Below are 404,167 nucleotides of genomic sequence, written 5' to 3' on the forward strand. Positions count from 1 at the left end.
TTTCATTCTTTGAATCATAGTTGTCACATTACTTGGAGCACATCCAATTTTCTGCTTCAAATCCGACATAGAAGCCTTTTCAGTATCAGATAATATTTGCATTACTCCAAATTGTACAGTGCTAATGTCAAACTGTTCTAATTCTGTTTCAAGGTTGTACTGTAATTGATGGTAAACATCTCTAATAACACTGTATAACTCCCTTGCCGCTATTTGCATAGAAAACACCCTTTCTTCAGAGAATGAGGTCTATACTAGACAATATGTAGATATAAATATTGATATTTTTATGCCAAATAATATGTATGGGGGGTTTATAACTATCCTATATATCTTTTTATTTCTCTGAGATGCAAAATATATTTCATATATGAATTATATTTTGCATGTTATAAAAAGTCAATTATATAAATTGGCATATCCTGCTTGATAAAAAATTCAATAATAAAAAACGCCTATTATATCAACTAAAAAAAGACGGTAATAAAGCTCTCCACTTCTAGAAGAGTTATAAATATATACTATTATTCCCCTCATATTTTTATGTTTCAAACGTTTAATTTTCAATTTTAACTTCTTATAATGAAAAATATTTATGTATTATTTAACAAGAATGCTTTGTTGCCAATTTCAATCCCAAAATCCTCAACAATAAATACATCTGTTTATTTATTCCATTCTTCTATGTTCATCGCATATATATATTCGTCACTGTTAGAACCATTGAAAAAATCCGCGTCCTTTTCAAAACCAATTTTCTTAAATCCTAACCTTTCTACTAATCTAATTGATTTCATGTTCCTTGTATCAATATACGCATAAACCATTTTTAACTTATAATTAGAAATTAACATATTAATCATCTCTTTTACTGCTTGTTGTGCAATCCCCTTCCCCAATACTTAGAGGGTAAAATATAGGCCACCCAAGCTTTTAAATCTTTACTATAAATAGTCGCTTGAACTGTACCAATATATTCCTTTAAATTTTAATTATAGATTACAAAATTTAACCAAATTTACGAAAGATGGGTTGGTGCATCTTCTGCCAACCTTTTGAATTTTGCAGACAATTTCCCTACACTTTCAGGAGGATTTCCAGGGATATAGGTATATATTTTTTCATCTTTTAAAACTGAAAATAACTTCTCTGCGTGATACTTGTTTAATGGTTCTAGTTTAATATTAGTCATTTTATACCTCCTCAAATAATAGAAAATCTAGCTAAAAAAGTAGCTTAATTTTAACTTTTTTATGTCCAAAATATTGACTCAAATCCAATAAAAATATAATCAGTTTTGTGACCAACCAAACCGTAAAAGAAAAAACACTAAATCTCTTCTCCCTTTTCAACAGCACCTTTCAATTTCTGAAGCATATATCCAATCCCTTTGCATCCTGCTAATGGATATGTAATCCTATTTTCCGGATATAGTTTTGTGACTACTTTTTTATGTTTCTTCCCCGCTAGTAGAACAATTTCATCAAATTCTAGCAACCCTTTATCCGCCATCTGTTTTTTGAGTTGTTCTATACTAATAATCTCATCACTTTTCGAGTCAAAAGCAAGATCATAGTTTTCTGTTACAATGTCATTTGGTCTTAAAAATCCATGCTTTGCTGATAAGATTACCCAATCCTTAAAAAACATTGCCGCATATGTCTGACACGCTTTTCCAAACGGGCTAATATAAACATCTTTCGCTTCTGTTGGACCTTGACTTGGATACTTATCCCAAATTTTCTTTTTCCCACACGGGATAATACATAATCGATTCATCATTAACTGCTACCTCACCTTATATCTCTTTCGATATTTCAATCATAACACTTTTCCTTCATCAAAAAAAACTGTCACAATCGACAGTTTACAAAGAAAGGTTATGTATAAAAAGGACAAGCAAACCATAGGTTACTTGTCCTTCTTTTCATCCATCCCTACTATTATAGAGCTTGGAATGTTTCTGTTAATACAGGAACAATTTGTTTTTTACGAGATACAACACCTTTTAAAGTAGCTGTGTTGTTTTCTAACGTTACGTTGTATGCTTTTTCAACAGCGTTTGCTGCTTTACCGATCGCAAGACCGACAGAATCGTTTGTTAAGATATCTGTTACAACGAATAAGAATAAATCTAATCCTTTTTCTTCTACTACTGCAGAAATAACTTTTTCTAATTCTGCTTGGTGTACAAGAACGTCGTTTGTATCAACAGCGTTTACTTGTGCAATTTCAACTTTCGCGTTACCCATTTGGAATTCTTTTGCGTCAAGAGAGATTAATTGCTCCATTGTTTTACCGCTTAAATCTGCACCAGCTTTTAACATTTCTAAGCCGTAGCTTTCTGCATCAACGCCAGCGATTTCAGCTAATTCACGAGCTGCAGCTACGTCTTGTTCTGTGCAAGTTGGTGATTTAAATAGTAAAGAATCTGAGATAATTGCAGATAACATTAAACCTGCAACTTCTTTACGAATTGCAACGCCATTTTCTTTGTACATTTTGTTTAAGATTGTAGCTGTACAACCAACTGGCTCACAACGATAGTATAAAGGATCGCTCGTTTCAAAGTTAGCAATACGATGATGATCGATAACTTCTAACACACGAACAGATTCGATATCGTTAGCACTTTGTTGACGTTCGTTATGGTCAACTAAAATAACGTTGTCCACTTCGTTTGCTACTGTCTCAACAAAACGCGGTCCTTCTACTTTAAAATAATCTAACGCAAATTGAGTTTCACCGCTGATCTCACCTAAACGTACAGGCTCAGCATTCATTCCTAATTCTTTTTTTAGTTCTGCATAAGCAATTGCAGAACAAATTGCATCTGTATCTGGGTTTTTATGCCCGAAAACTAGTACTTTTTCCATGATTTCCACCTCTTCATCAAAAGGATATCTTAAAGAAGCAAATATGACAATATTTTAAGCAGATTTTTTTATAAATAAAATCAAGTTTCTCTTCTTTTCAAATAAAAATACTACAATTTTTCCGAATAAGAGGAAAAACAGAATCAAATGTGTAATAAAGTGATAGGAAATGATGAATTTAAAGGAGGGTTCCAAACATGCCCATTATAAAACTTAAAAATGATGTAGAATTGTACTATGAAGATCAAGGAAATGGAAAACCTATTCTCTTTATTCATGGGGTTTGGATGAGCAGCCGCTTTTTCCATAAACAAATTCCTTATTTTCGCGATACATACCGAGCAATTTCAATTGATTTACGTAGTCACGGACGCTCAGCGCATATAGAAACCGGGCATACAATTGCAAATTATGCTTGTGACTTACATAACTTTATTCACTCTTTAGCACTAAAGGATGTCATTTTAGTTGGTTGGTCAATGGGAGCATTCGTCGTATGGGAATATATAAAACAATTTGGAGAAGAAAATATACAAGGCCTAGTCATTGTAGATGAGCTTGCATCAGATTTCAAATGGCCTGATTTCCCTTTAGGTGCCTTTGATTTTCCAACACTGATTCATTTTATGAGAGAGATTCAAATAAATCAAACAGACTTTTTAAAAGGATTTCTGCCACTTATGTTTAAAGAAACGCTTTCTACTGAGGAGTTATCCTGGATGCTTGAGGAAGTTACAAAAATTCCTGCATCTATCGCAAGTGCCATTTTATTTGATCAATCTGTTGTTGATTACCGAAAAGAATTACAGACGATTACAAAGCCTACTTTACTTTGTTTTGGAAGAGAAGAGAAATTAATTCCGGTCGCTGCGGGAGAACATCTTCAAAAACATATTCCAAATTCCAAACTTGTTATTTTTGAAAATAGCTGCCATTGTCCATTTTTAGAAGAAGCGGACTATTTTAATAGCGTACTCGATTCTTTCGTTCAATCTCTTTCCTAAATTTATCGTTCGTTCCATTTAGCATGTAAAGAAAGGTCATTCTATACAAAAATGACCTTTCTTTATTTGATTTAATTATCGTGTGAAGCATTGTGCATGATAGACGTAACGCCATTATTGACAAGATTTACATCGATTACTTGATAAAAGGCATTCCCTGTATCTGCAATTTCCCAAACAGCTAAAATAAGATGATATCCACTGCGATCAGTTGGTACATTTGCTTCGTGTGTTACTGTTGCTCCTGGTCTTACTCCTCCATCATTTTTCACATAAAATGGTATGAAATCTAATTGAGAACGTGACAATGGCTTATTAGGGTCCCAATCTTTTTTCGTTATATAATATTTCCACTCTTTTGTACTATGCGGAGCAGTTAACTTCCACTTGAATTCATTCTTTCCCCCTTGAATCGTCACTTTTTTCCATCGATCAGCGGTTTGAACGTCTAAATTCGGGAAATGTCCAGCACCCGCAATTTGTCCATCAACTGGACCTGATTGCGGAAATCCCCCTACTCCTTCTACACTTTGCGGTTCATATTGAATTGGACCACAATTTACATTTACACCTTTGCTGCATAAATACGAACGACTGGAAGGTGATTCCACATACCCATGTGCAGACGCCTTTTCTGCAAAACCAAATGTTACCGCTCCTGTCAGCACAACCCCACAACTGAGAATAACTTTCTTCACACTTTGCCATTTTTTCTTTTTCATTACGCTGTTCCCTCCCTATCCATAAACGAAAATAACTCTGCTTAAGTTGCCTAGTCATCTTCTCTACATCAAGTATAAACGAAGGGAACTTGTCCATAGAACCGAAATGAAACTTTCTCAAATAAACAAAAGTTGATCAACCTTTATAATATAAATAAACACTTTAAATACTCTTGAACTAAAATGTACAGCGCCATCAACAAGCATTACCAATATTCTCAAATATCTTTATTTAATCTCTCATCCCTTTTTATACGAATGAAACGTAATAACACTCCTTCTTATATTTTAAGCAGAAATAGATTGCAAATTGTGCATACTAAAAAAGCTGTTGAGATTGCTCTCAACAGCTTTTTACTCTAGTTATCCGAATGATTAACACTCGCCAACGCGATAATACCTTCTTCATCATCTAATTCAAGCTGTAATCTTGCTGCGTAAGGATTGAGATTGTACTCTCGATCTAGCCATAGACGAAGCGCCTCAATTAAATTCGCTTGGATTAAAATTTGCTGACGACCGTTTACTTCTACTTCAGCGGAGAATCCATAGTCATCATCATACATCAGTTCAACTAAAACAGCTTCAGGAGCAACTTGTCTTTTTTCAGCAATGTATACACACAGTGCATTAATCAGCTCCTGTTCAGAAATCTTTAACGTCTCCATGCTGTTTCCTCCGCTTGTTTCTTGCGCTGATCTTTAAAATATTTAAATGCTCGAATCGCCAACATCACGATACCAGCCATTACTAACATATTTACCATGAACGCCAATATAGAACCAAATGCTCCCATATTTGAGAATAGGCTTCCCATTAATAGACCACCTAAACCACCAAGTAATAACCCTTTCATAAAGCTTCCTTTATTACTTTTTGGCGCTGTATTTGTAGCTTTCGTTTTTGTATCTGGATTTGTCTTTTGTGAATTTACGTTAGAATCTTTTTTGTTTAAATTCACTTTTGACTTTTGTCCAGAACTTGGTGTAAATGACTTTTTACCAGATTTGTAACTTTTCGCTGCTGCATGATCTACAAAAACAAAACTGCTAGCTCCAAAGATCACCATGAATGCAGTCATTACTGAAATGAGTTTTTTCAACATAGTATATCCATTCTCCTTTTACTATAGATATATGTGAAATCTATCTTTCTTAGAAATAAGAATGATAGATTTATTTTTAAACTCATATAAAGAGTTCTTATGAACTTATTATATGAACTTTTATTAAAATAAGCAAGTTATTTACGTATTAATATTTTGGAGAACAAAGGAAAAATGAAGCAAAATGGAATTGACTTTACATAAAACAACACATATTATAAGGTCATAAGAACTTTTATAATTTTGGAGGTGAAAAGATGGAAACATTTCATCTCACACGAAACGAAATGGCAACACTCCTCCTTTCTTTAAGAGGATGGAACACAAAAAAGCCTCTTAGCATATTACAAGAAGCTTGGGCAAAATCACATAAAAAAGATATTGAAAGCGGACAAAGCGTGACTGCTTTTATCACAACCGCACTTTCACCTATTTTCGAAAAGTTGATAAAAATAGAAGATACCGATGTTGGCTTTTCTTTAAATGAAATCGTTGCACTTGGTAATCAAATTGAAAATACCAGCTTTTCTGTAACCGCAATGCAAAACTGGGTAAAACGCGATATAAAAGAAATGATTGGATCACCGCAAAAGGGAAAAAAATACTCCATTGAGCAAGCTGCTTTACTTTTCATTGTCGAAGATTTAAAAACAGCACTTGATTTTGAATCCATTCGGAAACTGCTTAGACTCATTGTCAATGATCCGGCAGACCGCAGCGATGATTTAATTAATCCCGTTCATTTATATGTTGCGTACTCTTCCTTATTTGAAGAGTTGAATCAAGGAAACTGTTTACAATTAAACGCAACTGACACAATCCATACAATTGAAAATATAGTAAAAGAGAAAGCCGATCAAATTGCCAGCCAATTTGACCAAATCAACAATGAACAGCGCGAAGCAATTCGTAACGCCATTATTATCGCGACGCTTTCTGTACATACTGCATATGTACAAATGTTAGCAAAACGATACGTTTCCGCAACATTATTTTTACAAAACTTAGATGTAAAACCGTAAGCAGAGGGGTAAGATATACGCCTCTGCTTCTATGTATAGCAAAAACTTATTCAAATGTAAATGAAAAAACATCTGTATTCTCAAATCAAACTTTAACCATTACTCTTCTTTTCCAAAAATAATTCATTCACTCTATCATAACGCCCTTCTCTCATCATTGTGACAAACATATATTTCAAAAAAATCATTTTAATAAAAAACTTACATAGTCTTAAATCCCTGAGGAAACATTAATAGTAGTACACTAAAAAGGAGGGACGATTCCATGAAAAAGAAAAAATATTTATTTGCTTTAATGGCTACTGTTATATCTTCAGGATTATTATTTGGTTGCAATAACGTGAAGGATGAACAAGAACCAGATCCAACCGAGGAACCTTCTGAACAACGAGAACAAGATGAAAGACAAAATAACAACCAATAATTTTTTATCGTAATACAAAGCTAACAAATAACATGATGACTACATTGTCTATCTTCAATATGAATCAAATCTGTACACAACAATTGTACTCAATCTGCCATCATTGTTATGTGAACCGTTATGTATTTATGATACGTTCTTCTAGCTCTTTATAAAGACCATACAAAAATAGGAGCAGAATTGCTCCTATTTTCCATTCATATTACAAATGTATTTTTTTCTATGCAAAATCCTTCAGCGGAATTTTTAATAATCACATCAAATCGCTCATGATACGGGTGCATGAATACTTCATACTGAATGCGACGCTCCTCATGAGATTGCCTTAAATATTCAATGTCCATTCCTCTTTCTACAACATCCCGACTCGACCTTCTCATGAATTCTGTTTCTCCATCCGTATAAAAGTAAATTTTCAAATCAAATAAATCGGGATTAAGGAACGCAACACTCATTCCTTCTACAATCGTCACTTTACGTTTCGAAAAAATTAATTCCCGTTTCATATCATGCGTATCAATGGTATAAAAATCCAATCCATCTTGAACCATTTGAACATCTCTTTCTAAAGACTCCAAATGATGCGCAGCTGGATGACAAGCTGTCATTTTATAATGATGCTCTTTATTTCCATATGTATAATGAATGATTGCGTGCTTTCGAATACTCGAACTCACAATATATGGGTCTGTATTCATATAGTTTACTTCCTTTGGCATAAATTGCTCTTTCAGCTTATTCGCAAATGTCGTTTTTCCCGCAGCACCATGTCCTGCAATACCAATCACAACTTGTTTATCCTCTATTTGAATCCAATTGATAATTTTTTGTGATAACTTCTCCATCTGAATCCCCCATTTTAAACTGTTTCTATCAAAATTTTGACAAAAATCAGCTTATTACCAGTCCTATTTTTTTCTGAACACAACTTCATACACATATACTAGGCCGAAAAATATTTATCACTAATCTACATATTTATACTCAAAGTGTAATAATGTATCCTCATTCTTCCTCCTATCATGCGTATACGTAAACCCTATCTTTTCTAACAAATTTCTTGACTTCATATTCTCAGTTTTAATTCTTGCCTTAAATGTAGTAAGCTTCAAATCATAAATTGCATATTGAATGGTTGCATAAGCTGCTTCAGTCGCATAACCTTTCCCCCAAAACTTCGGGTTAAGCAAATACATGATCTCTACCTCTTCTGTTCCATCTATGCATCTTAATCCGCAATGACCAAGTAATTCTCCGCTTATTTTATGAAATAGAAACCATACACCAAATCCATTCTGCTTCCAATGTGAAATGAGTTGATCGATATACTGCTCAGCTTCTTCTCGTAACATTCCCCTTGCAACTGCTAGCCACTTACCTACTTCCTCTTGTTTGACGATTTCATAGAACTCATCCCGATTTCCTATGCTTGGTTGTCTCATATATAGCCTCTTTGTTTCTATATCCTTCCTCATAAGTATATTTCCCCTTTTATCTGATAGATTAGTAAATTATACCATACTAATCCCTTCATCACTGCAATGAGAAAGTATATCTATAAATAAAAACAGACTATCGTATAAAACGAAGTCTGCTCTTCAAATCACAATCTTTACTTTTTACTATCGGTCCATTTTAAGGTTGTTGCTGGTCCAAATTGATGTACGTATAAATTTTGAACGTATGGCTTTTGTAAATACGATAATCCGTGCTGAAATACCGGTGCAATGACCGCGTCTTCAAGCAACATTTTTTCCGCATCTTGCATTGCTTTCCAGCGCGCCTGTTCATCATTTCCTAACTCTAGTTTTATCTTTTTCAGTAATGCATCGTACTCTGGATTTGCATATCCCGTATTATTAACTCCATTTTCAGAAAGAAAAACCTCTAAATATGTCATTGGATCTGGATAATCTGGTAACCAGCGCGATAATGACATTTCATATTCTTTCTTTTTCTCTAATGCTAGTTTTTGAGAATGAGGTTGTAACTTTACGTTTATCGTCAAACCTGGAAGATTCTTTTCAAGTTGCTCTTTAATGTACTCTCCAACTTTTTTAAAGTTTTCTAAATCGTAGTTTAACATCTCTATCGTAACTTCATTTGTTCCTGTTTCTTGCTTTGCTTTTTCCCAATATTCTTTCGCCTGTTTCACATTCGTTTTATTAAATTCTGTCGTCGTTTCTCTAAAATCTTTATTATCTGAATCTAATAAGAAGCCACTTGGAATATAGTAATTAGCAGGTTCTGATCCATCATTTAAAAAAGATGTAGCAAGATCCTTTTTATCAAAAGCCATACTTAATGCTAGGCGCGCATGTTTATTTTTCAAAATCGGTACGTTTTCATTAAAACGGAAAAAATACATAATAGGATCCGTATATTGTTTCAGTTCTTTATTATTCTTATATTTATCAACAAATTCTGTTGAAATGACAGCGCGATCAATTTTATTTGTTTCATATAAATTCACGACAGTTGAAATGTCTTTTACAATTTGATAGTTGACTTCATCTAGCTTTACCTCTTTTTTATCCCAATATTGATTGTTCTTTTTCATGGTGAAACTTGCTTCATGTTTCCACTCCGATAATGTGAACGGGCCATTATATACGGTTTTATCAGCTTCTAAACCATATTTCTCTCCTTGTTCCTTTGCATATTTTTCATGAATTGGATAAAAAGATGGCAAACAAAGTAACTTTGTAAAGTACGGCACAGGATGTTCTAATTCTACAACAAATGTTTTATCATCTGTTGCCTTTACCCCTAGTTCGTCTAATCCTAATTGCTTTTTATTGATTTTTTCTGCATTTTTCACATCATACATAATGGAAGCATATTGTGAAGCCGTTTCTGGATTGATCAATTGTTTCCATGCATAAACAAAATCATGCGCTGTGACAAGGTCTCCATTTGACCATTTCGCTTCACGCAAATGAAATGTATATGTTTTACCATCTTGACTCACTTCATGATTTTGAGCCATTCCCGCAATGACTTCATCATCTTTTGATAATCGAAATAGACCTTCCATCACATTATTTAAAACGTTAAACGAAATTGCATCTGTCACTTTTCCCGAGTTCAATGATGGAATTTCCCCTGTTTCCGTTAATTGTAATACTTTCTTCTCTTCTTTCGGATTCGTCGTTGATTGTTCTGCACTACAACCAACTAAAAAGGAAGAAGCCAGTAACGCACTAATGAATGAAATACGAATGACCTGATTCATTTCCATCCCCCTATCATTTTTTATTATGGTAAATAACGTCGAGCTCCGGCATATTCTTCGATATATCCAGGTGTGTCTACCGGAATAATCTCAACTGTTCTTCCCGCTTTCGGAGAGTGAATCATATTTCCATCCCCAATGTACATTCCTACATGATGAACGTTTCCTTTTCCACCATCATGAGCAAAGAAAATTAAATCCCCTTTTTGTAACTGTTCTTTTTCTACCGCCATGCCAGCTTTTGACTGCGGGCCTGAATCACGCGGAATGGTAATACCATGTGATTGATAAATGGTATGTGTAAATCCAGAGCAATCAAATCCAAATCCACTTGTACCAGCCCATATATATGGCAATCCTAAAAATAATTTACCTGTGTTCACTAAATCGTCCCCTGTTGGCGTCTGTATATCATTTTGTGAATTGTATACCGTACCATCTTTTTTACGTAACCAAGCTTTTTGACCATTTGGCAATAGAACACGATATGAAATGGTATCTTCGCTTACAAGTGGCAAACGCGTATTATAACTGACCTCTAATGATTTGTTTTTGCCGGAAGGATTGATATATAAGATGGCTGTAGGTTTTGTGATTAAAACAAAGGGGTGATTCTTTTTATCCGCAAATTCTTGATGATACGTCAACTGTTTTTCTGGCATCCATCCTGGGTAACCTCGTTCATTTCTTGGCGTCGGTTGTCCATGTACAATGACTTTCACCCATTCTCCTTGCCTTTCAACAACGGTTACTTCCTGCCCTAATAACGTTTGTGTTTCCAGCTTATTTGTATTTGTTAACCAAAGCTTTTCATCAAGTGTCATAGATTTCGTCCATTTCCATAGATCCACAGGATTGCTTGCGCTCGGTTCATCAATGGGACGAAGCAGATTCGGACCAGTCCATAGCGTTGCAGCGGCAACATCAATGAAAGCTGTATTTCCTATCCTTTCTTCCGCACTTACTGCCGAGAAAGACGAAAAGAGAAATAAACTCGTTAATAATGTGGTTCCCAGTTTTTTCATATATATCCCCCTTAAAAAATCATTTGCTAGTTTATCATTCTTTGAAACAATAACTCTCCTAAGACTGTAAGTTTACCTTCGCTCCGCTATAACTTATTCCTTCTGGCTCTTCCATTAGCCATAACGGCGCATCAAGATCAACATAATGAATATTCGGATGTGCAGCCGCTACATGCGCTGCGGCTGTTACAGAAAGCGATGATTCCATCATGCTGCCAATCATACATTTTACACCTGCCGCTTCTGCGACATCAGCAATTTTCCATGCCTGGCGTATTCCGCCGCATTTCATTAATTTAATGTTGATTAAATCCACATAACGTCCATGAACAAGCTTTAATGCGTCTTCCGTTGAAAAAATACTTTCATCAGCCATAATTGGTATATATACATGATTCTTTACATATTTCAGTCCTTCCCAATCTTTCGCGTGAACAGGCTGTTCGATAAATTCAATATTTAAATTTCTCTTTTCCATTTCTTTAATAATGGAAACAGCCTCTTTCGGTTCCCAGCCTTGATTGGCATCCAATCGGAGCACAATATCCTTTGGTACACTATTTTTAATGGCCTCCATTCGTTCTAAATCTAACCGAGCAGATTGACCAACTTTAATCTTTAACGTTTGAAATCCTTTTTCCACATGTTTTTTCGCTTCTTTTGCCATCGATATAGGATCATCAACACTTACCGTAATATCTGTATAAATTTCTTTCTTCCCACCCAATAAGGCATAAAGCGGAACGTTATGAAATTGACAATACGCATCATATAAAGCAATATCTACCGCTGCCTTCGCACTCGTATTTCCAATACAACTCTTTTGAACATATGATAATAAGGAATGAAGTTGCCCGAGCTCTTTTCCTATTAAAATAGAGCGAATCGGCCCTAAAATTGCTTCTTCCATTCCACTTGCAAAATCACCTGTAATAACCGGAGTTGGAGCGGCGGCTCCTTTTCCTACCATTCCATTGTCTATATGGAGAAAAACATCAATACTTTCAATTTCTGTTACAGTACGCAGCGCTGTTTTAAACGGGGTATGAAGTTTAATCAATCGGCGCTTTACCTTTACATCTGTAATGTTCACTTTTCCCACCCTTTCCTTTTTGTCCAATAAAAAAATCCAGCCATAAGAAAGTCATCTTACGGCTGGATTTTGTCTATGAAGAAGTAGACAAAGCAGCAATCTGATTATATTTTTTCTGTGCGTCCTTTAACGCTACAAGTAGCGCCTTTTGCGATGAGCCAAAATAACGACCTTTAATTTCATCAGCTAGATGTGAATCGTTTATATTTTTATGTAAAAATAAATGTTTTACAAACTGAGAAGTTAATGCAATGGTTGCGGAGCAATCTGCATCTATAATTTCTCCTGTATCTCTTTCAAGCACGAATGCTACAAAATAACTTTTAAACTTTTCAGTAATTGGATTGTTTTGAGGCGCTTTTGCATCCCCTACGACGTAAATCGTGTTAGAAGCGTACACATGTATCATCCTTTCTTATACAAGGATAGCGGTTTTCTTAACAAGCGTATGAACTATGAATCCATCGATTAGTTGACCGAGCTAACCCTCTTGATCCAAAAGTTTTATTTTCATGCTAATGCTAATAAGCGTATATTAATACTGATTAGATCAAAGACTTTGGCTAACCCCAACCGAAATTCATCTCCCACCTACCCATTGGGCTACGTCCTCACATTCGTTGAAGATAGGGGACTTCTTTCGAAAATACGTTAAAAAGGGTCCGCTTATTGAAATTATATATAATTAACAGAATTTTTACAATATTTATCTTAAGATCAATTCAAACTGACCAACTTCAGAAAAAATATAATTTATAACGCACTTCATACTACTCTATAGACAAGTGAATTGTGAAACTTCAATCTTCCTTATATATGTAACAGCTTGCTATACATCGACAGTAGCCAAAAAAACAGTCAGCTCGCGCTAACTGTTTTTTATCTATCATTATTTAGGTAATATGAAAATTGTTTCATCCGGCTTCGAAAAATGGTACTCTTTTCTTGCAAATTGCAAAATTTCTTCTTCATTATCCGTTAAATTCTCAACCTTTGTCTCTAAATACTTGGAATCCTTCTTCAAAGATACGAGTTGTTTTTGTTGCTTTTCAACTGTAACACGCTTCTTTTGAATCATTTCCTGTTGCTTCGTAAGTATATATTGTACATAAAGTGTTGAGAAGAAAATAAATAGAAATGCGAGAAGAAAACGCCTTATTTTTTTCTTATTTATAACTCGATATTCGTTAGGCTGCGATTGATGTTGCATTGTATTAGGAACATTTACCTTTTTGAGTCTCCTCATCATTGAAATCCTCCTAACCCATTTTATTTTACTGCCTTCCATATGAGCTTCTATTATCTTAAATTCTCCTCGTATAAAACAAGCTCCTCTATAAAAAAATCTCATAAATCAATCAATTACAGATAGCTTTCGACGACATCTCTATATTTCAGCTGAATATTTTATTTTTTTGTGCTGTAAAATTGTAGTTTACGCTACTTCGTCCTTTACTTGTCAAATTGTGCCTTATGCAATCTAGCCTGCTCTTCTAAATAAAAAATGAAATAATATATGAAAAACTTGCAAAAAACGAATAGGGGCAAAATTGCCATGATTTCTTGCTGTGATCATATTTCTGCATCAACATACTTTAATATATTTCGTTATATTTCGATAGAGATTGAAAAGCTTCTTTTCAGTTTACATAACATAATTATTTAAAGTCATATTCTTTTGTATTATTTTTCGAATTCATTTTTGTTTTTATATACCTAAATTAAAAAAACAAAAAATTTCAAATGAAAAGAAAAATCTTATTTTTGTTTTCAATCAAAAATAAGATGAATCATTTTTTTAAATTAATCTATAACAATTTTGTCTTCTTCCTTTTCCTGTCTCTTTTAATACGTATGACTTTTCAACAAGTGCTGTTAATGAATCTGTTAATGTTTTATACGATAAATTAGATAACGCCAATAAATCATTCGTATACAGCATCCTATGCTTTTCTAATAATAACAATATGAGCCGTTCAGAGGGCTTTAACATTTCATCGCTTTCAAGTATAAAATCTATATTTTTCATAAAGGCTTATATGTCTCCTTAATATAAAAACGAATGTTTTTTATCAATTATTATGAAAATATTATATAACAAAAATGTATTTATATCAAAATAGTTTTACTTTTCATCCGTAACTATATCAAACTAATATTGTGCGAAATTCCTAATGCTTTAACATGATAACCAAATCTATCAGTATTTTTAATAACATATATAATATTTCCTAACCAAAAGGCTCCGCTTCATCTACGGAGCCTTTTGGTTTCTTCATATATAGAAAGTAAACTAAAGTTAAGATAGAAATTCTTAATCAAAATTCTACTGAATTCATTCATTTTAAAGTGACTTGTTCGTTTTTATGATTTCTCGGTAAAGTGCTGGTGACCATTTATCTCCAAGATAATCTTGAATAATCCATCCTACTCTTTTGGGATCTTTTTGCTTTATATACTGTGCAACTTCTGGATTTAGATAAGAGGCGTAATAATATGGACTACTCCATGCTGTACCACCAGAAGACAAACTAATAAAGTTTATATAAATACGATTTACATTTTGAGAATTTTCGTTAGCTTGGTCGATCATGCTTTTAATAGATTCTATTTTTTCGTCATACCCAACATTATATTTATCTTGTACCGTTACATTTAAATTATAAGTGATAGCGGAGTTAAATTGTTTGTTATCAGGCCAATAAAAATTCTGATACCCTCCAGTCATCTTACTACCAACATACCTTCTCACTAATACTATTTTCCCACGTGCATCTCCAAGTTTGATATTTCCTTCTGTTTTCAAAAAAATAGGATCCTCAAAATATTTTTTTTCGAATGTATTAACAAATGTATCCTGAGCGCCGTCCATATCATCATACTCCTTTTTTAAGGACATAATAATTGTTTCGCTTGGATTCTCTTCTAAAAAGTTTTTTGCTTCATTAATAAACTGTTGGAGTGTTACATACAAATATATTGGTCCATGATGAAGAACAATTGTATTGTCATCTGTTAAACGTCCCCTAATATCAAAAATTCTTGCCCCGTGATTCATTTGATAACGAAAATCATGTTCTTGTGTCATTCCCCATACTTGTTTGACTGGATCTTGCAATCTAAATGTTCCACTATCATGTGTTCCTGGAATGGATATTTGGGCTAGTGGTGTATCATCTGGTATTGCTTGCATCCATTTTGGCCAATTTTCAAGTTTCTCATCCGAAATATCTGCAAATGCCGTAACACTAGGAGAACCCATCATTGACATAAAGAATATACTCGCGTATAAGGCTGATTTTAAAATGTTTTTTCTGTTTTTCATATTTCTATTCGCTCCCTATTAACAGTACTCATAGCACATTACTCTACAAAATATAAGCCATGCCTCTCTAGAATCATTTCAAAAAAGAAGGAAAGATATGTTGCATATACCTTTCCCTTAAGACATGTAAGGCTTCATACACTCTTGACTCAATTAGATACATATATATCTTTCTTTATGATATCCTCTAACTCTATCCAACTTGTAATACGCGGGATATTTACATGTTGATTGTAAGAAGCATTTTTTACATATACTTTAATCGATTTTCCTATTAAAGTTTCTAAAACAGCCGGCTTATCGTCAAAGAAATAGTCTAATCCTATTTCTTGTATGATTTGTACTTTTTCTTCGTCTTTCATTCCATAGTAAAAGCGATCTTCATGTACCGGAAACCCATTGTCCATTAGCCATTTTTTTGTTTGCTCTCCATGCTCTTTAGGCCGCGCAGTTATATAATATACTTCATGCCCCTGTCTTTCTAATTCTTGCAATGTCTCTACTGCATACGGAAACGGTGAACAGGAAGTATAATAAATTTCATGAAGCAGACTGTTCCACATCTGACTACCTTCCTCCGAATTCATGTCAAACGCTTCATGTATTTCAATTGTTTTTAAAGAATGAAATACATCCAATCCTACTTCTTTGTTTAATTTTTTATTATATAAATGAAAAGCGTGCTGTCTTAAGTCAATCAACGTATCATCAATATCAAATCCAAATTTCATCCTTCATCACTCTTTTCCTCGCTTCATATATTTAAAAACATAATTGAATATATCTTCTCGTTATTCACCATCTATATGATATACTGGATAACCAGTAAATTTATAGTCTTTTCCAACCTGAGTGAATGTTATATCTTTAAATTCAAGTGCCTCTTGCATTTTAGTAACGCCAGTACCCTCTACAAAGCTAGGTGCCATCCTACCTCCAATAACTTTAGGGGCAAAATATAAGACAAGTTTATCCATTAATTTATTTTCAAAAAACGAAGCATTCACCTCTCCACCGCCTTCAATTAGTAAAGATGAAACTCCTTTTTGTCCTAAAACATCTAGCATTTCATGTAAGTTTATATGCTTTTTTCCACTAGTAACAAACACTTTTACCCCCGCATTTTCTAATGACTGCTTTTTGGCTACGGCGTGATTATTTGTTGTAAAAATCCACGTAGGGGCTTCACCATCCGTAATAACTTTAGATTCCATTGGAATACGTAATGTAGAATCCAATATTACTCGAATTGGATTGCGTCCATTTGGAATGCGTGTTGTCAATGACGGATTATCTTTTTGTACCGTATTTGCTCCTACTAAAATAGCCGCATTTTCATTCCGTATTTGATGTACTTCCTGTCTAGCCTCTTCAGATGTGATCCACTTACTATCCGATGTAGAAGTAGCAATTTTCCCATCTAATGTAACTGCAGACTTAATCGTAACAAAAGGGCGCTTTGTCATAATATATTTATTAAATACTTCGTTCATTTTTTGTGATTCTTCTTCACAAACTCCTACAAATACTTCAATACCAGCATCTTGCAAAATCTTAATTCCACGTCCAGAGACAAGTGGATTAGGATCAAGTGTTGCAACCACTACTCTCTTGATTCCTGCTCGTACAATTGCTTCTGCACAGGGACCTGTTCTTCCATGATGAGAACAAGGCTCTAAAGTTACATAGATGGTACCACCACGAGCCTGCTCTCCGGCCATACGTATCGCATGTATTTCAGCATGAGGTTCTCCAGCCTTCATATGTGCTCCAATTCCTACAATTCGATTCTCATTTACAATTACAGATCCAACCAGTGGATTTGGAGTAGTTTGTCCCTTCATTGCTTTAGCATTTTCAAGTGCCAACTTCATATAAAATTCATGCTCACCCATGTAAGTGTCCCCCTTCAAAATGGCCAGAACGCTGAATCTTCGTTTGCAAATATTTCTCATTAAATTCTGAGACATCACCCCATAACGGTTCACGACTCGTAACATTTAATCCGGCTTTTTGTAGCGCCTCTAATTTTCTTGGATTATTTGTAATAAGCTTTACAGGCTTTGAGCGTAGTGTCTTTAACACCTCAATTGTGTCATCGTAATTTCGAACGTCATCTGCAAAACCTAAACTTAAATTAGCTTCTACTGTATCTAGCCCATTTTCTTGCAGGATATAAGTCATCGCTTTACTAAATAAACCAATTCCTCTTCCTTCATGATTGGCTAAATAAAATAGAGCACCCGCACCATGTTCTGTAATCATCTTTAAAGACTGTTTTAATTGGAATCCACAATCACAACGTTTACTGCCAAAGATATCACCTGTGTGACAAATACTATGCATACGAATCAATGCATCTTCAGCATCTTCAAAATCACCATACACGAGTACGCTAGATTGTTGCATATCGGCTAAGTGAATAGATGGTAGTTTCTCCATAATCCCTTCTACGCCATTCGTCGTCTCATGACATTGTAACCAAGAATACCATTGAAAAATTTTAGTTTCTCCATATAAATTAATTGGTAATTGAATTGGGCCGACTAGATAAATCGCTTTTCCATCTCGATGTATGAATTGAATTTTATCTTCTAACATTTGAATTGTATCTGTTGTAACCATTAGGTACCTCCTAGTATAGAGAATCTTTAACAAAATTCTCTTCCATTTTTCATATTTTCTATCCTTCAACTTACACAATGTAAGTATTTTTGCATGTGATATTCTTTCTTTTATCTCAGTCAGTATATGAAATATGTATAACCACACCTTTAGCCGACCTAATAAAAGATTAATCAGGAACATAAATATTCCCCTAATCATTTATCTTTTTGAATGAAATTACAAACAAGAAGAAATTGTTTTATTTCTGAATCGAAATTCACATTCAAACAATTAAATTCCTGATAGAGCAATAGACTTATATTGCCGACTTTGAAAACAACTTTAAATTAAGACCATACCCACGAATTTATATCTACTTGTTTTTTTGCATAATCGATCTTGGATTTTACTTTTTCAATCCCATCATAGGTAGATGCTGGATATGTTTTAAACCAGCCCTTTTCAACTTGAACAATATCATGTACTTGGAATGATTGACCTTCAGTTAATGAAACGAAAACAAGGTCCGTTTCCCCTTCTTCTGTCGGAAATTCAACATCTACACCTGCATTTCCATCAGAATCTAGAGGGTATACGTTAGTCACATCTCCGACTACAAAATCTTTATAAACACCCGGCACTAGTGTAATATGCTCAATAGAAGCTGCTGTAACAAAAATGTGAAATGCATTTTGTAACATTGGTCCATCGCTCATGACTCTTACATATTCGCCGACTTTTACATCTGACTGAAAATCATAATGTACCGTTACAGATTGATCACCTTGTTTAGTTTCTACAACAAAAGAATCATTACTTACTTCAATTACTTTCCCTTCAATTATAGAATAAACTTCTTGAACTGCGGCACTCACTTTTGTTACTTCTAATCCTTGTAAATTTGTACCTGCCAATGCTGCAAATCCTAGTGCACTAGCTATAATCATTTTTTTCATACCCTACATCTCCATTCTGGTTGTTAGTTGCAAGTTAATATAAAAATTCATATCCATTTACATGTAACTATTATAGTTACAATGATAATGATAATCAATAAGAAATTACATTTATTTTTAACGTTTTAAAATCCTTATATTCAAACTTAAATATATCGTCCTAAAAAAGGCTATTCATTATTTATCCATATTTTAATATTTAAAATATAATCCAAACTTCTTTAAAATCAGAAGTCATATTTCGTTCATTCGTATTCTGAAAAGATATCTACTAGGACATACTTATCAATCTCAGAAATTTGAATTTCTATCAGTCCCTCGTGAAGTTACTGACGGATCTACCGAACTTCGACATCCATCGCAACTCAGAGATATTAAATTAATACATGCCGTGGTCCAAAAACATCCAAACCGCATGCAGAAAATAAAATAGCCGTATATCCCATAAAAAAATAAATGATACACGGCTATTTGTGATGCGTGCTGTAAAGATGTGCTTGTTTTTATAATTCAGGCTTACTTCCCTTCCACTACTGGAAGTAAAATAGAACTTTAATCAGTGGATTTTCCTTCCTCTCCTACTAATTAAAAGCACTAAGCAGGATAAAAACAGCCTGTAAGACCGCTGAAAACATCCACTTCATAAGAAAAAGGAGTCCATCACTTACTGTATATAGATGATAAACTCCTTTCTATCCTCAACATTCCAATAAAAATGCATGTTTTTTCAAAGTAATCCCTTTGTCAGCACCTTCTAAATAGACTGTTTTCCTTTTTAATTTAAAATTTCATTCTATTTCAAAAAATGATTTCCCTCGTTCCTTGTAGTGCGACAAACCTATCGTTCAGCGTATTATTATGATGATCTACAATCTGAGAAGCTGAAAGCACTGATGTGTCAAATGTACTATGAGCATCTTTTACTAAAACGTTCTCTTTATATCCTAAACTATAAGCACTTCTACATGTTGTATCTACACAAAACTGAGTTTGCATACCTGCGATAAACAATTTTTTAATTTCTAATCCTTGTAGTTTTTCTTGTAATGTTGTTTTATAGAAAGCATCTAAAGAAGATTTACGAACAACAATATCTGTTGGGAGAGGCTTAACGTCACGATGAATTTCCCATGTTTGTTTTCCTTCACTTAACAGGCTATCTGGACTCGAATCTGTATGTTGTATATAAATGACAGGTATATTAGATTGACGTGCTTTCGTAAGCAAAGAAGAAATATTTTTAAGCACTTCTTGCTCCTTCCATAAAGAACCACCTTCATAAGAAAACATAATATTCTGTACATCTATTAGTAATAACGCAACGTTCTTACTCATTTCCTTCCTCCTATTCCCTTTTCCTTCCATGACTTATGAAATATTTGATTCATTTGTATTCTATTTTTATAATTTCTAATCCTATTTCATTTTGATATACTTCGTTTCTTAATTTTATTTTTTCGTTTTTTCATTATCTAAATTAGATTATTTTCATTTAAAAGAATGTTTCCTTTTCATAAAATAGCTGAATGAAAAGGAAATGGCTTTTTGAACTCCCTTTCTATTCCATACAGAAAGAAATATTTATAATCTTTTAGGACATAGTAAGTATGAGGTGTTATTTATGTTCAAAAAACTAGGAATCCTTTCTCTGCTTTTCTTTTTCTTATCCACACATGCGCTTGCAAATACAAATAAGCAAATTGAAGTATTTGACTGTCAAAAAGAGATGGTCGTTCAAAAACAATCGTTACATGCAGAAATTCAACACAATGCGATCCAATACGCAAAATCCATTACTGGTGCATTTACAAATATAAATGTTGTCCCTAGAAGCGGATATATAATCAAAATCCCTTTAACAAAACCTGCTATCATCACAAATCAATGGATTCATGCAACTATCGACGAAGTACTTGTCCTTCTTCCTAAAAACGAAAAGCCTTATATTATGATTTACGATGACGAAAACAATCCACATTTTTATTATGTAAAAGGACATCCAGAGCTCTTATTAAAACAGTTAAAAGTGAAAACGTAATTGAATGAAAGAGATTTCTTTCACCTGAAGAAATCTCTTTCATTTTTATTGGACCGGATCATATGGCCTCATTTTAAGCATTTCCACCAAAATTTCAGAAGAATACTTCGCTACCGTCTTTGCAAAGTTTCCATATGACATTGTCGCCTTATTATCTGCGCTATCAGAAATACATCTCATAACAAGAAGCAATATCTCGTTTATAAAGTAAAAATTCCCCCTTTTTTATAAATACACCAGTATTCTGTTCAATTCCTCATCATTCTCAGTAATTCAAATCATTTCTTCAGCAAAATGTGTAGGTGGTACGCTATATTGCTTGAATCTACCACTTACTTTCCATATATCACAACACTTGAATAGCCCCAACAATTCTATTACACTCTGTGCGATACCCGTCTATAATCTATATTTCATATCCCATTATGTAGCACACAAGACATAATAACATGCCCTATATCTAAATAATCATCCCCCCCATCAAGAGATATCTTCTCTAACATATTTCTCCCTCTTTATATATTTGAAATTGTTTTATGCTGCTAACTCTCTCTACATCACCAATAATAAAAACCTTAGTAATACAAGTTCTTTTCGGCTGTATAATAAGTCGATATAGCCATTCAGCACTTGATTATTCTATTATTTTACAGCTTGGAATAAAGTATTAATCATTCCTACGATACAAATTGCGTATCATGTTTGCCACTACAACACCACACTTTTATAAATAATTACAACTTATTATCCTCCAAACAATTATACAAGAAATATAATTGTTTCATACATCGAAATATTCTATCTTATATAACCGCAATCATTCGCAATCTTTTTAATTATGATACGACCTTCTATCGTATTTAATATTCCCAAAATACAACTAATCATTTTTTACAAATGATGAATCCCAATAAAAATTTTTGTAATTATAAAAACTATTTTTTGAAATAATTAGACATTACTGACACCTCCATTTATATTTAAATTATAGAAACTTATCAATCTATTGTATATTCAAAACGAATGCGATTTAATTATTTATTTTACATTATGTAGTCATTTAAGTCATTTGCTTTCAATTTTGTAAAGGAGGATGTGTGTGATGGATGAGATTGATAAGAAAATTATTTTACTTTTACAAGAAGATGCTAGAATGACTGTTACCGACATGACTGAACACTTACATCTTAGTCGACCAAGTATTACAGAAAGACTGAAACGTTTGCACGATGCAGGAATCATCGAAAAATATACAGCACGAATTTCTCCAGAAGCAGTTGGGAAGCCCATTCAAGCTTTTTTAAGAATTGAAAGTTTAAAAATCCCTTGTAAACATTTCGAAAAAATTATTTATGAGGAACACCAAATTCTCGAATGCCACCGCGTAACTGGTGAAAGTTGTTATTATTTAAAGGTCGCCGTCTGCTCTATGAAAGAATTAGAAGAATTGATTGATATTGTGATTCCTTTCGGTACGGTAAAGACTTCCATGATCTTATCCTCACCCATTCCATATCGACCGATTATTGTAGACCAAAACAAAAAGGATTGATCAAAAAGATCAATCCTTTACTTTACTTCATTTAAGAAGAATAATGCTAAAACACCTGGCCCTGTATGTGCTCCAATTGCTGCGCCAATTGTATTTACAACAAATACTTCACAACCAAAACGCTCCTTAATGAGCGCTTTTAATACTTCAGCAGTTTCTAACTCATCACCATGTATAATAGCAATTGTTTGCTTTTGAAGGTTTTTCCCTCGCTCTTCCATAATATCAACCATGCGGCTTAACATTTTCTTTTTGCCTCTTATTTTTTCAAGTGGTACAAGTTTTCCTTCGTCCACATTTAAAATCGGTTTAATATTTAGTAAACCACCAATAAATCCAGCTACTTTACTGAGGCGGCCACCTCTAACAAGATATTGTAAATCACCTACAGTAAAGATATGTTCCATATGTGTTATGGAAAAAGCAACACGCTTTAAAACGTCTTCTTTTGACGCGCCTTCTTTTGCCATTTTAGCAGCTTCTAAAACAACAAGCCCTTGCCCAAGAGATGCGCATTTTGTATCAATAATATCTAAGTCGAAATCTGGATACGTTTCTTGTACTTCTTCTTTAACAAGGACCGAAGATTGGTATGTACCGGAGAGTTCAGATGAGAAAGCTAAATATATACAAGGCGTACCTTCTTTTGCATATGTAGAAAATGTTTCTTGAAATGCTTTTAATGAAGGGAGCGATGTTTTATACGCTGCACCTTCTCTCATTTTTTGTAACAATTGAGTTGATTCTAACGTTACCCCGTCTAAATACTCTGTTTCTACTTCATCAAAGACACGAAGCGGAATTACATCTATATCGTAAGCTTGCAGCACCTCTTTTGGTAAATCTGCCGCACTGTCTGTAATAATTTTTACACCCATTTTTAAACCTCTATTCTTTTTAAGTATACGATAATAATGACGTTTACCTTTACATATTATATACGTAAAATAAGATTGAAGGAAGAGAAACTATTATATATTATATGCTCGCAATGCCTACAAATTCATTTTTTAACTATTATTTTTATTATTCTTTGTATAATAGAACATATTCATATTTTATGAGGAGGAAATCGGATGGAGATTCGACTTGCCCGAAAAGAAGACTTAGACTGGATTTATCATCAATATAAGTCAGTTGGATTTGTTCCTAGTAATCTAACACAAAATCAAGTTGCGATCATTACATAAAGCTGGCCTAGGACGTTTCGTTTGGTATTTACATACTCCCCGCCTATCGAGGATATCAACTAGCCGGAAAATGAGTTTCTTTTTTCGTTCGAACGGCTAAAGAATCAGAAGTACCACACGTATACTGTATTCCGTTTAAAAAACTTGGTTCGTTCTATAAAAAATATGGATTTCAAGACATTGATATTGAAATGGAGAATGTATATCCAACCATTGTTTGTTGCAAAATATAAATGGTATGTAGAGATAATAAAGTTGTTTAATATAAGTTATCAAGACCTAAATCAAAAAGGTCATAAAAAAATAAGGAGTTTACCTGCTATAGTTGAAAATATTTATATCCAATTAGATTAACTGAGACGGATGCCTATCTATAAACCTTTTTAAGAATCGGACAATTTATTCCACTCGCTTAAATAAGGGACAAAATCTAATTCTCTTGGTTCATCATCCAGCATGGAAATGAATTCTAATTTATTCCCATCCGGATCTAAAAAATAAATACTGGCAGCTGGCATCCATACTTGAACAATCGGTTCCTCATTTCCTTTCCCCTGACTTCCAATAACCTCAATTCCTTGATTCTTCAACCATTGAATGGAATGAACCAAGAAATCAAATTCTACTTCAAAAGCAAAGTGCCTTTTTTCGATTTCACTTGAGATTGGTACCATCCATAAACCTAGCATTTGATAGCCTGGTTCTCCAATCCAAAAAAAGGCGTTTTTTTCAGTTGCATAACCTAATTCAAGCCCTAACTTACCTTGATAAAAGTTGATGGCAGCTTTTAAATCCTTTACTTGCAAGTGAGTTTCGTAGAGTTTTTTTATCATTGTAGATAATCCTCCTTCTAAGATTACTTAACAACAATCCTCATATTAATATTAACAAAAATATCTAAATACTTCGAAAGACTTCGAAAGACTTATTCCATTTATTATAAATGATATTGATCCATTATATGATAGTTTGAAAAAGAACGAGTATCCAATTAAATTTGATATTCAAGAAAATTGGTATAGAGCTAATACTAAATTAAAGGGACAAAAGAATTTTTCATTATGGATCCTGATGATTATCTATTAAGATTTATTCACAATCCAGGTAAAAAAGATATTGAGGCAGATTAAGCTATGTAAGACAGAATGAAAATTTAGTAAATGAAGTAAGGTTCCATAAGGGGCTTTAGTTGAAGAAGAATTAAACAACTTTATTGTCACTGAATAAATGCTGCTTACAAGAATATGACAAACATGTATTATTATTTAGGTTATAATCCGAAGTCATCATTTTCTTCTATATAACAAGAAGCATACAACAAAAAAACGACTAGCCCCTCGTAAGATTCATAAGAGGTGCTAGTTGACGTGAAATTCGTTAGTGGAAGTTAAATATTCTCTTGTTTCTCTCTATATATTTTTTTTAGAAAGCTAATGTGGGCTTGATGATAACGATTATGATCAGCTATATGCCATATTCCCCATCTAATTGTCGCCCGTTTTCCGTTTTCGTATGAAACAACCTGATTTAAATCATCTTCAGATAGTTTTGTACATTCTAAATGAAACATCTTTTGTACTCTATCATAAGCTGTTATTAATTCATTAATAGATACATTATTTACTGAAGGAAGTTTTCCATTTGGATGAATCATTGGACCATATTCTAATTTGACATTTGTAGGTATAGGTTCATTTTTCAATCGATATACCCAGTGTAAATCTACTACTGACAAGTGTTTTAATAATTGACCTATACTGTTTAGATTTTCAGTTGGTCCTTTATAATCTAATTCTTCTTGAGTTATATCTGATACCAGTATCTTTAATCTTTTGTATGTATCTTTAACTGTAGCATATAAAAGAGCAACTGTTGGATGCATTTCTTTATCCATTTCTAAATCAATCACCATGATTATTTCCCCCTTTTAACAAGATTTTACCATAAAGGTATATTGTATAAGATATTCATGTAAAGTTTACATAACGCATCATTATTAGAAGTTTTCCTCATCAACACTCCCTGGCTTATCTTCTGTGAAACATCCTCTTCATCTACGTATGCAGTGTTTTATTCATTCCATTATATCAGTGGTTAAAAGCAAGTATTGTCTTTATTTCCTCTACTCCATATGTATAAAGTTCCGCATAAACCAACGGTTAGCTTATGGGTTAATAAGTAACACACGGTCAATTTATGCTTCCAACTGCGGCCAAATTATAGTTAAAGTGACATTCTATTATACAAGAAAGACCGATTTCATATGATAAAGCCCCATGAAAAAGTCCATTAAGAAAAAATTTCAAACAAATAGACGGAAACAATTTCATGTTTTCACTAAAAAACGTTATAATAAGCTATAGCCTCTACGACTATGTTATAAAGGAGATTGAAACAATGGCTAAAATTAAAGTATACCAACCAAAAGAAGAACATATGGAAACAGTGAAAGACATTATTGATGTTCAAGAAGAAAATCCAACTACTGAACATTTACACACTCTATACACATGTGTATTAGATACGAAAGATATGGCGTTACCTGAATCATATATGGAAGAGGATATCTTAATTGACTCTATGGAAGTAATGGTGAATGCTTCTCAAAATAAATTAAGAGACCTAGGCACATATGATGTGATTGAAATACAAAATAAAAGCAAAAGAACACAAATTCTACTGCTGTCAGACGAAGAATATGAAATTATTGAAGACTAATTTGTAAAGTACATATGCAAAAGCTCCTTTCTCATCTAGAAAGGGGCTTTTGATATTGTTATTACATGTTGTACTTTTTCATGTGTACATGTGGAATGATATGAATGTTACATAACAATGTGTTCTCCACCAACAGAGTCCACTGGGATATTTCTAGAACATGCGCCCTTGCAATTGGTGCCGTCATATTCCATTCTTTTAACAGCAGTACGCTCTTCTATCTGTCTGCGTGTTTCTTACTCATTGACGGAATGATTCAAACATATTTTGTTTACTGATTAGAACGCAAAGAAAAAAGCTGCCTTTATAAAAAAACAGCTCTTTTTCTTCATTTATCCCGCCATATTATTAATACTGTCCTCTGGGGAAAATACAGAAATATGATCTACTTTTCCAGTAGAATTAGGAATCACAAATTTTAATTCAAATTGTTTGTTCACTTTATAAATATATATTTTGTCATCTCCATTTGTCTTAACTGTCGTCGGTTTTCCTAATGCATTTTCAATATCTTGTAATGTGAGTGAACGAAGGTTTGGATGATTGGAGCGAACATCAAAAATTTGAGATCCTTTATTAAAGCCAATGACGACATTCCTCTTCGTATATGTTGCATACATTCCTTTACCGGCTGGCTCAGTTTTGTCCGCTTTACCCCACTCTTTTTCTACTTCTTCAATATCTCCCGTGTGCGCCGCGACTGATACATTTGGTACTTTCCCTTGCTTTGCCTGTTCTAATATATTTTTAATTTGGCTCACTGTTTTAGAATTCGTTGATGTGCTTGACGTATTTTGTTTCGTATCCGCTTCTTCCTTTTCCGATTCCTTTGAATCAGAGTCCGGTTCGCTTGATTGCTTTGTAATTTCATCTTTCTTTTCATTCGTTTGCTTACTTGTATTTTGTTCAGATGTTTCTGTTAGTGGCTTCTGTTCACCCGCACTCTCACAAGCAGTTATTATACATACAAATATGAGGCTGATCATAAGTATAAGAAGCTTTTTCATATATATCCTCCTCTTTCGTTACATTAATCCTTGTAACCAATTCGTTACACTACTTTTATCATTTACACGAAATATCCTTTATACACCTTCTCTATTTCGTGAGACGGTCCCTTCCTATACAGTGAAACTTCCTACCCTTTCCTAATCTGTAGAAAAAATAAAAAACTGCCCCAAAAAGGGCAGTCTAATATGTATTTATGCTTCAATATCTTTACCGTCTTCAACAATATGGTACAGTAAATGTGCTAAATGATGAATTGGGCCATATTCTTCCTCTTCTTCCTCTGTTTCTCCTTGGAATTCAAGGTCATTTAAGTATAGTGCTAAAAATTGATAGAATAATTTCAAATCAAATTCAAAGCAAGCACTTGGCTCTTCATGATCTCCTTCATATTGCAGCATTAAGTAATGCTCGTTTCCTTCTGCATCTTCGGCATCAAAGAATACAAAAAAACCAACGTTTGTATCTAAATCAAATAAATGACGTGTTCCATTTTCGGTTGCTTTATTAAAGTCTTCTTCATTTAACTTATGTACTGTTGTTGCTTTTGCATTGTCTTCCTGATGAAAGTTTACTGTAAATGTTTTCAATGCTAACACCTCCTGATGGTATAACAGTAGCATAACAGATTAAAGACAAGAATACAAAAAGGACTGCTTACAATCTGTAAACAGCCCTCATTTTTTATTTTTTCATTGCCCTTAGTAAAAAGCTGACAATGAAAATTAAAATAATCGCTCCAATTAAGGCTGGAATAATCGCAAATCCTCCGATAACAGGACCAAATCTACCAAGAAGCGCCGTTCCAACCCACGATCCGATAATACCTGCAACGATATTGCCAATGACTCCACCAGGTACATCTCTTCCTGTAATCAAACTTGCAAGCCACCCTAAAATACCGCCAACAATTAAAGACCATATAAATGCCATATCATTTCCTCCTTCTTTTATAAAACAAAAGTAACCATAATCATTGCTTACTATTAGTTATGCTACTTTTTGCTTAAGTTATACCGTTATACAACAAATCAATACGATGACCGTATCATTCCATCACGTGTAGTCATTTCATAATGATATAGAAAAGATTCTTACAAATACAAAAACGAACTTTTGTTTTTACTTTAAAGAAAATTTAGTAACACGGATACTGAATATAAATTAGACCGAAGCAGTAAGCTATAAAGAAATAATTCGGCATGTTTTAGAGTCACCTTACAATTACTTACATATTCAAAAAATAAGCGATCTCTCTTTTTTAAAGCCAGCCATTTCTACCCGCACAAGGAGAACTTCTTTTTCTCAGCCGTATCGTGAACGGTCCTTTCATTTTGTTATATCCTTATCAGATGCAGAGCTTAAAACAATTTAAAGCAATCGATTTAGCTATATGAAGATGATAGGATCGCTTCGCTAGGTACTAAAGAAGTTCATTATATACGAACGTTGAAAATAACATGACCATATATTATTGGGAGTAGCGCTAGTCAAGAACAATCTGGCTTTAACATTGTACTCATAAATTCTCTTTTAAATGCTTGATAACGAAAGTTCACCGCAATCCTCTGAACTGGTCGATTATCAAATCTCGTTTGTTCAGCTGTCTTTCTAAAGTCTGCTACACTTTGTCCACGCGTCTCATCATTTGTTGTACTAATCCAGACGGCAGACTTTTTGTATTCGAAAATAGTATCTTTTCGCAGTGCAATAAATGGCAGTAAATCATGAATTGGGCTGCCACCGATTCCTGGGTATTGCTTTTTATAATAATTTTCATAGTAAAAATCAATCATTGGTTTAATAAGCTTTGCTTGTCCTGTTCCCTTATCGTCAATAAAATTTACCATTTCAGGAGTAATAATGGCCCGCTGCGTTACATTCAATGGGTAAATACTTACGTTTTTCGCGTACTTCATCACAATATTTGTTGCGATGGGATCACCATAAAAATTTGCTTCTGATACAGGTGTAACGTTACCGGGACATAAAAACGCACCACCCATAATATAATACGCATGTACGTAATCCATTACTTCAGGATACAACAGAAATAATGTCGCGAGAGCTGTTAACCGTCCTGTTGCTACAATGATAATATCTTCTGGGCACGGTTCGATTAACTTGATAATCTCACAAAAGTTTTCTCTTTTCATCCCTCTTGTTTTTGGAGGGATAATTGATCCCAAACCGTGTTCACCATGAATTTCTGGAAAGAACAGAGGCTCTTCTGCCGTCATTGGCCTACTGGCCCCTTTTATAATTTTTATCTTTGTAGCATAGTATCTCTCTAAAAAATAAACATTTTCAGTTACCATTTCCCTTGAAACATTTCCGTAATCCGCAACAATTCCAATAATATCAAGACGACGCGTCTTATCTGCATAGATTAACGATACTGCATCATCAATACCAAAGTCTCCAAAAAAGATGATTTTCTTATTCACTGTCCTCACCCCTCTTCTGCATATTCTAATACCATTATTATGCAAAAAAGACAAGGCGGTGAAACAGTGGGAAACAAAAAAGTCACCTATTTATTGGTGACTTCCTTCTTTTTATAAGATAAATATGCTAATACATTTTTACTTGTATTGTATTTGGGATTATTCCCTTTACGCGGTTCTCTTATATGTGTTTTTTCAAATCCAGGAATTTCAGGCATTTTCTCCAAAAATTCAATAATCTCTTGTTCATTTCCTTCCACTCGTACACGAATCATTGTTATAACTACTCCTAGCTTTCTTTTTTACTTTCATAAGTATAACGTACTTACTAAGGAGCGCAACAGGTTTATCTTTTTAATGTAGTATGTTAGAGGCACATAAAAAGTGCCATTTCACAGTGAAATGATTTTACTTTATGATTGTGAAAGCGAATTTGAAAATACCCTTTCACTTCATTCGAAGCTTTCATCATACATACTGTTAGTTTTGGGTGTGGTACATCCATCATGTCATACCAACAGTCAAATTGAAATTATTTTTCAAATGTATGACAGGACAGAATTTATTTTATTTTTTATTTAAAATCTATTTATATGAATGTATAATTATCAAAGGAGGTGTCAAAATGAAAATAGGATGGAATGTAAATGCTATGTCGCAGCATACAAAGGTTACTCCTTTGAATATTGCACAAAATGAGAACCAGAATGTCGCTATTTCGGAAAAAGAAAAGAAGCAAGATGATGGGATTAAATTTGATATTCGATCATCCGAAAAAACAACACATCAAGCTAAACATAAGTTTACAGAAGTGGACTTATGGAAAATGTTAAAAGATAAAGGCGTTCCGATGTGGATTATTTTTGAAGTTTTACAAAAGTTCCGCAAAGAAAAAGAAGCGACTAATGCAACACAACATACTTCTAATGCCTTTGAAGCTGTAAATGAAACAAGATTAAATGAAGTCATGTAGCATTCACTCTGTTAAGAACCTTACCTTTCGGTGGGTTCTATTTCTTTTCTTAATGAACTAAAATTTGATTCTCTTCTTTTATATACATGCTTACAGGTTCACGATAAGATTGAACAACTAATGGAAATGAATATTTAAATAACTTCTTTAATACTGTTTCTTCATAAAAATGAATCATACGTTTTATTTCTGTAAAATGATCCAAAATCACCGTTCTGTAGGATGCAAATTCTATATCCTTACTTACCCCTATCTCTTTTAATAATTCTGTACATAATAAAGAACGACGATAAATGAAACGAGGAAAATAATAGGTGTAAATCAATTCGTAACATTTTTCTTTAATCTTCTCTTCGAATGTAACGTAGTACATTCCAGTTCCAAAACGAAATTCACCTTTTATTTCCCCGTTATACTCTCTTAAGAAATCTTCTACTTTCTCATATGTATACTCTTCATGTGATTGATTCATCTCAACTAAAGATCCGCCGGCATTCATTATAAATTTAGGGGTAAACATGTAATAAAACACAATCCAAAAACATAATCTCACTACTATTTCCTCTTCCTTCTCCTGTAAAAACTGCTTAAATATTTTTTGAAAGAACTGTTCTATCATACTCCATCACCTCCATTCTTAGTTTATGTTTATTCCTATTTATTTTCCAATTAGTAAAAACTCTTTTTGTACTAGATAAAATTGTATTTTCGCTATAGAAAAAATGGAATTTGTGCTATTAAACAGAAAATATAGACTCTGCGTCACAAACTTGTATCATTCGCTCTCTTTGCATTTAGTATTTTCACTTCTTCTCTATTATGTCGCAAGGTGAAAATGAAAAAGCCACCTTGAATGCTTCTAAAAGTAATATTTCAAACCTTTCTCATTCGAGAAAAAACAATATACAAATACGTAAAATATTTTTACTTTTTTATATAGTCATTCATACCAATATTTTCATCCTCCTCAAAAAATGATAAAATAGATTCACGTGTTTTCAGAATAATAAAATAGTAGAAATTTTAAAACGAGAACACAGTTTTAGGAGGGGTTTTAATGACGTATACGTTAGCAACGAGAATGAAAGCATTTCAATCTTCCATATTTAGTGAATTAGCAGCTTATAAAAAAGAAAAGATCGCAGCAGGTCAGAAAATGATTGATTTAAGTATTGGAAACCCAGATATGCCCCCTGCGGATTTCGTAAGAGAGGCTATGGTACATACAGCAAACAAAAAAGAAAACTACGGTTATACTTTGACAGGAATTGAAGACTTTCATCAGGCGGTAACGGAATACTATCATGCGAGTCACAATGTCATATTAGATCCTGATCGCGAAGTGTTGTTATTAATGGGATCTCAAGATGGATTAGTACACTTACCTATGGTCTTTGCGAATCCTGGAGATTTTATTTTAGTTCCTGATCCTGGATATACAGCTTATGAGACGGGAATACAAATGGCTGGTGCCACTCCATATTTCATGCCGTTAAAGAAAGAAAATGACTTTTTACCTAATTTACAAGAGATTCCTGAAGAAATTGCTAAAAAAGCAAAAATGATGATATTAAACTTCCCAGGAAATCCTGTTCCAGCAATGGCGCACAAAGATTTCTTTCAAGAAGTAATCGCATTTTCTAAAAAGCATCATATCATTGTTGTTCATGACTTTGCTTACGCTGAATTTTATTACGATAATCAAAAACCAATTAGCTTTTTATCTGTTCCTGGTGCCAAAGAAGTAGGTGTAGAAATTAATTCCCTATCCAAAAGTTATAGTTTAGCAGGAAGCCGCATCGGATATATGATTGGAAATGAAGAGATTGTGAGAGCTCTTACTCAATTTAAATCCAATACGGATTACGGTGTTTTTTTACCCATTCAAAAAGCTGCCGCGGTTGCTTTACGCCAAGGAGCGGAATTTTGTGCGAAAAATCGAATTATCTATCAAGAGCGCCGCAATACTTTAATTGAAGGTTTTGCTTCTTTTGGCTGGAATGTTGAGAAACCTGCTGGCAGCATGTTTGTATGGGCAGAAATACCAGATGGCTGGACCTCTTTACAGTTCGCATATGCGTTAATGGACCGTGCAAATGTTGTCGTAACTCCTGGTCATGCTTTTGGACCACATGGTGAAGGCTTTGTCCGCATCGCACTCGTCCAAGATCAAGCGGTTCTACAACAAGCCGTTGAAAATATTAAAAATAGCGGGATTTTCTCTTCGAAAAAAGAAACTACACTTGTTAAAAATTAATATCAACTCTCCTGCTGCTTCATAGTAGGAGAGATCCTTTTAATGGATGTTTAAATATGAAAGGTACGCTCCCCCACCGCTATCCATTCTTAATGATTGATAACATTGTAGATATAAAAGAGGGACAATCTGTCAAAGGCTACAAATATATTACCCATAACGAATGGTTTATTTCTGAAACGCAAAATAGGATGCCCCACATGTTAATTGTAGAGGCACTTGCTCAGCTTCGTGCATTTGTTGATACAAGTGACTCTAATGGATTAGGTTTTCTTTCATCATTAGACGGTGTACAGTTTCACGGAAAAGCATTCCCTGGTGATACGGTTATATTACATTATGAAGTAGTACGAAATCGCCGAGGCTTTATGCTTGGTAAAGGTACAGCAACTGTGGACGATTAATTGATTGTTACAGTTGAAAAACTATTAATCTATAAAGCTTAATAACAATAATCTGAAATACGTAAGAAGGGGTAAAGAAATGGAACGTGTTGTCGGTATTGACGCTGGAGGAACATTAACAAAAATTGCTTACTTTGAAAGAAATAAGACAATATCTTTTAAGAAATTTTATTCTTATGAGCAAGAAAACATTAAAAAGTGGCTTCATCAAAACGAAACGATTACGAAGTTATGTATAACAGGTGGAAAAGCTGAACAATTACAAACATTACTTGCGAATCAGTATGAAACGATATATGTAAATGAATTTGAAGCTACTCTCCAAGGTGTGCGGTTTCTTTTAAAAAAAGAAACTCTCTCTATAAACAATTTTGTTTTAACAAATATCGGCACAGGTACTTCAATTCACTACATCCATGATAAACAATATGTTCGCGCAGGAGGAACTGGCGTTGGCGGTGGTACAATCATGGGGCTAGCAAAATTATTAACAAATATAGAAAGTTTTAATCAAGTGCTCTATCATGCAAAACAAGGGGGCAGAAACACTCTTGATATAACAGTGGGAGATATTTATAATGGCATTCTCTCACCTATTGATCATCATTTAACAGCTAGTAATTTTGGAAAAGCAGCGATGACAGACTTAAACTACGCTCATTCAGATTTGCTCGCCACCCTGCAAGGTCTCGTTGGCGAAGTCGTTACCGCATTAAGCCTTCAATTTGCTGAGACAAAAAACATGAATACTATTGTTTATATCGGCTCTACCTTATCTAACAATACACAGCTACAAAACATTATTGAAAATTACACAAGGTACCAAAATAAACGGCCTATTTTCTTACAAGATCACGGTTATAGCGGTGCGATTGGTGCCTTGCTTAGCGTACAAACGAAAAAAAGCTGACTTATGCCAGCTTTTTTTAACTTTCAAGCTCATATTTATTTTGTGAAACAGATTGTAAAAATGGATTCATTTCCCCTTTATTATAAATCATTAATTCATGCATCGCGCGTGTACACACCGTGTAAAATAATTTCCGTTCATTTTCTCGTTTATACTGTGATGCATCGTAAATGATAACTGCATCGAATTCTACTCCTTTTGATAAATAGGATGAAATCACAAGAATACCAGTATCAAACGAACTCGTTTCCTTCTGAATAAGGCGAACGTTTGGAAGCTGTTGTAGGCGATTATAGACTACTTTGCTTTCTTCTGCTGTTTTACAAATAACCGCAATTGTTCGATGCCCTTTCTTCTTTAAATCATCTATTCCTTTTGCAATTTGCTTATCATGTTCTTCTTCTCCCTTTTTCCCTTCAATTATTACTGGCTTGCGTCCATCTCGTTTAAATGGCTCAATTTCTTCGTTATGCGGAATAAACTGTTTTGCAAATTCAATAATTTGTTTTGTAGATCGGTAGCTGCGTTTCAATACAATTTTTTCACTGCGCTCTTCACCATATAAATCATTTAATTGTGAAAATAAATGATTTGTTGCTTGTTCATAAATAGTTTGATTAAAATCACCAAGTATTGTCATTTTTGTATGTGGAAATATACGTTTTAAAAACGCATATTGAAATGCCGAATAGTCCTGTGCTTCATCAATAAATATATGTTGTACAGCCGTATTTCTTTGCAGTTCTTGTATTTGATCTTTCATGTATAAGTACGGCGTTTCATCTTCATACGGCATATAAAAATGCTTCACTTTCTCCACTGTTTGTTTGCATATTGCCCACCAGTTCTTTGGTAATTCTTCGCGATCTACAAATTGAGTTACATAGTTAGGGTCTTGAAATAATTGTATATATAGCGCTTTCGTATGAATAAATTGTAACTTTTTTATCCGTCTTCGAAGCGGTTTGAAATGTTCTTTCACGACCATAGCCGCTAACATACTTTGTTCCCTTTCAAATTCATCCAATGTACCATCAGAATATATCTCTTCCTTCTGCAGTTGTTGATGAACTTTTAAATATGTTTCTTTATCTAATAACTGTATTTCTTCCTCTACCCATAGCTTTTTTCTTTCTACTTTTTCTTTTTTCCTTAGTTCCTTTAATAACCACTCAGAAATCAGTTTGATTCGATTTGGAATACGTATTGCCGAATCAAATTCATAAAACTTCTCTTTTATTTGCTCTTTTGAAATCATAACTTTCCCTTTAAACTTAATATCTTTAAATCGCATGCCTTCTTGTTTTAGAAATGCGATATACCGATCCATTACAGTAATAAATTGTGAACTGGCTTTATACTTTATCCCTTCTAACCGAGCCTTGTAATTTTCATCTTCTATTTTTGTTAATACATACTCCATTTGCGTAAATGGATCTTCTACTTCAAATTCTCTTTCAATATGATTCTCCAAATATTTTTGAAATGTCGTTTGTTTCATATTATCTTCCCCAAGCTCTGGCAAAACAGTGGAAACATAACTATTGAACATCGCATTTGGAGAAAAGAGGACAATCTGATTCGCATGTAATGTATCGCGATAGCGATATAACAAATATGCGATGCGCTGTAATGCTGCTGATGTTTTTCCACTTCCAGCTGCACCTTGTACAATAAGTAAACGACTTGTTTCATTTCGAATGATTTGATTTTGTTCCTTTTGTATAGTCGATACAATACTTTTCATTTGTGTATTCGCATGATTCCCAAGTACTTCTTGCAGCATCGTATCACCAATAGGAACCGCTGTATCAAACAGACTCCGAATCTTACCATCACGAATAACATATTGACGTTTTAAAGTCATCTCTCCAGAAATCGTTTCATGAGGTGCACTATACTTCGCTCTTCCTAACGAATAATCATAGTACAAACTAGAAATAGGCGCCCGCCAATCATAAACGAGGAACTGCTCTGTACTTTCATCATAAAATGAATGAATCCCTAGATATATACACTCTTTCTTTTCTTCACCATCTTCTATAAAATCAATCCGTCCAAAATATGGTGACTGCTGTAATCGTTGTAATCCTTTTAGTTGACTCGATATATGACGATGGCTTTGCTCTCGTTCTGATAATAATTCCGCTTGTTGCTTTATACTCGCCGCTGTTTCTACAGCTTCTTCCATATTATCAACATTCACTGTTACATCATCCCAAAAATGTTTGCGTATTTGAACAACATCTTTTGTTACTGTACTTACATATTGCTCTAACGAATCTATACGCGTTCTAATTTTGCTTACGACCTCATCCACGCGCTGCTGCTCTAGCTTCCATTCTTGCTTTGTTTTCTCCATATCGCCACTCCTTATCAACCATTCTCCTGCTCATCGTTTCGTACGATATAAATTTCCAACAAAAAGTTTGACAATCACTCATCACTTTTGATATAATTAAATTGGATAATTTTTGAGTTTTTTAAAAAATAAACAATGAGCGTTTTTCCATTTTAACACATATATACAAAAAATCAATAAAAACATACTAAGATTAGTAGCACAGTCATAGCCTGCGCTACTATTTTTTATAGTAGAATAGGTTTTGGAGCCGCTCTAAAACCTCGAGATGTATACCCTTATAAGATTGAGTTTCAGTATGTCGGATCCTTGAGAGATAAGTCAATAAGATGAATAAGAGACTTCTACCAAAAATCAGAGCTGTCTTTTATTCATTTTTGATTTTTCTAGATGTTGTGAAATGTATATCCCATACAAAACGTTAATCTATTATCTAAAAATGATTAGAAGAGCATGTTTCATAGATGGATTTCACGCAGGTTGTTACACCTAGATGCTTACAAATAACGAAAGGTTCAATTGGAAAGTTGATATCTACGTTTAGCCCTTAATTACAAAGTGACTTTCCCACCATGATAACAATAGTAAGTTTCAGCTTTAAGATTTTTAATCTTTTTCAAGGACTGTTGTGCTTTCTCAATATTTAAACAAAATTGCGGATTCGCAAGGATTAATTCATCATCCTCATTAACAGCTGCATCACCTGTAATTACACTTTTTAAACTTGGAAAATACAATGAAATATGCCCTGAAGTATGCCCTGAAGTATGCCCAGGTGTTGCTACTACTCTACATTTATTATCTAGAATCATATCACCATTATGTACCTTTTCATCAATTGAAACATGCTTCAAATTCTTTAATTGTTGTACAAACCATTTACCAAATTCGATTTCTTTCATTGTCATATTTTCAAGCATTTCCTCAGCTTGAACCAATCTCTCTGACTTTATTTCACCACTAATGTATTTTGATTCACTTTCACTAGCTATAATGTTAATCCAAGGATACTTTTCTTTGAAATCATAAAGGGAGCCTATATGATCATCATCATAGTGCGTAATGATTATATTCTTTAAATCCTTCACTTCGTATCCATTTTTTAAAATTTCGTTTTCGATTAAAGGTATGAAATTTGCATACCCTGTATCGACCAAAGTTAGTTCATTATTCAATATAATTAAGCTAGGATAAATGTAATTTTTTTGCCCCTTAAATTCAAATTCAATTGGTAGCTCTATTATCTTCATTTTCCCCTCCATACTGCACGTTTGTAAAACGTGCGATAACCAAATATTCTATACATCTACTATATATGATATAGGAAAATATGACATATCCCCTTTCATATTCTTAGTTTAAACAATTTTATTGTTGTTCATGAACACTTTCTACATTTTATTATTTGGTCCTGATGCAAGAAATCTTAACCAACTTGTTTCTTCCTCCCTTTTATAAAACCATTATAAAATGAGAAATCCTGATAAGGTGAACCTTTAATCAATGGTGGTTTTCTCCATCCCCTACTGATTATGAACCCTCACCAATCAGGCTGTCCATTAGGGATAAATCGCATTCCAGAATCCCACCTCAAAATTCGAATAGCTTCCCAACCGATGAAAGTTCCGTGTTACAAAGCGGTTCTCCTCTTCAATTCCCTTATAATCCATTTTTTATCATCCCCTTCGAAATATACACATTTTAACCAAAATTAAAAATTTTCATTTTTTCTGTTTACTTTTATCCATTTATTGTATATACTTACTAGCGTAGGAAAAATATTCTAAAAGGAGGTCGAATGAAATGTCAAAATTACAATTACATGTTGTTGCATCTGTTTTTCAATTTCATAACTATTCGACCAACCTAATGGAGAATTAAAAATCGCCTTTTATTTTTAACTCATACATTCGCCACAGGAGGTCGTATACTTTCCTGTGGCTTTTTCGCGCCCAGCCATAGGAGTACAATATCTTCCTGTGGCTTTTTTGTGCGATTTTTAGTCTCTTACATTATTTTTTAAAGAAAGGAGCAACATTTGATGACTTTTCGCGTATTGTTTTTAAGTATTACAATTCAAAGAACTACGACTTCTGAAGCTGATTTAGCTCATAATGAACAGATTGAAAAAGCGATGAATGAAATGAAAGAGCGTCAAACACTTTATTGTGATCATTTATAATTCCTTTTCGAAAGGAGGAATTCATTCACTTATGACCTTTCATATCTTCTTTTTTACAATTACTCTTCAGAAAAGAACATTGTCTGAAGAAGAGATTTTACGAAAACAGCAGTTAAAACAAACACTGGAGGAAATAACCGATCGTAGAAGTTTGTACTATACTCAAATGTATTAAATTGCAAAGGGGCCATCTCTAATGAAATTTAAAGTATTCTTTTTAACCATTAGCATACAAAAAAATAAGCTCTCAAAATCTGAATTGTTTCATGAACAACAAATTCATAAGGCAATCGATGATGTAAAAATACGACAAAGCCTTTACTGTAGTCGCTTATAAATTCTTTTAGGATGGAGGAATTCAAATATGAAATTTAAAGTATTCTTTTTAACGATTTCAATTCAAAAGAGACCTTTATCTGAAGCTGAAGTGAAGCAAGAACAACAATACAAAAAAATTATTGAGGAAATTCGTAATCGCCGAAGTACCTATTGCAGATTTTTATAAAAAAAGCATATAAACTTATAAAGGAAGGAGCGAGTTAAAATGTTCATAGCACGTTGTGAAAAAATGATTTGGATTATAGAGAGGGATTCCACCTAGCCAGAAAATAAAATTCACTTTTCTACCAAATGGAGAAAGAGAATCTACCAGAATTATCAACCTAAAATAGCGAGATTAAATGTATAAAAATTTCATAATAAATATAGTTTCTAATCAATAAAAAAGATACACCTCCTATCTTTATATAAGAGGTGTATCTTCCTTACTTTATTCTATTTTCGGCTACTCCGTTTCGTCTTAAATAATCTCACTAAATTAGAAACAACTGTTTTTGTAACCGCATAAGCCGGCACAGCTAAAATCATTCCAATAATTCCAGCGAAGTTCCCTACTCCTAAGATTAATACGATAACTGTCAAAGGATGAATATTCAACTTCGAACTCATAATACGCGGTGAAATAATGTTACTTTCAAATTGTTGAACAATCGTTACAATCAAGATTACCCAGACAGCTTGCATTGGCGATACAAATAATCCAACAATAACAGCGGGCGCAGCTCCAATAAATGGTCCTAAGTTGGGAATAATGTTTGTGAATGCCGCTATGATTCCTAAAATGAATGCATACGGCAATCCAATAATTAAATATCCGATAAATGTAAATGCCCCTACAAATAAACAAACAAGTGCTTGTCCTTGTATATATGCAGATAAAGTTTCATTTGTTTCTTTTATAATACGCAGTCCTTCTTCACGGTACGATTCTGGCAAAAAGCTAACAGCCTTTCCAGGAAAAGCATGTCCATCTTTGAACATGTAAAACAGGATAAATGGTACAGTAAATATAACTAACGCGACATTTGTAATGATACCGAATAAAGCCGTTGCACTCGACGTAATTGTATTTGGTATATCTTTCAAATATTCCACTGCATTTTTTTCAATTGTTTCAATAGAAATGTAATCTTGTGTAGTCAGCCATTCAAATAGCCTATGATGAGATAGTTCTTGTATGTATATTTTCCCCTCTTTAATGTAGCTTGGTAAGTTTCTTATTAATTCCATTAGCTGTTGTGAAACGGTCGGAACAACTACACCAATTGCCACTGCAGTTAATGTAATAATAAAAACATACAATAGTAAAATTGCTAAATTTCTAGGAACTTTTTGATTCTCTAAAAATACTAATACAGGATTGAATATAAAATATAGAAATAAAGCAATTAATATTGGGAAAAATAAAGTTGAAATAAATATGCCAATTGGTTGAAACAGAAACGATATTTTTGTGCAAATAAATATAATTCCTACAACCATCAGCACTTCCAATGTCCAAAAGTGCACTTTCGATTTCAAAAAAATGGCCTCCTTTAAACTAGCACCTCTCTTCATTGTACCAAACTAAGCGTGAATTTCACATAATATTTTTAATTACAATATTCCAAAATACAATCAAATACACTACAATGAGATTAGATTACATACAAATTTGTAGATAAAGGTGATAAATATGGCGCAATGTATCATTTGCCGAAAAGAAACGAAAGAACTTAGTGAACAACACGTCATTCCAGAGATATTGTGTGGATATTATTTCACAAATGCAGTTTGTGATTCCTGCCATGAACATCTTACGGTACATGTTGATCGCCCATTAATTAGACATAAACTTAGCCAATATAAAATTGAACAAATGAAGCAACAAATTGACTCCCCCCTTTACATAAATGAATATGGTCAAGAATTAGCTGCGGCGGAAACAGACGTTGCCGAGACAAAAGATGAAATTCATTATTCTAACTCACTTATTATGAAACTATGTAAAAAACACGATATTTCACTACATAATGAAATTTGGAAAGAAGAACGTGTTACAAAAGTAGCCAGCTCCATTCAACGTGAATTACTTTTGGATAATCGAAAATATAAAATGAGTATTTTAAAAATGGCTTACACTTTCGCTGTTCAAGCAATAGATGGCTATTTTGATGACCCGGATGCAATTGAAATTTCCGCCATTCTATCCAACGCAGACTTCTTTGAATTAAAGGAAAAAAGTATTGTGCGCGACTTAAGTAAAAGTTCGCTATGGAATACATTAAATACAAAAAGTGATAATCACTACTTTATTTTATTAAGTGATAAAGACGGCTTATTCTGTTTCGTTCGTCTATTTAATATTTTTGATGTTGTTGTTCATCTTTCTCAAAAAGCGTATAATCTTCCTTCTCCAATTGTTGGTGTGAATGATGTTCAAAACCAATCATTCTACATAGAAAGTTTAAAAGAATACATGAATCATTTATTTAGAGAAAAAAGACCATCTACGCATATTTCATCATAAGTATTCAAAACTAGAACATACGATCTCCTTTCTTGATAAAAAGACACTATGTTATAATGAGTATGAAAAGAACAATACAATCACATAAAACAATAAAAATTGTATATAAATAAAAAAGACTAGTGTGCGGCTACACACTAGTCCACGTAACTTGACAGATTGGATTGTTCATTTATCCTATTTGTTTCTTATGAATATAACAACCCATATTCTATTGGCATAGATGGGTTGTTATTTTTTGAGCTTGTCAATTAAAACGACAACGAACGTCAGCAATGCAACGAGAAATAATCCACCTTGCAGTAGCAACGTAATCTCGCTCACGAATTATCACCCCCCTTCTATGTGGAGAAGTGATAATTGAACACCCAACCATACCATAAGTTACCTTTTTATTTTATCATATTTTTTCAAATTTTACGATGAAAACCGGCAAGATAGCAGCTTGCCGGTTTGTTTTTATTACTCTATTATTTCTTTTCTAATGCATAGGCATCCGCAATCATTTCTCCAACAATTTTATCTTTCTCATTTTTAGATACCGGTAAAAGTGGAAATAGCAGTTCAGCTACTTGATATGCTTCTTCTAAATGTGGATAACCGGATAAAATAAATGTATCTATACCTAGTTCTTCATATTCTCTTATTCTTTTTGCCACTGTATGTGGATCTCCAACAAGAGCTGTTCCAGCGCCGCCCCGTACTAATCCAATACCAGCCCATAAATTCGGGCTAATCTCCAAGGCTTCTCTCGTTCCTTTATTTAAACGTGTCATACGTTTTTGTCCAACTGAATCATAACGTGCAAATGTTTTTTGAGCGAGTTCAATTGCGGCATCATCTACATATTGAATAAATCGTTCCGCATCTTTCCAAGCTTCTTCTTCTGTCTCTCTTACAATAACATGTAACCGAATGCCGAAGCGAACTGTACGCCCTTTTGCTTCTGCCAATTTTTTTACTTCTTTTATTTTTTGTTCTACTTGCGCCGGTGGTTCTCCCCATGTTAAATATATATCACAATGTTCTGCTGCTACAGCTTTCCCGGCATCTGATGATCCACCAAAGTAAATCGGCGGATGCGGGGATTGAATAGGCGGAAACACAACTTTACTATCTTTCACTTGAATATATTCTCCCTCTAAAGTGACTTGTTCTCCTTGCAAAACTGATTTCCAAACCTTTAAAAACTCATCTGTAGCATCATACCTTGCATCATGATCTAAAAACAGACCATCTCCCTGTAGTTCAACTGGATCTCCTCCCGCTACAACATTAATAAGAAGACGTCCAGCTGAAATCCGATCAAATGTCGACGCCATTCTCGCTGCAACTGTTGGTGACATAATCCCTGACCTTACCGCAACTAAAAAACGTAATTTTTCCGTTTCAGCAGCAAGTGCTGAAGCTAATACCCAAGGGTCTTCACACCCTTGCCCGGTAGGAAGTAATACACCGCTATAGCCTAAATAATCAGCGGCTTGTGCAACTTGCTTATAATATCCGTACTCAGCAGCTCTTCCTCTTTTGGTCGTACCTAAATATCTTCCATCACCATAAGCTGGAATAAACCATAATATTTCCATTCCTTCACACACCCCTTTTTTGTTATACGTTCTCCATTAACTTGCCGCTTATGAAAATCTCACTATATAATCTGATTCATTTCCTATTTCACTCTTTAAATTCCAGATTCTCCTTTATAATTATCTCTCCATTTCAAACATCTCACTTCCAATAAACGAACGAGTGAATCTGAAAATTTCCCTACAAATGCAAAAATCATAATTCCTACAAAAACAATATCTGTATTAGAAAATTGTCTCGCATCCATAATCATATAGCCAATTCCTTCCGTTGAGCCCATAAGTTCCGCTACTACTAAGCTCACCCATGCAACACCTAGAGATAATCTGGCACCTAATAATAAATTTGGTAAGGCAGCCGGTAAAATGAGCTTTGTGATTAACTTCCTTTTACTAAATTCTAATACTCTAGCAACATCAAATAACTTGGAGTCTACACCACGAATTCCTAAAAATGCATTCACATATAAAGGAAAAAAAGCTCCATCAGCAATAAGTAATACTTTTGATGTTTCACCAAATCCAAACCATAGAACAAATAATGGTGCCACAGCTAAATGCGGTACAGTCCTTAGCATTTGTATCGAAGGATCTAAATATTGCTCGCTTCTTGTTGAAAAACCAACTATTGTCCCTAAAATCACCCCTAGACTACCACCAATGAAAAAGCCAACAGCCGCTCGAAACACACTAATACTTAAATGGTTAAACAATTCTCCCGTCTGAACAAGGCTCTGAAAAGCTAAGAAAATATCCCACGGTGTAGGTAAAACTGTTTTTGAAACAAGCTCCAAAAATCCTGCCAATTGCCAAATCAGCAATACGATAGTCGGTATAATAATTGCTCTTATCAAGAGAGAAACATTTTTTTTACGAGAATGAACCATTTCTTGCTTTTGAGCTAATTTTACTTCCGCTGTCTCAACTATCGTTTTCGCGCCTTCCATTTTGTCCCCCCCTTTACTCCGATTTCAATGCTTTTTCAACATAACTATTATCTACAACTTCAGCAGGCTTAATTTTCTTTTTAATAGAATGCAGTTTATATTGAAAATCAGCCGTCTTTTGCTGTTCTTTTATAATGTCTTTCGCAATTGGTACTAAAATAGGCTTGTCGTGATGAAATACTTCTTTTACAATTTCAGGATCAATTTTCTTTGCGGAAGCATAAATATTAACCGCCTCTTCAAAATGAGATTCCTGCCAAACTCGCGCTTTTTCATATACTTTCAGAAACGTCACAACGAATTCTGGATGTTCTTTCACAAACTTTGTTCTTGCAACAATAAATTCTGGTGATGGGATGTTTAATGTATCACCATCTACAATCACCTTCGCTCCTTTTTTTAATGTATGTAATGATATAAATGGATCCCAGATTGCCCATGCATCTACAGATTCTGATTCAAAAGCCGGCTGTGCTTCATCGGGTTGTAGCTGAATAACATCGACATCTTTTGCATCTAATCCTTCTTGCTCTAACGCACGGTATAATAAATTAAATGCGCTACTTCCTTTTGCGACGGCAACTTTTTTCCCTTTTAAATCTTTTATACTTGTAATTTTGCTATCTTTTTTCACAAGAACCCCTGTACCTTTTCTTGCATAGCTCGTATTTGCAATTTCTGTAAATTCAATATTCGCAGCTTGTGCGGAGATAACCGGTGAGTTTCCAACTTCTCCAAAGTCTAAACGATTTGAAGCAATTGCTTCAAAATAAGGAGGACCACTTTGAAATTCCGTCCACTTTACTTTTACACCAACTTTTTCAAATTCTTCTTCAAACCATCCTTTTTTCTGAGCGAGTAATAGCGGACTTAACCCTTGCTGTATACCAATTTGAATTGTTATATCTCCCTTCTCATTTTTTCCACTTGCTGCATTGCTTTGACACCCCGCCAATAAAAGGAGTATTCCTAAAGCGAAATAAATCAATATAATCTTTTTATTATGCACCAGCCTTCCCTCCTTACACACTTTTAGTCGTAAGTTCTCCATATTCAAACTCTTTTAAAACTTTCATTCGAAATTGCTGGAATAATGAAGATGTCTTACTCCGTGGATATGGTAATGGATTAGGGATCACTTTCTTTATTCTTCCAGGTCTATGACTCATAATGACAACCCGATTGGAAAGATAAATTGCTTCATCTATGTCATGCGTAACTAAAATCATCGTTGTCTTCTTTTGCTTCCAAATATTTAGTAACACATCTTGTAGATGCGTTCTCGTGAATGCATCTAACGCACCAAATGGTTCATCTAATAGTAATACATTGGGATTTCGTAATAGTGCTCTTGCAATGGCGACTCTTTGTGACATACCACCGGATATTTCTTTTGGATAAGACTTTTCAAATCCTTTGAGCCGAACGACTTCAATCCATTCCTTCACTTGTCTTTGTACCTCTAATTGTCTAAGTGACAAATCAGCTGCAATATTTTCTTCAACTGTAAGCCATGGAAACAAACGATGCTCCTGAAAAATAAACCCTTGTTTCATACTTGGTGCTGTTACTTGTTCCCTATCAATGAAAACTTCACCGATAAAATCATTATCTAACCCTGCTACAATCTTTAATAAAGTACTTTTGCCACACCCGCTTGGGCCAATTATAGTTACAAAATCTCCTTTATTTATTTGTAACTGAATATCCTCTAACACTCGAACACTTCCAGAGGGTTTCACAAAAGATTTCGTAACGCCTTGAATGGAAACTGTCACACATTCGTCCCCCTTAAAATGAATGAATTAAGAAATGATATAACAAATAAAAAAACCAAAGGCATTTCATAAATGAATGAAATGCCTTTGGTTTTTTCAATCAGCAATATATTATTGAATTAACTATATATTATATAAACATTTCCGATAAGTCAACTATGTTTCGTGGGAATTATCTCCAATTTTTTTGCTTCTAGATATGTAAAATCGTTAAACTCACGTAGTATAGTCTTACATACAAACTCTATAGATCATACTTTCTCGTTTTTACTCATATCGCTTACATTCCTCTAATTTTTTAACAACCGCCTCATAAAACTTCCGTTCATCATCTACATTCAAATGTACGCGCTTTACTTTTTTTACAAATCCATATAATAAATGAGCCGTTAATGGCTCTTTTAGTTTAATTTCAACCCTAGCCGGCTCCTTTATAAACTCCATGAGAGTCGCTTCAAATACTTCTTTTTCTTCTTCTTTTGTTAAGCTTTCTCCTTTATAAAATACAATGTCTTTTATGTGACAAAATGGGATGATTATTTTCTTTCCAAACCCAACTTGGATGATGATTTCTGTTTCTGTCATAATATATGGATTCGTGCGAATTGCTTGTATCTCAGCTAAAAAATAAAGAATTCCATAGATATTAAAAATGAGCAAAATCCAAGCTAACCATTCATTCCATTGATGAAGTAAATAATGAAATCCAATCGATTCGATGAATGTTGCATGAACAATCATAATATAAAACGGGATTGCTCCAGTTTTTTTATGATAGGAAAATATATGCGGGCTTTCTGGTATCTTTGTACGCCAAGAGAATAAAGCGTAGTACAGTAATTTACATTCCGAAACAATCACATCTATTACCTTATTTCTTTTCACCGCAGCATCAAATGCTTGATCAATTGCAACAGAGAATGATGGATATTCGTTCTTATATTCTTTATAATATCGTATAATCTTAGGTAACGCTCTCGCAATCTTATACAGAACGAATAACTCTACACTTAAAAATGCCAATCCACCAGCCACTAAAATATAATGAATATATGAAAATGATTGTAAGTAATCACTTGGAATAACGAACCTTGCCGCAATATAACCTGCTATTACAACAGGAAATATATACGTTAAAGAGTAGCGCTTTCGTATTATAAAGAAATACGTAATAACTGGAATAACAATAAGAAAATCGATGAAAGACCCTAGTACCATTTCTCTAGGTACAGTAGGCACAATCGGGATTGCATACGCAAGATAATTTGATAGTATAATTAAAGCGATACAACCGATCCATATTCCCTTTCGCTTATGTGAAATAGCTTGATTCATATCATCCCACCTTTTTATTTAAAAATTTCATTTAGATGATCTTTATAATATAAAATAGGTTTTTCATATTCTTTTATACTTTCTAACTTAGAAACCGTTTCGAGCAATAACTTCATTGCTTCTTCATATTCTTTTAGATTATATTTTGCTATGGAAAGAAAGACTTTCATCACATCATTGTCTGGAAATTCCTTAAGTCCCGCTTTTAATGTGGCAATTGCTTTCTCATATTGACCGATGCAGCGATATGTACTCCCAAGTCCAATGTATGCTCCGCATAACGATTCTCCCTTAAGGCCATTTTTGATTGCCTTTTCATAATAACATACTGCTTCTGTTTCAAGCCCCATTGCATCATGTGTCCATGCACATTGATAATAAACTTCAGGATTATTTGTGTTTTTAGCTAAATCAATTAAAATACTTTTTGACTTCTCATATTCCCTTTCATTTCGCAACCGAATCGCTTCTTTTAATAATGGCTCCATACACTTATCTCCCATTTATATTACTTACTGAAGCTTCCTTCTCTAGAAGAACATAAGTAGGCTAGACGTTTTATAATCTCTTTTGCTGTTTCATCTTTCCCCTCACACAGCTGGATATAGCCGTCTTCTCCAATTACATGATGACAAGCTCCACGTGAATGTAACGAATGCGATGAGTTGGCAATCATTATATTTGCCTTTGTCTCTTTCATTCTCATGCTTGCACGCTGAATTAATGCCTCTTCACTGATATCGCTTTCAAGTTTAAATCCAACTAAAAGCGCTTCTGGATCCCATTGTTTAATTTGTTTTAATATTTTAGGCGCTTTTTGAAAATGAATGACTGGTGCTATATCGCTAGAAATCTTTCCATTCATATTAAGTACATTTCCTTCTTGATCACAAATTTTTTCAACAATCCAATCTGACCCAGCTGCTGCCATAATAACAGCGTCGATTTTGTCATGGGTCATAATACTTTTCATTTTATTCTGTAAATCGATAATTCCTTCAAAAGGATGCAATTCTAATTGTGCATTTATTGCGACCGGTTTTTCAGCAAAATAGCCATGTAAATATATAACATGTGCTCCTTTTTCCATCGCTTCTTCTGCAAGTAGCCTTCCGATTGTTCCTTTTGCTAAATTTGTATGTCCGCGTACTTGATCCCATTTTTCTAGACAACCACCGCTTGTAATTATTATCTTTTTCCCCTTCATTTGAATCATCCCTTACTTATTTTTCGAGCGAAACCACGCTGTACTATAATCAATAATCTCTCTCTGCTTCATAACTCTACACGTTGCATTTCCAATCTTTCCAATTTGAACAGCATTTGTTTCTTCAAATTCTTTCCCAATCTTAACAAATGGTGCGGGATCATAGTCTATCTCATCAAACTCTTTCCATACGCCGACCCCATTTTCAATAATAGGCGCTCCTTCTTTTATAAATTCACACGCCCCAGCACGTATTTCCGATAAATGCATAGATGTATTCGAATCATAGCCAACTCCTATGAATAATACATATCCATCTAAATCATATATTTTCTTTAATGGAGATTCTTCACCAAAACTAAATGACAGTGAATGGCCAGCTATAATCTGTTCTGCATGTTTCCCCCAAGCAGCGAAACTATTTAACGGATGACTACTTCGCTTTACATTTGGATATGTACGGAAACACTCTACAATTTCCCCCATCGCTCTTGTTGGAGTGATATCAGGATGAAAGGCAGGTACATTCTCACGAATTATGGGCCACCAATTTTCTGGAACTGGTGGTCGCACCCAATTTTTTGGATCCGACAAATCAGATGTTTGCGTTGGCATTACAATCGTTCCCTCTTCCGTAATTACATTCATTAACGCTTCTACCACCGCAACTGCTCCGCCGCACACCCATCCCATTGAACTAAGTGAAGAATGTATAATCACTGTCATTCCTTTCTGTATCCCTAATTTCCTTAAATCATTTGTGATTGTTTCAATGGTATTCGGTAAATCTGTTTCCGCTATTATGTCATTTATTTTCATCATGATTCCTCCGGTTACTTTATCGCAAACCTTACATAAACTCACATTTTTCATTTTATCATATTTTTCTTAATTTTTTATTTATTAGAAGATAAAGTGAAACTTTAATCAGTGGGGGTTTTCTTCATCCCCCACTGATTATTAGTTGAACCAATCGGGCTGTTACGGGCAGTTGATCTCCCACCTATCTTCCTTGCTTCTTTCTGAATCTTGAGGTGGGAGTCTTACTGCCCGTTAATGCGGGATAAAGTTAAAATTCTTATCATGTATATTTAGAGACATTGAAAAAATACTCTCCTAAAATATATGTAAGAAGTATTCATTCCCAATAACACTGAAACCTTTCCACACCTGGATATTTTTCTCCTAAGCTTGTAATACCCCATCCACATTTTCTATAAAATTCAACTGCTTCACAGTCTGTTTCGGCTTCTACATAGATTAATTGATGTATTCGAATGATTTCCTTTATCATATAAGAAGCAAGTCCTTGATGACGATTTGCTTTTGAAACAGCAATATGGCATAATCTTGCTTTGTTTTCACCTATCAGTTCCATTCCAACACAAGCATTCTCTCCACATTTATATAATATCGCCTGCTGATTTTCCGTATACAAGTGAATTGCTTTTTGTAAACTGGGTTCTGAGGGGCCAACTGCAAGCTTTAATATATGTACCATGTTATCTTGTCCTATGTTTTCAATTCGTTCTAACATGCTGTACATCACCTTTCTTCACTATATGTGTACTGGAACTTTACTGACTAAAATTAGGAAATGAATGATTGTCACTTCCCCTTATATCTCCTTTTTAAAAAATAGTAGCTCTTTCCTTTTAAAGAGCTACTATCGATTTACGCTGTTATTTTCTCTTCTTTCTTTATAACGACCGCAACATAGCTATGCAATACCATTCCAACAACAACTAAACTCATGCCAATCCAAGATAATGAGGATGGGAATGGGGCTGATAACCAGATTAACTCCCCTAATAAGGCAAATAAAACCTCACCAGACTGTGTTGCTTCTACAGTAGCTAATTTTTGCGGATCATCTTTTACAAGATCAGTTGCAAAAAAGAATAATACAGTCGCAATTAAACCAGAACTAATCGCTACAATAAAACATTGTACTACTTGATTGCTTGACGGCAATCCACTAACAGAAATCTCATAACCCGATAATACAAACCAAAATGGTAAGCTTGCGATTGTCATACCGAGAACACGTTGGAAAACATCTAGCTCTCCTTTACAAACTTGCATCATTTTCCGATTTCCAAGTGGATAAGCAAATGCAGCAATGATAACAGGGGCAACACATAAAAGCGTTTCGCGAATCCCTAATGCTGAAGCATGTTCTACTTGCATGAGAAGAACGCCTAATAATATGACAGAAGATATCATAAGTTCCTTTATGGGAATTTTTTTATGTAGGGAATATGTCGCAAAGAATGGTGTTAATAAAATTCCTGCTATAATAGTAATTTGCCATGTAGAAGCAACGAGCCAGCCCGGACCAAATGCTCCTGCAAAACTAAGCGGCGCATAAAAAAGACCAAACCCGATTATACTCCATAGGAACCACTCTTTCGGGTTATGTTTCATATATTGAAAGAGTTCTTTTAAGTTTCCTCGATACATCACGATAATAAACAGTAACGGAACCATAAAGTAGTAACGTAAAGAAGCACTCCAAATCCAGCTCCCTCCCTGCAAATCCATTGCCCGGTTTAAAATAAACGTAAAGGCAAAGAAAAACGATGCCAATATACCTGCTGCAATTGCTTTCATCCTAAAACCCCTTATACTTTTTCTTCTACTATATAATGAAGTATAATTAATTTGAAGAAAAATCTGAAAAGACCATATAAATCTTTTCTCCTTCACAAAAATAACACCATATATTCGTCATCACGATACATACCGTTCATTTTTAACGCATTTTTTTCTATTCCATACGTTTTAAATCCGATAGATTGATACAGTTTCTTTGCTGCGTTGTTATCAGAAACGACTTCTAAATGAATTTGCTCTATGTCTATTCCTTTTGCCTTTTCTATTAATGCTTCAATTAACGCTTTCGCAAATCCTCTCCCTCTACTTCGATGATCGACATACATCGCAACAAGATGACCTTTATGCTTATATACCGCTTTTTGCTCTAGCAATAACGTTACTACCCCTATTAGTTGATTATCATTCTGAAAAGCACCGAATGTATAACTAGTATTTGAGCTTACATTTCGCTTAACCTCTTCCAGAGGCTTTTCTTTTTGTAATGCTTCTTTATAAGTGGTTACAAATGCATCTGGATTCATTTGTAATGCTTGTAAACGTAAATCCCAATATTGTGCAGCATCTTCTTTTGTTAAAATACGAATCATATCTTTTCACCCCTTCATCAAACTAAGTAACGAATAATTAATTTACATAATAATATTATGTCTATCTATCCTTCCCAACCGAAAATCCTTCAAATAATCTCCCTCCATAACGCTCTAATGTTTGTTCAATAAAATAAATCAGCTCTCTCTTTTCTCCAGTTTTATAAAAATGATCAAACGCCGCCACAAACGCTTCAGCAAATGTTTCATCATATTTCCTTAACACACGAAAAAACCATTTTGAATTTCCAACCCATTGTTGATTTACTCTCAGTACAAATTCGTGTAATAAATCTGCTAGGAGATTCGCAATAAACAATTCTTCCTCTCTTTTTGTCGCACCAATAAAATCATCTAATGCATCTGTAAGGAAATAGCGCTTTCGTCTAATTATTTCTTCTGTCCACCTTCTAGGACCTTCTTCTAATAATCGTTGCGCTTCTGCCTTTATATGTGACACAACTTGTTTTTCTCCCTTTAATACAATCCCTTCTAAAACAAGTTGAGGAAGAGTGGGCCTCCCCCTCTCACAATCGCTTTTAAAATATTGTTTATAGGTTTCAAAATTATGTACAAACACTTCAACCGGCCAACCATTACAAAAGAATGATTCTCGATAACAAGATGGCCGCTTTCTATCTAATACAACAATATCAAGATCTGATGTTGTTGTTTCTTCTCCTCTTGCAACGCTACCTCCTAATAAAGCAACATCACAATTTGGAAATCGAGCTTCGATTATGTTTTGTGCAGCCTCAATTGCTTTCATATTGCTCCCCCTTTTTTATCTTTATGTATATACGAATATTCGACGTTATTTCTAAATTTCCTATTTTTTATTTTTACAATACGGTATGTGAAATTTCTAAAGAGATAATCTTCATATCTTTCATTCAGCCATTATCACTTTAACCATATAACAATGACGGAATGAAAGAATCTTATACAATTTTTATAAACTTTCTTTGCATTTCCCTACCTAAAATTGCTAATATAGTAGAGTAGAATTTTTATAGAGAGAAGGAAAATTATGCACAATGGAATTCCAATGACAACTTTAGTAAAAAGGGTACTGCTACTTTGCATCGGGGCTATTTTTTTATCCGAAATGATTTTAGGATTAGGAAATGTTGTTCATGCAAGTACAGAAGATGATGCAAAATCTGTTCAACTTGTAAGTGAAATTCAGACAGCTCTTGCTCCGAAAGAAGCACCGAAGCAGTATAACGGGCAAGTTCGAAAAGTCGCTTACTTAACATTTGACGATGGTCCTGGAAAATACACTGCCGAACTTTTAGATATGCTGAAAAAAGAAGATGCAAAAGCTACATTTTTCCTAATCGGTTCAAATGTAAAAGCATTCCCTGATTTAGTTAAACGTGAACATGCAGAAGGTCATTATGTTGGTATGCATAGTATGACGCATAACTACAAAAAGCTTTACACAGAAGGTCGTTATGTTGATGAAATGAAAGAGGATCAAGGCTTAATTGCCGGCGTTATCGGAAAATCACCAGTTTTAACACGCCCATCTTACGGATCTATGCCTGGATTAAATGAAGCTCTTCGCAATAAAGTAGTCGAAAACGAATTAAAGGTATGGGACTGGACAATTGATTCTTTAGATTGGAAATATAATAAAATGCCAGTCGATGCAGCATCTGCTCAAATTGTTCAAAACGTTCTTGCTGGTGCGAACAAGCCAACGGAAGTTATTCTTATGCATGACATTCATCCACAATCAGTAAAAGCAGTGCCTGCTATTATTAAAGGCTTAAAAGAAAAAGGATACGAGTTAGAAAGCTATAAAGAGGACGAACACTTCCCATTAAACTTCTGGCATGATAATCGTATTTAATTGAAAAAGACTTGATTTTCTTTATTAGAAAATCAAGTCTTTTTTCTTTCCGCCTCATTTAAAATAATTTTGCAATTTCGCTAATCAAAATACCAATAACAGCGAAATCAGAGTCACCAAATGTTGTGTTTTCAAATCCTAATCCGCCTAATACTGGTAACAATAATGCTGGAAGGAACGAAATGAATAATCCGTTTACAAATGAACCTAAAATCGCTCCCCTTCTTCCTCCCGTTGCATTTCCAAATACAGCAGCTGTTGCTCCTGTAAAGAAATGAGGAATCAGGCCTGGTACGATAACACTTAAACCAATAACAGGTAAAATGAACATAGATAATAATCCAGCAATGAAACTTGTTAAAAATCCAATAATAACTGCGTTTGGTGCGAATGGGAAAATAGTCGGGCAGTCGAGTGCTGGTTTTGCATTTGGCACAATTTTATCCGCAATCCCTTTAAATGCAGGCACAATTTCCGCAATTAACATACGAACACCTGCTAAAATAATATATACTCCCGCCGCAAATGTAATGGCTTGCATAAAAGAATAAACTAAAAAATTTTGTCCATTACTTAACTCTGCTTCAATAAATTGCTTTCCAGCAAATGGTGCAACAATGAAGAAAAGAACAGCCATTGTTAGTGACATAGAAACAGATGTATCACGTAAAAAACCTAAGGATTTCGGTACTTGAATTTGCTCTGTAGATTTTTCTTTATTTCCAAACTTGCTACCAACAAAACCAGCCGCTAAATAACCAACAGAACCAAAATGTCCAATTGCAATATCATCCATACCTGTAATTTTTCTAACATATGGCTGTAATAGTGCTGGAAAAATAACCATCAGTACTCCTAAAAGAATGGATCCTATCAATACAAGTGAAAAACCTTTTAGCCCCGCTGTAGAAAATACAGCTGAAATTAAACAGGCCATAAAAAGTGTATGGTGCCCTGTTAAAAATACATATTTCAGTTTCGTAAATCGCGCAATCAATAAATTTACAATCATCCCAAATACCATAATAAATGCTGTTTCTTTTCCTAACGTTTGCTGCGCGATCGCAACGATTGCTTCATTATTTGGAATAATCCCTTTAATATGGAATGCCTTATCAAACATTTTACCAAAAATATCTAAAGAACCTGTTAATATTGTAGCTCCGCCACCTAATACGATAAATCCCATAATCGTTTTAAGCGTACCAGATACAGTATCTGCAAAGTTTTTCTTTTGTAACAATAAACCACACATGGCAAATAATCCAACTAAAATAGCTGGTTGTCCTAAAATGTCTTTCATAATTAAATCAAACATAGCACCGCTCCCCCTTCAGCTCAGAATCAGTGGGACATCAAATCATCCCACTGATTAAAGTTTCACTTTATTCGACTGTGTTACATGAGGTGTTTTTGCAATGCTTCTTTAATTTCATTTTGATCTAAAATATTTGTTAATCCAGCAACAGTACGAACACCATCTTCTAAATTGCAAATAATATCTTTTGATCCTAAATATAAATCCGCTTGTTCCGATTTACTAGATGCTAAATCTGTATGAGAAACTTCCGCTTGTAAACCAAGTTCACCTAGTATTTTCTTCACGTTCATTTCAACAATAAAACTACTTCCTAATCCATTTCCGCATACAACTAAGATTTTTTTCATTTTAACTTCCTCCTAATTTGAATACTTCGCTATCATTTCTAGCATTTGTTCTTTTGAATTTGAATGAATTAACATATCGACATTTTCAGGTTGTGATAACATATCACTTAATTGTGCCAATGCCTTCAAATGCGTTTCATTATCAATAGCAGCTAATACAATAATTAAATTAGCCGCATGTTCTTGTTTTTCAGAAAATGAAACACTTTCTTTTAATTGCAATAAGCTCATTCCTAATTTTTTTACACCTGATTCAGGTCGTGCATGAGGAATTGCAATTTTAGGTGCAATGACAATATAAGGACCTAATTTTTTTACATTTGCAATCATTTCTTGCACATATTCTTCAGAAATATATTCCGTTTGTAACAGCGGTTTTGCTGCAATTTGAATTGCATCTTCCCAAGAATCAACGCAATCTTGAAGCTGAATATATTCTTTTGTTAATAGCTCGTTTAACATCGGCTTGTATTTCTCCTCTCTTCCTAAATGCACTGGACCACTTATACATTCTCTTAGTTCTCTTTTTAAAGCATGCTCATCTCTCACATCTGCATATTTGTGAATCATCTGCATAATAATATCAACTGAATCATTTTGATCCTCACGAAATAAAGTAGCATTCACTTTTCGAAGCAAGGATGCCTTTTCAGCATCTGTCAAAATGGGATTTACCATAAAAATAGGGATCGATCCCTTCTCTAATTCAGTAGTTGTAATAATACAATCTACATCAAATGTATTAGATTCATATTCTCTCTTTGAGATTGCTTGTAAAATATCCATATGTGAGAATAATTGTTCTAGCTGATATTGCAGCATACGTGACGTACCAATACCATTTGGACACACAAGTAAAGCCATTTTCCTCGGACTGGGAACGATTCCTTCCTTCCTCATCCAAGCGCTAAAATGCATCGTAATATATGCAATTTCATCTTCTGAAATTTCTTTCCCTACATATTGTTCAAAATGATGAACCACTTTCTTTGTTAAATGATATACTTCCGCATAACTGTTGCGAATCATCTGCAATAATGGATTTTCAATTTCAATTCCATATTTCACACGATAGAAAGCTGGCTTCATGTGTAAATATAGGTCAGAAGCAAGACCTGTAAAATCTCGGAATATGACACAAGCATAATGCTGAAAATCTTTTATCATGTAATCGACAATATGCCAAATACCGTGAACATCATTCTTTCCATACTCTTTTTGCTGCGCGTTCACTTTCGCTCCCAATAAGTGCGTTGTAATATAATAAATCTCATCCTTTGGAACCTTCACATGTAACACTTTTTCGAACTGTTTTCCAATATAGGTAGCTGCTTGAAAATGCTTTGTTTCACGGAGAACAGCTTTCTCAGCTTCCTCCATTTCAACATATTGTCCTTTCACAATACGACTACAAAACAAATACATGTAAACGCTTAAATTCTCAAGCACCTCGTCTGTATATTGAACGCCCAAAAATTCCTCACACTTCGATAAAATATCTTTCATTAAACGAAGTTCTTCTTGTTCTGTTTGGTTCTTTTCTCCTTCTCCATGATTCACAATGTTCCTCATATGAGAAACTACATATTCCCAGCTGTGCTTTGCAATTAACTGTGAAAGATACGCTATTAATACATTCCGCTTCCCTTGTTCCATTCCTTTAATGTAATATCCTTGCTTACGGTGAAACTGTAGAGATAGCTTGAACTTTCCTAACTCTGCTTTCAATTTTTTCAAATCAGCTAGTGTTGTATTTCGGCTCACTTGAATGAGTTTTATTAAATCTTCCAGCAAAATTCTTTTTTCTTCCGTTAATAAATATAACGCAAGCCACGCCTTTCGTTCTTGTGGAGAATACTCATATTGAACTGTTATAAATCCTTGTAACTTTTGGGCAACTTTTTGTTTTGTTTTCTTATCTAAACAATATCCTAATGGACGAACATATTGAATCGGCTCTAGATGTTCAGTAATTAACCAGTCATCTACTTTTTTCATATCATAATAAATTGTTCTTTTCGACACTTGTAGTACTTCCGTCAACTGATCAACAGAAGTATAGCTATCCGCTTGCATCATTTGTTGTAAAATTGCAGCACTACGATGATCTAATATCATATGATGTACATCCTTTCTATACTTGTTCTTTCCTCACCTTGCAAGTATAGATACTAACTTTGCAAAATTAGATAATTGAAATCACCTTCTACTAATATAGTATCTCTTATTTCTTGCAAAATTAAGTCCAAATTATCGTTTATGTACGGTGCAATAATTGTACTGTTTTTTCACCTTCTTAATTTTATATCCTGCTGATTTTTTATTTGTTTATGATATATTTACAATACGGTATGTGAAATTATATATCCTTCATTCCAAGTAGTTTGTTATGGGTAGACTAAGAGCTTTAAGCCCAAAAGTCTACCCTCCATATGTCGCACTGCAATAAATACAAGTAAGAATTTTCCTTATAACAATTTCCACATCTTTTTCATCAAATATTGAAAACTCAATATCTGCTCCTGATACATGTTCTGGAACCTCTATTGACTCTTGGTTATGTAACACTTCTTCAAAAGAATGAACTGTACGTAAAATCGATGTATTTCTTTGACTGCTTGCTATCCGATTTTTTATAATGTGGACTGGTAAATCAAACTTCACAGCAATTACTTTGAAACCATGTTTCTGAAATTGTTGCATGAGTCTTGTCCGCGGTGCTTCCTGTAAATTCGCATTACATACAATCATATGATACGTAGTGTTTAATATTGTATACTCTATGATTCGCTCTGTTATACTGTATTTCAATATATTTTCTCCTTCTTTTGGTACAAGTAGAGGATAAATAGATTGAAGAAATACTGCATGTTCATCTTGGTCGATTACGACTGTATGCTCTAATTCCTTTTCCAGTTTCCTTGCGAATGTACTTTTCCCGCTATGTGTTTTTCCAATTGTTAAGATTACATATCTTTCCACCATACACTATCCCTCTTCTCCCTTTCATCAGCACTTCTATACTTATTATATATAAAATCACATCTTTCCTTTTCTTATTAACTCATGATTCAAATAAAAAACCCTACTCATACTTTATTTCATATGAGTAGGGTTTTTTATTTATACTTTATTCTGTTTTCGTACTTTGCGTTGTTTTCACCTTCGTTTTATTTTTATCACGATGGTTATAATTGTACTTCGAACGATCTACAGGTGTGAAACCTTCTGGTGTATAGAATCGTAATAAATCACCATTTACCACTTGGTCAGAAAGTTTAAGTGTTTGCTGAACCATTTGTTCATTTTGTTTTATTTCTTCTGTAACCTCTACTGGTTCTCCAGTCGTTGTATCATAATATCTTCCGTTAAGTGCAGTAACATTCGGACTTACGTAATTACCGTTACGGAATGCTACAACTTGTTTATGCTCTGGTGATAATAAATCTGTACCAAATTGGATATAATCCTTTGTATCGATACCTAATAAATGTAATAGCGTTGGAAGAACATCGATTTCCCCGCCATACTGATGTTGAACGCCACCTTTTATTCCTGGCACACGAACAATGAAAGGTACGCGTTGTAATTGTGCATTTTCAAAGGAATGAATTTCCTTACCCATAACCTGTGACATCGCTCTATTATGGTTATCTGAAATACCATAATGGTCCCCATACATTACGATAATGGAGTTGTCATATAAACCAGATTGTTTCAAGTAATCGACAAAACCTTTGACTGCTTCATCTAGATAGCGCGCTGTTTGGAAATACGTATCTACAGATGAATCGCCTGTTGTTGCTGGCTCAATTGTTGCTTCTTCCTTATCAATTGGATAAGGGAAATGGTTTGATAGCGTAATAAACTTCGTATAGAACGGTTGCTTTACTGTTTCTAATAATGGGATTGACTCATTAAAGAATGGTTTATCTTTTAAACCATAGTTAACAACGTCTTTCTCGTTCATATCATAGTATGATGCATCAAAGAATTTATTAAATCCAAATGATTTATAAATGTCATCACGGTTCCAGAATGTTTTGTAGTTACCATGGAACACCGCTGAAGTATATCCTTGTTGACCCAAAATAGCGGGTGCTGCTTGATACGTATTATGCGATTTTGTTGTAAATACAGACCCTTGCGGTAATCCAAACATGGAATTCTCTAACATAAATTCCGCATCAGATGTTTTCCCTTGTCCTGTTTGATGGAAGAAGTTATCAAAATACAATGTATTTGCATCTTTTGTAAATGAGTTAATAAATGGTGTTACCTCTTGCCCATTTAACTTGTAATCAATTAAAAAGTTTTGGAACGATTCTAGATGAATATAGATAACATTCATCCCTTTCCCTTTTCCAAAATACTCTGCGCTTGGGCTTGCATAGTTTGAAGCAATGTAATTTCTTACCTCTGTCATACTGTCACCATCTGCCATAGCTCGTTCCGTTGATGCTTTCATACTTTGAATACCATCATAAATTGTATAATTGTAAGCACCTAAATATTTCACAATGTAGTTACGGTCAAATGTTCTTGTTAACAATTCCGGACGATCAGATTCTGCCAGTCCTAAATTAATGCTAAAAATTAAAATTGCTGAAATAAATACTAGTGACAATTTATACTTTGCAACACGAATTGGCTTTGGACTCGCAACCTTTGTTAAAACAAGTACAAGTAAAACGATTGTGTCTAAGAAATATAAGGGATCGTATAGTTGTAGCAATGCTACAACACTGCCGCCTAATTCCCCAAAGTTATTCGTTTGAGTCAATGTTGGAAACGTAATAAAATCGCTGAAGAAACGATAGTATACAACATTTGCATACAAAAGAATTGACAGTAGCAAATTAATAATAATCAACCAAATATAAGATCGTTTCCCTTTTGCAAATAATGCAAGTCCTAGAAACAAAATGGCTGAGCTTAACGGGTTAAAGAAAAGCAAAAACTTTTGAATTGTGTTCGATATTCCTAAGTTGAATTCTGTCACATATGCTGCATATGTTTTCAACCAGAATAAAATAACCGCAAAAATAAAGAACCCAAAGTGATTACTTAACACTCGTTTGCTCTTTTGTAATAATTGTTTCATCTCTCCACCTCTTTTAATCATCCAAGGCTTATTTCTTATAAGTCTATCTCTATTTTTTATCTACTTTCTTCATATCGTTCATTTATTTAACCATATGAAGAATATTAGTAATTATAATTTGAAGCTGTTATTTATTCAACTATTTCCTACTAAACATTTTGACCTTACTTTATATTTAACAAAATACATTTGTAATATTTCCATTTTATCCCCCAAAAAACAACCCATTAATGAAGATATACATCACTATAAACCTTTGCGCTTTCATTCGCAAACATTTTTATTTCCAAAATTACCAATTGGATTGGTAATGGTTCATTTATATAGGTAGAGAAAGTCGATCCATACTTCATTTCCGATTAAGTGAAACTTTAATCAATGGGGGATTCACCCTCCACTGATTATATTCGGGCTGTTACTACCTTAAAATAGCGGAATAAAAAATCCCCCTATACGCTTTCTTAGTAAAGGGGGGATTCCATCTGTTTATTTATTTTGGTACATTGCGCTTACTTGCTTTTGTAGTTCTTCATTTTCTAAGTACTCATCGTAAGTCGTTTCTTTATCGATTACACCATTTGGTGTGACTTCAATAATACGATTTGCAATTGTTTGTACAAATTGATGGTCATGAGATGTAAATAGAATTGTACCTTTAAATGCGATTAAACCGTTGTTTAATGCTGTAATAGATTCAAGATCTAAGTGGTTCGTTGGGTCATCAAGTACTAGTACATTCGCACCGCTTAGCATCATTTTTGATAACATACAACGTACTTTTTCTCCCCCAGATAATACAGAAACATTCTTCTTCACTTCTTCACCAGAGAATAACATGCGGCCTAAGAAACCACGTAAGAAGCTTTCAGATTCATCTTGTGGTGAGAATTGGCGCAACCATTCAACTAGATTATATTCACTGTTTTCAAAGTATGTAGAGTTATCTCTTGGGAAGTACGATTGAGATGTTGTCACACCCCATTTGAACGAACCGCTATCTGGCTCCATTTCACCCATAAGAATTTTAAATAATGTTGTCATCGCAATATCGTTACGTCCAATAAATGCAACTTTATCACCTTTATTTAAAGTAAAGTACACATTATCTAACACTTTTTCTCCATCAATTGTTTTTGAAAGACCTTCAACCGTTAATAAGTCATTTCCTACTTCACGTTCTGGCGTGAAACCAACGAATGGATAACGGCGTGATGATGGTTTAATATCATCTAATGTAATTTTATCTAATAATTTTTTACGGGAAGTTGCTTGCTTTGCTTTTGATGCATTTGAGCTAAAACGTGCAATAAAGTTTTGTAACTCTTTTATTTTCTCTTCTTTTTTCTTATTTGCATCTTGCGTTAATTTTAACGCTAATTGACTTGATTCATACCAGAAGTCATAGTTACCAACATACAGTTGAATTTTACCGAAATCAAGGTCAGCCATGTGCGTACATACTTTATTTAAGAAATGACGATCATGGGATACAACGATAACAGTATTTTCAAAGTTCATTAAAAAGTTTTCTAACCATTGAATTGCTTTTAAATCTAAGTGGTTGGTAGGCTCATCTAATAATAGAACATCTGGTTGACCGAATAAAGCTTGCGCAAGTAATACTTTTACTTTCTCTGCACCTGTTAATTCAGACATCTTCTTATCATGAAGCTCTTCACCAATACCAAGTCCTTTTAAAAGAATAGCAGCTTCTGATTCCGCTTCCCAACCGTTAAGCTCAGCGAACTCACCTTCAAGCTCTGCAGCGCGCATACCATCTTCATCACTGAAATCTTCTTTCATATAAATCGCATTTTTCTCTTGCATCACTTCGTATAAACGAGTGTGACCCATAATAACTGTTTCTAATACTGGAAACTCTTCATATTCGAAGTGGTTCTGTTTTAATACCGCTAAACGCTCACCTGGCGTAATATGTACATCACCCGTTGTCGGCTCAATTTCTCCAGATAAAATCTTTAGAAATGTTGATTTACCAGCACCGTTTGCTCCAATTAAGCCGTAGCAATTACCCGGCGTGAATTTTATGTTAACATCTTCAAACAATTTGCGATCCGCAAAACGCAAACTAACGTTACTTACTGTAATCATTTGGTTCCTCCAATTTCGATACTTTTATTACATACTCCACTTACTATATCATATTTAACATGTTAAAGGTATATCCAATCCTCTTTGTATATTGTCAACTGAAATTTTTCTTCTCACCTCCTATCCTACTTCTTTTATTCGCACTAACGTCGCTATAATCCTATATAAAAGTAATAGTACTCCATTTCAACATGCAGCAGAAGTAAAAAATGAATCCAAAATAGACTATTCCTTCATGCTTGATTGATGAAGACGAATCATTACTAAGAAATTGGCGCTTTACTGATGAAAGTTTTAATCGTCGTCGAGGTTTTCTTCAAGTCTAATGTAGCTGGAACAATTCGCTTGCTTAATAGTATTACACATTTTGAAGGTGTTAAATTCCCTTCGCCAGCGACTTAGATATAAAACAATCGACATTTTTTCTGTTAACCTCTTTTTATTTTACTTGTAGTTTACTTAATGTCCCAAAAAACTCCGGGTATGAAACTCCAACGGCGTCAGCATCTTCAATAACTGTTTTGCCATTTGCTAAAGAACCTGCAATCGCTAACATCATGCCAATACGATGGTCTCCATGACTATTTACGGTAGCTCCCATTAAATTAGACTTACCATAAATAATCATTCCATCATCGGTTGCTTCAATTTGAGCACCGAGTTTTGTTAATTCTGCAACAACTGTATTAATACGATTCGTTTCTTTTACTTTCAATTCATGGGCATCTTTAATGACAGTCATTCCTTCTGCCTGTGTTGCCGCTAAAGCGATAATAGGAATTTCATCGATAAGTCTTGGAATAATATCTCCTGCAATTTCTATTCCTTGCAGCGTCGATGTTTCAATCGTAAGACGAGCAGCTAGTTCAACTGCTTCCTGATCAATCGGCTCTATCTTTAATTTCGCTCCCATTTTCATTAGAACATCTATAATTCCTGTACGAGTTGGATTCATTCCGACATTTTGTAAAATAAGTTTACTATTTGGCAAAACTGCTCCTGCGACTAAGAAAAAGGCTGCTGAAGATATATCGCCAGGAACTGTTATATTCGTCGCTAGTAGCTTTTGTCCACCAGCTAGTTTTACTGTTTTCCCCTCACGTGTTACAGTAACACCGAACGCCTCCAGCATTCTTTCTGTATGATCTCGCGAAATATGCGGTTCTGTAACAGCCGTTACACCTTTTGCAGTGAGCCCTGCCAGTAAAACTGCTGACTTCACTTGTGCACTCGCAATAGGAGATTGATAGTCAATCGCCGTTAAATTCCCGCCACGTATTGTAAGTGGCGTAAACGTCCCTTCTTCTCTTCCATCAATGTTTGCTCCCATTTGTTTCAGCGGGACTGTAACTCGTTTCATCGGCCTTTTTGCAATAGAAGAATCTCCTTGTATGCAGGAATAAAATGGCGTATTTGCAAGTATTCCAGACATTAAACGAATCGTTGTTCCTGAGTTTCCAACATCTAAAACATGTTTCGGCTCTTGTAGTCCTTCTAATCCTTTTCCAATAACAACTACTTCCTCATCCTCTTGCTTTATTTCTACTCCCATTTCTTTAAAACAAGAAATCGTACTTAAACAATCCGCACCAGGTAAAAATCCTTTAATCGTTGTTGTTCCTTCTGCAATCGCTCCAAACATCACAGCGCGATGCGAAATAGATTTATCGCCGGGAATTTGAATTGTTCCTCTTAATCCATTTTTCACACGTTGTATCACTTGTTCTTTCATCTATTTTCGCCCCCCTTTTTATATTGTTTCATATGTTTGATATTCTTCTTTTTGCAGTACTATCTTTGCTGTTTGACGATCTTCTTCCCTTTGAAAGCTAATGCGAAGCACTCCAAGCAAGCCTTCTCTCGCCTCTAATATTTGCAAGTTTGTAATGCTAATTGTTTCTTGTGCCAACACATTTGTAATATGAGCAAGTGCTCCAACTCTATCCAGTACATCAACATATAAATCATAATAAGATGGAATGGCCCCGCTTTTTCGAACAGGTAACGAATCGCGGTATTCTTTCGCATTTGCAAAGTAATGTTGTAATTCATTCGCACTGCCGCTTGCAACTGTTCTATATAACTCTTTCATTTCTACAATCCATTCTTCTAAAAGTTCTAATATATGATCTTGATTTTGTTTCACAATATCGCTCCACATTTTCGGACTGCTTGAAGCAATTCTTGTAATATCTTTAAAACCACCGGCAGCTAATTGATGAATGAGCGGGTTAGCACTAGCATGTTTCTCAACTTGCTTCACTAATCCAGCTGCGATCAAATGTGGAAAATGGCTGACTACTCCAGTTACATAATCATGCTCTTTCGTATTTAATACGAGAAAATGAGAACCTGTCCCTTTCAACCATTCTTGTAATTCTTCAACACGCTCATCTAATACGTGATTCATAGGTGTTAAAATATAAAATGCATTTTCAAATAGATGCGCTTTTGCACTTTCCACTCCTGTTTTATGGGATCCTGCCATCGGATGTCCTCCGATAAAAGAGACTTTCTTTGAGAATAAGCTTTCCGCTTCTTTCATAATAGTCCCTTTCGTACTCCCTACATCTGTCACAATGACATCCTCCCGTAAATGAAAGGACGCAAGTTTGTGTAACAGTTTCCTTGTTTCTTCAACAGGGGAAGCAAAAATAATGACATGTGCCTCCTCACATGCACGCTGTAAATCTAGCGCCACTTCATCTACTACATGTAATTCTTTGGCGCGCTCTACTCGATCTTTATATATGTCATAACCGATCACTGTTACAGCATATTCTTTTTTTATGGCTAGTGCGAGAGAACCACCTATTAACCCCGTCCCAATTAATACAACTTTTTTACGCATTTTCCTCATCTCGAGACGTACTTGTTTTCTTTTCAAAGTGTTGTTTTAACACGGAAATCACTCCTTCATTCTGCTCCTGAGTTCCTATTGTAATCCGAACACCATTTGGAAATGGACGAATAATGAAACCAGCATGTGCACAAGCTTCATATATCTCTTGTGCATGTTCTATCGGTAAAAAGATAAAATTCGTTTGAGATGGATAATATGCAACCTCATTTTCATGACAGAACCTTTCATATTGTTGTATCCCTTCACGATTCCTTCGAACAACCTCTTTCATGAAGTCATCATCAGTAAAAGCAATGGCTGCGGCTTTTTGTGCAAATGAAGATACATTAAAAGGTAAACGAACAACATTTAATTTCTCAATTAACGTTTTATCTCCGACTGCATATCCAATGCGAAACGATGCTAAGCCGTATGCTTTAGAAAATGTTCGGAGTATAAGAAGATTTTTATGGTTCACTAGAAGCGATAATGTTTCTGGAAAATCTTGCGCAACTACATATTCATAGTACGCTTCATCTATAACAATTAACGTTTGCTTACTTACTTTTTCTATCAATTGACTTAATTTTCGCTCATTAATGTATGTGCCTGTTGGATTATTCGGATTACAAATCCATACGATTTTTGTCTGTTCATCAATTGCTAAGCACATACGATCTAAGTCATGTACACCATTTTTTAATGGAACTTCTTTCACTTCACATCCTTCAATGATCGCATGATGACGATACTGCGGAAATGTAGCTCCAGCGGTTACAATATTATCGCCTGCGCAAAGCATCGCGCGGCTAATGATTTGAATGACTTCATCCAGTCCGCTTCCACATAAAATTTGTTCTTTTTGAACGCCTAGTTTATTTGCAACGATCTTTCTAAGCTCTAGCGCCTCGCCATCCGGATATAAAGCATGCTCACGCCATTCTTTTTGTAATTCTTCCATCACTCGTGGCGAGCAGCCAAATAGATTTTCGTTTGATGCTAATTTCACAAATGAATGATTTTCGTATATTTCTTTCATTTGCTCTGGTGATTTCCCTGGTTTATACGGCTTTAATGATGATAATTGCTCTTTCACTCTCATTTATCCTCTCCCCTTCCTTAAAATTCTTTTGCGTATTTGTTATGCTGCATTATATTTTGAGCAATTAACTCCATACGATCTTTTCCGAATTGTTCCACTAACGCATCCGCAAGTTCCCATGCAACGACAGCTTCTGCCACAATACTTGCAGCTGGAACCGCGCAGCTATCAGATCTTTCAATACTTGCGTGGAATGCTTCTTTCGTATCTATATCTACACTTGCAAGCGGTTTATATAATGTAGGAATTGGCTTCATTACACCTCTTACAACTATTGGCATGCCTGTTGTCATACCGCCTTCTAGTCCACCCGCATGATTTGTTCGGCGCATATACCCTTTTTCTTCGTCCCATAAAATTTCATCATGCACTTGACTTCCTGGTTTTCTTGCCGCTTCAAATCCAATCCCAATTTCAGCACCTTTAAAAGCATTAATACTCATCATCGCAGCAGCCAGTTTCGCATCCAGTTTGCGGTCATAATGAACATAGCTACCAACACCGATTGGCATTCCTTCTGCAATAACTTCAACTATCCCGCCAATTGAATCTCCATTTGCTTTCGCGTTATCAATCGCTTCCATCATTTCTTGTTCTACTTCTTTATCTAAACAGCGAACAGGTGAATTTTCCGTAATATTCCGAATTTCCTCTATTGAAAAATCCCCTTGATATTTTGCTTCCACGCCTCCAATTGCTAGAACATGTCCTGCAATTTGAATACCTAACTCGGCTAAAATTTGTTTTGCTACTGCCCCAGCTGCTACTCTTACTGTTGTCTCTCTCGCAGAAGATCTCTCTAATACATTTCGTATATCGCGATGACCATATTTAATGGCGCCATTCAAATCGGCATGCCCTGGACGCGGCTTTGTAATCGTACGTTTCATCTCTTTCCTTTCTTCCTTTGAAATCGGTGCTGCTCCCATCACTTTTGTCCAATGCTTAAAATCATCATTTGTCACGATTAATGTAATCGGAGAGCCAAGTGTCATGCCGTGGCGCACACCACTTACAATTTTCACTGTATCCGTCTCGATTTGCATACGTCTTCCTCGTCCATACCCTTTTTGTCTTCTTAATAACTCTTTATTGATCTGTTCCGCTGTTAATGCTAGTCCTGCTGGTACTCCTTCTAAAATAACGGTTAACTGCGGTCCATGTGATTCTCCAGCTGTAATATATCTCATTTTCCCTTTCTCCTTTCCAATTTTTTGTACAAAAAAGTCCCTACTGAGCGCTCAGTAGGGACGATTCAAATCGCGGTACCACCCTAATTGTAGACCGTCTTCGTCTACCCCTTACCATTGTTAACGGTCCAAATAACCGTCTTTTCCTTCATACAGATTTCACACCATACTACGAAAAAGATGCTCCAAGGTTGTAATTCATGCTTATCTTTGTACTGATTTTCACCATCCATCAGCTCTCTATAACAGGGAGATAAGCATTACTGTTTCCCTTTCTTCGCATATTCTATATGAACTTAAGATAATTTATTTTTGAATTCTTTTAACTCTCCCATGAATCTATGGAATTCTGGAATATCCATTTGCTGTGCTGAGTCAGATAATGCAACAGCTGGGTCTGGATGTACTTCTGCCATTACTGCATCTGCTCCAATTGCTAACGCTGCTTTTGCAGTCGGTAATAATAAATCTCTGCGTCCTGTTGAATGTGTTACATCAACAACAACTGGTAAATGTGTTTCTTTTTTCAAAATTGGTACTGCTGAAATATCTAACGTATTACGAGTTGCTTTTTCATATGTGCGAATGCCGCGTTCACATAAAATAATTTGATCATTTCCTTGTGCAATAATGTATTCAGCTGCATGCATGAACTCATCAATTGTTGCTGCTAAACCTCGTTTGAGTAATACAGGTTTATTCACTTTCCCTACAGCTCTTAATAAATCAAAGTTTTGCATGTTTCGTGCTCCAACTTGAATGACATCAACGTAATCAAGAGCCATTTCCACATCGTTCGGATTTAAAATTTCACTAATAATTGCTAAATCAAACTCATCAGCCACTTGTCGTAAAATTTGTAATCCTTCTACTCCTAGACCTTGGAAATCATATGGTGAGGTTCTCGGTTTGAACGCTCCCCCGCGCATTAATTTTAATCCTTGCTCTTTCATCGCTTGCGCAACTTGACGAACTTGCTCTAAACTTTCTACTGCACAAGGTCCCATAATGAATGATTGTGTTCCACTACCTAATCGCTCCCCTTTTACATCAACAATTGTATTTTCTTGTTTCTTCTTACGAGAAACAAGGAGCGCTTTACGGTTATCATCCTCTTGAAGCTCTAAGCTTGCTTTGAAGATTGTTTTGAAAATGTGTTGAACCGTTGATGTCTCAAATGGTCCTTCATTATGCTCCGCAATCATATCCAGTACTTCGCGCTCGCGAACGGGATCAAAGCGTTTCGTTCCTTGCAGTTGCTTTTGTTCACCAATTTTTTGAACAATTCTACCTCTTTCATTTAAAAGCTGTAATAGCTGTAAATTAATTTCATCCACCTGTTTACGTAATTGTTCTAATTCATGATTCGCCATTTTTATATCCTCCTCAAATGTATAAAAGTATAGTAAAAGAAATAAAATTCTCCATTTTCTGAATCAACAAACTAAACACTTAACACATGAAATCGATACCGCCTTTTCTGTGTACAAAAAATCCCTACTGATTTCTTCAGTAGGGACGATATTTATCGCGGTACCACCCTATTTGCAGACTAACTTCATCTACCTCTCTTCACTGTTAACGATCCATCGACCGTCTTTCCCTTCATAAAGACGTTTCTCTTTACTACGAAAAAGATGCTCCAGGACTGTAATTCACACTTGTTTTTGTACTGGTTTACACCACCCACCAGCTCTCTGTTACAGGGAAACAACTGCTACTATTATTCCTTTCACTGCATTTCCTATTCCTTTTTCAAGTTGGACCACAAAAATACAAAAAGTCCCTACTGATCCAATCAGTAGGGACGATATTTATCGCGGTACCACCCTATTTGTAGACTACCTTCGTCTACCTCTCTTCACTGTTAACGATCAAATGACCGCCTTTTCCTCATAAAGATATATCACTCTATTCCGAAAAAGATGCTCCAAGACTGTAATTCATGATAATCCCTGTACTGATTCACACCAACCATCAGCTCTCTGTTACAGGAAGATTCTCACTACTGTGATCTCTTCATTGCACTTTATTTATTCAAATGTTTTTGAAATTGAATAAGTATGATTCGTATTATAGAACTCTTTTTTTAATACTGTCAATAACTTTTTATCTATTTTTTTAAAATTCCGCTTTTCACTTATGATTCTTGCTGAAAATTTGCTACTACAATGCCAATTCGAATCATTTCATTTTGAATTGCGGTCAATATCTCACCATCTACATGACAAGTCTCTAACATTTCTTTCATTTGTATCATTTCATTTTTAAAGGAACTCGCGTCTTGCACAATTTGTAGCAAAATAAAAAATAGTTTCGCATATGCTTGTGCATGAGCTATTACCTTTTCTTTTCTCGCTAAAATCGTCAACAGTAATTGTTTCATTTCCGTCTCTGAACAGTGTTCGATCGGAATTGAAAAGCAGTTCAAAATGGTGTACAACCCTTTTTCTGCTACTTCATTCATATAAAAAACAAAACGCAATAACATTACGTATTCTCGTCCAGTTATCAAGCTCATTTTCGGGCGTTCCTTTAAAAATGTAGCTAACCACGAATCCCAAAATTTCTGTTTCTCTCGCGTGCTCAATGTTTTTACATAATAGCACAAGTGTTCCAGAAACTTTATTTTGTCATGCTCTTTTTCTTGTATAAATATCATGTAAACCCAGTCTGTTCTCTGCTCCCAATACAACACACACTTAATACATACAAAGCTTAACCATTTTAAAAAGACTTGTTTTGTGTGTGGGTGCAATAACTCTAAATGCTCAGCTGCATATTTAATATATTTTTTTATTTCTGTAAATAACGGCAAATTAATTTGTGTATAGCATAGCCCTGCCCATGCATATTTCATCGCTTTATGTTCTCTATTTAAATCAAAATAAGGAAGTAAATACTTTCTGCACCATTGTTTTTCAATGTGGAACAAAAATGTAACATCAGCCGTTAAACGTGCTAACATAAAATACGTTCTCTCAGAAGCGACCTTAATTTGCTCTTCAAATAAAAATAAATATTCATGTATATTGCGATCATATAAATGATCATATGCTAATAGTTTTAATAAAACTGACGTCATTTTTCCCACTGGATGCTGAATTGATTTATTATAAAAATCAAATTCTCCTACTTTAAAACTGTTCTCTTCTTTCATGATATGCGGGAATAAAGAAAATGCAAATCGCTTCACTGCCCGAATCTGATTTTCTTGAAACTCTTCTAATCGATTACTAATCTCATACAAGAAGCTACTAATCAACCAATAAAATGCGGGATTTCGTACAAACTGTTGCAATAGCGGAATAATCTTTTGAATTTGCTCATTTGTCAACTTTCGATTATTCCTCCATTCTCTAATGCAAACAAACCATATCTCATTACTTACTCCCTGCTCTCCTATAAGCTGATAGGCAAGTGTAATACCCCAATCTACATTCAACTTACAAGCTTTTGATAACATCTCTAAAAAATGACGTTGTTCAAATGAATCGTCATTTGAAAATAACAAAATTTGTTTCTTTATTTCATGACCTTTCAGTTCTAATAACCCATCAGCTGTTACGTTACATATAATGTTTGGAGCCATAACTTCTTCTTTTTTCTCACTGTATTGATTCGAAGTAAAATGCGGATGCGTTTGTTGCATTGTGCGATAAGCTCTGGCAGTACTCGTACTATTTGCATCACATATGTACAATAAATCTAGCACAAGGCACGCATCAAAAAACCTTTCACTTTCAAGCTGTTTCATCACTTCTTGAATGACTTCTTTCTTCGTTTTTTCTAATGCATTTTGATAATGTTTTTTCAGGAATTGAAACACTTCATGCTTATATGTAAAATCTAAAATAAGTTGGTGTTTTCGCAACCACATTAACTTTTCATCAGCTGTTACAAATGTATTTTTACTCATTGTTTCAATCGCAATTTTCTTTTGTAATATACTATCTGTGTCGATCATTTGCGCGATATAATACGCCGATTTCTCTTTATTATGCTCACATAAATAGGCGAGACATTCTTTCACAAGTCGGATTAAAAAAGTAAAATCTTTCGGTTGTAAATCGTGCTCTGAAAATTCCACTGTATGATAAAGAACACTATCTCTTTTTTGTAAAGCTGTTTGTCTTAGCGATAACATTTGCAATTTTTCCAGTCCCATAACTAAAATAGGACCTGCAAAATAGGAAATATGTGGTTTCATTTTTTCTTCCCAAATGCGTTGTACATGTGAAAACACCGGTACTGGCAAACGGCTTGATTCCTCTAATTCAACGGAATCCTGCCTATCATCTTCCCATCGTTTTACTCGTTTCAACTTAATTTTCCCATCTAAAATAAATGTTAATAATAAAACGCTAATTTCTTTATGCTCAGGGAACGAACATTTATGTAATAAATAGGAAATCTTTTCTATCGACTGACTATTATTCTCGGCTGTCTCTAATAAAAGTAGCGTCCATTTTGAAAATAATAACGGGTCCATCGGTTCTTTTGTATCTTTTAAATAGGTGCAAATGCTTCTCCAAAGTAGCGGGGATATTTTAGAATGATTTTTAAAAATGAGTTGAAATAATTCTTTTTGATGGCTAACAAGAAATTGTTCAACAAGCCACTCAGCAAGTAATTCATCCACTTCATCGTAATGGGAAATAATGCGAAATAAATTTTGTAGCTTTCCTTCTGCTTCCAACCATTCCACCCACCCATAATCACGGGCAAATTCCACAAAGTATCTAAGTGTTTCAATTTTTTTAATCGCTTGTTTAATATAAGATAATTGTTCTTGTTCAACAGATGGTGGAACTGTTACAATATCGCGAATACGCATTCTTTTTGTAATATAATTATCTCCCATCAATTCCGCCCATCGTTTTACTGCTCTAACAAGCGCTTGATGGTTATTTGCTTTATTTGGATAAACAATCGGCTTTACTCCTAAATGTTCCCAATGATACGTATTATCTCCTTGTGCAACAAAAGCGTAGCGCCTTGTACTCGGCGGTAAACCTGTCGCTAAATATTTCATAACTGGATCATTATGGCTATATCCAATAAACAAAACTGTGTAATTCGAGAATAAATCAACTAAAAAACGACGCGCCCATCCTTCTGTCAAATAAGCCCTTCCAAAATCACCATCTGTTAAAATTAAATTTTCTTTTTCTTGCTCCACATTTCCGTGTATATATGCTAATCCTTTAAACGCTCTTCCCGTCGGCAAAGCAGGGGCATAGTAAATATTAAAATCCCGGTCACTCTCTCGCATAGCAGTAGTAAAGTGCTGATCGAAGTTTGTTGTTACAATTCGTACATCCGTATCTTTCGGAAAAAGCCTTGGAATCGCATAATGCAATGGGTTCGGTTTCGATCCTTCCACGTTTACGAGATCTTTCGCAATTTGATGAACATCTTTCGTCTTTGCAATTTTACCAAGATAGTAATCGTGTGGTTCTGTTATTTCACGTTTTTCAACGTATAAAGCTTTCGCAATTTCATCAACTAAATCATCAAAGTTTGGTAAGTTTGATTTTCCTTTCATAGAAACTCCCGCTCCGACAAATAATACGAGCTTCCCTTGTTCAAGGTGATCAAATAACTCCTCTGGAATTTCTACTTCTGAAGTAATCCACATTCGGATTCCCTCCTTACCTAAAAATGTCATAACTCCTCATTTTACTATAACATTTTTCTTATAACATTTTTCAATATTTAGTCAAATTACTAACATGAAAAAATTTTTCCACCTCAATATAGCTATGATATGTATGAAGTTCTTACTTTAGAGAAAAACTATGTAGAAACGGGAGGTGTACACGTTGAGTGATATTGCTTTAGTGCTCATAAAATTTATATCTTGTATCATTGCTTTTGCCATCGGACTTGCTTTGTTTTTTCCGGCCACACTCGTTCAAATTATTTCCTTTAGTTTATTTGTAACGATTGTGTCATACGTATTTGTAGATAAAATAATCTTAGAACGCATTGGCCGATCTGCAGCTATTATGACGGATTTCCTGTTAACTTATTTAAGTGTATGGATTTTTGGAAACATTTTGCTGGATCATTACATGCAAATTGCATGGGGAAGCATTCTTTCTGCTTTAATCTTTACTTTATCTGAAGTCATTGTTCATCGTTTTTCCCATGCTCACGAACGACATAACAGCGATAACATCCGCCTCAATCGCCGCTTCTCATATGGAACAGAATTTGCAGAAGAACAAAATCCATTAGATAAAAACAAGAAAAAATAAACAAAAAGACGTCATCATTTAAAATGACGTCCTTTTTGTGCACGATTTACTGATTTTGATAATACTCATCGAACACGGACTTCGGTACCATTCCACCGCCTGTTGCCCACATCATATGTGTCGAACGATTCATCTTACCTTCTAATTTATGTTTTTTTACATAGTTTTCTTGTTGATACAATTGGACTGGACCATAGACTGCTGCTAATGCAGACGGTTCTAAACGTATATTCTCCGTATCTACCATTGCCTTTAATAATTCATAAAGTTGTTGATCTTCAACGGTATAACAACCGCTAAGAAGCGGTTCCATCATCTTTCCAACAAAACCAGATGCCCTTCCAACCGCAAGACCATCTGCTTCCGTTACATTATCAATCTCGAAATCTTGAACTGCAATTTCATCATGAAGCCCTGTCACTAAACCGAGTAACATACATGGTGAATGTGTTGGTTCTGCAAAGAAACAATGTACGGCATCACCAAATAGTAATTTTAAGCCAAAAGCAACTCCGCCAGGTCCTCCGCCAACACCACACGGCAAATAGACAAATAAAGGATGCTCTTTATCTACTTTAACATTCTTATCTTCAAGCTGCTGCTTTACTCTGGAAGCTGCAACCGCATAACCTAAAAATAAATGTTTCGAGTTCTCATCATCAATAAAATAACAGCTTGCATCTTGCTCTGCTTGTTTTCTCCCCTCTTCCACTGCTTTACTATAATCAGACTCATATTCGACAACCGTTACCCCTTTACTACGAAGCAGTTCTTTTTTCCATTCCTTTGCATCAGCTGACATATGTACCGTTACTTGAAAACCTAACTTCGCACTCATAATACCGATGCTTAGCCCTAAATTACCTGTTGATCCGACCGCAATGGAATATTGAGAAAAGAATTCTCGAAACATATCGCTATCTAACTTTGCATAATGATCTCCTTCACAAAGCAAATTGTGCTCTATCGCCAACTTCTCTGCATGCTGCAACACTTCATAAATACCACCGCGCGCTTTTATCGATCCAGAAATCGGTAAATTGTTATCACATTTTAATAAAAACCTACCTGGCATTTCCTGTGCAAAGGCATCCTCTAAATATTGCTTCATATGTCCCGTTTCAACAAGAGGAGATTCGATGATTCCGTTCATCTCTTTTGTTTCTGGAAACACTTTCGCAATATAAGGTGCAAAACGAAGCAAACGTGCCTCTGCCTCTTTCATATCCTCCGTCGTTAAAACAAAATCCTGCTTCGCTTGTTCATAAGAACTATAATTTGGATTTTCCCAAAACACTTCATTTGTTTTGATTAACTGATGTAAAATCGGATACTCCTCAGTCCACTTGCTTATTGTTTTTCCTTTAATCATTTTTTCCCACATCTCATTTTCTCCCTTACATGTCCCTATTTTACGATTCATTAAACATTCGAATCTATATATTCCTTATTGTTAACATAGACCTGTAAATCCTTTCAATCGAAGTACTATATAGTAATCAATAGCAATACTCTACATGAAGTTTCGTTGCAGCATGCTTTATCTTACGTTTGACATCCATATCTTTTAGAGCGTTTTCATTCCTGTTCCATTTATTATACAAAGAACGTTTTGAATTGTCTTCCTATAAAAAAGACCCTGTAAAACAGGATCAACACTTTTCCATAATAGCAAAATAATTCCCTTCATAGTCAGCAAAATTAAAAGCTTTCCCCGCAGGCATATTTACAATTTCGCCAACTGCCACCTTTTTATCAACAAGTTTTTTATGTAACTGCTCAATATTTTCCGTAAAAAACAGCATAGAAGGTGTATTCAAGTTTAATTCTGGCTGCATTTTCGCAATAAATTCTTTATTATGTAACACAATACTTGTTTCAGCTTCCTTCGTTGGTGCAATTTCGATCCATCTAAATCCCTTACCGTTATCTTCTTCAGCAATTAGATGAAGCCCATCTTTTCCGTCCAAAATTGTACAGCTTCCTCTTGATCCTTTACATATAACATAATTTGACCAACTTTATGAATCATCAGTTTCTCTCCTTTTCTACTTACATAGCTACATTTATTATATAAGAACATCCATTCCCTTTAAAATATTTTTTGAAATCATTTTATACTACCTACCCAAAACCTTCGAATTTATCACCCTTTTATTGTAACCGATTTATTTAGACGAAACATACAATAAAAAGCTAAAAACAATTTAACATAATTACATTATGTTAATAAAAAAGTTCCGCTTAACGCCAATTTCTTTTATTTATTCTATTAATCAATATTTTACACTTTCAGACATTTAATTTGCGACATGCGTATAAAAAATGCACATAGCAAATTCTTTTGGGACTTTTTCTACAATTTCTGAAAGAAGATCTACTCCATCTCCTTCTATCAGTTTCCCTTCTTCCTTTTTCCAAAAACGAGCCGCTATTTTAAAAGGTTCTATACCGCTCAGATCAGCATGAATGACGACTAATTTTGTTTCTATAGGTTATTTAACCATAAAAAACTGCCCCCTATTGTTAGTTTATGTCTAACAACGGAGAGCAGATTATACTTAACTCACTTTCTATCCCACTACGTTCTGATAAAACCCCTATACAAAAATCACCATAATTCTCTTTCAAATCAATACATTTATTATATGATAAACCTTACGTTTTGCAGCACACTGCTAGTTTTGTTTCATATGCATTTTCAAAAATAAAGTCTATCCCTTGAAACATAAGGGTTTTAACCTCTTTCTTTCAAAAATCGATATGCTGCAAAATGAGCATTCGTATAGGCACACTCTTATTTTCTAATATAATACAAAACTACATTTAAGAAAAGAATTCTTTAATCATAAAAAAGGGCTAAATCGCCCTCTTTTCATACACATTATGATTGTTGATAAGCCGATTTCGTTGCTTTCACATAATAAACAGCATGTTCAGCATTTAAAATATGTTCTGGCTTTGGTTTTCCGCGATTTGCGCGATGACCAGCTAAATGTTCTTCGCTTGTCTCCCAGTTTTTCCATGCTTCTTCAGATTCCCAACGAATCATAATAACAACTTCTTCGTCTCCTCTTCTTACCTTTTTCACAAGAACGTTTAAATCAATAAAACCTTCAAATTTTTCAATTATGCCTTCTCCAGAAAAACGCTGCACAACAAGATCTGAAGTACCTTCTTTTACTGTAAGTGTTTTTGTTTCAATAAACATATATCCCACTCCCTTAATGTCCAAATCATTTTTATATTCTTTTATTATAAATGATTTTGATAATTATTTTCAATTAAAACATTTAATTTGATTTTTGCTGAGTGGATTCATTAAGAAATGTAAAGGATGGAAGCAGGATTCCTTAAATACATGAATTTAATAATTACAAACAAAAAGTAGCTCTTTTTTGTTTGCAATACGTATTTCCCTAATCAGTGTTGCCGCCCCCCTAAAGGACGCTAATGTTAAATGAATCAAAAACACATACTTCCTTTTTCGTATGATATGGGAACTAATCACATATCATTTATAACTGTATCCAAGAAAAGAAAGGGGATTTCTAGATGAGAAAGGCGATTTTAATATTTATTGTTGCTATTTTTATCATTGGAGTCATTCATATTGCTGTAACTCCAATAAATTATAAGTCATATACAATCGAAGCTCTTTGGTTCGCAAGTGCCGGTTGTACACTCATCTTCCTTGCTTTTTTAAACTATGTTCTTATTAGCATCAAACAACGACAGACAAGATTTTTTGTCATTTGTCATACAGCAAATATTTTATGTACTATTTTGGTTGCTTTCATTCTTACGATTGCATTCGCTCCTCACATAATCCTCTTGTTTGTTTTATTAGTTTCTAAAACTTTACTTGTCATAGGATTGCAATTCTCTTCAAGATTTTAAGAATGTCCATAAATTACGGCATGCTTAAGGTAGGAAGCGATAAGAATATAAATAAAGATTCTATTTTTAGTGCGTGTTTAATTAGTAAATTTCTAACAGGAATTCTTGATTTAGATGAGGATATAAACCAAAAGTTGTGTCGTGGAAGGTGCCTGGAAATGATTTAACTAAAAATAAAAGAGTTACATTACGAAATTTGCTTAGCCATCAATCTGTGGTTATTGATCCTGAAAATATATTTTTATGGATTAGTAAATGTAACTTGATATAAAGAATTAACTTTTTTTACTGCAGCAGAACAAACATAACCTGTTTCTCCTTCCCAACCAGGAAAACTATAATATACTTTTCCATCTGAACTTTTTATAATTTCATCACTAATATCTTTCATCGGATAAATATCGCCAGTAAATGCTTGGACGGGATGGAAGTTCAAAAAAATCGTGGTACGAATAGCAAGTATAGGAGTACTATATAAAAATCTATAAAACAAAATAAATAATATAATTGTAAATACTCCTATTATAAAAATAATTTTATATCTTTTTCTCATCTTCAAACTCCTTTAATTTCATAATCAGTCATATTTTTTCTTAATTATATTAAATTTTAAAATAAAATATTTTTTTATGATATAAGCAAATTTTTTAAACAAGAAAAAAAACCAAAAAGTAGTTTATAAAATCACACGGTACTCTTGTTTTTGGGTGAGAGAGCTAGTTGAGGGTTTGGGGGCTAGCTCCTGGGAACTTAACGTAACTGAATATGAGTATCTTTACCCATCCCCCTCAAAAAAGGAGAATAGCAAGAACATTCGTAACAAAATCCTTATAAATAAAGGATTTTAATTGACACATTTCAAATAAGTATAAGTTGTATTTTTGACATAGTATATAAATTGAGCTAATTCCCCCCATTTCGGGGATTTGGACAAAAACACCCTACATAGAAATAAAAAAGCCACTTAAAAAGTGACATTTTCACTCTCTATTTCGTTGATAATTTGATAAGTTAGATGTAGGCCAAATTTCTTTAGCGAGAGTAATTCAGTCCTTTGCACCAAATTTTGGGTGGTAACTATCAACAAAGCTTGTGTACCTACTTTTTGAACTCCACAGTAGAAGGCCTCACAAATCTCAGTATTTTCCCCTAAAGTTAAATACATAATTCAGTCCTTTTTATTATTAGTACTTTGAGATTTTACATACTCTATACCTTTAATCATTGAGGACAACTTTCTTATTTAGATTAGTCGTTTTTACTGTTGCGATATATACACCGATTAATACTAATATCATACCGATTACTTGTTTCCATGTCATACTAGAACCATATAATAAGACAGAAATTAAGGTTGTTACAATCGGAGTAAGGTTTAAATAAATACTCGCTTTACTTGCCCCTATTTGTTCCACACCTTTATTGAATATAATATACCCAACAAGAGTACCACATACGACCATATAAACCATTTCTAACCAACTTTGAGCTGACATATCTGGTACACGATCCCAACCACCTTCAAATAACGATGTAATCATTAGGAAAGCAGACCCTATTACAGTCATAATCGTTGTAGCGAATAACGGCGATACGTCTTTCATTACAGATTTACCAACTAATCCATATATTACCCCGCACGTTAAAGCTGCTATAAATAATAAATCACCTACATTAAATGCTAATGAAAGGAACATAGCTAATGATCCTTTTGTAATAACAATCATAACACCAACTAGAGATAAAACTAAACTGATTCCAACCTTGCTGTTCCATTTCTCATTAAAAAAAATGATAGCTCCTAGCGTGACAAATATCGGCATTATTGCAATAATTAAGGCTCCATTAATAGCTGATGTATAATGTACTCCTAAGAAGAAAAGTGCATTATATCCGAATATTCCAGTCAACGAAACGAGTAATAACCCTTTCCATCTTTTCTTTAAAGAACCAATCTCCCATTCAGATTTTATCGCTAAATAAATCATAAGTATAACTCCAGCTATACCAAATCGAAGAGTAGCTGCGATAAGGGGCGGAATTTCTGTTACTACATGCTCTGCCGTTGAAAATGAACCACCCCAAAACAAAGGAACTAATAGCATTAAAAAGTATATTTTGTTTGGATTATTGTGCTTTTTCATCCTTGTGCCTCCCATTCATTACATTAATAAAAATATGTTTATAGGTTCGAACTTATAAACGCGTTTGTTAAAAAAATTAATATCCTGCTTCAATTGCAGATACTAATTCTTTTATATGTTTCAAAAAATTACCTGTCGTCAAAGAATAATAAATTTCTTTCCCATTTTTATTTGGCATAACCAGTTCTGCCTGTTTTAAAATTTTCAAATGGTGCGACACAGCAGGTCTTGAGATGCTCATTTGTTCAGTTATTTGATTCACATTTAAGCTGTCATTTTTAAGTAAAATCATAATAATTTGTTGCCGATTCACATCGCCTAACGCTTGAAAAATTGGAGTCGTCAACCTAAATTGTTCTAATATATTTTCTCTGTTTTTGCATTCGTAATTTTCCATCATCCGCTTCCTTTTTATTAATATATTTGAATTAGATACCATCAGTATGAGAGAAATGGTAATAAGATTCCTGTTGATGGGATCATAACTATACTTACATGTTAAATCTAATTATTAAAGTTATTTCATTCAACATGTTTAAACTTTTAAACCTATTGGTGTGTATGAACTACTTTTATTAAGTCCTTAACAGCGCGTTTACTTCTTTTAGATTTAAATAGGATTCTACTTCAAACTCTTAGATCCTTAGCTATTATATCCCGTACTTCTTCATAACTAAACTCAATCTCCATTTATCATATATAACTTTCCATTTCCCCCTCTTATTTCGTTTAATATTAAATTCTAGAAATATTAAAATTCCCCTTCTATTTTCCGAAAATTTAAAAACAAAAAAGACACACCTAAAATATAACTGTGCGTCTTATCTTCTATCGCTATTCTTCCATAATAAAATGAGCTCTTTGCTTTGGAAGTTCTGTTTCTAAATAGTGATCTTCAGCTTTCCAATACCTATTTTTAAACTTAGAAATATTTTTCTGTACAGATTCATGTTCTCGGGCAAATCGCTTCTCGCGTGGGCAATCTACATATATGATGTAATCAAAGTATTCTCTCCACTCTTTACGCTGGAGAAAAACCCCTTCGATGATTATAGTACATGGGATCGGAATCTTAATATCACGCATTTTACAGAAATCTGTTTTAACATCATAGAATGGTAATCGAAACTGTTCTTTCCGCTTTAATTGCTGAAAAAAATGATATCGTAACCATTCTATATCCCACTGTAAATAGTAATATTCGTACCATTCTTCAAATTTAGTATGATAGCGATTGCTCCGTTCTACAATATGATCATCTATATGAAACATATAAAATGATGCATCCTTTTGTTTTAACTTTTGTTCAAGCTGCTTCACCAAAGTTGTTTTCCCTGAACGACTTAATCCATCTATTCCTAAAACAAAATGTTTACCTATATTCTTATCAATCACTTTTAATATTTGATTGAAAGACATGATCTTTTCTCCCAATCTTCTGCTAATAAGGAATAGATGATTGTATCATACTCTACATTATTTTGAATCATATATTTCCGAAGCAATCCTTCTTGTTGAAATCCAACTTTTTTCAATAATTTATGAGAAGCCTCGTTTTCTTTATACACAACAGCTCCAATTCTAATAAGTTTCATCGTTTGAAAAGCATATGTAACAATTGCCTGTACAGCTTCAGTTGCATATCCTTTTCCCCAATAGGCATCATCGAGTTCGTAACCAATTTCAGCTCGCTTATGATTCGGATTAATAAAGTGAAATCCACATGTACCAATTAGTCGATTTGTCCCTTTCAGTTCAATTCCCCAGCGCAATTGGCTTCCTTCTTTATATTTTTTGCTAAACATCTGAATCATTCTTTTTACCTGTTCCATATTTCGAATAGCGTCCATACCAAAATAGCGCATGACAGATTCTTTTTGGAAATAATGAAACATACTCTCTGCATCTAATAACGTTAATTCTCGTAGTATAAAACGCTCCGTCTCTAAAGTTGGAAATCCCATTCTGTCTCTCCTTTTTCTCCTGAATTATATTCAACATATGTGCTATGTTCACCGTTTAGTAGTAAACTTTCTTCATAACTTTCAACGTATAACTACCTTCTCTAACATTCGACAAATTATTTTTAAAAACCTTGTTTTCAAAAAATGATCGCATAAAAAAATAAGACCGATTTCTCGGTCTCAAACATATTGGCATAAACAGGAGATTGGACATAACCAGTTCGTGTTTTTATTATATTTTATATTTTCAGATTTTTAAACCTTTTATTACACGATCGATATTGAGAAAATTTTTTACCCCTTCTTATGTAGTGCGACCTTTTGAATAAATATTTCCATTTCGCACATGCTAAAGATGGAGGTGTGCACAAATGGAACCAATGTTATGTCCAAATTGTAAAACAAACCGTACTCGCTTTAATATTCTTGAACAACAAGTCAAACCGGTAAAACTCAACCCACAAACAGGACAAATAGAAGAAGAATATACAAACGAAACATTAAATGCGTTTCATATGTCTTACCAAGGTCCTACATACCGTGTACAATGCGCTGTATGTGGATTAGTTGAAAATCCAGAACAATTTATAAAACCTGCGCAAAATCGTTCTTTTTAATGTTTGGATATTTTTCTAATCCTATGAGAACCTAGCACGTTCTTATATAAGGTGAAACTTTAATTAGTAGGGTTTTCTTCCTCCCCCTACTAATTAACCCCCCACACCAATTGGGTTGTTAAAAAATAGCGTGATACATTTACAAATACTTAAACATTTCATTCTATTATCGTTCCTTAAACAGATAAGAAAGTTGCTTAACAAATAAGCAACTTTCTTATCTTTATATTTTATGTATTATATCGTCAAACAATATTATATAATGTTGTTGCTTACAATGTAGTACAACTACGTTCCCTATCGCTTAATAACGCAAAAAATATGCTAGTATCCATTTCAAACAAAGCCCCTTCAATCAAGTTCCACTAACTTAACCGAAGGGGTTCGAAAACATACTTTCCTTATTTTACTCGTTGTCCGTCATACACGTTAACAGTTAACGGAGCTGTTAAAAATTGGTCTGCGTTACTTACGAAAGAAGTAAAGTGTTCACTTGCATTATGAGTTGCAACTGCTTGTTGATCTTTCCATACTTCTACCATTGTATATACACTTTCTTTTTCTGTATCTTTATATAAATCATATGATACATTTCCGCTTTCCGCTCGTGAACGATGAATTAATGGCTGAATCTCCTTTAAAAACACTTCTTGTTTTGCTGGGTCTACTTGAAATATTGCGTGAATAATAATCATGATGTTTCTCCTCTCATATTCCATTTCCATAAAAATTCTAGAAATATTTTCCTATAACTTTATAAGGTTACTTCTACTCAGTAATTTTGTCAACTAGAAGCCATACAGGTCGATAACCACTTTCAACCACTTTTCCAATTAAGATTCACATAACGCTCTTTCTCTAATCCGAAAGCCTCCACAAGTTCCTCTGCTAGCATCAATCCACGCTCTACTACTGTACGATAAATCTCTTCTTCGTTAGCAAAGTTTTACGTCTTCTCAAGTTGAATATAAAAAAGACTATTCCTTATAGAAATAGCCTTTACATTCAGAATAAACTCCCTTATTAGTAGACAAACTACTGTTCATTTTAAAAAGTCTTATATGTATGTTATGAACTACTGCTTGCGGAAGCCGCTGCAGTAGAAGCCGAAATTGCTGCGATGGCAGCTGCTTGCTGCGCCTGTATAAGAATTTCAATCATTGTTTGTAAACCTGTGTTAGCCGCTTGATGTTCCATACCTTTTTGACTCACGAACAGTTGAATTGCAATCAAAATATTTGTATCCGTCTGCCAACGGAATAGCTTATCCCCCTGCAATTTCTCAATAAATGCTCGAACAGAAGAAACTTCTTTTTCTCCATCTTCAAGCAATGCTAGTAGCCCGATAGCTGGATAATGCATTTGTTTCACTTTTACTTTTTCTTGCTTAAATAAATTCCATATGTTTGTACATCGCTCCGCTAAAATATCTTCACGAACATCCTTCTGTAGCGAAAGAATATGACTTAAAAATTGAAGTTCATTTCCTTTGCGCAAACCAGATGCCGCTAGCTTCTGATAGAGGCGCTCCACCCGGTCCATAAGCTGCCCAAGTTTTTCTTGTTGTCCCGACAACAAAACAGCGAGCGGGTAATCACTTGTACTTGTAAGGAAGAAGTGGTCCTCTTTCATACGTTTATATATCTTCATAGAACGCTGAATACGTGCTTCATACTGCTCACGATCGTCTGGCAAAAGCGTAGCTGCGGCTAAATAAGTAAAGATACTGCGACTAAAACCACTAGCGATAAACCGTTCATATAAGTCTAAAAACTGTTGAAATGCTGTTTTATAATGCATAAAGTGAATATCTAACGTTGCCGCAACTACAAAGCGATGATAAGATTTCAAATAGGAAAACATACCTACTTGAGATTTAATATAATTACTAATTTGTAAAAAACGTTCTAAATTAAAAGGCTTATCGCTACTTGTATACATAGCAGCAATCATCATCCCTGTTTGAGAACCACTCGTTTTCCACTTTAGTTCTCTCTTCAACTGTTCATATATACGCGTATATTGCTCTAATTTTTGTTGTAGTGTAATCATAGCTGCCCTCCATTTTTTGTTTTTTCTTCTCTATCATAATACAGTTCCATATTTAGGAATATCTTTTTTTCATATAACTGTCCTATTGATTCTTAACAATATGTTCTATATGAAGTGGCAACTGCGTCATTTTATCTTTTAAAAACTCTGGTTTTACGTTATATTCACGTATTTGTTCTAAAGGTACCCATTGAAATTTATATTTTCGCCCTTCTTCTTCAAGAAGAAAAGAATCTGCTCCTTTTACCGGTAACGTAAGTAAATTGACTTCATAATACAGACTTATTTCATGGAACTGCCTTGAATCATACGTAAAGAAATTTTCTATAACCCATAAAGGTCGTTTCACTGCAATATCGACTCCTAACTCTTCTTTTAACTCTCTTTTTATTGCTGTTTCACTCGTCTCTAGCAATTGTACACGACCGCCTGGCACATACCAGAAATCTTCTCCCTCATTTTGAAGTATTAAAATTTTATTATTATGTTTACATATTGCACCAACTCTATAATTAAAACATGATTGATTGACTTGAAATGTAAGATCCATGATGATATACCCCCCTTTTTATTATGTTAGATTGACAAACTAGCATGCAATTTATATAACAATTTTCCTAGTTAAAAAGTTACTGGAGGATAACGAAGTTGTTTTTCGCTATTTATACTCTCTTTACAAATGAAACTCTGTTCTCTCCATTGCCATCATAATTTGTATGTACAGATACTCCATCCACGACTTCATCACCTACTTCCATTTCAAATCCAATTTCTTGATGGAATTGAATAGACCCTTTATTTACAGAAGATGTTACAGCCTTTACGATATGACGATGATTCACGCGTACGGCATCAAAAAAATAAGAATAAAGTGTAGAAGCAATCCCCTTTCTTCTATACTTTGGATTTACGCCAATAAAATGAACATATGCTTCATTTTTGTATGTCTGCGATAAGAATCCACATAAAAATCCTACTATCTCTCCATCCTCTTCGATAACAAAACTCGTTTCTTGAAAATGAGTGAAGAATAGTTTTGGTAACATATCCGTCATATTCCGTCCACCCCACCATTCGTTAAGGACAGAATGGATAGCTATATAATCTTCACTTTGTATATTCCTAACCTTCATTTTTTTCCTCCTCATTCGTAGAAACTCAATATTCTCATAAAAGGCAACACCTTATAGTATTTGCTGCTTACTGTATCACTTCCTTCAAACTTTGACACAAAAATTTTTTTCATATAAAATATTCACAATAATCAAAAAATAAAATAAAAAGAGGTGAATTCATGCAACAACAAAGTTCCACTCAAAAAAGAGCATTAATAGCTAGTTTAATTGGCAGTTCTATCGAATGGTTTGATTTCTTCTTATACGGAACAGCTGCCGCGCTTGTATTTAACAAGTTGTTTTTTGTAAACGAGGACCCTCTTATCGCACTTATGCTTTCCTATCTTTCTTTCGGTATCCCGTTTTTCATTCGCCCTCTTGGAGGTATTATTTTCAGTCATATCGGTGACAAAATCGGTCGAAAAAAGACGCTTGTTTTAACCTTATCGCTTATGGGAGGAGCGACAGTATGTATTGGCTTACTTCCTTCTTATGAGACGATCGGTATATTGGCTCCCATTCTTTTAATCTTACTGCGAATTATTCAAGGACTAGGAATTGGCGGTGAATGGGGTGGCGCTTTACTACTAGCGGTCGAATATGCACCAAAAGATAAAAAGGGATTTTTCGGCAGTATTCCGCAAACAGGTGTTACAATTGGAATGTTACTTGGAACTGCAGCAATCTCCTTTATGACAATGATTTCTGGTGATAACTTTGTGACGTGGGGATGGAGAGTTCCATTTATTCTGAGTGCCATACTCGTATTCATAGGATTATGGATTCGAAATGGATTAGATGAAACACCTGATTTCAAAAAAGCGAAGGAAAGCGGAAATATTGCCAAACTACCAATTGTCGATACGCTGCGCTATCATTGGAAATCTGTCCTAATCGCTACAGGCGCAAAGGTAGCGGAAACAGGTCCTTTCTATATTTTCTCAACATTCATTGTTTCCTACGGTACACTGCAACTCAAATTACCGAACACAACTGTTTTAAATGCTGTTACGATTGCTATGCTCATTACGACGATTATGATTCCGCTAATGGGAAAACTTTCAGATGCAATTGGGAGAAAGAAAATGTACATATGGGGTACAGTTGCCATTCTTTTATATGCCTTCCCCTATTTCTTCCTATTAAATCAAGGAACCTCTTTTTCTATCATGATCGCAACTGTTATTGGTTTAGGCATTTTATGGGCACCTGTCACAGCTGTATTAGGTACATTATTCTCTGAAATTTTTTCTACTCACGTTCGCTATACTGGTGTTACATTAGGTTATCAACTAGGCGCGGCACTTGCTGGCGGAACGGCACCGATGATTGCTGCTTATTTAATGAATATGTATAACAATTCTTGGGTTCCAGTAGCGTTATACATTGTATTTACTTGCTGTATTTCTTTAATTGCAATCGCTACCGTTTCAACGAAGCAAATTGCAGAAAACAGACAAAATCAAGATATACAAGCCTAGTAAATTGGGGGATTTCTATCTCCCCCTTTTCTATTAAAAAGGAGGATAATTGAAATGATTCATATTACAGAAGAAATGGTAAAAGACATTTATAAAATGAAAGATTGCTTACAAGATGTAGAAAGGGCTTTCCAATATTACATGAACGATGAAATTGTAACACCGGTACGGCTAAATATCCAGCACTCTCAAGAAGGAGCAAACTCCCTTTATATGCCTTCTTATGTAGCTCCCATCGAATTTACTTCTACGAAAATCGTTAGTGTCTTTCCTCAAAATACGCAAAAAGGGAAAAAAGCATTACAAAGCTTAATCGTTTTAACAGAAACAAATACTGGTGATCATGTCGCAACAATTGAAGCTTCCTATTTAACAACACTTCGCACAGGAGCAATGAGCGGTATCGCGACAAAACATTTCGCTCGTCAAGATACGAATGTCTGCGTTGTCATTGGATGCGGCGCTCAAGCGCTTGGACAAATACAAGCCGTTATGGAAGTTCGCCCGGTAACTCGCATTCTCCTCGTCAATCGGACAATGCAAAAAGCATTTGAATTTAAAAATATCTTACTCTCCTTATATCCGAATTGGAGCGGATCAATTGAAATTATGGAATCAGCTAATGATGCGGTTGCAATAGCTGATATTGTGATTTGTAGTACTACTTCAACTACCCCTGTATTGAATGGAAACTATCTCAAACCTGGTACTCATATAAATGGAATTGGTTCTTATCAGCCTCATATGCAAGAACTTGATGTCACTACATTACAGCGCAGCGATAAAATTATTGTAGATACAATAGAAGGTGTACAACATGAAGCTGGAGATTTCTTGATTGCAAGCAAACAAAATGAATGGGATTTTTCAAACATATATAGTGAACTTGGAGATATTATTATAGGAAAGAAACAAGGACGAACAAATCCGAATGAGATTACTTTATTCAAATCAGTTGGGGTTGCCTTTTTAGATACAGTAGTGGCGGCTTCAATTTATGAAAAGTATAGAGAAATTGTGAATATCTAAATTGAGTTATACTGAGCCTTAATTTGAATAAACATCTGTCACAAGTATGATAAAGTGACTCGTCACATTAATATAATTTGTATAATTATCCGTCACAAGTACGATATTTCAACGTTTATAATGAATAAACCAATGTATAAGAGCGTATGTGACTACGCTCTTTTTTCACAGTCACCAAAAGTCACTTCTGTACTATCATTTCCGTTCCCTCCCCCCCTTTAGTATTTACCGACAATACTCTCGATAACCACGTTAACTTTCTTCCTCCTTATCTAACTCGCAAACATAATTTCTCCTCCACTTTTTCAGTATATGGTCTCGTTATTTTTTCTTAAACTTCTGCAACATATATTAATAGAAAATATGACCACGTACGTGACCAAAGAAGTAGCTGTTATTAAAACTATAAATTGCTATTTGGCGTGATTATTTCCATTGTAAAAGGGCAGGGAGTCCCTACCCTTTTATGCTTCCTTTGATATAAAGGACATATTAACGATTAAGGTATTAATTAATTTATTCCTTTTTAACTATCTCACTTTTCATAAAAATATTCTTTTAAAATCTCTTGTGTTTGAATATATCTAATATCTATTTTTCTTGCGTAATTGCTAAGTTCTTCACTGAAAGTAATTACACCATCATATTGTTTTTCAAAGTCGTCTCTTTCCTGTTCATTAAAATAGCAATATACAATTTTCGGATTTTGAATTTCAGCAAAATAAAAGGATGACATTATATTTCTGAGCACATGTTGATCATTCTCTATATTCATACCGAATATAACAATCGTATTAATATTATTTTCACGAATAATTCTGTCACTTTTCTGACCAAACAATTCAATATTTTTGCCTGTATGAGTTTTCTTGCTCGCTAAGTTCCATATTACTGGGAAAACAGATTTAAATAAAAAATAATCACCAATTAACACATCAGAAAAACTAACATATCCATTTGTATAATGTAATCCAAAGCTTTGATAGTATACATATTCTTTTTTATTTTTAACAAATTCTCCGTGAAAATGCTCTACTTCTCTTTCAGTTATTTTCTCCATTAAGTGATCATAGTTCAATGATGTTAAAATATTGAAATTCCTTAAAAACCCTTTTAGTTTTTTTAAATCTATTTGATTTATCTTATTTAACATACTTATATCTACAGCTTTCCCTTTGGCAAATATAACAATAGAAAACAGCATTCGTAAATAAGTAGAAAATCCATTAAATAATACATCTTCTTCTCTATAATCCCCTGATGTTATAGATGCAGAATATTTATTCCCTGCTTTAATAACTTCAATAAAGGAATTATCTTCTGGGAGTTTATAATATGAGTAATTAATTCTTTGGATTGCAAAATAAAAATAGATTAAAATAGTCCAGTTCTCAATATTAACATACGATAAACCTTTATCTTTACCAACTTCACATATTTGTTCTAAGATGGTTTTCTGACTTACTGAAAAAATTAATTTTGTAATTAATCCATTTTCATCTAGATCACTGATTAATCTATCATTATCCTTAATAGACTTTGCAAAAGTATAAGCATCATCAAATATTTTATAAAATTATTCTTTACTTATATACTTTAGGTATCTTAATACGTTTTTATAATTGTCCTTAAACTTTTTACTAAAAGCTCTATCCCCTGCATTCACCTTATATTCAGAATTCACTAGTAACTCTTTGTGCCCATCATATAAACGATCGTATATATTTTCAAAATCACTGTCGAAATTCATGCTAAAGCCATTTCCACATAAGAACATACTTTTATTTCTATCTATTAATTCGTTAAAATAATTTAATGAAATTTCTTCATTCATTTATTTATGCCTCCCTAGCGTTATTCCTATTATATACACTATTTAAAAGCTTGAGCAAATTGAGAATGACACTTTTGAAAAAAAATAAAAATCACCTCGTTTGAAGTGATTTTTATTATGATAACATTCTACTCTGACAAATTTTGTTACTAAATTTATCACCCAACCTTTTCAATCATTACATCCATTTTGCATTCCTCTGATTCCTTTAATGCATTTTTTAGTAAATCTAAAAAAGACGTTCCTTGAATAGTGTGATAGTTTGCTAAACTAGTTATTTTAGCAGGGATTTTATCTCCATAAGGAGGTCTTTTTGTTAAGTCTTCAATATCCCAAATTACTTCTGACGGAGGTATTGTACTTAATTTTTCTCTAATTTCTTCTACATTTTTTAATGCTTCAGGTACATCCTCATACTTTAATTTTTCAAAATATAAGTTCTTCATTAGTAGAGGGTATTTAGTTCCCCATCCATCCGGTTCACAGTGGTATGACACTGTTGAGAAAAAGCTGTGTAAAAAGTCAGGGTGTCCTGCCTCATAAAAAAACATATCTACAGAAAATCCTACTGCCATTTTTATCAGTCCTTTTTAATAAATTTTATTTCAGGTAAGGTATTAGCTTTTTTACTTATTCCCGCCTTTATTTCTATCAAAATTTCATTAGTAACAATTTGTCCCCTTGTGTCAATAATAACAGTCTGTCTTGTTTCTTGAGGTAAGTGGATATCTCTGTAATTTAGTTGTTTAACAATTACATTCACTAAATTAGTTCTTTTTGATTTGGTAGATATATCATAATTTTTTAGTTCTACACTATGACCTTCTATATGAAAATCAGGTCTAGTACTACCTTTTGTGTTCTTAGATACTTCATCTCCACCTTTGAAAGCCACTTGGTCATCATAATCAGGATGCATTTCGCCGAACTCATTTTCTGTTGTTCTCCAAGATGGTCTAGCGAACATAAGATAACCACTTAAGTAATTACCCCAATGTCCTGATGGCGGAAGTGTACTAAGTATTCCTTCACCAGTGAGACCACCACCTGCAAAAGCAGGTGGTAAACGTGGTGGGAAAGCTTCGGTTACTTTATATATATTTGCTCCTCTAGCAAGCTTAGAAACTTTATCGAGACCTTTTCCTCCAAGTAATCCTGTACCGATTGATGTCAATAGATAAGAGCCCCAACGGAATCCACTTTCAATATCACCATACCAAACATCGTTCATAAAGGAGTCTGAGAAAGCATTCCACATTGCAGGAAAAGTTTCATCATAATTAACAACTGCATCCCACATATTTGACCATGTTTCACCGTCACCTAACGCTTTAAATCCTTCCCAAGCATCACCAACAGCTTGTCCTGCACCAGTATAAAGACCATCCCACCCTTTTTCTAAATCTGATTTAGGAGTAAGCTTACCACACATTGCCCCTTCTTCGATATTATCATCTGATAAATTGTCATTTAGAAGATTGCTAGTTTGACGTGCCCTCTCTTCTCCAATCGCTTGAATAGAAGTTGTCCACTCCATATTCAATTCTTGTGTACTAAATGTACCACTTGTAGGATTAAACCCTTTTCCGCTTTGGACTTCTGCAAGACCTGTCGCAATACTAGCAGCTAGCTGAAGTGCTGTACTATAGTTATTACTAGATGTTTGGTTAAACTCATACAGATGATCTAACTTTTCTTGAAGTTTTTTCCTCATGATAGTGAAAAGATTCGCCATAGCATCCATACCTGATATTGGCATAGTTTGAGTGACGGCTTCCATACTTGCTTTCATTCGGTCAATTTCTTTAATTTGTTCTAGTAGCTCTTGTTCAATGACATCAGCCTGAGCTACCTTGGATTCAAATTGACTTGGAAAGACGTCATTCTGAAGGATTAATTCTTCACATAAGTAAATAATTCCTTGTGCTAAAGGGCGAAAAGTTTCTGCGAAAAATGCTTTTGCACTATCATAAGTTTGCCCTTGTAGAACGGTATCACTTGTAAAAGCATCAATCGATTGAATAACTTGTTCCATACCTTGAATGGTAGCGGTACATACAGCGTTCATACTTTGAGTTTGGCTTTGTACTTCGTCTAAATACATATTTAAACCCATGCATTGACCTCCCTTGCCAATTGTTGTTGCTGGCAAAGGTATTTTTCGAAATCTTCCGTCAATTCTGGACGTTTAGGTATTACTTTTATTAATACCATCCCTTCCCTTCTTTACATAGTGATTAGTATGTAAATTATACCATATACATACAAGGATTATTAGAAAAACAAGAGCAAATACACTAAGGTTCTTTTATCAATAATAAATTACCACAAATCTATCATTATCAATAAAAGAACCTTAGATAAAATCTAAAGCAGACTCCCATAAATAGGAGCTGTAACCGTCAAGTAGAATTGGTTCTTACGCACTTTTGGTGAAGGAATACAAAAAATGGTATAATAAGATAAAAAGGAGTATTCCATTTTATGTATATTGTTATTCCTTCATTTGAAGGTATTGAACTTATGTCTTCGTTTCAAGCAGCCCACACTCATGTTTATATCCTAAAATCCATCTGTAAGTCATGCCCCTGCCCTTCTTGTGGTATGATTTCATAACGAGTATATACTTCGTTATACACGTTTTGTTCAAGACTTAGCTATTCAACAAACATCTATTCACCTACAATTACAAGTAAAGAAATTCTTTTGTGATAGCCCAGTATGCTCGACACGGATATTTACCGATCGATTCGCGTGGCTTCAATTGTATCAACGAAAAACGAATCGTTTACAAGAAATTTTACAGAAATTATTCTATCCACAAACTGTACAACTGCATCTAAAGTGACGGAATCACTAGGATTTCATACAAGTCATGATACACTTCTTCGCTTACTCTATAAAATGGAACCTCCTACCGTACCAAAACTTATTTAACACTGGAATTGATGATTTTGCTTTTAAAAAACGCAATCGCTATAGAACGCTTATTATAGATCAAGATACAAGGCGTCCTATTACGATTTTAGAAAGCCATACAAAAGAAGACGTTGTAGAGTAGTTAAAACAACCTCCTACTATACAAGTTGTGGGTCGTGACGGCTCTATTTCTTACGCTTCTGCCATTTCCGAAGCACTTCCTCATGCACAACAGGTAGTAGATCGTTGGCAAGATATCGATTTCGAAAACGACATTATTTACGTACGCCAAACCGTAACTCGAACCGCTAAAATTAAAATAGGTGCTAAAAACGCATCTAGTATACGGTCTATCCATATTCCGCCTGATTTGATTGATGAGTTGAAGGAGCGTAAGTAAAGAATTGATCTTGAGCGATTGCTTTCAGGAGATAAATACCAAGATTTCGATTTAGTGGTATGTACACAAGAAGGTAAACCAGCCCTTCCACGTAATTTACGTATTACATTCCACCATTTATCAGATAAGCTTGGTCTTCCTTCAATCCGATTCCATGATTTACGACATACTCATGCGACAATTTTGATACAACAGAATGTGAATGTAAAATTGATTGCAGATAGATTAGGACATACGGATATACAGACGACACTTAATACGTATAGTCACGTTATACCTGACATGCAAAAGTCTGTAGCTGAGGAAATCGCTAAAGTCATCGTAGGCTAGTGACGCTAAAAGTGACCGTTTAAAGTGAACGTCTTGTAATCCCATTAATATCAATACGTCTCAATGTATCAACCTCATATGCAAGAACTTGATGTCACTACATTACAGCGCAGCGATAAAATTATTGTAGATACAATAGAAGGTGTACAACATGAAGCTGGAGATTTCTTGATTGCAAGCAAACAAAATGAATGGGATTTTTCAAACATATATAGTGAACTTGGAGATATTATTATAGGAAAGAAACAAGGACGAACAAATCCGAATGAGATTGCTTTATTCAAATCAGTTGGGGGTTGCCTTTTTAGATACAGTAGTGGCGGCTTCAATTTATGAAAAGTATAGAGAAATTGTGAATATCTAAATTATATTTTTTACTTTCCCTGTACGAACAGAACCGTCACAAATACCTCTATTATAACGAGCAGTAAGACTCCCACCTCAAAATCCAGCGAAAGCCAAAAAATGAGGTGGGAGTAAGACTTTTAATCAATTGAAGATGAATCGCAACATTTTTTCTAACTGTATTCACCTGCTAGAATAATTCCTTTACATTTTATTTTAAATCTATTTATTTTAATGTATAATTATATAATAAACTTTAAAAGTGAGGTGTCAATCATGAGAAGTTTTGGTTCAATCGTTACCGCTACCATCTGTTCAATCATTCTTTTTATATGGAATATCTTAACCTTCTATAATAAGTATACAACTGGCAGCAAATATGCATGGATTAGTGGTATTCTAGCTGTTCTTTTCCTTGCGTTCCTTATTAACAATGCGAAAGATATTATTAAGAAAAATTACAAAACTTCAATGAATCAGGAGTGAAGCCCATTTATGTGGAAAAAGATTAGCAAATGTAAGTACCGTTTAAAAGATTTGAACTTTATGCGATGGCTCTTTCCAATCATTGTTTTTTTATATGCTTACGATGTTATATCTGGACTATTATTTCATCAAGAAGTTCGTTAGTTAAAATTAATTTGCACAATAATAATGATTCTTGCCTTTATGGATGTTAGAAAGAAACTTAAAAATAGGGATTATAGAACAACATAATAAAAAACGACCTCCTTCTACGCAAGATGTCGTTTTTATCATTCACTCACCTTGTTCAAATGGAAAGAAGTTTTTTTGACTGTTCCTTTTTTCACAACATATAAACCGATAAATATAATAAGGCCGCCTATTAGCTGCGTTATCGTTATTCTCTCTCCGATGGTCATCGCTGCAAAAATAACTGCAAATAATGGAACAAGATACATATAAACCATTACTTTTGTAGAACCCATTTTACTAATGCCAACGTACCACATCGCAAGACCGAAAATGGTCGCAAATACAATTGAATATATTAATGATCCCCAGCTTAATGTATCCGCCGGCCACGTTAATGTACTTGCGTGGAATAAACAATATATAACGAGCGGTACTATTCCAATTAATGTAGACCAAGAAGTTACTCGCATTGCTGAATATTTCGTAATAAGCGGTTGTGCAAGGATTGGATACCACCCCCATGCAATGGCAGCGACTAGTCCGATTCCATTTCCGAGCCAAGCATACTCATATGTAGATTGGCTCGTATGTCCAGTTAATAATACGAGCGCTGCCCCGCTAAACGATAGTACCGAACCAATTTGAATTTTCATTGAAAAGCGTTCTTGTTTATGTAGTACTGCTAAAATCCCTGTAAAAATTGGCGACATTGCGATTAATAACGACGCATTTGTTGCTGAAGTATATTTGACAGATAACATAAATAACGTTTGATATAACGTTGTTCCAACAATTCCAACGACTACTAATCTAAGCCAGTCTTTTCTTTCAATTCGTAACGAGCGCTCCAACATAAATGTAATAACTAATAATACTGGAGAAGCTACTAAAAATCGTAAACTATTAAATTGAATGGATGACATATATGCCACTCCATATTTTCCAATTGTATAGTTCGCTCCCCATACTAAAGCAACTGATATGAGGAGCCATTCCATTTGCCATCGCTTCATCTTACTCTCCCCTTCCACTATTAGCATAGTAAAATTGAGTGGACACTACACCATCCAATTGGCTGTTTTTTTACCCAACCAATTTGTTATAATGACGATAATGAGAACTAAGGGGACGATATAAATGGAGTGGAAATTAGATACGAATAGCAAAGTTCCAATTTATCAACAAGTTGTTGATTTCATTGAAAGACGTATTATGTACGGAGAGCTTCCTCCTGGTAGCTTTCTACCTTCAGAACGAAAGCTTGCCATGCATCTCAATATTAACCGCAGTACTGTTACAACTGCTTATAATGAACTTCGGGCGATGGGAATTGTAGAGAGTAAAGCAGGGAGAGGCACACGTGTGAGTACGCATATGTGGGGCGTTTCTCCTACATTAACACCAAACTGGAGAGGATTCGTAGAAGGCGGTACGTTCTTACCAAATTTACCACTTCTTCGCCATATTCGGGAACAAGTACAACAAAATGAAAATATCATTGATTTTGCCAATGGAGAACTTGGTTGTGATCTATTTCCTCATGAACAACTGCAAATGATTTTACAAACGCAACCTTTCACTCAGTCTCTTAGCTATGATCATCCACAAGGCTATCTTCCGTTAAGACAGGCAGCAGTAAAATATATGAAAGAGTATCTACACATTGATGCGACAGAACAATCCATTATGATTACATCTGGTGCGCAGCAAGCACTTCACCTAATTGTACAATGTTTATTAAACCCGGGCGATGCAGTTGCATTTGAAAGCCCATCGCATTGTTATTCATTACCGCTCTTCCAGTCTGCTGGTATTCGAATTTTCCCATTACCTGTTGATGAGTATGGAATTCATCCAGAAGATGTTCAAGAATTATATCGTAAACACCGTATTAAAATGATTTTTTTAAACCCGAATTTTCAAAATCCAACAAGTACGATGCTGCACCCAAACCGGAGAAAGAAACTGTTATCACTATGCGCAGATTTACGTATTCCAATTGTAGAAGATGATCCATCCAGTTTGCTAACACTGGAAAAGAAAAAGCCTTGTCCGACATTAAAGTCCATTGATGAAAATGGAACAGTTATTTATGTTCATTCCTTATCCAAAATGATTGCACCAGGCCTTCGGATCGGCTGGCTCGTCGCTCCGCATTCTGTAGTGGAAAGATTGTCGGACGCGCGCCACCAAATGGAGTTAGGAATGAGTATACTCCCGCAGTGGCTCATGCAACAGTTTTTTGAGACCGTTCCGTTCCATACGCATATGGAACAACTGCGAAGACAACTAGCACAAAAAAGAGATCTTCTTGTTCATTCCTTAAACTATTATCTTCAAGACTACCTTTCTTTTTCCAATCCAAATGGTGGAATTTATATATGGGGAAAAGTAAAGAAACCGATTAATGAAAAACAACTTATTATGCAAAGTTTAAAACAAGGTATTGCCTTTATGCCCGGTAGTATTTTCGGTGCAAAGAATGGCTATATTCGATTGTCATATGGAAAAGTAAACATCAATCAAATAGATGAGGGAATCTCTCGTTTACATCGTGCAATGAAAACTTGTCTAAAATAGAAAAAAGCGTAAGGAATTCCTTGCGCTTTTTTCTATTTATAGCTTGTTTCCCCATATTTGTTTAAAAGATTTCACATATAGGAGAGCAAGAACAGATTGAATCATAATGAATAATGATGCGGTTATCGTTTTTACATTCTGATCGAATACGCCCAATATCCCGATTGTTAAACCGATGAACAGGAAAACGATACTAAAGGGCGGTGTAATTTTCATCAATATTCTAAACTTTTTATTCATACTACCTCCTCCTCTTTATCCTAGGAGTTTTTTAAAATATGTATTCATTATAATTCACATATTAAAAATTGTATATTATTATTTCAGAATATACCTCTCTTTTACATATATGAATCTATTTTTTTAATCCGCGATACTGAGCTGTCGTCAATTCTTGTATATAAGCATCAATTTCTGGCATATCAAATTCTTTTGCTATCTGTATCGCAAGTTCAATGTTATATGGGACGCGGACAAGTTGAATCGAAAAACTCGCTGGCTCTTTTTGATCATATATACCTTCAAAGATTAAATAAGAAGCTTGTGTAATCTCAAGAGGATTTCCTACACTCCCAGCATTACATAATGTTTTTCCTTTAAAGTTTTGGACAAATGCTTGGTGGACATCTCCATAGCAAACAACATCTGGCTTTCTGTCACCTTCGATGTTTTTTGTAACATTACTATTTTCAAACATGCTCATCCGCTCTTCTCTTGAAGCATGCGGCTGAATTCTTTCATATACACTTCTAGGCGAAGCATGAAACATCCGAATCAATTTTCCACTCATTATAAATTCAATTGAAAACGGCAGTCCTCTTAAATAATCCATCTGTTCTTCTGAAAGCTGATTTTGATGCCACTTTAACGTTTCAAATTCAGTCGGCTTTGTGATGAAATCATCCCAGTTCCCCATTACAACATACTCACATTCTGTACGAATCTTTTCAATTGCATCACTAGATTGCGGGCCTTTCCCTACTAAATCACCTAAACAAAAAATGCGTTCTATTCCTCTTAAGCGAATATCTGCAAGTACCGCCTCTAACGCTGGCATATTCCCGTGAATATCTGAAATAACAGCTATTTTATCCATACGTACGCCTCCCGTTATTCTATATTTATTATAGCTTTATTAAAGGTTTATACCAATTTGGAATATAAGATGTAAAACCATTATGCTCTTCTACAATTCTTCTTAACCTTATTTTCATTTTCTCTACTAAGTTAGGTGTGATTCGATGTGTCCACACAATATCTGCGGGGAAAATCATTGCTGCGTACAAGGCATATAACTTCCAAAAATGAAGCGGTGGTTCACCCTCGCAATATCCGTGAATTTGTCCAACTGCAAATGGTACACTCGTATCGACTGTAAACAAAGGTAATTTATAAAAATCATGAATTGGATCTCCAAAATCAAATCTTGCAAAGTCAATCACAGCACGAAACTCATTATGATAAAACATAAGATTCGCTGGGTGAAAATCGTCATGTAAAAATACAACCGGACGGTCTTGTAATAAATGTTTATGAGTTTCTACAAAAGTTAACACTCGTTTTATATCAATAAAATCAGTCTCATATTCTTCTAATGCTTGCAAGTATTTCTTATATTTATTCCACCGTAACGTTTCCCAAGATTCTTCTACATTCTTTTCCTTCACAGTATGAATTGCCTTTAATACTTCTCCCGCTCTTTTTCCAGCTATGTATTGCTCTTTCTCAGTCAATTTGGCAAGTATATCTTTTCCATCTTCTCCTTCCATCCATTCAAACACTTGTACACATCGATTGCATGAATCAAGATTTACAAAATGAAGTAGTTTTGGCATTGGCACCTCTAATAATTCCAAACGACTCATATATCCGTATTCTTCCTGTTTACGTTTACGAGCTACACGATCACATACCTTTATAAAATAACGCTCACGGTTTTCTAGTTCAATTTTATACTTTTGATCTAGCGAAAATCCTTTTGAAATAACGGTACACTTTACGATATGAGGCCAATTTAATCGTTTTTCTAATTCAGTTAAAACTTCTTGCACATCGACTCCCCCGATTAATAGATGTATACACTACCTAACACTTGTTTTTTACTCTTATGATGATGCGTTCCTTGTAATTCCACTGCAAAAGGATATTCCCCATTTTTTTCTAACTGCTTTTGAACGAATCCTTCACCAATAGGCTCACAAAATTGAATTCTGACATTTCCAAATGATACACTTTGGCAAATCGCATTCCATTCTTGATGAATATCCGAAGAGCTTGCTTGCACTTCCAGGAGCTCTTTCCATCGTTTCACTGTTTCACGAGCATTTTTCACTGCGTAAAAAATGGTTTTCATTTCTTTTACTTCATTATGATGGGGAGCGATGATTCCCGCCTTCTGTAAGTCAGCTCTTCTACTTTCATCATGATCTCCCCACTGTATAAAGAAAGGGAGTTTTGGACCATTTTCTTCTTGTTCCACAAATAACATTTTCCATTCTAATAGACGGCCATCGTTTCTCATTCTTTTTCCTTCCATTGGCCCCATTACGTTTATCCCTTTTTTCTCCAAACGATTCGCAAGTTCTTCCATACAATCTGTCCGAATGGAAATTTGCAGCAGCCCTTCCGCCTCTTGTAATTTCGCAACCGTTTCCTGAACAAGTGGATTATTTGCTACTTTCGCTTTCTCTTCATCTTGCATTGCTAAAAACTCAATATAAGATAAATCGAAATAACATAAACTATTCCACGTTCCCCAATCTGTATGTTCTCCGCCTTGCATCGTATGGAATCCGAGTTCCTTCATTTGTTTTTCCGCTTCTTTTGGTGTACATCGAACAGCATGAACGAGATGATCAAATGCTAACACGCTTTTCCCTCCTCTAATCTACATCTTTTTATTATATAACCATTCCGTTATTTCAATCAATTCAAAAAACTTTTCAAAACCTAGTTGATTTATGAGTTTAATATGCATTATAATAATAAAAAAATTTATATTATGCTGATTGGAAAAACCAAAGGCGCTTTTCTCACACGAGAAAAGCGCCTTTTTCATTTATTATTAGGGGGATTATATATGCAGAAATTAATTGTCTTTGCTATTATTGGTTTTTTTGCTCAATTGATTGACGGAGCACTTGGAATGGCGTATGGGGTCACATCTACCTCTTTATTATTAATGTTTGGAATCGCACCAGCCGTTGCTTCTGCTTCCGTTCATTTAGCTGAAGTGGTCACAACAGCCGCATCTGGATTTTCCCATTTACGCTTTGGAAATGTCGATAAATATACTGTTTCAAGGCTTACATTACCAGGAGCAATTGGCGCTTTTGTCGGTGCTTGTTTTTTAAGCAATTTACCTGGTGATGTAATTAAACCATACATTTCTTTATTTTTATTCACTTTAGGTGTCTACATTTTATTACGATTTATTATTCAAAAACAAATCGTTTCATCTAACAAACGTATGTCTAGCAAACAACTGATTCCTCTCGGTTTATTTGCGGGATTCGTTGACTCAACTGGCGGCGGAGGCTGGGGCCCTATCACTACACCCGTGCTTCTCGCGCGTGGGAATGAAGCAAGAAAAGTGATTGGTTCTGTAGATACGAGTGAATTTCCTGTCGCTTTAGCAGCGACAATTGGATTTTTCATTTCTTTAGGATGGGAACAAGTAAGCTGGCTTTGGGTATTTGCTTTAATGCTAGGTGGGATTATTGCCGCTCCGATTGCAGCATGGTTAGTTCGAATTGTACCGTCTCATTTACTTGGCGTATTTGTTGGTGGTCTTATTATCTTCACAAACATTCGAACACTTCTTACAGCATTCCAATTAGATCCAACGATTATTATACTTTCTTATGTTGCTGTAGGACTGATTGTTATCATCGCTCTATTTTTATCTATTCGCAATCACTCCCAGTTAACAAAACAAAGCGTTAACTATCCAACTGACCAAAAACAAATATTACCTTAATACAAAAAGCATGATACCGCTTAAAGGATCATGCTTTTTTATTTATTCTACGCTATCTTAATTGCCACTTTATCATTTTTTCCGTTTTGCCTATTTGTTTCATATTTAATTTTTCTAGCACACGAATGGACCCGATATTATTATGAAGTGTTTCAGCTCGTATTGTTTCAACTTTTGAAGTCTGAAATGCCCAGCGAACCAGTGCTCCTACTGCTTCCGTTGCATATCCCTTGTTCCAATATTCCTCAAGAAACCCATATCCAATTTCCACTTCTTTCTGTCTATTTGGTGCACCTTTAAATCCAATGTCACCAATCATCCTACCATCGCTTTTTCGAACAACAAGCCAACTTCCCCAATACAGCAAGGAAGCATCTTCTTTTAATTTCTGAACATAATTTTCAATATGTGGTCCGTTATCGTATCCTTGTTCAACCGTCATATAGAGCGTTTCTTCTGTACATGGTATAATCTTTAATCTTTTTGTTTCTAAACTCATTCTCATTCCCCTTTTTTATACAAATTGATCTACCTTAACAAAAGCAAATATACAAAACATCTCTCTTTCCCCTTTCATCAATATGCTTCCTAAGAAGTATATCAAAAAATAACGAATTTTCTTTTAAAATTAAATATTTTGTCATTTTTATCTTTTTCTGAATTTTCTTTTAATTTTTAAAGGATTTCCTCTTCTTTTTTGCGAAACATTTGTATAATAACTTTTTTATCATTCTATTTACATACAAAATAGGTTTGAGCGGAGTTTTGAAAATGTTTCCGATACAATAACCAACTTTTTTTGATTATTTCCTACAAAAATCCCTTGCAATATTTTCAGAAAGTCATTACAATTGCCATATATTAAAAATCATAGCAATAAACAAATCCTCATCAATCCGATGAGGTAGAGGTTGCGACTTTTAAGAGTAAGGCGGATGAGGCACAGAGAATGTCTATGACCCCGCTTGAAAGGAAAAGTTGCCGAAGTTTATATTTCTTCTCTGGGAATATAAGTTGGGGCTGTCTCCGAATAGGAACAGAACTGTCACGTTTACAAAATACCGTGTAAACGTGGGGAGCTATCTTAACGGAAGGGTATGATGGGGTGGTTATTTTGAAACGTTCCGCCAAAGTCCTTTGGCGGTTTTTTATATTCCCCCGCTCCTTCCTATCTTAAAAAAAGGAGTGTTACACATGAATAATATAGCAGATCAAGCTACCTCTAAAACGCAACAATCCACAAAAAATCAAGGTGAACTGAGACGAGGACTGAAATCGCGTCACCTTACAATGATCTCTCTCGGTGGTACAATTGGTACTGGTTTATTTCTTGCCAGCGGCGGTGTTATTCACTCAGCTGGTCCTGGCGGCGCACTTGTCGCATATGCCGCAATTGGAATTATGGTTTATTTTTTAATGACAAGCTTAGCTGAATTAGCAGCATATATGCCTGTCGCTGGGTCTTTTAGCACGTACGCAACAAAATTCGTTGATCCATCACTTGGATTTGCACTTGGCTGGAATTATTGGTATAACTGGGCAATCACAATTGCAGCAGAGCTTGCTGCTGTAACATTAATTATGAAATTTTGGTTTCCCGATACTCCTTCTCTTATTTGGAGTGCCATTTGTTTAGCTATTATGTTTCTTTTAAACTATTTATCCGTCAGAGGATTTGGCGAAGCAGAATATTGGTTTGCACTCATTAAAGTAGCAACTGTTATTCTCTTTTTAGTCGTTGGATTTATGATGATTTTCGGCATTATGGGCGGAGAACCAGTCGGTTTTAAAAATTTCACAGTTGCAGATGCACCATTTAACGGCGGCATTATGGCTATTATCGGTGTCTTTATGGCAGCTGGATTCTCATTCCAAGGAACTGAATTATTAGGTGTAGCCGCAGGTGAAACTTCTGATCCAGAGCGCAGCATTCCAAAAGCAATTCGTTCTATCTTTTGGCGCATTTTACTATTTTATATTTTCGCTATTCTTGTTATCGGATTATTGATTCCTTATACAACAGATAGCCTGGCTGCAAGCGATGTTACCGTGAGCCCATTTACACTTGTATTTGAAAAAGCTGGTGTCGCTTTCGCTGCTTCTGTTATGAACGCTGTTATTTTAACTGCTGTTTTATCTGCCGGAAACTCTGGAATGTATGCTTCTACTCGTATGCTTTGGGATTTAGCCCGTCAAGGGAAGGCACCGAAGTTTTTAGGAAGACTAAATAAACGCGGTGTACCAGTAAATGCTTTAATCGCTACCTCATTAGTTGGTAGCGCAGCATTCTTAGCTTCCTTATTCGGAGATGGTGTTGTATACGTTTGGTTATTAAACGCCTCCGGTATGTCCGGTTTTATTGCCTGGGTCGGAATCGCTATTAGTCACTACCGCTTCCGTAAAGCATATATTGCCCAAGGGAAAGACTTGAATGATTTACCATATAAAGCAAAATGGTTCCCATTTGGCCCAATCTTCGCCTTTGCACTTTGCTTAATCGTTATTTTAGGACAAAATTATGGCGCATTTATGGGCGAGTCTATCGATTGGAACGGCGTACTCGTTTCCTATATTGGACTTCCACTCTTCCTTATCATTTGGCTTAGTTATAAATTTGTAAAGAAAACAAAAATCATTCCACTTGATAAATGTGAACTATAATGAATGCATACCAGCAAGCATACTTATGTTTGCTGGTATTTTTTTATCTCTTCTCTCTTCCTTTTAATCATTTATATTTAATGGAGAAGATTTATGTGTAGCATGAATCTTTACAGTACCATCATTATACATCTATCCCCTTTCTCATTTCGTATGTTTTTGTCATAATACAAATAAGAACATATATAAAGGTTGGGATTTCATGAACATTCGTATCACTAACGAAGCAAAAGTAGCAATCCAAAGATTCAGTTCCGATACTAAAAAAATCATCCGAATTCGAGGAACAATGACAAACTCTTGCAGTATTTTTGTCGATATTGATTTCATTATTGATTCCTATTGTGCAGATGAAGTCGTATATGAAGATGAACATCTCGTTATTCAAATGGATTCATTTACAGAAGAATATGTAGGCGATACATTCAAGCTCGATTATAAAACGACTGGTTTTAGTATTACGACTCCTAGTGAAACACTTGTGTATGGATTAGCCATCAAAAAATAAAAAGGTTCTTTCTTACACGAAGTAAACCAACACCGCTTCTTAATAGAAGCAAATACTCATAAAAAAACAGCCGTGCTTCATATTGAAACACGGCTGTTTTCACTTCATTTATTACTTTTTCTTTTGAAAAAGGATTTCGTAAATTTTTATATTCTCTTTACAAAGTCACCAATCTTAAGTTGAAATACATAATCGAAATGATGTTCTTGCCCCGTTAATTCTTCGTTTACTAAAATAGTGGTTGCTCCTACTTCTTTCTTTGCAATTTGCGGAAACGATGCGACTGGTTGTACTTTTAAGGACGTTCCCATAACTAATAATACATCTGTTTCATATAAACGTTGAATTGCATTTTGATATTGTGGTAGTGTATCACCATATAAAACAACATCGGGATTTAAAATAAACTGACACGTTTCACAGCGCGGTACTTCATGATGAATCATATATTGTAAATCGTATTTCCTTTTACATTTCGGACAGTGTGCCGTTTGCAATGTTCCATGTAAATCAATGACATGTTTACTACCGCCTAATTGGTGTAAACCATCAATATTTTGCGTTAATACTGTCACATCTTTTCCTTCTTCTTCTAACTTTGCTAAAAATGTATGTCCGCGATTTGGCTTATATTGATGAAATGTACGAATTTGAAAAATCTCTTTATAATGTTTCCAAAATTCTTTTGGATTGCGATTATAATATCCTCTCGATAAATACATTTCTACTTTTGCATCCGCATATAATCCATTTGCTGAGCGAAAATCAGGTATTCCACTTTCTGTACTTGCACCTGCGCCAGTTAATACCGTTATTTTCTTTGCATTTTCTAGAATGGAGCGAACTTCTTTGTATTGCTGCATAACTCTCACCTCTATGTAGATTTCTTTCTACATTATACCAGTTGTCATTTCCTTAATGTGTAGTTCCCCCGCATTCTACAATATCTTTTTCCACTTGTAACGCAACTTCGATTAATAATTGGATACCCGCTATAATCGTCGAAAGCGACATGCTTGGCTGATTAACATGAAGACTAGCTTGCTCAGGGAGAAATGGAATATGTACAAAACCACCGCGCGTATTTTTATTCTTTGTTGCTAATTGATGCATCAGTCCATAGAAAAGGTGATTACAAACAAAAGTACCAGCAGTTTGTGATACAGAAGCTGGTATTCCCTCCTCACGAAGTTTCTTGACAATCGCCTTTATAGGAAGTGTCGACCAATATGCAACAGGCCCACCTTCTATAATTGGAACATCGATAGGTTGATAATCCTCATTATCTGGAATTCTTGCATCATCGACATTAATTGCAATACGCTCTACTGTAATATCAGCCCTTCCTCCAGCTTGTCCAATGCAAATGATTAGTTCTGGATTAAACTCATCTATATATGCTTCTAGCTGTTCGATTGACTTATGAAATACTGTTGGAATCTGTTTACTAATCACCTTATACCCATTGCCTTCTTTTTCATGTAATGCTTTGACTACTTCCCAAGCAGGATTCATTTTCTCTCCTCCAAAAGGGTCAAACCCTGTTAACAATACTGTTTTCATCTACAACACTCCCTATTAAAAGCGATATACAAGTCCGTACATAATGAACATATTGATTACAAAAATAGTAATAGCAATCGGCGCCTGCGCCTTAATGACTGCATTTTTATCTTTTAACTCTAACAACATTGCTGGGACAATATTAAAATTGGCTGCCATTGGCGTTAACAATGTTCCGCAATATCCTGCAAACATACCAAGTGCTGCCATAATAGCCGGATTACCGCCATGCATTTGAACGATTAAAGGTAGTCCTATTCCGCCTGTAATCACAGCAAAAGCAGCAAAGGCATTTCCCATTACAACTGTAAATAACATCATCCCTAAACAATACGCCATCACAGCAATAAATGGATATTCTGTCGGCAATACTTGACCAACTAAATCAGAAACAACTTGTCCAACACCTGACTTTGAAAAAATCCCACCAAGCGCCGCTAACATTTGTGGCAAAATCACAGCCCAACCGACAGCTTGTAATAATCTACTCCCTTCTTGTACAGGCGCTGTCCTTTTCGCCTTTGTAATTCCCATCGCCATAGCGAAAGCAAGCAATGCTCCTAATGCTAACGCAATTAATGTTACTTTTTCAGGGTCTACTAAAGACACATTTCCAAATTTCATTTTACCTAACGTCAATGTTCCAATAATTGTAAAGATCGGGATTAAAATTGCTGGTAGAAAGATTTTATTTTTAAGTTTTTTCGCCTGTTTTACACGTTCTTCCGTAGGAGCTTCTTTCTCATTTGATTTCGTTACTTTATTGACAGATGCTAAAATAACCATTACTAACACCATACAACCAATGTAAAAAGGAGGAATTATTTTTCCAAATAAAAATGTAATAGAAAATAATGCCCAAAATAAACTAGAGCCAATTCGATTTGGATGCTGTTTATCAAATGCCACGCGAATAGCTATAAAAGCTACAATAACTCCTAACAAATAGTAAATTGTATCTAGCGTAATAAGGCTCACTCTCCATTACCTCCTTGTCTAGTTGTTTTTCTTTTTTCATAACAACTGCAATTTGTTTATCAAACTGTCTAAATCGAACCCAACTGACAAAAAAGGCTGAAAGCGCTGTTGGAATTCCCCATAGTGCCATATCCCAAACACCTACATGCATTCCTACAGAGTCAAAAAAACCTTTCATTAATAAAATAGCACCTGTTGCAATGAAAATATCTTCGCCAAAAAACCATGCTGTATTTTCAGCTGCGGCAGCATTCGCTTTAATTTTCTCTTTCAATGTTTCAGGAAGCTTTCCATATCGTCCTTGTGCAGCACCTTCTGCCATCGGTGCAACTAAAGGTCTTACTGTTTGTGCATGTCCCCCAATATTCAGCCCTACTGCTGCTGAAGCTTCCCGAATGGTAAAATAGGACATAAGTACTCTCCCAGTTGTAGCTCCTTTCGATTTCGTAATTAATGCCTCTGCTCTTTCTTTTAATCCATATCGCTCTAATATACCGATTACTGGAAGAGTCAACAAAATAGGCATAGACATATATCTGTTTTCTATAAAAAATGTTCCAAACATACTTATGACCTTATAAAAGCTCATCCCCGATACTATACCCGTTACGACTCCTGCTACCATAACAACTAGCAGTGTATTTAAGCGAAATAAAAATCCTACAGCAACAAGCAATATCCCTATTAACTTCACCATCTCTATCATCCCCTTATATTATTTAGGTGCACAGACAAAAATATCTTTTAATCGAAATGTTCTGTGTATTTCTTTTGCAAATTGGACAGCTTTCTCACCATCACCATGTAAACAAATCGTTTGTGCATGCATTGTAATAACAGTTCCATCCGCAGCCTTTACTTTACCTTCTTGTACCATCTGTAATACTTGATGGATTGCCGTCTCTTCATTTTTAATCAGCGCATATTTCTCGGTGCGGCTCGTTAATGTTCCATCGGGTTGATAGGTACGATCAGCAAATGCTTCTTGTACAAGGCGTAATTCATACTTTTTTGCAGCTTGTATAAATGCACTATTGGCTAATCCATACAAATATAGCTCTGGATTGATATCACGAATGGCTCTTGCGATTGCCTCTGCAATTTCTAGATTAGTAGCAGCCATATTATAGAGTGCGCCATGCGGTTTTACATGATGCATTCTTCCCCCCGCCGCTCTTACAAATCCATCTAACGCTCCAATTTGGTATACAACATAGTCATATACTTCATTTGGTGATACTCCTATTATCCTTCTACCGAACCCAATTAAATCCGGCAAACCAGGGTGAGCACCTATCTCCACATCATGTTGCAATGCTTTTTCAACTGTTTGTCGCATAACAGATGGATCACCTGCATGAAAACCACATGCGATATTTACAGATGAAACAAACGGAAGAATGGCATCATCATTTCCGATTTGATACGCCCCAAACCCTTCTCCTAAATCACAATTTAAATCAATGGAAGTCATCCTTCTCTTCCTCTCCTATTCTTGTAAATTGATAAACTTTTGTAATAGACTTAAATTTCTTTCTTGCTCTATGTAAAGCGCTGCTGCTTCTTCCATGGAAATTTGGACAAATGTAACATAATCATTTGGCTTTAATTGTGCTAAAATAGGCAAGTCAACGGAAATAACATTTCCGATTCGCGGGTACCCACCCGTTGTTTGTCTATCAGCCATTAAAATAATAGGCTGTCCGCCTGGTGGCACTTGAATCGTCCCAAATGTTACAGCGCTCGATAAAACCTCATAATCTTCTATTCTCTTTAAATGCTCACCTTTCAAACGATATCCCATGCGATCAGCATAATGAGATACCTTATATTCCTTTGTAAAAAAGGCTACTTGGCTTTCTTTACTAAATTCATTCCATTCAAAATCAGTTATAATGCGAACTACTGGATAACGACTATATTTTGGTAGTACATGTCTACATGCTCCCCACTGCGTATATATTCTTTTTTCATTTAACAACTTCTTTATCATGCGAGTTGCAACAGAGGAAGGTATTCCAATTTGTAACTGATCCCCTTTCTTTAGTGCTCTTCCTTCGATTCCCCCTATAGAAGCACGCACATATGTACTTTTACTCCCCATACTGCACGCTACATCGATTCCACCTGCAAATGCAACATACGCTCTACACCCAAACTCTTCCTTCCCAAAGCAAAGCATGCTTCCTTCTTTTGCTACAATTGGTCGCCATAATGGAATAGGCTCTCCATTTAATACAGCTCCTACATCTGCTCCCCCAATTGCAAGTAAAGTCGTCTTTTTAATAAGAAGTTTTGGACCTATCATTGTAATTTCTAATCCTGCTTCGTTTTCTTTATTACCTACTAGCATATTTACAATTCGTAATGCTGTCCGATCCATGGCCCCGCCAACAGGAACGCCATATTGTTGATAATAATATCTCCCTACATCTTGAATCGTTGTCAACATCCCAGCATGTAAAACCTCTACATTCATGTCTTATCCCCCCTCTAAAGCTATATATTCTTCTTCAGTTATTGGGATAAATCGTAAATACATTCCACTTTGTACATATGTAGGCAGATTTTCATGTGGCTGAAATAAAGAAATAGGCGTGCGGCCAATAATATGCCAACCTCCTGGTGTTTCTAATGGATAGATTCCTGTTTGATTTCCGCCGATTCCGACCGAACCTGGTGCAATTTGTAAACATGGTGTTTCTTTTCTTGGTGTTTCTAGCTCGCTCGGTAACCCGCCCAAATATGGGAACCCTGGTGTAAAACCTAGCATATAAACAAAATAAGTTGCCTCGCTATGGATGCGGATTACATCCTCTACCTGCAAATTGTGATATGCGGCAACATCTTCTAAATCCGGACCATATTGTCCACCGTAACAAACAGGTATGAAAATAGAATCCTCTACTTTTCTTATCATCTTCTCACAACTTAAGAACAAATCGCGGATATAATTACATATGTAATCATATGGCATTGCATTGCTTGTATTATGTTTCCAAACTGTATACAAATCATAATAAACCGCTAAAGATGTAAAAGATGGTACACACTCAATCATTCCTATAAATGGATTTTTGTTTAATAATTGAAATAACTTTTGCACTTCCTCATATACTTCCATATGAATTCTTTCTCCAAATGTCACAACTACTGCTTGATCTCCCAATGCTGAAAATTTCATCATTCCCCTTCTTTCTCTTCCCTCCAGCCAAGTTCTTTTGAAATATTTTGTGCGGTTTCTTGTATTTCCGTAATAAACTTTGGAATCGTTGTTTCGTTGTACTCGATCGCTAATCCTGAAATACTAATTCCTGCTACTACTTCCCCATCACTTGCAAATATTGGTGCTGCAATAGCTGCAGTATGATTTTCAAGTTCAGAATGACTCATTGTATATCCTTCATTTTTTGCAGTACGTAGCATTTCTAATAATCGCTCTTTATGAACGATTGTTCCATCTGCAAATCGTTCTAAGTTCGTTTCCTCCATATATTTCTTTTGCTCTTCTTCTGAAAAATAAGACAATAAAACACGCGGACATGCTCCAGCATATAAAGGTGCTCGTTTCCCGATTTCTGTATAGACTCGAACAGGCTTATCACCATCTATCTTTTCAATATAAATCGCTTCATTACCATCTTGAATAATTAAATTAACAGCTTGTCCAAGACGATTCCTTAGCCGTTTCATATGTGGTTTGGCAATATTTCGTACAGATAATCGCTTTGACACAAGTTGTCCAAAACGTAAAAATAAAAAACCGAGTCGATAGCTTCCTCCTACTGTTTTCTGTAAAAATCCCATTTCTTCAAGCGATCCAATTAAACGATGCACCGTTGTCTTCGGCATTCCTGTAAGCTGAACCATCTCCGTTAATGTTAACTCTTCCTGTTCATAAAATAATGCTAAAATATCCATTGTTTTTACTGCTGTTTTGTTTATACTCATTTTAACTCCCCTAAGTTCCGAAAAATGGAACTATAATTCCGTTTTTTGAAATAAACATATAATTAAAAATTATAAAATATTCTTTCAATTTATACAATATTTCTTGAGATTTGATAAAGAGTACTCTCTAAATCTGTTTCAGTAAAACAAACAAAAAGCAGAAGTCAAAGACTCCTGCTTTTTTATAATGCTCTTATATGTGGCACCGGCCAAAAGACCGCTTCGCCTTTTCCGATAATTTCATCCTCCGAAATAAATCCAAACATACGGCCATCTTTTGAAACTTTACGGTTATCCCCTAATACAAAAACTTGTCCTTTTGGCACTTTCGTTTTTCCTGTAATTTGTTCTAATGTAAAGTCAGGTGTTAATACTCCATTTGCTTTCTTTTTATACTTTGCTAAATATGGTTCATCAACTGCTTTTCCATTTACATATAAAACATCATTTTTATATTCAATTGTATCACCAGGTAAGCCAATTACTCGTTTCACTAAATCATAGCCTTCTTTTCCATGGAAAATAACAATATCAAAACGCTCTAATCCTTTTATATTGTATCCAATTTTATTCACTAGAACACGTTCATTATTTTCTAAAGTTGGCATCATCGATTCACCTTGTACAAGCGAAGGAATAAATAAAACTTCTCGTATAATAAAAACAAGACCCAATGTAATCACTATTGTTTTGATCCATGAAATCAATTCTTTCTTTGTATCTTTCTTCTTATCTTTTTCCATTTTTCCACTTCTCTCCTATCACTATACTGCTACATTTAATAGACTTCGAATCGCACTTTGATCAATTTCAGCAAAACAAGACTTTCCTTCTCGAGCAGCAGTACCTACGTGCACTTGCTTAATTCCTGTATCATGTAGCAATTTCTTTATATTTTCTTGTGTCACACCACTACCAATAATTAGTTCGATTTCTCCCTCACTTGCTTTTTTCATTTCAGCAAGAACAGGAATATTTTCTACAATATGTCCAGTGCCACCAGAAGTTAAAATGTGCGTAACTTTATTAAACTTTCGCAATATTTTCACCGCATCTACTAAATCCTCTACTTCATCGATAGCGCGGTGAAACGTTACATTTACTCCATCCACCACAGACAATAAGTCGGCTAGTTTCTCTTCGTCAATCTTGTTCTCTTCCGTTAGTACACCGAGTACAACCCCTGCTACCCCAAGGCTTTGTGCAATTTCAATATCTTCTTTCATTAATTCAATTTCCTCTTGTGTATATATAAATGATTTCGCATGGGGACGAATCATAACGTGAATGGGTATATTCACTGCCTTCACTGCCGCTTTTATCAATGCATAACTAGGCGTTAATCCACCTTCCATATATGCTGCAATAAGTTCAATTCGATTCCCGCCAGCTTTTTCAATTCGTTTTACATCTTCTAAACAAGTTGCAATGACTTCTAGCATGAACATACTTCCTTTCGTACTTTTCATCACTATTATACAGGAGCACTATGCAGAAATATAGCTTTCTCTAATAAAACATCAAAAAGACATTGCAAAAGAAAGGTTTTTTAATCCTTATAACAAAAAAGAATGAATAATCTTAAAATATTAAACTAGCTTCTTCTCACTCTCTTTATGATCAAATATAGCATCTAAAAAGGGCAAATATATTCACCCTTTTTAGATGCCTATTTTTTCTCTTATCCTATTGAGTGAAAAGCAGAATGAGCCATCAATGAGATTGTAACATCATCCATTGGCGGATTGTGTAATCCTGCCCTCACATTTAAATAATAACGATGTAATGGATTTTTTTCTGATAAACTTTTCGCACCAACAATGCGCATCGCTTTATCAACAACGGAAATTGCTGCATTCGTTGCAATATATTTCGCAGCTGCTAGTTCTGCTTGTAATGACTGCTTATCATCGACTTCATCATACTTTTTTGCTATTTGATATAGAAACATACGAGCTTGCATCAATTCAAGTTCTAATTCTCCTACTAATCTTCTAATATTCGGCAGTGAGCTGATTGGATGATTTAAACTATTTGGTTGATATGATGCAGCAAACTGAAGCGCATAGTTCCGAGCAGCTTGTGCAATTCCTAAATAACATGCCGGTATATGAAGTAACCAACCCACTCCTTTTTGTTTTGATTGTGATCCTTTTATATCCGTAAAATATTTATCAGGAATTTCTACATTTTGTAATACGAGATCATGACTCGCTGTTCCCCGCATCGCAACACTATCCCATGTTTCTTCAATGGAAACACCTTTTTGTGATCTTGGAACGACAAACTCTCCAATCTCCTCCCGTCCTTCCATACTCGCAGAAATAATGAAATAATCAAGCATTGGCGCCATCGTTGTAAATGTCTTTCTTCCGTTTATAATCCACTTTTCACCCTTTTTTACCGCTAATGTTTCTGGTCGCCCGCCACGTGTTGGACTTCCTGTCTTTCGTTCTGTCGCAGCTCGATTAAAAAGAGCCCCTTTCTTCACTTCTTCACAAAACCATGCGAACATATCTGGTTTCCAAGATTGATTTTCCGTAAGTTCTTTCGCGATACCGAGATGCCATCCAATTGATAAAGCGGTCGCTCCATCTCCTTCTGCAATTTTCTCTTGATATAAAACAAAATCATATAGCGAAATCTCTTGTCCCCCGCATTCTTTCGGAAGTGTTAAAGTTGTATAACCGATATCTTTTAACTCGTTTATATTCTCAAACGGAAAAGATCCCAATTCCCAAAGCTTACACTCCCTTTCCTGAAACTTTGGAAGAAACTTCTGTATCTTTTCAATCCATAAAGATTGTTCTTCTGTTTCTACAAATGAAATTGTCATCCTACTATCCCCTTTATTTCGAGTTATTGAAACTAAAATTTCTATTCATTAGCGAAAGTATACCCTTTCTTCTTTTTCTTATATGTAAGTAACAAAAAAATCGTTTCTCTTTCTATCGTATACTATTCATAAAAGTTCCATACTGGCATTCTCTCAATTACTATATGAAATTCTAAACTTATTGTTACACTATTCCGATAAAAATACAATGTTTTAAAACAATAAGAAAACTTCCTATCAAAAGATAGGAAATTTTCTCATACTACTCTCCTTTTAATGCACGTATCGGTAAAGAAGTCATGTAACCAATATAGGAACATAATTCTTTAAAAAAGAAAGGAATCTCTGTATCTAGCGACTTATATGCTGACGTAGGTGTCGGGGATGCGTATGCATCCATCCCTATATGCTTGGCAATTCGCATCGCTCGCTTCATATGAAGAGGGTCACTTACAATCGTGTATGTTTGCAATCCATGCTCCATACCAACCTGTTTTGCATTTTTTAAATTATCTTCTGTAAAACGCGACTTTGTTTCAATTAAAATATCTTCGTCTTTTACATTACGTTTCAATGCGTACGCTTTCGCAGTACGAGCTTCCTCCAGTTCCGCTTCAAATTTTGTTCCACCTGTAAAAATAATTTTTTTAATATTACCGTTCTGATACAAAGAGATCGCATGGTTAATTCGTTCACGAAATACAGGTGATGGCTTTCCGTTCCAAGAAGCTGCTCCAAGTACAACAGCAGCATCTGTATCCACCTTATCTGTTTTAAATCGATAGCTCCAAATATCGTAAGCTGCATAACTTACAAAGAGAATGATAGAGCTAATCATAAGCAAGAATACTTGTAGCACTCTTCTTTTTTTACTTTTCTTCTTTTGTTCCATTTGTACTAGCCTCCGCGCATCATCCATACTTCTAAAAATATATGTAAATCATTTCATTTGAATTTATTTGAAAGAAGGCACTTTTTATCCTATGTGCAGTAAAGGGTTTTCATTCAAATAGAGGATTGTTTATTCATTCTTATTTATGGAGCATTTTGCATATCAAACACTTACAAATTGCATTTCATACTACTCCATTGTAACGAATTTTTCTATAGAAGGGAATGATGAAACAAAAGTATCTAAAAGAAGTTACTATTTTGTAAGAAAAAAGGTATACATTCCGCTTTTTTGGAGTATATACCTTTTTATATATTATTGATATGCATGGAATTTTTGATGAAGCTGTTCTTTTATAAGCGGCCATTCCCTCGCAATAATACTATATACAACTGCATCTCTTACATAGCCATTTGGCAGCTGTCTTTCATTTCGTAATATTCCCTCTTTAATAGCACCAAGTCTTTCAATAGCACGCTGCGCTTTTGTATTTCGTGAATCTGTCTTAATCTGTACGCGCAGCATTTTTAGTTCTTCAAAGGCGTATTGCAATAAGAGAAATTTACATTCTGTATTCACACTTGTTCTTTGAACACTTGGGTGGTACCATGTTTTACCAAGTTCAACTGTTTTATTTTCCTTTTCTATATTGTATAAACGTGTACTTCCAACAACTTTATTCTTCTCCTGATCAATAACAACAAACGGTAGCTCTGTCCCTTCTTTATAGCCTTCTATTGCTTTTTCTACATACCTTTCCATATCTTCATAATTTTCCATCTTAGCGATTAAATACGTCCATATTTCTTTATTTTCTTTTACAATGGCATATAATGTTTCAATATCATTTCTATCCATAAGTCGTAACTTTACTCTGTCCTTGTTGAGTTCCATAAGTTCTTCTCCTTTTCTCTATGTCTAGCTAAATGGTAATCAAAAACAAATATACTGTCAAAATTTTTATATTTCATTTTATTCTTTGAAAAATCCACTTGTCCTTTATAACAAATCTGAAAAATCATTCCCCTAAAGAGAAACTTTTCTTCACCCACACTGATAATTAATTAGCACCAGTTGGACTGCCCTACAATGGCGGAAATATGTAAAACTCCATTCAAACACTTTCAAAAGGCCCACTTTTTGTGAGCCTTTCGTTACAACAATACATAGGCAATTGGCGTAATAATTAGCAAAGTTAAAATTGTTCTTTCTACGTATAAAATGACAAGTTCAGAAACTTTTAACGGAATATCTGTAGATAAAATACAAGGAATTGAAGCTGAGAAAAAGAGAATAGAAGATACCGAGACAACTGCGATAACAAATTTCGTAACGAGCGGTGCACTTGTTACGAGCAAAGATGGCAAAAACATTTCAGCGATTCCAACTGAAGCTGCTTTCGCCGCCAAATCAGCTTCTGGAACTTGCATCAATAACGTAAATGGATAAAACATATAGCTAATCCAATCAAACACTGGTGTATATTTTGCCAATAAGATTCCGATTAATCCAACAGACATAATAGATGGCAAAATTCCCATTGTCATAATGAACCCATCTTTTAAATTGATTGCAATATTTTTCAGTATACTCGGTGCTGATTTCGAAACTTCCAGCGCATCTTCCCAAGCGCGTGTAAACATTCTTTCTTGGTAGACTGTCTCTGGAAACCCTTCTTTTGTAATATATGTATCTGGTTTTGTTCGAAGTGGTGGGATTCTGACCGTGATAGCGGTTACAATGAATGTTACGATAAGCGTGGTCCAAAAATATAAATTCCATATGTGCATAATATTTAATGTTTTTGCAATGATGATCATAAATGTGGCAGATACAGTTGAAAAACCAGTTGCGATAATCGCCGCTTCTTTTATCGTGTACTTTCCTTCTTTAAAAACACGATTTGTAATAAGAAGAGCAATTGAATAACTTCCAGCAAATGAAGCAACCGCATCAATCGCAGAGCGCCCTGGCGTCTTCCATAACGGCCTCATAATTGGTCGACAAAACGTACCGATGAATTCAAGTAAGCCATATCCTACTAATAGCGATAAAAATGCCGAACCGATTGGAACGAGTAAACTTACTGATATAACTAACTTTTCATACAAAAATGGTCCTACATCCGGCGCAAAAAACCAAGTTGGTCCTACTTTCAAACAATATAATGCCCCAAATATAACTCCAATCACTTTCAAAAAAGAAAAGCAAATATCCACAAATGATGCCTTCCATTTCTTCGTGTAAAAAGGATAAATCGCACCAATTACCATCACACCAAAAGCATAATACGGTACAGTTAATGAAGTGGCTGATCGAATCCACGATACAATATGGTCAATCATAATAGATGAAGTACCATTGATTGTAACAGGCACAAAAAACAGAAATATTCCCACAAAACTAGCGAAAATGAAACGAATGATAATTCCTTTCTCTGCTGTTGCTTTTAAGACTTTGTTTTCTAATTCAATTTGACTCATTTCTCTTACACCTCCAGTTTTCTAAATATTCTGCACAAATATTTTATATTCCTTTTTTACTGTAATATTTTGAATAACAACTGAAAGGATATAAGAGAACTGTAAGAAATAATCTTGAATGAAAAGTTATTTGTTCAATCTTTTCGATATTTATATCCGTGCTTTTGGTAAAAAACATTTAACTTCGGATTATGAGCGACACAATCCAGCTGTACGTACTCTTTCTCATTTTCTCATGAATCTACTCGATTCCTTTTGTACGGATTTCATATTTTATAAAAAACAGAAAGAAGTTTAAAGATACCTTCAAACTTCTTTCTTCCCCGTTCTTTTATTGATTTCTTTTCACTTCTTTAAATTCTTCTTTCACCTGCTCAAGCGTTCCTTCTTCTGTCATTAAACGATATGCTGTATAAGCGAGCGCTTTCGCAGCTGTAATGAGCGCCTTATCTCCCAGTTCAGAACGAGCGGCTTCTCTAAACTCATTCGTATGAGCGATTAAATCGTCTGGACCAATTTTGATATATGGATGGATTGTTGGAACAACTTGACTGACGTTCCCTGCATCTGTTGATCCAATACCAAATCTTTCTTTTCGATGCACGATTTCTCCAAGCAATTCTAATTCTTCAGCAACTACTTCATTCAATGTTTTTGTTATAAGCAACTCATCAATTTCATTTTGAAATGGATCTATTTTTACTGTTGTCCCAGTAGCTAATGCCGCTCCTTGTGCAATATTTTTCACCTTTTCCATCACTTCTGTACATCTTTTCCGCGTTGCTGCACGAATAAAGAAACGAGCCGCTGCATAATCTGGAATAATATTTGGAGCCTTTCCTCCTTCTGTAATCACACCGTGAATTTTCACATCCGCAGGTAGCTGTTGGCGAAGTGCATTAATACCATTGTACAGTTGAATAATGGCGTCTAATGCATTAATCCCTTCCTCCGGTGAAGCTGCTGCATGCGCTGATTTCCCGTAAAAGTGAAAATCAAGTGGATCTACCGCAAGAGACGGACTTGTTGTTGCTGTTTTTCCACTAGGATGAATCATAAGCGCCGCATCAACATGATGAAATAATCCTGCTTTCACATAGCTAGCTTTTGCACTTCCATTTTGTCCCCCTTCTTCCGCTGGCGTACCAAACACAACAATCTCACCGCCAATCTCTTCAAGCGTTTCTGATAAAGCAATCGCTGCCGCCACGCTAATTGTTCCAATTAAATTATGACCACAAGCATGACCTAGTCCAGGCAATGCATCATACTCTGCTAAAAAGGCGATTGTAGGCCCTGATTTCCCTGAACTTTTCCTTGCAATAAAACCCGTTTCATGTCCAGCGATATTGTGTTGCAATTGAAATCCTGCGCTGCCGAGTAGTAAACTTAACGTTCGAGATGCGAAAAATTCTTGATTACCGATTTCAGGATTCGCATGAATAGCATGGCTTGTTTGAATATACTTTTCTTTGTTTTTTTCAATACTCTCTTGAATGATGTTACGATGTGATGTTACTTGTGTTGTTCCCATTCCCTTTACTCCTCCTTTTATTTACACGTAAAAAAAGCCTCTTTCCTAAAAGATAGAAAGAGGCTTTCGCATATACATTCAAACTACGCTTCTTTCTTATCTTTCAAGTCTATTACTTGCTGGAATTGGCACAGTATTCATAAAGAATCCGCTGCCGAGGCTTCATAGGGCCAGTCCCTCCACCTCTCGTGATAAGAATTTTCATAAAATTATATTAAATTATTTTTATTCTATTGTTATTCCGAGTAAATGTCAAGGAATTCCTATCGGATTTTACCGAATATCTAAAAATCCTGTTAATACACCAATTGTTTCAGGTGCTTGCAATCTTGCACATATATACGGAAATTCCGGGCTCCCTTCAAACATCATTTGCGATGTTAACGGAGCTCCTGCCCAAAAAATTTCATCATCAATGACTACAAACGGGAATGATTTATTTTGTCTTTGTACTCTTGCGTTTTTTAACGGAATAGGGCCATCACTATAAATTATTACTTGTGCATTCGTGCGCATTAACGCTTGCCATACTCTCTTATCGATTTTTCTTGTACTTGGCAACGATAGAACAATTTTTCGTTTTGCCGCCAAAATATCTTTTAGCAACCCTTTCGGTTCCTCTAAATTCATTTCCATAAACCAACGTAAGCGCTTCGTAATTTTCCGCTCCCATACTTGACGTGACGTTGTGCGATCATACACATTTCCGTGGCGCTCTATATGAGCCGTTAATTGTGATAATGCTTGTTTTCTTGAAAGATTTTTACGCATATATTGACAATCTGACAGTTGAATGAACTTCCCTCTCGCCCTTGTTACGGCAACATTCACAAGGCGATGGTTTTTATGATCAAAAAATAGTACACCAGGGCGCTCTTGTGGGTAACTATCAACCGTATCAAATAGTATCATATCCCTTTCAGAACCTTGAAATTTATGAACTGTTGCTGCTAAAACTGGCACATTTTGATATTTCGTTTTTTGCAATATCTCTCTTATACATGTTGATAAAAAGCGGGACTGCGCTCGATATGGCGTCACAACACCAATGGATTGAACACCATCTAATACTCCGATTAAAATCATTTGCATCGCCACTAAGCCAGACATCATATTAAAACGCGATCCGGAAGCAGCATCTTTTAAAGAATAAGCCCCCATTAAGCTTGTATCAAATAAAACAGTTGCCTCGTTTGCGAACGGTTGTAATTTTGCTAGTTCTTTACGCTTTGAAACAGACGGATGATCATAGACTCTATTTTTATATATAAATGAATTTGTAAATTTTGCGATATCCGCATGCATCCGTCTTTGTTCCTGCAACATATATACATTGGGATGTGCTTCTGATTGATTAACAGATTCTACAATTCCCACATGATAAAATATATCTTCACCAAGCCACTTTCGAACAAGCTCATGGTTCGCCATTGCGATTGGCGGCAGCTGCAAGAAATCTCCGCAGATGACAATTCGTTTTCCAAGTGAAGCTGCGAAAGCAATTTGCGGAACATATGCCATACTGACTTCATCTACTATAACTAAATCAAATGTGCGTTCATAAATCAGCGCATCAATTGCGCATTTTGATAATGTCGCACCAATTACTTGTGCATTTTCAATATACTCTCTTTCTACTTCTTTCATTTTCGCCCTCTGTTTTCGAAGTTCACCTTCAATTTCTTGCATACGTTTCTTATCAGAAGCAGTCGCTTTATAAGATAGTATTTTTTCACGCAAATCTTGACGCATCTCTTCTAAATAAAGTCTTTCTTCCCCCCATGAACCATTTGTCGTTTCCACAAGTCTTGAAGCAAGTAATGTCTCGTGATTACGTATATGTTCATGTTGGCTAAAACCGTAACGAACAATTTCTCCTGGCGTCCATTTATTCTTCTTCTCCATTTGCTTCGTAACTTCGCTCATCAACACATCCACTGCCGCATTACTATGAGCTAATACAAGAACTGATTTTCCTTTTTGATAATGCGCAGAAATAATCCGTGATAAATTATACGACTTCCCTGTTCCAGGTGGCCCCCAAACGTATGTTGTCGCATTGTAAAATGCTCGATACGCTAATTCATTTTTCGGATTTTTCATTTTTTCAATATGTTTCGGTGCGCTCGTTCCATCTAATAAACGTCTTATACGTTGACGCTTCTGTTTTTCTTTTCTCGCTTCTTTTAATCGCTCCTGAAGTTGTTCTAACAGTTGCCACGGTTCACTGTATAAAACAGCTTCTCTTATTTCACCTTGAATATAATCATTTAATTTCAATTCTATTTCTAATCCATGTACTGATAATACTTCCCCTGTTGCTTCTTCACCATCGAACTCAATTCGAATGGGTGAACCTTCAGGTAAGCTTACTTCTGAAATAAGCTGAAATACGTAAACTGTATTTTCGTAATCTGTATATAAAAAACGACCATTTATGATAGAAATTTTACTTCCACCTATCGTTTTCCAATGTTTCATTTCATAAGCTAATGCTTGATGCCACTCTTTCATCGTTTCCGTTAATGAAGGAGTTTGCGAAGTTGTATTCATAAAATCGTCTCCTTCCTTCTCTCCAAACATACTTTCTCACTATATCATATATCACACTAACATTTGTAAGATTTATATCTTGCTTATTTTCTTAATTTTCAATATTATGATACATATAAAATTTTCAGAAAGAAGGATTCCGTATGCCAGTAAGAAGAATTGAACACGTAGGTCTTATGGTTGCAAACTTAGAAACTTCGATCTCCTTTTACAAAGAAGTAGTTGGATTACAACTGCTGAAACGTATGGGACATCCCGACCCCAATTTAAAACTTGCTTTTTTAGGTGTGGAAGAATCAAAAGAAACGATACTAGAACTTATTGAAGGATATAACGCTTCTCTTCCAACAGAAGGAAAAGTGCATCACATTTGCTTTAAAGTAGATTCCTTAGAAAATGAAATTCAAAGGCTAAAACATTTACAAGTAACTTTTTTATTAGGAGAAGAAATTGAAACATTACCAGACGGAACACGTTACATATTCTTCGCTGGTCCTGATGGGGAATGGATTGAATTTTTTGAGACGGAGCGATAGTAATCAAAAGAAACCAAAAAATCAAGTTTTAGTGACGTTTCGGTTTCACTATTATTATCGTATACTACCCTTGTTTTTTCATTCCACTTCATCTTGTCATTACATCTGAAAACACTTAAAATCATGTACATAAAAAAGGAAGCATGGAATTTTCCAATGCCTCCTTTTTATCTACTTATGCAAAAAGAGAAGTATTCGCATACAAAACTGGTGAATCACCTGAATGTACGAACAAAATGTTGTCTTCTTTTTTTAACTTCCCTTTTCGAATAAAGTCGATTAGTCCTGCTACTGCTTTATCTACATACAAGTTTGTTCAAAATGGTGTGAGATTTATTCACTCATTATTTGGAATGGTGATATAAAAATAAATTCTCATTAAAAATCTATCAGCCTCTTTCAAATAAATACATTCTTTGCGTTAGAACTAGCGTATTTTTATTATGTTTACTCTAAATACATTACAGAAAAATAAAAAGGACAAAGCACTCTTTGTAAACCTTTTCATTATAAATCGTTAAATGAATAAGTGTTTTTTAATTCGCGTTTGCTTTATTTTGTCCATGTATATAATTAAGAAGATGAACATAATCGTTTTCTTGTCCAATATCAAATCGCTTCCCATCGATAATTTTCCCATATACTTTTTTGATGGCAATTAAAGAATGAATTGCATCGGTTAGTTGATACTCACCTCCGACGCCAGGCTGCACATTTTGTAACAAAGAAAAAATATCAGGTGTAAAAACATATCTTCCAATAACCGCCATATTAGATGGGGGATTTATTTTTGGTTTTTCAACAATATTTGTAATGTCAATATAACCCTCTTTTATCATATCGCCTTTCACGACCCCATATTTATCTAAAAATTCATTTGGTACTGTGTGAATGCCGATTACACTACTTTTTACCTCTTCGTATATCTTAATTAATTGATTCAAAGCGGTACCTTTATCCGAAATTATAATATCATCTGGCAAAAGCACAGCAAAAGGTTCATTACCAATGAATGCTTCACCTAGTTTTATCGCTTCACCAAGACCTCTCGCATACGGCTGTCTTGTATATAGTATTTGAATATCAGGAATCACAAAATTCTTTAATAAATAAGATTTTTGTTCTCTTTCTAAGAAAGCTTCTAACTCTAATGAATGATCAAAGTAATCAACTATTAAATTTTTTCTTTTTGAAACCACAATTAATATTTGCTCAATCCCCGATTTTACAGCCTCTTCTACAATATAATGAATTGCAGGTTTATTCCCTATTGGAAACATTTCTTTCGGGACTACTTTGGTAATTGGAAGACTTCTTGTACCATAACCTGCAGCTGGAATGATTGCTTTTTTAATCACTATCCTCTCTCCTTCTGCATATTTATCATATTATATTCAGTATTCCTCTTACCTGCGCATCACAAAATTTAAAAAGGCTTTTACCCCCTTACTTTTTTCACTTGTACAAATAGGGCCTTCTTATATGTCACCAATTATACTTCTCCATCAATATAATGTACTAACTGGTACTCATTTTAGAAGGGTGGACATCATATGAATATATGCATTATAGGATCTGGTTATGTGGGGCTAACATCAGCAGCGGTATTAGCTGATTTAGGACACCATGTTATTTGTGTAGATAAGGATAAAAATAAAATTCATTCTCTTCAAAAAGGAGAATGTCCCATTTACGAGCCAGGTTTAAAAGAACTTATTCACAAAAATCGTAACCGTTTAAAATACTGTCATGAAATTAATCAAGCTATTCAATTCTCATCAGTTATTATCATCACCGTAGGAACCCCTTCAACATCAAACGGTAAAACAGATTTAACGTATTTCTACTCTGTTATTGATTCGTTAGTTCCAGCTATAACATCATATAAAACAATTATTACGAAAAGTACAGTTCCACCAGGCACAAATCAATATTTATATGAAACACTCATTAAAAAAGGCGTTTCACCATCCCTTTTTAATGTTGTTTCTAATCCTGAGTTCCTTCGTGAAGGATCTGCTGTACATGACATGTTCTTTCCAGATAGAACAATTATAGGGGTTCAAAAAAATGATAAAAAATCTTTTGAGATCATCAAAAATATATATAAAAATATTCATGCTCCATTCCTCTGGACTGGTTTAAATGAAGCAGAGATGATTAAATATACAGCAAATGCTTTTTTAGCGACAAAAATATCTTTTATAAATGAGATTGCTCGAATTTGTGACGTATACCACATTGATGTTGTTGAAGTAGCGAAAGGAATTGGCTATGATTTTCGAATTAATCCTCATTTTCTGCAAGCTGGACTAGGGTATGGTGGGTCATGCTTTCCAAAAGATTTACAATCACTTATCTATACAGCAACTGATAGACAAGTCACTGTTCCTATTTTACAAGCAGTCCAATCTGTTAATTCTACACAAGTAGATCTCTATATTGAAAAAATAAAAAACTGTATAGAACAACCTGCAAAAAAAATAACTATTTTAGGAATTTCCTTTAAGCCACACACTGATGATATTCGCAGTTCACTTGCCATAACACTTCTCGAAAAATTAATCCCTCTTGGCTACGATCTTCACACTTATGATCCAAAAGCTGTTCTTCCTAACCATTTAAATAAGTACGTTACCCAGCATGAGCGACTAGAGCCCTCTATTATGAACTCTGATTGTATTGTTATTGCCACGGAATGGGACGAATTTAAATTGCTGAACTGGAAACAAGTGAAACAAGCGATGAGAGGAGACCTAATTGTTGATGGACGAAACTGTCTTACTAAAGAGGAAATAGAGAAATCCAGATTACGCTATGTAGGAGTTGGTCGCTCATGAAAATACTTGTTACTGGGGCAGCTGGTTTCATTGGTTCTCATTTATGTGAAGAATTACTAAAAAACAAATCCTATTCCGTAATTGGAATAGATCATTTTATTGGCCCTACTCCGATTCAATTAAAGATAAGTAATATCCGTTCTCTCATAACAAATTCACGTTTTGAATTTATACAAGAAAATATTTTAAATGCAGATTTATCCGAAATTTTACAAGACGTAAGTGTCGTCTATCATTTAGCTGCTATTCCTGGAGTCAGAACAAGTTGGGGGAAAGATTTCCATCCCTACGTTACGAATAATATAATAGCTACGCAACATTTACTTGAAGCATGTAAAAACAAAGATTTAGATAAATTCATTTATATATCAACATCTTCTGTTTATGGTGAAAAATCTGGTGCAGTTTCTGAAGATTTATTACCAATCCCACTTTCTCCATATGGTGTAACCAAATTAAGCGGTGAACACTTGTGTCGTATTTATCATACAAATTTCAATATACCAACTATTATTTTACGATACTTCACAGTATACGGTCCGAGACAACGTACAGATATGGCGTTTCATAGACTTATAAAACAACTAATAGAAAATAAACCTCTGACTATATTTGGCGATGGAACACAAACACGCGATTTCACTTATATCGATGATTGTATAAAAGGTACAGTAGCTACTTTACAAACAAGAAAAAATATAATTGGTGAAGTAATAAATATTGGTGGAAAAGAGCAAGCTTCGATTTTAGATATTGTTTCTATGTTAGAAAAAATTATAGGTCAACGTGCAACAATGAATTTTTCAAAAGTCGTACCCGGCGAGCCGAAACAAACATGGGCAGACATTTCTAAAGCACAATCATTACTACAATATTCCCCATCGGTTTCATTATTTCATGGATTAAAAGCAGAATATGAGTATATGAAACAATTATATTAAGGAGGCTCGTTTATGAAAATCGCATATATATGTACAGAAAAATTACCGTCTCCGGCCGTAAAGGGCGGTGCTATTCAAATGATGATTGATGGTGTTTCCCCTTATATTAGTCAAGATCATGAACTTACTATCTTCTCTATTTCAGATTCGATTCTTCCAAAACAAGAAACAAAGGGGAATATCCATTACATCCGATTTCCTCAAGAGGAATATGAACAACAAATTATAAAAATACTCCCGACTAAAAATTTTGATATTATACATGTATTTAATCGCCCTAAAAATATCCCACTATATAAACAAGCTTCTCCCGATAGTCGATTTGTACTTGGACTCCATAACGATATGTTTGCAGAACACAAGATCACACTCTCTGAAGGAAATCTTATTATCGAAATGGTCACTGCTATTGTAACTGTTAGTAAATATATTAAACAAACAGTAATCAAAAGATTCCCTCAAGCCGAAGAAAAAATTTCAATTGTCTACTCAGGAGTAGATTTAATACATTCCCCTTCTATCTGGACACCAACTGGACAAGAAATTAGAAATAAATTTCGTGAAAAATATGCTATACAAAATAAGAAAGTCATCTTATTTGTAGGGAGGTTAACAAAAAATAAGGGGCCCCATATTCTCATTCAAGCTATGAAGGAGATTATTCAAACACACCAGGACGCTGTTCTAGTCATTGTGGGTGGAAAATGGTTTAGTGATAATGGTGTGAATAAATATATTAGAGATTTACACAAACTTGCCTACCCCATTAAAGAACATGTGATTTTCACCAAATTTATTCCTGCAGATCAAATTCATAACATTTTTTTAATGGGAGATATATTTATTTGTAGTTCACAATGGAATGAACCGTTAGCACGTGTTCATTACGAGGCGATGGCAGCTGGCATTCCCATCATTACAACAAATCGTGGCGGAAATGCAGAAGTTATAACAGATGAATATAATGGATTATTAGTACAACAGTATAATAATCCAGCAGAATTTACTAGGCTTACTAATGCTCTATTATCTCAACAAGAATTCGCGAACTGGATTGCTAAAAATGGCCGATGCGTTGTTGAAAAAAAATTCACATTTATGCATACAGCTCAAAGACTAGAACAAGTATATAAACAAGCAGCAACTTCTATTAATTTATCTACCACTAAATTCAAATACTCTTTTAAAATTCAAATTATCTAAAATATCATTTTCCTTTCACATCGTAGTATAAAATAAATCCCCCTTTGAGAAGGGGGATTTATTTTAAGCATCGTCTTCTTCATCTTCTTCATCTTCTTCGTCTTCTTCATCTTCTTCATCTTCTTCATCTTCTTCGTCTTCTTCGTCTTCTTCGTCTTCTTCGTCTTCTTCGTCTTCTTCAGTAAAACTTACTTCTGTTCCATCGATATATTCAATTTCAACTTCTATACCATTATGTGCTCCAGATTGAATGACTTCAGCTAAAGTTTTTAATACGTTCTGTATCTCTTCTTCTGAATTAACAGTAAATTCATTCTCAAAATCTATTTTTATTTTTGCTTTTTTTACATCTTCCATATCATTTTCTCCTTTTTATAGATTTATATATAATATGTTAAAAATACATAAAAAGATTGATTTATATGCGGACTTTTTACTATTCTTTTTCCGATTTATTTTTTACTATCTTCGCTATCCACGGACCATTTAACGGTTGCTTTGGTACAATAATTTCAATTTCTTCTTTTTTCTTTTTTAATTCAGTTACCACAGAATTTTGTTTTTCTTCTAGCTTTATAGTATTTTGAATATCTTCTTCGTTTATTGTATTAACGATTTCCTCAGTTATTGAGGAAGATTTCGGATTATTTATTTCTTCAATTACTTCACTAGTAATTTGAGTTGTTTTCATATTCTGTTCTTCTAAATCTAACAAGCCAACTGTTGGAAATTCTACTAACTCTATCTCTTTTATAGACATTATATTTTCTATTACAGATGCTTCATCTAATACAATATTATCTTGTTCCTCTAACGCCTTTTCATACTCTGAAAGCGCCCAACCCATTGGTCCTGGTGGAGAAAAAGCAAACTTATCTAAATTTAAAATAGGTATTACTATTTCTTCCTGCTTTGGCTTCATTTTATTTTCCCTCCATTTCTACTCTTGATTTCATGATAAATATCAGAAAACTGTTGTAGAAATTCCTCCTTCGAGTCTTCAAGCGCAATAATATTTTGTAACGCCCAAATATATTTTTCATCAGACCAAGAGCGTTTTTGTTTCAAATAATATTTATGTGCAATCGAACAAAATAAATGAGGAAAAGATAAATCAGTCCATAATACACGAAATTGCTTTTCTGATAAACTATTTTCTGAATCATATGCACTCAGCATATGAATCGCTAAATCTATATCCCAAGTTGCCATTTTTTTCATTACTTTATTTAAAATAATTCGTAGATCTCTCACTGGTAAATCATGTGTAATAGAATGTAATTCTTTCATAAAAATCGCATCATCTATTTCTGTGAATCTCGCTAAAGTGAAATCTTGTTGGCAAAAACCCTTAGTTGTAATGATTTCTTTTGTCCATTGACTATAAAATGGCTCATCTATTTCTTGTAAAGCTCGTTTACCACGTGCTAACATTTTATCAACGTACTCTAAAAACATAGTTGAAAACATATCATTAGGAAAAGATTGTGCAATTCTTTTGTTACCTTCTAGCTCTTGTAATTTCCATCTATATAATTTATGCCATTTTCCTAAACGACTCCGTGTTTTACTTTCCATTTGTGGAATATACCCTTCCGATGCTTTATGGAATTTCCCAGCGTATATAAGCACCTTCTCTAATTGCTCTTTATTATAGTAAATAACTTCTTTCCCTTGATATTTATCATATAATACATACGCATACTCCCCGGATCCAATACAAAATCCGCCCCTTTTTGTTTTATGAATTTTCGTAATCGGTAGTCCATTTTGAAGAAGGTGTAAATGTGCTCCAGCAATAAATAACATCCGTTCGGGTTTCATCTGTGCTTGTTTTAATATTTTCATCCCTTCTTCTGTCTCTACTTCCCAAATTGTTCTCCCACTTCTACTTGATTGTAGGGTAATATTATTAATTTCAAATGGATAAAAACCTAGTACCTTACTTAAATGCTCTCGCTCTAATGCAGCTGTTTCTTCCAACATTCTTCATCTCCTCTTAAAAACTATAAAACTCCCTCATAGACTTCTAATAAATTCATAGCAACTCGATTCCAACTAAATTCTTTTTCAACTTTTAAACGTCCATATTTCCCCATATATTCTCTTTTGCTTTCATTACTCAATAGATGAATAATTTTTTCTGCATATGCATCAGGATTCTCAAAATCATCAACAATATAGCCATTCTTTCCCTCTTCAATTACTTCAGGGTTTCCACCTCTATTACTTGTGATAATTGGTAAACCAGCAGCCATTGCCTCATAATGTACTCTAGCAAGTGGCTCTTGCCACTGGGAAGAACATACAAAAATATCCGACATAGCATAGAGAGTTGGAATATCTTTTGGCTTTACAAATTTAATAAATACTACATTTTTTTTAAACATCGCTCCTAATGTATATAAATGCTTCACGTAATTATTTACATTGTTATCTCCAAACCATTTTGAACCGATAAAAACCATTACAATCTCTGGATACTGCTCAATGATTTTCGGAAGAGCTTGCAACAAAATATGAGGACCTTTCACTTTACTCAAACGTCCAACAAACAGAACAATTTTTTTATTTTGCAACTGTAACTCTTTTTGTACATAATGTTTAAGTTCTTTTCCATTCATTGTCCAGGATGGATCATATTGATTCACATCTACACCTGAATATACTGTTTGTGTCTTAGATTTTGCTGTTGGAAAGCGAGAAGTAATCGTTTCTCCTATATAATCACTGACTGTAACAATCTTTGAAACAGTTGAAATGCATACTTCTCCTTCTTTATCACTTATTTTTTCGTGTGCAAACATTTCATTGTGCACACTTAATACGAATTTTGTCTGTGGTGTCACTTCATATAACAATGAAATCCAACTAGGACGATTACACAGGTGAACCACATCATATTTTTCTTTTTTTAAATGCTCAATTATACTCGGAAGGTATTCATTTTCTGGAAAACGTATATATCGTACATTTTGCTTTGTTTCCTCAGTTTGTAAATCTGGATCTGCTATTGAAATAACTGTTATATTTCTCCCTTTTGAGGCAATAATGGTGGCGACAGAATCTATATAAATTTGAATAGCTCCACCTCGCACAGCTGGAACTGGTAACTTTTCAGTAGATATTATCGCAATTTTCATCCAAACCCCTCCTTTTTTATAAAACTCCAATCCCCTTCAACATATGTTACGAACTTCACCTTACGAATGTGAATTATTTAGATAAATTTCGATTTTTATGACTAAAATTGGGAAAAACATTGCTTTTTTCTGCTTAAAGGCAAACGGCTAGCACAAAAGTGGTCATGCACCATAAATTAGTAAGAGAGTATAAAAAGGATGGTGACATATTTGGACAATTACAATCAGGAAGAAGGGTATATATTATCGCCTGAGGAAGAGCAAAAGTTAGTGGCGTTAGCTGAAACTATGATTAAACATTGGGATATTGATCCAACTACAATTGAGTTAATACAAGGCGGACAACTTGCACTAGTATGGAAAATTCACACTTCAAATGGAGCATTTTGCTTAAAAAGAATTCACCGCCCTGAAAAAAAAGCTTTGTTTTCGATTCATGCTCAAGATTACCTTGCCAAAAAGGGCATGCGTGTTCCAAGTATAATTCCAAGTAAAAAGAATCAGCTTTATACAAAACACGGTCCATTTCTATTTGTTGTTTACGATTGGATTGAAGGAAGACCATTTGAACTGACAATGAAAGAAGATCTTGAAATGATTATGAAGGGATTAGCAGATTTTCATTTAGCATCTATTGGCTACAAACCACCACCAGGGGTACCTATCTTTACAAAACTAGGACGTTGGCCAAATCATTATATTAAGAGATTTCAACAGATGGAAATTTGGAAAAATCTATCTGCAACATTAATTGATGATCCTTTTTCACAATTGTACTTAGCAGAAATTACCCCTTTTATTACAGAAGCAAAACATACGTATCAACGATTATTAGAATCTGAATATGGACAATGGACCGAACAATTACAATCATCCCCTAACTTATGTCATCAAGATTACGGAACCGGAAACTCTTTACTAGACCCGAACAATCAAATTTGGGTAATCGATCTAGACACAGTTTCTTATGATCTTCCGATTCGCGATTTGCGGAAAATGATTATTCCATTATTAGATACAACAGGTATTTGGAACGAAGATCAATTTAATATTATGATTAACGCGTATGAATCTGTCTCTCCGTTAACAGCCGAGCAAAAAAGAATCATGTTTATAGATATGCTATTTCCATATGAATTATATGATGTAATTCGTGAAAAATACGTTCGAAAAACACCATTACTTGCTGAAGAACTGGCTGGAGCCATGGAGTACGAACGGATCAAGTCAAAAGCTTTAAATATATTATTAAAAGACTTTTAATTTTTAAGAAATAATCCCCTTTAAACGAAATGGTATGAATAGAAATTTAACAGTAGTATAATTAGCCGCCTTTCAATACAAATAGAAATAACCGCAATAAAAATAGAGCAGCGAAGATACCTCTTAGCAAAATGAAACTGTACCTCGAATCATAGACATGAAAAAAACTATAATTCAGAGTACAGTTCCATATGGTGAGCACGTCTTCTCTACTCTATTCTAATGAATGTATAAAAATCCCGCTGCGAAGTTTCGGTTCAAACCATGTTGATTTTGGTGGCATTACTTCTCCAGCATCTGCGATTGCTAATAACTCTTCCATTGATGTTGGATATAATGAAAAGGCAACTTTATACGTACCACCATCTATAAGGTGCTCGAGTTCTTCTAGTCCACGAATACCACCAACAAAGTTAATGCGCGCGTCTGTACGTGGATCATGAATTTGCAATACTTTACTTAATACATGCTCCTGTAAAATCGCGACATCTAGACGTTTCACAACATCTTGAGTGTCAACTATTCCTTCTTTCGCAGTTAACTCATACCATACTCGATTCATATACATGCCAAATGTATGTCGCTTATTTGGTTTCAGTGGCGATATATGTGCTATTTCCACATAAAAAGATTGGGAAATTTGTTGTAAAAATTGCTCTTCGGTTAAGCCATTTAAATCTTTTACAACGCGGTTATAATCCCAGATTGATAATTCATCATGAGGGAATAAAACTGATAAAAAGAAATTAAATTCTTCATCTCCTGTATAATTGGGATGTTCCTCTCTACGCATGAGTCCTACTTTAACAGCGGATGCCGAGCGATGATGTCCATCCGCAATATATAAAGCAGGAATTTCTTCAAAAGATTGTATCAACGCAGCAATAACATCTACTTCTGCGATTTTCCATACTACATGCTCGACCCCATCATCTGCAGTAAATCGGTACATTGGTACGTGATTTTCTTGCCAATGTACCAGTAATGTTGTGACCGATTCTTTTGCACGATATGTTAAAAAAATCGGTCCCGTATTTGCATTACACGCATCTACATGACGAATGCGATCTTGTTCTTTATCATGACGAGTTCGTTCATGTTTTTTTATTGTATTATCCATATACTCATCAATGGATGTACAAACGACAAGTCCAGCTTGCCTTCTTCCTTGCATCGTCAACTGATAAATATAAAAGCACGGCTCTTCATCTTGCGTCAGTATCCCTTCCCTGATTAAACGCTGTAAATTTTCATTCGCCTTTTCATATACGCTATCATCGTATGGGGAAATCGATATTGATAAGTCAATCTCTGCCTTATCAATATGTAAAAACGAATATGGATTTCCCTTTACCACTTCTCTTGCTTCTGCACTATTTAATACATCATATGGTAAAGCTGCAACTTGTGCTGCCCTATTTTGCACCGGACGAATAGCCCGAAATGGTCGAATTGTCGCCATTTTCCTCTCCCCTTTATACAATCATTCGAACGGCTACAACACCTGTAATTCCCCTTATGTTCTTAACAATATTTTCCTTCATTCTATCATCCATTCCATTATCAATATCAATCATTGTATATGCCCAAGAGTTTTTACTACGGTTAATCATATCCGCAATGTTAATATGATGCTCCGCTAAGCACCCTGTAATTTGTCCAACCATGTTCGGAACGTTTTGATGCATAATCGTAATCCGTTTTTTGCCAACATACGGAAGTTCTACATTCGGATAGTTAACTGAATTTCGGATATTTCCTGTTTCCAAATAATCTTGCAATTGGCGCGCAGCCATAACAGCGCAATTTTCTTCCGATTCATATGTTGAAGCGCCAAGGTGTGGCGTTGCAACTACATTTTTCATCTTTATGACATTCTCATTTGGAAAGTCTGTCATATAATGATTGATCGTTCCTTCTTCTAAAGCCTTTTCTAAGGCCGTCTCATCAACAAGCTCTCCTCTTGAAAAATTGAATAAACGCACACCTTTTTTCATCATACGAACCGCATGCTCTCCAATGATTCCTCGTGTTTGCTCTGTAAGAGGAATATGTAATGTAATATAATCACACGTTGTAAAAATTTCATCTAAGCTAAACGCTCTTTGCACATGTGTAGATAAACGCCATGCCGTTTCCACTGAAATATAAGGATCATATCCAACAACATCCATTCCTAAAGATAGCGCATCATTCGCAACAAGTGCACCGATTGCCCCAAGACCAATAACTCCTAATCGTTTTCCGGCGATTTCCGATCCAACAAACTGTTTTTTTCCTGCTTCAACAAGCTGAGGAATTTCTTTTCCCTCTAACCCCTTTGTCCAGCTAACTCCATTTATAATATTTCGAGAAGACAGAATGAAACTTGCCAGTATCAATTCTTTCACTGCATTCGCATTTGCACCTGGTGTATTAAATACAACGATACCTTTTTCTGTGCATCGATCTATAGGAATATTATTTACACCCGCTCCCGCTCTTGCAATTGCCTTTAAGTTCTTTGAAAACTCTTCTTGATGTAAAGAATAACTGCGAAGTAAAATTCCATCAGGGTCCTCTATTCTTTGTCCGATGTTATATCGTTCTGCTTCAAAAACTTGTAAACCTTTTTCAGCAATTTGATTCAATATTTGAATATGAAACATATCCCCATCCCCCTATCTATTCTCTAACTCAAAAGCCTTCATATACGCTACTAATTTTTGCACTCCTTCCATCGGCATTGCATTGTAAATACTTGCTCGCATACCGCCGACAGAACGATGCCCCTTTAATGTTACAAGTCCCATTTCTTTTGCTTTTTGTAAAAATTGTTCATTCAATTTTTCCGATGGTGTTGTAAAAGGAATATTCATAAGGGAACGATATTTTGGATCAACTGGTGAAGTAAATAATTGTGATTCATCCAAAAATTGATACAGAAGTGCTGCTTTCTTTCTATTTTGTTGTTCCATTGCCGATACCCCGCCCTGTTCTTTTAACCATTCTAATACGAGCTTTGTCACATAAATACTAAAAGACGGAGGTGTATTATATAAAGAATGATTTTTACTATAAGTTTCGTAGTTTAACATAACTGGACAAGAAGCCTTTGCTTTCCCCACTAGCTCCTTTTTCACAATTGCAATTGTTAATCCGGCAGGGCCTAGATTTTTTTGTGCTCCTGCGTAAATTACCCCGAACTGATTCACATCATATTCTTCCGATAAAATATTAGAAGACATATCAGCAACAAGCGGAATGGTTGCAACTTGTGGTATTTCTACATACTTTGTTCCTTCGATTGTATTATTCGTTGTAATATGTATGTAGTCTAAGTTTGAAGGAATCATGGCAGCACTGATATAAGGAATTGTCGTAAATTTATCTTCCTCAGAAGAAGCGACAACAACAGCTTCTCCGACTTTTTTCGCCTCTTGCAATGCTTTTTTAGCCCATGTTCCTGTTAGTACATATCCGGCTTTTTTATGTTCATTCATTACATTCAGTGGAACTATTGAAAATTGTAAAGATGCTCCCCCTTGTAAAAATAAAACATCATATGAATCTGGAATATGCATTAATTCTCGAAGCAGACTACTTGTTTCTTCGAGAATCTCTTGAAAATATGAAGATCGGTGACTCATTTCCATTATAGACATACCTGTCCCATTATAATTTAAAAGCTCCGCTTGCACTTTTTCTAATACTGGCAAAGGGAGCACTGATGGCCCTGCTGAAAAATTATACCCCCGCTTCATCACCTAGATGACCTCCTACTTTCTTACATTCTATGTTATTAAAATTTCCTGAATTATAACTTATATAGAATATTCAGTCAATTCATTTCGCTTCATTACAACTTAAGACGCATTGGAATCGTTTGCAGATGCGGACGATTCATAAACATACAAAAAAGAGTGTTAGGCCATTCCTCCTACCTAACACTCTAGTTATATAAAAGTCGCTAACTATTCGTAAAGAACCGATCATAAATTTGATAAAGAGCGGAAAGACCAAATAACCAATAAATCGTATCAACAAGGGCTGGCATAGATCCAAACCAATTCTCAATTACATTATAATCCAATGCCACACCTAGCCAATTCAAACCGCCTAAAATCACCAAAACCGCTGTAAGGTAAGACAAAAATTTCATTATGATTGCCCCCTAGGTGATAAAATGGTGAAAGGCCTTTCACTAAAATATATGTAACAAATTACAAAACTTGCTTATTTTTTATTAAAATTATTTTGAGTAAAAACATGTAGGGATATTTACTCATAATCGCACTAAAAAGACCTTATAAACACGCTGTTAACCTAAAAAATAGTCCTCTTTACATCTTTCAAATTTAAACAAAGTACAATGAATCATGAAAAGGAACTGCATCTCTCTTTTGTAACATTTTATTTCAATTTTAGAATTTAGTGATATGTAAAAATACATAAAAAATATAGTTGATATTTCCCTTGGTTGTAACTATAATGATTACAGGTTGATAGAAATACATAACAGCCTTCAAATACAACACGAATAGAGAGGTTATAAAATGAATATTAAAAAAGTGATTTTAGCTAGTGCGTTAGGACTTACAACACTTGCAGGTGTAAATGTATCAAGTTTAGAAATTCCAAAAGCTAGTGCAGCTTCTGTTGAATTAGATACAATTCAAGGGCGTATTGTCGAAGTGGTAGATGGTGCAATTTATATTCAGTCTAAAGAATATAATGACCATATGGATCATATGATTCAAATTATACTGGACAACCCAACTCATACATTTAAAGTAGGTGATACAGTAAAAGCAACTGGTACACTATGGAGAAATATGGCTACATATATGAGAGCAAATGTAGTAGAAAAAGTGAACGAAGATGATTCATTCACGCCGGGAATTCATTACAATCAACAAGGTACACCAACATATGTAATTGGTACAATTACAAAACAATATAACCTCCCTTATGATACAAATGAATCACAAAATTTTGTAGTAGTTACATACCCAAATAAGGAAGGAAACCCTCTGACAGTACATGTTGCCTTAACATCGAATAATAAATTTAACATTGGCGATACAGTAAAAGTAAAAAACATCATGCAATGGTTCAGAAGTGATCAGTTTGAAACGGACGAAGTAAATATGGAAAAAATAACTGAAACGAAAACATCAAATGTACAGAGTGACCGCTGGATTTGGTCTTAATTCCAACTTTCTAAAACTATAAAAACAAATAAACCCCGCAACGATTCTTTTTGTTCTCAAAATTGTCAAAACATCTACAAGTCTATAATACTGACACATGATATGATATCGTTGCAAGGTCATATGTTCCCTTAACTGAAAAATCTTTGTAAAAACCCTGTTCCCTTTACAGGGTTTTTTCTTTCTCCTTACTTATGCTGATCGTTTTCGTCATTCCAAGTTGCTATACATTTAACTCTAACGATTTTGTTACGATGCTTTTATATACTTCGTGTATCCCCTCCCCTGCCTTCTCTATGTCATTTTAAAATGGTGACATGATTCTTACTACTTCATTCATACAACTTTCACAAGCCCAAATATTCGCATCAGCTTTACGAAATAATATTTGTTTTTTCTAATCCTTTCATTAAGATTTTAGTTTATAATATAGAAAGCGTTACATTTTGAAGGTGGTTATAAAATATGCAGAAAAAATTTTTACAAATACTATTAGTCTCTTTGAGCTTATCAATAGGCGGCTGTAGTATAAGTACAAAAAAAGAAGAGGTAGTAACGGAAAAGCACCAAGAAAAAAAGATCATTCCAAAGTATAATGTTTCTGACAATTACTTCAAAACTGTCATTCCTTTGAATGAACAGATTTTAGGCGGGGAAATCAATCAAGCTACGAATTCCAAATTAGATGTAACTGCCTTTGAAGAAGGCTTATTTCATATTGCATCGAAACAATTCGATAGAGAAACTCATTATCTACAAAGAGGGGAATTTATTTCTCAAAAAAAGATACATGAATTACTTAAAAAGCAAGAAGTTCCATACGTATCTAACATTATAGAGCATGATTATTTTACAAGAAAAGATGCAGGAGAATTAAGCTTAGCAGGCATCATAATCGGTTTAGCTATGACTGCTGACCATTCAAATGAGGAGGCTATGACAAAAGCAACCGAAATGTCAAATCATGTTTTACAGCTTATTCATAGTAATAAAAATTTCAAAAATGTTCCTATCACATTTGCTGTATTCAAACAAGAACCAACAACATCTATAAAACCAGGTGTGTTTATTTCTAGTACAACCGTACAACAAAATGAAAAAAATATAGCACAATGGACTAGTATGCACGAACAAAAGTTTATTTATCCTTCTGATGAGTTTCAAAAAGCACATGATACAGATAAGAAAAAATTAGATGAATTTAACGATGCCATCAGTGAATTCTATAAAAAAGATTATTATCCTGTTAAAGCTGTTGTAACTTATAATAATGAGAAATTAGATACACTCACTTTAGATACTGTAATTAAATTTAATGGTAAATCAGAGTTACTTGCTTATACACAAGTCGTGTCTGAAAGTATGTTAGAAAAGTTACCTAAAGATGCGAAAATTCAAGTTACAATAAAATCCGAACAACAAGATGAAGCTGTTATAGTGAAAGAAAAAAATAAAGAAAAACCTTTTGTTTATTTTTTTGAAGCTAAAAAATAAGCGGTCATTCTACTAAAAATAGAATCATCAAATGAAAAAGAAAAGGCGCCTGCGGGTGTCTTTTTTATAGGAAGAAAAACAAGCAAAACGCTCTTCTTCCACTTGTAAATCGCTTATCCTAGCTGACCTTCATAATGACCGATATATCCGATACCATTTCATCGACGATCAGTCTCATCTTCGTCAATCCCTTTAAGATCTAAACTGTATATTGGTTCCTGCTTGGTTTTTGGATAGTGGAAAAATACATGCGGTCGAGTATGCATTTTTTCTATCTTAGAATAATTATATATTTGGATGAAAACTAATTTCGTGCACTTTTCAAATTATCATATTTTTTGTGTTTTGATCCTAAAATATAGAAAGCACTTGTTGCCTTTAGTTGACAATCAAGTGCTTTCAGTTCATATGTTTTTAAGTATCGTTAATTTTGTAAGTTTTATAGTAACAATCTGACACCTTTTATATATCGTGACAAACAATACGTTAAAAATTACGAGTTTGTACGAGTTCGTTAGTTTTATGTCCATTCCATGTGTTTATATTCATCGCCCAGTAAAATGTCATCTCGCCTAAGCTCGTACTTCGTTTTCTATTCTTTCATTGCACACAGTACTCCATGATGGTACAACCATCATGGAGTATGCATTTTCAAACATCCTATTATTTCTTCTATCCACTTCACATGTACTTTGTTTTTCATTGATTTATATATGCATTAATGTGTTTCGTTATCATATCCGCCTGTAAAATATAAATTAAGTAGTAAATCTAAATCATTAGAACGAATCCTATATCTCTATTTACCTAGTAATAGGATATCTACTTATTCTATTATTGTACCGGTCCCATAAAACCAGTAATAATAAGAATATGTTCCTTCAATTTGACCTTTTTTAAGTTCTCTACTTTTTCTGCTCCACCTAAACCTAATAGAGGTGTATAACCAAAACACTCCTCGTAATCTAACTCATTATATTGTTTAAGCGCTTCGGGATAAGGTTGCCAAGATAAATCTTCATCTCTAAATTCTAAATCAGCAATATTTTGAAAGAAAAATTCAAATGTAAACATAATGGTCTTTACTATACCATACCTGTAATTAAGTAATCTAACATAACCATCTGACCAAATAACCAAGTCGCCCATACCCGTAGCAAACAATACTATTGAATCCTTATATCTTTGACTACTCTCCTCCAAAATCTCTTTAAATTCCTCTGGATTTACACTTTTAAAATACCCTTGCATAAATGTACCAAATCCATAATTACTCCATAAATTTATTATTTCATTAGGTACTACATGTTTATACTTTTCAATGATTTCACTCGGAACTTTATTATGCAACTTAAAATCTTTTAAATATTGTTCCATTTAAATTCCTCCTCTAATGTGTTAATTTTACATTCAAATAAGTATTTTTTAATTGTTCTGGTGTCATATTTTTGGCTAATTCCTTAATTTGTTCATCAACAATATCAATTCTATACCGCCATTGACTACCTATAGAAGAATTAATCCTTTTATCTCCCATGCCCCCTATTATTTCTGCCTTTCCACCTGCTATCTGGTCAGGGTTGTGAAGTGCAGCTTGAGTATCTAACCATTCTTTGGCTTTTTTCTTGGCATTTGATAACGTTAATCCTTCTCTTTGTAGTTCATTTACCTTTTGTACATAAGCTTCTTCTCTAGCAGCTTGTTGAGCAGCATTACCTTCAATAGCTCGCCCCTGTGCTATGTATCTTTCACGATTTTTTAAATACTCATCAACTGTAAGCTCATTCATACCTTTTTCTTGGTCTTTTAATTGTCTTGCAAACTCTTCTGAATCATGTTTTACATTTCTATTAAAGTTCACTTCAATTTCTTTTATTTTAGGTACATCATTTAAATGCTTACCATTACCCGTACCCTTAACTCCCGAACCACCATTCCCCTTCGCAAGTTGATAAGCATCATCTTTAGCGGCTCTTCGTACTCTTGCAAAGTTTTCTGCTATTTCTCCAACAGTTGAACGTTCTATATAAGGAATTTTTATTCCCATTCCAGTGTCTGCTGACCTGATTGCTACGGGGACTTTCGTTTTTTTCCATGTATGGAATGCATTCTGTAACGTCTCATTATCCTTTAACGATTGTACCACATTTTTTCCGATACTTGGATTGAGATCAGTGATTCCTTCTTTCAATTTTGTGAGTTTTGTAAGAAGACCGATGTCGATTGTTCCTTTGAATGCTTTTGTTGCTAAACCGAGTCCTGGCATAAGGTCGAGTGTTCCGAAAAAGCCATCTTCTACTTGTTCTTCTTTGCTTAGTTTTCGGTGCGTCCCCCAGTCCTCCCCTTCGATGGCACTTTTTACTTGCAAGCCACCGTATACAACGGACGCTGCGATTCCAAGTGGCGGACAGAAGATCGTCGTGACGATAAGTGTTCCGCTGATTGCTACATCACGCCATGTTTCTAATTTTTTCTGTTCGTCTTCTATAGAGGTATACTCAAATCCTCGCATAGATGGGACTAGTTGGCGATATTCTTTGTAGTTTAGTTTCGCATCTGGATTTTGCTTTTTGACTTCGTTATACTGCGCGCGAAGTACGTGATCAAAGGCCAGCGAATCTTTGAAAATGTCATCTACTGTTATTTTTTCTTTTTTTGTCGTAATTGTTTGCGGAACCCCATACGCATGGCTACTTGGTAATGTTGTTTTCGCTTTGGCACCAATTCGATTTTTTGTTTGAAAGTCTCGAATGGATATGTCTCTCATTTTTTGAGCAAATTCATCCATCTTTTTATAGAACGGTTCATCTATATGTTCATATACAATCTGTCCTGCTTTATCACAATATTTTTGCAGCGTTGTATAATCCTCAAGTAATGTATTTATTTTCTTTTCTTGTTTTCTATGATGAAAATCAATACATCTATCTGAATCTAAGTCTTGTATTCGCTCTTGTATATCCTCTAAAAGTTCATCTGCCTGCCGTAATTTCATGATTGCATCTTTTGTAATCTCATTTATCCCATCTTTCATTTGTTGCCAATGCTTTGACTTATAATGCACATCCATCTCTTTTCCATCCCCTACTTCCGTATCCAGATTATTCAAGAACTTCTAATATTTTTTGTAATTCCTCGTCTTTTTTTATCATTTCTTCAAGTGTATAGTTCACAACCATTGCAGCTTGTTTATAGTTATCCGCCAATTCCATTGTTTTTTCTAATATGTCTTTATAATGATCGGTAACTTTTGTTGCCTCACCTTTTTGATAGAAATGTGACTGTGCTAGTTTATTAATACTTTGCTGTACACCATTCGCATACATGTTATAAATTGTTTCAAGGCGCATCGCGATTGTAACCATTTCAGAAAAATTTACTAATACTTCTGAATGACCACCTGCTCCTCCTGTACCTCCATCGCCCATAGATACTTCCATTAACGCATTCCTCCTAACGAGAATTGTCTTGGATCCATTAACTTTTTATACGGCATTTTCAAGCCGTCGTATAACTTCTTGTTCACAGCATATAGACTCGCCCACTCGTACTGCTTACGTTCGATATCAATTTGAATGAAGTTTTCTCCCTCCGTAAAGTACAAGAAGCATTCCCATTTTCTCTTGTTGCCTAGTCGCCGATCCCGCGGGCGAGAAAATGTTTCAACGGCCAATACATCTTTTTTGGACAAATCCATTTCTTCAAAGAACCGCTGCTTTTCTTCTGTCATTTTATTCGTTAAAAAAGTATGCTCTATTTCTCTCGGTTCTCGCATTAAAAATGGGACACGTTGTAATAATGAGAAATAGACATCGCGCTTCGCTATGTAATCAATTTCGTATTCCTCATTTTGTTTTTGTTCCGTCAATACAGCTACCCTATCTTGATCTTGTGGCAGAAATCCGATTAAAAGGTTATTAAACCGCGTGTACTCGTTACTTTCTTGATACGCTTTTAATAATTCAATAAGTTGGAAGGCCGTTGGTGTGAGACCATTCTCCTCTGTAATGAATCCCTTCGCTTTCAACTTTTCTGTCGCTTTTGTTACACAGTCTGGATCTGCTAAAGTAAGTTTTTCGCGCTCTGGTAAACCAAATAAATATGTAATGCCAGCGGCACCAGCTAATACATAAAGTTCACCAGGGGTAAAACTTTCAATTGTATGTACCATTCCCTCATTCCCCCAGTTCTATTTTACAGTTTCTTTACCTCTTTAACTTCAGGATGATTTGTAAAGGATTGAATGTGTTCATCAAGCTCTTTCAGTGCTTTCGTATGTCCTTCAAGTGCTTCTGCCATTTTTGTATTAAATTGAATTAACAATTCTAAATAGCTTAAAAAAGCATTACGCGTTTTTCCATTCCAATGTGAACTTATGACGTATGCTTGTAATTCCTTTGCTTGCTGGAGTGAATCTTTTACCCCTTGTTCGATTTGCTCAGCATAAGAAAGAGCATTCAACGCTTCACTTCCATAAATTTCAATTTCTTTACTGTACATTTCTATCCCCCCATTGTACTCCATACTTCTTTATCTTCACTTATTTTCCAAATAAATTCTTCATCGCATTAGCCGTTGCTTCAGCTTCAGCTTTATTTTCTGCATCTGCTTTTGCTTTATATTCCTCCCACTTGTAATACGCTTTATTTTTAGCAGACGTAACGTCTCCTAGCATTTGGCGAAAATAGTTGACCATCTCGGTTAATTCCGAATCTTTCTTGTGCCGAGCCGCTTCAAATTCACGGGCAGGAATTTTATCTTGTGGCAATCCATGACTGCTTTCCTCGTAACTACGCTTTGCTGATTCCGCTTCCTCGATTAAAGTTCTCAGTTTACTTTCTTTCGCTTTTAAATATCCATGCAGTTTATCGTAATTATCCCGCTTTCTTTCACTATCTGTATAGGAAATATGAAGAAAGTTACCAATAGAATCTATCAAATGTTCCCCCATGTTTTTCCTCCTTTATAAAATAATTATTTTTTCGATATTTTACATATAGTCCACCTTGTAATTATTTTCAAAATTTTTCTTATATAAGTAATTTCATATGGATATTCTATCAAAAAATAATAGCTATTTCACCACCTATTAAAATAGAATATTTTTATCGTATTCCGTTCTACGAAATGGAATGCAAGAGTTGTTCTTATAAATTAGATGATAACGAAAAAAATCGAAGTGATCTCTCACTCCGAAAAAAGCTAGACTTTTAAAGCTCCATACACTTTCACAAGCCTTCTCCTTATTTCAACTTCCCTTCAAACACAATTCTTCTCCCGCATGGTTCTACAACTATTTTTCCATCTTTCTTTACTTCATGAAAGATCGGTTCTTCCATGCGGCGTGATGGCGCATATCCTTCTTGTTCCATACGTGCTAAACAGTCTGTAATGGTTTCATTTTCTTGTACTTCAAATTTCTTCTTTTTAGGTTGTTTTGTCATGTCCTAACCTACTTTCTATTTTTCTTGATGCAAATTGATTTTTCATATATGCGATATATAAAAGTGCAATGACTGCCATTATCATCATAACGGCTATAAAAAAGCTTGTATACTGTATTTTCTCAATAAATACGCCTCCTAATACAGGACCTAAAATACTTCCTATGCTAAAGGAAATTCCGGATAATATATTTCCAGCGGGCAGCAAATGTCTCGGTAATAAATCTGTCATAAATCCGAGTCCTAATGAGAAACAAGATCCAATTACCATCCCAATTAGAAGCATACACCCAAATACAATCCAATAATACTCATCAAACAAAGCCGCAACGAAGAAAATGATTGTACTCATGCTGAAAGTCCACGTTAAAATTCGATCTCTTCCATATTTATCACTTAATATACCAAGTGGTATTTGTGTAATAATCCCTCCGACTGCAAATGCAGGTAATAAGAACGACACATCGGATACAGACCATCCTTTTCGAAGTGCATATACTGGTAAGTTGCTATTTAGCATGGCTTCTAACACACCGTATGCTAATGGTCCTATTAATGCAATCCATGCGAAAAGAATGACTTGTTTATAACGTGAGAAGGATGTCCCACCATCCTTTCCATCTTCTTCTTGTATCGGAAATGCATTTTTTGTCGGAAGCAATAGTAACCACCCAATTAAACAAAGAATTGTTGATACAATAAATGGCGTTGCGAGTCCATATTGGACGGTGCTAGCTAAATACGGACCGACTGCAAATCCAATCCCGAAAAAGACTCCATATATAGACACTTGTTTTCCGATTTTATTTCGATCCGCAGTTGTCGTAATCCACGTTTGCGTTCCAACATGAAGCATATGATCTCCTACCCCAACGAAAAAACGAAGAATAAACCATGCCCAAAATGAAAATATTTGTGTAAAAAGGAATAATGAAATAATAACGAGAAATCCACCTATTACAATCACCGGCTTCATTCCAAATCGTTGCATCGGTTTTTCAAGCCATGGTGAAATAAATAAAATTCCGATATATAACGCGGTTGCATGAAGACCATTAAAACTAGAACGAATTCCCTCTTGTTCAAAAATCATTGCGATAGCTGGTAATAACATCCCTTGTGACAAACCAGAAATTGCAACAATCCCCACCATAATCCAAAATGTAAATCGCATTATATTCTCTTCCCTCCCCCTTTTCATACTCACCAAAGCTTATTATAAACTGTTTTCACAGCAACGTGTACAAATCGAACAAGAAAAAAGAAGCAAGAAGATGTCTCTTCTCACTTCTTACCCATCCCACACTTTTGCTTTTATAATATGATGAAAATGTTTATAAAAAGGACTTGTATATACTGCCGAACCATATATAACAGGATGCGCTGGAACAAATGAAGGAACGTAACTTGACGAATATGGAAAGAACGGCGGTTCAACCACTTGCATATATGTCGGATGAATCAGTACTTTTTTATACGAATGTCCATCATAAGGAGATTGAAATATAAGAGAAGGTTCATGCATTTTAAGCGGTATCATATTATTCCTCCTTTGATACAAATACTACAGTATATGTATCATTCGTACCTTCTGGAAGAATTTATTTACCATTTAACCAATTTGTTACGTGCTGAATATATTCATCTAAGCAATCAATGAATGGGGAATGCCCACAATCTTTTAATATCGTTAACTTTGCATGAGGAAGATGTTTCGCCAATTCTTCTCCCACTACTTGCGGGACAACATAATCCCGATCCCCTTGTAAGACAAGCGTTGGTACTTGTATATGATGAATATGACCATTTCCTGGTACTACGCCATTATGCTCATCTGAAATATTAAACGTAATTAAAGCATAGTTGACATCAATGAAATTACGCTGCGTTAACATATCATCTAAATATTTTTCATAGCGCTCTGGATCTGGTTGATTATGTGTATAAATTAACATATTCCACAACGTTCGGTAGTAAAGCTTGTTCATCTTTTTTATCGCTTCTAAAACAGGCACAATTTGAACAGAATCTTGCGCGATTTCTTCTTTTGTTTTTAATAATGTAGATACAATTGGTTGCCCATTCACATCTTTTTTAAAGATTGGATATCCTTTCATGCCAACAGATTCTACTAAAATAAGTTTCTTAACCAGCTCCTTATAGGAAGCTGCAAATTCCATTGCAACCCCGCCTCCCATCGACCAACCCATCAATGAAAACTCTTTTAATTGTAGTTCATCGATCCATAACTTCACATCATCTGCAAAGTCTTGTAAAGAATCGATTGGTCTATGATATGTGGATTGTCCGAATCCTCTTAAATCAATCGCATAAATATGATATTGATTCTGTAGTTGTTCTATAACTAAATCCCAATGCTGCGAGGATGTCATATTTCCGTGAATGAGTACAAGTATCTCTTTATTTTGCCTTCCAACATCTTGATATGCGATTGTTTCCCCATTGGATAACGAGACAAATTCCATTGTTGCAGGCTTAGGCATCACAAGTTCCCCCATTCATTTTTAATAGAAAGAAAATTCCAACTTATATTTAGAATAACATGTAGAATATATGTTCTCAATATAAAATCTATACAAAAATTTTACATAAAACAACATGTCCATCACTAGACAATTTTGATAAAAGAGTATATAGTTAGCTAGGTAACTAATTTGAAAGGATTAAATAAATGGACGAAAAACAACACTTTTTTCATGTTGTCAGTCAAACATCTCGTAAGTTTACGAAGAAATTTAATGAACATGTATCATCTACAGGTTTATTTAGTGCACAGTGGGCTGTCATTTTCCGCATTCATCAAACAGGCCCTTGCACACAAAGGGAACTATGTCAATACTTAAATGTTGAATCTCCAACAATGACTCGTACATTAACACGTATGGAATCTATGGGCTGGATTATTCGAACAGAAGGAAAAGATCGCCGAGAAAAGCTTATTTCCTTATCAGAAACCGCACTAGACATGATTCCAGTGTGGCAACAAGAAGTTGCTGCTTTCGAAGAGAAAGCTCTGCAGAATATTAGTAAAGAAGAGATGTACCGAACATTTCAAGTACTACAAACGATTATTCAAAATCTAGATAATTAAATTGGAGGGATGATAATGCAAAGTGAAAGACTTTGGACCAAGGACTTCCTTGGAACTTGTTTCAGTAGTCTATTTATCTTTTTAACATTTTACATGCTTATGACCACTTTGCCTGTCTATGTCATTGATGGTCTGAAAGGAAAACCAGAAGAAATCGGATTAGTCGCAACCGTTTTCCTTATCTCTTCTGTATTATGTCGTCCCTTTACGGGAAAATGGCTTGATGATTTAGGAAGAAAGAAAATATTATTTATATCTCTTTCTCTATTTTTAGCCGCTACGGTTATGTACTTTGGTACACAAAGTTTATTTTTATTGCTTGCCCTTCGCTTTCTACATGGAATTGGATTCGGGATGGCAACAACAGCTACAGGTACGATCGTAACAGATGTTGCACCACCACACCGCCGTGGTGAAGCACTTGCTTATTACGGTGTATTTATGAGCTTGCCGATGGTAATCGGTCCTTTTTTAGGTTTAACAATTATTGCACACTTTTCATTTACTGTTTTATTTATGGTTAGCTCTATATTTGCATTATTTGCATTTTTCCTTGGTTTACTCGTAAAGATTCCACATGAACAACCACTAAAGAAACAAGATCGCCAAAAAATGAAATGGAAAGATCTCATTGAACCATCAACGATTCCAATCGCTCTAACAGGTTTTATTCTAGCATTTTCGTATAGTGGTATTTTATCCTTTATTCCCATTTATGCAAAAGAGCTTGGTTTAGAAGAAGTGGCAAGTTATTTCTTTATTTTATATGCACTTGTTGTTGTGTTATCTCGTCCATTTACTGGAAAGATGTTTGACCGTTTTGGTGAGAATATGCTCGTGTATCCTTCTATTATTGTTTTCACAGTTGGAATGTTCATCTTAAGTCAAGCTCAAACATCATTTTGGTTCCTTGGTGCAGGTATGTTAGTCGGTTTAGGGTACGGAACACTGATTCCAAGTTTCCAAACAATTGCCGTTTCATCTGCTCCAAATCATCGCCGTGGTTCTGCAACAGCTACGTATTTTTCATTCTTTGATAGCGGTATTGGGATTGGTTCTTCCGTTTTAGGTATTATAGCTGCAAGATCAAGTTATCATAATATGTATTTCATCGCTGCGATTGTCGTGGCATTTACATTGCTTATTTATTACGTTTTACATGGTAGAAAACAGAAATTCAAAAAACAACGTACAGACGGACAAATGTCTGCTTAACACTCATAAGGAAAGTAAACTTCTCTGTTTACTTTCCTTATTTTGTATTTTAAAAATAACAGGCGTATACTTATAATAGAAATGATAAGGAGGTACATCCATGAATGTAAAAAAATCTCCCCTTTTATTGCTTATTCTCACACTGTTATTTATTATAACAGGACTTGGATTTACTTTTTTTAAACACAACAAAATAACGCCTTCTAAAGATACTGTAACAAAAGAAAATTGGTTACAAGACCCATACTTACGTTGGTCCTATACAAATATGAAAGAATTGGCTCTTATCCATGAAGTACATAATGATCCAAACAAAATTACGCACTTCCCTATCGCACTACAAAACTTAGATCGTTTCTCTATCAAACAAAAAATGGGACGAGATATTCCTTTAAAGGAATTATTAGATGAAAATAAAACCGATGCATTTGTTGTTGTGCATAATGGAAAGCTTGTTTACGAACGCTATTTTAATGGATACAATCCAAATACACCACACGGAATGGCATCTTTAGCGAAAGTATTTACCGGTGCACTCATTCAATCTTTTATAGAAGAAAAACGCATCGATGCAAATCAAACTGCCGAAACATATGTGAAAGAATTGCAAGGCACCCCATTTGGAAAAGCGACAATTCAGCAATTAATGGACATGCAAGTGTCTGTTGAATATCCTACGCATCGATTTAGACAGCCAGGGCTAGAAAACCAAGATGCACAATTGTATTTAGCTAGCAATATGCTACCGCGCCGCTTGAATTATGATGGTCCGATGAATATTTATGATATGTTACGTGAGGCAAAAGAAACTGCCCCGCCCGGAACTACTTTTTCTTATAATAATGGTTCTACTGAAACACTTGCATGGATTATACGAACAATCACTGGCAAGTCTTTAACTGAAAATGTAAGCGAACGTATTTGGTCAAAAATCGGTATGGAACAAAATGCTTATTATGTTACCGATGAAACTGGAATTGAACAAGCAAGCGCTGGTTTAAATGCAACGGCAAGAGATATGGCAAAGTTTGGGGAATTGTTGTTACATAACGGACAATATCATGGTATGCAAGTTCTTCCCTCCTCTATTTCAGAAAATATCAAAAGCGTACGCGAAGGTGAATTAGCAATTGAGCAAGGGGCATCTATTTCATATCATAATCAATGGTGGATTCCTCATAATGAACACAGTGCCTTCGAGGTGCTTGGAAGTTATGGTCAACGCCTGTATATCGACCCAAAAACAAACATGGTCATTGTCCATTTTTCATCTAACGCTGCCCCAAGCAGTGACGTACATACAACGTATTCCGATATGTATGTAGATATTGCTAAACATTTAGAAAAGCTTTCCCATAAGTGAGAGCTTTTTCTTTTTAAATATCTGAATTTTCAGTTTAATAAAGGTTATTTTACTCAATGCAGCGAATATTTACAAAAAATATGAAGGAGGTTGATGTACTTGTTTCGCTCTTTTACAAATGGTTGCGTCGCTCTTGTGCAACGCTTTTTACCAGAACCGTTTATTTTATCCTGTTTGCTAACCGTTTTTGTCATTTTCTTTGGCATGTTTGCCACAGAGCAATCCCCCATTCAAATGATTGCTCATTGGGGTGATGGCATTTGGGGGCTATTGTCCTTCGCGATGCAAATGTCTCTTGTACTCATTACCGGCTCCGCTTTAGCAAATGCTCCGCTGATTCGAAAAGGTTTGATGAAAGCGGCGCAGTTACCGAAAACAAGCGGACAAGGTATTATCGCTATCTCTATCGTTAGTTTGTTAGGAGCCTACATAAATTGGGGATTTGGCATTGTTGTCTCCGTTTTATATGCTAAAGAAGTTGCCAAGCATATAAAGAAATTGGACTATCGTCTTGCAATCGCTTCCTCTTACTCTGGATTTCTCATCTGGCATGCTGGACTTTCTGCCTCTATTCCGCTAACATTAGCGTCCGGAGGTGAGACATTAATAAAAACAACGGCTGGTAGTCTGAAAGAAGCAATTCCCATTACCGAAACATTATTTTCACCATATGCTCTTGTTCCTATCATTGTCTTCTTCATTACAATGCCACTTATCAATAGAGCGATGCATCCAGATGCGAATCATACTGTTACTGTTGATCCAAATGTATTTCATGAAGAAGCAGCCGCTCAAGAAACAGAAGTTTCTACTTTTGCTGAGAAAATGGAAAACAGCATTTGGATTACGATCTGTATCGGTCTTTTAGGAATCATTTATATGATCCATTACTTTAATACAAAAGGCTTTAACCTTACGCTCGATATCGTTATTTTTATATTATTAATTGCTGGCCTTATTTTTCATCGTACACCTATTCAATATATTCGTGCTTTTTCTGAATCAACAAAAAGCGCTTCCGGCATTTTATTACAGTTCCCGTTTTATGCCGGAATTATGGGAATGATGATGGGGGCAAATAGCGAAGGACTTTCACTTGGTGGAGCTATTTCAAATTTCTTTATTCAAATCTCTAACGAAACGACTTTTCCTTTATTTACATTTTTAAGTGCAGGAATTGTCAATATCTTCGTTCCATCCGGAGGGGGCCAGTGGGCCGTACAAGCTCCGATTATGCTTCCAGCTGGTGCAGAGCTCGGTGTCCCCGCTGCGAAAACGGCAATGGCCATCGCCTGGGGAGACGCTTGGACAAATTTAATTCAGCCATTTTGGGCATTACCAGCCTTAGCAATTGCAGGATTAGGTGCTCGCGATATTATGGGATTCTGTGTGATTAATCTACTCTACGCAGGAGCCATCATCGGTTTATGCTTACTTTTCATTTAAATGAACATACCAAAAAGCTAGTTTTCATACTAGCTTTTCTTCTTTCATCTCTGTTTTTCTTAATAAACGAGCCGGATAAAAAGTTAAAATTGCTAAGACAAATAATATCCAAAATACATTATATAGTGAAGTACGATAGATATTGATCACTCATATGATACTTCATTTTCTATACAAGCAATCACTCTTTTCCATTGCGCAATAGATAATTGTAACGGTTCATATTTCACCGCACTGGTTAAAGCACTTTCTATATATGCCGGATTTTCACTTAAAAAATCCCAACAGAGTACTTTGGGGAGATAATACGCTTGAAACGTTTCACTTTCTTTTATAAGCTGATCAACCTCGCGCTCACAAATTCCTCTTACTAAATACTCAGTCCTTAATTCTTGATATACATTTTGTGAATACTCGCTATACTGTTTCAGTTGAAGTAAACAAATAATATATGTACGAAATACATCATCTTGCCGCTCACAACATTCCATAATTCTTTCTACTTCACTCATCGTTACTCAACCTTCCCTTGCATTCCCAAAGTAAAGTTAAAATTTCCCTTTCTGTAACATATTCTCTACAATCTTTACATTTTTAGAATTCTTTAATAGTCTCTGTATAATTTTCATCAACTCTTCTTTCTCAAATGTTTGTAACTTCTCTCTCATCACCTCTTCTCCAATACTTTGAATTTCATATACAACTGCTGCCATATGCTTACAATAGTTTTCATAAGGGCACTCACAACTACTGCTTATAAAATCTTCAAGATGAATCACTACCTCATAATCTCCGTAGTTCCCTCTTACAAGTGCAAATACTTTATCATTATGTACTTCTACATCTTCTACATATCCCTCTTCATAATATTCACACCCTCTATCAATAATGTGCTTAGGAATCCATTTTTTCATCTCGTTTATTAAAAAAGCGTACATAGAACCGTCCTTCCTTAAATTCCCTTTTGACTTCGTTTTATATTGTATGATATTCTATTACATGTCAAGTAGCAAGCCTATAAGACAACACAACTGGCACCTAATCGGCAAAGGTGTCTCTTTTCATGTTTAGCCGAATGAATGGCCTCTTTCAGGGCATATTCAACTTTTAACACTACACACTCAACACCATTCCCTTGTATCAGGCTGCTTTCGCAGTCTTTTACTCTACATATTATCTTAATTTTCGAACAAATCATAATATAAAGTGCAGGCTCATAATCAGTGAGGATTTCTCCATCCCCCCACTGATTATGAGTCCTCACTCAAATAGCGGGATAAAAAAGAGAGACTAGCTTCCTTTTCGCGCCTTATAATAAACGCCTTTTTCACTATGATGACATTCGTCATCGGCTAAAGTAATTTTCCCATCCAGTTTCAACTCATCTAATAGCCTTGATAAATAAAATTGGTGTAACATTTTTTTTGTAAATTTTCCTTCATGATTTGATTCGATATGCTCTTGAATATCCACCAATGATATCGCTTTATCCTGTTCCATCATATATTCATATACTGCATTACGCAGCTTTACGTACTTCTCAAGTTTCACCGTACATTTACAGCCCCTTTCTTCTTATTCTTTTATGATTGAATGGTTTTTTATAATAAAAAAACCTCTTCGATAAGAAGAAGTTATGTCTAATCTCTTCATCTTATCTTTCAGAACAAATATGTTCTGCTGGAATTAGCACCTGCATCGCGGTTGCTGGGTTTCTTTGGGCCAGTCCCTCCACCTCTCTGGATAAGAAAATATTCACTTTACCTCCAATGATATCCACTTCCCTTATAAATGTCAAATCATATACGTACTATGTTTTTTGTAAACTGTCCATGCTACAAGTATACACAACAAAGAAGGACTTGATGATGGAGAAACATGCACGCGGATATGTTCAAGATTCTTTTCATTCCTTACAAGAAGCAAAGTATTGTTTAAAAAATGGCTTATAAATAGTAGAAAAAGATGAAAATTGCGAGCGAATTGAACAATCTCTTCAAGCAGTAAACGATGCTTTGCAAAGATGTAATTATACTAATAAGGTTAAACCGCAATCGGCGCTGGTTTTTACGTATACTCTTACCTTAATCTCTTGGTTCTCACGAATTGTCGAAGTAAAAGTGTTACTGCTCACCCATACCGAAACAAATCGAGCCCATCTTAAAAGATGGGCCCTTCTTTACATTGTATACGGTAACACTAGTAGTGCTACTATGAAAAAATAGACTGAATTTAAAATCTCTAAAACCCCTACTTTTAAAATAGAAATTTTCTTACCATATAATAAAATGGCTCGAACGAAACTCGGAAGGAATAGAAGAGAAAGAAGCGGACTCCAAATACATAGTAGAATTAGTAACATAATATGATATCCCCAAGATAGATTCCGATAGAGCAAATTATGTTTTTCACGTATCATCGTCTTCACATAAAACGTACTTCCTAAAAAATAAAGAAAGGATACAGCTGCTATCCATAATGCAACTGCGTCAACAGTTTTCATTGAAAAATAATAGCTAATCAGACCACCAATACAAAAAATGATTATAGCACAAATATCATTCGTTAATGCACGTTCCTTTTTTTGACGAGCAAAATATATATTCACTATAAAAAGGGGAATAAGAATACCAATAAACATAACGATTTTCCATTCGTATAATAACGATATCATCCCAAATATGCCCGCAATGATAAAATATAATAAAGCGGCATATAGAAACTCCTTTTTTCGTCTCTGTTTCATATACATAAGAAATGGATACGTTGCCAAATATATAAATAACCAAGCAATAAATAGGGGAATATGATAGATAGTAGGATTACCAAGTAATACGCTAAGTAAAAACGGAATAAGCAGCATTCCCCATGCACCATGCTGCTTTGGAATTACGAGCTTCATATGCTTTTGCATCTCCTCTTTGAAAACTTTTCTCATTCCCTATTATATAAAAATCTCATATCAAAATTAGAATATATTCAATCAATTTCTTGACACTTTTGTGGATAAAAAAATACTTCTTACGAATAGTAAGAAGTATGAAAGAGGCAAACGAATATGTAAGTCGCGACCCTACTCTATATGAGTATGCTGTAATGTTTTCATATATTCACTAACGATTCGTATTCAAAATGCCATATTTCTTTTTAAATCTCATTAAAATCTTAATCCATGAAGAGCTAAATAATATAAGAAAGATCACATTTGAAATGGCATGACTTATATCAAAATAAAAACTTGTCGCATAATATGAAAGAAACGATTTCCACGTCACATCTTGTATAAAACCAAGAAGTCCCCAGGCATTCATAATCCATCCAAAGAAAAAGCCTGCTAAAAAGCCAAAAATTACTCTTCCAAGCAACTTTTTCATCATCCATGTGTTACGAAGGCATCCAGCTATAAACCCTATCATTCCCCACGAAAACATTTGCCACGGTGTCCAAGGACCTTGTCCTAAAAAAATATTAGATACAATCGCTGCTGTTGCGCCAATCATAAACCCTGCTTCACTTCCAAACACAACCGCCGATACAATGATGACAAATGAAGTTGGTTGCACACTTGGTATAATAGAAAATGGCACACGACTAACAGCCGCGATAGCCGCTAAAACAGCTACCATCACAATTTCACGTGAAACAAAAGCTCGCTTTTCAAAACGGATATAAAATGGCAACATTGTCAAAAAGAGCAATAAAAAACTAGACAACATATAATGTTTACTCATGATAAGCGACGTAAAAAGAAGTGTACTAATAATGACTAGAAAAAAACAGACTATAAAAGTAAAATATCGTTTGGACACGCTTCGTACACATCCTCCCACGTTAATGCATAAGGCAACCTTTTCCGAATAAAACGATTAATCGCTGTTGTATAAAAGAAGTTACCGCTAAAAAATTCTTTTGGTTCATCATTTATCATTACCTTTCCATCAAATAACATCATACACTGGTCCACATATTTTGCAGCAAATTCAATGTCGTGTGTTGCCATGACAATCGTTGTTCCTTCTCTTTGCAGAGCTTGAAACAACCGACCTAATTTTTCTTTTTTTGCTGGGTCTACCCCTTTTGTCGGCTCATCTAATAATAATAAACTTGGCTTTGATAATAGCGCGATACATAATGCAAGAAGTTGTTGTTCTCCACCGCTACAATCATGTGGATAACGTTCACAAATAGAACGAAGCCAAAACCGATCGAGCATATTTTCTGTCACTACATTTGCTTCTGCTCCATACAATTCACGTGCTCGTTCAAATACTTCCTCCCTCACTGTATCACAGGAAAAATGATAGTATGGATGTTGCGATACATATCCAATTTGTTTAAACCTTTCCTTCGAATGGAGTTTATGAATCGCTTCCCCATTCCAGCGTACTTTTCCTCTTCTTGCTTTTTGTAAGCCTGCTAAAACAGTTAACAATGTCGATTTTCCCGTACCATTTTTTCCGACAAGTGCAATCCATTTTCCTCTTTCAATACACATCGTTAAATCTTGTAAAATAAACGGACTATGCTTTTCATATTGAAACGATATATGATTTGCTTCCAATATAGTATCTTTTTGTTTTGCTTGCTTTTTACTCTGCTTTTCTATCACCGCCCCAGAGCGAAGATGTGACTGAGCTTCACGCACTGTAAAAGGAATACTCCCTGCATTCCATTCTAAAAATAATCTTGGAATTTGCGGAATAAAGGGATGCATCTTTTCATGTTGCCACATATTTACTACAACAGCTGCTGGTTTCCCGTCATACTTAATCCGTCCATTTTCCATACATATCAGTCTTGATGCAAGAGGAATGACTTCATCTAAACGATGTTCACTCATCACAATCGTAATCCCAAGTTCTTCATTAATTCGCTTTAAAAGGCTTAAGAAATCTTTTGCGGCAATGGGATCTAACTGCGCTGTCGGCTCATCCAACAATAATAATTTAGGTTGTAAAACTAGAACAGCCGCTAAATTTACAAGTTGTTTTTGCCCTCCAGATAAAGTATGAACAGATTGATGTAGCAAGTCTTGAAAGCCTAAAAAGCTAATGAGCTCTGCAATTCTTTTTTGAATCATGTGAGATGGAAGTCCAATATTTTCTAAAGAAAAAGCCATTTCTTGTATAACTGTATCCATAACAAGTTGATTTTCAGGATTTTGGAATACCATACCAACCTCTTGTGCGGATATTATATCTGGTATTTCCTGCAAATGAACCCCCTCATAAAAAATATCGCCTCTTCGTTTTCCAATAGGGAGTAATTCTTTTTTGAAATGTTTTAAAAGCGTTGTCTTTCCGCATCCTGATTCGCCTGCTAATACAATAAATTCACCATGTGTAACAGATAAAGAAACGTTTGCTAAAGCTTCTACGTCTTCATCAGCATATATAAACGATACATTTTTCACTTCTGCATGCGCCACCATATCCATTCCCTCCCCTCCATCATAATAGGTAAACTAATGAACATAATAAATAAAATAAATTGTATACCATCATATTGCTGAAACAGAATCGTTTCTACTCTCGGATAAATAAGCAGTTTACCAGCCCCATACAAGCTAAATAAACAGCAAACAAGTAATACAATTATAAAATAGATGACTACAAACCAATCTTGCTTAGCCATTCGATATCGAATATATGTACTTCGCTTTGTAACACCAAACCCTCGCGCCTGCATAGAATCTGCTGTTTGCAGCGCCTCTTCTAGCGAGCAAACAAGCAATACTTGCAAAAGCTTCATTCCGTTTTTCAGTCGCTCCGTAAGTGAACCTGAATCCAATTGTGCACCTTTTGTTTTTTGAACGAGAGTAATTTGTCGCAGCCTTCTTATAAACAACGGAACAAAGCGGACTGTAATCATCGTTAAAAGTGCAACTTTCGGAGAAATTCTCGAAAATAAATATAAAAATTTATGACTTGAAATCGTATCATTGTAAGAAGTAAATGTAAACATAATGGCCATTAAAGATAATCCCATGACAACGCCATACATACACGCTTCAAATGTAATGCGACTATCTCCTAAACGAAATAATGTTGTTGCTCCTCTATGCGTGAATAAAGCATTTAGCGCAATAATGAGCAGAAAAAAAAGAAACGTACTTGGCAGCATTTTTCTTATTTTTTCACCATTGCCTTGCATGATGTTCAAAATGAGTAGCAAAATAATGCCGCTCATTAAAAAAAGAGGATGAAGACACACCATACAGAGTATCATCACCCCAATATAATAAATGAAATTTACAAAAGGATGTAAAGAAGAAAAAATAATTTTCATAACCCTTTACCCAATGCCCTTTCCTAATTTAACACATATACCCATTCAATTTTATCGCCTGGTTTCACTGTGACTGCACCAGCACTTCGGTTTGGAAAAGTTCCATTTACACGGTATTTCCATCCGCTCGTACTCGCTACATCTTTTTCGTATAAATCATTAATACCTTTTACATAAATACTATTTCCAAATCCACTTGCATCTACATCTAATCCTGTACGTTGCAATACTTTATAAACGGTGTCTCCTTCTTGCACATCCACTTTAGTTGCGCCTAGTAAATACCCTTCATGCCCTTTCACAGAAATTGTAACTTGTTTTTCTTGCGGTTTTGGAACTGGTGTTGGAGTTGGATCTGGCTTAGGGGCAGGCTTCGGAACGACTGGTTGCGGAGCTGATTGTTCCTGCTTTGGCGTTTCTTTTGTCTCATGAACAATTGCCGGCTCTTTTTTTGTTTCAGTCTGTTCTTGCTGTTTTGATTCGGTCTTTTCTTCATTTCCTTTTTGTTGTTCTTCAGAAGCAACTGTTTGTTCTGTTTGCTCTTCTTGTTTTACTTCAGGCTGTTCTTTTTGCTCTTGTTGTTTTTCACTCGATTGTTCTTCTGTTTGTTTTTGCTCTTCTAATTGCTCTTCATTTGATTGCTGTTGTTCAGGTTGCTTTTGCTCTTCTTGTTTCGGTTCATCCTGTTTTTCTTCTTGCTTTTCAACCTCTTTTTGTTCCGTCTGTTTAGAGGCAACTTGTTGCTTAGGCTTTGCTTCGTTTTGGCTGCACCCTACAAGCAACCCAAATGATAAAACAAACGTGAGAAACCATTTCATCATGTTCATGTTATTTTCACCTTCCCTAATAAAATTAGGAGCAAATCATTGCTCCTAATTTTTGTTAAGCTGCTTTTCGTCTCCATAAAGCGTATGCAGAAGCAATACATATTACACCCATTCCGACCGGCATAGCAGCTTCACCAGTTGCTGCTCCTGTTTTTGGTAATTGACGAGTTTGTGTCGTTTTCTCGTTATGATGGTCTGCTTCTTCTTGTACAACAATATTTGATGAATCATCTTTCGGTTGTTGTGTTTGTTCTTTCATCTCTTGTTCAACTACCGGTGCTTCTACCTCAGCCTCTACAATGGGTTGGTCTGGAATTTCAACTTCTATTCGATCGTTTGACCAATCATAAATAGAACCGTTCTGATTTAAAAATACTTTATACTGAATCAATGCTAAAAGTGCTTGTTCAGTAGCCATGGTGTTGCCCTCTGTATCGCTTGGCAACCATTTAAATTCACCATTCTCTAGTTGATAAGAAAGAAGATTTTGCACTGCATTTCCATTCTTTTTCGTAAACTTAGATTCAGTTGGATTACTTCCTATCGCAGATAAACCTAATACCGCTTGTGCAACACTGTTAGCATTCTCTTGGCCATCTGCCTTAAACCCACCGTTTTCTAATTGTTTACTTGATAAATATTGTTCTGCTTTCGCAACAGCTTCTTTTACTTCTTGTTGATTTTGATAAGGTGCTAACGCAGATAAAACCATCCCTGTTACATCCACACTACTAGCGTTTTCCTTACTACTTTCCACATTATATGTCCAACCACCATCTGTATGCTGTGCATGTAAGATTTCTTGCACTAAAGCAACGCGGCTCCATTTCGCTCCTACTGGCACTTCATATTTTTTTGTATCCAGCGCAATTAATGCAAATGTATAACCAGTAACAGAATTTAATGTATCCGATTGATAAAGGAGCGGTATTAAATTTTGCCCCGCTACGTTCGTTGGATCTGCATTCATCGCTGTCAATCCAATCACAGTTCTCGCGATATCTGTTGCTGAAAAACGATGTAAACGTTTCTCAACTTTTTTCGTAACCGACTGTACATAATTGATTTTTTCTTCCATTGGTACTTCCTGTCCCGAGCGAGACAGTCCAACGGCCATCCAGTCCGTACCAATCCCACCTTGTAACATTCTTTCTGATGTTTTAGAGATGGCCTCTTCTACTTGTTGCTTTACTGCATTGTTGTCTACATATTGATGCTCTTCTACTTTTGGATTTTGTTCTAGCTCTGGTTCTTTTGGTTTGTTGGCTTCATCGTTTACTTCTGTCTCTGTATTTTCTTGAATTGTTCCTTCTGTGCCTTTATTTTCTTTACTATCTTGTTTTTGTTCTTCTTGCTGATTTTGATCCGTTTTACAAGTCCCTATTTTGTCTACAGTTTGCTGCAACGTTTCTTGATTCATATTGTTCCAATCTACAACAAAACGGTATGCAACAACGTCTCCAGAAGTTAATTTATAACTATCTGCTCCTACCATTGCTGCTTTATCGTTCACATCATATGTCCAGCCACTTGTAGCACCGCCCATTAAACCATCGATACCTTTCACAAACATACCGTATTGTGAATTTTCAGCTACTACTTTATCCCCCAGGACTTTTTGTAATAAGCTGTAAGCTGTTTCCCCATCTTCAATTGACACTTCTTTCGGACAAAGAATAATGCCTCTTTGCGATTCCCCAATAATCGCAAGCGTTGCTGTTTTTCCTTCTGCAAACGTAATATGTACTGTATTTGCAAATGACACAAATACGAGCGCGACTGACATTATCGATGTCAGCAGCCATTTTTTAAATATTGCCATTCTTAATTATTCCTCCCTTTACTTACTATTAACATTAAAAGGCCCCTTCAAGAGCATACAATCTCACTTTAAAGTGAAAAATCAATTACATACTCTCTGTTTATATATAGCATTTCTATTTGAATAGAAAAAACTATGTAGCTCATGAAGACGTGTAATAACATTCATTTTTGATGGTAAGCATCATTCATTACTACAAATTCTTCTATTTTAAGGAATCAGTAAACGACATACCTATATATTCATAAAATAATAAATTTCTGTATTATTTTACTATTGACATAAGATTTTGTCTATGTTTTATTAGATTTATTTTCTAAGATTAATAGATTATTTTATATGCTAAAAACTTTTTATTCCATACCTTCATGAAGCTGCTTTTCCGAAACAACCACACCATCTTCATCCGCATATACATATTGATTTGGAATCCAATCGATTGCTCCAAAATGTAATGGAACTTCCGTTTTTCCTTTTCCTTCTTTTTTACTTCTTTTTGGCCTTGTACCTAACGCCAAAATACCAATATTTATATTTTTTAATTCTTTAGAATCACGAACATAGCCATATACAATAATCCCTGCTAATCGTCGTTTTTCCGCAATATCCGCCAAATTATCTCCAAGTAATGCACAATTTGTAGACGCACTACCATCCACAATGAGAACGGTCCCTGCCGGTACAGTTTTTAATGATTCTTTCACTAAAACATTATCATCCTTTACTTTCACCGTAGCAATTTTCCCATGGAACTGCGTTTTTTTTCCATATGATTGAAAAGCTAGCTGACATACTTGCACCTCATTGTCAAAAGCATCACAAAGATCTGCTGTTTTCCACATGTTTCTCCCTCTCTTCTTTTACATGATATGTTACATATTCTTATATTTTTTTATTTCCCCTGTCTTACATTGCAAAATTTTGTATACTATACATAGAACTATATATAAGGAAGTGTACTATATGAGTAGCAAAACAAATGCTTGTCGACTTCTTGATCAACATAAAATTCCGTACGATGTCCATGAATACGAATGGGATGAAGAAAATTTAAACGCCAAGCATGTCGCAGAACAAATTGATCTACAACTAGAACAAGTTTTTAAAACGTTAGTTCTTAGAGGAGATAAAACCGGAGTTCTTATGGCATGTGTTCCTGCCCATAAAGAACTGAGTTTAAAAGCACTTGCGTCGGCAAGTCGTAATAAAAAAGTGGAAATGGTCCACATGAAAGAAATATTAGGACTGACAGGTTATATTCGCGGAGGGGTTTCACCTTTAGGTGTGAAAAAGAATTATCCATTATATGTGGATGAAACCGCATTAAATTGGGATATTATCAGTATTAGCGCCGGTAAACGAGGATTACAAATTTTTCTATCTGGCAAAGATTTAATTCAAGTAAGAAATGCTGTGACTGCTTCCATTGCAATTTAAAAAATATTGGTTTTTCAAATATTTCTTGTTATACTTTTTTGAAAACCTTAAGGAGAGAGTAATATAAAAAAAGAATAGAAAAAAACTTCTCCTCTCATGTATTACAGATGGAACATTTAAAAATTATTTATAATCTATCATCCGAAATCAGCGAAGACTCTTCTTTGCTGATTTCTATTTTCATTCTATACATTGTTGACATAATATATTTATGGTAAATATTTTCGAATAAAAAAAGAAGAAACTCCCGTTGTTTCTCCTTTTTTATATATTCGGTACATTATGAAAGTTTCGTTAACAATTGACTCAAGTCCTTTTTCGTTTTCGTTGTTAATGATTTCATTTTTGCAATGTCTATTTTTTGCTTCTCCGCTCCTACAATTAACGGATATATACTTTGGCCGATTGTTTTATAATCAGTTGGATGTGAAGCCTCTAACTCTTTTTCAACTACATCCCATTTTTCATTTATTTGTTTCCCTAGTTTATTTACGGTATCTAATTTAGGATTTGCTGCTAAATGTTTATCCAAACTTTCAACAAGTTGAACAACTTCTTTTACATTTGTTTTGACAGTTACCCCTTGCTTCGTACCTTTTGTTGTTGTTTTCCCATTTGTCGTTTGATCTGCCGACTTTGTACTTGCCTCTTTTTCTGTCGGTTTTCCACTCGTTGTTTGATCACTCGTATTGGTTTCCTTAGTCTTTTGATCTTTCTCTGTCTTTTCATTAGAGGACGTGCTTGTTTCTGTCTCTTTCGTTGTAGTCGTTGCATCCGCACTTGCTGTTTTTGCATCTTCTTGGACATTTGTTTGTTCTTGTTTCACTTGATCTTTTTCTGTGGAAGTACCGCTACAAGCTGTCATAGAAAGCATTGTGCCAATCGCTACAGATGCAATTGTTATCTTTTTCATTTTCATAAAAAAGCCCCCTACATTACTAATTTATCCTCTCCCTTTACGATTCTCTTTCTTCATACAAATCCCTTTTTGTCCAAACTACTTTCTTCCCGACAGTTATCTTCATATTTTTATCCGATTGCACGGTGCATTCCTTGCTGATATTTGTAGATTCCCCGCTCATTTGAAGAAAAAGAAAAAAATATTGTCATATTATGAATCGTATGCTTATCAAAAAGTTTGCTATTTTGACAATCTCTTTATTTGATAAATAAACATCAGAAAAATCAATCTATTTATTCCACTGATTAAAGTTTCACTTTATCACATAATATCACCATTGTTTACATAATTATATTATTAACCATCATATATTATCATGAATACTTTCTCTTGTTATTCCTCGCCCTATGTCCTTACTAAGTAAGGACATAAAACGAACTCTATCTATTCGCTCTACATTCACGCTATTTTTTCCACCTATAATCCCTTCCTCTTTCATTAAGTAAAAAATAAATCCTCTGCATACATACAGAGGATTTATTTCTTATTTAATATTTGCTAAAATACGTTCCGCACCTAATTGTATACTTCGAGTAATAATTGCATTGATAATGGTAAATGCGATGAATAGAATGATAAACATTCCCCACATACCAACTTCAAAATAGAAAAATAATGCGCAAACTCCACCTACAATAACTAGATCCATCAAAATATTAGCAAGGAAGTTCCATAACGTTGTATATCTACTCTTAAATAGTTTTTGCTCTGAGTCCCAATGTATATCTGCAGTTTGTGCATCCCAACGTACACCAATTATATTTGTGAACCATAAACCATTGGCACTAAGCAATATCCATAATAATGTAAAGATTGGCGAAATACCGCCGAAAATTGTCAGAACAACTCCAAATACAGCTAATATTGTTATATTCACAAACCATGCTGTAAATACTTTTGCCAAAAAGAGATCTGATGCTTTTACTGGTAAATAACGATTCACATACCATGAACTTCCGTCTCTAGAAAAAGAGGTTGTGGCAATAACATTACTCCCCATTAAAAATAACCCGGCACAAAAACCAATACCTAGCGCTAAACTAGACCACTCTGGATTTTTTACATACGTCGAAATCCACGTTAAGTTTCCATCTTGCACGAAAATAATAAAGAAAAACATAATTGGCAGAACAAAGGTGTTCACGATACAATTGATAAAAAATTGTGGCGTTCTAAATAAAATTTTGAACTCTTTTTTTATATATGCTTTTATATGTGAACTTTGTACAGTCGATTTTTTTAAATTTTCTACTGAAATACGCTCTTTTTTTGCCATACTGGTTGAAAGCCCGATAACGCCTTTTAAATATGTACGTTGTGCAACATAGAAAAACAACACGAAAAAGGTAAATGAAATCACTGCAAAAAGGAATACATAAACAATTCCTTTCCAAGATGCATTTTCTATTAAACCCATCGCTCCGAAATATGTTGTTGGAAAATAGTTCGTGATTTGAACCAATAAGGAGGATTGATGCTCAGCAAAATAGGTAGCTACCATATCTTCTGACGCTACATTTTTATTTCTCCATTGCATAAATATATTAATGCCTACAATAAATAATAAAGTTACTAATCCAATGAATATATTACCTCTATCTTTATTTTTCGCAACGTTTGTATATCGCATAAGCAATGTCATTAAAAGTGAAGCAAGTACAAGCGGAATGATTGGGAAAAAGATATAAATGATTAGAACGTATACATAATATGTAATAAATGCACCACTTTGTATTCCATAAACAATGAAAATTGGTAATAAAATAAAGGATGCCATTACATACTGTGTAATTAATACGGTAATAAATTTCGCAGTAATAATTTGAGCTGGCTGTAAAGGTAATGGTAGTAACGTTTCAACGTCATTATTATAATAAAATACAGTTAAAATATTTGTAATACTAATAACAAATACCCATATGCTCGCAACAGCCAATCCCATACCAAGCAGCAACGTTTCTTGTCCAAATGCTTTCATTTGTACATACATTCCATATGTAAGTGGTCCAATAAATATAAATCCCGCAAATAATAGTGCTAAAAAGGAAAAAGCATACGCCCATCGTTTCTTTTTATCTGTTATAATGTCGGCATAATTTAATTTCAATAGTACCTTTGTTAGTGTCCAAATTTTATTCATTTCCTGTCATCTCCAAGAACATTTTTTCAAGGGACTCATTCGATTTAAAATGATCTCTCATTTCTGTTAAATTCCCTTGAAACTGTAAGCTCCCCTTATTAATAATCGCAACGCGGTCGCATAACTTCTCTGCTACTTCCAATACATGCGTAGAGAAAAATACTGTTTTTCCTTTATCGGCATGTTCTCTCATCATTTGTTTTAAAGTAAACGCTGATTTAGGATCCAATCCTGTCATCGGTTCATCCAGAATCCATACATCTGGATCATGAAGAAGAACACCAATGATAATAATTTTTTGCCTCATTCCATGTGAATAACTTTGAATTTGATCAGATAAAGCATTGTATAAATCAAATCTCTCTGCTAACGATTGAATCTTTTCTTGACGAACATCATGTGGCACCTCATACATATCCGCCATGAAATTTAAATATTCAATCCCTTTCAAGCGTAAAAACATATCGGGACTATCTGGAACATAACCGAAAGTTTTTTTCGCCTCCATCGGTTCTTGCGCCACATTTTTTCCATTAATTGTAATTGTCCCTTTATCAATTGTATGAATACCTGTAATCATCTTAATAGTTGTTGATTTTCCAGCACCATTCGGACCTAAAAAACCAAAAATTTCCCCATCTGGAACTGTTAAGTTTAAGTCTTTTACTGCATATGAATTCTCGTTATAACTTTTCGAAACATTCACAATTTCAATCATATTATCCAATCATCCCCTCTATTACCAATAAAATAGTATATTTATTATATCATAGTTATATCATGTGATTTTAATATTTTTTATTTTCACGCTTTATTAACCGTAAAAATAAATATATAAACCTAAACCAACTGTTAACACAGCCGCAAGCAGAAGATAAATTATTGTAAGTCGTCTAATATTCCCTTTCGTTGATTTACTATAATGTTCGTCCCCTTTTCTACCTATCATAACTGTCCCAATTACAGTTACTACCACAAATCCCAATATAAATATCACGAATTGTTTCATATTTTCTTCCCCTCCTTCACAACTATTTTACGCTATTCTTTTTATTTATCATGCTTACATTGTATCATTTTTCTAAACTTTCAATCCCCTTTCTTTATCATCTATGTAAAATAAATCCAATTGTTACTAATAATCAGCGAAAATGTGATATATTTATAACATAAATTTATATATGTATCATCTAAAAGGAGACTATACAATGAAAACGACATGGATCAAATATCTTGGATTCCTTGGCTTCTTCGGCTTTCTCGGATTCTTTTACTACAAAGGATTGTTTAGTATGTTTTGTTTCTTTTCCTTTTTTACAACTTATAGGAAGGTCAAACATGATGAACTCTTTGAACAAATTGTTAATAAAGCGTGTCGAAATGCGTTTATCGTTTCACTATTGGCCACGACTATCATTCTATTCATAGAAATTCTACTCCCAAATTCACCTTTACAAGAATTCGATATCGCTATCATTTTCAGCTTACTCATTCTCACATTTAGCTTCTCTATTTATGCTTACGATATACCAATTGATGAAATGGAAGATGTGCCATGGCGTTCATAACAAAAATAAAAGAATTTCGCACGAGGTTACATATGACGCAAGAGGATCTAGCAAAACGAGTTGGTGTGCGCCGAGAAACGATAAGCCATCTAGAAAAAGGAAAATATAATCCTTCTTTACAACTCGCGCATGATGTCGCCAAAGCATTACAGACTACAATTGATGAGATATTTATATTCGACGAATAACTTCTCCATATAGAAACGAAGAGGATGTTATACAACATCCTCTTCGCTTATTTTTCTTATCTTTAATTCTCTAATAACAAATCTTTCATTCTATCCAATTGTTCATTTGTGAAACCTAAGCCGTTCTTAGCATAGTTTCCTATATTTCCATATTTATTATATATTTCATCAATCGCTGCTTGTAAGTATTCAGCACGAGCTTCAAACATTGCAGCTAATATCGCTTTACTCTCTTCACTCTGTACATTTGCGCCTAATAGTGCCATCATTTTTTGATTTAATTGTTCGCGAAATCCATTACTTAATAAATAATCTTCCATTACCGTTTTTTCTGGAACACCGAGCAGAAGTAATAATAAAGCTGAACCAAAACCAGTGCGATCTTTACCCGCTGTACAATGATTAACAAGCGGCAAGTTTTCCGGATCTTGCGCCAGTTGTAAAAACTTCACAAACGCTTCATTTCCCGTTACAAAGTCTTTATTCATTTTCACCAAATATTCACCTGGTTTTCCTAACTTCGACACATCCCCTACTTGGAAAAATTCATTTATATTTAAATCTTTTGCCAAGTCTTGCATAACTGGCAAGCATACTTGTCTAACACCTTGAATGCGAGGGTTCGGCTTATGTTTCACTTCAAAATCTGTCCGGTAATCACAAATTAATCTCAAACCGGATTGTTGTAAATAATCTATATCAGCCTCTGTTAAACCGGCTAATTCTTCCGAACGAAATATTTTGCCCCACTTTACTCTACGTCCATCTGTCGTTTCATATCCCCCTAAATCTCGGAAATTAAATGCTCCTTGAAGCGGTAACTTGCGTTCTGCGACTGTAACAGCCTGCCCATTACTCCCTACTAATCGAAAGTAGGGGCGCACATTGTCGTTTGGGCTTTCAATTGTACATGATGATTGTCCCGATACTTTCAATAACAATTCACCATTTTCTTCAATTCCTTCCGAAACAGTATCCCAATATATATGAACTTCCTCCAGCCCCTCTTCCCATTGTATATGTAACATATTATCTTCATTTCGCTCAACACTAGCATGTAACCCATTTCTTTGCTGTTTCATTATTTCATCCACTCTTTCTGCGTATTGTTTATATATTATTGTATTACATAAATGCTATTTTTGTCCTCATTACCGTTCTTTCACAAACTAAGCATTTTTTTATTATACACATTTAGCTTGTACTTCTGCATGAACAAAGTTGTCCCTGAATATATAGAATACTAGAAAACATTGTACGATTAAAGTAAAGAGGAGGTTCACCTTTGAATATCCAAACGCTGCAGCAACAACTAGAACTCATTCAACAAAATGATTACACACAAATGCAACATTTCGATATAGATGAGTTGACCCTAGGCATGATGCAGCATATCGGGACAACTAATAGCTATATTCGCAATCAATTAATATATGAATCTTTTTCTCATTTTATCCAACATCACTTTCTGTCCCACGATCAATTAGAATTATTGTTGGCAACATGCCTTAGTGAAGAGTATTTATATTTCGAGATATCATCTCCATATACTGATGGGGTATTCACTCGTTCTTATACAGCATTATTAATTGCTTTAATTATTCAGTTTGATAATGTTCATACGTTTCTATTGCCAGAAACCATAATAGAAATAAAAGAAAAACTTATTACGTGTATGAATTTAGAAGCAGACTTCCGCGGACATATTGAACAAAAAGGATGGGCTCATAGTATCGCGCATATTGCCGACGCCTTTCATCAACTTGTTCAAAATCCTCACATATCCGGTCCGTGTTATGAAGAAATCATTCATTGCTTGTTAAATAAAATATTCATTCATTCGACTATATATTATAATAATGAAGATGAAAGAATTGCTACTCCTCTTTTAGCTATGCTATATTGTGATTTTCCAAAGGAAGCGTTTTTCACCATCTTATATAAAAAAATGAAGCGGCTACCTCAAATTAGAAAACGCCTATCCCTCGATGAATATTGTATGCTATGCGCCAATATAAAAACTTTTTTACGCACATTATTTTTTCGAACAAGAGAAGATCCTCATCTTACCTCACTTGCTAATCGAATCGATAAAATACTACGAGAATTGCCGCAGTACTATTGAAATCTTACATACATGAGGACATAATTCATACGAAAGGAAATATAAAACAAACCGATATCGAAACAATGCAAGCATTAGCAAATCAGCTTCCTTACTCTATGCAATTACATGAAAATACAATTGTTCCTATTCCAAACGGATCACTTTATGAATGTATAAAATCACTCATTACATTGAATGTATTACAGCTTATTTCAAGCAATCAACTCCAATATTTAAGACGATGCCAAAACGAAGCATGTATTTTACTTTTTCTTGATAAAACAGGACGACGAAAATGGTGTTCAATGAAAATATGTGGCAATCGAAACAAAGTTACGAAGCATATGCATAGCAAAAAAAAGTAAGGGAACGTGTCGCTTCCTTACTTTTTTACTTATCCCCTCTACATTCTCTTTACAATCCAACTATTCACCCCTAAAAATTTTAAATATGTGCTCTTTCCTACCATCGTATTTTTCTATATGAGTACTCGTATATTTATCTAATAAACATTCACTTTCTATTTTATCCAGAAGGAATCACATTTATTTTGTCTAAATATATATAGATTCACAAAAATAATCATTCATCTTTGGAGGATTTTTTCATCTGTATTCGGCAAGGATACCTCCTACTTCAATCGTGTGAAGGGTATAGCCCAACGATAAGTGGAGGAGAAATTGTCGTCAGATACGGTATGGTACGTTAAAAGCATAAGATTTTGTTCCATACCAAGTATCTGAAATATCCGCTTTACCCACTCTTCTCTTTGCTTGAATTATTGAATTTCGCTAAATACTTTCTTATGATAGTCAAGGTAAAACAACTTTCTACAACGGAAATGTTGTAAAACATAAGCGTGCCTCATTTAAAGCTGCTCGGAAGCAGTTACAAATTCGACAAACACCATCCGCCCGTAAGAGACTAAAACAAATAGGCTCAAGAGAAAACCGTTATGTAACCGATGTAAACCATCGAATTACAAAGGCACTCGTTGATCAATACCCCTCGAGGCACTATGTTTGTTTTAGAAGATTTAACAGGTATTCGTTCTACAACTGAAAAAGTACGGGTAAAAGACCGTTATATCTCTGTATCTTGGACTTTCTACTAGTTCTGTAAAATACTTGAATATAAAGCTGAATTAAATGGACAGAAAGTGATTGTCGTAGACCCAAAGTACACTTCTCAAACTTGTCCTAAATGTGGACACATTGAGAAAGCGAATCGCAATAAAAAACGACACACTTTTAAGTGTAAAAATTGCCAATACCAATCAAATGGTGACCGTATTGGTGCTATGAATCTACACCGCAAAGGAATTGAACATATTGGTGTAGTTACCTCAGAAGTATAGCTTTTGTGGTAGGGGCGAAGTCAACCGTCCTTATGTTCCACCACACTTAAAGTAGGAGAGTATTACTCGTTCGTACTACTGGGTAGGAACAAGTGTAATTGCTATCTGTGAGGGCAGAGGCACTGTCTACATCAGACAGACACAAGCTCCCACTTCAATCAGACCGTAAAGTCGGATAAGTGGTGAGTTAGTTGACGGTTAAATATATTTCCATTTTAGGTTCAACTGGTTCAATCGGTACATCAGCATTGGATGTAATTGCTAACCATCCTGAACTTTTTCAAATTATCGGCTTAACAGCCAATCATAATATTGAACTTCTTGAAAAGCAAATTGAAATATTTCATCCTCCAAGATCTTACATATTATTCAAATAAATTTCCTTAAAGGAGAGACACATATGATTTCTAAATTAAATCCAGCTTCTATTGAAATAGCAAAAGCTATTCTTGCTATTCAAATTCCGGCTTATAAAATTGAAGCAAAGTATATAAACAGTCATGCCATTCCGCGTTTATATGACCGCGTTACCGATATTCAAAATTGTGAAGAAACCTTTTATGGCTATTTCTTAGAACACACATTAGTAGGTTTTATTTCATTTACAAACGAGGAATCTTTCGTCGATATCCATCGACTCGTCGTATCACCAAACTATTTTCATAGAGGAATTGCTACTGACCTATTACTTCATCTATTCCAACTCTTCCCTCATATACATACATATATTGTACAGACAGGCAAAGCAAACACCCCTGCCCTTTCTCTATATAAAAAACATGGATTTGTTGAAACACAGAATATTTTGTTACCTGATGGAACACTCCTTGCTAAATTAGAAAAATCTAAATAAATTAAATAGTTTGACTTAATTTGTTTTTTATGTTATTTTTTTAATTATAAAACCTTTTGCTGAATCCACTATGTGGAGCGGGGGACCCATTTTTGTAGCATTTGCTACTTGGGGCGAATCTTTTTAAGTAGGGAAACTCTCACTTCCCGAGTCCGACAGCTAACCTCGTAAGCGTAATGGGAGAGGGAAGGTGCTTTTTACTGATGTTACACAGCATTCCTCCTTAACTATAAATGATCTGGAATCGATGTCACAAGAAACCTATATTTATAGTAAAGGAGACTCGTACAATGTTACGTTTATCAGATCATGAAATAAAAATGATGGAACAGCGTGTTCGATTGGAACAACAACGTACGTATCAAGCAAATAAAATGGTCAACAACTTGCATCACAAATACTTTTTCCAACACATTTTTCAGCCAAAAAGATAGAGTAACAATCTAACATATGTACAAGTAGAAAAAAGCTTTGCACCATATTGCAAAGCTTTTTTCTTTTCAAGATTAAAAATATTTCTTCTTTAAACCCTTTATCCAATTAGAACATAAATATTTTTTCGTACATCACACATCAAAAGTAGGAGTGCATGTTTTTTATATCTAAAACTATTGTTTCATCATTGGCCTCTAAACCTTTTACCATCATCAGGTCATGTCGTACTTTGAATATTTCAACAGTGGTCATTCCAATCGGATTGGGATGTTGCTTCGTTTTTTGCAAAATCTCCCTTTTCATCAAAATTCTCAAAACCTCTTGATCTCCTAACCTGTGTTTTATGCCTTTCTTTAAACTTCATCTGTAAACAATAGAATGATAGCATGTGAATATTCCTTAAGTTCAATTAAGCCTTCTCCATACTCCGGATATACATGAATACATCTTCTACCATTTTTTACACCCGTTTTTTATTTCTTCCAAACTCACTTCATTTATTTTTGATGGAAAAGCATTATGCTTTGCGCATACTGAAAGACGATACATTCGTTCTATATCATATTGCTTAAAAAAACATTCTCTCTTCTTCCCGAATGTTTTTTTATAAAAATCCCCTTTCTTTTTCTGAATAACAAATGAATTAAGCGGAATAAAAAGTCCTTTCCCCATCATCTTGATATAACTTTCTTTTATAGTCCATAAATCATAAAAATATAATTGACGTTCTTTTTCTTGTAATTGATTCAATTTCGCTTGTTCTTGTATAGAAAAAAAAGCCTCTACACCTCTTGTATCCTCTTGGTACATATACTCTACATCTATACCAACTTCCTGATTATCTATTACACAAACAACCCATGAACCCGAATGCGATAAATTGAAGTGGAATTTTTCATATGATATATATGGCTTTCCATAAGAATTTTTATTTAATCTCATATGAGTGAATGGAATCTTGTAACGATATCGACATAAGATTTTCAAAAGAGCATGCGCTACCAACGTTCTATCTTGATCCTCTTGTCTTATCATTTGTGAAATTTTCCTTTTTCGTTCCGAATCAATAATAGATAGCATATTTTTTCGTAAAAAAGGAGAAATTCCTTCTCTAACATTAACGGAAAAAATCTCCAAATTATCACCTACATTTCAAAATCAAATTCTCCTATCTCCTCTTTTTCGTTGGCAGACTGATCTATAAAATGAATAATTGACTTTTCTGGATTCCGAATCATTTCTCCACCTAACCATTGGAACAAGCGCTTCATATATAATACAGTTGTTGAATGTATAAATCCTTCTTGATATGAAAATTCTAAATGATAATACTTTCCTTTTTTTTGTACAATTAGACCATATTGATGTTGTACTATAGACTCTAAAAATGAAAATGTTTTAAATTCTACCATGTTATTTACCGAGGTCGTTTCTATTTCCATATTTAAAAAATTAAATGTTATATACAAAGGTAATCGATAAAATTTAGGATTCACTCCAATTTTATGTGCTATTTTTTCAAATGGTAATGATGAATTTGAAAGTAACTCTGTAACACCACATTGAACCTTTTTCATGATATCAATAAAACTATCTTCTTTTTTTATTTGTAATCGAAGTGGTAATATATGCACGAACAACCCAATTGTTTGGTCAAAATTTGGCATGCTCCTAGTTGAAATTGGAATTCCTACAATCAAATCTTCACACTCACTAACACAATATAACATGGAAAAAAACATAGCACAGAAACCCGAAAAATTTGAAATATTATTCTTCCGACATAAAATTAGTAATTGGTTGATTATTTCAGTCGAAAGCGTTATCGACTCATAGCTTCCTTTATCAACTCTCGAAACACCTTCCTTGTTATCAGCAATTGGAAGTAACGAGAGTTTCTTTGATAATTTCCCCCTCCAATAGTCCAATTCTTCTTCTATTCTATTTTCATCCAATTTTCTCCGACAAAACTCAGCATACTGAACTATTTCTGGTAATTCTTGTACATTACACTTTCCATATTGTTGATAATAATGAATTAATTCCTTGAAAATTGTATAAAATGATTGTTCATCCGATATAATATGATGTACACTCATAACGAATTGATGAATCTGTTTAGAAATTTTAATTATACAACAACGATATAGTGGCCCTTTTTCTAAATCAAAACTTATTTGAGACTCTTGCTTCACAATCTCATCCATAGTCATAGCAGTTTTTTGTAAATCTATGAAATGCAGATTCACTTCCTTATCATTTAAAAACAATACCAATTGTTTTCCTTTTTGTTGAACTACACTTTGTAATACCTTATGTCGCTTGAATACTTTCTCTAACGCCCATGATAGTCCTTTATAATTTAATTCTCCATATATCGGCATTGTTGCAGTTAAACAAAAACTTCCAGAATTAATCCCTTTATCCATAACCCATACACCTTTTTGAGCTAAAGATAGAGGCACAACATTGTCACTGAATCTAGTTAATACAACACTTTTCTCTTCTTTTTTTTCATTATCAATAAAACGAGCAATCGTACGAATTGATCCATCCTTGAAAAAATATTGTATTGGTACTCGGACTTGAAAAGTTTTATATAAAATTCCAATTATACGAATAGCCGATATAGAGCTACCACCTAATGCAAAGAAAGGATACTTATAATTAAGATGGTTTGTCTTCAATACCTCTTCATAGATTCTCGCAACCTGATTTTCTGTATCAGATAAAACACGTGTATCATCTAACTGATTCGGCAACATTTTTTGTAAAAGTTCATCTCGATTCACTTTCCCATTATTTGTTAAAGGAATTGTTGCTATTGGTATAAAATTTATGGGTATCATATAAGATGGCAGATATAGCTTTAAAAACTTCTTTAACCCCTCAATTGAGCACTTTTCATTCTCAATATAAAATACGATGATAATCTTTCTTTTATTTTCAAAAATTGCTATCGCTCTTTTTATTCCTTTATGTTGTTCTATCACTTTCTCAATCTCATTTAAATCTATTCTTTGTCCATGAATTTTCACTTGAAAATCTTCTCTACCCACTATTTCAATTAATCCATTACGAAAATATCGTCCTAAATCCCCAGTTCGATACATACGTTCCTTTGTTTCAGGATGAATAATAAACTTACTCTTTGTTAACTCTTGATTATTCATATATCCTTTTGCTAATCCTAATCCGCTACAATACATCGTACCAATAACACCAATAGGCACTTGCTCCAAATTTTCATTTAATATGTGATACTTCACATTGTTTATTGGAGATCCATATGGGATACTCTTCTGATACGGTTTTCTTGGGTCTATTTCATACCAAATATTCCACAATGTAGTTTCTGTTGGTCCACCTACACTAATAACTTGGGTGTCCCCCGCATGAATTTGTATGCGGGCGGGCATTTTTAGTGGAATCCAGTCTCCTCCTAAAAACACTCTCCTTATACTGGAAATCTTTTGTTCCTTAAAATAATCCATATAGTCTAACAACATCTCCATCATTGCGGGAACAGAATTCCAAATGGTAACATTATGTGCTCTCATTATGTCTAACCAATACTTCGGATCTTTTGATTTCTCTGGAATTACTAGCGTACCTCCCCATAACAAAAGGCCAAAAATATCATATACAGACATATCATGATGCAGTGCTGTTAAGGCTAATATTTTATCGCCCAATTTAATAGGAAAAGATTGTTGGGTTGCAAAAAGAACATTTAATAAACCTCTTTCTCCTATTTCCACCCCTTTTGGTTGCCCAGTAGAGCCTGATGTATATATGATATAAATTGAAGCATTATCATTCTTATATTCTGGAATATCATATTCAATGTTTAATTGATTTTCCTTATCCTTTGTTACACAATGAATAATCGGTACTTGTAACTCACTCATTTTCTCCAATAATTGAGGTTGTGTACATACTATTTTTGCTTTTGCTTGTTGCAAATATCTCTGCACACGTTGAAGAGGTAATTCAGCATCTATTGGTAAATACGTAGCTCTACAATATAAAATGGCAAGAACGCTTACTATCTGTTCCCATCCTTTATTCATTACTATACCTACAGTATCTCCTGGTTTCACACCATGAACTCTCAATTTATGTGCCTCTTTTTTCACCAAATTATGGAGTGTATGATAAGTAATATAATGTTCAGCCATTTCAATCGCATAAGCTTCTTTATTTTTCATGAAACTTTTCTCAAGCAAAAAGAGTAAATTACAATTTGGAATATTAACAACTGGACCATGTACTTGTTTTTCGATTATTTTTTTATGTTTGCAAGGTAATAATTCTACCCTACTCTTTCGCCAATTCTCTCTTGACATAGATAAATATTGAATAAAGTTCACATTCATATCTATCATATCTACAATCATTGTATGATTAAATAAACCATTTACTATATCCCAATTCAAATATAAACATCCAGCTTCTTCTGATACAAAAGCATCTAATCCTACTTGAGATGTCTGTGAAATCCAATATCCCTGTCGAAATACGCCATCAACTCTTTTTTTCAAATGTAGTAACCCAGTAAATACAATAGGTAAAATTGTTTCTTCAACATTTTCATTTCTTTTAGAAAGCTCTCTTATTAATTCTAATCCATGTACATGACTATGCTCTAATACTTCCCAACTTTCTTTTTGTACCCTCCTTACAATTGATAAAAATGATTCTTTTCTATAAAAGTCAAACTTCATCGGGACAAAAGAAGCAAATTGCCCAACTAAATTTTCTACATGCGGATGAATAAACTTACGCTGAAATTGCGGAATATTTAGCGTAAAGCTTTGGTCTTCACTCCATAACGCAATTGTCTTTGCAAATACCGAAAGCAATGCAATAAACGGTGTAATTTCTTCTTCACGACAAAATTCTTGAAATTTTCTCCAAACCTCTTTGTCAATCCTTCGTGTCATTCGAAATGTTTTTGGCTGATTCATCCGAAAAGGAGAACATATTACAGGTAAAGATGGGGCCGGTGGTAATTCTGTTAACTTTTTTTTCCAATAGTCCACATCTCGCTTGTATAACATCTCCTCCATGCTGTTTTGCTTAGCCATCATGTAATCCCTAAATGTAATGTGTAATGGAGCTATTTCAGCCTCGGTATTCATGTAAAGCATATTTAATTCTTCCAATAAAATCTCTTGACTCCACAAATCCAATATAAGCGCATCGTAATAAAAATGTATAATAGCTTTTGAATCATTTAGACGTGTTACTCCTATTTGAAACAATGTGTTCCCCTCGTCGATAGGGATATCAATATGTTGCATTTTCTTTCTAATTTTGCGTAATTGTTTCTTTTTATACTTGTTAGAAGCCCCTGTTAAATCAATTGTTTTCACATGTAAAGAAACCTCTTCTTCAATGCGCTGAACACCAGATTTAGGATCCACTATTGTTTTTAATACAGGGTGTCGCTCCATCAATTTTTTTAATGCATATAAAAAGCGCTGATGTTCATATGTATCACAATTCCACTCTACATATACATGTGTTCCACCCCCTCCAAGAGGCAATTCAGGGTACCTACCGATTAAATAAGCTTGTTGCATTTGATTTAACTGATATGGTTCATAACGGTTCTCATAATCCCCTTTTACTATTTCCTTCATGTTAGTATGTAGATATTCATCATTTAACATTTTATTTTTTTTAAGCCACTGAGCAATTCCTCTAATTGTGGGATTTTTAAAGAATTCTTGAAACGGTAAGATTACGTGTAAATCTGTACGTATTTTGTATAAAAGCTGTACCACTAATAACGAATGTCCTCCTAATTCAAAAAAATCGTCATCCGTACCAATTGAATGAGTTAAAAAGATATTTTTCCAAATCTCTAAAAGTCTTTTCTCTAAATCTGTATCTACCTTGTGATCCACATTCCTCCTTTCAAAAAATAACATTTCATTTAACTGCTTATAATCAACTTTTCCATTATAGGTCATCGGAAAAGTTTTGGTTACTCCCCAATAGACCGGTATCATATAATGTGGAAGCTCAATTGCTAAATAAGCTTTTATCTGTGAGATTTTCACATTCGAATCATTTGGAATATAACATGCACATATATCAATTGCTTCCGCATTCTTCCTTGTAAACACAAGAACATCTTTTATCCCAGGATATTTTAATAGCCTTTCTTCTATTTCTTTTAACTCAACACGCTGCCCACGAATTTTCACTTGCTGATCCATTCGTGAAATAAAATCAAGTCTTCCATCATCATGAACTTTAACCAAATCTCCTGTTTTATAGACTCTTTCTCCAATATGAGAAATGTATTCAAAACGATTATTAGTTAAAGTGTCTTCGTTTAAATAGCCTCTTGCCAGCCCTTCTCCCCCAATCCATAGTTCTCCAACTTGTCCTTTTTCAACTGGGATTCCTTTCTCATTCATAACATACAATCTTGTATTATAAATAGGATATCCAATATGAAAATGATCCCCCTCTATATGTGCACCTGTTGACCATACTGTTGTTTCTGTTGGTCCGTACATATGATAAATCTGTACATTTTCTTGAGCCCTTAGTTTCGTAACTATAGACTTATGGCATTCTTCCCCCCCTATTATTATGATTGTATTTGATTTAAATATTTTTTCAGTATTTCCTAACATTAGCCATTGCAAACGAGAAGGTGTCGTTTGTATAATATCAGGTTGATGAATCTGAATATATTCTCCCAAATATTTTGGATTTTTTAAAATTTCTTCGTTAACTAGTAGAATCGTCATCCCAGTTAACAACGGTAAAAGTGATTCTAAAACAAAAATATCAAATGAAACAGTGGTCGTACAAAGGACACTTTTTCTTTTAAAACAAGGTACTATATGTAACATCCCAAAGATAAAATTAATAACCGATTTATGCTCAATCATAACCCCTTTTGGTCTACCAGTTGACCCTGATGTATACAATATGTAAGCTAATTGATCATTTGATACATTTACCTGTACCGGTTCTCTCCATTCTTTTAGAAATATTTCACATCCATGTCTAAATTGATATTGTCCACTAACAATATTTCTACTTCTCTTTTTCTGTTCAATAGTCAACATTACGTCATAGCGATATTTAGTCAATTCATTTGCAATTGTACAATTTTTTTCCGTACATGAAACTTGTATATTTTCATGAAATTGATTTTTTAAGTCATAAAAGAATTCTTTTGATAAAAACAATTCTCTTGACCAATCTAACTTTGTTCTTGCACTATGATGTTTCTTTTTATAACTATGCAAATCATTATATAGGAGTGACTTTTTCTCTATGTCCATCACATCTCCAATAAACACAAAACCACCTTTTTTCACTTTGTTCACCATAATTCTTAGCACATTTCTTAAGTAATTATGGCTTGGAAAAGTTTGTGCAACACTATTCATAATAATAAGATCAAATTCTCCAGAAATCCCCTCTATTTCATGTGCTGCAAGACATTTGAACTCAACATTGTTATATAACGGTGCTATCGTTTTTTCACAGTGCTCAATCATCGGTTTAGAAAAGTCTACCCCAATATATTCCCCTACATGTGGTGCAATAGCTTGTAAAGTAATTCCCGAAGCACATCCAATTTCTAATACTCTTAACTGTTTATTTAAAATCGGCTTTAATTTCCTATAAATATTATCCGCGTATTCTTTCATTTCTTCTTCTGAAAAGAGCTCACCATCAAAACTACTAAACCACCCACCACCTGCAATTTCATCATTCGCTTGTATAGCTATATAATCCCAATGTTTATTGTCAATAGATATGTCTTCTTGTATCTTCTCCATATCTTCTATTGATGCATCAATAGCTAAAAATGCTTCAAATTGTTTATATTCCCATTGTAATTTCTCTATCTTTACTTGATGACGCTTTACCGTTAAAACCGTATTCATCTCTGTATCTTTAATCATCTGACCAATCCTTTCATATGGTAGGATTGGATCAAGAGGAACATATGCACCTCCAGCTTTCAATATCCCTAGCATCGCGATAATAAAATAGGCAGATCTTTCCATATAAATTCCTATAGGAGATTCAGCTCTAATCTTCCTCTCCTTAATCAAATAATGCGCTATTTGATTTGAATATTCTTGAATTTCATAATATGTCCATTCCTTAACACTTTCTCGAATCGCTACTTTCTGTGGCATAAGATTTGCTTGATAATCAAACAACTGATGGATACATTTATTTTCCCATTCTACATTCTTCATTCGTTCTCCCTCTAACAATGGTCGAATAACCATTATCGCACCTCCAGTCTTCAAGTTTATTTACCATCTCTGTGATTACCTGACGGTAATGCTCATTTAAATAAAAATGTCCTCCTGTAAATTGATTCACTTCTATATGATCATCAGAATATTCCTTCCATTTATCTAAATCTTTTAAACTAACAAAAGCATCATTGTCTCCACCATATATAGAGAGTGGTATAGAAAGTTTTATTTTTGAAGAGAAATTGCTATTTTCAATCAAGGAAAAGTCATGTCTTAAAATTGGTAAAACATAAGATTTTATATCTTGATATTCAAGCATTTCATCAGGAAGACCACCATATTTTATAATTTCTTGTAAAAATAAAAAATCTGAAAGTCCAGATATCTTTTTTTGTTTTTCAAAAATATGAGGTGGAACAGTTCCGGAAATAAATAGCATGGTTGCTGATATATTATACTTTCTTTGCAAGTAATGAGCCCATTCCACCCCTAACAATCCCCCCATGCTATGACCAAATATAGCAAATGGTATTTCAACATAAGAAAAAATGTCATCTGTTAACCTTTCAATGCAAGAATGGATTGATTCTAATGCTTCTTCACTCGAACGATTTTCTCTCATAGGAAGCTGTATTGGGCAAATATCAATCCAATCTGGGAAATAATCCATCCATCTATAAAAATAAGAAGCACTCCCCCCGGCATGGGGGAAGCAAAATATTCGCACAACTGGTTCTATTCTAATTGTCTTATATGGTATCCATTTGCTAGTTGTTCTGTCCATATTCTTGCTCCTTTTCTATCTTGCCATCCTTAATTGTAATAATGCGTTTTGCATACTTCATAACCGAAGGATCATGCGTTGTAAAAATAAATGTTGTACCATTACTTTCATTTATGCTTAACATCATATTCATAATCGCCTTTCCAGTTTCTGAATCCAAGCTAGCTGTGGGTTCATCCGCAATTACAAGTTTTGGTTCTCCAACAATTGCCCTTGCAATTGCAACTCGTTGTCTCTGCCCACCACTTAGCTCATCCGGCTTATGATGCATATAATGTTGTAATCCAACTTGTTCAATAATCCGAGTTATTTTTTCGTGCCTTTCAGTCTTTGAATGCTTCTGCAAAAGAAGAGGTAGTTCTATATTTTCATACACCGTTAATACTGGAATTAAATTAAATGATTGAAAGATAAAACCAATCATTTCTGACCGTAAATTGGTAGCCTCTGAATCAGAAATTCTCGATACATCCTTATCATTAATCCATAGTTGGCCTGAAGTAATAGAATCCATACAACCAATTATGTTTAAAATCGTGCTTTTTCCCGAACCTGAAGGTCCTATAATTCCTAAAAATTCACTTTTTTTAACAGCTAAGTCTATATTTTGTAAAGCAGGTACTTCCGTTTTCCCTAATCTATACACTTTTGAAACATGGTCTAGTCGAATAATTTCCATTTAGATTCACCTCATTTTCTCCCTATAAATCCTTATCGTTAAACATTCTTCAAAGCCTCAACTACTTTAATTTTAGTAACTCGAAAAACTGCCGATAAAGATCCTATAACTCCCGCAAAAGCTCCTATACCAATTCCTATTACATACTCACTCCACCCCCACTCTGTATAAAGTCGCTTAGAAACAGGAAGTGCTCGGTCTTCAACCGCCGGAATGGGAATCCCTACTTGACTAATCCAAAATGTAAGGAACGCACCCAATATACATCCTAATACCGCCCCAAGTAATCCTACCAATACACCTTCATATAAAAACATTTTACAAATAGACTTCCGTTGCATTCCCATCGCTCGTAATGTACCGATCTCTTTCTTTCTCTCAATTACACTCATTGACATCGCACTGATTAAACTAAAAATCGCTACTATAAGTAAAATTAAAATAAAGATTGTTAGAAAGCTTTCATCGCCTTTTATATCCTCCAAACTAGATTTAGCATACTCTGTCCATGGTGAAATCTGAACAGTATCTTTTATTGACAACGGAAGTTTTCTATCCAATAATTCAATCACTTGATTCACGTCTTTATAATTCTGTAGCCCTATCATAATTTCAGTAGACACATTGGGCATTTCTAATAATGTTCTAGCTGTCTCTACATTCATATACATGGCACGTTTATCCATGGAAGTAAATCCTGTTTCAAAAACCCCTCGAATTGTCACCTCTTTTTGCTTGATTTCGCCATCCTTTGATTTCAGCAATAATTGAATTTTCTTCCCTACATCTAAACCATAGAGTTTCGCCATTACTTTACCAATCATTACTCCATCATCATTTCCTTGTAAATATGTACCAGAAGTAATATGAGAAGCAATTACCCCAAACTTAGCTTCTTTTTCTGGTTCAATTCCTATTCCTTGAAAAGGAAGAGAATCTCCATCAATAGAAATAAAACCTGAAAATTCAACCCTTTGACCTACAAAATTTACTTCTTTCATCCCAGACAATATTTTCGTAATTTCTTGCTGCTCTTCTCTACTAATATTTGCATTAAGAGGAAACTGTTCACTAACTTTAGCTTTCTCGTAATCAATTTGATGTATTTGGATGTGTCCTGTTAAATGTTTAGGAATTAACTGATACGCATCTTCTATTCGAAATCGCATAAAAGCAATCGAAAAAATTAATATGGAAACAATAAACATAAAACCTAACATATTTAAAATTGTCCTTCTTTTATTACGACGTATATTACGCCATGCTAAATGAAATATAGGCATTTTACTCGCCTCCTTCCTTATTAAACATCATGCAATGCTTCAATTGGTCTTTTCTTTGAAACAACCAATGCTGGATAAATCACACTAATTACTGGTAAAAAAACTCCAATTACAATGGTTATTATTACTCCTTGCATAGTCAAATGAGGATATACAATATTCCCTAATCCAACTTTTTCAGTCGTTGCCCCTAAATAAATACCATGAATAGAAAATATTTCACTTACAAGTCCAGCACACAAACAGCCTAATACGGCTGCAATAAAGCCAATAAACACTGCTTCTGCTAACATCATATAAAAAACTTTCCATCTCCCCATTCCAATCGCTCGCAGAGTGCCAATATCTCTTATCCTTTCAAACGCTGAAATAAGCTGCACATTTGCAATTCCAGTTGCTACAACAAGAACAAGTAGAATTAAAAGTGCAATGATAACAAAGTCTAATGTGCTATTGATATCATGTAACCCTTGATATAATGTAGTCCAAGGTAAAATATCATACTGACCTCCCCCTAACGTTTCTTTTATCTTCGAGTTTACTTGCTCAACCTTATTTGGATCTTTAATTAAAAAAGAAATTTCAGAAGCTTTATCTTCCAAACCTAGCATTTGTTGTATAGAATGAATATTAGCAATCATTAAAGAGCGATCGTTGTTATCAGTTCCCGTTTCAAAAATCCCTACTACTTTAAATGTGTCTAACCGCTTATGCATTTTTTCATTCATAACCTCTAACTCTACCGTATCATTCAATTTTACCTTTAAAAATTCCACTAATTCATTCCCTAAAACTACCTCATTGCCCGATTTAGCAAATCTCCCCATTTTCATCTGAGCACGTATAGAATAAGCTGCTTTCTCGTTCCCTAATTCAATTCCCCTAACAACAATCGTTTCCTTTTGTCCTGACTTTATAATTACCCCCCTCATCTTTATTTCTTTCATTGCACCTTGAACATCTTTTACTTCATTTTTCACCCTTTGAATTACTTTTTCTGGTTTATCTAACATCATATTAAGCGGGAGCATTTCAGACTTTTTATAGTAACCTTCCTGATAGACCATAACATGACCTATGTCATTAAAAATTGCTGCACTGGACATATCTTTAAACCCTTGAATGAATGCTTGTGCAAAACCAAATAATAAAATACTAAAAAATACAGTACCAAAGACAAATAAATTTCGTTTCCAATACTTGACTACATTTCTATAGGCTATCTTGAGGAGCATATCCTTCATTCATCCTCCCTTTTATTTCATTCCAACTTTCACACTCATATTGCCACCTGGATGTGAATTTTCGTATAACATTTGATGACCTTTAGCAACCTCATCCCAATTCAAAACTCTAGTAATGTTAGGACGAATTACTTTTTCTCGAAAATGCTGTAAAACTCTTTCAATCTCCTCTTTTGTTCCTGCATGGCTTCCTTGTAATCTTTTTTGCTCTAACCATAAAAAACGTAAATCTAACGAGCCTTGATACCCCGTTGTTCCTCCGCATAATACAACCATTCCGCCCTTTTCACATACGAATAAAGAAGTTGGTAAAGTTTGTTCTCCAGGATGTTCAATAATAATATCTGGATTTTTCCTTTTTCCTAACACATTCCATATTTCACGCCGAAATCTCAATGCACCTTTTAGCCAGCGACGACGTCCTTTTTCATTTTTCATGAATTGGTCTACCGATCCCCAATGATTAAACTTTTTCCGGTTTATGTAACCTACAGCTCCAAATCTCATACATTCTTTTCCTCTTTCATCATTAGAAACAATAGCAATCGGAATTCCTCCATAATGTTTTGCTATTTGAATTGCCATATTCCCTACACCCCCGTAACCTCCCCATATCAAAACTACATTTCCGGGCTGAATAGCATTTTCTTCATAATTTGTTAACATACGTTCTGCTGTAATGGCTGTTGCAAAGCTAGAAGCTGCTTCACACCAATCTAAGAAAGGCGGCTTCCTAAAACATTGTTCCTGTTTCACCCTACTATATTGTGCAAAAGCTCCCCAATTCGATTCATAACCCCATATCCGAAAAGAGGGACTCAATATTGGATCTTTTCCTTTTTGAATGTAAGGACAATTACGCTCGTATTGATTTCCGATGACTATTACTTCATCTCCAACTTTAAACCTTGTAACATCCTTTCCGACTCCAAATACAATACCACTCGCTTCTGAACCGCAAATATGGAAAGGATGCGGTTCATCATATAATCCATGGTTTTTCAAAACATTTACAGGTTTACCTAGGCCAGCCCATACAGCATTGTAATTTATTCCTGCTGCCATATTGTAAATAATAATTTCCCCTTCTCTTGGTTGAGGTACATCTACAATTTCCACTTTCATCGACTCAAGAGGTGGACCAAATCTATTTTCCCTAACTGTCCATGCATACATTTTTTTAGGAACTACTCCATTAGGTGGTTTGTCACCAATCTCAAATAAATTGTCATGAACAGACTTTACACTATATGTCATATTTCATTATCCTTTCTCTATTTAAAAATCAAAATTTTCATCACTATCTGTAGCAAATTGGTATATAAGCTCTTCTTCCCGACTTGTAATCATAGGCAACATTAATAAAGTTTGATCTTGATTGATTAGCATAGATTCCGCAATATTAAAAAAATGTTGCACAAGCCTTTCCATTGAAGTAGTTTTATATAAATCTGTCGCATATTCTATCATTCCAATACATCCTTCATTTACCTCTCGTAATATAAAACTTATATCAAATTTAGCTCCTTTTGTTTTTGTATCAATATTTATAGAGGTAATACCTTCCAATTCTAGTGAAATAGATTCAAAATTTTGAAATGCAAAAGCATGCTGAACAAAAGGAATCAATCCAATTTTTCTTTCTGGTTGTACGATTTCTACTAAATGTTCAAAAGGAATCTCCTGTGCAGAAATGCCTTCTTTTATTACCTTTTTCATTTTTGTGAGCATATGATGAACAGTTGTATTCCCATCAACAATTGTTCGAATAACAATTATATTCACAAAATTACCGATAAGTGATTTCAATTCTACTAATGAACGATTCGCTACAGGTACCGCTATGCTAAAGTCTGTCTGTTCTGTATAGCGGTACATCGTGATAGCATATGCAGTATATAGAAATACAAATTCTGTTATCTTCTCTTCTCTACAAAAGCCTTTTATTCTCTTCCATAGATCATTATCCATTTTAAATTTGTAACAATCTCCGCTTGTGCTCATATGTACAGGTTTAGGAAAATCACCTGCAAATTCTAATGGCTGAGCACCTTCCAACTGTTTCAACCAATATTGTATTTTTCGATCTGCCTCTTTCGTTTGAAGCCATTCTTTCATCCAATACGAATAGTCTGCATATTGAAGATTTAACGCTTCTCTATTATCCTCTTTATTCCCACATACATAAGCATTATATTCAGCAGATAATTCTTTCATAAATACTCCAATAGACCAGCCATCTACCGCAATATGATGAAAATTCACCGTTAACCACTGTTCTTTTTTATTTACTTTCATTAATTGGGCACGAATCGGAATTTCTTGTTCGATGTTAAAAGGTTTCATGACATCATCTTCAAATAATCGAATTGCATACGCTTCTGCTTTCTTACTATTCAAATGAGAAAAATCATAATATGCTAGATTTACCAAGGCGCTACTAAGGATCTTTTGATAGAGATTCCCTTCATCAGATTGATATATCGTTCTTAGTATTTCGTGTTTCCTTACGATAGCTTGTAAAGCAAACTCTATTCCCTCTTTACTTACATTTCCTTGTAGTTTTATCTTCGCTGGTAAATTATAAAAAGGTGAATTCGAGTTTGTTAAGTAGAGATAATACATCATTTTTTGAAAAGGTGATAAAGGAATTTTTTCGCTATTCCTTTCTCTTTGAAATAACATAGTCATTTCTTTTTTTATCTCCTTTTCTTTATAATATTGAGACTGAACCCACTCATTTAGTGTTCGAATAGTTGGTGTCTCATAAAGTTGTTCAAATTCCATCTTAATGTTTAAACGTTCCTTCATTTTTACAATCAAATTCATTCCCATTAAAGAGTTTCCACCTATTTCAAAAAAATCCACATTTTCTCCATGGACTGGCTGACCTAAAACTTCTTCCCATATCTCTTGAATTTGATAAGTTAAGTCATTGATCTTATTTATGTTTACAGCATTGTTCGGTGAACCTTGAAACCTTTTCCCTTCAGTACTCTTCTTTGTTTCATTAAACCAACAATGTAATTTCTCAAATGGATATGTCGGAAGAACAATTTTCTTTATCTTTTTTCCATCATAAAATCGCTCCCAATCAATTTGGACTCCTACTTCATATAGATTTGCTAATACGTTTAGCCATTCTTTTCTCACTGGGACATGATAATAGGATTGATATGCTAGTTTAGAAAAGTTTGTTTTTATACTTTTCAACAACTCACTATCCATACCAAGTTCTATAAATACTCGTTCATTTTTTTGTACAAGTTCCTTTATATAATTTTGAAATTTTGATTGGTTAAATGAATTCGATAAGCGTGTTGTTTGGGACTGATTAAATGCTTCCTGTAAAGAAATGTTTCCAGTAATAACTTCCACTGTAATGGACCCTACACCCGCTCCTAAAATTTCACTTGGAGTAAGACCATAACTTTCCCACACTTTATATATTCCATACTGGAACGCTATAGTTCTCATCCCTATATCAGCTGTCCCATTACATTTAATTAACTCCTCCCACACATTATTAAACTCTTGATAACCTTCACAAAGAATTTGAACATGTTCATTTAAAACATTTATATTTCCGGAACAAAGATAGATAAGTAATGTATCTCCCGATTTATTCTTCCTTTTTTGATTTAAATCATTTCTTATTTCTTCCATCTGATTGATAAGCTCTTTTTTGCTATGAACAACCAAAGCGATTCGATTCAAATAATCATCTCTTCCTTTGTTTAAACCAAAAGATATTTCCTCAATAGAAACCTTCGTAGATTTTAAAAATACTAGCATTCTTGACAAATATTCTCTTAATGCACTATCATTTTTTGCGCTAAGGGTAATTAGGAACTCATTTTCTCGCGTTTCATCGTTTATTTCCTCTACTCTCTCAGATAATTTCTCAAGTACTACATGAGTATTCGTTCCACTTAATCCGAAAGAACTAACACCAGCTTTCCTTCTCTCCTCATCCCATTCTTGAACATTTTCAATTGGATAAACGGCTGAATCAGAAAATTGAATAAGGGGGTTTGGCTTTTTGTAGTGCACTAAAGGATATTTCTTTCCATGGTATACGGACAAAACCGCTTTAATAAATCCCACAACTCCTGCCGCATTTCCAATATGCCCCACATTTGTTTTTATTGTACTTATCCCACAAAAACCACGATCATTTGTATAAGATTTAAATGCATCTGATATTGCCTTAATCTCTATCGGATCCCCTAGTTTTGTTCCTGTTCCATGCGCTTCTATATACCCAATGGTACGCGGATGAATCTTTGCTCTCTTCCAAGCTTCAATAATAACTTCCGTTTGAGCTTTTGGATTTGGTGCTGCGATACTATTAGATCGATTCCCATCATGATTTATAGCACTCCCTTTAATAACAGCATAAATATTATCTTTATCTGCCAAAGCATCATCTAAGCGTTTTAGGAGAACCATCCCTGCTCCTTCACCACTTCCCGTGCCATTTGCTTTTTTATCAAATGTATAGCTTCTTCCAGTAGGAGAAGCTATTCCTAATACATCAATTGAATGATTATCATCAAACTTTGGAAAGAAAGTTTGTATATTAATTCCTCCAACCAATGCTGTATCTACTTCTCGAAAAAAAAGTTCTTTACACGCTTCATGTACAGCTACCAATGATGATGAACAACTCGTATCAAGCATAAGTACTGGGCCACGCAAGTCTAAATGATATGCAATTTTCCCAGCTAACATCGCCGTAAGATTTCCCATTAATGTTATACCTGAAGGGGGTAATAACAGTTCGTATTGATTATTTGATGCACTCATAATGACAGACGTTTTTGTACCTTTAAAATCAGAAACTCGATATCCTGCATGCTCAATGACTTCGCATGCAAGTTGTAATGCGATTCTTTGCTGCGGTTCCATATGTTCCGCCTCTTGTTTAGATATTTGAAAAAATTTATAATCGAAACATTCTATATCATCTATATATCCAGCTGGTATAAATTCATTTTCTCCAAAAGAATTCACTAATGCTTGCCGCTTAGAAGGCACATTCCCTATAACATCCCCCTTCACCATTAGCAGTTCATGTAATTCTGAAATTGTTTTTACTTTTGGCAATAATACCCCCATTCCAATGACAGCTACATCCCATGGTTCACTCAATTTCCTCTCCTCCTTTTTACTCAAAAAACTTTTCCTATAATTGGATTAGGCTTCTCCTTTTCTTGCCTCCATAATCGAATACGATTAGCGAGTTCTTCAATTGTATTGAATTGGAATAATTCCGATATTTGAAAACAAACAGAAAATTCATGATTTATTCGCGCAACCAATTGCAATAGTTTAATGGAGCTTCCACCCACTTCGAAAAACTTTTGTTTCACATGAAAATCCTTATGTTGTAAAATATCGCTCCAGATTTGTATTAATTTTATTTCTATAGAATTCTCACTTTTCATTCCGCCGTTCCGCTCATCAATATTTTTTTCTTCTATAGGCTGAACAACGATATCCTTATTCTGATTCCATTCATATTTATCCTTTGAAATCATTTTGTTATGATATGTTGCATACTTTAATTCCCATTTTGAATGTGAGAAAAATTTACCCGTTCGAAACTTTCGAGAAATTCCTATATTTGCACCATCTACTCCAAATATTATACTTTTATAGTTCGAATGCTTTATAGCGTGTTCAAAACATTTGAGACCTGATACATGATCTAAAGGAATATATCCCCTTTCTCTCCCCATTGCTATCATTTCATCCGTATTAGCACCTGCACTCATTCCAATTTCTTTCCATAACCCCCAATAAATCACTTGTGTAGGAACCATATCCTGTGCATAAGCTTCGGCAGCTGCATAACCATTAACCATAGAATATACACTAAAAGCACTTGCACCAAATAGCGCATTAATACTAGAAAAAATCCAAATTGGGACGTTATTTCGTTGTTTTGCCAACTGAAATAATGATCTCGTTCCATGCACTTTAGCGACGAACATCCTTTTAATATCCTCTTCATAAACATTTGGAATCAGATGTCGCTCTATATATCTCTCATGTTCTCTCAAATTTCCAATTCCAGCCAAATGAAAAACACCATTTATAATTTCCCCGGCTCTATTTTCAATGTCCTTCACTTGTTCCATTAGTTTTTTCTCTTCTGAAATATCTACACTTCTGTAATACACATCTCCTTCTTGTTGTAATTTCTCTAAAACCCTTAATTTTTCATCAACCTCTTTATTATTTACTTTTGAAAGATCAGTTCTCCCTAATATAAGTAATGTAACACCATATTCTTTAAGTAAAAAATGGCAAATATGCTTACCAATTCCTCCTAATCCACCCGTCACAATGTATAATCCACCCTGTCTAATAGCTGGCTTATTTAGCTCATTTTCGAAAGAGACTTTCTCTAAGAAAGTGGTATAACGATGCCCATTCCTATATGCAACTAACTCTTCGTTTCCGATAGCTAAAAACTCAATATGAATATTTTTAATATCCAAATAGGACATGTTGTCCTCTTCTTCTAAATCAACATGATGAATTTTCCACTCTGGTATTTCACATACCATTGAACGAAGAAAAGATACCAATGCACTGTATTCCGGTATAATATTATCGACTTCTTTTATTTTTACAGAACTTTTAGATGCTAGTAAGAAACATATTTCTTCTCGTAATAAGGTCGGTCTTATTTTTTTTATCGCCTTGATTAAGTAAATTAAACTAAAAAATCCAAGCTCCCACTTTTCATCATTGTTCCACTCTTTCCTATTTGCATTATCAGCAGTCCATAAATGTAAAATCCCTTCAAATTGGATGGATTCAAGCTGTAACTGCTGTAGTAGCCATTCATAATCTTCTTTTTTCTCTTTTCTAATAAAATACGTATTTTCTTTTTTTTCTCTACTTGATGCATCATATATATAAATGAAAGATCGATATCCTTTAGGGGAAAATTCTTTTTCTATCTCTTGTTCACTAAATGATTTACTATTAAATACTAATATTATTGATGTATCCATTTCACTATTTATCATAGGACTTTCAGATCTAATCCAAGTTGGTCGATAACCGATTATTTGTTTTTTCTCTTGGTTATATGATAGATATTTTTTTACAAGTTTTTCCCTTTGAACTTTTCCTATCGATGAACGAGGAAAATCCGACTCTTTTAATGGAATAAGCTTATCAACGACTAAACCAAACGTTCGGAATAATATCTCACGTATATTACACGTTATTACTTCATCACTATTAGTTTCTATTTTACAATAAAATACAACTATCTTTTCACTATCATCCTCACCTGTACGCCATCCAGAGACAACTGTGTAATTTGGAAGAATTCCATCAATACTTTCTAAAGATTGTTCAATTTCTTCACATAAATATTTCTCTCCATTTATAACAATGGTATCTTTTTCTCTACCCACAATGTATAACTGACCATTATCTATCACTCCTAAATCACCTGTACGAAACCATCCGTCCCTATCACATGCATTACAATATCCTTCTCCCATTAGAAAGTATTTTGTAGCCACCATCTCTCCCCGAACTTCTAAATGCCCCACTTCTCTCTCTTGCAACACTTTCCTTTGATTATCCACAATTCTCATTTCTATTCCAGCTACCGGTCTTCCAACAGATACTTCTTTCAGCCCTGTAACAAATTCCTTGCAATAAGTAACTCCTGATGATGTTTCTGTCATTCCCCAGGAAGGAACCATTGCTGTTACTGAGAGTTTTTTCTGCTCTAATAATTGAAGAAACTGATTACATGTATTTAAATTAATAGCTTCTCCACCATTCAAAACAAACCGTAGGTTAGAAAAGTTATAATTTTTTTGCATTACTCTCTCTCTTTTCTCATTAATCAAGCCGTATGCAAAATTCGGTGCCCAAGTTAATGTTACTTTGTACTTATCAAGTAAATCTAACCATCGTAATGGGTCCTGCAGAATGTAAGAAGTATCTACATGTATTTGTTTGGCTCCAACAAATACATCTCGAATATGTGACATAACTAATGCACCTACATGATCCATTGGCATCCAATTCATACTAATATCATTGGGATGAAAGTTATTTTCTTTTTGATCTGCTTGACATCTTTTTAAAATATTACGGTGTGTCAAAGCAACCCCCTTAGGATTGCCTGTGCTTCCTGATGTCAATAATAAAAGAGCAGTTTGTTTTTGATCGATATTTACTTCTTCTAATCGAGAATCATCCTGCAAACATGCATCTTTTATCGTAACAATATGAGAGTTTACATTTATGTTATGATTGCGTAAAACTTTCTCTTCTTCATTTCCAACAAAAATAAATGGTCGCTCTAGCGCATTCCATATATTTAAGAGTCTATCTGTTGTTCTATCACCTTTGTTTATTCCTCCAAATTTAGCAGTTCCAACCGGGACAGGAATTCCTCCTAGTTGAATAGCGGCCCAAAATGCTAAAAGAAATTCTTTCATATTGCTACTGTATATAATTATATAATCTCCAGAGCCTATCCCTAATTTCCTTAGGCACAGCCCGATTTGAATTGCCTGAGAACGTAAGGAATCATATGTTAACGTTTCTTCAACCCCATTTTTCTCTAATACACGAATAATATGATTTGGATATAAATCTGCAGTTGTATCTAATGCCTCTTTCAAAGAGGAAATCGACAATTCCGATAATTCTTTCCCTTTCACATGGGCTTTCTTTCTAGATTCAGTCCATAACTTATTATTGTATAGTCTCTCTTTTTGGGACGAAGAAATAAAATATATATCATGATTTTCATCTGCATTTTTGTTAATTATATTTACTGATAAAACATCAGGAATTTCTAACAAACGTTGTTTTGCATTGTGCACACTAACAATAGATTTCCCTACCACTCCATCGATTAAATTCCAATCTGTATAACCTGATTTAGTTAACGGTATATAATTTAAACGATGTCCATATATCGGTATAGAATTCACTATTTCATCTGGAAAGAACGCTCGTAATGTATCAATATTTATGTTCTTTTCACTAACATAATAAATAATAATTATATCGGCATAGCCACGTATTTTACACTGAATCCCTTTTATATGTTTACATATTTCTTTTTGTATTTCATAAAAGAATCCTTCTTGTTTATGATCAATTTGTATCATTCCATCTATAGACCAATAGCCGGTTATCCCAGTTTTCCTCCAACTATCCCCATCAAATATATATATTTCTCCACTCCATCCTGGTGGTATCTCTCTTCCAAACGAATCTAAAATCGTTAACTTTTCTTCTCCCTGCTTTGCATATATTGAAATATCCTTTTTCAATTTCACACTTTGATATAGAGAGTTTCTGTAATTTCCCCATGATTGTTCTTGTTCTGTAATTAATACTTGTAACTTCTTTCCCTCTTCCTCATTTAATAATGTTAAATCTTTTATCTGGCACTTAGGGTTTTTAAGTATTTGCCTTAATATATTTTGAAAAACAGACGATAATGCTTCAATTTTCCCATTATGAAACAAGTGTTGATGGTAGGTAAAAATAACTTCAATATGATTAGACGATTGTATAGCTGTACATAACAAGTCAAAAGGAATATTTTGTATAAAACGCTTCGAAAGAGTTTGTACTGAAATCTTTCCTTCTTTTATAGGTACTTGAAAATTCTCTTCAACATTCAGTAATTCTGCATTTTGATATGCGAACATTATTTGAGTATACGGTGAATAATTCGATGTCTCAGTTTTTATATCTGCTATAATTTGTTCAAATGGCACATGGCTATTCGCTAAACCACGAATCACTAAATCCGTTACAACTTTCAAGAATGTCATCACATTTTGTTCTTCGTTCATTTGAATTGAGAGCGGAATGGTATTCACAAACAAACCTATCATCTCTTGAAATTCATCTTTGTCTCGATTCAAAACAGGTGTACTCACAGCGAACTTTTTTGTCCCACTCAAACGGTATATAGAAAGATAAAAAATAGATAATAAAATACTGAAAACAGTTGTTTTTTTCTGACTAGCCAACAATCTAATTTTTTTCATATCCTTTGTATCAATGCAAAAAGAATAATTTTTCCCATCTAGCATATGCAGTTCTCTTTTATCATCTGTTAAATCACATATTTCCTCTGGAATCCCTTTTAATTGATATTTCCAATAAGATAAATGTTTCTCCCACACTCCCTTTCTTTCTTCTTTCCTTTGCCACATTACGTAGTCCATATATTGAAGTTCTGGAAGATTCGGCTCTTCTGTTGTAAGCCCACTATACACTTCGAGTAAATTTGCTAATTCCTTTATCATCACCCCTATTGACCTTCCATCATGAACGATATGATGTACCATAATTCCCAAGCGATACTCTGTAGGTCGATATTTGATAAGGAAACCTCTAATCGGTATCTCTTCACTTAAGGAAAAACGTCGTCTTTTTTCGTTATAATAATATTCTTCTAATTTCTTTTCCCTTTCCTCAATTGGAAGCCACGCAAAATCCTCTTTTTTCAGTGGTACTGATACTGAATGCTGAATTTCTTGAAAGGGAACTCCATATACTTCAAAGAATTTTGTTTTTAATATCTCATGTCTGTTAATTAATTTTTCAAATGCAGATTCAATCGCTTTTTCTGTAAAACTCCCTTTTATCGTAATTTCATATCCAGATTGATAACATACCGCTCCCTCTCCTACTTTATATAGAAACCACATTCGTGATTGTTCTTTTGAAAGCGGAAATACACCGTACTCCTGTCCCTTCTTTTCTAAATGTAGCAGTAGTTTTTTTTGCTGTTCTTTTGTTAAACCTTTCAACTGCTCTAATATCCCCATTTATGCTCGCACCTTTCATAACTCACTTATTAAACCTCGAATATTTTTGTTCCCTCGTGATACTTTTTCTACATAATTCACTATAACTTGAGACTCTTCTCCTTTGTTCCTTATGTATGTAGCTAATGATTCTAAATCACAGTACTTAATTAACATATCCATATTCAATATAAAATCTAGTTGTTTTTGTACTCTTGCACAGATCATTAATCCAGATAAGGAATCCATTCCTAATTCAAAAAATGATACTTTTGGATCGTGCACATAAACTCCCAGAACATCTCTTATAATTTCATGTAGAATCATTTCAATACGATCATTTAATAATGAAGGGACTGAATTCATATGTGGTACAGAAGTTTCTAATTGCTTCATTGAACAGAGATAATTCTCTTGCTTATTTTCTACATATAAAACCGGAATACGAGGAACCAAAGAGAGAATTGTAGATACTAACTCGTCTTCTTTCTTTAACACTGTATTTTCATCATCTATATTCCATATAACAATTGAATACCGAATATTTTCCTCTTTATTCTTTCTTGCTATCCAATTCTTAAAACACTCAATATAAAACCTGTCATATTCATTGTTAGAAGTTTTAAAGATTAGAACTACTACATCTGCATGCATAATTTCAAAATCTTCTTCCCATCTGCACATTTTTGTCGTGATATCTTTTATTTTTAGTTCTAACATTTCCTCTTTTTCTACTGTAAAATCATATAACTGCTCTAAAGAAACAATTAGCGTCTTATTTTCATCATTTCTTTCCATTATTTTATGATTTGATTGTTCTCGCTCCATGTTAGTATTTATTTTTTGTTCATCAAATCCATTTTTTCTTTTCTCTGCTATAAATAAAGTTACATCAGAATGTAGATTTTCTTCAGAAGTAGGAAGTATTTGTATTAGTTCAAATCCTTGTTTGCCTAATAAGTCTCTCCACTGTTCTGGCGATAAAAGCGGAGTGTGTTCCCGTAATACGTCTTTCTTAAAATTCCACCACCCTGGTGATAATCCAAAAATCAAGTAATGAAACGTGTATACCAATACCGTTTGCATTATACATAATTTACCATTTTCTTTTAATAAGTCTGCGAGATATCCCATTGTATTTTGTAAACAAGATGATATTTGAATAACATTAATTCCAACAATTGCATCAAAATACTCTTTCTCAAAACCTTGTACTTCACCAGACTTTGTGATATCAAAGCGCATAAATTTTATATTGGTCATTCCTAATTTTTCTGCTTTCCTTTTTGCACGATGGAGCAAGACTGGACTAATATCTGTAAAATAATATTCGACGTGTTGAACCCCCTGCAGCTTCTCTAATAAACTCCATGACAAACTTCCTATTCCGGCTCCAATTTCTAAAATACGAAATGTTTTTTTTCTCTTTTCATTAAACAATGATAGAATGTATTCAATTAATACGTGTATATACGCAGACTTCCATGAAAATTCAGGCAACTTGCTATAATAGCTTATTAACTTATGGAAGTCACCATTCGGGAATAATACAGCATTGGCAGGAAACTTTCCAGAAAAAACATCATGATAGTATGATGTACAATCTACTATTAATTCCATTAATGTAGAATATAAAGGAAATTGATGACTTATTTTTTTATACAAATCTTTTGGTTCCGGATAACTCATGTACTCCTCTGAAAAGAATATCTCTCCTTTCTCTATACTCAATAATCGGTTTTCTTGAAGTAATTTTGAGAAAAAATCCATATAAAATGAATACAATTCATTTTTTTCTTGATTTTTTCCCCATTCTTCTAAAGAAACATGTTCCAACCCACTAAATTTTTCACGGACAAACAAAACTATACAACTTAAACATAGTTTCTCTAATGCATCCAATAATCCTGGGACCTGATTCAGAGGCTGTACACTATATAAAGCTCTTGTTTTCTTTTCCACTTCTTTTAAATAATCTAAATTGAAAGCATTTCTTTTCCGTATTTCCTTATCATAACTTTTCTCTCCTTTTCGAGCACTTTGATTCTGATAAGACGGATAACAAACATATGAGTTAGTATAACTTTTTTCCCCTAGTACACTTTTGTTTCCTGAAGGAAACTTTTGGACAACACTTACCCACCTTTCACCATGTCTGTATAAGACATATCTTTCATCCCAATTATCATTAATTTCACTCATTATATTATTTATTGAATTCGCCTCATGAATTATTTTATGCGAGATTTCCATTTTAAGATCGTCTATTGTTAAGTTTTTCAATCGTGTAGATAATCCACTTATAGACTCTATCTCATTAGAAAATGTATATATTTTCAACTTATCAATTAATTGTTTGGCTGATGTTACGCTACAAATATGCCTACACGTATTTCGGCAATTCCAAAGATCTATAATTCTTATTTTATAAAAATTATCTGCATTACAATCTTGAAGTATATTTTCAAAATCTGACTTCTTACCCTTCTTCATATAAAAAAGATTATTTCCCACATTCTTATATGAAGGTTTTTGATAAATTTTACATACTTTTATATTAGAAAATTTTTTCTTTATTTCTTTTTCTATATCATCATCCTGCTTTTTATTCCCTAATATAATCCATAACTCTTCTTTCCCTATCTCCGGCTCATCTATTAAATACGATTGCTTCCAATAATAAGTATATAATGAGAACCGCTCTTTATTCGAAGGAATCATTTTTTTTAAGAAATCCTGCTTTACTGAAAAGAATTGTTTTTGAAATGGATATCCTGGAACCGATACTCGATGAGGTTTCTTTTTGTATAAAGCATCCCAAGAAATTTCTATCCCTCTAACCCATAGTTCACCTATCGTTCTAAGAATAGATCTCCAATCATCATTTGTTTTTTTATAGAACGTAGGATATACAGCTTGCTTTTGACTGTTAACTAACATTTTTTTTATCAAATAAGTGAGTTGCTGTCCCTCCCCAATCTCAAGAAACACCACTTCCTCTTCCGCCAAGGCAACTTGAATCGCTTCCGAAAAACGTACCGTTTCCCGCATTTGACGTAACCAATATTCAGGTTTCTCAATTTCTCTCTGCTTAAGCCAATCTCCTGTCAAAGTAGAAATAATCGGGATATCACTAGTAGAAAAGGAAACTTCATTTAGATATTCTTTAAATTTCATAATAAATGGTTCTACTAAAGGACTATGTCCCGCTTTATTTACTGGTAATTCTACATAAGCTATTCCTTCCTTTTGTAACCATGGTATAAAACGTTCTATTTCGTTTACATGTCCTGCTAAAACATAACGATTAACTCCATTTATAGCAGCGACTGATATACCTTTTGGAAGATTTCTAAGAAGTAACTCTCCTTCAATTAATACACTTATCATCCTTCCTTCTTCCATGCTTTCAAATAGATTACCTCTCATTTTTGTTAAAAACATTGCGTCTTTTAAACTAATGACTCCCGCTAAACATGCTGCTGCATACTCCCCAAAACTATGTCCAATCATTGCAAATGGTTTAATGCCCATAGACATCCACATCTTTCCTAGCGCATAGGAGACTGCAAACTGTAAAGGCATATACAATGCTGGTTTTTCATATATACATGTATCTCTATTTAAATATATCTCTCTAATATTTCTTCGTGATGTTACATCTATTTCATCTAAACACTCATTTAGTGCTTCACAAAAAACAGAATTACATCCATACAATCCCATAATATTTTTAATATCTTTTTCACCAGCACCCGGAAAAACAAAAATAATATGTGGGTTTTGCGACACTATATCACTAATATTATCCATATCATTATTCTTTTTTTCTAAAGCTTTCACTGCTTCTGGATAACTATCTGCTACAATAAATTCCCTATATTGAAAATATTCTCTTCCTTTTTGAAGTGTATAAGCAATATCCTCTAGATGGTGTTTTCTTTCTTCTGCAAAAAACTCTATAAGTTGCTCCCTCTTTGCTTGCAATGAATGCAGTGTTTTAGCATTATATAAAATAAGGTTGTCTCTCTTTTCTTCTTTCTTTACTACAGTCGGCGGCTCCCCTAATACAATGTGAGCATTTGTACCACCAATACCAAATGAACTTACTCCAGCCAAAAGAGGAGTATTACACTCTTTCAAATCAACACACTCCGTGACAACTTGAAAAGGAGATTTTTCTATTTTTAATTGTGGGTTTTCTCTATTAAAATGAATAGACGCTGGTATTTTTTTATGGTATAAAGACAAAGCTACTTTAATAAGACCAGCAATCCCTGCTGCTTGATTTAAATGACCAATATTAGGCTTTACAGATCCGATTTTAACCCTACCATCTTGTGCCCCTTGAAATACACGATATAATGCTCGTAATTCAACAGCATCTCCTAATGGGGTCGCTGTACCATGTGTTTCAATATAACTAATATTACTAGGTTTCACATTAGCCACTTCAAGTGCTTTTTGAATAACAGTTGCTTGTCCCACTGTGCTAGGAGCTGTATAACCAACTTTTTGATTTCCATCATTGTTGATAGCTGATCCTTTAATTACAGCATAGATATGATCTCCAGCGCTTACTGCATCTTTTAAACGTTTTATCACAATTAATCCTGCTCCATTACCTGGAACAAAACCGTCTCCATTTTGGTCAAAAGTTTTTGTATATCCACTTCTTGACATTGCCCCTTCTAATGGAGCATATCCCGTTTGATTTGGAAAAATTGAAACCGCTCCCGCAAGAGCCATATTACATTCACCTGTAAGTAAGCTTTGACAAGCCAAATGAACCGCTACTAATGAAGTTGAACATGCTGTCCGTACTACTAATGAAGGACCTTTGAGATTTAATTTATAGGACACTTTTCCACTAAGTGAACTTTCCATGTACACCTTTTTTTCTGCATACTTTTCAAAATCTATGTTTCCCTGTTGAAATAAATTCTCCCATACATAATATGGTTCATCAGTGCCAAAAAACGCTCCAATTTCATTTTCTTCTTCAGCCACATAACCAGCATCTTCAAGGGCATGATACGCACATTGTAATAACACTCTATGTTGCGGATCCATTTGACTAGCTTCTTTTTCGCTAATCGAAAAAAAATCTGCATCAAATTGCTCTATATTTTCTAAAGCACCATATGCATGTACAAATGTACCAGAAGGATTTAATGGTTCTTTCCGTGTAATACAATCTTTCCCTTGTAATAAATTCTCCCAAAATGTAGGAATATCATTAGCTCCAGGGAAAACTCCACTCATACCAATAATTGCAATACCATGATCATTTAAGCTATGTGATTGCTTCATCGTTCTCTCTATTTTTCCACTTTCCAAAATGAATCCCCCTTATTATTTGTTTCTACAAATTCACTTTAGATTGTTCTTTTTATCTACATAAATCTTTTTTGCTAGAGAAGAAATTGTCGGATATTCAAAAAAATCAAGTATAGTAAATTCATCGTCCAATAATTTTTTTTGTTTCATTTTCTGTAGCACCTCAATTAATTCAATTGAACTGGCTCCCTTATCAAACGGATGATCGTCTACGTTCATTTTTCGAATGTTCAAAACCTCTTTCCAAATGTATAATAATTGTTTTTCTACATCTATATATGTTTTCATTTCAACAATGTTAGATACTATCATTTCCTCATCAATCATTTCTAGTTTATCCCTCGCAATTTTCCCATGACTATTTACAGGAAATTCTTTATAAATAACAAAATGAGAAGGGACCATATACCCTGGTAAAAATGCAGATAAATGAGCAGCTAGTTCTTTTGTATCAATCGTATGTTGAGATTCAATAAAAGCTACCAATTTAGATTTAACTTTTTTCTTATCCTTTATCAGCTTTATTACATTTCTTTTAATCCCAGGGTAGGTTTGAATAAGGTTCTCAATTTCCTTTGGTTCAATTCGATAACCGTTTAATTTAATTTGATCATCTTTTCTTCCCAAAAAAAGTAACTCGCCACTTTCACTATATTTCACTAAATCTCCTGTCTTATACATAAGACTCCCTGGTTGAAATACATTCTCAATGAATTTTTTCTCACTTACTACGTTATCCTCTAAATATCCCTTTGCTACTCCTACACCTGATAAAAATAACTCGCCATGTTCTCCAAAAGGACAAAGGAATCCCTCTTCATTTAAAACATAAGCATACATATTATCGATAGGTCTCCCAATGGGAATCGACTCATTTTGCAACATCTCTTCTCTTGTAACCCAGTGTACTGTGGAAATAATTGTACATTCTGTCGGACCATATACATTAGCAATTCGGCATTTAGATTCAGTTTCATTTAGCCAATGTAGGATTAATTGCGATTGAAATATATCCCCTCCAATAACCATATACTTTACACTACGCATTCCCTTATATTTCATTTCTCTTTGTTCTTCTAAAATCATATCCATTAATACCGGAACACTGTTTAAATGTGTCACTTTAAATCTAGCTATTTTCTGTACAATCTCACGAATATTATACAAATACTCTGGACCTAGAATAATAGTTCCGCCAGCCATCAATGGAGTAATTATATTTTTTACTGAGGCATCAAATGTAAGTGGATTTAATAAAAGGACTTTTGATTCTTGATTGATTTCGAAAGTACGTTTATACCATTGACATACATTTGTAACAGCATTTAACTTGATTGGAACACCTTTAGGCTTTCCAGTAGTTCCCGAAGTATACATAATATAACAAATTAACTCCTCTTCTTTCACTAGCTGTACAGGATTTTCATTTTTTGGAGAAAAGCTTTTAAACTGTACTCCTTTTTCTTTTTCAATAGAAAGTAAATATTTTGCTTTACTATTTTCTAAAATCCAATCATTTCGTTCTTTAGGATGAGTGGAGTCGATTGGAATATAAGTTAACTGAAACCGAATTGCTGCAAGAATAAGAACAATCGTTTCTATATTCCTATGAACTTCAATAGCAATCCGTTCCCCTTTTTTCAATCTCTTCTTGACAAACTGTTCTTTTATTCCCTCTATTTTTTCTTGTAATTCTCCATAACTAATTGACTTCTCTCCCTCTATAATTGCTATTTGTTGAGGAGATTTATATACAAAATCATCAAAAAATTGTAATGGGTCCTCTTTTATGTTCACAGGTAATCCCTTTGATAGATTCAATAATTTCTCTCTTTCTTTAATAGGGAACCCTTGTAAGTTTTGAATAGGATTATTTATATTTTCAACCATTTGTTCGAGAATATATACCAATTGCTCAGCCTTTTTTTGTATAACATCCTCTGTATATTTTAAAGAATTATACTTCCATAAAAGCTTCATCGTATTCCATTCGTTTTCAATTACTAATGTTTCCTTCGATAACGAGCCTATATTATGCAATTCTTTATGACATATATACATTGAGTTTGCACACCAGTTTTCTAAAGATTTCTGCACTTGTAATGGAAGATTACTTAACTTTACATTTCGGAATTTCAAATTCCTAGATAAAATATTTTTAGTTATAGAAATAAATTTTTTTACGGTAAGATTTTTTGACACTGTAACAAAAAATGGCAGCGCTTCTACTCTGTCATTTTTGACCTCAGATTTAAAAATTGGAACAGTTAAAGGCAACTCTTTAACACCTTCAACAAGATACCCTTGTATTGCTACTGCCGTTACCAGAATCGTATAAATTAACAAAGGTGAGTCTTTCGTTAAAGATTGTATTTCTTTCAGTACATGTAATGGAACTTGTATATCATAAGATTTTAATACTGCTTTCTCTAAAACATTGTCATGTGACACAGGTTTCTGACTTACCCATCCTTTCTCAAAAGGAAAATTAACCCAATAACGTTCATTTCTGATTAAATTTGATTCCAAGCAATTTCTTCCTTTCTATTTCCTTCCGGGTAAAATCGGGGTTTCAAGGAACCCAATTCCCCTAAAATAGGTAACTGTTTTTAAGAATTCTTCAAATCCTACATTTCTTAATGAACCATCTCTCTGTTTTAAAATATTCCTTGTGTATTCATATTGAAAATTCGGTTGTTCGAATACTGTCTCTTCTCCTTCTGGAAGAACACTTAACAGCCCTGATAATTCATTACATTTAGTATTTTTATCAAAATCTAACAGTCTCTGTAACCATTCTTTATATGGAATTACTGTAATGTCATAGTCAAGTTGTTTCATCCAATTTATAGCAGTTTCTAAAGATATTGGATCCTTTACAATGTGATAATTGTTATTATTCTGTTTTTTATCACTATACAATGCTAAACTGCGAATAGCTTTCGCTACTTCATCTACAGATACTAAATGAAATCCTATTGAAATATCCGGTGCTACTTTTAAAGTTGTAATAGCTTTTATTAATAACCAGAAGAAATCACGTTCTTGACATTGTCCATTTATAGAATTACCCACTACAGTTCCTAACCGATAGATGGTACAAGGATGTCCTAATTCTCGTGCTTGTTGTACAATTCTTTCTCCAACCCATTTACTTTGGTTATAACCATTTACAAATGTTTTTTTTGTATCAATGGAACTGTGCTCAAATAGGTTTATTCCCTTAAAAGTATAATAATGAAAAACTGATAAAGTAGAGACATAATGAACAGGTTTCATTTTTTTTCTTGCTGCAAATAATAAAATTTCTAATGTCCCATTTACATTTGGCCCCTTCAGCACTTCATATGGAACTGAAAAATTCACATTTGCACCACAATGATATATGCTATCTATTTCAGTAAGCATAAACTGGTATTCCTGCTGATTCATTCCTAAATTCCGATCTGCAAGATCACCTACTACTACAGAAATCCGTTTCTTATCTAGCGTAATTTTAAATTTATCACATTGACCTTTTAAACGCTGATAAGCCTCTTCTTTTGACTTTCCTTTGATTAAACAATAAATATGTTCTTTTGTATTTCTTAATAATTCCTGTAACAGAAATACACCAACAAAACCCGTTACACCAGTTAAAAAAATAGTATTCTTTTTTCTATTTTTTATTGAGTTCTTTTTATCTAATAATACTTTTTTTAAGTTGGACGGTAGCTCTGTTTCTTTATACATTTGATGAATTTTCAATAGCGATGAGTCTTTTTCTTCTCTTTTTATTAATTTTGCTAATCCCTTTACTGTTGAAGCCTCAATAATACTTTGAATTGGCAACTCTATATTTAACTGTTTTTGTATTTCATATATAACCTTTGGAACTAGTATGGAACTTCCTCCGTTTTCAAAAAAATTATCTGTTGTTTTTAATGTTTTTCTTCCTAATACTTGGCACCAAATTAGGAGAAGTTTCCGTTCTAACTGATCTGTGACCACTTCTTTCTCTTTGTGCATAATTACAGTATCCGTATCATTCTTTGTAATAAGCCGGATTACATCAAATCGCTGATGAATATGGTATTTCGTAAGCGCTTCTCTCAATTTCTTTTCATAGTTCTTATCAGAGTTTTCTTCTACGTGAATATCTAGACATCGTTGTATAGACTCCTTTTCTCCAATATATATGTCTTCTAAACTTTCATTCAACCCTACATATATATTATTCCATTTATTCATTAGTATATACAATAATGACGCTATTCCTTCTTTTACAGAAATTGAATCAAAATCCTTCTTTCTTCCACTTGTTTTATATGCTTGTGGAAGTCCTGAAGATAACCCTAAGTCCTTCCAACTACTCCATGCAATATAGTATATTTTCTCTCCCTTTAATTGTTTAAAACGACTATATGTCTCCATAAAACTATGTGCTCCTGCATATGCTCCTAGGGAAACGCCTCCAAAATGCCCAGTTACTGAACCAAATAAAACACATGGTACATTTTTCCCAATCTCTTTCCGTAATTGAGTAAGAGCCAATGTTCCAAATACTTTACTTTCCATTACCTCTTCGAAGGAATCGATTGATTCATTGTTCACAAAATGTTGATAGATATTTTCCCAATGTTTATCCCTTCCAGATATTGAAAGATTCCCAGCAATATGATAAATAGCAGCTAACTCTGTATTCCAAATACATTCTATATTTTGAATTTCATTCTCTAAAAAATCCCCATCTGTAATATCACCAAACACATAATGCACATATGGTGTTAATTTTCTTAGCGACAACAGTCTATTTCGTTTGCTATTATCTATCTGATTTCGTCCTATAATTAATATTTTCGCGTTCATTTGCTGAATTAACCATCGTGAAATCTCATATCCAACTTCTCCTATTCCACCTGTTACAACATACAATTTATTTTTTCCTATTAATTCATTTCCGTATGATTCCGCAGTATATTCTGTTTGCTGAAAAAACTTCATTACATATCGCTTTCCATTTCGATACGCTACCTCCTTGTCCCGAACTGACACAGAGCATTCTTGTAGTACAATGTCAGCTATATCACTTAATGATTTTTTATCAATATCTATTATGCGCCCCTGAACAAATGGGTTTTCAAGAAAAAAGCTACGTAATATTCCGTGAATATATCCATTTACTAATGTAAATTTATCTTTTTCATCGAGTACATAGCTATTACCTATAATGAGATAAAAACTTTTCAGTTTTACCTTTTCTAAAAAAGAACAAACCGGCAACATGTAACATGATAAATGCTTATTTAATTGCGCTTTAATCAGTTTGTCTGTTTCAAGTTCTACTGATTTCAAAAAACAGATAACATTACCGATTTTTTCAATTGCATTCCTTTTTTCTTGATAACATAATTCATCTATACTAAAAAAAGTAATATGAAAGTTTTTGCGCAACTTTTCTACAGTCGAAGTAGTAATCATTTTTCTATTTCCTATTACAGCTAAATCCTGCTTATCAACAATGGATACGCTATTGCTTAAAGGAGTTTCTACCCATTTCTTACAGTAGAACCAATTGGGTAGTTCTACTCTTATATCACTATTATCTTTGAATAAGGCATAATCAGACATTTCCCCTTCAATAAATTTATGTTTTAGTATCTTTCGCTTAATTTTCCCAATGGATGTTTTAGGAAATTGAGACATAGGCAAAGGTATAATCCAATTTGGCTGAGCTCCACAAACTTCTAATATTTTCTGATTAATTTGTTGATGCAAATCATCTATCTTATGTTTACTTTGATTTATCCATTCTAAAAAACCTGTTTGTGGACTTTCTTCTGGATGATAGAAAACAGCAAACCTTTCCCGATCTTTCAATCGATCAACCATTGTTATTGTACATGATGAAGCATCAATTCCAGAAAGACTCCCTATAGCTGATTCGATTTGTTGACAAATATATTTACTTGCACCTACAATAATTACATCTTTTTCACGTCCAACAATATACAAATTCCTATTTTTAACAAATCCTAAATCCCCTGTAGTAAACCATTCATCCTTCGTAAATTTTGTTAATAGGGCATTAGAATCCCCATAATATCCTTTAGTAATTGTATATCCACATACTTGTAAATGGCCAATATTCCCTTCAGTTACTACTTGATTGCTATCATCCACAATTCTACAAGATACACCTGATATAGGGTGTCCAACCGAAACATACATTTCATTTATACGATTTCCTATTGTTTCGATTTGAAGTCCATTAGAATATGTAATTCCAGATGTTGTTTCACACATTCCATAAACTGGTCTGAAAGCAGAATTAGATAACCCAAACTCAGTTAATATTTCTATCACGAGCTTAGCTGTCTCAGGATGTATCATTTCTCCTCCATTTAATAAAGAATGACACGCCGATAGATCCCATAATTTTGTTTTTAACTTATCTCCATTGGTAATAAGCATATGAAAAGCAAAATTAGGTGCCCATGTAATCGTAACTTTATATCGATCCATACAAGCAAGCCACAACACTGGTTCTTTGATAAATAGTTCCGTTTTCACTTGAATTTGTGTACACGTTAAATATATATCTCGAATATGAAAATAAATTAGCCCCCCAACATGCGTAAGTGGCATCCAATTTAATGTGACTTCATCTTTTGAAAATTCATTATACATTTCTGATCCTTGAGAGCGAGCAATAATATTTTCATGTGATAATTTAACACCTTTAGGTAAACCTGTACTTCCTGATGTAAACATCATTACTGCTGTATCTTCACTAACAATTCCCATCATTTTATCAATAGGCACATTACTTTCTAGTTCTTTCACAGTAGTAATAAGGTTTGGGGGTAAAAAAAATATACTGTTCCTGTTGAGTAGTTCATCTTTTCGATTAGAATCTGTTACAATTATCGGTTCTTTTAGCCCTTTCCATATTTCTAGGAAATCACTATTTATATTTTCAGTAGAATGTATATCCAACGGACAAGGAATAGCTCCTCTCCAAATGCACCCCCAAAATAATTTTATACAGTCTATATAAGATGAGATTTGAAATAAAACGTAATCATTTTTTTGAATCCCTTTTTCCTTTAGACCACCAGCAATCCTTTGAGCACTATTCAAAAGTTCTTCATATGTCAATTCTATTTCTTTACCAACCTCATCTATATAAATCACTTTATTCTTCGTCTTAGCTGCCCGATCTAATATATCAGCTAAAGACTTCACATCCTTATTTAATGTCATTTCTCCTCCATGAAGAATGGATAACTCTTTGGAATCTAGAATTTGAGAATTATACTTCATTTCTGGTTCTTTTAAAATCGGATAGGGCAAGTTTGAAGATTTCCGTCGATACGTAGCTTCTAATTTTACGTTTGGCATACTTTTTTCTATTTCCGCTAAACTTTGTGAATCTATCAAAGACCTTTTCTCTAAATCTTCCCAATTCACTTCTCCGAATCTATTTTGAGGAATGTAATTCGTCCTACTATATCGAAAAGGGAAATAGCATATCGGTAACTTATCTTTAAGAAATTTATAGAACCCTTTTTCTGATTCATTTTGATTTATAATCCAATATACCCATAGTTCATTTTGATATCTCTTCACTGCTACCTCTTTAATAGAAAGGGATTCCAATAAAATTCTTTCAAATTCTTTGATTGATCCATATTGTCCATTACGAAAAAAAATTTGTGACTTCTCTAATATAAGTTCAAATCGTCCATTGGTTAATTGTCTTGCAAAATAGTTTGTTTTCTTTATTCGCCTCTCTTGTTTAAATTGATTTTCAAACATATATAACTGTCCTACTTGACCAATTGGTTTTATTGTACCCGCTCTATTCATAACGGTTGCTTGAATGCCACTAATCGGTTTCCCTTCATGGTAAATTACTCCATCTGTTCTTTTCTTTAATGAAGAAACGAACATTAGTCTAGGAAACGAAAAAAAATTAAACCATTGTATTCCACAGTTTCTCCATCTCTCCCTCTCTTCCACAACATCAATTAAATCTTCTCCAAAACTCAAAATTTTCTTTGGAAGCAGGTTTTTTTCTTTCCTCTTCCATACATCTGCGAATTGTGGAATACTTCGTAAAGGACACAATACTTCAAAATCATGAAAATATATATTTTCACTTTGCTTTGCTTCTGTATTACATAATATTAATTCACCTCCATAAACTAATACTGCTAGCCATATAAATGAATTCAAATCACTACTATACTGAAAATAAAAAATACTTTTAGAAAAAGTGAAATTTAATTTTTCTTTCATAAATTTATAGCAATCTAGAAATACATCCAGTTTGATACCTTCCCATTCTCTATAACCAGCATCAGAAGGAAATAATACATTTATATATAAAGAATTTAAAGAAAGATTAGTCGTTTGTGCGCTACTATAGCTATTAGGCCTATTCTTCTCATCTATATAAATAATTGTACTATTTATCTCCACATTTAACGATTTGTCGACTATAACATAATCCATATTACCATCATTAACTATCTGCATCATATTGAAACAAGATATTTCATTTTCAATGCAGTAAATTGAACAGCCTATAGATAACAAACTTAAGCTAGAAACAAGCCATTCTATTGGATCTATTATATACAATCCAACCTTGTCCCCTTTTTTACACCCTTGTAAAGATAAATATTTAGCATACACCTTTACTTTCCCCATTAACTCTCCATAAGTATATCTCTTATTTTCAAATGTAATAGCATTTCGTTTAGAACATAATGGTATTTCCAAACAATCACCCCTAAAAGTTGACATAACGAAATAAATATTCCTATTATAAATATTTTTTACTTAATTTAATTTTCTTTCCTCAGTGCAATTTTAAATCCAAAAAATCCCTTTGTCAATGAAGGTGTATTTTCTTTATCATGGTAAAAGAGTCTTAAGTTAATTTTAAAATGTATATCTGGATTCCCTTTTTCGTTTCGCTCGATATTTTTTCACTTTCGCAATCGTTCCGCATGCTCTCCCTTCTTTTCCCCCCGCATACATCCCGCACCAGCGCTTACTTCCATTACGAGAATGATCATAAAAGACCCAGCGACAATCTGGGCATGCTTTTAATCGACTCCACTTTCCTTCCTCAATCGCTACTAAAATAATGTGTAATAAGATTGTGTAAAAATTCCGTTCCCCTACTGGTTCATATGTAATCGCATCCATATTTTCTGTTATACGCACACGAAATGGATATTTTTCAAACCATTGTTGCAGTGATCCTTTTTCCTCCACTATAAAACGAAGTTCATCTCGAAACTGTTTTAGTTCTTCCACTGTCTCAAAAGAAATCTCTTCATCCCAATGCCTTTTCGTAAAACGAAGTACATCTTCTATCGTATGAAGCTCGTCCACTTCCTCCCTTGTATCGTTTGAAATTCTCCACGTATTTAAAAATCCCCTTACAATTTCTAATTGTCCTGGAGCTTCTTGACTTTGATTCAAATACACTCACCATCTTTCTAAAATTTACTTTTTTCTGACTTTATGTATAATTATAGTATAAAATAGTTAACCATCAAAAGATTTTAATGGTTACACTTTCGGAGGAGATTTTATGAAAAACTTTTCAATCCCCATACGCATTATACTGATTTCTTCATTCTTTATGTCATTTGGATACTTTGCAGTATACGCTTTTCTTGCCATTTATTTATCGAATTTCTTACATTTTTCTGCTTTGCAAGTCGGAACCATTTTAACGATTATTATTATTACTTCACGAATGATCCCTTTCCTTTCTGGCATGATTGCTGATAAATTTGGTTACATGATTATGATGATCGCTGGCTTACTATTAAGGGGGATTGGTTTTATTTTCCTAGGAATATTTTCAGAGTTTCATACGATTGCGCTTTCTTCTTCGCTTATCGGATTTGGAACTGCTCTTTATGAACCAGCAGCTCGCGCTGTAATTGGCTCACAACCAGCTCACCTGCGCAAAAATTTATTTACATACTTAAATCTCGCTTTTAACAGCGGCGCGATGCTTGGTCCAATTGCTGGTACTTTATTACTTGCATGGAACCCTTTATATCCATTTATACTTACTGGGTTTATGATGCTATTATTGGCTATTGTGTTTATTTTTCTTAAACCTTACTTCCAAGTTTCTACTGAAAATATAAATCTTTTATCTGGTTTAAAAAACGTTTTTGAAAACAAACATTTTCTCTCCTTTTCATTCATTATGATTTTCTTTTACATTATGTTTACGCAGCTTACCGTTGCTCTTCCGCTTTATATGACCCATATCAGTCATAGTACAAAGCTAGGTGGACTTGTTATTACGGTAAATGCCATTACAGGTGTTTTATTTATGCTTCTATTTCGAAAGGCATTTCATCGTTACAACACCCTTTCAATTGTAAAATGCGGTGTACTATTAATGGGACTTTCTTTTTTACTTATCCCTTTATTGTCTCATCCGTATTGGCTATTTAGCTGCGTGATTTTATTTACAATTGGCGAAACACTTGTATTACCTAACGCCGATATTGCAATTGCAAATTATAGCAATGAATCTTATACAGCAACATATTTTGGTGTCTATCAACTTTCTCTTGCGATTGGCTTTATCGTTGGAAGCTATACCGGCACATTGTCTACATCCCAAAATGAAGGGACTTATGCCCTTTGGATCATCTTTGGCACACTAGGTATAACAGGGTTTATGTTGCTTTCTCTTTTACAAAAGTTTGGACAAAAACAAGAAAAAGATATCATTCAAGATATGTAAAACCACTCATTTTACCTATAGAAAAAGTCATCATTTTGAAGCAGTGCAAGCAAAATGATGACTTTCTCTTTTTTATCAAGTGAAACTTTCATTATTCATAACTTATCTTCGTTTCACTTGATTCCTTACTATGCAAAACTAGCAAGATAATTACCTTTTCGCTCTGATAGGTACACAAATTTCACAAAGATGGTTATCAACCATCTTTGTCATGTATCGCTCAAACACCGGTCTTGTATCTATTTCATAGTCGCTATTTAGCAAGTTAGGAAAGATTTCAACCCATGCTTTTTGAATCGCTTCTGCCGTATGCTCTACTTCATAAATCACATATTTTCCGCCGGGTAATTCACTTTCAGCAACAAAATCGTCAATTGGTTCATTTTTTGCAATAACGATGCAAGCATCATAACGACAACTTTCAGGCGGCGTTATTTCTGGGTTGTCATGCGAAATTCCTAATACAATCGCCGTTTCATCTAAAAGTTTTTTCTTCGCAGCCCAACTTTTTAATTTCTCCATCGTTTGCACGTTACCTAACCCGTATGGACCAACTTGTCGCATATATGCAATTCGATATTTTGGTAAGTTTTCAATCTTACTATTCATATAATATTTCTCCCTTTTAAAGATATTTACTACAAATCAAAGATTATCACGATTTAAAAATTCAATCATCTTAATTTTTAAAATTTTTCTATTTTTATATAACTGATATAGTGAAATTCCCTATCACATATCATGACAAAAGCATCGTTTTATCTATAAAACAATGTTTTTTATTAAGATATAAAAAAACACCTTTTAGTTAGGCTAAAAGGTGTTTTTCAGTGTTATTAATGAATATCATGTTTTTTGAAGTTACCGCCTTTTACTTCTGCTACATCGTATACTGTAACAAAAGCATTTTTATCAATTTCATGAATAAGTTCCTTCATTTTACTTTCCTCTAAACGGTTAATCACACATGTGATTTCTTTAAATTGTTCCTTTGAATAACCGCCATACACTTCATTATAGGTTGCACTTCGTCCTAAGCGTTCTCGAATTGTTTCTACCATTAAATCTGGTTCTTTCGTAATAATTTTAAATGTTTTCGATCCGCTTAAACCAACTTCAACAATGTGGATTACTTTAGATGCAATAAAATACGCAATCGCTGACAGAATCGCTCCTTGAAGACCAAACACCGCTGAAACAAAGATAAAAACAAACATATTTAAAAGCAAAATTAAATCACTTGTCCCAAACGGTAATTTACGAGACAGTAATACAGCTAACATATCAATTCCATCCAATGCGCCGCCATTACGAAGAGCAAGCCCCATCCCAAAGCCTATAATAATACCACCAACAACGGTAACAAGCAATGTGTCTCCTTCAATAATCGTTGGAATTTCGTGCATCAGGCTCGTACCAATTGCAAGTGAAGCAATACCGATAATAGAAAAAACAGCAAAGCTTTTACCGATTTGCTTATATCCTAACCAAACAAACGGGATATTAATGACTCCAATTAGCACCCCTAATGGTAAACCAAATAGTTGTGAACTAACGATACTTAAACCCGTTACTCCCCCATCGGATACGTTGTTTGGAATTAATACCGCTTCTAATCCATATGCTGTGATGAATGCCCCAATAATAATCATCAATACTTTCAAACATATTTTTAGCTTCTTGGGCTTGTGTGTGTTGATTTGACTCATGTTGTTTCCTCGCTTCAAACTTATTTCTCTTTTGTTTATGCTGATTGAATCTGCTAGAGTCTATTTTACCATATTATTAACAAACTACCTACCACCTATATTCCCTTTATAAAGGGAATATTTCTAGTCATCGAATCGTATTTACTTAGCTAGTAACTACAAACAACATTTAGAGTGGAACAGACGTTTAAAATAAAGTGAAACTTTACTTGACCAAAAAATAAGCTGCCTATAAGCCAGTTTACCAACTTATAAGCAGCTACCCTTTTATATTTTTATAATCCCTAGCTTAAATTGAATATGTTTCATTTAACTTGCTTATATACGTTTATTTCAAATACAAAACCTTCGTTTAACTATACACAGGTTCTTTCTTGCTTAAACCAAGTGTCTTAGATGTCGATGTATGAATTTCTTGGAAAAGTTTTGGATTTTCTACTAATGAAACACCATAGGAAGGAATCATATGTTTTATTTTGTCTTCCCATTTTTCCATATATTGCGGGAAACATTTTTCTAATACTTCAAGCATGACGGTAACAGCTGTAGAAGCACCTGGGGAAGCCCCAAGTAATGCAGCGATTGATCCATCAGCAGCACTAACAACTTCCGTACCAAATTGAAGCGTTCCTTTTCCACCAGTTTCAGTATCTTTAATAACTTGCACACGTTGGCCTGCTACTACTACGTCCCAATCTTCACCTTTCGCGTTCGGAATAAATTCACGCAACTCTTCAACACGCTTTTCGTTCGATAACATCACTTGCTGAATCAAATATTTCGTCAATGCCATCTCTTTGACACCTGCAGCGAGCATAGTAAGTACGTTATTTGGTTTTACAGAACCTAATAAATCAAGATTTGAACCAGTTTTTAAAAATTTTGGTGAGAATCCAGCAAACGGTCCAAACAACAATGTCTTTTTATTGTCAATATATCTTGTATCAAGATGCGGAACAGACATTGGCGGCGCACCAACTTTCGCTTTTCCGTATACTTTCGCATGATGTTGCTCAATCACTTTTGGATTGTTACACACCATAAATAGTCCACTTACTGGAAATCCGCCGATATGTTTTGATTCAGGAATCCCTGTTTTTTGTAGTAAAGGTAAACTTCCACCACCAGCACCAATAAAGACGAATTTTGCAGTATGATATTCAATTTTACCATTGTTCATATCATGAACTTTTACTTCCCATAATCCATTTTTCATACGTTTAATATTTTCAACACTATGTTTATAATTTAATTCAACATTCTTGTTTTGTAAGTGTTCAAATAACATGCGTGTCAACGCACCAAAATTCACATCTGTTCCGGATTCCATTTTCGTTGCTGCTATCGGTTCATTTGATGTACGCCCCTCCATAATAAGTGGCACCCATTCCTTTAATTTTTCAGGGTCATCTGAAAATTCCATTCCTTGAAATAGCGGAATATTTGATAGCGCTTTAAAACGTTTTTTCAAAAATGTTACATTTTTTTCCCCTTGTACCAAACTCATATGAGGTATCGGCATAATAAATTTCTGCGGATTACGAATCAGATTGCTATTAACAAGATAGGACCAAAACTGTCTAGAAAGCTGAAATTGCTCATTAATTTTGAGGGCTTTTTTAATATCTATAGATCCGTCAGGTTTTTCGGATGTATAGTTAAGCTCGCAAAGTGCAGAATGGCCTGTACCCGCATTATTCCATTCATTAGAGCTTTCTTCCCCTGCACCATCAAGTTTTTCAAACATTTTAATTTCCCATTCAGGTGCTAACTCTTTCAGTAATGATCCTAAAGTTGCGCTCATGATTCCAGCGCCAATTAAGATAACGTCTGTTTTTTTCTGCATGTTGCTCATGATAATCTCTCCATCCCCTATATTGGCAAAAAAGAATCGGCATCTATGCTCAAATATAAAAAGCAATATGCCCCCTAGGCCCCACCTAGGAATATATCTTTTTTGTCTCAATTATAACCATCTCATACTCTATTATAATAATTAATAGACTAAAATATCTAGTATTATCTGATAATTATTTATAGACTAAAATATCTGGTATTATTTTATGATGATGATTCCTCAAACGCGAATACATTCTTAAGAAACTTAAAGTGAACAAAAAGAGGAGAAGCTGAAAAGCCTCTCCTCTTTTTAAGATGCGTGATCTTTCTTTTTCATTAATGTTCTTTTTTTCATTGCTTTCGTTAAATATCCACCTTTGAAAGAACGAATTTCATAAGAAGACATGAACGCTTTCGGCGCAATTCTGTTCACAATTTCCAACAGCTCTTGCTCTCTTGAACGCTTCGCCACAATGTCTAATCGATAACGAACAGAATTAATTCCTTCCCCTTCAAACAATGTAACACCAAATCCCGCATGTCTCAATTCATCCACTAGTTCATTACAACGATCTAACAAACTAACATGATACGTAATATAACCGATAGCTAATTTATTTTCTATATAACCACCTAATAAAAGACCGGCACTAAACCCAATTATATAGGCTAAAATATTCATCCAATTTGATAAATCTTGAAATACAATCCCTAAACTTATAATATAGATTGCACCTTCGAGTAAACCAACACCAGCAGCGGATCTTGTTTGATTTTTTACAAGCAAAATCGTCCGGATTGTTAAAACAGGAACATAAATAATTTGAAGTACAAAAATCAGTAACGCTTGTAACATATATATCCACCTCTTTTCAAAAAGTCTTTTGTCATCATAACATACAAAACCTTGAGAAAGCGATGGTTTTTCCTGAATTTTTTTAAGAATTTTCTTATACGTCACATAGCGCTCCACATGTAGTATATTTTCTATTTTTTCTTGTTTTCTTCTTTCACTAATTGCATATTTGCATAAGCTAAGTTTGCAATCATCAAAAAGTGACCTCCTAAAATTCCCGTTCCAAATGCCCACATTTCCATTTCATGTTCGATTTCATACATAATAATGGCTCCTAATATCGCAGCCGCAAAACGGTTTAAGATGCCGATCCCAGGAACTCGTTTCTTCAATATAATATTTCGTCCTATTTTCTCAACTCGTCTAGCTAATAACCAAAGACAATATGCACTTACTGCTAATCCAATCCCAAATCCAGTTACTTGTTTGGAAAACGGAGTAATCGTTCCTATAAGTAGCAAACCACTAAAAATCATATACAATTGCAGTCGATAAACGCGCAACGCCATTTGAATCAACAATATCCGCTCCTAGTTATCAATTTTATTTTTATTTTGATTCAGAAAGAAAGCAGCAACTTAAACAGTTGCTGCTTGTTCTTGTTGTTGATCAATTTTCCGAATTTCAATACGCTTAATTTGATAAGAATCTTTTTCAAGCACTTTAAATTCATAATTCTCTGCTTCCACACATTGTCCTTCTTCAATCTCATGATTTTGCATCATAATCCATCCGCCAATTGTATCTACATCTTCTTCCTCAATGTGTAGACCAAATAAATCTTTCACTTCTGAAATCAACACTTTTCCGTCCACAATCTTATGATGTTCATTTACGTGTTGGATTGGCGGATCTTCATCTTCATCATATTCGTCACGAATTTCTCCAACAATTTCCTCTAATATATCTTCAAGCGTTACAATTCCAGCTGTCCCTCCGTACTCATCATATAATACAGCCATCGGAATTCGCTTCTTCTGCATTTGTAGAAGTAAATCATGAATTGGAGTTGTTTCCATCACTTCAATAATCGGACGCATATACGCACGAATGGATGATAAATCTTTTGTATCATTGTTCATATATCGAATAAAGAAATCTTTTACGTTCACCATACCGATAATATCATCTTTATCCTCTCCAAAGATTGGATAACGTGTATATCGCTCATTTTGGATAATTTTCATGTGTTCTTCTACTGAATCTTCAAGATAAAAGCCAACAATCTCTGTTCGTGGCACCATTATCTCTTTAGCAATGCGGTTATCGAATTCAAAAATGTTATTTACATATTTATATTCTGCTTGGTTAATTTCTCCACTTTCATAGCTCTCCGAAAGAATAAGACGTAATTCCTCTTCCGTATGTGCTACGTCATGTTCAGAAGCTGGTTTTAAGCCAAATAAGCCTGTTACAACACGAGCTGAGCTATTTAGTATCCAAATAAACGGATACATCACTTTGTAAAATATCATTAAAGGTCCAGCAAATAATAAAGTGATTCTTTCAGCCTTTTGAATTGCCATTGTTTTCGGAGCTAGTTCTCCAACTACAACATGCAAATATGTCATAATCATAAACGCAAGACCAAAAGTTAACACATGTGAAATGGACGGATTTAAATTCCACTTTTCAAACAATGGACGCAATAATTTTTCTATCGTCGGTTCACCTAGCCAACCAAGTCCCATCGCTGTAACTGTAATGCCTAATTGACAAGCAGATAAATATTCATCTAAATTCGTTGTTACTTTTTTTGCTGCTAGCGCACCGCGTTTTCCTTCCGCAACAAGCTGATCAATGCGACTTGAACGTACTTTTACAATCGCAAACTCCGCTGCTACGAAAAATCCAGTAAATGCGATTAAAATCGCAACCATGACTAAATTAAATATCTCCAATGAATCCCCTTAGTAAAAAACTAAGGTGTTCACCTCCTGTATACTATAATGTTTTCTCATTTACGTTTCTTTTCTTTAGAAAACATAGCGCTATACAGAAATTAAAGGGGATAGATGCAATTTACACTATAAAAACATCATTAGTGTTTGCATCAAAGCTGTCGTTTGACCAGATAAAGATTTTGATATTTTTTCTCGTTGTGAATCAGTCAATCCATCTAACAGAGGTTTTAACTGTGTTAACTCTGTTTCTAATCGCTGGATATGTTCTGTCACTTCGTTCACCTGTTTCGAAACGTGTTCATTGATACCGAGCAGCTTTTTCTTCTCCTCGATCCTCTCTTTAATCTCACAAAGCGGCATATGCATTTCTTTGCATTTCTCAATAAATTGTAGTGTTTCAAATGCTGTTTCGTCGTAATAGCGATAATTGGATTGAGATCGCTCCGCTTTTAAGATACCTAGATTCGTATAATAATCAATCGTTCGTTTCGAAACATGAGCCAAGTGAGCCAACTGTCCGATTCGATACACCTTCCCAACGATCTTCCCCCCTCATTTATATTAAGAACATCATACAATACATAAACTGTACAGTCAAACGTGATGGTTTTTTATTCACAATATGCGCTAACATTTCATTTCAAATGTCACCTATATTCTATGTTTTCCTTCTATTTGTAAAGGTAGTATCTTTCTATTTATGTTACCATTCATTCATAAATATTCACACAATAGGAGGAGCTCTATGGCATTGGACATGAAAGCAAACTGTCAAACATGCAACACTTCACTACAATTAGATTCGGAAGCTTATATTTGTACGTATGAATGTACATTTTGCGCTCCATGTACTGAAAACACGCATCATATTTGTCCAAATTGCGGAGGTGAATTAGTACGTAGACCAAAGCAAAAGAAATAACGTCATGTTTTAAATAAAAAAGAGTCAATCGACTCCTTTTTATTTGAAACATTTATTAAAAAATCCCTTTTAATGTATCACCAATTATAGTAGCTAAATATTCATAACCCTGCTCACTAAAATGCAATCCATCCCGTTCTTCATTCTCTAAAAATCTTTTATAATTGGATTCTTGTATCATAAGAGAATGTAAATCTAGAAAATGACTTTTTGTTTCTTTCGCTACTTCTTCCATCACCTTTGCATACTGCTTTAATACTTCATTTGTTCTCGCATGTTGCCTTTCTTCATCGACTGGCGCAGGACTAATAAGAAGCACCTTTTCTGGAGAAATGCTTCGCACAATTTTTGTGACATTTTCTTTATATTCTTCCTTTGGCACTTGTTTATGAAATGCCGCATCATTTGTCCCAAAAAAGACCGTTACAAAGTCTGGTTTCAAAGATAAAACATCCTCTTCTATTCTTCTTAAAGCATCGAATGTATCGTCACCAGGCACTCCGGCATTTACAACTTTCCACTCTGGAAATTGTTCTTGTAAGCGCGGGGTTAACCGACGTGCACCATTCCAAAATGTTTCATCGGCTGTAATGCTATCTCCAAAACATACGAATGTGTTCATTTTCTCTCTCCTTATTATGTATAAATATCTTACTTATTGTACCACCAGCTCATACTTTGTACTCTTTTGAATCCCCATGAATAGCACCGTTTCCAAGTACTTGCTCAATGATTTTTGAAACATTCATTTTTCCTATTGCTACCTTACCAATATATAGAATTACCATAATGAAACCACCTTACTATGATTAGACAATTACGGGGAAAAACCTTTAGAAATCTTTATATTATATAAAGAAATACGATTTATTTTTTTATAAATCTTATTCCACTTCCAATCAAGGATTACCTAAACAGGGAATTCATCACCAATATTTAAACGAGGGTGATTGTAAAGCTTCAATAGATGAAGTATACAATAACTTTTCAAAATGGAATTTGGAGAACCCTGAGATACACCCAGGTTGTTTTTTTGAAACACTTCCGCATGAATTGCCTGAAAAAATATCTTTTGCTTATTTAGATAGTGATTTCTATGATCCTATTTTACTAAGCTTAGAGGCTATTTACCCAAAACTATCCAAAGGGGCGATTGTAATAATAGATGATTATTGTGAGAAAGAAAGAGCTCCTAAATGTTAGGAAGGCTTACCTAGTGTAAAAAAAGCATGTGACCAGTTCTTTGAAAATTTACCAGCATCACCGACAGTTTTAATAGGAGAAAGTGACCTTTCAATGTGTTATTTTATAAAAGAATGAATAAGTTTATTATAATTCCATTGAGATATGAATTAAGTAATTTCTAATATGTTTTATCCCTATATGCTGATCTACAGCTAATGTTAATTCTTTTTCAACATCTACCCAAAAATAATTAAACTCTAAGCCTTGATCTTCATCTGAAGATTTAACAGAATGGGTCCAATAATTTGTTTCTATATCAGTGTACACTAAAAAAAAGTGTCTTTCTTGAAATTCTTGTTTTACTGGATGAAAATATAATTCATAAATAATTTTATTTACTATAGTTAAGTCTTCGAGGCCCGATTCTTCTTTAATTTCTCTTAGAAGAGCATCTGTGATTTGTGTATCTGAAGATTCAACAGTTCCACCAGGAATTTGGTATCCTGCTTCAGGTGCACCTGTTTGATTGAACAATAAAAGCTCCCATTTTTGATTTATATTTCTTACAATGTACCCTAATACTTTTTCTTTAGTGTTTTTTTGCATACGAGAATCCTCCTATAGTAAATTAGAAAGGTGCTATTAAATTGAATAGAAAAGAAATGTTAACCAAAGATAAATATTGTATCCTCTCAGAAATTGAAGTATTTAATCCTGGAATTAATAAAGAACTCCCATTTGTAAAGTTCGACTTTTCTGAAAAGTGCTCAGAAATTCATCTAAGTCAGGAAAATGATACGGGGTCGAGAAGAAAGGTATTGATACAAAATCAATTATATTTCACAAAAAATAACTATACCTAATGATTTAACTATTTTAGACATAGGTTGTGGCCCTGGCTTGTATTTGGAAGGCTTAATAAATCAACTCATATGTTGTCATTTTGCTAAGCTTCTCCCCTCTTCACTTTTATATTTTTAAAATACGGGAATACTAAAAAAACTTGAACATATAGGAGGCATTATATGAAACCTGATTTCTTGCAAGCAATTCAAAACGCTGTTGGTCATATTGAACACATTCATATTGAAGAAAGTGGAGTGGACAGCTTGCTCATTCACCATGATGATCCGAATAAGTTAACACAAGTTGCGAAAACATTAGAAAGTCAAAAATTCCATTCTGCAATAAGACATAATGGATCAACATCATTTATTGAAGTTATCAACAAATGAAAAAAGTTCGGTCATATCCCGAACTTTTTTATCCTTACACTGAAATTTCAAACTCTCTTACAGCATGATAGCATCAAACGATAAAGAGAGGTTTTATGAGTGTTTAATGGAACGGAAGGAAGTGAGCTTGTCCTGTCCAAAAAAGAGAGAAACTCCCTCTAGCAGACACCAATACTCTTCAGATACACATTGAGGTACCATTTTGGAAACTCTCCCCTATTCATTATATTGCTTCCTGCTCGTCTACATCCCTTGTTATTGTATGATTTCTAGATACGCATTATTTTTTAAGCCTCTCAACGAATAAAACTCAATATCCTGTCAATACTGTTGATAACCTTTTCTAACTTACCCAAGAGTTGAGCAGTTAGCTTTTGCTAGCTGCTCTTTTTTGAGTTCAAGAGATAAGCCATGCCTTATCTTGCATCTCTTTGTTCGTAAGATTCTCGACACGATCAAGTATTTTTTCTAGCCTCTGTAAATCTTGTCATGATGTACTTAAAACATATTTATCTGTTGCTGTAAATTGTACCCATTGCTCATCCTTCTACATCCATTCCTCTTTTTACAAAATGACATTCTTATTATTTATTTCTCAACACCTAACATATAGAACCTAATTACCATTATTGGTAATATATAGTTAATCCATTAATTTTCTCTTATACACTTTTTTACAAAGGACCTGCACCCCATGGCAGGTCCTTTGTATTTGTTGCTAAAGTAGTATTTTTGTTTCATTTTAAAATAGGTGAACTCTCACATTTTCATCACATAATATAAAATGCCTAAATATGGAACAAGGAGGTTTATAGCATATGCACCCATATCAGAATTCACATCCACATTATCCAATTAGAAATAACCATCCAAGTTCAAATATACAATACTTAATGCAACGAATGACTAGGTTTGAAAATCGTTTAGATCATCTCATTAAGCTAATTGAAGATAGCAATCAATTGTTACGATCCATTGAGCAACAAAAACAAAATATTTCCAATGGTGGTGGATCGGTTATTGTACGAATGTAAATAAATGATTGTGATTTTAAATATTAGTTAAACTCACAATCATTTATAAAATACAACATTATATAAACTGAGAAGTATGATAATTATAACATTTAGCCATAATTATAACTAAAGTTTTTTTGAATATAACATTATAAGGAGACATTTTATGGAAAATAACAGAAACGGAATACTCGCTTTAGTTGTTTTTGCTTTAGGTTTAGCTTTTTTTGTTGTTGGGATGATTTATTCATTGTGGGGAGCATTTTGAAGCTGTAATACGAGCAAAGACACTTAAAAGCTCAAACTGCCTCAAAAGCCCTAGCTTGTTGAATCATGCACCGATACTTTTGCTACTGTCTACACAGTAGCTTTTTTTAATCAAATATTATGTATTTTTCTTAAACATTATACTCTTCGGAAACTCATACAACCACTTCTTGAAGGTTTGCACAAATGCTATTACAAATTTTCTATTCAAGCGCCTAATTTACATATAGCCCTACTATCATTAAAAATTAATCACCGATATTGCCTTCTATAGCTACTGCTCTAACTTTCGTAATTTATTTTCCCTTTATAATTAGTATTTATCTATTTCATTACAATACATTGTCTAAATACGCATTCATATACCACTAAGTTCATCTAATCAATATAAATACAAATATTGATTTTAAAAATAAAAATGATGCGCTCTCATCAATCAAATCATCCTAAATAGTTGGATAAAGGTATTTTAAATAACTTTAAAAGGGGATACCACACTGTTTGTAGTATCTCCCTTCCTAAAAGAATGTATGAGTGTTATTAAATACTTACATAGCTTATTCAATCACTATACACTTCATATGATTAACACTTATACTAGAAATACACTATAACAAACCTTTCCCAACTTCCAGCTACATAGCTATTAGCTACTAATTCTTTCCCACCATTAGCCGATACATATCTTCCATTACTAAGAGCTTGCAATACATATATTCTATTATCCCCGCCATTATATAACATAAATTTTTCCCAAGAACCGATAGATGTACGATCTGCTACTATTCTACCATTTGGTTCAAAAGACACATATCTTCCATTACTTTTTGCTTTTAAAGCATACGTATATAGTTCACCGGTAGGAATTAGTTCAAACTTTTCCCAATCATTCACTACATTACGATTCGCTATTACATTCCCATTCGGTTCTGCAGAAACATACTGTAAATGAGCTGCCTGTAGAGCTATCGTCCAACTTCCATGAATAAAATGAACTCCTTTTAGCGAACCCATATTTGTTTGACTAGCTGCCAACGCTTCATTCGATGGGCGTGCTACTATCATAATGAATACAACGAGGGACAACAGAATTGCAGATAACTTTTTAAAATTCCGACTACTGTTTATATGTACAATCGAGCTCTTCATTCCCATTCCTCCTTTTATATAATCAAACTACAACTATACAATAGCAAGAAATGTAAATATATGTAATACAAAGGTGATTTTATCAATACATACTGTATTATTCTGTTTATTTTTTCGCAAATAAGTTGTAATCAGCAAATATCGTTTGATAATTTTATTTCAATCAATTTAGTAATGCATGCTTTGAAAACAAATTTGATAAAAAATTACTCCCCCTGCCTCATATGATAATTGTAAATTACTCCTAATTTTTATTATTTTGTTTTTGAAGAATAATCTGTAATAGATTTCTACATGTTCAATAACCATCGATGGTTGTTAAATATACAAGTAAAATATTTCATATTTAGTATCCCCCACTTCGCTATAGGAAAGTCCAGCTATAGCAAAACAATAGCTGGACTTCTTCTCATTTATACACTACTATTTTTTATGCGAAAACATCACTTCTCAACTCTCTTTTTAAAACTTTACCTAATGAGTTTTTGGGTAAATGCACCACAAACTTTACTTCTGGTATTTTATAACTTGCTAATTTTTTCTTACAATGATAAATGATATCTTCCTCTGTTAATGATGTTTTTGTACCCTTCACAATATACGCTTTTGGAACCTCTCCCCAAAAATCATCTGGAATTCCTACTACAGCCACTTCTAAAACACCACTTATTTCTCGAATAACTTCTTCTACTTGATCAGGGTATACATTATCACCACCATATACAATAACATCTTTATATCTCCCCATTATGTATAAAAAACCATCTTCATCTAACATACCGGCGTCCCCCATATGATACCAGCCATCCTTCATTACTTTCTTTGTTGCTGATTCATTGTTCCAATATCCTTTAAACATATATGGGCTTCTAATCAAAATTTCTCCCACTTCATTCGAACCTAATTTCGCACCTGTTTTTGGGTGAATAATTTTCACTTCTACATTTGGAATTGGTTTCCCTACAGATGATATAGTTTCTATTCCCATCTCTGGGTTCCATGAACTAACAATCCATCCTTCTGTACTCCCATATCCTTGTACGATTTTGATTCCTTTTTCTGCATAGCGTCGTATGAGGATTTCTGATACTTTTGTTCCACCACTTTGCGCAACTTTTAAAGAAGAAATATTCCTTTTCGTATTTTCAATTTCATTCAACATATAACTGTATACAGCAGGAAATGCTAACATTGTTGTAATTTTCTCCTTCTCAATTGTATCCAATATTAAACTAGGATCTGCCTCAGTTAGAAAAATCATCGTAATACCGTGGTAAATACAATTTAATATTGATAACACACCACTCATATGAAAAAGAGGGTGAACAGAAAGGAAACGCTGTCCTGGTGCAATCGTTTTTCGTCCCACAACCTCCTGGAAATAGTTTGATAAACTTTTATGACCAATAACACAAGCTTTTGCATTTCCTGTTGTACCAGAAGTGAATAGAAAAATAGCATCATCGTCTTCATGAATCGTTACATCTGGCTCCGTTTTTTTCTGTCTTTGTAACCTTACTTCAAATGAACTTGCTACTCCCATTTTCTCACCAGTCTCTATTACCGTTTGAATGTTTGCTACTGCTTTACTATTTATGAATCGTTCTTTACATTCCGCACTATAAAACAGTACCTTTACCTTTGCTTCTTGTAAAATAACCTCTAATTCATATGAAGTAAGCTGATGATTAAACGGTATACATACTGCCCCAATTTTTAAACTTGCCATCATAATTGTTGGAAACTGATGATTATTTTTACACAAAATTCCTATCCGATCCCCTTTTTGAACACCTATTTCTAACAAATAGTGAGCAAGTTGATTCACTCGTTCATTATATTCTTTAAATGAATATCTTTTTTCACCTCCTACTAATGCCTCTAAATCAGCAGATTGTTTTGCTCTGTTTTGTAAAAGTTGTTGCATTGTACTCAAAAAAAACGCCCCTTTTTCATTTTTAGATTTTTATTTTACTATATTAACTATTAATTTACTAAAGGTTAAACTTAACAAAGTTAAATTCACTAAAAAACTATTCCGATACCGGTAAAAGTATCGGAATAGTTTTTTTATGTATATAATCATTTACTTAACTTTCAATCTCTTCATCTTGTAGTTGATGCTCTGCTTGATATAATGCAAATGCTCATATACATTTCATACTCGTCTTCTTCTATCCATGTTCCTTCAAAATACCTTTCAAAAAGAAACATGGATAAATTAATAAATATAAATTCGGAATCCACCAAGAAATATCGAAATCTTGACGGATTGTCCAAAATGCTAAAGCTTGTAATCCTGAACAAGAAGTTAAAATTAGTGATAGAAATGCAAACTGACTCCAAGTTTGCTTCTGCCTAGCATATAAATACAAACTTATATAACCTGTTAATGAAATGAATATATCAAGCACTTTATATTCTTTCTTCATCTCTAGTATTCTCATTCATTTTTCACTTTACATAAGCTAACTTTACCGTCTTCAGTTACCTCAACCCGCTTTTCACGATCTATTTCAATCATGAGCGGATGTACTTCTGCATTTAGATGAGAGAAAAGCCAGCGGCGCCCTGTTTTTCCAAGCAATATATACACTCCAGATTCTCCCATAAAGTTAAATTCTTCATTTAACTTTCCTTTCTTATTTACTAGAATCCCAAAATCTATCAATTGCTCCCCTACTGCTAGAACTTGATTCGTAGTCAAACTCATCTCGCTCATATTTAGAATAGAATGAACTGAAAAAGGCTCATTGCTTTCAGGAGAAATGCTATGCCTAGAAATGAATTCAACAATATTCCCTGACGGGTCCATAAAGTAAAAAGAATGTGCATGAGACCTCGGAAAATATATTTCATCTACCCCATCCTCTATATTTAATACTACCTTATTTCTTGCCCATTTCTTTGCTTCAGAAAATCGATTTGATGGTATATTGAAGGCGAAATGATAAAAAGGCTTCTTCGTCGTTAAATCATTTTTCCGAAATTCTAATTCACTCTCCCCTACTTGGATGCTAAAGCGTATTTCATTACTATGTAATAATCGAAAACCTAATATACGTACATAAAACTCCTTCATTTCTTCTAAAGCATTACTGTATAAAATCACTCTATTTATCAACATTACAACCTCTTCCCCCTTCCATACGAATTCCATATGAACATCATATGTTTAATAACTGAATTTTACAAATGATTGAATTAGAATGAGAATTATAATAAAATTTACATTAAGTTTCACAACCTAGTGATAAGGGTAGGTGTCATTATGTATTCAAAAGCGCGAATTACAGCTGTTGGGACTTATGTGCCAGAGAAAGTATTGTCAAATGAAGACATATCAAACCTTGTAGAAACGACAGATGAATGGATTGTTCAGCGAACTGGTATGCATGAACGAAGAATCGCTTCCTCTAATGAATTTTCTACAACTTTATGCATTCGAGCTGTCCAAAACTTAATCGATCGATTCCATGTTTCGATTGATGATGTCGATTTAATTATTGTCGCGACGGCTACACCAGATTACATGTTCCCCAATACTGCAAGTCAAGTTCAAGCTCATTTTGAAATCCCTCATACAGGAGCAATTGATTTAAGTGCAGCATGCGCAGGTTTTGTTTATGGATTAATTGTTGCCAATGGCCTTATTACTTCAAGGACTAACAAAAAGATACTCGTAATTGGCGCTGAAACACTGTCAAAAATTACAGATTATAGCGATCGTACTACTTGCATCCTTTTTGGTGACGGCGCTGGTGCAGCTCTTGTAGAGTATGACGAACATAATCCTAGTTTTTTAGGAACTTATATGGGATCTAATGGTTCTGGGGGAATTCATTTATATCAAACAGCTTTATCTAAAACGATGAATGGAGCACCATTACAAGACACACCTTATCTCGTTCAAAACGGAAGAGCCGTATACAAATGGGCTGTAAATACGGTTCCTCAAGGTGTCCAAAAATTACTACAGAAAAACGATTTACATGTAGCCGATATTGACTGGTTCGTTCCACATAGCGTGAATTTAAGAATGATTGAATCCATTTGTGAACGAACAGGTATTTCTCTTGATAACACGCTTATGAGTCTACAATATTATGGAAATACTTCTGCTGCTTCTATTCCACTAGCACTTGATATTGGGCTGAAAGATGGAAAAATCACTAATGGTAATACATTACTTTTATATGGATTTGGCGGTGGCCTTGTACATGCGGGGCTTATTTTGAAATGGAGTATATAGCGCATCAGCCTTACAAACAGTGTATATTGATTACATTATAAACTATTTTTCGCAACAATTTTTAAATGCTTTGGTGCAATAATTTCTTGTATATGTTCCTGCAAGTCTTCCTGAAGCATCTCTTCTATGTGTTCTAATGATACTTCAAGCGATGTACATTCTAATGTTTTAATGTTTAATAATGAATAATGCTCCTTTTTCTTTATAACTAAATACTGATTCTCTTCTGTTATTAGTAGAGAACCTAGTCGAATTCCAAGTAAACGTTGATCATCAAATTTCACCTGATATCCCTCTCTTTACCTATCCAAAAATATTTTTACAAAATTAACCAATATATCCTTACTATCAATCTATCATAAATCATTTCACAAAAATATATCTAATCCGTTCCTATTCCTATAGAGCATTCTTCATTTTCTTTATGTTTCACTACAAAAAACTTTCTCAACATTTCAAGCTTCCTTTTCTATTTTCGTATCTCTTACAATAATTTATAATGAATGTAATAAAAGATTGGCCTCTCCTAATTCATGTACATACATTTGATCGGTACGATTTGTTACCGATCCTTTTTTTGTCCTCCTATGATTGACAATATAAACTCTGCGTCTCGTGCTACACCGCATAGAAGCGCTGAGCCCCTTTGATGTTGCCAAGGTAAACCAATATAGTACAATCCTGATACTACACTAACTCCTCTTGTATGAATTGGCATACCTGCTTGATTCACCGCACCTTCTATTTTAATCCACTGATAATTCGGTATAAATCCTGTAGACCAAATTATATTTTGCACTTGATATGTACTATCATCTGAAAAAATTACTTTGTTTTGCAATGCACTTACTACCTTTGATTTTACTGTTATTTTCCCATTACGAATCAATCTCTTACATTCAAACCCAAATATAGGATCTTTCTGTTTCTGAAACCATCTTCCCCATCTTGTATCGGTTCCAGCATATAATAGTCCTATTTTCTCAAGCCAAGCAAAAATACTCTTTCCCATTATTTTTAATGGTAAAAAAGAAAGCGGATGGCTAATAGCAATCGTAACATCGCGATACTGCGCAAGCTCTACTGCAATTTGTGTCCCAGAGTTTCCGCCGCCAACTACAAGAACTGGTCCCTCAGGAATTTGTTTTGATGATTGATATTGTGAAGAATGAATTTGAAAAATATCATTGGAAAGATTTTTGGAAATGGAGGGAATGAACGGTCTTTGAAAGGCACCTGATGCAATAATCACTTGTTTAGCTTGTAGAACCTCTTCTGGAGTATAAACTTCAAATGTATCCCCTTTTTTTCTTATCTTTGAAACATTCATCTGTAACCTTACTGGTATAGAAAAATGTTTTGCATATGCTTCTAAATAATTGGCAATTTCATCTTTCGTTGGAAATCCATCTTGCTTTCCAGCTAAACTCATACCTGGCAATGCACTATACCCTCTCGGTGTAAACAACTGCAAAGAGTCGTATCGCTTTCTCCATGAATCACCAATTCGCTCTTCTCCATCTAATAAGACAAAGTGACCGTTTTCTCTTTGCAAATAATACCCCATAGCTAAGCCTGCCTGACCTGCTCCTACTATAATGACATCTAACATGTACATCCTCCTTTTCACCCCAAAACATATGAATATATGTTCATGTGTTCATGTGTTTTCTTCAATCATATAAATTTTCTTTTTACAAATCAAGGAAATTTCTCTTTTCAATCGATAAAAAACCTTTTATAAATCATGCTCACAATTGACTTTTTCGTTATAAAATAAGTTTTCACATAACGTTCAATTGTTTTGTATAGATAGATATCCTATAATTACAATGATTATAATTTTCCGTTGCTATGCCGTGACTCCTAGAAATTTTGGGGTTTTTATCAGTTTCATCACTAAGACCCCGATATTTGTTACTAGAACAGAGAATAAATCTAGAACTAAATGCATGACATGATGTTAAGTTGCTGTATCTATTCGCTTCTCCTTGAAAAATCAAAAAATGAGATTATAAGGATACTACCGAATGTCTATGTCATTGCAGTCTCTTTGTTAAACGAGAGGAAGTGTTTTAACAAAACATAGAAATATGTAACGATCAGTACTTTCAAACACAACATGACTACTTCAGGGGGGGAACATTATCATGAAAAAATTATATTATGCATCGTTCGTATATTTGATTATTGGATTATTAGCTGGTGTATTTGCGAGAGAATATGCAAAAGCAAAAGGCATTCTTGGCTCTACTCTATTAAATCTTTTACATACTCACACGCTCGTACTAGGATTTTTATTCTTTTTAATTGCTCTAGCATTAGCAAAATCATTTTCATTCCATAAAATAAAAGGTTTTGATATGTGGTTTATCGTTCATAATATAGGGTTAATATTAACCCTTGCTTCCATGGCAACGCGGGGATTCCTTCAACTAAATGGCGCAGATTTTAAAGGCTTAACGTATATCGTAGCAGTCTCTCATTCTATTATTGGTCTAAGTCTTATTTGGTTTATGATTTTATTAAAAAAATCATTCAAAATATAATGTAAAAAGAGGCTCTCCTATAGGTAGGAAGCCTCTTTTTCAGGTCAAATTATTCTCCTGTTTCAGCAAATTTTTTAATTCGCTCTCCAATCTCATTCCGTACTCTTTGGAATACATCCCATTCTTTCCCTGCCGGATCATCGAATCCCCAATGAACCCGTTTTACATGTAAAGGTGGGGTCGGACATACATCATTTGCATGACCACAAAGTGTTACAACAAGGTCTGCATTGTGTAAAATATTATGATCGATCCTATCAGACGTTTGATTTGTAATATCAATATTTATTTCTTTCATGACCTTAATAGCATTTGGGTTCACGCCATGCGCTTCAATCCCTGCAGAATATACATTCCACTTGTCTCCTAAATATTTTTTCCCGAATCCTTCGGCGATTTGACTACGACAAGAATTACCTGTGCATAAGAAGTAAATCGTTTTTTTGTTTTCCATATGAAGTCCACCTTTTATAAGAAATGTTTATTTTGATTCTATTTGAAAATATTTACGCTGAAACCATAGCGCTACATTTACAAGTGCAATCATAACAGGTACCTCAACTAAAGGGCCTATCACCGCTGCAAATGCTGCTCCAGATTGAATTCCAAATACACCGACAGCGACTGCAATTGCTAATTCAAAGTTATTACTTCCTGCTGTAAATGCTAATGTTGTCGTGACTGGGTAACCTGCCCCAATCTTTTTCCCCATAAAGAATGACACAAAGAACATTACGATAAAATAAATAAGTAATGGAATCGCAATACGTACAACATCCAGTGGTACGCTCACAATCATATTTCCTTTTAAAGAAAACATGACAATGATTGTAAATAATAATGCAATTAATGTAATCGGGCTTATTTTCGGAATAAAGACTTTTTCATACCATAGGGGCCCTTTTATTTTTACAAAGATGAAACGTGTAAACATCCCAGCAAAAAAAGGAATTCCTAAATAAATCAAGACTGACTGAGCAACCTCTACCATTGTAATAGAAATAACAGCACCTTCTATTCCTAACCATTCTGGAATAACCGTTACAAATATATAAGCATACACTGAGAAAAATAACATTTGAAATACAGAGTTAAATGCTACTAATCCTGCTGCATATTCTGTATCACCTTTCGCTAAATCATTCCAAACGATGACCATTGCAATGCAGCGAGCTAATCCAATCATAATGAGTCCTATCATATACTCTGGCTTGTCTGGTAAAAAGATAATTGCCAAAATAAACATAAGAACTGGTCCAATAATCCAGTTTTGAACGAGTGATAATATAAGTACCTTTCCATCCTTAAAAACGCGCCCCATCTCTTCATAGCGAACCTTTGCAAGCGGCGGATACATCATAAGAACTAAGCCAATCGCAAGCGGAATAGAGGTTGTTCCTACCTGTAAGCGATTCATTCCATCAACAAAATTAGGGGATAGATACCCTATTGCAATTCCTACTACCATCGCCAGAAAAATCCAAAGGGTTAAATATCGATCTAAAAATGATAATCGTTTCATCGTTTCTCCTTTTTGTTTCACAACATGAAGTTATACTGCTCTCTTTTTCATTAGAATTGTTTAGAACTTCATAGTTAGTCTCGTGTTGAAAAACTCCCATTCATTCTTATCTTCCTAGGCATTACTCCAAATTCGTTGCATGAATTCCGACATGTACCTATTGCATACCCATTCCTCCCTAACTTCATTCATCAAGTTTTTTTGATTTATAAAGTACCAAAACTTAGCAGCAACTACCTCTTCCCGTTTTTCGAAATACACAACAAAGTTCTTCCGACAATAAATGATTGACTTCTTCATCATTTAAATCGTAATAACTCCATGTCCCTTTTGTTTCCTTTTCAATTAAATTTGCATCAAGTAATATTTTTAAATGGTATGAAAGCTTAGATTGAGAAATACCAAATACTTCTGTTAAATCACATACACATGTCTGTCCACGTTGACATAATTCATACATAATCTCTAATCTTTTTGTATCCGCAAGTGCTTTAAATTTCTTTTCAAATTGCTCAAAGTTTTCTTTCATGCATCCCACCCTTTCATCAACTTTTTTTGATATTTATATTATAGACAAAATTCCCATCACAATACAACCTTTAAATCAAATATATTTGATTTAAAGGTTGTATTATACCTATGAACGAAAAAAGAAGGGTTTCCTTCCCTTCCTTTTATTTATAATACACTTGGCCGCCATGTAAACTCATGCTTGTTCCCGCTTCACTTTCATTAACAAATTTGATTTTCACATTTCCAATTTGTTCTGTCAATGATGCAACAGGGATGTTTAATACCCCGACAAAATTACCAATTTTTACACTTCCGATTTCTTGTTCTTCATGCAATAATTGAATCTTCATTCTAGAAAACTTACTTTTCATATCTACCACTATATTTTGAGGTTTATTGTAATCTCTACCCTGTCCAATCCAAATATGTCCATGAAATTCTGTTTCCTCATAATTATAAACAGATAAATCAGCAGCTTTCACCTTTACTAAACCAGTCCGATGACGTTTCAAAACTTTTTTATTCCCTGCGCTTATCATATGACCATTTGCATCAAGAGAGTAAGAAAAAAATTCTTCATCTTCAGGTACTTTATAAATATCTGGAGCAATAATATCCTGCTTTAATTCATCCATTTCTTCTTCAGAATAAGACTTTACTACCTTCCCTTCTCCATTATATACTTCCATATACGGCTTCCCATCATGTATGTTTTTGATAGAGTCAGATGCAGAAGATACAACTTTCCCTTGTGCTACACCGCTAGTAGGTAATAATAAAAATAGAAACCAACCAAATAGAACAAGTTTTAACCTATGCCCTCTTTTCATTCTACCCCTCCTACTATTGATATGTTTTAGTTTAACATACGTAAAACTTTTTTACATTTATATCCAAAAAGGAATCTCATAGATATAATGAGATTCCTTTTTTATTAGGCTGATTCTACCATTTTAGCATTGTAAACAAATATGCGGGTTAATATTGTCATTACCATAACAAGAACGAGAAAATATAGTGGCATTATAAACAAGGATCCTGTATGAAGTTGACTCATTCCCCATATCGTAACGGTAACGATTATATAGTACCCTAAGCTGAATAACGCACCTGCCGTTCCAATCACATCTTGGAAGTCTACTAACGCTAAACTTAAACAATTAGGTAACGCAATCCCGATTCCTAATAACAATATAAATATTGCTATAAGAAACATAGTCATATAGAAAACCGTTGCAACTGCTTCAGTTAAAGTAACTATTGATAAAATCGTTACTCCCCCTATCATTATCATACAACCGATATAAATAATTTTTTCTGGTGTATAACTGAAAAGTAGTCGCTTTGAAATTTGCGCTCCAATAATAGAAGCAATAGCTACCACTATACCTAAAAAACCAAACATACCAGGTGATAGTTTAAAATACTCAATAAAAATGAACGGTGATTCAGCGTAATAACTAAATAATATACCGTTCGTTCCCCCGATTAAAATGCCATATGTCATTACTTTTGGATTGCAAATCATTCGTTTTATAATAGAAAAAATGTTTATTTTCCTTGTCGTTACATACGTTCGTGTTTCTGGCAATTTCATAAAAGTACAAATAAATAGCCAAATACTCATCAGAACTAAAGTAAAGAAAACACTTCTAAAACCAAATATTTGATCAATCCATCCACCAATTAACGGACCAACAGCTGGTGTGAATGCAATAACCGCTGAAATCTGTGCAAACATAACATGTCGTTTCTTTCCTTCTACACTTTCACGTAAGATTGTTTGTGTAACAACAGATCCTGTACTTGCCCCAAATGCTTGTACGAAACGACTGATAAGTAATAATTCAATGGAACTCGTCAAATAGCACAGTAAACTCCCAACACCATATGTTACAATCCCCCAAAGCATAGCAGGTTTACGGCCGATAAAATCGGATAAAAATCCCCAACAAAATACTCCTACAGCAAATCCAGCAAAGTAAATACTAAGGGTTAACTGCATAGTATTATTACTTACCTGCAACACTTTAGAAATGTCAGGTAAAGATGGCGTGTAAATTGTTTCACTAATTTGTGGAAATGCTACAAGAATAATCATTAACCATAGCGATGGCACTGAGACTTTTTTCATTTCTAATCCCCTCCTATAACTTAGCAAATCTCAGATTATTAAAACTTTCTTTCGCTACGGAACGGGAGGGACCATGATAGAAATGCGGTTATACACTAACAAAATAAACACCTCATCTTCTTCATATAAATATCTATAGGAGGGTATAAGTGAACCTATCATTTTTACTATTTCTCTTCACAAATATTAACATAACATATATTGTAAATTTTTGTACATAAAGAACCTACTAACAAAAATAGTAGGTTCTTATTTTTCAGGGGTAAACCATACAATTTGTTGCATGTGAACAAATATAGGTATTTCTTTCTCTTCTAATGTAATATGATCTGGTTTGACACTTCTTAACGTTCCACTCACACTTCCTCGAATCGTTTCAACTGTAATTTTTCTTCCTACAATAGATTGCAATGTTTGTACAACGTATGGATCAACTAATGAAACGACTTCTCCGCTTAACTCGTAACCATCTCGAAAATAGCCGTACACATCCTCATATGAATAGTACATACTTTAGTCCCCTCTTTTCAAGATTTTCTGTAGTGTATGTTCTATTCATGTGAACTCCCCTCCACTTAAAACCTAACGATTTTTGAAGTGGGGGCTTCTCGACTTATCGTTGCTTTTAGTAGCCAACGAAAACTGACCGAGCTATCCCTCTCGTTCCAAGAGTTCTTTTTGCTATACGAACGCTAATAAGCGTAACCCTTCACGTTTGATGTTGATAGAAGCGTTCCAATCTCTGTCTGCCACAAAACCACAATCACAGTGGAATTTACGTTCAGAAAGAGATAGAGACTCTTTTACTTGACCACAACATGAGCAAGTTTTGGATGATGGAAACCATTTATCTATTTTGATAAGCTTTTTCCCTTGCTCTTCTAACTTGTATTGGAGAAATGTCGTAAACTTGCCCCAGGCGTTATCAGCAACACTTTTCCCGAAATGGAGTGCTTGTGACATTCCTTTCATGTTGAGGTCTTCGATCACCACGCAGTCATACAGTTTCACTAATTTTTGCGATTCCTTATGTAGAAAGTCCTTTCGTTGGTTCGCAATTTTTTCATGTAGCTTCGCTATTTTTAGACGTTGTTTGTGCCAGCGACTAGAACCTTTCTTTCTACGTGATAAAATACGCTGTTCCTTCGCTAATTTTTCCAAGGCTTGGCGATAGAAACGAGGGTAATTGGCTCTCTCACCTTCTTCACTATCGACAAATAAGCCATTCATGGAAAAATCTAAGCCGACAACAGCTTGCACTTCTTTTTGTACAGGATGATGTTCGTATTCAGTGAGAATAGAAACATAGTACTTTCCTGTTTTTGTTCGAGAAACTGTACAAGACTTGATAATGTGAAACGACGGAATTTCCCGATGTTGTTTCATTTTTACAAGTTTCAGTTTCGGCAATTTGATATAGCCATCCAAAAGCATAATGTTTCCATTTACCACATTGGTTGTGTAGGATTGTCTGGCCTTACGGTTTTTGAAATTCGGAAATTCAGCACGACCAGAGAAGAAGTTTTCATATGCCTTCTGCAAATTCAGTTGGGCGTTCGCCAATGCAAGACTATCTACTTCTTTGAGCCATGCAAACTCCTCTTTGTACTTAGCGGGAGTAGGAAACTTTTGTTTCTTTAGCGCTTCTTTGTCACCCTTGAATTGTTCATATGTTTCCTTTCGTTCAGCTAACATTTTGTTGTAGACAAACCGAACACAACCGAAGGTTTTTTGCAAGGAGTTGCTCTTGTTCTTGCGTTGGATACAGACGGAACTTATATGCTTTGTTTGCCATATCGAATCACCTCACTTTACACCTTGATTTTCTATATACATTTTTATCACTTCAATGGGAGCACCACCTGTTGTAAGCAAACAAAAACTCCTTGACCAAAAATTCTCTTTCCACAGTTCCTTTTTCACCTGTGAAAAATGCTTTTTGATCAGTCGTGAACTTGCGCTTTTATAGGCGTTGATGAACTTTGACATTTCAGTATTCGGATGCGCTTTGAACAAAATATGCACATGGTCAATATCGTGATTCCATTCGACTAAGGAAATATTGTAACTTTCGCCCAATCGAACAAACATATCTTTTGCATAGTCAGATATGGGATCATCAATCACTTTTCTGCGATATTTTATGACCAGAACAAGATGATAATACAACAGGAACACTGAATGATTCATCCGAGACACCACCTAGAATGAGTACAATCATTATACATGAAAAAGGTGAAAACTTCTTTGATTTCATCGAAGAAGTTTTCACCTTTTTTTATGAGGACTTTTTCAGTGGCCTCACCATTATGCGGTATCTCTTTCATACGTAAGGAATATGAGAAGAAACGATCTTCTTGTCTATTCCCATTTATAAATCCAAAATTCTTCAATCTGCAACCATTTTAATGTTGCAGCATCTTTATTTTGAATTTTCATTTCTGTTTCTTCTAGCATTGCTTCTGTTTGCGAACGATGCGCACGCAAAGCTGCTAGTTTTTGATCAAAAGCTTCACTAATATTATTTACGACATCTGGCTCTCCTAATACTTCTTCACGATTTTTCGTAATCGCAACAGCATGTATCACTGGACGCGTTTCTTTTGGCATACGAGATACAGCGCGAACTGTAGCACGCCCGAATGCGTCATGGTCTGGATGAACACCATGTTCTGGATAGAATGTAATAATTCTTGATGGTTGCACATCACGAATAACAGCTTCAATTTTATCAGCTACAAAATCTACATCTTCAAATTCTAATGTTTTATCATGAAATCCGAGCAATCTTAAATCAGTAATGCCCATTGCTTCACATGCATCTTTTAATTCTTTTTCACGAATACTTGAGATTGTCTCACGGTTTGCAAATACATCTTTCCCCATATTCCTTCCCATTTGACCAAGCGTTCCGCACGCATATGTTACAGGTACCCCTTGTCTTGTTAATAAACTAATTGTTCCTCCTGCTGCATAGGATTCATCATCGGGATGTGGAAATACAACTAATACATGTTTCTCCATATTTTCCCCTCCTTCTTATTTAAATGGTGTTAAGCTTAATTCAAGGGCTACAGCTAGACGCCCTTTATTATCATGACCTGAAAGTAACAAACGACCTTGCTCGTCCACTTCCCAATGTGTAATACCTTCAGCATATACCCAGCCGTGATCCATTTTCAGACCAACTCGATACGGATTCGTTCCAACAATTTTACCACGTTCAAACCGAATGATAGCATTACGAATGAATGCCCCAACTGTCATCATCTTTTCATTAAAATGGGAAGCGTATGCTCCATTTGTTGTTTCTAAATGAATATATACATCTTTATTTACAAAACGTTCAATTTCATGTTGAACAACTGTTTTATCTTTTACTATTTCCATCGGATTTCACCTCTTTAAAACATTTTACGCAAAAATAATGTAAATTGCTATCTCTATATTAGAGGAGAATGCTCACTTTGCCTAATAATTTGCACTTTATTTTATAAATTTGTAGTATGTGAAATTTTGTTTCCGCTTACAATTACAAAACGTTTTCTTTCCTTTTTTGAATTTGCTACAATATATTTTATGCGGAGGGATAAATTCGACAATTGAATACATATTTTAAAGAAGGTGACATATTGGAACATTCAGCACATGAAGTAACAAACCTGCAATATTATTTTGCAATTGCCGTATTTTTAATTACATACGGATTTATTATTTCTGAAAAATTGAACCGTGCTGTTATTGCACTGTTCGGTGCTGCTATTATGATTATTTTTAGTATTGTAGACTTACATACTGCTTTTACATCTCATATTCAATGGGAAACAATTACCCTTCTCATCGGCATGATGATTCTTGTCCATATTACAAGTCAATCAGGCGTATTTGAGTATGTAGCGATTAAAGCAGCAAAAGCAGCAGGCGGAAAGCCCATTCGCATTTTATTATTTTTATCCCTATTAACTGCCGTCGGTTCCGCATTTTTAGATAACGTTACAACCGTTTTATTAATCGTCCCTGTTACGTTATCCATTACACGCATGTTAAAAGTACAACCTGTTCCTTACTTCATTTCTGAAGTATTATTTTCAAATATTGGTGGTACAGCGACATTAATTGGCGATCCACCAAATATTATGATTGGATCAGCAAATAAGCATCTAGATTTTAATGCTTTCTTACTTAATTTAGCACCTATTGTTCTTATTATTTCTGCCGTTACGTTAAGTATTATTTACTTTATGTATAGGAAAAAACTGAAAACAACACCTGAACAAATTGCAAAACTTATGGCTTTAAATGAAAAAGACTATATTCGTGACCAAAGCTTACTCGTCAAATCTCTTTCTATATTAGGTTTAACGATTCTCGGCTTTATTCTTCACTCTATTATTCATGTGGATGCAGCGGTTATCGCAATGACTGGCGCGACACTCCTTATGCTAATTGGCGTGAAGCAGCACGAATTAGAAGATGTATTCGCCCACGTTGAATGGGTAACCATTTTCTTCTTCGCCGGACTATTTGTTCTTGTTGGTGGATTAATCGACATTGGGCTCATTTCATCTCTTGCTAAAGACGTAATTGATGTAACAAATGGTGATATTGGTTTTGCAGCTATGCTTATTTTATGGGTATCAGGAGCTGCATCCGCAACCATCGATAACATCCCATTTGTCGCAACAATGATCCCGCTTATTCAAGACTTAGCAGCAGGACTTGGCTTATCTGTTGATTCACCGCAAATCGAAGTACTTTGGTGGGCACTATCACTCGGCGCTTGCCTAGGCGGAAACGGAACTTTAATCGGAGCATCCGCAAACGTGGTCGTAGCAGGTATTGCGAACCGTGAAGGACATGGTTTCTCATACCTTGATTTCTTAAAAATCGGCTTACCTTTAACAATCATTGCATTATTATTATCACATGTTTATATATATGTACGTTATTTAATGTAAAAAGATTGCAGCGTGAAGCTGCAATCTTTTTTAACGAAAGAATATCCCAATAATCGCAAGTGCTCCTAAAACAATTCCTCCAATTTGTCCAACAATTACTGGCGATAATTGAACCCCTTTTTTCACTTCAACCACTGGTCTTTCATGTCTAAGCTGTTGAACTTCACTTTGCAGTTGATGCACACTACCATGCAATTCTTTCATCAATTCTTTTAACTCTGCAACCTCTTCATTTACCGGCTTCGTTTTTTCTAAATTCATTTGTAACGACTCCTTATTCTATTCATATTATTGTAAAATTCCGCTAACCCCCATCTTTTTCCTGCAAATCATATGTACATTTTTGTCAATTTTACCCAAATAGACAATGATCTCTACTTTTACTTCGTTTATACAACGAATGGTTTGACAAGGAAAAGAATTTATTACACCATATATGCTATAGCATGTATTTTCAGTATTTAAAGATTTACTGGATTTAGAGAAGGCACTGAAAAAGTGATTACTTTGAAAAAATAACGTGCATTTTATCGATATATAGAAAACGCAAAGGAGACCATCACCTGTATATAGTAGGTGGTGGTCTCCTTTTTCTTATTAGGTGGACTTTTTCAGTGGCCTCGATTTAGATGATGTATATTTATCATAGAGGTGATATATGGTCTTACATAATTTAATTGGATATCTTATTCATCGTACAGATGTCAAAATGACAAATTATTTTACGAAAAGGTTAAAACCTTATGGAGTTACACCCAAACAATGGAGTATTATGAGTGTTCTTTCTAGCCAAAAAGGAACAACTCAAAAAGATCTGGCAGAAGCCATTGATAAGAATCAAACGACTGTCGTAAGAATGATACATTCAATGGAGAAAAAAGGAATGGTCAAAAAAACTTTTCATAATCAAGACAGACGTTCTCATTACCTATTTTTAATAGAAAAAGGTGAAGCGATTAAAAAGTCTGTCCTACCTGTTGTAAAAGAAGCTCATCAGTTCGTTACGAGTAATTTAAGTACAGAAGAGACGCAACAGCTAAAATTATTATTAAATAAGTTATATGATACACATTATTCCTAATTGATCCGTATAAAGGACAACTTATTTATACGGATCAAATTATTATTTTATATATGCTGTAGCATATATTTTTATCCCGCTATTTTAAGGCAGTAAGACTCCCACCTCAAGATTCAGAGAAAAGCAAGGAAGATACGTAATAGCCTGATTGATGATGACTCATAATCAGCGGAGGATGAAGCCCCCACTGATTAAAGTTTCACTTTATTTATATTTCATAAGTTAATCATATCCATTACTTTCATTTCAAAAGATATACTAAGGAGGAAATTGTTTATGCTAAATGGGAAAGTAGCAATTATAACAGGAGCAAGCCGAGGAATTGGAGCTGCAACAGCAAAATTATTTGCTCAATATGGGGCAAAAGTAGTTGTAAACTATATGAATCATACAGAGGCAGCAAAAGAGGTCATCGAATCGATCCATGAAAAAGGCGGAGAAGCAATCGCTATTCAAGCTGATGTTAGAAATCAAGAACAAATGAATTCTCTCGTAGATCAAACGATTTCACATTTTAAAAAAGTTGATATTTTAGTAAGTAATGCAGCAATTGGATTTACTATAAAACCCTTCTCTGATATGGAATGGGATGAATTTCGCCCTAAAATTGAAGAAGAAGTAAAAGCTGCTTTCATTTCCACAAAATCAGTATTGCCTATTATGAAAAAACAAAAATATGGAAAGTTGGTCTATATTTCAAGTGGTTTAAGTAACCAACCTATGCCTGGCTTTATTGCACACGGAACAGCAAAAGGAGCGCTTAATTCCTTTGTAAAGTACCTATCTCAAGAGCTAGGCCCATATCATATTACAGCAAATACAATATCACCTGGTATGGTTGAAACAGCTGCTACGAAATATACTCCTGTAGAAGAAAAGGAAAAAGTAGCGATGTTTACTCCATTAGGAAGAATTGCAAATCCCGAGGATATTGCTCGTACTGCCTTATTCCTTGCAAGTGATCAAAGCGCCTTTATTACAGGAACTTATCTTCCTGTATCTGGTGGTATGGAAATGAATTCGTAAAGAAATATTCGTTCTAACTTAGGATAAGGAAACATTCGGAGGTTTCCAATCTGCCAATAAGTAGAAATCCCTTGGGAGCAACGTTGGATAGAACAATATCCTTATGACATGTTAATCATTGATTGTGATATGCGAAAGCATTGTTAGAAAAGGCTTTTGATTTCGTTACAAAATTACATGTAAGAGGGGTCCCTACTGTTATTATGCTGAATGAAGAAAATAGAGGTGTAAAGCTTGTTGGCGTTCTTTCTTTAAAACATTATGTGAACGGACTCAAACAAGTCCTAAATGTAACGGCGCTTCGCCCAAAATAACAACCCGCTCTTTCTCATTTACTCGAAAAAAGAAATACTAGGAGAAGCATGTTTTATAAAAAGAGAATTGTAAAACAGCAACTATAGGAATGTTTCATACATTATACAATTACAAAGGAGAATTACAATGGCATATATATTACAAGTTGATTTCAAAATGCAAGGACCATTCGGAAATGAAATGGCAGAGGCTTTTTCTGATTTAGCAAAAAGTATCAATGAAGAAAAAGGATTCATATGGAAAATTTGGACAGAAAATCCAGAAACAAATGAAGCGGGTGGAATTTATATGTTCGAAACAAAAGAAACAGCTAAACAATATTTAGATATGCATACGAAAAGGTTAGCTGACTTTGGAATCGCCGATGTAAATGGAAAAATTTTCGAGATTAATGAACCACTCACTCAAATAAATCATGGGCCTCTCGTATAAGAAATTTATAAATATAAACGACTAGCACTGATTTACAAAATATTTAGGTGGCATTCCTTAACAAAGGATGCCACCTTTTTTTACTACCGAGAATATAATGTTTCCTTACATATTCTCTTCTGAATCCCATACAATCATTTTATGAAACCTTTCCATTCATCGGAAACAACAACCCATATTATAGCCTCTCAACCTTTATTCTTTCTCATCTCTTTTTGAATGTTACGCAAAGCTTTTTTTGATCCACGCTCTATATCATGCTGCATTTTTCGTTCTTTATAATCTACAAACAACGTATCTAAATCGTAACCTTCTGGATATAACTCCTTCGCTTCTACCTCTAAAGCGATCCGTTTACTATTTACTTCTATAAACCGGTCTTTGGAAAATACGACAACATTGGAGAATTTATCTTTCTCTCGGTATATAATTCCAAAGTCATCATCATCTAATAATCTCACGCGATCCCCTTTTTTATATGCATATGCCTCTTCTACCGCTTGCTTTACAATTTTAGGTTTTCTTACTTTTCCTTCATGTAGCTTTTCTAAACGGTATTCTTTATTTTCCATATAATCTTTTGCTCTTTGCAATACATGTTCTCGTACATTCATTTTTCGAGAAATCCAAAGCGCATTACTTTCTCCCGACTTTCCAATTAATAATTGATACATCGGTTCCAATGTTTCACTATGAAATTGCATCGCTGCATTCATAAAGTCACTATGCATTTCTGAGAATCGCTTAATCTCGCCATAATGCGTCGTCGCAACAGTGATGCAGCCCATATGATAAAACTCTTCTAAAATAGAAATCGCAAGAGCTGCCCCTTCATTTGGCTCTGTTCCACTTCCTATTTCATCGAATAATAACAGTGTATGATTCGTTGCTCTCCGCATGATTTCAGAAAGATTTTTCATATGAGATGAAAAGGTACTAAGCGCATTTTCGATACTTTGATTATCACCGATATCTACAAAGATATGTTCAAAAACAGCAATCTCCGTTTCTCGCCCTCCTGCAATATGAAACCCCGACATTGCCGCTAATGTTAACAATCCGATCGTTTTCAGAACAATCGTTTTCCCACCAGCATTTGGTCCTGTAATAATTAAGCTTCGATACTTTTGACCAATTTCAAAATTTAGCGGTGTCACTTCTCCTGATAAAAGCGGATGCTTACAATGAACGAACTTTATATAGCCGTAATCATTTAACTTTGGTTCTATTCCGCCAATTTGCTTACTAAATTTTGCTTTGGCAAATACTAAATCATATTGACTCATTAGCTCTATATTTATTTTGATTTGATATATGTTTTCTAATATCATTCCTGAGAGAGTTGCTAATATTTGATATTCTTCCATCGCTTCTTCTGCTTGTAAGCTTGCCAGTTCCACGTTTAATTTTGTAACAGTATTTGGTTCTATAAAAACAGTAGACCCTTTAGAAGAAACTGCAACAATTGTTCCTGCAACTTGATTTTTATAAGACGCTTTCACTGGAATCGTATATCGGTCGTCCTTTTTACTAATAAAGAATTCTTGTATATACTTCTTATTTGCACTACTGTTTAAAAATTTATTTAATCGTTCTTTTATTTTTTCTTCTACCGAATTTATTTGATTTCGAATCCGTTTTAATTCTTTACTTGCAGCAGAATCAACACGGTTTCCTTTTATACAAAATTGTATTTCTTCCTCTATGCTTTTAAATTCGGACATAGAATTTGCATACGCTGCGAGCATTGGCGCAAAAAATTCCTTATCTAACATAAACTTTTTAATCTTGCGACAGCCCCGTAAAAAATCTGCAACAATCACGAACTCGCTTGGCTCTAGAATCATTCCTTTTTCTAGTTTTTGCATGATGTTATCAATATTAGAAATACCTAAAAAAGGTACATGCCCTTCCGCATCTAATATCGCTCGCGCTTCCGTCGTTTCATTCAATCGATTTCGTACTACTTTTATATTCGTACTTGGCTCTAATTGATCCAATAATCGCTTTCCTAACCCACTCACACAATAAGATTTAACAATGTCCTTCAACTCGTTATACTGTAACTTTTCAAAAGTCATTTGATTCACTTTCATTTCTCCTCACTATGATTGATTCACATCATAAATGAAGATACCTACTCATTACATTTTAATGAGCTGGTCATATATTTTGGTTTATTCAAATAGACGCAAAAAAGCTGCGGAGATACCGCAGCTTTCGTTACATTTACAAGGCATGTGTAAAATATAATGAAAGAAACCATAAAAAACATGGCAATCCCATCATCATTACACGCTTATAAAGTATAGTAGGTATCTTCATAGGGTTTCGAAATAAATCCACGGCAAACTAAGGGGTATACTTAATAGAAAATTCCCCTTGTTATTACCAGCTTTATTTCATTCAATTGTTCCTATTTAGAACCTACCACACTCACAAAAAGCACCTCTCATTCATTTATTTCCACTCATTAAAATCTAATTTATTGCAATTATCATACTATATGTTCCAATCCATGTAAAGGTGTCATTTTGTCATGCTTTCATCGTAAGTATACTTCACCCCATGCATGACAGATGCTTTCTTTCCTTACTTTCAGTACAATAAGTATATAACAAAAATAAGGAGTGATTCCCATGACAGATCTCCAAAAACAATTCTTCTCTAGATTGCATATAAAGGAAAAAGAATCGATTTCATTTGAAGATTTAAATGAAATCCTTTACGCGATGGCGCAAACAGTTCCATTTGAGAATTTGGATATTATTCAAGGTAAAGTGAAAGAAATATCAAAAGAACATCTCCAAGAAAAAATTTTAGTAAATAACCGAGGTGGACTCTGCTATGAACTGGGTCCAATGATGTATTATTTCCTTAAAGATTGCGGATTTGATGTTCATCTCGTATCTGGGACCGTTTATAATGCTGCTTCGTCTACTTGGGCTGTCGATTCTGGACATATAGCAACTGTTCTAAAGCACAACAATCAATCTTATTTAATTGAAGTCGGTTTTGGCTCATACCTTCCGCTTGCACCTGTTCCTTTCTCTGGTGAAATCGTCCATTCTGTTACAGGCGACTATCGTATCCGAAAAGAAACGACTGCAAAAGGAAACTATGTTTTAGAAATGAGAATAAATAATGAATTGCTAGATGCTGCTTCCTCTCAGGAGTGGTCTTTAGGGTATGCGTTTTATATAGAAAAAGTAGATGAGAACATTGTAAATGAAGCACAAAAAACAATTGTCGAACATAAAGACTCTCCTTTTAATAAAGTACCTCTTATCGCAAAACTAACTTCTGACGGGCATGTTTCTTTAACAAAAGATAACTTAACTGTAACGAAACAAGGCGAAAAGAGAAAAGAAAAGATAACAAAGCAGCAATATTCAAACCTACTGTATTCAATATTTGGCATCCGATTATAGTTTATCTTTAAAAGGTTTTGTCGCTTCTGACAAGACTTTTTATATATAGCAGGTATTTTTTGCAATTTGTTGTATTTCATAGTTATATAGAGAGTAGATAAACTATATCATTAGAAAGGACATGATTATGACAACATTCAAAAGTAGATTAGACGTACCCGATCAAGAAAAATGGGATTTAACGGATATTTATCAAACAATTCAAGACTGGCAAAATGACTATCAAAAGGTGGAAACATTCGTAGACGACTTACAGACATTCAATGGGAATATTCATGATAGCCATCGTCTCCTTGCCTACTTAACGAAACGCGAAGAAATATCTCGTTTATTCAGTCTCATTTATGCATATGCACGCCTTCAGTCAGACCTTGACACACGTGATACAAAGGCACAGTCTCTTCTAGACAAAGCATCGCAATTGCATGTAAAAATCAGTGCAGCAAGCTCCTTTTTCTCTCCATTTTTACTTAGTATAGAAGAGAAAACGTTACATTCTTATATAGAAGAAAACGAGGGCCTACAATATTATAAAGAAGATTTATTAGAATTATATCGTTATAAAAAACATGTGTTAAATAAAGATAAAGAAGAAATCTTGTCCCAAATGGGTGAAGCTCTTTCTTCCCCTCAGCATACATACGGTATGCTTAACAATGCAGATATTGTATTTGGAACTGTTACAGCAAATGATGGAAAAAAAGTACCTTTAACACGCGGCATGTATGCGAAATTAATAAAAGATGAAAATCGGGATAAAAGAAAAGAAGCATATAAAGCGTACTATCAACCTTATATACAACTGAAAAACTCTATTGCTTCCACTTTATCAGCGGCAATAAAGAATAATGTTACCATTTCAAAAATTAGAAATTATCCTTCTGCCTTAGAAAAGTCTTTATTCGGCGACAATGTTCCAAAGGAAGTATATGATACTTTAATTGAGACAACGAAACAAAATATTGCATCGCTTCATACATATAACAATTTACGAAAAGAAAAATTACAACTAGATGAATTACGACAATACGATTTAAATGTAGATTTAGTGAAAGGTGTGAAACAAGATATCTCTTATGAAGAAGCATTTGAAATCATGCTTACAGCGCTATCCCCACTCGGCGAAGAATACCTTCAAACACTTCGAAGTTTTAAAGATAAACGCTATATTGATGTGAGAGAACTACCTGGTAAACGTTCTGGTGCTTATAATTTCGGTTTATACGATGTTCACCCTTTTATTCTCTTAAATCATAACGATGATTTAAATAGTCTCTTTACATTGACGCATGAATGTGGACATGGCATGCACACTTATTATTCCCATGGTTTCCAACCGAGAATTTCTGCCCATTACTCCATTTTTGTTGCAGAAGTTGCCTCAACCGTAAATGAAGTATTACTGATTCATCATTTATTAAAAGAAGCGAAAGATATAGATGTGCGTAACCATTTAATCAATCACTTTATCGAAAAGTTTAAAGGCACTTTCTTTACACAAGTTATGTTTGCAGAATTCGAGAAAATTACACATGAAATGGCACAAGAAGGCAAACCGCTTAATGCCCAAAGTTTTAACGAAGTATACGAAACATTATTTAGAGAATATAACGGAGAAGCCGTTGTATTTGATGAAGAAGTAAAATATGGTTGGGCGAGAATCCCACATTTTTATCGTCCATTTTATGTTTATAAATATGCAACAGGATTTGCTTCTGCCATCCAAATTGCCGAGCAATTATTAAGCGGCGACCCTCTTGCCCAGCAAAACTATATTGCATTTTTAAAAAGTGGAAGTTCCGATTATCCGCTTCAGCTTTTACAAAAAACGGGTGTCGATTTAACAACACCAAAGCCAATTGAAAGTGCGTTAGAACGTTTTAAGAAACTTGTTGAAGAGTTTTCAACGTTATAATCCAAATAACGGGTGCCTGTCATACAGCGGTACCCGTTATATTTCTATCTTTCTATACGATTCATAATTTTTCGTGTAACATTCCTACTAAAAACATACATGTTAATAGAATATTACATAAAACAAATTAAATGATATATCTTTCCTATTAAAATGGAACATGTAGTATATCGCAAAAAAATATTCTATTTATGTTCTTTTTTCAAGTGAAGAAACAGACTGATTCCTGATGCTAATATACATAAAGCGATTCCAATCCAGGCCGCTGTATAGCCACCTTTATCTACTACAAAACCAAATATAGGCGGCGCCAATAGAATTGCGACTTGATTTAATGTTAAAGCAAAACTAACCGTGAAAGAAACCTCATTTTCCTTAGCCTTTTCTGTAACTTCAACGATAAAAAGACTAAACCAACCAAGGCTAAAAAAGCCTAACAACCCGCTTACAATCCATATATATCCGATTGACATTATCTTGATATTTAATATAGCAATAACACAGAAACATGCAACAAATACAGAAATCATTAACGGCTTAGTTCGATTTCCTCCATAAAGACGATCACTTATAGCCGCTAGAGCAACGCGGCCAATCATCCCGCAAAATAACATAACGGAAAATATCTCTCCTGCCAAAATTGGTGATATAAAAGTTGTAGCAATTAAAAATTTCATAAAGTGTCCCACTACAATCAGTTGTAACGAAATCATACAAATTCCAGTAAACAAAACAGGATATAATTTTTTATTACTTGCGACCATCTTTAACTGTTGCAAAAACGAAATGCTTTTCTTATTACATATACGCTCACTAGAAGAATGAAAAGGTTCTTTGTAAAACAGGAAAAACAAAATCCCCCCAATTACGCATATACTTGAAAGCACATATATAGCAAGCAATAAACTAAATTTTACAGAGAGAAACGGAATGATAAACCCTGCAACAGCTCCTCCTATCGGTATACCCGCCTGCCTAATGCCCATAGCGAACCCTCTATTTTCTTTTGAAAACCATTTTAAAATGACCTTACTCCCACCAGGTTGCGCTGTACTATAGAACACTCCTACAAAACAAAGAACAATGAATAGTCCTATAAATCCATCCGCCAAATGAACAAGTAGTAAAGATCCACCAAGTAAGATAGATCCCATTCCCATTAATAATTTCTCATTATATTGATCAAGCAATCTTCCTACAAAAAGCATACAAAAAAGCGGTCCAATATTAACAGCAGTTAACAACAATCCCATCTGCATATCACTTAAATCATACAGTTTTCCCCAAAAGAAAGATAATGATCCTACACCATATGTAACAAGCGTTGCACTAGCTTGCACTCCTGTCGCTAAAAGCAATACAATCCATTTATAAAAATGAGCACTCTCCGTCATTTTTTCTTGTTTTAACAAGTTCATCCCTCCTGTACACTCTTTATTGTATGAATGTTCAGATATCATGTAAAATAAGTATTAATGATAAAAATCATCAAAAAAATTGATATCTTTTAGGAGGTCTTCCATGGATATAAAAGATCTTACTGTTTTTTACGAAGTTGCGAAAGAAAAAAATATATCTCACGCTGCTCAAAACTTAAATTATGTGCAGTCAAATGTAACGATGCGCATGAAACAATTAGAAAACAAACTTGGGGTACCGCTATTTTACCGTAACGGAAAAGGTGTTTCCTTAACTTCAAATGGGGAAATTTTATTGTCTTATGCACAGCAAATCCTTTCCTTAATGGATCAATCTATACAAGCTGTCCAAAATAATGTATTGCATCCAACAGGGACATTAAAAATTGGAGCTACGGAATCAACAATGGCAGTGCGTCTTCCATCTATATTATCATCCTATTATGACATGTATTCCAAAGTTGATCTTATTTTAGAAACTCACTCAACAGAGCAATTAATTCAGCTCGTTCTTGAAAGAAAACTAGACGGAGCATGTATTGCTGGTCAAGTTCATCATGCTGACCTTGATTCCTTTTTCTTTCAAGAAGAAGAGCTCGTTATCATTAGTAAATCGCCTTTATCCTCTCTAAAAGAACTTGAGCAAATGAATCTACTCGCTTTTAGTCAAGGATGTTATTATCGAAATTTATTTGAGAAATGGGCTTATGAAAAGGGAATTATTCCAAAACGAGTATTAGAATTTGGAACGATTGAAGCAATTCTCGCTTGCGTCAAATCAGGTATGGGAGTTGCAATCATGATCAAATCCCTCATTCAAAATAATGAACATCCTTTTGAACTTACACTTTTACCAAAAAGTGTTTCGAAGGTCCCTACTATGTTTATCGTTCGCAAAGATACCTTTTATTCAAATGCATTACGTAAATTTATTGATAAAATAAATGAAAATGTGTCATTCCATTAGGAGAATTTCCTGACAGTAAATGTATCTTTCTCTTTCGTTACAAAATCATTATTTGATTACTAATATTTCTATTTGCTTACCAGCGCTTTAAGCTCTAATAACATGTTGGAAAATTTGCTTTCATTCCCTCTAAAATAGATGTTGTAAATACAATTTGGGAGTGAAAACATGATAGATAAAAAACATGAATTGTGGCTTGATTCAGCAAAAGGGTTTGCGCTCATCCTTGTTGTTGCTGGGCATGCTTATAATCATAATAACTTTATAACTTATATCTATTGGTTTCATATGCCCGCCTTTTTTCTGTTTAGTGGTTATGTGTCTAAACCGGTAAAACAATGGTCACAAGTCGGACCTTATTTAAAGAAAAGAGCACATAGTCTACTCATCCCTTATATAACATATTTAGGCCTTTTTACAATGATTCGTTATGCAGAGGAGCTAATGCATGGAAATATTTCTTTCAGTTGGTATATAGAGGATATCGGAAAAGTACTATTCGGTGGAAGATTTATTTCCAGCTATTACGGTGTCTTTTGGTTTATAACTTGTCTGTTCTTTACACAAGTATTATTCCTCATCATATTTCTTATTTTTAAAAGAACACAAACCCGCTTATTATTTATTACTTCCTTATATATAGTATCGCATATTGAAGGGAGATATATTAGCACCTTGGGCGGTTTAGAGCCTTCTCTACACGTTTGGATTCCTTGGAATATAGATGTATCTATGCTTGCCCTTGTATATTATTGTATAGGATATTATGTAAAACCATATTTAAAACAAATTCCCCCTGTACTTACAGGACTTTGCACTCTATTGATTATGGGACTGATTACGATTCAAGAGCTAAATTGGCTGGATTATCATTTAAGTATGAAATATGTATCATATAATCATTATGGTTTAGATATAGTAATTCCGCTAATCATGACGATAGCATATTGCGGAATATTTCAACTTATAAAATCAAAAAAAATGCTATCACTTTGTTCTTTCATGAATAACAAAAGTATGGCAATTATGTATATGCACATAGGGGTTAATAAAATTCTTCTTGAATTTATAGATTATGGAAATATAATTTATACGATTGTAGGCGTAACAGTCCCCCTCTTCATCGCTATATTTATTCTCGAAAAGAAAGATACAGTTAGACATTTTTTCTTAGGTATTCAAAGGCGTAGTGAATTAAGGTGTTCTAAAGAAATGAAAATAGAATAAAAGGTATACCTAGATGAAGTGCACCCCAATTGTTAGACCGTGTCTAACAATTGGAGGTGCATGTTTTATGGCTAAATTTTCTTCAAAAGAAAAAATCCAAGCGGTGAAACGATATTTAGATGGTTCAGAAAGTGGAAAAACTATTGCTAAATCTATAGGAGTTACTCCTAGCTTACTTCGTGGGTCGATTAGAAGATATGAATCTTCAGGTGAAAATGCTTTTGAAAAACGCTATACATCCTACTCTACCCAGTATAAACTAGATGTACTTAATTATATGAATGAACAAGGGACATCTATCGGAGAAACAGCGGGACTTTTCAATATTCCGTCTTATGAAACACTTCGGAAATGGAAAATAGCTTATGAAACAGGAGGATTGGATGCCCTAAAATCAAAGAAAAAGGGGCATCCAGCCATGAATGAAAAAATATCGTCATTCTCTTAAGAAATGTGGCATAACACAAAGTATGTCTCGCAAAGGAAACTGTTATGACAATGCCGTTATTGAAAATTTTTTCGGTATCATGAAATCAGAATTTCTGTATCGAAAAGAATTTGAAAGTATAACACATTTCAAACAAGAATTAGCAAAGTACATAGACTACTATAATCATAAAAGAATTAAGACAAAATTAAAGGGTATGAGCCCTGTACACTACCGGGCTCGCACCCTAGAGACTGCCTAATGAAACGACCTGACTAACTTTCGGGGGTCACTTCAAGATAAATGGTATACCGTTTATTCTATTTCTCTTTATTTTTCTTTTAAAACACTATGTAATCGGTCCGGGTAATTCGTAAACATACCTGTTGCTCCCCATCCGATTAACAGTCTCATATCTTCTTTCTCATTAATTGTATAAGGATGAATGAGTAGTCCATTCTCTCTAGCCATTTTCATATATAGTTTATTAATGATTAACTCTCCATTATCATTGCGTAAGTTCGGTCCAATACCAACAGCATATTTTTTAATTTCTTGGAATTCTTTATTTGTTACATGTTGTGGCGCAGATGTAATTTTTGACTCTTCAACAATTTCATTCTTTTCATTTGGATAGTACCAAAGCAATTGAACTAACGGAATGTTTTGATTCATACTATGAATCTTTTTTAAACTTTCTTGGCTAAATGATTGAATCATAACACGACTTGAGGACATATTTTGTCCAACTAAATTATATTTTTCTAACAATCCTAATAATTTCTCTTCCATTCCTGGGTATACATCAGGAGATTTTGTTTCAATGTAATATTTCATACTTCTGCCGTATTTTTGAAAGATCTCTTCAAGTGTAGGCACTTTTTGTCCCACATATTCTTGTTTTGCTTTTTCTGGATAAGCTTTATTAAACCAAGAACCCGCATCTAAACTTTTTATTTCACTTAATGTTTTATCTCGCACTTCACCTGTTCCATTTGTCGTACGATCAACAGCAGTATCATGCATCGCAATCAATTGACCATCTTTTGTTAATTGAATATCTAACTCTAAATAATCCGCTTTCATTTTTTTGACTAAATCATATGAAGCAAAAGTATGTTCAGGAGCATGTCCACTTGCGCCTCGATGAGCAATATTTAAAAATTTATTTGAATGCACCTTATTTTTCATATTTGTTTTCGCATCAACGGTTCCCCCGTAAACAAAACTCCCAATTAACAAGAAAATAACTAGAAAACTTATTATCTTTTTCATTTTTTTCTTTCCTTCCATATTGCAAATTTCAACAAGTTAATGAGATTTGCACGAAATAGAAGAAATACCCCATATATGTTTTTATAAACCTATCCTAACATTGCACCCTTGCTAAAGCATTTCAATCTACTACTCTATGTAACTAAAAACCTTCTTATCGTCACTCCTTTCTTTATCGTAATCGTATTCCCTATTGTGCTTATTTTCCTAAACAAAAAGCCATAAAACGCTTTAGAGCGCACTACTAGCACCCAAAAAACTGTTTTATGGCTTGTCTCAAAATCTCCGGCCTCTATTAACTTGTCGTACTTAATCATACCAAATCTATGAAAATTTGTGAATATTTTTTAACAACTCATGATATTTTTTGTTGTATATAAATAAAGAGCTTTTCTATATTTACTTATTCTTTAGAGAAACTTTATACATTACTTCCGCAAGCCTGAGGTTTTTTTATTTGAATTTATTTTGAATTTTAGTTTCTACCAAAATACTCTCTTTCCAAAATAGAAAAATAATATTGATCAACCCATTTATTTTGCCAAAAAAGCTCTTCCTTAAAAATAGCTTCTCTTCTCATACCAACACGCTTCATTAAAATTGCCGAGCTTATATTATGCTCATTGCACATTCCTACCACTTTATGTGCGTCTAACTTTTCAAAAGCAAACTGTAATAAAAGTTGAATTGCCTCAGTTCCATACCCTTTTCTCTGGTAGCTTGGAAGTATTGCAAAGCCTATTTCCCAACTCTTTCTGTATTCACTATTATTCCATATTTGAGCTAAACCAATTGGAATTTTATTCTTATCCACAACTATACTTACAATAAAATCATAACTTGTTGGTTGTTCCGGATCCTTAATTTTCCTTATATACTCTTCATATATTACATTTTCATCTGATTCTACGTATTCTTCAAAATACCATAAATTCGAATCACACTCTATCCTACAAATAAAATCTAAATCGTGAATTGCTACTTTAGATAGCAATACTTTTTGTCTAAAAAGTTCCATAATAACCTCCTCTCTTAACACGTGCATTCTTTCTTGTAGTACTATAATTATATTTCATTTATCCTGCTATTTATGAGCAGTAAGGCTCTATCTCATTATTCAGAGAGAATAAAGGAGATAGATGACAAACAAAAAAGGGTCAGTTTTGAAAACAGTGATTCAAAACTTATCCTTAAGCTAATTCATTTTATTCGTATCTTTTATAATACAAAATAACGATTCTTCTACATTTCTCTTCTAATCTCTATTAAAAAAGAAGCTAAGATTCCATTTCTGTAATGAATTGCGTGCGTTCTTTATCTCTATAAAATTTAATTTCATGTTTAAATATATAATTCCCATCTTGCATTCTTACCCATTCCTTACTTGTCCAATATACAACTTTCACTTGTGTGTCTAAAATGGTAGAACATACTGTAAGCAACTCGTCCGCATAAAATGGTGCTTCTTTCGCTAATTCAGCAGCTAAAATCTCTGGATCATTGGTGTTGATTTGAAGTTCTCTTGAAGTTTGACCTAAATACTGCCATGGCGAAGAAATGGCATATAAACCGCTGCGATCTACAGATTTTACTTCTGATGTTGAATGTATTGTAGCTGCCGATGCTGGATTACAATGAATCCCAATCATTCCTCCAAATAATAAAGTCCCCATAACAATTTTTTTAAACATATTCTCATCTCCTCTAATGATTTTGTACACCTTCAATTGTTAGGCTGTTTCTATCTATCTGTAAATGAATAAAATTAGACGACAATCTACATTTTTTTCAAAAAGTGTATATTCATTAACTTCTAGATTTTTCTACAAAGAAAAAATCTTTCCTTAAGGAAAGATTTTTAGTGAAATATACATTGCTTTTTATAATAATTAATTCTCTAAACATTCGGTTATTAATTGATAAAAATTTACCTATTTAACATTTCACAACTTTTCATATTTATCATCATAACTTTATTTCATATCAATAAGAAAAAATTATCATTAGACAGAAAAAGAAGCCAAAAAGCTGAACAAAACAGCATTTCTGGCTTCCTTGAATGAAAAGTATATTGAATTACATTTCTCCACTTAATTTAACTAAAATTTTAGCTTGTGATTTATCATTTGTTAATGCTTCAAAACCTTTTTCTACGATATCATCTAACTCAATTTGTGAAGTTACAATACCTTGAGGTTTTAATTGTCCTGTTCCCATTAAATCAACTGTTTGTTGGAATGAAGTTGGTGTATACGCAATTGTTGAAGTTACTTTAACACCTGTATTCGTTAATTGCATTGGGTTCCAGTCGATTGAATGAGCAAAGATTGAAACGATAACAACTGTACCACGAGGTCTTGTAACATCGATAGCAGATTTAAATGTTGGTGCAACACCTGCTACTTCAAATGTAACATCTACACCATTTTGAGTATGTTGTTTTACTGCTTCAACAGGATCAATTTTTCCAGAGTTAAATACTTCAGTTGCTCCAAGTTCTTTCGCTTTTTCAAGACGTGTTTCAGATAAATCAAATACAAGGATTTTGCTTGCACCTGCTGCTTTTGCTGCGATAACTGTTAATAAACCAATTGGACCAGCACCAAAAATAGCTACAGTATCACCAAATTGCATGCCGCCTTCTTTAACAGCTTGAACTGCTACAGCAGTTGGCTCTACTAATGCACCATCTTGTAAAGTTAAAGTATCAGGTAATTTATAAATATTATGTTCAGGAGCATTTGCAAAAGTTGTAAAACCGCCATCACCATGTAAACCAATAAAGCTGAAACCGTCATAACAATCAACGTCTTCTGGTTTGTTACCATGTGTAATAGTAGGGTTCACAACTACGCGGTCCCCAACTTTATATTTTGTTACTGCTGGACCAACTTTTTCTACTACACCTGCAAATTCATGTCCCATAATGATTGGAGCAACTTCTCCTGTTAACTCATCTGGAGCATCTACAGGTACAAAAACTGGTCCCTCTTGATACTCATGTAAGTCAGAACCACAAATTCCTGCCCATGCTACACGAACAGTTACTTCATTGTCTTTTAAAGGTTTTAATTCTTTCTCCTCAATACGAATATCTTTTTGTCCATACCATACTGCTGCTTTCATCATTACTACCTCCATTTTTGCAGGATAAATACAATATGAAATATATAGAAAAATAAATATATTTTTCTATCATCCCACTTTAAGCAACCTTCTATAAAACATTATATTTTTATATAAAGAAAAATAGTTTTAATTGCTTACTTTTGCCTTATCCTGTTATTATTTTTCGGTTTATAAATATGTAATATGCAAAACCTAAAACTTACAATTAATAAGTTTATGACTTTATTATATCGACAAACTAAAGCAAATTCAAATATACAGCTCATATTTTTGAATTTTATTTTATATTTATAAACATGAGATAAATAATTTGTGTTAACGCTTCTTTACGCTTCTTTACGCTTCTTTACGCTTCTTTACGTTTCTGCACACTTATTCATCACCCGTACATAAGCTGTACTTATAGAAACAGAAAGTGTCTTTTTCATTTCACGTAAATAGGACACGGATCACTTCTATACATAATTCCTCATACGCTTACTCTCATTTTATGTTCTTATATAAAGTGAAACTTTGGCTATTACGTACAGTAGGTCTTACTGCTCTAAAATAGCAGGATAAACAAAAAAACCTACAGAAAATGATTGATATTTCCCGTAGGTTTTTGATTGCAAGAAGATTTGGAGAATACGCTACCACCTTTTATAGCGTATTCAGCAAATCTTGATACCACTCAGCTGCTTTTTCTACTTCACTTACAGTCAACTGATGTCCTCTATTTTCCCAATGTACTGTTACATTCGCATTCGCTTTTTCTAACAATGTTTGTAGTTCTTCTGATTCCTCTGGTGAACAAATCGGATCATTTGTTCCAGCTGCAATAAATACAGATTTACCTAATAAATTAGGAAGCCCAATTCCTCTTCTTGGTACCATAGGATGATGAAGAATCGCTCCTTTTAACGCATCTTGATAATGGAATAACAAACTTGCTGCTATATTGGCCCCATTCGAATAACCAATTGCGATTACGTTGTCTCGATCAAAACCATATGTTACAGCCGCTTCATCAAGAAATTCATTTAACTCTTTTGTGCGCAAAACAAGATCCTCTTCATCAAAAATCCCTTCTGCTAATCTACGGAAGAAACGTGGCATTCCATTTTCTAATACATTCCCGCGTACACTTAATACAGAAGCTTCCTCATCAATTCTGCCCGCAAGCGGTAACAAATCTAATTCATTTCCTCCTGTACCATGCAATAATAATAATGTTGGTTTTGTTAAATCTTTTCCTTTATGAAAAATATGTTTCATCATTGATCCCCTTCCAAAGTTCGAACCTCAATAGGAGGTAAGAGTTCTTTTAATTCGTCTCGTTTTTCCTCTAACCAAGATGGTAGCATAAGCTTTTCACCCAACGCATCTATCGATTCATCGACTGTAAAACCTGGTGGATCCGTCGCGATTTCAAATAAAATGCCACCTTCTTCATGAAAATAAAGAGCCTTAAAATAATTTCGATCAAGAATTTCAGTTGGATAATATCCTTTTTCTTTCAGCATAGACCACCATTGTTGGTGCTCTTCTTCATCTCTTGCTCGCCATGCAATATGATGCACGGTTCCCGCTCCCATAAGCCCTCGAATAGAAGCGGTTAATTTAATATCAATCATATTTCCAATGTCCGCTTCTGCTTGAAATCGTAAAAAGCCATCGTCTTCTCCAATACATTCTAGTCCAAATATGTGTTCAAGTAGTTCTGATGTTTTATTCGGCTTTGCAGAATATAAAGTAGCGCCGCTAAACCCTCGAATCGCATTTTCTACTCCGATTCCTCCAAAACTCCAAGCATTTTGTGAGTTACCACCATCACGTTCTACAAGTTCAATTTGCAAACCATCTGGATCTTGAAACTGTAAATATGTTTCTTCAAACCGAGTTGATTTTTGAAACTCTACATGAAATTTTTGTAGACGCTCTTCCCAAAATGACATCGATCCAGTTGGTATCATATAACCAGTTACACCAACTTGCCCCATTCCAATACGTCCTTTTAATTGTTTAGGCCACGGAAAGAAAGTAATAACCGTTCCTGGTTCGCCAGGTTGATTCCCAAAATACAGATGATACACTTCTGGGCGATCAAAATTAATTGTTCTTTTTATAAGTCGTAACCCTAAAACTCCTGCATAAAAATCAATTGTCCGTTGTGCGTCATTTACCATTGAAGAAATGTGATGAATACCTGCTATCTTATTGGACATTGCTTTCTCTCCATTTCGTTATGAATCTTTCTTCCCATTTACTGAGGTCTTTCAATCGAGAAGATATCACCTATTTTAGCATAATTATGACCTGCCAATCGGCTCACTGCTGCCAATCCTTTTGGATCGATTCTTCCATTTGCATAGATTTCATTATCAATATGAAATTGAACCACTTTCCCTATAATGAAATCACACCCTGGCGAATCTATGCCTCCTAATTGTACAGAATGCTCTAATACACACTCCATACGAATTTTACTCTCTTTCACTCCTGGCACAGAAATTTTTGTACTTTCTACCGGTGTAAAACGGGCTAATTCAATCTCACTTTGGTTTGGTGGCAGATTAGCAGCTGTCTGATTGACCATTTCTACATTTTGTTCATCAACAATATGGACTACAAATTCCTTGCTATCGAAAATATTTTTTGCTGTATCCTTCTGTCTTCCATCCGGCCGCTGAATGGCTAATGAAATCATTGGCGGATTAGAAGAAACGATATTAAAGTAACTAAAAGGTGCACCATTCAAAACATGGTCTTTTGAACGTGTTGTAACGAAAGCAATCGGTCTTGGAATAATACTCCCTATGAGAAATTTGTAATTTTCTCTTTCTGTATTTTGAGATGGATCTATCGATAGCAAAGAAATCATTCCCTTCATGAAATTAGTCTAGTTCTCTTACTTCAAATGGTAATAACATTTGTTCCAGTTGTTTTCTATGTGGCTCATATTGCTCCGGCAACATTAATTTTTCTCCCATTGTTTCTTGTGATTCATCATGTGCGAATCCTGGAGGATCTGTTGCAATTTCAAATAAGATTTCTCCATGCTCTCTAAAGTAAATCGCGTTAAAATAGTTTCTATCTCGTACAGGTGTTACACCGTATCCATAGCGCGAAACATGTTCGCTCCAATCCAATTGATCTTGATCATCGCTAGCGCGCCATGCAATATGATGCACGGTACCTACTCCCATTTGTCCGCGTCCAATCGATGTTAATTTTAGATCAATAATATTTCCAATATCAGCTGAAGAACGGAATCGAACGAAATCTCCTTCTTCTCCAACTTTTTCTAGTCCCATAACATGTTCTAATAACTCAGCTGTTTTATTTGGTTGAGAGGAAAGAAGAGTTGCTCCGCCAAATCCTTTAATAGCAACTTCTGGTGTCACTTCACCAAAATTCCAAGTATTCACTTCTCCTTCTTCTCTTTCCACAATCTCTAAATGTAGTCCATGTGGATCATCAAATTCTAAGTACTCTTCTCCAAAACGAGTTATTTTTGTATAAGGAATATCGAATTTTTCCAATCTCTTTTCCCAGAATGCCATTGCACCTTTTGGAACTACGTAAGAAGTTACTCCTACTTGACCATCTCCAATGATTCCTTGACGAGCACCTGCCCATGGGAAGAAAGTAATAATCGTTCCTGGTTTTCCACCTTCATCACCAAAGTAAAGATGATACGTTCCTGGGTCATCAAAGTTAACCGTTTGTTTCACTAAACGTAATCCTAAAACTCCTGCATAAAAATCAACATTTTCTTGAGGGTGACCTACAATTGCTGTAATATGATGAATTCCCATCGTTTTCTTATTCATTGTATACTCTCCTTTTTTATTTCATTATTTAAAACGTAACGATTGTCTTATTCTTTTTACATTCATATTTAATCTTATCTATAAGGGATCGTTGCATTCATACTTATGTATTTTATCTCGAATTTTTTTATCTTCAATTCGAGATATTAGTTGTAAAAATACAAATGACCTCTTCCCTACACGCTCATAACAATTTGGGCATGCTATAAAAAGAACACTCGTTTTTATAGCTTCAACCAAATCTATTTTATCTCGAAATCGAGATAAAACCTAAAAAAATTATAGACTTTGTGCATGATATCCTAATTTCTTTAACTGTTCAATCATCATTTTTTGTTCTTCATGACTTAAACCATCAAATATTTGTTGAATTGCCTTTTTATGCTTAGGGAATATCATTTTCATAAATTCAATTCCTTCTAACGTAATCGCAGCATAAGTCACACGGCGATCGTTAGAACATGGCCTTCTTACTAAAAGCTGCTTTTTTTCCAACTTATCAATAACGTACGTAATACTACTACTTGCAAGTAATATTTTGTCACCAATTTTTTGTATAGGTTGATCCCCTTTATTAAATAGCAACTCAAGAACTGCAAATTCAGTAGGATGAATTCCATATCCCTTTATATCTTCTTCAATACGCTTCGTTATTGACTGCCCTGCACGAGAAAAAATAACGAATAACTTTAAAGACAAATCTTCATTATTCATCCTATCCATAGCATCAATTCCTTTTCAATTATCTTGAATTCGAGATAATTGTATAATAAGAAATGTTAGTTGTCAATATTTTTTATCTTTTCTTGATAGTATTCTTTGCCTTTGATATAAAAACTCATAAAATGATGTTTAAATGTTTGAAAAATACGCGAAGAAGAACGTAAATCATAGTAGATTTCTAACAAAAATGTTTGATAAGATAATTATATACAAAAACAAACATAAGTTGTAAAAGGGGAATTTTCTTTCAAAAAGAAAAAACCGATTCATCCCCACCTTCACTTCGTTTAGAGGAAAGGGTTTCTCGGTTAAGATGATAAAAAATCATTCAAAATCCCATGCATATTCACCATCATAGTCTTCAAAGTAACCAGCATTATCAAGGCCACTCCCAAACCCACCTTTATATCCCCTTCTATCATTATATCCATAAGAATAAGGAGTATGGTATGAGGGATAGAGATAATAAGGATTGTAAGATGGATCATAATACAAATGATAATCAGATCGTTGGGGTATTGGGTAAGAATATAACTGCGGTGTATAGTCGGTACCATTATGTTCATTTTGTACCAAAAATTGTCCAGAATCTTGAAAGTTAAAATGTCTATTCTGCAAAATGATAGCCTCCTCCAAAAGTTTTTCATGCTTTATTCTATTCAAGTTCTTATAATATGGAGTAAGTACAATTACTGTTTTTCGCAAACAAAGACCCATATGGCACAAAACAAACGAAGGCTTTCTTTTTAAATTTAAAAATTTTCTTACTACCCCAGTATAAATAATTACATAATGTTCGACTAAAGAGATTAATTTTTCTGAATTCAACTTATATATCAATTCATTTTGCAGTTCTATACAGTGAAACTTTAATTAGTGGGGTTTTCTTCATTCCCCACCGATTCTCAGCCCTCACCAATCAGGCTTTTACAAGCAGTCCTACTCCCATCTAACTTCTTTGCTTTCGCTGAATTTTGAGGTGGGAGCCTTACTGCCCTCAAATAGCGGGATAAATTTCTACACTCTATCTTGCATCTCGCTCATTATCTAAAAGAATTACTTCGTAGTCGTTGTGTACCTTGCAACAGTGAAAGGAGGCGAATAGTTTATTCCGAACCCACCGCTCATACTCCCCCATTCTCATTAACCAATCTGCCGAACAATATAATCCGCCGTTCTTATTGCTAAAGCAACAGTGGAAAGAGTAGGGTTAGCAGCCGCAAGTGATGGAAGAACACTGTTATCAGCTATATAAAGACCTTGAACTCCATGAATTTGACCAACACTATTAGTAGCTGACGTTCCAGGATCATTCCCCATCCGACATGTACAAGATTCATGAACATCAGATCCTGGTGGATAGAAAGTAGGTTCTCCATCTAATCTTACTTCCATAGCCTGGGCTGACTGTATAATTCCTTGACGCATTTGATTTATTACTGCTTTATCTCTATCATTATAAGAAAAGTTAACTTGATTCAGTAGAACACCGTATTGATCTCGCGCAGAAGAGTCTATAAACACTCTGTTTTCAGCACGGGATTCTACTCTACCAAAAGTCGCAAAAATGATAGGTAGCTCATCAGGAAGTTCTTTTTCTTCAAATTGTTGATATGAAAAATATTTACCAGGTCCTAATATTTGAATTTGATAAGGAGCTCTCCTTGTTTCTCTCTTCAAAATAGCTAAGTTACCGACATTATCAGTGAACTGTCTCCGGCTTATTTTTCCGGTTCCAAGAAGGAATGAATGGTTCGTTAAATAACGTCCAATTGCTTGATTACTAATACCTGAATTGAGTAAAATACGTGGTGTTTCCAATGTATTAGCCGAAACTACCACATTTTTTGCTCGTACATTGTATGTTTTTTTGTCAGGCGTAATTACACTAACACCTACTGCTTTTCCATTCTCAATAAAAACACCCGTCGTATATGCATTTAATGCTAAATCATACGGCCGATCATTTAATGCGTAAGCTAGAAAATAAACAGAACTAAACCAAGCATTGGAATGAATTTCTCCAAAACGAGGCCCTCTCATATCACAAGCAAGTGGAAAATCTGTTGCTTCAGGAATTCCTCTTGATAATAATCGCCTCATAAAAACATTTTGCATAGACGATCCTTTAGCATAAGATGTTGTAACATTCATAGCTTTCTCTGCTATTCGATAATACACATCCATTTCACCAGGATTAATAGGCCATTTTTGTATTTCAAAAAGCGGTGGACGTGGGCAGCCTGCATTCCAAAAAAGAGTTCTCCCGCCAAGCGCATACGTATGTCTAGCACCAGAAAACTCAGGTAAACGTTCCCCGACAGGAGTTGAATTATCAGGCCATAATTGATCACGCATTCGATCATTATTTATGGTTGGAATATTTAACGCATGTGAATGGAATAATTTATTTCCTTTTTCTAGTATACCGATACGCTTCGCACCTTGCTTCTTCCACATTTCGCATAATCGATAAAGCGTTGCTCCTCCACCAGCACCACTTCCAACAATCAGGACATCATAAGTTGTATTTGCCATTTGTTCCACAGACTTAGTTGGAATCCAATTATTTGGGTAAACCCACATAGTGATTGCCCCCTTCACTCTTCATGATACGCCTAACACTTATACATATGGCTCTCAGCATAGATATATGCTCTCTTATGTTTTAGATAAGGGGCTTTGGTTAAGATTAAAACGAAAAATTTTCTTCATGAAATTCCTAAATTGAAAATACAACCATTATGAAAGTAAATCTTCTATCACTTTTCTTATCGTGACAGATTAAAAAATCCTCTTAACAGTTCCTACAAAAATAAACGAAAAACGAAAGGTTCAACTCATATCCCTTCTTATTTTCCTGTTTATTACCAATTCTATATCTCATATAAAAAAAGGGTTTAAATTTCTTATGATTTCTTATACTATGATAGGCATAGAAAGAGGTGCAAACATGGAAGAAAAAAAAGTTACATGGCTAGAACTATTTTATGACTTACTATTTGTTGCAGCCGTTGCAACCGCTACTGAAGTATTACATCATGTTGAAAAAGGGGAGATTCATTCAGAGTACATATTAAAATTTGTTCTTATTTTCATCCCTATATGGTGGGCTTGGACTGGGCAAACAATGTTTATTAATCGGTTTGGACAAGACTTTTTTCATCAACGCATTTTTATGATCTTTCAAATGGTATTTGTCCTTATTATGATATCGAGTTTATCGGTTGATTTTGATGCATACTATCTTTCTTTTCTTATTGGCTATATTGGGCTTAGGGCACTAACAGCAATCCAATATCTTGTTGTTCAAAATATAGAAACAAGTTATAAAAAAAAGGTAGCCTCATTTTTAGGGACACGCTTTTGGATTGGAATTATAATCTCGTGTTGTTCTATGTTTTTTGATTCATGGATTCGATATGTTCTACTCTATGCAGGAATTATTTTTGACATGATGATACCATTTTTAGGACGGAAGTATTTAGTAAAGGCTCCAACTAATACAGCTCATTTATTGGAACGTTTTGCCTTATTGACGCTGATTTTATTTGGAGAATCAGTAATTAGTACACTTTCTGTATTACAACCACAACAGGATGACTGGGAATCCATTTTATTTTCTATCATTTCATTTATTCTCATTATCTCCATGTGGTGGCAATATTTCGATAACATCGAAAAAAAAGTGAATAAGTCAATCCAAACCGCTGGCCAAACGATTATATACGGTCATCTTTTTATTTTAATGGCACTAAGTATGATTGCCGCATCCATTAAGTTATTATTTTTACAAGAGGTGCAATATTCATTTCTCTTATATTTTACATTTGGTTCCGTATTGCTCTATTTTATTGCGACTACTATCGTTTTTCATCAATATAGATATGAACAACAACGTTTGAAAGTTTACCATCTAGGGTTATTTTTGGGCATTTTAGCCTTCTTTTTCATTTTTAATGTATTAATAATCGTTCCAAACATAATAATAATAGGAGAATTAGCTGTATTTTTTATTATCTATGCTAAATTAACTACCGCTTAAAAATGCATTCACTCGGTTAGAAGTAGCTTATTATAGTAAAGGGATCCAAATAAGTTCTCACATGACTACTATATAACCTACTTCTATTGCCTAAAATAAGAGCAATCCGCTTTTTTGCTAGTTGCTCTTATTTTAGATATGGACAAAATTGCAAATAAGTGTATGTATACTTCTAATCATAATAGAAAAACTTCATTTTATGTTTTCGTCACATTATCCTCATAGAAAAGTTCTACCTACTCGTTCTATGATTGGGGCTCTTTTTCCAGCTAATAATTGATACAACGTAGTTTATTCTTCAATCATCAATTTACAATTTTTTCGAACTCGTCCATCGTTTTACTTATTTTCTCTTGATTATCAATCACTTCTTCTTGTAATTTTTTATTCACATCGTTAACAGTAGCTACTCCCTTTACGATACTTTCTACATTTGAATTTATTTTTTTTATTGCATCTTCCACATTGTTAGCTAATCTTCTCACTTCCTCCGCTACTACTGCAAATCCCCGTCCATGTTCTCCTACTCTTGCTGCTTCAATCGCTGCATTTAAAGATAAAATATTTGTTTGAGCAGAAATATCTTTAATGATTTGAGCAATATCACTTACTAAAGTAACCTTTCCCCTCAACGAATAAAGCGCTTCCATATTTTCCTTAGAATTAACATTTACTCTATTTCCTAAGTCTATTGATAAATCTTTCAGCTGAGAAACAACTTCTCTTGTTTGATTTTCACGTTGTGTAATGTCTGTCGCAATTTTTAGTACTGCCTCTACTACTCCCTGCTCATTCAAGATTGGAATGTATGTAGCTTCAAACCAAACTAACTCCCCTTTTTTAGTAACTCTTTGAATTTTTTCTTGAAACTTAATCCCTTGTTTTAAATTATCCCATAGCTGATTATATTCTCTACTATTTACAAAATTAGGAACGCAAAATTGTTGATGAACTTTATTTTTCATTTCATTAACTGTATACCCTAAAGCTTGTGCAAAATGTTCATTTACCCAGATTACCTCTTTATCTAGGTTAAATTCAATCATCGCTAAATTCGCTTCTAATCCAGCCAAAACAAGCGATTGATCCAATACTTGAGTGCTACTATTTATGTTAGAAGAAATCCCCATAAGCAAAAAACCCCTTTTATTCATATTTTTTACTATTATATTATATTTAAATATTAAAATACAAGTAACTCTAAGTATACAAAATAAAGTATGCGATTATGAATACAGTGAAATTCTTCATCCCTCACTGATTATGAGCCCTAAAATAGCGGGATAAAAAATGATAAGCTATTCTCAAGTGTACAACGATACAGATGTCTATCTTTCTACATAAGTATGATACCTTTTTAGGAGGACACGATTCGAATACGTTTGATTAATTCGGTCGTATCCTTTTATACGGAACAGATTCAGCATACTAAACTACCTTCCCTATACATATTGTGCTATGAATGAATATAAAAAAAACCTCACTTTATCGTGAGGTTTTTTATATTCATTCATATGCATTTTTACTATAAGAACAACAGATTTACATAGATGCTGTTTTTTCTGGTTTTGTTTTAGTAAATTGATATAAAGCAATTGCACCTAAAATAACGAGTATACCTTCAGGGGCATCTAATAGAACTGTTTTCCAAATCTCTGGAATAACCAATTCATTCCCTGTAGTAGATCTATAATACCCCTCTATGTAACCTAGAAAAAATTGAATTCCATATAGAAAAACCAATAACTTTAAGCCAAATCGAATCCATTTTTTATTATTAAGCATTATATATCCCTCCTACAATAATAAATTTATATATAATGTTATTATACTATAAAAACTTACCTTTTCAATCTTAATAATGCCATATAGAAGGTATTCTATTATTATTTTTTTATAATATAAAGTTTATTTAATGTGTTAGAAATCAAAAATTAAATAAATGCTGCTTTGAAAGCTTGTTGAACAGCTTGTACTTCTGCTGAATTTTCACCATATAAGTTTGTTGCTACACGAATACAGGCTGCCTTTAATTCTTTGAAGTCAGAAGTCATGTTTAACTCATCTGTATTTGCATAATAGAAAATATTAAACATTTTATCTTCGCCAATCCCTTGCACGACTACACCATTATGAGTACCGCCACTAGCAATGAGATACGCTACCTTATTAATAATACTAGAATTCGTATGGACGCCTCCATGGTCATGGGCAGCATCGATAGGCAAATGGTTGTAATGTCTATAATCTTCAGGATATCTAGAAGATATGGATGATGGATTTTTCATATCGCGAACAATACGTCCTGATTGTTCTCCCATTGTCCAATTGAATTTCCCGTTATTTGCATACTTTTCAACTGCTACACCTAAAATATCTGACAAGGCTTCATTAATTGCACCAGATTCTCCGGAATAAACAAGGCCAGATTCATTTCTTGTAACAGCATGTGTAAACTCATGCCCTGCCACATCATAGGCCTTAACAAGCGGATCTCCATATACAAGCATAGTCCCGTTACTAAATGCATTAAACCATTTTGTAGGATCTCCCGCACGAGAACCATTTGATCTCCAACCGTGCACGACAGAAATTACTTTTTGCCCATTGTTATCAAAACTATCTCGTCCGTATTTTTCTTTATAGAAATCATATACTTTCGTTGCTAAATAATGTGCACTAACCGCTTTAGAATCTGTGAAATTTTGAGAATCACTCGTAACGAAATCATCAAGGTATGCCCAGGCATTTCTCATATAATTGTTATAATCTTTATAATTTGCAGTATACGTTTCAATTCCTTTTCCACGAGAATAATCCGCAAGTATATATGTTCCGTCACTTCGCTTTGTAATTCCGAACGTGCGATTAATGCCTAAATCATCCTTTCCTGTACCTGTTAGTCCCGAAGAATTTTGTAATTTATTCACTTTCATCGTTTGAACAATCTTTGGATCTACTTGTATATCTGACTTTTGAACTATCTCTTTTAATAGATTACCAGTCTGAGCATCTATTAATACTGTACCAGATATATATTCAGGTACAGTTGCACTAAAATTAATTTGATACGCATTGACTGCTTTACCTGTATTTTCATCAACATATACCACTTGTTTTGTTTCTGGTTCTTCAATAAAAACGAGATCGTTCCCATATATATGGAAAATTTGTTTTTTTGCATCATCTTTTGATAAATTGATAGGTTGTTTCAAGCTCTCTTGTTGCTGTAGATTTTGAGCACTATCACCTGAAACACTAGTAAGCACACCATCAGTATCAATATGAGCCGTAAGCTGGTAACCGTACACATCACGATCCTCATATGTTTGCTGAAGACGTACTAAAGTTGTACCGTCATATGATTTCCGACTTTGTGTAACATTATAATTCACCTTAGATTCAGTATTCATTTGCTTCGGTGACAATGCCTGTTCTGTTTTTCCTTGCAATGCATCTTTTACTACATTTTCGGCTGACTTTTGAGAAGGAGACGTCAATTGACCTGTTCGAAATGTATCCTCTTTCATGTCAACTTTTAAATCTTCCGTTGCAGCATGCACTTCTCCGTACGGTAAAAGTGCTGATAACATAAATCCAGTTGTTAATCCCATTTTCACTAACTTTTTCTTTTTTTGCATTCCGTTACCTCTTCTATTATCTTTCTATTAAATTCATAAAATAGTTTATCAGCGATTTGATTATAAATACATAAAGTGATATAAATATGCATAATTACATAAATAACTCATGTTGTAACTTCCTCTTCATTTCAGGGCATCCCCATTCTCACCCTAGTTCAATTAAGTAACAGTAAATTTAAAATTTCAATATCACTTTTACAATCTTTTAACATTGTCATCGAACCAGAAATCAAAAACTGATAGAAATACTACAAGTTTTTGACGATTGTTTATATAGATTTTTAATCATTCACTTTTTCGATTTCACCAAGTACTACAAAGCCACCAAGAGAGATTCCCCAAAATGCATGTCCTGTATGCACTCTTACTTTATCACCAACATGAAATGTTTGTCCCTCACGTAACTGCACTTCCATTTCTAATGTTTCACCATTTAAACTAGTGTATTCAAAAAGAACAGAAGTTACTCCTGATGTAATATCTGTGTAAACTTCTACAACATGCCCTATCTCATATTCATATGCTTCAATACTAGGATGATACTCCCCCTCATGTAACAATTGATTTCCTTGCATAGTAGCCGTATTTGTTTCTAAAGAAGCTGCACTAACCTTTGCTGTTTCTATCCCCGCTACATTTGCACCTGCTAGTACTGCAAACCCTAACGTACTCGCTAAAATAACTTTTTTCATTTCATAACATCTCCATTCTTGTTGTATGTGAGTAGCTCGTTTCTATAGCTAATCACTGTAACTATTATAGTTACGGTTATTGTTAATTATCAAGAATAGTTTTTATGCAATTTTACATTTCCTTAAAACAATTACAGGCTAATAGAGATACTTTCTACATGTTATAAAATTTTCGCACTAACACTAAAACAACATTGTCATTTTTCTGATTGAAATGCTAGAATTCTCTCTTTCATTTTTAAAATAACTTCATTAGAGGTAAGCTTCTCTCCGGATGGGACTCCTAAAATAAAGGAAGCGCCTTCACTAGCATATACTTCCTCTCCTTTTTCATGAGTAACAAGAAATAACCCTTGTCCTTCAAATTCAAAATAAGCAATTTCTTTCATTTGTTCTACATTTGATTGGATGATAGACTGATAGATTTTATATAAATCTTTACTACGGTTCTCTCCCCCCATACGGATAGGTTCTTGATCATTTGTAAAAATCAAACCTTCCGGGTTATTTCTATTCAGAATAAACCATAATTTTTCATCTGTAGGTATTAAAAGTTCTGACACTGTTTTAGAAGCACTGTTTATAATATCTTGTGGTCGTTTTGATTCATACACACGAAAGAAAAATGTAGATGTTTCTACAGATGAATTAGAAGTGAACTGACTGATTTGGTAAAGTTGCTTTCCATCTTTCGATGAAATATGTTTACTATGTTGATAATCTTTTAATGCCATCTTTTCAGGAGCTTCCTTTGGACGATCTGTTGCATAGGCTTTATTCATGCATATGATTGCAACACTTAACAACGCACATGGAATGACAAATTTTAGTATTTTTTTCATAAAACCATTCTCCCCCTTATTGTGATTTAATACCCTCTACTAATATTTTGGATTGTTTCATTCCACCAAAATCTATTATTATTTTTGAATGATTCAAAGTTATGATTATAGTGATCGCCATACCAAGGATCCATATAAGTAATATAGTCCATCCCGTTTCCCCCTTTAAAATAGCCATCTAGCACAAGAAAATGTCCAACATTCCCTCCATTTTTCCAGTTAATTAGCGTAATCATAGGTTTATGACTATTAATTTGGCTTTTAAACCAATCATAAGAAAGAGCCCCACTACTAATTGTGGAAGTAAGACCAAAATAAGCAAGACCATGTTGTATTTCTCTAGAAGTAGCTGGATCATTATATAAACCTCCCTTTACATACCCAACAAATTGTTGTTGGGTAGTAGGTTGACCAAAATAATTTAAAACAGACACAGCAGTACCTGCCCAACACCAATTTGATTGTTGTTGTTGAATATTAGGAACATATAATTTATAGTTTGCTGCGGAATCAGGTGGATTTCCATTCACAAAGGCTGAAGCAATATACGCTTTCTTTCCATTTTTATAAAAATAAAACCAACGATTATCCAAATTGCCTGTCCAATAATCCTTTATAGCTTCTCCATATTCCCAACCATTAAAATAAACAGTCTGGTTTCCTAGAAGACGATCTATTATATTTCCAGCCAAATTTTTATCATCGCGTACATTTACTCCAATAGGAGCTGTCACACCTGAAAATTGCACTTCGTCCGCAAATACGTTATTCATACTAGAAAAATTCCAAATAGATAAAACAAATACAGCTAGAATTAAAATTTTCTGCACAATCTTCATCTTCCCACATCCTTATACATTATGTTTACAGCATTTCTAGAACAAGAATTTTAGCTAAAATTTTATCCCTCATACTATTTATCCTTTCTTACACATAAAACCTTTTTGAATTCCAATATGTAACAAATATGACACAATTAATCTATCTGTTTTGGCACTAGCCTATACTTAAGCTTATATCTTTTCCGCAATAAAGTAGAACACCACGGCAAATTATATGAAGCTGTTCACAGTTATCAAGATAATGGAGATTCAGGATGGATATTTTCTTTATCATTATGGAAACCACTTAAGATAAAATCATATACTATTAAAGAATCCAATGGGTTTTGATGCAAAAAATTAAAAAGAAAAATCTTTCTAAAAAACGCAATTAGAAAAAGGAATCCGTGATGGATTCCTTTTTCTAATTTTTAATATTGAATTTTATAAAATATCTTAGTTGAATAGAATAATAGATTAATTTACTCCAACTTGATTCCAAGCATTTTCTACTGCCTTATATGTTGCGCTATCATATCCATCATAATCAGCTGCAGATTGTAATAAAGCTGCACGAGCTTGTTTAAAGTTACTTGTTGGTGTTAAATAAGTTGTTAAAGCACGATAATAGATTTTTTCCGCTTTTTCTTTACCAATAGCGTTAATTGTTAAATAAGCCGCCTTATTTGGAATACCGCTATTGATATGTACGCCCCCATTATCTCCTGCTTCGGTAGGAGGTAAAAATTGATAATCTTTCATATGAGCAGGTTGTCCATATTTTTCTGGGTCTGATAAACTACGAAGTGCATCTCCAGAAACTCTAGGTGTATATACAGCTTCCCCTAAATCCCAGTTGTTTGGATCGACAAAATATCCAAATACATCAGAGAAAGATTCATTTAATGCACCTGATTGATTCACATATTGCAAATCAGCTGAATATTGAGTCACCGCATGCGTTAATTCATGAGCAACGACATCAAGTGCACCTGAAAGTGGCATAAATTCATAACCGTCTCCATCTCCATAAATCATTTGCTGTCCATTCCAAAATGCATTATTGACATTAATTCCATAATTAACAGCTGAACGAATTGTTTTACCATTTCCATCAATACTGTTTCGATTATGAACATTTTTATAATAATCATAGACTTTTCCCGCATGATAATGAGCATCAACCGCAGGTCTTTGATTTTTATTAATCCATGCATTATCATCATCTAATAAATAGTAGTTAACTGGATAATCTGCATCACTATGGTTGACTGTAAATGTTTCAATGACTCCTCCATTCATAGGCTTTGTCATATCACGTAAATAGTATTTTCCCTTTGTACTATTATAAGTTGTGTTTAGTTCTTTTCGGTCACCTAACACACCATAACCATAGCCTTTTTTAGCAATATCTGCATCTGTAACTGCATTATATGAATCTACAATTGTTCCATCTTCTGCGTTAACATAAATTTGCCAATTGGCTCCATAAGGTTTAACAAATTGTAATTGTACTTTAAATGTTAAATAATATTTTCCTTCTTTTTCATATACGACTAAATCAGCTTTTTCACTTGTAGATTCTAAGTTTTCTTTTACTTTATCTAATACATTTCCATTGCCTTCGACTAACGTGTCATTTTTTGTAAGATTAATATGTTTCCACGCATTTGAAAGAGCTGCTTCTTTCGAAATTTTAGCAGTTGTATTCTTTCTTACATTCTCTGCAGCATCTGGGTGTATATTTCCATTTACTGTTGTTACTTTACCCTCTTTATTTGTATGAATCATAAATCTTGCACCATCAACTGGTACCTTATTAATAGATTGAGTATAAACATAGTGTTTCATTCCCAAATCATCTGACTTCACTTCTTTAAGCGTCAAGTCTGTTTTTGGGTCAAGTTTAAATAAAGCTTTATTATCTTCCAAAAATTTCTCGACTTCTGTTTGAGTCTGTACATTTTTAGTTGATAATTCTCCCGCTAGGAAAGAAGGGTTCCCTTTTTCTTCATTCCAATCTTTTTGTACGACTTCCATTTGATCCATAATTTTTTGTTGTGACGCTTGTTCTTCTGCAAAAGCAGTTGAAAATGGTGCCCCTAAAACTGCACCAGCAGTCAGCAATGTAACAACTGTTTTCTTCATCTTTGTTTCTCCTTTCAATATTAGTAATATATCAAAATAAAATTGCATAACTAAATATACAATGATTTTTTAGACAAAGCATACAAATATGAATAATTGCATATATTTTTCTTCTATGCAGATAATTAGTTATCTATATAATTAATTATTATAATCCCATCATTATAATTAGAAGGAATCATAATCTTATGTATGATCAGATACTATCAAGTATAAAGATGCTCCTTTATCAATTATGTAAATTTTTATACAAGTTATGAATGAGTATCAGTTCACAAAAGTGACAAGAGGATACAAGTATAAAGAAATTTTTAATAAAATAATTGAATACGCACTAAAGTCACACGGATTACAAGAAATGAAAAGTAAAAAAGGATTTATGTTTTAGTGTCCTGCCTAAAAGTGTTACTATAAATATCAGAACAATATGAAGTGAAGGATGTTATAGACAGCTCCACTCCCATCTCACTTCTTTTTTTCACTATTTTTAATACGGAAGTCGTACTGTGCATAGGTAGCGTAATAAACAAAAAACGTTTTTTCACCTCATTGTTTTACATATACTGCACATAACTATAAGGAACTGGAAAAACAATTCAAATTCAAAATGAGAAAAGGGGATACAATGGAAAAGAAAACAAAACGTCAAGAAACTGGATGGAATTTTGATAATAGTTATGCTCGTCTACCGGAATCATTTTTTTCAAAACTTCTTCCAACACCTGTACGCGCACCACAGTTAGTGATTCTTAACGATTCTTTAGCAACATCTTTAGGATTAGACCCGAAGGCGCTGAAAAGTGAAGAAGGCGTAGCTGTACTTGCTGGTAATAAAGTCCCTAAAGGTGCTTCTCCTCTTGCACAGGCATATGCAGGTCACCAGTTCGGACATTTTAACATGCTTGGAGATGGACGTGCACTACTAATTAGTGAACAAATTACACCTTCTGGCCAACGATTTGATATTCAGTTAAAAGGTTCTGGACGAACACCATATTCACGGCGTGGAGATGGACGCGCTGCACTCGGGCCAATGCTCCGCGAATATATTATTAGCGAAGCATTGTATGCACTTGGGATTCCGACCACTCGCAGTCTCGCCGTAACAACAACGGGCGAATCCATATTTCGCGAAACAGAATTACCAGGCGCCATTTTGACACGGGTAGCTAGTAGCCATATACGTGTCGGTACATTCCAATACGCAGCGGCTACCCGCTCAATTGAAGACTTAAAAAGTTTGGCTGACTATACAATAGAACGTCATTTCCCACATATTGAATCACATGAAATACCGTATTTAGCACTGCTACAAGAAGTAATAAAGCGACAGGCTAGCTTAATTGCAAAGTGGCAACTTGTTGGTTTTATTCACGGTGTGATGAATACTGATAATATGACCATTAGTGGAGAAACGATTGATTATGGCCCTTGTGCCTTTATGGATACATATAATCCAGCAACCGTATTTAGCTCCATTGACATGCAAGGCCGATACGCGTATGGAAACCAGCCATATATCGGGGTATGGAATTTAGCACGATTGGCAGAATCTCTATTGCCACTTCTCCATACAGATATAGAACAAGCTGCTCAAATTGCTCAAAACACCATTTCAAAATTTGGCCCGTTATACGAGAAGCATTGGCTTGCTGGGATGCGAGCAAAACTAGGCATATTCAATGAAGAAGCTGCAGATAAAGAACTAATGGAAGAACTGTTAAATACGATGGAAAAATATCGTGCAGACTATACAAATACTTTCCTTGCTTTAACTTTCGATACAAATAAAGATACTGATTTCTTTAAAAGTGAAGCATTTACATCTTGGAATAAAAAATGGCAAGAACGATTAAGCAGACAAGAAGAATCAAAATCGTCTTCACAACAGCTAATGCGAGATAATAACCCTGCGATTATTCCGCGAAACCATCGTGTCGAAGAGGCATTAGAAGCTGCAGTAAAACAAGAGGATTATCGTGTAATGGAACGGCTGCTGGCTGCCCTTTCCGCTCCTTATGCCCATTCACCTGAACAATATGAATACGCTACAGTGCCCGCGCCTTCCGCTCAACCTTATCGTACTTTTTGTGGCACGTGAGACAGTTGTCTTTAAACATGGTAAATAGAACCTCTGGAGAACATATACGGTTCTCGGAGGTTCTTATTCTTCTTCTATCCTTTACATTTTTCTCAAAAAACAGGGGCCATGAAAAGTAAGTATTGCGAGACAAACAGCTAAATATTTTTCGATTCCATTCCCTCCAAAAATCTCATCAAATCATCCCCTACTACTTCATTTTGAATATTTTATTTGGATTTAAAATATTTTGTGGATCAAGGACCTGTTTCATTTTTTGCATAATAAGAAGTGCTGGTCCATGCTCTTTCTCTTGATATTTTTGCTTCCCAATCCCTACGCCATGCTCACCCGTACATGTTCCTCCGTGTTCTAACGCGTACATAACAATCTTTTCATTTATTTCCTCTGCACTTTTCACTTCTTCTTGATCATTTGGGTTTACCATTAAAAGGACATGAAAATTCCCATCTCCTACATGCCCGAGAATGCCACCAATTACTCCGGTTGTATGTAATGTTTCTCTTGCGTACTGTATTGCATCCGTTAATTCTGAAACTGGAAGACAAACATCTGTACTCATCAGTTTTTTACCAGGATAACTATGAATGTATGCATATGCTAAATTATGTCTTGCATCCCACAATTTATTACGCGCTGCCGTTTCTACTTCAAACGCAAATTCCTTACATTTATGATCGCCAGCAATCTCTTTCGTAAATTCAACATCCTGATGTAATCCTGCTTTATTGCCATGAAACTCTAAAAATAATGTCGGTTCTTCTCTATAGTTCATTTCACTATATCGATTCACCTGTTTCATTGAAAGTTCATCGACAAGTTCAATTCTCGCAATAGGAATACTAGCTTGTAAAATATGAATAACGGTTTCTACTGCATCATTTACCGTTGGAAATGATGCTCTTGCTGCTACCGTATGCTCCGGTATGCCGTATACTGTTAACGTTAATTCTGTAAAACATCCCAGTGTCCCTTCCGATCCTACAAAAATACCATTTAAATGATAACCTGATGATGACTTTGCAGCTAAATTACCAGTATGTATCACAGTCCCATCTGCAAGAACGACTTCTAAATCGCGCACTTGATCTCGCATAACTCCGTACTTTACCGCTGTCGTTCCACTCGCATTCGTTGCAGCCATCCCGCCTAACGTAGCATCTGCACCTGGATCGACGCTAAAAAACAAACCATATTTTTTTAAAGCTTTATTAAGCTGTGAGCGCGTTACACCCGGTTGTACTTTTACAAGAAAATCCTTTTCTCTTACTTCAAGTATTTTATTCATAAGAGAGAAATCGATTGTAATCCCTTTTTCATACGGAATCACGTGCCCTTCAAGACTAGATCCCACGCCAAACGGTACAACAGGCTTTCCGTATCGACTTGCCAATTTCATAATTTGACTCACTTCTTCTGTCGTTTTCGGAAACACAACAACATCAGGTAAACTACTCGCATGATACGATTCGTCTTTACTATGCAGTTCTCTTACTGTCATATTAACTACGACTCGCTCCTCAGAAAGTATTTCTTTTAAATTCACCACTAAGCGCTCTATTGTAACTTCCATCTCCCTCTCTCCTTTATTAATTATTTAATTTTAAATTAAGTTAACTATTTTATATATAATAATCTGAAAAAATGGATAATTCAAGTTTTTACCTCCCGTTCTTCCCCTCTATTTTCCATGTCATATAACAAATCTCATATCAGGTTCAGCTTGATTATTCTTGAAACAGAACTCTATATTTAACTTGCCTCAATGTGATAAATACTTATCTATAAAAATAGAATACCTTCGTATAGACGCAATCTGTCAATGGATAATAATCATGCTCATTACCTAGAAGATATGTAAAATTATAATTTCTATGTATCTCTTTCTTTGACATGAAATCATACAAAAATCACGTATAATAACAAAAGGATAGTGACATACATGTTGTGCACCATCCTTTTTATTTTGGGTAATGACTTCCCCCTTCATCTACAGACTTAAGACTTTAATTTTATAAATGAAATATTAGGAAGTTCTTGTAATTCTTGAATAAGCTTATTTTTATCATCAGATGAGATAGTCTTCGTTTGTATATTTACTTTATATTCCCTTTCTTTCTCTTTATTGATTACATTTACCTCATAAGTTAACATTTGTATTCCTTTGACTTTCAATACCTCAAGAATCTTTTGTATCGCCTCCTGTGTATTTACACATATTTCTACTGAAATGTGTTGTGGAAACAGAAACTGAACTCGAAAAATACGACTAACAATTTCTAAACCAATTAATACAAGAATCGTCGCTCCTATTCCAACTGTATACATCCCCGCTCCAATTGCCAGACCAATTCCTGCTGTTGCCCATAAGCCAGCAGCAGTTGTTAAGCCCTTGACTGCTTGTTTTTGAATAATAATTGTACCTGCACCTAAAAAGCCAACCCCACTAACAACTTGAGCTGCCACACGGCTTGGATCAAGTGATATATGTTCCTCCAACATAATATCAGAAAAGGCGTATTTGGAAACAACCATAATTAGTGCGCTGCCTACCGCTACAAGAAAATGCGTTTTTAATCCTGCTTCTTTCGAACGAATTTCTCGTTCTATCCCAACCATAGCACCTAATAACCCCGCAACACCTATTCTTAAAACAAAATCAAAATCTAATATCATTTTGCATTTCTCCTTTCTTTTTTATTTATAGACAACTAACACCTCCTTTTTTTAAAAATTATGTTAATGTTATATATATTACATCTAAAAAAAGCTTATTTACAATAATGTTGATTTTGTCATCCCTACAGTTGATTTACAAGAAGAATATTTACAATTTTATCAAGAGTGGAAAAATAGTGGCGAAACAATGATTCCTCGGGTCATTGAAAAGGATCCTTCCGATTTTCCTACAATGGTTCAAGAGCTACTCGATGCAGCAGAAGGGAAAAATCTTCCTCCAGGTTGGGCCCCTGACACAACGTATTGGCTCGTGACAACTGATCAAAAAATAGTTGGCGCGGTAAATATTCGTCACGGCTTAACCGAGCATCTCTTTCATGCTAGTGGACATATCGGATATGGGATTCGCCCCTCCGCAAGACAAAAAGGATATGCTAAAAAGTTATTAACTCTCTCTTTAGAAAAACTGAAAGAATTAGGTGTAACGAAAGCTCTTATCGTTTGTGATGAATGGAATATTGCTTCAGAGAAAACAATTTTACATAACGGTGGCCGTCGTGATGAGGATTTCATTGAAGAAAATGGAAATGTTGTTCGAAGATATTGGATTGAATTATAGCAAAAAAGGCCCTTTCCATACGCAAGGGCCTTCTTCTAAACTGATTTCATTTATCATTTTTATTCCGCCTCTTTTTCTTTGCATCTCTTAATGTTTTACTTACACTTAAGATTAAAATGATAAATATAATTCCAGCAAACGCCATAGTTTCTAAAATAAAGTTCATCATGCTTCCTCCTAAAATGTATGGCTAGAAACTTCTTTACTAGAAGTTTCTAGGCCGATTCATATAACGGAAAAGCGGGTCACTATCGTCATATCTTTCCTACCAGTGTATCAAAAATCAGCATAAAAAACAGCAAGACCCTTAACCAGTTCTAGTTGGTCATCGTGCACCATTTTCCTTATATAAAAAGCCATTCTTTTTAGTATGATACTAAAAAGAATGGCCAAGTTTATAGTCAAATTTTTACTTCATTGCACGTACTTCAGCAACAAGCTTTCCACCTTCGACACCCATATATAGTTTTACAGGTACATCTTTTGTATTTTCAAATACTAAGTCTAAATATGGATAGGCTATTGTCGCATCTCTTCCCTTTGGTACATATCCAACTGCTTTAGAATGCGTTGTTCTCTCTACCATTTTTAAACCAGCTTGATCTGCCGCGTTATATAAAGTGGATGAAGTTTGACACACTCCGCCTCCATATCCATCTACTAATTTCCCATCGACAATTTCTTTTCCTAATTGATACCCTTTATCAGGTGTTGTATCTCCAATTAACGCATTAAAAGAAAAGCGATCTCCTTTTCCTAATACAACTCCGCTAATATGATTAGCAGATATACGAATATTTTCGATTCTTCCACCAGTCGAGCCACCTAAATTTGTTTCATATCGACCGATAACCGTACCAGATCCGCTTGCATCAGCTGGTGTTGCTACTGGTTTTTTCTCAACAATCGGTAACTGATATGAAGAATCCCACATACCGACATTCATTAACTTTTCTACTAATTCTTTTTCCATTAACTCATAAGAAGGCTTACCTTCTTGCCATGTGCCATCACTTGTCATACGTGAAGGAACCATTTTTTTATCAACGCTTTTCCCAACTTCACTTGCAATTTTTGTTACTGCTTTTTTAAATTTATTTTCATCTTCAAAGTATCCTAAGCTGGATAAATCTAGTTTTTTCACTTCTGTTCCTGTGCGTCCATCTACTAAACTAATACTATCATTGACGTCTGTTTTCGCTTCTACTGTATGGCCCCCAATATCGCTGACTAACGCTACATCACTAACTTTTGTACCACAGCCACTTACTACACCAATACATAGTGCCCCTATTACAATACTTTTTGCTTTACGTAACAATATACTCTCTCCTTTTCCCCAACAACTTTTCTTGCTCTTTTTTTCCTATCTTATGTATGTATGATTGCCTTACTTTACAATATGATTATAAAATATTACATTTTGATTTCTACTCTATTAAAATTACTCTTTTCTTCATAAAATGTCTACACATATTTGCATAAAAAACATAAGTTTGTTAAGATTGTAACCTTTATCGTTTGTAACCAGTATATACCATGTAATATGTGAAAAACAAATGTAATATATCTGTATTTATATTTTAGACTTTCATACGAAAAATCCTCTTTTATAATCATTCTGCATATCAAATTTCCCTTTATGGGTATTTGCCGTGTCACCCATCCGCTTTTGCACATACATTATGGTGAATTTAACCTAATTTGAAAGAACGGAGGATGTTATATGTATCCCTACAATTCATATGCTTCATATAATCCTTATGCTTATCCACAGCAATACGACCCACAGCTACAATATCAGCCATATGTAGAGCAAACAGAAGAAATTGATCCATATGATCCAAATAGACAATTCCAAATTCCAATTTCATTTCCTGGTAGTGGTGGTCGACAATTAGAAAGACGAGTAAATGAACTTGAGCAACGCGTTAATCAATTAAATAGGCAGGTCAATCAACTTCAAAACACATTAGAACGCCATACGCGTAGACTTAACCGCTTAAATCAACGTTTGCGCACTGTTGAAAACAGATTGAACATACCATTCTCAGCAGTTGAAGATGGCTTCTAATCTACAAACCAAAGAAAAAGGAAGGGAACTCCCCTTCCTTTTTCTACGAACTAACGTTTCTTTTTGTGAAATTGACGAATGTTTTCTCCATCTCTATACTGATAAGAGTTAACGAAATGAAATAAGGTGATAAATATGGATTTCGAAATAAATTTTCTTTCTTTTTATGTTATACAAGTAGAAGGAAAAGGAGAACAAGCAGATAAGCGATATAAGCACTTCCAAACATTAGATGCGGAAGAATATGAAAATAGCTCTCTAAAAGAATTTCTTGATGGAGAATTATTAAAAATATCAAAACGAAAAGTGGAACGCCATGCAAAAACAGAACAAGCTCCAACAAAAATCGGTCGATTTATTGTCGAGGTTGGACATGAATTAGATTCAAATCCTCATTACAATTTATTTAACCGGATTCGATTTGCAGAAACGAAAGAGGACTTCAAAGATATGAGCGAACCACTCGTTTATACTTATATTGATACAAGCGCCGTTCGAGGCGGTGTCTTTTTAATTGCACAGGCAAAATTGCGAAAATACTTTGATGACCCATTTGTCTTCGTTTTGAAATGTGACTTTGAACCAAAAGTCGCATCAATTTCTGATGAAACTACTTTAATTCGTAACGTCGAAATGGCTATTACGACAAAAAATATGAAGTCCATTCAATATCCATACATGCCTGAAGAAGGTATGGTGGAAATAGGCGAATTAAAAATTCACCAAGCATCACACGCACGCTACTTTGAAGACTTCTTAAAATTTGTCGAATACGAACGCTCCATGCCTGAAATTATGAAAACACAAGTAATGGACATGGTATATGATCAAATTGAAGATGTATTTGAAGAAGGTACGGAAGAACGTGAACAATTCGACCAAGCAATGGAAGTATGGGCCGCTAGTCCAAAACGTGAAATTATGGAACAATTTTCAACAGAAGAAGTAATGGAAGCTACTGCTCAAATTGTCGAGCATGCTCCTGAAGTGGAATTAAAGGTAAAAGCGGATCATATCTCTGTAAAGGCTCTGCTTGCTGATTTCGGGGATCAAATACATATCGCGAAGGTAAATGATCGATACGTACTTATGATTGAAGCTGATACGCTTACGTTTGAGAAGGGGTTTTCTCCGATTGAGTTTCTGAAGCCAGATGAGTTGCAAGATGTGATTGAGCGGATTGAGAATAAGCAGCAGTATTCTTACGATCCGAGCGGGATTGAATAAAACTCTTTTATAAAAAATGACTTCTAAAGTGTTTAAAATAACAATTATGTTTCCATACGTGTGACTACGTTTGTGACCATACAATACTCAAATTTTTGGTTCTAACATTGAATAAATGCTTCCATATAACTATATTTTACTGAGCGCTATTAACAAGCGCTCTTTTATTTTGGTCACATTTACGTGTCTATTTTGTGGTCACAAAAAGAATATGGATATTCAAACCACCTATTTTTGACATTTTTGTATTACTGACCGATCGAAAGTCTGACCACTTTCTTCTATGATTTCTTTTTTAGTTCTTTCGTTTTGACTAATTGTCGAGATAACATCAATTGATACAGATTATTTAATTATTTCATGACTGTTTCATGTACAAAAATGCCCTCACGCTACATCCGCCTCATCCCTCTTTAATTATCTGACCTTTACATAACCTTTAGTATTTATTGTACTCCTTGAACTTTCACTCTAACAACAATAGCTAGAACTATTAGTAAGAATTTTACAAAAACAAATAATTAATCATAAATCGCAGGACCCAACTATATAGTTGAAAAGGAATGTGTTTTTAAAAAGAGAAATCAACAAGGAGGAGACAGCTATTGAAAAGGAAAATTAAATTTTTACTGCTTACTGTATCTCTAGTTTTTGGTTGCTTCTTTTTTAATCCTTCTTCATCCAATGCAGCACCTTCATCCAAAGAATACGCACCAAACCAGATTATTGTAAAATTTAAAGACCATACTTCTCTTTCTAAATCTCAAGAATTTCATAAGTCAGTCGGAGCGGAAGTGGTGTCAAAAGATGATGTATTAGGCTTTGAAGTTGTCAAATTCACTAAAGGTACTGTCAAAGATAAAATAAAAATGTATCAAAATAATCCTAATGTAGAATACGCTGAACCAAACTATTATTTCTATGCGTTTTGGACTCCTAATGACCCCTACTTTAATAATCAATATGGATTATTAAAAATTCAAGCACCACAAGCATGGGATGCACAAAGAAGTGACCCTGGTGTGAAAATAGCAATTATTGATACTGGAGTACAAGGGAACCATCCTGATTTATCATCCAAAGTTATATACGGTTACGATTACGTTGATAATGATAATCAGTCGGATGATGGAAATGGGCATGGCACACATTGCGCTGGTATTGCAGGTGCGATTACAAATAATAATATTGGTATCGCAGGTGTTGCTCCTCAGTCCTCTCTATATGCCGTACGCGTACTAGATAATCAAGGAAGTGGTACTCTTGATGCTGTGGCAAAAGGCATTAGAGAATCTGCTGATGCGGGTGCAAAAGTGATTAGCTTAAGTCTAGGGGCTTCTAATGGAGGAACTGCCTTACAACAGGCTGTGCAGTATGCTTGGAACAAAGGTGCTGTCATTGTTGCTGCAGCAGGAAATGATGGAAACACAAGACCAAATTATCCTGCTTATTACTCTGAAGTAATTGCAGTAGCATCTACAGATCAAAATGATCAAAAATCTTATTTTTCAAATTATGGAAGTTGGGTAGATGTAGCGGCACCTGGATCAAGTATTTATTCTACCTATAAAGGCAGTACGTACCGCTCATTAAGCGGTACATCTATGGCAACACCTCATGTAGCAGGTGTTGCAGGATTACTAGCAAATCAAGGATATACGAATGGGCAAATTCGCCAAATCATGGAAACTACAGCCGATAAAGTCCCAGGAACAGGAACCTATTGGAAAAATGGAAGAGTGAACGCAAATAAGGCTGTACAATATGGAAACTTATTAAATGAAAACAAAGCTTCCTAAAAAAGTTTTCTCACTATACAAACCTAGAGTTTCTTCATAATAATTGTTAAAATATAGATAATGAGATAGACATATTTTTCGACAGACCTGTTTCCGTATACAGGTCTTTTTTTATATTGTACATATTATTATAACTAAGAAACATTACATACATTTTGCATGTTCTAAAAAACGGATTTCTCCACTTGTAGCTCACAATTAAAGTATCGTGCTTTTCTCTATTATAGATGAGAGTACAAGCTAACGAATGCCAAAAAAAAGAGAAGGGAAATCCCTTCTCTTTTTAGTTCAATTACTTCTTAACTACGTTAGTAGCTTGTGGTCCGCGGTTACCTTGTTCAACTTCGAAAGTAACTTCTTGACCTTCTTCTAATGTTTTGAATCCTTCGCCTTGGATTGCTGAGAAATGAACGAATACGTCTTCTCCGCCTTCAACTTCGATGAATCCGAAACCTTTTTCTGCGTTAAACCATTTTACTTTACCGTTTTGCATGAAAAAATCCTCCTACAATGTACCTATATGTACATATTGATTTTCAACCACTTTACAAAAATAACGAAGACAGTAAAAAACTGTAACCACAAAGGAGATTTAACATTGCTTTCCTCCTTTGAAGTTACAGCTCATTTAAATCTCTATATTATTAAAAGTAAAATGGTTTAAACTCATACTATCATACCAATCGTATAAAAGTAAAGATTTTTTTATTTTATATTGTCAAACTTCACGTTAAACCATGTATGGAGCGATTTCATAACGTTTAACGGTAATAATTCTTTTAAAGGAAAATGATTATACTTTATATAGAATAAGGCCTCCTCGCTTTAGGAGACCTCACTTCTTATTTATCCATATATTTTTTATTACACGGAAAACAACTAAATGGAATGTTCTTAAAACAATGTCTGTTTGTTTCACAAATTTGTGCTATTGTAGGTTCAAATAAAATATCTACTACATTACTTTCTATTATTTCTGTTACTGGTGGAAGAATGTCACCGACTTGATATTCATAACGAATATTCGCTTGGTTGATATAATGATTGGAACCTTGTGGCGGCCCTTCTATTACAACTTGGAATGCAATGATTCTCTGTTCACCAGGATTCAAGTTCCCAACAATAAATCCTGATACTGGAGTTACATTAGGCAAGACTTCCCCATCTACTGTTACACTTCCTGGAATAAATCGAACACTATTACTAACGAGATCTTGAAAACGAATATTTTGTATCGCTATATCTCCAGTATTCGTAATGACTGTCGTATATGTGACGACATCTCCTATTGTTGCTGTTTGCAGATCTGCCATTTTCACAATAGTTGCGGAAACATTTGGCGTAATAAAGGGGATAACTACTGTATTGCTATCTTCTTCAACGGCTACAGGCGGTTGACCTGGACTTATAGTTGCGAGTCCATTTACAGTAGCAGTATTTGTAATGATTGGATTTGTCTGTCCTCCTATGACAACGACTTGAAAATTAATAATTGCCGCATCATTTGGCTGTAAGTTTCCTAACGGAATACCGGTATTTGGATTTGCAAATGGTAACGGCTCATCATTTACTGTTACAGTTCCATTTATAAATAAAGTATTTGAATCGATACGATCTATTAAAATTACATTTTCGATAAGTGCTGTTCCATCGTTTATAACAGCAATTGCATACGTAATTACATCGCCTACCGTTGCTACTTCAAAGTTTGCACCTTTTGCAATAAATAATATTGCTGTATTTACTGTTATAACTACTGTATTACTTGTATCTTCTACTATAATAGGTGGCTCTTCTGGAACTAAAACATACTCTGCCGATACATCAGCAACATTTTCGATTGTTCCCCCATCAGGAAAACTAGTAATTTCAGCCTGATATGTTACAAGTGCCGTTTCGCCTACTGGGACATTCGGTATGACAAACCCTGTTATCGGGTTCAATTCTGGTTGTAATACACCGTTTATTGTTACACTATTTGGAACAAAAGTTGCACCTTGAGATAATCGATCGATAAATTGAACAATCGTTGCATCCGCCGTTCCTGTATTCAATATTCGAACACGGTATGTGACAACATCCCCTACCCCAACGTTTACATAATCTACTTCCTTAAATAAATCTAAACTGCCCCGATTTACCGGTGTTATTGTTGTATTACTCGTATTTGTTATCGCTATTGGAGGTTCTCCTGGGACAAGTTCGAAATTACCTGTTATACGCGCAATATTCGTTATACTATTAGAAGATGGTATTGTATTTACAGTAACATCAAATGTTATGAAAGCACTTTCTCCTACATCGAGATTCGGTAATACAAAACCTTCAAATGGATTCAATCCTGGTGCCAAATTATCATTAATCTGAACGCTATTTAATATAAATACCAATCCAGCTGATGGTACATCAATAAACTGGACGTCGGTAGCAGGAACCGTTCCTATATTTATTACTTGCACTGTATATGTTAACGTATCTCCTAATCGCGTTGCTTCTTTATTCACTGTTTTTATTAGATTAAATCGGCCAAGATTTATTTCTGTAATTGTCGTATTACTTGGTTGTTCGACCACTACTGGCGGCTCTTCTGGAACTAAAGTGAAGCTTCCTGTTACATTTGCTTCATTTGTAATGCTCTCTGTTTCTGGAGCAGCTGTAACGACTACTTGAAACGTAATTTCCACTGTTTCTCCATCTGGAATATCTCCGACAGAAAAACCATTAATAGGATTCAAATCTGTCTGCGGCACTCCATTTATTGTTACACTACCCAGAATGAATGAAGCCTCAGCAGAAATGGTATCGATAAACTGAACATCGGTAGCAAGAACTGTCCCTGTATTTATAATTTGCACTGTATACGTTAATACATCACCTACAAGAGCTGCTGCTTCATTCACTTGTTTTATAACTTGGAAACTCCCTCTATTTCCTATTATAAGAACCGTATTACTTGGCTGATTCACTATGATTGGCGGTTCCCCTGGTACTAAAATAAACTCTCCTGTTACATTTGCAGTATTTGCAATTGTTCCACTTTCTGGAACATCTACAACCATTACTTGAAATGTAACTTCTACTTTCTCACCTGGGTCTATATTTGGAAGCGTAAATCCATTATTTGGGTCTAATCCTAATTGACCCACACCATTTATCTGCACACTACCTGAGATAAAACGTAAAGAAGAAGGTAATATATCAAGATATTGAATATTCATTGCTGGAACTGTGCCGACATTTTGCACGACCGTTGTATATGTGATAGTGTTCCCTTCAACAATGATCGATTGACTCACATCTTTTATAACATTTAAACCGGCTTCATTTATTTCTGTTATGGTTGTATTACTAGAGATGGTTTCTATAATAGGTGGTTCCGTTGCACTTACGTCAAATGAAGCAGTAACATCTACAACGTTAACAATTGTACTTCCTTCCGGTATACTTGTAACTCTCTCTTGATATGTGACAAGCACCACATCAGCTACTGGAATGTCTGGAAGTGGGAAGCCTGTAAATGGATTTAACCCTGGTTCTGAAATATCATTGATAACTACACTTCCCGTAACAAATTCTACCCCACTCGAGCTAGCGTCTAGAAATTGAACATTCGTTGCCGGTACTGTTCCAATATTAAAAATGAGCACATCATACGTTACTATATCTCCAACCGTTGCTACCTCTTTATCTACTACCTTTAATACAAAAATATCAGCTATATTCATAAATGTTGCAACTAAATTCGTTGATATCGTTTGCGTAATTGGCGGTTCCATTGGATTTGGTTGGGAAGTAAATGTTACATCAGCTTCATTTAATATAACCTCCTCGCTTGGGACTGATGTAATCGTAACTTGGACTGTAACAGAAATACTTTCACTAGATCCTAACGCTGAAATCACTAGAAATCCTTGTTCAGGATTTAGATTCGGTTGCGCACTTTCACCGATTATCACACTATCCGAAATAAATGTCGTCCCCTCTGGAATGGTATCTTGAAATAACACATCGGTAACAGGCGTCATTCCTACATTTGTAATGAGTATTGTATACGTTAATATATCACCAACTGTCCCAGCAGTCATATTCACTGTTTTAGTAGCTGTTACTTCTCCAGGAGGAGGTAAATGTATATCCACTACAGTTGTATTGCTAGAACTTGTTGTAGAAACAGGAGGTTGTGAAGGGTTTAATATGAACGTTGCTGTAGCAGTCGCTGTATTTAAAACAACCCCACGTGTAGATGGTGCAGCAACTGTAACTTGGAATGTTATCGTTAATGATGTTTCTGCTGCAATATCAGGAAGTGGAAAACCAATACTCGGATCGAATCCAGGTTGCAAATCCCCATTTATCGTTACACTATTTGCAACAAACGTCGTCTCCGGAGCCATGGTATCGGCGAAAGAAATATTTGTCGCTGGAACGGTACCATTATTTCGTATCACAACAGTATATGTGTACGTTTCTCCAAGTGCTGCTTGTTGAACTGATGCAAATTTTTGTATATCTAGCTGCGCTAAATTGATTTGTGTCACAACAAAGTTACTATCCATAGTCGTCGTAATAGGAGGCTGATCTGGATTGATAAGAAAACTCGCCGTTACATTTGCTTGATTCACGATATTTCTACCATTTGGAATACTCATTACAGTAACTTGAAACGTAACAGTTGCTGTTTCCCTTATTGGAATATCCGGCAGCGCAAAACCTACAGTTGGATCTAATTCCGGCTGCAACGCTCCATTGATTGTGACACTATTTGCAACAAACAGCGCTCCATCTGGAATCAAATCTTGAAACATAATGTTTGTTGCCGGAACATTTCCTGTATTTTGGATAAGAATCGTATATGTTAACGTATCACCTATCCCAGCTTCACTTGTATTTACATTCTTTATCACTTGAATTGCACCTATATTTACCCGTGTCACAACGATATTACTAATCGTCACAATTGTAATTGGCGGTTGCAAAGGGCTTACTTGAAAGCTCGCTGTAATATTTGCGTTATTTGGTAACACTCTATTAACAGGTACACTTGTAACAATCACTTGGAATGTTACAGTTACCATTGATCCAACAGGAATACTTTCAAGTGAAAAACCAATGGTTGGGTCTAACCCTGGCTGCGGCACCCCATTGATTACGACACTATTTGGCACAAATGTTGTTTCAGCTGGTATCGGATCAAGAAAGGAAACATTCGTCGCTAATACGGTACCATTATTTTGGATACGAACCGTATATGTTAATATGTCCCCTACTCCAGCCTCATTTGTATTAACGCTTTTTCTAACATTCAATCCTGCTGAATTTACAGCTGTCACAACTGTATTACTCGATGTAATTACTGTAATAGGTGGCTCTGTTGGGTTTAGAAGAAAGTCTCCTGTAATATTCGCTTCATTTATAACATTATTTCCTAATGGCATTTCGACAATTAACACTTCAAATGTAATGACCACACTCTCTCCAGCTAGGAAGTCACTTAATGAAATCCCTGTTTCTGGATCGGCACCTTCTTGTAATACATTATTAACAAATACACTATTTTCAATAAATAGTGTCCCTTGTGGGATCGAATCTTGAAACAATACGTTCATCGCCGGCACACTGCCAGTATTTATCACGTCAATCGTATACGTTAAAATATCTCCTACTGTTGCTACCTCTGTATTCACAGACTTTATCACTTCAAAGTTTCCTGTTTGCACTGTCGTATTCACGATATTACTCGTAACTGAAACTGTAACAGGCGGTTCATTGGGATCAATTTGAAAACGAGCCGTTACATTTGCTTGATTTAAAATCTCTTCATTTTCGGGATTTTGTTCAATAAATACTTGAAATGTAATCACAACCGATTGACCTGCTGGAATTTCAGGAAGAGGAAATCCGCCAATTGGATTAAGGCCGCTTTGCGCGACTCCCTTTATCGTGACAGAGTTTTCAACAAACGAAACCGCTGTAGACACCGTATCTTGAAAGAACACATTTGTTAATGGAATATTACCTGTATTTTGAACTGCAATCGTATATGTTAATGTATCCCCTACTGCCGCTTGATTTGTGCTTACTTCTTTCACTACATTTAATTCTCCAGCATTAATTTGTGTTATTACTGTATTCGTTTGTCTATTAATCGTAATTGGTGGTCGATTCGGGTCAATGATAAAACGAGCCGTTACATTCCCCGTATTTATGACCGTATCACCGGATGGGGGTGATACAATTTGAACTTGAAAGGTAATTCTCCTATTCCCCCCAGCAGAAATATTAGCAATCGTAAAGCCAGTCTCTGGATTTACTCCTGGTTGTGAAATTCCATCGATTGTTACACTATTTTGGATAAAAGTTGTTCCAGATGGGATTGTGTCGTGAAACATGATATTGGTTGCTGTCGTATTCCCTATATTTTCAACTGTAACTGTATACGTAAGAATATCGTTAATTGTTGCAAAACTTTTATCTACCGTTTTTCTCGCTCTTATATCACCTATCATAATTGTAGTGAACACTGTGTTACTTGTGGCCTGACCTGAAATAGGCTCCTGACCGGGTGTTTCGATAAAATTAAAAATTACACTCGCTCGATTGGGAATTGGATTTGGAAAAGGTGTGGATGTTACTCTCACTTGAAAGCGAACAACAATCGTTTGGGAGGGATTAATACTTCCAAGATTGATACTATTAGCAGGATTAGCACCTGGCTGCGCTATGCCATTGATCGTTACACTATTTGCAACAAATATCGCTCCGCTCGGTATACTGTCAACAAAGATTACATTGTTTGCAGTTGTATTTCCATTATTCTCAATATTCACTGTATATGTTAATACATCATTGATTGTTGCTATTGGTATATCGACAAACTTTTGTAACTGTAAATCAACAAAATTCCCTTGCGTCGTCTCTACTATATTGGAAGAAGCTGTACTTGTAATAAACGGACTTCCTACGAAAGGTTGAAATTGATAAGATACCATCGCTCGATTCAAAATCGTATTCGAATCTGGAAAATTAGTAATTCTTACTTGAAACGTCACAATTCGTGTCGTGCCATCGACTGGTATTTCTCCTAGCTGAATACCAGTCGATGGATTGGCATTTGGCAGTGTTACTCCTTCTACCGTTACACTGCCAGGAACAAATGTTGTTCCAATCGGTATATCGTCTTGCAATATAACATTTTCTGCATCTCCCGTACCGGTATTTAAAACTGTAATCATATATGTGAGAAGTTCTCCTACTATAGCACTTGTTTTATCAACAGATTTGACTGGGTTAATAATAGGACCCGTCGCATCTATTTGAACACCAAAACCAGCAGTAGCATATCCATCTCCATTCGTAACAAAACGAACCACTGCCGATGTTTGATTATTCACTAAAGCTGCTGATGCATCTACATTTGTAATGTCCCATCCTTGTCTTCTCATCTCTACCGCTCTTCCTAACGGCTGATTTAAATCCCCAAAAGTACCAGTTCGATCTAATTCTCCTCTATCATTACAAATTTGGGATTGAAAAAAATTATTAGCTGGATTTCTTCGCCACGACAATGCAACTGTACTATTAGCATCTGGCCCAAAGCGCAGCTGGTCTCCAATAATATTAGAATCCCCTTCTTGTGCAGTAACAAGCACCCTTCCTGTAACAGTTCCTGTTGCAGGGGTTGCAAATCCTGAAATAGTAGTATCAACTGGTGGAGATACAGCTTCAATAATTTCTTGTCCGGTATAAACAGAGAGATTACGAAGTGGTAAAGTACTATTTTGATAGACCACTTGAAGTGTCCATCCCGCTGAACGACTAACCGTCGCATCAACGGATACTCTTGCTGCCGGAACACGTCCCGTCGTATATGTTCCACCATCAGTAACAAAAGCGGTTACATCAGCTGAGCGAACATAATAAAATTGATTTCCTACTGAACCTTGCTGAGCCGTTGCTGGATCAGGAGTAATCAACACTTCCTCAAAAGGTGTCACAAAGGTAATAGCATCATCTAAAAATGCGGAAACATCCTCAGTATCAGTCCTATATGTTCCTGCCCAAATGAGTTCTGCATATAAAATATGACTGCCCGTTGGAATATTTAAAATTGCACTCGAAGAATTTTTTCTCCAATCATCTGTTGTTCCTGCCGGAAAACCTGGAATCTGCAAAGTTGTATCGACTGTTGTAAATACATCTATTGTACCAAAATTATTGTTAGGCGCTGGCGAGAGTGGGCTTAAACCAAGTGTGTTCCCTGTAAATGTAGCTGCACCAGGAACTGTTGTTGTAAAGCGATTGATAAAAGGCACTATATCCTCTCCTTTCCTCTAAGATAAAAAATGCTCTATACTATAAAATGAAGACAAACTATAAAACGTACATTGTCCTAAAAATTCTATACATAAGAGAGGAGTTCCATACAAAATGCGCTACGTGATTATAACAGGTACTTCACAAGGTTTAGGTGAAGCCATTGCTACACAATTATTAAAGGAACATACAAAGCTCATTTGTATTTCTAGAAGACCAAATGAACATCTTGTTGAAATAGCAAATCAAACAGGAGGTTCTTTATCCTTTCATCCGATGGATCTTCAAAATGTTCATCAATTAGAATCAGATTTTGAAACAATCTTGTCCTCTATCGAATTAGAAGATGTTTCATCTATTCATTTGATTAATAACGCTGGTATACTTGCACCTGTGAAGCCAATTGAAAAATCGGAAAGTGAACAATTAATCGCCAATGTGCAAATTAATTTAATTGCGCCTATGATTCTTACTTCTACTTTTATGAAACATACAAAGAATTGGAAAGTTGATAAACGTGTGATTAACATTTCTTCAGGCGCTGGGAAAAATCCTTATTTTGGTTGGGGAGCTTATTGTACAACAAAAGCTGGTATCAATATGTTTACACAATGCGTTGCTACAGAAGAAGCTGAAAAAGAATTTCCCGTCAAAATTATCGCCTTTGCGCCTGGTGTTGTCGATACAAATATGCAAAAACAAATTCGTCAAACAAACAAAGAAGATTTTACAAATTTAGATCGCTTTATTACCTTAAAAGAAGAAGGGAAATTACTTTCACCTGAATATGTTGCTAAAGCGGTTGTCAATCTATTAGAAACCGCAAACTTCAAACAAGGCGGCGTTATTCGTATTGATGAATAACACGTTCATAACAAAAAAGCTCGCTTATAAACGAGCTTTTTTATTTACGATTTGAATTCCTCCACTTACTTCGTTATAAGAACGCCAATATAACCATCATTTCTTAGCAGGCTATCTTCGTAGTTTTTACTATTTTCACTTAATCGGTTCTAAAAATAGTCATACTGATTCCATTATTCGTTCCTATCCAATGTCTTAATCTATTGCTAAGTCTGTATATAAAAATATTATTTTACAATCCGATAATGTCTGTAACAAGTTGCATTGTTTCTTTCTCTACTTTAAAAATGCGCTGTTTTTCTCTTTCAAAACTCTTTTCTGCTTGCTCAAATGCTGTTCTTCTTTTTAAAATCATACGCTTCATCTCTTGATGACTTGGTCCTCCATATACAATTCGTTTCTTTACAAATACTTCTGGCGATATACTATTTTCCCACTCTTCCTTTGAAAGCTTTATGTTAAATTGCTTTTGTAAGTATACGTTTACTTCTCCTAGCTCTAATTCATGCAATTCTTTGCTTTGTTTCAAAGACATTTTTGCAACTTCACTTGCAGCATGATGAGCAAGACGAAAAGGAATATGATAATTCTTTGTTAATGTGTCTGCCAAATCTGTAATAGTAATAGCGTGCTGAAATGTTCGATCTTTTAAAACTTTCTCCTCTACCTTCATTGTTCGAACGACTGCATTCATCGTACAAAATACACGAATTGCTTTTTCCATTCCCTCATATAAATACGGTTGTAAAGCATCCTCTGTATCTACAATATCGCCAAACGGCGTATTATGGATCATTTGAAAGACTGTAAAGGCTTCTCCTATCGCGCTACTAGTAAGAGCACGAGCGTGTTCAATCGATACCGGATTACGTTTTTGCAGCATAATGCTACTAATTTGCACATATGGATTCGCAACCGTGATACCGTTATATTCTTTCGTTGCAAGCAGTAAGAAATCATGTATCCATCTACCCATATTCGTCATTGTCACCATGAGTAAAGAGCTCACTTCTAACAAATAATCAGCACCCGCAACTGCATCATAAGAGTTTTCAATCACGCTTGAAAAACCAAGTAACTCAGCTACTCTTTTCCTATTAATCGGAAAACTCGTTGTAGAAAGAGCCGCTGCTCCCATTGGTGAACTATTCAAGAAATGATATGTTTTCCAAATTCTCTCCAAATCTCGTTCCATCACATCATAAACAGCTACCATATAATGACCAAATGTTGTTGGTTGAGCTGGTTGTGTATGCGTATAAGCAGGCATAATTGTATCGATATGATTATACGCAACTTGCAATATACTTTCCTGTAATAACATAAAATGCTCCATAAAACGTAATAAATAACGACGTAAACTCAGCCGGTACATTGTCACTCCCATATCATTCCTGCTTCTGCCAATATGCATATTACTAATCGTATTGTCATCTGCTTCTTTTATGATGAAATGTTCGATTAAAAAGAAAAGATCTTCATATTTCGAATTGTAATGTAGCTCGTCTTTCGGAATTTGTGCGACTTTCTCGACTGCTGTTAAAATCTCTTTTCCCTCTTGTAAACTTATTATTTTTTCCTCTATTAACATAATGATATGAGCTCTGTGAACCATAAACATATCATATAACAAATGGTCCTTTTGAAACTCAAACACATGTTTCAACACGCAATTCATATAGGTCTTTCCAGGGAACTCAATGCCTTCTTCCTCTATAAATTCCTCTTTCATTTGCTTCATTCTCTCCCCCTTCGTTAAGAGCTATTACTCCCCATCATACCCAGTAAATATAAAAAGGTGCTTGTACAAAAATAAACCAGGTGCATATTGCACCCGGTTTATTTAATAACAGTCGCATTATATTTCTCATTTTGTAAAATTTGAAAATGTAAATTTCGTAAATGCTTGCGCAATTCCGCACTATCATCTTCATTTAAATGATTTGCTAAAAACACAATTTCCGTACAATTCCCAAACTTATCTGTAGCATAAACAGCTTTTGCTAATGTCCATGGTGTATAACCATTTTTTTGTCCAGCATGCCTGAATATTTTACGGTACTTTTTCGTACTCATATCTGTCTCTACAAGATTCGCCCATTCTTTTGCCTCAGCCTTTTCAAAACCTGTCTTATGATTTGCCTTTTGTAACAAAATCATATAGTCATTTGCCGAAGCAGCTGGCAAACGATCGGACCATATCTTATCATATCGCTCTTCTAAATATAGCGGAATTTCTTTTTGTAACATCGGACCCTTGTTTTTCAAACGCTCATGAATCACCATTGCATAGTGACGATATTGCTCTTGAGACATTTCTTTTAACTTTTTCTCTATTTGATATTTAGGAACGTGTAACTCTTTATGCAAATATCCTGGAATATACAAAGACGAAACAATTGGAAATAACGGTTCATGTGAAGGAAGTGCTAAGTTTTTTAAATTTTGGTTCACATTGTCTAATCCAAGCTTTTCCATCAAGTATTCCGCATTCGCATTGGAACTAAATTTCATCATCCCTCTTGCTACTTCTTCTAAAGAAACTGCATTTTCATCTATTTTTCCTTTTCTTTGCAAATATTTTTGCCATCGTTCCTGAGCACCACCATCTGTATTTGGTACATAATAACGGTTCACATCATGAATGGAAACATAGCTATTTGGATCAATTTTCCCTTCTGTCACTTGTTTTGTAAATTCAAGAGCAACAATTAATTTCATTGTACTTGCCACCGGTAAGACAACATCTGGATTTACAGAGTACACAACTTTATCATTTCGCTTTATGAGTAAAGCGCTGTTTTTTTCATCTTTATGTTCTTCAACAAATGAAGCAATATACTGTGCATCATCATTATTGGAGCTCCAAACTTTTTTCGCTAAAAAGTTACCTGATACTAACAACATCAAAACGGCCACAATTCCTGCACAAACTATAACTTTCTTCAAGTGAAATTCCTCTCCTACTTGTATATCTTTTCTCTATTTTATATATTCATAGTCAAAATAATAGAGACGACTAATCAATAAGTCGTCTCTATTATTTTAACTTGTATGCCGCTATTATGTCTATGTCATAATTCTAACGAAATCCTTAAGAAATTTTTTATAGTGCAACGACCAACCAATTCTCACCCAATTTTTTAGCGCCTTCGCATCGGGCTGTGGCCGAAAGTCCGCAATACTTTCCCCTTTTGCAATTCCAACTGTATCCACCGTAACGCGGCGATATACATAGTCTAAAAGAGAAGGATTAGCTGCCGCCATCATGGTTACAACATCATGAACCGGACTTCCCGTTATTTTCGGATTCAACTTTTTATATGCTTTATAATAATACGTAAAAATCGGTTCAATTAATGTATGAAAACCAGTTTTTGAATGCTTCGCAAGATATTTTACTGTCTCTGGCGTTATAATCGCTTCCGAGGTAACATTAAGCGGTATTAATGTTACGTTTTTTGCATTTTGCATAACAAGCTGCGAAGCAATTGCGTCTCCATGAAAATTTGCCTCAGCAACCGGCGTAACATTCCCTGGCATTAAGAAGGCTCCGCCCATTATATAGTACTCTTTCACATATTGCATAAGCGTTTTTTCTAAAATAAAAGCTGTTGCTAACGTTGTTGATCTCCCAGCATCAACAATAATAATTTCTCCTTTGTACTTTTCCAAAATAGAAAAAAATTCACAAAAAGGTTTCACATTTGGTGAAATGCTTTTTGGAGGACGAATAGGCCCCATTCCTTCTGCACCATGAATTTCTGGATAGTACGTTGTAAATTCTCCTGACAGTGGAATCATTGCTCCTTTAATAACCGGAATATCTTCCCGCCCAGCTAAGTGTAATAAGTAGGCCGCATTACTCGTCGCTTGTTCTTGCGATACATTTCCATATCCTGTCACAACACCGACAATATCAATATCAGGATGCAACAACCCATACATAATCGCTAACGAATCATCAATTCCTGGATCTCCTAAAAACAGTACTTTCTTCATAAACTTCAACTCCATCCTATCAGTTGTTATTAATTTATGAATAGAAAAAAATTACAGAATGAAAAAGTTTATTTTCTCATAAAAAAACGCAGTGTTTTTTGTAAACACCGCGTTTTTCTTATTATTCTTTTTTCATTGTCATAATGCTGCCAAGTATGTAAGCTATTAGCGCAAAACAAATTGGAAATACTACCGTATGAATTTGGAATGGATTGGGGAACCAAAGGTGAATGATCATATAAGATCCTACTCCAACGATTATAGATGTAAAAGCACCAACCGCATTTCCTTTTCTCCAATATAATCCTAAAACAATCGGCCAAATAAACGCTGCTTCTAAACCACCAAAAGAAAATAAATTTAACCAAATTAAGAAGTCTGGTGGCTTAATCGCTGCTGTATAAACAAATAAGCCAACGATTCCTGTAATCCATAGACTCCCTGTTTTAATCGCTTTATCTGTAGCTTTTTCATTTATGTAATTTACGTATATATCCTTAATGATAGACGAACTCACAAGTAATAAGAGCGAATTCACCGTAGACATAATCGCCGCCATTGGTGCTGCTAAAAAGATTCCTGCAAGCCAAGGTGGCAATACTTCCATTGCTAAAAGTGGCATCACCTTATCAGGCACATCTATGCCTGGAAGTACAACGCGAGCAAATACACCCGTTAAATGCATGCCAATCATAATCGTTCCTACAACAACAGTACCAATGATTAATGCTTGATGCATCGCTTTTGAATTTTTATAAGACATGGCACGTACGCTAATTTGCGGTAACCCAACTACTCCAACCCCAATTAAAATCCAAAATGATGTCACATATGTTTTCGTTAAACTGCCGTCTGCTCCAAATGGTGTAATTAACTTCGGATTTATTTGCACAAGTTCATGCATAATATTTTCAATTCCGCCCCCAGCGATTACTGTTGCAATTAAAATAATTGTTGTGCCCACTAACATAATGATTCCTAGTAATGTATCGGATAATGCAACTGCTCGAAATCCACCGATTAAAACATACACAAGAACAGAAAATGTAAACAAAAATAACGATGTTGTATAGGAAAGTCCCGTTAACGATTCTATTAACCGTCCGCCGCCAACCCACTGGGCTACAGTTGCAGAAAATAAAAAAATAATAATACATAATGCCGATAAAATGACAACACCTTTATGATTATATCGCCCTTTTAAATAATCGATTAGTGTAATGGCTTCCATTTTGCGCGCAATAATAGCAAATTTTTTACCAAGAACCGTTAATACAATATAGCCGGTGACTATTTGAATCGCAGATAGTAGTACCCATCCAAGTCCCATATTGTAAGCAATACCAGGCCCCCCAATAAAACTGCTTGCACTACCATATGTCGCAATCATTGTCATTGCTAATAATAATCCGCCAAGTTCACGTCCACCAAGAAAGTATTCTTGCAAAAATTTATGATGCGCTGTCGCTTGTACACGCCGTGACGCATATACACCGATTAAAAATACAATGATAAAAGAAATTATCATTGGAATTATTACATACCAATTCATCTATCATTCCTCACTTTTTTCTTCCTCATCGAGTGGAATATCTTGAAATACAAAGCGTACAACTAAACTTAACAGGACAACCATGATAAGAAATCCAACGATACAGCTATAAAAAAACCAAGCTGGAAAACCGAATATATATGTATATTCACTCGGATCTTTACTTCCTAGTCCATAAGCAAACCCATACCATATAACGAAATTTATACAAGCAAGACCTAGACCGATTAACGCTTCCTTATGAGCAAACCGAAAACGCGAATCTTCATGATCATGTTTCATTGTCTCCCTCCTCTCACGAGGTATAATTGTACCATTCTTTTTCCCATTTTTCCTACTAGAAAGTAAAAACAAGCAAGAATTTGTATCATGATGTAAAAATCATGTATTCATTACATATTTTTTACAATTGTAACAGAAATGAAATTTGAATTTTCAGTCTTTATTATTTATGATTGAAATTAGAGGTCTTTCAACTTGTTCTTTACAACCTTGTTACAGGGATAAACGCTGTCTCGTACTGCGTTTACAATATATTTTCAAGGGGGTTATGCAATGAGTCAATTAGCTGTAAATCTTCATGAAAAGGTTGAACAGTTTCTTCAAGGAACAAAAAAGTTATACGTGAACGGAACGTTTGTTGAAAGCGTATCCGGAAAAACATTTAAAACACCGAACCCAGCAACTGGTGAGACACTTGCAATCGTATCAGAAGCTGGTCGTGAAGATATTCATAAAGCTGTAATGGCTGCAAGACAAGCTTTTGATGAAGGGCCTTGGTCACGTATGAGCGGGGCAGAGCGCAGTCGCTTGATGTACAAACTTGCAGACTTAATGGAAGAACATAAAAATGAGTTAGCTCAGCTTGAAACATTAGATAACGGTAAGCCGATCCGTGAAACATTAGCGGCAGATATTCCGCTTGCTATTGAGCATATGCGTTATTATGCCGGTTGGGCTACAAAAATTGTCGGACAAACCATCCCAGTATCCGGCGAATACTTTAACTATACACGCCATGAAGCAGTTGGTGTTGTTGGACAAATTATCCCATGGAATTTCCCTCTCCTTATGGCCATGTGGAAAATGGGAGCTGCTCTGGCGACAGGCTGTACAATTGTACTGAAGCCCGCTGAACAGACTCCGCTATCCGCTCTATATTTAGCCGAATTATTTGAAGAAGCTGGATTTCCAAAAGGTGTAGTCAACATCGTTCCAGGATTTGGAGAAACTGCTGGACAAGCTCTTGTAAATCATCCTTTCGTTGATAAAATTGCATTTACAGGGTCAACTCCTGTTGGTAAACAGATTATGAGACAAGCCTCTGAAACGTTAAAGCGCGTAACATTAGAGCTTGGTGGGAAATCACCAAATATCATTTTACCAGATGCTGATTTATCTCGCGCAATTCCTGCAGCACTGTCGGGTGTTATGTTTAACCAAGGACAAGTATGCTGCGCTGGATCGCGCTTATTTATCCCGAAAAAAATGTACGATAATGTTATGGCTGACCTTGTCCTTTATTCAAAAAATTTAACACAAGGTGCAGGGTTAGATCCGGAAACAACAATCGGACCTCTCGTTTCTGAAGAGCAGCAACAACGGGTTATGGGCTACATTGAAAAAGGGATTGAAGAAGGCGCTGAGGTGCTTTGCGGAGGCAATAAACCATTCGATAAAGGCTATTTCGTGGCCCCAACTGTGTTTGCTGACGTAAATGACGAAATGACCATTGCAAAAGAGGAGATTTTCGGTCCTGTTATTTCAGCATTACCGTTTAACGATATCGATGAAGTAATTGAACGTGCAAATAAATCTTCCTTTGGTTTAGCTGCTGGCGTTTGGACAGAAAATATTAAAAATGCACACTATATCGCAAGTAAAGTTCGTGCAGGAACCGTTTGGGTAAACTGTTATAATGTCTTTGATGCAGCATCTCCATTCGGTGGATATAAACAATCTGGTTTAGGCCGTGAAATGGGATCATATGCACTAGATAACTATACAGAAGTAAAAAGCGTTTGGGTGAACTTAAACTAATGAAAGAGCCTAGCCAAATACGGCTAGGCTCTTTCATGTTATGTAAACATAAAAAGTTATTTCACACATGCAAGCTACCGCTAACATTCTGTAATATAGAGAGCATAATTTAACGCTAAACATGCAGCTGCATTTCCAATATATTGAAGGGTTCTAATCCGACCAACTGGAATTCCGTTCTTCACTTTATCCGGTATAGTTTTCATCATATCGTATTTATAAATCCTAGACAAATAGCATTACAAGTAATTCCAAATCCTTTTTGTATAAAAAAGTCTGTTTGTGTCAAACTAAAACCGAAACATAGCATAATGCACAAGGAGATTGTGTCAAATGAACAAACAAAACGAAAATAAGAAACAAGTTTCTGATGGTATTGATGTTGAGTTCTCTCGTGAACTAGCTGACCATGATGACCTAGAAGCAAACGCGCGTGCAGCCGCCGCCGATGCACGCCAAAAACGCCAATCGACAAAAAAATAAATCCTATCTTTCATTCTTTTCAATTGGGACCTACTACCCACGAAAATAAACCGAGAAATACTCTCGGTTTATTTTCGGTATTTGTTTATATAATGTGCAAATGTAAGTAATGGATATATATAAGAATAACTATGATAACGAATATAAAATCCATTTGGTAATCCTGTTCCTGTAGGATATTCTTGATGACTCGTAGGGCGCTCTAATAAATAAGAAATTCCTTTTCGAATGGCTGGTGTTTCTTTATCATAATAAGCAATAAGAGCATCAATCGCCCATGCAGTCTGGGAAGGAGTACTAAAGGATAGTGGAACAAATCTCTTTTCTATACTACTTCGGCAAGATTCTCCCCATCCTCCATCGCGATGTTGTATACGTTCTAACCATATAATTGCCTTTTTTAAAGCTGGATGTGTATTCGCAACTCCAACAGCTCGCAATCCTGTAAGAGCAGCCCACGTACCATATATATAACTGATCCCCCATTTTCCGTACCATGATCCATTGTTCTCTTGCGCATTCATTAGCCATGTAATCGCTCGGTTCTTTTGATGATCTTGTAATTCATGAGGAGCATACGTCCCAAAAAACTCCAAAACCCGCCCTGTAATATCGGCAGTAGAAGGATCTGTCATCATATCACCAGCATTTTCTAATGGTAAATGTGTCAGAAACCGATTTGTTACCCCCTTTTCAAAAGCAGCCCATCCTCCGTCTTTATTTTGTAATCCTTTAACCCAGTTCACTCCTTTTTTCCAAGCCTCCTCTATTCTTCTATTTCTTTTTCGGCTTCGTGCTAACGCTCTTAAAGCAGCAGTTGTATCATCAACGTCTGGAATTGTTGTATTCACATCTGAAAACCCCCATCCTCCAGGAGAAAGTGTAGGTGCATGCAAACTCCAGTCTTTCTTTTCATGCTGTTGTCTTTGCAATATATATTCTGTTGCTGTTTGAATCATATGTGTGCTCTCATTTACATTCGCTTCTTGTAATGCATAGCTTAGTAAAGCCGTGTCCCATACGGTAGATGGAGAGTTTTGTAAATGAATGCCCGCTTCCATATTCCATTTGTATGTTCGGAGTCCTGCGACTGCTTGTTGAATAAGGGGAGATTGAATGTGATGTCCTAGCGCAAGAAGTGCATAAATCATATAAAATGTAGCGCTCGCATAGCTATATAATGTACCATTTCTGTCAATCCTCTCGATCATAAAGCGCTCTACTTCCTTGTCCCCTTTATGATGAAGAGATAAAGGATACGTTACAAATTTTTTCACTTCTCCAAGAATCGTTTCAAATAATGATGAGCGGTCCTCCCGAAACCATTCAGACTTACTGTTTCCTGAAATATGATCTAAATTTGGAAGTATGTTTTTTGATACAGTAAATCTTTTGTTCATACAAATCATCATTGGCATAAGATGAATACGTGCAGAACTACTGAGCTCAAATATGCTAAGTGGGGAATCTTCAGGTAAGAATAAAATAGGAGTTGGAAAATAAAACATTCTAGGATATCCATATCCTCCGTGAAGTGCTAATAAAAATTTCGTCATAAAATGAGAACGTGCAATCCCTCCTCTTTCTTGAATAAAAACTTCGGCACGCTTCATATTGATGTCTTCTTTCGTATACATGCCAGATGCAAGTAACGCCGCATATACTTGAATCGTAGTAGATACGTTTCCAGCACGGTCATCTTCATATAACTTCCAAGTTCCTTCATTTGTTTGTAAAGACATTAACCTTGCTACAAACGGCTCTATTTCTTCTTCCTTTTCTAATAATCGAAGTAAAAAAATCATATGACAATCTGTTAATGGCGATCCTTCAAAACAAAAGCGCCATGCACCATCTTGCTGTTGCATTGTATGAAGCGCAGTGATTTTCCGTTCTATTTCTTTACACACTTTTCCGTATAATAACACCCTCTTCACCTGCCTTTTCGAAATCCATACACGATATTCACAATTTATAACAATTATGTATAAAACAAAAAAGCAGAACATGTAACATACACATTCTGCTTACATACAGTACCAAATTCCGACAACGATTCCTAAAATAGCACCTACAACAACTTGATAAGGTGTATGACCGACAAGTTCATTTAATTTTTTATAATTCGTCTGTCTCCCATGAAAAAAATCATTTAAAATCTTCGCCTGTTTACTTACGGCAAGCCTGACTCCAGAAGCGTCATACATAACAATAATGGCGAAAATCACTGCGACAGCAAACACGGCACTCGATATCCCTTCCACAATTCCAACACCTGTTGCTAAGGCAGTAACTGTTGAAGAATGAGAACTTGGCATACCGCCAGAAGCAAAGAATTGGGCAAAATCAAATTCTCTTGTCTTAACTAGTTTAAAAATTACTTTCGTGAATTGTGCTAAAAACCACGATAATACAGCGGCCATAAGCGGTTCATTATGTAGAATTGTTTCCACATTTCCATCTCCCCACTTACTATAATGGAAACTCCATACTATAAGTATAAAGAAAAAATGCGCAGAAAATACTACGCATTATGATACTTTGCTGATTTATTTTTTAAAAACTTAGGCTGTTTTTTTAGTAAAAACTTTGTTTTTGCGATAGAAAATATAAATAATGCAATCCAAATAAATGAAAATGCCATAATATGAGCAGGCGTAAAATGCTCATGGAAAATAAAAATACCTAAAATAAGATTGATTGTTGGTGCAATATATTGCAGAAATCCTATCATATACAGTGGAATCCTTTGCGCTCCCTTAGCAAAGTAAAAAAGTGGCAACGCTGTAACAGCTCCGGCTCCCATTAAAAGTAATGTTGCCACTACAGAAATCGATCCAAACGAACCGAATCCATGCGCTCCAACCATAAATAAATAGATAGCAGCAATCGGTGTAACGAGCATTGTTTCCAACGTCAAGCCATTCATTGCATCATAATTCAATAATTTTTTCGTTAAACCATATAAACCAAATGTAAATGCAAGCGAAAGTGCAATCCATGGAATTTCACCGTATCGAACCGTTAAAATCACTACCCCTACTCCAGCTAGCCCAACAGCAACATATTGCCAAAAATTTAGCTTCTCTTTTAAAACAACTGTTCCAAGTAAAATACTTACTAGCGGGTTAATATAATAACCAAGACTGGCTTCAATAATATGATCATGATTAACCGCCCATATGTACACAAACCAGTTTCCACTAATTAAAATAGAAGCAATTGTTAACGAGATGAACAATTTAGGTCGTGTAAAAAGTTTCAGTAGTTCACTCAAAAATTGTCCAAAGCGCTTTGATACACCAAGAACGATTAACATAAAAACAAAAGCCCAAACGATGCGATGTGCCAATATTTCCTCAGCAGGAACTTCTTCTACCCATTTCCAATAAATCGGTAGGATTCCCCACATCGTATAAGCACCAGCCGCATATATAATTCCTTTTCTTTGCAGTGCTTTTTGACTCTCCATCTTCCCTTTTCCCCTCTTCTCTTTTTCTCTCCATTATACGTTGCCTTATATGAATTTTTCCAATATTGAAACTGCATTTTTTTCGACACACTTTGTATTCTCATTTTTCATACAACAAAAAACAGGCCAATTGTAATGAAAACAAGCAGTGGAATCCCAAGTACAAATTGGTTCTTATGTGTTTTATGATGAAAAACATACATACCAAACCATGCTCCAAGTGCTCCTCCAGCCGCTGCTACTAAAAATAATGTACTTTCTGGCGTGCGCCATTTTTTCTTTCTTGCCTTTCGTTTATCCAATCCCATCATACTAAATGCAATCACATTGATCACGATAAAATAAATCCACTTCATTCCTTTTTCTCCTTCTCAAAATTCGCTTTATTGTATCATGAAAAAACCATGCAGGCGAGCCTGCATGGTCATTCATACGTCTGTTCTTGTTCTTCTTGTTCGACATCTTTCTTCGCTTCTTCTTTTATATCCGATGAAACCATCCCATAATAAATCTCTGGATATAACCCAAATATTTGATACACACTTCCTAAAAACGGCACCTAAAACCCCTCTTTTCAAAATAATCTCGGCATGAGTAAGGATTCCCTATCTTCCTTCTACGCATTCGTTTTTGTTTTTGTTTCTTCTTCCTCATCTAACACGCGTAATATATGCTGCCATTTTTTATAAGGGGCACTATTTGGATCCACATACCCTTTCGCATATGAGCGATCCCATAACTGCTTCACAAATAATTCTGCTTCTTTTTTCGCAACAGTTTCTGCTCCTGCTCCATAATAATTTTCAAAATATAAAAGGATTTCATCTAGAAGTAAACGCAATAGTTCATCTGATGTTTCTTCTAACGTTGGATCATATTTCGCCTCACGGTCATACATTAAAATTACATCTAAAATATTATGCACATGCTCTTTACGAAGCCATCTAACATCTTGAGCACCTAATACAAATGTTTGCGTATACAAGTGTCCTCCTTGCAATATCGCTTTTTCTTGCTCTTCTTCAAAACGAGATAAAATATTTTCATAAATAAACGGATTATGAAGCAGAGCGCGATGCAATTTATAAATTTCACTTGGAATGTTTTTCCCCATAGACTGTATTAAAAAACTTCTCCCTACACCGTTATATTGATAAACAAATTGGCCGTCCACAGCAACTAAGCTAATCCACCGGTATATATATGCATACAGTAAAGCGCGATTACATTTATCATAATCTAGCTTCGTTTGCGTTGCATTTAAGTCGGGCATAAAGGCTGGTAAGTGCCAATATTTATCTAAATGCGGTGTCAAATTTGACTTTTTACTATTCAACTTATTGACACGTCGATAATACGATTGAAAATAGTCTCCTTTATCATACAGAAAACCGTTCGCGATATGACCGGACGATAACTTTGGAAAATCTTGCAATGACAAACCATAATGCGCTCTGTAACAGATTACTTCAAATGAGGAGAAAGCTTCGTTCACTGTATCTTTTTCTTGAAATAATTCTTGCAAAAGCTCCTCTTGTAATTCTTTCTTTAAGGAAGGATGAACACCCCAATATTGCAATTCTCGATGATGAGCTACTTTTGGAATAAACGGACTTGCTAAATGGAACAAATCTTCAATTTTCTCTCTTACATATTCATTCCGATCTCGTTTTTTAAAGTCAGCCTCTTTGCGGAGCGCTTCAATAATATTGAGTTCTAACTTGTCGCGATATCGCACTTGAAGTTCCTTATAACAATACGTTAATATATGTTCCCTGTAAAAATCCTCGACCTTTTGCGATTGACTTTCCTCCGCTTGTATATCGCGACAATATTCCCCATATAAACTCATATATATTTCTGCAGATATATCTTTTGGTAATACGCCTAAATTTAAATGTTGCTGCATATCTTTCCATATTTTTTCTTGTAACTGTTCATCTGCTAATACATACACATTTGTCGGGTTTGTTTTTCCTTCAAATTCTTTACTCCGCTTTTGAATTTCAAATAATAAATTTTCACGCGTCTCTTGTAAGTTGTCAAAGAAGCGCTCCCAATGTTGAATCATCTTATGAATCGTTTGGTAGAGCGACTGATATACAAGTTCTAGCAACATTTCCTTGCGATATTCATTTAGCTTATGCACATATTGCGTTACGATATCTTCAAATTCTTTTCGAAACATACGCTGCTGATTGTAAAACATTTTTCCAAACCAACTTTGCTGCTGTGCAAGTTCAACGCGGCGCACCGCTGTAACCGTCCCATCAATATTGCTCACATTAAACTTCTTATCGTAATTTTGAATTAAATTTCGCTTTTGTTCATTATTCTCATGTAAGCGATTTATTTTTTCGATTAACTGCTTTCGAATTTCATATAACATAAAACGAGCAGCCACTGGATGAACTGCCTCTGTTTTCTTTAAAAACCATGTATTTAATTGATACGACTGTCCTTCTGAGCCACTAGGTGCATAGCGATCTGATTCAATCATGTCATAAAGCAGGGTCGTTACATGTTCATGTACGCGGCTTGGTATTGCATATGCATACAATCGAACAGCATGATCTACCCTCGCTACTTCCCCTTTCATTTGCTCTGGAATTTTCAACTTTGCTGCTGAAATTTTGCATTCATGTTGCAATCGATTAAGTTCTTCATCCTTTTGTACTGTACGCTGCACATAACTTTCCACCGCTTCTAAAAACAACTTCGACTTGGCAACGCCAACTTTTCCACCTTCTGCTCCTTCACGCGTTTCATTATACATTTGTCGATAGAAAATATGCGCTTGTTCAGGACGCGTTGCCAAATGCTCTAAATCCTCTACATAACTCTTCCCACGCTCAGGCTTTTCCCGTTGCATACCGCGGCGCACATCTTGTTCATAGCGTTGCTTTTTCTCCTGAAACAATTGATCTAAATGAAGCCATGATTCATCTAAACCTTGCACAGCCCATTTTAAAGCACAATATTTCAATACATGTTCATATGGATAAATTAACTTAGCCGTGCCTGCACCACAATAACGTGCTTTACCATTTGACTCGGCTAATTGCTGAATTTGATTGTCTTCTTGTGCAAAGTGACTGGTAGACATTGGACTAAATAGTTGTAAATAAATTGTATTTGTCATTTGCTCCATGTAATCTGTCAAATTGTGTAGATGATGCCCGTGCAAGTTTTCGTAATCATATAAGAAGCAATAATTATAAGGTAAATGATGTTGCTTAATTGTATGATTCGTTCTTCCATCCTCATCTACTTGATCGGGACGATATTCAAGTTCAATTGTTACACCACCACGCTTTGATAGCTCGCCAGTTGAACCTAGTGTAATCGCATGCAGTTCTTTTAAAGAAGCATATCCATTTGCTTGCACCGTTTCATATTCTTTCGCACTAACCGTACGTGTTTTTACAAGCACATCTGGCATTAAAAAGGCGCCTCGAATTAAAATGTTATGATGTTGCAATTTCTTCCGAAGCATTTCACGTAAGTATAATGCAATTTGTAAAAACATCCCTGATCCAGTTCCACCAGCAAGGGATGTGACAATAATAACGCGAACACCATATTCTGTTTGATCGCTTGTCACAGGAAAAATATTTTCGATTTCTTGCCAAAAGGCTGTTAATTTATCTTCTTTCATCGCAGCACGTAAAGCTAAACGTGAAATCACGCGCATTTGCCCCGCACCTTCTGTTAACGGTTTATCCAAAATTGTCGAATCCATCGGAAACCATTCTGGAATCGTCGGATCTCCTGCAATATATTCTCTTGGTGTTTTACTTGAACTCGTTTGTGTCTTAAATTTTCGAATATGTTCAAACTTACTTAACGTATTCACATCCGTATCAAATACATGCATCGCAACTCTTTTCCGACGATCTTCTGGCAACTTTTCATATATTTGATGTGTAACAGTACTCCCGATTCCGCCTAAACCAATTAAAATCGTTGGAACTTGTAATGTCATGTAAACCACCTTCCTGTTTGTACATGCTCAAAAGATGAAAAGATACAATCAACTAAAAAAGGAAGAGCCCTCCCTAACAGGGCGCGACACGTCTACTAGAAGTATGCGAAGTATAGTTTTGAATCCCTCTATTCACACTCGTATCGATAAATTTCTTTCCCATATCCTCTATCAATTACGACAATTTCATTTGGATATAACGTCTTATGTTCATATCCAGCCTCTTCTTCCGCAATAAACATGCCGTCAATAATCATGCCAATTACTTGTGATTCCTTCGCTACAAATATCGATTTCGATCCTTTTTTCGCAATAAATGTAATGGATTGAATTGTTTTGCGCTCTGCACGAAATGGAATGCCAAAATAATGTTTCCACCATTTATTTCTTAAAAGCTCTGGCTCAGATTGATATAACCAATCTTTTGCTACCTCTTGATCCCATTCGTAATAAAGCATTGCTTTCCGATGAAATCTCGGCCGGACAATCCAGCCTAAAATAAGAATGCCGACAATAAAAAGGAATAAAGTAACTGGTATTACAAATTGAAAAATGACTGCATACCGTTCCCAAAACGATGCATTTTGAATATAAAAAGAAATTGTTTTCTCTACTTTTTGCAACTTTGAATCGCGTATTGTAATAGTAGCCTTTACGTTACCTGTATCTGTGAAATTAAATGTATCGGAGTAATACGGACGAGGGTATACATAGATTCGATTACGATGCTGCGTTAATTCATAGTGAATCGATTGATTAGATGTGATGTGAGTAGACGATAATAACCTTTTCACTTCTGCTTCCGTCATCGGTTTCCCATTTAACAGCGGCTGCATGACAAAAGGTTTACTATTCATTAAATTTGTTACCTTTTCTTGATAGTCTTTTGTAAGAGTTTGTAATGATAACTTCGGTCTAGATTCAGGCTGAATACGAAATTCTTTTGTTTGTCTATAAAATCCTTTTATATTCATATGAATTTTTCCGCGAATAAATTGTTTTTCAACTTTTGTTTCATAATAAAATACATTTCTTTTATCATCCCATTGCATCGGATACAACTTACCATCTATTTCTATTTCTGCTTGAAAATAAGAAGATTGAATAGGTAATTCTGTAGGCTTTGCTTCAATTATAGCGGTCGTTCCCTCATACATTGTTTCCGTATCCTTCTTTTCTTTATCTTCCTTATCATAAATCGAAAGCTGATAATCGAGCGCTGGTTCTACAAGCGCTTTTAGCTCTTCTTTTCCAATTTCTCTGTCGAGCTCTATCCTATATGTTCCAGGCTTAATCACTGCTTGATTTTCTGCTTGAATATGTGCAATTTCACCATATAAATGAGATTCTCCCGGTGCATGAATAGAAAAAGAACTTTGCACGGTTAATGGATTTTCAAGCTTTTTCATTTGATATTGTGAGGCATGAGAAGATTGTTTGACCAAAGTCAGTCGTCGCAATGGAAATGGTGTAGCAATCTCCACTGTATTCCCTTCTATTTTTGTTTTCACAATTGATTCGACTGAAGAAAATGGATCCCGATTCGCAACTAAAGCCGCAGCTTGATTGACACTTTGAATCACCCCATCTTCACCACTTGATGGCATGATGATACCGTTTATTTCTTTCTGCCACATTTCTTTAAATAGATTCATTTGTTGCTGTTCTTGCGGTCCTAAGTTTTCTTCCATCGTAATTAAAACCGGATGCAAAGATATTTTTTTCGTTTCCATTTCTTTTTTAAATTGTCTAAGTTGCTGCGTAATGTATTCTTTTCCACCATTCTTTTCTTTTTCTAATTCATTAAAAGCTCCATCTGTTAATACAATGAGCCAAAATTCACGTTTGTCATCGCTTTCGGCTTCTTTTTTTATAGATTGCATTGCTGTTTCCACAGCCCCAAACGGTGTATTCAAATAATGTTTCCAAGCCCCGATTTGATTTATTTCTGTTTGTCTTTTTTCATTTGTTAGTGCGAGTTGAAATGCTTCTTCTGGACGGCTCATGGGCACATATGAAAATGTATCTTTCTCATCTAATAATGCAACTAAACTTTGCAAAGCGTAATTGGCATACTTCCAGCGATCGTTATTTCTCATGCTGCCAGAATCATCATATACAAGTGAAACGACCCTTTCCTTTGCCCCCTCTCCTTTTGCACAAGTTGAAAAAGGAATCAAACATACTAGTAGAATACAAATGAATGTGGCACAGATTCGAATCTTCATATGGATGCTTCGCCACCTTTGTAGACAAATTCCTATGTTTAAATTTATGAAAAGAAACAAGATATATGACTTGTATTTTCAAGATAAACATTACAATAACATCATTATGTAAACAATATTACAAAAATAAAATGAAACTTTAATTCGCGGAGATTTTCTTCCTCTTCCACTGATTAGGCTGTAACGGGCAGTAAGGCTTCCACCTTTCTTCCTTTCTTCCTTTCTTCCTTGCTTCTCTCTGAAACTTGAGAGGGAGTCTTTCTTCCCTAAAATAGCAGGATAAAAGCTTCCCTTTCATCCATAAACAAAAAAGATATTCTACATAAAGATCCTGCTTCGAGAAGCAGGATCTGACCACTTTTCCCATAAAAAACGTCACAAAAGTTCGATTACCTTTTATTGAAACGTATACATTATTTATAACGTTTTTTATTTTTTCACATACACTTCTACAACGGGGTTCTCTTTATCGTCTGCATGTAAGCGAATATTTTCTTCACCTGTCTGATACATACTTGCTAACAGCAACACCGTTAACACATTTGGCGTTTTTGCATCACTACCAAATTTTCTTTCAAGTGCTTCTTTATATTCAAATTTTAAATCCCCTTGTATATATGTATACACTTCAAATCCATCTTTCAAATTGCAAACAACTTGATCGATAATATCCGCTCCCACCTGTTTCTTCATTTCTTCTCGGAGAGTAGTAATAAAACGCTCCCAAGGCACCTCAAATATTTGAAATTGATCTGTCGCTTTCATTTCATTCACTCCTTACCGATTTATCCTACATATATTCCCCATTTCCTTCACAATTATGAGATACAAGGCGTTCGTACAAGCCACACTTGTCCCATTCACATATCGTATTACTGTAATACAGAAGGAGGAAAGAACATGCATAGACAAAAGTGCTATGATAGATGTCAATGTTACTTTGGGAAAGTTGTACGAATTGAAGATCGTGATGGCTACATTCATTTAGGAAAAATCGTAGATGTGACACAAGACTCTGTTTGGATTGATCCTATTCATCGTCCATCTTTTGATACAGGGTTCGGATACTATCATGCTTATCCATACAGAGGCTGCGATTTTTGCGGAGGATTAAGTAAATGTAATTACTGTGGGTTTGGTTACGATGGCTGGAGCTACGGATATGGTGGATATGAGCTTGCTTTTGGATTCATTTTCGGCATTACTTTAGCAGCGCTATTTTTCATTTAATTATAAAAAAGTTGGCTATCGAATAGCCAACTTTTTTACATATTTATTTTTCACAAATAAAGACTCGATGACCTAACATATGTTGGTATTTATGCAATAGCTGTTCATGCTGCACCCACGTATGATAAAGTTCTTCTGGAATACATTGCGATACATTCCATTCCGGTTGTTCCATTTGACTCGCAACCGTTTCTGCAATTGTACCACCCCCGCCAACGATCATGCGCTGAAAGTTTGCTTTTTGAAACAACTGAATCCACTCTGTCTCCGTTAACAATTCCTTCATTCCATATAATTGTAATATAGTTGTTTCAGCCTCTTTGTCTAGAGGAGATTCTAGAACCATTTCAATCACAACAAGCTTTCCATTGTTCTGAAGTACGCGATAACATTCCGAAATAGACTGCCCCTTATTCGTAAACGCAAGAATGGATTCTCCAAGAACAAGTTCAAAAGTCTCATCCTTACATGGCAACTGTTCCACTTTTCCTTGTAGTAAGTCTATACTTAACCCTTGAGCTAACCATCTATCCTTCGCTTTTTGAATCATCATTTCATTATGTTCTACCGCCGTCACCTGATAACCATACACTTTGCTCATATAAGCTGCTGTCCGTCCTGTTCCGCATCCAATCTCCAGTACTTTTGCATGCCTTCCAAGTGGCATTTGCGTTAATACTTGTTTTGTAAGTGTAAATCCACCTGGGTGAGCACTCCCAATTCCGTAATAAGCTAAAAAATCAATATAGGTGTTTCGTTTCATGAGATTCTTCCTTTTTCATTTTATATATTCCATCCAATAAAAAAAAGTGCATAGAAAAAAGGGCACATCATCGTGCCCCTCATTCTTATTTATCATCAGAAATATATGCCCATTTATAACTATAATCTCCACCAACTGGATGGCGAACAATTCCTTTTACTTTTTGTTTTTGGATAATTCCTTTACCCTGTTGAAATAACGGAGCAATTGCCGCATCTTCAAGTAAAATTTTCTCAGCTTTCAACAATCCGTCCCAACGTTCTTTTGTTTTTGTTAGTAACTCGCCTTTTCCTTGTTCTACAAGTTTATCATATTCTGGATTGGAATAACCTGATTGGTTATACGCTCCATTCGTTACAAACATATCAATAAATGTCATTGGATCCAAATAGTCAGGTCCCCAGCCAGCAAATGATAACTCATAATTTTGGTCTGTTTCTAGCTTTAGTTTTTGTTTAAACGGCTGGTTTTTTAAATTTACTGTTAATCCTGGTAAGTTCTTCTCTAATTCCCCTTTTAAATACTCACCTATTTTTTTTGACGATTCAGTATCATAATTTAATAATTCTACTGTAATCGCATCTTTTCCAAGCTCTTTTTTCGCTTTCTCCCAATGTTCTTTCGCTTTTTTCACATCTGTTTTCAAAAGATTTCCGTTCTCTTTACGGAAATCTTTACCATCTGGACTTTTCGCAAATTCTTTTGGTACGAAATAGTCTGCTGGCTTAGAACCATCATTTAAAATAACATTGGCTAATCCTTTTTTATCGTATGCCATCGCAATCGCTAAACGCAAATCTTTATTTGTAAACACTGTATCTTGTCCGCCACGTTTTTGATTTAAACGTAGGAAAAATACTGAAGGTGTTTCTTCTGTCAAGAAATCTGGACTTGATTTATATTTATCTACAAATTCAGATGAAATTTCTGCGCGATCAATTTGGCCACTTTCATATAAATTTACACGCGTACCAGTTTCTTTGACGACATTGAAGTTAATTTCTTCTAATTTCACCGTTTTATTATCCCAATATTGCTCATTTTTCTTTAATTTCCATCCTTCTTCATGCTGCCATTCACTCAGTGTAAATGGCCCATTATAAAGCGTTGTATCCGCTTCTAAACCAAATTTATCCCCTTTTTCCTTTACAAATTTTTCGTTAAGTGGATAGAATGTTCCAAATGATGTTAACTCAACAAAATACGGAATTGGGTTTTCCAGTTCTACTTCTAATGTATAATCATCTACAGCTTTCACCCCTAAAGTATCAAGTGGTGCTTTTCCTTCATTAATTGCCTTTGCATTCTTTAAGTCGTACATAATATATGCATATTCAGCAGCTGTATTTGGGTCTACAGCACGCTTCCAAGCAAATACGAAATCTTTCGCAGTAACAGGGGCTCCGTTTGACCATTTTGCATTTTTATTTAATGTAAATGTATATTTTTTACCATCATCGCTCTTCTTATAAGATTCTGCTACACCAGGAGTTACTTTATTATCTTTTCCTAAACGATATAATCCTTCCATTACGTTATTCATAACAAGAAATGATACTTGATCTGTTGCCTTTGAAGAATCCATTGAAGGAATTTCTTGTGCCTCTGTTAAATTAAGCACTTGCTTTGCCGCTAATTTCCCTCCAGATTTTTCATCACTTTTCGGTGTTGTATTCGCTTTCTCTTTATCCCCTGATCCAGAGCATGCAGCTAGCGCCATACTCACTGCCAACACCGGCGCTGCAACTGTTGTTAACTTTTTCATCTTCTTTTTCTTCATTTTTATACCCTCCCCTATTATATGTAAAATACTAACCTTGAGAAATCTTCTGTAACTATATGTTATCAGAAAATTCTTATTAATTAATATTCTACTTCTTTTTCGTTGTTTGTAAAGTTATTTTTTAAATTTTTAAAAAATTGAAATTTGTATTTTTCTAGTTATATTTTATAAATTGTACAATATCATGATTCCATCATCTACTATATGTGATTACTACCCTTCTTATTCTTTTCTATTTCTTTCATTTCTACCACAGCCTCTTTTCAATCCTCCCTGCTATCGCATGATTCATAAGGGCTCATAACCAGTGGAAGTACGAAATAACTATCTAACTTCTTTGTTCTTCTTCCATAATCATGTAGTAATCTAATAGCTGTTAATCATTAGAATATAAAAAACTATTTTTAGTGAAAGTCTATTCAAAAAAGCATTTTGAAAGTAGTAATACTACTTTCAAAATGCTTTTCAACTTTATATTATTATTTCATCTTATTCCGTTACGTAAGCCCACTTAAAGCTAAATTCTGGACTAATGTTATGATGAACAACACCTTTTATATTTTGCTTCATTACATAAGCATCAGCACGTTGGTATAACGGAACAAGAGCAACATCTTCTTCAAGTAATAGCTTTTCAGCTTTCCCTAATTCTTCCCAACGTTTTTTCGCATCTGCCATTAACTCTGTTTTCCCTTGTTTAATGATTTCATCATATTTTGGATTTGAATAACTCATTTGATTGTAAGAGCTGTTTGTTTCAAACATATCTAAGTATGTCATTGGATCAGAATAGTCTGGGCTCCATCCTGCATATGAGATTTCATAATCTTGCGCTGTTTCTAATTTTAATTTTTGTTTAAATGGTTGAATTTTAATATTAATTTTTACACCTTTTAAATTTTTCTCAATTTGATCTTTTATATAATCAGCAACTTTTCTCGCATTCCCATCATCATAGCTTAATAACTCAATTGTAACCTCATCTTTTCCAAGCTCTTTTTTCGCTTTTTCCCATGCAGCTGCTGCCTTTTTCGTATTGTGTTTCAAACCATTTTTAAATGATTCTGTAAAATCTTTTCCATCTGAACCTTTCGCTAATCCTTTTGGAACAAGGCTATCGACAGCTTTTGAACCGTCATTTAAAAGAACGTTTGCCAAATCTTTTTTATCGACAGAAAGTGCAATTGCTTCACGTAAATTTTTATTTTTAAGCGGTGTATCTTGACCATTACGCTTTTCATTTAATCGTAAGAAGAATGTATTTGGTTGTTCATATACACCAAATTCATCTTTTTTGTTTCTGTATTTATCTACAAATTCTCCCTTTAATATCGCAAAGTCTACTTGACCACTATCATATAAATTAACTAAAGTTGCTGGTTCTTTCACTACACTGTAGTTAATTTCTTCAAGCTTCACTGTTTTTTTATCCCAATACTTTTCATTTTTCTTCAACTTCCAGCCTTGTTCATGCTTCCATTCAGACATAACGAATGGTCCGTTATATAAAACTGTGTCAGCTTCTAATCCAAATTTATCTCCTTTTTCTTTTACAAATTTCTCATTTAACGGATAATAAGATGGAAATGCTGTTAAATTTAAAAAGTACGGCACAGGTCTTTCTAATTCTACCTCAAGTGTATAGTCATCGATTGCTTTTACACCTAGCGTAGATACTTCTGCTTGACCGTTATTAATCGCTTCTGCATTTTTGATTGGATACGCAATAAATGCATACTCCGAAGCTGTATTTGGATCTAATAATCGTTGCCATGCAAAGACGAAATCTTTCGCTGTTACTGGATCTCCATTTGACCATTTTGCCTCTTTACGTAGTTTAAATGTATATTTTTTGCCATCTTCACTTTTCGTGCTAGATTCTGCTGCTGCTGGAATTGGCTTATTATCTTTATCAAGGCGATATAATCCTTCCATTGTATTCCCTAATACTTGAGAACCGACTACATCAGTTGATTTGGAAGTATCCATCGTTGGAATTTCTTGTCTTTCTGTGCGGTTAAATACTTGCTTTGCCGCTAACTTCTCACCAGATTTACTATCTCCCTTAGAATTTGTACTTGCCTGTTTATCCCCACCTGTAGAACATGCTGATAATGCCATGCTCATTGCTAAAACCGGTGCTACAACTGCTGTTAGTTGTTTCATTTTTCTCTTTTTCACTTTCTGTACCCTCCTCAATTACCTGTACGTTTCTAGATTGAGAAATTTCTGAAAATTCTATTTTTCTTTATATTATAGTTATCAGAAGATTTCTATTAACTATTATTCTACTATTTTTCTGTATTTTGTAAAGTGTTATTATTGAAAATTTTATAAAAATTATTTTATTGCAGTAATATTTATAAAAATCCTATAAAAATATTAAAGGCTTTATTCATACTACAATCATTAGCGTTACAGTGCACCTTCTTCCATTTATAGGTTTTTAAGAAATAAATTACTACTTATAAAAAATGCATACACGATATTTTTTTTATTACAAAAATAAAAGAAGCTCTCAAAAGTTGCTGAATCGTCAGCAACTTTTGATATAGCCTCTTTCTACACATTAGTTAACACTTGTTTATATTTTTCTTCACTAAATTCATTTTCACTTTTTGCAACAACGACAGTCGCAATGCCATTACCGATTAAATTGACAATCGCACGCGCTTCTGACATAAAACGGTCAACACCAAGTAAAAGTGCAAGCCCTTCTAAAGGAATCACATTCATCGCAGATAAAGTGGAAGCAAGTACAATAAAACCTCCACCCGTTACAGCAGCTGCTCCTTTTGATGTGACTAACAAAATAGCTATGATTGTTAATTGTTGACCTAGTGAAAGATCAACATGAAAAACTTGTGCTAAAAAGATCGTTGCCATTGATAAATAAATGGTTGTTCCATCTAAGTTAAATGAATATCCTGTTGGAATCACTAAACCTACCACCGGTCTAGAGCAGCCGAACTGTTCCATCTTGGTCATCATTCGTGGCAATACGGATTCGGAAGATGATGTACCAAGGACGATAAGCAACTCTTCTTTTATATACGATAAATATTTCCATAAACTAAATTTATACAATCGACAAATAAAATGTAAAACGATAAAAACGAATAATGCCATCGTTGCATAGACACAAACCATTAACTTACTAAGCGGAATTAATGTACTTAAACCATACTTTCCAATTGTAAACGCCATTCCACCAAAAGCTCCAAGAGGCGCTAATTTCATAACAATCGATAAAATGTTGAAAAAGACCTTCGATAATCGTTCAAAAAAATCGATAACCGATTGTCCATTTTTTCCGAGCATTGTTAATCCTGCTCCAAATAAAATAGAAAAGAATAAAACTTGCAAAATATCCCCTTTTGCGAACGCTTCAAACATATTAGACGGTACAATATGTAAAAAGAAATCAAGCCATTTCATTTCTTGACCATTTTGTACATATTGTGAAACATCGCCTCCCTTTAACTTTGAAGGATCCAAGCCATCACCAGGTCGTACAACATTTGCAACAATGATCCCTATTAAAAGTGCAAATGTCGTTACAATTTCAAAATATAACAGTGCCTTTCCTCCAACGCGTCCCACTTTTTTCATATTTCCCATACTTGCAATACCAAGGACGATCGTTAAAAAGATAATCGGTGCAATAACCATTTTAATCATGTTAATAAAAGTCTCACCAATCGGTTTCATTTGTTGTCCAACACTAGGCCAAATTGCTCCTACTGCAATCCCGCAAATAATCGCCACAATGACTTGAAATGTTAAATTCTTTACAATTCTCATTTGATCCTACTCCCCTGGTTCCTCATTTCTCCACTGCTTATAGAAAAGAATTTCTCAATCTTTTTTATAAAATCCCCCTTATTTACCCGTTTCAACTCTATTATTATGTTACACCATTCTATCATTTTTGAAAATAGTATATCCTAATCAAACATTAGTGATATACTATTTTCTTTTTTATTTTCATATCTACTTGATACAGTAAGCATTCTTCTTTCATTTGTTTAGTCTAAAGATAGGAAGATTTTAATCAAATACGGATTTTCATCAGAGAAAATTTGTGAGATTGAAGGGTTGCCTGGAGAGATTTTAAGTAGATTTTTGTAGTAAAAATAACAAATATTAAAACTTTAATCAAGGAGTTATGAATAAGCTAGTTGATACTTTTAAAAATACTTTCTTAGATTTATTCTCAATGAGTAAAGGCTTTACATATGAATTTATAATGGTTAGTTTATTTATTGTAATTGGTAGTGCTTTATTATTTGGTATTCTGTTGTTTACAAGCTTAATCTTTTAAACAATTATTACTACGATAGAACAAAAAAGATCGGTAAGTAAATCATGTTTCTGCTTACCGATCTTTTTTTCATTTTACGTCAATTTTATTTCATGATTATAATGAAATCACTCTACCCGTTTTACTACTTTCCATTGCAGATTCAATTATTCGAATGACTTCCAAACCATCTTCAGCTGTTACAGGTGGATGTTCACCATGTAGAATACTATCTCGTATTCTTTTGTAATATTGCTCGTAGCACCCAACTTCTGTTCGAATTCTTTCTGTCTTCTCTTCTGTTTCTAAAATGGCAAACTGATTTTCTTGATCTTCTCCATATCCAATATCGCCTGGTTTCATACCAGATTTTAATTGTTTTTCTTGTGAATCCATGCCATATTTCACAATTGAGCCTTTGTCACCATGAACAATGAAATGCGGCCCGGCATGTTTCACATAACTGCTGCTATGTAAACTAATTCGCTTTACTCCATAGTGAAGTACAAGATGGAAATAATCATCAATTTCTGCACCAGGTCGCTGTGTAATGACATCAGCATAAATACGATCTGGCTTACCAAATAATAATAAGGCTTGGTCAATTAAATGCGATCCTAAATCATATAAAATGCCCGATCCTGGTAAATTTTTTTCTCGCCAGCGATCGCGTACATTGGGACGAAAACGATCAAAATGCGCTTCATATGCATATATATTTCCAATGCGTTTTTCCTCTATTAACTTCTTTATCGTTAAAAAGTCATTATCAAAACGACGATTATGATACACACTAAGAATGACATGATGCTTCTTTGTTAAAGAGATGAGTTCTTCTCCTTCTTCTACTGACACAACAAATGGTTTTTCTACCACAACATGTTTTCCATGTCGTATTGCCTCTTTCACAAATGGAAAATGTGTTGTATTTGGTGACGTAATGACAACAAGGTCAATATCATCTCGTTTAACCAATCTCCCAATTGTAGCTTCTACTTGTACGTTTGGTAACGTTTCTTTTACGACTTCTTCTTTTGAAGAAACAATCGCTCGAATATCATATTCTTCAATTGTTTGTAGTAATGGGATATGAAATGTTGTACTAGAAAATCCAAATCCTACAATCCCTACACCTATTTTTTTCATTTTGCTCCTCCATCCATGAGAACGATTTCATTTTTAAATTATAGCAAGGTTACTGTTATATACCTAATACTTTGCTTCATAGTCAAAAAATCCTTGCTATATGGAAACTAGCAAGGATTTTTCCTATTTATTCGGTTCGTTTCTGCGTCCACGTTTCAACCACTTCGCCTGTCTCACTCACATCTAGTACGAGACTTCCATTGCTGTAGCGGTCTTTATTCCGGAAAGTTTTTGGATCAATTTCTTCTACAATTTGTTTTTCTGTTTTCATATATACTAATTCATCATCTCGAATAACCTCAATGCCAACAATACGGTACGGATTCCGTTTTAATTCTTTAAAAATTACAAGACCTCGTTTCGCCCTTGTTGATTTTTCAATTTCAGAAGCTTTTAATCGTTTCACTGCACCGCGCTGTGTAACAAGTATTAATTGATCTTTCTCACCATTTAACGGTTTCCCAGCAGCCACATAATCATTTTCTTTTAAATTAATTGCCTTAACACCAGCTGCCCTTACGCCAACCGGACTCACTTCTTCCTCATCAAAAATAAGTGCATATGCACCATGTGTCGCAAGAACAATATCACTTGTTCCATCTGTCGCAAAGATATCGACAACTTCATCATCTTTTTTCAAGTTTATCGCTACAAATGCTCGAGAGTAACGCTGGACTTTATATTGGTTCAGTTCCGTTTTCTTAATCATACCATTTCGTGTAACAAATACGACAAATCGTTTTTCTTCCTCAAAATTCGGTACAACCGTAGCCCATATTAATATTTCATCACGATCAAGTGAAACGATATTTGCAACGTGCTGTCCTAAATCTTTCCAACGAATATCCGGCATTTCATATACAGGTAAATAAATATAGTTTCCTTTATTCGTAAACAAGAGAACCGTTTCTGTCGTATTTGTATCAAATCGTTCAAGTAAGACGTCGCCCTCTTTCATACCGAAGTCTTTCCCATTTGATGCATTATGCGAACGCCAGCCAGTTCGCTTCACATACCCTTCTTTCGTTACTGTAACGATAACATCTTCTTGCGGAATCATCACTTCTACATCAATTTTAATTTCTTCAATTTCCTCTTCAATGATAGAACGGCGTTCGTCACTATATGTTTTCTTCACTCGTTTTAAATCCGCTTTAATGACTTGAAGAAGTTTCTTTTCACTGTTTAAAATAGCTTGTAACGTTGTGATTTTTTGTTTCAATTCTTCCGCTTCATTCTCTAGCGCTGTAATATCTGTATTTGTTAAACGATATAATTGCAAGGAAACAATTGCTTCTGCCTGCGCTTCTGTAAAGCTAAATTTGGCAATTAAATTATCTTTCGCATTTCGTTTATCTTTAGATGCTCGAATGGTTTCAATTACTTGATCTAAAATTGATAATGCCTTCATTAAACCTTCTACAATATGTTGACGATTTTCTGCTTTTCTTAATTCATACTGCGAACGTCTTGTCACAACTTCTTTTTGATGTCCAATATAGGCATCTAAAATCTTCGGCAGTGTCATAAGCGTTGGACGACGATTATTAATCGCTACCATATTAAAGTTGTATGTGACTTGTAAATCTGTATTTTTATATAAGTAATTTAAAATCCCTTCCGCATTTGCTTCTTTTTTCAACTCTATAACGATACGAAGGCCTGTACGATCCGTTTCATCACGAACTTCTGCAATTCCATCTAACTTTTTATCAAGACGTAGTTCATCCATTTTTTTTACGAGATTCGCCTTGTTTACTTCGTAAGGAATTTCGGTAATAACGATTTGTTGTTTCCCACCACGGATCGTTTCTACTTCTGCTTTTCCGCGAATAATTATTTTTCCTTTTCCAGTTTCATATGCTTTTTTAATTCCATCAATTCCTTGAATGATACCGCCCGTTGGAAAATCCGGCCCTTTCATAATTGTTAGTAAATCATCTACCGTACAATTCGGCTTATCAATGCGCATCACTGTCGCATCGATTACTTCACCAAGATGATGCGGAGGAATTTCTGTTGCATATCCAGCCGAAATCCCTGTTGATCCATTTACTAATAAGTTTGGAAACATCGCAGGTAAGACAACCGGTTCTTCACTTGTATCATCAAAGTTCGGAACAAATTCCACTGTTTCTTTATCAATATCACGAAGAAGTTCAGAGGCGATTGGCGATAAGCGCGCTTCTGTATAACGCATAGCCGCTGCTGGGTCGCCGTCTACACTACCATTATTCCCGTGCATTTCAACTAAAACATTTCGAACTTTCCAATCTTGACTTAAACGAACCATCGCTTCATATACAGAAGAATCACCGTGCGGATGATAATTACCAATAACATTACCAACTGTTTTAGCTGATTTACGAAATGGCTTATCATTCACATTTCCTTCTACATACATGGAATATAAAATACGTCTTTGTACTGGTTTTAAACCGTCACGCGCATCTGGAAGCGCGCGATCTTGAATAATATATTTACTGTAACGTGCAAAGCGATCGCCTAGCACATCTTCAAGCGGGAGGTCATGAAACTTCTCTGCTTGCATGTTATTCCACCTCCGTCTCCATAATCATTTCATTTTCTAAAATATTGCCTTCTTCTTGCATACCGAACTGTACATTGCGCTCAATCCATTTACGACGAGGTTCTACTTTATCTCCCATCAACGTTGTAACGCGGCGCTCTGCTCTTGCTGCATCATCAATTTTCACACGAATTAATGTACGCGTCTCTGGATTCATCGTTGTTTCCCATAATTGATCGGCGTTCATTTCACCAAGTCCTTTATAACGCTGCAAGATATAGCCTTTCCCAACTTTTTTCGTTACGCTAGCCAACTCTTCATCTGACCATGCATATTCAATCACTTCGTTTTTTCCTTTCCCTTTACTTACTTTATATAAAGGTGGAAGTGCGATAAATACTTTGCCAGCTTCAATTAATGGCTTCATATAGCGATAGAAAAATGTAAGTAACAGCACTTGAATATGAGCTCCATCTGTATCCGCATCGGTCATGATAACCACTTTATCATAGTTGATATCTTCAATAGAAAACTCATTGCCAACACCGCCACCAATTGCATAAATGATTGTATTAATCTCTTCATTTTTGAAAATATCAGCAAGTTTTGCCTTTTCCGTATTGATTACTTTACCACGAAGAGGTAATACTGCTTGGAAACGACGATCACGCCCTTGTTTCGCAGATCCACCAGCAGAGTCACCCTCTACTAAATACAATTCATTTTTCTGTGGGTTACGTGATTGTGCAGGTGTTAACTTTCCACTTAAAGTCCCTTCTGAACGCTTTTTCTTCTTGCCAGTACGCGCTTCTTCTCTCGCTTTACGAGCAGCTTCTCGTGCCTGTGCTGCTTTAATCGCTTTTTTCACAAGAAGTGTAGCTACATCAGGAGTTTCTTCTAAAAAGTAAGCTAAGTGCTCCGATACAATCGCATCAATAGAAGAACGAGCCTCACTTGTGCCGAGTTTCCCTTTCGTTTGCCCTTCAAATTGAAGTAACTCTTCTGGTACACGAACAGAAACAATCGCTGCTAATCCTTCCCGAATATCCGTACCTTCTAAATTTTTATCTTTTTCTTTTAATAAAGAAACTTTACGAGCATATTCATTGAAGACACGAGTCATCGCTGTTTTAAATCCAGCTTCATGCGTCCCGCCATCTTTCGTACGTACATTATTTACAAATGAAAGAATGTTTTCTGAATAGCCATCGTTAAACTGAAATGCTAACTCCGCTTCAATTCCATTTTGTTCCCCGGAGAAATAGACAACGGGATGAAGCGTATCTTTCTCCTCATTTAAATATGAAACGAAAGCCTCAATACCTGTTTCATAATGGAAAACATCTTCTAAATCATTTCGCTCATCTTTGATTGAAATTTTCATCCCTTTTAATAAGAATGCCGATTCACGTAATCTTTCACACAATGTTTCATAATTATAATTTGTTGTACTAAAAATAGATGAATCTGGTTTAAAATGCATCGTTGTACCAGATTCTTTCGTTTTTCCAATTTTCTCTAACGTTGTTACAGGAACGCCACCATTTTCAAAGCGTTGCTCATAAATGTTTCCATCGCGCTTAATTGTTACAACTAGCCATTCCGATAGTGCATTTACAACCGATGCCCCAACACCGTGTAAACCGCCGCTCGTTTTATAGCCACCTTGTCCAAACTTACCACCTGCATGTAGTATAGTTAAAATCACTTCAGGTGTTGGTTTCCCAAGTTTATGCATTCCCGTAGGCATTCCTCGCCCTTTATCAATAACACTAATACTATTATCTTTATGTATGATGACAGAAATTTCATCGCCAAACCCTGCTAATGCTTCATCAACAGAGTTATCTACTATTTCGTATACTAAATGATGCAACCCACGGCTGTCCGTGCTCCCGATATACATACCCGGGCGTTTTCGAACGGCTTCAAGGCCTTCCAACACTTGAATTGCATCTTCATTATATTGAAATTGATGCTTTGCCAAACTCCTTGCCCCTTTCCTAGTCAAAATCAGAACATATGTTTCTATTATAGAATAACGCCTTAACCATGTTTTTGGCAAGGTATGTTATGTCTTTTATATACCATTTTCAAAAGAAAAATCCTTGTTTTTGTACAAGGATTCCTCTAGGCTACTATTTCAGAAAAATAATCGTTTGTCAACGAGAAATGGATATGTATTCCAAAACTACACATTCCACCATTTTATCATTACCCAAATGATAAAGATCCAAAACGGGATAACGAGTACCAATCCCCAAAAACAGCCTTTAAAAAATCTCATGATGAACACCTCGTCCATCTACTCAGTCTCTAAATAGAGAACAAAAGTGAAAACCTCTCTTTCATTCTGAGAGCCAATGCTACTTTGTCATTGCATGTTCTACTTTAATACAGCGATCCATAATGACCGTATGGCCCTTTTCTGTTAGAAACTGATAAGTATCTTCATCTTGTACTCCTAATTGTGCCCAAAAAACATCCGCATCAACCTCGACAAATTCTTTGGCAACATCCATTAAAAATTCGGAGCGACGAAATACGTTCACAATATCAATATGTTCTTTTATCTCTTTTAAAGAAGAAACTGCTTTTTCTCCTAGTACTTCCGTAATCGCTGGGTTAACTGGAATAATGCGATATCCAGCATCTTGCATTGCTTTTGAAACCATATAGGATGTACGTTCTGGTTTATCAGACAAACCGACAACCGCGATTGTTTTACTATTTTTTAATATTTCACCAATTTCCGGACGAGTTGGATTTTTAATTGTCATATTAAATCCCTCCTATTCTTTTAGTATAGCCGATAAAGAAAGTCTCTTTCAATACGAAAGAGACTTTCTTTGTTAATTCTTAGCCGAAGTGTTATCCGTTAAAGTAGCAGTTTTCGTCATTTTTTCACCATTGCGATAAAATGTCACTTCAATTTTATCTCCTACTTTTTTCTTTTCGTATAAATATTTACGGAATTGCAATGCATTCTCCACTCTTTGATTATCTAATGCCACAACAACGTCATATTGCTCTAGTCCAGCTTTTTCTGCTGGTGAAATTGGATACACTTTTCCTAACACAACTCCACTTGTTATATCTTTTGGTAATTTCAATTGTGAAGCATATCTTTGAACATCTTCTAATGAAACAACTCCAACACCAAGAGCTGGTCGCTTCACTGTTCCATCTTTTTCAAGTGATTCAATCACAGGTTTTGCAATATTAATCGGAATGGCGAACCCGATTCCTTCTACTTCTTGCTGTGCAATTTTACTAGAGTTAATCCCAATTACTTCGCCATTTTGGTTAAATAAAGCACCACCGCTATTTCCTGGGTTAATCGCTGCATCTGTTTGAATCACTTGCGCATTCCAATCGGGACGTTTATCACCATCGATATCAACTGGAATTTCACGTTCTTTACTACTGATAATTCCTTCTGTTACACTGCCATCAAAGCCTAGCGGATTCCCGATTGCGATGGCTGGTTCGCCTGCACGAATTTTGCTAGAATCCCCTAGCGTAGCAACTTTATTAATATTGGAACCATCGATTTCGACAACAGCTAAATCTAACCAAGGATCTTTCCCAACTAATTTTGCGTCAACCTCTTTACCACTGCTTAATTTAACAGCAAGTTTATTGGCTCCATCTACTACGTGATTATTTGTAACAACATATGCTTTATTCCCAGCTTTTTTATAAATAACGCCCGATCCTGATCCAGCTTCTTGCTCTTGACCGATCGGCTGCATAGCAAATGGATCGATTGTTTTTTGCATATTGATGACACCGACAACAACTTCTTTTGCCCCTTCAATCATGCCAGGTAAATCTGTTTCATTTTTCGATTTATTCACAACTGGGACAACCGTACCTTCTACTTTTGAATTAGAAGATACAGATGAAACAGCTACATCGTTATTTTGTGTCCATGGCATATAAGGTGCTGCAAAACTAATAGAAACTGCTCCGACAACAGCTCCAACTAAACCGGTAAAGAAATATCCTTTTTTGCTACCAGCTTTTCTCATTTCTCTTGTTTCATCATATTCTCCGTTCATATTTGGTCCGTCATAATATCCCATGTTAACTTCTCCTCTCTGCTGAATTCGTATTTTCAGTATAGTCACATTTTGTGTCCTTCTTGTGAACTCATCGTGAAATCCAATTCAAAAAATGCTCTTATTCATTATTCTAGACAAAAAAATGAGAATTTGTACATTCATTTGCAAAAGAAAGTGTCATTTTGTTATATTTTCAAGCTGAGTTACATAGGTTAAAAAGATTACTCTTCAAATTTATACCCAACTCGGATAACGGTTCCAATATGCTTTGCTTTATCACCTAGTTTATTACGTAATTTTTTAATATGCGTATCTACTGTTCGATCATCACCATAATAATCGTATCCCCACAGCTGATCTAATAAATGTTGACGTGATAATACAATTCCTTTGTTTTCCATTAAATACACAAGAAGTTCAAATTCCTTATGCGTTAATATAATTTCCTCTCCATTTACAAAGACTGTTCGCGACAGTCGATTGATATCAATTCCAGCTACAGATAGCATATTGTCTTCGGCAACACCTACCGCCCCATCTGCTCGTTTTAATAATGTTTTCGCACGCGCTACTAACACTTTCGGACTGAATGGTTTTGTTACATACTCATCTGCCCCTAACTCAAATCCTAACAATGTATCATCTTCATCAGAGCGCGCTGTTAGCATAATAATCGGTACCGCTGATTCTTTACGAATACGACGACAAACAGACCATCCATCAATTTCTGGCAACATAATATCTAACATAATTAAATCAATTGTATGTTCAGCAAATAATTCTAACGCTTGTTTCCCGTCCTCTGCTTCGATTACTTCAAAGCCTTCATTGCGAAAATAATCGCTCACAATTTCGCGTAGTCTTCTTTCATCTTCAACAAGTAATACCGTTTTATTCATCTGACCTATCCCGCCTTTTTACTCTTTCAATCGAATAATACGTTGATTGGAGCTTCCGCGAAATGGAAGTGTTAAATCCCTTTTATCGAGTTCAAACCTTCCATCGACCAGAACATCCCCATACTGTAACAATTCTATCATATCATTATTTTGAGAGTTCTGTATCTCTTCTAACATATAACCTGTGTAAATCCATAAATTTTTCTTTAAATCTTTTACTCCTTTTGCTACTTTTTTTACTTCTGCAGCTTGAAGGAATGGATCTCCACCTGAAAATGTTACATCAGTAAGCGGATTTGTGGCAATCTCTTTTATAATTTCTTCTGCGGTCATTTCTGTCCCATTACAAATATTCCAAGACTGTGGATTATGGCAGCCAATACAACGATGCGGACAGCCCGCAAAAAATACAACTGTCCGCAATCCTTCTCCATCTACTACACTATCATGAATCACATTCATTACTCTCATTTATGCTTCACCCGATCCGCTTCTTCCCTACGTTTTGCGCTATTCCACTTCGACATATCTCCTACTAAATACCCAGTAATACGACGAATCCTTTCGATTTCATGCTCATTTTCGTTCTCACAACTTGGGCACTCATTTTCAATTACACCATGATAACCACAGCACTTACAACGGTCCACAGGATGATTGATTGATCCGTATCCTACTCCATACTGCGACATCGCTTGTACAATTTGTTTTAATGCTTTTATATTATGAACGGCAGCACCATCTAATTCAATGTACGTAATATGTCCCCCATTGCAAAGTTCATGAAAAGGCCCTTCTAATCGAATTTTTTTCACAGCTTGAATAGGATAATACACCGGAATATGAAATGAATTTGTATAGTAATTACGATTTGTTACCCCACTTATACTCCCAAACTCCTCTCGATCCTTTTTCACGAACTTTCCAGAAAGCCCTTCGGCCGGCGTTGCAATTAACGTAAAATTCAAATTGTGTTTCTCTGTTGCCTCGTCCATTTTCTGTCTCATAAACCGAACAATTTCATACCCAAGTTGCCAAGTATCTTCATCTTCTCCATGGTGTTTCCCAGTTAAAGCAACTAAACATTCCGCAAGGCCAATAAAACCGATGCTAAGCGTACCTTGCTTTAAAATTTCAGCTACAGAATCTTCAGATTGTAACTTCTCTCCACCACGCCATACTCCTTGTGAATATAAAAACTGAAAATCCCTTGCCTTTTTTGTGCATTGGTAAGCAAATCTTTCTAACAGTTGACGAACACCAAGATCTAGATAATACTGTAATGCCTCAAAAAATGCTTCTTTCGATCCACTAATCAATGCTAATTTTACTAAATTGATAGATGTAAAAGAGAGATTGCCTCTTCCAATTGCATTTTCCTCTCCATGAATATTACTCATCACACGAGTTCTACACCCCATATAACACGCTTCACTTTCATGACTTCCATCATAATAAGCAGCATTAAACGGTGCATCTAAAAATGAGAAATTCGGGAATAATCGCTCTGCTGTCGTTTCTAATGCTAATTCAAATAAATCATAGTTCGGATCACTCTTTTCAAAATTCACACCTTTTTTCAATTTAAAAATTTGAATAGGAAAAATCGGTGTTTCTCCTGCTCCTAAGCCGGCTTGCGTTGCCCGTAACAATTGTTTCATTAATAGTCTTCCTTCTTTTGATGTTTCTGTTCCGTAATTAATAGAAATAAACGGTACTTGCCCACCACCACGACTATGCATACTATTGGAATTATGAATAAAAGCTTCACATGCTTGGTACGTGTCATTTTCTGTTTCTTTCCATGCAAACTCTTCTATTTGTTCCTCTTGTAATGGATATTTCTCTAATCGTTTTTTATTTCTCTCAAATGTTTTTTTTACATACGGCGCTAAATCAACATCAAATAACGCAAACGATTGTCCACCATGCTGCATATTTTGATTAGCCTGAAAAATAATAGAAGCAAGCGCCAATGCACTTTTTATGTCTTGCGGTTCTCTCATATGACCGTGTCCTGTATGAAATCCATTCTTCAACATTTGTGCTAATGGGATTTGTGAACAGGTTGTCGTACCTGTCACATAAAAATCTAAATCATGTGGATATAATATATTTTGCTTAATCGCTTTTCTCACTTGATCCGATAATAATGTTTCTACTGTATAATATTTTGCACTTTCTGAAGCCAATGTTCCCATCATTCCCATTGGAGATCGTCCATCAACATTTGCATTTTCTTGCATTAAATCTTGTTCATGACCGTGGACAATTGTCTCAAAAACCTTCATAAGTTCTTCCTCACGTCTACTTTTTGTCATCATTATTACACCCTCCAACTATATCTTGTTACTCATATAACAAAATGATACAACATATAGCCGTAATGATACTGTGAGAAATGTAACATTCCTGTGAAAGTTTTTTTAAGAAACATAGACTGATCCTTTTACAAAAAAGAAATGTGATCTTTACAAATGTATGGTACAATATACGGGAAAAACTCTTTTTACCCTTTATCAACACATTTGAATAAAGGAGACTGAACTTATGTTTATTACATACCTTTTATTGATCGTTGCCTACTTGCTTGGCTCGATTCCATTTGCACTTGTAGTCGGGAAGATTGGTTATGGAATCGACATTCGTGAACATGGTAGCGGAAATTTAGGAGGAACGAATACATTTCGTACATTAGGGAAAAAAGCCGGCTTTCTCGTTACAATTGCCGACATTTTAAAAGGAACATTAGCAACAGGCTTGCCGCTTATTTTTAGCTTAGATATCCATCCGCTTTGGTTTGGATTAGCCGCAGTTCTCGGGCACGTATATCCGATCTTCGCAAGATTTCGCGGTGGAAAAGCAGTTGCCACTTCTGCTGGGGTACTATTATGTTATGCACCCATTATTTTTGCAATATTAGCTGTTGTCTTTTTCACCCTTCTATTTACCACGAGATATGTATCTCTTTCTTCTATGGTAACAGCAATCGTAGCTGTTATCGCATCAATTGTGAATGGGGATAAGATCTTTATTGTTGCAATGTGTTTATTAGCTGGTATGGTAATTTATAGACATCGTGCAAATATTGGACGAATTATAAATAAAACTGAACCAAAGGCAAATTTTACGAAGAAACAAAAGTAAGATAATGACCCACATAACGCAAAAAGAAAACGCAAAGCATATTAATAGCGTCTTTTTGCGTTATTTTTTATACTAATATAAAAGCCATATTATTTGGAGGAACTATACATGAATCTTTCTGTAACAAAAGAAGCTGCAACTTGGTACAAAGAAGAATTAAACTTACAATCTGGCGATACAATTCGCTTTTTCGTCCAATACGGTGGTTGTAGTACAGTACAAAAAGGATTTTCTTTAGGTATGCGTAAAGATGAGCCGGCACAACCTGCTGCTAAAACCCAAGAAGAAGGAATTACATTCTTTATTGAAAGTGATGATGAATGGTACTTTGATGGTCATAATTTATCCGTTACTTTTAACAAAGGCGATGATTTTCCACAATTCAATTACGAGAAATAAAAAAAGCGTGGCAAATGCCACGTTTTTTATTTTTTCTTAATTTCTTCATATTTTGCATACCATTCTGGATATAGTTTCTTAAAAGATACTGGGCGAAACCCCTCTTTTTTAGCACAAATATTTGTTGTTGTCGCTGTAATACAAAGATCTCCGTCACCATTATAAATTTCATAGCCATATACAACGCGAAGCGGGCTCACGGAATCAACCCATGTTTTTACAATTGCTTTTTCACCGTAACGCATTGCTTTACGATAGGAAATTTGCAAATCTAAGACAGGAGAAATAATCCCTTCTTTCTCCATTTCAACATATGAGAATCCTAAATCTTGTATTAATTTCGTACGCCCTAACTCCAGCCATACTAAATAGTTAGAATGATACACAACACCCATTTGATCAGTTTCCGCATAGCGGATCTCAATTTCTTGTTCAGCTACAAACATATCTCTATCTCCTTCTCACTTCTGTTTCCTCACATATATTTAATCATAATACAGGAAAATCAAAAATAAAATAGAAACGATGGATCTTTCACCGAAAGGAGCAAGGGTATGATTCAAATTGTAACCGTTCGTAGCGGCGATAGTGTATATAGTTTAGCTTCAAAATATGGTTCTACACCTGAAGAAATTGTAAAAGATAACGGATTGAATCCTGCCGAAACACTCGTTGTCGGCCAGGCACTTATTGTAAATACGAAAGGAAATAATTATTATGTCCAGCCAGGAGACAGTCTCTATAGAATTTCACAAACGTATAATGTTCCTCTTGCCAGCTTAGCAAAGGTAAATAATCTATCATTAAAATCTATTTTGCATGTCGGACAACAACTCTATGTACCGAAAGGCTCCAAACGAGCAGTGGAATCTATTGCCTATTTACAACCATCAACAATCCCGATTAAAGAAAGCCTAGTGAATGCTACGCGAGCTATTAACCCTTATTTAACATATTTAGCTTATTTTAGTTTTGAACCACAGAGAGATGGAACCTTAAAAGAACCGACGGAAACGGCTAGAATTTCTGAACTTGCTAGGCGAGGACAAACAATTCCTATGCTCGTCATTACAAATATCGAAAATGGAAATTTCAGTTCGGAATTAGCATCTATCTTTTTAAGAAGTGCTACGATTCAAAATCGCTTTATTACAAATATCCTTCAAACAGCTGAAAAATATGACATGCGCGACATTCACTTTGATTTTGAAAATGTCGCTCCAGAAGACCGGGAAGCATATAATCGCTTTTTACGAAACGTCAAAACACGATTACCTGAAGGATATACGTTAAGTACGACACTTGTCCCAAAAACAAGCTCAGAACAAAAAGGGAAGTTTTTTGAAGCACATGATTATAAGGCACAAGGGGAAATTGTTGATTTTGTTGTCATTATGACCTATGACTGGGGATGGCAAGGAGGACCACCAATGGCTGTTTCTCCTATTGGTCCTGTCAAACAAGTAATCCAATACGCCAAATCACAAATGCCTCCTCATAAAATTATGATGGGACAAAATCTATATGGCTTTGACTGGACACTTCCATTTCAAGAAGGCAATCCTCCCGCTAAAGCAGTGAGTTCCATCGCTGCAGTTTCTCTTGCACGTAAATACAATGTACCGATTCGATATGATTTCACTGCACAAGCACCTCATTTCAATTACTTTGACGAAAACGGTGTGCAACATGAAGTATGGTTTGAGGACGCTCGCTCTGTTCAAAGTAAATTTAATTTGATAAAAGAACAAGGTATACGCGGCATTAGCTATTGGAAAATCGGTCTACCTTTTCCGCAAAATTGGCGCTTATTAGTAGAGAACTTCACCATCACGAAAAAAGGCTGATTTTTGTCAGCCTTTTTCGCATTTACGATTCGTCTTTTATTTCATTTTTCAAAAATTCTATACTTTCTAAACGTCTCTCATTTTTCGCTTCAATCGCAGCGCGATCCTTTTCATTAGAAAGTTCCGCCGTTTCTTTCGCCTCATTAAAATTATCAATCGTATTTTGCAACGTTTTTTGTAACTTTTCCTCATTATCGCTGCGATCATCTGGATTTGGTTGATATTGATTTGGCATATGTCTTCCCTCCTCATCAAGTATACATACACTATTAGTTGTTCCTATCTAACATGAAATATATACATAAAGAAAAAGGAGAATGAAAACATCCTCCTTTTTCTTTAACCGTTATCCACAATCGGTTGTTTACCAGTCGTATCCTGCATTTGTTTCCCTTTATTTCCACCAGCTTTTTTCGATTGCGTTCCGATATGATTCGGTACAAAGTCTTTCGAATTCTTTTTTGGATTACCCATAACTATCGCCTCCTTATTACTAGTATCATACGAGTAATAAGAATTATTCAGCCTGCTTAAAAAGTTCCATCTCATAACGCTTTTCAATCTTTTCTTCAATCCGGTCAATTGCATCACGATCGCTTAATAGTTGTCGTTTATTTTCCCTTACAAGTTCTTCAAATGTTTTCCGGCGATTTCTTCTCATGTTGTTCATCCTTTCTCCTACTCATTCTTGCTATTAGTATGAACAAACCGAAATCTCTTTAATCAGACTTGTAAGAAAATTTTTTGTTTTAGTAAAGAAAAGTTTATGATACAAAAAAATCCACTCTCGAAATGGATTTTTTGTATCTACTTATATTTCATTGTATTCTTGTGCAGCTTGTAGTACGAAATCATACTGAGCTAAAATATAACTTTCTAATTTCATGACATCCTCTAAACTTTCAACCATAATTCTCGTTATACCTAATTCATTTTTTAAAGCTGGTTCACATTTTAAATCCGTGCAGATTGCTTGTACTTCTCGTTCTGTTTTTTCTGTTAATACATATTTTTTTCGCCCTTTCACTTTCATTCTCATAATCAACTGAAAAGCTTTAATATCTAAATAATTCCCGGTACTTACATAGCGAATATACTCTACGGTACGATTATTCTTTATTAGCATTTCTTTTATGAACGTATATACCGTATCTTCTTCCATTATTTCTTTTTTCGGACTCTTTCGCCCTTCCCCTTGCATATTTGCACACTTTTGATAAACGGCTGCACATGTTATACAATCATCCAGTGCATTATGGGAACTTAATCGTATACCCAGCATTCTTTTTAATGTTTCCAACTTAAAGTTTGGAGCGTGTTTCATATATTTTTTAGCTAAAGGTACTGTGTCAATCACCTTATTTTTCGGCTCTCCTAATTGAAATCTACTCATATTACTCTTTAAAAAACGCATATCAAAAGAAGCGTTGTGCGCAACAATTGTATCGTTACTTAAAAACGCCAAAAATAAAGGTAACACTTCTTGAATAGTTGGTGCATCTGAAACACGATAGTTCGTAATTCCTGTTAAGCTTGTAATCCGACTCGATATCGGTCTTTCTGGATTTACGAATGAAACAAATTGGTCTACTAATTCATGATTACGATACCGAACTGCGGCTACTTGAATAATCCGATCGTTATATGGGTGGAAACCTGTCGTCTCAAAATCAATTACAACATAATTTGCTGGTAAAGATACATATCCCACAACATACTCCCCTTACTGATTATTTTTATTCCCTTAATCATATCATGAACCAATCTTTTCTTGGAAAAGAAAAAACAGAACTGATATGATATCAATTCTGCCTTTTTCACTATTTTAATTTCGCAACACGTTTCTCCATCTCTTTTTGTGTCATTGGCCCAATAAATTTATCTTGTATGACACCTTTTGTATTTATAAAATAAGAAGTTGGAATCGTGATAACTTTATATCTCGTCGTAACACTTATATCTGTATCCAGTAAAATGGGAAATGTAACACCTTTTTCCTCTGCAAACTGTCTGACCTTTTCCGTCCCATTCGCTCGTTCTGACACTGTATAATTTACTGCAAGAATTTCTACATCTTCCTTATGCTTCTTATAAAAAGCTTCCATATCTGGCATCTCCTGCTGACAAGGACCGCACCACGTTGCCCAAAAATTCACAATTACTTTCTTTCCTTTTAAATCTGATAATTTTACCTTCGTACCATCTAACTTCGTCAATTCAAAATGAGGCGCAGCCTTCCCAACTTCAATTCCATTTTGAGCGACTATATCTTTCATTGTTGTTTCGCTCTTTACTTGCCCTTTACTTACTTGCTTTTCATTCGGTTTAAACTGCTCATACACTGCATAACTCGCTAAGCAAAGTAATACAGCACCAATAATAATCTTTCGCCACATATACATCATCCTTATCATTCTCTCGTTATAGATCCATTTCAACCAAAGATTGTATTTATATTTAGCTTACACGGACAAACTTGGAAATATTCCCCCTTGAAATAAAGTGAAACTTTAATCCGTGGGGGTTTTCTTCATCTCCCACTGATTATGAGCCCTCACCAATCGGGCTGTTACGGGCAGCCCTACTCCCACCTATCTTCCTTGCTTTTCTCTGCATCTTGAGGTGGGAGTCTTACTGCCCTAAAATAGCGGGATAAACGATAAACACAATAACAGTATGAAATTTTTTCCTTTTTATCATATAATAGGAATATATATTTGAAAGAGGGTAGTTGTATTTGAAAAAACAACAATCCAATGGATACAATACATTCTTAACCTCTTCATTTTTCACCGACATCCATGACATATATAAAGTGAAACTTTAATCAGTGGGGGTTTTCTTCATCCCCCACTGATTATGAGCCCTCACCAATCGGGCTGTTACGGGCAGCCCTACTCCCACCTATCTTCCTTGTTTTTCTCTGAATCTTGAGGTGGGAGTCTTACTGCCCGTTAATGCGGGATAAATGAAATTTACTATATTGATAAATTATTATATACATTTCGTATTTCACCTTTTATGAGTACATGATGTTTGTTCACGTTCCTATATTTTCTTATTCTCATTCTTTTCTGTTTTTCCTTTTATATAAGACGAAAAACAGTCTTTCAAATAAACGACTGTTTTAAGACGGTGCAACTTTATTCCTTTTCAATGTATTCCAATATATCACCAGGTTGGCATTGCAACTCTTTGCAAAGAGCTTCTAATGTGGAAAAGCGAATGGCTTTCGCTTTTTCTGTTTTTAATATGGATAAGTTGCTATTCGTAATTCCGACTCTTTTCGCTAATTCGCCAAGTGTTATTTTTCTTTTTGCCATCATAACATCTAAATTTACTCGTATCATTTTAAAACTCCTAAACCGTTAGTTTGTTTTCTTCTGCAATTTGAACAGCGTATTTAAAAATTTTACTTAACAAAAGAAGCGCAATTCCAGCAAAGAACAATCCCATATTAAGATGCAGCGAATACAGTAATTGACCATTTTCTAAGCTTGTTACCCAACTTTCTTTCGGAAAGATAAAATACTGTTTTGTAATGAGTTTATTAATGACTCCTTCCGGTTCTTGCTTAAAAAACAAAAACATCATTTTAGAAATTTCATTATAATGAATATTTTCTAGCACACACAAAATGAGGAAAATAAAACCAACGTTTCTCATATAATGCGCATTTTCTATAATAAAAAATTGATTGCGAACTAAATTACGGAAAAAAGCTCTTATTTGACAAAGTAAGAAAATATTCAACCCCATTATGATTAACATAAAGATAGCCATCCATAAAGGAGGTTGAAAATTTCTCGCTTCAATTGCTAATCCACCTAAACTAGGTGACATTGTAAACCATTTCGGTTTAACAAAAACACCAAACGCCAAAAAGATGCTAATAAAAGTCATATACATAATTGCTAATGTCGTAAAAAATTGCAATATACGATAGATTTTTTTACCTTTCATTTCCATCCCTCCCATCTTAAACATAACTAACTTATTATCAATTTTCAATATATTTTTATTGTTTTTCGATAAAAATATAAGAAAGGATGATTTTTATGTACCCTTTAGAAAAAATAGTTTTGTATATTCTCAGCTTTCTCTTTTTTCCTATCGGGATCATCGTATGGATTGCATCTTTTTTAAGTAAAAGCCTTGAAAAACGGAAGGTTGGTCGCATTTGTCTTTATACCGCTTTTGTATCATTTCTTTTATCCACTGCACTCGGTATCATCACTTTTTATACAACGACAATAACCTCTAGTCTATAAAAATAAGAAAGAATAGATATAGTATGGGAGAACATCCAATTAGTAAAGAACTACGCTATATGCGTATTTGTTTCATTTGTCTCATTTTCGTTCTTATATTTTTTGATGGAGAAAAAGAGGTTCCGGTCTCTACAACACATGATGTTCCACTAAATAACATGTCCACCAGTAATATGACGCAAATAAAGTTATATTACTGAAAGAGTTTAACACTGAGAATACATAAACATACGAATATCAGTTAAATCCATTTGAATAAAGCAAAACAGGGGCAAAGTTTATGCCCCTGTTTCACAAATATGAATTCTATTTTTTCTTAGTTTGACACCTTAGATTCTTCTAATTTTTCACGAAGAACCATTTGTAGAATACCACCGTGGCGGTAGTAGTCAATTTCAACTTCACTATCAAAGCGTGCTACTACTTCAAATTGTTTTTTATTTCCGTCTAGGTCAACCGCCACTACTTTTACAATGTCACGTGGTTTTACTGTTTTATCAATTTGAATTTCAAATGATTCATTACCAACAAGACCTAAAGTTTCAGCACTTTCGCCATCTTTGAATTGCAGTGGTAGTACACCCATTAAGACTAAGTTACTGCGGTGAATACGTTCGAAGCTTTCTGCAATTACTGCTTTAATACCTAAAAGATTTGTACCTTTCGCAGCCCAGTCACGAGAGCTTCCCATACCATAATCTTTACCAGCAACAACTAAAAGACCTGTTCCGTCTTCTTTATATTTCATCGCAGCATCATAGATAGATGTTACTTCACCAGTTGGCCAATATGTTGTATAACCGCCTTCTGTTCCTGGTGCAATTTGGTTTTTAATACGAATGTTTGCAAATGTACCACGCATCATAACTTCATGGTTACCACGACGAGAACCATAAGAGTTAAAGTCAACTGGCTGTACGCCATTTTCCAATAAATAACGTCCTGCTGGTGTATATTTACCAATTGAACCTGCTGGTGAAATATGGTCTGTTGTTACGGAATCTCCAAATTTACCGATTACACGTAAACCTGATAATGTTTCAACTTCACCCGGTTCTTTAGATAACCCTTCAAAGAATGGCGGGTTTTGAATATATGTTGAATTTTCATCCCAAGTATATAATGCTTCATTTGAAGTTTGAATCTCATTCCAACGTTCATTGCTGTTAAATACTTGTGCATATTCTTTTTTGAACAGTTCAGATGTAACAACACTTTGCACCACTTCTTCAATTTCTTTTGCCGATGGCCAAATATCATTGAAATAAACAGGGTTGCCATTTGCATCTTTACCAATCGCATCCTTCTTCAGGTCAATATCAACTGTACCTGCAAGTGCATATGCCACAACAAGTGGTGGTGATGCTAAATAGTTTGCTTTTACAAGCGGATGAATACGGCCTTCAAAGTTACGGTTACCTGATAAGACAGATGTTACTAATAAGTCATTTGCTGCAATAGCTTCTTCTAATTCTGGTGCCAATGGTCCAGAGTTACCGATACATGTTGTACAACCATAACCAACTGTTTGGAAACCTAATTGATTTAGATAATCTGTTAAACCAGATTTATCTAAATACTCTGTAACAACTTTAGATCCTGGCGCTAATGATGTTTTTACATAACCAGGTACTTTCATACCTTTTTCAACTGCTTTCTTCGCAACTAAACCAGCGCCAACTAATACATATGGGTTAGATGTATTTGTACAGCTTGTAATTGCAGCGATTGCAATCGCACCTGTTTTCATCGTTACTTCTTGATCATTTAATTCAATTTTCACTTCTTTATCAAATTCTTGCTCTGTAAATCCAAGTCCTTGTGTTCCGACTGGCGCTACAACAGCTTTACGGAACTCTTCTCTCATATTTGAAAGCGGAATTAAATCTTGCGGACGCTTTGGACCAGAAAGGTTTGTTTCAATTTTACTTAAATCAATTTCAACAAGGTCTGTATAAATTGGATCTTGGCTGTCCGCTGTATAGAATAAGCCATTTGCTTTACAGTACTCTTCTACAAGACGAACTTGTTCTTCATTTCTTCCTGTTAGACGTAAATAATCTAATGAAATTTCATCGATTGGGAAGAAACCACACGTTGCTCCATATTCCGGTGCCATATTTGAAATTGTTGCACGGTCAGCTAGCGGCATGCTCTTTAATCCGCTACCAAAGAACTCAACAAATTTTCCAACTACACCTTTTTGACGTAACACTTGTGTTACTTTTAACGCGATGTCTGTCGCTGTTGTACCACTTGGAAGTGTTCCAGTTAATTTGACACCGATTACTTCTGGTACTGGGAAGTATGATGGTTGTCCAAGCATTCCTGCTTCCGCTTCAATGCCACCAACGCCCCATCCAAGAACACCGATACCATTGATCATTGTTGTATGAGAATCCGTTCCTACTAATGAATCAGGGTATGCAACTAATTCGCCTTCAGCATTTGTCACCGCGTGTACAACTGGTGCTAAATATTCAAGGTTTACTTGGTGTACAATACCTGTTGCTGGTGGAACAGCACGGTAATTATCAAATGATTTTTGTGCCCAGTTTAAAAATTTATAGCGTTCTTCATTACGTTTAAACTCTAAATCCATGTTGAATTCAAGCGCGTCTGCTGTACCCGCTCTATCAACCTGTACTGAGTGGTCAATAACAAGATCCACAGTAATTTCAGGGTTAATTTTATCAGGATCCCCACCCATATCTGCCATTGCTTTACGAAGCGAAGCTAAATCTACAACAGCAGGCACACCTGTGAAATCTTGTAAGATTACGCGAGATGGTTTAAATGGAACATCGATATCTTTCACATCTTTTGTTCCCCATTTCGCTAAGTTTGTAACATGCTCTTCTGTGATAACGCGTCCGTCCACTTGACGAAGTACAGATTCAAGCAAAACTTTAATTGAATAAGGCAATTGTGATACATTACCCACCCCTGCATTTTCAAGCGCTTTCAATTGATAATAATGATACGTTTTCCCATCTACTTCAAATGTTGCACGAGATTGAAATGGATTATGTTTGACCATTATGTTTCCCCCCTGTTAAACATGACTAAGTTGTCTGAATATAAAATGTAGACGAACTTTTCAATACCTTACGATAATATCTTATTACAACTTTCTAAATAAGTAAATAATAAGAAACTTATAGTTTTTTATAAGTTTTCTTTATCTCATGAAAATTGAATAGTGTTCGTTCTCCTTATGAATACTATAATTACAAAGCAAAGCTTTTTATTCCATACTTTGCTTTATGACTCATTACTGTATGTACAAATACAATTCGAGGTGAAACGAGATGGGTAAACGAAAAGCCAATCATATTATTCCAGGAATGAACGCCGCTTCTGCACAAGGACAAGGCACTGGTTATAACGAAGAATTTGCAAATGAACCATTAACAGCTGCTCAGCGTCAAAATAATAAAAAGAGGAAAAAAAATCAGTAACGAAAGCTCCCAAAAGGATTACCTTTTGGGAGCTTTTTTCGATGCTTATAACGCAATAGTTCCGATACTTCCACAAAAAAGCGGTATTATTTGGAACTTCCCGCATTACATAGCCAGTAGGTTCCAACTCTTTTCTTAACAACAGGCTTGCTCATACTTCTTCCACTTGACATATATGTATACCACCAATGATAAAACAGATCATAATGGAAATTTTTCGTCTGAACATCTGTGTTCCTAATAGAGAGGTTGCTAACACGATAACAACTTCTTCACTTTTCTAACTGATCTACTTCTCGCATAATATTTTGCAAATGACTTTCATATTGTTTCAGTTGTGGACGCTGCGTTTCAGACGCTACTTCGAGTGCGTTTTGAATTTGTTCATATGCTTCTTGTACTTCTTGATGAAGTTGTTTTAAATCATGACCATAATTCGGGTCATTTTTCACAATATTATTGAATATATGTTCTGCTTGTACAACCCCTTGCTGTGCTGCTTGAAAAGCTTGTTGTTTATCCTTATGATAGGGCATAGCTTTTCTCCTTTCTACATATCGTTCGTTTCACTTATCTTTACCCTTTTTCTGAAAAACATTCTCGTATAAATTCTTAAAGTTCTCTCATTCTAAATAGAAAAGGAGGTGAACGAACCGTGGAAAAAAACAATAGTAAGTCTATTCGTCAAAATTCAAAAAAAGGACAACCATCTGGACAACCTGAACCTTTAAGCGGGTCACATAAAGTAAAAAATCGCAATCACTCAAGACAAAAACATCACGCACATCATGATATGTAACAAATATTTATATTATTGATCATCTTATTGTAGTGAAACTTCTATCGGTGAGGAACTCTCGCCACACTGATGAAAGTTTCACTTTATTTTAAACATAGGCGAGAAGGAAGCCTTCTCTAAAGAAAAAACAAATATTTTTGTTTGGACAAAAACATATAAATTTTTCATTAGAAGTTTATGTAAAGATAGCGGGAAACGTTCCATATTACCTTTCACCTCTCTTTTATTCATGCATATCATAGTATGAATTGAGACATTATGGAGGGTATTGGTCATGAGCAAGAAAAAGAAGAATTGTCTTTTTCGTGTTGATGGTTTTGAAGAATGGATGGATCAGTTCTGCTCTGGTTCCTACCACAATTGTAACTTCCCAAATTATATTCATATTGATCTTTGTGAAACAGAGCAAGAATACATTTTAGAAACAGATGTGCCAAATGTAACGGAACAAAATGTACTTATAAAAAAGATGGAGACAGGCCTAAACATTTGTATTTTTAAAAGGAATGTCCCCTTACAAAGAACGATTTTTTTACCGGCCAGTATCGTTTACAAAAAAATGATAGCTTGTATAGAAAATGGTTTTCTTTCCATTCATATATCTAAAAATGAAATTGCAAATCCACATGAAAAAAAAGTTCTTTTTTCAAATGAATATTGAACCTTCTTACATCTTTTCATGTAAACTTCTTTGTTATACAAAGTAGTTCTTACAGAGATGTTTTTTCCTATACTATATAATCATGATTTTCCTAGAAAGCATGATGAAAAGGATTCCTAAACCATAAGGAATCCTTTTTTATCTCGCTATTTTTGGGCAAGTAAGGCTATTCGGAGAGAAAAAGAGAAGAGAATTGGACGTAGTATACTGTTTGTAGCAATCCCGATTCGTAAAGGCTCATTATCAGCAGGGAATGACGAAAATTCCCACTGATTCAAGACTCACTTTATATTGCACCTTCCGTTACTAACATCGTAGGGTTCTGAAGCTTTTTCGAACGCAAACTATACCCTACTATTTTTTTCTTATATTGTTTAATTACATCAATATGATCATCATAACGATAGATGAAAAATGTAATATTTGTTTTTCCTGTCTTTGTCTGAATCATTAATGGTGTTCCCTCTTCACTTGGAGGAAAATAATACTTCTCTAAAAAGATTGCTTCATTAAATTCTTGAATGATGCACTTCTTCTCTTCTCCTTCTATCTGTTTCCCATCTAGAGTTATACTTGTAACATCTTCACTAAGTTGCGGATGTAATTCAAACTTACTAATTAAAGACTCCACAACAGATGTTGGAATACTCGCCACTACTACTTTAAAAGCAGCAAACACAACCAACATCACGATAAACCATGTCGTCATATTTTATCAACCCCATCATTTTTAAAATTCTCATTATTATACAATCTATATTATCTCATGAAAACACCTTTTATTTTTTGTACATAATGTGAACTTTTTAAAGAAAATATGCTAGTAAATGTTATGAGGACAGGATAGGGAATATATCTTAACAGAAGCTATATAGCAGGGGGGCAACTCTAGATATACGTATTTTTCTATATTCTTATTGGGAGAAATATTGATTGGATGGCTTAAGGGGGATCCGCTAAAACATTTTGATTAAACTTTATTTCAAAGCAACACGAATACCAAAATAACTCTTCTTTTATTGGGAGAAAAAATGAGGAAAGAAACGGCTTTCTCCCCTCATTTTTTTATGATAACTCTCTCTACACTCGAGCTGTTCTCGTTATATCCATATCTACTCCATATGTAAACTGCAATTCTTTACAAACTTCCTGGATAAAAATATTCATATTATATTTTTCATTAAATTCAGTAACAGCATGTTCTACTTCTTCATAAGTATATTTATATTCACCAGTAATCACGCTTTTTAAGTCGAAACATTCATTAATACAAAGCTGGACGAGAAGTCGATCATACATAGTTACTATATCTTCTTTTTTCCACAACAATTCCTTTACATACAATCTATCAAACGTGACACTTCCTCGATTACACTCTGTTAAAGTACGGGTCATTTCATGTAATTCTCTATATAGTTCAGATATATTTGTATTGAGACGAATCAATTTATCTACGCCATCTTCATACAACATGTCATCCACCTCCGTATACTCTTTTTCTTATTATAGCAAGAAAATTCTAAAAAAGGATTTTTTCTTCTGAAATATTAGGAAACTTATTCGGATTGCTTTACAATGAAATTAATGAATACGAAAGGGGTACTACATTGGAACAAAAATTATATTACAGCGATCCTTATCAACAATCTTTCACAGCAAAAATAAGAAAACAAGAGGTGGACCATGAAGGAAATCGCTATGTTACTTTAACTGAAACGGCTTTTTATCCAACTGGCGGCGGGCAACCTCATGATATAGGTACATTAAATAATGTCTCTGTGACAAATGTAGAGGAAATCAACGGAGAAATCCGCCACTTCATATCTGAAGAATTACATGACGTAGAAGTAATCGGAAAAATTGATTGGAACCACCGATTCGATCATATGCAACAGCATGCAGCTCAGCACATTTTATCAGCTGCATTTTGGGATCATTTTAATATCCCTACAATCGGATTTCACCTTGGGACAGAAACGGTTACAATTGATTTAGATACGCCAACCCTTTCTGCGGAAACAGCTACTGAAGCGCTCCGTATTGCAAATCAAATTGTCTTAGAAAATCATCCTATCCATATTAAATGGATGAATTTAGAAGAAGCAAAACAATTACCTCTTAGAAAAGAACCATCGCTCTATGAAAATATACGCGTTGTCATCATTGAAAACTTTGACTATAATGGCTGCGGCGGAACACATCCGAAATATACGGGAGAAGTTGGGCCTATTCATATTATTGGATGGGAGCGTAACAAAGGTGGCATTCGCTTAAGCTTTATTGCAGGCTGGCGAGCTATAAAGTTAATGGGATATCATCAACAAATCATAAAAGAGATTTCCAAACAATTAAACAGTAGTGAAAATGATATTCCAAGTAAAGTACATCAGCTTATTACCTCTCAAAAAGAGAGTGAGAAAGAATTACAAGTGATGCGTGAAAAGCTACTTGTTATAGAAGCAAATGATCTATTGCAAGAAGCAGCTGATACACATGTTGGCATGCTCATTTCGAAAGCTTTCAGTAACCGTTCTATGCAGGAGATGGCCAAATTATCAGCCATCATTACAGAACAAAACGAACATACAATTACATACTTTGTCACTGAAAATGAGGATAAATTACAATGTATCCTTGCTTGTGGGAAATCTATCAATATAAATATGAACACTATTTTAAAAGACGTACTCCCTATCATTGAAGGAAAAGGTGGCGGAAACCCGAAAAGTGCTCGCGGTGGCGGAAAAGCCATCATTTCAGGCGAACAATTTTTACACCAACTTGTTCAAGCATTGAATGAAACCATTTAAAAAGGATAGTACGTTGCTATCCTTTTCTGTTTATGTTTTTTCTAGTCTTCTATTTTTTAAAATGAATTGTTATACCCGTTATCTCACATCGAAGGCCCAGTTCAAGTACAGATAACATACCCTAATATCACAGCATCTATTTCTTGCTCAATTCTTTTCGCAATGCTTGTTTTAAAAATTTCCCTACTGATGTTTTCGGAATTTCTTCCATAAATACAATATCATCAGGTAACCACCACTTCGCAAACTGCGGTTGTAAAAATTCATATAATTCTTCTTTCGTTACGACACGATTTAGTTTTCGTACGACACAAGCAACAGGTCGCTCTTGCCACTTAGGATGGGGCACCGCAACAACTGCTGCTTCAAACACTGCTTCATGCGCCATAAGTGCATTCTCTAAATCTACAGATGAAATCCATTCACCCCCGCTTTTAATCACATCTTTTGTACGATCTACTATTTTTACGCATCCTTCTTCATCTACAGTCACTACATCCCCCGTATATAACCACCCATCACGAAATCCTTCCGCTGTACGCTCATCTTTATAGTAACTTGCAGCAATCCACGGCGCACGTAAGCAAAGTTCTCCCATCTCACTCCCGTCCCATTTCACTTCTCCATTTCCTCCAACTATTTTCATCTCAACTCCCGGCACAAGATATCCTTGTTTTGATCTTATTTCAAGTTGCTCTTCATATGATAAATCTTTTTCATAACTTTTTAACCTTGCAAGTGTTACAAGTGGGCTCGTTTCTGTCATACCATACGCGTGAACAAAAGGAACATGATATTTCTGTTCAAATGCTGCGATTACACTTTTGGGTGCCGCAGCTCCTCCGCATAAAATCCGGCTCATACTCGATAAGTCATAGTCATGTTTCTCTAATTCTTGCAAAACACCAAGCCAAATTGTAGGTACTCCAGCTGCTACTGTCACTTTCTCTTTTTGAATCATTTCCAGTAAAATTTCCGGTGTAAACATCGGACCAGGCAAAACTTGTTTCGTTCCAAACCACGTTGCCGCAAACGGTAATCCCCATGCGTTCACATGAAACATCGGCACAATTGCCATTGCCACATCGCTTTCCGATAGCGCTGCTGTATCAGCTAACCCAAGTGCCATACAATGAAGCACTGTACTACGATGCGTGTATACAACACCTTTTGGATTTCCTGTTGTTGCCGAAGTATAACACATACCAGCTGGCATATTTTCATCGATTTCTTTTAGAAATTGATAATTCGGATTTCCTTCAGTAAGAAGTTGCTCATAATGATATACAGGCTTCAATGAAGTCTCTAGTATTTCCTCTTTATCCGTCATAATGATATATGCTTGTACGGTCGATAATTCTCCTTGTATCTTTTCCACAAGCGGGACAAGATCTTCATCAATAAGTAAAATCCGATCTTCGGCATGGTTGATTATATAAGAAATATGCTGGGGAGATAAACGAATATTAATTGTGTGCAATACAGAACCAATACTAGGAATAGCAAAATATGCTTCAACATGTCGATGATGATTCCATGCCAACGTTCCAACTCGTTCCCCTTCCTTTACTCCCAATTTCTTTAGCATACTAGAAAGCCGCCGCGTTCGTTCTCCAATTTGTTTATACGTTAGCGTGGTAACCTTATCATGTGTACGAGAAATAATCTCTTTCTTCGGAAACAATGTTTCTGTCCTTTCCATCATCGAATGAATTGTTAATGGGACATTCATCATCATACGTATCTCTCCCTCCATTAAAATGTTTTCATTTTTTGTTCATTATATCAAATTCATCCAAATAAAAGTCGTTTTTTTTACTAAATTTTCTGAATTATTACCTTGGAAATAAATAAAAAAAGAGAGCTCTTCCATACCCTCCTTTTAACAATATGTATCTTGTGAATCTCTTACCATTTCACATTTTTATCAGTTGTTTGACGTGAAAACATTCTATGAAGAAATGCTACATATCATCCTCTTCTATTTATCATAGTGGCTTTTGTTTAAACTTTTGATAGTTTCGCACTTTTAATACCAATACGCTTCCGCAATCCGTACAAATATAGGCGTCTACTGGAGAGGAGGTGAACATCGTTTCTTTTTTTCTTATTTGAGCATAGCCAACAAACTCACCTTCCCCAATATCATTCGATCCACAATACGAACATGTATGTACCACTTTCTTCTGCATGAGAACACCACCTTTGATCTGTTTCTACTCCCTTCGACAGCAATCATTCACTTTCCTTCCCTAAAAATTGTCATTATTTGTTTCGGTAAGAAGGAGATTTCAACATCATTTCGTATTTACTGCATATACGCCATTTTTTCCTCATTCAAACGCGCATGTAGGCAGCTTTCGAGTCATATTACAAATGATTCTTGGGACAAGTCCATTTTAGATGTACAAGTCAAAGAAAATGTAGCGTTGCAGCATGAATATTGCATATACAAAATCAATTTGGATTTACAAAACGCAGCTCTTTTCCTCTACCTTCTTCTTCCTTGTTTCTCTCTAAATAAAATAGCGAGACAAAGAAAGGAAATGACAAGAACTTTTTACAGCTCTTGTCATTTCCCTTCTTGCTTTTCTAATACATATAAGTCTTCTTCTATATTTGTTACCTTATCGACAATTAACCTTCTTGCGTCTTCAATCCCTTGATTATACGCATATGGTCCTATTAATTTGACCATCTCCGCGATTAAACGTTCCGCTTGAAATCGCCCAATTTCTTCCAAGTCTTCTTCTTCAAAAAAACGCTGAATGTTTGCTACAAGTTGATCTTTTCTCTCATTTGATATTTTTACATTCATCATTTACAAATTACTCCTCTATTTTTGTGATACTCCTTTTCTTAACTGTACCATAGAAAACCTTGTTCCCGGGCAAGATTTTGTAACACCTTCTAATTCACGATGACCAAGTATGTGTCTCTCGCTTAATTCAAACTGCTTCATAAATGTTCGACATAATGTATATAACGATTGTATTTGCGCATGTGTTGGGTCATACTTATCAAAATTTCCCGACATACATATACCAATCGTTTCACTATTATGTCCTTTTGCATGTGCTCCTACATGCAATCCTCGCCCTTCTAATACTGTTCCATCTTCTTCGATAAAATAATTATATCCAATGCCGCTCCATCCTCTTTCTTTTTGATGAAATTCATGCGTTTTATATATGTCCCATCCATCTTCAGCAGTATGGTGGATAATCAAACTGTTGACATTTTTTAGTGGCTGTAATTCATCACGAAATATTAACCGCGTTTTCTTCACGTTCATTTTAATTCTTCTCATCCCTTTCTAAGCGATAAAGAATGCGTTCTATATTTTCTACATGCGAGACAGATCAATGCTCACTATCGTTTTATCATCGGGACGTACTCGATCTTGTTTCTCTAATTCTTCTATTATAGATATATATGTTTGTATACCATTCGCTCTTATATATTGCACCGTTTGCTCAAGTGACCAATTCGGATGAAATATCCCATCTGAGCAAATAAAAATTTCCTTTATTTGTTCTACCAATATCTCTCCCTTTTGAATCCATTGCATCGCTTCTGGCATTCCATTGGCTACGGAATAACCATTTGGCATATTTGCTAAATAACGATTATATTTTAGCTGTTCTCGAATATTTTGGAACACATGCTCATCCGGTACTGATAAGCCTTTCTTCCGATCATCTTCGCGCTTTCTTTTTGCACGTGCACGAATTCCTTTTACTGTATCCTTCGTTAATACTTTCACTGTTTCATCATGAAATGTAACAGCAATCATACAATCGCCGAGCTGTGCATATTGAACGCTTGTTTCTCCTATTCGTACTACAGCAATACATGTACACCAAAGATGATCTTTTTTTAATGTATCGACCTTATATCGCTTCATTTCTTGTTGCAACGCCTCATTCGCTTCTATCATTTCCTTTTCTAGCGATATGATCTCTTTTTGTGCTTTAAAATGATTGGCAAATAAATTTGATGCTAAATACGCCCCATTATGTCCGTTTTCATCTTGAAATGCAACAAGTGGTGTTGCCCCATCACATACACCATACATCTTTACATCCTCATTACAAAAAAAAGTATCTTCACATTCTCTTTTCAAAGGGCTTTTCTTCTGCCACGTTTTGATTCTCATAACTTATCCCTCCTTTACTATTAAATAATTTATTTTTTCAAATTAGTCTAATTTACCAAAATAAACTGTTTTCCCTTAAAACTTCCTCTTTCGTATATAATTTTGAAATAATATGATTTTTTAGTGAAGGACGGGAAAAAGATGGTCAGATTTCTTGGAGTTATTATCGGTTCTATTATTATTGCAATTGCCTTTAATCTTTTCCTTATCCCACACAAAATTTTAAGTAGTGGAATTGGTGGAATTGCTATTATCTTAGGAATTGTAACACCTGTAAATACAGGTATTATTAATTTTGTCTTAAACGTACCCATTCTCATTTTAGGATACATAGGCCTTGGAAAAAAAGTTATTTTTAATACAATTGTTTCTGTAATTGTATTATCTGTTTCTTTATATTATGTTCCAGTGCAAATTGTCGCAAAAGATCCTCTTCTCTCTTCCATATTTGGAGGCGTCATTGCTGGAGCAGGTGCCGGTCTCGTTTTTAATTGTCAAGGCTCAACTGGCGGCTTCGATATTATCGGAATGTTACTATCTCGTAAAAAAGATATTAACCTTGGTGGGTTTCTTATTTTCTTAAATGGAATTGTTATTATCATTGCGGGATTTTTCTTTGACTGGGATGTAGCATTAACAAGTTTACTTTCCATCTATGTAACGGGTAAAGTAATTGATGCGACTTATACGAAACATCGTAAAGTTACACTTATGATTGTAACAAATCAAGCTGAAGAAATGAAACAAAAACTTCTTTCCACTGTTGTACGTGGCATTACACTTCTTGATGGTGAAGGTGCCTATTCTAGTGAGAAAAAACGTGTACTGATGACAGTCGTTTCAAAAGAAGAACTCGCCAGTATGAAACTAGCTATCTCCGAAATCGATCCTAAAGCATTTGTGAATATTACGGAAACAGTAGAAGTGCTAGGATTGTTTAGAAAAGCTTAAAAAGCTAGGTGCAGCACCTAGCTTTTTATTCTATTCCCCATGCATTCAATTCTATTGCCAAATGGATCAAAAAGATAAAAGCGAATTACATCCGGACGAGCATCATCATCAATGACTTGAATTCCTTGTTCTATTAACCTTTCTTTCAATTCGTCAATTCGTTGAACAAAAAAAGCTGGATGTGCTTTTTTTGCCGGCAAAAACGCTTCTTCAACTCCGATATGAATCTCTTGATCCCCGCACCGAAACCAGCACCCGCCACGCTTTTTTAATTCTTTCGGTTTCGGTATCTCTTCTAATCCCAGCATCTTTCCATAAAATTCTCTTGCTTCCCTTTCACACCCTGTAGGCGCGGCAACTTGTACGTGGTCAATCCCTTGAATATAATCCATCATTCCCCTTCCCCCTCCTTTACATGTTTATTGTACTGCACTGCGCTAAGAAAGTAACTTATTTCATTGTTATACAACTCGATAGCATTTATTTATCGATATTTTCATATAATTCTGGATAAAAATAAAAAATACACACTGTTCTGTAACCTTGTTTTATATAGAAATACATATTATTTTTCATATATGATATATTATAAGTTATTGAATCTGTCTTACATGATTGTTGCACGGAGGAAAAGTTATGATTCGTAAAAAGTTCTTATCTATTTATAAAAAGCGTCACTCCATGAAACCGCGACGTTTTCGTAATACTATAAAACAACATTCCTTGACAGAAATGTACGCATCCCTTTTTCAGCATAATCCCGATGGTATTATTTCTTTCAATTTGCAAGGAACTATATTACATATTAACCCATCTGCGGAAAAAATATTAGGATATGCCTCACGTGAATTAGAGCAAACTGTGATTACTGCTATTGTTGAAAAACATATTTCCGATCACGTATTGCGATATATTAAAAACACGACGTCTGATAATCAAACAGAATATAGAATTTCTATTTATCATAAGAACGGTTCTAAAATAGATGTTATCACAAAATTAGTCCCAATTTTTATTCACAGGCAACTGACTGGCGTATATGCAATTATCAAACCACTTGAAAAATCTGAGAGAATTGCACAAATATTAAAAGAGAGCGAAAAACGTCTGCGAACGTTAATGAATGCAATGCCTGCTTTTGTTATTTTTAAAGATCATGAAGGGCGCTGGATGGAAGCAAATGATTATGCACTTTCTTGTTTTGACTTCCACGATGTTCCTTATCATGGAAAAAAAGATAGTGAACTGATTCAATATAATGAGGCATATCGAGAAGCTTTTCTACATTGTGAAGAAATCGATGAAATCGCTTGGCAAAAGCAAGAAATTATTCACGGAGAGGAATTTATTATACATAAAGGTACTTCTAATCTAATTCTAAGCCTTTCTAAAGTTCCTCTTTTCCATTCCGATGGTTCTAGAAAAGGACTCATTGTTATGGGAAGAGATGTAACAGAGTTAAAGGAGACTGAAAAGCTATTAAGAAAGTCTGAAAAATTAGCAGTAGTCGGACAACTGACAGCTGGAATTGCTCATGAAATTAGAAATCCACTTACATCATTGAAAGGATTTTTAACTTTATTAAAACCAGAAATCTCCGAACAAAACAAATGGTATATAGATGTAATGTTAAGTGAAATTTCACAAATGGAATCTATTACAAGTCAATTTATGGCTATGTCTAAACCACAAGTGTTATCAATTGATTCCCATCAAATCCAAACACTAATTGAAGAAGTTGTTACATTTATTTTACCTACCGCAATTATGCATCGTGTCCATATTATTATGGATCATACTGCAGCCGTACCTGAAATTCAATGTGACGGTAACCAATTAAAACAAGTTTTTATTAATATTTTAAAAAACGCCATTGAAGCAATGCCAGATGGAGGAAATATTTTCATTCAAACTGAAGCATGGAGCAGTGAATTCATTTGTATTCGAATAATCGATGAAGGATGCGGCATTCCAGAAAATCGTATTTCTCGTCTCGGGGAACCTTTTTATAGTTTAAAAGAAAAAGGGACTGGCCTTGGATTGATGATATGTTACAAAATAATCGAAGAACACCAAGGGAAATTACAAATTTTAAGTGAAGTTAATAATGGAACGACTGTTGAAATATATTTACCTACTTCGACATCTACAAAATAATATTGCCATCAAAAAAGGTAAATGAAAAAACCATTTACCTTTTTTGATGAATCTATTTCTTTCAAACTACTACAATCTCTACTCTGTCGCTTGTTCCAAAACTGTTTCCATCTCATGAAACTCTCGATGTACAGATTTTGAAGGTTCTTTTGTTAAAATGCTAACAATAACAACAGCTAATAAACTAAAAGTAAAACCTGGTACCATTTCATACAGCATTTCTTTTAAAAACGGAATCTGTACCCATGTAATGACTGTAACGGCACCAACAAGCATACCCGCAAGTACACCCCATTTTGTCGTTCGTTTCCAATACAGACTAAGTAAAATAGCTGGTCCAAACGCTGAACCAAATCCTGCCCATGCATAACCAACAAGAGTTAAAATCGTATCACTTGGATGATACGCTAAAGCAACGGCGATCATTGCGACGACTAAAACAGCAAGCCTTCCGATACATACCAGTTCTTTGTCTGATGCGTTTCGACGGAAAAATGTTTTATAGAAATCTTCCGTTACCGCACTAGAGATAACAAGTAATTGTGAGGAAATACTACTCATAATAGAAGCTAAAATAGCTGATAGCAAGAAGCCTGTAATATACGGGTGGAATAAAATATTCGAGAATGCTACAAAGACCATCTCTGGATCTGCTAATGTGCTATCACTTTGAGAGTAGTAAGCAATACCAACGAGTCCTGTGAGCATCGCACCGAGTATAGAAATACTCATCCAACCGATACCAATTCTTCGCGAAGTTTTTAAATCTTGAATAGAGGTAATTGCCATAAAGCGGACAATAATATGAGGTTGACCAAAATATCCAAGTCCCCAAGCTAAAAATGAAATAATCCCTAGTATCGTAGTTCCTTTAAATAGATCCAGACGAGCTGGGTCAACAGCCCTGATTCCATTGAACGTTTCTGCTACCCCACCCATATCTGTGAAAGCAACAATTGGAACTAAAACAAGAGCTATAAACATAATGCATCCTTGGACAAAGTCCGTCCAACTAACTGCTAAAAACCCACCAAATAGTGTATATGCAACAACAACACCAACTGTTACAAATAAACCAATTTTATAATCTAAATTAAAAGAACTTTCAAATAGTCGGCCACCTGAAACTAAACCAGCTGACGCATAAAATGTAAAAAAGACTAAAATAACAATAGCGGAGACAAAACGAAGTATTTTTGTACGATCTTGAAATCGATTTTCTAAAAAGTCTGGTATAGTAATAGAATCATTTGCTACTTCCGTATACGTACGTAAGCGCGGTGCTAATAATAAATAGTTCGCATATGCACCAAGCAAGAGACCAATAGCGATCCACATACTGGACAACCCTGTTGCATACATTGCACCAGGCAATCCCATTAGCATCCAACCACTCATATCAGAGGCACCAGCCGATAAGGCCGTAACTGCTGGACCGAGTCCACGTCCCCCCAACATGTAATCTGATAAATCGGACGTCTTTTTATAAGACCAATATCCGATATACAACATACCTGCCATATAAATAGCAAGCGAAATAATAATTTCAACCTTCACCAAATCTCTCCTTTTTCGTTTCCATAAGCCACTTAACATTTCGAAAAATGACTTTTTCTATTTTGTTTTCGCTTATGGTTTCCTACCTTAACAAAGATTTTTCATTCCTTCAAGTGAAAATGATGTTTTCCGATGTTACAAAAAACGCGATAAACGCTTTTATCCCAGTAGATTACCCGGCTTTTCAAAAAAAATAAAGTAAAAATATTCAGAAAAATAAACAAACCTTTTCAGAACATGTTTCAAGTGAAATTTCTATTAACAAATCATTAAGCGAAACCAATCAAATTTTTACAGACGACTATTATCTTCTTCGTTTCTCTCCGAATCTTGAAATAAGAAGCTTTTTCATAAGAAAAAGAGAACACGTAAAGCATTCTCTTTTTATCCTTATTCGTACTCGTATAGCAAACTACTTTTTCATATCATCTTCCGCTCCACTTTTCCAAATTGGAAACTTATACGCTAACTTGCTTACTCATCATTTCCCTTGCTAGTAAAAAGTTCATAATAACTTGAGCAGCTATCCGGCTCGTCATATCACGAAAATCTAACGTTGGATCAATCTCTACAATATCCATACCTTGGACAAGTGGTTCTTGACCAAGGTATGTGATCGCATCAAGCAATGTCATACTATCCATTCCGCCCGGTCCAATTGCTGGACAACCTGGTGCAAATGCTTGATCTAATACATCCATATCGACAGAAACATAAATAGCTGTAACCCCTTGTCTACGCAAAATTTCGACACTCTCTGTAATTATATCTTTTATAGATCGCTCACGTACATGTTTCATTGTGTATATCGTTATATCATTCTCTTTTGCATACTCATGGTACGTACGAGCATTGGAAAAATTACGTATCCCGATTTGTACGAGTTGCTTTCCTACAATCACATCATGCTCTAGCAAACTACGAAATGGCGTTCCATTCGATGGTCCCCCATCTTCTAAATTACGTAAATCATGATGCGCATCAAATTGAATAATGCCAACTTTCCCTTTACTACTTGCAAAACCACTTATACTCGGAAAGCTGATAGAATGATCACCGCCAAGAACGATTGGTACCATTTGCGGATTTACTTTTGTCAAATACTGAAGCGTCTTCGCAATACGAGCATGACTTTCTTTTATATTTGTTACATGCATCGTAATATCACCGCAGTCATATAAGATACTTTCTTTCATGTCATATTCTTCAGTAATCGCGTATGTGCTATATGCATCTAACATCGTACGAATCGTTTTTGGTGCAAAGCATGCCCCAGAATGGCTAATAGACGGCTTAGAAAGAGACGCACCGATTAACGCCGCGCCAAATATTTCTTCCCCATCCCATCCTTTTATCATATCACTCCATTTTGTTACTTCACGATCGATAAACTTTGCATTTTTCTTTAAATAGTGGCTTTGCTCCACGCTTTGTCACCTCTTGTATATGCAAGATTTCCATTCTTCCATACTGTATTTACATGACTCACTCCGTAATGATATGGTACATACGCATAATGATGTGCGTCCCATAAAACTACGTCTGCCTTACGCCCAACGCGAATTTTACCTGCGACATCACCGCGATTAATCGCATACGCTGAATTGACTGTTACAGCATTCCAAACTTCTTCCGGTGTCATTTTCAGTTTCAGCATCGCAATGCTCATAACTAGCTGAATGTTTTCAGTTGGACAGCTACCTGGATTAAAATCTGTCGCTAATGCAACAGCTACACCTTCGTCAATCATTTTACGCCCGCGTGCAAAGCTTTCTTTATTTAAATAGAAAGTCGTTCCTGGAAGGAGCGTAGCAACTGTATTAGAATTTGCAAGCATTTCAATTCCTTTATCGGATGCACCTACTAAATGATCAGCTGATGCAGCCCCAATCTCTGCCGCCGCTTCTGCACCACCAAGCGGATCAATTTCATCTGCATGGATTTTCACATCAAACCCAAGTTCTTTCGCTTTTAATAAAAACTCTTTCGACTCTTCAACAGAGAATACACCTGTTTCACAGAAAATATCAACGAATTCAGCCAATTCTTTTTCTTTTATCGCTGGTAATAAATCTAGCATCCATTGTAAAAACTCTTTTGACTTGCCTTTATACTCTTTCGGAACTGCATGTGCTCCTAAAAATGTCGAAACTAAATCAATTGGATGCTCTTTTTGAAGCTGCGCTGCTACTTCTAATTGCTTCCACTCTGTTTCATCATCCAAACCGTAGCCACTCTTCGCTTCCGCCGTTGTCACACCAAATGATAGCATGCGGTCTAAATGAAATTTCGCCTTCTTTACAAGTTCTTCTTTTGATGCTTTCTTCGTTGCATTTACAGTTGAAAGAATGCCGCCGCCTTGCTCTAAAATTTCTAAATACGGTACTCCTTGCAATTTAAGAGCAATTTCATTTTCACGAGATCCACCAAATACAAGGTGTGTATGAGGATCAACTAAGCCTGGAGAAACAATTTTCCCTTCGCAATTAATGACTTCTCGTGCTTGTAACCCTTTTGCTTCTTCCGCTGTGCCAACGAACGTAATCACACCATCTTTTATCCCAACTGCACCATTTTCGATAACTGGAAGCGTCTTCATTGCTTCCTGTCTTAATACGCCATCTTCTTGATCCATTGTTAATAATTGCTCGATATTCGTTAGTAAAATGTCCAGCATGTTGTTTCCTCCTTATTTCATCATTGGAATGTTAACGCCTTTTTCCTTCGCTGTTTGAACTGCTAAGTCATATCCTGCATCCACGTGGCGAACAACACCCATTCCAGGATCGGAAGTTAAGACGCGTTCAATTCGTTTTGCTGCTGCTTCTGTTCCATCTGCAACAATAACCATTCCAGCGTGAAGCGAGTATCCCATACCAACTCCACCGCCGTGATGAACAGATACCCAGCTTGCACCGTTCACACTATTGATTAATGCATTCAAAATTGGCCAGTCTGCCACTGCATCACTACCATCTTTCATTCCTTCTGTTTCACGGTTTGGCGACGCTACAGATCCACAATCTAGATGGTCACGACCAATCACGATTGGTGCTGATAATTCTCCGCTTGCAACCATTTCATTGATGATGCGTCCGAATTTTGCACGTTCCCCATAGCCAAGCCAACAAATACGAGATGGTAATCCTTGAAATTCAACTTGCTGACGTGCCATATGAATCCAATTACATAAATGCTCGTTATGAGCAAACTCGCGTAAAATTACTTCATCTGTTTTATAAATATCTTCTGGATCACCAGAAAGTGCGACCCAGCGGAATGGACCTTTTCCTTCACAGAATAACGGACGGATAAACGCTGGAACGAATCCTGGGAAGTCAAATGCATGTTCTAATCCTTCATCGAATGCAACTTGACGAATATTATTGCCATAATCAAACGCAATAGCACCTTTTTCTTGCATCGCAAGCATTGCTTCTACATGTTTTTTCATGCTTTCTTTTGATAATTGTACGTAACGCTCTGGATCTTCTGCACGAAGTTTGCTAGCTTCTTCTAACGAATATCCAGCTGGAACATATCCATTTAACGGGTCATGTGCAGATGTTTGATCCGTTACTAAATCTGGCGTAATACCGCGACTGACTAACTCAGGCAAAATTTCCGCAGCATTTCCTAATAGTCCGATTGAAATAGGTTCTTTCTTTTCTTTATATTCTGTCGCAACAGCTAGTGCTTCTTCTAACGATTCTGTATACATATCGCAATATCTTTTTTCAATACGGCGATCGATGCTACGTTTATCTACATCAATTGCAATGACTACGCCGCCATTCATCGTAACAGCAAGAGGTTGCGCTCCCCCCATACCGCCTAAACCAGCAGTAAGCGTTAATGTCCCTTTTAATGAACCACCAAAATGTTGACGCGCTGCTTCCCCAAATGTTTCATATGTTCCTTGTAAAATCCCTTGTGTACCGATATAAATCCAGCTACCTGCTGTCATTTGTCCGTACATCATAAGACCTTTTTGTTCTAACTCACGAAAGTGCTCCCAATTCGCCCACTTCGGTACTAAATTGGAGTTAGCCAAAAGAACACGTGGTGCATCTTCATGTGATTTAAAAATGGCAACCGGTTTCCCTGATTGAACAAGTAATGTTTCATCACTTTCTAATGTTTTTAATGAATCAACAATCGCATGATAGCTCTCCCAGTTACGAGTAGCACGACCAATGCCGCCATAAACAACTAACTCTTCTGGCTTTTCTGCTACTTCTGGGTCTAAGTTATTCATCAGCATACGAAGTGCAGCTTCTTGAATCCAGCCCTTTGTTTGCAATTCTGTTCCTCTTGGCGCACGAATTGTTTGTTTTACGTTTTCCATATTCAATCTCTCCCTTTTCCTTTTTATAATGTTGTCTTTACATTTAATCGTTCTAATGTGAACTGACTTGTTTTCAACCAATGCGCAATATTTTCAATGTCTGTTGAAAATATACGATCATTTGTAATAGAAGGTACTTGCTGTCGTCCTTGATAATAAAATGCTTTTGTTGCAGAACTCATCTCTTCTATACCTCGATACTCCGCTGCTTGCATTGCACAAATCATTTCAATCGCAAGTACACGTCTTACATTTTGAATAATTTGATGCGCATGACGTGAAGCGATTGTTCCCATACTTACATGATCTTCTTGGTTTGCTGATGACGGAATGGAGTCAACACTTGCTGGGTGCGCTAATGTTTTATTTTCTGATACAAGTGAAGCAGCTGCATATTGCATAATCATTGCACCAGACTGAAGACCTGGCTTAGGACTTAAAAATGGCGGTAAATCATTTAACTGCGGGTTCACAAGACGCTCAATGCGGCGCTCTGAAATATTCGCAATTTCTGCCATCCCTACTTTTAGAAAATCCATTGCAAAGGCAATTGGTTGACCGTGGAAATTCCCGCCTGAAATCACTTTTTCTCCTCCATCAAAAATAAGGGGATTATCGGTTGCTGCGTTCATTTCAATTTCTAATTTTTCTTTTACATAATGTAATACTTGCCAAGAAGCACCATGAACTTGAGGGATGCAGCGTAATGAATAGGCATCTTGTACGCGCAGTTCTCCCTGTTTTGTTACAAGCTTGCTATCTTGAAGAATGTTACGAATACGCTGCGCTACTTCTATCTGTTCTTTATACCCTCGCGCTTTATGAACATTTTCATCAAATGCATCAATAATGCCGCGCAAGCCTTCAATTGTCATAGATGCAATTAGTTCTGACTGATAAGCAAGTGTTTCCGCTTCCATATAAGAAAGAATTCCTTGGGCTGTCATCGCTTGTGTACCATTAATTAATGCAAGACCTTCTTTCGCCTCTAATTCAATTGGTTCCAGACCTTCTTCAGTAAGAGCTACCATCGCATGAACGCGCTTTCCTTTATAAAACACTTCCCCTTCTCCTAATAAAACAAGAGCAAGATGCGATAATGGTGCTAAATCACCACTTGCACCTAGTGAACCTTGCTGCGGAATAACGGGATGAATATTCCGATTCACAAACTCTAATAACATGTTCACAACAAGTGGACGAACACCAGATACTCCTTTTAACATCGTATTAGCACGTAAAATTAACATACCTCGCGATACTTCTTCTGGAAATGGGTCACCCACGCCACAAGCATGCGATTGAATTAAATTATGTTGAAGTTCTTTCACATCATCTTTTTGAATAAGCACATCGCTAAACTTACCAAATCCAGTTGTAATACCATAAACAACTTTTCCATCTTCTACAATTTTTTCAACAGCTTCACGGCACTCCGCTACTTTTTGCATGCTATCAGGGCAAGCTGTTACCCCTTCTCCCTCAAATAGCAATCGCTTCATTTCTTCGACTGTCAATGAATGTCCTGTTAACGTAACCATTATTGTTTCCCTCCTAAAAAGCAAAAGGGGGCCTTACCTTTTCAAGACAGACTTCTGTCCTAAAAAGCAAGGCCCCCTTTTCACTAATAAACTATGGGCAAATCATATGTGATTAATTCCTAAACCAATCGCCTCATGCTCAGATCCTTTTACAGGCGCACCTATCGTTCCGTAAAGTGCAACAGCCACCCATTCGCCTTCTTTTTTCCTATCGTATGGTGTACCGCGCACGATTGCAAACCGAAGACCTACTGTACGAAGAACGTCTGCTAACTGAATTTGACCTCTCGTTACCCCATACAACGCTTCCATAATTGCATGATAAAGTGCATGAGTTTCCCTATAAACATCCGTTTCAATCACTTGGTTGCTTTTAGCCGCTGTTTCCATTGCTGCAACAACTTTTTGCGAGTTCATAGATCCAACTTTTCCAGTACAATATTTCCATCCTTGTGGAATCGATAATACTGAGCTTTCACCCTCATCCGCAAGTGCAAGCAACATCGCCATACGACCAATTCGATGTGTTCCTTGAAGAAGCATGTGACTCTCTCATTTCTTAATAATTATTTGAATATTTCTTAATTTAAGAATATATGAAAACGGTTTAATCGTCAATAGTTTAAACAAACTTTCTGGAAAGTCCGTCATATTTACACATACAAATCATTTACAGAAAACCCCTGCATATGTTACAGTCTCTTTAACTAATACTCATAAAAACATGATGCGACTTTCGTAAAAGGAATTGTATTTTTTTAATAAACAAAATTTTACAAACTATCAACAAAATACTTCGAGCCTTGTTTCCTATTTCTATCTCGCTTATAATAAAGATAGAGACGATTATGGGCGCCTTTTATGTAAGCTTGGAAAACCAAGCTTACATTATTTTTTGCTTTCCCTTTTATTTGAAACGGGGTATACTAGATCGGAACATACGTTCTTAACGATTACATATAGTAAGGAGATAGAACAAATGGTATATGATACAAAAGTAATTTCTTGGAATGAATCTTTAAAACAATTACAACGTCGCTACACAAATCAACCGGTAGATCGAAAACAGTTTGAAGAGGTTGAACTGATGGAGTTTTTCCGCGACAATGACTACATTTCCCTCCCTACACATATTAGCGGCTTATCAACAGAACGTTTTACTTCTTACTCTATTTTCACAACTGAAGATAAAGATCGTAAAGTAGGCACACTTATCATTGAATATTTAGAAGACGATTATCATATATTACGCATTGAACAACTATACTTTGTTTAATTCAGAACGCTTGGTCAAAATTGACCAAGCGTTCTTGCTTTCTAATAAACTCACTGCTTATAATACTAGTAAAAGCTATCATAAAGGAGGTATATACTTGCTGGAAGGATGGTTTAGTTGGTTTATTGTTGCTTGGACTGTCATTTTATTAGGGCTCATGTCTATCGGTGGATATTTTATGTTCCGAAAATTCTTAAAAAGACTCCCGAAAGAAGATGGTATGTCTATTTTAGATTGGGAAGCATATTACATTGAACAAACGAGACATTTATGGGACGAGGAACAAAAACAACTGTTAGAAGAACTTGTCAGCCCAGTTCCTGAACTTTTCCGAGATGTGGCACGTTCTAAAATAGCTGGGAAAATTGGCGAATTAGCATTAGAAGCAAAGACATCAAAAATAACTGAAGATTTAATTATTAAAGGGTATATTATTGCGACACCAAAGAGAGATCATAAATTTTTAATTAAAAAATTACAAGAAAAAGAAATTGATTATTCTTCTTATCAATCTCTTTTAGCAAAATAAAAAACCTCAAGTTCTCCTGAGGTTTTTTACGTTAATTTCATATCTTTTTCATTATAAAATCCATCTTCTTTTTCCATCTCTTTTTGTAACTTCGTAAAGGAGCGATACATTGCAATTCTCCATGATACAATCATTGCGAAAGCAAGTAAGAAGAACATACCACTCAGTTGGCCTAAGTCAAGCGATTGACTTAAATATGTTTTAAAAACAATCCGTATAACAAGTAGACCAATTAAAATAAATACGAATGCTTTGGAACGTTTTAAGTAAATGTCTTGTCCTCGCACTTCAAACTTGGAAGTTTTAATTAGAAAAATGGAGAAAAACAATCCAACACCAATTGCTTCTAACATTTCTGCTGGTGTTAGTCGAAATTCCGGAAAAATGTACATGAGCGCCCCTGTACTCATAAAAAACGGTGGAAGAATAATTTTTTTTAATGTTGCTGGTTTCTTCGCTGCTTTTAGACGAATAAACATCGCACCAACGGCCATACATACCGCAACAATACTTGATAAAACAACTATGTTCATACGTTCTCATCCTTTTTTTTGGCAATATAAAAAATATAGTTTCATTATATGCTTTTCTATTAGTATTTCCAACAATTTCACGGAATCATACTAAAAGCCTGTGAAACCGCCAAATAAACTTGAGAAATACACAATGATTTTTGTCATCCAATTAAAGTATAAAACAACCCCCATGACAATCATAATGTAACCGCCGACCTTTACAAACGTTCCACTATGGCGCTTTATCCAAGACATTTTTGTAATAAAGAATGACAGGACAAAAAATGGAATAGCAAACCCAAGTATGTATGCAATCATATATAACATTGCAGACTCTGGATTTGTCGTAGCAAGCCCGATAACCGCTACTAAAATAGGGCCTGTACACGGAGTCCACCCAGCAGCAAATGCTAATCCAATTAAAATAGAACCGATATAGCCACTCGGTCTACTTTTGAATGTAAATTTTCGGTCTTGCATTAAAAATTTTGGTTGAAATACTCCTACAATGATTAGACCAAACACAATAATAAAAATTGCTCCTAATTGTCGGATCAAGTCTTTATAATCTTGGAAAAATGAACCAATAAAACTTGTACTGAAACCAATAGCAATAAATACAAGTGAAAATCCAAGTAAGAAAAATGCTGTATGAAGCATACTTCTTTTACGAAGCATCGCATTTTCTTCTTTTAAATCAGAAACAGACATTCCTGTTATGTAAGATAAAAACGCTGGGTACAGCGGTAAGCAACAAGGGGAAATAAATGATAAAAATCCCGCACCAAACGCTAAGAAAATATTAATATCTTGCATCGTTTCACTCCTCTCTTCTTCAATATTGTAGCAAAAATCAGCAAAAATACTATGAACAATTGATGAATTCATACTTTCCAACATGTTAATATGAAAAACGCGATCATTCTTACGCACAATTACTTTTCTATAAAACGTTTTCATTTTCCTTCTATTATAATATAGATGCTCGTTACCCATAACATATCAAAGCTTTCTACATTTCACAAACCACTCGCATTCGTACACTCATTTTTCACAAAAAATATTTTTTTCAAATGCTAATTTTATGCATCTCTCTACTTATTTTACAATACTTTTATTATTATAAATTTCAAGATTTCGCATAAATATCATACTTTTATTATTATTCTATAAAATGTCGAACTTTTCTTTCATTTGACCCTTCATTTTTAATTTTGTATACTTCCATCTAGTTATATATGTCCGTTTAGGAACAATTTCATATAGATGGGAGGAGTTGTTTATGCTTCGTTATTCACTTTTCGTTTTATTAGGAGCATGTAGCTATGGGGTTTTAGCAATCTTTGTTAAATTCGCATACGCGGAAGGCTTTTCACTTGGGGAAGTAATCGGTAGTCAGTATTTGTTCGGTTGGCTTATTTTACTTAGCATTACACTTTTATTTGCGAGACATCGCGTCCCGTTAAAACAAATGTTTATTTTATTTATCGCTGGCACTTCAGCTAGCTTTACAGGGATTTTTTATTACGCTTCACTACAGACAGTACCGGCATCCATCGCCATTATCCTTTTATTCCAATTTGTTTGGGTTGGCATTATTATTGAAGCAATCGCAACAAAAGCATTGCCATCAAGAGAAAAAGTTATTTCGGTTATCTTTTTATTAGCTGGTACATTCTTATCGAGCGGATTAGTCGAAAAATCTATAGGCGATTTTGACATGACAGGAATTTTATTAGGATTATTATCTGCGGTTGCATTCGCAACGTACATCTTTGTAAGTGGGAAAGTGGCGGTTGAAGTACCCTCATTACCACGCGGTGTTCTATTAATGGCTGGTGCATTAACTTTAGTCATGATTGTATTCCCACCAACATTCCTTTTTAATGGTGCGATTTCACAAGGTCTTTGGAAATATGGATTGGGGCTAGGAACGTTTAGTATTGTCATTCCATCTATTGCCTTTACAATCGGCATTCCTAAAATTGGATCTGGGTTAGCAACAATTCTTGGAGCAGCTGAGCTTCCCGTTACAACCATTATGTCCGTGTTCGTTTTAAAAGAGGCGGTCCTTACTTCTCAATGGTGTGGTGTAGCCTTTATTTTAATTGGCATCGCAATCCCACAAATCGCATACGCAATGCGCGGAAAATCTCGCAAACATCATACACATAAAAAAGTTGCTGCATAATTTAGTAAAAAGGGGTTTCTCAAAATGAGAAATCCCTTTTTACTATTCTAATCTTTTCTCGAATTATATATATATTTATGCTACATTTTGTAGTATATCTTTTATTTATACGGAGCAAAATGAAAAAGTTATATATTGTGAGAAAGAAGGCAAACGAAATGAACACGATTACAAATCAATTGATAGAGAAATTAATCTCGATTCGTCGTCACTTACATCAATATCCAGAGCTATCTTATGAGGAGTTTGAAACAACAAAATTCATTAAGAGTTTGTTAGAGGAAGCAAATATCACAATAATGGATACGCATTTAAAAACTGGAGTCATCGCAGAAATTTCCGGTAATAGAGGCGGGCCAACCATTGCCCTTCGTGCTGATATCGATGCGCTCCCGATTCAAGAAGAAAACGACTTACCTTATGCATCAAAAATTCCTAATAAAATGCATGCATGCGGACACGATTTTCACACCGCAGCTATCCTTGGTGCTGCCTACTTATTAAAAGAAAAAGAATCTTCACTACACGGAACCGTACGCTTTATATTCCAAGCAGCTGAAGAAAGTGGAAACGGCGCATGTAAAGTAATCGAAGCGGGACATTTACAAAACGTACAAGCTATTTTTAGCATGCACAACAAGCCTGATTTACCAGTTGGTACAATTGGTATTAAAGAAGGTCCACTTATGGCTGGAGTAGACCGATTTCAAATTAAAATTAAAGGCGTCGGAACACATGCCGCTGTACCTGATGCAGGGGTAGATCCTATCGTAGCTTCTTCTCAAATCGTCATGGCACTTCAAACAATTGTAAGCCGAAATATTAGTTCTTTTCATAATGCTGTTGTAAGTGTAACAAACATTCACTCAGGAAATACGTGGAATGTTATCCCTGAAAAAGCAACGTTAGAAGGTACTGTTCGCACGTTTCAAGCTGATACGCGTCAAAAAATTCCACAGCGAATGGAACGTATTGTGAAAGGTATTGCTGATGCACTAGGAGTTGAAGTGGAACTGCATTGGTATCCTGGCCCCCCTGCCGTTCAAAATGATGGATACCTTACCGAACTATCTACTCATGTAGCTCAAACAATGGGGCTACAAATCATTTCACCAAGACCTTCTATGGCAGGAGAAGATTTCTCGTTTTATCAACAAGAAATTCCAGGTTCATTCGTCTTTATGGGGACAAACGGAACAAACGAATGGCACCACCCTTCCTTTACTTTAGATGAAAAAGCATTACCAATTAGCGCACAGTATTTTGCTTTACTAGCTGAAGAAGCGCTGAACAACCCCACAATAAAAAGGTGTTAAGTATGCATTTAACACCTTTAAACTGATTTACTAGAAAGGAAGTCTTAGAAATTCATTCATAAAGTGTGAAAAAAGCTGTCTCGTTGTCAAGAATTCGACTTACGAAACAGCTCTATTTTCTTTTATAAAGTGAAACTTTAATCAGCAGTTTTTTGTAGGAAGTTCATTTTCAACTTCAATTCGCTTTTTATCTCTTGCAATTTTTAAAAACTCTAATAGTTCAGGGCTACTATTCGTTTTTCGGTAAGCAACTGACATCTCAGCTACAAAATTAGAATCATATAGATCTTTATATACAACTTCTGTTTTGTATAGCTTATTAGCCGAAACGGGAATAACAGTAATTCCAATTCCTGCCGCTACTAATCCCATTACCGTTTGGTATTCTGCTGCCTCTTGAACAATGCGTGGACTAAAACCAACTCCGCGGCATAATGACAAGATAGTGTCATAGAGTGCAGGCCATACTGGTCTTGTTATAAAGACAAATGACTCATCTCTCAAATCTTCAATATGAATTTCTTCTTTCTCCGCAAGTGGATGAGCTTTTGGTAAACATAGTGTACAAGATAGTTTTTGAATCGGTTCAAGTTCTAATAATTGCGTTGAAATCGGCGGACGTAAAAAACCGACATCAATTCGATTTTCATGAAGTGCATGCACTTGCTCCGGTGTAGATAATTCATGAAGCGCAACCGATACCCTTGGAAATTTCTTTCGATATTCTCTCACAATTGAAGGTAAAATATCATATATAGCAGCTCCCACAAATCCAATTGAAAGAGATCCCACTTCCCCTCTTTGTGCACTTTGCGCAACTTCTACTGCCTTTTCAATTTGATCAAAAGCTTTCTTTACTTCTTTTAAAAACATTTCTCCCGCTTCTGTAAGCTCAACTTTCCGCTTTGTCCTTGCAAATAACATAACTCCCATTTCTTGCTCCAACTGTTGGATTTGTTGACTAAGTGGCGGCTGTGTCATTTGTAAACGAGCCGCTGCTCGTCCAAAGTGTAGCTCTTCTGCCACAACAATAAAATATTGCAAATGCCGTAATTCCATCTTGGACACCCTTTTCAATTAATATGTATAATAAATTAATAACATATAATTTATATATTAGACAAATTTTTTGAAAGAACGTATAGTAGAAATTATTAATTCTTGTTTATCATTTTTATGCAAAAAAAAATGAAAGGGGTGTTACTGTATGAAATGGTGGAAATTAAGCGGACAAATTTTATTATTATTTTGTTTTGCTTGGACAGGTGAATGGATTGCAAAGCAGGTACACCTCCCAATCCCAGGAAGTATTATCGGCATTTTCCTATTATTAATTTCATTAAAATTTAACCTGGTGAAAAAAGAGTGGATTCAAGATGGAGCAGACTTTTTATTAAAAGAACTCATTTTATTTTTTATTCCTTCTGCTGTCGCTGTGATCCGCTACAAAGATACATTATCACAATATGGCATCGATCTCATTTTTATTATTATGATTAGTACTCTTTGTGTAACTCTTGTTACAGGAATCTTGACAGAATTGCTATTGAAGCGGAAAGGATCTGTACAATGATTGGCTTTTTTTGTTTACTATTAACACTATTCACATATTGGATTTCTAAAAAAATGTATCAACGTTGGAATTGGAGTTTACTTTCTCCTTTACTCGTTTGTCCAATCATTTTAATTGCTTTATTACTAGGATTCGATACATCTTATGAAACATATAATTCTGGAAGTCATTGGTTAACTGAACTATTAAAACCAGCAACTGTAGCTTTTGCATGGCCAATTTATAAATATTTTGATTTATTAAAGAAACATGCAAGTGCTATTTTAATTAATGTAGTTGTAGGTTCCTTTTTATCAGTTATTACTTCTGCATTGTTAGCAAATGCTTTTAAGATTGATGCATCACTAGAACATAGTTTAGCGCCACACATTGTAACAACACCGATTGCAATGGCTATTTCAGAAATGATTGGCGGCATGTCCCAATTAACAGCTGTATTCGTAGTATTGACAGCATTGACAGGAGCTCTGTTAGGCCCTTCTCTTATCAGATTATGCCGCATTAAAACAGCGATTGCGAAAGGAATTATGTTAGGAACGAGCGCAAATGGTACAGGAACATCGAAAGCATTTGAAATCGGTCCTGTTGAAGGTACCATTGCAAGTTTATCTATGCTCTTAACCGCTGGAGCTAGTTTAGTGATTGTACCGCTTTTCTTAGCTTGGATCCATTAAAAAATGATAAAAAGCTAGAAATTGTGTTGCAATTTCTAGCTTTTTTTACTTTTCAACTACACTTGTGACATTGAATTCCTAGCAAGTAATCTATCAATACATACCGGTAACATATCCAATAATGTTTCAAACGCATAATTTACATCTAAACGCTCAGTCCACTGGTGCGCATCTTTTCCTACCGGTCCAACATTTAATACAGGAACATTAAACTCTGCTAATTCTTGTAGTGGAATCGAATACCCTTTATTCCATAAAGGCATATTTTCTACAAGTGAAGTCATTGCTTCAACTGGATATTGTAATCCTACATAACTTAAATCAGAAATTCCACCAAAATAATTTTGAGTTTTAAATGTAACTCCATGTTGATCATGTCCATAACTTTCTAGTTCTGCTACTACACTTTGAATGAACGGATTATTACGAGAACTTACAGCCGGGTAGTAAGGTGGTGCAAAGAACAATATTATCATCGGCCCTTTTTCTTTACATAAAATTGCTAACCTATCCACGAGTTCAATCGTAATTGCACGGTCATCTTTTCCCTCGCGATTTTCCAAAACAATCGCTTGCATTTTATTAATTGTTTCTTTCCCATGCTGTTCAATGGCATAAGCAACCAATTCCTCATAAGTGAGTACATTCACTTTTAGGCTTGGCGGTATAAACGGATTATATTTAGAAAAATGATATGCTTGTTTCGCATATGTTTCCTCAATTTTCTCCGCTACTCCTATTGCCTTTTTATATAGCAACGAAACAACATCTGGCATCGTTTTTTCTAATAAAAATAAATTAAACAATGTCACTGCACGATGAGGAATTTGTACCGAATAATCTTCTTTTAAATCTCTTTGCAATAAATTTGTCGGAGGTGGACTTGCTTCGCCTTCTACAATATCACAAAGTTCCGTATTCAATTCCAATTCTGCAGTTAATAATGAAGCCATATAATTCGCATTTAGTCCCGCGAATGGTTCTCCTACATGCGTTTCTTTTCCATAACAAAGAAAACCAGGTAATACTTTTCCAATAGATCCTGTATAAATGTATTTATTTTGATCTCCTGGATAACATGTAAACATTGGCTCAGAATTGAGGACTGCTTTATACTGAAGATCGTGTTCTTTTGCAAGCTCTAATAATTTTGGAACAGCGGCTCTCATTCCTACAGAGTTCACCTCTTCATCTGGAACAGTTAATAAAAGAATATTCCCATCAAAATCCCCTTCACAAGCTTGTTCAACCATTGCCATATGCAAAGTTAAACCGCACTTCATATCCATTATCCCTCTACCAAATAGCCAATCACCTTGTTCTATATCTTGCTGAACATGATGTGGCACTTCATCTTTATGTGAATAAAACATAGATGTTAGTTTTTGAGGTTGAAATGCATATTCTTTCCACACACCATAGTCTTCTACATCTACAACATCAAAGTGACTCACTAAAATAATTGTATTTTTCAGATGCTTCTCTTTCTTTACTAAAGCTGTAATAAAATAGCGTCCATCCCCCGTTGGATGTTTTTCTAAATGACTAGGATTCTCCTTGAAGTACGATAAACTAGATAGTTGTTCAACAACAAAGTCTGGTAATACCGTTTCAGCTTTTGATCCCGTAATACTAGGAATTTCAACAAGATTACTCAATAATTGTACTAACTCTTCTTTTGTCTGCCATTTTGCCATATATATCCCCCTGTTTTCCGTATTATGAAAATCAATTCCAATATGTGAATAAAAAAACGACAGAATACTCTCCTATTCCTTTCCTGTTCCGCCGATTTTTATTGATATTTCATTTGCAGCATTTATAACCTGATCAACAAGAAAAGCAAATCGCTCCTCATTAATCCGTTCACTAATTAATCCAATACTGATTGCTCCTACTACTTTATGATTAAAACCTATAATGGGTGCAGCAATTGATGCTGTTCCTTCTGTCTTCTCACCGTAACTTACCGCATATCCTTCTCTTCTTATCACAGTAAGCTGATCAAATAGCCGTTGTTTTTGCTCTGGTATCGAAGACAATAGCTGATTTACAATATGTTCTACCTCATTTGTTTTCATATTCGCAAGTATCGTTTTATTAGCAGCACCGATGGAAAGGGGAATTTGTTCTCCCAAATTATCAATAACACGAATCTTTAAAGGACTATCTATTCTTTCAATAATAATAGAATGTGTCCCATTTGGAATATTTAAGTATACACTTTCTTCCACTTCATATGCTAATCGTTTCATTACTTCTCTTGCGACAGATCGATAGTCTACTTTTTCTAATTGCCGTAGCCCTACTTCCATCCACATCGGTCCGATTGTATAATGCTTCGTTTCCGTGATTTGTGTAACTAATCCATGTTCCATTAAAGAATTTAATATTCTATGCACTGTACTAACTGGCAGATGTGTTCCATCAGCTATATCAGAAATAGCCCAATGTTCCTTATCATTTTCTGAATACAATAGTTTTATAATACCAATTGCTCGATCAATAGACTGCACGGGCATTCTCCTCAACTTCACTCATAATATCTAAATAACCTTAATTATCTACCAATTTAACAAAATCTTCTCAAGAAATCAAACAAATTATTCAATTTTCAAAAAATAAAAATATTGACTTTTCGATTTAATTATCTGAAAATTAAAACTATATTCCATATGATGAAATACATTCCACTATACAGAAAATTGTATTTGAATCTATTACATGGGGAAGTGAGGAAAAATATGACAGAACTCAATAAACAAAATCATGAATTAAAACGCACGATGAAAAGTCGACATTTATTTATGATTGCACTCGGAGGCGTAATTGGAACTGGATTATTTAATGGATCTGGTTTTATTATTAGTCAAGCTGGACCTGGAGGTTCTGTACTTGCTTTTATTGCAGGCGGATTATTAATGTACTTTGTTATGCTATGTCTCGGTGAACTTGCTGTAGCAATGCCCGTTTCTGGATCTTTTCAAGAATATGCAACAAAATTTATAAACCCAGCCACCGGCTTTACAATTGGTTGGCTGTATTGGTTAAGCTGGGCAAATACGACTGGACTCGAATTTACAACTGCTGGTATTACAATGCAACGCTGGCTTCCAGGTATTCCTGTATGGGTATGGTGCCTCATATTTGGTGTCACAATCTTTACGATAAATGCCCTATCTGCTCGTAGTTATGCTGAAACTGAATTTTGGTTTTCAAGTATTAAAGTATCCGCTATTGTAGCTTTTATTATTCTTGGAGGCGCAGCTATGTTGGGCGTTATTGAGTTGAAAGGAAATGAACCTGCCCCGCTACTTTCTAACTTTATCGAGCATGGCGGACTATTTCCGAATGGTATTGGTGCCATTTTATTAACAATGGTTACTGTAAATTATTCTTTTCAAGGTACAGAACTTGTTGGGATTGCAGCTGGCGAAAGCGAAAATCCTGCAAAGACATTACCGCGCTCTATTAGAAATATTATATGGCGGACAATGTTCTTCTTTGTTTTAGCAATTTTCATTCTAGTCGCTTTAATCCCTTGGCAAGAAGCTGGATTAACGAAAAGTCCTTTTGTCGCTGTGTTTGATCGTATAGGTATTCCATATGCAGCTGATATAATGAATTTCGTTATCCTTACTGCAGTTCTTTCTGTTGCAAATTCAGGTCTGTATGCCGCAGCTCGAATGCTTTGGTCCCTATCAAAAAATAATATGGCCCCGGCATTTTTACAAAAATTATCATCTAGAGGTATCCCACTATATGCCCTCATCATGACAATATCTATTTCAGGATTATCTTTACTAACAAGTGTTGTAGCTGCTGAAACAGTGTACTTATGGTTAATTTCCATTTCTGGAGTCATAACTATTATTGTTTGGATGTCTATCTGTGCTTCCCAGTTCCTTTTCCGTAAACAATATGTAGCAAATGGCGGGAAATTAACAGATTTGAAATTTAAAACTCCACTGTATCCCGTTATACCGATTCTAGGGTTCGGACTGTATGGAATTATATTAGTTAGCTTACTCTTCATCCCGAATCAAAGATTAGGAATCTACTGTACAATCCCATTTATTATCTTTTGTTACACATACTATTACATGAAAATAAGAAAGAATAATAACCTCGAAAACCAAAACACTCAAAAAGTTTATAACGCAATAGAGAAATAATAGATCCCAACCCATTATGAAACTGTAATGGACTGGGGGTCTTCCCCATTTTCTCTCTCAAAAATAGAGGGGAAATACATTTTACATCGAAAGGTTATATCAACTTCCAAGACAACTCATTCCTAATCATTCATAAGAAAGGGTGAAAATATGATTTCTAAATATGTTGTGGAATGTGTCTTTTGTGAACAAAATCGAACATCGAGAAGGACAACGGTTACGGTATCTGCTACTTCTCATACTCTCGCTATTCAGAAAGTAACAGATGAATGTAAACGCCGCTTTGGGAAATCTCTTCTATTACAAACTGAAATTATGGGGGAATATCGCGCATACCAAAAAGGAAGCTGACCTGAATGGGTCAGCTTCCTACTTCCGATCATATTTTCACATGAAGATTAGGGGCATCCTCTTTAAGGATCGGGATTTCACCATTATGTACGTTCCATAATGGTCATCGAACAATATATTTCTATTCATTGAAAAATGAAATAGAATAGGGCAAAACTTGTTCGCATTTTTAGAAAAGGGATAGGGATATAATACTAGTAATACGTCGAATGCTCGAACGTTACACTCATTATATTATAGTAAATCCCTTTATATTGGAAATATGAATTACTTACATAATTCATATGTAAAACATATTAATAGATTGTTATATATGTTTCACGATTTCTTATCTCTTTTATATATGGGCAATAAGCCTCGAATCCTATTCTACTAACAACAGACATCCGGCTGCAATCGGTGTCATAACCATAGAAAGCTTCAAAACAATACGTGGGGCAAAGTTAGTAAACTTCGCTCCTAGATAAGCTCCTAACATCGTTCCCATTAAAACTTGTACCAATAATACATAATTTAAATATCCGGCTGAACTATAACCAATCCCTCCTCCAATCGCAATTGGAAGAATAATGAGCATTGTCGTTCCAACCGATTGCTGAATTGTTAAACCTAATAATACCATTAATCCTAGTTGAATAAATGGTGCTGATCCTATCCCAAAAGCACCCGCTAAACTTCCAGTTACTAAACCTAGTAACATACTTTTCACTAATATAGTGATAGACAATCCTTTTTCATTATTACTTTTCGATTGATTGTGAAAATAGAGTAATCGAATACACATACATATGGCTGATAAAAACAACATACTAGCAGTAAACCAATGAAGAAGCTGTGCTGGAATTACTGCCCCAAACTTAGAACCAACATACGATCCAATCGCCCCAAATATTCCTACAATCCCTCCTATTCTTAACGAAACATTCCCCTCTCTATAATGACTTACTACACCTGAAAGTGTTGTAAATGTCATTGCTGTTAGCGAAGTTGCAAGAGCTATATGAATAGGCACTTGGAATATAAGAGTTAACACTCCAATTATAAATCCTGCTCCACCAGCTCCAACAAACCCTAATAAAATTCCCATTGCAAACATTGTAATAATAATAGCCACTTTTTTCCCTCCAGTAGCTCTATTATCTAATAAAATTCTTTTCCTGCAAACGAAAAAGCATCCTATACGGATGCTTTTACTCATAATATGTACGCTTAGTCTTGATTAATTAAGATAAGAGCTGGCCCAGATACGACAACCCCTGCTACCTCGATTTTTTCAAATTCCCTTACTGTAATAGATATAACACCATCTCTTTCCATCAATTCTTTACTCAGGACTTCAGTCGGTATTTTTCTCACCGTCTTACCTCCTTTTCATTCTTGTTCTAAAATCCATTATGATTTTCATGAAAAGTAGAACAAATCATCTAAATATATTAGTTTCATTCTACTTTTATTCCTTATTCCATACAAAATATGCAATTCCTGTCTCATGTATATTGAAAAAAAGAAAAAGCACTGTTGAAATCTTCAGCAATGCTTTCCGATTAGACGTACTATGATAATGAACGTCTAATTTTTCTACTCATAAGTTCTGTATACTCATATATATTTATTTTAGCTTTAAGATACGTTCGATTTCCTCCACGCTCAACTTACTTGCCTTTGCAATAGTTTCAAGTGGTACACCAATTTCATGCATTCCTCGTATCATCTGCATCTTACCTTGCTCAATGCTTTTTCCATGCCCTCTTGTTCTGCATGTGCTAACTTTGCTTGCTCATCTAAAAGCAATTTCTCTCGAGCTTCGTACACTGTTCGGAAAGAAGAATCATGGCTCATATTTTCCTATTTATTGCCTTTTGCAAAATTGGATCTTGATTCATCGCAATCTCCTCCAATATTTGAGTTAAATGTTCATCTTCATGTGCTGATAATAATAAAATACGATGCCCAGGGATATTGGTCGCTGTTACATGTGTACCAATAATAAAATTGTGCAATGCATCTACTATTCGATGTTCAATATAAGCAAAGCGCCCTCTCGGATCATGTTGCACAGACAAACGAACATCTGGATCATACATCATTTCATAGAATTAATGATTTTGTGTGATATCAAGATTTTGTTGATAATAGAACATAAAAAACGCCTCCTTTCTTTATATTTTTTTACAAAAGGAGGCGTTTTCAAAGTATTTTATTGTGTAAATATCTTGACAGAGTTATTTTTCAACACTCTGAAACAGAAGGTGCTAACATACACCTTCTGTTTTTTATATTCCGCTATTTTAGTCCGTTTCAATTCTATAATCTACTATCTTATCATTATGATCTAAGTATAAAATGAGACATTCACTATCAATCGGGATAAACCCTCTTTCAGTCCCTAAATAATATATCATTTGATAGACCGTTTCAGACTGTCTTATTTCTGTTGGTGTACCCAATAATTTTATAACCTCTTCCTTGGATGTTCCAATTAGTTTATGTTTCGCTAATAAATCATCTATCATATACACTCGTTTGCCATCATTTTTGAACCATGTTTCTTGGTGAAACTTCGACTGATATTCATTAATCCCTAATTGTATGATGCATATAGTAAATAATGCCGCACCAACAATTGTAATGCTTTTCAGTTTCTTACGATATATTTCTTGCTCATCACTTAAAGCTAGTTTAAACATCCCCCACCGAAACAACAGCAAAATGATAAATGGAATTGATACCGCTAAAACACTCACCATACTATAGGATGAATGAGCTATAGCGATGATGCATATAAAAGCTAAGTAAATGAATAAGTATAAAAAAGTATATAAATACAATGTTCCCCATAATAAAGGTTTCATATATGGTTTCAATAAAACTTCTCCTTTATGGCATCATTTTTGAGCAATCGCCTTGTCCATTTGTTCCATCACTTTTTTTATTTCTTGTAATTCTTTTGCAGTATATAACACTTTTTCATTCAGCAGCACATTTTTAAAATACATAACAAATTGTTCTCTATCTTTCAATCTTGGTACTCTTTCATGAGAACAGTCTATTATTTCATGTTCATTTCTCTCATTCTCAAAATATACAACTGGCTTTACTTCTTCTTTTACAATTTTTGTATTTCCCTCTTTTAAATACTCATATAAACTTTTTGAAAGACATTTTATCTTATAAACAACATTACCTTCATTTACTACTTTCAAAGTTCCCGTTTGCTCTTCCTTTATAAAAATGAACGTTTCTTCTTGATTATGCTCATATTGATATTTCCCTATTTCATCAATCATAAATGAAAATATCCCTGCATTCTCTTTTGTTAAACCGTGTATTATTCTTCCTTTACATTCTACTGTTTCAATCACATATACGCCTGTTCTTAATAACAACACATGATGAATACGACGATTTTCCATCTTCCTTTTTGTTCTGCTCGATCGTTTCGGCAAAAATACATTTGGAATCATATATATTTCATTTTCTTTTACAATTTCCTGCTGAATAAATTGTTGTTTCATGTTATGTAATAGTTCATGCGTATGTATTTCTACTACATTTTTTGAATATGCTTTTAAATCTGTAATAAGATTTTGTAACATTTGTACTTCATGATGATGTTTCTGCTGCATTTCACTGCGCTCTTTACTATGTTGCATTGTAAGTTGGTTCTTCATCATTCGCATATTTTCAATTTCGCGAGCTGTTTTCACTTTTAAATCGTTGTATTTTTGTTTTTCTATATTTTTTATCGTTTCTTGCTTCTGTTCATAATTTTCAACTGTTGCAGCAATTTCCCCTTGATAGTTTTCTATGACTTGTGCTTTTTCAAAATCTACTTGTTGCTTCTCAGATTCTAGCTGTTTATTTTTATAAAACAATACAAATGCTACAGCTAATAAAGCTAATATGACACATATAAGCACATATTCCATTCTTCTTCTCCTTTATTCCTTATCAGACTCTGATTTTAAAATATTTCTATCTTATTATACTATAAAGTGAAACTTTAATCAGTGGGGGTTTTCTTCATTCTCCACTGATTATGAGCCCTCATCAATCGGGTTGTTGCGGGATAAAAGCGCAAAAAGCCTTGCTACTACAAGACTTTTTGCAGACTTCCTTTATTCTGAAGTAAATACATATTATAGTAGAGTCCTTGCTTACTTAACAATTCTTGATGTGTTCCTCGTTCAACAATTTCTCCTTCATGCATTACAAATATTTGATCGGCATCTTGTATCGTAGACAACCGATGCGCAATTGCAATTGTAGTTCTTCCTTTACGCATACGTTGCAATGCTGTTTGAATTGCTTCTTCTGTTTCCGTATCAATATTTGCTGTCGCTTCATCTAATACAAGTACTTTCGGATTCGTTGCAATTGTTCTTGCAAAAGCAATCAATTGCCTTTGTCCACTAGAGAAAGCCGTCCCTCGTTCCACTACTTCTGTATTATACTGCTCTGGCAATTTTTCAATAAACGTATTCGCTTGAACGAAGCGGGCTGCTGCTTCTACTTCTTCATCAGTAATACTTTCATTATACATACGGATATTTTGCTTCACATTTCCAGCAAATAAGAACGCATCTTGCAAAACAAGACCAATCTTTTTTCGAATTTCCTGTTCCTCAAATTTTTCTAAATTTACACCATCTATTCGAATACTTCCTGACTTAATGTGATAAAATCTCATCAATAAGTTCATAATGGTACTTTTTCCACTACCAGTGTGCCCAACAAAAGCAACCGTTTGTCCAGGCTTCACATGAAATGACACATTCTTTAACACATCTCGCTTTCCATCATAAGAAAAAGTAACATTTTGAAACTCAATTTCTCCTTCATGTACTTGCGGCTTTTCATTCCCTTTTTGAACGGGTGCTAAATCATTTTCATCCATTAAATGAAACACACGGGAAGATGAAACGAGTGCTTGTTGAAAGAACGAAAGCTTCATCATCATTTCATTTACAGGTTGAAAGAAACGGTGAATATAGTTAACAAAAGCATATAATACCCCAACTTCAACAGGACTATTCAATGCATTAATCCCAAACAATGCAAGTACGAATGCAATTGCCATAATATGCACAAGATCTGTTGCTGGACGTAAAAGCAATGCATCTAACTTTAACGTTCGGCGACCAGCATTATAATGCTTATCATTTATCTCTTCAAACTCTTTTCTCATCCGTCTTTCTTGCCGGAATACTTGCACAATATTCATACCTTGAATCGATTCATTTAACTTCGCATTTAAAATACTAAGTTGACTGCGTAACTCTAAATAAAAAGCTGAACTTTTTCGGCGATATGCTGCCATAATCGTCACCATAATTGGAATCATGACGAGAGAACATAAAGCTAGTTTTACATCCAGTAAAAACATTGCGACTAATATTCCAATTAAAAATACAATATTTTTCACAAACGTCGATAATACACTCACATAAAAATCTTTAATCGCTTCTGTATCATTCGTTATGCGCGATACAAGTGTCCCAATTGGGGTACGATCAAAAAAACTTAGCGACAGTTTTTGTACATGTTCATATACTTCTACACGCATATCTTGCACAATTTTAAATGCAATATTTTGAAAGTATAATAGGTTTAAATACGTAAATAAAACTTTTAATAAATGGGCGACCATATATATAACAAATAACGTTATTAATGCCGATTGTTCAAAATTACGTGGAACTAAGTGTTCATCTAGAAATTGTTTAATTAAAAATGGCCCCATCATTTCTGTAACCGTTGCACCAACTAAAAATAGAAACGCCATTGACAACAATCCTTTATACGGTTTCAGATAAGAAAGTAATCGCCATAAGTCACTTCTCTTTTTCTCAGCCATTATATGCCTCCTTTCTCAACTAGCGCCTCTAACTGTTGACTTTCATACATCTCTTTATACCAACCCGTTTGCTTCATCAATTGTTCATGCGTCCCTCTTTCTACAATCTTTCCTTCCTCTATAACAAGAATAAGATCAGCATGTTGAATCGCACTTAACCGATGTGCTGTTATAATTGTTGTTTTTTGCGCTCTTTCTCGTTTTAAAGCTGTTAAAATGGTCTCCTCAGTCTTTGCATCTACCGCAGATAAACAATCATCTAAAATTAAAATTTCAGCATCTGTTAATAATGCACGCGCAATAGAAATTCGCTGTTTTTGTCCACCTGATAGAGACACTCCTCTTTCTCCTACTACTGTATCATACCCTTCAGGAAATTGAACAATATCATCATGAATACATGCAATTTCAGCAGCACGCGCAATTTCCTTATATGATGCATTCGTTTTTCCAAATGCAATATTTTCTCCTATGCTTGCTGAAAATAAGAAATGGTCTTGCGGAACGTAAGAAATAGCCGCCCTAACACTATGCAGTGTCATATCGCGAATATCTTGATTTCCAATCTTTAATTCACCATTAAAATGATCATACTCTCTAATCAGACATTTTAATAACGTCGTTTTTCCCGCACCAGTTCGGCCAACAATGCCTAACGTTTCCCCCCTTTTCAATTCAAAATGAATATCTTTCAAATTCAACATTTCATTTTTCTTATAAGAAAATGTATCGATTGCAAAGGATACATCACCGCTTGCTACACGCTGTATTGCATCCTCTTTATTGACTACATCTGAAGTTTGAGATAAGATTTTTTCAACTCGATCATATGACGCTCGCCCGCGTTCCATAATATTAAAAAGCCAACCAAACGCTAACATTGGCCAAACGAGAGTTCCTAAATATGTTGTAAAAGTAATTAATCCACCTACTGTCAGTTCTCCCCGTACAACTAAAAGTGATCCGTAACAAACTGCGATTAAAAATGAAAAACCGACAATAAGAGCAATTGTTGGATCAAACAATGAGTCAATACGAGCAACTAACATATTTTTATATACTACATCTTCTGATTTTTTTCGAAATGCTTGTAAATCTTCTTTTTCTTGACCAAGTGAGCGAATTACCTTCATCCCACTCATACTTTCTTGTACTTTATCGTTAATTTCCGAAAATGCTTGCTGCGCTTTATGAAATCGTCTATGTAACAATGTGCCATAATAATTTGTAGAAATCGCTACAATTGGCATAGGCAGGAGACTTATTAACGTTAACTTCCAACTGATCGTAAACCCCATTGCCATTAATACACATCCGCCAACAGCTAGAGAGTCAACAAGTGTCAATACGCCAGAGCCGGCTGTTTGTTGAATCGCTTGAATATCATTTGTTGCATGAGCCATTAAATCCCCTGTACGATGCGATTGATAAAACGAAGGGCTCATGTTTGTAAAGTGTTCATATAACCTGCTCCTCAATTGACGTGCTAATTTTAAAGAAGAACCGAAAATCATAATACGCCATATATAACGTAGTATGTACATGGTGATTCCAACAACGATTAAGAGCCCAACCCATTGTAATAGCTTTTCGGCAGTTAATGTTTGATTATTAATCTCATCAACAATAATTCCAATTACTTTTGGTGCTACAAGCTCTAATAATGCTACTCCAAATAATAAAATAATCCCTGTTATGTACGCTCGTTTTTCTTGTTTAAAAAACCAAGCTAACTTAAAAAATACTTTCATTTTATCCTCCTCCCTTAAAATAAGCGATGTTTTCAGTTTATCAAAAATACAGAATTTTTAAAAGTTTTAAAAACTAACACCTTCAAATGAAAAGGACATCCGTTTCGGATGTCCTTTTGCGCTTATTTCATTTGCTTGTTCATCGCGCTCATCATTTGATTAATTTTCTTTTGAGACGGTTTTTGTCCCATTTGCATCATCATCATTTTTAACATTTGTTCATTAATTGGTGGATTTTTTTGTAAGTAGTTCATCATATATTTACGAGCGATAAAAAACCCTAACGCTACGCCTGCTAGTAATGCTACTACACCAACTAGAATACCTGACCAAATTGGCATATATTTTCCTCCTTCATGTTGTCTACCTTACAGTGTACTAAAACCTTTTCAATAAGACAAGATGATATTCGACATTTTTTATACATATGTTCGTGCTTGCTTGAGAGGATTTAGCCAACCATACTTCTTATTCTCATAATCCATTGCTAAAAATGTCAATTCACATTTTCTGAGCACCTCAAAAAAAGTTGTCTCCATTGAAACATTTCCAGAGGTATTCATTCGAATGTATTGTGGTTTCACTATTATTTCTCCGTATTCCGCTCCTATATACAGCATATGTGTATGATATGTTCTATTATATTTCCCTAAATGGTGTAAAGCTTGTTCCAATTTATGATGAATTTTTATGACTTGTAAAGGCGTCGTAATATACATCATCTGCTTATATAGTACTTTCTTTTCCGAAAGGGATTCAGATTCTGAAAATCGAACAAATAAATCAAAAAGCAAAGATTCACGACCAAAGTATGTCTTCGCAATATCTTCTTGAATTAAATACAATTCATACGTTTTCATTTTTCTCCTCCCGATCTGGACAATCTTTTTCTCTACATTATATAGAAGAATATGTGCAATGATTGTCTGACTACGGAAAAAGAAAAAACTTTTTCTGTCGAATTCAGTCATTTACATAGAAAAACCCCTCCATATCGGAGAGATTTTTCAAAGCTATTAAAGCATTTCTTTTACTTTACGTACAACGTTTTCTACAGTGAATCCGTACTCTTCCATAATCTTTTCACCAGGAGCAGATGCACCAAACGTATCGATACCTAATACGTCGCCTTCAAGACCAACGTAACGATGCCATCCGAATGTAGCACCCATTTCGATTGCGAAACGTTTTGTTACTGCTTTTGGTAATACTGATTCTTTGTATTCAGCAGATTGCGCTTCAAAGCGATCCATAGATGGCATGCTGACAACAGCTGCATCTACACCGTCTGCTGCCAATGCTTTTTGCGCTTCAATTGCTAAGCTTACTTCAGATCCAGTTGCAAGTAAGATTACATCAGCTGTTTCTTTCTTGCTTGCAGAAATTACGTATGCACCTTTTGACACTTTCTCATACGTATTTTCTTTTGCACCTTCTAATGTAGGAAGATCTTGACGAGTTAAAATTAATGCCGTTGGTATGCTTGTAGATTCTAAAGCTAATCTCCAAGCCGCTACAGATTCGTTACCATCAGCTGGACGGATAACAGAAACATTCGGCATCGCACGAAGAGCTGCTAATTGTTCGATTGGTTCATGTGTTGGACCATCTTCACCAACAGCAATACTATCATGCGTGAATACATATGTCACAGGTAATTGCATTAATGCGGCAAGACGAATTGCTGGACGTAAGTAATCAGAGAATACGAAGAATGTACCACCGTAAGTTTTTAAACCGCCATGAAGTGCGATACCGTTCATTGCTGCACCCATTGCGAACTCACGTACACCATACCAAATGTTTTTACCGCTGTAATCAGCTCTTGTAAAATCTTTCTCGTTATTCATATATGTTTTATTAGAACCAGCAAGGTCTGCAGATCCACCGAAGAATGATGGTACAGCTTCTGCGATTGCATTAATAACAGCACCTGAAGATGAACGAGTTGCTGTTTTTGATCCTACTTCATAAGTTGGTAGATTTTGTTCCCAACCTTCTGGAAGAAGACCTTTCATCGCCATTTGTAATTCATTTGCTAATTCTGGGTATGCTTTTGCATATTCACCGAACATTGTGTTCCATTCAGCTTGTGCTGTTTCACCAACATCTTGCACTGTTTTACGGAAGTTTTCATATACTTCTGCTGGTACGTGGAAATCTTCTTGTGCAGTCCAAGCGTATGCTTCTTTTGTTAATTTTGTTTCATCTGTACCAAGCGGAGAACCATGTGAAGCTGATTTTCCTGATTTGTTTGGAGAACCGAAACCAATTGTTGTTCTTACTTCAATTAGCGTTGGGCGTTTTTCGTCAGCTTTCGCGCTTTCAATTGCTTTTGCAATTGCTTCAATATCATTGCCATCCTCAACACGGATTACTTGCCATCCGTATGCTTTATAGCGATCTTCTACACTTTCAGAGAATGAACGATTTAAATCACCATCTAATGAGATATCGTTAGAATCATATAATACAACAAGTCGTCCTAATCCTAAATGTGCTGCTAACGAAGATGCTTCAGCAGAAACGCCTTCCATTAAATCACCATCACCGCAAATTGCGTATGTATAATGATCGACAACATTGTACGCATCACGATTATATTTCGCTGCTAAGTGTCTTTCTGCCATCGCCATCCCAACAGCAGTTGAAATACCTTGTCCAAGTGGACCAGTTGTTGCATCTACACCTGGTGTATGACCAAATTCTGGATGTCCTGGTGTTTTACTTCCCCATTGACGGAAGTTCTTTAAATCATCCATTGTTACATCATAACCAGATAGATGAAGTAAGCTGTATAACAGCATAGAACCATGACCTGCAGATAATACGAAACGATCGCGGTTAAACCAAGTTGGGTTATTTGGATTATGTTTCATAAATTTAGTCCATAATGTATAAGCCATTGGTGCTGCACCCATTGGCATTCCTGGATGACCAGAGTTTGCTTTTTCAATCGCATCAATGGATAATGTGCGAATCGTGTTGATAGAAAGTTGTTCGATTGAATGTGACATGCTATTCTTCCCTTCGCTTATATTAGTAAACGTTTTATACATTTATATGATAGCTTCCCACGCAAGATTATACAACATGTATCGACAAATATGTTGATGTTTTTTTGTTTTTTTGTAAAAAAAAACGTAATTCTCTAAATGTATGGGCATTCAATCTGTCATACTTTTTCATTGTTTTTATATTAAAAATAAAATAAATTATCCGTATATTTATACATAAATATTTCATTACTCCATTTTTTTTATCTTTTCACCTTCCTTTTATCTATCCTATAAAAATATGTATTGTTTCTGCATACTGAAACAATACATATCCGACTGCTATACAATTCGTTTTCTCATTGAACTTGAAAGAAAATCAATAATGATTACCATCATAATAATTCCAAGCAAAATGATTCCTACCCTCGGCCAATTTCTTGAACTTAATGCAAAAATAAGTGGTGTACCTATTCCCCCCGCTCCAATAACACCTAAAATCGCCGCAGATCGGACATTAATCTCAAAACGATAGAGCGTATAAGATAAAAAGTCAGGTAATACTTGCGGCAATACCGCATACCAAAGTATTTGAAAACGACTTGCTCCATTTGCAACTAAGGCTTCAATAGGCCCCTTCTCTATATTTTCAATTCCCTCTGCGTACAACTTCCCTAGCATACCTATAGAATGTAATCCTAATGCTAAAACACCTGCGAAGGACCCTGGTCCCACCGCTTTTATAAATAGCAGTGCCATAACTAATTCAGGGAATGTACGAATAAAACTAAGCACAAACTTTCCTGCTGATGACATTCCTTTCCCCGCACTCATATTTTTAGCTGCCCAAAAAGCAAATGGGATGGAAAGAAAAGCAGATACAAACGTACCTAATATGGCAATTGCTAACGTATCTACTAAACCGTGCAATAAATCTTCACCATCTGGTAACGAGACATATGCCCAATCTGGATTCACGATTCCAGAGAAAATCGCTTTTGTAATTTGTCCCGCAGTATCCTTTATCCCCTCAATCGATATTCCTGAAAATGCCCATATATATAAGAGCATCAATGCAATAAAGATCATCCAACGATATAAACTCATTTTCTTCGGTTTTGGCACAATCATTGTAGGTTTGTTCATCATAATTTCTCCCGTAATACTGTACTTATATAATCAATTAACAACACAACAACAAGTGTATAGATAATAATAGAAGACGTTTGTTGATATTGTAAAAAACCAAGTGTACGGTCATAATATAATCCGATACCACCCGCACCAACTAACCCTAAAACAGCTGCTGCTCGTACATTTACTTCAAACGTATATAATACATAAGAAACAAATTGCGCCATTACTTGTGGAACCACCCCATATACAATCCACTGCAGTTTATTCGCTCCTACAGCTGTCATCGCTTCTAACGGACCTAGATCAATTGCTTCAATCGATTCGTACAATAATTTAGCAATGATTCCAACTGAAAAAAAGATAAGAGCGAAAATTCCCGGAAGCAGACCAATTCCAAAAATCGCAACAAAGATGGCTGCTAATAATAAATCTGGTATCGTCCGAATAAAATTTAGTACAAACCGAGCTGGACCATATAAAAAAGCAGTTGTAAACACATTATTGGCTGCTAATACAGCAAGTGGAATAGATAGAATAGCTCCTAAAGTTGTACCAATAATCGCCATGCGGATTGTTTCTAAAATAGCAGTCGTAATGACTGGAAAGTAGCTCCAATCTGGAGGTACCATTTCCTTTAATAAATCGATCATATTTGGCCAACCTGTTATAAGCTTCATAAATGATGCATCCACTTGTATGCCGCTACCCCAAAGTAATACAATCATTAAAATCACTGTGAATATGCGCTTTAACTTCCTCGGAGGCTTCGGGACTGCTTTTGTATGAGTCATTGCTATATCTCTCATTTGGCCGCCACTCCTAACAATTCATGCCGCGCAATAGAAGATCCATAAATTTCAGCAAATGTTTCATCCGTCGCTTCCTCTACCGTCCCGTCGAATACGATTTCCCCTGCATGCAATCCTATAATTCGCGTTGCATATTCCCTCGCTAATTCGATAGAATGTAAATTTACAATTGTAGTAATCCCAAACTCTTTATTAATCTGCTTCAAATCATCCATCACTTGTTTTGTAGTAAGCGGATCTAGAGATGCAACTGGTTCATCAGCTAAAATAATTTTTGCTTCTTGTGCTAAGGCTCGCGCGATTGAAACACGCTGCTGTTGCCCTCCTGATAACTCATCCGCACGCATATATGCCTTTTCTAAAATATTTACCCGCTCTAACGCTCGAAATGCAAGTTCTACATCTTCTTTCGGAAACAGTCCCAATATGGTACGCCATGTTGAATGGTACCCAACACGCCCAGCTAACACATTTTTCAACACGGTAGACCTTTTTACGAGATTAAAACTTTGAAAAATCATTCCGATATCCCGGCGCATATGTCGTAATTCTTTTCCTTTTGCCTTCGTAATCGATTGTCCATCAATGATAATTTCACCCTCTGTAATTTCATGCAGCCGATTAATAGAACGAAGGAGTGTCGACTTCCCTGCACCAGACAACCCAACCATCACAACAAATTCGCCTTTATGAATTTTTATGTTAATCTTATTCAAACCTTTTGTACCATTCGGATATATTTTCAAAACATTTCGAAACTCAATCACACTTCTTACCTACTTTCTACTTGTTTTACGAAACAGAAAAACGGCTAACTAACAAAAAACTACCTTACAGTTTCGTTAGTCGGCCATTCAAAATTTACAGTTCACCTATTCAGTTACTGTGTTTTTACTTTCTTTCCGTATTCACGAACGATATCAAATTTACTGTCATCAGACTTAACATACCCTTCATGTGAATAGACTTCTTTTATAATTTTATGCCCTTCTTCATCTTTTCCAATTTCAATAAAAGCATCTTGCAGCTTTTTGCTCCATTCTGTATCTAAATCAGAACGCACCGCAATTGTATCGTTTGGAATTTTTTCAGTGAATTTTATAATTTTGGTCTTATCGAATACATCTGGATAATCCTTTTTAACAATATTACGAGCATCTTGGAATACAACTGCCGCGTCAACATCACCATTTAAAAGGGCAATAATAGACTGATCATGTCCCTTTAATGTAACTGGTTTCACATCTTTTAACGGATCAATCTTTTCCTTCATTAACACTGCCGCTGGCCAAACATATCCCGCAGAAGATGTAACATCTTGATATCCGATTTTTTTCCCTTTCAAATCTTTAATACTATTAATATTCGAATCTTTCTTCACGACAAACTCAGATTTATAAAAGTCTACTAAATCTTTTGTAGGTTGACCTGTTTCATCGTCTACTCCAAATCGTTGCGCCTGTAATATGACATTGGCTGCTTTCTTCTCATGTGCTAACACGTAGGCAGTTGGTGGTAAAAAGCCTACATCTACCTGTTTAGATGCCATCGCTTCGACAATCGTATTGTAATTCGTGGAAACGCTAACTTTAACAGGAATATTGAGCTTATCACTTAACAACTTTTCAAGCGGCTTTGCTTTCGCCTCTAACGTATCTGCATTTTGTGAAGGAACAAACTGAACATTTAATGTTTTCGGTACATATCCTTTTTTCTTATCTTCGTTCTTCGTTGCACTTGATTCCTTTGTCCCACAACCGCTTAGTAAACTAGCTACTAGTATGGCTGTCGCCCCCATCATGAAAACTTTTTTTAACATGTGAAATCCTCCATTTTCTTAATTCATAAAATGACGAGCTGTAAACACGTAGAAATATACCATAAAATCCCTAACACAAAGTATTATTTACAGAATTTTTACATATTCTAAACATTATATACAATCGTATTTATATTTATTTGTTATGATAAATGTATAAACAACATAAAAGGATGATTGATATTGAAAGAACATCATACTGTACAGGTCAATATTCTACTTACAAGCGATGTACATGGAACCGTTTATCCACTTCATTACCGAAATAACGAAATCGCAGAAATTGGATTAGCAAAAATTGCAACACGTATCCAGCAAGAGCGTTTGCAGCATGAACATGTCATTGTAATTGACAACGGTGATTTCATTCAAGGGACACCATTTACTTACCACTATGCTTCTTACGAAAGCGATAAAGATCATCCGATGACAATACTTGCTAACTATATTCACTATGATGCAGCCATTATTGGAAACCACGAGTTTAATTACGGAATGGACATACTAAATAAAGCAGTCTCACATGCTAATATGCCTTACCTTTGTGCAAATATTTTAAATAAAAGGACAAAAAAACCTTATTTTGGGAAACCTTATATGATCAAGCATATCGAACCAAATATAAAAATCGCTATTTTAGGAGTTACAACCCATTACATTCCAAATTGGGAGCAACCACATCATATTCAAGACTTACAATTTGAAGACGCATTAGAAACAACAAAAAAATGGGTTTCTTTTATTCATAAGCAAGAAGCACCTGATGTATTAGTTGTAGCTTATCACGGTGGATTTGAAAGAGATTTACAGTCCGGCGAACCAACGGAAGCTTTAACAGGGGAAAATCAAGGTTTTGCTATGTGTCATGAAATAGAAGGAATGGATATCTTACTAACCGGTCATCAACACCGTTTCATCGAAAACGAAACAATAAATGGGGTAACTGTGTTACAACCTGGATGTAATGGCCATTCATTAGGGAAAGTTCAAATAGAATTAGAACAAAATAATAATCGATGGATCATACAAACATGTCGTTCTGAACTACTATCTGTAGAAGGTGTTCCAGCAGACAATACATTACTTTCACTTGTATCTGACTATGAAGAGCGAACGCAAAAATGGCTCGATCAACCAATTGGTACAATGATTGGTGATATGAAAATTCATGATCCGATGCAAGTTCGGTTACAGGATCATCCTTTTATCGAATTTATCAATACAGTACAAATGGACGTAGCTGAAGTTGATATTTCTTGTACAAGTTTATTTCACAATGCGTCTCCCGGATTCCCAAATGAGATTACAATGCGCGATATTGTTTCTAATTACATTTATCCAAACACATTAAAAGTCATTCGCATTACAGGACAAGATATTTTGGAAGCGCTCGAACGATCTGCTGAATATTTCTCATTGAATGAAAACGGAGATATTATTGTAAACCCTGCCTATATTAAGCCAAAGCCACAACATTATAATTATGATATGTGGGAAGGTATTTCATACATACTAAACATTTCAAAACCAATTGGGAAAAGAGTTGTTTCCTTACATTACAATGGAGAGCCTCTTTCGCTTACGGATGAGTATGATGTTGTTATGAATAACTACCGGGCAAGCGGTGGCGGGAACTACTTTATGTATCAAAATAAACCGGTTATAAAAGACATACCGACTGATATGTCTGAAATCATTGCAAACTATATATTGGAAAGAAAAACGGTGGAAGCAACTCTCAATCATAACTGGATGGTAATAAAATGAAGAGCAAAAGAAACTACACCACTATATATTTCTATGAAAATAAAAAAGATGGGCTTGTCCCATCTTTTAATTTAACTTTGCATTATTTTGCTTTTTTAACGCTTTTAATTTCGCCGGGGTAATATCTTTCCCCTCTTCATTCACGATTTTAATTCCTTTTAATTCGTTTAACATGTTTTGACGAAACCCTTTTAAATATTGTTCACGGAGCGATTGACGTTCCCGTTGTTCTTCTTCAGTTAAACCTTCATTCTTCGCTTTCTTCGCTAAGAAGTTAATACGTTCAATGAGTTCGTGACTTAGCATCTCGAATCCCCTTTCTACTAAAAACTGATTATTATCATACAATAGTTAGTCTTGTTTATCAAGCAATTGCTTCGTATATTCCACATACCTGCGATGCACGGTAGCTTTAGAAACATCATATCCAAATCCGCGAAGTGTTGCAGCAATCTCTTCAAAAGTTAATTCATTGCGGCGCAAACGAACAATCTCCTCAATCGGCACTTCTTTTTTCTCACGCCCCGTACTCAAATGTCGGTTTTTCAAATTTTTCTCCGGTCGAAATCCTCTTTCTACCGCCCTTTTCATGCCACGTTTTATCTTTAAGTTATGAATTTTTCTTTGATACTCTTCAACGATACCAATAATGTCAAGTACCATTGAATCAGAATCAGACAGCTGCAACTCACCGTTATGTGTATGCGTATATACTTTTACTCCTTCTTTATGTAAGCAATGCATTAAAGCAATCTTCGCATTTCCTCTGCCAAGCCTTGTTTCATCTTGAATAAGAAGTACCTCAATTTGCTCATCTCTTATCATGTCTAATATTTCCAATATTCCTTCACGTTCAATTGTATAACCACTTGCTTGTTCTTCAACCACCTTTATAACATTCATTTGATATCGCTCAGCTAAATGCAACAATTCATCTTTTTGACGTGCCAATGATGTTTCTTGCGCTTCTTTCGTTGTACTTACACGAGCATAAATGATTGCATTCATTTGAAACCCTCTTCCTCTTTTTGATTTTTTATTAGTTTAGCATAAATCCTCCATATGTTCGAACTTATGTTTGTAGAATGTTTTTTCACATGGTATACTTATGAATAAGAAAAACGAAAGAAAACGAGGTGTTAAAAAATGGAAAAGTTAACAAAACGCCAGCAAGACATTCTCGACTTCATTAAACTGAAAGTACAGGAAAAAGGTTACCCGCCTTCCGTACGTGAAATTGGTCAAGCAGTCGGCCTTGCTTCCAGTTCTACAGTGCACGGACATTTATCACGTCTAGAAGAGAAAGGATATATTCGACGCGATCCAACGAAACCGAGAGCGATTGAAATTTTAGGAGAAGAAAGAATCGAAACAGGCACACAATCTGTTGTTCAAGTACCAATTGTCGGAAAAGTTACAGCTGGTTTACCGATTACAGCTGTAGAAAGTGTGGAAGAACATTTTCCACTCCCTGCAAGTATCGTTGCTGGAGCTGATCAAGTATTCATGCTGCGAATATCTGGAGATAGTATGATTGAAGCTGGTATTTTTGATGGAGATTTAGTTGTTGTTCGTCAGCAACATTCTGCAAACAATGGTGAGATTGTCGTCGCTCTAACAGAAGATCATGAAGCAACTGTTAAACGTTTTTATAAAGAAAAAGATCACTTCCGTCTACAACCAGAAAACTCTTCTTTAGAACCAATTATTTTAAATTCAGTTTCTGTTATCGGAAAAGTAATTGGTGTATATCGTGATTTACATTAAAAAATAGACCGAAATGGTCTATTTTTTAATGTATTTTCATTATACCATCGTCCACAGCTGTTTTCCTCTCAATTTGCACACTATCATTTCTAAATGTGACTTCTCTAGCATCATCCTTAAAAATCTGTACTTTGCAGGAACAGTCGCGTTTTAAAATTCTTTCCTTCCCATTTATAAAACGAAAATGATCTTCACTTGTCTATGTTTCATTCACTTGAATGCTAACATCTCCCCCAGCTGTTTTTCCCGTGATTTTCACACTACCATCGCCAAATGTGACATTCCTATCCTCTGTTTGAAAAATCTCCACTTCTCCCGCATACGTCTTACCGCTCACAACTGCATTCTGAGGCTTCTCAAGTAAACGAATGTCTATGTCCCCCGCTTCTGAGCTTGCTTGTAAATCGTACTTTACATCATGACCTATAACCTCTACATCTCCACCAGCTGTTTTTGCAACGACTTTACCGCTCGTTCTTTTTATTTCCACTTCTCCTGCTTTTGAAGAGCCTTCTACTGTTTTTGCTGTCACTCGATCCATTTCAACATCTCCACCAAACGTTAAGGCTTCTACACGTTCACTCTTCACGTCACTTACTGTAAGATCACCGGCAGAGGACCTTATTTTTATTTTTTGATAAGAACGCTCCGGAACAACAATTGTTAGCTTTGACGTTTCAATTCCAGAAAATAAAAATGAAACGTCAAATGAAAACCCTTCTTTTATTTTCCCTTTTACTTTTAATGTATCTCCTTCTTCATTAACACTCACTCTTTGTTTTTCAATATTTTCTGACTGTTTCACATAGAAAGAAGAATCATTTCCTTTTTGAATCACAATATCTCCAACATCTAAATCAATATCTATATTTTTAATTGTTTCATTTTTTATAACCTTTTCCGTTTCTTTCTGCTTCGCCGTATCTACCATCTCCGAATATGTTTGTGATATACCAATAATGCCAACTACAATACAAACAATGGCTACCAATATTATTTTTTTCATCTCATTTTTCCCCTCTAATCATTTTGAGATTCCAATTGACATAGCGTATACAAAGATTTTTAAACCATTTTGTACAGTAGTAAGCACCGATACATACTAACAATCCAACCCCAAAAAATGTAATGGAAACAAATATATCAAGCCATAAAAAAGTGCCCGTTAGTATCTTAATTACTACTAGTAATGGTGCTATAACGGAGGAGATCCCTCCAATCCACATTGAGAATATAAAACTTATAATTGTGATTAAAGGTCCTAATACAATAATGAAGTTTAATAAACTAAGTCCAACTACCGACGTAACAGCTCTTGTTATATTTGATGCGGACGGATCTTTTTTCATCTCATCAAAACGATATAAAGCTAACATCTCTTTTGCAATCGCTTTTGGCGAGCCAAGCCCCTTTATAATTTCCGCTTCTGTCTTCCCTTCCTCTAGCCCAAACCGAAAATGCTCCTCATAGTCATATAAAATATCTCTTCTTTCTTCCTCTGGTAGCTTTCTAAGATGTGTTGATAATTCTTGAAGAAATTGCTCCTGATTCATCTCATTACACCCCTTCAATAATTTCCTGTACCCCTTTAGCGAAATCACGCCATTCCGTTACAAGTAAATGTAGTTGTTCTTCTCCTAGATTTGTTAATTGATAATATTTACGCGGCGGCCCTTCCGTTGATTCTTTTAAATATGTTTGAAAATATCCCTCTTTTGTTAATCGGCGTAACAACGGATAAACAGAACCTTCTGATATTAAAAATTTATCGGAAATCTCTTGAACAAGTTCATATCCGTAACAATCTTTTCTTTTAACAAGTGCCAGTACACAAAGCTCCAGCACACCTTTCTTAAACTGGACGTTCAAGGACAATCCTCCTTTTTATCAGTACTACTTAATGCAAGGTACTTCCACTAACCATAATATACCATTTACTATTACTTACTACAAGGTACTGTTGTATATTTGATTGAAATATTACAAGACCATTGTCATGAATTGAAAGAACGTCTCAAAAAAAAACGATAATTCCTTAATGAAGGACTTACCGTTTTTCACTAAAAATACTATTCGTAACTGCATATTAAAAAATTCATGTTTTGAGAAGCTCCGAATAAAGTGAAACTTTAATCAGCAGGGTTTCTTCATCCTCCACTAATCACGAACCCTCATTCCATCGACTGTTGCATCTGTTTTTGCTTCAACCTTTCTTCTAACACATGAATCATAAATAAGAAATGCTCCGCCTCCCTTACAACATGATCCGCTAATAGCGGATTAATTACATTTCGAATTTGACATGTTTGAATAAGTTCCAATCCTGCTTTTTTGAAATTTCTCAATTCAACTGTAGCGTTTTCACTATCTTTATTCATTTTTCCGATAATCGGGTATGTTGGTTGTTTCTGATATAACATTGATTCTACATCTCTAGCTTGACTAAGAAGGACTTCGAAATCATCACCAAATTTTAAAGCAGTATGAACTAAATTTCGTTCTGATTGATCAAGTAATGAGGCAATAAAACGAGAATGTTCCATCATAATTCTTAACCAAAATACATTTTCACTAATGATCGCATCTTGAATTGGATCCATTTTCCCTTCATTAAATTTCTGGAGTGTTCGTATAAAATACTCTGCTTCACGTGCAATATGATCTACTAATAACGGAAAGTTAAACCCACTTACTTTACAATTAATAATTAAAATTAAAAGATTTCTTTTATAATTACGAAATGCATAAACGAGCTGAATACTTTCTTCATTTAATTGCCTGACTGCTTGAACAGTTTGAGGGATAGAAAACGCTTTTTGTAAATGTCGATCAAAAAGATGAAAAAATTGATCCACCTGTTGAATTAAGTTTGTGTCTTTTCGGTTAAATCCTTCACCAAGAAAAAGTGCGTGCTCCTTCATAATCCTTAACCAAAAGCGATTTTCAGTTAACGACCTCTCAATAAATAATTGTTCTGTTAATGATTCAGAAGGTGCAGCTTTCAATTCTGGCGGAAGTAACATCGCCCTCTGCGTATCCATAACAAAATGACCAGGAATCGATTGTTGCTCCCCGTTCGCCATTCAAATCCCCCCATCCCCTAAAAACACCATTATGACACTATATATATGAAATGTTATGATTTACTATCCCTTTCAACATCAACTTAGGAGTTTCCAAATATATTGTTTTAAAAAGTTCACACCTCAGCGCTATTTATTACCCGGAGCAGGCTGGTCTACTCCTCTAATACGATGTTTATGACCATTATCTTCCGTTGTATAAAAATCATAATAATGAACATGCATTCCATTTCCAACTGGAATTGCCGGCCCTGAGTACGCTTTATAGTAATGAGTATGCCCATCCTCAAATACAACATAACCTTCTGTATAATGTACATGTCCATCCTGCGTTTGAATTGGGGGAGAAGATACATCTAAACATTGATGTACATGCCCTGCATCTACAGATGTATAATCTACAGACCCATGATTATGATTCGGTACAAATCCAGAAACAAAATCAGCCTTCCCTACCCTGTTCACCTCACTCACTCCTTGTTTATAGAAATAAACTCTATACATGTATATGTTTAAAATTAAAATTCATACCTTGAAGTTCCAGTACTTACCAAAGATTGATTTTGCCCATTGGGAGGGCTAGTCCCCCCATGCGCAAAATTTCATAACTTACGCTTTAAGTTCTTCAAATTGCGCGACTTAAGAAGCGGTCCATTACTTTTTCGTTTCAGAACTGTTCTTTTTTTCCTTAACAACAAATAAGACACCACCCAGATTACGGCAGCGCCTACGAGAATTGCTATTGATTTAATCATTAACAAGTATATCCGGCCCCTTCTTCAACATATACGAGAAACCCGAAATAAATACGAGACTAAATATAATAATAGAAGACCACATATTAAAATGATATTCTTTACCTGCAACTAAATTATAAATGTTATGGACCAAAAAATTAGCACCTATAATCATTCCACCTAATATTGAACTAATTAATATGCTCATGAAATAAAACTTGAGCTTCTGAAACATTTTCCATCTACCCCTTTTCTAAACAAAACTTGATTTAAGCTATTTTAGAAAATTATACCATTTATTTTTCAAGTATTATTAAACCTATAGTTTAATTAAGGTTATTTTAAGAAAGCATGATCTATTCAAATGTCCATTTTATTCAATCACTAATTGCTCTAACGATTAGAGGAACTCATGGTATATGAGCTATTACAGAACAACATTTGGGTTTAAAAGATAAAAAGAATACACCATAAAGGACGCCATATGAGCGTCCTCTTTTTCTATGATAAAAGCTGCCACATCTCAATCAAAAATGCACCCCAATTGTTAGACACAATTGGGGTGCACTTCAATTAGAGCCGGTATTTTTTATTTTACTTGTATATATTCTTCACTAGCTATAATAAGGAAGAAGAACGTCTTTTAGTGAAGGTAAACGTTCTTCTTTCGCTGTAAACTCCCTTAACTTTCTTTTGCTACAATTCCTCCACCATTTCCATCCATATCAGAAGATGACGAAGTATCGCTTATATTTAACATTAAATCTGGTCTTGCAGGAGCTCCACCATCACCAACATTACTTGCTTGTTGTGTGCTTAAAGAAAGATTCAAACAAAATGATAAAATTCCTGCAATTACTAACCCTTTTATTATTATGCCCTTTTTTTTCATTATTTCAATGCTCCTTTTTCTAAATATTTTTTCTGCGCTTGATTATTGATGTAAAAATACTTACTTGCCTTTGAATCATTTTCCTCTTTGTAAAATTGCAAAGCCAAAATCTCGCTATATTCTTGAACACAATCCCATAAACCTTCTTTTTCAAAATACGAAATTCCTTCTAAAATTACAGGTTCTAGTAATACACCAGAAACATTTTTATTCATTTCTTTCAAAATCATAAAACGTTGTTGAAACTCCTTATTCTTCAACTTATTACATATATTTAAACCTTCTTCGATTAGTTCAGCTGCAATGTTTGTTTCACCTAATTTATAGTGTTCACGTGCTAATACAAAAATAGCTTTAAAGTGGTTTGGATTATCCCTTGTTACTTCTAAAAGATGACGAATAGCTGAGCTAGAAAGATTCTGATTCGCATATAACCATCCTAAATTGTGACGAACCATTAGAATAAACCTTTCAATACCTGATTTTTTAAATACGTCTAGTGCTAAAGTAAAATTTTCTTCGGCTTGTTCATATTGCTGCAAATCTAAACATGACATTCCATATATATTGTTACATAAAGCAACATTTACTTCATACCCTATATGTTTTATATACTCTTCTTTTGCTGCACGTACATAGTTAATCGATAGTAAAGGCTCATGCGACTGATAGTAAAAATATGCAATTCTATAATTAAATTCAGCTTGTTCTATTGGATTAGACATATATTTTAATAATCCTTCAGCTTGTTCAAAATGCTTTTTTGAATCATTGTAATTTGAAATGAACATTAAATGAATACCCTTGAATAAATGATAATAGTATGTTAAATGTGCATCATTAGGAATCGATAAAGAATCAACTTTATCAAATTCATCATAAGAAATATTCATGCTATCTATTAATACTTTATGCCTAAAATTTAATAATGAATAGTAAAACCATATGTTTTGATCTTCTTCGATATGATTAATTTTAGAATCAATTTCTTCTTTTAATAATTTTGATTGAACAAAATCCTGTTTTAACATTAATTGGTACCAAGTATCTAATGAATGCCTGATTTGTTCCACGGTTATTATATGTGCGCTCATAACAAACCATCCCCCTTATCCTATCTTGATTCGACTAAATATCACCATAATTCTTCAAATCCGAACAAAAAACCTCCTATCAAAACTTGATAAACAAAAAACAAAGAAAATAATTAGCAGTGTTTGGGTGGGGATATTTTTATCCCGCATTAACGGGCAGTAAGACACCCACCTCAAGATTCAGAGAGAAGCAAGGAAGATAGGTGGGAGTAGGGCTGCCCGTAACAGCCCGATTGGTGAGAGCTCATAATCAGTGGGGGATGAAGAAAACCCCCCACTGATTAAAGTTTCACTTTATTTGATATTGCTGCACCTCTTACTTTCAATGCCAGGAAGCAAAAACTGCTGAAAGTGGAAATGAAGCAGAACTACTTACATCACAAAAAATTTTAGAATTACGAGAGTTACAGAGAACATTACAAGAATATGGTATTACAGCGGAGGATATTGCCAATGGGATTCAAATTGAACTACTAGAGTGATCAGTGCCGCTAGAAACTCAACACCAAGTAAAAACATTAGGTAATAAATCCCAAGTTGCAAAAGTAGCAGCTAAGCAAATGTGAGAAAACCTTAATAGAATAGGTAGAGTTGCTTGGGATAGTAGTGTAAGACAATACGTTGACAAATGCCAATTTCATGGGATAAAAAGAAAGCACTAAAAGGATATTTACGTTATACTGTAGTTGTAAAAACTCTTAATATTGTTATTGGCTTTAGTGGTACCATTACAAATGCAATATCAACACAACTCAAAAAGATAGGTTATCCTGCATGATTAGCAAATATGGCTACAAGGGCAATTGTAACACTACCATTTTAATTGTCTTTGATAGAAAGGATATGCATATATGAAAAAAATTCTTCAAAACGCAATTGCATTCTTTGGGATATATACTGTACTTCATATTATAATAGGTCTTGATTTTAATCCCACTATTCGTATAGTGACTAGGATTTTTCAAGCTTTACTAGCAATTTGCTTATTAATTTATGTTATTAAATTTACAAAAACCAAAGAATAATTACAAAAGAAAAACTAAAATGAACTGTACCCCGAATCGCGGACACTAAAAAAAGTCCATGATTCGGGGTTTTTGTGTATTTTTATAAGCGAACCCCGTTATAATGGAGGCAACAATATAAGTGAGGTACGGAATAGGAGTAAAATGATTTTTCATGAACTACAAAGGAAACACCTAGAAAAGAATGAAAATGTGGTAAAAGTATCAGATCATTCGATTAGCTATTGCCCAGATTTTAAAGTAAGAATAGGAAAGGGAAAAAAGCATATTTATCGTGTGTAAAAGATTGTAAAACACGAGAGATTTCCGCCTATCACATCTCTCCCACTTTACAAATGGAAACCGTCTATCAAATACTCGAAAAATGGAAAGTGAGATTAGGAGGTACCATTCATCCAGAAGCCATGCTTCATTCCGATCAAAGTTTTCATTACACGCATCCGGAATACCAAAAGCGAGTAAGAGAAATGGGGCTCAGACAATCTATGTCACGTAGAGGAAACTGCTTAGATAACGCTCCAATGGAATCCTTTTTCGGTCATATGAAGGATGAAGTAAACGATAAGTATTGTCAAACATTCCAATCTCTTCAAGAAGTGATAGACGAGTATATGCAAGATTATCATTATGATCGTTATCAATGGACACTCAAAAAGATGGTTCTGGTACAATACGGGACCACTGAAAAAGTCCACTTTATAGCAAAAAGGAGTCTATCACCTACTATATACAGGCGACGAACTCCTTTTTACCCTCAACATTTTGATGGAATGCGTGTTGTTTTTTCAAAGCAATCACTTTTTCAGTGCCGTCGTACAATACCGGAACCATCTTTTAAGTGCTTGATTTTTAAAGATCTTTTTATGAAACCGTCCATTTTATAGGGTACAGTTCACCATGAGGCTCCTCTTTTTTATTTCTTCTCCAGTAAATGTCTTTTTTAATTCCAACCTTTCAACATCAAACCATCATGTACATTCACATGTTCAAAAATAAAAACTCGAATTGTTCCCTAAAGATTTTATATATTCATTGGTATGTCAACATTTGTGTATCCATCGCACCAGAAAGCAGTACACGAGCACCGCCTATTAAACTAGCAAATACTCTTTCACGTCTCATACCTTTATCTCGTTAATTTTCACCCATTTATCTTGCTCCATTTCTCTAAAAGGATTATTTTGTTACAATTTTAATTAAACGACTTACTATAAATCCCCCATCTATTTGGAGAGCGGCTAGCTTTTGCTAGCTGCTTTGTTATACATGTCTGGAAATTGTTTGATACTATTATTCTTTCAAGAATATATATTTTTATAAATTCTTATCTCTTAAAACAAATCAAAATCTATTAAAACATCTAATACTAGGTCTTCAAACAAGCGCTTTGCTTTAAATTACATATACTATCATGAATCTATTACGAAAGGAGGTTGATATTTTTATGAAAGACCGTTGCTATCGAACTGAATACTGCGTTTGTAAAAAAATAAAGTCATGTTCTTGCTCTAAACGTCATTGTAAGTTTCCTCCAATTGCATTTCCTTGTCCTACTTCTAAAACTCCTTTTATCCCTTGTCCTAAGCCCCATCATAAACCTTGTTCATCTTCATGTTGTAAACGCAAATGCTAAACTAAAATAAAGATTTTGTTTAGTTTTCTAACCTTTCTCCTACTTTGTATCAAAAAATTAATATATGATAAAATAAATAGTTACAACATTTTATTATTAGGAGGGGGATTTATGTCATTCGCAGCATGGAGTATAATTTTACCGACTTTAATCGGAGCAATGTCCGGATTAATTTTTGGTACAAGCTCTTCTCAAAATGAGAGCAAAAATCCAAATTAAAAACTTAATAATAAGATTCAATAACTACTTCAATGATAGCTGATATGTCCTTGGCATTTCAGCTATCAATCTCCTTCGTTGCGATACGATAGGTAAAACTTTGAAGTTATCTCCATCTTTCCCCCGCTTAACACTGTACGTGCGGCTTTCATACCTATTTCCAGTCAATCAGTTGTTGTTATCAAAGTTGATAACCCTCCTATTTCATGATTACACACTTATAAGGAAACGTGTCGCACGTTGCGATAGGTAAGACTTTGAAGTTATCTCCATCTTTTCCCCCGCTTAGCACTGTACGTGCGACTTTCATCGCATACAGCGCCCCATCTTATTCTTTTATACTAAAGTAACTAGATTACAAACTTTACGAAGCTTGTTTATTTTCTTCAATTGATTCTCGCTCAATTGGAGTAGTCTCATATATGTTTTAATCGTCTCTTCATTTGTGGCGTGTATCAGTCTATGGACAAATTCATGTACAATAATTAGATTGTTAAACTCATCAGTTCCTCCCATACCTTTCGGTATTTTATGGTGACAGTGCGCATCTTCAGCTATTAAGAAAATTCCTGTGACCGCGCATTTGCCATTTTGCATGGAATATCTCGATATTCTGTTATCTGCGTACTCCATGCTCTGCCTATTGGAGGATAGCAACATTTTTTGCATTTCATTGGCAATGCTACCCTTTAGGCTTTTAATGAGTTTTTGTCTTCCTTTTCTAGTGTAGTTGCATACGTCTTGACTGAAGTTTTGAGGGAATCGTGTTTGTATATCCGCTAGTGGATATATATGATTTCCTGCTATTTCAAAGGTTCTATAATTGTTCCTGTGAATTCTTTTGTATAATGCGTTTGCATTGGTAGGAATTTTATATTTCCCTATTGATTTAAGACGATTAAACAAGGTTTTCGAGAGACGAAAGGCTATTTCAGTAAAGTCTATGGTTACATGTGTTGCGATTTTGTAATAATTTTTTATGCCAAGCACATAGGAATTATAGTCCTGTACTGTTTTTCCTGATGGACTCTTTTGAATTGCTTTAATCAGAATCCTTGCTTTATCAAGAATATCCTTTATCTTTTTCTCACTCACGTGTGTGTTAGCTACGTACTTTTTGCTCTTTTTGACCGATTTGATGGAGAATCCTAGAAAATCCGAAGATTTTCTTTTTAGGTTAGTTATAGTTGATTTTTCATTAGATATATTAAGGTGTAATTGATTTTTAAGGTAACCTTCTACTGCATGGAATATTTTTGTTGCAGATTGATGGTTGTTTGTGAATATTTTAAAATCATCTGCATACCTAACTATATACATTCTCTTTAGTTTTGCTTTTGCTAAACGATAGTTTTTAGTTTGGACTGTATGTGGTTTTCTTGTTTTGATAGTGTCCCACTGACTAGATATCCACCGATCCAAATCATTTAATACAACATTGCTAAGTAACGGACTTAGGATTCCTCCTTGCGGAGTCCCTTTTGTAGGGATGCCTATTCCTTTAATTGGTGCTTTTAGCATTTTCGAGATGATTGTTAGCACTCTTCTATCAGTTATACCTATGTTATATAGTTGTTTCAGTAGTTTAGAATGGTTTACATTATCAAAGAAGCCTTGTATATCAATATCTACTACGTGACTATATCCTCCTCGATTCATCAAGAATTGACATCTAGCCATTGCATGATGTGTTGACCTATTAGGTCTGAATCCGTATGAGTGTTTGTAAAACTTGGCTTCACATATTGGCTCTAGAACCTGTTTGAACATTTGTTGTATCAATCTATCTCTCATAGTAGGTATCCCTAATGGGCGTTTCTTTCCATTTGGTTTAGGGATTTCTACCCTACGTACCGTATTAGGTTTGTAATCTACAAGAGTTTTTCTTATATTATTAACAAAAGAATCTACATCTTTCATTTTATAATGGTCAATTGTAATACCATCTGTTCCTTCGGTTTTAGAACCAGTGTTAGCTTTTATGTTTCTATATGCCAGTAGAATATTTTCTTTTGATATGATGTGTTTATATAGATTTACACCTTTAGTAGCATTATTTTCACTACGTTCATATAAATCATCAAACACTTTTTGCATATCGTAATATTCTGCATGTCGTAATGTTGTACTCACCGATGTATTATTTCCCCTTTCTTACGAAAAGTCCCATCATCTTACTCGATCCTGTGAGTTACATCTAGTTAATTTAGTTTTCAAAGAACAAGACTAGGGACTATCCCTCCACATTCGTTACATGCTTCATCGGTACTGTATCCCCACCTTCACAAGAATGAAGCAATTTCGGTTCGTTGGAACCTTATATGCATCTGTCCGCTAGTAGGCGTTGATGACAGCTTCTTGCTTACCACGTTCCGATTAACCTAGCTATACATATATCCTTAGGTGCTTGCTGTAAGCCTGTTATCTTTACATCCTCATCGTTAGATGTTCCGAATTTCATATTATCTACTCTTACTTTTCGGTAAATAACGTCGTCATTAACGACATACACATTTCTAATGTATTAATAGTTTAGACCCGTATATTCGCAAGTTCGTCAGTCCGATTGGACATTCTCATCATAGATAGTTTGTAGCATCCCGGCCTATCCATTACCATATGATTTCTCACTTAGGTTTTGTTCAGCCGACTTCACCTAGCTTCATACAATTTGTGACTACTATTACGCCTTGCATGTAGGAGTATCAGATAAGTAGTTTCAGCTCAACATGAAGGCTTTCATTCCTACTTTCAGTCAATCAGTTGTTGTTATCAAATTGATAACCCTCCCATTTCGTGTTTACATACTTATAAGGAAACGTGTCGCGCAAATAACTATTTTGTTTAAATTCACCTTAATTCACATCAAGTTTTCTTAACATTCAAATTAATAATTGTATAATATAATTAAACTATTTGTATGGGAGGTGTTTTTTATGAGATGGAAACAAAAATACAATCCAAAATATCTCTTTTACCGTATGTACAGTTATATTTATAAAGTCATTGATGATATATCATGGTCCATAAAATAATTTAGATTTTTATGGAGCTGTTCCATAAGTCATCTGATGCACTACCTGCTACTTCGATTTTTAAATTTGTTAAATTATCACAGATATATTTCCAATACTTGTTAATGTATTACCTTCCACTTTACAAAAGGATTATTTTATTAGGTTTCTACAAAATGGTAATTGATATGTAATTAAATTATTAAAATATTAGGTGGTGATACAAATGACTGATACAATCCGAATTATTCTGTTCACTCTTGTAGGAATAAGTGCCGTGTTCTCTGTAATTAAAGAACTTCAAAAACCAGAAAAAAATAAATTTTGGATTACATTCGAATCTTTACTCCTGATTGGGGCAGCCTGGATGTTAATAGGGCTAATCATATAACCTACATAATTAGTCACCCCCCGAATAAAACTCAATATTCCGTCAATACTGTTGATGAGCTGTATGCCATAGCTCATTCGGGTTGGCCTCCAATACGAGCAGTTAGCTTTTACTAGCTGCTCTTTTATTTGTTTTGAGCTACAACAAACTTTAATTCTTTAAATTTCTCTCTAGCCTGTTGTTCATTGGACCCACTAATCCATTGATGTTCATATAAAAGTGTAGGGTCAATATTTAATTCGTTTAATAAATAATTGTGTATGTCTTTCGGATTTCCATACACTGCAAACCCTTTAACTGCTACAACGAATTTAAAGTCCAATTTATCCATTCCTCTTTTCAACAAAATGAAATTTTTATACTAAATTCTCAGCAATTGCATGAATTACATTACCTGTGACAGAATTTCCGGCTTGCTTATACAATGGTGAGTCTGAATTAACTTCTCTCGCCCGATCAGGAAATCCCTGTAGTCTCCAATATTCTCTCAATGTTAATTTTCGAATACGATAAGGTGGTTTATCGCTTGATTACAACTTGAAGCTGGTGTGAGTATAAAGTATTTACAAGAACGTCTTGGTCATGGTAGCGTGCAAATTACATCTGATGTTTATTCACACATAAGTAAAAAGTTAGACCAAGAAGCGATGAACAAATTCGAGGAGCATATGCAAAATGTCCTTGAATAATTTTTTTTAGTTTTTTTGTGGGCATTTTAAAAAATGGAATATCGTTATAATTAATTGCCCACAACAAAAAAAGCCCCGATACCGTAGTATCAAGGCTTCTCCCTCTTAGTAAAGAGTCATATATTGATCGCGTTCCCATTGGTGGACTTGCGTACGGAACATATCTTAATCTTTCTTATTGTTTTATATGGTACAGAAAAAGTTAATTTACAGGGTTTTTATCGAAATCTAAATTCCATTAAGAATCATTGCTTTTCATATTTTTGTGGGCAGATTGTGGGCAGATTGTGGGCAGATTGTGGGCGGAAAATATAGTGTGAAAGAATGAGGGATACACAATGAAACCCAAAGAAGAAATGGTAAAAGAAATAAAAGATTTTCAAAATGCGAAGGTTGGCTACAACCTTTACGATGATGAAGAGATTGTGGAGTGGTGCGTTAAATTGGTTCATGAAATCTTCATTCAAAAGAAGCATACGTATATACCAGATCTTGATAGATAATGAATAGAGTCTGCTGTATTGGTAGGCTCCTTCTATATATTCACAAATTCTTCTTATAATATATTCGCTTATTTGTTATACTGGATGACGTAATAATATTATGGAGGTATAACAGTATGGAAAAAAAGAAAAAAGCATTTTATAAGAAGTGGTGGTTCTGGGTAATCGTTGTGATTATAATAGCAGCCGCTGCTGGAGGTAGTGGGGACAAAGAAGAATCAAAAGCTACTTCTAACGAATCTAAACAAGAAGTTAAGAAAAATAATAGTAAAAATGACAAACCTAAAGAACTGTCCAAAGAAGGAGAATCTTCTAACGTTAAAATTTCAGTTGGTTCCGTTGAAACACTAGAGTCTGTAGGTAATCAATATGTAAATGAAAAAGCACAAGGTATATTTAAAGTTGTAGAACTATCTATCACTAATAATCAAAAAGATGCTATCACTATCGATGCTAATAGTTTTAAATTAGTAGATGATCAAGATCGTGAGTTCAAATACTCAACTCAAGCTCAAACATCATTTGATGTTGCTAACGGCGGGAAATCTGACTTCTTCTTGAAACAACTTAATCCTGGTTTAACACAAACAGGAAAAATAGTTTTTGATGTACCTAAAGATGCAAAAGGTTTGGTTTTAAAAGCACGTGGTGGAATGACTGGTAAAGAAATCAAATTAAAAGTTGAATAATAAAGATACTTACTATTAACGCTCTCTTCGGAGGGCTTTTTTATTATTAATTCTTTTGTTTCCCAAAATATCTTTTTAAGTATAGGATATCTCATACCATTATTTAATTTTCGGTTTGAATCAAATTAAATCTGATTATTTTTAATATAAATTAATTACTTTGTGTGCATCTGACAATATTCGACAAAAATCTCCTATTTCTTTTGGTATTATAATATTACAAACTGGAACTACTTTAGAAAAAATACAAAAAGTTACAGGTTTTTTTGTATTTTTAGCAAATATTAATCAAGTACGGGGGCTTTTAAAATTGAATATTGAATTACCATTCCGTTTTACCCGAAACACCATGTATAATTTTTTAGGTCGAGTAATCTCAGATGGACAACCAGTAGAACAAGAAATTACTCTTGATTTTACAAATTTAGATTACATTGAGCCTGTAGCTATAACTATCCTTAGTAACACATTACAATGGCTAGACAAAAATGATATTGTAACTAGATTTAGACTACCGAATCAAAGTCAAATAGGATCCCATAGGAACTGTCCCATTAAATACTTAGATGATTCCATGTTTTTTAAAGAGTATCTTGGTACACCTCTCACTCCCGCAGCGAAAATTCGTCCAACAACAAGACCATTAGAACTAATTAACTATAGTAAAAGTCATTTTTGGATAGAACAAAACAAATCAATTCAACTATTAAACATCGTTTTCAATTCGAAACATCTCAAAAAAAAGAGGTAATAATGGCTTAGGACAATAAAAAGCCATAAAAAAGAAGCCGCCCAACAGGACGGCTCTTATTTTTGTTAATCAAACTATTCTTGTGTATAGACGTAATCAATACCTTTAGCATCTAACCACGCTGTTGCTCGATCTAGTTCATTCCCTTGGCGGTATGCTGTTTCAAATCTAACTAACCCTTGTTTATCTCCATAAGAGATGATACGAGATTCATAACCAAGAGCATCCATCATCCCTAACATTTCCGGCACTAATGCTGTACCAAATTCATACGATACGACTTTATTAAATTTATCCACTTTAATCCCCACTCCTTCTTGTTTTTCAACAGTTTGATTTGTAAACCAAGCCAGCGATTTATTTCCGATTAATTTATTTAAATCGCATTTACCAATACCAGGCACGTGCCCTGTCTCTGTGTATTGCCAAATATCGCACTCATATGCAGGTTTGTTACCGCCATAACGAGGAATCCAAACAAAGTCAGATTTTACATTTGCCATACCAAACGGAGCATACATATGATGACCAACGTATAAACCAACTTTCTGAGCACCTAATCGGCGTAGTTCATCAATAAATGCTTGTGTGCCCGCTCTCATATCATTCATTGTTTTCACTTCAACATCCGCAACCCATACTGTCGCGCTCTTATCTCCACGGTTCCAGAAGTCACGCGCTTCTATTCTTGCATCATTTTCAGAAACGAAACGACAGAATGCATAGTTACCAAAAGGAATACCATGTTGCTTCATGGCTTGTACATATCCTTTATACAATGGATCTACATAATTTGAACCATCTTGTACACGAGCGATGATGAAATCAATGTATTGCTTTGCTATAGGCCAGTTAATGTCACCATTCCATTTTGAAATATCTACAATGTGTCCCATTACTCAACATCTCCTTTTTTATTATCATATTCAGAGCTTGTCTTATTGCTCTTATTACTTAAAATTTCAACTGCATTTGTTAATGCTTGTGGAAGGGGAATCCCCATTCGTCCAGCATTTTCTAAAAGTGATAATAGCTCGTTTCCAATAAAGAAAAAGATTGTTGCTTCACGGATAGCACTATTGCTACCAAATGTAGAATCTAATTGAGCTGCCACTCCAACCAAAAGAAAAAGAACCACTTTTTTAGCG

General features: G+C 34.8%; 371 protein-coding genes, 22 pseudogenes, 4 riboswitches and 3 other annotated features (1 of these 400 cut by a window edge). Of the genes and pseudogenes, 107 read left to right on the forward strand and 286 right to left on the reverse strand.

What is annotated here, in order from left to right; all coding sequences use genetic code 11:
* The 5 genes from MR058_RS06205 to ppaC all read right to left on the reverse strand — a co-directional run.
* On the reverse strand, positions 1 to 219 hold the 5' portion of the coding sequence (locus tag MR058_RS06205) for a MarR family winged helix-turn-helix transcriptional regulator (protein WP_242143137.1). The gene continues 219 nt to the left of window position 1, outside the view; 219 of the gene's 438 nt are visible here — the first part of the coding sequence; the start codon lies at positions 217 to 219; the stop codon falls past the left edge of the window.
* Between the two features lie 446 nt (positions 220 to 665).
* Complete coding sequence (locus tag MR058_RS06210; RefSeq protein WP_242143138.1) at positions 666 to 899, reverse strand: GNAT family N-acetyltransferase; 234 nt, start codon at positions 897 to 899, stop codon at positions 666 to 668.
* 119 nt (positions 900 to 1,018) lie between these two features.
* On the reverse strand, positions 1,019 to 1,192 hold the full coding sequence (locus MR058_RS06215) for a hypothetical protein (protein WP_242143139.1): 174 nt from the start codon (positions 1,190 to 1,192) through the stop codon (positions 1,019 to 1,021).
* Between the two features lie 137 nt (positions 1,193 to 1,329).
* Positions 1,330 to 1,779: a DUF6884 domain-containing protein gene (locus tag MR058_RS06220; RefSeq protein ID WP_242143140.1), complete on the reverse strand. Its 450-nt coding sequence runs from the start codon at positions 1,777 to 1,779 to the stop codon at positions 1,330 to 1,332.
* A 164-nt stretch (positions 1,780 to 1,943) separates the two neighbouring features.
* The gene (gene ppaC / locus MR058_RS06225; RefSeq protein WP_242143141.1) at positions 1,944 to 2,876 is read right to left on the reverse strand and encodes a manganese-dependent inorganic pyrophosphatase; all 933 of its coding nucleotides are present in this window, start codon (positions 2,874 to 2,876) and stop codon (positions 1,944 to 1,946) included.
* A gap of 197 nt (positions 2,877 to 3,073) precedes the next feature.
* Here ppaC and MR058_RS06230 point away from each other — a divergent pair, with 197 nt between their 5' ends.
* Positions 3,074 to 3,880 (forward strand): alpha/beta fold hydrolase, encoded by an 807-nt coding sequence (locus MR058_RS06230; RefSeq protein WP_242143142.1) that lies wholly within the window; start codon positions 3,074 to 3,076, stop codon positions 3,878 to 3,880.
* A gap of 71 nt (positions 3,881 to 3,951) precedes the next feature.
* Here the strand turns inward: MR058_RS06230 and MR058_RS06235 are convergent, their stop codons facing one another.
* The 3 genes from MR058_RS06235 to MR058_RS06245 form a co-directional block, all read right to left on the reverse strand.
* Positions 3,952 to 4,602 carry a lytic polysaccharide monooxygenase gene (locus MR058_RS06235; RefSeq protein ID WP_242143143.1) on the reverse strand — a complete coding sequence of 217 codons (651 nt, stop codon included), beginning with the start codon at positions 4,600 to 4,602 and terminating at the stop codon, positions 3,952 to 3,954.
* Positions 4,603 to 4,961: 359 nt separating this feature from the next.
* Positions 4,962 to 5,270: a YxcD family protein gene (locus MR058_RS06240; protein WP_242143144.1), complete on the reverse strand. Its 309-nt coding sequence runs from the start codon at positions 5,268 to 5,270 to the stop codon at positions 4,962 to 4,964.
* Positions 5,258 to 5,707: a hypothetical protein gene (locus MR058_RS06245; RefSeq protein ID WP_242143145.1), complete on the reverse strand. Its 450-nt coding sequence runs from the start codon at positions 5,705 to 5,707 to the stop codon at positions 5,258 to 5,260. Before MR058_RS06245 ends, MR058_RS06240 begins: the two co-directional genes overlap by 13 nt.
* A 257-nt stretch (positions 5,708 to 5,964) precedes the next feature.
* Between MR058_RS06245 and MR058_RS06250 the strand changes: the two genes are divergently transcribed.
* Positions 5,965 to 6,729 (forward strand): DUF1836 domain-containing protein, encoded by a 765-nt coding sequence (locus tag MR058_RS06250; protein ID WP_242143146.1) that lies wholly within the window; start codon positions 5,965 to 5,967, stop codon positions 6,727 to 6,729.
* Positions 6,730 to 6,994: 265 nt separating this feature from the next.
* Entirely contained in the window at positions 6,995 to 7,153 is a 159-nt protein-coding gene (locus MR058_RS06255) for a hypothetical protein (protein WP_012094410.1), read from the forward strand.
* A 197-nt stretch (positions 7,154 to 7,350) separates the two neighbouring features.
* Here the strand turns inward: MR058_RS06255 and MR058_RS06260 are convergent, their stop codons facing one another.
* The 14 genes and pseudogenes from MR058_RS06260 to MR058_RS06325 all read right to left on the reverse strand — a co-directional run bounded on the left by MR058_RS06260 (position 7,351) and on the right by MR058_RS06325 (position 20,729).
* Positions 7,351 to 7,998, reverse strand: a complete 648-nt coding sequence (locus tag MR058_RS06260; RefSeq protein WP_242143147.1) for a uridine kinase family protein — start codon at positions 7,996 to 7,998, stop codon at positions 7,351 to 7,353.
* Between the two features lie 120 nt (positions 7,999 to 8,118).
* On the reverse strand, positions 8,119 to 8,595 hold the full coding sequence (locus tag MR058_RS06265) for a GNAT family N-acetyltransferase (protein WP_242143148.1): 477 nt from the start codon (positions 8,593 to 8,595) through the stop codon (positions 8,119 to 8,121).
* 170 nt (positions 8,596 to 8,765) lie between these two features.
* Positions 8,766 to 10,388: a peptide ABC transporter substrate-binding protein gene (locus MR058_RS06270; protein WP_242143149.1), complete on the reverse strand. Its 1,623-nt coding sequence runs from the start codon at positions 10,386 to 10,388 to the stop codon at positions 8,766 to 8,768.
* A 23-nt stretch (positions 10,389 to 10,411) separates the two neighbouring features.
* Positions 10,412 to 11,413 (reverse strand): C40 family peptidase, encoded by a 1,002-nt coding sequence (locus tag MR058_RS06275; protein WP_242143150.1) that lies wholly within the window; start codon positions 11,411 to 11,413, stop codon positions 10,412 to 10,414.
* A gap of 58 nt (positions 11,414 to 11,471) precedes the next feature.
* Entirely contained in the window at positions 11,472 to 12,506 is a 1,035-nt protein-coding gene (locus tag MR058_RS06280; RefSeq protein ID WP_242143151.1) for a dipeptide epimerase, read from the reverse strand.
* Between the two features lie 73 nt (positions 12,507 to 12,579).
* The gene (locus MR058_RS06285) at positions 12,580 to 12,906 is read right to left on the reverse strand and encodes a DUF3870 domain-containing protein (protein ID WP_242143152.1); all 327 of its coding nucleotides are present in this window, start codon (positions 12,904 to 12,906) and stop codon (positions 12,580 to 12,582) included.
* A 489-nt stretch (positions 12,907 to 13,395) separates the two neighbouring features.
* Positions 13,396 to 13,752 carry an FtsB family cell division protein gene (locus MR058_RS06290; protein WP_242143153.1) on the reverse strand — a complete coding sequence of 119 codons (357 nt, stop codon included), beginning with the start codon at positions 13,750 to 13,752 and terminating at the stop codon, positions 13,396 to 13,398.
* A gap of 552 nt (positions 13,753 to 14,304) precedes the next feature.
* Positions 14,305 to 14,535 carry a hypothetical protein gene (locus tag MR058_RS06295; protein WP_242143154.1) on the reverse strand — a complete coding sequence of 77 codons (231 nt, stop codon included), beginning with the start codon at positions 14,533 to 14,535 and terminating at the stop codon, positions 14,305 to 14,307.
* Between the two features lie 315 nt (positions 14,536 to 14,850).
* Positions 14,851 to 15,726: pseudogene (locus MR058_RS06300) on the reverse strand (phosphatidylinositol-specific phospholipase C domain-containing protein); the annotation flags it as partial.
* Between the two features lie 254 nt (positions 15,727 to 15,980).
* Positions 15,981 to 16,562 carry a 5' nucleotidase, NT5C type gene (locus tag MR058_RS06305; protein WP_242143156.1) on the reverse strand — a complete coding sequence of 194 codons (582 nt, stop codon included), beginning with the start codon at positions 16,560 to 16,562 and terminating at the stop codon, positions 15,981 to 15,983.
* 60 nt (positions 16,563 to 16,622) lie between these two features.
* On the reverse strand, positions 16,623 to 17,726 hold the full coding sequence (gene ribD / locus MR058_RS06310) for a bifunctional diaminohydroxyphosphoribosylaminopyrimidine deaminase/5-amino-6-(5-phosphoribosylamino)uracil reductase RibD (protein WP_242143157.1): 1,104 nt from the start codon (positions 17,724 to 17,726) through the stop codon (positions 16,623 to 16,625).
* Positions 17,719 to 18,456, reverse strand: coding sequence for a GTP cyclohydrolase II (locus tag MR058_RS06315; RefSeq protein WP_242143158.1), 738 nt, complete (start codon positions 18,454 to 18,456; stop codon positions 17,719 to 17,721). The genes ribD and MR058_RS06315 overlap by 8 nt, the downstream gene beginning before the upstream one ends.
* A 329-nt stretch (positions 18,457 to 18,785) precedes the next feature.
* The gene (locus MR058_RS06320; RefSeq protein ID WP_242143159.1) at positions 18,786 to 19,394 is read right to left on the reverse strand and encodes a hypothetical protein; all 609 of its coding nucleotides are present in this window, start codon (positions 19,392 to 19,394) and stop codon (positions 18,786 to 18,788) included.
* 798 nt (positions 19,395 to 20,192) lie between these two features.
* On the reverse strand, positions 20,193 to 20,729 hold the full coding sequence (locus tag MR058_RS06325; RefSeq protein ID WP_242143160.1) for a cysteine hydrolase family protein: 537 nt from the start codon (positions 20,727 to 20,729) through the stop codon (positions 20,193 to 20,195).
* Between the two features lie 286 nt (positions 20,730 to 21,015).
* Here MR058_RS06325 and MR058_RS06330 point away from each other — a divergent pair, with 286 nt between their 5' ends.
* Entirely contained in the window at positions 21,016 to 21,432 is a 417-nt protein-coding gene (locus MR058_RS06330) for a hypothetical protein (protein WP_242143161.1), read from the forward strand.
* Positions 21,433 to 21,504: 72 nt separating this feature from the next.
* Here MR058_RS06330 and MR058_RS23295 read toward each other — a convergent pair.
* Positions 21,505 to 21,651: pseudogene (locus tag MR058_RS23295) on the reverse strand (5'-methylthioadenosine/adenosylhomocysteine nucleosidase); the annotation flags it as partial.
* Positions 21,652 to 22,534: 883 nt separating this feature from the next.
* Between MR058_RS23295 and MR058_RS06335 the strand changes: the two are divergent.
* Positions 22,535 to 22,984, forward strand: coding sequence for an Lrp/AsnC family transcriptional regulator (locus MR058_RS06335; protein WP_242143162.1), 450 nt, complete (start codon positions 22,535 to 22,537; stop codon positions 22,982 to 22,984).
* 17 nt (positions 22,985 to 23,001) lie between these two features.
* Here the strand turns inward: MR058_RS06335 and MR058_RS06340 are convergent, their stop codons facing one another.
* The 3 genes from MR058_RS06340 to MR058_RS06355 all read right to left on the reverse strand — a co-directional run bounded on the left by MR058_RS06340 (position 23,002) and on the right by MR058_RS06355 (position 26,086).
* Positions 23,002 to 23,862: a DegV family protein gene (locus tag MR058_RS06340; protein WP_242143163.1), complete on the reverse strand. Its 861-nt coding sequence runs from the start codon at positions 23,860 to 23,862 to the stop codon at positions 23,002 to 23,004.
* A 695-nt stretch (positions 23,863 to 24,557) separates the two neighbouring features.
* Positions 24,558 to 25,007, reverse strand: a complete 450-nt coding sequence (locus MR058_RS06350; RefSeq protein ID WP_242143164.1) for a VOC family protein — start codon at positions 25,005 to 25,007, stop codon at positions 24,558 to 24,560.
* Positions 25,008 to 25,561: 554 nt separating this feature from the next.
* On the reverse strand, positions 25,562 to 26,086 hold the full coding sequence (locus MR058_RS06355; protein ID WP_277926468.1) for a DinB family protein: 525 nt from the start codon (positions 26,084 to 26,086) through the stop codon (positions 25,562 to 25,564).
* Positions 26,087 to 26,571: 485 nt separating this feature from the next.
* On the opposite strand from MR058_RS06355, the gene MR058_RS06360 reads away from it, so the two are divergent.
* Complete coding sequence (locus MR058_RS06360) at positions 26,572 to 26,892, forward strand: hypothetical protein (RefSeq protein WP_242143165.1); 321 nt, start codon at positions 26,572 to 26,574, stop codon at positions 26,890 to 26,892.
* Between the two features lie 332 nt (positions 26,893 to 27,224).
* Here MR058_RS06360 and MR058_RS06365 read toward each other — a convergent pair whose 3' ends face one another.
* The 5 genes from MR058_RS06365 to MR058_RS06385 form a co-directional block, all read right to left on the reverse strand.
* Entirely contained in the window at positions 27,225 to 27,899 is a 675-nt protein-coding gene (locus tag MR058_RS06365) for a YjgB family protein (RefSeq protein ID WP_242143166.1), read from the reverse strand.
* Positions 27,900 to 28,094: 195 nt separating this feature from the next.
* Positions 28,095 to 28,490 carry a cytosolic protein gene (locus MR058_RS06370; protein ID WP_242143167.1) on the reverse strand — a complete coding sequence of 132 codons (396 nt, stop codon included), beginning with the start codon at positions 28,488 to 28,490 and terminating at the stop codon, positions 28,095 to 28,097.
* A 94-nt stretch (positions 28,491 to 28,584) separates the two neighbouring features.
* On the reverse strand, positions 28,585 to 28,833 hold the full coding sequence (locus MR058_RS06375) for a GlsB/YeaQ/YmgE family stress response membrane protein (RefSeq protein ID WP_242143168.1): 249 nt from the start codon (positions 28,831 to 28,833) through the stop codon (positions 28,585 to 28,587).
* A 557-nt stretch (positions 28,834 to 29,390) separates the two neighbouring features.
* Positions 29,391 to 30,356 (reverse strand): nucleoside hydrolase, encoded by a 966-nt coding sequence (locus tag MR058_RS06380; protein ID WP_242143169.1) that lies wholly within the window; start codon positions 30,354 to 30,356, stop codon positions 29,391 to 29,393.
* 77 nt (positions 30,357 to 30,433) lie between these two features.
* The gene (locus MR058_RS06385) at positions 30,434 to 30,622 is read right to left on the reverse strand and encodes a DUF3970 family protein (protein WP_242143170.1); all 189 of its coding nucleotides are present in this window, start codon (positions 30,620 to 30,622) and stop codon (positions 30,434 to 30,436) included.
* Between the two features lie 350 nt (positions 30,623 to 30,972).
* Between MR058_RS06385 and MR058_RS06390 the strand changes: the two genes are divergently transcribed.
* Positions 30,973 to 31,320, forward strand: coding sequence for a DUF3914 domain-containing protein (locus MR058_RS06390; RefSeq protein ID WP_242143171.1), 348 nt, complete (start codon positions 30,973 to 30,975; stop codon positions 31,318 to 31,320).
* A 49-nt stretch (positions 31,321 to 31,369) separates the two neighbouring features.
* Here MR058_RS06390 and MR058_RS06395 read toward each other — a convergent pair whose 3' ends face one another.
* On the reverse strand, positions 31,370 to 31,939 hold the full coding sequence (locus MR058_RS06395) for a hypothetical protein (RefSeq protein WP_242143172.1): 570 nt from the start codon (positions 31,937 to 31,939) through the stop codon (positions 31,370 to 31,372).
* A gap of 438 nt (positions 31,940 to 32,377) precedes the next feature.
* Between MR058_RS06395 and MR058_RS06400 the strand changes: the two genes are divergently transcribed.
* From MR058_RS06400 to coaW, 3 genes are all read left to right on the forward strand, one after another.
* Positions 32,378 to 33,577 (forward strand): LL-diaminopimelate aminotransferase, encoded by a 1,200-nt coding sequence (locus MR058_RS06400; protein WP_242143173.1) that lies wholly within the window; start codon positions 32,378 to 32,380, stop codon positions 33,575 to 33,577.
* A 56-nt stretch (positions 33,578 to 33,633) separates the two neighbouring features.
* A complete protein-coding gene (locus MR058_RS06405; RefSeq protein ID WP_242143174.1) occupies positions 33,634 to 33,981 on the forward strand; it encodes a 3-hydroxyacyl-ACP dehydratase FabZ family protein in 348 nt (115 codons plus the stop codon).
* Positions 33,982 to 34,060: 79 nt separating this feature from the next.
* Complete coding sequence (gene coaW / locus MR058_RS06410; RefSeq protein ID WP_242143175.1) at positions 34,061 to 34,891, forward strand: type II pantothenate kinase; 831 nt, start codon at positions 34,061 to 34,063, stop codon at positions 34,889 to 34,891.
* A 16-nt stretch (positions 34,892 to 34,907) separates the two neighbouring features.
* Here coaW and helD read toward each other — a convergent pair whose 3' ends face one another.
* Both helD and MR058_RS06420 read right to left on the reverse strand, forming a co-directional pair.
* On the reverse strand, positions 34,908 to 37,253 hold the full coding sequence (gene helD / locus MR058_RS06415; protein WP_242143176.1) for an RNA polymerase recycling motor HelD: 2,346 nt from the start codon (positions 37,251 to 37,253) through the stop codon (positions 34,908 to 34,910).
* Between the two features lie 551 nt (positions 37,254 to 37,804).
* On the reverse strand, positions 37,805 to 38,503 hold the full coding sequence (locus tag MR058_RS06420; protein ID WP_242143177.1) for an MBL fold metallo-hydrolase: 699 nt from the start codon (positions 38,501 to 38,503) through the stop codon (positions 37,805 to 37,807).
* A gap of 791 nt (positions 38,504 to 39,294) precedes the next feature.
* On the opposite strand from MR058_RS06420, the gene MR058_RS06425 reads away from it, so the two are divergent.
* From MR058_RS06425 to MR058_RS06440, 4 genes are read left to right on the forward strand one after another with little or no spacing between them, the layout of a single operon-like run.
* On the forward strand, positions 39,295 to 39,435 hold the full coding sequence (locus MR058_RS06425) for a YrzI family small protein (protein WP_242143178.1): 141 nt from the start codon (positions 39,295 to 39,297) through the stop codon (positions 39,433 to 39,435).
* Positions 39,436 to 39,466: 31 nt separating this feature from the next.
* Complete coding sequence (locus MR058_RS06430) at positions 39,467 to 39,610, forward strand: YrzI family small protein (RefSeq protein ID WP_242143179.1); 144 nt, start codon at positions 39,467 to 39,469, stop codon at positions 39,608 to 39,610.
* Positions 39,611 to 39,631: 21 nt separating this feature from the next.
* Positions 39,632 to 39,772, forward strand: a complete 141-nt coding sequence (locus MR058_RS06435; protein ID WP_242143180.1) for a YrzI family small protein — start codon at positions 39,632 to 39,634, stop codon at positions 39,770 to 39,772.
* A 27-nt stretch (positions 39,773 to 39,799) separates the two neighbouring features.
* Positions 39,800 to 39,940 (forward strand): YrzI family small protein, encoded by a 141-nt coding sequence (locus MR058_RS06440; protein WP_242143181.1) that lies wholly within the window; start codon positions 39,800 to 39,802, stop codon positions 39,938 to 39,940.
* 269 nt (positions 39,941 to 40,209) lie between these two features.
* On the opposite strand, the gene MR058_RS06445 is transcribed toward MR058_RS06440, so the two are convergent.
* Positions 40,210 to 41,295 carry an AI-2E family transporter gene (locus MR058_RS06445; protein WP_242143182.1) on the reverse strand — a complete coding sequence of 362 codons (1,086 nt, stop codon included), beginning with the start codon at positions 41,293 to 41,295 and terminating at the stop codon, positions 40,210 to 40,212.
* Positions 41,296 to 41,449: 154 nt separating this feature from the next.
* On the opposite strand from MR058_RS06445, the gene MR058_RS06450 reads away from it, so the two are divergent.
* Positions 41,450 to 42,283: an HNH endonuclease gene (locus tag MR058_RS06450; RefSeq protein ID WP_242143183.1), complete on the forward strand. Its 834-nt coding sequence runs from the start codon at positions 41,450 to 41,452 to the stop codon at positions 42,281 to 42,283.
* Positions 42,284 to 42,514: 231 nt separating this feature from the next.
* Here the strand turns inward: MR058_RS06450 and MR058_RS06455 are convergent, their stop codons facing one another.
* The 13 genes from MR058_RS06455 to MR058_RS06515 all read right to left on the reverse strand — a co-directional run bounded on the left by MR058_RS06455 (position 42,515) and on the right by MR058_RS06515 (position 53,111).
* Positions 42,515 to 42,607 (reverse strand): putative holin-like toxin, encoded by a 93-nt coding sequence (locus tag MR058_RS06455; protein WP_087095017.1) that lies wholly within the window; start codon positions 42,605 to 42,607, stop codon positions 42,515 to 42,517.
* Between the two features lie 146 nt (positions 42,608 to 42,753).
* Positions 42,754 to 43,869: an FMNH2-dependent alkanesulfonate monooxygenase gene (gene ssuD / locus MR058_RS06460; RefSeq protein WP_242143184.1), complete on the reverse strand. Its 1,116-nt coding sequence runs from the start codon at positions 43,867 to 43,869 to the stop codon at positions 42,754 to 42,756.
* Between the two features lie 95 nt (positions 43,870 to 43,964).
* Positions 43,965 to 44,756, reverse strand: coding sequence for an ABC transporter permease (locus MR058_RS06465; protein ID WP_396021424.1), 792 nt, complete (start codon positions 44,754 to 44,756; stop codon positions 43,965 to 43,967).
* Positions 44,757 to 44,829: 73 nt separating this feature from the next.
* Positions 44,830 to 45,825 (reverse strand): aliphatic sulfonate ABC transporter substrate-binding protein, encoded by a 996-nt coding sequence (locus MR058_RS06470; protein ID WP_242143186.1) that lies wholly within the window; start codon positions 45,823 to 45,825, stop codon positions 44,830 to 44,832.
* 13 nt (positions 45,826 to 45,838) lie between these two features.
* The gene (locus MR058_RS06475; protein WP_242143187.1) at positions 45,839 to 46,594 is read right to left on the reverse strand and encodes an ABC transporter ATP-binding protein; all 756 of its coding nucleotides are present in this window, start codon (positions 46,592 to 46,594) and stop codon (positions 45,839 to 45,841) included.
* Between the two features lie 267 nt (positions 46,595 to 46,861).
* Complete coding sequence (locus tag MR058_RS06480) at positions 46,862 to 47,929, reverse strand: hypothetical protein (protein ID WP_242143188.1); 1,068 nt, start codon at positions 47,927 to 47,929, stop codon at positions 46,862 to 46,864.
* Between the two features lie 14 nt (positions 47,930 to 47,943).
* The gene (locus MR058_RS06485; RefSeq protein WP_242143189.1) at positions 47,944 to 48,417 is read right to left on the reverse strand and encodes a tetratricopeptide repeat protein; all 474 of its coding nucleotides are present in this window, start codon (positions 48,415 to 48,417) and stop codon (positions 47,944 to 47,946) included.
* Between the two features lie 20 nt (positions 48,418 to 48,437).
* Positions 48,438 to 49,145 (reverse strand): phosphopantothenoylcysteine decarboxylase domain-containing protein, encoded by a 708-nt coding sequence (locus MR058_RS06490; protein WP_242143190.1) that lies wholly within the window; start codon positions 49,143 to 49,145, stop codon positions 48,438 to 48,440.
* Positions 49,146 to 49,148: 3 nt separating this feature from the next.
* Positions 49,149 to 49,955 carry an AAC(3) family N-acetyltransferase gene (locus tag MR058_RS06495; protein WP_242143191.1) on the reverse strand — a complete coding sequence of 269 codons (807 nt, stop codon included), beginning with the start codon at positions 49,953 to 49,955 and terminating at the stop codon, positions 49,149 to 49,151.
* Between the two features lie 319 nt (positions 49,956 to 50,274).
* Complete coding sequence (locus MR058_RS06500) at positions 50,275 to 50,673, reverse strand: GNAT family N-acetyltransferase (protein WP_242143192.1); 399 nt, start codon at positions 50,671 to 50,673, stop codon at positions 50,275 to 50,277.
* A gap of 137 nt (positions 50,674 to 50,810) precedes the next feature.
* Positions 50,811 to 51,749: a DMT family transporter gene (locus MR058_RS06505; protein WP_242143193.1), complete on the reverse strand. Its 939-nt coding sequence runs from the start codon at positions 51,747 to 51,749 to the stop codon at positions 50,811 to 50,813.
* Positions 51,750 to 51,841: 92 nt separating this feature from the next.
* Positions 51,842 to 52,342, reverse strand: coding sequence for a GNAT family N-acetyltransferase (locus MR058_RS06510; protein WP_242143194.1), 501 nt, complete (start codon positions 52,340 to 52,342; stop codon positions 51,842 to 51,844).
* A gap of 61 nt (positions 52,343 to 52,403) precedes the next feature.
* On the reverse strand, positions 52,404 to 53,111 hold the full coding sequence (locus tag MR058_RS06515; RefSeq protein WP_242143195.1) for a nucleotidyltransferase domain-containing protein: 708 nt from the start codon (positions 53,109 to 53,111) through the stop codon (positions 52,404 to 52,406).
* 261 nt (positions 53,112 to 53,372) lie between these two features.
* Here MR058_RS06515 and MR058_RS06520 point away from each other — a divergent pair, with 261 nt between their 5' ends.
* Complete coding sequence (locus MR058_RS06520; RefSeq protein WP_242143196.1) at positions 53,373 to 54,200, forward strand: peptidoglycan-N-acetylglucosamine deacetylase; 828 nt, start codon at positions 53,373 to 53,375, stop codon at positions 54,198 to 54,200.
* Positions 54,201 to 54,258: 58 nt separating this feature from the next.
* On the opposite strand, the gene MR058_RS06525 is transcribed toward MR058_RS06520, so the two are convergent.
* The 12 genes from MR058_RS06525 to MR058_RS06580 all read right to left on the reverse strand — a co-directional run bounded on the left by MR058_RS06525 (position 54,259) and on the right by MR058_RS06580 (position 73,889).
* Positions 54,259 to 55,518 (reverse strand): PTS ascorbate transporter subunit IIC, encoded by a 1,260-nt coding sequence (locus MR058_RS06525; RefSeq protein WP_242143197.1) that lies wholly within the window; start codon positions 55,516 to 55,518, stop codon positions 54,259 to 54,261.
* A gap of 80 nt (positions 55,519 to 55,598) precedes the next feature.
* A complete protein-coding gene (locus tag MR058_RS06530) occupies positions 55,599 to 55,868 on the reverse strand; it encodes a PTS sugar transporter subunit IIB (protein ID WP_242143198.1) in 270 nt (89 codons plus the stop codon).
* Between the two features lie 12 nt (positions 55,869 to 55,880).
* Positions 55,881 to 57,986 carry a BglG family transcription antiterminator gene (locus MR058_RS06535; RefSeq protein WP_242143199.1) on the reverse strand — a complete coding sequence of 702 codons (2,106 nt, stop codon included), beginning with the start codon at positions 57,984 to 57,986 and terminating at the stop codon, positions 55,881 to 55,883.
* Positions 57,987 to 58,289: 303 nt separating this feature from the next.
* On the reverse strand, positions 58,290 to 58,853 hold the full coding sequence (locus MR058_RS06540) for an ATP-binding protein (protein ID WP_242143200.1): 564 nt from the start codon (positions 58,851 to 58,853) through the stop codon (positions 58,290 to 58,292).
* 145 nt (positions 58,854 to 58,998) lie between these two features.
* A complete protein-coding gene (gene ltaS / locus MR058_RS06545) occupies positions 58,999 to 60,972 on the reverse strand; it encodes a lipoteichoic acid synthase (RefSeq protein ID WP_242143201.1) in 1,974 nt (657 codons plus the stop codon).
* Between the two features lie 486 nt (positions 60,973 to 61,458).
* Positions 61,459 to 63,084 carry an ABC-F family ATP-binding cassette domain-containing protein gene (locus MR058_RS06550; RefSeq protein ID WP_242143202.1) on the reverse strand — a complete coding sequence of 542 codons (1,626 nt, stop codon included), beginning with the start codon at positions 63,082 to 63,084 and terminating at the stop codon, positions 61,459 to 61,461.
* 439 nt (positions 63,085 to 63,523) lie between these two features.
* Entirely contained in the window at positions 63,524 to 64,816 is a 1,293-nt protein-coding gene (aroA, locus tag MR058_RS06555; RefSeq protein ID WP_242143203.1) for a 3-phosphoshikimate 1-carboxyvinyltransferase, read from the reverse strand.
* Between the two features lie 18 nt (positions 64,817 to 64,834).
* Complete coding sequence (gene tyrA / locus MR058_RS06560; protein ID WP_242143204.1) at positions 64,835 to 65,935, reverse strand: prephenate dehydrogenase; 1,101 nt, start codon at positions 65,933 to 65,935, stop codon at positions 64,835 to 64,837.
* Positions 65,928 to 67,028 carry a histidinol-phosphate transaminase gene (hisC, locus tag MR058_RS06565; RefSeq protein ID WP_242143205.1) on the reverse strand — a complete coding sequence of 367 codons (1,101 nt, stop codon included), beginning with the start codon at positions 67,026 to 67,028 and terminating at the stop codon, positions 65,928 to 65,930. The genes tyrA and hisC overlap by 8 nt, the downstream gene beginning before the upstream one ends.
* A gap of 17 nt (positions 67,029 to 67,045) precedes the next feature.
* Entirely contained in the window at positions 67,046 to 68,218 is a 1,173-nt protein-coding gene (gene aroC / locus MR058_RS06570; RefSeq protein WP_242143206.1) for a chorismate synthase, read from the reverse strand.
* Between the two features lie 53 nt (positions 68,219 to 68,271).
* Positions 68,272 to 68,505: a binding site (T-box leader), on the reverse strand.
* A 9-nt stretch (positions 68,506 to 68,514) separates the two neighbouring features.
* Complete coding sequence (locus MR058_RS06575; protein ID WP_242143207.1) at positions 68,515 to 69,591, reverse strand: bifunctional 3-deoxy-7-phosphoheptulonate synthase/chorismate mutase; 1,077 nt, start codon at positions 69,589 to 69,591, stop codon at positions 68,515 to 68,517.
* Positions 69,592 to 69,729: 138 nt separating this feature from the next.
* Positions 69,730 to 69,963: a binding site (T-box leader), on the reverse strand.
* A 55-nt stretch (positions 69,964 to 70,018) separates the two neighbouring features.
* Positions 70,019 to 70,250, reverse strand: a binding site (T-box leader).
* A 108-nt stretch (positions 70,251 to 70,358) separates the two neighbouring features.
* A complete protein-coding gene (locus MR058_RS06580; protein ID WP_242143208.1) occupies positions 70,359 to 73,889 on the reverse strand; it encodes a DUF4020 domain-containing protein in 3,531 nt (1,176 codons plus the stop codon).
* Between the two features lie 154 nt (positions 73,890 to 74,043).
* On the opposite strand from MR058_RS06580, the gene MR058_RS06585 reads away from it, so the two are divergent.
* Entirely contained in the window at positions 74,044 to 74,481 is a 438-nt protein-coding gene (locus MR058_RS06585; RefSeq protein WP_242143209.1) for a YndM family protein, read from the forward strand.
* Between the two features lie 46 nt (positions 74,482 to 74,527).
* Here MR058_RS06585 and MR058_RS06590 read toward each other — a convergent pair whose 3' ends face one another.
* The 3 genes and pseudogenes from MR058_RS06590 to MR058_RS06600 form a co-directional block, all read right to left on the reverse strand.
* A complete protein-coding gene (locus MR058_RS06590; protein ID WP_242143210.1) occupies positions 74,528 to 75,865 on the reverse strand; it encodes a D-serine ammonia-lyase in 1,338 nt (445 codons plus the stop codon).
* A 268-nt stretch (positions 75,866 to 76,133) separates the two neighbouring features.
* Positions 76,134 to 76,513, reverse strand: a pseudogene (locus MR058_RS06595) (VOC family protein).
* An 852-nt stretch (positions 76,514 to 77,365) separates the two neighbouring features.
* Positions 77,366 to 77,692, reverse strand: coding sequence for an antibiotic biosynthesis monooxygenase family protein (locus MR058_RS06600; RefSeq protein WP_242143211.1), 327 nt, complete (start codon positions 77,690 to 77,692; stop codon positions 77,366 to 77,368).
* 344 nt (positions 77,693 to 78,036) lie between these two features.
* Here MR058_RS06600 and MR058_RS06605 point away from each other — a divergent pair, with 344 nt between their 5' ends.
* A complete protein-coding gene (locus MR058_RS06605; protein WP_242143212.1) occupies positions 78,037 to 78,381 on the forward strand; it encodes a hypothetical protein in 345 nt (114 codons plus the stop codon).
* A 241-nt stretch (positions 78,382 to 78,622) separates the two neighbouring features.
* On the opposite strand, the gene MR058_RS06615 is transcribed toward MR058_RS06605, so the two are convergent.
* The 5 genes from MR058_RS06615 to MR058_RS06635 all read right to left on the reverse strand — a co-directional run bounded on the left by MR058_RS06615 (position 78,623) and on the right by MR058_RS06635 (position 82,489).
* Positions 78,623 to 78,934, reverse strand: a complete 312-nt coding sequence (locus MR058_RS06615) for a hypothetical protein (protein WP_242143213.1) — start codon at positions 78,932 to 78,934, stop codon at positions 78,623 to 78,625.
* Between the two features lie 664 nt (positions 78,935 to 79,598).
* The gene (locus MR058_RS06620; protein ID WP_242143214.1) at positions 79,599 to 80,525 is read right to left on the reverse strand and encodes a DMT family transporter; all 927 of its coding nucleotides are present in this window, start codon (positions 80,523 to 80,525) and stop codon (positions 79,599 to 79,601) included.
* 76 nt (positions 80,526 to 80,601) lie between these two features.
* Positions 80,602 to 80,922 carry an ArsR/SmtB family transcription factor gene (locus MR058_RS06625; RefSeq protein ID WP_242143215.1) on the reverse strand — a complete coding sequence of 107 codons (321 nt, stop codon included), beginning with the start codon at positions 80,920 to 80,922 and terminating at the stop codon, positions 80,602 to 80,604.
* Between the two features lie 437 nt (positions 80,923 to 81,359).
* Positions 81,360 to 81,944 carry a kinase gene (locus MR058_RS06630; protein ID WP_242143216.1) on the reverse strand — a complete coding sequence of 195 codons (585 nt, stop codon included), beginning with the start codon at positions 81,942 to 81,944 and terminating at the stop codon, positions 81,360 to 81,362.
* On the reverse strand, positions 81,923 to 82,489 hold the full coding sequence (locus MR058_RS06635) for a GNAT family N-acetyltransferase (RefSeq protein WP_242143217.1): 567 nt from the start codon (positions 82,487 to 82,489) through the stop codon (positions 81,923 to 81,925). The genes MR058_RS06630 and MR058_RS06635 overlap by 22 nt, the downstream gene beginning before the upstream one ends.
* A 371-nt stretch (positions 82,490 to 82,860) precedes the next feature.
* On the opposite strand from MR058_RS06635, the gene MR058_RS06640 reads away from it, so the two are divergent.
* Complete coding sequence (locus tag MR058_RS06640) at positions 82,861 to 83,106, forward strand: DNA alkylation repair protein (protein ID WP_242143218.1); 246 nt, start codon at positions 82,861 to 82,863, stop codon at positions 83,104 to 83,106.
* Positions 83,107 to 83,507: 401 nt separating this feature from the next.
* On the opposite strand, the gene MR058_RS06645 is transcribed toward MR058_RS06640, so the two are convergent.
* From MR058_RS06645 to MR058_RS06660, 4 genes are all read right to left on the reverse strand, one after another.
* Complete coding sequence (locus MR058_RS06645) at positions 83,508 to 83,801, reverse strand: putative quinol monooxygenase (RefSeq protein ID WP_242143219.1); 294 nt, start codon at positions 83,799 to 83,801, stop codon at positions 83,508 to 83,510.
* A gap of 373 nt (positions 83,802 to 84,174) precedes the next feature.
* Positions 84,175 to 85,158, reverse strand: a complete 984-nt coding sequence (locus tag MR058_RS06650) for a DUF4003 domain-containing protein (RefSeq protein ID WP_242143220.1) — start codon at positions 85,156 to 85,158, stop codon at positions 84,175 to 84,177.
* 82 nt (positions 85,159 to 85,240) lie between these two features.
* On the reverse strand, positions 85,241 to 85,708 hold the full coding sequence (locus MR058_RS06655; protein ID WP_242143221.1) for an NUDIX hydrolase: 468 nt from the start codon (positions 85,706 to 85,708) through the stop codon (positions 85,241 to 85,243).
* A 112-nt stretch (positions 85,709 to 85,820) separates the two neighbouring features.
* A complete protein-coding gene (locus MR058_RS06660) occupies positions 85,821 to 86,291 on the reverse strand; it encodes a GNAT family N-acetyltransferase (RefSeq protein WP_242143222.1) in 471 nt (156 codons plus the stop codon).
* A gap of 161 nt (positions 86,292 to 86,452) precedes the next feature.
* Between MR058_RS06660 and MR058_RS06665 the strand changes: the two genes are divergently transcribed.
* A complete protein-coding gene (locus tag MR058_RS06665) occupies positions 86,453 to 87,754 on the forward strand; it encodes an MFS transporter (protein WP_242143223.1) in 1,302 nt (433 codons plus the stop codon).
* A 54-nt stretch (positions 87,755 to 87,808) separates the two neighbouring features.
* Positions 87,809 to 88,783 (forward strand): ornithine cyclodeaminase family protein, encoded by a 975-nt coding sequence (locus MR058_RS06670; protein WP_242143224.1) that lies wholly within the window; start codon positions 87,809 to 87,811, stop codon positions 88,781 to 88,783.
* A gap of 535 nt (positions 88,784 to 89,318) precedes the next feature.
* On the opposite strand, the gene MR058_RS06675 is transcribed toward MR058_RS06670, so the two are convergent.
* From MR058_RS06675 to MR058_RS06690, 4 genes are all read right to left on the reverse strand, one after another.
* Positions 89,319 to 89,987 (reverse strand): hypothetical protein, encoded by a 669-nt coding sequence (locus tag MR058_RS06675; protein ID WP_242143225.1) that lies wholly within the window; start codon positions 89,985 to 89,987, stop codon positions 89,319 to 89,321.
* A gap of 372 nt (positions 89,988 to 90,359) precedes the next feature.
* The gene (locus MR058_RS06680; RefSeq protein ID WP_242143226.1) at positions 90,360 to 90,617 is read right to left on the reverse strand and encodes a hypothetical protein; all 258 of its coding nucleotides are present in this window, start codon (positions 90,615 to 90,617) and stop codon (positions 90,360 to 90,362) included.
* A 158-nt stretch (positions 90,618 to 90,775) separates the two neighbouring features.
* A complete protein-coding gene (locus MR058_RS06685) occupies positions 90,776 to 91,192 on the reverse strand; it encodes an Imm70 family immunity protein (RefSeq protein ID WP_242143227.1) in 417 nt (138 codons plus the stop codon).
* A 5-nt stretch (positions 91,193 to 91,197) separates the two neighbouring features.
* Positions 91,198 to 92,733 (reverse strand): T7SS effector LXG polymorphic toxin, encoded by a 1,536-nt coding sequence (locus tag MR058_RS06690; protein ID WP_242143228.1) that lies wholly within the window; start codon positions 92,731 to 92,733, stop codon positions 91,198 to 91,200.
* A gap of 368 nt (positions 92,734 to 93,101) precedes the next feature.
* On the opposite strand from MR058_RS06690, the pseudogene MR058_RS23840 reads away from it, so the two are divergent.
* The 4 genes and pseudogenes from MR058_RS23840 to MR058_RS06715 all read left to right on the forward strand — a co-directional run bounded on the left by MR058_RS23840 (position 93,102) and on the right by MR058_RS06715 (position 95,328).
* Positions 93,102 to 94,266, forward strand: a pseudogene (locus MR058_RS23840) (tyrosine-type recombinase/integrase).
* Positions 94,267 to 94,329: 63 nt separating this feature from the next.
* Complete coding sequence (locus MR058_RS06705; protein ID WP_242143230.1) at positions 94,330 to 94,602, forward strand: hypothetical protein; 273 nt, start codon at positions 94,330 to 94,332, stop codon at positions 94,600 to 94,602.
* Between the two features lie 285 nt (positions 94,603 to 94,887).
* A complete protein-coding gene (locus MR058_RS06710; RefSeq protein ID WP_242143231.1) occupies positions 94,888 to 95,097 on the forward strand; it encodes a hypothetical protein in 210 nt (69 codons plus the stop codon).
* 9 nt (positions 95,098 to 95,106) lie between these two features.
* Positions 95,107 to 95,328: pseudogene (locus MR058_RS06715) on the forward strand (hypothetical protein).
* A gap of 38 nt (positions 95,329 to 95,366) precedes the next feature.
* On the opposite strand, the gene MR058_RS06720 reads toward MR058_RS06715, so the two are convergent.
* Complete coding sequence (locus MR058_RS06720) at positions 95,367 to 96,281, reverse strand: DMT family transporter (RefSeq protein ID WP_242143232.1); 915 nt, start codon at positions 96,279 to 96,281, stop codon at positions 95,367 to 95,369.
* A gap of 124 nt (positions 96,282 to 96,405) precedes the next feature.
* On the opposite strand from MR058_RS06720, the gene pdxR reads away from it, so the two are divergent.
* The gene (gene pdxR, locus MR058_RS06725; RefSeq protein ID WP_242143233.1) at positions 96,406 to 97,848 is read left to right on the forward strand and encodes a MocR-like pyridoxine biosynthesis transcription factor PdxR; all 1,443 of its coding nucleotides are present in this window, start codon (positions 96,406 to 96,408) and stop codon (positions 97,846 to 97,848) included.
* Positions 97,849 to 97,884: 36 nt separating this feature from the next.
* Here the strand turns inward: pdxR and MR058_RS06730 are convergent, their stop codons facing one another.
* From MR058_RS06730 to MR058_RS06745, 4 genes are all read right to left on the reverse strand, one after another.
* A complete protein-coding gene (locus tag MR058_RS06730; protein WP_242143234.1) occupies positions 97,885 to 98,088 on the reverse strand; it encodes a hypothetical protein in 204 nt (67 codons plus the stop codon).
* 115 nt (positions 98,089 to 98,203) lie between these two features.
* Entirely contained in the window at positions 98,204 to 98,944 is a 741-nt protein-coding gene (locus tag MR058_RS06735) for a metallophosphoesterase family protein (protein ID WP_242143235.1), read from the reverse strand.
* Between the two features lie 28 nt (positions 98,945 to 98,972).
* Positions 98,973 to 99,899, reverse strand: a complete 927-nt coding sequence (locus MR058_RS06740; protein ID WP_313949162.1) for an aminoglycoside phosphotransferase family protein — start codon at positions 99,897 to 99,899, stop codon at positions 98,973 to 98,975.
* Between the two features lie 14 nt (positions 99,900 to 99,913).
* Positions 99,914 to 100,717, reverse strand: coding sequence for a VOC family protein (locus tag MR058_RS06745; protein ID WP_242143236.1), 804 nt, complete (start codon positions 100,715 to 100,717; stop codon positions 99,914 to 99,916).
* Positions 100,718 to 100,819: 102 nt separating this feature from the next.
* Here MR058_RS06745 and MR058_RS06750 point away from each other — a divergent pair.
* Positions 100,820 to 101,827 (forward strand): annotated as a pseudogene (locus tag MR058_RS06750) (sulfite exporter TauE/SafE family protein).
* A gap of 52 nt (positions 101,828 to 101,879) precedes the next feature.
* Here MR058_RS06750 and MR058_RS06755 read toward each other — a convergent pair.
* Positions 101,880 to 102,326, reverse strand: coding sequence for a GNAT family N-acetyltransferase (locus MR058_RS06755; protein ID WP_242143237.1), 447 nt, complete (start codon positions 102,324 to 102,326; stop codon positions 101,880 to 101,882).
* Positions 102,327 to 102,724: 398 nt separating this feature from the next.
* Positions 102,725 to 102,917, forward strand: a riboswitch (Lysine riboswitch).
* A 104-nt stretch (positions 102,918 to 103,021) separates the two neighbouring features.
* Between MR058_RS06755 and MR058_RS06760 the strand changes: the two genes are divergently transcribed.
* Positions 103,022 to 104,488 (forward strand): amino acid permease, encoded by a 1,467-nt coding sequence (locus tag MR058_RS06760; RefSeq protein WP_242143238.1) that lies wholly within the window; start codon positions 103,022 to 103,024, stop codon positions 104,486 to 104,488.
* Positions 104,489 to 104,690: 202 nt separating this feature from the next.
* Entirely contained in the window at positions 104,691 to 104,996 is a 306-nt protein-coding gene (locus tag MR058_RS06765; RefSeq protein ID WP_242143239.1) for an iron-sulfur cluster biosynthesis family protein, read from the forward strand.
* A 146-nt stretch (positions 104,997 to 105,142) separates the two neighbouring features.
* On the opposite strand, the gene MR058_RS06770 is transcribed toward MR058_RS06765, so the two are convergent.
* The 16 genes and pseudogenes from MR058_RS06770 to MR058_RS06845 form a co-directional block, all read right to left on the reverse strand.
* On the reverse strand, positions 105,143 to 105,859 hold the full coding sequence (locus MR058_RS06770) for an NAD-dependent protein deacylase (RefSeq protein ID WP_242143240.1): 717 nt from the start codon (positions 105,857 to 105,859) through the stop codon (positions 105,143 to 105,145).
* 52 nt (positions 105,860 to 105,911) lie between these two features.
* Positions 105,912 to 106,559, reverse strand: coding sequence for a pyroglutamyl-peptidase I (gene pcp / locus MR058_RS06775; RefSeq protein WP_242143241.1), 648 nt, complete (start codon positions 106,557 to 106,559; stop codon positions 105,912 to 105,914).
* A gap of 15 nt (positions 106,560 to 106,574) precedes the next feature.
* Positions 106,575 to 107,537: a DUF979 domain-containing protein gene (locus MR058_RS06780; RefSeq protein ID WP_242143242.1), complete on the reverse strand. Its 963-nt coding sequence runs from the start codon at positions 107,535 to 107,537 to the stop codon at positions 106,575 to 106,577.
* Between the two features lie 4 nt (positions 107,538 to 107,541).
* A pseudogene (locus MR058_RS06785) lies at positions 107,542 to 108,234 on the reverse strand (DUF969 domain-containing protein); the annotation flags it as partial.
* Positions 108,235 to 108,252: 18 nt separating this feature from the next.
* Positions 108,253 to 109,011 (reverse strand): 5-oxoprolinase subunit PxpA, encoded by a 759-nt coding sequence (gene pxpA / locus MR058_RS06790; RefSeq protein ID WP_242143243.1) that lies wholly within the window; start codon positions 109,009 to 109,011, stop codon positions 108,253 to 108,255.
* A 15-nt stretch (positions 109,012 to 109,026) separates the two neighbouring features.
* Complete coding sequence (locus tag MR058_RS06795; RefSeq protein ID WP_242143244.1) at positions 109,027 to 110,016, reverse strand: 5-oxoprolinase subunit C family protein; 990 nt, start codon at positions 110,014 to 110,016, stop codon at positions 109,027 to 109,029.
* 3 nt (positions 110,017 to 110,019) lie between these two features.
* Positions 110,020 to 110,721 carry a 5-oxoprolinase subunit PxpB gene (gene pxpB / locus MR058_RS06800; RefSeq protein ID WP_242143245.1) on the reverse strand — a complete coding sequence of 234 codons (702 nt, stop codon included), beginning with the start codon at positions 110,719 to 110,721 and terminating at the stop codon, positions 110,020 to 110,022.
* Positions 110,721 to 111,488 carry an IclR family transcriptional regulator gene (locus MR058_RS06805; protein WP_242143246.1) on the reverse strand — a complete coding sequence of 256 codons (768 nt, stop codon included), beginning with the start codon at positions 111,486 to 111,488 and terminating at the stop codon, positions 110,721 to 110,723. Before MR058_RS06805 ends, pxpB begins: the two co-directional genes overlap by 1 nt.
* A 182-nt stretch (positions 111,489 to 111,670) precedes the next feature.
* Positions 111,671 to 112,231, reverse strand: coding sequence for a signal peptidase I (gene lepB / locus MR058_RS06810; protein ID WP_242143247.1), 561 nt, complete (start codon positions 112,229 to 112,231; stop codon positions 111,671 to 111,673).
* A 21-nt stretch (positions 112,232 to 112,252) separates the two neighbouring features.
* Positions 112,253 to 112,930: a copper homeostasis protein CutC gene (locus MR058_RS06815; RefSeq protein WP_242143248.1), complete on the reverse strand. Its 678-nt coding sequence runs from the start codon at positions 112,928 to 112,930 to the stop codon at positions 112,253 to 112,255.
* A gap of 239 nt (positions 112,931 to 113,169) precedes the next feature.
* The gene (locus MR058_RS06820) at positions 113,170 to 114,324 is read right to left on the reverse strand and encodes an acyl-CoA dehydrogenase family protein (protein WP_242143249.1); all 1,155 of its coding nucleotides are present in this window, start codon (positions 114,322 to 114,324) and stop codon (positions 113,170 to 113,172) included.
* A gap of 262 nt (positions 114,325 to 114,586) precedes the next feature.
* Positions 114,587 to 115,216, reverse strand: coding sequence for a YdcF family protein (locus MR058_RS06825; protein WP_242143250.1), 630 nt, complete (start codon positions 115,214 to 115,216; stop codon positions 114,587 to 114,589).
* Positions 115,217 to 115,531: 315 nt separating this feature from the next.
* Positions 115,532 to 116,110, reverse strand: a complete 579-nt coding sequence (locus MR058_RS06830; protein ID WP_242143251.1) for a GNAT family N-acetyltransferase — start codon at positions 116,108 to 116,110, stop codon at positions 115,532 to 115,534.
* A 260-nt stretch (positions 116,111 to 116,370) separates the two neighbouring features.
* Positions 116,371 to 117,699 (reverse strand): YjiH family protein, encoded by a 1,329-nt coding sequence (locus MR058_RS06835; RefSeq protein WP_242143252.1) that lies wholly within the window; start codon positions 117,697 to 117,699, stop codon positions 116,371 to 116,373.
* Positions 117,700 to 118,030: 331 nt separating this feature from the next.
* Complete coding sequence (locus MR058_RS06840) at positions 118,031 to 119,233, reverse strand: M20 family metallopeptidase (RefSeq protein ID WP_242143253.1); 1,203 nt, start codon at positions 119,231 to 119,233, stop codon at positions 118,031 to 118,033.
* Positions 119,234 to 119,326: 93 nt separating this feature from the next.
* A riboswitch (SAM riboswitch) is annotated at positions 119,327 to 119,431 on the reverse strand.
* Between the two features lie 75 nt (positions 119,432 to 119,506).
* Positions 119,507 to 121,816 carry an AAA domain-containing protein gene (locus tag MR058_RS06845; protein ID WP_242143254.1) on the reverse strand — a complete coding sequence of 770 codons (2,310 nt, stop codon included), beginning with the start codon at positions 121,814 to 121,816 and terminating at the stop codon, positions 119,507 to 119,509.
* A 113-nt stretch (positions 121,817 to 121,929) separates the two neighbouring features.
* On the opposite strand from MR058_RS06845, the gene MR058_RS06850 reads away from it, so the two are divergent.
* On the forward strand, positions 121,930 to 122,322 hold the full coding sequence (locus MR058_RS06850; RefSeq protein WP_242143255.1) for a VOC family protein: 393 nt from the start codon (positions 121,930 to 121,932) through the stop codon (positions 122,320 to 122,322).
* A 175-nt stretch (positions 122,323 to 122,497) separates the two neighbouring features.
* On the opposite strand, the pseudogene MR058_RS06855 reads toward MR058_RS06850, so the two are convergent.
* Together MR058_RS06855 and MR058_RS06860 are read right to left on the reverse strand one after the other, a co-directional pair.
* Positions 122,498 to 122,632: pseudogene (locus MR058_RS06855) on the reverse strand (D-cysteine desulfhydrase); the annotation flags it as partial.
* A 226-nt stretch (positions 122,633 to 122,858) separates the two neighbouring features.
* Positions 122,859 to 123,680 (reverse strand): UTP--glucose-1-phosphate uridylyltransferase, encoded by an 822-nt coding sequence (locus tag MR058_RS06860; RefSeq protein ID WP_242143256.1) that lies wholly within the window; start codon positions 123,678 to 123,680, stop codon positions 122,859 to 122,861.
* 195 nt (positions 123,681 to 123,875) lie between these two features.
* On the opposite strand from MR058_RS06860, the gene MR058_RS06865 reads away from it, so the two are divergent.
* The 3 genes from MR058_RS06865 to MR058_RS06875 are packed head-to-tail and all read left to right on the forward strand — an operon-like array spanning position 123,876 to position 127,306.
* Entirely contained in the window at positions 123,876 to 125,162 is a 1,287-nt protein-coding gene (locus MR058_RS06865; RefSeq protein ID WP_242143257.1) for a UDP-glucose dehydrogenase family protein, read from the forward strand.
* Positions 125,159 to 126,103, forward strand: a complete 945-nt coding sequence (locus MR058_RS06870) for an NAD-dependent epimerase/dehydratase family protein (protein ID WP_242143258.1) — start codon at positions 125,159 to 125,161, stop codon at positions 126,101 to 126,103. Before MR058_RS06865 ends, MR058_RS06870 begins: the two co-directional genes overlap by 4 nt.
* 12 nt (positions 126,104 to 126,115) lie before the next feature.
* Positions 126,116 to 127,306, forward strand: coding sequence for a glycosyltransferase family 4 protein (locus MR058_RS06875; RefSeq protein WP_242143259.1), 1,191 nt, complete (start codon positions 126,116 to 126,118; stop codon positions 127,304 to 127,306).
* A gap of 63 nt (positions 127,307 to 127,369) precedes the next feature.
* On the opposite strand, the gene MR058_RS06880 is transcribed toward MR058_RS06875, so the two are convergent.
* The 4 genes from MR058_RS06880 to MR058_RS06895 all read right to left on the reverse strand — a co-directional run bounded on the left by MR058_RS06880 (position 127,370) and on the right by MR058_RS06895 (position 130,449).
* Positions 127,370 to 127,663: a hypothetical protein gene (locus MR058_RS06880; protein ID WP_242143260.1), complete on the reverse strand. Its 294-nt coding sequence runs from the start codon at positions 127,661 to 127,663 to the stop codon at positions 127,370 to 127,372.
* A 79-nt stretch (positions 127,664 to 127,742) separates the two neighbouring features.
* Positions 127,743 to 128,228 (reverse strand): hypothetical protein, encoded by a 486-nt coding sequence (locus MR058_RS06885; RefSeq protein ID WP_242143261.1) that lies wholly within the window; start codon positions 128,226 to 128,228, stop codon positions 127,743 to 127,745.
* Positions 128,225 to 129,289, reverse strand: coding sequence for a spore coat putative kinase CotS (cotS, locus tag MR058_RS06890; RefSeq protein WP_277926484.1), 1,065 nt, complete (start codon positions 129,287 to 129,289; stop codon positions 128,225 to 128,227). Before cotS ends, MR058_RS06885 begins: the two co-directional genes overlap by 4 nt.
* A 23-nt stretch (positions 129,290 to 129,312) precedes the next feature.
* Complete coding sequence (locus tag MR058_RS06895) at positions 129,313 to 130,449, reverse strand: glycosyltransferase family 4 protein (protein ID WP_242143263.1); 1,137 nt, start codon at positions 130,447 to 130,449, stop codon at positions 129,313 to 129,315.
* A 198-nt stretch (positions 130,450 to 130,647) separates the two neighbouring features.
* Between MR058_RS06895 and MR058_RS06900 the strand changes: the two genes are divergently transcribed.
* Positions 130,648 to 131,712, forward strand: coding sequence for a CotS family spore coat protein (locus tag MR058_RS06900; protein WP_242143264.1), 1,065 nt, complete (start codon positions 130,648 to 130,650; stop codon positions 131,710 to 131,712).
* A 214-nt stretch (positions 131,713 to 131,926) separates the two neighbouring features.
* On the opposite strand, the gene MR058_RS06905 is transcribed toward MR058_RS06900, so the two are convergent.
* The 4 genes from MR058_RS06905 to MR058_RS06920 form a co-directional block, all read right to left on the reverse strand.
* On the reverse strand, positions 131,927 to 133,174 hold the full coding sequence (locus MR058_RS06905) for a DUF1015 domain-containing protein (protein ID WP_242143265.1): 1,248 nt from the start codon (positions 133,172 to 133,174) through the stop codon (positions 131,927 to 131,929).
* Between the two features lie 13 nt (positions 133,175 to 133,187).
* Positions 133,188 to 134,360 (reverse strand): phosphoglycerate dehydrogenase, encoded by a 1,173-nt coding sequence (locus MR058_RS06910; protein ID WP_242143266.1) that lies wholly within the window; start codon positions 134,358 to 134,360, stop codon positions 133,188 to 133,190.
* 12 nt (positions 134,361 to 134,372) lie between these two features.
* Positions 134,373 to 135,455: a 3-phosphoserine/phosphohydroxythreonine transaminase gene (serC, locus tag MR058_RS06915; protein WP_242143508.1), complete on the reverse strand. Its 1,083-nt coding sequence runs from the start codon at positions 135,453 to 135,455 to the stop codon at positions 134,373 to 134,375.
* 206 nt (positions 135,456 to 135,661) lie between these two features.
* Positions 135,662 to 135,853: a DUF378 domain-containing protein gene (locus MR058_RS06920; protein ID WP_012094544.1), complete on the reverse strand. Its 192-nt coding sequence runs from the start codon at positions 135,851 to 135,853 to the stop codon at positions 135,662 to 135,664.
* Positions 135,854 to 136,247: 394 nt separating this feature from the next.
* Between MR058_RS06920 and MR058_RS06925 the strand changes: the two genes are divergently transcribed.
* On the forward strand, positions 136,248 to 136,904 hold the full coding sequence (locus tag MR058_RS06925; protein ID WP_242143267.1) for an ATP synthase F0F1 subunit alpha: 657 nt from the start codon (positions 136,248 to 136,250) through the stop codon (positions 136,902 to 136,904).
* Positions 136,905 to 137,369: 465 nt separating this feature from the next.
* Positions 137,370 to 138,398, forward strand: a complete 1,029-nt coding sequence (locus tag MR058_RS06930) for a CamS family sex pheromone protein (protein ID WP_242143268.1) — start codon at positions 137,370 to 137,372, stop codon at positions 138,396 to 138,398.
* An 834-nt stretch (positions 138,399 to 139,232) separates the two neighbouring features.
* Here the strand turns inward: MR058_RS06930 and MR058_RS06940 are convergent.
* The 10 genes from MR058_RS06940 to phaZ form a co-directional block, all read right to left on the reverse strand.
* Positions 139,233 to 139,775 carry a T6SS immunity protein Tdi1 domain-containing protein gene (locus MR058_RS06940; protein ID WP_242143269.1) on the reverse strand — a complete coding sequence of 181 codons (543 nt, stop codon included), beginning with the start codon at positions 139,773 to 139,775 and terminating at the stop codon, positions 139,233 to 139,235.
* Positions 139,776 to 139,788: 13 nt separating this feature from the next.
* Positions 139,789 to 141,468, reverse strand: a complete 1,680-nt coding sequence (locus MR058_RS06945) for a polymorphic toxin type 15 domain-containing protein (protein ID WP_242143270.1) — start codon at positions 141,466 to 141,468, stop codon at positions 139,789 to 139,791.
* Between the two features lie 31 nt (positions 141,469 to 141,499).
* On the reverse strand, positions 141,500 to 141,838 hold the full coding sequence (locus tag MR058_RS06950) for a hypothetical protein (RefSeq protein ID WP_242143271.1): 339 nt from the start codon (positions 141,836 to 141,838) through the stop codon (positions 141,500 to 141,502).
* The gene (locus tag MR058_RS06955; RefSeq protein ID WP_242143272.1) at positions 141,838 to 142,569 is read right to left on the reverse strand and encodes a DUF5081 family protein; all 732 of its coding nucleotides are present in this window, start codon (positions 142,567 to 142,569) and stop codon (positions 141,838 to 141,840) included. Before MR058_RS06955 ends, MR058_RS06950 begins: the two co-directional genes overlap by 1 nt.
* A gap of 23 nt (positions 142,570 to 142,592) precedes the next feature.
* A complete protein-coding gene (locus tag MR058_RS06960; RefSeq protein WP_242143273.1) occupies positions 142,593 to 142,898 on the reverse strand; it encodes a WXG100 family type VII secretion target in 306 nt (101 codons plus the stop codon).
* Positions 142,899 to 142,938: 40 nt separating this feature from the next.
* The gene (locus tag MR058_RS06965) at positions 142,939 to 143,349 is read right to left on the reverse strand and encodes a hypothetical protein (protein WP_242143274.1); all 411 of its coding nucleotides are present in this window, start codon (positions 143,347 to 143,349) and stop codon (positions 142,939 to 142,941) included.
* Between the two features lie 292 nt (positions 143,350 to 143,641).
* The gene (locus MR058_RS06970; protein ID WP_012094558.1) at positions 143,642 to 143,842 is read right to left on the reverse strand and encodes an NETI motif-containing protein; all 201 of its coding nucleotides are present in this window, start codon (positions 143,840 to 143,842) and stop codon (positions 143,642 to 143,644) included.
* The gene (locus tag MR058_RS06975; protein ID WP_242143275.1) at positions 143,826 to 145,016 is read right to left on the reverse strand and encodes an MFS transporter; all 1,191 of its coding nucleotides are present in this window, start codon (positions 145,014 to 145,016) and stop codon (positions 143,826 to 143,828) included. Before MR058_RS06975 ends, MR058_RS06970 begins: the two co-directional genes overlap by 17 nt.
* Before the next feature lie 117 nt (positions 145,017 to 145,133).
* Positions 145,134 to 145,382 carry a hypothetical protein gene (locus MR058_RS06980; RefSeq protein ID WP_242143276.1) on the reverse strand — a complete coding sequence of 83 codons (249 nt, stop codon included), beginning with the start codon at positions 145,380 to 145,382 and terminating at the stop codon, positions 145,134 to 145,136.
* Between the two features lie 61 nt (positions 145,383 to 145,443).
* On the reverse strand, positions 145,444 to 146,361 hold the full coding sequence (gene phaZ / locus MR058_RS06985) for an intracellular short-chain-length polyhydroxyalkanoate depolymerase (RefSeq protein ID WP_242143277.1): 918 nt from the start codon (positions 146,359 to 146,361) through the stop codon (positions 145,444 to 145,446).
* Between the two features lie 173 nt (positions 146,362 to 146,534).
* Here phaZ and MR058_RS06990 point away from each other — a divergent pair, with 173 nt between their 5' ends.
* The 4 genes from MR058_RS06990 (at position 146,535) to MR058_RS07005 (ending at position 150,978) form a co-directional block, all read left to right on the forward strand.
* The gene (locus MR058_RS06990) at positions 146,535 to 146,954 is read left to right on the forward strand and encodes a MarR family winged helix-turn-helix transcriptional regulator (protein ID WP_242143278.1); all 420 of its coding nucleotides are present in this window, start codon (positions 146,535 to 146,537) and stop codon (positions 146,952 to 146,954) included.
* Between the two features lie 15 nt (positions 146,955 to 146,969).
* Entirely contained in the window at positions 146,970 to 148,169 is a 1,200-nt protein-coding gene (locus MR058_RS06995; RefSeq protein WP_242143279.1) for an MFS transporter, read from the forward strand.
* Between the two features lie 100 nt (positions 148,170 to 148,269).
* Positions 148,270 to 149,532 (forward strand): serine hydrolase domain-containing protein, encoded by a 1,263-nt coding sequence (locus MR058_RS07000; RefSeq protein ID WP_242143280.1) that lies wholly within the window; start codon positions 148,270 to 148,272, stop codon positions 149,530 to 149,532.
* Positions 149,533 to 149,631: 99 nt separating this feature from the next.
* On the forward strand, positions 149,632 to 150,978 hold the full coding sequence (locus MR058_RS07005; RefSeq protein ID WP_242143281.1) for a short-chain fatty acid transporter: 1,347 nt from the start codon (positions 149,632 to 149,634) through the stop codon (positions 150,976 to 150,978).
* Between the two features lie 146 nt (positions 150,979 to 151,124).
* Here MR058_RS07005 and MR058_RS07010 read toward each other — a convergent pair whose 3' ends face one another.
* The 3 genes from MR058_RS07010 to MR058_RS07020 form a co-directional block, all read right to left on the reverse strand.
* Positions 151,125 to 151,490 (reverse strand): group-specific protein, encoded by a 366-nt coding sequence (locus MR058_RS07010; protein ID WP_242143282.1) that lies wholly within the window; start codon positions 151,488 to 151,490, stop codon positions 151,125 to 151,127.
* Between the two features lie 36 nt (positions 151,491 to 151,526).
* A complete protein-coding gene (locus MR058_RS07015) occupies positions 151,527 to 151,916 on the reverse strand; it encodes an SWIM zinc finger family protein (RefSeq protein WP_242143283.1) in 390 nt (129 codons plus the stop codon).
* 352 nt (positions 151,917 to 152,268) lie between these two features.
* Complete coding sequence (locus tag MR058_RS07020) at positions 152,269 to 152,529, reverse strand: hypothetical protein (RefSeq protein WP_242143284.1); 261 nt, start codon at positions 152,527 to 152,529, stop codon at positions 152,269 to 152,271.
* Positions 152,530 to 152,629: 100 nt separating this feature from the next.
* Positions 152,630 to 152,728, reverse strand: a riboswitch (SAM riboswitch).
* A 118-nt stretch (positions 152,729 to 152,846) separates the two neighbouring features.
* Between MR058_RS07020 and MR058_RS23595 the strand changes: the two are divergent.
* Positions 152,847 to 153,032: pseudogene (locus tag MR058_RS23595) on the forward strand (hypothetical protein); the annotation flags it as partial.
* A gap of 125 nt (positions 153,033 to 153,157) precedes the next feature.
* Here MR058_RS23595 and MR058_RS07025 read toward each other — a convergent pair.
* The 8 genes and pseudogenes from MR058_RS07025 to rraA all read right to left on the reverse strand — a co-directional run bounded on the left by MR058_RS07025 (position 153,158) and on the right by rraA (position 160,757).
* Complete coding sequence (locus MR058_RS07025) at positions 153,158 to 153,880, reverse strand: YwiC-like family protein (protein ID WP_242143285.1); 723 nt, start codon at positions 153,878 to 153,880, stop codon at positions 153,158 to 153,160.
* Between the two features lie 211 nt (positions 153,881 to 154,091).
* Positions 154,092 to 154,787: an ECF transporter S component gene (locus MR058_RS07030; protein WP_242143286.1), complete on the reverse strand. Its 696-nt coding sequence runs from the start codon at positions 154,785 to 154,787 to the stop codon at positions 154,092 to 154,094.
* Complete coding sequence (locus MR058_RS23600; protein WP_396021427.1) at positions 154,760 to 155,623, reverse strand: ATP-binding cassette domain-containing protein; 864 nt, start codon at positions 155,621 to 155,623, stop codon at positions 154,760 to 154,762. Before MR058_RS23600 ends, MR058_RS07030 begins: the two co-directional genes overlap by 28 nt.
* A pseudogene (locus MR058_RS23605) lies at positions 155,599 to 156,415 on the reverse strand (energy-coupling factor ABC transporter ATP-binding protein); the annotation flags it as partial. The gene MR058_RS23600 and the pseudogene MR058_RS23605, both read right to left, overlap by 25 nt.
* Positions 156,388 to 157,266: an energy-coupling factor transporter transmembrane component T gene (locus MR058_RS07040; RefSeq protein WP_242143288.1), complete on the reverse strand. Its 879-nt coding sequence runs from the start codon at positions 157,264 to 157,266 to the stop codon at positions 156,388 to 156,390. The pseudogene MR058_RS23605 and the gene MR058_RS07040, both read right to left, overlap by 28 nt.
* A 23-nt stretch (positions 157,267 to 157,289) precedes the next feature.
* Positions 157,290 to 158,093, reverse strand: coding sequence for a DUF4430 domain-containing protein (locus tag MR058_RS07045; protein ID WP_242143289.1), 804 nt, complete (start codon positions 158,091 to 158,093; stop codon positions 157,290 to 157,292).
* A gap of 55 nt (positions 158,094 to 158,148) precedes the next feature.
* Positions 158,149 to 159,915: a DUF4430 domain-containing protein gene (locus tag MR058_RS07050; protein WP_242143290.1), complete on the reverse strand. Its 1,767-nt coding sequence runs from the start codon at positions 159,913 to 159,915 to the stop codon at positions 158,149 to 158,151.
* A gap of 353 nt (positions 159,916 to 160,268) precedes the next feature.
* Positions 160,269 to 160,757 carry a ribonuclease E activity regulator RraA gene (gene rraA, locus MR058_RS07055; protein ID WP_242143291.1) on the reverse strand — a complete coding sequence of 163 codons (489 nt, stop codon included), beginning with the start codon at positions 160,755 to 160,757 and terminating at the stop codon, positions 160,269 to 160,271.
* A 121-nt stretch (positions 160,758 to 160,878) separates the two neighbouring features.
* Between rraA and ybaK the strand changes: the two genes are divergently transcribed.
* Positions 160,879 to 161,352 carry a Cys-tRNA(Pro) deacylase gene (gene ybaK / locus MR058_RS07060; protein WP_242143292.1) on the forward strand — a complete coding sequence of 158 codons (474 nt, stop codon included), beginning with the start codon at positions 160,879 to 160,881 and terminating at the stop codon, positions 161,350 to 161,352.
* 280 nt (positions 161,353 to 161,632) lie between these two features.
* On the opposite strand, the gene MR058_RS07065 is transcribed toward ybaK, so the two are convergent.
* The 4 genes from MR058_RS07065 to MR058_RS07080 form a co-directional block, all read right to left on the reverse strand.
* The gene (locus MR058_RS07065) at positions 161,633 to 162,271 is read right to left on the reverse strand and encodes a hypothetical protein (protein ID WP_242143293.1); all 639 of its coding nucleotides are present in this window, start codon (positions 162,269 to 162,271) and stop codon (positions 161,633 to 161,635) included.
* Positions 162,272 to 162,797: 526 nt separating this feature from the next.
* Positions 162,798 to 164,453 (reverse strand): putative ABC transporter permease subunit, encoded by a 1,656-nt coding sequence (locus tag MR058_RS07070; protein ID WP_242143294.1) that lies wholly within the window; start codon positions 164,451 to 164,453, stop codon positions 162,798 to 162,800.
* Entirely contained in the window at positions 164,446 to 165,171 is a 726-nt protein-coding gene (locus MR058_RS07075) for an ABC transporter ATP-binding protein (protein WP_242143295.1), read from the reverse strand. Before MR058_RS07075 ends, MR058_RS07070 begins: the two co-directional genes overlap by 8 nt.
* Positions 165,172 to 165,267: 96 nt before the next feature.
* Positions 165,268 to 165,462 carry a hypothetical protein gene (locus tag MR058_RS07080; protein ID WP_242143296.1) on the reverse strand — a complete coding sequence of 65 codons (195 nt, stop codon included), beginning with the start codon at positions 165,460 to 165,462 and terminating at the stop codon, positions 165,268 to 165,270.
* 199 nt (positions 165,463 to 165,661) lie between these two features.
* Here MR058_RS07080 and MR058_RS07085 point away from each other — a divergent pair, with 199 nt between their 5' ends.
* A complete protein-coding gene (locus MR058_RS07085) occupies positions 165,662 to 166,021 on the forward strand; it encodes a DUF2178 domain-containing protein (protein WP_242143297.1) in 360 nt (119 codons plus the stop codon).
* Positions 166,009 to 166,209: a helix-turn-helix transcriptional regulator gene (locus MR058_RS07090; protein ID WP_242143298.1), complete on the forward strand. Its 201-nt coding sequence runs from the start codon at positions 166,009 to 166,011 to the stop codon at positions 166,207 to 166,209. The genes MR058_RS07085 and MR058_RS07090 overlap by 13 nt, the downstream gene beginning before the upstream one ends.
* 62 nt (positions 166,210 to 166,271) lie before the next feature.
* On the opposite strand, the gene MR058_RS07095 is transcribed toward MR058_RS07090, so the two are convergent.
* Complete coding sequence (locus tag MR058_RS07095) at positions 166,272 to 167,291, reverse strand: tyrosine-protein phosphatase (RefSeq protein ID WP_242143299.1); 1,020 nt, start codon at positions 167,289 to 167,291, stop codon at positions 166,272 to 166,274.
* A gap of 203 nt (positions 167,292 to 167,494) precedes the next feature.
* Between MR058_RS07095 and MR058_RS07100 the strand changes: the two genes are divergently transcribed.
* The 6 genes and pseudogenes from MR058_RS07100 (at position 167,495) to MR058_RS07125 (ending at position 170,960) form a co-directional block, all read left to right on the forward strand.
* On the forward strand, positions 167,495 to 168,334 hold the full coding sequence (locus tag MR058_RS07100; RefSeq protein ID WP_242143300.1) for a DUF2785 domain-containing protein: 840 nt from the start codon (positions 167,495 to 167,497) through the stop codon (positions 168,332 to 168,334).
* Positions 168,331 to 168,681, forward strand: a complete 351-nt coding sequence (locus MR058_RS07105) for a CGNR zinc finger domain-containing protein (protein WP_242143301.1) — start codon at positions 168,331 to 168,333, stop codon at positions 168,679 to 168,681. The genes MR058_RS07100 and MR058_RS07105 overlap by 4 nt, the downstream gene beginning before the upstream one ends.
* A gap of 436 nt (positions 168,682 to 169,117) precedes the next feature.
* Positions 169,118 to 169,673, forward strand: a pseudogene (locus tag MR058_RS07110) (RNA-guided endonuclease TnpB family protein); the annotation flags it as partial.
* A 191-nt stretch (positions 169,674 to 169,864) separates the two neighbouring features.
* Positions 169,865 to 170,023: pseudogene (locus MR058_RS07115) on the forward strand (1-deoxy-D-xylulose-5-phosphate reductoisomerase); the annotation flags it as partial.
* Between the two features lie 50 nt (positions 170,024 to 170,073).
* Positions 170,074 to 170,526, forward strand: a complete 453-nt coding sequence (locus MR058_RS07120) for a GNAT family N-acetyltransferase (protein ID WP_242143302.1) — start codon at positions 170,074 to 170,076, stop codon at positions 170,524 to 170,526.
* A 47-nt stretch (positions 170,527 to 170,573) separates the two neighbouring features.
* Positions 170,574 to 170,716, forward strand: a riboswitch (cyclic di-AMP (ydaO/yuaA leader).
* A gap of 100 nt (positions 170,717 to 170,816) precedes the next feature.
* A complete protein-coding gene (locus MR058_RS07125; RefSeq protein ID WP_012094586.1) occupies positions 170,817 to 170,960 on the forward strand; it encodes a hypothetical protein in 144 nt (47 codons plus the stop codon).
* A gap of 139 nt (positions 170,961 to 171,099) precedes the next feature.
* Here the strand turns inward: MR058_RS07125 and MR058_RS23610 are convergent, their stop codons facing one another.
* The 14 genes from MR058_RS23610 to MR058_RS07190 all read right to left on the reverse strand — a co-directional run bounded on the left by MR058_RS23610 (position 171,100) and on the right by MR058_RS07190 (position 208,852).
* Complete coding sequence (locus tag MR058_RS23610) at positions 171,100 to 171,264, reverse strand: TrmO family methyltransferase domain-containing protein (protein WP_396021428.1); 165 nt, start codon at positions 171,262 to 171,264, stop codon at positions 171,100 to 171,102.
* A 147-nt stretch (positions 171,265 to 171,411) separates the two neighbouring features.
* Positions 171,412 to 172,041, reverse strand: coding sequence for a 4'-phosphopantetheinyl transferase family protein (locus tag MR058_RS07130; protein WP_396021429.1), 630 nt, complete (start codon positions 172,039 to 172,041; stop codon positions 171,412 to 171,414).
* Between the two features lie 65 nt (positions 172,042 to 172,106).
* Entirely contained in the window at positions 172,107 to 179,243 is a 7,137-nt protein-coding gene (locus tag MR058_RS07135) for a non-ribosomal peptide synthetase (protein WP_242143304.1), read from the reverse strand.
* Positions 179,185 to 180,000 (reverse strand): thioesterase II family protein, encoded by an 816-nt coding sequence (locus MR058_RS07140; protein ID WP_242143305.1) that lies wholly within the window; start codon positions 179,998 to 180,000, stop codon positions 179,185 to 179,187. Before MR058_RS07140 ends, MR058_RS07135 begins: the two co-directional genes overlap by 59 nt.
* Positions 179,984 to 180,679: an ABC transporter ATP-binding protein gene (locus MR058_RS07145; RefSeq protein WP_242143306.1), complete on the reverse strand. Its 696-nt coding sequence runs from the start codon at positions 180,677 to 180,679 to the stop codon at positions 179,984 to 179,986. Before MR058_RS07145 ends, MR058_RS07140 begins: the two co-directional genes overlap by 17 nt.
* A gap of 38 nt (positions 180,680 to 180,717) precedes the next feature.
* Entirely contained in the window at positions 180,718 to 181,962 is a 1,245-nt protein-coding gene (locus MR058_RS07150) for an ABC transporter permease (protein WP_242143307.1), read from the reverse strand.
* Between the two features lie 20 nt (positions 181,963 to 181,982).
* Positions 181,983 to 183,206, reverse strand: coding sequence for an ABC transporter permease (locus MR058_RS07155; RefSeq protein WP_242143308.1), 1,224 nt, complete (start codon positions 183,204 to 183,206; stop codon positions 181,983 to 181,985).
* A 12-nt stretch (positions 183,207 to 183,218) separates the two neighbouring features.
* Positions 183,219 to 184,463, reverse strand: coding sequence for a crotonyl-CoA carboxylase/reductase (gene ccrA, locus MR058_RS07160; RefSeq protein WP_242143309.1), 1,245 nt, complete (start codon positions 184,461 to 184,463; stop codon positions 183,219 to 183,221).
* Between the two features lie 21 nt (positions 184,464 to 184,484).
* Positions 184,485 to 188,360, reverse strand: a complete 3,876-nt coding sequence (locus MR058_RS07165; RefSeq protein ID WP_242143310.1) for a condensation domain-containing protein — start codon at positions 188,358 to 188,360, stop codon at positions 184,485 to 184,487.
* A gap of 20 nt (positions 188,361 to 188,380) precedes the next feature.
* A complete protein-coding gene (locus MR058_RS07170) occupies positions 188,381 to 194,053 on the reverse strand; it encodes an SDR family NAD(P)-dependent oxidoreductase (RefSeq protein ID WP_242143311.1) in 5,673 nt (1,890 codons plus the stop codon).
* A 15-nt stretch (positions 194,054 to 194,068) separates the two neighbouring features.
* Positions 194,069 to 199,372 carry a type I polyketide synthase gene (locus MR058_RS07175; RefSeq protein ID WP_242143312.1) on the reverse strand — a complete coding sequence of 1,768 codons (5,304 nt, stop codon included), beginning with the start codon at positions 199,370 to 199,372 and terminating at the stop codon, positions 194,069 to 194,071.
* Between the two features lie 33 nt (positions 199,373 to 199,405).
* Positions 199,406 to 201,901 (reverse strand): non-ribosomal peptide synthetase, encoded by a 2,496-nt coding sequence (locus tag MR058_RS07180; RefSeq protein ID WP_242143313.1) that lies wholly within the window; start codon positions 201,899 to 201,901, stop codon positions 199,406 to 199,408.
* Positions 201,902 to 201,916: 15 nt separating this feature from the next.
* Complete coding sequence (locus MR058_RS07185) at positions 201,917 to 208,141, reverse strand: thioester reductase domain-containing protein (protein ID WP_242143314.1); 6,225 nt, start codon at positions 208,139 to 208,141, stop codon at positions 201,917 to 201,919.
* A 162-nt stretch (positions 208,142 to 208,303) separates the two neighbouring features.
* The gene (locus tag MR058_RS07190) at positions 208,304 to 208,852 is read right to left on the reverse strand and encodes a CGNR zinc finger domain-containing protein (RefSeq protein WP_277926514.1); all 549 of its coding nucleotides are present in this window, start codon (positions 208,850 to 208,852) and stop codon (positions 208,304 to 208,306) included.
* 112 nt (positions 208,853 to 208,964) lie between these two features.
* Between MR058_RS07190 and MR058_RS07195 the strand changes: the two genes are divergently transcribed.
* On the forward strand, positions 208,965 to 210,146 hold the full coding sequence (locus MR058_RS07195) for an MDR family MFS transporter (protein ID WP_242143316.1): 1,182 nt from the start codon (positions 208,965 to 208,967) through the stop codon (positions 210,144 to 210,146).
* A gap of 150 nt (positions 210,147 to 210,296) precedes the next feature.
* On the opposite strand, the gene MR058_RS07200 is transcribed toward MR058_RS07195, so the two are convergent.
* The 7 genes from MR058_RS07200 to MR058_RS07230 all read right to left on the reverse strand — a co-directional run bounded on the left by MR058_RS07200 (position 210,297) and on the right by MR058_RS07230 (position 216,985).
* Positions 210,297 to 210,755, reverse strand: a complete 459-nt coding sequence (locus MR058_RS07200; RefSeq protein ID WP_242143317.1) for an AraC family transcriptional regulator — start codon at positions 210,753 to 210,755, stop codon at positions 210,297 to 210,299.
* A gap of 227 nt (positions 210,756 to 210,982) precedes the next feature.
* The gene (locus MR058_RS07205; protein WP_242143318.1) at positions 210,983 to 211,855 is read right to left on the reverse strand and encodes a YitT family protein; all 873 of its coding nucleotides are present in this window, start codon (positions 211,853 to 211,855) and stop codon (positions 210,983 to 210,985) included.
* Between the two features lie 352 nt (positions 211,856 to 212,207).
* Positions 212,208 to 213,710, reverse strand: a complete 1,503-nt coding sequence (locus MR058_RS07210) for a malate:quinone oxidoreductase (RefSeq protein WP_242143319.1) — start codon at positions 213,708 to 213,710, stop codon at positions 212,208 to 212,210.
* A 294-nt stretch (positions 213,711 to 214,004) separates the two neighbouring features.
* The gene (locus MR058_RS07215) at positions 214,005 to 214,550 is read right to left on the reverse strand and encodes a DUF2179 domain-containing protein (protein WP_242143320.1); all 546 of its coding nucleotides are present in this window, start codon (positions 214,548 to 214,550) and stop codon (positions 214,005 to 214,007) included.
* Between the two features lie 131 nt (positions 214,551 to 214,681).
* On the reverse strand, positions 214,682 to 215,068 hold the full coding sequence (locus tag MR058_RS07220) for an ATP synthase subunit I (RefSeq protein ID WP_242143321.1): 387 nt from the start codon (positions 215,066 to 215,068) through the stop codon (positions 214,682 to 214,684).
* 60 nt (positions 215,069 to 215,128) lie between these two features.
* Complete coding sequence (locus MR058_RS07225; RefSeq protein WP_242143322.1) at positions 215,129 to 216,451, reverse strand: hemolysin family protein; 1,323 nt, start codon at positions 216,449 to 216,451, stop codon at positions 215,129 to 215,131.
* A 126-nt stretch (positions 216,452 to 216,577) separates the two neighbouring features.
* A complete protein-coding gene (locus tag MR058_RS07230) occupies positions 216,578 to 216,985 on the reverse strand; it encodes a MerR family transcriptional regulator (protein WP_012094595.1) in 408 nt (135 codons plus the stop codon).
* Between the two features lie 214 nt (positions 216,986 to 217,199).
* Here MR058_RS07230 and MR058_RS07235 point away from each other — a divergent pair, with 214 nt between their 5' ends.
* Positions 217,200 to 217,376 carry a DUF1272 domain-containing protein gene (locus MR058_RS07235; protein WP_242143323.1) on the forward strand — a complete coding sequence of 59 codons (177 nt, stop codon included), beginning with the start codon at positions 217,200 to 217,202 and terminating at the stop codon, positions 217,374 to 217,376.
* A 55-nt stretch (positions 217,377 to 217,431) separates the two neighbouring features.
* Here MR058_RS07235 and MR058_RS07240 read toward each other — a convergent pair whose 3' ends face one another.
* Entirely contained in the window at positions 217,432 to 217,998 is a 567-nt protein-coding gene (locus MR058_RS07240; protein WP_242143324.1) for an SGNH/GDSL hydrolase family protein, read from the reverse strand.
* Between the two features lie 299 nt (positions 217,999 to 218,297).
* Here MR058_RS07240 and MR058_RS23615 point away from each other — a divergent pair, with 299 nt between their 5' ends.
* The gene (locus MR058_RS23615) at positions 218,298 to 218,579 is read left to right on the forward strand and encodes a TylF/MycF/NovP-related O-methyltransferase (protein ID WP_396021430.1); all 282 of its coding nucleotides are present in this window, start codon (positions 218,298 to 218,300) and stop codon (positions 218,577 to 218,579) included.
* Between the two features lie 126 nt (positions 218,580 to 218,705).
* On the opposite strand, the gene MR058_RS07245 is transcribed toward MR058_RS23615, so the two are convergent.
* The gene (locus MR058_RS07245; RefSeq protein WP_242143325.1) at positions 218,706 to 219,167 is read right to left on the reverse strand and encodes an NUDIX domain-containing protein; all 462 of its coding nucleotides are present in this window, start codon (positions 219,165 to 219,167) and stop codon (positions 218,706 to 218,708) included.
* 419 nt (positions 219,168 to 219,586) lie between these two features.
* Between MR058_RS07245 and MR058_RS07250 the strand changes: the two genes are divergently transcribed.
* Positions 219,587 to 219,796, forward strand: coding sequence for a hypothetical protein (locus tag MR058_RS07250; protein WP_242143326.1), 210 nt, complete (start codon positions 219,587 to 219,589; stop codon positions 219,794 to 219,796).
* Positions 219,797 to 220,614: 818 nt separating this feature from the next.
* Positions 220,615 to 220,830: a hypothetical protein gene (locus MR058_RS07255; protein WP_242143327.1), complete on the forward strand. Its 216-nt coding sequence runs from the start codon at positions 220,615 to 220,617 to the stop codon at positions 220,828 to 220,830.
* 846 nt (positions 220,831 to 221,676) lie between these two features.
* Here MR058_RS07255 and MR058_RS07260 read toward each other — a convergent pair.
* The 4 genes and pseudogenes from MR058_RS07260 to MR058_RS07275 all read right to left on the reverse strand — a co-directional run bounded on the left by MR058_RS07260 (position 221,677) and on the right by MR058_RS07275 (position 225,355).
* Positions 221,677 to 222,228 (reverse strand): fascin domain-containing protein, encoded by a 552-nt coding sequence (locus tag MR058_RS07260; protein ID WP_242143328.1) that lies wholly within the window; start codon positions 222,226 to 222,228, stop codon positions 221,677 to 221,679.
* Positions 222,229 to 222,658: 430 nt separating this feature from the next.
* Positions 222,659 to 224,164 (reverse strand): class I adenylate-forming enzyme family protein, encoded by a 1,506-nt coding sequence (locus tag MR058_RS07265; protein ID WP_242143329.1) that lies wholly within the window; start codon positions 224,162 to 224,164, stop codon positions 222,659 to 222,661.
* Between the two features lie 238 nt (positions 224,165 to 224,402).
* Positions 224,403 to 224,639 (reverse strand): annotated as a pseudogene (locus tag MR058_RS07270) (DUF5360 family protein); the annotation flags it as partial.
* Positions 224,640 to 224,671: 32 nt separating this feature from the next.
* On the reverse strand, positions 224,672 to 225,355 hold the full coding sequence (locus MR058_RS07275; protein ID WP_242143330.1) for a VOC family protein: 684 nt from the start codon (positions 225,353 to 225,355) through the stop codon (positions 224,672 to 224,674).
* A gap of 144 nt (positions 225,356 to 225,499) precedes the next feature.
* Here MR058_RS07275 and MR058_RS07280 point away from each other — a divergent pair, with 144 nt between their 5' ends.
* Positions 225,500 to 226,480, forward strand: a complete 981-nt coding sequence (locus MR058_RS07280) for a ketoacyl-ACP synthase III (protein ID WP_242143331.1) — start codon at positions 225,500 to 225,502, stop codon at positions 226,478 to 226,480.
* A gap of 35 nt (positions 226,481 to 226,515) precedes the next feature.
* On the opposite strand, the gene MR058_RS07285 is transcribed toward MR058_RS07280, so the two are convergent.
* Together MR058_RS07285 and MR058_RS07290 are read right to left on the reverse strand one after the other, a co-directional pair.
* Positions 226,516 to 226,764 carry a hypothetical protein gene (locus MR058_RS07285; RefSeq protein WP_242143332.1) on the reverse strand — a complete coding sequence of 83 codons (249 nt, stop codon included), beginning with the start codon at positions 226,762 to 226,764 and terminating at the stop codon, positions 226,516 to 226,518.
* Between the two features lie 278 nt (positions 226,765 to 227,042).
* Positions 227,043 to 228,092: a flavin-containing monooxygenase gene (locus MR058_RS07290; RefSeq protein WP_242143333.1), complete on the reverse strand. Its 1,050-nt coding sequence runs from the start codon at positions 228,090 to 228,092 to the stop codon at positions 227,043 to 227,045.
* A gap of 538 nt (positions 228,093 to 228,630) precedes the next feature.
* On the opposite strand from MR058_RS07290, the gene MR058_RS07295 reads away from it, so the two are divergent.
* Positions 228,631 to 229,029 carry a DUF2871 family protein gene (locus MR058_RS07295; RefSeq protein WP_242143334.1) on the forward strand — a complete coding sequence of 133 codons (399 nt, stop codon included), beginning with the start codon at positions 228,631 to 228,633 and terminating at the stop codon, positions 229,027 to 229,029.
* Between the two features lie 49 nt (positions 229,030 to 229,078).
* Here MR058_RS07295 and arsC read toward each other — a convergent pair whose 3' ends face one another.
* The 10 genes and pseudogenes from arsC to MR058_RS07345 form a co-directional block, all read right to left on the reverse strand.
* Positions 229,079 to 229,483 carry an arsenate reductase (thioredoxin) gene (arsC, locus tag MR058_RS07300; protein WP_242143335.1) on the reverse strand — a complete coding sequence of 135 codons (405 nt, stop codon included), beginning with the start codon at positions 229,481 to 229,483 and terminating at the stop codon, positions 229,079 to 229,081.
* A gap of 27 nt (positions 229,484 to 229,510) precedes the next feature.
* On the reverse strand, positions 229,511 to 230,551 hold the full coding sequence (gene arsB, locus MR058_RS07305) for an ACR3 family arsenite efflux transporter (RefSeq protein WP_242143336.1): 1,041 nt from the start codon (positions 230,549 to 230,551) through the stop codon (positions 229,511 to 229,513).
* A gap of 223 nt (positions 230,552 to 230,774) precedes the next feature.
* Positions 230,775 to 231,080: an ArsR/SmtB family transcription factor gene (locus tag MR058_RS07310; protein WP_242143337.1), complete on the reverse strand. Its 306-nt coding sequence runs from the start codon at positions 231,078 to 231,080 to the stop codon at positions 230,775 to 230,777.
* Between the two features lie 145 nt (positions 231,081 to 231,225).
* Positions 231,226 to 231,894, reverse strand: coding sequence for a hypothetical protein (locus MR058_RS07315; protein ID WP_242143338.1), 669 nt, complete (start codon positions 231,892 to 231,894; stop codon positions 231,226 to 231,228).
* A 104-nt stretch (positions 231,895 to 231,998) separates the two neighbouring features.
* Entirely contained in the window at positions 231,999 to 233,198 is a 1,200-nt protein-coding gene (locus MR058_RS07320) for a multidrug effflux MFS transporter (protein WP_242143339.1), read from the reverse strand.
* A gap of 249 nt (positions 233,199 to 233,447) precedes the next feature.
* Positions 233,448 to 233,708: a YuzF family protein gene (locus MR058_RS07325; RefSeq protein WP_242143340.1), complete on the reverse strand. Its 261-nt coding sequence runs from the start codon at positions 233,706 to 233,708 to the stop codon at positions 233,448 to 233,450.
* Between the two features lie 171 nt (positions 233,709 to 233,879).
* Positions 233,880 to 234,993 (reverse strand): annotated as a pseudogene (locus MR058_RS07330) (RNA-guided endonuclease TnpB family protein).
* Between the two features lie 11 nt (positions 234,994 to 235,004).
* The gene (gene tnpA / locus MR058_RS07335; RefSeq protein ID WP_242143341.1) at positions 235,005 to 235,388 is read right to left on the reverse strand and encodes an IS200/IS605 family transposase; all 384 of its coding nucleotides are present in this window, start codon (positions 235,386 to 235,388) and stop codon (positions 235,005 to 235,007) included.
* A 171-nt stretch (positions 235,389 to 235,559) separates the two neighbouring features.
* Positions 235,560 to 236,222 carry a bacillithiol biosynthesis deacetylase BshB2 gene (gene bshB2, locus MR058_RS07340; RefSeq protein ID WP_242143342.1) on the reverse strand — a complete coding sequence of 221 codons (663 nt, stop codon included), beginning with the start codon at positions 236,220 to 236,222 and terminating at the stop codon, positions 235,560 to 235,562.
* 15 nt (positions 236,223 to 236,237) lie between these two features.
* The gene (locus MR058_RS07345) at positions 236,238 to 236,588 is read right to left on the reverse strand and encodes a YojF family protein (protein ID WP_012094638.1); all 351 of its coding nucleotides are present in this window, start codon (positions 236,586 to 236,588) and stop codon (positions 236,238 to 236,240) included.
* A 242-nt stretch (positions 236,589 to 236,830) separates the two neighbouring features.
* Here MR058_RS07345 and MR058_RS07350 point away from each other — a divergent pair, with 242 nt between their 5' ends.
* On the forward strand, positions 236,831 to 238,156 hold the full coding sequence (locus tag MR058_RS07350; protein WP_242143343.1) for an ArsB/NhaD family transporter: 1,326 nt from the start codon (positions 236,831 to 236,833) through the stop codon (positions 238,154 to 238,156).
* Between the two features lie 30 nt (positions 238,157 to 238,186).
* On the opposite strand, the gene MR058_RS07355 is transcribed toward MR058_RS07350, so the two are convergent.
* The gene (locus MR058_RS07355) at positions 238,187 to 238,417 is read right to left on the reverse strand and encodes a hypothetical protein (protein ID WP_242143344.1); all 231 of its coding nucleotides are present in this window, start codon (positions 238,415 to 238,417) and stop codon (positions 238,187 to 238,189) included.
* Positions 238,418 to 238,814: 397 nt separating this feature from the next.
* On the opposite strand from MR058_RS07355, the gene MR058_RS07360 reads away from it, so the two are divergent.
* From MR058_RS07360 to MR058_RS07375, 4 genes are all read left to right on the forward strand, one after another.
* A complete protein-coding gene (locus tag MR058_RS07360; RefSeq protein ID WP_242143345.1) occupies positions 238,815 to 239,237 on the forward strand; it encodes a MarR family winged helix-turn-helix transcriptional regulator in 423 nt (140 codons plus the stop codon).
* 276 nt (positions 239,238 to 239,513) lie between these two features.
* On the forward strand, positions 239,514 to 240,263 hold the full coding sequence (locus MR058_RS07365; RefSeq protein WP_242143346.1) for an SDR family NAD(P)-dependent oxidoreductase: 750 nt from the start codon (positions 239,514 to 239,516) through the stop codon (positions 240,261 to 240,263).
* A 140-nt stretch (positions 240,264 to 240,403) separates the two neighbouring features.
* Positions 240,404 to 240,577 (forward strand): hypothetical protein, encoded by a 174-nt coding sequence (locus tag MR058_RS07370; protein WP_242143347.1) that lies wholly within the window; start codon positions 240,404 to 240,406, stop codon positions 240,575 to 240,577.
* 127 nt (positions 240,578 to 240,704) lie between these two features.
* Positions 240,705 to 241,010: a monooxygenase gene (locus tag MR058_RS07375; protein WP_242143348.1), complete on the forward strand. Its 306-nt coding sequence runs from the start codon at positions 240,705 to 240,707 to the stop codon at positions 241,008 to 241,010.
* 188 nt (positions 241,011 to 241,198) lie between these two features.
* On the opposite strand, the gene MR058_RS07380 is transcribed toward MR058_RS07375, so the two are convergent.
* Positions 241,199 to 243,100 carry an endonuclease MutS2 gene (locus MR058_RS07380; protein WP_242143349.1) on the reverse strand — a complete coding sequence of 634 codons (1,902 nt, stop codon included), beginning with the start codon at positions 243,098 to 243,100 and terminating at the stop codon, positions 241,199 to 241,201.
* A gap of 549 nt (positions 243,101 to 243,649) precedes the next feature.
* On the opposite strand from MR058_RS07380, the gene MR058_RS07385 reads away from it, so the two are divergent.
* Together MR058_RS07385 and pepF are read left to right on the forward strand one after the other, a co-directional pair.
* Positions 243,650 to 244,441, forward strand: a complete 792-nt coding sequence (locus MR058_RS07385; protein ID WP_242143350.1) for an arylamine N-acetyltransferase family protein — start codon at positions 243,650 to 243,652, stop codon at positions 244,439 to 244,441.
* 127 nt (positions 244,442 to 244,568) lie between these two features.
* Complete coding sequence (pepF, locus tag MR058_RS07390; RefSeq protein ID WP_242143351.1) at positions 244,569 to 246,356, forward strand: oligoendopeptidase F; 1,788 nt, start codon at positions 244,569 to 244,571, stop codon at positions 246,354 to 246,356.
* 185 nt (positions 246,357 to 246,541) lie between these two features.
* Here pepF and MR058_RS07395 read toward each other — a convergent pair whose 3' ends face one another.
* Entirely contained in the window at positions 246,542 to 247,768 is a 1,227-nt protein-coding gene (locus MR058_RS07395) for an MFS transporter (protein ID WP_242143352.1), read from the reverse strand.
* Positions 247,769 to 247,877: 109 nt separating this feature from the next.
* Between MR058_RS07395 and MR058_RS07400 the strand changes: the two genes are divergently transcribed.
* From MR058_RS07400 to MR058_RS23625, 4 genes and pseudogenes are all read left to right on the forward strand, one after another.
* Entirely contained in the window at positions 247,878 to 248,741 is an 864-nt protein-coding gene (locus tag MR058_RS07400) for a LysR family transcriptional regulator (RefSeq protein WP_242143353.1), read from the forward strand.
* Positions 248,742 to 248,909: 168 nt separating this feature from the next.
* Positions 248,910 to 249,968, forward strand: coding sequence for an acyltransferase family protein (locus tag MR058_RS07405; RefSeq protein ID WP_242143354.1), 1,059 nt, complete (start codon positions 248,910 to 248,912; stop codon positions 249,966 to 249,968).
* Between the two features lie 67 nt (positions 249,969 to 250,035).
* Positions 250,036 to 250,416: a transposase gene (locus MR058_RS23620; RefSeq protein WP_396021426.1), complete on the forward strand. Its 381-nt coding sequence runs from the start codon at positions 250,036 to 250,038 to the stop codon at positions 250,414 to 250,416.
* Positions 250,391 to 250,657, forward strand: a pseudogene (locus MR058_RS23625) (IS3 family transposase); the annotation flags it as partial. The gene MR058_RS23620 and the pseudogene MR058_RS23625, both read left to right, overlap by 26 nt.
* A 68-nt stretch (positions 250,658 to 250,725) precedes the next feature.
* Here the strand turns inward: MR058_RS23625 and MR058_RS07415 are convergent.
* The 11 genes from MR058_RS07415 to MR058_RS07465 form a co-directional block, all read right to left on the reverse strand.
* On the reverse strand, positions 250,726 to 251,670 hold the full coding sequence (locus MR058_RS07415; protein WP_242143355.1) for a glycerophosphodiester phosphodiesterase: 945 nt from the start codon (positions 251,668 to 251,670) through the stop codon (positions 250,726 to 250,728).
* A gap of 475 nt (positions 251,671 to 252,145) precedes the next feature.
* Positions 252,146 to 252,688 carry a GNAT family N-acetyltransferase gene (locus tag MR058_RS07420; RefSeq protein WP_242143356.1) on the reverse strand — a complete coding sequence of 181 codons (543 nt, stop codon included), beginning with the start codon at positions 252,686 to 252,688 and terminating at the stop codon, positions 252,146 to 252,148.
* A 259-nt stretch (positions 252,689 to 252,947) separates the two neighbouring features.
* Positions 252,948 to 253,361 carry a hypothetical protein gene (locus MR058_RS07425; RefSeq protein WP_242143357.1) on the reverse strand — a complete coding sequence of 138 codons (414 nt, stop codon included), beginning with the start codon at positions 253,359 to 253,361 and terminating at the stop codon, positions 252,948 to 252,950.
* 385 nt (positions 253,362 to 253,746) lie between these two features.
* The gene (locus MR058_RS07430; RefSeq protein WP_242143358.1) at positions 253,747 to 254,796 is read right to left on the reverse strand and encodes a 2,3-butanediol dehydrogenase; all 1,050 of its coding nucleotides are present in this window, start codon (positions 254,794 to 254,796) and stop codon (positions 253,747 to 253,749) included.
* Between the two features lie 645 nt (positions 254,797 to 255,441).
* Positions 255,442 to 256,056, reverse strand: a complete 615-nt coding sequence (locus MR058_RS07435) for an alpha/beta hydrolase (protein ID WP_242143359.1) — start codon at positions 256,054 to 256,056, stop codon at positions 255,442 to 255,444.
* Complete coding sequence (locus MR058_RS07440; protein ID WP_242143360.1) at positions 256,056 to 257,006, reverse strand: ring-cleaving dioxygenase; 951 nt, start codon at positions 257,004 to 257,006, stop codon at positions 256,056 to 256,058. The genes MR058_RS07435 and MR058_RS07440 overlap by 1 nt, the downstream gene beginning before the upstream one ends.
* A 38-nt stretch (positions 257,007 to 257,044) precedes the next feature.
* A complete protein-coding gene (locus tag MR058_RS07445; protein ID WP_242143509.1) occupies positions 257,045 to 257,653 on the reverse strand; it encodes a flavin reductase family protein in 609 nt (202 codons plus the stop codon).
* Between the two features lie 22 nt (positions 257,654 to 257,675).
* Positions 257,676 to 258,614, reverse strand: a complete 939-nt coding sequence (locus tag MR058_RS07450; protein WP_242143361.1) for a ring-cleaving dioxygenase — start codon at positions 258,612 to 258,614, stop codon at positions 257,676 to 257,678.
* A 279-nt stretch (positions 258,615 to 258,893) separates the two neighbouring features.
* Positions 258,894 to 259,337, reverse strand: a complete 444-nt coding sequence (locus MR058_RS07455) for a MarR family winged helix-turn-helix transcriptional regulator (protein ID WP_242143362.1) — start codon at positions 259,335 to 259,337, stop codon at positions 258,894 to 258,896.
* Positions 259,338 to 259,661: 324 nt separating this feature from the next.
* Positions 259,662 to 259,955, reverse strand: coding sequence for a hypothetical protein (locus MR058_RS07460; protein ID WP_242143363.1), 294 nt, complete (start codon positions 259,953 to 259,955; stop codon positions 259,662 to 259,664).
* A gap of 525 nt (positions 259,956 to 260,480) precedes the next feature.
* A complete protein-coding gene (locus MR058_RS07465; RefSeq protein ID WP_242143364.1) occupies positions 260,481 to 261,923 on the reverse strand; it encodes a GMC oxidoreductase in 1,443 nt (480 codons plus the stop codon).
* A gap of 367 nt (positions 261,924 to 262,290) precedes the next feature.
* On the opposite strand from MR058_RS07465, the gene MR058_RS07470 reads away from it, so the two are divergent.
* Positions 262,291 to 263,382, forward strand: coding sequence for a low temperature requirement protein A (locus MR058_RS07470; RefSeq protein ID WP_242143365.1), 1,092 nt, complete (start codon positions 262,291 to 262,293; stop codon positions 263,380 to 263,382).
* A gap of 305 nt (positions 263,383 to 263,687) precedes the next feature.
* Here MR058_RS07470 and MR058_RS23630 read toward each other — a convergent pair whose 3' ends face one another.
* From MR058_RS23630 to MR058_RS07505, 8 genes and pseudogenes are all read right to left on the reverse strand, one after another.
* On the reverse strand, positions 263,688 to 264,014 hold the full coding sequence (locus tag MR058_RS23630; protein WP_396021431.1) for a methyl-accepting chemotaxis protein: 327 nt from the start codon (positions 264,012 to 264,014) through the stop codon (positions 263,688 to 263,690).
* A gap of 99 nt (positions 264,015 to 264,113) precedes the next feature.
* Positions 264,114 to 264,536: pseudogene (locus MR058_RS23635) on the reverse strand (PAS domain-containing protein); the annotation flags it as partial.
* Between the two features lie 388 nt (positions 264,537 to 264,924).
* Positions 264,925 to 265,167 (reverse strand): DUF3937 family protein, encoded by a 243-nt coding sequence (locus tag MR058_RS07480; RefSeq protein WP_242143367.1) that lies wholly within the window; start codon positions 265,165 to 265,167, stop codon positions 264,925 to 264,927.
* A gap of 149 nt (positions 265,168 to 265,316) precedes the next feature.
* On the reverse strand, positions 265,317 to 267,023 hold the full coding sequence (locus MR058_RS07485; RefSeq protein ID WP_242143368.1) for a M4 family metallopeptidase: 1,707 nt from the start codon (positions 267,021 to 267,023) through the stop codon (positions 265,317 to 265,319).
* A gap of 284 nt (positions 267,024 to 267,307) precedes the next feature.
* Positions 267,308 to 267,718 (reverse strand): hypothetical protein, encoded by a 411-nt coding sequence (locus tag MR058_RS07490; protein ID WP_242143369.1) that lies wholly within the window; start codon positions 267,716 to 267,718, stop codon positions 267,308 to 267,310.
* Positions 267,719 to 267,915: 197 nt separating this feature from the next.
* Positions 267,916 to 268,560 (reverse strand): hypothetical protein, encoded by a 645-nt coding sequence (locus tag MR058_RS07495; protein ID WP_242143370.1) that lies wholly within the window; start codon positions 268,558 to 268,560, stop codon positions 267,916 to 267,918.
* 26 nt (positions 268,561 to 268,586) lie between these two features.
* Complete coding sequence (locus MR058_RS07500) at positions 268,587 to 269,333, reverse strand: papain-like cysteine protease family protein (protein WP_396021432.1); 747 nt, start codon at positions 269,331 to 269,333, stop codon at positions 268,587 to 268,589.
* 525 nt (positions 269,334 to 269,858) lie between these two features.
* Entirely contained in the window at positions 269,859 to 271,529 is a 1,671-nt protein-coding gene (locus tag MR058_RS07505; protein WP_242143372.1) for a M4 family metallopeptidase, read from the reverse strand.
* A gap of 625 nt (positions 271,530 to 272,154) precedes the next feature.
* On the opposite strand from MR058_RS07505, the gene MR058_RS07510 reads away from it, so the two are divergent.
* Positions 272,155 to 273,630, forward strand: coding sequence for a protein adenylyltransferase SelO (locus tag MR058_RS07510; protein ID WP_242143373.1), 1,476 nt, complete (start codon positions 272,155 to 272,157; stop codon positions 273,628 to 273,630).
* Between the two features lie 190 nt (positions 273,631 to 273,820).
* On the opposite strand, the gene MR058_RS07515 is transcribed toward MR058_RS07510, so the two are convergent.
* Entirely contained in the window at positions 273,821 to 275,203 is a 1,383-nt protein-coding gene (locus MR058_RS07515) for an FAD-binding oxidoreductase (protein WP_242143374.1), read from the reverse strand.
* Positions 275,204 to 275,628: 425 nt separating this feature from the next.
* Complete coding sequence (locus MR058_RS07520) at positions 275,629 to 276,306, reverse strand: MgtC/SapB family protein (protein ID WP_242143375.1); 678 nt, start codon at positions 276,304 to 276,306, stop codon at positions 275,629 to 275,631.
* A gap of 121 nt (positions 276,307 to 276,427) precedes the next feature.
* Between MR058_RS07520 and MR058_RS07525 the strand changes: the two genes are divergently transcribed.
* Positions 276,428 to 276,928 carry a GNAT family N-acetyltransferase gene (locus MR058_RS07525; RefSeq protein WP_396021433.1) on the forward strand — a complete coding sequence of 167 codons (501 nt, stop codon included), beginning with the start codon at positions 276,428 to 276,430 and terminating at the stop codon, positions 276,926 to 276,928.
* Positions 276,929 to 276,974: 46 nt separating this feature from the next.
* Here MR058_RS07525 and MR058_RS23300 read toward each other — a convergent pair whose 3' ends face one another.
* Together MR058_RS23300 and MR058_RS07530 are read right to left on the reverse strand one after the other, a co-directional pair.
* Positions 276,975 to 277,097, reverse strand: coding sequence for a hypothetical protein (locus tag MR058_RS23300; RefSeq protein WP_277926516.1), 123 nt, complete (start codon positions 277,095 to 277,097; stop codon positions 276,975 to 276,977).
* A gap of 240 nt (positions 277,098 to 277,337) precedes the next feature.
* On the reverse strand, positions 277,338 to 278,249 hold the full coding sequence (locus MR058_RS07530; RefSeq protein ID WP_242143376.1) for a VanW family protein: 912 nt from the start codon (positions 278,247 to 278,249) through the stop codon (positions 277,338 to 277,340).
* Positions 278,250 to 278,654: 405 nt separating this feature from the next.
* Here MR058_RS07530 and MR058_RS07535 point away from each other — a divergent pair, with 405 nt between their 5' ends.
* The 3 genes from MR058_RS07535 to MR058_RS07545 all read left to right on the forward strand — a co-directional run bounded on the left by MR058_RS07535 (position 278,655) and on the right by MR058_RS07545 (position 282,028).
* Positions 278,655 to 279,002 (forward strand): hypothetical protein, encoded by a 348-nt coding sequence (locus MR058_RS07535; RefSeq protein WP_242143377.1) that lies wholly within the window; start codon positions 278,655 to 278,657, stop codon positions 279,000 to 279,002.
* Positions 279,003 to 279,137: 135 nt separating this feature from the next.
* Positions 279,138 to 280,229 (forward strand): DUF3900 domain-containing protein, encoded by a 1,092-nt coding sequence (locus MR058_RS07540; RefSeq protein WP_242143378.1) that lies wholly within the window; start codon positions 279,138 to 279,140, stop codon positions 280,227 to 280,229.
* Positions 280,230 to 280,834: 605 nt separating this feature from the next.
* Positions 280,835 to 282,028: a S8 family peptidase gene (locus MR058_RS07545; RefSeq protein WP_242143379.1), complete on the forward strand. Its 1,194-nt coding sequence runs from the start codon at positions 280,835 to 280,837 to the stop codon at positions 282,026 to 282,028.
* Positions 282,029 to 282,320: 292 nt separating this feature from the next.
* Here the strand turns inward: MR058_RS07545 and cspB are convergent, their stop codons facing one another.
* Together cspB and MR058_RS07555 are read right to left on the reverse strand one after the other, a co-directional pair.
* Entirely contained in the window at positions 282,321 to 282,521 is a 201-nt protein-coding gene (gene cspB, locus MR058_RS07550; protein ID WP_012094664.1) for a cold shock-like protein CspB, read from the reverse strand.
* A 349-nt stretch (positions 282,522 to 282,870) separates the two neighbouring features.
* The gene (locus MR058_RS07555) at positions 282,871 to 290,340 is read right to left on the reverse strand and encodes a DUF7507 domain-containing protein (RefSeq protein ID WP_242143380.1); all 7,470 of its coding nucleotides are present in this window, start codon (positions 290,338 to 290,340) and stop codon (positions 282,871 to 282,873) included.
* A gap of 115 nt (positions 290,341 to 290,455) precedes the next feature.
* Here MR058_RS07555 and MR058_RS07560 point away from each other — a divergent pair, with 115 nt between their 5' ends.
* Positions 290,456 to 291,205, forward strand: coding sequence for a (S)-benzoin forming benzil reductase (locus MR058_RS07560; protein ID WP_242143381.1), 750 nt, complete (start codon positions 290,456 to 290,458; stop codon positions 291,203 to 291,205).
* A 232-nt stretch (positions 291,206 to 291,437) separates the two neighbouring features.
* On the opposite strand, the gene argH is transcribed toward MR058_RS07560, so the two are convergent.
* The 5 genes from argH to MR058_RS07585 all read right to left on the reverse strand — a co-directional run bounded on the left by argH (position 291,438) and on the right by MR058_RS07585 (position 297,041).
* Positions 291,438 to 292,946, reverse strand: a complete 1,509-nt coding sequence (gene argH / locus MR058_RS07565) for an argininosuccinate lyase (RefSeq protein ID WP_242143382.1) — start codon at positions 292,944 to 292,946, stop codon at positions 291,438 to 291,440.
* A 98-nt stretch (positions 292,947 to 293,044) separates the two neighbouring features.
* Positions 293,045 to 294,154, reverse strand: a complete 1,110-nt coding sequence (locus tag MR058_RS07570; RefSeq protein ID WP_242143383.1) for a serine hydrolase — start codon at positions 294,152 to 294,154, stop codon at positions 293,045 to 293,047.
* A 120-nt stretch (positions 294,155 to 294,274) separates the two neighbouring features.
* Positions 294,275 to 295,207: a nucleoside hydrolase gene (locus tag MR058_RS07575; protein WP_242143384.1), complete on the reverse strand. Its 933-nt coding sequence runs from the start codon at positions 295,205 to 295,207 to the stop codon at positions 294,275 to 294,277.
* Between the two features lie 121 nt (positions 295,208 to 295,328).
* Positions 295,329 to 296,759, reverse strand: a complete 1,431-nt coding sequence (panF, locus tag MR058_RS07580; protein WP_242143385.1) for a sodium/pantothenate symporter — start codon at positions 296,757 to 296,759, stop codon at positions 295,329 to 295,331.
* 3 nt (positions 296,760 to 296,762) lie between these two features.
* Entirely contained in the window at positions 296,763 to 297,041 is a 279-nt protein-coding gene (locus MR058_RS07585; RefSeq protein WP_242143386.1) for a YhdT family protein, read from the reverse strand.
* 273 nt (positions 297,042 to 297,314) lie between these two features.
* Between MR058_RS07585 and MR058_RS07590 the strand changes: the two genes are divergently transcribed.
* Positions 297,315 to 298,799 carry an aldehyde dehydrogenase family protein gene (locus MR058_RS07590; protein ID WP_242143387.1) on the forward strand — a complete coding sequence of 495 codons (1,485 nt, stop codon included), beginning with the start codon at positions 297,315 to 297,317 and terminating at the stop codon, positions 298,797 to 298,799.
* A gap of 80 nt (positions 298,800 to 298,879) precedes the next feature.
* Here the strand turns inward: MR058_RS07590 and MR058_RS07595 are convergent.
* Positions 298,880 to 299,088 (reverse strand): annotated as a pseudogene (locus tag MR058_RS07595) (SDR family oxidoreductase); the annotation flags it as partial.
* A gap of 44 nt (positions 299,089 to 299,132) precedes the next feature.
* Between MR058_RS07595 and MR058_RS07600 the strand changes: the two are divergent.
* Entirely contained in the window at positions 299,133 to 299,282 is a 150-nt protein-coding gene (locus MR058_RS07600) for a YfhD family protein (RefSeq protein ID WP_242143388.1), read from the forward strand.
* Positions 299,283 to 299,350: 68 nt separating this feature from the next.
* On the opposite strand, the gene shc is transcribed toward MR058_RS07600, so the two are convergent.
* The 8 genes from shc to MR058_RS07640 all read right to left on the reverse strand — a co-directional run bounded on the left by shc (position 299,351) and on the right by MR058_RS07640 (position 309,732).
* Complete coding sequence (gene shc / locus MR058_RS07605) at positions 299,351 to 301,210, reverse strand: squalene--hopene cyclase (RefSeq protein WP_242143389.1); 1,860 nt, start codon at positions 301,208 to 301,210, stop codon at positions 299,351 to 299,353.
* Between the two features lie 99 nt (positions 301,211 to 301,309).
* Positions 301,310 to 301,735, reverse strand: a complete 426-nt coding sequence (locus MR058_RS07610) for a divergent PAP2 family protein (RefSeq protein ID WP_242143390.1) — start codon at positions 301,733 to 301,735, stop codon at positions 301,310 to 301,312.
* A gap of 71 nt (positions 301,736 to 301,806) precedes the next feature.
* Positions 301,807 to 302,754: an EamA family transporter RarD gene (gene rarD / locus MR058_RS07615; RefSeq protein ID WP_242143391.1), complete on the reverse strand. Its 948-nt coding sequence runs from the start codon at positions 302,752 to 302,754 to the stop codon at positions 301,807 to 301,809.
* 107 nt (positions 302,755 to 302,861) lie between these two features.
* On the reverse strand, positions 302,862 to 303,110 hold the full coding sequence (locus MR058_RS07620; protein ID WP_242143392.1) for a DUF1294 domain-containing protein: 249 nt from the start codon (positions 303,108 to 303,110) through the stop codon (positions 302,862 to 302,864).
* Positions 303,111 to 303,178: 68 nt separating this feature from the next.
* Entirely contained in the window at positions 303,179 to 303,313 is a 135-nt protein-coding gene (locus MR058_RS07625) for a phosphonate ABC transporter permease (protein WP_242143393.1), read from the reverse strand.
* A gap of 57 nt (positions 303,314 to 303,370) precedes the next feature.
* Entirely contained in the window at positions 303,371 to 306,739 is a 3,369-nt protein-coding gene (locus tag MR058_RS07630; protein WP_242143394.1) for a tubulin-like doman-containing protein, read from the reverse strand.
* Positions 306,740 to 306,867: 128 nt separating this feature from the next.
* The gene (locus tag MR058_RS07635) at positions 306,868 to 308,967 is read right to left on the reverse strand and encodes a vWA domain-containing protein (protein WP_242143395.1); all 2,100 of its coding nucleotides are present in this window, start codon (positions 308,965 to 308,967) and stop codon (positions 306,868 to 306,870) included.
* Positions 308,968 to 309,396: 429 nt separating this feature from the next.
* Complete coding sequence (locus MR058_RS07640) at positions 309,397 to 309,732, reverse strand: hypothetical protein (protein ID WP_242143396.1); 336 nt, start codon at positions 309,730 to 309,732, stop codon at positions 309,397 to 309,399.
* A gap of 135 nt (positions 309,733 to 309,867) precedes the next feature.
* Between MR058_RS07640 and MR058_RS07645 the strand changes: the two genes are divergently transcribed.
* The gene (locus MR058_RS07645) at positions 309,868 to 310,197 is read left to right on the forward strand and encodes a hypothetical protein (protein ID WP_242143397.1); all 330 of its coding nucleotides are present in this window, start codon (positions 309,868 to 309,870) and stop codon (positions 310,195 to 310,197) included.
* Between the two features lie 43 nt (positions 310,198 to 310,240).
* Here MR058_RS07645 and MR058_RS07650 read toward each other — a convergent pair whose 3' ends face one another.
* From MR058_RS07650 to MR058_RS07665, 4 genes are all read right to left on the reverse strand, one after another.
* A complete protein-coding gene (locus MR058_RS07650; protein WP_242143398.1) occupies positions 310,241 to 310,960 on the reverse strand; it encodes a class I SAM-dependent methyltransferase in 720 nt (239 codons plus the stop codon).
* Between the two features lie 85 nt (positions 310,961 to 311,045).
* Positions 311,046 to 312,740 (reverse strand): peptide ABC transporter substrate-binding protein, encoded by a 1,695-nt coding sequence (locus MR058_RS07655; protein ID WP_242143399.1) that lies wholly within the window; start codon positions 312,738 to 312,740, stop codon positions 311,046 to 311,048.
* 492 nt (positions 312,741 to 313,232) lie between these two features.
* Positions 313,233 to 314,924, reverse strand: a complete 1,692-nt coding sequence (locus MR058_RS07660; protein WP_242143401.1) for a peptide ABC transporter substrate-binding protein — start codon at positions 314,922 to 314,924, stop codon at positions 313,233 to 313,235.
* Positions 314,925 to 315,305: 381 nt separating this feature from the next.
* Positions 315,306 to 316,547 carry a dicarboxylate/amino acid:cation symporter gene (locus tag MR058_RS07665; RefSeq protein ID WP_242143403.1) on the reverse strand — a complete coding sequence of 414 codons (1,242 nt, stop codon included), beginning with the start codon at positions 316,545 to 316,547 and terminating at the stop codon, positions 315,306 to 315,308.
* 237 nt (positions 316,548 to 316,784) lie between these two features.
* On the opposite strand from MR058_RS07665, the pseudogene MR058_RS07670 reads away from it, so the two are divergent.
* Both MR058_RS07670 and MR058_RS07675 read left to right on the forward strand, forming a co-directional pair.
* Positions 316,785 to 316,874, forward strand: a pseudogene (locus tag MR058_RS07670) (GNAT family N-acetyltransferase); the annotation flags it as partial.
* A 37-nt stretch (positions 316,875 to 316,911) separates the two neighbouring features.
* Entirely contained in the window at positions 316,912 to 317,067 is a 156-nt protein-coding gene (locus MR058_RS07675) for a hypothetical protein (protein ID WP_242143404.1), read from the forward strand.
* Between the two features lie 96 nt (positions 317,068 to 317,163).
* On the opposite strand, the gene MR058_RS07680 is transcribed toward MR058_RS07675, so the two are convergent.
* From MR058_RS07680 to MR058_RS07715, 8 genes are all read right to left on the reverse strand, one after another.
* Positions 317,164 to 318,192 (reverse strand): oxidoreductase, encoded by a 1,029-nt coding sequence (locus tag MR058_RS07680; RefSeq protein ID WP_242143406.1) that lies wholly within the window; start codon positions 318,190 to 318,192, stop codon positions 317,164 to 317,166.
* 127 nt (positions 318,193 to 318,319) lie between these two features.
* Entirely contained in the window at positions 318,320 to 320,743 is a 2,424-nt protein-coding gene (parC, locus tag MR058_RS07685; RefSeq protein WP_242143407.1) for a DNA topoisomerase IV subunit A, read from the reverse strand.
* 1 nt (position 320,744) lies between these two features.
* The gene (gene parE, locus MR058_RS07690) at positions 320,745 to 322,709 is read right to left on the reverse strand and encodes a DNA topoisomerase IV subunit B (RefSeq protein WP_242143408.1); all 1,965 of its coding nucleotides are present in this window, start codon (positions 322,707 to 322,709) and stop codon (positions 320,745 to 320,747) included.
* A 379-nt stretch (positions 322,710 to 323,088) separates the two neighbouring features.
* Entirely contained in the window at positions 323,089 to 323,502 is a 414-nt protein-coding gene (locus MR058_RS07695; protein WP_242143409.1) for a CoA-binding protein, read from the reverse strand.
* Positions 323,503 to 323,574: 72 nt separating this feature from the next.
* Positions 323,575 to 324,810, reverse strand: coding sequence for a S1C family serine protease (locus MR058_RS07700; RefSeq protein WP_242143410.1), 1,236 nt, complete (start codon positions 324,808 to 324,810; stop codon positions 323,575 to 323,577).
* Between the two features lie 200 nt (positions 324,811 to 325,010).
* Entirely contained in the window at positions 325,011 to 325,688 is a 678-nt protein-coding gene (locus MR058_RS07705; protein WP_242143412.1) for a response regulator transcription factor, read from the reverse strand.
* Positions 325,689 to 325,706: 18 nt separating this feature from the next.
* Complete coding sequence (gene nrdG, locus MR058_RS07710; protein ID WP_242143413.1) at positions 325,707 to 326,159, reverse strand: anaerobic ribonucleoside-triphosphate reductase activating protein; 453 nt, start codon at positions 326,157 to 326,159, stop codon at positions 325,707 to 325,709.
* Positions 326,156 to 328,012, reverse strand: a complete 1,857-nt coding sequence (locus MR058_RS07715) for an anaerobic ribonucleoside triphosphate reductase (protein WP_242143414.1) — start codon at positions 328,010 to 328,012, stop codon at positions 326,156 to 326,158. The genes nrdG and MR058_RS07715 overlap by 4 nt, the downstream gene beginning before the upstream one ends.
* A 226-nt stretch (positions 328,013 to 328,238) precedes the next feature.
* Between MR058_RS07715 and plsY the strand changes: the two genes are divergently transcribed.
* Together plsY and MR058_RS07725 are read left to right on the forward strand one after the other, a co-directional pair.
* The gene (gene plsY / locus MR058_RS07720) at positions 328,239 to 328,835 is read left to right on the forward strand and encodes a glycerol-3-phosphate 1-O-acyltransferase PlsY (RefSeq protein ID WP_242143415.1); all 597 of its coding nucleotides are present in this window, start codon (positions 328,239 to 328,241) and stop codon (positions 328,833 to 328,835) included.
* A gap of 108 nt (positions 328,836 to 328,943) precedes the next feature.
* Positions 328,944 to 329,234: a HesB/YadR/YfhF family protein gene (locus MR058_RS07725; protein ID WP_242143417.1), complete on the forward strand. Its 291-nt coding sequence runs from the start codon at positions 328,944 to 328,946 to the stop codon at positions 329,232 to 329,234.
* Positions 329,235 to 329,260: 26 nt separating this feature from the next.
* Here MR058_RS07725 and MR058_RS07730 read toward each other — a convergent pair whose 3' ends face one another.
* Positions 329,261 to 329,680 carry an acyl-CoA thioesterase gene (locus MR058_RS07730; RefSeq protein WP_242143418.1) on the reverse strand — a complete coding sequence of 140 codons (420 nt, stop codon included), beginning with the start codon at positions 329,678 to 329,680 and terminating at the stop codon, positions 329,261 to 329,263.
* Between the two features lie 108 nt (positions 329,681 to 329,788).
* Between MR058_RS07730 and MR058_RS07735 the strand changes: the two genes are divergently transcribed.
* Positions 329,789 to 331,081 carry a glycoside hydrolase family 18 protein gene (locus MR058_RS07735; RefSeq protein ID WP_242143419.1) on the forward strand — a complete coding sequence of 431 codons (1,293 nt, stop codon included), beginning with the start codon at positions 329,789 to 329,791 and terminating at the stop codon, positions 331,079 to 331,081.
* A 22-nt stretch (positions 331,082 to 331,103) separates the two neighbouring features.
* Here the strand turns inward: MR058_RS07735 and tlp are convergent, their stop codons facing one another.
* The 7 genes from tlp to MR058_RS07770 form a co-directional block, all read right to left on the reverse strand.
* Positions 331,104 to 331,316 (reverse strand): small acid-soluble spore protein Tlp, encoded by a 213-nt coding sequence (gene tlp / locus MR058_RS07740; RefSeq protein WP_242143420.1) that lies wholly within the window; start codon positions 331,314 to 331,316, stop codon positions 331,104 to 331,106.
* Positions 331,317 to 331,420: 104 nt separating this feature from the next.
* Positions 331,421 to 331,555: an acid-soluble spore protein SspN gene (gene sspN / locus MR058_RS07745; protein ID WP_012094701.1), complete on the reverse strand. Its 135-nt coding sequence runs from the start codon at positions 331,553 to 331,555 to the stop codon at positions 331,421 to 331,423.
* Between the two features lie 43 nt (positions 331,556 to 331,598).
* Positions 331,599 to 331,742, reverse strand: a complete 144-nt coding sequence (locus tag MR058_RS07750; RefSeq protein WP_081428436.1) for an FbpB family small basic protein — start codon at positions 331,740 to 331,742, stop codon at positions 331,599 to 331,601.
* A gap of 150 nt (positions 331,743 to 331,892) precedes the next feature.
* Positions 331,893 to 332,792, reverse strand: a complete 900-nt coding sequence (locus MR058_RS07755) for a 3'-5' exonuclease (protein ID WP_242143421.1) — start codon at positions 332,790 to 332,792, stop codon at positions 331,893 to 331,895.
* A gap of 109 nt (positions 332,793 to 332,901) precedes the next feature.
* Positions 332,902 to 333,477 (reverse strand): TlpA family protein disulfide reductase, encoded by a 576-nt coding sequence (locus MR058_RS07760; RefSeq protein WP_242143422.1) that lies wholly within the window; start codon positions 333,475 to 333,477, stop codon positions 332,902 to 332,904.
* A 747-nt stretch (positions 333,478 to 334,224) separates the two neighbouring features.
* Complete coding sequence (locus MR058_RS07765) at positions 334,225 to 334,431, reverse strand: helix-turn-helix domain-containing protein (RefSeq protein ID WP_242143424.1); 207 nt, start codon at positions 334,429 to 334,431, stop codon at positions 334,225 to 334,227.
* Between the two features lie 10 nt (positions 334,432 to 334,441).
* Positions 334,442 to 335,044, reverse strand: coding sequence for a DUF2975 domain-containing protein (locus MR058_RS07770; RefSeq protein WP_242143425.1), 603 nt, complete (start codon positions 335,042 to 335,044; stop codon positions 334,442 to 334,444).
* 331 nt (positions 335,045 to 335,375) lie between these two features.
* On the opposite strand from MR058_RS07770, the pseudogene MR058_RS23845 reads away from it, so the two are divergent.
* Positions 335,376 to 335,537, forward strand: a pseudogene (locus MR058_RS23845) (YmzC family protein); the annotation flags it as partial.
* A gap of 131 nt (positions 335,538 to 335,668) precedes the next feature.
* Here the strand turns inward: MR058_RS23845 and acnA are convergent.
* Positions 335,669 to 338,392, reverse strand: a complete 2,724-nt coding sequence (gene acnA / locus MR058_RS07785) for an aconitate hydratase AcnA (protein WP_242143427.1) — start codon at positions 338,390 to 338,392, stop codon at positions 335,669 to 335,671.
* Positions 338,393 to 338,663: 271 nt separating this feature from the next.
* On the opposite strand from acnA, the gene sspO reads away from it, so the two are divergent.
* Positions 338,664 to 338,813, forward strand: a complete 150-nt coding sequence (sspO, locus tag MR058_RS07790; RefSeq protein ID WP_048723958.1) for a small acid-soluble spore protein O — start codon at positions 338,664 to 338,666, stop codon at positions 338,811 to 338,813.
* A gap of 85 nt (positions 338,814 to 338,898) precedes the next feature.
* Here the strand turns inward: sspO and MR058_RS23640 are convergent.
* Both MR058_RS23640 and MR058_RS07795 read right to left on the reverse strand, forming a co-directional pair.
* Positions 338,899 to 339,042 (reverse strand): annotated as a pseudogene (locus MR058_RS23640) (chitooligosaccharide deacetylase); the annotation flags it as partial.
* Between the two features lie 43 nt (positions 339,043 to 339,085).
* Positions 339,086 to 339,349, reverse strand: a complete 264-nt coding sequence (locus tag MR058_RS07795; protein ID WP_012094710.1) for a hypothetical protein — start codon at positions 339,347 to 339,349, stop codon at positions 339,086 to 339,088.
* Between the two features lie 119 nt (positions 339,350 to 339,468).
* On the opposite strand from MR058_RS07795, the gene MR058_RS07800 reads away from it, so the two are divergent.
* The gene (locus MR058_RS07800) at positions 339,469 to 339,612 is read left to right on the forward strand and encodes a small acid-soluble spore protein P (protein ID WP_012094711.1); all 144 of its coding nucleotides are present in this window, start codon (positions 339,469 to 339,471) and stop codon (positions 339,610 to 339,612) included.
* A 274-nt stretch (positions 339,613 to 339,886) separates the two neighbouring features.
* Positions 339,887 to 340,273: an Hsp20/alpha crystallin family protein gene (locus MR058_RS07805; protein WP_242143428.1), complete on the forward strand. Its 387-nt coding sequence runs from the start codon at positions 339,887 to 339,889 to the stop codon at positions 340,271 to 340,273.
* A gap of 286 nt (positions 340,274 to 340,559) precedes the next feature.
* Here MR058_RS07805 and MR058_RS07810 read toward each other — a convergent pair whose 3' ends face one another.
* Together MR058_RS07810 and MR058_RS07815 are read right to left on the reverse strand one after the other, a co-directional pair.
* The gene (locus MR058_RS07810; protein ID WP_242143431.1) at positions 340,560 to 340,982 is read right to left on the reverse strand and encodes a YfmQ family protein; all 423 of its coding nucleotides are present in this window, start codon (positions 340,980 to 340,982) and stop codon (positions 340,560 to 340,562) included.
* A 371-nt stretch (positions 340,983 to 341,353) separates the two neighbouring features.
* A complete protein-coding gene (locus tag MR058_RS07815; protein ID WP_242143432.1) occupies positions 341,354 to 341,746 on the reverse strand; it encodes a hypothetical protein in 393 nt (130 codons plus the stop codon).
* A gap of 134 nt (positions 341,747 to 341,880) precedes the next feature.
* Here MR058_RS07815 and MR058_RS07820 point away from each other — a divergent pair, with 134 nt between their 5' ends.
* Entirely contained in the window at positions 341,881 to 343,083 is a 1,203-nt protein-coding gene (locus MR058_RS07820; RefSeq protein WP_242143434.1) for an alanyl-tRNA editing protein, read from the forward strand.
* Between the two features lie 136 nt (positions 343,084 to 343,219).
* Here the strand turns inward: MR058_RS07820 and MR058_RS07825 are convergent, their stop codons facing one another.
* The 5 genes from MR058_RS07825 to MR058_RS07845 all read right to left on the reverse strand — a co-directional run bounded on the left by MR058_RS07825 (position 343,220) and on the right by MR058_RS07845 (position 347,242).
* Positions 343,220 to 344,821, reverse strand: a complete 1,602-nt coding sequence (locus MR058_RS07825; RefSeq protein WP_242143435.1) for a long-chain fatty acid--CoA ligase — start codon at positions 344,819 to 344,821, stop codon at positions 343,220 to 343,222.
* A 250-nt stretch (positions 344,822 to 345,071) separates the two neighbouring features.
* A complete protein-coding gene (locus MR058_RS07830; RefSeq protein ID WP_242143437.1) occupies positions 345,072 to 345,275 on the reverse strand; it encodes a hypothetical protein in 204 nt (67 codons plus the stop codon).
* Positions 345,276 to 345,655: 380 nt separating this feature from the next.
* On the reverse strand, positions 345,656 to 345,904 hold the full coding sequence (locus tag MR058_RS07835; RefSeq protein WP_242143438.1) for a DUF2164 domain-containing protein: 249 nt from the start codon (positions 345,902 to 345,904) through the stop codon (positions 345,656 to 345,658).
* Between the two features lie 15 nt (positions 345,905 to 345,919).
* Positions 345,920 to 346,378, reverse strand: a complete 459-nt coding sequence (locus MR058_RS07840) for a peptidoglycan recognition protein family protein (protein WP_242143511.1) — start codon at positions 346,376 to 346,378, stop codon at positions 345,920 to 345,922.
* Positions 346,379 to 346,429: 51 nt separating this feature from the next.
* Positions 346,430 to 347,242 carry a protein phosphatase 2C domain-containing protein gene (locus MR058_RS07845; protein ID WP_242143440.1) on the reverse strand — a complete coding sequence of 271 codons (813 nt, stop codon included), beginning with the start codon at positions 347,240 to 347,242 and terminating at the stop codon, positions 346,430 to 346,432.
* Between the two features lie 141 nt (positions 347,243 to 347,383).
* Between MR058_RS07845 and MR058_RS07850 the strand changes: the two genes are divergently transcribed.
* Positions 347,384 to 348,193: a YitT family protein gene (locus MR058_RS07850; RefSeq protein WP_012094747.1), complete on the forward strand. Its 810-nt coding sequence runs from the start codon at positions 347,384 to 347,386 to the stop codon at positions 348,191 to 348,193.
* A 17-nt stretch (positions 348,194 to 348,210) separates the two neighbouring features.
* On the opposite strand, the gene MR058_RS07855 is transcribed toward MR058_RS07850, so the two are convergent.
* A complete protein-coding gene (locus MR058_RS07855) occupies positions 348,211 to 348,588 on the reverse strand; it encodes a VOC family protein (protein WP_242143441.1) in 378 nt (125 codons plus the stop codon).
* Between the two features lie 241 nt (positions 348,589 to 348,829).
* Between MR058_RS07855 and MR058_RS07860 the strand changes: the two genes are divergently transcribed.
* Positions 348,830 to 350,350: a BA3702 family sensor histidine kinase gene (locus MR058_RS07860; RefSeq protein ID WP_242143442.1), complete on the forward strand. Its 1,521-nt coding sequence runs from the start codon at positions 348,830 to 348,832 to the stop codon at positions 350,348 to 350,350.
* Between the two features lie 78 nt (positions 350,351 to 350,428).
* Here the strand turns inward: MR058_RS07860 and putP are convergent, their stop codons facing one another.
* The 6 genes from putP to hutP form a co-directional block, all read right to left on the reverse strand.
* Positions 350,429 to 351,907 (reverse strand): sodium/proline symporter PutP, encoded by a 1,479-nt coding sequence (putP, locus tag MR058_RS07865; RefSeq protein WP_242143443.1) that lies wholly within the window; start codon positions 351,905 to 351,907, stop codon positions 350,429 to 350,431.
* Between the two features lie 458 nt (positions 351,908 to 352,365).
* Complete coding sequence (gene hutG / locus MR058_RS07870; RefSeq protein ID WP_242143444.1) at positions 352,366 to 353,334, reverse strand: formimidoylglutamase; 969 nt, start codon at positions 353,332 to 353,334, stop codon at positions 352,366 to 352,368.
* Positions 353,313 to 354,584, reverse strand: a complete 1,272-nt coding sequence (gene hutI, locus MR058_RS07875; protein ID WP_242143445.1) for an imidazolonepropionase — start codon at positions 354,582 to 354,584, stop codon at positions 353,313 to 353,315. The genes hutG and hutI overlap by 22 nt, the downstream gene beginning before the upstream one ends.
* A 12-nt stretch (positions 354,585 to 354,596) precedes the next feature.
* A complete protein-coding gene (gene hutU / locus MR058_RS07880) occupies positions 354,597 to 356,255 on the reverse strand; it encodes a urocanate hydratase (RefSeq protein WP_242143446.1) in 1,659 nt (552 codons plus the stop codon).
* A 23-nt stretch (positions 356,256 to 356,278) separates the two neighbouring features.
* The gene (gene hutH, locus MR058_RS07885) at positions 356,279 to 357,796 is read right to left on the reverse strand and encodes a histidine ammonia-lyase (RefSeq protein WP_242143447.1); all 1,518 of its coding nucleotides are present in this window, start codon (positions 357,794 to 357,796) and stop codon (positions 356,279 to 356,281) included.
* A 102-nt stretch (positions 357,797 to 357,898) separates the two neighbouring features.
* On the reverse strand, positions 357,899 to 358,339 hold the full coding sequence (hutP, locus tag MR058_RS07890; protein WP_242143448.1) for a hut operon transcriptional regulator HutP: 441 nt from the start codon (positions 358,337 to 358,339) through the stop codon (positions 357,899 to 357,901).
* Positions 358,340 to 358,775: 436 nt separating this feature from the next.
* Here hutP and MR058_RS07895 point away from each other — a divergent pair, with 436 nt between their 5' ends.
* Both MR058_RS07895 and MR058_RS07900 read left to right on the forward strand, forming a co-directional pair.
* The gene (locus MR058_RS07895) at positions 358,776 to 359,072 is read left to right on the forward strand and encodes a hypothetical protein (protein ID WP_242143449.1); all 297 of its coding nucleotides are present in this window, start codon (positions 358,776 to 358,778) and stop codon (positions 359,070 to 359,072) included.
* A gap of 97 nt (positions 359,073 to 359,169) precedes the next feature.
* Positions 359,170 to 359,601 carry a DUF2621 domain-containing protein gene (locus MR058_RS07900; RefSeq protein WP_242143450.1) on the forward strand — a complete coding sequence of 144 codons (432 nt, stop codon included), beginning with the start codon at positions 359,170 to 359,172 and terminating at the stop codon, positions 359,599 to 359,601.
* A gap of 26 nt (positions 359,602 to 359,627) precedes the next feature.
* Here MR058_RS07900 and MR058_RS07905 read toward each other — a convergent pair whose 3' ends face one another.
* Positions 359,628 to 360,134: a CcdC family protein gene (locus tag MR058_RS07905; protein ID WP_242143451.1), complete on the reverse strand. Its 507-nt coding sequence runs from the start codon at positions 360,132 to 360,134 to the stop codon at positions 359,628 to 359,630.
* A 90-nt stretch (positions 360,135 to 360,224) separates the two neighbouring features.
* Positions 360,225 to 360,932, reverse strand: a complete 708-nt coding sequence (locus MR058_RS07910) for a cytochrome c biogenesis CcdA family protein (RefSeq protein ID WP_242143512.1) — start codon at positions 360,930 to 360,932, stop codon at positions 360,225 to 360,227.
* A gap of 466 nt (positions 360,933 to 361,398) precedes the next feature.
* Between MR058_RS07910 and MR058_RS07915 the strand changes: the two genes are divergently transcribed.
* Both MR058_RS07915 and MR058_RS07920 read left to right on the forward strand, forming a co-directional pair.
* Positions 361,399 to 362,307 (forward strand): EamA family transporter, encoded by a 909-nt coding sequence (locus MR058_RS07915; protein WP_242143452.1) that lies wholly within the window; start codon positions 361,399 to 361,401, stop codon positions 362,305 to 362,307.
* A gap of 158 nt (positions 362,308 to 362,465) precedes the next feature.
* Positions 362,466 to 363,623, forward strand: coding sequence for a M20 peptidase aminoacylase family protein (locus tag MR058_RS07920; protein WP_242143513.1), 1,158 nt, complete (start codon positions 362,466 to 362,468; stop codon positions 363,621 to 363,623).
* Between the two features lie 141 nt (positions 363,624 to 363,764).
* Here MR058_RS07920 and alsR read toward each other — a convergent pair whose 3' ends face one another.
* Positions 363,765 to 364,682: an acetoin biosynthesis transcriptional regulator AlsR gene (alsR, locus tag MR058_RS07925; RefSeq protein WP_242143453.1), complete on the reverse strand. Its 918-nt coding sequence runs from the start codon at positions 364,680 to 364,682 to the stop codon at positions 363,765 to 363,767.
* A gap of 148 nt (positions 364,683 to 364,830) precedes the next feature.
* Here alsR and MR058_RS07930 point away from each other — a divergent pair, with 148 nt between their 5' ends.
* Together MR058_RS07930 and MR058_RS07935 are read left to right on the forward strand one after the other, a co-directional pair.
* On the forward strand, positions 364,831 to 365,196 hold the full coding sequence (locus MR058_RS07930) for a CidA/LrgA family holin-like protein (protein WP_012094763.1): 366 nt from the start codon (positions 364,831 to 364,833) through the stop codon (positions 365,194 to 365,196).
* The gene (locus tag MR058_RS07935) at positions 365,193 to 365,870 is read left to right on the forward strand and encodes an LrgB family protein (protein WP_012094764.1); all 678 of its coding nucleotides are present in this window, start codon (positions 365,193 to 365,195) and stop codon (positions 365,868 to 365,870) included. The genes MR058_RS07930 and MR058_RS07935 overlap by 4 nt, the downstream gene beginning before the upstream one ends.
* A gap of 56 nt (positions 365,871 to 365,926) precedes the next feature.
* Here MR058_RS07935 and MR058_RS07940 read toward each other — a convergent pair whose 3' ends face one another.
* Positions 365,927 to 367,567 carry a M20/M25/M40 family metallo-hydrolase gene (locus MR058_RS07940; protein ID WP_242143454.1) on the reverse strand — a complete coding sequence of 547 codons (1,641 nt, stop codon included), beginning with the start codon at positions 367,565 to 367,567 and terminating at the stop codon, positions 365,927 to 365,929.
* Between the two features lie 72 nt (positions 367,568 to 367,639).
* Entirely contained in the window at positions 367,640 to 368,392 is a 753-nt protein-coding gene (locus MR058_RS07945) for an IclR family transcriptional regulator (RefSeq protein WP_242143455.1), read from the reverse strand.
* Positions 368,393 to 368,614: 222 nt separating this feature from the next.
* Between MR058_RS07945 and MR058_RS07950 the strand changes: the two genes are divergently transcribed.
* Complete coding sequence (locus tag MR058_RS07950; RefSeq protein WP_242143456.1) at positions 368,615 to 370,045, forward strand: amino acid permease; 1,431 nt, start codon at positions 368,615 to 368,617, stop codon at positions 370,043 to 370,045.
* A 150-nt stretch (positions 370,046 to 370,195) separates the two neighbouring features.
* Positions 370,196 to 370,396 (forward strand): DUF3903 domain-containing protein, encoded by a 201-nt coding sequence (locus MR058_RS07955; RefSeq protein ID WP_242143457.1) that lies wholly within the window; start codon positions 370,196 to 370,198, stop codon positions 370,394 to 370,396.
* Between the two features lie 364 nt (positions 370,397 to 370,760).
* Here MR058_RS07955 and MR058_RS07960 read toward each other — a convergent pair whose 3' ends face one another.
* The 14 genes and pseudogenes from MR058_RS07960 to MR058_RS08025 all read right to left on the reverse strand — a co-directional run bounded on the left by MR058_RS07960 (position 370,761) and on the right by MR058_RS08025 (position 384,765).
* Positions 370,761 to 371,510: a sulfite exporter TauE/SafE family protein gene (locus MR058_RS07960; protein WP_242143458.1), complete on the reverse strand. Its 750-nt coding sequence runs from the start codon at positions 371,508 to 371,510 to the stop codon at positions 370,761 to 370,763.
* A 95-nt stretch (positions 371,511 to 371,605) separates the two neighbouring features.
* Complete coding sequence (locus tag MR058_RS07965) at positions 371,606 to 371,752, reverse strand: BC1881 family protein (RefSeq protein ID WP_242143459.1); 147 nt, start codon at positions 371,750 to 371,752, stop codon at positions 371,606 to 371,608.
* Between the two features lie 253 nt (positions 371,753 to 372,005).
* A pseudogene (locus MR058_RS07970) lies at positions 372,006 to 372,339 on the reverse strand (Rpn family recombination-promoting nuclease/putative transposase); the annotation flags it as partial.
* 345 nt (positions 372,340 to 372,684) lie between these two features.
* The gene (locus tag MR058_RS07975) at positions 372,685 to 373,143 is read right to left on the reverse strand and encodes a hypothetical protein (protein ID WP_242143460.1); all 459 of its coding nucleotides are present in this window, start codon (positions 373,141 to 373,143) and stop codon (positions 372,685 to 372,687) included.
* Positions 373,144 to 373,281: 138 nt separating this feature from the next.
* Complete coding sequence (locus MR058_RS07980) at positions 373,282 to 374,325, reverse strand: NERD domain-containing protein (RefSeq protein WP_242143461.1); 1,044 nt, start codon at positions 374,323 to 374,325, stop codon at positions 373,282 to 373,284.
* 164 nt (positions 374,326 to 374,489) lie between these two features.
* Entirely contained in the window at positions 374,490 to 376,253 is a 1,764-nt protein-coding gene (locus MR058_RS07985) for an ABC transporter ATP-binding protein (protein WP_242143462.1), read from the reverse strand.
* A complete protein-coding gene (locus MR058_RS07990; protein WP_242143463.1) occupies positions 376,253 to 378,004 on the reverse strand; it encodes an ABC transporter transmembrane domain-containing protein in 1,752 nt (583 codons plus the stop codon). Before MR058_RS07990 ends, MR058_RS07985 begins: the two co-directional genes overlap by 1 nt.
* A gap of 122 nt (positions 378,005 to 378,126) precedes the next feature.
* On the reverse strand, positions 378,127 to 378,345 hold the full coding sequence (locus MR058_RS07995; protein ID WP_012094776.1) for a YneF family protein: 219 nt from the start codon (positions 378,343 to 378,345) through the stop codon (positions 378,127 to 378,129).
* A gap of 78 nt (positions 378,346 to 378,423) precedes the next feature.
* Positions 378,424 to 378,864, reverse strand: coding sequence for a sporulation inhibitor of replication protein SirA (sirA, locus tag MR058_RS08000; RefSeq protein WP_242143464.1), 441 nt, complete (start codon positions 378,862 to 378,864; stop codon positions 378,424 to 378,426).
* A 156-nt stretch (positions 378,865 to 379,020) separates the two neighbouring features.
* Positions 379,021 to 381,021: a transketolase gene (gene tkt, locus MR058_RS08005; RefSeq protein ID WP_242143465.1), complete on the reverse strand. Its 2,001-nt coding sequence runs from the start codon at positions 381,019 to 381,021 to the stop codon at positions 379,021 to 379,023.
* Positions 381,022 to 381,342: 321 nt separating this feature from the next.
* Positions 381,343 to 382,146, reverse strand: a complete 804-nt coding sequence (gene phnE / locus MR058_RS08010; protein ID WP_242143466.1) for a phosphonate ABC transporter, permease protein PhnE — start codon at positions 382,144 to 382,146, stop codon at positions 381,343 to 381,345.
* Positions 382,146 to 382,943 (reverse strand): phosphonate ABC transporter, permease protein PhnE, encoded by a 798-nt coding sequence (gene phnE / locus MR058_RS08015; RefSeq protein WP_242143467.1) that lies wholly within the window; start codon positions 382,941 to 382,943, stop codon positions 382,146 to 382,148. Before phnE (MR058_RS08015) ends, phnE (MR058_RS08010) begins: the two co-directional genes overlap by 1 nt.
* Positions 382,940 to 383,713 (reverse strand): phosphonate ABC transporter ATP-binding protein, encoded by a 774-nt coding sequence (gene phnC, locus MR058_RS08020; protein ID WP_242143468.1) that lies wholly within the window; start codon positions 383,711 to 383,713, stop codon positions 382,940 to 382,942. The genes phnE (MR058_RS08015) and phnC overlap by 4 nt, the downstream gene beginning before the upstream one ends.
* A gap of 113 nt (positions 383,714 to 383,826) precedes the next feature.
* Positions 383,827 to 384,765: a phosphate/phosphite/phosphonate ABC transporter substrate-binding protein gene (locus MR058_RS08025; protein WP_242143469.1), complete on the reverse strand. Its 939-nt coding sequence runs from the start codon at positions 384,763 to 384,765 to the stop codon at positions 383,827 to 383,829.
* A 183-nt stretch (positions 384,766 to 384,948) separates the two neighbouring features.
* Between MR058_RS08025 and MR058_RS08030 the strand changes: the two genes are divergently transcribed.
* Entirely contained in the window at positions 384,949 to 386,532 is a 1,584-nt protein-coding gene (locus MR058_RS08030) for a bifunctional metallophosphatase/5'-nucleotidase (RefSeq protein WP_242143470.1), read from the forward strand.
* A 66-nt stretch (positions 386,533 to 386,598) separates the two neighbouring features.
* On the opposite strand, the gene MR058_RS08035 is transcribed toward MR058_RS08030, so the two are convergent.
* Both MR058_RS08035 and MR058_RS08040 read right to left on the reverse strand, forming a co-directional pair.
* Positions 386,599 to 386,838: a DUF896 domain-containing protein gene (locus tag MR058_RS08035; protein ID WP_242143471.1), complete on the reverse strand. Its 240-nt coding sequence runs from the start codon at positions 386,836 to 386,838 to the stop codon at positions 386,599 to 386,601.
* 45 nt (positions 386,839 to 386,883) lie between these two features.
* The gene (locus MR058_RS08040) at positions 386,884 to 387,540 is read right to left on the reverse strand and encodes a YneB family resolvase-like protein (protein WP_242143472.1); all 657 of its coding nucleotides are present in this window, start codon (positions 387,538 to 387,540) and stop codon (positions 386,884 to 386,886) included.
* Between the two features lie 138 nt (positions 387,541 to 387,678).
* Here MR058_RS08040 and lexA point away from each other — a divergent pair, with 138 nt between their 5' ends.
* On the forward strand, positions 387,679 to 388,299 hold the full coding sequence (lexA, locus tag MR058_RS08045) for a transcriptional repressor LexA (protein ID WP_242143473.1): 621 nt from the start codon (positions 387,679 to 387,681) through the stop codon (positions 388,297 to 388,299).
* A 199-nt stretch (positions 388,300 to 388,498) separates the two neighbouring features.
* Here lexA and MR058_RS08050 read toward each other — a convergent pair whose 3' ends face one another.
* From MR058_RS08050 to MR058_RS08085, 8 genes are all read right to left on the reverse strand, one after another.
* Positions 388,499 to 389,305 (reverse strand): DUF4097 family beta strand repeat-containing protein, encoded by an 807-nt coding sequence (locus tag MR058_RS08050; protein WP_242143474.1) that lies wholly within the window; start codon positions 389,303 to 389,305, stop codon positions 388,499 to 388,501.
* Position 389,306: 1 nt separating this feature from the next.
* Complete coding sequence (locus MR058_RS08055; protein ID WP_242143475.1) at positions 389,307 to 389,852, reverse strand: DUF1700 domain-containing protein; 546 nt, start codon at positions 389,850 to 389,852, stop codon at positions 389,307 to 389,309.
* A 4-nt stretch (positions 389,853 to 389,856) separates the two neighbouring features.
* Positions 389,857 to 390,168 carry a PadR family transcriptional regulator gene (locus MR058_RS08060; RefSeq protein WP_242143476.1) on the reverse strand — a complete coding sequence of 104 codons (312 nt, stop codon included), beginning with the start codon at positions 390,166 to 390,168 and terminating at the stop codon, positions 389,857 to 389,859.
* Positions 390,169 to 390,470: 302 nt separating this feature from the next.
* Positions 390,471 to 391,382 carry a DUF2935 domain-containing protein gene (locus MR058_RS08065; RefSeq protein ID WP_242143477.1) on the reverse strand — a complete coding sequence of 304 codons (912 nt, stop codon included), beginning with the start codon at positions 391,380 to 391,382 and terminating at the stop codon, positions 390,471 to 390,473.
* Positions 391,383 to 391,511: 129 nt separating this feature from the next.
* On the reverse strand, positions 391,512 to 391,847 hold the full coding sequence (locus MR058_RS08070; protein WP_242143478.1) for a YmaF family protein: 336 nt from the start codon (positions 391,845 to 391,847) through the stop codon (positions 391,512 to 391,514).
* Between the two features lie 282 nt (positions 391,848 to 392,129).
* Positions 392,130 to 392,354 carry a hypothetical protein gene (locus MR058_RS08075; protein ID WP_242143479.1) on the reverse strand — a complete coding sequence of 75 codons (225 nt, stop codon included), beginning with the start codon at positions 392,352 to 392,354 and terminating at the stop codon, positions 392,130 to 392,132.
* A gap of 447 nt (positions 392,355 to 392,801) precedes the next feature.
* Positions 392,802 to 393,011, reverse strand: coding sequence for a Phr family secreted Rap phosphatase inhibitor (locus MR058_RS08080; RefSeq protein ID WP_242143480.1), 210 nt, complete (start codon positions 393,009 to 393,011; stop codon positions 392,802 to 392,804).
* The gene (locus tag MR058_RS08085; protein ID WP_242143481.1) at positions 393,011 to 394,105 is read right to left on the reverse strand and encodes a response regulator aspartate phosphatase; all 1,095 of its coding nucleotides are present in this window, start codon (positions 394,103 to 394,105) and stop codon (positions 393,011 to 393,013) included. The genes MR058_RS08080 and MR058_RS08085 overlap by 1 nt, the downstream gene beginning before the upstream one ends.
* Positions 394,106 to 394,733: 628 nt before the next feature.
* On the opposite strand from MR058_RS08085, the gene MR058_RS08090 reads away from it, so the two are divergent.
* Positions 394,734 to 394,883 (forward strand): hypothetical protein, encoded by a 150-nt coding sequence (locus MR058_RS08090; protein ID WP_242143482.1) that lies wholly within the window; start codon positions 394,734 to 394,736, stop codon positions 394,881 to 394,883.
* 549 nt (positions 394,884 to 395,432) lie between these two features.
* Positions 395,433 to 396,014 carry an integrase core domain-containing protein gene (locus MR058_RS08095; RefSeq protein WP_242143514.1) on the forward strand — a complete coding sequence of 194 codons (582 nt, stop codon included), beginning with the start codon at positions 395,433 to 395,435 and terminating at the stop codon, positions 396,012 to 396,014.
* Between the two features lie 1,304 nt (positions 396,015 to 397,318).
* On the opposite strand, the gene ltrA is transcribed toward MR058_RS08095, so the two are convergent.
* Positions 397,319 to 399,115 (reverse strand): group II intron reverse transcriptase/maturase, encoded by a 1,797-nt coding sequence (gene ltrA, locus MR058_RS08100; protein ID WP_242143483.1) that lies wholly within the window; start codon positions 399,113 to 399,115, stop codon positions 397,319 to 397,321.
* A 1,107-nt stretch (positions 399,116 to 400,222) separates the two neighbouring features.
* Here ltrA and MR058_RS08105 point away from each other — a divergent pair.
* The gene (locus tag MR058_RS08105; protein ID WP_242143484.1) at positions 400,223 to 400,387 is read left to right on the forward strand and encodes a hypothetical protein; all 165 of its coding nucleotides are present in this window, start codon (positions 400,223 to 400,225) and stop codon (positions 400,385 to 400,387) included.
* 124 nt (positions 400,388 to 400,511) lie between these two features.
* On the opposite strand, the gene MR058_RS08110 is transcribed toward MR058_RS08105, so the two are convergent.
* Both MR058_RS08110 and MR058_RS08115 read right to left on the reverse strand, forming a co-directional pair.
* Entirely contained in the window at positions 400,512 to 400,718 is a 207-nt protein-coding gene (locus MR058_RS08110) for a hypothetical protein (protein WP_242143485.1), read from the reverse strand.
* A gap of 25 nt (positions 400,719 to 400,743) precedes the next feature.
* Positions 400,744 to 400,893 carry a DNA cytosine methyltransferase gene (locus MR058_RS08115; RefSeq protein ID WP_396021434.1) on the reverse strand — a complete coding sequence of 50 codons (150 nt, stop codon included), beginning with the start codon at positions 400,891 to 400,893 and terminating at the stop codon, positions 400,744 to 400,746.
* 24 nt (positions 400,894 to 400,917) lie between these two features.
* Between MR058_RS08115 and MR058_RS08120 the strand changes: the two are divergent.
* The 4 genes and pseudogenes from MR058_RS08120 to MR058_RS08135 all read left to right on the forward strand — a co-directional run.
* Positions 400,918 to 401,076: pseudogene (locus tag MR058_RS08120) on the forward strand (site-specific integrase); the annotation flags it as partial.
* A gap of 338 nt (positions 401,077 to 401,414) precedes the next feature.
* Positions 401,415 to 401,579 (forward strand): hypothetical protein, encoded by a 165-nt coding sequence (locus MR058_RS08125; RefSeq protein WP_204116121.1) that lies wholly within the window; start codon positions 401,415 to 401,417, stop codon positions 401,577 to 401,579.
* A gap of 116 nt (positions 401,580 to 401,695) precedes the next feature.
* Entirely contained in the window at positions 401,696 to 402,268 is a 573-nt protein-coding gene (locus tag MR058_RS08130) for a DUF4352 domain-containing protein (protein WP_012095388.1), read from the forward strand.
* Between the two features lie 160 nt (positions 402,269 to 402,428).
* Positions 402,429 to 403,019: a hypothetical protein gene (locus tag MR058_RS08135; protein ID WP_242143487.1), complete on the forward strand. Its 591-nt coding sequence runs from the start codon at positions 402,429 to 402,431 to the stop codon at positions 403,017 to 403,019.
* A gap of 74 nt (positions 403,020 to 403,093) precedes the next feature.
* On the opposite strand, the gene MR058_RS08140 is transcribed toward MR058_RS08135, so the two are convergent.
* Together MR058_RS08140 and MR058_RS08145 are read right to left on the reverse strand one after the other, a co-directional pair.
* Positions 403,094 to 403,915, reverse strand: coding sequence for a GH25 family lysozyme (locus MR058_RS08140; RefSeq protein WP_012095390.1), 822 nt, complete (start codon positions 403,913 to 403,915; stop codon positions 403,094 to 403,096).
* Positions 403,915 to 404,167: phage holin family protein (locus tag MR058_RS08145; RefSeq protein ID WP_242143488.1), on the reverse strand; the 253-nt coding region annotated here is incomplete at its 5' end. The genes MR058_RS08145 and MR058_RS08140, both read right to left, overlap by 1 nt.

Source organism: Bacillus cereus group sp. BfR-BA-01430 (genome assembly GCF_022663115.1).
In the GTDB taxonomy this organism is placed as follows: Bacteria; Bacillota; Bacilli; order Bacillales; family Bacillaceae_G; genus Bacillus_A; species Bacillus_A cereus_BD.

What these genes read in the sequence shown, in the direction of transcription:
- MR058_RS07905 (WP_242143451.1), bottom strand. Translation starts at nt 360,134, where the DNA reads ATGAACATAGTTGTTTTATCAAGTATTGTTGCGGTATGTATGGCCGTT.
- MR058_RS07705 (WP_242143412.1), bottom strand. Translation starts at nt 325,688, where the DNA reads ATGAATAAAACGGTATTACTTGTTGAAGATGAAAGAAGACTACGCGAA.
- MR058_RS07680 (WP_242143406.1), bottom strand. Translation starts at nt 318,192, where the DNA reads ATGAAAAAAATAGGTGTAGGGATTGTAGGATTTGGATTTTCTAGTACA.
- MR058_RS06315 (WP_242143158.1), bottom strand. Translation starts at nt 18,456, where the DNA reads ATGGTTACAACAGATACAATTCAAATGTTAGAAGATAAAATTCAATTC.
- MR058_RS07760 (WP_242143422.1), bottom strand. Translation starts at nt 333,477, where the DNA reads ATGTGGCGAAAGATTATTATTGGTGCTGTATTACTTTGCTTAGCGAGT.
- MR058_RS06240 (WP_242143144.1), bottom strand. Translation starts at nt 5,270, where the DNA reads ATGGAGACGTTAAAGATTTCTGAACAGGAGCTGATTAATGCACTGTGT.
- MR058_RS07000 (WP_242143280.1), top strand. Translation starts at nt 148,270, where the DNA reads ATGAATGTAAAAAAATCTCCCCTTTTATTGCTTATTCTCACACTGTTA.
- MR058_RS08055 (WP_242143475.1), bottom strand. Translation starts at nt 389,852, where the DNA reads ATGAATCAGGAGCAATTTCTTCAAGAATTATCAACACATCTTAGAAAG.
- MR058_RS06580 (WP_242143208.1), bottom strand. Translation starts at nt 73,889, where the DNA reads ATGACATTTTTAGGTAAGGAGGGAATCCGAATGTGGATTACTTCAGAA.
- MR058_RS06615 (WP_242143213.1), bottom strand. Translation starts at nt 78,934, where the DNA reads ATGAGAAAAAGATATAAAATTATTTTTATAATAGGAGTATTTACAATT.
- MR058_RS07895 (WP_242143449.1), top strand. Translation starts at nt 358,776, where the DNA reads ATGGTATATGATACAAAAGTAATTTCTTGGAATGAATCTTTAAAACAA.
- MR058_RS07830 (WP_242143437.1), bottom strand. Translation starts at nt 345,275, where the DNA reads ATGCAGAAGAAAGTGGTACATACATGTTCGTATTGTGGATCGAATGAT.
- MR058_RS06265 (WP_242143148.1), bottom strand. Translation starts at nt 8,595, where the DNA reads ATGAGACAACCAAGCATAGGAAATCGGGATGAGTTCTATGAAATCGTC.
- parC (WP_242143407.1), bottom strand. Translation starts at nt 320,743, where the DNA reads ATGCAAGCAGAGAAGTTTCATGACCTCCCGCTTGAAGATGTGCTAGGC.
- MR058_RS07975 (WP_242143460.1), bottom strand. Translation starts at nt 373,143, where the DNA reads ATGGTGAGTGTTTTAGCGGTATCAATTCCATTTATCATTTTGCTGTTG.
- MR058_RS06630 (WP_242143216.1), bottom strand. Translation starts at nt 81,944, where the DNA reads ATGTCTTTCAATCAAATATTAAAAGTGATTGATAAGAATATAGGTAAA.
- MR058_RS06905 (WP_242143265.1), bottom strand. Translation starts at nt 133,174, where the DNA reads ATGGCGACAATTCGACCATTTCGGGCTATTCGTCCGGTGCAAAATAGG.
- MR058_RS07400 (WP_242143353.1), top strand. Translation starts at nt 247,878, where the DNA reads ATGGATATAAAAGATCTTACTGTTTTTTACGAAGTTGCGAAAGAAAAA.
- MR058_RS06245 (WP_242143145.1), bottom strand. Translation starts at nt 5,707, where the DNA reads ATGTTGAAAAAACTCATTTCAGTAATGACTGCATTCATGGTGATCTTT.
- MR058_RS06940 (WP_242143269.1), bottom strand. Translation starts at nt 139,775, where the DNA reads ATGGAACAATATTTAAAAGATTTTAAGTTGCATAATAAAGTTCCGAGT.
- MR058_RS07470 (WP_242143365.1), top strand. Translation starts at nt 262,291, where the DNA reads ATGGAAGAAAAAAAAGTTACATGGCTAGAACTATTTTATGACTTACTA.
- MR058_RS07295 (WP_242143334.1), top strand. Translation starts at nt 228,631, where the DNA reads ATGAAAAAATTATATTATGCATCGTTCGTATATTTGATTATTGGATTA.
- sirA (WP_242143464.1), bottom strand. Translation starts at nt 378,864, where the DNA reads ATGAAAACGTATGAATTGTATTTAATTCAAGAAGATATTGCGAAGACA.
- MR058_RS06990 (WP_242143278.1), top strand. Translation starts at nt 146,535, where the DNA reads ATGGACGAAAAACAACACTTTTTTCATGTTGTCAGTCAAACATCTCGT.
- hutI (WP_242143445.1), bottom strand. Translation starts at nt 354,584, where the DNA reads ATGCTGGACATTTTACTAACGAATATCGAGCAATTATTAACAATGGAT.
- MR058_RS06960 (WP_242143273.1), bottom strand. Translation starts at nt 142,898, where the DNA reads ATGTACAGTAAAGAAATTGAAATTTATGGAAGTGAAGCGTTGAATGCT.
- MR058_RS06220 (WP_242143140.1), bottom strand. Translation starts at nt 1,779, where the DNA reads ATGAATCGATTATGTATTATCCCGTGTGGGAAAAAGAAAATTTGGGAT.
- MR058_RS07945 (WP_242143455.1), bottom strand. Translation starts at nt 368,392, where the DNA reads ATGCCCGTGCAGTCTATTGATCGAGCAATTGGTATTATAAAACTATTG.
- MR058_RS07210 (WP_242143319.1), bottom strand. Translation starts at nt 213,710, where the DNA reads ATGAGCAACATGCAGAAAAAAACAGACGTTATCTTAATTGGCGCTGGA.
- MR058_RS07850 (WP_012094747.1), top strand. Translation starts at nt 347,384, where the DNA reads ATGGTCAGATTTCTTGGAGTTATTATCGGTTCTATTATTATTGCAATT.
- MR058_RS07930 (WP_012094763.1), top strand. Translation starts at nt 364,831, where the DNA reads ATGAAATGGTGGAAATTAAGCGGACAAATTTTATTATTATTTTGTTTT.
- MR058_RS06660 (WP_242143222.1), bottom strand. Translation starts at nt 86,291, where the DNA reads ATGAAGGTTAGGAATATACAAAGTGAAGATTATATAGCTATCCATTCT.
- MR058_RS06625 (WP_242143215.1), bottom strand. Translation starts at nt 80,922, where the DNA reads ATGGAAAATTACGAATGCAAAAACAGAGAAAATATATTAGAACAATTT.
- MR058_RS06880 (WP_242143260.1), bottom strand. Translation starts at nt 127,663, where the DNA reads ATGGAAGATGTAAAAAAAGCAAAAATAAAAATAGATTTTGAGAATGAA.
- tyrA (WP_242143204.1), bottom strand. Translation starts at nt 65,935, where the DNA reads ATGCGTAAAAAAGTTGTATTAATTGGGACGGGGTTAATAGGTGGTTCT.
- MR058_RS06575 (WP_242143207.1), bottom strand. Translation starts at nt 69,591, where the DNA reads ATGGCGAATCATGAATTAGAACAATTACGTAAACAGGTGGATGAAATT.
- MR058_RS06650 (WP_242143220.1), bottom strand. Translation starts at nt 85,158, where the DNA reads ATGATTACACTACAACAAAAATTAGAGCAATATACGCGTATATATGAA.
- MR058_RS07215 (WP_242143320.1), bottom strand. Translation starts at nt 214,550, where the DNA reads ATGTTACAAGCGTTACTGATTTTTGTACTTCAAATTATTTATGTTCCT.
- MR058_RS06270 (WP_242143149.1), bottom strand. Translation starts at nt 10,388, where the DNA reads ATGAATCAGGTCATTCGTATTTCATTCATTAGTGCGTTACTGGCTTCT.
- MR058_RS07310 (WP_242143337.1), bottom strand. Translation starts at nt 231,080, where the DNA reads ATGAAAGAAAACTTTGAGCAATTTGAAAAGAAATTTAAAGCACTTGCG.
- MR058_RS06550 (WP_242143202.1), bottom strand. Translation starts at nt 63,084, where the DNA reads ATGATTACAGTAAGTAACGTTAGTTTGCGTTTTGCGGATCGCAAATTG.
- MR058_RS07490 (WP_242143369.1), bottom strand. Translation starts at nt 267,718, where the DNA reads ATGAAAAAAGTTATTTTAGCGAGTACGTTAGGGTTTGCAGTACTAGCA.
- plsY (WP_242143415.1), top strand. Translation starts at nt 328,239, where the DNA reads ATGTTTATTACATACCTTTTATTGATCGTTGCCTACTTGCTTGGCTCG.
- MR058_RS07495 (WP_242143370.1), bottom strand. Translation starts at nt 268,560, where the DNA reads ATGAAAAAAATACTAAAATTTGTCATTCCATGTGCGTTGTTAAGTGTT.
- MR058_RS07480 (WP_242143367.1), bottom strand. Translation starts at nt 265,167, where the DNA reads ATGCTTAATAATAAAAAATGGATTCGATTTGGCTTAAAGTTATTGGTT.
- MR058_RS06485 (WP_242143189.1), bottom strand. Translation starts at nt 48,417, where the DNA reads ATGGAGCCATTATTAAAAGAAGCGATTCGGTTGCGAAATGAAAGGGAA.
- MR058_RS07130 (WP_396021429.1), bottom strand. Translation starts at nt 172,041, where the DNA reads ATGCTATCTATTATTGATTCGGAACGAAAAAGGAAAATTTCACAAATG.
- MR058_RS06825 (WP_242143250.1), bottom strand. Translation starts at nt 115,216, where the DNA reads ATGGAACAAAAGAAGAAAAGTAAAAAAAGAAGAGTGCTACAAGTATTC.
- MR058_RS06600 (WP_242143211.1), bottom strand. Translation starts at nt 77,692, where the DNA reads ATGTTTATTGAAACAAAAACACTTACAGTAAAAGAAGGTACTTCAGAT.
- MR058_RS07700 (WP_242143410.1), bottom strand. Translation starts at nt 324,810, where the DNA reads ATGGGATATTATGACGGACCAAATATGAACGGAGAATATGATGAAACA.
- MR058_RS08090 (WP_242143482.1), top strand. Translation starts at nt 394,734, where the DNA reads ATGCCAATTTCATGGGATAAAAAGAAAGCACTAAAAGGATATTTACGT.
- MR058_RS08140 (WP_012095390.1), bottom strand. Translation starts at nt 403,915, where the DNA reads ATGGGACACATTGTAGATATTTCAAAATGGAATGGTGACATTAACTGG.
- MR058_RS06675 (WP_242143225.1), bottom strand. Translation starts at nt 89,987, where the DNA reads ATGCTGTTTTCTATTGTTATATTTGCCAAAGGGAAAGCTGTAGATATA.
- MR058_RS07650 (WP_242143398.1), bottom strand. Translation starts at nt 310,960, where the DNA reads ATGAAACGAAACACCTATATTGATTTTTTAGCTTATTACGGAATTGGG.
- MR058_RS06900 (WP_242143264.1), top strand. Translation starts at nt 130,648, where the DNA reads ATGGTGACATATTTGGACAATTACAATCAGGAAGAAGGGTATATATTA.
- MR058_RS06760 (WP_242143238.1), top strand. Translation starts at nt 103,022, where the DNA reads ATGAATAATATAGCAGATCAAGCTACCTCTAAAACGCAACAATCCACA.
- phnE (WP_242143466.1), bottom strand. Translation starts at nt 382,146, where the DNA reads ATGAACAAACCTACAATGATTGTGCCAAAACCGAAGAAAATGAGTTTA.
- MR058_RS07145 (WP_242143306.1), bottom strand. Translation starts at nt 180,679, where the DNA reads ATGGAAATTATTCGACTAGACCATGTTTCAAAAGTGTATAGATTAGGG.
- MR058_RS06885 (WP_242143261.1), bottom strand. Translation starts at nt 128,228, where the DNA reads ATGAAGCCAAAGCAGGAAGAAATAGTAATACCTATTTTAAATTTAGAT.
- MR058_RS06255 (WP_012094410.1), top strand. Translation starts at nt 6,995, where the DNA reads ATGAAAAAGAAAAAATATTTATTTGCTTTAATGGCTACTGTTATATCT.
- MR058_RS07455 (WP_242143362.1), bottom strand. Translation starts at nt 259,337, where the DNA reads ATGGATAGGATGAATAATGAAGATTTGTCTTTAAAGTTATTCGTTATT.
- MR058_RS06275 (WP_242143150.1), bottom strand. Translation starts at nt 11,413, where the DNA reads ATGAAAAAACTGGGAACCACATTATTAACGAGTTTATTTCTCTTTTCG.
- acnA (WP_242143427.1), bottom strand. Translation starts at nt 338,392, where the DNA reads ATGGTCAAACATAATCCATTTCAATCTCGTGCAACATTTGAAGTAGAT.
- arsC (WP_242143335.1), bottom strand. Translation starts at nt 229,483, where the DNA reads ATGGAAAACAAAAAAACGATTTACTTCTTATGCACAGGTAATTCTTGT.
- MR058_RS06945 (WP_242143270.1), bottom strand. Translation starts at nt 141,468, where the DNA reads ATGGATGTGCATTATAAGTCAAAGCATTGGCAACAAATGAAAGATGGG.
- MR058_RS07635 (WP_242143395.1), bottom strand. Translation starts at nt 308,967, where the DNA reads ATGAAGATTCGAATCTGTGCCACATTCATTTGTATTCTACTAGTATGT.
- MR058_RS07675 (WP_242143404.1), top strand. Translation starts at nt 316,912, where the DNA reads ATGAATAAGCTAGTTGATACTTTTAAAAATACTTTCTTAGATTTATTC.
- hisC (WP_242143205.1), bottom strand. Translation starts at nt 67,028, where the DNA reads ATGAGAGTGAAAGAGCAATTATCATCATTAAAGCCGTATAAACCAGGG.
- MR058_RS08035 (WP_242143471.1), bottom strand. Translation starts at nt 386,838, where the DNA reads ATGCTAAGTCACGAACTCATTGAACGTATTAACTTCTTAGCGAAGAAA.
- MR058_RS07070 (WP_242143294.1), bottom strand. Translation starts at nt 164,453, where the DNA reads ATGAATAAAATTTGGACACTAACAAAGGTACTATTGAAATTAAATTAT.
- MR058_RS07500 (WP_396021432.1), bottom strand. Translation starts at nt 269,333, where the DNA reads ATGAATAACGTATTTGCGGACGAAGTGCAATTTTCAGGTGTGACAGCT.
- MR058_RS06870 (WP_242143258.1), top strand. Translation starts at nt 125,159, where the DNA reads ATGAAAATACTTGTTACTGGGGCAGCTGGTTTCATTGGTTCTCATTTA.
- MR058_RS06680 (WP_242143226.1), bottom strand. Translation starts at nt 90,617, where the DNA reads ATGAATGAAGAAATTTCATTAAATTATTTTAACGAATTAATAGATAGA.
- MR058_RS07730 (WP_242143418.1), bottom strand. Translation starts at nt 329,680, where the DNA reads ATGTTTGTAGCTGAACAAGAAATTGAGATCCGCTATGCGGAAACTGAT.
- lepB (WP_242143247.1), bottom strand. Translation starts at nt 112,231, where the DNA reads ATGGAAAAAGATAAGAAGAAAGATACAAAGAAAGAATTGATTTCATGG.
- MR058_RS07620 (WP_242143392.1), bottom strand. Translation starts at nt 303,110, where the DNA reads ATGAAGTGGATTTATTTTATCGTGATCAATGTGATTGCATTTAGTATG.
- lexA (WP_242143473.1), top strand. Translation starts at nt 387,679, where the DNA reads ATGGAAAAGTTAACAAAACGCCAGCAAGACATTCTCGACTTCATTAAA.
- MR058_RS06495 (WP_242143191.1), bottom strand. Translation starts at nt 49,955, where the DNA reads ATGAAAATAAATGACATAATAGCGGAAACAGATTTACCGAATACCATT.
- MR058_RS06215 (WP_242143139.1), bottom strand. Translation starts at nt 1,192, where the DNA reads ATGACTAATATTAAACTAGAACCATTAAACAAGTATCACGCAGAGAAG.
- ybaK (WP_242143292.1), top strand. Translation starts at nt 160,879, where the DNA reads ATGAGTAGCAAAACAAATGCTTGTCGACTTCTTGATCAACATAAAATT.
- MR058_RS06835 (WP_242143252.1), bottom strand. Translation starts at nt 117,699, where the DNA reads ATGAGTCAAATTGAATTAGAAAACAAAGTCTTAAAAGCAACAGCAGAG.
- alsR (WP_242143453.1), bottom strand. Translation starts at nt 364,682, where the DNA reads ATGGAATTACGGCATTTGCAATATTTTATTGTTGTGGCAGAAGAGCTA.
- MR058_RS06290 (WP_242143153.1), bottom strand. Translation starts at nt 13,752, where the DNA reads ATGAGGAGACTCAAAAAGGTAAATGTTCCTAATACAATGCAACATCAA.
- MR058_RS06235 (WP_242143143.1), bottom strand. Translation starts at nt 4,602, where the DNA reads ATGAAAAAGAAAAAATGGCAAAGTGTGAAGAAAGTTATTCTCAGTTGT.
- MR058_RS06930 (WP_242143268.1), top strand. Translation starts at nt 137,370, where the DNA reads ATGCAGAAAAAATTTTTACAAATACTATTAGTCTCTTTGAGCTTATCA.
- ppaC (WP_242143141.1), bottom strand. Translation starts at nt 2,876, where the DNA reads ATGGAAAAAGTACTAGTTTTCGGGCATAAAAACCCAGATACAGATGCA.
- MR058_RS06305 (WP_242143156.1), bottom strand. Translation starts at nt 16,562, where the DNA reads ATGAAATTTGGATTTGATATTGATGATACGTTGATTGACTTAAGACAG.
- sspN (WP_012094701.1), bottom strand. Translation starts at nt 331,555, where the DNA reads ATGGGTAATCCAAAAAAGAATTCGAAAGACTTTGTACCGAATCATATC.
- MR058_RS07990 (WP_242143463.1), bottom strand. Translation starts at nt 378,004, where the DNA reads ATGAAAGTATTTTTTAAGTTAGCTTGGTTTTTTAAACAAGAAAAACGA.
- MR058_RS07385 (WP_242143350.1), top strand. Translation starts at nt 243,650, where the DNA reads ATGACAGATCTCCAAAAACAATTCTTCTCTAGATTGCATATAAAGGAA.
- MR058_RS07375 (WP_242143348.1), top strand. Translation starts at nt 240,705, where the DNA reads ATGGCATATATATTACAAGTTGATTTCAAAATGCAAGGACCATTCGGA.
- MR058_RS07715 (WP_242143414.1), bottom strand. Translation starts at nt 328,012, where the DNA reads ATGATGACAAAAAGTAGACGTGAGGAAGAACTTATGAAGGTTTTTGAG.
- MR058_RS06425 (WP_242143178.1), top strand. Translation starts at nt 39,295, where the DNA reads ATGACTTTTCGCGTATTGTTTTTAAGTATTACAATTCAAAGAACTACG.
- MR058_RS06920 (WP_012094544.1), bottom strand. Translation starts at nt 135,853, where the DNA reads ATGAAATTTTTGTCTTACCTTACAGCGGTTTTGGTGATTTTAGGCGGT.
- MR058_RS07025 (WP_242143285.1), bottom strand. Translation starts at nt 153,880, where the DNA reads ATGAAGCTCGTAATTCCAAAGCAGCATGGTGCATGGGGAATGCTGCTT.
- MR058_RS07950 (WP_242143456.1), top strand. Translation starts at nt 368,615, where the DNA reads ATGACAGAACTCAATAAACAAAATCATGAATTAAAACGCACGATGAAA.
- MR058_RS06840 (WP_242143253.1), bottom strand. Translation starts at nt 119,233, where the DNA reads ATGGGAACAACACAAGTAACATCACATCGTAACATCATTCAAGAGAGT.
- cspB (WP_012094664.1), bottom strand. Translation starts at nt 282,521, where the DNA reads ATGCAAAACGGTAAAGTAAAATGGTTTAACGCAGAAAAAGGTTTCGGA.
- MR058_RS07240 (WP_242143324.1), bottom strand. Translation starts at nt 217,998, where the DNA reads ATGAACACATTCGTATGTTTTGGAGATAGCATTACAGCCGATGAAACA.
- MR058_RS08080 (WP_242143480.1), bottom strand. Translation starts at nt 393,011, where the DNA reads ATGAAAAAAAAGGGCATAATAATAAAAGGGTTAGTAATTGCAGGAATT.
- MR058_RS06510 (WP_242143194.1), bottom strand. Translation starts at nt 52,342, where the DNA reads ATGATTCGTATTTTAACAAAAGAAGATGCTGCACAATATTGGGATTTA.
- MR058_RS06295 (WP_242143154.1), bottom strand. Translation starts at nt 14,535, where the DNA reads ATGAAAAATATAGATTTTATACTTGAAAGCGATGAAATGTTAAAGCCC.
- MR058_RS06590 (WP_242143210.1), bottom strand. Translation starts at nt 75,865, where the DNA reads ATGTGGGAAAAAATGATTAAAGGAAAAACAATAAGCAAGTGGACTGAG.
- MR058_RS07810 (WP_242143431.1), bottom strand. Translation starts at nt 340,982, where the DNA reads ATGACGACATGGTTTATCGTGATGTTGGTTGTGTTTGCTGCTTTTAAA.
- MR058_RS07365 (WP_242143346.1), top strand. Translation starts at nt 239,514, where the DNA reads ATGCTAAATGGGAAAGTAGCAATTATAACAGGAGCAAGCCGAGGAATT.
- MR058_RS07640 (WP_242143396.1), bottom strand. Translation starts at nt 309,732, where the DNA reads ATGAAAGCGACAGATCAATTTCAAATATTTGAGGTGCCTTGGGAGCGT.
- MR058_RS07045 (WP_242143289.1), bottom strand. Translation starts at nt 158,093, where the DNA reads ATGAACATGATGAAATGGTTTCTCACGTTTGTTTTATCATTTGGGTTG.
- MR058_RS08040 (WP_242143472.1), bottom strand. Translation starts at nt 387,540, where the DNA reads ATGAATGCAATCATTTATGCTCGTGTAAGTACAACGAAAGAAGCGCAA.
- MR058_RS23610 (WP_396021428.1), bottom strand. Translation starts at nt 171,264, where the DNA reads ATGAAAAGGGAGATTTTGCAAAAAACGAAGCAACATCCCAATCCGATT.
- MR058_RS08105 (WP_242143484.1), top strand. Translation starts at nt 400,223, where the DNA reads ATGACTGATACAATCCGAATTATTCTGTTCACTCTTGTAGGAATAAGT.
- ltaS (WP_242143201.1), bottom strand. Translation starts at nt 60,972, where the DNA reads ATGAAACAATTATTACAAAAGAGCAAACGAGTGTTAAGTAATCACTTT.
- MR058_RS06490 (WP_242143190.1), bottom strand. Translation starts at nt 49,145, where the DNA reads ATGATTCAAATGAAGGGGAAAAAGATAATAATTACAAGCGGTGGTTGT.
- MR058_RS08110 (WP_242143485.1), bottom strand. Translation starts at nt 400,718, where the DNA reads ATGGATAAATTGGACTTTAAATTCGTTGTAGCAGTTAAAGGGTTTGCA.
- MR058_RS06755 (WP_242143237.1), bottom strand. Translation starts at nt 102,326, where the DNA reads ATGAGTTTAGAAACAAAAAGATTAAAGATTATACCATGTACAGAAGAA.
- MR058_RS07050 (WP_242143290.1), bottom strand. Translation starts at nt 159,915, where the DNA reads ATGGCAATATTTAAAAAATGGCTGCTGACATCGATAATGTCAGTCGCG.
- MR058_RS07815 (WP_242143432.1), bottom strand. Translation starts at nt 341,746, where the DNA reads ATGTTGTATGAAGATGGCGTAGATAAATTGATTCGTCTCAATACAAAT.
- serC (WP_242143508.1), bottom strand. Translation starts at nt 135,455, where the DNA reads ATGAAGCGGGGGTATAATTTTTCAGCAGGGCCATCAGTGCTCCCTTTG.
- aroA (WP_242143203.1), bottom strand. Translation starts at nt 64,816, where the DNA reads ATGAAAGAACAAGTGATACAACGTGTGAAAAATGGATTAAGAGGAACA.
- MR058_RS06975 (WP_242143275.1), bottom strand. Translation starts at nt 145,016, where the DNA reads ATGCGATTTACATTTTGGATTATGGTGGGGATTGTTGCAATTTCTGGT.
- MR058_RS06770 (WP_242143240.1), bottom strand. Translation starts at nt 105,859, where the DNA reads ATGCAGCAATACAAAGAAGTTCGCTCCATTCTAGAAAATGCAAAGAAA.
- MR058_RS07920 (WP_242143513.1), top strand. Translation starts at nt 362,466, where the DNA reads ATGAACACGATTACAAATCAATTGATAGAGAAATTAATCTCGATTCGT.
- MR058_RS06375 (WP_242143168.1), bottom strand. Translation starts at nt 28,833, where the DNA reads ATGGCATTTATATGGTCTTTAATTGTTGGCGGTATTTTAGGGTGGCTT.
- MR058_RS07150 (WP_242143307.1), bottom strand. Translation starts at nt 181,962, where the DNA reads ATGCCTATATTTCATTTAGCATGGCGTAATATACGTCGTAATAAAAGA.
- MR058_RS07075 (WP_242143295.1), bottom strand. Translation starts at nt 165,171, where the DNA reads ATGATTGAAATTGTGAATGTTTCGAAAAGTTATAACGAGAATTCATAT.
- MR058_RS06500 (WP_242143192.1), bottom strand. Translation starts at nt 50,673, where the DNA reads ATGTTAGAACGAATTGAAAACATAGGACAAGATAACATGGTACATATA.
- MR058_RS07985 (WP_242143462.1), bottom strand. Translation starts at nt 376,253, where the DNA reads ATGGCTGAGAAAAAGAGAAGTGACTTATGGCGATTACTTTCTTATCTG.
- MR058_RS07725 (WP_242143417.1), top strand. Translation starts at nt 328,944, where the DNA reads ATGAATCTTTCTGTAACAAAAGAAGCTGCAACTTGGTACAAAGAAGAA.
- MR058_RS07750 (WP_081428436.1), bottom strand. Translation starts at nt 331,742, where the DNA reads ATGAGAAGAAATCGCCGGAAAACATTTGAAGAACTTGTAAGGGAAAAT.
- MR058_RS06230 (WP_242143142.1), top strand. Translation starts at nt 3,074, where the DNA reads ATGCCCATTATAAAACTTAAAAATGATGTAGAATTGTACTATGAAGAT.
- pxpA (WP_242143243.1), bottom strand. Translation starts at nt 109,011, where the DNA reads ATGACTTCCATTGATTTAAATTGTGATTTAGGAGAAGGGTTTGGGGCG.
- MR058_RS07135 (WP_242143304.1), bottom strand. Translation starts at nt 179,243, where the DNA reads ATGGTTATTCGACCATTGTTAGAGGGAGAACGAATGAAGAATGTAGAA.
- MR058_RS06385 (WP_242143170.1), bottom strand. Translation starts at nt 30,622, where the DNA reads ATGATTCGTGTACGAGTGGAAGGAAATGAACAAGAGATTATTGAATTT.
- MR058_RS06605 (WP_242143212.1), top strand. Translation starts at nt 78,037, where the DNA reads ATGAGAAAGGCGATTTTAATATTTATTGTTGCTATTTTTATCATTGGA.
- MR058_RS06820 (WP_242143249.1), bottom strand. Translation starts at nt 114,324, where the DNA reads ATGACAATTTCATTTGTAGAAACAGAAGAACAATCTTTATGGATTGAA.
- MR058_RS07585 (WP_242143386.1), bottom strand. Translation starts at nt 297,041, where the DNA reads ATGAAACATGATCATGAAGATTCGCGTTTTCGGTTTGCTCATAAGGAA.
- MR058_RS07355 (WP_242143344.1), bottom strand. Translation starts at nt 238,417, where the DNA reads ATGAATTTAGAAAAAACGAAGCCGGTAAATGAAGAGGTTGCAGAGTTA.
- MR058_RS06895 (WP_242143263.1), bottom strand. Translation starts at nt 130,449, where the DNA reads ATGAAAATTGCGATAATATCTACTGAAAAGTTACCAGTTCCAGCTGTG.
- tnpA (WP_242143341.1), bottom strand. Translation starts at nt 235,388, where the DNA reads ATGAATCATTCAGTGTTCCTGTTGTATTATCATCTTGTTCTGGTCATA.
- MR058_RS07250 (WP_242143326.1), top strand. Translation starts at nt 219,587, where the DNA reads ATGAAACCTGATTTCTTGCAAGCAATTCAAAACGCTGTTGGTCATATT.
- MR058_RS08065 (WP_242143477.1), bottom strand. Translation starts at nt 391,382, where the DNA reads ATGGCGAACGGGGAGCAACAATCGATTCCTGGTCATTTTGTTATGGAT.
- MR058_RS07090 (WP_242143298.1), top strand. Translation starts at nt 166,009, where the DNA reads ATGGCGTTCATAACAAAAATAAAAGAATTTCGCACGAGGTTACATATG.
- MR058_RS07080 (WP_242143296.1), bottom strand. Translation starts at nt 165,462, where the DNA reads ATGAAACAATTCGTGATATTTATATTGGGATTTGTGGTAGTAACTGTA.
- MR058_RS06640 (WP_242143218.1), top strand. Translation starts at nt 82,861, where the DNA reads ATGGAACCAATGTTATGTCCAAATTGTAAAACAAACCGTACTCGCTTT.
- MR058_RS06850 (WP_242143255.1), top strand. Translation starts at nt 121,930, where the DNA reads ATGCCAGTAAGAAGAATTGAACACGTAGGTCTTATGGTTGCAAACTTA.
- MR058_RS06520 (WP_242143196.1), top strand. Translation starts at nt 53,373, where the DNA reads ATGCACAATGGAATTCCAATGACAACTTTAGTAAAAAGGGTACTGCTA.
- MR058_RS07325 (WP_242143340.1), bottom strand. Translation starts at nt 233,708, where the DNA reads ATGTACTATTCATATGAGGATGTGTACGGCTATTTTCGAGATGGTTAC.
- MR058_RS07540 (WP_242143378.1), top strand. Translation starts at nt 279,138, where the DNA reads ATGGATTTCGAAATAAATTTTCTTTCTTTTTATGTTATACAAGTAGAA.
- MR058_RS07465 (WP_242143364.1), bottom strand. Translation starts at nt 261,923, where the DNA reads ATGTGGGTTTACCCAAATAATTGGATTCCAACTAAGTCTGTGGAACAA.
- MR058_RS07940 (WP_242143454.1), bottom strand. Translation starts at nt 367,567, where the DNA reads ATGGCAAAATGGCAGACAAAAGAAGAGTTAGTACAATTATTGAGTAAT.
- pdxR (WP_242143233.1), top strand. Translation starts at nt 96,406, where the DNA reads ATGGAGTGGAAATTAGATACGAATAGCAAAGTTCCAATTTATCAACAA.
- MR058_RS07200 (WP_242143317.1), bottom strand. Translation starts at nt 210,755, where the DNA reads ATGAATAGTAAGATTGAAAACTTACCAAAATATCGAATTGCATATATG.
- argH (WP_242143382.1), bottom strand. Translation starts at nt 292,946, where the DNA reads ATGAAGCAAATGAAAGAGGAATTTATAGAGGAAGAAGGCATTGAGTTC.
- MR058_RS06325 (WP_242143160.1), bottom strand. Translation starts at nt 20,729, where the DNA reads ATGAGTAAGAACGTTGCGTTATTACTAATAGATGTACAGAATATTATG.
- sspO (WP_048723958.1), top strand. Translation starts at nt 338,664, where the DNA reads ATGGGTAAACGAAAAGCCAATCATATTATTCCAGGAATGAACGCCGCT.
- MR058_RS06440 (WP_242143181.1), top strand. Translation starts at nt 39,800, where the DNA reads ATGAAATTTAAAGTATTCTTTTTAACGATTTCAATTCAAAAGAGACCT.
- MR058_RS06260 (WP_242143147.1), bottom strand. Translation starts at nt 7,998, where the DNA reads ATGGAGAAGTTATCACAAAAAATTATCAATTGGATTCAAATAGAGGAT.
- MR058_RS07435 (WP_242143359.1), bottom strand. Translation starts at nt 256,056, where the DNA reads ATGAAACATATTTTTCATAAAGGAAAAGATTTAACAAAACCAACATTA.
- MR058_RS07645 (WP_242143397.1), top strand. Translation starts at nt 309,868, where the DNA reads ATGCATAGACAAAAGTGCTATGATAGATGTCAATGTTACTTTGGGAAA.
- MR058_RS07085 (WP_242143297.1), top strand. Translation starts at nt 165,662, where the DNA reads ATGAAAACGACATGGATCAAATATCTTGGATTCCTTGGCTTCTTCGGC.
- MR058_RS07765 (WP_242143424.1), bottom strand. Translation starts at nt 334,431, where the DNA reads ATGATACGAGTAAATTTAGATGTTATGATGGCAAAAAGAAAAATAACA.
- MR058_RS07345 (WP_012094638.1), bottom strand. Translation starts at nt 236,588, where the DNA reads ATGGAAATAGTAAAAGATAAAACAGTTGTTCAACATGAAATTGAACGT.
- MR058_RS07065 (WP_242143293.1), bottom strand. Translation starts at nt 162,271, where the DNA reads ATGAAAATGAAAAAGATAACAATTGCATCTGTAGCGATTGGCACAATG.
- rarD (WP_242143391.1), bottom strand. Translation starts at nt 302,754, where the DNA reads ATGGAGAGTCAAAAAGCACTGCAAAGAAAAGGAATTATATATGCGGCT.
- pcp (WP_242143241.1), bottom strand. Translation starts at nt 106,559, where the DNA reads ATGAAAACAGTATTGTTAACAGGGTTTGACCCTTTTGGAGGAGAGAAA.
- MR058_RS06710 (WP_242143231.1), top strand. Translation starts at nt 94,888, where the DNA reads ATGAGAAGTTTTGGTTCAATCGTTACCGCTACCATCTGTTCAATCATT.
- MR058_RS06720 (WP_242143232.1), bottom strand. Translation starts at nt 96,281, where the DNA reads ATGAAGCGATGGCAAATGGAATGGCTCCTCATATCAGTTGCTTTAGTA.
- aroC (WP_242143206.1), bottom strand. Translation starts at nt 68,218, where the DNA reads ATGAGATATATTACAGCTGGAGAATCACATGGACCGCAGTTAACCGTT.
- MR058_RS07195 (WP_242143316.1), top strand. Translation starts at nt 208,965, where the DNA reads ATGAAAAACTTTTCAATCCCCATACGCATTATACTGATTTCTTCATTC.
- MR058_RS07505 (WP_242143372.1), bottom strand. Translation starts at nt 271,529, where the DNA reads ATGAAGAAAACAGTTGTTACATTGCTGACTGCTGGTGCAGTTTTAGGG.
- tlp (WP_242143420.1), bottom strand. Translation starts at nt 331,316, where the DNA reads ATGCCAAATCAATATCAACCAAATCCAGATGATCGCAGCGATAATGAG.
- MR058_RS06815 (WP_242143248.1), bottom strand. Translation starts at nt 112,930, where the DNA reads ATGCTAGAAGTCATTGCAACTTGTTTAGAAGATGTAAAACGAATTGAA.
- MR058_RS06390 (WP_242143171.1), top strand. Translation starts at nt 30,973, where the DNA reads ATGAAAATAGGATGGAATGTAAATGCTATGTCGCAGCATACAAAGGTT.
- MR058_RS07535 (WP_242143377.1), top strand. Translation starts at nt 278,655, where the DNA reads ATGTATCCCTACAATTCATATGCTTCATATAATCCTTATGCTTATCCA.
- MR058_RS06795 (WP_242143244.1), bottom strand. Translation starts at nt 110,016, where the DNA reads ATGAATGTAGAGGTTTTACATGCTGGGATGTTGACAACGATTCAAGAT.
- MR058_RS08075 (WP_242143479.1), bottom strand. Translation starts at nt 392,354, where the DNA reads ATGTTTCAGAAGCTCAAGTTTTATTTCATGAGCATATTAATTAGTTCA.
- phnE (WP_242143467.1), bottom strand. Translation starts at nt 382,943, where the DNA reads ATGAGAGATATAGCAATGACTCATACAAAAGCAGTCCCGAAGCCTCCG.
- MR058_RS06360 (WP_242143165.1), top strand. Translation starts at nt 26,572, where the DNA reads ATGGCTAAAATTAAAGTATACCAACCAAAAGAAGAACATATGGAAACA.
- MR058_RS06845 (WP_242143254.1), bottom strand. Translation starts at nt 121,816, where the DNA reads ATGTTTGGAGAGAAGGAAGGAGACGATTTTATGAATACAACTTCGCAA.
- MR058_RS06450 (WP_242143183.1), top strand. Translation starts at nt 41,450, where the DNA reads ATGGCGCAATGTATCATTTGCCGAAAAGAAACGAAAGAACTTAGTGAA.
- MR058_RS06480 (WP_242143188.1), bottom strand. Translation starts at nt 47,929, where the DNA reads ATGAATCAAGCTATTTCACATAAGCGAAAGGGAATATGGATCGGTTGT.
- MR058_RS07910 (WP_242143512.1), bottom strand. Translation starts at nt 360,932, where the DNA reads ATGCAAGATATTAATATTTTCTTAGCGTTTGGTGCGGGATTTTTATCA.
- bshB2 (WP_242143342.1), bottom strand. Translation starts at nt 236,222, where the DNA reads ATGGAGAAACATGTATTAGTTGTATTTCCACATCCCGATGATGAATCC.
- MR058_RS07235 (WP_242143323.1), top strand. Translation starts at nt 217,200, where the DNA reads ATGGCATTGGACATGAAAGCAAACTGTCAAACATGCAACACTTCACTA.
- MR058_RS07095 (WP_242143299.1), bottom strand. Translation starts at nt 167,291, where the DNA reads ATGAAACAGCAAAGAAATGGGTTACATGCTAGTGTTGAGCGAAATGAA.
- MR058_RS07245 (WP_242143325.1), bottom strand. Translation starts at nt 219,167, where the DNA reads ATGCAAAAAAACACTAAAGAAAAAGTATTAGGGTACATTGTAAGAAAT.
- MR058_RS07425 (WP_242143357.1), bottom strand. Translation starts at nt 253,361, where the DNA reads ATGTTTAAAAAAATTGTTATGGGGACTTTATTATTTGGAGGAATGATT.
- MR058_RS07360 (WP_242143345.1), top strand. Translation starts at nt 238,815, where the DNA reads ATGGTCTTACATAATTTAATTGGATATCTTATTCATCGTACAGATGTC.
- MR058_RS07125 (WP_012094586.1), top strand. Translation starts at nt 170,817, where the DNA reads ATGTTACGTTTATCAGATCATGAAATAAAAATGATGGAACAGCGTGTT.
- MR058_RS07155 (WP_242143308.1), bottom strand. Translation starts at nt 183,206, where the DNA reads ATGAAGGATATGCTCCTCAAGATAGCCTATAGAAATGTAGTCAAGTAT.
- MR058_RS07795 (WP_012094710.1), bottom strand. Translation starts at nt 339,349, where the DNA reads ATGCCCTATCATAAGGATAAACAACAAGCTTTTCAAGCAGCACAGCAA.
- MR058_RS07840 (WP_242143511.1), bottom strand. Translation starts at nt 346,378, where the DNA reads ATGAACGTGAAGAAAACGCGGTTAATATTTCGTGATGAATTACAGCCA.
- MR058_RS06465 (WP_396021424.1), bottom strand. Translation starts at nt 44,756, where the DNA reads ATGGTTCATTCTCGTAAAAAAAATGTTTCTCTCTTGATAAGAGCAATT.
- MR058_RS06830 (WP_242143251.1), bottom strand. Translation starts at nt 116,110, where the DNA reads ATGGAACTCAACAAGGACAGAGTAAAGTTACGACTTATGGATAGAAAT.
- MR058_RS06670 (WP_242143224.1), top strand. Translation starts at nt 87,809, where the DNA reads ATGATTCATATTACAGAAGAAATGGTAAAAGACATTTATAAAATGAAA.
- MR058_RS06320 (WP_242143159.1), bottom strand. Translation starts at nt 19,394, where the DNA reads ATGAAAAAAATGATTATAGCTAGTGCACTAGGATTTGCAGCATTGGCA.
- MR058_RS06420 (WP_242143177.1), bottom strand. Translation starts at nt 38,503, where the DNA reads ATGAAGATAATAGAGCTACCAATTGAATTTGAATTTAAGGGGCAAAAA.
- MR058_RS08130 (WP_012095388.1), top strand. Translation starts at nt 401,696, where the DNA reads ATGGAAAAAAAGAAAAAAGCATTTTATAAGAAGTGGTGGTTCTGGGTA.
- helD (WP_242143176.1), bottom strand. Translation starts at nt 37,253, where the DNA reads ATGGAGAAAACAAAGCAAGAATGGAAGCTAGAGCAGCAGCGCGTGGAT.
- MR058_RS06970 (WP_012094558.1), bottom strand. Translation starts at nt 143,842, where the DNA reads ATGACAAAACAACCTAAAAAGAAGAAATTTGAAGTACAAGAAAATGAA.
- MR058_RS06435 (WP_242143180.1), top strand. Translation starts at nt 39,632, where the DNA reads ATGAAATTTAAAGTATTCTTTTTAACCATTAGCATACAAAAAAATAAG.
- arsB (WP_242143336.1), bottom strand. Translation starts at nt 230,551, where the DNA reads ATGAAACGATTATCATTTTTAGATCGATATTTAACCCTTTGGATTTTT.
- MR058_RS07010 (WP_242143282.1), bottom strand. Translation starts at nt 151,490, where the DNA reads ATGAGTGAAGTAGAAAGAATTATGGAATGTTGTGAGCGGCAAGATGAT.
- MR058_RS08050 (WP_242143474.1), bottom strand. Translation starts at nt 389,305, where the DNA reads ATGAAAAAAATAATATTGGTAGCCATTGTTTGTATTGTAGTTGGCATT.
- rraA (WP_242143291.1), bottom strand. Translation starts at nt 160,757, where the DNA reads ATGTGGAAAACAGCAGATCTTTGTGATGCTTTTGACAATGAGGTGCAA.
- MR058_RS07430 (WP_242143358.1), bottom strand. Translation starts at nt 254,796, where the DNA reads ATGAAAGCAGCAGTATGGTATGGACAAAAAGATATTCGTATTGAGGAG.
- MR058_RS07955 (WP_242143457.1), top strand. Translation starts at nt 370,196, where the DNA reads ATGATTTCTAAATATGTTGTGGAATGTGTCTTTTGTGAACAAAATCGA.
- MR058_RS07405 (WP_242143354.1), top strand. Translation starts at nt 248,910, where the DNA reads ATGATAGATAAAAAACATGAATTGTGGCTTGATTCAGCAAAAGGGTTT.
- MR058_RS07415 (WP_242143355.1), bottom strand. Translation starts at nt 251,670, where the DNA reads ATGAAAAAGATAATAAGTTTTCTAGTTATTTTCTTGTTAATTGGGAGT.
- MR058_RS06765 (WP_242143239.1), top strand. Translation starts at nt 104,691, where the DNA reads ATGAACATTCGTATCACTAACGAAGCAAAAGTAGCAATCCAAAGATTC.
- MR058_RS06875 (WP_242143259.1), top strand. Translation starts at nt 126,116, where the DNA reads ATGAAAATCGCATATATATGTACAGAAAAATTACCGTCTCCGGCCGTA.
- hutH (WP_242143447.1), bottom strand. Translation starts at nt 357,796, where the DNA reads ATGGTTACGTTAACAGGACATTCATTGACAGTCGAAGAAATGAAGCGA.
- phaZ (WP_242143277.1), bottom strand. Translation starts at nt 146,361, where the DNA reads ATGGGGGAACTTGTGATGCCTAAGCCTGCAACAATGGAATTTGTCTCG.
- MR058_RS06395 (WP_242143172.1), bottom strand. Translation starts at nt 31,939, where the DNA reads ATGATAGAACAGTTCTTTCAAAAAATATTTAAGCAGTTTTTACAGGAG.
- MR058_RS07935 (WP_012094764.1), top strand. Translation starts at nt 365,193, where the DNA reads ATGATTGGCTTTTTTTGTTTACTATTAACACTATTCACATATTGGATT.
- MR058_RS06330 (WP_242143161.1), top strand. Translation starts at nt 21,016, where the DNA reads ATGTTCAAAAAACTAGGAATCCTTTCTCTGCTTTTCTTTTTCTTATCC.
- hutP (WP_242143448.1), bottom strand. Translation starts at nt 358,339, where the DNA reads ATGCTTCTTCAAGGAACACATCGAATTGGTCGTATGGCGATGTTGCTT.
- MR058_RS08085 (WP_242143481.1), bottom strand. Translation starts at nt 394,105, where the DNA reads ATGAGCGCACATATAATAACCGTGGAACAAATCAGGCATTCATTAGAT.
- MR058_RS07120 (WP_242143302.1), top strand. Translation starts at nt 170,074, where the DNA reads ATGATTTCTAAATTAAATCCAGCTTCTATTGAAATAGCAAAAGCTATT.
- MR058_RS06685 (WP_242143227.1), bottom strand. Translation starts at nt 91,192, where the DNA reads ATGGCAGTAGGATTTTCTGTAGATATGTTTTTTTATGAGGCAGGACAC.
- MR058_RS06505 (WP_242143193.1), bottom strand. Translation starts at nt 51,749, where the DNA reads ATGAAAGCAATTGCAGCAGGTATATTGGCATCGTTTTTCTTTGCCTTT.
- MR058_RS07420 (WP_242143356.1), bottom strand. Translation starts at nt 252,688, where the DNA reads ATGGAACTTTTTAGACAAAAAGTATTGCTATCTAAAGTAGCAATTCAC.
- MR058_RS07600 (WP_242143388.1), top strand. Translation starts at nt 299,133, where the DNA reads ATGAACAAACAAAACGAAAATAAGAAACAAGTTTCTGATGGTATTGAT.
- ribD (WP_242143157.1), bottom strand. Translation starts at nt 17,726, where the DNA reads ATGGGTGAGCATGAATTTTATATGAAGTTGGCACTTGAAAATGCTAAA.
- MR058_RS07665 (WP_242143403.1), bottom strand. Translation starts at nt 316,547, where the DNA reads ATGAGAATTGTAAAGAATTTAACATTTCAAGTCATTGTGGCGATTATT.
- MR058_RS06635 (WP_242143217.1), bottom strand. Translation starts at nt 82,489, where the DNA reads ATGGGATTTCCAACTTTAGAGACGGAGCGTTTTATACTACGAGAATTA.
- MR058_RS07695 (WP_242143409.1), bottom strand. Translation starts at nt 323,502, where the DNA reads ATGACAATTAAAAATCCAACTCGTCCGGAAATTGGTGAAATATTAAAA.
- MR058_RS06665 (WP_242143223.1), top strand. Translation starts at nt 86,453, where the DNA reads ATGCAACAACAAAGTTCCACTCAAAAAAGAGCATTAATAGCTAGTTTA.
- MR058_RS07560 (WP_242143381.1), top strand. Translation starts at nt 290,456, where the DNA reads ATGCGCTACGTGATTATAACAGGTACTTCACAAGGTTTAGGTGAAGCC.
- MR058_RS07140 (WP_242143305.1), bottom strand. Translation starts at nt 180,000, where the DNA reads ATGGACAGAACAACTAGCAAATGGATACCATATAAGACAATTAGAATA.
- MR058_RS07805 (WP_242143428.1), top strand. Translation starts at nt 339,887, where the DNA reads ATGAGCAAGAAAAAGAAGAATTGTCTTTTTCGTGTTGATGGTTTTGAA.
- MR058_RS07520 (WP_242143375.1), bottom strand. Translation starts at nt 276,306, where the DNA reads ATGATATTAGATTTTGATTTTGTTTTAAGAATAGGTGTTGCGGGGTTA.
- MR058_RS07255 (WP_242143327.1), top strand. Translation starts at nt 220,615, where the DNA reads ATGCACCCATATCAGAATTCACATCCACATTATCCAATTAGAAATAAC.
- MR058_RS06865 (WP_242143257.1), top strand. Translation starts at nt 123,876, where the DNA reads ATGAATATATGCATTATAGGATCTGGTTATGTGGGGCTAACATCAGCA.
- MR058_RS07860 (WP_242143442.1), top strand. Translation starts at nt 348,830, where the DNA reads ATGATTCGTAAAAAGTTCTTATCTATTTATAAAAAGCGTCACTCCATG.
- MR058_RS06995 (WP_242143279.1), top strand. Translation starts at nt 146,970, where the DNA reads ATGCAAAGTGAAAGACTTTGGACCAAGGACTTCCTTGGAACTTGTTTC.
- MR058_RS23300 (WP_277926516.1), bottom strand. Translation starts at nt 277,097, where the DNA reads ATGATGAACTTTATTTTAGAAACTATGGCGTTTGCTGGAATTATATTT.
- MR058_RS07735 (WP_242143419.1), top strand. Translation starts at nt 329,789, where the DNA reads ATGATTCAAATTGTAACCGTTCGTAGCGGCGATAGTGTATATAGTTTA.
- MR058_RS07630 (WP_242143394.1), bottom strand. Translation starts at nt 306,739, where the DNA reads ATGACATTACAAGTTCCAACGATTTTAATTGGTTTAGGCGGAATCGGG.
- MR058_RS07290 (WP_242143333.1), bottom strand. Translation starts at nt 228,092, where the DNA reads ATGTTAGATGTCATTATAGTAGGAGCAGGTCAGGCAGGCTTAGCTATG.
- MR058_RS07170 (WP_242143311.1), bottom strand. Translation starts at nt 194,053, where the DNA reads ATGGGGATATTAGAGCAGTTGAAAGGTTTAACAAAAGAACAGCAAAAA.
- MR058_RS06730 (WP_242143234.1), bottom strand. Translation starts at nt 98,088, where the DNA reads ATGAATAAAAAGTTTAGAATATTGATGAAAATTACACCGCCCTTTAGT.
- panF (WP_242143385.1), bottom strand. Translation starts at nt 296,759, where the DNA reads ATGAATTGGTATGTAATAATTCCAATGATAATTTCTTTTATCATTGTA.
- MR058_RS07845 (WP_242143440.1), bottom strand. Translation starts at nt 347,242, where the DNA reads ATGAGAATCAAAACGTGGCAGAAGAAAAGCCCTTTGAAAAGAGAATGT.
- MR058_RS06965 (WP_242143274.1), bottom strand. Translation starts at nt 143,349, where the DNA reads ATGGGGGAACATTTGATAGATTCTATTGGTAACTTTCTTCATATTTCC.
- MR058_RS07835 (WP_242143438.1), bottom strand. Translation starts at nt 345,904, where the DNA reads ATGATGAATGTAAAAATATCAAATGAGAGAAAAGATCAACTTGTAGCA.
- MR058_RS07825 (WP_242143435.1), bottom strand. Translation starts at nt 344,821, where the DNA reads ATGATGATGAATGTCCCATTAACAATTCATTCGATGATGGAAAGGACA.
- MR058_RS06980 (WP_242143276.1), bottom strand. Translation starts at nt 145,382, where the DNA reads ATGATACCGCTTAAAATGCATGAACCTTCTCTTATATTTCAATCTCCT.
- MR058_RS06250 (WP_242143146.1), top strand. Translation starts at nt 5,965, where the DNA reads ATGGAAACATTTCATCTCACACGAAACGAAATGGCAACACTCCTCCTT.
- MR058_RS06365 (WP_242143166.1), bottom strand. Translation starts at nt 27,899, where the DNA reads ATGAAAAAGCTTCTTATACTTATGATCAGCCTCATATTTGTATGTATA.
- MR058_RS07320 (WP_242143339.1), bottom strand. Translation starts at nt 233,198, where the DNA reads ATGAAAAAAGTCTCAGTGCCATCGCTATGGTTAATGATTATTCTTGTA.
- tkt (WP_242143465.1), bottom strand. Translation starts at nt 381,021, where the DNA reads ATGTCACATTCAATCGAACAACTTTCTATCAACACGATTCGCACATTA.
- MR058_RS23620 (WP_396021426.1), top strand. Translation starts at nt 250,036, where the DNA reads ATGGCTAAATTTTCTTCAAAAGAAAAAATCCAAGCGGTGAAACGATAT.
- MR058_RS07995 (WP_012094776.1), bottom strand. Translation starts at nt 378,345, where the DNA reads ATGCCAATTTGGTCAGGTATTCTAGTTGGTGTAGTAGCATTACTAGCA.
- MR058_RS07655 (WP_242143399.1), bottom strand. Translation starts at nt 312,740, where the DNA reads ATGAAGAAAAAGAAGATGAAAAAGTTAACAACAGTTGCAGCGCCGGTG.
- MR058_RS07510 (WP_242143373.1), top strand. Translation starts at nt 272,155, where the DNA reads ATGGAAAAGAAAACAAAACGTCAAGAAACTGGATGGAATTTTGATAAT.
- MR058_RS06355 (WP_277926468.1), bottom strand. Translation starts at nt 26,086, where the DNA reads ATGGTGATTGATTTAGAAATGGATAAAGAAATGCATCCAACAGTTGCT.
- ssuD (WP_242143184.1), bottom strand. Translation starts at nt 43,869, where the DNA reads ATGGAAATATTATGGTTTATTCCAGCTTATGGTGATGGAAGATATTTA.
- MR058_RS06335 (WP_242143162.1), top strand. Translation starts at nt 22,535, where the DNA reads ATGGATGAGATTGATAAGAAAATTATTTTACTTTTACAAGAAGATGCT.
- ccrA (WP_242143309.1), bottom strand. Translation starts at nt 184,463, where the DNA reads ATGACATATAGTGTAAAGTCTGTTCATGACAATTTATTTGAGATTGGT.
- MR058_RS06340 (WP_242143163.1), bottom strand. Translation starts at nt 23,862, where the DNA reads ATGGGTGTAAAAATTATTACAGACAGTGCGGCAGATTTACCAAAAGAG.
- MR058_RS06950 (WP_242143271.1), bottom strand. Translation starts at nt 141,838, where the DNA reads ATGGAAGTATCTATGGGCGATGGAGGTACAGGAGGAGCAGGTGGTCAT.
- MR058_RS06955 (WP_242143272.1), bottom strand. Translation starts at nt 142,569, where the DNA reads ATGGTACATACAATTGAAAGTTTTACCCCTGGTGAACTTTATGTATTA.
- MR058_RS07915 (WP_242143452.1), top strand. Translation starts at nt 361,399, where the DNA reads ATGCTTCGTTATTCACTTTTCGTTTTATTAGGAGCATGTAGCTATGGG.
- pxpB (WP_242143245.1), bottom strand. Translation starts at nt 110,721, where the DNA reads ATGAAATTTTCAGCATTGGGAGATCAAGCAGTAGTTGTGACATTTGGA.
- MR058_RS07260 (WP_242143328.1), bottom strand. Translation starts at nt 222,228, where the DNA reads ATGAAGAGCTCGATTGTACATATAAACAGTAGTCGGAATTTTAAAAAG.
- MR058_RS07450 (WP_242143361.1), bottom strand. Translation starts at nt 258,614, where the DNA reads ATGAATAAGAAAACGATGGGAATTCATCATATTACAGCAATTGTAGGT.
- MR058_RS06400 (WP_242143173.1), top strand. Translation starts at nt 32,378, where the DNA reads ATGACGTATACGTTAGCAACGAGAATGAAAGCATTTCAATCTTCCATA.
- MR058_RS07440 (WP_242143360.1), bottom strand. Translation starts at nt 257,006, where the DNA reads ATGTCCAATAAGATAGCAGGTATTCATCACATTTCTTCAATGGTAAAT.
- MR058_RS07485 (WP_242143368.1), bottom strand. Translation starts at nt 267,023, where the DNA reads ATGCAAAAAAAGAAAAAGTTAGTGAAAATGGGATTAACAACTGGATTT.
- MR058_RS06705 (WP_242143230.1), top strand. Translation starts at nt 94,330, where the DNA reads ATGTATCAACCTCATATGCAAGAACTTGATGTCACTACATTACAGCGC.
- MR058_RS07575 (WP_242143384.1), bottom strand. Translation starts at nt 295,207, where the DNA reads ATGAAGAAAGTACTGTTTTTAGGAGATCCAGGAATTGATGATTCGTTA.
- MR058_RS06735 (WP_242143235.1), bottom strand. Translation starts at nt 98,944, where the DNA reads ATGGATAAAATAGCTGTTATTTCAGATATTCACGGGAATATGCCAGCG.
- MR058_RS06655 (WP_242143221.1), bottom strand. Translation starts at nt 85,708, where the DNA reads ATGGATCTTACATTTCAAGTCAATCAATCATGTTTTAATTATAGAGTT.
- MR058_RS06350 (WP_242143164.1), bottom strand. Translation starts at nt 25,007, where the DNA reads ATGATAAAAAAACTCTACGAAACTCACTTGCAAGTAAAGGATTTAAAA.
- MR058_RS07855 (WP_242143441.1), bottom strand. Translation starts at nt 348,588, where the DNA reads ATGATGGATTATATTCAAGGGATTGACCACGTACAAGTTGCCGCGCCT.
- pepF (WP_242143351.1), top strand. Translation starts at nt 244,569, where the DNA reads ATGACAACATTCAAAAGTAGATTAGACGTACCCGATCAAGAAAAATGG.
- MR058_RS07590 (WP_242143387.1), top strand. Translation starts at nt 297,315, where the DNA reads ATGAGTCAATTAGCTGTAAATCTTCATGAAAAGGTTGAACAGTTTCTT.
- MR058_RS06525 (WP_242143197.1), bottom strand. Translation starts at nt 55,518, where the DNA reads ATGTTTGATTTAATTATGAAAGACATTTTAGGACAACCAGCTATTTTA.
- MR058_RS06925 (WP_242143267.1), top strand. Translation starts at nt 136,248, where the DNA reads ATGAATATTAAAAAAGTGATTTTAGCTAGTGCGTTAGGACTTACAACA.
- MR058_RS07205 (WP_242143318.1), bottom strand. Translation starts at nt 211,855, where the DNA reads ATGAGTCAAATCAACACACACAAGCCCAAGAAGCTAAAAATATGTTTG.
- MR058_RS06620 (WP_242143214.1), bottom strand. Translation starts at nt 80,525, where the DNA reads ATGAAAAAGCACAATAATCCAAACAAAATATACTTTTTAATGCTATTA.
- MR058_RS07280 (WP_242143331.1), top strand. Translation starts at nt 225,500, where the DNA reads ATGTATTCAAAAGCGCGAATTACAGCTGTTGGGACTTATGTGCCAGAG.
- MR058_RS07275 (WP_242143330.1), bottom strand. Translation starts at nt 225,355, where the DNA reads ATGTTGATAAATAGAGTGATTTTATACAGTAATGCTTTAGAAGAAATG.
- MR058_RS07515 (WP_242143374.1), bottom strand. Translation starts at nt 275,203, where the DNA reads ATGGAAGTTACAATAGAGCGCTTAGTGGTGAATTTAAAAGAAATACTT.
- MR058_RS06535 (WP_242143199.1), bottom strand. Translation starts at nt 57,986, where the DNA reads ATGATATTAGATCATCGTAGTGCTGCAATTTTACAACAAATGATGCAA.
- MR058_RS08025 (WP_242143469.1), bottom strand. Translation starts at nt 384,765, where the DNA reads ATGTTAAAAAAAGTTTTCATGATGGGGGCGACAGCCATACTAGTAGCT.
- MR058_RS07980 (WP_242143461.1), bottom strand. Translation starts at nt 374,325, where the DNA reads ATGGAATATGTGCTTATATGTGTCATATTAGCTTTATTAGCTGTAGCA.
- MR058_RS06805 (WP_242143246.1), bottom strand. Translation starts at nt 111,488, where the DNA reads ATGAGTATAAACAAAACAGCAGTAAAAACAATGGATATTTTAGCATTA.
- MR058_RS06430 (WP_242143179.1), top strand. Translation starts at nt 39,467, where the DNA reads ATGACCTTTCATATCTTCTTTTTTACAATTACTCTTCAGAAAAGAACA.
- MR058_RS06645 (WP_242143219.1), bottom strand. Translation starts at nt 83,801, where the DNA reads ATGATTATTATTCACGCAATATTTCAAGTAGACCCAGCAAAACAAGAA.
- MR058_RS06530 (WP_242143198.1), bottom strand. Translation starts at nt 55,868, where the DNA reads ATGAAAAAAATCTTAGTTGTATGCGGAAATGGATTAGGAAGTAGTTTT.
- MR058_RS06910 (WP_242143266.1), bottom strand. Translation starts at nt 134,360, where the DNA reads ATGTTTCATATTCAAATATTGAATCAAATTGCTGAAAAAGGTTTACAA.
- MR058_RS06540 (WP_242143200.1), bottom strand. Translation starts at nt 58,853, where the DNA reads ATGGTGGAAAGATATGTAATCTTAACAATTGGAAAAACACATAGCGGG.
- hutU (WP_242143446.1), bottom strand. Translation starts at nt 356,255, where the DNA reads ATGGAAAACGTAAAACAAACAATTCGTGCGCCAAGAGGAACAGAATTG.
- coaW (WP_242143175.1), top strand. Translation starts at nt 34,061, where the DNA reads ATGGAACGTGTTGTCGGTATTGACGCTGGAGGAACATTAACAAAAATT.
- MR058_RS08125 (WP_204116121.1), top strand. Translation starts at nt 401,415, where the DNA reads ATGAAACCCAAAGAAGAAATGGTAAAAGAAATAAAAGATTTTCAAAAT.
- MR058_RS07015 (WP_242143283.1), bottom strand. Translation starts at nt 151,916, where the DNA reads ATGTACGCTTTTTTAATAAACGAGATGAAAAAATGGATTCCTAAGCAC.
- MR058_RS06515 (WP_242143195.1), bottom strand. Translation starts at nt 53,111, where the DNA reads ATGAAAGCAATTGAGGCTGCACAAAACATAATCGAAGCTCGATTTCCA.
- MR058_RS07770 (WP_242143425.1), bottom strand. Translation starts at nt 335,044, where the DNA reads ATGAAAGGTAAAAAAATCTATCGTATATTGCAATTTTTTACGACATTA.
- MR058_RS06405 (WP_242143174.1), top strand. Translation starts at nt 33,634, where the DNA reads ATGAAAGGTACGCTCCCCCACCGCTATCCATTCTTAATGATTGATAAC.
- MR058_RS07040 (WP_242143288.1), bottom strand. Translation starts at nt 157,266, where the DNA reads ATGAAAATTATTTTTTCTTCTTTACATCCTTTTGTAAATTTCATTTAT.
- nrdG (WP_242143413.1), bottom strand. Translation starts at nt 326,159, where the DNA reads ATGAGAGTAATGAATGTGATTCATGATAGTGTAGTAGATGGAGAAGGA.
- MR058_RS07315 (WP_242143338.1), bottom strand. Translation starts at nt 231,894, where the DNA reads ATGAAAAGAGGGCATAGGTTAAAACTTGTTCTATTTGGTTGGTTTCTA.
- MR058_RS06690 (WP_242143228.1), bottom strand. Translation starts at nt 92,733, where the DNA reads ATGGGTTTAAATATGTATTTAGACGAAGTACAAAGCCAAACTCAAAGT.